Raw genomic sequence first — 452,895 nt, 5'->3', positions numbered from 1 at the left:
GGCGCCGACACGTTCCGGCTCTACGAGATGTCGACCGGCCCGATGGAGGCCTCGCGCCCCTGGTCGACCCGCGACGTCGTCGGCTCGCAGCGCTTCCTGCAGCGGGTGTGGCGGCTGTTCGTCGACGAGACCGACGGGTCGCTGCGGGTGTCCGACGCCGACCCCGCGGACGAGACGCTGCGCCTGCTGCACCGCACGATCGACGGCGTCCGTGCCGACTTCCCGGCGCTGCACTACAACACGGGTGCGGCCAAGCTCATCGAGCTGTCGAACCACCTGACGAAGACCTATCCCGACGGTGGGTGCCCCCGTTCGGTCGCGGAGCCGCTGGTCCTGATGCTCGCGCCGCTGTGCCCGCACCTGGCCGAGGAGCTGTGGTCGAAGCTGGGCCACGAGGCGTCGCTGGCCTACGCGGACTTCCCGGTGGCCGACCCGGCGCTGCTCGTCGAGGACACCCTCGAGTACCCGATCCAGGTCAAGGGCAAGGTGCGCTCGCGGATGACCGTGTCGGCCTCGGCGGACGAGGACGAGGTGCGCGCCGCGGCCCTCGCGGACGAGAAGGTCGTGGAGCTCCTCGCCGGTGCCGAGCCGCGGAAGGTGATCGTGGTGCCGGGTCGTCTGGTGAACGTGGTGCCCTGACCCCCTCCCGCGTGAGGGGAACCCTCACGAGGTTGGAGCGGGCGGATCCTCCCCTCACGATTCGGCATGGAGCCGAAACCGCGCCGCGTGCGTCCGAGCTGGTGTGGGGAAGCGACGGAAGGTCGACTGGCGGGCGGTCCGCGACGCCGCACCGCACGGCGTGGCGCGGCGGGTCGAGCTGCACGAACTCGGGGTGGGCGACGGGACGATCGCCGACCGCATCGCCTCGGGTCAGTGGGAGCCCGGTGAACGAGGCCAGATCCGCCTGCGGGTCGGGACCGTGGACGAGGACGAGCGGTGCGATGCCGCACTCCGTCTCGCGGGCACCGGCTCCATGCTGTCGGGTGCGGCGGCGTGCCGTCGGCACGGCCTGCGCCGCCTTCCCGACGACGGATCGGTGCTCGTCCTCGTCGATCACTCCCGCCGTCGTCTGAACGGTGACGGCATCGTCCTGGAGCGGACGCGGTCGCTCCCGGAACCCGTGTGGCGCGACGGCTTCCCGTGCGCGCCCCTCGAGCGCGCCGTGCTGGACGTGGCACGGCGCATGACCCGGCTCGACCCGGTGCGGGCCCTCCTCGCCGAGGCGGTGCAGCAACGCTTCACCACGGTCGAGCGGCTGACCCTCGAACTCGACGCGGGCAGCCGGCGTGGGACACGCCTTCCCCGGCTGGTGCTCGGCGAACTCGCCGCGGGCGTGCGCTCGGCGCCGGAGGCCTGGGCGCGGGAGATCGCTCTCGAGATGGCGGCCGAGGGCTTCCCCGAGATCCTGTGGAACCGGGCCGTCCACCTCGGCTCGACCGACGAACACCTGTTCACACCGGACGGGTGGATGGACGAGGTCGCGGCCGCGTGGGAGATCCAGTCGGTCGAGTTCCACCTGAGCCCGGAGGCCCAGGACCGCGACCACCGACGGCGATCGCTGATGAACGAGCACGACGTCGTGCTCGTCGAACACCGACCCAGGGTGCTGCGCACGGCCAGGGCACAGGTCAAACGCGACCTCGCCGCCGCCCACGAGCGCGCTCGGCGTCGGCCACGGCCGCCGCTCGTCGCCCGTCACGACCCGTCGTGAGGGGAGGATCGGCCCGCCCCGGCAACGTGAGAGGTCCCCTCACGACGGGGCGGGCCGAACTCGTCCAGACGTGAGGGGAGGATCGGCCCCTCCCAGCAGCGTGAGGGGTCCCCTCACGCCGGGAAAAGGGGTCAGGAGTCGCCGCGGATGAACGACTCCACCGCGTCGTAGGCCACCGAGTCCCGGTACTGCACGGGCGGGGACTTCATGAAGTACGACGAGGTGGCGAGCAGCGGGCCGCCGATGCCGCGGTCGAGCGCGATCTTCGCGGCGCGCACGGCGTCGATGATGATGCCGGCCGAGTTCGGGGAGTCCCAGACCTCGAGCTTGTACTCCAGCGACAGCGGCACGTCCCCGAAGGCGCGCCCCTCGAGGCGGACGTAGGCCCACTTGCGGTCGTCGAGCCACGGCACGTGGTCCGACGGGCCGATGTGGACGTTGTCCTTGCCCATGTCGCGGTCGATCTGCGAGGTCACCGACTGGGTCTTGGACGTCTTCTTCGACTCCAGGCGCTCGCGCTCGAGCATGTTCTTGAAGTCCATGTTGCCGCCGACGTTGAGCTGCATCGTGCGGTCGAGGTGGACGCCGCGGTCCTCGAACAGCTTCGCCAGCACGCGGTGGGTGATGGTGGCGCCGACCTGGGACTTGATGTCGTCGCCCACGATCGGCACGTTCGCGTCGGTGAACTTCTGCGCCCACTCGGGGTCGGAGGCGATGAACACGGGCAGGGCGTTGACGAAGGCGACGCCCGCGTCGATGGCGCACTGCGCGTAGAACTTGTCCGCCTCCTCCGAGCCCACGGGCAGGTAGGACACGAGCACGTCGGCGCGGGCCTCGCGCAGCGCCGCGACGACGTCCACCGGCTCCTCGTCGGCCTCGGTGATCGTCTCGCGGTAGTAGCGGCCGAGACCGTCGTGGGTGTGGCCGCGCTGGACGGTCACGCCGGTCGGGGCGACGTCGGCGATCTTGATGGTGTTGTTCTCCGACGCGACGATCGCCGAGGCGAGGTCCTGCCCCACCTTCTTGGCGTCCACGTCGAACGCCGCGACGAACGTCAGGTCGCGGACGTGGTAGCCGCCGAAGTCGACGTGCATGAGACCCGGCACGCGGGCGGCCGGGTCGGCGTCGGCGTAGTACGTGACGCCCTGGACCAGCGACGCGGCGCAGTTGCCCACGCCGACGATGGCCACTCGGACCTGACCCATGGATGGTCTCCTTCTACTGTTCCGGACGACGGGTCCGGCCCGTCGCCTCGTCGGTGGTGCTGCCCAGCGACCGCTCGTGGTCGATGAGCTCGTCGAGCCACCGGACCTCGCGCTCGGTGGTGTCCAGGCCGATCCGGTGCAGCTCCCGGGTGTAGCGGTCGATCTGCTCGCCGGTGCGCGTGATCGTCGAGCGCAGGCCCTCGCGGCGTTCCTCGACGCGGCGTCGGCGGCCCTCCAGGATCCGCATGCGCACCTCGGCGGGCGTGCGGGAGAAGAAGGCCAGGTGGACGCCGAACCCGTCGTCGTCGTAGGCCTGCGGCCCGGCCTCGCCGAGCAGTTCGTCGAGCCGGTCCTTGCCCTCGGCGGTGATCTCGTAGACCTTGCGGCTCCGGCGTCCCTGCCGAGCCCAGCTGCGCTCCTCGCCGACCGGCGCCTGCTCCGCGATCAGCGCGGCACGTTGCAGGCGCCGCAGCGTCGGGTACAGGGAGCCCCAGGAGAACGCGCGCAGCGGACCCAGCCGGGCGTGGAGCTGTTTACGCAGCTCGTAGCCGTGCATGGGGGTCTCGTGGAGGAGACCCAGGACGGCGAGTTCCAGCACCGCACCCGCCTCCCCGTTCCGCCACGACCCGACCGGCCGACCATATCGCCCCGATACATCGGGCGACCGCGGCCGACGATCTCGTCACACCGCGACGGGCGCGCCCGGGCCGGTCGCTGGCTACGCTGGAACGCGTGCGCACTCCCCGCCAGGTCGTCGACTACGCGCTGCAGCGCCGCGCGCACCTCGCCGACGTGGCCGCCGGACGCACCTCGACCGCGGACGCCTGCGACGCCGGGGCCTACCTGCTCCAGGCCGCCGCGTACCACGGTCTCGGCACCACCACGCCCTGCCCGCTGTGCCGCCGCGACGACCTCGTCAACGTGTCCTGGGTGTTCGGCGACCGGCTCGGTCCGGTGTCCGGGTCCGCCCGTTCGGCCGACGAGATCGCTCGGTTGGACGACGCGGCGGGCGAGTTCACGGTGCACGTGGTGGAGGTCTGCCGTACGTGCCGGTGGAACCACCTCGTACAGTCCTACGTCTTGGGAGCGGACGACGCCTCGGGATCGGGTCGCCGTCGGCGTCGCACGGCCTCGCCCTGACGCCGCGGTGGGCGCGACCTGAGACGACGTCGCACCCGGCCGAGATGTTCCTGGGAGGCGCCACGTGACCGACGACCGTCGAGGTGACCGTCGTCCCGCCGGCGGCGCCGCGCCCCCGACGGCCGGCCCGCCACCGGCGGGTCCGCGGGGCAACCTGCCGCCCGGATGGTCGCCCGTGCCGCCCGGACGAGGCCCCCAGGGTCCGAACGGTGCCGGCCCGAACAACGGTGGCTCCGGCGGACCGAACGGTCGGCCCGCCCCGGCGCCCACCCGGGTCGGACCGACGCCCGGCGCGGACCCGGCCCGACCCGTCGTCGGGAACGGGCAGGCCGGCCCGAACGCGACCCGCGTGGGCGGCCCCTTCCCCGACTCCCGGCGCCCCGCCGCCGACCAGCGGCCCGAGCCGCGGCTGCTGACCCACGACGGCTCGCGCCCGCTGGCGACCGCCGCCGCGGCGGCCGCCCCCACCCGCGCGAGCGCCGGGGCCCGCGCCGGCGGTCGGCCCGGGACCGCGCCCACCGCGGCGACCGACGTCGTGCAGGGGACCGCGGCGCCCGGTCGGGCCGGCTCCCGCACCCCGCCGCCCGGGACCCCGCCCGTCCGCGGGGGCGACGACGACGCGCCCGACCCGAAGCGCCGGGGCCGCCGCATCCGGCGGGTCGTCTACGTCCTGCTCGGCCTCCTGATCCTGGGGCCGGTCCTGGCCTTCGCGGTCGGCTGGATCTTCTTCCGCATCCCGAGCCCGGACGACGCGACCAACAACCAGGTCGCGACGATCGCGTACTCCGACGGGAGTCCGCTCGCGACCCTCGCGCAGGCGGAGGGCAACCGGATCAAGGTGCCGCTCTCGCAGGTGCCCCTGCCGGTGCAGCACGCGGTGGCCTCCGCGGAGGACCGCAGCTTCTACACCAACTACGGCTTCGACCCCATCGGCATCGCCCGCGCGGCCTGGAACCAGGCGCAGGGCGGGACCGGCGGCGGGTCGACGATCACCCAGCAGTACGTGAAGAACGTGCTCGTGGGCGACGAACACTCCTACTGGCGCAAGTACCGCGAGGTCGTCATCGCGGCGAAGATCAACCAGGAGGAGTCGAAGGAGCAGATCCTCGAGAACTACCTGAACACGATCTACTTCGGCCGGGGCGCGTACGGCATCCAGGCCGCCTCGCAGGCGTACTTCGGGCGGGACGTCGCCACGTTGAGCCCGAGCGAGGGCGCGATGCTCGCGGGCCTCATCCAGGCGCCGTCGAAGTGGGACCCGGCGGTCGACCGCGGCGGCTCGCAGCAGCGCTGGAACTACGTGCTCGACGGCATGGTCGACCAGAACTGGCTCTCGCGCACCGACCGACAGGCGGCGGTCTTCCCGACGACGATCCCGCCGTCGAAGGCCCGCACCGGCATCCCGGACAACGACCGGGGCCACATCGTCACCGCGGTCAAGGACGAGCTCGCGTCCTACGGGATCACCGAGCAGCAGGTGAACCAGGAGGGGCTGAAGGTCGAGACGACGATCGACCCGAAGCTCCAGCAGCAGGCGGCGGACGCCGCGGCGAAGACGCTGCAGGGCCAGCCGGCCAACCTGCGCACCGCGCTCGTGTCGATCGATCCCCAGACCGGGTCGGTCAAGGCCTACTACGGGGGCACCGACGGCTCGGGCTTCGACTACGCCCAGACCTCGCGTCAGCCGGGGTCGTCGTTCAAGCCGTTCGTGCTCCTCGCCGGGCTCGAGAAGAACCCGCCGATCGGCCTCGGGACGACCTACGACGGGTCGACGCCGCAGACCATCGCCGGGACCAAGGTCGAGAACTCCGACGGCGAGAGCTGCCCGAACTGTGACCTGAAGACGGCGATGACGCTGTCGATCAACACCGTCTTCTACAAGCTCGGTGTCGACGTGGGGCCGCAGAAGGTCGCCGACGCGGCCCACCAGGTCGGCGTCACCGCGCAGCTGCCGAACCCCAGCGGCGGTATCTCGATCGGCGACAAGGAGGTCCGCCCCGGCGACATGGCCTCGGCGTACGCCACCTTCGCCGCCGACGGCGTCTACCACCGGCCGCACATGGTCACCCGGGTGACGACGGCCGACGGGCGCGTCCTGTTCGACGGCGGCGCCCCGGCCGGCGAGCAGCGGATCAGCCAGCAGCTCGCCCGCAACGTCACCGAGTCGATGCTCGACGTCGCGTCGCACTCGCAGATCCCGCTGTCGGCCGGCCGGCCGGTCGCCTCGAAGACCGGCACCGTGCAGTCCTCGGTCAAGGGGCAGAACAACGACGCCTGGACGATCGGCTACACGCCGCAGATGTCCACGGCGGTCTGGGTCGGCACGGACGACAACTCGCCGATCAAGACCTCGAGCGGTGCGCCGATCTACGGTCGCGGCGTCCCCGGCCAGATCTGGCAGCGCTACATGAACCAGGCGCTGCGCAACGCGCCGGTGGAGCAGTTCTCCGACTTCAAGGCCATCGGCACCCCGCCGTCGCCGCCGAAGCCGCCGGACGGCCAGGACCCGAACAACCCGGACGGACAGAACGGCCAGAACGGCGGCCAGTACTGCGTCGACGGGGTCTGCGTGAACTACGGCGGCGGGAACAACGGCAACAACAACGGCGACAACGGCGGGAACAACAACGGGGACAACAACAACGGCGGGAACGGCGACAACGGCGGCAACAACGGCAACAACGACGGCGGCGATCGCAACAACGACGGGAACAACGGGAATCCCTTCGGGGACTTCTTCGACCGTGGCGGCGGTGGCTGACCCGCGTGTCCGCTGACGCCCCGCCCGCCCGCAGCCGCGCGCACGACCCCGAGTCGCTCGACGCCGCGTCCCGGGTGCTCCCGGCCCACGACGACGGGTTCGTGCGCGCGGCGAGCGCGGCGGTCGGTGGTCCGGTCGGTGCCCACGCCGTCGTCGGCCGCGCCGGGTTCTTCACGCCGCTGCGTGTCGTGCTGCTGCTCGCGACGATCGTGCTGGCGCTGGGCTGGTTCGCGAAGTCGCCGTGCGTGCAGCAGTACGTCGACGACTCCGGCCAGCTCCAGCTCGACTGGCGGGACAGCCGTCAGTACGTCGCCATGTGCTACTCGGACACCGTGCCGCTCTACACCGCCGAGCGGCTCGACCAGGGCGGCGTGCCGTACGTGACGAGCTGGGTCGACCAGCGCGAGGACGGCACCACGCAGGTGCGCTACATGGAGTACCCGGTGCTCACCGGGTTCTTCCAGTGGGCCAACGCCCGGCTCACCGCGGGCTGGCTGACGCTCGGGCTGCCCGCGGCCCTGCCGGTGGTCGTCTACTTCGACCTGTCCGCGTTCTGGCTGGCCCTCGCCTGGCTCGGCGTCGTGTGGGCGATGGTGCGGCTGCGTCCCGGCCGCCCGTGGGACGCGGCGATCGCCGCGGTCTCCCCGCTCGTCGCGGTCCACGCGTTCACCAATTTCGACACCCTCGCCGTCGCCGGTGCGACGCTCGGCATGCTCGCGTGGGCGCGGCGCCGACCCGGTCTGGCCGGGCTCGCGCTCGGGCTCGGGGCCGCCGCGAAGCTCTACCCGCTGTTCCTGCTGTTCCCCCTGCTGCTGCTGTGCCTGCGCGCGGGACGGATGCGGTCGTGGTGGACGGTCGCGCTGACCGGGATCGGCGCCTGGGTGGTGGTCAACGCGCCGGTCGCGGTCCTCGCCCCCGTCGGCTGGTGGGAGTTCTTCCGCCTGAACTCCACCCGGGCCGCCGACCCGGACTCGCTCTACAACATCGTCGCCGCCCTCACCGGCTGGTCGGGGTTCGACGGGCCGCTGGCGCCGGGCCAGGCCCCGAGCGTGCTGAACGCGGTCACGGCCGTGCTGTTCGCGCTCTGCTGCGCCGCGATCGCCCTGCTGGTGTGGCGGGCCCCGGTGCGGCCGCGGTTCGCGGCGATCGCCTTCCTCGTCGTCGCCGCGTTCCTGCTGACGAACAAGGTGTGGAGCCCGCAGTACTCGCTGTGGCTGATCCCCCTGGCGGTGCTCGCCTACCCGCGGTGGAAACCGCTGCTGATCTGGATGGCGGTCGACGCGTTCGTCTGGGTCCCGCGGATGTACTACTACCTCGGGACCAACAACAAGGGTCTGCCGGCGCCGTGGTTCTACGGCGCGGTCGTGCTCCGCGACCTCGTCGTGATCGCCGTCGCGCTGCTGATCGTGCGCAGCGTGCTGCGACCCGAGTTCGACCCGGTGCGCCGGCGCCCGGGCCGTCCCGGTCCGCCGGTGGTCGGGGCGGATCCCGACGGCGGGGTCCTCGACGGCGCCCCCGACGCACCCTGGTTCGTGCGGCGGCGCGGGCGTCCCGACGACGGGTCCTCCCGCACCCCGGTCGGCGACGCCCGGACGCCGGAGACCACTCGATAGGGACCGGGACGGCCCGCCCGGACCAGAGCGGACCGCACCCCCCGTGGCCCGACCGTGACGGATCGGTGACGCGTGCGTCACCACCGGACCAGTGCGTCGTTGGGGGTTCGACCGTCTCCTCCGACGTCCGCGCACGGGGCATGTGCTGGACCGGGAGACGGCGGGCAGCGTTGGTGTGAGAAGGGGTCGAAGCTGATGGGTGCGCGGTTCTCGCGTCTGGTGTCGGTCGCTGCGGCCGGAGGTGTCCTCACCGCGGCACTGGTCCTCGGCGGTGGTGTGGCCCTCGCGGCGCCCGCCGCGCCCGGCGACGTCGTCCCGGCGCGCTGCGGGCAGACGGTCCAGGCGAGCCCGGGCGACTCCGTCCAGGTCACCCCGACCCTCGGCGCGCCCTTCCTCGTGCCGATCACCTCGGCGGCGGGTCCGCTGCAGTCGATCACCCGGCCGCTGACCGGGCTGCTCTGCCAGGTGCAGGTCCAGCTGGTCGAGCCGGTGGCGACGGCCGCGGCCGCGGCGGTGCCGCCGGCCGCCCCGCTCGCCTCCGCGGTGGCGAGCGGCTCGCGCGCCGCCCTCGACCCGCAGGCCGCGCAGCCCTCCGCCGCGGCCGCGAGCCCGACCGCGGCCGCTGCCGCCGTGCCGGCCGCCCCGGCGGCCCCGATGGTCGCCCCGGCCCCGGCGCTCCCCCCGGCCGCGCTCGCCGCGCCGGCCTTCGCGCCGTCGTTCAACGCGCTGCCCTCGTCGTTCCTCGGGACCCCCGCCGTCGGCTCCGCGCCCGCCGGGCTCCCGGCCTACGACCCCGGCCAGCTGCTCGGCTCGGCCTTCCCCGGCCTCAAGGCCGGTGCCCCCGCGTACCTCGGCTACGACCCGGCGAGCGCGGTGACCACCGCCAGCCAGGTCCAGGCGCTGCCCGTCGACGGCCTCTCCGGCGGCATGGGCGTCCCGGTCATGCTCGCGGTCCTCGCCCTGGCGGGCGTCGCCGCCTTCGTCGTCCGCTCGATGGTGCTGCGGCGTGCCGCCGGCGCGAGCGTCGCGGCCGCCGGGCCGGCCGCACCCGTCGTCGGGAACACCGGGGACGGGCACGCGGAGGACGACGACTACGCGATCGGCTCGATGGAGGAGTTCACCGCGCGGCACGGGCAGGCCCCGGAGTCGCCGGCGAACGGCTTCCCCGCCGCGGGCGGGACCGAACTGACGGGAACCACGCGCCGCTGAGCTGCGTCGGAACCCACGAGGGACCAACTCGGGCGGGTCGGGGTCTTCCCCGGCCCGCCCGTCGTCGTCTCGGACGCCGCCCGTAGACTGGTCGGACCGAGTTCCCTCCTGCCACGGATCGTCCGTGGCCGCCAGCCCATGGGAGGTGAGTGGTTCTCGTGCGCCACTACGAAATGGTCGTGATCCTCGAGCCGAGTCTCGACGAGCGCACCGTGGCCCCGTCCCTGGAGACGTTCCTCAACGTCATCCGCAAGGACGGCGGCACCGTCGAGAACGTCGAGGTCTGGGGCCGTCGACGTCTCGCCTACGAGATCGAGAAGAACGCCGAGGGCATCTACGCCGTCCTCGACGTCAACTGCGAGCCCGCCACCATCAAGGAGATGGACCGGCAGCTCGCGCTGAACGAGTCGGTGCTGCGCACCAAGGTCATGCGTCGCGACCCGAACGCCGCGGCCCGCCGGGGCAAGGTCTGACATGGCCGGCGACACCGTCATCACCGTGGTCGGCAACCTGACCGCCGACCCGGAGCTGCGGTTCACGCCGTCGGGCGCCGCCGTCGCGAACTTCACCGTCGCGTCGACCCCCCGCACCTTCGACCGCCAGAGCGGCGAGTGGAAGGACGGGGAGGCGCTCTTCCTGCGCTGCAACATCTGGCGCCAGGCCGCCGAGAACGTCGCCGAGTCGCTGACCCGCGGAGCGCGGGTCATCGTGTCCGGCCGTCTCAAGCAGCGCTCGTTCGAGACCCGTGAAGGGGAGAAGCGCACCGTCATCGAGCTCGAGGTCGACGAGGTCGGCCCCTCGCTGCGGTACGCGACCGCGTCGGTGACCAAGGCCAGCCGCTCCGGTGGCGGACCCGGCGGCGGTGGGGGCGGCTACGGCGCCTCCAACGGCGGCGGCTACTCCGGTGGCGGCGGGTACGGCGGCGGTGGCCAGTCCGGCCCGGCCGACGACCCGTGGGCCTCCGCGCCCGCCGCCGGTTCGTCCGGTGCCGGCGGGTACGACGACGAGCCCCCCTTCTGATCCCCAGAATCATCACCAGGAGATAGAGACACCATGGCGAAGCCGCCGGTGCGCAAGCCCAAGAAGAAGGTCTGCGCGTTCTGCAAGGACAAGAACCAGCTGATCGACTACAAGGACACCAACCTCCTCCGCAAGTACATCTCGGACCGCGGCAAGATCCGCGCCCGCCGGGTCTCGGGCAACTGCTCGCAGCACCAGCGGGACGTCGCCGTCGCCGTGAAGAACTCGCGTGAGATGGCGCTGCTGCCCTACACGTCGACCGCGCGCTGAGGAAGGGGACCCACGCGATGAAGCTCATCCTCACCGCCGACGTCGCCAACCTCGGTGGCCCCGGCGACCTCGTGGACGTCAAGGACGGCTACGGGCGCAACTTCCTGCTGCCCCGCGGGCTGGCCATCGTGGCCACCCGGGGTGCGATGAAGCAGGTCGAGACGATCCGCCGCACCCAGGAGGGCAAGCGGATCCGCGACCTGGACCACGCCCGCGAGATCGCCGGCGAGATCCAGGGCCTCGGCAAGGTCACCGTCGCCGCCAAGTCGGCCGGCGAGGGCGGCAAGCTGTTCGGCTCGATCAGCGCCGCCGACATCGTGTCCGCGGTGAAGTCCGCGGGCGGCCCGAACCTCGACAAGCGCCTCGTCGAGATCTCCGGTCACATCAAGTCCACCGGGTCGCACTCGGTCCACGTCCGGCTCCACCCGGACGTGCGCGTCGAGCTCCCGCTGGCCGTGCAGGGCATCTGACCCGCAGCACTCCCACCTCGGGCCCCGGACCGCGTCGTCGGTCCGGGGCCCGACGTGTGTCCGGGGGTCGTTCGACGACGGGCTCCGGCTGCCGATCGGCGAGGGGTCTCAAGGTCGTCGTCACTGCCTGTGGACAAGTCGCTCACGGTGCGCCGAGAGGTCACGAATCGGTCACCACGCCGTCCGGCGACCGCCGTCGGCCGGTCGCCGCCACGTCCCGTGGTCGTGTCGCGACACGCCGGTGATCTCACGCGACGACATGCCGATCCACTTGTTGTCCCCAGGGTGGTCAACCCGCTGACCTGCGACGACGTCGAATCTGAGTGGGTTGCCAACAGGTTGTCCCCAGGTGTGCCCACCTCGGGGGCCTGTGCATGGTCGTCGGTCCCCACTCCATGCACAGGGGCGTGCACACCACCGCCTCGCGGCCCCGGGGGAGGCGGCCCTAGCGTGCGCCACGGCGGGTGCACGGCGTGACTGTCGGACCCTCGTGCGAACGTGCGTTCGACGGGGCCGGTGGTCAGGTCCGACGGGTGGGAGGAGCGATCGTGGCGGTGCTCGACGAGCGGGGCGCGGGCGGACGCGACGGCGGGTTCGGCGGCCAGCGCTCCCGGTCCGGCGACGGCGAGGGGCGGCCGGAGTTCGACCGGCAGCCCCCGCAGGACATCGCGGCCGAGCAGTCCGTGCTCGGCGCCGTCCTGCTGAGCAAGGACGCGATCGCCGACGTCATCGAGCTGCTCAAGCCCGACGACTTCTACCGGCCGGCGCACCAGACCGTCTACGAGTGCGTGCTCGACCTGTACGGCCGCGGCGAGCCGGCCGACGCGGTCACCGTCTCCGCCGATCTCGAGCGCCGGGGCGAGCTGCTGCGCATCGGCGGCGCGCCCTACCTGCACACGCTCATCGCCAGCGTCCCCACCGCGGCGAACGCCTCGTACTACGCCGAGATCGTGGCCGACCGCGCCGTCCTGCGGCGTCTCGTCGAGGCCGGCACCCGCATCGTCCAGCTCGGCTACCACGGGGGCGAGGGGGCGGACACCGACGACATCGTCGACCGGGCCCAGGCCGCCGTCTACGAGGTCACCGACCGGCGGGTCACCGAGGACTACGTGGCCCTCGAGGACGTCCTCCAGCCGACGATGGACGAGATCGACGCGATCGCCTCGCGCGGTGGCGTCTCCTTCGGCGTGCCGACGGGGTTCGCCGACCTCGACGACGTCACGAACGGCTTGCACGCCGGACAGATGATCATCGTGGCGGCCAGGCCGGGAATTGGAAAATCTACTCTAGGTTTGGATTTCGCCCGCTCCGCGAGCGTGAAGCACGGGCTCACGAGCGCGGTGTTCTCGCTGGAGATGAGCCGCACCGAGATCGTCATGCGCATGCTCTCGGCCGAGGCGAAGATCCGTCTGGCCGACATGCGCGCCGGCACGATGACCGACGACGACTGGACCCGCCTCGCCCGCCGGATGAGCGAGATCTCCGAGGCGCCGCTGTTCATCGACGACTCGCCGAACATGACGATCATGGAGATCCGGGCGAAGGCGCGCCGGCTCAAGCAGCGGCACGACCTGCGCCTGATCATCCTCGACTACATGCAGCTGATGACCTCCGGCAAGAAGGTCGAGAGCCGCCAGCAGGAGGTCTCGGAGTTCTCCCGGCAGCTGAAGCTGCTGGCCAAGGAGCTGGAGATCCCGCTGGTCGCGATGAGCCAGCTCAATCGTGGTCCCGAGCAGCGCACCGACAAGAAGCCGCAGCTCTCCGACCTGCGTGAGTCCGGGTCGCTGGAGCAGGACGCCGACATGGTCATGCTGATCAACCGACCCGACGCGTTCGAGCGCGACGACCCCCGCGCGGGCGAGGCCGACATCATCCTGGCCAAGCACCGCAACGGGCCCACCGCGACGATCCCGATCGCCCACCAGCTGCACTACAGCCGGTTCGCCGACCTCGCCCGCGGCTGAGCGGGCGGGGTCGGCACCGGCGGTCGTTCAGTCCAGGGTGACGACGACCTTGCCCCCGCCACCCTCGGCGAGCTCGTGGGCCTTCGCGATCTCCTCGAGCGGGAGGACGTGGGCGACCCGCGGCCGGTAGTGGCCGTCCCGCCCGAGCTCGGCGGCGGCGGCCAGCACGGCGGAGTCGTTCTCGGCGTCGACCTGGTGCGTCCCGAGGCGCGCGGCCCCCTCGCGGTCGAGCACGGTCACCACCCGGGCCGGGTCACCGACGATCTCGACGAGGGTCGCCAGGGCGTCGGAGGGTGCGGCGTGCAGGGCGATGTCGACGCCCTGCGGCGCGAGCTCGCTGACCCGCTCGGGCAGGCCCGGGCCGTAGGTGGTGGGCACGATGCCCGCGTCCCGGAGGGCGGCGTGGTTGGCCTCGCGCGCGGTGCCGATCACGGTGGCGCCGGCGTGGAGCGCCGCCGCGGCGGCGGCGGTGCCGACGGCCCCGGAGACGCCGTCGATCAGGAGCGTGCGGCCCCGGAGGTCGCCGAGCGGCGACAGGCCCCGCAGGGCGGTCACCGAGCCGAGTCCGGCGGCCGCGGCCTCCTCGATGCTCCACGTCGGGGGGACCGGGGCCCAGGCCGTCAGGACGGCGAACTCGGCGGTGGTGTCGGCCAGGCCACCGAGCCCGAACACCAGCTCGCCCCGCTCGACGCCCTCGACGCCGGGCCCGACCTCGTCGACCACGCCTGCCGCATCCCGCCCCGGGACGGCGGGCAGCTCCAGGGGTACGGCCTGGGCGAGGGCCCCCGAGCGGAACAGCCAGTCGATCGGGTTGATGCTGGCGGCCCTCACCCGGATCCGGATCGAGCCCGGACCGGCGTGCGGTTCGGGCGCCTCCTCCACCGTGAGGACCTCGGGGCCGCCGTAGCGGTGGAAGCGCGCTGCGCGCATGGTCTGCTCCTGATCGTCGCGATACCTGTGGACGGCAACCGGAGCCGGGTGCGGATGTTCCCGGGCACGATGAGCGTGTGACCCGACCCTCGCGTCTCCGTCCCGACGAGCTCGACCCGGCGGCGCGCCGGGTCTACGACGCCATCGCGTCGGGGCCACGGGCGGGCAGCGGGCTGGTGAACGACGACGGGTCGCTGCGCGGTCCGTTCGACGCGATGCTGCGCCATCCCGCCGTCGGGGAGCCGCTGCAGGCCGTGGGCGCGGCGCTGCGCTACTCCGGGGCGCTGTCCGACCGCGCCCGCGAGCTGGTGATCCTCCGCGTCGCGGGGGTGCGGGAGAGCCGCTTCGAGCGGGCCACCCACGAGCCGATCGCCCGGCGGGCGGGCCTCACCGACGACGAGCTCGCCGCGCTCGCCACGGACACCGTCGTCACGTGGTCGGACCCGGTCGAGGACACCGCGGACACCGCCGCCCGCACGCTCCTGCACCACGGGCCGGTCGACGACGACACCTACCGGGCGTGGGTGGACGTCCTCGGGGAGGAGCGGCTCGTCGAGGTGACGGCCCTCGTCGGCTACTACGGCCTGCTCGCCGACCTCCTGCGCGTCTTCGCTCCCGCGGAATGACGACCGAACGGACAGGTGACCCGTGCCACGTCGCGGGTAGCCGATCGGGTCCACCACACGAGAGGACCCCTCATGAGCGACGAGAAGCAGACCGATCCGTCGATGGTCGTCCCGCCCGCCGAACAGCTGACCGGGGAGTCGGCCGAGCCCGACCGGCCCGCGGTGTCGGACGTGTTCCCGGCCGGCGAGGCGGCGTCCGAGGAGCACCTCGAGCCGAACGACGGCGGCTGATCACCCGAGGACGAGCGGCAGACCCGCCGTCGTGAAGGGCTCCGGCCCGAGGAAGGACGTGAGGTCGGCGATCCGGTCGCCGCGCAGGGTCAGCACCGTGATCGACCAGGCCCGGAAGGACCGGTCGTCCGGACCCTGCGCGACGGCGGGCCCGTTCAGGTAGAGCGCGAGGGCGGGCTGGCCGTTGGCGCTGGTCACCACGGTCCGCCACGTCCCGCAGGCGCCGAGGGGCACGGCGCGGGTGAAGGCGTCGACGGCGTCGCGGCCGGCGTACCAACCGGGCAGCGGCGGCATCGACCACGTGACGTCCTCGGTCAGCAGGGCGACGAGGCGGTCGGCGTCGCCCTGCTCGAGCGCGGTCGCGTAGCCGGTCACGACGGCGCGGAGCCGGGCGTCGTCGAGCTCGGCGAGGGTGCGCGCCTGCGACACCGGCGGGATCCGCTCCGCGACGATCCTGCGGGCCCGCTGCAGGGCGGAGTTCACCGACGCGGTCGACGTGTCCATCGTCGTCGCGATCTCGGCGGCGGAGAACCCCAGCACCTCGAAGAGCAGGAGTGCCGCCCGCTGGTTGCCGGGCAGGTGCTGCAGCGCCGCGACGAACGCGAGCTCGACCGACTCCCGCTCCTCGACGGCGAGCGCCGTGTCCGGGTAGGGCGTGAGCCAGGCGACCTCGGCGGGCGTGTCGTCGAGGACCGGCTCGGGCGACGAGGGGCCGAGGTCCATCGGGAGGGCGCGTCGGCCGCGGGCGTCGGCGAGGTCGAGGCAGGTGCGGGTGGCCACCGTGTAGAGCCACGACCGGAGCGTGCTGCGGCCCTCGAAGCGGCCGATCCCGCGCCACGCGCGCAGGAGGGCGTCCTGGAGGGCGTCGTCGGCGTCGTGGACCGAGCCGAGCATCCGGTAGCAGTGCGCGTGCAGCTCGCGGCGCAGCGGCGACACCAGCCGGTCGAACGCGGCCGCGTCCCCGGCGCGGGCGGCGTCGAGGTCGGGGTCGGCGAGCACGGCGTCCATGCCGCCGAGTGTGCCGCACGCGAGGGGAGGATCCGGCCGCTCTAGGCGCTCGAGGGTTCCCCTCGCGCGGGCGGGGCGGCGGTGGGGGGCGGGCGCAGCGGCAGCACCACGATCGCGGTCCCGGCGACGAGCAGGACGAGGAACCCGACGGTCGCCGACCAGCCCGCGGCGCCGAACACGACACCGCCGAGCGTCCCGCCGACCGACGAACCGACGTAGTAGCTGAACAGGTACATCCCCGAGGCGACGGCCCGTCCGTGCTCGGCGCGCCGCCCGACCCACGCCGACGCGACCGCGTGCCCCGCGAAGAAGCCCACGGTGAGCAGCGCCAGCCCGCCGATCACCAGGGCGAGCACGGGCGCGAGCATCGCGACGGCGCCGAGGGCGGCCACCCCGCACGCCGCGAGCACGGTGGTCCGCGCCCCGAGCCGACCCGAGACCCGGCCGGCCACGGTCGAGGTCACCGTGCCCACGGCGTAGAGCACGAACACGAAGCCGACGACGAGGTCGGACAGCGAGAACGGCGGCCCGAGCAGGCGGAAGGCGACGTAGTTGTAGGCGCACACGAACGTGCCCATGAGCAGCAGCCCGACCGCGAACAGCCTGCGCAGCACCGGGTCGCCCAGGTGCGCGCGCACCTCGCCGACGAGGGCCCCGGTGGAGACGGGGGCGGGCGTGAACCGGCGCGAGGGCGGCAGTACCAGCCAGAACACGAGCAGACAGACCGCCGAGACGCCCGCGATGCCGCCGAGCGCGAGGCGCCAGGAGCCCGTCAGGTCGTTCAGCGCACTGACGACGATCCGGCCGCCGAAGCCGCCCACCGAGTTCCCCGCGACGTAGAGGCCCATCGCCCCACCGAGGTGCCCGGTGTCGATCTCGTCGGCGAGGTAGGCCATGCCCACCGCGGGCAGCCCGGCGAGCGCCACCCCCTCGAGCGCCCGCAGCACCAGGAGCAGCCAGAGCGAGGGCGCCACGGCCGCGGCCAGCCCGAACACCACCGCGCCTGCGAGGGACCACACCATCACCGGCCGCCGACCCCAGCGCTCGGAGAGTGCCGACGCCGGGATGATCGCGAGCGCCAGCCCGCCCGTCGTCACCGACACCGACAGCGAGGCCGTGCCGGGCGAGACCGCGAAGACCTCGACGAGCCGCGGGAGCAGGGGTTGCGTGGCGTAGAGCAGCGCGAACGTGGTGAAGCCCGCGAAGAACAGCCCGACCGCGACCCGGCGGAAGGCCGCGTCGCCCCGCTGCAGGGCGGGCGCGGCGGTCGTCGACATCGTTACTCAGGCTAACCGGACGATTCGTCCCCCACCCACGTCAGATACGTCTCATGTCCCCCGACGACCGGCAGAGCGACGACCTCGGGCACGTCGTAGGAGTGGTTCTCGACGATCCACGCGGTCACCTCGTCGACGCGCGTGGTCTTCACGACGAGCTGGTACTCCGGCTCGACCTGCACCTCGCCCTCCCAGCGGAACACGCTGCGGACGGGGCCGACGATCTGCACGCAGGCGGCGAGGCGGGCCTCGACGAGACCGCGTGCGAGGCGCTGCGCCTCGTCGTCGGAGTCGGTGGTGGACATGACGACGTGGGGCGCGGGCACGCCCGCCAGTCCTACCCGACCGGCTCGGACTCGCGCGCCCCGAACACCTTCCCCTTCGCCTCCGGGCCGAGCAGGAGCGCGACCGCCGTCAGGACGAGCACCGGCACGATGACCGCCGCCAGGGCCACGGACCCGCTGTAGGCGGCGGCGAGCGCGGTCTGGATCGGCAGGTTGAACGAGGCGATCGCGTTGCCCAGCTGGTAGGTCACGCCCGGGTAGAAGCCCCGGACCTCGTCCGGGGAGAGCTCCGCGAGGTGGGCGGGCACCACGCCCCACCCGCCCTGCACGAGGACCTGGAGCAGGAAGGCGCCGAGGGTCACCAGGCCGAGCACGGGCGAGAAGGCGAAGAGAAAGGCGACCGGGATCGCGAGGATCGCGCAGCCGGCGGCCGTGCGCCGGCGCCCGAAGCGCTCGGACAGCGCCCCGAAGTAGGCGCCGCCGATGATCGCGCCGACGTTGTAGATGATCGCGACGACGGTGACGGTGCCGGTCGAGGCGGCGAAGTCCTCCTTCAGGAAGGTCGGCACGAAGTCCTGCGTGCCGTGGCTCATGACGTTGAACAGCGTCATGAGCACGATCAGGTAGACGAACCGGCGGAGCACGGCGGGCTGCAGGAACACCTGCCGCGGCCCGACCTTCGTCAGCTCCACCTTCTCCTGCGTCCGCTCCCACGCCTCCGACTCCCCGACCCGGGTGCGGATGAGGAAGGCGATGAGCGCCGGGATCGCGCCCAGCACGAACAGCCAGCGCCAGCCGAGGGCGGGGGTCACGACGAAGTTGGCGACGGTCGCGAGCAGGTACCCGACGGGATAGCCCTGCTGCAGCAGGCCGGACCAGAAGCCGCGCTTCTCCGGCGGGATCTTCTCCAGGGCCAGCGACGCGCCGAGGCCCCACTCCCCGCCCATGCCGAGCCCGAAGAGGAAGCGCAGCACGACGAGCACGGTGAAGGTGGGCGCGAGCCCGGAGAGCACCTCCATCGCGGAGTAGAAGAGGACGTCGACCATCAGCGGGATGCGGCGGCCCTTCTTGTCCGCCCAGATCCCGAAGACCAGCGCACCGATCGGCCGGGCGATCAGCGTGACCGTGGTGAGGAAGGCCACCTCGGTCGTCGAGCGGCCGAACTCCTTCGCGATGTCGGACAGGACGAAGACGACCAGGAAGAAGTCGAAGGCGTCCATCGCCCAGCCCAGCCAGGCGGCGAGGAACGCGTTGCGCTGCTCGCGGGTCAGTCCCCGCGCCTGCTCGAGAAGTCCCGGACCGGCCATGAACCCAGAACTTAGGCTCAACAACAGCCACGCGGACACCCGTCGTCGGGAACGTCCCGCGATGTCCGCTGCCGGACGCGCCTAGGCTCGTGAGCATGGCGAACGATTCGGGCGGCGGCCCCCGGCACCGCTGGCTCGTGCTCGGCATCTGCTGCACGAGCCTGCTCGTGGTGTCGATGGACAACACGATCGTCAACGTCGCGCTGCCGGCGATCCGCTCCGACCTCGCGGCCTCGATCACCGAACTGCAGTGGACCGTCGACGCCTACACCCTCGTGCTCGCCTGCTTCCTCATGCTCGCCGGCGCCACCGGCGACCGGCTCGGCCGGCGCCGGACCTTCCAGACCGGGCTCGCCGTCTTCGGGCTCGGCTCGCTGCTGTGCAGCCTCGCGCCGTCGGTCGGCTGGCTGATCGCGGCGCGGGCGGTGCAGGGCATCGGCGGGACGATGCTCAACCCGATCGCACTGTCCATCGTCACGAACGTCTTCGTCGACCCCCGTGAACGCGCCCGGGCCATCGGCGTCTGGGGGTCCGTGGTGGGCATCTCGCTCGGCCTGGGGCCGGTGCTGGGCGGCCTGCTCACCGAGTCGATCGGCTGGCGGGCGATCTTCTGGGTCAACGTGCCGATCGTGCTCGCCGCGATCGCGCTGACCGCGCGCTTCGTCCCCGAGTCGCGTGCGGCCCACGCCCGTCGGCCGGACCCGGTCGGGCAGATCCTCGTCGTGATCCTGCTCGGGTCGGTAACGACCGCCGTGATCGAGGCTCCCCGGCTGGGCTGGACCTCGGGGGCGGTCGTCGGGCTGGGTGCGGCGGCGGTCGTCGCGCTCGTCGCCCTGCTCGCCTGGGAGCGGCGCCGGCGCGAACCCCTGCTCGAGCTCGGCTTCTTCTCCAGCGTGCCGTTCGCCTCGGCCACGGTCATCGCGGTGTGCGCGTTCGCCGCGTTCGCCTCCTTCCTGTTCCTGTCCACGCTCTACCTGCAGGAGGTCCGCGGGCTCTCGGCGCTCGCGGCGGGGCTCGCCCTCCTGCCCGCGGCCGTGACCGCCACGGTGTGCGCGCCGCTGTCGGGGCGGCTGGTGGCCACCCGCGGGTCGCGGTTCTCGCTGGTCGTCGCCGGGGTGGCGATGACCGCGGTGGCGATCGTGCTGACCCGGGTCGGGCCGCAGACCCCGGAGTGGGTCCTGCTGGCCGTGTTCGCGGTCTTCGGGATCGGATTCGGCCTGGTGAACCCGCCGATCACCAACACGGCGGTCAGCGGGATGCCCCGCGCGCAGGCCGGCGTGGCCGCGGCGGTCGCGTCGACGAGCCGCCAGGTCGGCTCCACCTTCGGGGTCGCGGTGAGCGGCACGCTCGTCGCGGCCTCGGTCACCGTCGCCGACGGTCTGCCGGTCGCGTGGGTCGCGGCGGCCGTCGCGACCGTGGTCGTCGGGGTGCTCGGGATCGTCGCGACGACGGCCCGGGCCCGGGCCAGTGCGGAGCGGGTGGCCGCCTCGTTCGTGGAGGACGCGGCGCCCGCGCGGGTGTGACACGGGTTCGTGTGACATGCGGCGACGGCATCGGCGAAGCGGAGGACCGCTGGACGAACCCGACGTGGGAGATCGACCACTCCCCCGGGCGCCGACGCGGCCCGAGGGGCAGGCTGGGCGCTCCGCGCGACCGGGTCGCGGGGGGAAGGAGATGCCACGTGACGACGACGCAGTCGCCGGCCGCTGCCGCCGGGACGTTCCAGCTGGGGGGCGAGCTCACCGTCCGGCGCCTCGGCTACGGGGCCATGCGGCTCACCGGTGAGGGCATCTGGGGCCCGCCGAAGGACACCGACAACGCGCTGGCCGTGCTGCGCCGCGCCGTGGAGCTCGGGGTCGACTTCGTCGACACCGCCGACTCCTACGGCCCCTACGTCAGCGAGGAGCTCGTCCGGGAGGCGCTCTACCCCTACCGCGACGTCCGGGTCGCGACGAAGGCCGGTCTGCTGCGCACCGGGCCGAACCGCTGGATCCCCTGCGGCCGGCCGGACTACCTGCGCCAGGAGTGCGAGATGAGCCTCCGCCGCCTCGGCGTGGAGACCATCGACCTCTTCCAGCTCCACCGCGTCGACCCGCACGTGGCCGCGGACGAGCAGTTCGGCCTCCTCGCCGACCTGCAGCGCGAGGGCAAGGTGCGCCACGTCGGCCTGTCCCAGGTGTCCGTCGAGCAGATCGAGGCCGCCGGGCGGATCGTCGACGTGGCGTCGGTGCAGAACCGCTACAACCTCGTCGACCGCTCGTCGGACGCCGAGCTGCGCCACTGCACCGAGCACGGCATCGCGTTCATCCCCTGGGCGCCCGCCGACGCCGGGAACCTGGCGAAGGAGGGCAACGCCGCCCACGACGTGGCCGTCGAGCTCGGTGCCACCCCGGCGCAGGTCGCCCTCGCGTGGCTGCTGCAGCGCAGCTCGGTGATGCTGCCGATCCCGGGCACCGCCTCGCTCGAGCACCTCGAGGAGAACTGCGGGGCCGGCACGCTGGAGCTCCCGCGCCACGCCGTCGAGCGCCTGGACGCCGCCGGGGCCTGAGCCGGCCTCCCCGTCCCGAGCGAGCGGCACTCTCGCAGCATCTATGTGCGCGAGAGTGCCGTTCGCTCAGGAGCTCGGTCAGGCGCCGACGCGGCTGCGCGCCTTCTCGGCGTCGCGCAGCGCACGGTCGCGGCGCCGGCGGCGGATGACCGCGAGGGGGCCCCGCCCGTCGTCGGGAACGGCGAGCGGACCGCTGCCCTCGGCGAGCTCGGCCGCGGCGACGATGCGGCGCTCCATGCCGCCGAAGACGAGCACGTGGAACGGCGCGATGACCCACCAGTAGGCGTGCCCCGCGAGCCCCTTCGGCAGGAAGATCGCGCGCTGGCGGTAGATCGAGCCGCCCGGGCGCGGGGCCACGCGCAGTTCCAGCCAGGCGAGGCCGGGCGCCTTCATCTCGGCGCGCAGGCGCAGGAGGTACTCGCCGTCCTCGAGGTCGGGCACCGAGCGCGGTCCGGCGTCCGCGCCCTCGACGCACTCCTCCACCCGCCACCAGTCGAGCGCGTCGCCGACCTTGAGCGTGTCCTCGTCGCGCCGGCCACGTCGCAGTCCGACGCCGCCGACGAGCCGGTCGATCACCCCGCGCGCCCACCAGCCGATGGGGAACGAGTACCAGCCGCGGTTGCCGCCGATGCCCACGACGATCTTCCACAGCGCGTCGGCGTGCGCGGCGGACGGGCGCTCGCGGACGTCGGTGTAGACGGTGCCGCCGGCCCACTCCGGGTCGGAGGGCAGCAGGTCCGACGGCATCGGGTCGGACGGCGCGTAGCGGGCGTTCGCACCCGACCAGCGCGTCTCGACCTGGCCCTCGCGGATGCGGGTGAGCGCGAGGTCGACGGCGCGGCGGAAGCTCGTCAGGCCCTCGGCGGGCGGGGCCACGTAGGTGTCGATGTCGTGCTCGGAGGCGACGACCTCGTGGATGAGGGAGTCGATCAGCGGGACCGCCGTGGAGCGCGGGACGGGGGTCACCAGGTTGACCCAGTGCGAGGAGAGCCGGGGCGTGAGCACCGGCACCGGCAGCATGCGCCGCGGCGGCAGCCCGGCCACCTCGGCGAAGCCCTCCATCATCTGCAGGTAGGTCAGGACGTCGGGGCCGCCGATGTCGAACGTGCGGCTGACGTCGGCCGGCAGGTCGACCGCCCCCACCAGGTAGTGCAGGACGTCCCGGATCGCGATCGGCTGCACGCGGTGGTGCACCCAGCTCGGCGTCAGCATCACCGGGAGGCGCTCGGTGAGGTAGCGCAGCATCTCGAAGCTCGCCGACCCCGAGCCGAGGATCACCGCGGCCTGCAGGACCGCGGTCGGCACCCCGGACCGCAGGAAGATCTCGCCGACCTCGGCCCGCGATGCGAGGTGCTCGGAGAGCGTGACGCCGGAGGGGTGGATGCCGCCGAGGTAGACGACCCGGCGGATCCCGGCCGACCGGGCGGCCTGGGCGGTGATCAGCGCGGCGTGCCGGTCGACCTCGGCGAAGCCCGACTCGGACAGCGAGTGCACGAGGTAGAACAGGACGTCGGCGCCCTCGCAGGCGGCCCGCATCGAGTCCTCGTCGAGCACGTCCCCGGCGACCACCTCGACGGCCTCCTGCTGGGCCCACGGGATGTCCTTCATCTTCGCGGGGGTCCGGACCACGCACCGCACCTCGTGGCCCTCGGCCGCGAGCCGCGGCGCGAGGCGTCCGCCGATGTATCCGGTCGCGCCGGTCACCACGCACTTCACGGTCGCCATGGTCCCGGCTGACGGGTCCGAGCGCAGATCCGCGGCCGCCACGACCTGCCTCGATGGGGTGTGCCACCACCGTGCGCATCCGCTCGATGGGGTGGACGACCGGCCGTGTGCGTCCGCTGGTGTGGGCGAATCACCCGCGTGCCCGATCGAGCGCGTCCACCTGACCGCCGGTGACCGCTCGGGGGACGAACGACACGGATGTGGTTCTGCTCCTCTGGAGTGACACACGACCAGGGGGTCTTCGGGCGTGTCGCGATTCGTTCGGCGCGTCGCCCGAAAGGTGCGCGGTGAAGGTGCCGTTGGGCCCTGCAGACGCGCGGCGCAGCAGTGGACACGGCTGTTCGTCGCAGCGCGGCAGGACCGTGTGGTGCAACGGCGGAGGTGGGGAACGATGTGGGTCTGGCGCGACGAGACGGTGCGCGGTGGATGGCGTCTCGACAACACGGGCTCGTGGACGTACGACGAACCCGCGCGCCTGCAGCCGGTGGGGGCGCCGCGGCGCGCGGAGCCCGACGCCCGGGCGCGGGAGCAGTGGGCGCGGGAGCGGTTCCTCGCCGACCAGCGCGCCCGGCAGGAGCGGCTGCGTCCGGCGCTGGCGGCGACGCCGGGTGACCCGTTCGAGGCGGAGCCGATCTTCCGGTCGGTGGCGCACGAGGTCTCGCACGAGCGGCGCTACGAGGGCGGGCGCTACCGCCACACGCCGCACGCCCCGGCGGAGCGACACGGCTACATCCCGGAGCCGCACCCGGGCTCGGGGCCCTTCCCGGCGCAGGACGGCGGCCGCCGCCGCCTGGCGCCGGTCGACGAGGTCCCCCCGCCCCCGGTGCAGGACGACTTCGGGCCCGTCGGGTCCCCGGAGGACGAGCTGCGTCGCCGCGCCGAGCGTCGCCGCCGCCCGCGCAGCGAGCCGGACAGCGGCCGGCACGTCCTGCGTCGCTGACGTCGCGGACCGGACCCGTCGGGGGTGTCCGGCACGCCCAGCAGCACGAGCACGACCCGGCCCGAGGCCGGTCGAGGCCCTCCACGCACCGCGTGGGGGGCCTCCGTCGTGGGGGCCGGGAGGTGTGCCCACGATCGGCGCGGGGTATCGCCCCGGCCAGCGCCCGGTGTCCGTCGATCGCAGGAGGTCCTCCCCATGCTCGTCCGCCGTCTCGCCCGGCCGATGTTGGCCGCGGTGTTCATCAAGGGCGGGATCGACACCCTGCTCAACCCGGAGCCCCGGGTCGGCATGGCCGCGCCGAAGCTCCGGCAGGCGGAGAACGCCGTCGGGGACAAGCTCCCGCCGCAGGCGCCCACCGAGCCCGACCAGCTCGTGCGCATCGACGCCGGGGTGAAGATCGGGGCGGGCGTCCTGCTCGCGCTGGGGAAGTTCCCGCGGATCGCCTCGCTCGCGCTCGCCGCGAGCATCATCCCGACGACGGTCGTCGGGCACGCCTTCTGGGAGGCCGACGGCGCGGACCGTCCCGCCCAGGAGATCCACTTCCTCAAGAACCTCGGGCTGCTCGGTGGACTGATCCTCGCCGCCGTCGACACCGGGGGGAAGCCGTCGCTGGGCTGGCGGGCCCGTCGGGCCTCGCGCAAGCTCGCCAAGCAGACCCGGGAGCTCACCGGGTCGGCCCAGGAGCACGACTTCGCCGGGCAGGCGAAGTCGGCCGCCGAGACCGCGGGCGCCACCGCCCGCGACGCGGTCGACGTGGCGATCGGCCGTTTCGTCGCCTGACGGTCCCTGCTCTCACCCGAACGGCCCGGACGCCGCGTCCGGGCCGTTCGTGCGTCCGGCGCAGGGGCACGGCCCCTAGGGTGGGACGGGTGTGGACGAACTGGTCGGGCGGGCAGCGCTGCCGACCCGTCGCCACCGCCCGGCCGCTGGACGAGGCCGGGGTCGCGGGCGTGGTCCGACGGGCCGCCGAGCGCGGCCAGACGGTCCGCCCGGTCGGGGCCGGCCACGGCTTCTCCGACCTCGCCGTCACCGACGGCGTCCACCTCGACTGCTCCGCCTTCGCCGGCATCACCGGTGTCTCGGCGATGGGCGGCCCGGCCGCCGCGCCCGGCGAGGCCGTGGTGCGGGTCCGCGGCGGCACCACCGTCGGCGAGCTCCAGGACGGGCTCGCCGAACGCGGCCTCGCCCTCCCGGTGCCGCTCGACCTGGCGGCACCCACCCTCGGCGGGGCGCTCGCGGTCGGTGCCCACGGCAGCGCCGCGTGCCGCGGCTCCCTCGCCGAGCAGGTCCTCGCCCTGCGGGTGGTCGACGGCCGCGGCCGCGTGCGCGACGTCCCCCGCGCCGACCTCGACGCCGCCCGCACCGCACTCGGGGCGCTCGGGGTGGTCCTCGACGCCGAGCTCGCCGTCGTCCCGGCGGCGCCGATGACCGTCACGCGGGCGCAGCGCCCCGTCGACGAGGTGCTCGACCCCGCCTTCTGGGAGGCGCACGACCTGGCGGAGGCCGCCCTGTTCCCCTCCTCGCCGACCGCCCTGGCGCGGTGGGCGGGAGCCGCGGACGCCGCCGACGAGGAGGACTCCGAACGCGGCGTGGGCGTCACCAGCGCCGGGGCCACGGGGCGCACCGCCCTGGGCGGGGCGGTCGTCGTCGAGCGGGCCCTCCCCCGCCTCGCACCGTCGCTCAACCGCGTCGTCTCCCGGCTCGCCCGCACCGTGACCGCCACCGGCGCCGGCCACCGCGTCCTCTCGAACCCGCCCGCGGTCCGCTACGAGCAGACCGAGTGGGCCGTCCCGCGCGAGGTGCTGGTCGGCAGCCTGCGGGCGTTGCTCGCCCAGCTCGCCGACGGCCTGGAGACCGGGCTGCCGGTGCGCATGCGGGTGGGTCCCGCCGAGCGCGGCTGGCTGCACCCGGCGTACGGCCGGGACACCGGCTGGGTGGCCGTCCGCGTCCCGCGCGGCACCGACCCCGGCCCCGTCCTCGCCCGCACGGCCTCGGTGATGCGGGCACACGGCGGGCGGCCGCACTGGGGCACCCGGCACGACTTCGACGCCGTCGACGTGGCCACGGCCTACCCGCGGTTCGCCGACTTCGCGAAGGTCCGCGACGACTACGACCCCGACCGGGTGTTCACCAACCCCGCCCTGGCCCGGCTGCTCGGCGACTGATCGTCCTCGTCGTCCGCCGCGGCGCCGAGGTCGATCGCGAGCGCCACGACCGCCTGGTCGACGCGGCGCAGCAGCCGGGTGATGACGAGGGCGTCGTTGCGCCGGCGCGGATCCTGGCTGCGGGCGGCCTGCTCCTCGGCGCGGTCGACGAGCTCCTCGGCGGAGTGGACGAGCACCTGCCCGCCGTCGGAGCGCCGCTTCCCGCGCACCACGACGTCGCGCAGCCCGTCCAGGTTCGCCCGCACCGCGGCCAGCGCGGGCTCCAGGGTCGGCGCCCAACCCGGCGTGGGGTCGGACCCGAGCTCCGCGCCGGTGCGGGCCAGCGAGCGGGCGTAGTGGTCGACGATCGTGAACACCCGCAGGGCGCGGCGGTGGCTCGAGCGGCCGCGACGCTTCGGCGTGTTGACCAGCAGCGGCTTCGTCCGCGCGCGCAGCGTGGCCAGCGCGGTGTCCATGTCCCGGGCGCTCTCCAGCGCGGCCGGCCCGCCCGCGCCCCGCCCGAGGACGGTCGCCACGCCGGCCTCCAGCACCGTGTCCGCGGCGTCGACGAAGTCCTCGACGGCCTCCCCGAACGCCTCCCGCGTCCCCTTGGGGAGCACGAGGAAGGCGGCGACGACGCTCGCGAGCACGCCGACCAGCGTCTCCTCGATGCGCAGCACCAGCGTCTGGACGCTGAACTGGCCGATCAGCCCGTACACGAGCGCGAGCACGGCGGTGATCCAGAACGCCAGCATCCCCGGCGACACGCGGACGAGGTAGAGCGCGAGGAACGCGCACGCGAACAGGAGCACCAGCGAGACCACCTGGTTGCCCGCGGTCAGGGCGGCGAGGGCCATGCCCGCCGCGACCCCGCCGACGGTGCCCACCACCCGGCCCCACCCGCGCGAGAGCAGGTCGCCGCGGCTGGCGGTGTTGGCGAACACGACGAACGAGGCGATCACCGCCCAGTACCAGCGCGACGGGGCGAGCAGCTCGCCCAGGCCGATCGCGATCGTCGTGCCCACGCCCACCTGGATCGACTGCCGGGTGGTCAGCAGCAGGCCCCGGTCCCGGTCGGTCGCCCCGCTGCCCGTGGCGTCGCCGCCCGTGGCGTCGCGCTCCGTTCCCGACGACGGGTCGGACCGTCCGGGTGCCCGTCCGCCGGAGGTCGTGTCCGGGCGCCCGTGGGCGATGCCGTCCGGCGCGGGCTCGGCGGCCACCGCCACCGGGGAGGCGGCCGACGAGCGGGGGACGCCCGGCAGGACGATACCGCCGGTCATCGCCTCGCCCGGCCGCGCGGGGAGGTCGCGTTGCGCGTACTCCACGGAGTCGGCGATGCGCCGCACCGCGAAGGCGGCGCGCTGGACGCGTTCGTGCCCGCGGCCGGTGTCCGCCACCAGCCCCGCGACCGCTCCCCGCGCGTCCGCGAGCTCGGAGAGGATCTGCCGGTGCGGCACCCGTCGGTCGGTGGCGCGGGCGAGGTGGGTCAGCCCGGTCCGCAGTGCGGTCAGGGCGAGCGGGCTCGGGCGCTGCACGTCGTCGGCGCGGACGAGTCGCCGGGCGGCGACGCCGAGGCGTTCCAGGCCCAGCTCGGTGTCCACCACCCGCAGCGCGAGCAGGTCGTTCTCGAGGCCGGGCCACACCCGGTCCGCGGCGCTGTACTCGAGCTGGTCCTCGACGAGCAGCGCGGTCTCGTTGAGGCGGCGGCGGGCGCGGTAGAGCCGTTCGAGCACGGCGTCACCGACCTGCTCGTGCTCGGCGCCGGGACGGTGTCCGGGCCCGTCCTGGGCCGCGGCGTACACGTCGTCGACCCGGAGCACCATCTCGTGCGCGCGCGCCCGGAACGCGTCGACGAGCCGGCGCAGCGTCCGCTCGGGCCGCTCGGCGAACAGCACGCCGCGCAGCAGCAGCGTGGTGCCGAGCCCGATGAGCACGGCGACGCACAGCGCGGGGATCTGCGGCGGCTTGGCCTGCAGGAACTGGGTGAAGAAGAACGGCATGAAGGCGCCCATGCCGAGGGCGAAGCCGCGCGGCCCGTAGCGCCGCACGTAGACCGCACCGACCATCACCGCCACGAAGACCACGTCGGCGACGACCCGGTGGGGCGAGAGCAACGTGCCCACCGTGGTGGACGCGAGCGCGGGCAGCACCATCAGCGCGGTGGTCACCCGCTGGCGGGGCACCGTCTTCTCGTTGACCGCCAGGTTGGAGATCATCGCGAGCACGCCGGCGAACAGCACGACGGTCACCGGCTCGTCGGGCGCGAGGGTGGCCCGCCCCCACGCGACGAGGCCTGCGGCGATCGCCATCGACGCGACGGCCACCGACGCCAGCCGCAGCCGCGCCAGGCCGGGGTCGGCCGTCACCAGCAGGGTGCGCAGCGACTCGATCGCCCTCGTCGTGCCCACGGTGCCAGGCCGCCCCTCTCGTCGAGGCGGAAGTCTCCCACGGGGCGCGCGGTGCGGGATCCACTCTCGACACGGTTACCGGGTGGTAATAGCCTGCAGTTACCCGCCGGTACGGACCGGCTCGAGCCCGCCGCGTCACCCTCACGACGGGCCTTCTCGACGGAGCACGGAGCAGCCACGTCATGAGCCACTACAAGGCCAACGTCCGCGACATCGAGTTCACGCTGTTCGAGCTCCTGCGCGTGCAGGACCGGTTCGGGCAGGGTCCGTTCGCGGAGACCGACGAGGAGACCGCCCGCGCGCTCCTCCACGAGGCCGCCGCCCTGGCCGAGGGCCCGCTCGCGGAGTCCTACGAGTCCGGCGACCGCAACCCGGTCCGGTTCGACCCGCAGACCCACACCGCGCACCTCGACGAGGGCATCAAGCGCTCCTACCGCGCCATGTGGGACGCCGAGTGGTGGCGCCTGTCGGCCGACAACGCGATCGGCGGCATGGGCGTGCCCCCGTCGATCCAGTGGTCCGCCGGCGAGATGATCCTGGGCGCCAACGCGCCGGTGTTCATGTACATGACCGGCCCGAACTTCGCCTCGGTGATCTACCGCAACGGCACCGAGCAGCAGAAGCACTGGGCGCAGGTCATGGTCGACCGCGGCTGGAGCGCCTCGATGGTGCTCACCGAGCCCGACGCCGGCTCCGACGTGGGCGCCGGCCGCACCAAGGCCCGCGACAACGGCGACGGCACCTGGTCGATCGAGGGTGTCAAGCGCTTCATCACCTCGGCCGACTCCGACGACCTCGTCGAGAACATCCTGCACCTGGTGCTGGCCCGCCCCGAGGGCGCGAAGCCGGGCACCAAGGGCCTCTCGCTCTTCCTGGTGCCGAAGTTCCACTTCGACCCGCAGACCGGCGAGCCGGGCGAGCGCAACGGCGCCTTCGTGACGAACGTCGAGCACAAGATGGGCCTGAACGCCTCGGCCACCTGCGAGCTCACCTTCGGCGCGCACGGCACGCCGGCGATCGGCTACCTGCTCGGTGATGTCCACGACGGCATCGCGCAGATGTTCCAGGTCATCGAGTACGCCCGGATGATGGTCGGCACCAAGGCCATCGGCACCCTCTCGACCGGTTACCTCAACGCCCTCGAGTACGCCAAGGAGCGCATCCAGGGCGCCGACCTCACCCAGCAGACCAACAAGTCCGCGCCGCGCGTCCCGATCACCGCGCACCCCGATGTCCGCCGCAGCCTCATGCTGCAGAAGGCGTACGCGGAGGGTCTGCGTGCGGTGTACGCGTTCACCGCGACCTATCAGGACACCGTGCGCCTGGGCTCGGCCCCGGACGCCGAGGCCGGTGCGGTCTCCGCCGAGGACGTGGCGCTCGCGGAGAAGGTCAACGACCTGCTGCTGCCCATCGTCAAGGGCGTGGGCTCGGAGCGTGCCTCGGAGCAGCTCATCGGGTCGCTGCAGACCCTGGGCGGGTCCGGCTACCTGCAGGACTACCCCATCGAGCAGTACATCCGCGACGCCAAGATCGACTCGCTCTACGAGGGCACCACGGCGATCCAGTCGCAGGACTTCTTCTTCCGCAAGATCGTCAAGGACAACGGCCAGGCCCTCGTGCACGTCGCCGGGCTCGTCCAGACGTTCCTGGAGTCCGAGGCCGGCAACGGGCGGCTCAAGGAGGACCGGGCGCTGCTCGCCACCGCGCTGGCGGACGTGCAGGCGATGCTCGGCTCGATGATCGGGTACCTGACGTCGTCGCAGGAGGACGTGCGGAACCTCTACAAGGTCGGCCAGCACGCGGTCCGCTTCCTGCTCTCGGTCGGCGACATGCTCATCGGCTACCTGCTGCTGCGTGGGGCCGAGGTCGCCATCGGCGCGCTCGACCGCGGCGCCTCGGCGAAGGACACCGCGTTCTACGAGGGCAAGATCGCCGTCGCGCACTTCTTCGCCAAGAGCGTGCTGCCCGAGCTGACCGCGCGCCGCTCGATCGTCGAGGGCGCGGACAACGCGCTCATGGACCTGGACGTCGCCGCGTTCTGATCCACCCCTGAACGAACGAACGGCACTCTCGCGCACCAAGAAGCTGCGGGAGTGCCGTTCGTGCATGTCGGGGCGGGTGAACTCGGGTGATTCATGGGTCACAGGGGCCCGGGAGATAGGTTCTGCGCTGTGTCGAAGGTCCTGACGAATCTGCCGGTCGGCGAGCGTGTCGGCATCGCCTTCTCCGGGGGTCTCGACACCTCCGTCGCGGTGGCCTGGATGCGCCACCACGGCGCCGTGCCCTGCGCCTACTCGGCCGACCTCGGGCAGTACGACGAGGACGACATGGCGACGCTGCCCGACCGCGCGAAGGAGTACGGCGCGGAGATCGCGCGGCTCGTCGACTGCCGCGGTCCGCTCGTGGAGGAGGGCCTCGTCGCGCTGATGTGCGGCGCCTTCCACATCCGCTCCGGCTCGCGCGTCTACTTCAACACCACCCCGCTCGGCCGCGCCGTCACCGGCACGCTGCTCGTGCGCGCCATGCAGGACGACGGCGTGTCGATCTGGGGCGACGGCTCCACCTACAAGGGCAACGACATCGAGCGGTTCTACCGCTACGGCCTGCTCGCCAACCCGCAGCTGCGCATCTACAAGCCGTGGCTGGACGCGCAGTTCGTCGACGAGCTCGGCGGCCGCGCGGAGATGAGCCAGTGGCTCACCGAGCACGACCTGCCCTACCGCGCCAGCAAGGAGAAGGCGTACTCCACGGACGCCAACATCTGGGGCGCCACGCACGAGGCGAAGACGCTCGAGCACCTCGACGAGTCGCTCGAGGTCGTCGAGCCGATCATGGGCGTCCGGTTCTGGGACCCCGCCGTCACGATCGAGCCCGAGGACGTGACGCTGGAGTTCGAGCAGGGCTACCCGGTCGCGATCAACGGCGAGCGGTTCGCGAACAACGTCGACCTCGTGATGGCCGCGAACGGCATCGGCGGCCGCCACGGGCTCGGCATGTCCGACCAGATCGAGAACCGCATCATCGAGGCCAAGAGCCGCGGCATCTACGAGGCGCCCGGCATGGCCCTGCTGTTCATCGCCTACGAGCGGCTGCTGAACGCGATCCACAACGAGGACACGATCGCGAACTACCACAACGAGGGCCGCCGCCTCGGCCGGCTGCTCTACGAGGGCCGCTGGCTCGACCCGCAGTCGATCATGCTGCGCGAGTCGATCGTGCGGTGGATCGGCCGCACCGTGACCGGGTCGGTGACCCTGCGCCTGCGTCGCGGCGAGGACTACACGATCGTCCGCACCGAGGGCCCGGCGCTGTCCTACCACCCCGACAAGCTGTCGATGGAGCGCACCGAGGACGCCGCGTTCGGCCCGCTGGACCGCATCGGCCAGCTGACGATGCGCAACCTCGACATCGCCGACTCCCGCACCAAGCTCGAGCAGTACGCGGCGTTCGGCCAGCTCACCGGGCAGGCCGCGTTCGTCGGGGAGCTCGAGCAGGGCCGCGCCGACGCGATCACCGGCCGCGGCGAGGGCGTCGACACCGACGAGTCGGCCCTCGACCGGGCGGCGATCGAGTCCGGGGTGGACTGACGTCCAGGTGAGCAGAAAGTGGGGCTATGGGCCCACTTACTGCTCACGTGCGCAGCACCTACACCCGCCGCGCCCGCGCCTCCGCGAACAGGTAGAGCCCGAAGGCCACGAACCCCAGGGCCACCGCGAGCAGCAGGAACACGCCGAACGGCTGACCGGCGAGGGTCTTCAGGGCGGCGTCCAGGCCACCGGCCCGCCGGGGGTCGGCGGTGAGCGCCGCGAGGGCGAACAGCACCGCCATCACCGCGAACGCCACGGCCCGCAGCGCGTGGCCCGCCACCCCGAGCGGCACCACCGCGTCCCGCGCCCACGACGGCAGCCGGCTCCGGTCCAGCTCCTCCAGGAAGTCGCGGCGCACCCCGGTCCACGCCGTCGCGCCCGCGGCGATCAGCACGACGAGCGCGACGACGCCGATCAGCACCCGGCCGCCCGGCAGCGCGAGAACGCCCGCGGTCGCCTCCTGCGAGCCGCCGGTGGACGAGCCCGACGACCCGGTGACGAGCAGCCGCACCCCGAGCACCGCCACCCCGAGGACGGCCAGCGCCCGGGCCCCGCTGCCGATCCGCTTCTGGGCGCGGTCCCAGCCGCTCGCCCACCGGTAGCCGGCGATGGCCGCGAGCCCCTGCCAGATCCCGAAGGCGACGAGGCCGAGCACGATCACCACGATCACGACGACGCCGAACGGCTCGCCCGCGATCGTGCCGAGCGCGCCCTGCTGGTCGGCCTGCCCGCCGCCGGAGAGCGCGATCTGCACCGCGATCCCGCCGACCAGGACGTGGACCAGCCCGTAGGCCACCAGCCCGACGCGACCGAGCAGTTCCACCCCGCGTGCCGGGGCCTCGCCCTCACCGCTGCGGCCGAGGCCGGAGAGTGCGCCCCGGACCTCCCGGGCGGCGCGCTCGGCGCCGCCGTCGGCGTGCTCCTCGGTCATCCGCCGTTGCAGGTGATCTCGGGCTCCGGGTTGTAGCGGACGGTGCGCGGCTCGGACTTCGTCTGGCCGGTGCGGACGTCCTTGAGGACCCGGGTGTCGGTGATGGTGAAGCCGCCGACGCCCTTGGACGGCTTGCACCTCGGGTTGTCCGAGAGGTCCCGGGTGCCGGGGGCCACCGGGTTGGTGCGCGGGCCGGTCTGCGACGTCACGTCGTAGCGCTTCTGCCCGTAGATCTGGACCTTGATCGACGACGGGGTCCACAGGGTGCGGATGAGCACCGGGGTGTCGCCGTCGTTGCGGAACTTCAGGTCGATCGCGCCCTCGAACACGGTCGCCTCGCGACCGGCCGGGTAGCGGCTGATGTAGTAGCTGTGCTCCTTGTGCTCGACCTGCTGCAGGCCGGCGAAGTACGTGGCGTTGTACAGCGTCGTCGCGAACTGCGAGATGCCGCCGCCGATGCCGCGCCCGGGCACGCCGTCGTCGATGATGCCCGCCTCGACGAAGCCCTGGCTCGCGTCGCGCGGGCCGGTGAAGCCGTTGAGGCTGAACGTCTCGCCCGGCTTCACGGTCGCGCCGTTGACGATCTCGGCGACCCGCTTGATGTTCTGGCCGGAGTCGGCGGCGAAGCCGTTGGTCTGGAACTCGCCGATCACGGTGGCCGGGCCGAGGGCCTGCAGCGCCTCGGTGGTGACCTTCGGCGGCGTCGTCGTGTAGATCGCGTTGACCGCGCGGCCGCTCGCGGGCGGCGGCGGGGTGGGCGTCGCGCCCGGCGGCACCGGCGGCGGGGTGAAGGTGGCGGGCGGGGTCGCGTCGGCCGGCCGGCCGAGCGCCTCGACGAGGCCCTCGAAGGTCTTCGGGTAGTCGATCGTGCGGCCGGTGACGGCCGGGACGACGGTGGCGCCCGCGCCCTCGAAGGCGAACGTCGCGTCCTTGGGCTCGGCCTCGGTCGACGCGAGGTCGCGGTCGGCCACCCGCTCGGCGGCCGGGACGTCCACGCGCGGCGTGAGCCCGCCGGAGCCGTCCGGGTCGAACTTCAGGAACGTCCCGATCTCCTCGGGCGAGAGCGTCGCGTTCTTCGCGTCGCCCACCACGTAGGCCGGGCCGGCGACCGCAGGGGTGGCCACCTCGCGCAGGGCGGTGTCGATCCCGTCCTGGGTGACGGTGACGGGCTGCTCGGTGACGGGGAGGCCGACCGGGGCCGAGTCGAGCCAGTGCGCGAACACGACCTCGGGCGCGGTGCGGCTGTCGACGATCGCACCCGGCACGGAGGGCACCGGCACGGGACGGTCGCCCTCGAAGCGGATCGTGCCCTCGGTCGACGGCCGGTCCAGCTGCGGGCGCGCGGCGTCGACGGCCTGCCCGATGGCGACCGGGTTGCCCTTGCTGATCGGGGCGATCTCGCGGTCGGCGAAGAACGACGACAGGCGGGTGAACGGGTTGAGCGGCTGCTCGCCGGCCTCGTCGATCGTGGCGGCGACGTCGAGGTCGAGCCCGGCGGCGCGCGGGTCGATCGTCGTGGTGCGGGCCTCGGGGCCCCCGCCCGCGACGAGGGTGATCGGGCGGGAGACGCGCGGGCCGAGCTCGGTGCGCAGCGCCTCCTGGGCGGCCAGCCGGTTCATCCCGCCGATCTCGACGCCGGCGACGGTGACCCCGCGCGGCACGTTCGTGGCCGAGACCAGCAGGTCGCCGACGTAGAGGACCGCCAGCAGTCCGACGACCGCCGCGCCCGCGATCAGGAGCTTCTTGCGGGACCGGCCCGACGCGTCGTCGGGAACGCCCTCCCCCGGACCCGCGACCGGCGGGATCTGGACCGTGGCCTCGGCGTCGGGGTCGTAGCTCGACGGCGGCCCGGCGGGCGGTCCCGGCTCGGCCGACATCGCACGCGTCGCCTCGGCGTCGGGGCCGGGCCCGTCACCGCCGGTCGACTCGAGGCGGGTGTCCCCGGGGGAGTCCGGTGAAGGTGTCGTCACAGGTAGAGCCCCGTCCCGCTGGTCGGCTCGATGTTCTCGCTGGCCACGGCGTGCACGTCGCGTTCGCGCATCACCACGAACGCCCGGCCGTCGACCTCCACCTCGGCGTGGTCGTCCGGCCCGTACAGGACCCGGTCGCCGACCTTGACGGTCCGCACGTGGTTCCCGGTCCCGTACACGTCCCCCCAGCTCAACCGCTTCGACACCGACGCCGTCGCGGGGATGACGATGCCGCCGGTGCTGCGGCGCTCACCCTCGGCGGCCGAGGGGGCGACGAGCACGCGGTCGTGAAGCATCTGGATTTCCAGCCGGGAGTCCGACACGCGCGAATCGTACGGGGAGGTCGGTATCGCTCGGGCGGGTGGGCGGGCGCGAGCGGAGCCGGGTGCGCGGGCGCTCCGGGGCGTGTCGCGGCGGGCGATCCGGCTCCGGACACGAAGCAGCCCCGTGGCCCTGCCAGGTCGGGGGTCCGGCAGCGCCACGGGGCTCGTGAGGGGTGTCGTCCGGGGCCCGGCATTCGTTACCGCCCCCGTCGAGTTCACTCGTCCGGACCAGTTCCGTCTCAGTCCCGACCCAGCAGGAAGCGCCCGAAGTGCGGCACGGTGAAGGCGATCCACCCGCGCTCGGCGGAGAAGACCAGGCCCTTGCGCAGCAGGCTGTCGCGGGCCGGCGAGAGCGAGGAGGCCCGCTTGCCGAGGTGCGCGGCGAGCTTCGAGGTCTGCACCGCCTCGTCGCGGCCCTCGGCGAGCTCGGCCATGCCCTGCAGGTACTCGCGCTCGGCCGGGGTCGCGCGCTCGTAGCGCGAGCCGAAGAACCCGACGGCGAGCTCCGCCCCGGCGTCGGGGGCGGCGACCCGGACGTCGTCGGCGTCGATCGGGCTCTGCACCGCCGCGTCCCAGGCGGCCTTGCCGTACGCCTGGACGAAGTAGGGGTAGCCGCCGGAGACCTCGTACAGCGCGTCGAGCGCGGCCGGGGTCAGCTCGGCGTCCTCGCGCTTCGCGGGGGCGGTGAGCGCGAAGTCGGCGTCGGCGCGGTCGAGCTGGCCGATCCGCACGTAGCGGAACAGTCGCTCGGAGTAGGACTTGGAGGCCGACAGCACGGCGGGCAGGTGCGGCAGACCCGCCCCGACGACGACGAGCGGCGCCCCGGACTGGGAGAGCTCGTGGCAGGCGGCGCACAGCGCGGAGACGTCGTCGAGCTGGAGGTCCTGCATCTCGTCGATGAGCAGGGCGACCCCCACGCCGACGTCGGCGGCGAGCTCGGCCACGACGCCGAACAGTTCGACGAGGTCGATCTCGATGTCCCCGGAGTCCGCGCGGCCGGACAGCACCGGGGCGTCGATGCCGGGCTGCCAGCGGTCCTTGAGCTTGGCGTCCGACGGTGTCGCCTTCAGGGCGAAGGCCTTCAGGACGCCGAGCGTCTCCTCGACCCGGTCGGGGGCCCGGTGGCGGACGGCGAGGTCGCGCACCGCCCGGTGCAGCGCCGCGGAGAGGGGGCGGCGCAGGTCGGCGTCCGGACGCGCCTCGATCTTCCCCGCGCCCCAGCCGGCGCGCACGGCCATCGACCGCAGTTCGCCGAGCAGCACGGTCTTGCCGACCCCGCGCAGGCCGGTGAGCACGAGGCTGCGCTCGGGCCGCCCGCGGGCGACGCGCTCGAGCACCACGTCGAAGGCGTGCAGCTCCCGGTCGCGGCCGGCGAGCTCGGGCGGGCGCTGGCCGGCGCCGGGGGCGAACGGGTTGCGCACCGGATCCACGATCGGAGCGTATGGCGCTCTCTAGATCAGGTCCGATACGTCGGCAGAAACGGCGATCGGCGTGTCGCGGGTGTGACGGCGGAGACAGTCGCGAGTCGTCGGACACCGTGTATCGGTTACCGTTGGTACGGGTAACCGCAGGTAACAGTGACCGTCGGTACGGAGGAGTTCAGCACCATGACCACCGTCGAGAACACCCCGAGCACCGGGCGACGGGACGACGTCGCGGAACGGCTGCTGCGGTCGGCCGGGGAGCTGTCCTACGACCCCCTCGCCGAGGTCGACTGGGAGACCCCGCTCGACCCCGCCCACCACGGCTGCAGCCCGGAGTGGAGCACGCTCTACGGCACGGCCTACTGGGACGAGATGAGCGAGGCCCAGCGGGCGGCGCTGACCCGGCAGGAGGCCGCGTCGGTCGCCAGCACGGGCATCTGGTTCGAGATGATCCTGCAGCAGATGGTCATCCGGGACTTCTACGCGAAGGACCCGACGGACCCGGCGTTCCAGTGGGCGCTGACCGAGATCGCCGACGAGTGCCGGCACTCGATCATGTTCGCCCGGGGCGCCGAGAAGCTCGGGGCGCCGGCCTACCGCCCGGCCCGCCACGTCATCGAGGGCGGCCGCGTGTTCAAGGCCGTGGCCACCGGTGAGGCCGCCTACGCGTCGATCCTCGTCGCCGAGGAGGTCCTCGACGTCATGCAGCGCGACTGGATGCGCGACGACCGCGTCGCCCCGTTCGCGCGCACGATCAACAACATCCACGTGGTCGAGGAGGCGCGGCACATGCGCTTCGCCCGCGAGGAGACCCGCGAGCGCCTGGAGGGCGTCGGCCCGGTCCGTCGTCGGGTGCAGGCCCTGCTGGTCGCGTTCGCCGCCTTCTTCATCGTGACGAGCATGTGGAGCCCGAAGGTCTACGCGAACGCCGGCCTCGACCCGAAGCGGGCGCTGCGGGAGGCGAAGGCGAACGAGCACCACCGCGCGATGCTGCGCTCGAGCTGCGCGGAGCTCATGGAGTTCCTCGGTTCGGTCGGGCTGCTGACCCGTCCGGCGCGGGCGATCTACCGCGCCGCGCACATCCTGTAAGAGGTCACGCCGTGCCCTTCGCGATTACGCAGTCGTGCTGTGTCGACGCCTCGTGCGTCACCGCCTGCCCGGTCAACTGCATCCACCCCGCGCCGGGGGAGCCGGACTTCGGCTCGACCGACATGCTCTACGTCGACCCGCGTGCCTGCATCGACTGCGGGGCGTGCGCCGAGGTGTGCCCGGTCGACGCGGTGTTCCCGGTGGAGAACCTCGTCGGCCCGCTGCGCGAGTACGCGGAGGTCAACGCCGAGTACTACGCCGACCGGGAGGCCCCGGCGGCGCTCGCCGGGTCCCCCCTGTTCCACGCGTGGGACCCGGTGCGCTTCGATCGCGTGCTGCCCGCGGACTTCCCGCGGCTCGAGGTCGCGGTGGTCGGCAGCGGCCCGGCGGCGATGTACGCGGTGGAGGACCTGCTCCTGCACACGACCGCCCACGTCACGATCATCGACCGGCTGCGCGAGCCGGGTGGGCTGGTGCGCTTCGGGGTCGCACCCGACCACGCGTCCACCAAGCAGATCGGCGCGCACTTCGCGCGCTACCACTCCCACCACCGGGTGCGGATGCGCCTCGGCGTCGAGGTCGGGCGCGACGTGACGGTGGAGGAGCTGGGCCGGCAGTACGACGCGGTGATCTACGCCGTCGGGGCCGCCGAGTCGCGTGACCTCGGCATCCCGGGCGAGGACCTGCCCGGCAACCTGGCCTCGACCACGGTCGTGCACTGGTACAACGGCCACCCCGGGATCCCGGGTTCCGCCGTCGACCTGTCCGCGCCGCGGGTCGTGGTGGTCGGCACCGGCAACGTCTCGCTCGACATCGCGCGCGTCCTGGCGGCCGACCCCGCCGCGCTCGCCGGGGTGGCGCCGGGGGCGCTCGACGCGTTGCAGCGCAGCGCCGTCCGCGAGGTCGTCCTGCTCGGGCGACGAGGACCGCGCGAGGCGGCCTGGACCCGCGGCGAGCTGCTCGGGCTGCTGCGCCGCGACGACCTGGAGGTGGTCGTCGACGACCACTCGTCCCAGGTGACGGAGGCGATCGGCGCGGCGGGCCCCACGGAGACGGCGAGCCTGCTGCGCGACGTCCCGGTGCTCTCGTCCGCCGTCGAGCCTTCCCGACGACGCGTGGTCCTGCGGTTCTTCGCGACGCCCGAGGAGATCGTGGGCTCCGACCACGTGGCCGGGGTCCGGTTGGTGGGCGGGGACGTGATCGAGGCCGGCACGGTGATCCGGGCGATCGGCCACCGCGGCCGCGCCGTGCCGGGTCTGCCGTTCGACGCCTCGTCGGGAACGGTGCCGCACGTCGAGGGGCGGGTGCAGGACCGACCCGGCACCTACGTCGTCGGGTGGATCAAGCGGGGTGCCTCCGGCGGCATCGGCGCCAACCGGGCCGACGCGGCCGAGACGGTGGCCTCGCTCATTGCCGACGGCGGAGCGGGTGTGCTGGGCGAGGGTGCGTCGCGGAACCCGGTGCGCCGGGCGCTCGGGCGGCTGACGCGCCGCTGAGCCGACCCGCCGAGCAGCTGCCCCGGCCGGAACCAACGACGCGTTCGTGCAGGTAGAGGCCACGAGCGCGTCGTTCGTTCCAGCGCGATCGGGTCGTATCCACCGGTATCGCGGCGACGCTAGACAGTGGTAGACGACCCAATGAGCCACGAGATCGGGGCCGATCGACTCGTCTCGGGTTCGTCCTAGACGTGTGTAGACGACGCGATGCCGGGCGCGACGATGGCGATCTGCACGCGTCCAGTGGGAGCAACGCGCCATCGTCGACCCGGGCCCGTCGCGACGTTGTGGCGAACCTGCCACTGGATGACAGCAACGACGCTTCGCTGCCACCGAAGCACGGGGGCTACGACCCCCGCAGCGCATCCAGACCCGGCCAGACCACGGCCATGAGCATGTCGGCCAGGAGGTCGGCCGGCTCCTGGTCGCCGACGGCGTGCTCCCCTCCGAGCCACCAGTCGGTCAGCCCCTCCGCGGCCCCCACCAGCGTGTGCGCGATCGGCTCCGCCGCCTCGACCGACCCGCCCAGCTCCGCGGCGAGCAGCTCGGCGGCCCGCAGCACGATGCTCCGGCGCGCCGCGTCGACCGGTCCGGCGAACTCGCCCACCGAGGCCTGCCGATAGAGCACGGTCCAGCCCTGTCGGTGGGTGGTGACGGCGCCGAAGAAGGCGCGCAACGCCCGGCGCAGCCGCACCCGGGCGCCCGGGTCGCCCGACCCGCCGGCGGGGAGGCCCGCCGCGGTCAAGGTCGACAGCAGCCGGTCGGCCTCCCGGGCCAGGCACGCGGCGAACAGCTCGTCCTTCGTGCCGCCGTGCGCGTACACCAGCGGCTTCGAGACGCCGGCGCGGGCCGCGATCGCGTCCATCGACGCGCCGTGCAGGCCCTCCTCGGAGAACACCGCGATGGCCGCGTCCAGCACCTGGCGGCGGCGCACCTCGGGGGCGAGGCGGCGGCGTGTTCCGGCGGTCACGCTTGCATCTTATCTACTGCTGCGTAAAGTAGCGAGCACCAGCGGGACCGCTGGTACCTGGAACCTCACTCGGAGTGGAGACCGTGGCCGAGAAGATCGACGTCAACGAGCTGGGTCGCGGTGTCGACCTCAAGAAGCTGTCCAACGACGAGCTGATCGGCGCCCTCCGCGACGCCCTGTCCGAGCCCGAGGGCGCGAAGGGCGTCGACGCGTCGATCTTCGCCCGCCTGGTGAAGGGCGCGAGCAAGCAGCAGCTCGAGGCGATCATGAGCTCGGACGCCCGCCGTCCGGTGATCGACGCGATCTTCGGTCGGATGAGCGAGTTCTACTCGTCGAAGGGCGCGAGCTCGAAGCGGCAGGTCGTGCACTGGCACGTCACCGGCGCGCCCGGCGGCGGCAGCGACGACTACCAGACCGCGATGCAGCACGGCACCTGCACGGTCTCCACCAGCCTCGACGAGGAGCCGCGCACCGAGCTGTTCATGAACGGCACGGAGTTCCTCAAGGTCGTCACGAACAACGCGAACCCGATCACGCTGTTCATGACGCGCAAGCTCAAGGTCTCCGGCGACGTCGGGTTCGCCACCGCCCTGCAGAAGATGTTCACGATCCCCTCCGCGTAAGGCACCCCCATGACTTTCTCGATGGAACTGTCCGAGGAGCACACCGACCTCCGGGACTGGGCGCACGGCTTCGCCGCCGACGTCATCCGGCCCGCGGCCGAGGAGTGGGACGAGCGCGAGGCCACCCCGTGGCCCGTCCTGCAGGAGGCCGCGAAGATCGAGCTCTACAACTTCGAGACGCTCGCGTCCTTCTGGGGCGACGAGACCGGCCTGAGCCTGCCGATCGTCAACGAGGAGCTCTTCTGGGGCGACGGTGGCATCGGCATGGCGATCTTCGGCACCACGCTCGCCGTCGCCGGCATCTTCTCCTCGGGCACCCCCGAGCAGATGGTCGAGTGGATCCCGCAGTGCTACGGCGACGTCGACGACGTCAAGGTCGCCGCCTTCTGCTCGTCCGAGCCGGAGTCGGGTTCGGACGTCGGTGCCATGCGGACCAAGGCCGTCTACGACGAGGCCAAGGACCAGTGGACGATCTCCGGCGCGAAGGCGTGGGCCACCAACGGCGGGATCGCGAACATCCACGTCGTCCAGGCCGTCGTCGACCCCTCGCTCGGCACCCGGGGGCAGGCCGGCTTCGTCATCCCGCCCAACACGCCGGGCCTCGAGTCCACCCGCAAGATCAAGAAGATGGGGCTGCGCGCCTCGCACACCGCGGACGTCTTCCTCGACGACGTCGTCGTGCCCGGGTCCTGCCTGCTCGGCGGCAAGGACAAGCTCGACGAGCGCCTGGCGAAGGCTCGTGAGGGTCAGAGGTCCAAGGGCTCCGCGGCCATGCAGACCTTCGAGCTCTCCCGCCCGACGGTCGGCGCCCAGGCGATCGGCATCGCCCGCGCGGCCTACGAGTACGCGCTCGAGTACGCGAAGGGCCGCCAGACGTTCGGGCGCCCGATCATCGACAACCAGTCGATCGCGTTCACCCTCGCCGACATGAAGACCGAGATCGACGCCGCCCGCCTGCTGGTCTGGCGGGCCGCCTGGATGGGGCGCAACGGCGTGCCGTTCGAGGCGGGCGAGGGCTCGATGTCCAAGCTCAAGGCCGGCCGCACCGCGGTGTGGGCCACCGAGCGGGCCATCCAGATCCTCGGTGGCGCCGGCTACTCCCGCGAGCACCCGGTCGAGCGCATGCACCGCGACTCGAAGATCTACGACATCTTCGAGGGCACCGAGCAGATCCAGCAGCTCGTCATCGCCCGGTCCATCAGCGGCCGGCACATCGCCTGACACCAGGCTCCCTGCCCGCACGAGGGGGGCGGGCAGGGTCCCCCGAGAACGCTCCCCCGACACGGCCCCGGCCGCCCACGTGGCGCCGGGGCCGTCGTCGTCCCGGGCCTTCCCGACGTCGGGCCCTGCCGCGGCTCAGCCGCGCCAGCGCGCCACTCCCGGCCCGTCGAGCAGGTCGTAGGCGGGGGCGCGGCCGCACGCGCCGGCCACGAGTGCCAGCGCCGGGCCGCTGATCGGGTCGCCGTCCCCGTGCACGAGGTCGACGTCCGTCGCCTCCAGCCGGACCCCGTCGAGACGGCCACGGGGCAGGAAGGGACCGACGGCCCGCGGGGTCGTCAGGAACTCCAGCGACGGCCGGACGTGCGCGGGGTGGACGTGGTCGACGGCGGCGTGGCCCGCGAGCGCCCACAGGACGTCGACGGTGTGCACCAGGACGTCGGTGAGCGAGGCCGCCAGCGGCAGTCCCGGGGCGTGGAACCTCGACCCCGCGTTCGCCTCGAGCACGTCGACCAGCTCCGCGACGTCGCGCTGTGCGAGCGACCGGGCCCAGACGTCCATCGCCCCGGCCGGTCCGCGGTGCCGGACCATCGAGAGCGCCATCCGCGGCAGGGACACCTCGAACGGCGTGACCATGTGCGCGAGCACCTCGCGGGTCCGCCAGCCCGCGCACAGGCTCGGCCGCTCCCAGTCCTCGCCGTCGAGGGCCCGGAACCGTCGGACCGCGGTGAGCCGCTCGGTGCGCAGGATGTCGTCCACGCGCCGGACCGTAGGAGGTATCGCCGTGGAGTGGAATCCACTGCTGGTCGACCAGCTCGAGTTCCAGTGGGCCACGTCGCTGCGCCCGAAGCTCGAGGGACTCACCGACGCCGAGTACCTCTGGGAGCCCGGCCCCGGGGCGTGGACCGTGCGGCCACGGGCGGAGGCGATCACCCGACCGTGGGGCGGCGGGGACATGGTGCTCGACTTCGCGGCCCCGGCACCCGAGCCGCCCCCGATCACCACGATCGCCTGGCGGCTGGCCCACGTGATCGTCGGCTGTCTGGCGGTGCGCACCGCGAGCCACTTCGGCGGCCCGCCCGCCGACTTCGCGACGCACCACTACGCGGCCGGCGCGGACGAGGCGCTCGACCAGCTCGACGCGGCCCACGACCGCTGGGTGGCCGGTGTCCGGGCGCTCGGCGAGGAGGGCCTCGCCCGGCCGTGCGGCCCGGCGGAGGGCCCGTTCGCGGCCGAACCGCTCGCGGTCCTCGTGCTGCACATCCACCGCGAGGTCATCCACCACGGTGCGGAGATCCTGCTGCTGCGTGACCTGTACCGGGTTTCCCGGGGGTGACGCGGGGCACAGAGGTGGTACGACCCGGCGACAGGAAAGGACGTGCCATGGCCGTCGACATCAGCCAGTCCCCGGCCGACGGCGGCCTGCAGGCCGACCCATCCGGGGTGTCGCACCAGCTCACCGAGGCGCTCGGCACCGACTTCTTCTCGGTCCGCCAGCGCTTCACCAAGCAGCAGTGGGACACGTTCATGGCCGTACGCCGGTACGTCGACCACGAGGTGCTGCCGGTGGCGGCGGAGGCGTGGGACGCGGCACAGATGTCGTGGGACGTGATCAACCGGCTCCCCGAGCTCGGGATCGTCGGCGACGACATCGAGGGCAACGGCTGCCCGGGCCTCGACCCGCTCTCGTGCGGGCTGGTGTCGATGGAGCTGGCCCGCGGCGACGGCAGCCTCGCGACGTTCCACGCCGTGCAGTCCGGCCTGGCGATGAAGGCCATCGACATGCTCGGCTCCGACGAGCAGCGGGCGCGGTTCCTGCCGGGGATGGCGCGGCTGGACATCGTCGGCGCGTTCGGGCTCACCGAGCCCGACCACGGGTCCGACTCGGTGTCGCTGGAGACCACCGCGCGCCGGGACGGCGACGAGTGGGTGCTCGACGGGCGCAAGCGGTGGATCGGCAACGGCTCGGTCGCCCACCGCACGGTGGTGTGGGCGCGCAACACCGAGTCCGGCGACGTCCACGGCTTCGCGGTCGACACGACGACGCCGGGCTACGCGGCCAGCGTGATCCCCCGCAAGGGCTCGATGCGCTCGGTGTGGCAGGCCGACATCCGGCTCGACGGCGTCCGCGTCCCCGAGTCCGACCGGCTGCCCGGCGCCCGCACCTTCAAGGACACCGGCCGGGTCCTGGCCACCACGCGCGGCACCTGCGCGTGGATCGCCCTCGGCCACGCCACCGCCGGCTACGACGCCGCGCTGCGCTACGCGCTCGAGCGCAAGCAGTTCGGGCAGCCGCTGGCCTCGCTGCAGATCGTCCAGCAGCGGCTCGTCAAGATGCTCGCCGAGCTGACCGGCATGCAGCTCTACTGCATGCAGATCGCGCAGCTGGCCGAGGCGGGCGACCTCTCGCCCACCATCGCGGGCCTCGCGAAGATGAACAACACCTCGAAGGCCCGCTGGATCCTCTCCGAGGCCCGGGACCTGCTCGGCGGCAACGGCATCCTGCTCGACAACCACGTCATGCGGCACATGGCCGACATCGAGTCCGTGCACACCTTCGAGGGCACCGAGACGATCCAGACCCTGATCGTCGGGCGGGAGATCACCGGGCTGGGCGCCTTCACGTAGCGGCGCTCAGCGCCACCACTTCGGGCCCTTCACCTCGACGGACCCGAAGGCCACCTTGCCGGTGACCACGACGTGCGGGCGGCCGGACGCGCTGCCGCCCCGCCGCTTGTCCTCGATGCTGCCGGCGGTCGCGCTCACGCCCTCCAGCGAGGCGCTGGCCGTGTCGGGCAGCCTCAGCTCCACCGAGCCGAGCGTCATGTCCACGTCGATCTCGACGACGTCGTGGTCGATGACGGCCTGGGTGAGGTCGAGCTCGGCCGACCCGAGCCACCCGTCGATCTCCATGCGCCGCGGCACCGCCCACGCCCCGGAGCGCTTGACCGACCCGAGCGTGGCGTGCAGCGCGACGGTGCCGCTGGTGTCCCCGCCCGACCAGGCGTCGCGGGGGGTCCGGCGGCGCTCGCGGGACTCGGCCTCGGTGCGGGCCCGGGCCCGATCGGGATGGTCGAGCGGCAGGTCGACCACGAGGGAGTTCAGGTCGCGGCGGGTGCGCGCCGTCGTGGCGAGGCCGGAGCGCCGGTCGAACTCGAGGGTGTCGATCAGCCCCCGGCTCACGGCGTCCTGCAGCAGCCCCACGACGTGCTCGCGGTCGTCGTGGTCGACCGGGAGGTCGGCCGGGGACGGGGGCAGGTCGTCCGTGCCGCCCGATCCCGACGACGCGTCGGGCGGGGTCGGTGCCTGCGTGGCCGGGTCCGGGGCGGGGCCGTCGGGGCCGTCGGTGCTGGTCTGCTCGCTCATGCCGACGACTCTGCCGCCCCGCCACGCCGGACACCTCGGGGTCGGACCCTGAGGTCGGCGGGGGTCGGGGTCGGGCGATCGGGGTGTCTCGGCTCGTATCGGCACGACGCGAGACAGGCCGATACGAGCCGAGAGACACGAACCGGTGACGGTTGCGCGCGACCGACTAACGCGGCTCGGGGTGACGGCGATGACCCCGACATGACCCGTTCGGCCCAGCGATGCATCGGGCATCCGGCGGGTTCCCGTCGTCTGAGGAGATCGTCGTGACCGCTCCCGCCGCCCGCGGACCCCGCCGCCGTACCGTCGCCCGGGCACCGCACGCGGCGGTGCCCCCCGCCCGCCGCCCCGCGGAGGAGGTCCCACCGGCGTCGCCGGAGGCCGTGACCCCGCGCGAGCGCGCGATCCTCATGGCGGTCGCCGCCGGGCGGTGCACGATGAGCCCCGAGCGGGCCGACGGCCTGCTCGTCGACGCCCGTCCGTGCGCCGATCAGTTCGCGGGGCACCGTCTCCTGCGCGCGGGCCTCGCCCGCCTCGTCGCCCAGCCGCCGGGGCGGCCGTGCACCGTGGAGCTCACCCCGGCCGGGGTCGCGCTGCTGGGCCTGCCGATCACGCTCTGACCGGCCGGCCGATCATCACCGGCAGGTGCTCGTAGCCGCGCAGGATGCGGGTCCGGCGCCGGACGGGCTCCCCGCCGGACGCCAGGTCGGGGTAGCGCTCGAACAGCGCACGCAGGGCGACCTCGCCCTCCATCCGGGCCAGCGCGGCGCCCAGGCAGTAGTGGATGCCGTTGGAGAACGCGACGTGGTCGCGGGCGTTCGCGCGCCCGACGTCGAAGGCGTCCGGGTCGGTGAACACGTCGGGGTCGCGGTTCGCGGCGGCGAGCACGGTCACCACGAGCGACCCGGCGGGGATCTCCTGCCCCGCCACCGAGGTGTCCCGCTTCGCCGAGCGGGCGGTCCGGGACACCGGGGACTCCACCCGCAGCACCTCGTCCACCGCGTTCGCCCAGAGCGCGGGGTCCGCCGCGAGCCGGTCCCGTTGGTCGGGGTGGTCCAGGAGCAGCCGGGTGCCGTTGCCGATGAGGTTGACCGTCGTCTCGAACCCGGCCGCGAGCACGAGCAGGGCGGTGCTGGCCAGCTCCGGCTCGGACAGCCGGGACCCGTCGTCGTCGGCGGCGGTCACCAGGGAGGACAGCAGGTCGTCGCCCGGCTCCGCGCGCAGCCGGCGCAGGTGTCCGCCCATCCAGTCGTGCAACGCGGCCACGTTGGTCTGCACGCTCGCCCACTGCTCGCGCGGCAGGCCGAGGTCGAGCGAGGCGGCCGCCCCGTCGCCCCAGGCCAGGAACTGCTCGCGCATCGAGGTCGGCACGCCGAGCATCTCGGAGATGACGGTGACCGGGAGCAGGCTCGCGTAGCGCGCGACGAGGTCGACCGACCCGGTCCCGTCGTCGAGGTCGTCGAGCAGTTCCTGCGCGATCTCCTCGGTCCGTCCGCGCAGGGCCGCCACCCGCTTCGCGGTGAACGCGCGGGTGACCAGCCGGCGGTAGCGGGTGTGGTCCGGGGCGTCGACCGCCAGCATCGACGGCGGGTCGATCGGGCCCGGGTGCGGCGGCGGCCCGGCGAGGCGCAGGGCGAGCCGGACCGGGGCGGGCATCGAGCCGTCGCGGTTCGCCACCCCGAAGTCCTCGCTGCGCAGCACCTCGGTGCACACGTCGTGGTGGACGGTGACCCTGGAGAACGCGCCGTGTGCGAACGGCCGACGTTCGCGGAGCCGCTCGTAGTGCGCGAACGGGTCACCCTGCAGCTCGGGGTCGAGGAGCAGCGCGGCGTCGTCGTTGCCGCGGCGGGCCTGCCGCCGGATGGCCGCACGCATGACGCCGTGCGTCGCCGCCCACCGGACCGTGTCACGGATCATGCCCCGAGATGGTACGTCAGAGTACCGATCCTGTCCCGGACGATGTCGTCCGTGGCACACGGCGCGCACCGGACGTCGGCCGTGGGCCACCGCTGACATGCCGGGGCCCGCGACGGGTACACGCCTGCGTGCGCACCACCGTGGCCGCCCGAGGCACCCTGCCCGCCGACGAGGCGTGGGAGCGCTACGCCGACCTCGACGCCTGGCCGCGCTGGGCACCGCAGATCACCGGCGTGACGGCCCCGGCCCGCCGGCTCGTCCCCGGCCTCGAGGGCGTGGTCCGGGCGGCCGGGGTGGTCCACGTGCCGTTCACGGTGCTCGCCGTGGACGAGGTGGCGCGGACCTGGTCCTGGCGGGTGCGCGTGGGACCGGTCCGGCTCGTCCTGCAGCACGGCGTCGACCCCGACGGGGACGGCTCCCGCACCTGGCTCGTCACCGAGGGCCCCGCGCTCGTGGTCGCGCCGTACACCCCGGTGGCGCTGGTCGCCCTGCACTCGCTGGTGCGGCCGTGACCCGGACGACGGAGGTCGTCCTGGTCTCCGACACCCACGCCCGGTGGATCCCCGACCAGGTGTGGGCGGCGGTCGAGGCGGCGGACCTCGTCGTGCACGCGGGCGACTGGACCGACGTGGCCACCCACGACGCCTTCCTCGCCCGGTCCCGGCGGCTGGTCGCCTGCTGGGGCAACAACGACGGCGAGGACCTGCGCGCCCGGATGCCCGAGGTGGCCCGGACGACGGTCGACGGGCTCCGGCTCGCCGTGCTCCACGAGACCGGGGACGCGAAGGGGCGCGAGCGCCGGTGCGACGCGTGGTTCGGACCGGACGCCGACGAGCCCGCGGACGTGGTCGTGTTCGGGCACAGCCACATCCCCTGGGACACCACGACACCCGGTGGGGTGCGCCTGCTCAACCCGGGATCACCCACCGACCGCCGTCGGCAGCCGTTCTGTACCTTCATGTCGGGTTCGGTGCGCGACGGAGCGCTCAGGATCACCCGGCACGACCTCCCGCCCCGCACCGGACGGCGCTCCTGACGATCACGCATCGTCACGCCGAGCGTCCCGCCGCCGGGCGTCAGGACCGTGTACGGCCGTCGCGGGGCACCGATTTCCGGCACCGGGGCAACGTCCCGGCGCCCTCGACCGTCCCCCTTCACGAGCACGGTCAGTGATGCCCGTACCGTTCTCCCGACACCGGGCGTGCGGACGTGCGCGACCCGACCGCACGCGGACGACCAGACGGGAGGACGGCGACCGGCCGGCGGTCCGACGGGAACCGCACGCCGAACGCCACGACGACGAGGACTCCAGGAACGCTCCCCAGCTCCACCCCTCCTCGAGCCCCTGCCTTCGAGACGAAACGGCCGATGACGCTTCTAGCCGAGAGACCTGCCGACGAGGTCGACGAGAGTGAACTCGTCGTCGGTCGTCGCATCCAGGAGTTCTCGCAGCTCGCCGGACCCGTCCGGGAGCTGGACGGGGACCCCGCGGACTACCGCGTCTCCTACCGCGGTGTCGACGCCGTGCACGGCAAGGGACGGGTCTGGCGCTCGCTGCTCGTCGCGGGCCTGAACTTCGCCTTCGAGGCCCTCTTCTTCCTCTGGCTGCTGCACCCGTCGCACCGGCCGCCGGTCGACCAGTACGCCCCGGCGTTCGCGACCTACGCGAACTGGGTGGTCATCGGGTCCATCGGCCTGATGGAGCTCCTGCGGCTCATCAACGTCTTCTCGCTGTCGCTGGCCTCGGTCATCTCCCGCGACCCGGTGCCCGTCCCCCCGGTCGCGAACCAGCGCATCGCCTTCCTGACGACGATCGTCCCCAGCAAGGAACCGATCGACGTCGTCCGCGGCACGCTGCAGGCCGCGCTGCGCATCCGCTACCAGGGGATCCTCGACGTCTGGATCCTCGACGAGGGCGACGACCCGGCGGTGCGGGCGATGTGCCGCGAGCTCGGCGTCAACCACTTCACCCGCAAGGGCATCGAGAAGTACAACCGCAAGAAGGGCGCGTTCAAGGCCAAGACGAAGCACGGCAACTACAACGCCTGGGTCGCGGAGCACGGGGACTCCTACGAGATCTTCCTGTCCGTCGACCCGGACCACGTGCCGCTGCCGAACTACGCCGAACGCATCCTGGGCTACTTCCGCGACCCCGACGTCGCCTTCGTCGTCGGCCCGCAGTGCTACGCGAACGACGAGACGTTCGTGACGCGGGCCGCCGAGTCGCAGCAGTTCCCGTTCCACTCCCTCATCCAGCGCGCGGCCAACCGCTACAACGCCGCGATGCTGGTGGGCACGAACAACGCCATGCGCATCAGTGCGCTCAAGGGCATCGGCGGGCTCTCCGACTCGGTCACCGAGGACATGGCGACCGGCCTGAAGTTCCACGTGCGGCGCAACCCGCAGACCAAGGCGCGGTGGAAGTCGGTCTACACGCCGGACGTCCTCGCGGTCGGCGAGGGCCCGTCGTCGTGGGGCGACTTCTTCAGCCAGCAGATGCGCTGGTCCCGCGGCACGTTCGAGGTGCTGCTCACCGAGTTCTGGCGCCGGCTCCCGATGCTCTCGCCCGGCCGGGCCCTGCACTACATCCTGATCACCACCTTCTACCCGTCGATGGCGATCGGCTGGATCCTCGGCGCGGTCAACGCGGTCCTCTTCCTCGCGCTCGGCGTGCAGGGCGTCGTCGTCCCCGTCCAGCTCTGGCTCGCGCTCTACGTCGACGCCACGGCCTTCCAGCTGTGGGTCTACCTGCGCAACCGGCGCTACAACGTCAGCCCCTACGAGGCCGAGGGCTCCTCCGGCGTCAAGGGCATGCTGATGTCGATCTTCGCGTCGCCGATCTTCGCGGCCTCGCTGATCGCGACGATCCTGCGCCTGCCGGCGAAGTTCGTCGTCACGCCGAAGGGCCTGTCGTCCAGCGCCGACCACGTGCTGACCTTCCGCCGCCACCTGCAGTGGGCCGTCCTGCTGCTCGGCGCGATCATCACGTCGATCTTCATGGGCTACGCGACGCCCGCGGTGCTGCTCTGGCCGTTCGTGGCCCTGTGCGCCTGCCTCGCGCCGCCCGCGCTCTGGATCGTCGAGCGGGTCGTCGGCCGCCAGCCGGTGATCACCGCCGAGCCGGCCCGGACCTCCAGCGGCCACACCGGCATCACCACCGAGTCGCTGCAGCGCGCCGCGCTCGACGCGATGATCGCCGAGGGACCGGCCTCCGCGCCGTTCCGCTCGCCGCTGGTGGGCAAGCTCCCCGAGGGCTGGATCCGCACCGGCGAGCGGCGGGTCCCCGCCGGGGTCGGCGCCGGCCCGGAGGCCCCCCGGACCGAGGTCGCCGGCGAGCGGTACCGCCCGCTCCCGGCCGGCTGGGTGCGGCAGGGCGAGCCGGGGGCGGAGTCCCCGGCCGGCCCGGCGCCCGTGTCGCCCGCCGTCGGGACCCCGTCGCCGGGTCCGCGCACGCCGAACCCGGGGCCGCGTCCCCTCCGGCCCGCCGCCGAGGCCGGCCCCGGCGGCCCGCGTCCGCGTCCGACCCCGCAACCGACGCCCGGACAGCCCCCGGTCGGCCAGCCGGGCCAGCCCGCGCAGCCGGGCCAGCCCGCACAGCCGGGTCAGCCCGGCGCCGGGCAGGGCCCGCGTCCGGCCGGTCCCGGCCCGCGCCCGACGCCCGGGCCGCGCACGACGGGCCCGCGGCCCGCTCCGCAGCCGGGGCGTCCCACGCCCGCGCCGGCGGAGCGTCCGGCCGCGGAGCAGGGCCCGGCACGCCCGACGCCGCGACCGGACCAGCGACCGGAGCAGCGTCCCGAGCCGGTCCGCCCCGCCCGTCCCGAGCCGCACCGGCTCCGGCCGGCCGCGGCGGCGACGCCCGAGGTCCCGGAGACGCCCGAGTCGCCCGCGGCCCCGACGGTGCACCGCAACGGGATCACCCCGATCGAGCGCCGCTCGCGGACCTCGGCGGACGGCCGGCCGGGCCGTGCGGCGTCGTCGGGCGAGCCGGCGGCCGAGAGTGCGCCCGCCGCCGTGCACGGCACCAACGGCGCGTCGAGCAACGGCTCGCCGCGCGCCGGGACCCCGGTGAACGGTCGGCCGGTGCCCGGGACGAACGGCACGAACGGCGCCGGTCACACCGAGGTCACACCCCGCGGTGGCGACAATGGTCAGGACGACGGTCTGACGACGAGCGAACGCGCGCTGCACGCCTCGACGGTGGCGGTGCGCGTGGTCGCCCTCGCGGCGGTGGCGCCGCCGGCGGGCCGCTCCGACGACGCGCGTCGTCGCGTCCGCCAGCCGGAGCAGACGGAGGCGAGCTGATCCGGCCGTCCCCGTCCTCGCGACGGTGATCCGGTCGGGCTCGGCACACGAACACGAGGTGGTGCCCCGGCGTGGCCGGGGTGCGGACGGGTCCCGTCAGCGTGGATGGGACTCTGGGCGGCAGGACCCGACCGGTCCGCCGCAGGACGACGACCACGAACGACACCGGGGGTGGCTCGGCAGGATGTCGGCACGACGGAGGCACATCGCCTCGGGCGCGCTCGCGATGATCGCGGCACTGACGCTGGCCGGGTGCTCCGGCGGGGGCACCTCCGAGGAACCGGCGTCGCCCCAGACGATCGTCCCGGCCGCGGCCTCGGAGTTCTGGGTGGACCCGGCGTCCACCGCGGCCAAGCAGGTCGAGGAGTGGCGCAACCAGGGTCGCTCCGCGGACGCGACGGAGCTGGAGAAGATCGCCCGGCAGCCGGTCGCCCGCTGGATCGGCAGCGACGGCAACACCGGCGACGAGGTCAGGGGCCTCGTCGGGCAGGCGAAGGCCGCGGGACGGACCGCCGTGCTCGTCGCCTACAACATCCCGAACCGCGACTGCGGGCTGTACTCCCAGGGCGGGGCGTCCGACGACGGCGCCTACCGCGACTGGGTCGGGCAGTTCGCGTCCGGCCTCGGCGGGACGCGGACGATCGTCATCCTGGAGCCCGACGCCCTGCCGCAGACACTCACCAACTGCGAGGGCCAGGGCGAGCAGGAGGGCCGTGAGGCGCTGCTCTCCGATGCGGTGAAGACGCTGAGCCAGGCCGGCGGCGAGGTCTACATCGACGCCGGGAACCCCGGCTTCGTCACCGACACCGGCAAGCTCGCCGACGGGCTGCGCAAGTCCGGCGTCGCCCAGGCGGCCGGGTTCGCGCTGAACGTGTCGAACTTCCAGGCCACCGACGACGTCGAGTCGTACGGCAAGAAGGTCTCCGACGAGCTCGGCGGCGCGAAGTTCGTCATCGACACGAGCCGGAACGGCAACGGGTCCTACGACGGTCCGCAGCAGCCGACCTGGTGCAACCCGCCGGGTCGGGCGCTCGGCACCCCGCCGACCCGCGACACCGGCGACTCGCGGGTGGCCGCGTTCCTGTGGGTCAAGGAGCCGGGCGACTCCGACGGCGAGTGCCGCGGCGCCCCGAAGGCCGGCGAGTGGATGCCGGACTACGCCCTGGGCCTGGCCAAGGCCGCGAAGAGTTCCTGACGACGGGGGTCCACCCCTGCCGGCAGGAAAGCGTCGTTGCTGTCATCAGATGACAGCAACGACGCTTTCCTGTCACGGGGGTAGGGCTCAGGTGCCGTAGCCGTACACGACCGCGGCCATGTCCTCCGCGCCGTGGCCCTGCGCGGAGGCGGCCGCGAGCCGGTCGGCCACGGCGTCGGCGAGCGTGGTCGCCGTCCCCGCCTCGGCGAGGGCGTCCCGGATCAGGCCGGTGTCCTTGATGACGCCGTCGAGCTCGAACGAGGGCGTGTAGTCGCCCGTGATCATGGCCTTGCCCTTGAGCTGCACGTAGGGCGCGTCGACGGCCTGGCCCTCGACGGCCTCGAGGAACTGCTGCGGGTCGAGGCCGAGCCCGCGGGCCAGCGCGATCGACTGGGCGATGCCGTTGACCATCACGCCGATCCAGGCGTTCACCGCGAGCTTGAGCCTGCTCCCGTCGCCGAGGGTCTCGCTCACCCACTGGGTCCGGGCGCCCATCGCGTCGAAGGCGGGCGTCACCTTCTCCCGCAGCGCCGACGGTCCGGACGCGAGGATCACGAGCTTGCCGTTCTCCGCCGGCGCCTTCGTGCCGAGCACCGGGGCGTCGAGCACGTCGATCCCGTGCTCCGCGGCGAACGCCTCGACGCGCCGCGTGCCGTCGATCCCGACGGTGCTCGCCTGCATCCACACCGCGTCGTCGCGCATCGAGCCGGCCGCGTCGGCCATGACGGCGAGCACCGGCTCGATGTCGAACAGCATCGTGACGACGACGTCCGCGCCGGCCACGGCCTCCGCGGCGGATCCCGCCACCGTGGCGCCGTCGTCGGCCAGCGGCTTCGCCTTCTCCGTGCTGCGGTTCCAGACGGTGACCTCGTGCCCCTCGCGCAGCAGGCTGCGCGCCATGCCCGCGCCCATGATCCCGGTGCCCAGGACGGCTACTGAACTCATGCCCGGGGACTACCCCTACCGACCCATCGTGAAGAACTCCGCGTTCGGGCGCAGAGCGGTCAGGTGGGCCAGCCGGTTGGACATCGCGAACAGCGCCGCGATCGACCCGACGTCCCAGATCTCGTCGTCGGACAGGCCGGCCTCGCGGGCGGCGTCGACGTCGTCGTCGGTGAAGCTCGCGGAGTCGACGGCGAGGGTCAGGGCGAGGTCGACGATCGCGCGCTGCCGTCCGGTGAGTTCGGCGCCGTAGGGGTTCGTCCCCACCGCGTCGGCCAGGAACGGGTCCTTCGAGCGCACCCGCAGGATCGCGCCGTGGGCGACGATGCAGTAGGTGCAGTGGTTCGCCCCGGAGGTGGCGACGACGACGAGCTCGCGCTCGGCCTTGGACAGGCCGTCGTTCGAGTCCATCAACGCGTCGTGGTAGTCCAGGAACGCCCGCAGCTCGCGCGGACGACGCCCGAGCGCGCGGAAGATGTTCGGCACGAAGCCGGACTTCTCGGCGATCGCGCCGACCCGCTCCCGCAGGTCGTCGGGCAGGTCGGAGAGCTCCGTGACGCCGAAACGGCTGACCTGGTCCATGGCGCCAGAGCCTAGTGAGGTGCGCTGCGCGCCCGTGAGCACTTCTGACGGCGATCACCGTCAGAAGTACTCACGAGGGCGGAGCCCACTGCACGTGGCAGCGCGCGGCGGTGACGTCCTTGATCCGCTGGACGGCCGGCTGCGAGCGCTGCTCGAGCTGCGCCAACCGGTTCCGGTCGATGCGGTTGGGGTCGCCCCGCGTGGCCGCGAGCGAGCCGAGCGCCTGGTTCGTGAGGTCGGAGACCGTGCGCCAGTCGGCCGCGAGCTCGGGCGGCGCGGTCGCGACCAGGGCGTCGACCTGCCGGCGCGCGGCGTCGCTCGCCACCTGCACGCCGCCCTGCCCGGCCTGCGGCGAGGTCTGCTCGGCCTGCACCCGGACCACCGTGTCGCAGTAGGACTTCACGGCGGGGTCGATCGGCGGCGTCGTCGGGTCGTCGCCCGCGCCGCCGCACCCGGCGAGCAGCAGCGCGCCCGCGAGCACGGACCCGGCCAGCAGCCGCCGTCGCACCATCCGCCGTCCTCCCGCGTCGTCACCCGACCGTGATGGTGTCAGCCGCGCCGCGGCGTCCCCCGGTCGGGCCGCTCACCGGGCAGGAGCGGTGTGCCCTCCCGCGCGGCCGGGTCGTCGTGTCACAGTGACCTCTCGACACGTCACGGACGGCGACGGGGAACGGGGTGAGTGCCGTGCAGGTGACCGACGAGCACCGCGCGATCGTCCGCCGGTGGTGCACCGCGCGGGTGCCGGAGACGCAGCGCGACTCGATGCAGATCTCGTACTCGGAGCGCGCCGGCCGGATCACGCTCTCGTGCCGCCGCGCGCCGGTATTCCCCGAGCTCGCCACGGAGTGGTCGACCGCGCCCATCGCCCAGCTGCGCTACGACGCCGCCGACGGCCGCTGGGTGCTGCTCTGGCCGGACTCCGGCGGCCGCTGGCACCGCTACCCCGACGAGACGAAGGCCTCGTCGCCCGCTCCGCTGCTCGACATCGTCGACGCGGACCCGACCGGCATCTTCTGGGGGTGAGCGGAGCGACGGGGGAAGGGCACCGCCCCGACGCCTCGACCGTCGCCGCCCGGGTGGGTGCCTTCTCGCACCGGTCCCGACGGCGGGTCGACCCGGCCTCGCTGCCCGAGGTCCGGTCCTCGCGGGACGGCTCGATGCGTCCGGCGCGCCGCGCGGCGGTCGCGGTGGTGGTGCTCGACGACCCGACGCGCGGACCCGGCGTCCTGCTGACCCGCCGCACGTCCAAGCTCCGCGACCACCCCGGGCAGTTCGCGCTGCCCGGCGGCTCGCTCGATCCCGGCGAGGACGCGGTGACCGCGGGGCTGCGCGAGCTCGACGAGGAGCTCGGCCTGCGGCTCGGCCCGGCGGACGTCGTGGGCCTGCTCGACGACTACCCGACGCGCTCGGGCTTCGTCATCACCCCGGTCGTCATGACGACGAGCGCCCCGCTGGACTCGCTCGCGCCCTCGCCGGACGAGGTCGCCCGGCTGTACCACGTCACCCTCGACGAGCTCGACGTCGAGCCGAACTACCTCGAGATCCCCGAGTCCGACCGCCCGGTGGTGCAGCTGCCGATCGTCGGTCACCGGGTGCACGCGCCGACGGCGGCGGTGCTGCTGCAGTTCACCGAGGTGGCCCTGCACGGCCGGCCCACCCGCGTGGACGGACTCGAGCAGCCGGTCTTCGCCTGGCGGTGATCCGACGTCGACGCCGTGAGCCTTGACCGTTAACGATGCGTGACGAGCGCCCTGTTCCGATGCGTCCCGGGTATCCCCCGTGTATCTGTGGTCAGGCACCCTGACGAAGGAAGCGTGAGCGCTCGTGTGCGGAATCGTTGCTGCGTTCGGTGACATCGACCCCGAGAAGTGCGAGCGGATGCTCGCGCGGATCCACCACCGCGGCCCGGACGACTCCGGCCGTGTCCGGCTGGAGAGCGCGTGGCTCGGCCACCAGCGGCTCTCGATCATGGACGTGACCGGCGGGAAGCAGCCGATCGCCGACGAGACCGACTCGGCGTACGTCGTCGGGAACGGCGAGATCTACAACCACGCCGACATCCGCGAGGCGCTCTCGGAGGTCCGGTTCGCCACCGACTCCGACACCGAGTCCGCGTTCCGGCTCGTCGTGCGCGACGGCTCGGCCGCGCTGCACGACCTGCGCGGCATGTACGCGCTCGCCATGGCGCACACCGACGGCCACGGCGTCGTCGCCCGCGACCCGATCGGCATCAAGCCGCTGTACTGGGCGAAGCTGCCCGGCGTCACGCTGTTCGCCTCCGAGCTGCGCGCCTTCGACGAGGCCGACCAGCCGCACGTCGAGGCCTTCCCGCCCGGCTACGTCTGGAGCCCGGGCCTGCCCGACTCGGGGATCGACGTCGCCGACGGCACGATGGTCCGCTTCGCCGACGCCGTGCCGGTGCACGTCCGCCCCGCGCGCTACGCCCCGGACAAGCAGTGGGACGACGACGTGCTGGCGCACGTGCGGAGCGTCCTCTCCGACTCGGTGCGGCGGCACATGATGTCCGACGTGCCGGTGGGGGTGTTCCTCTCCGGCGGGCTCGACTCGGCGATCGTGGCGGCCGTCGCCGCGCAGGTCGCGGCGGAGAAGGGCGAGAGGCTGCCCACCTTCGCCGTCGGGACCGAGTCGAGCGCCGACCTGCTCGCCGCGCGGGCCGTGGCGGAGTACCTCGGCACCGACCACCACGAGATCGTGCCGACCGCGGAGGACCTCGAGGAGGCCCTCGACGAGGCCGTCACGGTCATCGAGCACTTCGACCCGGCCCTGGTGCGCTCGGCGGTGCCGAACCTGCTCCTGGCGCGGGAGGCGGTCAAGCACGTCAAGGTCGTGCTGACCGGCGAGGGCGCCGACGAGCTGTTCGCCGGCTACTCCTACGTGCACACCGACCCGGCCTTCGCGACGCCGGACGCCCTGCAGGCCGAGCTGGTGCGCTCGATCGAGACGCTGCACGAGCTCAACCTGCAGCGCTGCGACCGCACCACCATGAACTACGGCCTCGAGGCCCGCGTGCCGTTCCTCGACGCCACGGTGATGGAGGAGATGCTCGCGATCCCCGCCGAGTGGAAGCTCATGGGTGAGGGCCGCACCGAGAAGCAGCTCCTGCGCGAGGCGTTCCAGGACATGGTCCTCGACGACATCCTCTGGCGCGGCAAGGAGCAGTTCGGCGACGGCTCCGGCGCCGGCGAGGTGCTCGCCACGCTCGTCGAGAAGGAGAAGGCGAAGGAGGGCGCGCAGGGCGCCGAGCCGCCCGTCGTCGAGAACGGCTGGGAGCTGCGCAGCGACGAGGAGGTCGCGTACTACCGGACGTGGCACCGCTCGTTCGCGGGCGTGAAGCCGAACGCGACCCTCGGGGCGTTCGCCACCGCGTGACGCCGGGCCCGGGTCCGGCCGTTCCACGACGGCCGGACCTGGGTATCCGCACGTCATGAGCAACGTCCCCGGCATCGAGCTGAACAGTGGCGCGACGATCCCGCAGCTCGGGTTCGGTGTGTTCCAGATCGAGCAGTCGCAGACCGCGGAGACGGTCGGCAAGGCGCTGGAGATCGGCTACCGCCACATCGACACCGCGCAGATGTACGGCAACGAGGCGGAGGTCGGCGAGGCCATCCGCAGTTCGGGGATCGGGCGGGACGAGCTGTTCGTCACCACCAAGTGCAACAACTCCAACCACGGCCGCCTGGACTCGCAGAAGGCGCTCGACGAGAGCCTGCGCAAGCTCGGTCTCGACTACGTGGATCTCTACCTGATCCACTGGCCGCTGCCGGGCAAGGACCTCTACGTCGACACCTGGCGCGGGTTCGAGGAGGCGGCGAAGGACGGCAAGACGCGCTCGATCGGCGTCTCGAACTTCCAGGACCACCACCTGGAGCGCCTCTTCGCCGAGACCGAGACGGTCCCCGCCGTCAACCAGATCGAGCTGCACCCGCACATGCAGCAGTTGGCGATGCGGTCGTTCGACGAGCGACACGGCATCGCGACCGAGGCCTGGAGCCCGATCGGGCAGGGCAAGGGTGTCATCGACGAGGAGACGATCGAGGGCATCGCGAAGAAGCACGACAAGACCGGGGCGCAGGTGACGCTGCGCTGGCACGTCCAGCTCGGCAACATCGTGTTCCCGAAGTCGGTGACGCCCTCGCGCATCCAGGAGAACTTCGACATCTTCGACTTCGAGCTCTCCGACGAGGAGATGTCGGCGATCGGCGAGCTGGAGCGCGCCGAGCGCATCGGCCCCGACCCCGACCAGTTCGACCGCTGAGACCGCTCCTCCTCGCACTCCCTCGTCGAGGAGGACGCCGGCACGGCCCGGGTCCCGCCGTCGCCCCCACGGCGGGACCCGGGCCGTTCGCGTGTCCGGCCCCCTCCCTCGTGGTAGCGAAGCGTCGTTGCTGTCATCCAGCGGGAGGATCGCCACATCGTCAGACTCGCGGTCGTGATCACCAGCTTGGAGCTCCGCGAGCGGCACGCCGAGGTCTGGGACGCGGCGGTCGGGCACCGGTTCGTCGACGAGCTCGGCGCCGGGGCGGTCGACGACGCCGTGCTCGCGCGGTACCTGGCCCAGGACGCCCTGTTCCTCGACGCCTTCGTCGCGCTGCTCGGCGCCGCGGTGGCCGCGGCCGACCGGCCCGGACCCCGCATGGTCGTCGCGCGCCAGCTCGGGCTCGTGGCCGGCGACGAGGACGACTACTTCGCCCGCGCGCTCGCCCGGCTCGGCGTCGAGGCGCCGGCCGAGCCGCTGGCCCCGACGGCAGGTTTCCTCGCGCTGATGGACGACGCCCGTCGGTCGGCCGACTACGCGACGACGATGACGGTGCTGCTCGTCGCGGAGTGGCTCTACCTCGACTGGGCGCAGCGGCTCGGCGACGAACCCGCCGACTGGCTGTACGCCGAGTGGATCGCGCTGCACCGGGGGCCGGCGTTCGCGGCGTGGGTGGACTTCCTGCGCGCGGAGGTCGACCGCGTCGGCGCCGACGAGCAGGCGTTCGCCCGCGCCGTCGCGCTGGAGCTGGCGTTCTTCGACGCGGCGTACGGCTGAGGGGCGTCCGGCCCTTCCGGCGAGGCTCACGCCGGGTGGGTTCCGGGGGAGCCGGGGACTAGGCCGCGGACGGGCTCCGCTTCGCCAGCCGCCGACGCTGCGCGTCGAGGTGCGGGCGTGCCCGGCGTTGGCCGCCCCGGGCGTCGATCGCGACCGCGAGGGCATCGAGCACCCGGATCAGCCGGTCGACGTCCGGTGACCACCCACGGCGTTCGCACTCCTCGAGCCAGTCGACCACCCCGCGGTGCCCGCGCTCGCCGTTGCACCGCCGGCAGGCCGCCACCTCGTTCTCCAGCCACGACGGGCCGCCCTTGACCTTCGGGATGACGTGGTCGGTGGTGGCGGGCACGCGGGCGTCGAGGGGGCGGGCGCACCAGACGCAGCTCGCGCCGTCGCGCGCGTGCGCGGCGGTGAGGCGCTGGGAACGACCGGGTTGCATCGATCTCCAGGATGCCCTCGCGTCGTGAAGATCGCCCGTTCTGTGGTGGGGACAGCGCCGGGTCGGTCCCGCGGAACGACCGCGAGCCCGACGATGGCGCGCTGCACGCAACCAGCGGGAGCAGACCGCCATCGACACCGCGGGCACCTCGCTGCCACGGGACGCCCGAATCGCCCGTTGCAAGCGCTTGCGGTCCCCCGGTGGTCGGCCCGTACGCTGGGGCAGCGTGACGACCGATGCACTCTGGTGGCGCGACGCCGTCATCTACCAGGTCTACATCCGCAGCTTCGCCGACGCCGACGGCGACGGGATCGGGGATCTCGCCGGCCTCCGCGACCGGCTGCCGTACCTGCGCGACCTCGGGGTCGACGCCCTGTGGATCAACCCCTGGTACGCCTCGCCGCAGGTCGACGCGGGCTACGACGTGGCCGACTACCGGGCCATCGAGCCCGCGTACGGGACGGTCGCCGACGCGGAGAAGCTGATCGCCGAGGCGCACGAGTACGGGCTGCGGATCATCCCGGACATCGTCCCGAACCACCTCTCCGACCACCACGCGTGGTTCGTCGAGGCCCTCGCGGACGGTCCCGGCTCGCCCGCCCGCGCCCGTTTCGTCTTTCGCGACGGTCGGGGTCCGGACGGGGCGGAGCCGCCGAACAACTGGCTGTCCCACTTCGGCGGGCCGGCGTGGACGCGGGTCGAGGACGGGCAGTGGTACCTGCACCTGTTCGCGCCCGGCCAGCCGGACGTGAACTGGGAGAACCCCGACGTGGCGGCCGAGTTCGAGTCGGTGCTGCGGTTCTGGTTCGACCGCGGCGTGGACGGCTTCCGCATCGACGTCGCGCACGGCCTGGTCAAGGACCCGGCCCTGCCCGACCTCGCGGACTCGAGCGACTTCATCGGGCTCAGCACCGGCCCGGGGGAGCACCCCTACGTCGACCGCGACGACGTGCTCGCGATCTACGAGACGTGGCGGCGCATCGCCGACTCCTACGAGGGCGCCCGGATGTTCGTCGCCGAGGCCTGGACGCCGAGCCCGGAGCGCCTCGCCCGCTACGTCGGCGCGGGGCGGCTGCACACCGCGTTCAACTTCGACTACCTCGTGGCGCCCTGGGACCCGGCGGCGCTGCGCGACACGATCGACACGACGACGGGGTTCCTGGCCTCGGTCGGCGCCCCGGCGACCTGGGTGCTGGAGAACCACGACGTGGTTCGCGCCCCGAGCCGCTACGGCCGCCCGACCGTCGAGCGGCACGGCAACGCCACGTTCGACGAGTCCGACCCGGTCGACGTCGAGCTCGGGGTGCGGCGCGCCCGCGCGGCGTTCCTGCTGTACTCCGCGCTGCCCGGGGGCATGTACGTCTACCAGGGGCAGGAGCTCGGACTGCCGCAGGTCGACGACATCCCCGAGGCCGCGCTGCAGGACCCGACCTGGGAGCGCTCCCGCCACACCGACCGCGGGCGCGACGGCTGCCGGGTGCCCATCCCCTGGACGCCGACCGGCTCGAGCTTCGGATTCGGTCCGGACGGCGGGTCGTCACCCTGGCTGCCGCAGCCGGCCTGGTTCGCCGACTACGCGGCGACGGCCGAGGAGGGCGTCGAGGGCTCGTTCCTGGAGCTCGTCCGCACGGCCCTCGCGACCCGTCGTCGGCACCCGGCGCTGGGTGAGGGCGACCTGGACTGGGTGTCGGCCCCCGGCGACGCGGTGCTGGTGTTCCGGCGCTCGCCCGCGTTCCTCGCCGTCGTGAACCTCTCGACGGAGCCCGTCGACCTGCCCGACCACGACGGCGTGCTGCTCGCGAGCGGCCTGCTCGACGGTCGGCGCCTCCCGCCGGACACGGCGGTCTGGCTGGCCGCCCACTAGGCCGTCCGGCCGCAGCCCGATCCCGAGCGAGCGGCACTCTCGCAGCATCTATGTGCGCGAGAGTGCCGCTCGCTCAGTCCGGGGGGCCTGGCGGAGCCACCACCGGCAGGTCCGACCGCGTGTCGGCCACCAGGGCGCGCGCGGCCGAGTCGGTGGGGGCCTTCTCGGCGAGGGCCTCCAGCGCGGCGTCGGTGCCGACGTCGTGCCCGGCGGCCTCGGAGAGCAGCCAGCGGACCTCGAGCAGGTCGCACCAGGCCTGCACCGCGGTCCCGACGTGCCCGACCGCCGCGTGCGCCCGCCGCATGCCCGGGGTGAGCACGTCGTGCAGCCAGCTCGGTGCGGCCTCGTCCTCCGAGAGGGCCCGGCCCTGGGTGCGCGAGAGCCACCCGCGGTGCGCCTGCAGGTCGCCCAGCAGCACCCGGGCCTGCCCCTCCCCGACGTCGAGCCCGGTCAGCTCCCGCAGGCGCTGCGCGTGGAAGCGGCGGTCGCCGACGCCGACGCGCAGCCGCACCGCGTCGCCCTCGGGCACGAGGGCCACCTCGTCGACGACGAACCCCAGGTCCTCCAGGCCGCGGACGGTCGACTCGACGCGGTAGCGGTCGGAGAACGCGAACCGCGGTTCGGCGTGCAGGGCGTCCCACAGCGCCTGGTAGCGCTCCGGCACGCCGAGCGCCTCCTCGATCAGCCTCGGCTCGATCTCCGGCGGGCGGCCGAGGGACGCGGCCACGTCGATGAGTCCGGAGGCCACGTTCTCGACGAGGATGTCGAGGTCCATCTGCCGCTGCCCGTCGGACAGCGACGGGTGGATCTCCGCGGTCTCGGCGTCGACGAGGTGCGCCTGCAGCGCCTGGCCGTCGCGGGAGAACAGGGTGTTGGCCAGCGAGCAGTCGCCCCAGAACACGCCGTGGCGGTGCAGCTCGACCAGCAGCCCGGCCATCGCGTCGAGCAGCCGGGCGCGGTGCACCGCCCGGTCCGGGGGCAGCCGGGCGAACAGCCGCCGGTACTGCCACGAGCCGGTGAGGAACCGGGTCACCAGGACCGCGGAGTCCTCGGCGACGGAGCGGACGACGAGCCCGGCGGCGCGGACCGTGGGCAGCCCCATCGCCTCCATGCGCCGCAGGGCCTCGTACTCCTTGCCGGCCAGGCGGACGGGGAGCTCCTTGAGCGCCCAGAGCACGCCGTCGGCGACGACGAAGCGCACGAGGTGGCGGCTCGGCCCGACGGCGAGCGTGCGCAGCGGCACCGTCGCCGAATCCCACGCCTCCAGCGGCACGTCCCAGGGCAGCGCGAGCAGCTGCGGCGAGGACGTCCGCAGCCGCAGCTCCGGGGCGCTCACGGCGGCGGTCCGGTGGTCGAGCGCAGCACCAGGTGGGTGGACAGGACCTGGGAGGACACCGTGGTCTCGCCCTCGAGCAGCGCCCGCACCATCCGTCCCGCCGCCACGCCCTGCTCGTACACCGGCTGCGCGACGGTGGTCAGGTCGAGCACCTCGGCGGTGGGGTGGTCGTCGATCCCGACCACCGACACGTCGCCCCCGACCCGCAGCCCGGCCCGCCGCAGCGTGCGGATCGCCCCGGCGGCGATCTCGTCGGCGGTGGCGAACACCGCGGTCGGCGGGTGCCGCAGGCCCAGCAGCCGCCCCATTCCGTCCGCCCCGCCCGGACCGCCGAACGGCACGCGGACGACGAGGTCGTCGTCGAGGGGCAGGCCCGCGTCAGCGAGGGCGTCCCGGTAGGCCGCGGAGCGCAGGTCCGGCCCGCGGTCGTCCGGGTCCTCCGAGGCGAGCAGCGCGATCCGGCGATGGCCGAGGTGGACGAGGTGGTCCACGGCCTGCCGGCCGGCCCGGTGGTCGTCGACGGTGACCGACGGGAACGGCTCGCGCGGACCCCCGGCGGAGACGATGTGCACCCCGAGGAGCTCGAGGCGCGCCCGCTCGGCCTCGTCGACCTCGAAGCCGACGACGACGGCCGCGTCCACGCGCCGTCGGGCGGGGAGGTGCTCGAAGAAGGCGCGTCGCCCGGCGACGTCGCCGACCAGGAAGAGCAGCACGTCCACCGTGGTGCCGCCCTCCTCGCGCAGGCCGGCCTCCAGCCCCTCGAGCAGCCGGCCGAAGAACCAGCGGGAGAGGTGCGGCACCACCACCGCGACCCGGGTGCGCGAGATTCCCCCGGCCAGCCGCGACGCCTCCGGGGAGACGACGTAGTCCAGCCCGGCCGCGGCCGTCAGCACCCGCTCGCGGGTGGCCGCGGCGACCTGCGGATGGTTGTTGAGCGCCCGGGAGGCGGTGGACGCGGAGACCCCGGCCAGACGCGCGACGTCGTCCAGGCTGGCCCCTGAGCCCGCCCCCCGGCGCTCGTCCTCCACCACCCGTCGCCCGGCCGGGGCGGAGGGTTCGTGAACCACGTCACTCAGCCTAGGACATGCCGCAAGCGCTCCCGGGTGCGTTCGGCCGCCTGGCGCACAGCGTGGCGCCGCCTGTCCGTTCGGTGACGCTTCAAGCTCCGTGCCCACCCTCTCGGGTTGACATCTGAGACCTGGGTCACCACAGTCACACCGCAAGCGCTTCCAGGACACGCGACGACAGGCCGGAGGACCCACGCCCATGCCCTTCCCACCCCGGCGGCGGAGACCGGCGGCCCTCGCTCTGGGCGTCACGGTGCTCTCCCTGCTGGCCCTGCTCGCGGGGTGCGCGAGCGGGCCGGCCGGACCGCCCACGTTGACCTGGTACATCAACCCCGACGACGGCGGGCAGGCGGAGATCGCGAAGCGGTGCACCGACGCCGCGGGCGGCCAGTACCGGATCGTGACCTCGACCCTGCCGCGCGACTCGGGCGACCAGCGTCAGGAGCTCGTGCGCCGGCTCGCGGCCAACGACGCGTCGATCGACATCATGAGCCTCGACCCGCCCTACATCCCCGAGTTCGCCGAGGCGGGCTTCCTCGCCCCGCTGCCGCCCGGGGTGGCCGCGCGGGTGAGCGAGGGCGTGGTGCCGTCGGCGATCGAGGGTGCGTCGTGGCAGGGCCAGCTCGTGACGGTCCCGTTCTGGGCGAACACGCAGCTGCTCTGGTACCGCAAGTCGCTCGTCGCGGACATGGGTCTCGACCTCTCCCGGCCGGTCACCTGGGACCAGATCATCGACGCCGCCGTCGCCCGGGGGACCAAGGTCGCCGCCCAGGGCAAGCGCGCCGAGTCGCTGATGGTGTGGACGAACGCGCTGATCCGCTCCGGCGGCGGCCAGATCATCACCAACCCGGGCGAGGCGAACCCGAAGCTCGTCCAGCTCGGGCTGCTGGACCCGCCGGCGCTCGACGCGGCGCGGATCATGCGCAAGCTGGCGACCTCACCGGCCGCGCCCCCGGCCTTCTCCACCGCGGACGAGGACGCGAACTCCGAGTCGCTGCAGAACGGCGAGGCCGCGTTCATGGTCAACTGGCCGTTCGTGTGGTCGAAGGTGACCGGCGCGGCCGAGGAGGGCACGGTCGGAGCGAACGTGCCGGCCGACTACGGGTGGGCGCTCTTCCCGCAGACCCGGGCCGACCTGCCGTCGGCACCGCCCTACGGCGGCATCAACCTCGGCGTCGGGCACTCCAGCCGGTACCCGGACCTCGCGTACGCGGCCACCGAGTGCATCACCAGCGCGCAGAACACGGCCTACTACTTCGAGTCCAACGGCAACCCGTCGGCCCGCGTCGCGAGCTACTCGGATCCGGCCGTGCTCGCGAAGTACCCGATGGCTCCGGTGATCCTCCAGTCGCTGACCCTGGCCAAGCCGCGCCCGCAGACCGCCTACTACGCCGAGGTCTCCGGCGGGCTGCAGCGCACCTTCCACCCGCCGGAGGCGATCGTCCCCGGCCCGACCAACCAGGCGGCCCAGGACCTCATCCTCGGCGTCCTCCGGAAGGAGCGGCTGCTGTGACGACGACCGTCGAGAAGGAGACGGCGGCCTCGGCGTCGCCGAGGCACGCGGCCAGCGACAAGTCCCGGTCCGAGGCCCGCCTCGGCTGGTTCCTCGCGGGTCCCGCGTTCGCGGTGATGCTGCTGGTGACCGCCTATCCGATCCTGCAGGCGTTCTACGAGTCGCTGTTCGACTACCGGCTCACCGACCCGGCGAACCGGTCGTTCACCGGGCTCACCAACTACGGGGTCATCCTCACCGACTCCGTGTGGTGGGACGCCTTCGGCGTCACCGTGCTCATCACGGTGGTCACCGTCGCCGTCGAGCTGGTGCTCGGGTTCGCCCTCGCGCTGGTGATGGTGCAGGCGCTCAAGGCGCTGCGGCCGATCCTGCGCGCGGCCATCCTCATCCCGTACGCCGTGATCACGGTGGTCTCGGCGTTCGCGTGGCAGTTCGCGTTCGCGCCGGACTCGGGCTTCGTGAACTCGTGGTTCTCCTTCGCCGGGCTCGCCCCGGACACCGACTGGTTCGGCAGCCCCGGCTCGGCGATCTTCGTGATCTGCCTGGCCGAGATCTGGAAGACCACGCCGTTCATCTCGCTGCTGCTGCTCGCCGGCCTCGCCCAGGTGCCGGAGGTGCTGCAGGAGGCCGCGAAGGTCGACGGCGCCACCTGGTGGCAGCGGATGCGCAAGGTGACGATCCCGAACATGAAGGCGGCGATCATGGTCGCCCTGCTCTTCCGGACCCTCGACGCCTTCCGCGTCTTCGACTCGGTCTACGTCATGACGGCGGGGGCGAACGGCACCGAGGTGCTCTCGTTCCTCGCCTACCGCCAGACGATCGCGCGCCTCGAGATCGGGCTCGGGTCGGCGGTCTCGGTGCTGCTGTTCGTCTCCGTCGTCCTGATCTGCGGCCTGTTCATCAAGGGCTTCAAGGTCGACCTGTCCCAGGCTCGGGGGGAGTGAGCGATGTCGACCCGTGAGAAGGTCGGATGGGGGATCGGCGGGCTGCTGATCATCATCTACTGCCTGTTCCCGATCGCGTGGATCGTGTCCCTGTCGTTCAAGTCGTCCTCGGACATCTCGAACGGCGAGTTCCTGCCGACGACCGCGACCTCGGAGAACTACGCGACGATCCTCACCGGGGACGCCGCGGAGCTGTTCCTGCCGGCGCTGCGCAACTCGTTCGGCATCTGCCTGATCGCGACCGCGCTCGCCTGCCTGCTCGCGATGTTCGCCGCCTACGCGATCGCGCGGCTCGACTTCCCGGGCAAGAAGATCATCCTGTCCACCGCGCTCGCGGTGGCGATCTTCCCGGTGATCTCGATCGTGACGCCGCTGTTCAACCTGTGGCGCGAGATCGGGCTCTACGACACCTGGCCCGGGCTGATCCTGCCCTACCTCTCGCTGACCCTGCCGATCTCGATCTGGACGCTCTCGGCGTTCTTCCGCGAGATCCCGTGGGAGATGGAGCAGGCGGCGCAGGTCGACGGCGCGACGCCGTGGCAGGCGTTCCGCAAGGTGATCGTGCCGCTGGCCGCCCCCGGGGTGTTCACCACGGCGATCATCGCGTTCTTCCTGGCCTGGAACGACTTCGTCTACGGCATCTCGCTGACCTCGACCAGTGCGTCGCGGCCGGTGCCGGCGGCGCTCGGTCTGTTCACCGGCGCCTCGCAGTTCGAGTCGCCGACCGGGCCGATCGCGGCGGCCGCGGTGATCGTGACGATCCCCGTCGTCGTCCTCGTCCTGATCTTCCAACGGCGCATCGTCGCCGGACTGACCAACGGCGCCGTGAAGGGATAGGACCATGGCCGCGATCGAGATGAGCCACATCGTCAAGCGCTACGGCGACGGCTTCCCCGCCGTGAACGACGTCTCGCTGGACATCGCCGACGGGGAGTTCATGATCCTCGTCGGACCGTCCGGGTGCGGGAAGTCGACGCTGCTGCGGATGATCGTCGGACTGGAGGACATCACCTCCGGCGACATGGTCATCGGTGGCACCCGGGTGAACGACAAGGCGCCGCGCGAGCGGAACCTGTCGATGGTGTTCCAGAACTACGCGCTCTACCCGCACCTGACGGTGTACGAGAACATCGCGTTCCCGCTGCGCCTGGCGAAGGTCCCCGACGCCGAGGTGAAGGCGAAGGTCGAGCAGTCCGCGAACATCCTCGAGCTGCACGAGCACCTGCAGCGCAAGCCCGCGAACCTCTCCGGCGGCCAGCGCCAGCGGGTCGCGATGGGCCGGGCGATCGTGCGTGACGCGGACGCCTTCCTGTTCGACGAGCCGCTGTCCAACCTGGACGCCAAGCTCCGCGGACAGATGCGCGCCGAGATCGCGCGGCTGCAGCGGCGGCTCGGGATCACCACGGTCTACGTCACGCACGACCAGACCGAGGCGATGACCCTCGGCGACCGGGTGTGCGTGCTCAAGAAGGGCGTGATCCAGCAGGTCGCGTCGCCGCGGGAGCTGTACGAACAGCCCGCCAACCTGTTCGTCGCGGGCTTCATCGGCTCGCCCCCGATGAACTTCCTGCCGGCGTCGGCGTCGGGCGGGAAGCTGGACACGCCCTTCGGCACGATCCAGCTCGACGACGCCCGGGCGCAGAAGGTGGGCGACCGCGAGCTCGTGCTCGTCGGGGTGCGGCCGGAGATGTTCGAGGACGCGTCCCTGGTCGACGAGGCGCTGCTCGACAAGGGGGCGCGCTTCACCGCGCAGGTCGACGTCACCGAGTGGCTCGGCGACTCGCAGTACGCCTACCTGCCCTACGAGTCCTCGGCGGAGGCGGCGGCGAAGCTCAAGGAGCTCGCCCAGGAGCTCGACGGCGACCAGCTGCGCACGCAGGCCATCGTCTCGATCGACTCCACCTCGCGGATCCGGGAGGGCCAGGAGGCGGAGTTCTGGTTCGACACGCGGAAGATCCACGTGTTCGACCCGCAGAGCGGTGACAACCTGACCCGCGACGCCGAGGCCGGGGCCGAGCTCACCCGGCAGGCGGGCGAGGATCGCAAGGCCCAGGTGGAGCGGGCGCGGGCGACGGCGTCCGCGTCGGCCTGACGCCCGGGGCGGGGCCCCGATCCGGGCGGTGAGCGAGCACCTGCGGTGGTCGGCCGGGCTGTGCAGCCGCCGAGGGTGCTCGCTCGACCCGGGCGATCAGAGCGCGAGCAGCGGGAGGACGCCCGCGACGACCGCCGCCGCGCCGACGACGACGCCGGTGGCCGCCAGGGCCCGTCGTGGGCGCTGGCGGCCGAGACCCAGCGCGGCGGTCGCCGTGCCGAGCAGGGCGACGGCGAGCACGCCGTAGATCGTCACGTGCGAGCCGCCCGGGGCGGGGACGGCAGCCGCCACGACCGTGGCGACCAGGGCCACCACCGACACCGCGCACCCCAGCACGGCCGGCTGCGGGCCGGTGCCGGGCCCGTCGGCGAGGGCACCGCGGCCGGGCCGGACGACGAGGTCGGTGACGGCCTCCTCCGGCGCGTCCGCCTCTCGTGCTGCGGGGGCCGGCGGGGTGCGGACGGCGACCAGGTCGGTGACGGCGTCCTCCGTCGGCGGCATGACCCCGTCACCGGCCCCGGCCGTCGTCGGGACGGCGAGAGCCGGTGCCGTCGCGGGGCGGGAGGCCGCCGCGCGGGCCGCGTCCACGCGTTCGAGCGACCGGGCCGGCAGCCCGGCCGGGCCGCGGGCGTCGTCGGCCGGCTCGGGTCGCGCGCGGCGGTGCCGTGGGGCCCCGACCAGCGACGACGCGGCGAGGACCGGTGCGGCGCCGTCGGCGTCGGGACTGCGGTGCCGGCCCCTCGTCGGCACCTCGTCCGCGCCCGTGGCGCCCCCGGGTCGCGCCACCTGGACCGACACCCGCCCGGGGCCGCGACGGTTCGACGGGCGCGACATGGGTGGCGGGTTCCCTCCGACGGCGGACGCGGCGTGAGGAAGATCGACGCGGGCCGCGGCGGCGTTACCCGGCCGTGACGCGGAGCCGGTGCCAGGCCATCGCGAGCTGCGTGGCGATGGGCCGGACCACGCGGACGTCGTTCCAGTAGAACGGGTGCACCAGCGGCGTCCACCCGAGCCACCACGGCCCCACGGCGACGGACCGGTCCTCGGCGACGGCCCGGGCGTAGGCGTCGTTCAGCGGGCGGATCGGCGCGGCGATGACGTCGTCGGGGTCCCACACGTTGACCCACTCGCCGCCGACGTGCGGGTGCAACCGCTCGAGCTCGGGGTGGGGCACCGCGATGGGGGTGCCGAAGTCGGGGTGGCGCTGGGCGAACAGCGCGAGCGGCGACCCGAGGGTGTAGAGCCAGCCGAGGGTCTCGCCGCGCTCCGCGGGGGTGTCGCCGAGCTCGGCGGCCACCTCCGGGGCGACGCCGGCCGACCCGTCGGGGTGCAGGCCCGCCGCCACCTGCAGGTCGTAGAAGAAGTTGCCCGCCACGACGGAGCCCAGCGAGTGGGCGAGCACGCACACCGGGGCGTCCGGGCCCGCCTCGGTCGCCAGGTCGTGCAGGGAGCGGGCGAGCACCTGGTGCACGCGGTCGTAGAGGGTGCGGTCGACCGCGCCGGCCTGGTAGCTGATGGCGTCGCCGAGGTAGTGCACCACCAGCCACCGCAGCGTCGGGAAGTGGAACTCCGGGCTGCCCGGGAGGTTCCGGACGAGGCCCGAGGCGACCAGCCCGAGCAGCGCGGCGACGGAGCCGCGGTCGGTGGCCCCGCCCAGCGCGTCGAGCAGGTCGAACACGCCCTCGGCGCGCTGGCCGCCCATCCGGCGCAGGAGCTTGTCCTGGCGGCGCTCGTAGACCGGCGCCCAGAACGCCGTGCGCAGGACGAGGGCCTCGTCGGCGTCCACCCCCGCGATCCGGGTGAACTCCTCGCGCAGCAGGTTCATCGAGGTGTCCGCGAACCGGTCGTCGGCGATCTCCACGCCGTGCACCCACATCACGGCCAACCGCGTCACGCGTTCTCCTTCGCCAGCTCCGAGTAGGGGGTGCGCAGGCCGTCCCGGACGAGGCGGACCAGGGCCTTCCGCTGCCGCACGAACAGCACGACGGCCAGGACCACGTAGACGGCCGAGAGGATGAGCAGCTCGGTCTCCTGCAGGGCGGCGGGGAGGAACGCCGCGAGCAGGAACTGGGCGACGAACAGGCCGAGCAGGGCCAGCGCGCCCTTCACCGTGATCGAGAGCGTCACGAGCAGGGCCACGGCGAACAGGGACTGCGCGGCGGTGAGCAGCAACTCCTCGCGCTGGTCGACGTCGATGGGCAGGCCGTTGAGCGACCCCGCGGCGAGGGCGAAGACCAGCGGCAGCGTGCCCACCAGCAGCGACCACTGGTTGACCTTCGACGAGACGAGGGTGGCGAGTGCGTCGGTGGTCTTGAGCCGCCACGCGTAGAGGCCCGCGACGAGCAGCTCGGGCGCCTCCGAGGCCAGCGGGGCCAGCCACTGGACGAGGAAGAACTGGCTGATCCCGAGCTCGGTGCCGGTCTCGACGAGGGCGTCGGCGAAGTGCTCGGCGCAGGCGATGATGATGGCCGCGGCGAGCACGAACAGGCCGATGTACCAGGCGCGGCGGGGCGTGGTGCCCTTCTCGCCGATCCAGGCCGAGGGGCCGATGAGGTCGGGGTCCTCGGCCGGGGCGCGGGCCACGCGGATGCTGTAGGCGACGAAGATGCCGACCAGCACCACGAGGTCGACCAGGGTGATGCTGACGCGCAGCGGCAGGGTCAGCGAGTACACGGTGGCCAGCAGCAGGAACATCAGCGGCACGGAGTCGGTGCGCTGCAGCGTCACGCGGGTGGCGTGGCCCTCCCGGTGCGCCGTGCCGCCGTCACCGATCTCGCCCGAGCGCCCGGCCGAGGTGCGCAGGCGGATCGCGGCGAGCAGGACCACGAGCGCCCACCCGACGCCGACCAGGATCCGGTTGGCACCGGTCATGTTGGCCAGCGCCAGGCCGCACGGGGACTGGTCGGCCGAGCCGGGCGGCAGACAGGTCGGCCCGTACTGGGCGTAGGCGTTGCCGCCCTGGATGGTGAAGACGAAGTCCACGGCGTACTCGGGCAGCACCGCCACGAGCGCGAGCAGGGCGATCGCGAGGCCGGCGGAGATGTCGACCTGGGCCGCCTCCGCCGCCCAGGAGAGCAGGAAGGCGGCGCCGACGATCGCGAGCCCGTAGAGCAGGGCGTCGACGGGCGGGGAGATCGAGAGCCCGCCGAGGCTCATCGCGACGCCGGGGACCGCGACGGCGACGGCGCCCGCCACGAGGAGGGGCGAGCTGGGGGCTGCCATGTCCGATTCCCTACCCGAGTCCGGGGTGCTCCACCCCCGGAATCGCCGGATCACCCCCGGTGGCCGGCCGCGGATCGCCGTGCGGCACCGTGATCGTGGCCGTCCCCGACCGTTCAGAGCACCCCGATGACCCTGCTGTCCGATCCGTCACGTTCCGCCCGGTCCGTCACCCGGGTGGCACACGCGGGTGCGCATCATCGTCGGGTGGCCGCACGCGGGCAGGTCGAGCCGGTCGGGCGCCGCGCGCGCCGTGCCGCGCCGACCCGTCGGCGGGGCCTGCTGCGGCCGTCGCGGACGCCGGGCTACGCGCGGTCCCGGCGGGCGCTGCTCGGCACCACCCTGGCGCTCGTCCTCGCCCTCGGCGGCCCGCTGCTCGTCGGGCTGCTCGACCCGCCGGTGGAGACCGAGCAGACGGCGCCCGCGCCGACCCCGGTGGCGGCGCCCTCCCGCGCGCCGGACCCCGTGCCCGCCCCGCCCGCCGTCCCGGAGCCCTCGCCGGTGCAGGCCGCGGTGGAGGCGGCGGACGCGACCGTCACCCGCCGCGGCGCCGACGTCGGGATCGCCGTGCTCGACCGCACCACCGGGGCGCTCGCGCTGAACGACGAGGCCGACGACGCCATGAACTCGGCGTCGCTGTCCAAGCTGCTCACCGCCGTCGACCTCCTCGACCGCGGTGCCGCGGGCCGGGTGCCGGTGACGGCCACCGACCGGCGCCTCGTGCGCGCCGCGCTCGGCCCCAGCGACGACCCGGCGATGAACGCCCTCTGGACCCGCTTCGGCGGGCAGTCCGGCATCACCCGGGTGATCGACCGCCTCGGTCTGCAGGACACCGAGGTGCCCGCCGACCCGTCGCAGTGGGGCGAGGTGCAGCTCTCCGCCCGCGACATGACCACCGTGTTCCGCCACGTCCTCGAGGCGATGGCGCCCGCCGACCGCGACCTCGTGCTCGGCGCGATGTCCGGCGCCCCGGCGACCGCCTCCGACGGGTTCGACCAGGCGTTCGGCCTGCTCGCCCCGGAGCAGCGGGGGGTCGCGGCGAAGCAGGGCTGGCTGTGCTGCCTGCAGAGCTCGGTCGACCTGCACAGCGCCGGCGTGCTCGACCCGGAGGGCCGCTTCGTGGTCGCCGTGCTCTCCAACCAGCCGTTCGGCTACGACGCGGCGCGGGCGGTGCTCGACGACGCGGTGGGCGCCCTGCGGGAGGTCCTGGTCTGAGGGGCACCTGCCGGTGCCAGCAATGCGTCACTGCTTGCACCCAGTGACAGGAAAGGCGGCACCGTGGACCGGCACCGGATCCTCGTCGGGAACTAGGGTCCACCGCCGTGGAGAGCCTCACGCGGGTGGACGACTGGCCGGTGGAGCACGTGGCGGCCGCGGTGGTGACGGAGCAGGACACCGCCACCCACGGCCCGACCGACCGCCGGTTCCGCCTGGCGTCGGTGACGAAGCCGCTCGTGGCGGTCGCCGTGCTGCTGGCGGTCGAGGAGGAGGCCATCTCCCTGGACGACCCGGCGGGACCCGAGGGCTCCACGGTCCGCCACCTGCTCGCCCACACCTCGGGCCTGGCGTTCAACGAGCAGAAGGCGATGGCCGAGCCCGGGACGCGGCGGCTCTACTCCTCGGCGGGGTTCGAGGTGCTGGCCGACCACGTCGCGGCGTCCACCGGGATCGACTTCCCCGACTACCTGCACGAGGCGGTGTGCGAGCCGCTCGGCATGGGGTCGACGACGCTCGAGGGCTCGGCCGGGCACGGCGCCACGTCCACCGTCGACGACCTCGTCCCGCTCGCCCGCGAGCTGCTCACCCCGTCCCTGCTCGCACCCGAGACCCTCGCCGAGGCGACGTCGGTGCAGTTCCCGGGGCTCACCGGGGTGCTCCCCGGCCTCGGCTACCAGAAGCCGAACGACTGGGGCCTGGGTTTCGAGCTGCGCGACCACAAGTCGCCGCACTGGACCGGCGCCGACAGCTCGCCGGCGACGTTCGGGCACTTCGGCCAGTCCGGGACGTTCCTGTGGGTCGACCCGGACGCGGCCGCCGCCTGCGTGGTGCTCACCGACCGCGACTTCGGCGACTGGTCGAAGGAGGCCTGGCCGCCCCTCACCGACGCCGTCCTCGCGGAGCTGCGTTCCTGACGACGGATCGTGCCCGGTTCGACGATGCCGCCGTTCCTGGCACTGGGTGCAAGCAGTGACGCATTGCTTGCACCGGGAGGTGCACCCGTCAGCGCGGGACGACCAGCAGCAGCGACGTCTCGTCGGCCTGCTCGACGCGCAGCCCGGCGTCGGCGAGGACGGCCAGCACCCCGCCGGTGTCCTTCGGGCGACGGCGGGTGGAGGCGAGCAGGCGGGCGGCGCGGCCCTTGAACGACTTGTTCGCGTGGCTGACCGTGCTGCGCGACCCGTCGTCGGCCTCGGAGACCACGTCCAGCGTCGTCGCGCCGGGGGCGGGCGCGAGGGCCATGTAGCCACCCGAGCGCAGGTCGACGACGTGCTCGTCGAGATCGGCGAGGACGGGGCCGAGCACCGGGCGCCAGACCGTGCGCAGCCCGCCGCGCCCGGGCAGCGCCGAGTCGGCGGAGAGCCGGTAGGCGGGGATCGGGTCGGTGCCCATGATCAGCCCGAACAGCGCCGAGCACACCGCGATCCGGCGGCGGGCACCCGTCGTCAGGGACCCCGCGTCGAGTGCGTCGTAGAGCACGCCGGTGTAGCGCCGCAGCGCCGGCGCGGTGCGGGAGGTCTGCAGCGCGGCGTTGCGCTCGATCTCGTCGTCCTGGCGTTCGCTGACCCCGAGCGCCGCGCGGGCGGCGGGGACGTCGTCGGCCAGCGCGACCACGTCGTCGACCAGGGCGGCGCGGGTGGCGGTCAGCGCCGGGAAGGACAGCGCGTCGAGGTCGAGCGGCGCACCGCGTCCCCCGGCCGCCTTCGTCTCGGAGGGTGGGAGGACGACGAGCACCCGGGCATGATTCCCCTCGACGACGAGGAGGAGACCGATGGGTCACGTGGTGCGGGTCTCCTCGGAGGACGGCGAGCCCGTCGTCGTGCCCGGCGGCGCGGTGGAGGAGCGCTTCGCGGCGGAGCTCGCCTGGGCCGACGGGCACGTCCGGCGGAGCGGCCCGCCGAGCGCGCGGGAGCGGCCCTGGGCCTCGGTGCTGCGCCTCCCCACGGCCGACGGCCCGGTCTGGCTGAAGGTCACCACACCGCGGACGCGCCCCGAGGTCGGGCTCTACCGCCTGCTCGTCGACACGAACGCGGACGCGGTCCTCGTCCCGCTCGCTCACGACGAGCCGCGGGGCCTGCTCCTGCTCCCCGACGGCGGACCGACGCTCGCCGAGGCCCCGCGCCCGCAGCTCGGCCCGGCCCTCGCCGAGGCGCTGGCCCGCTACGGCCGCCTGCAGCGGGCGATGGCGCCGCGGCGGGCGGAGATGGTCGCGCTCGGCGTCCCGGACGCCGCGCCGGACGCCCTCGACGCGCGCTGCGCGGAGGCGGTCGCGGCGACCGGTCTCCCCGACGGCGAGGCCTGCCGGGCCGCCGTCGCCGGCTGGGCGGCCCGGTTGGCCGACGCTCCGGGCGCCAACCTCGTCACGGTCGACCACCAGGACCTGCACCCGGGCAACGTGCTCACCTCGGGGCGGTTCTACGACTGGGGCGACGCGGTCGTCGCGCACCCGTTCGCCAGCATGCTCGTCGGGCTCGGCGGGCTGGCCCGCACCCTCGGGGTGGAGCCCGACGAGCCGGTGGTCCGCGCGGCCCGGGACGCCTACCTCGACGTCTTCGCCGACCTCGCCCCGCACGCCGAGCTCGTCGCGACCTGCGAGCTGGCCTGCCGGGCCGCGGTCGCCGCCCGCACGCTGACCTGGCACCGCGCCGTGGGCGACGCCGGACCCGACCACCCGCTCGCCGGTGCGGCCCGCGAGACGCTGGCCCGGTGGGCCGACCCGTCGCCCTTCGCGGCGGCCTGAGAGCGGTTCCGTACCCTCCTCCGGGTGGATTCCCCCGCCCGCTGGCAGCCCTCGCGCGCCGGGATCCTGAACGTCTACCAGTACCAGGACGAGGTGCTGGAGTTCGGCGGCGGACGCCTGCTGCTGCGCGGCGTGAACGGCTCCGGCAAGTCGACGGCGATGAACATGCTGCTGCCGTTCCTGCTCGAGGCCGACGTCCGCAAGATCGACGCGGCCGGCGAGCAGCGTGGGGTGCTGCGCTCCTGGATGCTCTCCGACAACGACGACACCCAGCGCACCGGCTACCTGTGGATCGAGTTCGTGCGCGACGGCGAGTACCGCACCGTCGGCTGCGGCATCCGGGCCAACCGGTCGACCGACCGGGTCACCACCTGGTGGTTCTCCACCGACCGCCGCGCTCGCCTCGACTTCCGGCTCACCGAGGCCGACGTCCCGTTCTCGGTCGACGCGCTGCGCGCCGAGCTGGGCGTCCGCGGGCAGGTGTTCACCTCCACCGCCGAGTACCGCGCGGAGATCGCCCGCCGCTTCTTCGGCGGCACCGACCCGACGGCGTACTTCCGGCTGCTCCACCAGGTCCGCAACCCGAGGGTCGGCGACCGCATCGACACCGACCTGCCGCGCACGCTGCGCGAGGCACTGCCGCCGGTGCCCGAGGACGCGGTGAACGACGCCGCGCAGCCGCTGGAGGACCTGGAGGACCACCGCCGCAACGTCACCGACCTCTCCACCACGGCGGCGGCGCTCGACGAGGTCGTCGAGGTCTACACCGACTACGCGCGCCGGGTGCTGATGACCGCGGTCGAGGGCGCGGCGTCGGCCGTCGACGCCGCGCGGACCGCCGAGCGCCGGGTCGAGCGCGACCGGGCCGGCGCGCAGCGGGCGTCGACCGCGCGCGACGACGCCGTCCGGGTCGTCGGCGAGCTGGCCGACGAGCACGCCCGCGCGACCTCGGAGCGGCAGGGCCTGGTGAGCCTGCCCGAGTACTCCGCCCACGCCGACCTGCTCCGCCGCCGTGACGAACTGGTCCGCGCCGACGAGGCCGCCGGCACCCTGGACGCCGTGCGCGGCCGGGCGCTCGCGCGCGTGACCACCGCCGCCGGCAGCGTGACGGCCGCCCGGGGCCAGGTCGAGTCCGATCTCGCGGGCGTCGCCGAGCACCTCCGCGGGGCGGCCACGGCGACGCGGTCCGCGTCCGCGCCGGTCCGGCTCCCCGACCCGCCCACGCTCGTCGTCGAACCCCGTGCCGACGCCGCGAGCGGCACCACCGTGGACGTCCCGGAGGACGACACCGACCCCGTCGACGACCTCCCGCCCGCCCTGCTCGCCGCCGCCGACGGCCTGCGCGCGCACCGCACCACCGTGCGCGAGCTGCGGGAACGCGCCGCTGCGGCCGACCGGGAGACCGCGGCCGCGGAGCGCGCCGGGGCGGAGGCGGCCGAGGCCGGCGAGCGGGCGGCGGAGGCGGCCGAGCAGGCCGACGTCGCCCGGCGGGCCGCCCGCGTCGCGGCCGACGAGCACGTCGCGGCCGTCGCGGCGTGGCGCGAGCGGTTCTACGCCCACCTCGCGGCCGTGCCTGCGGCCGAGCCGGACGGACCCGCGGGCTGGCTGCCGGTCCCGGGCGGGGAGCACGAGTCCGGGCTCGTCTCCGAGCCGGTGGACGACCTGCGCGCCCACGCGGAGACGCTCGTCGGCGCCGCCCGGCGGGAGGCCGACGACGCGTCGGGCGCGCTCGCCGCGGCCCGGGCCCGGGCCACGGGCCGCGTCGGCGAGGTGGACGACGAGCTGACCGCGCTGCGGACCGAGCACGCCCGCGTCGAGGCGGCGGGCGAGCTGCCGCTGCCCCGTCAGCCCTGGCGCACCGACAGCGGCGTCGACGACGCGGTGCTGTTCGCCTCGCTCGTCGACTTCGCCGACGACCTGGACGACGCCGCCCGCGCGGGGCTCGAGGCCGCGCTCGAGGCGTCCGGCCTGCTCGCCGCCCGGGTCGAGCCGGACGGCCGGGTGCGCGGCGGCGACGGCGAACTCCTCCTGACGCCGGGAGCGGCCGCCGGGGCGGGGCCCCGGCTCGTGCCGGTCGACACCGGCGCGGTGCCGGTCGAGGTCGTCGCCGGCGTGCTGGGGGCCATCGGGACGACACCGGGCGAGGGCCTGTGGGTCACCGAGGACGGCTCGTTCGGTACGGGCCCGCTGCGCGGCCGGCACACGAAGCCCGCCGCCGAGTACGTCGGGGCCGGGGCGCGGGAGCAGGCCCGGGCGCGGCGGCTGGCCGAGCTCGCGGCGCTGGTCGAGGACGCGGAGACCCGGCTGGCCGCCGTCCGCGCGGTGTCGGCGGCGCTGGACGAGCACGCCGAGGGGCTCCGCCGGCTCGTCCGCGAGCTGCCCGGCACGCGCACCGTCGACGACGCGGTGGTCGCCGCGACCGGCGCCACCCGTTACGCGCAGGAGGCGCAGGGCCGCTCCGCCGAGCGGGCCGCTGCCGCCGCCGAGGCCCGCCGCCGCGCCGACGACGCCGTCGCCGGCCTGCAGCAGCAGGCCGCGGACGCCGGCCTGTCGACCGACGCCGACCGGCTCGAGGGCCTGCTCGAGTCGGTCGCCGACGCGGAGCGGGCGCTGACCGCCGTCGACGCGGCCGCCGAGCGCGCCCGGCGCAGCGCCCGGTCCTGGCGCGAGGCGATCGCCGGCTGGGAGCGCGAGGTGGCCGACCTCGGCGCGGCCGTCGCCGACCACCGCGTCGCCGCCGGGCACGCCGCGTCGCTGCGGACCGAGCTGGACACCGCCGAGTCGGCCCTCGGGGAGGAGCCGGCGAAGATCGCCGCCCGGGTCGGCGAGCTCGACACGCACCTGCGCGAGACCGCCGCCCGCCTCGACGCGGCGCGCGAGGAGCAGACCACCGCCACGGTGGCCCTGCGGGAGGCGGAGCTGCGCGTCGAGTCGGCCCGCGAGACGCTCGCCGAGCGGGAGAAGGCGGCCGTCGGCGGGCGGGCGCGCCTGGTGGATGCGCTCGAGGTTCCGGGCCTGCTCGCCGCGGCGGAGCGCTCCGACGCTCCTGGCGCTGACGCCGACCCCGCCCCGGAGCGAGCGAACGGCACTCTCGCGCACATAGATGCTGCGAACGTGCCGCTCGCTCAGAACGGGGGCGCGGCGGACGGGGCAGCCGACTGGTCCGAGGAGCCGATCCCGGTCACCCCGGACACCGTCGAGGGGGCCGCGGAGCTGGTCGACGCCCTGCGGGCCCGCCTGACCGCGCCGCGTCGTCAGGTCACCGAGGACGCCTTGGAGAAGGCGCTGCGCGAGACCCGCGACCACCTGGCGTCGGGGTGGGACATCGAGTCCCGGCGCGGGGCGGACGGGACACCGCTCGCGGTGCACGTCACCGGGCCGACCCGCGCGGTGCTCGCGCAGATGGTGCACCGCGTCGCGGTCCAGCGGCGGCGCGCGACCAGCCTGCTCTCGGCGCAGCAGGACCAGGCGCTGCGCAACCTGCTGCACGGCCGCATCGCCCGCGAGGTGGCCGACGCGCTGTTCGCGGCGGGCGAGCTGGTCGACCGGATGAACCGCATCCTGCGCGGGGTGACGTCGAGCCAGGGCATCGGCGTCCGCCTGCAGTGGCGCCCGCGCGGCGACCTCGCCCCCGAGACCGCGACGGCGCTCGAACTGCTCGGCAAGCACCCCGACCTGCGCGACGCCGACGAGGACGACCAGGTCCGCGAGGCCGTCAAGAGCCTCGTCGAGCAGGCCCGGACGGCGGACCCGGAGGCGTCGTACCGGTCGGTGATCGCCGAGGTCCTGGACTACCGGACCTGGCACGAGATGCGCATCTACCTGCGCCGCCCGGGCCGCAACGACGAGCTGCTCACGCGCCGGACGACGCTGTCGGAGGGCGAGAAGAAGCTGGTCACGGTGCTGCCGATGGCCAGCGCGGCGGCCGCGAGCGCCGCGGCGCACGATCCGCACGGGGTCGGCGCCCCGCGCCTGGTGCTGCTCGACGACGCGTTCGCGAAGGTCTCCGAGGACAACCACGCGAAGCTCTTCGGCCTGCTCGTCGACCTCGACGTGGACTTCGTCGTCACCTCCGAGCGGCTGTGGGGGACGCACCCGAGCGTCCCCGAGCTCGCGATCACCGAGGTGCTGCGCGACCCCGAGCTGAAGGCGATCGCGCTGGTGCACTACCGCTGGAACGGGTCCGAGCTGTCGGTGGGAGACGCAGCGGAGCGGAGCTCGACCGTGGGCAGGGGCGTATGACGACGACGATCCGGCCGGTCGTCTTCTCCTACGTCACCGAGTCGCCGGAGTACCGCTGGATCCTCGGGGTCTTCGCCGGGACGTTCTTCGCCGAGCTCACGCCGGGCGAGGTCACGGCACGGCTGGCGGAGGCCGGGCACGACCTGGACGAGGCCACCGTCAAGATCCGGCTCGACCAGCTGCGGGTGTGGGGGAACCTGGAGGTCTCGGCGTCGGTCGGGCAGGTGGGCACCGTCGAGGACTACTACCGGCGCCGCGACCGCTACCTGATCACGCGGGTCGGGCAGGAGGTCCACGACCTCGTCGAGGGGGTCCTGGCGCAGGTCGACGACGTGCGCGACGTGTCGCTGGGCCGGCTCGACCAGCTGCGGGCCGCCCTGGAGGAGCTGGCGCGGCTCGACGCGGCCACCGCGCCGCCCGGCCGGCTCGCCGCGGCGGTGCGCGCGGTGTTCGACCCGCACGTCGCGTTCTCGGCCGAGATCACGCAGTTCTTCGCCGCGATCAACCAGTGGCAGTCCCGGTTCGACCTCGACGAGGACGAGTTCGCGTTCTTCTCCGAGGTCCTCGTCGGCTACGTCGGGGAGCGGCTGGAGACCCTGCACCGCGCGGCCCGGCCGATCGCGGGCCTGCTCACCGAGCTCGCCCCCGTCGTCGCGACGATCGTCGACCGGGCCGCGGACGGTCTCGCCGCGCGGGTCGCGGCGGCCGGCCTGTCCACGGTGCGGGTCCGGCGCGCGCCGGGGGCGGCGGTGGCGGACTGGGAGAACCTGGCGTCGTGGTTCGTCTCGACGACGGGCCGCCCGAGCCGGGTGCAGACGCTGGAGCGGGACGCGGTCGACGCCGTCCGGACGCTCACCCAGAACCTGACCCGGCTGTCGCGCACCGGCACCGCGGGGTCGTCGCGGCGCGTGGACTTCCTGCGGCTGGCCGGGTTCTTCGCGCACGCCCCCGCGCCGCGGGCGCACGAGCTCGCGGCGGCGGCGTTCGGGCTCTACGGCGCGCGGCACCTCGGGGTGGCCGGCGGTGACGACACCGACCCCGTCGACGGCTCCGTCTCCTGGTGGGACGCGCCGGTGGCGACCGTCCCGGTGTCGCTGCGCGAGCGCGGCGACACGACGAGCCGCGGCCGGACGTCGCGCGTGCAGGACCGCACCCAGGAGCGGCGGCACCTGCTCGCGCGCAAGGCGGAGGTCGAGAAGCGGGCCGCGGCGGCCCGGGCGGAGCTGCTCGAGGTCGGCGCCGCGGGGTTCACGGACCGGCTGTCCGAGCCCGCGCTGCGCGAGCTGCAGCGGGTGCTCACCCGCGCCGTCGCGGACCTGGGCCCGGCCGCGTCGTCGGGAAGCATCGTCCTCGACGGCGTGCGCTGCGAGGTCCGCCGCGAACCCGGCACGACGACGAGCGTGCCCACCCACGCGGGCGCGCTGCGGGTGGAGGGGCTGGCGCTGACGGTGGAGCCGGCGCCGTGAGGGCCCTCGATCTGAACGAACGGCACTCTCGCGCACATAGATGCTGCGAGAGTGCCGCTCGCTCGGAACGGGCGGCCCCGTGAACACGCCCGCCACCGACCCGCAGCGCGACGGCGAGCTCGTCGCCGCGACCCGGGCCCTGCTCGCCCGGCCCTGGCGCACGGCCGAGACCGACCCGGAGCTCGTCGCGTCGATCCGGCGGCACGCGGACGCGCTCGACGCGTGGTTCACCCAGGAACTGAACTACCGGCTCGTGGTCACGGCGGACACGGCACGGCTGGTGAAGACCGGCCACGTACCTGCCGACCGACCGCTGCGCACGGTGTCGGCGTCGCCGCGGCCGTTCACGTCGGCCGAGTACACGGCGTTGGCGCTGGTCCTGGCCGCGACGACCTCCGGCCCGGACCGCACGAGCCTGCGCGACCTGGTGAACGCGGTGCACTCCGCCGCCGCCGAGGCGGGGGTCGTGCTGGACACCGACGCGGCGTCGCGGCGGGCCCTCGTGACGGCGCTGCGCTGGTTGATCGCGCAGGGGATGCTCCGCGAGCTCGACCGCGGCGTCGCCGTGTACGAGCACGACGCCGACGCGGACGCCCTGCTCGAGGTGCGCCAGGACCGCATGGCGCTGCTGCCGACCGGTGCGGTGGTGGGCGCGGAGTCCCCGGAGGAGCTCGTCGACCGCGCCCGCGAGCGCGGGTCGGCGGCGACCGCGGCCCGACGACGGCTCGTCGAGGACCCGGTGGTGCTCGCGGCCGACCTCGACCCCGCCCGGTTCGCCGAGCTGCGGCGCCGCGCGGGCGACGAGGGCCGGCGGGTCGAGGCGCGGACCGGACTGGTGCTGGAGGCACGCGCGGAGGGGTTCGCCGCGCTCGACGTCGACGGCGGGTGCTCGGACGTGGCGTTCCCGTCCGGCGGCACTGTGCCGCACGCGGCGTTGCTGCTGGTCAGCGAGCTGGTCTACCAGTTCCGACCGGCCGACGACCCGGACGCGATCCCGTGGGCGTCGGTCCGCGAGGTGCTCGACGAGCTGGTGGCCGAGCACGGGCGGTACTGGTCGAAGGCGGCGCTCGCCGACCGCGACCGGTTCGCCGCCGACGTGCTGGCGCTCCTGACGTCGATGCGCCTCGTGGTCGTCGAGGACGACGGCGCGGTGCGGGTGCTTCCCCCGGCGGCGCGCTACCTCCCGGACGTGACGGTCGTCGAGGGCGAGGACGTCGAGGAGCAGCCGACGTTGCTCTGACGCCCGTGACAGGAAAGCGTCGTTGCTGTCATCCAGTGGCAGGGAAGCCACATCGTCGCCGTGGCTGTCGGTGGTCCGTCCTACCGTGCGCGGCGTGGACGTGATGGCGGAGATCGGGGCGGCGGTCGAACAGGGTCGCGCGGGCGACACCGAGGAGGCCCGGCGACGGCTGGCGGAGCTGTGGGAGCACCCTGCGGTCCAGGGCGACCCGTTCCACCGCTGCGCCCTCGCCCACTACGCGGCCGACCTGGAGCCGGAGGTCGCCGACGAGCTGCGCTGGGACGAGCGTGCGCTCGCCGCGGCCGACGAGGTCGTGCCCGGGCAGCAGACGCCGCTCGACGTCGGGTCGTTCTACCCGTCCCTGCACCTCAACCTCGGTGACGCCCATCGGCGCGTGGGCGACCTCGCGACCGCCCGGGATCACCTCGCCCGGGCCCGCGCCTGCGTCGACGTTCTTCCTGACGACGGGTATGGCCGCCTGATCCGAGGTGGGATCGAGCGGCTCGGCGAGCGGCTGGAGTCGTCGTGACCGTGCCACCGGTCCTGCTCGGGGACGACTTCACCCCGCTGTGGCGGCACGTCTCCTCCACGCTGGACCGGCGCGGCCTCGCGGACCGTGGCTGGGTGTCGTTGCCCGACGGGCTCGCGCCGAGCGTCCGCGCCCGTCTGCGCGAGCTGGTGCCCGGCCGCTCGACCCGCCGCCTCGACCTCGCCCAGCTCGACCGGGCGCTCGACCGCCACGGCGCCGACCTCCTCACCCTGCTCGCCGCGGCGGGCTGCCCGCCCTCGGGTCGCCGCGAGGCCCGCGACGCCGATCGCGACCGCCGGTCACGTCGCGACGAGGCGCTCACCGCCGCCGCCGCGGAGGCACTCGGCCTGGAGCCGTGGGTCGTGGCCTGGGTCGGGGCGGTGCGTCCGGGCCTTCCCGACGACGCGTCGGCGCGGGTCGCCGTCGACACCGTCGCCCGGGTGCTCACCGCGGCTGACGAGCCGGGGCTGCGGAGCCGGGCGGAGGTCGCCGCCCGGGTCCTCGGCGACGCCCACGCCCTCGACCGCGGCGAGCCGGCCCGGCGCCTCGTCGGGACGGCCCTCGCCCTCCGCGCGGAGCGGGGGCACTGGGACGACGCCGACCTCTGGGCGGACGCGGGCCTGCCCGGCGACCTGGTCGCCACCCCGGTGCCGACGTGGGCGTTGCCGCTGCTCGGGGACGGCGCCGCCGAGGCCGTCCGGACCGCCACGGCCGCCGGCGCACCGAGCTACCTCTCCACGCTGACGCTGCGCGCGCTGATCGTCGAGGTCCCGCCCGGCACGGTGGTGCTGAGCGTCGAGAACCCGCGTCTGCTCGAGGCCGCCGTCCAGCGCGGGCTCGACCTGCCGATGCTGTGCACCCTCGGCAACCCGACGACCGCGTCGCTGACGCTGATCCGCGGTCTGCTCGCCGCCGGCGCCGAGGTCCGACACCACGGCGACCTCGACCCGGCAGGCGTCGCGATCACCGCGCGGCTGGCGCAGCTCGGGGTCGTGCCCTGGCGCATGACCGCCGCCGACTACCGCGCGGCGGTGTCGCCCGACCTGCGCCCGTTCGACGGACCGGTGCCGCCGACGCCCTGGGACCCCGATCTGCAGCGCGCGATGACCGAACACGGTCGGGCCGTCGACGAGGAGCGGGTGATGGACGAGCTGCTCGACGCCGCCGTCCGTGAGGGGAGGAACGCAGCGCTCTAGTGGTGCGAGGGTTCCCCTCGCGCGTGGCCGGACGCTGGGAGAGCGGTCGACTCGCCCCGCAGCTCCCGCGCCACCAACGTCGCCGCGGCCGCACCGATCGGCACCGCCACGATGCCGACCAGCGGGATCAGGCAGAGCAGGTACGTCGGGACGCCCACGGCCCAGCCGAGCAGCCGACGGGACCGCACGACCCGTCGTCGGGACGCGAACCCCAGCCCCCGCCGCTCCAGGGCCGGCGCCGTCAGCTCCAGCACCAGCAGCCGCCCGCCCACCAGCGCCGCGACCACCGGCACCACCGTCTGCCCGACGACCGGCAGGAACCCGGCCACGAACAGCGGGACCGCGACCAGCACCGACAGCCCGACGAGCAGCAGCCCGTCCCGGACCGACCCGAACCACGAGCGCGCCGAGCCGGGCGGCACCGCCCCCACCGTGTCGTCGACGATCTCGGAGAGCTTCTCGTAGAACGGCCCGCCGAGCGCGAGCGTGACCGCGACGAACGTCAGCACCGCCACCAGCGCCACGGCGGCCACGAGCGCGATCCCGACGACGGCCTCGGCCAGCTGCTGCGCGCCGGGGGACCAGGACGCGGCGAACCCCGTGAGCAGCCCGACCAGGTCGCCGAGGTAGCGCACGAACACCACGAACGCGGCCACGTACAGGACCGCGGTCACCAGCGCGGGCAGCGCGCCGAGGTGCAGCAGCCGCGGCGAGCGCAGCACCATCCCGGCCCCCCGGGCGTAGAGCCGGAGACCGAGCAGCAGGTCGGACACGTCCGGATCGTCCCACCCCGGGAAACCCCGCAACGGCCCCGGGCGCGCCGTGCTGCCATGGACGGCATGGAGGTCGAGTTCCGGCGCCGCGCCGACGACGGGTCGGTCGCCGAGATCGTCCGCGCCGACGGCGTGCACCTGCGGATGCGCTCCTACGACGTCACGAACGAGGTCCCGCACGACGCCGTCCACCTGATCGGCGAGCGGGCGCTCGGCATCACCGACGGGCTGTGGGGCTCGATCGCGGCAGGAGCGCTGTTCGCCAGCGTCGAGGTCGTCGCCGGCCGGCAGCGCCACGACCGTCGGCGGCGCTCCGACGAGGTCCGGCGCCGCCACGACGCCTGGCTGCGGCAGGCCGAGGTCGTGGTCGGGACGCTGCAGAACTGCCTGGACCGCGACGGCGCCGCGACCCACCGTGAGCTCGACCGGGCCTGGGGGATCACGCACACCGGCCGGAGCCCGTTCACCGTCGAGCAGGCGGAGCGCGCCGTCCGCGAGCTCCGGCGGCTGCGCACCGACTGGTGGGCGCTCGGGGTCGACGCGCCGGGTCTGCGCTTCACCTGGCCGGAAACGCGCGGACGACGCGCCTAGCCTCGCGGTCATGCGGATCGCGTCGCTGCTGCCCGCCACCACCGAGATCGTCGCCGCCCTCGGCCACGCGGACGACCTCGTGGCGATCACCTTCGAGTGCGACCACCCGCCCGGCCTCGCCGCACCCGTCGTCGTGCGGTCCGCCCTGGAGCCGGGGATGACGCCGGCGGAGATCGACCGCACCGTGCGCGAGCGCGCCGCTGCCGGCCTCCCGCTGTACGACCTCGACCGGGAGGCGCTCAGGGCCGCCGCGCCGGACGTCGTCCTCACCCAGGACCTCTGCGGGGTCTGCGCGCTGCCCGGCCACACGGTCGCCGAGGCGCTCACCGAGATCGGCCTGCCCGACGTCGCGGTCCACTCGTTCGATCCCCACACGCTCGACGAGGTCCTCGACGGCATCGCCGGGCTGGCCGCCGCGATCGGCGCGGACGCCGCACCGATGCTCTCCGACCTGCGTCGACGCCTCGTCGCGCTCGACGCGGCCCTGGTCGGCGAGCCCTGCCCGCGCACCCTCGTCCTGGAGTGGACCGACCCGCCGTTCCTGCCGGGGCACTGGGTGCCCGAGCTCGTCCGCCGCGCCGGGGCCGTCCCGACGGCGGGGGTGGACGGCGGGCGCAGCCGCGCGGTGGCCTGGGAGGAGCTGGAGTTCCCGGACGCGGTGCTGGTCACCCCGTGCGGCTACGACCTCGACGGTGCCGTGGCCCAGGCCGGGCCGATCGTGGGGCGGTTCCCCGACGTGCCGGTGATCGCGATCGACTCGGCGGCCTACGTGGTGCGGGCCGGCCCCCGGCTGGTCGACGGGATCGAGGCGCTCGCGCACGCGCTGCACCCGACGGCGGTGCCGGAGCCGGAGGAGGTGCGCTGCGCGCACGTGAGCACCAACGGTCGTGACAACGACCTGTGAGTGCTCACATGCGCAGCACCCGCGGCCCCGGACCGGCGGCCCCCAGCGTGTCGCCCGGGTTCACCAGCTGGCACCGGTCGATCGACAGGCACCCGCACCCGATGCAGCCGGAGAAGTCGTCGCGGAGCTGCTCGAGGCGGCGGATGCGGTCGTCGAGCTCGGTGCGCCACGACGCGGAGAGGCGTTCCCAGTCGGCCCGGGTGGGGGTGCGGGCGTCCGGCAGCTCGTCGAGCGCCTCCCGGACCTGGGCCAGCGGGATGCCGACGCGCTGGGCGATCCGGATGAAGGCGATGCGGCGCAGCACGTCGCGTCGGAAGCGGCGCTGGTTGCCCGCGGTGCGGCGGCTGGAGATCAGGCCCTCGCGCTCGTAGAAGTGCAGCGCCGAGACCGCGACCCCGCTGCGCTGCGCGACCTCCCCGACGGACAGCTCGCCGGCGCCTGGCGTCATGTCCCGACCGTGGACGTCGAGCATGGTCGAGGTCAAGGGAGTCCGGACCGGTGACCGGACGCACCACACGTCCGGTCACCGGGTCCGGCCCGGGCGGAGTCGGCGGACCCCCCGGTCCCGCCTGCGCCCGGGTCCGCCGCGTGACGGCGGAGGTCCCCCGGTCGTGGGTGGGAGCTCGCCCTCCACCCACGGGCCACCCAACGGTCGGGGCGGCCGGGGAGCACGGCCTGCGACGCGATGTCGCCTGGTCGGGCGAACCGGAGCGTGCGGAAGACGTGTCGTCAACCCGACGTGGCCAGCAGGCGCACCGTCGCGATCGCGGTCTCCTCGGTCGTCGCCCCGCTCGACGCCGCCCACGTCGACGCCGGGGCCTCCCCGCCGAGGGCCCCCGCGAGGCCGTCCCCGGCGGTCGGGGCGAGGTCGGCGAGCACCGCGTCGCACGCCGCGAGGATCTCGGTCCGACGCCGGGCCAGGTGCTCGGCGAGGACGCCGCGCAGCTCGCCGACGGCCTCCTCGCGACCCTGCGCCAGGTCGGCCCCGGCGCGGCGGAGCAGGGCCTGCAGCGTCTCCGGCGGCAGCCCCCGCCCGGTGTCGGTGCGCGCGGCGGGCTCCGTGACCCCGCGCTTGGCGTCCCGCCTGCGCTGCTTGGCCGCGCGCCGCTCGCGATTCGACAGGCCCATGCGGCGATCGTGGCATCTAGTCGGGCAGCGCCTCCCGGCCCACCCGCAGGCTCGCGGCGTCGGCCGCCTCCCGGCCCGCCTGCCAGCCCGCCGCGTTGCCGACCGTGAACCGTTTCGTGGTCAGCCGGGGGAACAGCTCCGCGACCGTCCGCTCGACCACCTCCCCGCGCGCGGCGAGCACCGGCAGCAGCGCGTCCCCGCTCTCCGCCCGCGCCGCCTCCTCCGCCTCCGCACCGGCCGCGCGAAGCCGTTCGCCGATCCGCGTGGCGTAGGAGAGCAGGAAGGCGTGCCGGAACGACCGCGTGCGTGACCCGCCGCCCGCGCCGGCCATCGCCCGCCCCGCCTGGACCAGCAGCGACGTGGTGAGCAGCTCGACGGTGTCCAGGTCGGTCGGGTGGCCCACCACGGTCACGAGGTCCAGCGCGTCCAGGCTCACGGCCCGGCACCGGTTCGCCGTGGCGACCTGGTGCACCAGCGACGACTTGGCCGACGTGTACGGCGCGTCGAGCCAGAGCCGGCGCACCCCCGCGGAGGCGGCGGCCTCCGACATCCCGGTGACCACCGCCGCCGCCAGCGCGTGCCGGGCCATGAGCTCCTGGGCCTTGGCGGAGAGGGCCTCGGCCTCCTCGGCGAACGTGGTCGACTCCGCCTTCGCGAGCAGGCCCCGGACCCGCGCGAGGACCTTCGGGTCGATGCCGGACACGTCGGGCTCCTCCGGTGGCACCCCCGGCAGCGGCGGCAGGCCCAGCATCGTCCCGACGAGGCGCAGCACGGCGCCGGGCCCGTCGACCCCCGGCCGCGCGCGCCAGCCGGTCAGCAGCGGACCCGCCCGCGGCGCCGTCTCCACCCCCGCGGTCGACCAGGTGGCCGGTCGGCGGGCGGCGTCGGCGGCGATCACGTCCGCGGCGAGCGGCGCGGCGGCGCTGCCGATCCGGCGCCGGACGACCTCCACCAGGTCGCGCGGCGTCCAGCCGCGGTCCCACAGCGGGCCCACCGCGTCGAGCAGGGCGGTCTCGGCGGCGTGGTCGAGCGTGGCGGCCGGGATCCGGCGGTCGAGCACCGCCCGGGCCCCCGCGAGGCCGTCAGGCGTGAGCCGACCCCGGGCCAGCTCGGTGATCAGCGCGGCCGCCACCGCGACCTGGTCCCGGGATTCACGTGCGCGCATCGGGCTCCGATCATCGTCGTCACGGGCTCCGACTCCGCGACGCGCCCCACGGTTCCCACCGATCCCGCACCGGATGGTGAACTTGGGCCGAATCGCTGACGGCCCTGCGCCGTTGAGCCCGCAGGAGGTGGGTCGTAGTGACGGCGATGGCGGAGCGGAGCCGGACGGGGGACGACGTGCCCGGGACGGCGGAGACCTCCGGAGCGGACCTGGCCGCGCCCACCGCGGCGGTGCGCCCGAGCGCGCCACCGCCTCCGCACCGCACCGTGCTCGAGCGCCTCGAGGACGGGCCGCTGGTGGTCACGGGTCTCGACGACGAGCACCGGACCGCCCTGGTCGAGGGCCTGCGGGGAGCCGGTCGCCGGGTCCGCGTGGTCGCCCCCACGCCCGAGCTCGCCCGGCGGTGGCGGGCCGCGCTCGGCGAGGAGCCGCTCGGGTCGCACCGGGTCGCGGCCGGCGTCGTCGGCTCGGTCGAGGACATCGCCGAGCAGCTCGCCGCGCACCCGGAGGACGGGTGGCTCACCGGGCTGCTCGGTCCCGACGACCCGCTCGACCCGCCGACGGCCACCGGCCCGACGCCGCCCCTCGACGCCGCCGACCTCGCCGCCCTGCGCCGTCTCCTGCACGCCGAGCACGGCGAGCCGGGCGGGGGCGGGGTCCGCTCCCTCGACCCCGCCCGCCGGCACCAGGTCCTCCCGCCGCCGGCCGAGCTGCCGCCCGAGCCGCACGTCGACCAGCTCGCCGCCGAGCTCCTCGACGTCGTCGGCCCCGCCGGCTCGCCCGCCCGCGAGGCCGCCCGGCCCCTGATCGCCGCGCTCGCCTGCCTGCCGCCCGACGCGGCGGTCGCGCTCGGCCCCGCCCTGCTGCGTATCGACGCGGCCGTCGTCGCGCTCGGCCGCGGGGGCGAGGACGCGGCCTGGGCCCGCGCCACGATCGACGCCGTCCTCGACGGCCGCGCCGCCCCGTCCTGGGCCCGCGCCACCGCCGCACTCACCGCCGTCGACCGCGTCCCCGAGCTCGACCGGGGCTCCGGTGCCGCGCAGGTCCGCGTCACCGACGACGCCGTCGACCTCGAGGCCGCCGCCGCGACCTTCGACGCCCTCGCCGCGAACCTGGCGGCGGGCGGCTCGCTGCGGCGCATGTTCAAGTCCGAGGAGCAGCGCGCCGTCGAGGCCCTGCTGCCGTCCCTCGCCGTCAACCGGGTCGATCCGCTGACCATCGAGGGCGCGCGGGCCGTGGCCCACCACCTGCGCCTGCGCCACGTCGAGGCCGGCGTGGCCGCCGCGCTCGCGCCGCTCGGCCGGGTCGTGCGCCCCGCGGAGCAGCGGGCGATCCTCGTGCACCGGCTGCTGTCGCTGCGGGAGATCGGCCGCCGGGTCGCGGACGTCCTCGACGCCGTCGGGGTGCTGCGCGGGCTCCTCGTCGGCCTGCCCGCCGAGGTCCGCCCGGCGACGGACTCGCTGCCCGCCGTCGGCCGCGTCGTCGCCACCGGACGCCGCCTGACCTCGCGGCCCAGCGCCGACCTGGCCCGCCGTGAGCTCGGCGACGTCGTGGCCCGGCTGCAGGACGGGGCGCTGCCCGCCGAACAGGCGCCGGAGCTGCGGGCCCTGCTCGCCGCCCTGCTGCGCCTCGACGTCGACGCCTACGCCGCGGCGGCCGACGCGGTGGACGACGCGCGGGCCGAGCAGCGGGACCTGCTCCGCTCCGACCGCCTCGCCGCCCGTCTCGCGGAGTGGCCGGCGCTGCTCGAGGCCCTCGACGCCGACACCTCCGACGAGACGTGGGCGCCGCGGGAGAGCCGCTGGTCGCAGGCCTGGTCCCACCGCCGGGCCGTCGCGTGGCTCGCCCGCCAGGAACCGCCGGACGCGGTGGTCACGGTCCCGTCGCTGGTCGGGGACCGCTCCGGGGTGGGCCTGCTCGTCGTCGGGCCCCTGCGCGACGAGGTGCCGCCGGGCTTCGAGGTCCCCGAGCGGGTCGCCGACCTCCCCGGCTTCCCCGACGACGGCTTGCGCCTGCTGGTGCTGCCCACCACAGCGGCCTGACGGGTCCCGATGGCCCGAACGAACGACGCGTTCGTGCAGCTAGACGCCACGAACGCGTCGTTCGTTCCGTCCGGGGCGACCTACGACGCAGCGTAGGAGAGCGACTCGTCGTCGGGAAGGGCGTACTTCTCCCGCAGGAAGCGCTCGGTGTACAGGTGCTCGGCAGCCTCGAGGACCTGCCCGACCTGACGCGCGGAGAGCCACACTCCGAGCCCGATGCCGACCGCAGGCAGCGGCTTCACGACGACGGGAGCGGCCGGCGTGAGCCCGGCGGCGAGGACCGCGAGGGCGAACTCGCGCTCGGAGGGCTCGGCGCAGTCGTAGCCGTAGTGCGCGGCGACCCGGGCGACGGCGCGGGCGCAGGTCGCGGTGGTGAGCACGGTGTCCAGGGCGAGGGCCGCGGCCCCCGCGACGAGGCCGGTGGCGGCGCTCGACGCGCCCGCGGCGGCCCCGGCGGCCGCACCGGTCAGCCCGCCGCGCAGCCCGGCGGCGGCCACGTGGACCCGGGCCAGCGGGCCGCGGACGGCGCGGAGGTCGTCGACGTCGAGGTGACGCAGGTCGGGCAGGGCGGTGACCTCGTGCCCGGCCTCGGCGAGCAGGGCGAGGACCCGGTCGGCGCGCCCGGCGGTCCACCAGCCCAGGGCGAGCCCGGCGTCGCGCAGCGGCTCGCCGATCACGCCGACGACCGTGCTCTCGACGACGTGGTCGACGAGACCGGCCCCGGGCACGTGCCGCAGGCCCGTCACGACCCACGAGCCGAGGCGGCCCCACCACCCCGGCCCGGCGTCGGTGCGCGACCGCCACCGCTCCACGGCGTCCCAGGCGCGCGCATCACCGTCGGACATGCGGCTCGCCCCCACGACGACGGTCACGGCCCGGACGGTAGGGACTCCGGAGGGACACGCCGTGGAGGACACGTGGACGGCGGGTGAACCGGCGGTATCGCTCCGGCTGTGGCCTAGGTCGCGCTCACCCAGTCGGGCGGATCCTCGGTGAACGGCACGTCGTACTTGTCGTGCAGGAAGCGCTCGCGGTACAGGTGCTCGGCGGCGTCGACCACCCGTCCGAGCAGCCGGGCCGAGAGCACCGCGCCGATCCCGATCCCGACGACGGGCACGAGCTGCGCGAGCTCCCGCTGCCCGATCTGGGAGAGCAGCCGCTGGTGCACCGCGGCCGCGAGGCGCCGGAGCTGGCGCTGGCGGCGCTTCTTCTTGACCCCCTCGGCGGCCTGGCTGATCAGCCCGGAGACCTCCTCGTAGGCCTCCGGGGCGTCCGCGTCGCTGGAGAGCCCGACGGCGAGGACGGCCAGCGCGAGCACCTGCTCGGAGCGCTTGGTGACGTCGTAGCCGTAGTAGGCCCCGACGTGCGCGACCGCCCGCGTGCACGTGGCCACCGTGAGCAGTGCGTCGCCGGTCAGGGACGCGGCGATCACCGCGACGCCGGGCAGGCCGCCGATCCCCAGCAGCGACGACCCGCCGGTGACCGCGGTGGCCCCCGAGGTGAGCAGCAACGACGTCGTGCCGCCCTGGATCGCGGCGAAGGTGGGGTAGGCGAGGTCGAGCCGCGGCATGGCGGCCTGGACGTCGGTGACCTCGAGCCGGCGGATGTCCTTGAAGTCCGTGACGTCGTGCCCCAGGGCGCGGTAGCGGGCGAACACCGCGTCGCGGCGCACCGTCGCGGCCCCGGCGCCCGCGCCCGCCGCCGCGAGCTGGTGCAGCACGTCGTGCACCCCGTCGTCGACCTGCTGGATCCCGGGCACGCGGCGCAGCCCCGACTGCACGAGCGCGCGGATCTCCCCGACCGAGTCGCGCAGCGGGGAGAGCAGCGGACTCGTGGAGTTGACGCGCTCCTTCCACTCCTGCACCTCACGCCACTGGTCGGCGTCGGTGGCCGGCACGGGCTCCGTCGTTTCGGCCGTCACGTCACGGAACGTACCCACTCCGGGCCCACCTGCGTCACGACGACGTCCACCGCGTCCCGCGTGTGCTCCGCCGCCGCGAGGGCCTGCTCCTGGCGTTCGAAGGCCGCGCGGTGCGGCGCGTAGCCGGCCCAGTCGTCGCGTTCCCGCAGGCGGGCGTCCCGGGTCGCGGCCGGCGCGTCGACCCAGACCGACAGCGACGCGAGGTCCCGCAGCGGGCGCGCGGCCGACCCCACCCCCTCGAGGACGAGCAGACCGGACACGGCCCGTCGTCGGGCCGGGGCGACCTCGTCCCGACGCCAGTCCCACGGGCTCACCTCGGGGACCTCGCCGCGCCGCACCGGCTCCAGGAGCTGCTCGGCCGCCCGCCGCGGCCCGGCCGCGAGGCCGTCCCAGCCCAGGTAGAAGGCCTCGATCGACTGGACGGTGACCTCCGGGTCGGCGCGGCGCAGCGCACGGGCGAGGGTCGTCTTGCCCGCCCCGGAGAACCCGTCGATCACGACGACGACGGTCGACCCGACCCGTCGCCCGGACGTCCGGGCCCGGGCGAGCAGGTCCGCAGCGGTGATCGTCTCGATGGTCGGACCCTACCGGGGGGTGATCCGGCGTCCCTCGTTCGAGAGTCCCCGGGTTTCACGCCGATGTGACCGGTGGCACAGGTGAGGCACGGATGGACGACCGTCGGGAGCAGACGATGAGCGGACACGAGTACTCGACCACCGACATCTCCGCGGCCTCGTTCTGGGCGGGGACCGTCGAGGAGCAGGAGCGGACGTTCGCGCACCTGCGCGAGCACGAACCGGTCTCCTGGCAGCGGCCGATCGAGAACGCGGTCGCGCCCGACCCGGAGGACACGGGCTACTGGGCGGTGGTCAAGCACGCCGACATCTGCGAGGTCAGCACGACGAGCGACGTCTACTGCTCGGGGCAGGGCGTCATGTTCGACCGGTTGACACCGGAGTTCCTCGAGATGACGCAGTCGTTCCTCGCGATGGACAACCCGCGGCACAACGACCTGCGCAAGCTCGTGCAGGCGGCGTTCACCCCGAAGCGGATCCGGCGGATCGAGGACCAGGTGGAGCAGGCGGCCCGGGAGGTCGTCGACGCCTTCGCGGGCGATCCGGCGGGGGAGCTCGAGTTCGTCGAGGGCTGCGCCGCGCGGCTGCCGCTGCGGATGTTCTCGGCGATGTTCGGGGTGCCCGAGCACCTGCAGGAGCGGACGGCGGCGGCCGCTCAGGACATCGTGAGCTGGGCCGACCCCGAGCACCTCGCGGGCCGCGACCCGGCTCAGGTGCAGGTCGGGGCGGCGCAGACGCTCCACGAGATCGCGGGCGAGATCGTCGCGGACCGCCGCGAGAACCCGGGTGACGACCTGTTCACCGGCCTGGCGCAGGCGGAGGTCGACGGGCAGCGGCTCACCGACGCCGAGATCGGCGCCTTCTTCGTGCTCCTCTCGGTGGCCGGCAACGACACCACCAAGCACACCTCGACGCTGACGGTCGAGCACCTCACCGAGCACCCCGACCAGCGCGACTGGCTCGTCGCGGACCTCGACGGGCGGATCGGGCCCGCCGTCGAGGAGTTCATCCGGTACGCGTCGCCGGTGATGACCTTCTGCCGGACGGCCACGCAGGACACCGAGCTCGGTGGCCGCCGGATCACCGAGGGCGACAAGGTCGTCATGTTCTACGCGTCGGGCAACCGGGACGCCGCGGTGTTCGACCACCCCGGGACGTTCGACCTGTCGCGGGAGGAGAACCCGCACGTCGGGTTCGGCGGCGGCGGGACCCACTACTGCCTCGGCAACCAGCTCGCGAAGACGATGCTGCGGGCGCTGTTCCGCCAGCTCCTCACCCGGGTGCCGGACATCCACGTGACCGCCGCGCCCGAGCTGCTCGGGACGAACTTCATCCGGGGGGTGAAGCGTCAGCCGGTGGCCTTCACGCCGGAGGCGCGCTGAGCGCCGGGGTGCATGCTGGTCGGCGTGCCGCAGAGAGTGCTGGTCGCCGACGACGACCGTGCCATCCGGGAGTCGCTCGCCCGCGCCCTCGAGCTCGAGGGGTACGACGTGGTGCCGGTCGTCGACGGCGTCGAGTCGCTGACGCGGGTGCGCCGGGAGAGCTTCGACGCGCTGGTGCTCGACGTGATGATGCCGGGCGTCGACGGGCTCGCGGTGTGCCGCGTGCTGCGCGCCGACGGCGACCACACGCCCGTCCTCATGCTCACCGCCCGCCAGGAGACGGCCGACCGGGTCGCCGGGCTCGACGCCGGCGCGGACGACTACCTGCCCAAGCCCTTCGAGCTCGACGAGCTGCTCGCCCGGCTCCGCGCGCTGCTGCGCCGGGCGTCCTTCGCGACGACCGGTGAGGCGGAGGAGCGCGGCGCGCTGCGGGTCGGTGCCCTGCTGGTCGACCCGGCGGCGCGCCGGGCGTGGTGGGCCGACGAGGAGCTCGCGCTCTCCAAGACCGAGTTCGACCTGCTGGAGCTGCTCGTGCGCAACGAGGGGATCGTGCTCGACCACACCACCGTGTACGAGCGCATCTGGGGCTACGACTTCGGTGCGGACTCGAAGAACCTCGCCGTGTACGTCGGCTACCTGCGGCGCAAGCTCGCGGCGGCGGGGGCACCGGCACTGATCCACACCGTGCGCGGGGTCGGCTACACGGTGCGCCGGCCATGAGCCTGCGGACGCGGTTCGCGCTGGCGTTCGCCCTGGTCAGCGTGATCGTGGCGGGGCTCGTCGGGGTGCTGAGCTACCACGCGGCCGCCGAGCGGATCACCCAGGCGACCGACACCACGCTCGCCGCCGCCACGACGGCGGTGGCGGACGGGCAGACCGGGGTCCTCGCGCCGATCGCCCCGCCGTCCTCCGGCGACGGGCCGGGCGGGGATCCGCGCGGGGGACCCGGGGGTCCCGGCAGCGGACCGCGCGACGGCCGTCCCGGCCGCGGGGACGACCACGGGCGGCTGCAGGAGCTCGTCGGACGGAGCATCGCCCCGGACGGGACGGCGACCTTCCTCGGGGGGCGCGACGTCGCCCTCCCGGTCACCGACACCGACCGCGCACTCGCGGCCACGTCGGTCGCGGGGGTCACCGACACCGTCGAGACCACCGTCGGCGACGACACCTACCGCGTGCTCACCACCTCCGAGGGCGGTGGACGCGGCGCGTGGCAGGTCGCGATGGACGTCGATCTGAGCCACCGGGTGCTGCGCGGGATGGCGAACGAGATCGCGGTCGTGAGCCTCGTCGTGCTGGTGGTCGCCGCCGGGGCCGGGTGGCTGGTGGCGTGGCGCATCACCCGTCGTCTGGAACGGCTGACCGGCCTCGCCGAGCAGGTCACCGCCCGCGGCGGCGGTCCCGCGGAGGTGCCCGTCGACGGCCGCGACGAGGTCGGTCGGCTCGGCGCCTCCTTCGCCACGATGGTGGGTCGGCTCGCGGCGTCGCGGGAGGCGCAGGACCGGCTCGTGCAGGACGCCGCGCACGAGCTGCGCACCCCGCTGACCAGCCTGCGGACGAACGCGAGCGTGCTGGCGCGGTTCGCGGAGCTCTCGCCCGAGGCCCGCGACCGGCTGCTCGCCGACGTCCAGGGCGAGACCCGCGAGCTCTCCCACCTCGTCGACGAGCTCGTCGCGCTCGCGCTCTCCGGCGGCGACGCCGAGGAGCCCGAGGGCCCCGTCGACCTCGACGCGGTGGTCCGCCGCGTGGCGGCCCGGATCGGTCGGCGCACCGGCCGGGAGGTCGTCGTCGACTCGGACGGCTCGATGGTGCGGGGCGTGCCGGGAGCGCTGGAACGGGCCGTCGGCAACCTCGTCGAGAACGCCGCCAAGTTCGATTCCTCGGACCGGCCGCCGGAGGTCCGGGTGCACGCCGGGGGCGTCACGGTCCGCGACCACGGGCCGGGGATCGACGTCGGCGACGTCGAGCGGGTCTTCGACCGGTTCTACCGCGCCGCCGCCGCGCGGGGCCTGCCCGGCTCCGGGCTGGGGCTCGCGATCGTCCGCGACGTCGCCGACCGGCACGGCGGTGAGGCGTTCGTAACCTCCCCCGCCGGGGGCGGCGCGCAGGTCGGCTTCACGGTCGCGCCGGAGCGGCTCTTACCGGACTCCGAAGCGGGCCACGTCGGCGCTTCACCGCAGGACACGACCGTGGGTGGCACCTGATCGACCCGCCGTGGGCGATCCCGTGCCCCGAGAGGTCCCCACCGTGAGCGCCGACGACCAGCCCGACCGCGAGCCGACCCCCGGTCCCGCCGACGAGCCCATCGCCGAGACCCCTGCCGAGGCGGCTGACGCCGCGCACCGCAGCGGGTCGCGCTGGGAGCCGGGCGCCCAGGAGACGACCCCGGTCGCCGCCCAGGCTGCCCAGGCCGCCCCGGCTGCGTCGTCCCGTACGCGCCCGCGCTGGTTGCGCGTGGTCGGCGCGGTCGTCGCCGCCCTCGTGCTCGTCGGCGGCGGCTTCCTGGCCGGACTCGCGGTGGGCGACCACGGTCCGCGCGACGGCAGTCCGGGCATCGGACGCCAACACGACCGCGACGGCGGCGACCGGGCCGGCGGCCGCGGCGGCGACCGGGACGGCGACCGCGGCGGCCCCGGCCGACCGGGAGCACCCGCCGCACCGGCCCAGCCCGGTCAGCCCGCCGCACCGGCCCAGCCGGCGCTCGCCCAGCCCGGGCCCGCCCAGCCCGGGGTGGTGCAGCCCGGGTCCGTGCAGCCCGGCTCCGCCGTCACCGGCGCGTGACCACCGTCCTGGGTCGACCGGCGCGGCACGCGGCGCCGTCGGCCCCCACCGCCGCCCCCGCGGTCGTCGACCGCCGGATCCGCACCGCCGCCGAGGCCGCCCTGTGCGCCGCGCTCGTCCTGGTCACGTTCTGGTGGGCCACCGGGGGCGGGCTCTCCGACCTGGGCGGTTGGGCCAGCGGCCTCACCTCGGTGGGTCGGCTGACCGGGCTGCTCGCCTCGGTCCTGCTGCTGGTCCAGGTCCTGCTGATGGCGCGGATTCCGCTGCTCGAGCGCGCCTTCGGGCAGGACCGGCTCGCGGTCATCCACCGCATCGTCGGGTTCACCTCGTTCACCGGCATGCTCGCCCACGTCGGGCTGATCACCTGGGGCTACGCGGCGGGGGACCTGGCCGCGACCCCCGGCGAGCTCTGGGACCTGACCGTCTCCTACCCCGGCATGCTGCTCGCGGCGGCCGGGACGGTGTGCCTGGTCCTGGTGGTCGTGACGAGCGTGCGGGCGGCGCGGGCGGCGTTGCGCTACGAGTCGTGGCACCTGTTGCACCTCTACGCCTACCTCGGCGTCGGGCTCGCCCTGCCCCACCAGCTCTGGGCCGGGCAGGAGTTCCTCGCGTCCACCGCCCGCACGGTGTTCTGGTGGGCGCTGTGGGCCCTGACCGCCGCCGCGGTACTGGTCTTCCGGGTCGCCCTGCCCCTGCGGCGCAGCCTGCGCCACCGCCTCGTCGTCACCTCGGTGGTGGACGAGGGCGACGGCTGCTCGTCGGTGTACCTCGCGGGCCGGCACCTCGCCGACCTGCCGGTGCGTGCCGGGCAGTTCCTCACCTGGCGGTTCCTCTCCGGCACCGGCTGGACCCGGGCGCACCCGTACTCGCTGTCGGCGGCCCCGGACGGGCGCAGCCTGCGGATCACCGTCAAGAACCTCGGGGACGGCAGCGGCCGGGTCGCCGGGCTGCGTCCCGGCACCCGCGCCCTCGTCGAGGGCCCCTACGGCCGCCTGACCGACCGGGCCCGCACGGCCGGCAAGGTCGCGCTCGTCGGCGCCGGGATCGGCATCACCCCGATGCGCGCGCTCGCCGAGGAACTCACCGGCGACGTCGTCGTCCTGCACCGCTTCACCGGCAGCGCCGTCTTCGCCCGGGAGTTCGCCGTCCTCGCGGCCGAACGCGGGTTCGGTCTCGTGCCCCTGCCCGGACCCCGCCGCGCGCACGACTCCTGGCTCGGGTCGGGGATCGGCGGCGTCGACGACCTCGCCGCCCTGCGCGCCCGCGTCCCCGACGTCGCGGAGCGCGAGACCTACGTCTGCGGCCCCGAGGCGTGGACCCGCCTCGTCGTCGGGACCCTCCACGCGGCCGGGGTGCCCGCCGACCGCATCCACACCGAGACCTTCGGATGGTGAGCGTGCCTCCCCTGCGCTTCGACCGCGGCGCCCGCCGCATCGCCCTGTGGGGCCTGACCACGATCAGCACCGTCGCGCTGCTGTTCTCCTACAAGACCTCCACCTCGTCCTCGACGTCCGCCGAGGCCGGGACCACCACCCCGACGACGGGCACCACGACCGCTGCAGCGCCCTCGACGGCGAGCACCAGCACCTACACCGGGACCGTCACCGGGGCGGCCGCCGACACCCGCTGGGGCCCGGTCCAGGTCCGCGTCACCGTCGCGAGCGGGAGGATCACCGCCGTCGACGTCGTCCAGCAGCCCGACAGCAACGGCCGGGACGAGGAGATCAACGCCCAGGCCGTCCCCGAGCTCGTCAGCGAGACCCTGCAGGCCCAGAGCGCGCAGGTCGACGCGGTCAGCGGCGCGACCTACACCTCCGAGGGCTACGTGCAGTCCCTGCAGAGCGCCCTCGACCAGGCGGGGCTGGCGTGACGGCCGCGACCGCTCCCGTCGCCCGCCGCGTGGAGCACGTCATGGGCATGCCGATCAGCCTGGCGCTCCGTGGCCGGCACAGCGCGGGACCGGCCGCCGACGCGGCGTGGGCGGCCGTCCTCGCCTCCTTGCGCGAGGCCGACCGGGTGTTCAGCACCTACCGCGCGGACTCCGTCGTCCGCCGGATCGACCGGGGGGAGCTCGCCCTCGACGACGCCCCGGCGGACGTGCACGAGGTGCTCGCGATCGCCGCCCGCGCCGAGCGGGCCACGGATGGCGCGTTCTCCGTGTGGCGCGGCGGCTCGTTCGACCCCAACGGCGTGGTGAAGGGCTGGGCGGTGCAGCGCGCCTCGGCGCTCCTGCGCGACCTGCCCGACACCGACGTCTGCCTCTCCGCCGGCGGGGACCTGGTGGCGTGGTCGGCCGGCGAGCCGTGGCACGTCGGGATCGAGGACCCCCGCGACCCGACCCGTCTCATCGCGAAGGTCCCCGTCACCGACGGCGCCGTCGCCTCCTCCGGCACCGCCCACCGCGGCGCGCACCTCGTCGACGCCCGCACCGGCATCCCGCCCACCGGCATCGCCGGCGTGACCGTGCTCGCCGCCTCGCTGACGGACGCCGACGTCGACGCCACCGCGGCCTACGCCCTCGGTCGCGGCGCCCTGACGTGGCTGCGCCGCCGGGTCGGGCGGACCGGGCTCGTGGTGTGGGCGGACGGCTCCGCCGAGCCGTTCTGAGCGGGTCTGGGATGATCTTCGACCATGACCACCGCGACGACGGCGGGTCTCACCGCCGCCGAGGCCGCCCGGCGGGCCCGCGAGGGTCGGGCGAACACACCGGTCCGCGGCTCGAGCCGGACCACCGCGACCATCCTGCGGACCACCGTCTTCTCGTTCTACAACAACGTCCTGTTCGTCATCGGCATCGCGCTGCTGGCGCTCGGCCGCTACTCGGACGCGCTCGTCAGCGTGGGGCTCGGGATCATCAACGCAGCCCTGGCCGCGGTGCAGGAGCTGCGGGCCCGCCGCGCGCTCGACCGGCTGCAGCTGCTCGCGCGCGAGCCGGTGACGGTGCTGCGCGACGGGCAGGAGACCGGGATGTCCCCGGCCGACGTCGTCGAGGGCGACCTGCTGCGGGTGCGCGGCGGGGACCAGGTGGTGGTCGACGGGCCGCTCGTCGAGGGCGCCGTGGAGGCCGACGAGTCGCTGCTGACCGGGGAGTCCGACCCCGTCCCCAAGGCCGTCGGGGCCACGCTGCTCTCGGGCAGCGCCATCTCCTCCGGCGAGGGCCTGCAGCGCGCCGAGGCGGTCGGCACCGACAGCCACGCCGGGCGGCTCACGCTGGCCGCGCGGGCCGACACGACCGACGTCACCCCGCTGCAGTGGCGCATCGACCTCGTGGTGCGGCTGGTCATCCTGCTCGTGCTGCTGATGAGCGGCGCGATCCTCGCCCAGGCCCTGCTCGAGGGCTCGACCGTGCTGCGCTTCGTGCAGACCTCGGCGGTCCTCTCCGGCCTCGTGCCCTACGGCCTGTTCTTCCTCATCGCCGTCGCCTACGCGGTGGGCGGCGCGCGGATCGCCGGGCATGGCGCGCTCGTGCAGCAGACCAACGCGGTGGAGGCCATCAGCCGCGTCGACGTCGTCTGCACCGACAAGACCGGCACCCTGACCAGCGGGTACCTCGCGCTCGTCGAGATGGTCGAGATCAGCGAGTCGCCGGTGCCGGCGCTGCTGGGCACGTTCGCCCGCTCGGCGCGCAGCACGAACGCGACCACCGCGGCGCTCGTCGACCTCCCCGGACGCCGGGTCGTCCCCGACGACGAGGTCGAGTTCCGGTCCGCGCTGCGCTGGAGCGGCCTGGTGCTGCCGACCGAGGCGGCACCCGAGGCGTCGGCGCGTCGCACGCTCGTGCTCGGGGCGCCGTCCGCGGTGCTCGACCGGCTCGCCGACGACGAGGTGACCGTCGACCTGGTCGAGCGCGAGTCCCGCGCCCGGGCCGAGCGCGGGTTCCGGGTGCTGGTGCTCGCCTCGTCGTCGGGACCCCTGCGCGACGCCGACGGCCGCCCGGCCCTCCCGCGGCTGCGGGCCGAGGCGCTGGTGGTGCTCGGTGACGAGCTGCGGCCCGGGGTCGAGGACACCCTCGCGGGTCTGGCGGCCGACGGGGTGGCGGTCAAGGTCATCTCCGGCGACGACCCCGTCACGGTCGCCGCGCTCGCACGCCGGGCGGGCCTGGTGGGGGCGGCGCTCTCCGGTGCCCAGCTCGCGGCGCTGTCCGGCGACGCGTTCGACGACGCCGTCGACGCCACCACGGTGTTCGGGCGGGTCGCCCCGGAACAGAAGGAGGAGATCGTCGGCGCGCTGCGCCGCCGCGGCCACCACGTGGCGATGGTCGGGGACGGCGTGAACGACGCCCGGGCGCTCAAGCGGGCCCACGTCGGCGTCGCGATGCGCTCGGGCAGCTCGGTCACCCGCGACGTCGCGGACATCGTGCTGCTCGACGACTCCTTCGCCACGCTCCCGCCCGCCCGGACCGAGGGGCGGCGCATCGTCGCCGGGGTCGGCTCGTCGATGTACCTGTTCCTGGCCCGGGTGACGACCCAGATGCTCGTGATCCTCACGGTCACGCTGCTCGGGCTGGGCTTCCCGTACACCCCGACCCAGGTCGGGCTGACGCTGTTCACGGTCGGCCTGCCCACGTTCTTCCTGACGATGTGGGCCCGCCCGGCCCCGCCGTCGGAGGACCTGCTGGTCTCGCTCGCCCGGTTCGTCCTGCCGGTCGGCATCCTGACCGCCGGCTTCGCGACGGCCGTGTACGCCTACCTCTACCGGCTCGTGTCCGACGGCTTGTCGGACGGCGGCACGCGCGGGGTCGAGATCTGGGAGCGCTACACCGGCCTGGCCCGCACCGACCCGTCGTTCGTCACCTCCGCGGCCACCCTCGGCGCGCAGAGCGGGCTGTCGGTGTTCGTCTCGACGACCGCGATCGTGCTGATCCTGCTGCTCGAGCCACCGCACCGGATCTTCACGGCCTGGCGTCCGGTCTCGGACGACCGGCGGCCGACCTGGCTCGCGGCGGGCCTGTTCGTCGCCTTCGCGGTGGTGCTCGTGGTGCCGGCGACCCGGGCGTACTTCGGCCTCACCGCGCCCGACCCGCCCGTGGTCTACGTCAGCGGGATCGCCCTTGTCGGCTGGTTCGTCGTGCTCACCCTCGCGCTGCGCTACCGGCTGCTCGAGCGGGCGATCGGGTTGACGCCGCCGGGCGGCGAGCGCGCCGGGACGCGCACCCACCACCAGTGACCGGCGCGACTCCCGAGACCGGCTCGTAACAGGCCCGTGTCTGCGGCGATAGTCCTCGCGCGGCGTCCATTCGGGCGTGCGAGGCATCGGCTTTCGGGGGAAGCATGACGGTGTTGGACGGGCGGCCTGCTCGGTCGATCGGTGGGCACGGCGACGACGCGCCGACGGTCGCGCTCCAGCTTCCCGGACGACCGGGACGTCATGCTCGACCGGAAGCTCCGGACATGACGGTCGGCCGCCCCCCGATCCCGGCTACGAGCGTCGCGTGGTCATGGTCCGGACCGACGCCGGTCGGAGCGGGGCGCCCGGCCGCATGGAGTGCGCCGCCCGCCGGCCTCTCGACGCCGCTGGCGCCGCGGGGAGCTCGTCTGCAGGACCGCCTTCGCGACGCGATCGGTCCTGACGCCCTCGAGCAGATCCCGGGCCCGGTTCGCCGACACCCTCTGATCGCCGTGGGCGCCCTGGTCGGCTTCGTCGTTCTCGCCCTCGCTCTGATCGCCGGCACAGCGTTTCCGTCCGCGATCACCGTGGAGGGCAGCTTCCGCCACACCGACTCGAGCAGCATGCTGACCCCGGGCGCGTCCTGCTACACCCGGATGTACACGGCGGGCACCCGCGTCGACGTCACCGACGACACGGGCGCGGTGGTCGCCACCGGGACGCTCGACGAGGGCATCGCCATGGTCGATTCCGACTCCACCTACGGACGTCTCGGGTACGCCACCGAATGTGCGTTCGCCTTCACGGTGGACAACGTGCCGAGTGGGTCGAGGTCCTACGGGATCGAGATCGCCGGCGTCCCCAACCGGCTCGCCTTCAGCGAGCAGGAAATGCGGAACGGGCCCGGCCTGCACAACGGCTCCTGAGAGTCCGGCCACCACTAGAAGACGGTGACCCCGTCGCCCGGGCGCAGGTGGTCGAAGAACGTGGTGGCGTCGGCGGCGGAGAGGTGGATGCAGCCGTTCGACGACGTCGTCAGGCTGCCCTCGTGGAAGGCGATCCCGCCCTTGGCGAAGTAGACGGCGTGGTGCATCGGCTCGTCGAACTCGGAGCTGAACGCGTTCGCGTCCTTCCACAGCACGTGGAACGAGCCGGTCGGGGTCGCCGACGACGTCGGCCCGGGCGGGCGCAGGAACGTCTCGGCGCCGGGCAGCATCGGGACGGGGCCGACGGTGACCGTCCCGTCGTGCTGCAGCCACGCCTTCCGCGCCACCAGGTCGACGCACGCGCTCGAGGTCGCGGGGCAGCGGGCGAGCTCCGCCGGGGTCACGACGGCGGGTGCCGCGGGTGGCGGTGCGGCCGCGGCCGCGGGGGCGGTCGGGGCGGCGGTCATCGCCGCGGCGGTCGGCGCGGAGGTGCGGTGCTCGGTGAACAGCAGGAGCACCGTGCCCATCGCCAGGAGCACCACGAGGGCGGCCACCCCCACGGGGACGGTGCGCCGGCCGCGGGCGGGACGGGCCGCGGCGGTCCGCCGGGCCGGTGCCGGGAGCGCGGGGCGGTCGGCGGGAGCCGTGCGGGGGCGTCGGGGCGCCACGGCGCCGGTCCGGCCACGCGGGGCCGCGCGGCCGGACGGCCGGGGCTCGATCGGGGTCGGGCGGGCGGGGGAGCGGTGGCTCCGCACGCGCGTCCGGGCGGAGTGGCGGGAGGCGATGGTGCGGCTCCTCTCTCCACGGCGGACCAGGACCGGCCCACGGTAGCCACGGCCCGCGCCGCCACCGGGCGCGGGTCCGGGCGCCGACCCTCGATCGTGGGGACGAAAACCCCAGGTCGGGACGATCAGCGACGTTCCAGGAGCAGGACCGGGATCGTCCGGCTCGTCCTCGCCTCGTAGTCGGCGAATCCGGGGTGGCGCTGCTTCTGGGTCTCCCAGACCGGGTCGCGCTCGTCGGCGGGCAGCTCGCGGGCACGGACCGGGACGGTGTCGATGGTGGAACCGTCGCCGACCTCGATCGAGACGTCGGGGTGGGCGAGCAGGTTGTGGTACCAGTCGGGGTTGTCCGGCGCGCCGGCCTTCGAGGCGAACACCGCGTACGCGTCCCCGACCTGCTGGTACATCATCGGGCTGAGGCGGTCCGCGCCGCTGCGGCGCCCGACGTGGTGCAGCAGGAGGATGGGGGAGCCCTCGAACTGCCCGCCGACGCGTCCCCCGTGGGAACGGAAGTCCTCGATGACCCGCTCGTTGAAGTCGCTCATGGCGCCATCCTGGCCCCGTGGCTGACGTCCGGGCGGGTGAGGTCGACCCGGTCCTGGTCGCGGAGTTCGGGGCGCTGGAGCTGTGGACGGCGACCGTGGTCGTGGTCCGCGCCGCCGCTCGTGCGGGGCGGGAGCGGCTGGGGCGCCTCTCGGGGTCCTTCCACGCCGCCGAGCGCATCCGCGAACGCGGCGGGCGGCTGCTCGACGTCGCCTACCCGACGTTCGAGCGGCAGACCGGTCTCGACCCGACCGTCCCGCCCACCGCGCTGGAGCGGGACGCCCGGGAGGTCGTGGTCACCGGCGCGCTGGCGTCGACCCACCCGGTCGACGACGTGCGGCTCGCCGTGCTCGCCGAGGTCGGCGTCCCCCTGGGCGCGCTCCACGCGGCGGCCACCACCGGACCCTGGCGGCTCACCGCGACCCACGGCGAGCCCTACCGCGACGGCACACCGACCACGGCGGGCGACCTGGTGGTGGCCGACGCGGTGGGGCCGGTGGCACCCGTCGTCGGGGACCCGCCACGGCGGCTCGCGGCCGGGCCGAAGGTGCGCGAGGTGGTGCTCTACGCGGTGCGCGTGCCCGGGGTGGCGAGCTGGGAGGTCAGCGAGGCGGTGTGGCGGGCGGCGAACTACCTCGCCGGGACCTGATCTGGCGTGTCGCGCGGGGGACGCGCACACTCACCGGGGTCTCACGGGAGGAGGGGTGTCGTGACGTCCACCGAACCGCGCCCGGATCTCGCGCTCGCGATCCTCGATGCGCCCGAGACCGTCGCCTCGCGCCGCGGTCTGCGCGAGCAGGTCGCGGCGCTGCAGGAGCGGCTGCGGCAGGTCCTGGAGGCCGACTGGGCGCCCGAGGTGCTGGCGGCGGCCGCCGTCGTCCCGGTGGCGGACCGCCCGCGGCTGCTCGACCTGGGCGAGCTCGAGCGGGTCCGCGACGACCTCGTCGCCTCGCTCGACGCCGTCCGCGAGGCCGTGCTCGCCCGGCGGGCCCGGCACGCGGAGAACCGCGCGCTGCTCGAGCGGATGTTCGACGACCCCGACGCCCACCGCGGCGTCCGGCTCACCACCGACGACCTCGGTCTGCCCGGCTGCTGCCGCTGGCAGGTCGCGCCCGTGCTCGGCGTGGTCGGGCGGCTCGCCGGGTGGTGGCGGGTCAAGGTCTCCTCCGGCTGCCCTTGAGGCTGCGCCATGTGAGCACTTTCCGTGGCTCCAGCCACGGAAAGTGCTCACATGGCGACGCCACCTCCGAGGCTGTCGGGGGGCGCGGCTAGCGTCCCGGGGCATGGCGCTCCACGTCCACCGCGCCGAACGGGCGGACACCCTCGCGGAGGCGCTGGCGGCCGTCCTCGTCACGCCGCCGCAGGACCCGTTCGCCCCCGACGTGGTGGCCGTGCCCACCCGCGGCGTCGAACGGTGGCTCGCGCAGCGGCTCTCCCACCACCTCGGTGCGGGCGCGGGCGAGGACGGGGTCTGCGCCAACGTGCGCTTCCCGTCACCCCGGGAGCTCGTGCGCCGGGCCCGGGGCCTCGCCGACGACGGGGCGTGGCGGCCCGAGCGGCTCGTGTGGCCGTTGCTCGAGACGATCGACTCCTGCGCGGGCGAACCCTGGCTCGCGCCGCTGGACACCTACCTGGGGGTCGTCGGCGACACCACCGGCACCCGGGCCGGCCGGCGCTTCGCCGCCGCCCGCCACCTCGCGCGGCTCCTCGACGCCTACGCGGAGGACCGGCCCGCCATGGTGCGGGACTGGGCGGCGAAGGACGACACCGACGTCCCCGCCGACCTGCGCTGGCAGTCCGAGCTGTTCCGGCGGCTGCGCGAGCGGCTGGGCGAGCCGAATCCGGCCGAGACGCTGCCCGCCGCGGTGGCCGGGGCCGACCTGCCCGCCCGCGTCTCGGTGTTCGGGCCGACGCGGCTGTCCACCACCGAGCTCGCCGTCCTGGGCGCACTCGGCGCCGACCGCGAGGTCCACCTCTGGCTGCCGCACCCCTCGCCCGCCCTGTGGGACGCGGTGCGGGGGCACGGGCCGGTCGTGCGTCGCCGCGAGGACCCGACGGCCGACGTGGCCGCCCACCCGCTGCTGCGCTCGCTGGCCCGCGACGCCCGCGAGCTGCAGCTCCGGCTGCCGGCCGACGCGCTCGAGGTGCACCACCCGTCGTCGGGGCGGCCCCCGGGCACGCTGCTCGAGCAGCTGCAGGACGACCTGCGCCACGACCGTGCGCCGGCCGGGGTCGCGCTGCCGCCCGACGAGAGCGTGGTCGTGCACTCCTGCCACGGGCCCGACCGGCAGGTCGAGGTGCTCCGCGAGGCCGTCCTGGGCCTGCTCGCGGACGACCCGACGCTGGAGCCGCGGGACGTCGTCGTCATGTGCCCGGACGTCGAGACGTTCGCGCCGCTGATCACGGCGGCCTTCGGCGGGGACGACACCGGCACCGCGCACCCGGGACACCGCCTGCAGGTCCGCGTGGCCGACCGCGCGCTCACGCAGGTCAACCCCGTGCTCGGGGTCCTCGGCACGGTGCTCGACCTCGCCGACGCCCGGCTCACCCGCAGCGAGCTGCTCGACCTCGCCGAGAGCGAGCCCGTGCGCCGGCGCTTCCGCCTCGACGCGGACGACCTCGAACGGCTGCGCGTCCTCGCCGACCGCGCCGGCGTGCGCTGGGGGCTCGACCGCGCGCACCGCGCGGACTACAAGCTCGGGCGGGTCGGCGAGAACACCTGGGAGGCGGGGCTCGACCGGCTGCTCGTCGGGGTCGCGATGTCCGGCGACGAGCAGGTCTGGCTCGACTCCGCCCTGCCGCTCGACGAGGTCGACTCCCGCGACGCCGACCTGGTCGGACGCCTCGCCGAGCTGGTCGACCGGGTCGGCGAGGTGCTCGGACGGATGCGCGGCGGCGCCGACGGCGGGCAGCCGCTCGGGGCCTGGCTCGACGCGCTGGGGTGGGCGCTCGACGCACTCACCGCCACCGTCCCGGCGGACGTCTGGCAGCTCACCCAGGCCCGCGCCGTCCTCGCCGAGGTCCGCGACACCGCGTCCGCCGCCGACCCGCCGGTGCTGACCCTGCACGACGTCCGCGCCGTGCTGTCCGACCACCTCGCCGGCCGCCCGACCCGCGCGAACTTCCGCACGGGCACGCTGACGGTGGCCACGCTCCTGCCGATGCGCAGCGTCCCGCACCGCGTCGTGTGCCTCCTCGGTCTCGACGACCAGGTCTTCCCCCGCGAGCGCGCCACCGACGGCGACGACGTCCTGGCCCGTGACCCGCACGTGGGCGAGCGGGACGCCGGGGCGGAGGACCGCCAGCTGTTCCTCGACGCCGTCCTCGCGGCCACCGAGCGGCTCGTCGTCGTGCACTCCGGGGCCGACGAGCGCACGGGCGCCCCGCGGCCCCCGTCGGTGCCGGTCGGCGAGCTGCTCGACACCCTCGACGCGACGGCCACCGTCGGCGGTCGCCCCGCGCGCGAGCACGTCGTGCGCCGCCACCCCCTGCAGCCGTTCGCCCCGCGGAACTTCCGGACGACGGCCGGCGGACGCCCGTTCAGCTTCGACGCCGGCGCCCTCGACGGCGCCCGCTCGCTCGTGACCGGCCGCCGGACGCGCCCGGTGTTCCTCGAGGGGCCGCTCCCGCCGCGGGCGGCGCCCGAGGTGGACCTCGCCGACCTCGTGAAGTTCGTCGAGCACCCCGTGCGCGCCTTCCTGCGCCAGCGGCTCTCCCTGGTCGCGCGGGGCGAGGAGGACGAGCCCGACGAGGCCCTGCCCGTCGCCCCCGACCAGCTCGCCACCTGGGGGATCGGGGACCGACTGCTCACCGACCGGCTCGCGGGCCACGACGTCACGGCCTGCATGGAGGCCGAGCGGCGCCGCGGGACGCTGCCGCCGGGCGCGCTCGGGGTGGCCCTGCTGCGCCGGGTCGGTCGGCAGGCCGAGGCGATCAAGGTCGCCGCGGAGCCGCTGTGGGCGGAGCCCGCGCGCGACCTCACGGTCGCGGTCGCGCTCGACGACGGCCCCACCGTCGTCGGGACGGTGTCCGGGGTCCGCGGGTCGACGCTCGCCTCGGTGAGCTTCTCCCGCCTCGCGCCGAAGCACCGCGCGGTCGCGTGGGTGCAGCTGCTCGCCCTGGCCGCCGCGCACCCCGATCAACGGTGGTCGGCCGCCACCATCGGCAAGGGCGGACGGGACGAACCGACGGCGCGGGCCGACGTCCCGGGGATCGACCCCGCACACGCCCGCGCGGTCCTCGCCGACCTCGTGGCGTTGCGCGCCGAGGGGCTGCGGGAGCCGCTGCCGCTGTTCGCGAAGGTCTCCGAGCGCTACGTCGCCGACCGGCCCCGCCGGACCACGAAGCAGGCGTTCGACACGGCGCGCCGCGAGTGGTCGTCGCGTTGGGGTGAGGCGAACGACCCGCCGCACGTGCTGGTCTGGGGCCGCGACCGGACCCTCGACGACGTGGCCGGCCCCGCCGGGGACGTCGAGTCGACCCGGTTCGGGGAGCTGGCGGTGCGGTTCTGGAAGCCGCTGCGCGAGGCCGAGACGGGGCGGGAGGAGCACTACCGATGACCGAGACGGCCGTCCCCGTCCGTCCCTTCGACGTCCTCGGCGAGCTCCCCGAGGGCACCACCGTGCTGGAGGCCAGCGCCGGGACCGGGAAGACCTACACGATCGCGGCCCTGGCGGTGCGCTTCGTCGCCGAGGGGCGGACGACGCTCGACCAGCTCATGCTCGTCACCTTCGGCCGCGAGGCCACCCGCGAGCTGCGGGAGCGGGTCCGGGAGCGGTTCGTCGCCGTGGAACGGGCGTTGCGGACCGACGCGGTCCCGACCGACCCGGTGACCGCCCTGATCGTGGGCGTCGACCCCGCGGAGCGCGCCCGGCGGCGGCGCCGACTGGCCCACGCGCTTGCCCACTTCGACACCGCGACGATCGCCACCACCCACCAGTTCTGCCAGGACATGCTGGCCGGGCTCGGGGTCGCGGGGGACACCGACGCCGACGCGGTGTTCGTCGAGTCGATCGACGACGTGGTGTCCGAGGTCGTCGACGACTTCTACGTCCGCGCCTACGCCCCCGAGTCCGCGGGCCCGCCGCCCTTCGACCGCGCGACGGCCCTCGTGCTCGGCCGGGCCGCGATCGGCGACCCGACGGCGCGGCTCGCCCCGGCCCCGGGCGAGGCCACCGGCCCCGCCGACGCCCGCGCGCGCTTCGCCGCGGCCGTGCGCACGGAGGTCGAGCGACGCAAGCGCAGCCGACGCCTCTTCACCTTCGACGACATGCTGACGCGGCTGCACGCCGCGCTGACCGACACGGTCCTCGGCGATGCGGCCCGCGCGCGGCTGCGGGAGCGCTACCGCGTCGTGCTGGTCGACGAGTTCCAGGACACCGACCCGATGCAGTGGGAGATCCTGCGGGTGGCCTTCCAGGGACACTCCCGGCTCACCGTGATCGGCGACCCTAAGCAGGCCATCTACGCGTTCCGCGGCGCCGACGTCGTCAGCTACCTCGCCGCCGCCGACTCCGCCGACGCACGGGCCACCCTGGCGGTGAACCACCGCAGTGACGCGGGCCTGCTCTCCGCGCTCGACCGGGTCTTCGCCGGGGCGGCCCTCGGCGACGAGCGGATCGTCGTCCGGCCGGTCGGCGCCGCCCACCCCGCGCCGCGGCTCGCCGGCACCCCGGCCGACACCCCGTTCCGGCTCCGGGTGCTGCCCCGGGCCGGGCTGCGGGCGAACTGGAAGACCGGCCTGCCCGAGATCGGGCCGGTGCGGGAGGCGGTCGTCGCCGACCTCGTCGCCGACCTGACCGCGCTGCTCGCCGCCGACTCCACCTGGGACGGCCGGTCCCTCGGGCCCGGGGACGTCGCGGTCCTGGTGCGCACCAACGCCCAGGCCGACCAGGTCCGCGACGCCCTCGCGGAGGTCGGGGTGCCCGCGGTGCTGGCCGGGGCGGCGAGCGTCTTCTCGACGACGGCGGCACGCGAGTGGCTCGCGCTGCTGGAGGCCCTCGAGCAGCCCGGCCGGACCACCCGGGTGCGCGCGGCGGCGCTCACGTGCTTCGTCGGCACCCGAGCGGCGGATCTCGACACCGACGGGTGGGAGGGGGAGGTCGCCCAGCTCGCGGAGGTGGGCGAGAACCTGCGCCGGTGGGCCGCGGTCCTGCGCGACCGCGGGGTCGCGGCGCTGCTCGAGGCCGTGTCCACCACCACCGACCTCACCCGCCGGGTGCTGGGCACGGTGGGCGGCGAGCGGCTGCTCACCGACGTGCGCCACGTCGGGCAGGTGCTGCACGCGCAGGCCTCGGCCGGGCGGCTCGGGGTCGTCGCGATCACCGAGTGGCTGCGGCTCCGGATCGTGGAGGCCGAGCAGCGGCGCGCGGACGCGCGGCCGGAGCGGACCCGTCGGCTGGAATCGGACGCGGACGCGGTGCAGATCCTCACCGTCCACAAGTGCAAGGGCCTTGAGTTCCCGGTGGTCTACGTGCCGTTCGGCTGGGACCGCTGGATCCGGGACACCCCCGAGGAGGTGCTCCACCACGACGAGGCGGGGCGTCGGGTCCGCGCGGTCGGCGGCCCCTCCGAGGGCGCGGCCTGGGGCGAGCACTGCCGGGCGCACCGCCACGAGGACGACGGCGAGGACCTGCGGCTGCTCTACGTGGCGCTCACCCGGGCCCGGAGCCAGGTCGTCGCGTGGTGGGCGCCGTCCACGCACACGGCGGCGTCCGCGCTGAACCGCCTCCTGCGCAGCCCGGGACGCGGACCCGGCCGGGAGCCGGACCCCATGGTGACGCTGGCCGACGACGCCGCGGTACTCGACGAGCTCACCACGCTCGCGGGCCCCGACCTCGCCGTCGAACCCGTGGAGCGGCGTCCGCCGGTGCCCTACGTGCCCGGGGCCGAGGAGCACGGCACCCTGCGCGTCGCGCGCTTCGACCGCGAGCTCGACCTCGCGTGGCGGCGGTCGTCGTACTCCTCGCTGACCGCCGACGCCCACGCCGCGCACGCCGCCGAGACGGCGACCTCCGAGCCGGAGGAGGCGGCGCTGACCGACGAGGCCGACCTGGAGGTCACCGCCGCGTCGGCGCCGGGGTTGCCCTCGCCGATGGCCGACCTGCCCGTCGGCGCGGCGTTCGGCGTGCTCGTGCACACCGTGCTGGAGACGGTCGACACGTCCACGGGGGAGTACGGGCCCGCGCTCGTCGAGGCGGCGGCCGAGGCCGTCGCCCACCGGCCGGTCGCGGGCGTCGGGGCGGCCGAGCTGGCCGCGGCGCTCGAGCCGGTGCTGCGGACGCCGGTGGGCACGGCGTCGTCCGGGCCCTGGACCTACGGCGACGTGACCCCCGCCGACCGGCTGGCGGAACTCGACTTCGAGCTGCCGCTCGCCGGCGGCGACCGCCCGTCGTCGACCACGGTCACCCTCGGCGGCGCCGCCGCCCTGCTCCGCGCCCATCTGCCCGCCGACGACCCGCTGGCCGACTACGCCGACGTCCTCGAGGGACTCTCCGGGCAGGTGCTGCGGGGCTACCTGACCGGCAGCATCGACGCGGTGCTGCGCGACCCCGACGGCCGCTTCGTGATCGTCGACCACAAGACGAACTGGCTCGGGCCGGTGTCGACGACGGGCGTGCCCGACCCGCTGACCACCGCGCACTACGGCCCCGAGCAGATGCGCAGCGCGATGATCCGGGCGCACTACCCGCTGCAGGCGATGCTCTACGGGGTCGCGCTGCACCGCTTCCTGCGCTGGCGGGTGCGCGGCTACGACCCGGAGCGGCACCTCGGCGGCGTCGCCTACCTGTTCCTGCGGGGCATGTGCGGCCCCGACACGCCGGTGGTCGACGGCACCACGAGCGGTGTGTTCCGGTGGTCGCCGCCCGCGGCGCTGGTGGTCGCCCTGTCCGATCTGCTGGCGGGAGGGACGGCATGACGGTGGACCTGTCGGCCGAGGAGGGCGTGCGCCACGCGGTGCGGGCCACCGGGCTGCTCGCGACCTTCACCGACCGCGGCGTGCTCGCCCCGTCCGACGCGGCGGTCGCCCGGCGGCTCGGCCGGCTCGGCGGCGAGGACGACGACGAGGTCCTGCTCGCGGCGGCCCTCACCGTCCGGGCGCTGCGCAGCGGCTCGGTGTGCCTGGAACTGGCCGACGTCGACCGGGTCGTCCTCACCGACGACGGCACCCTCGACGACACCTCCGACCTGCCCTGGCCCGCCGACCCGGGCGCCTGGGCGGCGCGGCTCGCGGCGAGCCCGCTCACCCGCACCGGCGGGCCGCTGCGGCTCGACGACGGGCTGCTGTGGCTCGACCGCTACCGGCGCCAGGAGGACGAGGTCCACGCGAGTCTCACGGCGCGCGCGACCGCACCGGGACCCGATGTCGACCCCGAACGGCTGCGCGCCGCCCTCGACCGGCTCTTCGTGGGCGCCGCGCCCGACGACCACCAGCGGCTCGCGTGCGCCGTCGCGACCCTGCGCTGGACCGCCGTGATCGCGGGCGGCCCGGGCACCGGCAAGACGACGACGGTGTCCCGGCTGCTCGCGGTGCTGCGCGACCAGGACCCGCACTGCCGCATCGCGCTCGCGGCGCCGACCGGCAAGGCGGCGGCCCGGCTCGGGGAGGCGGTGGCGGCCGAGGCGCTGCCCGCCGCCGACCGCGGCCGTGTCGGGGAGGTGACCGCCTCGACGATCCACCGTCTGCTGGGGGCGAAGGCGAACACCTCGTCGCGCTTCCAGCACGACCGGCACCGGCGGCTGCCGCACGACGTGGTCATCGTCGACGAGACCTCGATGGTGTCGTTGACGCTGATGGCGCGGCTGCTCGAGGCGGTCCGCGACGACGCCCGGGTGGTGTTCGTCGGCGACCCCGACCAGCTCGCGCCGGTCGAGGCGGGCGCCGTGCTGGGCGACCTCGTCACGGCTCCCGAGCTCGGCGGGCACCGACCCGACCCGGCCGAGCTCGACGCGGTCGGCTGCAGCGCCCGCCCCGGCGCGAACGGGGTCGTGCGGCTCGACCGGAACTACCGCAACAACGCCGACATCGCCGCCCTCGCCCTCGCGATCCGCCAGGGCGACGCCGACCGGGCGCTGGCGTGCCTGCGCGGGGCCGACTCGCTGGAGTTCGTCGAGTCGGCCGACCTCACCGACCGGGAGCCCGCCGGGCTGGAGGGGCTGCGCGAGGAGGTCGTCGGCGGGGCCCGGGAGGTGGCGACCGCCGCGCGGGCGGGCGACGCCCGGCAGGCCCTGTTCGCCGGCGAGGAGCACCGGTTGCTGTGCGCGCACCGCCGCGGGCCCTACGGCGTCACCCGGTGGGCGGCGCAGGTGGAGCGGTGGCTCGACGAGGACGGCGGGGTCGACGCGGACCGCGAGGACGGGGCCGTGTGGTGGCCCGGGCGGCCGCTGCTGATCACCGAGAACGACTACGACCTGGGGCTCTACAACGGCGACACGGGCGTCATCGTGGCGCGCGGGTCCCGGACGGTGGCCGTGTTCAGCCGGGGCGACGTGCCGCTGGAGCGGGTGCCCGCCCTGCTCGGGGACGTCAGCACCGTCCACGCCATGACCGTCCACCGGGCGCAGGGCAGCCAGTACACGAAGGTGACGGTGCTGCTCCCTCCACCGGAGTCACCGCTGCTCACCCGCGAGCTGCTCTACACCGCGGTCACCCGCGCGCGGGACCGCGTGCGGGTGGTCGGGTCGGCGGAGTCGGTGCGCGCCGCGGTGGGGCGACCGATCTCACGGGCGTCGGGCTTCGCACGTCGCCGGTGACCGGACGGGGCGGGCCGGGTATAAGAGCAGCCATGGACCCCGCCCTCGCCCGGAACCCTGCGGCAGCACCCGACACGTCGCCGGAGAAGCAGAGCGAGCTGAAGCTCAACGTCGGGATCGGCATCATCGGCACGATCCTGTCGCTGTTCAGCGCGATCATCTTCTTCACGCCCGTCGACGAGCCGATCCTGTCGATCATCTTCCTGGTGGTGACGATCGTGTCCGCCGCCGTGACGTTCCGCTTCTACGGGCGGCTGAAGAAGGCGCGCGCGAACTCCTCCGGCGCGGGGCACTGAGGCCGGAGCCTCTCCTCAGACGACGACGAGGCCGAGGGCCCGGCAGACCGCCGCGGCCTGGGCCTCGCTGATGATCGCCCCGCGCAGCGTGCGCGGGGAGTCGTCGGAGAGCCCGCCGAGGTCGGCTCCGCGCAGGTCGGCGCCGACCAGGCGGGTGTGGCCGAGGTCGACGTCGCGCAGGACGCAGTCGACGAGCACGGCGTCCCGGAGGTCGGCCCCGCGCAGGTCGGCCTCGGAGAGGTCCACGCCGCGCAGCCGGACGCCGCGCCAGACGACGTCCTGCAGGTTGGCCAGGCCGAGGCTGCAGCCGTCGAGGCGGTAGGACACGGCGAGCCCGCGCAGCCCCGACAGGTCGGCGCCGATCATGCGGCACTCCGTGAAGCGGGTCTCGGTGAGCAGGGCCCCGGTGAGCCGGATGCCGGAGAGGTCGACCGACTCGAACACCGCGTCGGTGAGGTCCGCGTCGACGAGGATCGCCCCGGCCAGCGAGCCGCTGCGCACCGTGACGCCGTCGAGGGTCGCGCCCCGCAGGTCGGCCCCCGGGAGTCGGCACTGCTCGAGGGTGACCCCCGACAGATCGAGCCCGTGCAGGTCCGGCTCCTCGGCCACGACGTCCCGCACGGTCCCGCCCGCCGCGAGCAGCGCCCGCACCTCCGCCCCGGTCATCTCCGTCACGCCGGCCATGGTCCCCCGGGCACGTGCCGTCGTGTCCGCGAGGTCCACGTGGGGCAGGGCCGGGGCGCGCACGTCCTGCGTGGTGTGGACCTCGCAACGCCGGCATCGGACGCCCGGCCGCCCCGACCCGCGAGATGTACACAGGGCAGGTTCCCGGCGCGCGGATCCTGCCTGGTGTGGACCTCGCGCCGAGGGTGGCCGCCCGCGGCCCGCGCTCCACCTCGCGAGGTGTACACGGGGCAGCTTCCCGGCCCGCGGATCCTGCGTGGTGTGCCTCTCGCGCCGGGGGCGGCCGAGCGCGGGGCGGCCCTAGCGGTAACCCCGGTAGCCGGCCCAGGCGAGGCGACGGCCGCGGCGGGGGTCGGACTCGATGCGGTCGTGGGCGTCGATGATCCGGGTGAGCCGGTCCTCGGCCGAGTACCGCGGCCAGTGCGAGGCGGGCGCCCCGGTGCGGGCGAACGTCGTCCAGTCCCGCTGCACGCTCCGCGACACGAGGCGCAGCGCACGGCGCCCGCCGAGCATCGTCAGGACCCGGCCCGCCCGCGAGCTCGCCAGGCCGAACACCGTGTACAGCTCGGAGCCGTGCGTCGCGCGCAGGCCGAGCAGCCGCAGCAGGCGCGGCGCGAGGTCGTAGCGGTACGCGTAGACGGCGTTCCCGGCCGCGCTGTGTCCCTCCATCACCTGGACCGACGGGTACCAGAACAGGTAGTCGCCGCCGAGGTCCTTGCGGTGCGGCGTCCCGCGGTAGGCCGCGAGGACCTGGTCGCGCAGCTCGGGCTGCGTCGCGGCGAACACGGCCTCGGCGCGCTCGTCGGACACGAGCAGGTCCAGGCGCAGGCCGGGCAGCTCGAACAGGCGGCCCTCGGTGTCGTTGGTCCCGATGATCAGCGGGACCGGGTGGGCGCCGCCGGCGGCGAACACGTCGAGCGGCGCCTCGGGCAGCAGGTCCCCGTCGACGGTGGGCGCGGTGAGCAGGACGCCCGGGGTGTCGTCCGCGGCGTGGCGGAACCGTCGGGCGGCGTGCAGGAGTTCGTCGGTCGAGGCCGCGTCGAGGAGCTCCACGGGCTCGCCGGACCGCCCGAGCACGTGCTCGAGCTCGGTGACGAAGCGCCGGCCCCACCCGGTGGCCCGCTCGCGGGAGTAGGCGACGCCGGGGGCGGAGCTCTGCGCGATGGCCCGGTGGAACAGGCCCCGCGCCCGCGGCACCGTCATGAGGGTGGTCACCGAGATCGCGCCCGCGGACTCACCGAAGATCGTGACGTCGTCGGGATCGCCCCCGAAGGCCGCGATGTTGTCGCGGACCCACTCGAGCGCGGCGATCTGGTCGCGCAGGCCGAGGTTGGACTCGATCGGCCGGTCCGCGGTGCCGAGGGCGGAGAAGTCGAGGTACCCGAGCGCCCCCAGCCGGTAGTTGACGCTCACGAAGACCACGTCGCCGTGCTCGACGAGGCCGTAGCCGCGGTAGGTGGAGGCGGACGCGGCGCCGACCACGAAGGCGCCGCCGTAGAACCACACCATCACCGGGCGGGGACGGTCGGCGGGCGTGGCGGGGGCGACGACGTTGAGGGTCAGGCAGTCCTCGCCCATCGGGGTCTGCTTCCCGGCGCCCAGGAACTCCCCGGTCCGTTCCTGGGGCGGGACCGGTCCGAAGCGCGACGCGTCGCGCACGCCCTCCCACGGCGCGGGCGGCTCGGGGGCGCGCCACCGGCGCGGGCCCACCGGCGGTGCCGCATAGGGGATGCCCCGCCACGTGACCACGGCACCGCGAGCGCGTCCCCGCAGCGCGCCCGTCGTCGTGACCACCTCGGCATCGGTACGCGTGCGTTCCACCTCGCCCACTCTGCCACTCGTGGTCACCCCCCGACGGCGCTCCCCGCTCGGCCGTACGCGAGAACACGAAGAGTGACACCATCAGGTGGGATGCGCCCGATCAGTGGGGCGTGTCGGCTTGTCAAGCCCCAGAATCGCGAACGTGGAGGCGGAGGTCGCGGCAGCGCTGTGGCAGGTCGAGGCTGCCTTCGTCGCGCACCCCGCCCGGGACGTCCTCGAGAGCTGCACCCCGCGCCAGGGCCCGGTGGTCCTGGCGGAGGCCGACCCGCTGTCGCTCGCCCTCGGACTGGGCACCACGATCGGCGCCCCGGACGACGTCCGCGCGCTCACGCCCTGGCTGCTGCGGGCGGTCGTCACCGACGACCGCGTCGACCTGCACTCGGTCCTCTCCCGGATCGCGGTGTTCTGGGACGACTGGACGACCGCCGAGCGCACCGCGGTGCGCGACTTCGTCGACACCCTCTGGGTCGCGCTGCTCGACCGGCATCCCGGGCCGCACCCGGATCTGCCCGTGGCCACCGCCACCTCCTTCCTCGACGACGCCTCCGGGCTCGGCGACGGTCCGGGGCGCCTGCTCGGCATCTGGGAGTACAAGGACACCGCGAGCGCGGACCACCACCTCGCGGAGCTCGTCATCGACGCGCACTACGGCGCCCGGGTCGACCCGGTGGTCGTGGCGTGGACGCGGGCGCGCGTGCAGCGCGAGCGCCTCGACCGGGCGGCCCGGCGGGACCGCGACGAGCCGTGGGCGGGCGCGTTGGGAGCGGCGCTCGACCTCCTCGCGGTCGACCCGAATTAGCGACACCCTTTTCCGGACATTCCACGCCCGGTGACCGCCGAGCGTGGTCGACATCCCAGGTCGAGGGGGCCGGCGACCCCCCACATCGGTCGCGACGGGCGCGGGTCACGGTCTCTCTACGTGACCCGCAGGAGCCGTCCGAGCACGGAGCGGCGACCTGTTGACGCCTTCCGGTGACGGAGGGTCACACGTGGGACGCAACGGTCGTTGACCTGCCGACGCCGCACCCCGGAGCGGCAGCTCCCCACGACACGACCGTTCAGGAGACTCCCCATGATCACGAAGCTCGGTATCGCGGGCGTCGGCGTGGCCGCCGGCCTCGTCGCGCTCGCGCCGTTCGCGTCCGCCACCGAGTCGCACGGCGGCCCGCAGGGCGGCGCCGGCTCCTCGACCTGCTCGGTCGCCGGCGGCTCCGCCGTCGCGAACAACGCCGGTGGTGGCGGCGGGCTGATCGACGCCGTCGTCCAGGCGCCGGTCGGCGGGCTCAACGCCGCCAACATCGTCTGCAACCGCATCCTCAACGACAACATCTCCGACAACGTCGTCGACGTGTCGGTCCTGGGTGACGGCCTCGACCTCCTCGGCCTGCTCGGCCTCTGACCCGCGACCACCCGGAAGGACACGTCATGCAGCTCCGCAAGCCCGCCGTGATCACCCTCGGCGTCACCGCCGGCCTCGTCGCCCTCGCGCCGTTCGCCTCGGCCCACCAGTCCCACCACGACGGCGACCGTCCCGCCCCGGCCCCGAGCTCCACCTGCTCGGCGCAGGGCGGCACCGCGACCGCCGCCAACGGCGGCGAGGGCGGCGGCCTGCTGGCGAACGTCGTCGCGCAGGCCCCGATCGGCGGCGCCAACGTCGGCAACATCCTGTGCAACTCGATCCTGAACGACAACCTCAGCCGGAACCTGGTCCTCCTCGACCTGCTCTGAGCCCCGAGACCGTTCCGTCGACGGCCCGGCCACCGCACGGTGGCCGGGCCGTCGGCGTCCGGGGGCACGGTTGATCCCCTGATCGGGACGTTTGCCGGACGGAGATCCACTCGCCGACGTTGCTCTGCGTGGACAGGCCACCCGATGTGCTGACCCGGACAGCTCCTCGATCCGGTGACGCAGATGGCACGACCTGAGCCGGCAGTGAGGCCGAACGACACCTTTTCGCCACGGTTGCAGCAGTGCACAACGCCTTCCGGTGACCTGTAGTCACGTTTTCTGCACAGTCCCGTTTCCTCTGGTGACGCCGCCGACCCGGCGGTACCCACCCGTGACGCTCCCCAGGAGAAAACGTGATCACCAAGTTCGGCATCGTCGGTGTCGGCGTGCTGGCAGGCCTCGCGGCCGTCGCCCCGCTGGCCTCCGCCTCCGAGTCGCACGGCGACCACCACGGCCACGGCGGCCACGGTGGCCACGCCTCCTCGACCTGCTCGGTCGCGGGTGGCGAGGCCGGCGCCGCCAACACGATCAACGGCGACGCCCTGGCGAACGTCGTCGCGCAGGCCCCGATCGGTGGCGCGAACGTCCTCAACCTGACCTGCAACGAGATCCTGAACGACAACCTGAACGGCAACTCGCTCGCCGTGAGCATCCTGGGCACCGAGCTGCCCGGCCTCCCCTTCTGACCCCCTGCTGACGCGCGCGGAGACACCATGAACACGACCAAGATCGCCGCGGTCCTGCTGGGCGCCGGCGCCGGCCTCATCGGCGGAGCGCCCCTCGCGTTCGCCGGCGACATGCCGAGCCACGACAGCGGGGACCAGGGCAGCCACAGCAGCCACGGCCACCACAGCGGCCACGGTGACCACCACGGGCGTGGCGGCGGGGACACCTGCTCGGTCACGGGCGGCAGCGCCGGCGCCGGGAACACCGTCAACGGTGACGCCCTGCTCGGGAACATCATCGCCCAGGCGCCGGTCGGCGGGCTCAACGCCGCCAACCTGACCTGCAACTCGGTGCTGAACCACAACGTGAACGGCAACGAGCTCGGCCTGGACCTGCTCTAGTCGCGTCCTCGCTGCTCGACGGCCCGGTCACCCCTGCCCCCAGGGTGGCCGGGCCGTCGTGCGTCCGGGATCCGTGACAGGCTTGGCCGGTGGACGAGGACAGGCCACTCCCCGCGACCTGGACCGGCGACCCGCTCGTCCGTGAACTGCTGCGCCGCGGCATCGGCGGGGCGGGGCCCTGGTCGCCCGCGCGCCGCGTCGGGGACGATCACCTCGCCGAGGCCGAGGGCGACGTCGGGACCGCGATCCGTCGGCTGACCACCACCCACGTGCGGCTGGCCGCGAGCTCCGGGCTCCTCACCAGCCTCGGCGGGGCCGCCACGATGCTGCTCACCGCGCCGGCGGGCGCGACCGGCCTGTACCTCGTGTGCACCCGCCTCGCCGCCTCGATCGCGCACGTCCGCGGCCACGACCTCGACGACCCCGTGGTGCGGACCGCCGTCCTGCTCTGCGTCCTCGGCCCCGACGGCTCGGAACTCGCCGAGCACACCGGGATCGACCTGCAGGAGGTCTCGCTGTTGACCGGCCTGCGCCGGCTCCCGGTGGAGGTCCGCGAGCAGCTCGACCGGCGGATCGGCTACCGCCTCGCGAGCCGGGCCGGCCGCCGCGGGGTGCTGAACCTGACCAAGCTCATCCCGGTCGTCGCCGGACCCATCGGTGCGGGCGCCGACTCCATCACCGCCCGGTCGGTCGCGACCTACGCCGACGTCGCCTTCTGGACCCGCTCCGCGTAGAGGATCACCCACGCGGGTGGTGCGTCGCCGCACTCCTGGGGTGCATGTGGGTGACACAGTCGCTCCCGGCGCGGAACGACGGTGGAGCGGAGGACGGCGGATGTCGCGGTGGTCGGAGTCGGACGGTTCCCGACGGCGGGTGTCCCCGCCCGGGCCGCCACGTCGCCGGCTCCGGCGGATCCTGCTGGGACTGGGGGCCTTCACGGCGCTCGCGGTGGCCGCCCCCGCGGCCGTCGCGGTGACCGAGCAGGCGCCGGTCTCCGCCGCCGCCGTGTCGTCCCTGCCGGAGGCGACCCTGCCGCCGGCGGACGCGACCGACCCGTCGATCAGCCCGGTGCCCCTCGCCCCGCAGGGTCGGGACGGCACCGGCACGCAGGTCGCGCGCTCCTCGGCGCCGCTGCAGCTGGTCGCCGTCACCTGGACCGGACCGGACCCGGACACGATCTCGCTCCGGTCCACCGACGACAGCGGGGCGTGGGGCGCCTGGCTGCCGTTGGACGCGAACAGCGACGAGCGGGACGGCAGCACGGCCGCGCGCAGCGCGACCACGCCCGGTGGGACCGACCCGGTGTGGGTCGGTGAGCGCACCGCCGTCGAGGTGCGCGCGACCCGGGACGGTCGGCCCGTGACCGAGGGGCTCGCCGTGCAGCGCATCGACCCCGGCACCTCCGGCAACGACGAGGCGATCGGCGCCCGCGCCCGGGAGCGCCAGACCGCCGCCCGCGACGGCGCCCCGGTGGCACCGGCCTACGTCACGCGGGCGCAGTGGGGCGCCGACGAGCGGATGATGACCTGGCCGCCCGAGTACTCGCCCACCACGAAGGCGGTGACGATCCACCACACCGCCGAGTCGAACGACTACAGCCCCGAGCAGTCGGCCGCCATCGTCCGCGGCATCTACGCCTACCACGCCACGAAGAACGGCTGGGGGGACATCGGCTACAACGCCCTCGTCGACAAGTACGGCACGATCTACGAGGGGCGCGCCGGCGGACTCGACCGGCCCGTCGTGGCCGCGCACGCCGGCGGGTTCAACCGCGAGACGTTCGGGATCGCCATGATGGGCAACCTCTCGGACGTCGCCCCCACCCCGGCCGCGCTGACCTCGGTGGAGAAGCTGGCGGCCTGGAAGCTCGGCGGGATGTACCGGGACGCGGCCGCGAAGGTCACCCTGACCTCGAACGGCGGCGGCACCTCGAAGTACGCGAAGGGCAGGCAGGCCGAGGTCGACGCCGTCTTCGCCCACCGCGACGTCGGCAACACGGCGTGTCCGGGCAACGCCGGGTTCGCCGCGATGGACACCATCCGCGCCGAGGTGAACAAGCTGGTCGCGGCCGCGGGCACCGACGTCCGGGCCGCGTGGGCCGACCGGCCGGACCTCGGGGACCCCGGCCGGGTCGAGCAGCCGACGGCGGACGGCCGCGGACGCTTCACCGACTTCGCCCACGGCTCGGTGTACTGGTCGCCGGACACGGGCGCGCACGAGATCCGTGGGCCGATCCTCGACGCGTGGCGGACCCGCGGCGCCGACCGCTCGGACCTGGGGCTGCCCACCGGCGAGGAGTACGCGACCTCGACCGGCCGGGCCCAGGCCTTCGAGCACGGTGTGCTGCGCCTGCGCAGCGCCGGCGGTGCGGTCGACGTCACGCCCAGCTGAGCGGGCGGGCGTCCGGCGGGGGAGGATGCGCGCGTGCCCGACGACCCCGAGGACCGGACGCCGCCGCCGGACCCCCAGGGGTCGGCCGACGCCGTGACCCGGTTCGCGGCGCTCGTGGAGGCCGGCGACCCGCCCCTGGACCGGGCGGCCCTGGAGATCGCGCGGCTCGCCCGCCCCGACGCCGACGTCGCGGGGGCGCTCGCCGAGCTCGACCGTCTCGCTGCCGGCGTGACCGGGGTCGACGAGCTGGTGCTGCGCCTCTACACCGAGGAGGGCTTCGCCGGGAACCGCGAGAACTACTACGACCCGCGCAACTCCTCGCTGGTCGACGTGCTGGAGCGGCGCCTGGGCATCCCGATCACGCTCGCCGTCGTCCTGATCGAGGTGGGTCGGCGGGCCGGCCTCGACATCGAGCCGATCGGCATGCCCGGCCACTTCCTGGTGCACCCGGCGGGCTCGGCCTGGTACGTCGACCCGTTCACCGGGACCCTGCTCGACGAGGCGGACTGTCGGGCGCTGTTCGTCGCCTCGACCGGGGCGAATCCCGGCCTGCCGTTCCACCCGGACCTGCTCGTGCCCGTCACCACCGAGGCGATCCTCGTACGGATGCTGACCAACCTGCGGGTCGTGCACCGCGCGGGCGGCCGGGTCCCGGAGCTGCGCCGGGTGCTCGAGGCCCGGATGCACCTGCCCGGGGTCACGGCCGAGGAGGTCGTCGAGCTCGCCGCCACCATGGGCCGGCGCGGGGAGTACCTCGACGCCGCGCGCCTGCTCGACTCCTGGGGCGAACGGCTGCCCCGGCACGCGGCGGCGCTCGCCCGGGCCGCGCGCGTCTGGCGGGCGCACCTCAACTGACCGCGGGCACCCAGCTCCCGTGGAACCCCGCGGGGACACCGCGCGGGAGGGTGACCGCCGCGACCTGCCGGGTCACGTCGCCGGCGTCGAGCACGAGCAGCCGGGACGCCGACCCGTCCACCCGGGTCGTGATCGTCAGGAGCCACCCGTCGTCCTCGGCGGTCCCGTCGGCGGCGGGCACGAACACCGCCTCCCCGGCCGCGACCTCGGCGCCGAGCTCGTGCGCCTGCGTCTCGCCGGTGTGCACGTCGAGCTTGACCACCGCGTGCCGCCCGGTCCCGGCGGACACCGCGTAGCGGTACCGCGCGTCGCGGCCGACGAGGGCGTCGGACAGCGTCGGGAACTCCACCGGGCGCTCCGCGAGCGGGGTCTCGGTGACGGAACCCGACGTCGGGTCGAGCGTCCAGCGGTGCATCCGCGCGGCTCCGGTGGCCGCGGCCCGCGAGGCCCGGTCCCGATCGAGGGCGGTGTGGTTCGAGACCGCCCCGTCGGTGCCGGACCACATGGCGACGGCGTCCGCGGCGGCGTAGCGCGCGGCGTCCAGGACGATCCGCCCCTGCTCGTCCTCGTGCGCGGTCCCGACGTGGAAGACGTAGCAGGGCTCGACGTCGAACCACTGCACGGTCGCCGTCGGGTCGTCGTGGCGCATGATGCCGATCCGCGCACCGTAGGAGTCGTCCCAGCCGAACGGCATGCCCTGCGCGAGCCGCTCCCACGAGAAGGTCATCGGCAGGTCGAGCCAGACGACGTGGTGGGCGGTGATCGCGGCGTCGTGCATCATCGTCGGCCCCCGCACCTCCACGGGCCGGGAGACGACGAGCTCGCCGGCCGCCGAGAGCCGGTGGTAGGTCAGGAACGGCGCGACCGGCGAGTACCCGTAGAAGTGCAGCTCCCCGGTGTCCGGGTCGGTCTTGGGGTGCGCGGTCATCGCGGTGTGCAGCCGGCCGTCGAAGTCGCACGGCCCGACGGTGCCGAGGTCGCGGTCGACCTCGTAGGGGAGGCCGCCCTCGACGAGTGCGAGCAGGCGACCCGCGTGCTCGATCACGTGGGTGTTGGCCACGACCACGGAGAGGTCGACCCCGTCGGCGGTCCGGTGGGGCAGGCCCGCGAGCGCCCGGGTGCGGACCCAGCGGTTGCGGTACCACTCGGCGCGGCCGCCCCGCAGGCGGACGCCGTGGAGCATGCCGTGGCCGAGGAACCAGTGCCCGGGGTCCTCGCCCGGCAGCGGGTTCGGGCCGTTGCGCAGGTAGCGGCCGTCCAGCTCGGGGGGCAGCGTCCCCTCGACGGGCAGGTCGACGGCGTCGATCTCGTCGGGCACGGGGGCGTACTGCCCCGTGAGGTAGGTGGGGCGGGCCCCGGCGGTGGTCATCCCCCGAGCCTGCACCTGTCGCTCTCGACATGTCAATGCAGACATGTCGAGGTGGGACGATAGGGTGCAGCCATGTCCCTGCGGCACGCCCTGCTCGGTCTGCTCTCCGACGCCCCGGCCAGCGGGTACGACCTCGCGCGGGCGTTCGACGGCGACCTCGGTCGGTACGCGTGGCAGGCCGGGCACACGCGCATCTACCCCGAGCTCGTGAAGATGGCCGACGAGGGCCTCGTCGCGGTCGAGTCCACGGGCGCGCGGGGGCGCAAGAGCTACGCCCTGACCGACGCGGGCCGCACCGAGCTGCGCCGCTGGCTGCTCGACCCGCCGGAGCAGGGGGCGGTGCGCAACGAGACGGTGCTCCGGATGTTCCTGGTCCAGGCCCTCGAGCCGGCCGACGCCCGGCGCTACCTGGAGGCCGTGGCCGAGCACTGCGTGGCGGAGATCGAGCGCCTGCGGCCGGTGATGGACGACCTCGACGAGCACGAGGGGGTCGACACCCTGCCCTTCGGGCGACTCGCCGGCGAGTACGGCCTGCGGCAGTACGAGGCCGTGGCCGGGTGGGCCGCGTGGTCGCTCGAGCGGCTCGCGGCGGCGGAGAAGGCCGGCCGGGCCTGACCGGCGGTCAGGCCCGGCCGGGACGGGTCATCGTCACGAGGTCGAGGCCCGCCAGTGGCACCGGGTCGCCCTCGGCGAACCCGAAGCGGGCGTAGTAGCCCACCAGGTCGCGGGCGCACTCGAGGTGGACCGGGAGCGGGTCCGCCCGCGCGAGGCCGTGCTCGACGAGCGCCGACCCGACCCCTCGGCCCCGGCGTCCGGGCTCGGCGCCGACGTGGAACAGGTACCAGTGCGGCTCGGCGGGACGCAGCGCCGCCATCGCCGTACCGAGCTCCGACCACCGGCCGAGGTGCCGGCGGGTCGCCCACGCCATCCCGACGACGGCCCGGGCCGACCGGAGCCCGCCGGGCTCCGTCGCCCCCGGCTCGTGCCAGGCGGCGGCCCCGACCAGGGATTCACCGTCGTGCGCGACGTCGAGGGGGCCGGCGTCGCCGTGCATCGTCACGACCATGGTCCGCATGAGGCCGGGCAGCCGCCGGCGCCGCGACCCGTCGTCCGGGAGGACGTGGCGGTAGACCGGGTGCTCGTGGAAGGCCCGCGCGAGCAGCGCGACCGCCGCCGGGGTCCCGGCGGCGGTCGCGGGTCGGACGGAGACCGTCACTCCCGGCCCGCCGAGAAGCGCTGCTGGGCACGGTGGGCGTACACGGCGTTCCAGCCGCCGAGCAGGACGAAGGCGGCGACCTGCAGCGCGGTGGACGCGCCGACCGCGACGTCGAGGGGCAGGGCGTAGACCAGCGGCACGCGCAGCCCGGCCTCGAGGAGCAGGCCGAGGCCCCAGACGACGGCGCTGACGCGGAAGGTGTGCCGGACCCCGGGTTCGTCGTCCCAGACGGTGTCGAGCTCCTCGGCCTCGCGCGGCTGCCACGCCCGGTAGGCGGAGAAGGTCAACGGCCGGCGACCCGCCAGGCTCGCGAGGAAGACCAGGCCCACGCCCGCGGTGGTGAACGAGTCCTTGACGACCAGGAACCGTGGGTCGCCGCCCACGAAGGCGAGCGCCAGACCGATGCCGAACACCGCGAACATGACCGCGCCGAACCAGGTGACGCGTCGGCTGCGGACCGCGACCCACACCAGCCGCACCCCCGCGGCGATCGTCGCCGCGAGCAGCGCGGTCCAGTCCGACACCCCGAGGGCGTGCAGGACGTAGTAGGTGACCAGCGGCAGCCCGACGTCCCACGCGAGGCCGACGAGCGGGCCGAGGCGGCTCGCGGACGGCGAGGCGGGAACCGTCAGGGGGTCGGCGGTGGCGGTCATGGTGGGCTCCTCCGGTCGGGGTGACACCAGTCAGCCTGCACCTGTCACTTACGACATGTCAACTCTGACATGTCAGGCGTCCGCGTCCAGCCCCTGCTCGATCGCGTAGCGCGTCAGCTCCACTCGGTTGGTCAGCTGCAGCTTCCGCAGCGCGTTCTGCACGTGGTTCTCGACGGTGCGGTGGGAGAGCGTGAGGCGCTCGGCGATCTGCCGGGCGGTGAGACCCTTCGCGACGAGCCGCAGCACCTCGGTCTCGCGCGGGGTGAGCGCCGGCTCGCCGCTGGGTCGGGTCTCCCGGCCCGGGTCCCGGGCCGACTCCCGGCGTGCCGCGCTCTCCCGGCGGCGGAACTCACCGAGGACGAGGCCCGCGAGCTCGGGGCCGAACACCGCCTGGCCGTTCGCGGTGCGCCGGACGGCGTCGACGAGCTCGGCCGCCTGCGCGGACTTCAGCAGGTACCCCGAGGCCCCGGCCCGCACGGCGCCCAGGACGTCGCCCTGTTCGGCACTCGCCGAGAGCACGAGCACCCGGGTGCCCGGCAGGGCGTCCAGGATCGCCGCGGTGGCGCCCGCGCCGTCGAGGTGCGGCATCTGCAGGTCCATCACCACGACGTCGGGTCGCGCGGCCGGTGCGATCCGGACCGCGGCGGCCCCGTCGCCCGCCGTCGCCACCACGTCGAAGCCGCGTTCGCCGAGATCGCGGGCCACGCCCTCGCGCCACATCGGGTGGTCGTCGACGACCATCACCCGGGTCGTCCGCTCCGTCTCCCGCGTCATCGGGGGAACACCAACTCCCACTCCGTGCCCTGCCCGGGCGCCGTCACCAGCGTTGCGGTGCCGCCGAGCTCCTCGACCCGGCCCCGGACCGAGGACGCCACCCCGAGGTGGCCCTCCTCCCGCGCCGTCTCCAACCGCCCCTCGGCGATCCCGACCCCGTCGTCCCGGACGCTCACCGTCACCGCCTCGTCGTCGTCCTCCACCAGCACCCACAACCCCGTCCCGGGCCCGGCGTGGGCGTCCGCGTTGGCCGCGGCCTCCCGCACCACCGCGACGACCGTGCGGGCCAGCGCCCCGGTCACCGTCACCGGCTCCGGCGGCACCGCGAGCACGGCCCGCGCCGGCAGGGCGGCGCCGATGGCGGCGCCCAGGTCCACCGGCTCGTCGTCGGGACCGTCCAGCCCCGGCGGTCCGCGGGTGATCAGGCGGCGTAGCGAGACCTCCTGTTCGGCGGCCTCGCGCACCAGCTCCGGGTCGCCCAGCGCGGGCCCCCGGCGGCGGACCAGGGCGAGGACCTGCAGCACGCCGTCGTGGATGTCGCGGGCCAGCCGGTCGCGCTCCGCCGCGGCGGCCTCGGTGGCGATCGCCTCCTGCAGGCGTTGCGCGGAGCGCCGCATCGCCACCGAGGCGAACCCGACGGCGACGCCGGCGACGAGCAGCAACTGGGTGTCCGAGAGCAGGGCGGCGTCGAGCGCCCCGCGGGTGAACGCGAGGGCGGCCACCGACACCGCGACCGCCCCCACCGCGGGCCGGACGCCGTGCGCGACCGCCACCGCGAGCACCGCGCCCGCCGACCACACCGTGGTGATCACCGGCTGCCCGGCGGCGATCCGTGCGGGGTCGTCGACCAGCACCGTCGTCATCGTCGTGAGGACCGTGACCACCAGGTCGACGACGACGAGCCGCGACGCCCCGCGCAGGTAGGCGACCGACGTGACCAGCGTCCAGGCGGCCATGAACACCACGACCCCGACGCCCAGGGCCGGCCGCGCGTACTCCTCGGCGAACCGGACGACGTTGGCGATCGCGTAGGCCAACGCCACCACCCGGTAGAGCACCAGGCCCCGCCACAGCGGGGCCAACGTGGCGTGGACGTCGACGGTCGCACCCCGGCGCGGCGCGCGCACCGTCCCCGTCGTGACCACCGAGCGCCCCCTCACCTCGTCCCCCGGGCCGATCCGCCCGCGGTCGCGTCATCCCACCGGGTCGGCCGCGTCCCTCCTCCGGGTGCGGCACCCTCGCGTTCCGGACTCCCGGGGCGTCAGCATGCCGCACCGGTGTGACATCGACCATGACCGTCGTCCGCTTCGTCCCCCCGACCGGTGACGGCGCCGTCACCGGTGGTGGGGCCCGGAGCGGGCCCCATTACCGTGGACGCCGCCCGCGACGGGATCCGGGTCCGGTGCGGATCGCCGCGGGCCGACGAGGAGGAGGAGTCCGGTGAGCAGCTGGGTGATGGCGGTCGAGGTGACGTCGTCGGAGCTGGTCGCGGTCGAGGTGGACCCGGGTGCCGACGGCGCCGCGGACCCCGCCCGGACGCCGCGGACCGCGCCCCTCGGGGCGGACGGCGACGCCGTGGACCGTCTCGCCGACGCGTTCACGGTGCTGCTCGAGGGCCTGGGGCGCCCGGCACGGCTCGTCGTCGCCACCCCCGCGGACACCGAGCGGCGCCGGTTCGAGGAGATCGCCGAGGCCACGGCCCTGGTGGGGCTGCCCGCGCCGGCGTGGCTGCCCGGCCCGGTCGCCGCGGTCGGGGCCCGGGTCGCGGACGGCGCGGTCGGCGACCGCTCGCTCGTCCTCGACGCGCGGGGCGGCGCCCTCACCGCGTGGCCGGTGGTCCGCACCGACGACGGTGCCGAGGTCGGCGCGCGCGGGCCGGTCGCCACGGGCACCCGGCTCGACCAGCTCCTGCTCGGCGTCGTCCGCGCCCAGCTGCGCTCGCTCGACCCCGCGGCCGGCGACGTGGGCGGGCCGCGCCCCGGCGTTCGCGGCGGCGACGGCGACACCCGCGGCGAGGCGGCCCGGCTGCGCCGCGAGGTGCGGCGTGCCCGCGGACGGCTCGCGGACACCGACGCGGCCGAGGCCCGGGTGGCCGCCGGCGCCCACACCGTCACCGTCGACCGCGGCGTGTTCGACCAGCTCGTCGAGCACGCCGTCCGGGAGACGCTCACCGAGGTCGAGCGGAGTGCGGGCCCGGAGGACGCCGACCGGCCCACCGCGGTCCACGTGCTCGCCGACGGTCACACCCCGCTCGCCCGGCGCCTCGCCGAACTCGTCGGCCGCGGGACCCCGGTCGTGCCCGGCGCGTCGGAGGACGGGGTGCTCGGGCTCGCCGCCCTCCTCACGCCGCCGCGACCCCGCGCCACGCGCGCGGCCTCCGGCGCCCAGGCGATCCGCGCCCGCCGCAGCGTCGGCAGCCCGTCCGCACCGGTCGGGGTCGGCGCGGCGGTCGGAGGCCCCGCCGTGGGTGCGGGTCCGGCGCTCGAGGACCCGCCGTCGCCCCGCGAGCACCGGACCCCGCCGCAGGGGCTGCCGCTCGGTCCCACCGAGCCGGAGCGGCCCGAGGAGAGCACGGTGGTCGGCGGCGAGCCGGTGGCCGCCACGGTCCCCGACGCCCCCGACGCCGCCGAGGCTCCCGACGACGCCGGCCGGTCGGTCCCGGAGATCCCCGCGGCCCGGGTCCCGTCCACCCCGGTCCAGGCGCAGCGCGGGCCGGACGGCCGGCCGCGGGCGTTCGGCACGTCCGCGGGCACGCCCGCCCTGGTGGCCGACTCCGGGTCGGGCCGGGCGATGGACGGGACCGGCGTGGCCGGTCACGCCGCGCTGGCCGCCGCCCGCCCGCACGACGCGCGGCCGACCTCCGACGCACCGCCCGGGGGCCCGGCGCCGCTCCGACACCCGGAGCCCGACGCCGGGCCGTCGCCGCTCGCGGCCACTCCCGGCACGGGACCGCTCGTCCGCGCGCGCCGCGGCCCGGACACCGCCCCGCAGCCGGTCGCCGCCCCCGCGACGGCGGCCCGTGCGCCGCGGGGTGCGGTCCCGGTGCTGGTGGTGCTCCTGCTCGTCGCGGTGCTGGCCGCGGTCGGGGTGCTCGTGCTCGGTCCCGGCGGGGTCGCCGCCGCGTTCGGCGGCCTCGGGACCGGCGTGGTTCAGCTGGTGACGGCCTCGACGTAGGCGTCCGGGTCCTTGTCGGCGAAGTCGAGCCCCTTCGCACCGGGGTGCTCGGCCTTGAACTGCTCGAACTTGGCGCCGAGCTCCTGGCGGAGGGCCAGCGACGTCACCCGACGGAACGGGGCGAGGTCGTCGCTCTCCTCCTCGGACATGTGGTGGTTGTTGGCCTTGTCGCACTCGTCGATCGCGTTCCACCAGGCCTCGCTGCCCGGCTCCTCGTCGAAGGCCTTCCGGGCGCCGGCGCGGATGTCGTCGTGGTCGCCGATCGCGTCCTCGGTGGCCGAGGCGTCGTCGTCGTCGGCGCGACGGGCCATCGAGGGGTAGAAGTGCTCCTCCTCGGCGGAGGCGTGCACCTCGAGGTGGCGGGCGAGCGCGTCCCAGACCTGCTTCGCCTCGTCGAGGGTGTCCGGGTGGTCCCGGAGGTCCGCGAGGCGGAGGAACTGGCGACGGAACCAGTCGTGGTCGTCGAGGATCATCTCGGTGATGTCCGCGGACATACGGGCACTCCTTCGGTGGTGGTCCGTGGGAGCTACCCCGGGCCGCCGGAGGGCAATCGGCTCAGGAGAGCTGGACCCGCCCGGCGGCGTCGACGAACCAGACCTCCGCGCGCGCGTCGGCCAGGCCCGGGGCCGCGTCGGCGGCGAGGCTGCGGTACCGGCGGGTGTCCGGCAACGCGATCACCACGCGGCTGCGCGGGTGCGCCCGCCGCCGCTGCACGGCCGCCGCGCTCGCCGCGCGGAACCAGTCGGCGGCCACCGTGCTCGGGTGCGTGCGGGCCCCGTCCGGCGGCCAGCCGGTGACCTCGACGTGCACGTCCTCGCCGTCCAGCGCCGCCACGAGGTCGAGGGCCGGTCCCTGCGCCGCGGCGCGGCGCACGGTGCCCCCGCGGTGGGTCAACCAGGTGGCGACCGCGGCCGCCACGTTCTGGGTCCGCGACCAGCCCTGCAGCACGTCCCGGACCGGCAGCACGACCTCCCGCGACCGGGCCGGCGTCGCCCGCAGCGCGGCCCGCTGCGCCAGGCGCTCGCGCAGCACCACCGACGCCGACGCCGAGAAGGGCAGGAACCGCAGCGGCGTCTCGTCCGGGTCGTCCCCGGCCCGCTCCGAGCGCCGCCTGCGGGCGATGTCGTCGCTCGGTGCCTTCGGCCGGGGCCGGGGGCGCCCGTTCCCGACGGCGGGCGCGGTCGGCTCGGGGTCCTGCTCGTCGCGGGAGTCCGCCGTGAAGACCGTCGGGTCGGTGAACCGCGGCACCGGCTCGGGCGCCGTCCCGGGCTCCGGGTCCGGTGCGACCTCCGCCGCCGCGGGCGCGGACTCCGCGAGCGACGCGGCCTCGGCGCGGCCGGCGTCGGTGATCCGCGTGCGGATCGGGGCGTCCTTGGACCGGGCGGACCGCTCGACCAGGCCGGCCTTCACGAGCTTGCGGCACTGGTAGTTGAACGCCTTCGGGTCGACGTCCGGGTGCCCCGGGGCGAGCGCGGCGGCGATCTCGTTGTCGGTCAGTCCGTCGGCGGCGTCGGCCAGGGCGGCGAGGATGCCCGCCTGCACGGGCGGCAGACCGGCGATCGTCGGCGCGGGGGACACACCAGGCGCATCGGACGACGGGTCCGGTTCCTCGATGGGCCGGTCGGGTGGCGACGCGGGGCCGGGGTCCCCCGACGCGTCGTCGGGAACCCAGCCCGCCCGCAGCCGCGTGCGCACCGGCTTCTCGCCCACCCGCTCGACCGCGCCGAGGGCGACCAGCTTGCGGCACTGGTGGTTCACGGCCTTGTAGTCGATCCCCGGGTGCTGCCCGGCGAGCGCCTCGGCGAGCTCACGGTCCGAGAGGCCCTCGGGATGGTCGCCGAGCGTTCGGAGGATGTCCTCCCGTGTCCCGGCGGCCGATTCGGGGACCGGGAGTGCCATGGCCGCTCTCCTCCGTGACCAAGCGCCGGGTCGGTGGACCAACCCGTGTGATGGCGCGCGCGATGACGTGCGTGACCTTTCCGTGATCCGTATGGTAACGGGGCATGCTGGCACTGACGGAGACGGCGGCCGAGGCGATCTCCAACATCCTCGAGACCAACGAGATGCCCGAGGGGTCCGGGCTCCGGATCGCCGCCACGCCGAACATGGCGGAGGAGGGTCTCGAGCTCTCCGTCGCGCCGAACCCGGCGGCCGACGACACCGTGCTCGAGGGCGGCGGCGCCGTCATCTTCCTCGAGCCGATGGCCGCCTCCGCGCTGGACGACAAGGTCCTCGACGTCGAGCGCATCCCCGAGAACGAGGCGGACGGCTCCGGCGACGAGTACCGCTTCGCGATCACGCCGCAGTCCGAGCTGCAGGGCTGAGCGCCGGGCCCCGGTGATCCGGGGCCCGACCGCCCGCACCGCTAGGCCTGCACCGCCTCCACGGGCCCGCCCACGCGGGTCACCAGCTCGCCGTCCGCGGACGGCACCAGCTCGACGTCCCGCACGCGCCCGGCCGCCTGCACGTCGCCCAGCACGACGCGCAGCGCGTCCAGCTGCTGCTCCGGGCCGGACACCGACAGCGACTCCACCTCGGTGCGGATCGAGAGCTTCTGGTCGGACTTGCCCTTGCGGATGCCGGAGATGACCTCGGACGCGACGTCGAGGACCGCCTCGTCGACCCCGTCGGTGGCCGGCAGCTCGGCGGTGGTCGGCCAGGCGGCGCGGTGGACCGAGCCCTCCTGCCACCACGACCAGACCTCCTCGGTGACGAACGGCAGCACCGGCGCGAACAGCCGCTGCAGCACCCGCAGCGCCACCGCGAGCGCGGCCCGCGCCGAGTCGCGTCCGGCGTCGTCGAACTCGCCGTAGGCCCGGGCCTTGACCAGCTCGAGGTAGTCGTCGCAGAAGAACCAGAAGAACTGCTCGGTGACCTCGAGGGCCACGGCGTAGTCGAACCGCTCGAGCGCGTCGGTGGCCTTCGCGACGACGCCGGCGAGCCGCGCGAGCAGGGCCCGGTCGATCGGGGCGGTCACGGCGGCGACGTCCGGCTCACCGGCGCCGACGCCCACCCCGAGGATGAACTTCGAGGCGTTGAGCAGCTTCATCGCGAGACGCCGGCCGACCTTCATCTGGCCGCGGTCGAACGCGGTGTCGACGCCGGGTCGCCCGCCGGCCGCCCAGTAGCGGACCGCATCGGAGCCGAACTCCTCGAGCAGGCCCATCGGCGTGACGACGTTGCCCTTGGACTTCGACATCTTCTTGCGATCCGGGTCGAGGATCCAGCCCGAGAGCGCGGCGTGCGCCCAGGGCAGCTCCCCGAACTCGAGCGAGCTGCGGACCACCGTCGAGAACAGCCAGGTGCGGATGATGTCGTGGCCCTGGGGGCGGAGGTCCATCGGGAAGACGCGACCGAAGAGGTCGTCGTCGACGGTCCAACCGCCCGCGATCTGCGGGGTGAGCGACGAGGTCGCCCACGTGTCGAGCACGTCCGGGTCGCCGGTGAACCCGCCGGGGGCGTCGCGCTGGTCGGCGGTGTAGCCGGGCGGGACGTCCGTCGTCGGGTCGATCGGCAGCGCGTCGTCGGCCGGGGTGAGGACCTGCTCTCCCAGGACCTCCCCGTCGGCGTCGAGGGCGTACCAGACGGGGATCGGCACCCCGAAGAAGCGCTGCCGGCTGACCAGCCAGTCGCCGTTGAGCCCGCGGACCCAGTCCGCGTAGCGGTGGCGCATGTAGTCCGGGTGCCAGACCAGCTCGTCGCCGCGGCGCAGCATCGCCTCGCGCAGGTCGGTGTCGCGGCCCCCGTTGCGCAGGTACCACTGGCGCGAGGAGACGATCTCGAGCGGCTTGTCGCCCTTCTCGAAGAACTTCACCGGCCGCGTGACCGGCCGGACGTCGCCCTCCAGCTCGCCGGTCTCGGCGAGCATGGCGACGATCTTCTCCTTGGCGGTGAAGACCGTGGCGCCCGCGATCTCGTCGTACCGCCGACGACCCTGCTCGGAGGTGATCCACTCCGGGGTCTCGCGCAGCAGCCGGCCGTCGCGGGTGATGACGGTGCGGTTGGGCAGGTCGAGCTCGCGCCACCACTGGACGTCGGTGAGGTCGCCGAAGGTGCAGCACATCGCGATGCCCGCGCCCCGGTCCATCTCGGCGGCCGGGTGCGCGAGGACCGGCACCTCGACGTCGAACAGCGGGGAGCGCACCGTGGTGCCGAACAGCGGCTGGTAGCGCTCGTCGTCGGGGTGGGCGATCAGCGCGACGCAGGCGGGGATCAGCTCGGGCCGGGTGGTCTCGATGAACACCGGGGCGTCGGCGCCGTGGTAGGCGATCCGGTGCCAGGCGCCGGTGTGCTCGCGGTCCTCGAGCTCGGCCTGCGCGACGGCGGTGCGGAACGTGACGTCCCACAGCGTCGGCGCCATCGAGACGTAGGCCTCGCCGCGGTCGAGGTTCCGCAGGAACGCGCGCTGGCTGATCGCACGGGCCCGGGCGTCGATGGTCTGGTACGTGTGCGACCAGTCGACCGACAGCCCGTTGCGCCGCCACAGCGCCTCGAAGGCCTTCTCGTCCTCGGCGGTCAGCGTCTCGCACAGCTCGACGAAGTTGCGCCGCGAGATCGCGAGCTGCTGCTTGCCCGGCTTCTCCGGCGGGGTGAAGTCGGGGTCGTAGGGCAGGCTCGGCTCGCACCGCACGCCGTAGTAGTTCTGGACGCGGCGCTCGGTCGGCAGGCCGTTGTCGTCCCAGCCCATGGGGTAGAAGACGGACTTGCCGCGCATGCGCTGGAAGCGCGCCACGACGTCGGTGTGCGTGTAGCTGAAGACGTGCCCGACGTGCAGGGACCCGGAGACCGTGGGCGGCGGCGTGTCGACGGAGAAGACGTCGGCGCGCTGGGCCGTCCGGTCGAACGCGTAGGTGCCCTGCTCCTCCCATACGGCGGCCCAGGTGTCCTCGAGACCGTCGAGCGTCGGCTTCTCGGGAACCCGGGGGGACTGCGTCATGCTGCCAGTTTACGGAGGGTGTCGTCGGCGTTCCCGGGCGCGGGTCCCCCGGTCCGGCACACCTGTTGGGCCGGGCGGGTGGCAGCGGTAACGCCGCGGGTGCTCCTGGGGACAGAGTGGCGAGGACCGCGCACGTGGCGGTGTGCGTACGTCTGTTCGGGGGAGTGGTCGACATGCACGCGCAGGAGTCGCAGCAGGCCCGGCACCGGGCCACCGGTGGACGCGGCTACGGCCGCGAGGCCGGTGGGACGGCGGGCCCGGCCGACTACACGCCGCCTCGCCGGGAGGGCGGCCGCCACCGTGCGCCGGAGGCGCCGTCGACGGAGTTCGCCGACGTCCCGATGCAGCAGCGCGGCTCCCTGGACTCCCCGCCCTCCGGCTTCCGACGGTTGCCCCCGGCCTTCCCGGCGCCCTCCGGTGCGATCCCGGTCCAGGGTGGGTCGTCGGGTGTCAGCGGTGGTACGCGGCGTGCACGGGAGGACAGCAGGTCGCCACATCCGTCGGGCCCGCTGCCGGCGGCGGGTGGTGGGTCGGCCGGTGTCAGCGGTGGCACGCGGCGTGCACCGGACGACAGCAGGTCGCCACGCTCGGGGTCGCTCCCGGAGGTGGAGGACGAGCCGGTCACCGTCCCGGTGCGACGGACGGACCTCGACCGCACCCGCCGCCAGGAGGACCGCGAGGCAGCGCTCCCCCGGCAGCGGCGCGCGGCGGACGAGCCCGTGGCGCCGGCCCTGACGCCGCTCGCCGTGCGTCCGTACCGGGCGTCGGCGGTGCGCCCGGGGGCCTTCGGTGCGGGCACCTACGGGTCGTCGGGCGTCGGGCCCGCGCGGAGCCGTACCCCGGTCGCGGCGCGCCGCCCCCTGCCGTGGGAGCAGCGGCTCGAGGGCCGTGTCGGTCTCGTGGGCACGATCGTCGGGGCGGTCGGCGTCCTGCTCGGGCTCGCGCCATGGTCCGGGCTGCTGCCGCGGGTGCTGCCGAACGAGACGCTCGGCAGCACGCCTCTGCTCAGCCTCGTCGGCGCGCTGTGTGGGGTGGCCGCTCTCGGGATCGGCGCCTTCGCGATGTTCCGCGCGGACGGGGTGGGGCGCTCGCTCTACCTGGGCGTCGGTGCCGCCTGCCTGGGTGCTGCAGCTGTGGTGGTGGGCCTGACGCTCTGACCTGACGATCCCGGCCATGATTGAGTTCCTAAGGGACGTCAAGCCGCGGGGTGGGTCGTAGAGTGCGTCGCTGACGGGCCGGTCGATGGAGCGCTGTGCGACTCCTTGCTTCGCCGGCCCGTCCCTGTCGTGGTCCGGGCGCGGGTGGCTTCGGTGTTGATCCTGCTGGCCAGCGCCCGGCCCTCGGGTTCGGTGATCTCGCGGCCGTCGAGGTCGCGGAGGCGGTAGTGCTCGCCGCTGCGCCAGCATGCGGCGATGCGGGTCACCAGGACCGCGGCCAGGGTGCAGAGTGCGCTGTTGTGGTGTTTGCCGCGGTCGCGTAGCCGCTGGTAGCGGGCGGCGAGGCCGGGGTCGGTCTTTCGGGCGTGGTCGGCGGCGATGAACAGCGACCAGCGCAGGACGTGATCGCCGGCCTTGGTGGGGCCCTGGTGGGTCTCGGAGGTGCCGGACTGACTGATCTTGGGGACCAGTCCGGTGTAGGCGCGGACCGCGGCCAGGTCACGGAAGCGGTTGGGGTCGCCGAGGCGGCCCAGGATCGCGGCGGCCAGGACCGGACCGAGTCCGGGGACCGAGGCGAGGATGCCGGTGGGATCAGCGTCCTGGTAGGCCGCGGCGATCCGGTCGTCGACGTGGTCGATCTCGTCGTCGAGTCCGCGCAGCAGGCGGGTCTCGGCGGCGATGTCTTCGGCGAGTTCGGCGAAGTCGATGGCGCCCTCGGGCCAGAGCGACAGCGTCGCGCGGGCGGCGGCGAGCAGGGCATCGGCCTTGTCCTCGCGCCAGGCCCCGCGGCTGGTGCGGATCAGCAGCCGAGTCAGCCGGGCCCGCCCCAGTCTGAGCAGGGCGTGCGGATCGCTGTAGCGCTCGAGCACGCTGCAGGCCGCTTTCCCCGGGTCGGTGCCCAGAGCGGCGGTCCAGGCGGGTCCGAGTAGCTCGAGTAGCGCGTCGAGACGCTGCAGCGAGGCGGTGCGTCGCGCGACCAGGCCGGCGCGACGGCCGACGGTGCGGCGCAACCCCTCAGCCGGTCCCAGTCCGGGGGTCTCGACCAACCCGTCGGGGTGCAGCAGCGGTATTCGAGCCAGCAGTTCGCAGTCGAGCCGATCGGTCTTGGCGTGCTTGTTGTAGTACTTCCGCAAGTCCGCGGACTGTTCCGGGGGGACCAGTCGCACCTGCGCGCCCCGATGACGTAGCCAGGCCGCCAGCGCCACCCACGCGTTGCGGGTCGGTTCCATCACGACCACGACCGGCACGTCACCCTGGTCGGCGCGGACCGCCTCGACCGTTCTCCAGAGCGTCTCGAGATCCTCGCTGCCGGTCTGGAAGCGGCGGTTGGTCCACAGCAGCGCGCCGGTCTCATCGGCCAGCGCCGCGCGGTGGGCCTCCCGGCATGCCACGTCGATACCCAGCCGGAGCTCGCGCACGGGCTCTCCTTCCTCGTCGTCTCCTCGGGTCCCGGTGACTCCGCGACCGCAGCAGGCTTCGACCCGGACATCTGAGTAGGAGTCCGCAGCGCGGCTCCGCGTTCCCAACAAGGCCCCGGCCTGACACGGCCGCGGCACGGGCGCCTCGACGATCAGTACAGAGGACTGCCGATCCAGTCGGGGCCAGCCGTAGACACCCGTACCGCGAACCTCACCCCAGACCTCCTGGAGCTGCCACCGACGCTAGATGTCGGGGGTCGCTGCTAGCTTGCGAACATGAGTTCGAACGAGGCGGTGGACCCGGTCAGCGCGGAGCTGACCGCGTTGCTCACGCGCCTCGCCGAACTCGCCGAGCTCCCCACCGACCCGGAGTCCGATGGTGGTGCGGCGTGCATCGACCGGATCGCCCTGCTCGAACGCGCCCGGTCCGTGGTGGCGGCGGCGCAGCACACCGCGATCGTGTCGTTCGGCCGCGCCCAGGTCGAAGAACAGATTGAACTCGTCGCGCAGGGTCGGTTGGACCCGGAGAAGCTCGGCCGGGGGATCGCCGACCAGATCGCGTTGGCCGCGCACGTCTCCCCCTCCGTCGGGGACCGCCGGCTCGGGGTCGCCCGAGCGTTGGCCTCGGATCTGCCCTGTACCCGGGCGCTGCTGGTGGCCGGGCGGATCTCCGAGCAGCTCGCCGAGCACATCGTCTCCACCACGTCGCATCTCGATCCGGAGACCCGCGCGGTGGTGGACAAGCAGCTCGCCGAGACCGGCCTGGAGGACATGGGCCGTAGGCAGGCCGAGGCGGCGGTCAAGAAGCTCGCCTACGAAGCCGACCCACAAGGGTTCACCGACCGCGCCCGGAACGCCCGCAAACACCGTCGGGTCACGCTACGGCCGGCCCCGGACACCATGAGCGTCCTCTCGGGCCTGCTGCCGGTCGAGCAGGGCGTCGCCTGCATCGCCGCACTCCGCACATACGCCGACTCGTTGATCGCGACCGGGGACACCGACGACCGCACCCGCGACTAGATCATCTGTGAGTGTCGCCGACACCCTGGTCGAGCGGCTCACCGGACAGGTCTACGCCGAGGACGTCAACGTCGAAGTCGGCATCGTCCTGCCGCTCGACGCGATCACCGACCCCGACAGCACCAGCACCGGCGAACTCGTCGGCCACGGCCCGCTCCCGGCCGGGATCGTCACCGACCTGCTCCGCTACACCGGCGGCCACCGCTGGTGGCGGCGCCTGTTCGCCCACCCCGCCCACGGCACCCTCGTCGGCGGCGACCCCACCCGCCGCTACTTCGACGGGTTCCTCGCCAAACTGATCGCGTTCCGCGACCACGGCATGTGCCGCGACCCCTTCTGCGGAGCCCCGATCCGACACACCGACCACATCACAGGCAAGAAGGCCGGCGGCCCCACCAGCCTCGGGAACGGGCGCGGCAACTGCGTGCGCGGCAACCACCTCAAAGAACTGCCCGGCTGGATCACCGAACTGCTCCACGACGGATTCGGACCCCACCCCCACACCGTCCGCACCACCACCCCCACCGGCCACACCTACACCAGCCGCGCCGGACCATGACCGGCGAGGAGCAGGGATCAGCCCAGCGCCGACACCCGGAACCAGTCCTCGGCCACCGCCGGGTCGCCGAACACCTCGAGGCCCTCGAGGGTCCGGCGCCCCGTGACCGCCGCGAGCAGGTCCACCGCGCGCCCGCGCACGGCTACGTCCGCCTTCACGTGTTCTCGCGTGATCGTGACCCCGTCGGCACTCCGGCGGATCAGCCACTCGCCGTCCGGGGTGTCGGTGGCGTGCAGGTGGATCGAGGCGTCACCCCGGACGCGGCGCGAGGTGCTCCGGTAGGCGGTGAGCAGGTCGTACCACTCGGCGATCCCGTCGACCGCGAGCTCCGGGGACACGTCCGCGAGCGGCTCGAACCCCACGGCGAGCTCGGCGTCGAGCCGGTGCACCAACGTCTCGTGCAGCTGCCGGCGGCCCCAGAAGGCGATCGTCACCGGCCCGACGAACCCGCCGACCTCGCGCTCCTGGTCCTCGGCCCTCAGCCTCGCGACCAGCGCCGACGCGCCGGCGAGGAGCCACGTCGCCACGTCGTCGCGGGTGGCCGGCGGCTCGCCGTCAGGGATCTCGGCGTCGCGCGGCACCATGCGCTCCGCCCCGCCGTCGATCGTCATGACGACGCGGCGGTGGACCTGTCCGAGGTGCCGGGCGAGATCGCGGACGGTCCAGTCGGGGCAGGTCGCCACCGGCGCGGAGAGGTCGTCACCGGCGGCCGGCGCGCTGACCGCGTCGGCGAAGGCCGTGGCCTGGAGGAGCAGCTGGTCGTGCACGACCGTGAGCCTGCCCTACGGCGCCACCAGGCTCACCACGAGTTCCCCGTCCTCGTCGGTCGCGGTGTACGCGGCCACGTCGTCCACCCCGCCGCCCGAGACGCACGCGCCCGAGGCCAGCGCGAACTGGTGGTTGTGCAGCGGGCACATGACCACCTCACCGTCCACGAGTCCGTCCGCGAGCGGCCCGCCGCGATGCGGGCAGATCGCCCGCAGCGCGTGCAGGCCACCGGAGCGGGGGCGGAACACCGCCACGGGCTCGTCGCCCACGAGGAACGCCCGCCCCTCGCCGAGGGGGATCTGGTCGACCGGCCCCAGCCGGACCGACACGGCCCCGGTCACGACCGCACCGGGACCTGCGGCAGCGGCACCATCGGGAGCGCGTCGTGGAACTGACCCGGGGTCGCCTCCTGCTGGTCGGCCGCCCACGGGTCGACGTAGGCGTCCACCGCCTCCTGCATCCGCGCGTCGAGGTCGGTTGCGATGCCCTCGACGTCGTCGACGACCACGGCGATCAGGTGGTCGAGGCCCATCCGCGGCACGAAGTCGTACGTGCGCTCCAGCCAGTTCGCCTGTTCCCGGTAGTACTGCAGGAACCGCCCGGTGATCCGCACGGCCTCCTCGTGGGAGTCGACGGTGGCCAGGACGTCGCCCTGGCGGATCGTGGCCCCGGCCGCACCGCCGACGTAGATCTGCCACCTCCCGCCCTCGACGGCCACGATCCCGACGTCCTTCACCATCGACTCCGCGCAGTTGCGCGGGCACCCGGAGACGGCGAGCTTCATCTTCGCCGGCCCCTCGATGCCCTTGTAGCGCTCCTCGAGGTCGATGCCGAGCCGCGTGGAGTCGCCCAGCCCGAACCGGCAGAAGTCGGTGCCCACACAGGTCTTCACCGTGCGGAACGACTTCCCGTACGCCCAGCCGGAGGGCATGTCGAGGTCGGCCCACACCTCCTGCAGCTTCTCCTTCGGCACGCCGAGCAGGTCGATCCGCTGGCCCCCGGTCAGCTTGACCATCGGGATGTCGTGCTTCTCGGCGACGTCCGCGATGCGCCGCAGCTGGTCGGGTGTCGTCACACCGCCGGACATCCGGGGCACGACCGAGAACGTGCCGTCGCGCTGGATGTTGGCGTGCACCCGGTCGTTGATGAACCGGCCGTCGCGCTCGTCGACGAACTCGTCGGGCCACATCATCCGCAGCAGCGCGGTCAGACCCATCTTCGAGCCGACGTGGTCCCGACCGTCGGGCGCGAGGGCCTCGAACACCGCGGAGACGCTCGTCAGGCCGCGCGACCGGATCTCCGCCATCAGCGTCGGCTTGTCGAGCGGGATCGCCGGCACGTAGTACGAGTCCGCCGGGTCCACGGCGCCCGCCCCGCCCAGCGCCGCCTCCACGACCTCCGTCACCAGCCCCTTGCACGACCCGCACCCCTTGCCCGCGCGGGTCGCGCCCATGCACGCCGACACCGACCCGGCGCCGTCGGCCACGCACGCGACGAGGTCGCCCTTGGACACCCCGTTGCAGTGGCAGATCTGGGTCTCGTCGGGCAGGTCGGCCGCCGAGGCCGCGTCGTCCGCCGACCCCAGGTCGAACAGCAGCTTCACCCGCTCCTCGGGCAGCGCCGAGCGCGAGTCGAACGCCTGCGTCAGCGCGGCGACCTTCGAGACGTCCCCGACCAGCGTCGCCCCGATCAGCGTCCCGTCCCGGATGATCACCGTCTGGTGGACCCCGCGGCCGGTCTCGGAGAACCGCACGAACTCGTCGGTCGCGCGCTCCGGGCCCTTCACCCCCATCTGCGCGACGTCGACGCCGGCGACCTTGAGCTTCGTGGCCAGGCGCGATCCGTGGTACTCCGCGTCGGGATTCGCCCCGGTCACGACGTCGGCCAGCACCTCGGCCTGCTCCCACAGCGGCCCGACCACGCCGTAGACCTCGCCGCGGTGCTGCGCGCACTCGCCGACCACGAAGATCGAGTCGTCGTCGACCGACCGCATCCGGTCGTCGACCACGATCGCCCGCTGCGTCTCCAGCCCGCTCACCATCGCGAGCCCGATGTTGGGCCGGATCCCGGCCGTCACCACGACCATGTCGCAGGGCAGGTCGGACCCGTCGGTGAACCGCACCCCGGCCACGGCGCCGTCGGAAACGAGGATCTCGTTCGTCCTCACCCCGAGGTGCAGGTGCATGCCCAGGTCCTCGAGCTTCGAGCGCAGCACCGTCGACGCCTCGGCCTCGAGCTGCTGGTTCATCAGCACCTCGGTCGGGTGCACGACGTGCACCGTCACCCCGTGCGCCTGCAGCCCGGCCGCCGCCTCGAGCCCGAGGAGCCCGCCGCCGATCACCACCGCCGTCCGGTGCTCCCGGATGTGCGCGAGCATCCCGTGGGCGTCGTCCAGCGAGCGGAAGCCGAACACGCCCGACGTCAGCTCCGTCCTCGAGGCCCACATGCCGTCCATGGGCGGGAAGAACGAGCGCGAGCCGGTCGCGAGGACGAGCGTGTCGTAGCCGGTCACCGACCCGTCGTCCCCGAGCACCACCTTCGCGTGCCGGTCGATCCGCACGATCCGCACGCCCGCGTGCAGCGTGATGCCGTTCTCGGCGTACCAGTCGACCGGGTTGAGGAACAGGTCGTCGTCGGCGTCGTCCACCACCTCGCCGGCGGCCTGGGCGAGCACCTCGGAGAGGAGGATCCGGTTGTAGTTGCCGTAGGGCTCGTCGCCGAAGACGGTGATCTCGAAGAGCTCCCCGCCCCCGCGGGCGAGGATCTCCTCCAGGGCCCGCGCCCCGGACATCCCGTTCCCGACGACGACGAGCTTCGCGCGGCTCCCGCCGCCGTCCGCGCGCTGCGTCGGTTCCGCGCCTGCCGATGGTCGAGCTCCGCTGCGCTCCGTCTCCGTCGCCGTCATCAGACCTCCACCAGGCCGCAGTCCACGACGAGCGTCCCGGACACCCCGGCGGGCGCCGCGTAGTGGATCTCCACCGTGCTGCCCGCGAGCAGGTCCTCGACCACCCGCAGCGACACGTGCATGTCGGAGCGCGCACCCACCGGGAGCCACCGCGACGGGGCGCCGTCGAACGCGAGGACCACGGTGGCCAGCTCCTCGGAGGAGTTGCCCGCACGGACGTAGAGCACCTGGCCGGTGACGCCCTCGGGGACGGTGTAGGTCAGGGACGGGTGCAGCAGAGCCGGCTTGTCGAGCCCCTGCCCCTCGAAGGCGAAGGCGCCCTGCAGGAAGCGTGGTGTGGTCATCATCCGGTGGTGCTCTCCTCGGTGACGGCGTCGAGGGCGACCGCGCAGACCTTGAACTCCGGCATGCGTGACGCCGGGTCCAGCGCGGGGTTGGTGAGGTGGTTGACCGTCTGGTCGCCGGCCCAGTGGAATGGCGCGAAGACCGTGTCGGCGCGGATCTCCCGGGACAGCCGCACCCGCATCCGCGCGGTGCCGCGCCGGGTGCGCAGCCGGACGTCGGAGCCCTCGGCGAGTCCGAGGCGCGCGGCGAGATCGGGGTGGATCTCGACGGCGGGTCCGGGCTCGGCGGAGAGCAGGGCCTTCGTCCGCCGGGTCTGGGTGCCGGACTGGTAGTGCGAGCGGGAGCGCCCCGTCGTCAGGCGGTAGGGGTAGTGGTCGTCGGGCGTCTCCGCGGCGGCCCGGTGGTGCACCACGTGGAAGCGGGCGCGCCCGTCCGGGGTGGCGAACCGGTCGCGGAACAGCCGTGGTGTGCCGGGGTGCTGCTCGTCCGGGCAGGGCCAGAAGACGCCCCGTTCGGCCTCGATCCGCTCGTAGGTGATCCCGGCGTAGTCGGCCTTCCCGCCAGCGGAGGCCCGCCGCAGCTCGTCGAAGACCGTCCGCGGGTCGTCGGAGAAGTGTGCCCCGCGCCCCAGGCGGCCGGCGAGGTCGTGGAGGACCTGCAGGTCGGACCGGACGCCCTCGGGCGCGGTCGCGGCCCGCCGTCGTCGCAGGACCCGCCCCTCGACGTTGGTCATCGTCCCCTCCTCCTCGGCCCACTGGGTGCTGGGCAGGACGACGTCGGCGAGCTCCGCGGTCTCGGAGAGGAAGAGGTCGGAGACGACCAGGAAGTCGAGGGCGGACAGCCGCTCGCGCACGTGCGCGGCCCGCGGGGCGCTGACCGCGACGTTCGACGCCAGGACCATCAGCGCGCGCACGCCGCCGTCGGTGCCGAGCCGGTCGAGCATCTCGTAGGCGGACACCCCGGGCTGCGGGAGCTCGTCGGGGTCGACGCCCCACACCCCGGCGACGTGGGCGCGGGCCGCGAGGTCGGCGAGCATCCGGTAGCCGGGCAGCTGGTCGGCCTTCTGGCCGTGCTCGCGGCCACCCTGCCCGTTGCCCTGGCCGGTCACGGTCGCCCAGCCCGAGTACGGCCGGCCCGGCAGGCCGAGGGCGAGCGCGAGGTTGATCCACGCCAGCGCGGTGTCCGAGCCCTTCGCGTGCTGCTCCGCGCCGCGGCCGGACAGGATCATCGTGGCCCGGGACTCGGCGAGCATGCGGACGGTCCGCTCCAGCACGCGCACCGGGACCCCGGTGATCCGCTCGACCCGGTCCGGCCAGTACTGCCGCATCGCGCGGCGTACCGCGTCCCACCCCGTCGTCCGGTCCGCGACGTAGGCGGTGTCGACGAGCCGCAGCCTGATCGCCAGGTGCAGCAGCCCGTTGGCCAGCGCGAGGTCGGTCCCGGGGGCGGGCTGCAGGTGGACGTCGGCGGCGGCCGCGGTGGCCGTGTACCGGGGGTCGACCACGACGTGGCGGGCCCCGCGCTCGCGGCCCGCGGCGAACCAGCGCATCGCGGGCGGCATCGTGTCGGCCGGGTTCGAGCCGACGAGCAGCACCGTGTCCGCGCGGGCGATGTCGGCGAGCGGGAACGGCAGGCCCCGGTCGAGGCCGAACGCCCGGTTCGACGCGGCCGCGGCGCTCGACATGCAGAACCGGCCGTTGTAGTCGATCGAGGCGCTGCGCAGCGCGACCCGGACGAATTTGCCCGCCTGGTAGGCCTTCTCGTTGGTCAGGCCGCCGCCCCCGAAGAGCCCGGCGGCGTCGGCGCCGAAGCGCTCCTGGGCGACGGTCAGCCCGGCGACGACCCGGTCGAGCGCCTCGTCCCAGGTCGTCGCGCGGAACGGCTCGTCGCGGTGGTCGCGCACCAGCGGCGTGGTCAGCCGGTCGGGGTGGGCGAGCAGTTCCGCCGCGCTGAGGCCCTTCTCGCAGAGCCCCCCGCGGTTCGTCGGGAAGTTCGCGCCCGCCACCTCGTGGCCCCCGCCCGCGCTCGCGGGGCGCGGCGTCAGCGTCATGCCGCACTGCAGCGAGCAGTAGGGGCAGTGGGTGGCGGTCACGTCTCTACGCTGCGGGCCGGTCGTTTCGCCGCCGTTACGCGGGCGCTACACGTCCCGGAGGCGGTGTGAGGTGACCGTGATCGGGTGCGACGCAGGTCATCTCGATCGTTCAGCCTGCCTCGGAGCGAGACAGGTCACATGCTGGACGCGGACCCCGGTCTACTGTCCGCCACACGGCTGTCGGCGGACCCGGCGGCCGGAGCAGGCCCCACCTCCGGGGCCCGACGAGAAGGGGCGCGAGCGTGCGCATCGGTGTCCCCCGGGAGACCCGGGAACGCGAGACCCGTGTGGCGGCCACGCCCGCCACGGTGATCGGGCTGCAGAACCTCGGCTGGACGGTGACCGTCGAGCCGGGCGCGGGGGTGCGGGCGGACTTCCCCGACGACGCCTACGTCGCGGCGGGCGCCGAGCTCGGCGACCCCTGGGGCGCCGACGTCGTGCTCGCGCTCAACACGCCGGCGCCGGCCGACCTCGCCCGCCTACGGGAACGGGCGACGCTGGTCTGCCGCGTCGCGCCCGCCCAGAACGCCGAACTGCTCACCGACCTGGCGGCCCGCGGCATCACGGTGCTCGCCACCGACGCGGTGCCGCGCATCTCGCGCGCCCAGTCGCTCGACGTCCTCAGCTCGATGGCGAACATCGCGGGCTACCGCGCGGTGATCGAGGCGGCGAACCGGTTCGGGCGCTTCTTCACCGGCCAGGTGACCGCGGCCGGCAAGGTCCCGCCGGCGAAGGTGCTGGTCGCCGGGGCGGGCGTCGCCGGCCTGGCCGCGATCGGCGCCGCGTCCTCGTTGGGCGCCATCGTCCGCGCCACCGACCCCCGCCCGGAGGTCGCCGAGCAGGTCAGCTCCCTCGGCGGGGACTTCCTGACGGTGGACGTGGAGCAGGAGCGCTCCACCGACGGCTACGCGAAGGCCACCTCCGAGGCCTACGACCGGCGCGCCGCGGAGATCTACTCCGAGCAGGCCGCCGACGTCGACATCATCATCACGACGGCGCTCATCCCGGGCCGTGCGGCGCCGCGCCTCATCACCGCCGCCGACGTCGCCGCGATGCGGCCCGGCTCGGTGATCGTGGACATGGCGGCCGGGATGGGCGGCAACGTCGAGGGCTCGGTGCCCGACGAGGTCGTCACCACCGCGAACGGCGTCACGATCATCGGCGACACCGACCTCGCCGCCCGCCTGCCCGCGCAGGCCTCGCAGCTCTACGGCACGAACCTGGTCAACCTGCTCAAGCTGTTGACCCCCGAGAAGGACGGCGAGCTCGTCCTCGACCTCGACGACGTCGTCCAGCGCGGCATGACGGTGGCCCACGAGGGGGCGGTGACCTGGCCGCCGCCCCCGGTGTCGGTCTCGGCGGCCCCACCGCCGGCCCCGGCGCCCGAGGTGCCCTCGCCCGTCGTCGAACCGGCGAAGCCCCGCTCCGCCGCCTGGCGCTACGGCGCGATCGCCGTGGGGCTCGCGCTGCTGTTCGTGGCCACCGCGTTCGCCCCGGCCGAGCTCGCCACCAACCTCACCGTCTTCGTGCTCGCCGTCGTCATCGGCTACTACGTCATCGGCAAGGTGCACCACGCGCTGCACACGCCGCTGATGTCGGTCACCAACGCCATCTCCGGCGTCGTCATCGTGGGCGCCCTCGTGCAGTTCGGCGCGCACGGGACGCTCGTCTCGGTCCTCGCGTTCATCGCGATCGTGCTCGCCAGCATCAACATCGTCGGCGGCTTCGCGGTGACCCGCCGCATGCTCGCCATGTTCACGAAGGGTCCGGCCGCATGAGCCCGGAAACGGCGGCCACCGCCGCCTACATCGTCGCCGCGCTGCTCACCGTGATGAGCCTCGCCGGCCTCTCGAAGCATGAGACCGCCCGCAACGGCGTCGTCTACGGCATCGCCGGCATGACGGTGGCCCTGGTCGCCACCGTCGTCCTCGCGGCGAACTCGCTCGAGGCCGGCGCAGTCGCGCTCATGGTCGCGGGCTTCGTCATCGGCGGCGGGGTCGGCCTCTGGCGCGCCCGCGTCGTCGAGATGACCGGGATGCCCGAGCTCATCGCCCTGCTGCACAGCTTCGTCGGCCTCGCTGCCGTGCTCGTGGGGTGGAACGGCTACCTCGAGGTCGAGGCGGTCGGCGCCGCCCAGACCACGGTGGCGCCGGAGCTGCTCGGCATCCACTCCGTGGAGGTCGGTGTCGGCGTCTTCATCGGCGCCGTGACCTTCACCGGCTCGATCGTCGCCTACGGCAAGCTCTCGGGGCGGATGAAGTCCCGGCCGCTGACCCTGCCGGGCAAGAACGCCCTGAACCTCTCCGCGCTCGTCGCGTTCGCCGCGCTCACCGTCGCGTTCGTGCTGGCGCCCTCGCTCGGCGTCATGATCGCGATCACCGCCGTGGCCCTCGCGCTGGGCTGGCACCTCGTGGCCTCGATCGGCGGCGGCGACATGCCCGTCGTCGTCTCGATGCTCAACAGCTACTCCGGCTGGGCGGCGGCGGCGTCGGGCTTCCTGCTCAACAACACGCTGCTGATCGTCACCGGCGCGCTCGTCGGCTCGTCCGGTGCGTACCTGTCCTACGTCATGTGCCAGGCGATGAACCGCTCGTTCCTGTCGGTCATCGCAGGCGGCTTCGGCGTGGAGTCCGGCACCGCGGCCGCGGACGTCGAGGGCGAGCACCGGGAGGTGCAGGCCGACGAGGTCGCCGAGATGCTGCGTGAGGCGTCGTCGGTGGTCATCACCCCCGGCTACGGCATGGCGGTGGCGCAGGCGCAGTACCCGGTCGCCGACCTCACCCGCAAGCTGCGCGACAAGGGCGTCGAGGTCCGCTTCGGCATCCACCCCGTCGCCGGCCGCCTCCCCGGGCACATGAACGTGCTGCTCGCCGAGGCGAAGGTGCCCTACGACATCGTGCTCGAGATGGACGAGATCAACGACGACCTCGCCTCCACCTCGGTCGTCCTCGTCATCGGCGCGAACGACACGGTCAACCCGGCCGCCATGGACGACCCCGGCAGCCCGATCGCCGGCATGCCCGTCCTGCGGGTGTGGGAGGCCAAGAACGTCGTCGTGTTCAAGCGCTCGATGGCCGTCGGCTACGCGGGCGTGCAGAACCCGCTGTTCTTCCGCGAGAACACGTCGATGATCTTCGGTGACGCGAAGAAGCGGGTCGAGGACATCCTGACGGCCCTGTAGCACCCCTGCCAGGACGAACGAACGGCACTGTCGCAGCATCCATGTGCGCGACAGTGCCGTTCGTTCACGTCGGGGTGGTCTCTCAGGCGGCCGCCAGCGACACGGCGCCGAGCGCCTCCGCGACCAGCCGCACCGACTGACGGCGCTCGGCCGGGTCGTGGATCGCAGTCGTGATCATCAGTTCGTCGGCGTCCGCCTCGCGGGCCTTGCGGGCGAGGTCCTCGGCGACCTGCTCGGGCGTGCCGACCGACACCTTCGACGCCATCGAGGCGGCGATGTGCTCCTCGGCGGCGCTCCAGTCGTGGGCCAGCGCCTCCTCGGGGCTGGGCAGCGGGCACGGGTTGCCGGTCCGCAGGCGAGCCATCGACAGCGCGTTCGCGCGGCCCAGGGCGTAGGCGCGCTCCGGGTCGGGGTGGGCGATCGCGGCGGCGCCGAGGACGACGTGCGGCTCCTGGGCGCCGGCCGCGGTGCTCGGCCGGAACGACTGCCGGTAGATGCGGGTGGCCTCCCCGGCGTCCGCGCCGCCGAAGTGCCCCGCGTAGGCGTAGCCGGTGCCGAACGCGGCGGCGGCCTGGGCGCCGTAGTAGCTGGACCCGAGGATCCAGACCGGCGGCAGCGGCACGTCGTCGGGAGCGGCCACGATCCCGACGAAGGGGTGGTCGGCCCCGAAGCCGTCGACGTAGCCGCGCAGCTCGGCGAACTGGTCCGGGAAGTCGTCGGCGGTGAGCGCCTCGTGCGAGCGGCGCAGCGCGATCGCGGTGCGCGGGTCGGTGCCGGGCGCCCGGCCGAGGCCGAGGTCGATGCGACCCGGGTACAGCCCGGCGAGCGCGCGGAAGGTCTCGGCCACCTTCAGCGGGCTGTGGTTCGGCAGCATGATCCCGCCGGACCCGACGCGGATCGTGCTGGTGGCGCTCGCGACGGCCGCGATCATCACCTCGGGCGCGGAGCTGGCCACGCTCGCGATGCCGTGGTGCTCGGCGAGCCAGTAGCGGCGGTAGCCGGCGGCCTCGGCGGTGCGGGCGAGTTCGACGGTGTCGTGCAGGGCCTGCGAGGCGGGCGTACCGGAGGGGACCGGGGAGAGGTCGAGGACCGAGATCGGGATGCCCATGTGGGAGTGCAACGCCGGATCGCCGGGCCGGGATTCCCCGCCGGGCCCCGGATCCGCCCTCACTCCGGCGGGGCGAGCAGCGCCAGCAGGTCGTCGCGGCCGAAGACCCGCGCGGTGTCCACGGCCGTCGGGTGCCCGCCCAGCGGGTCGGCGCCGGCCTCGAGCAGGGCCGCCACCACGTCGTCCTCGCCCTTGAAGACCGCGCCGGCCAGCGGGGCCTGACCGCGGTCGTTGAGCCGGTCGACGTGGGCGCCCCGCGCGGTCAGCGCGCGCACCGTCGGGGCGTGCCCGTGGTAGGCCGCCAGCATGAGCAGGGTGTCGCCGGAGCCGTTGGTCAGGTCGACCGGCATCCCGGCGTCGACGTAGGCCGCGAGGGTGTCGGTGTCGCCGCGGCGCGCGAGGTCGAACATCCGGCCCGCGAGCTCGGCGACGTCCGCGGACGGCCCGGTCACGTGCGCGACAGCGGCGCCGCGGTGTCCGGGTCGGGCGTCGGGTCGGAAGTGTCCTCGCCGTCGTCGTCGCGGCCCCAGCCGCAGTAGGGGCACCACGGCTCGACGCGGCGGTGCAGCACCGTCAGCGCCATCGTGCCGAGCGGGAGCAGCAGCACGAGGTCGCCCCAGCCGGGCCGGAACAGCAGCCCGGCCGCGACGCCGACGGCGGCCGCGACGACGAGCAGCACGATGCCGGCCGTGGTGGTGGCGGAGTGGAAGAGCCGCAGCCACCGCCGCCGCCGCTCGACGACCTGGGCCGGGTTCTCCGGGCTGTCCGCGATGCAGCGCAGGCACAGGCGGTCGTCGTGGGCGAGCGTGAACAGCTGCACGACGATGAACACCAGCACCGCGCCGAGGGAGATCAGGCTCGCGTCGTGCGCGTCGGAGAACCCGGCGACGATCGCGACGGCGATCAGCGGGCCCCCGGCCAGCAGCGGGTGGTGGGCGATCGCGGCGCGGACGCGCACCAGGAGCGAGTCGCGGCCGTCGTCGTCGTGGCTGCCCGCCCCGGCGTCGCCCCGGTCGTGTGTGTGCCGGTCCACTCGGCCACCCCCGTCCTGCTGGTGAAGAGAGCGTATGGCGCGATCCTCGCGACCGCGACCGGCCACCCCGGAAGCGGGGCGCCCGACCGGGTCAACCCCGCGCGAGGAGCAGCGGCACCCGCTGCTCCGCCGAGGTCAGCGAGCCGTGGTGGCCGACCAGGGCGGTCTCGCGGGGCTCGTTGCGGGAGCGCACCAGCGTCCAGGCGCCGCGGGCGGCGGCCACCACGTCCCCGATCCGGCCCCGCGCGGTGTCGGTGACGTCCGGGCCGAACCACCCGCCGTCGACGGCCTCCTCGCGCGAGACCACCCACGCCGCGTCGGCGAGCTCGGCGCGCCACGCGGCCAGGACGTCGTCGGCGGCGCCGGGGACGGCGTGGACGTGGCGCACCCGGGTCTCGCCCGCGAGGCGGCGGACGCCGGCGAGCAGGGTCGGGGAGTGGTCGAGGTCGACCTGCCAGCCGCGGTCGGTGGCGACCATGCCGTGGTCGGCCACGACGAGCAGCGCCGCGCCGGGCCGCAGGCACTCCGCGATCGCGGCGACGAGCCGGTCGACGACCTGCAGCTGCAGCCGCCACGGCAGCGAGCCGGGGCCGTGCCGGTGGCCGATCGTGTCGAGATCGCCGTGGTAGGCGTAGACGAGGGCCCGCTCCTCGGCCTCGACGTCGAGCCCGTGCAGCACCTCGGCGGCGAGGTCGCCGAGCGCGGACACACCGTGGAACCGGCCACCGCGCAGGGCGGCCCGGGTGAGCCCGGAGCGCCGCTGGATCTCGGGTGCCACCTGGGTCACCGCGACCCCGGCGCGCAGGGCCTGCTGGAGCACCGTGGGGCGGGGCTGGACCTGCTCGGGGGGCAGGTCGGCGAGCAGGTCGACCGGGTCGGTGGCGCCGTGGGCGCACCAGCGCAGGGTGTTGAGGACGACGTCCGGGGCCGCCTCGGGCTCCGCGAGCGGCGGCACGCCCATCGAGTAGCCCTCGATGCCGTGCACGCCCGGCGGCAGGCCCGTGCCGAGCGAGGTGATGCTGACGGCGGTGGTGGCGGGGAAACAGGCCGTGAGGTCCCGCGAGGACGCCCCGCGCGCCAGGTCGTGCAGCGCGGGGGCGTCGTGCGGGTGGGCGGTGAGCAGGTCGGCGCCGAGACCGTCGACGAGCAGCACCGCGACGGCGGTGACGTCGTCGGGATGGCGGGCCACGCCGAGCGTGTCGGCGAACCCGGGCACCCCGAGCGCGGCCGCCGTGGACGGCATGACCTCGGCGAGCGTGCCGTGCCCGTACGCAGGGAGGAACGGGCGCTCGGTCATGCCGGGGGATCGTAGGGAGGCTCCGCCGTGTGAGCACTTTCCGTGGCTCCGGCCACGGAAAGTGCTCACATGGGCGCCGCCCACCTACACCGAGGAGACGGCCTCCGGCGTCGTCGACTCCGGCACCCGCGTGGCGTGGTAGTCCTCGCCGCGCGTGTGGTCGGTGCCCTCGCGCGTCCCGGCCGCCCGCAGGGCGAGCGTGACCAGCGCGGCCACGACCAGGTTGCCGATCAGGGCCACGGCGCCGACGTAGATCTGCACCTTCGACCCGTCGAACGGCGTCCAGCCGAAGAGGTCCAGCTTCCCCAGGGCGAGCGCGGACCCGCCGAAGTGCTGCTTGCCGTTCACCGGGTTCGGGATGCCGTAGAGCATGATCATCCCCCAGATCAGGCCGACCGCCCAGCCGGCGAACAGCGCCCACCGGTGGAACCACCGGGTGTAGAGCGCGATCGCGACCGCGGGCAGCGTCTGCAGGATGATCACACCGCCGATGAGCTGCAGGTCGACCGAGAACTGCGGGTCCACCACGACGATGAACAGGACGGCGCCGACCTTCACCACGAGCGAGGCGAGCTTGGCCTGCCGCGCCTCGTCCTTGGGCGTGGCGTCGCGGCGCAGGAACTCCTTGTAGATGTTCCGCGTCCACAGGTTCGCGGCGGCGATCGACATGATCGCGGCCGGCACCAGCGCGCCGACCCCGATCGCGGCGAAGGCGACACCCGCGAACCACGACGGGAACTGCCCCGCGAACAGCGCCGGGACGATCGTGTTCGAGTCGGGGCGGCCGGTGGAGCCGTTGACGATCGGCTTCGTGCCCGCCGCGATCGCGACGTAGCCCAGGAGCGCGAGCAGGGCCAGCAGGAACGAGTAGGCCGGCAGGGCGGTCATGTTCCGGCGGATCGTGGCCCGGCTCGAGGACGACAGCACGCCGGTCACCGAGTGCGGGTACAGGAACAGCGCCAGCGCCGAGCCGAGGGCCAGCGTCGCGTACTGGAGCTGGTTGTTCGCGGTCAGCAGCGTCGAGCCGGCCGCCTGGCCCGTCGTCGGGGAAGGCTGGGCGAGCTTCGTCGCGCCCGCCTCGAAGATCGCGCCGAACCCGCCGAGCTTGATCGGCAGGTAGATGATCGCGACGAGGATGACGATGTAGATCAGGATGTCCTTGACCACCGCGATCAGCGCCGGCGCCCGCAGCCCGGACTGGTAGGTGTAGGCCGCGAGCACCACGAACGCGACGAACAGCGGCGCGTGGCCCCAGAATCCGGACCCGTTGAGCCCGATCGTGCGCAGCACCGCCTCGAGCCCGGCGAGCTGCAGGGCGATGTAGGGCATCGTCGCGACGATCCCGGTGACGGCGATCGCGAGCGCCAGCAGCGGCGAGTCGTAGCGGCCGCGGACGAAGTCGGCCGGGGTCACGTAGCCGTGCACCCGGGAGACCGACCAGAGTCGCAGCAGCGGCAGCATGACCAGCGGGAACGCGATGATCGTGTAGGGCACCGCGTAGAAGCCCAGGGCACCCGAGGAGAACAGCAGCGCCGGGATCGCGACGAAGGTGTACGCCGTGTAGAGGTCCCCGCCGAGCAGGAACCAGGTCACCCACGAGCCGAAGCGGCGCCCGCCGAGGCCCCACTCGTCGAGGTGCTCGAGGTCGTCGGCGCGCCGCCAGCGGCTCGCCATGAACCCCATGACCGCCACGGCCACGAACAGCAGCAGGAAGACCACCAGCTGCACGACCTGCGCGCCGGTCATCGGTCACCCTCCTCGTCGCGGTCCCGGGTGACGAGGTGGACGGTCAGCGTGCAGACGATGCCGATCGGGATCACCACGATCTGGAACCAGTAGAAGAAGGGCAGCCCGAACAGGGTCGGCTCCGCCTGGTTGAACAGCGGCGTGATCAGGCTGATCAGGGGGACGAGCAGGAGCAGGTTCCAGGCCCGGAAGCGGAAGTGCGGCCTCGCGGGCGCGGGGTCCGGGGTCTCCGGATCCGCGAGAGATGACGACATCGGCGGTCCTCGTCGGGGCGTACTCGGTCGGTGGACGCGCGGATGTTAGGCGCGCGTACAGGTACGCACCAGAGGCTCTACTGCTGGGTAACCCCTTCCGTCCCCGATGTCCGATTTCTTTTCCGACGACGGGTCTCCCGCCAGATCAGCACGCCCGCGACGAGCACGACGACGGGGATCGGACCCCACGCGAGATAGCGCGCCACCGTCTCCAGCGAGAGCGCGAACACGTAGCCCAGCAGGACGCAGCCGCCGCCCCACACGATGCCGCCGACGGCGTTCCAGGGCAGGAACGTGCGCAGGTAGGGCATGCGCGCCATGCCGGCCATGCCGGGGACGAGGGCGCGCAGGAGGGCGACGCCGCGGCCGAGCAGCACGGCCTTCCCACCGTGGCGGCGCAGGAAGTCCTCGGTCTCCTGCCAGCGGTGCTCGCCGACGAGACGGCCGGCGCGGGAGGCCTGCAGGCGCGGTCCGACGAGACGACCGACCTCGTACCCCACGGAGTCGCCGGCGATCGCGCACGCCATCGCCACGATCATCATCGGGACGAGCGCGATGATCCCCTCGTGCGCGGCGAACCCGGCGACGAGCAGCGCCGTCTCGCCGGGGAGCACGACGCCGACCATGATCGCAGCCTCGGCGAACGCCAGGCCGCCCGCGATGACGTACAGCCATCCGCCGACGCTCTCGTCGACGCCGCGCAGGAACTCGAGCACGCGATCATCGTGCCCCAGCCGGGCGACCCGTCGTCGGGAGAGAGGCCTCCGGAACGAGCGAACGGCACTCTCGCGCACCGTATGTGCGCGAGAGTGCCGTTCGGTCAGATCAGGATCAGGCCAGTCGCTGCTTCAGCGCCTCGAGCTCGTCGCGCATCGAGGTCGGCAGGGCGTCGCCGATCTTGTCGAACCACTCGTCGATGAGCGGCAGCTCCTCGCGCCACTCGTCGAGGTCGACGCGCAGCGACGCCTCGATGTCCTCGCGCGGCTCGGAGAGCCCCTCGAGGTCGATCTGGTCGGCGCTGGGGACGTGACCGATGGCCGTCTCCGTCGCCGCGGCCGTGCCCTCGAGCCGCTGGATGATCCACTTGAGGACGCGGCTGTTCTCGCCGAACCCGGGCCACAGGAAGCGGTTGTCCTCGCCCCGGCGGAACCAGTTGACGTAGAAGATCTTCGGCAGCTTCGTGGCGTCGGCGCTCTTGCCCACGTTCACCCAGTGCTGGAAGTAGTCGCCGACGTTGTAGCCGAGGAACGGCAGCATGGCCATCGGGTCGCGGCGGACCTGGCCCTTGCCGCCCTTGGCCGCGGCGGTCATCTCGCTGGACATCGTGGCGCCCATGAAGGTGCCGTGCTGCCAGTCGAAGGACTCGGTGACCAGCGGGATCGTCGTCTTGCGACGACCGCCGAAGAGGATCGCCGAGATCGGCACGCCCTGCGGGTCGTCCCACTCGGAGGCGACGACCGGGCACTGCGAGATCGGCACGGTGTAGCGCGAGTTCGGGTGCGCGGCCGGCTTGGCCGAGCCCGGGGTCCAGTCGTCGCCGGTCCACCCGGTGAGGTGCTGGGGGTCGCCCTCCAGGCCCTCCCACCAGACGTCGCCGTCGTCGGTCAGCGCGACGTTCGTGAACAGCGCGTTCCCGTGCTCGATGGTGCGCATCGCGTTCGGGTTGGTGCTCCAGTTCGTGCCCGGCGCGACGCCGAAGAAGCCGAACTCGGGGTTGACCGCGTAGAGGCGGCCGTCCTCGCCGAAGCGCATCCAGGCGATGTCGTCGCCGACGGTCTCGGCGCGCCAGCCCGGCACGGTCGGCTGGAGCATGGCGAGGTTCGTCTTGCCGCAGGCCGACGGGAACGCCGCCGCGACGTAGTACGCCTTGTCCTCCGGGCTGATCAGCTTGAGGATCAGCATGTGCTCGGCGAGCCAGCCCTCGTCGCGCGCCATCACCGAGGCGATGCGCAGCGCGTAGCACTTCTTGCCCAGCAGGGCGTTGCCGCCGTAGCCGGAGCCGTAGCTCCAGATCTCCCGGGTGTCCGGGAAGTGGCTGATGTACTTGGTCTCGTTGCAGGGCCACTGCACGTCGGCCTGGCCCGGCTCGAGCGGGGCGCCGAGGGAGTGCAGCGCCGGCACCCACTCCGTCCCGGCCTCCTCGAGGCGCGCCTGCACCTCGGCGCCCATGCGGGTCATGATGTGCATGGAGACCACGACGTAGGGGCTGTCCGAGATCTCGACGCCCAGCTTCGGCGACTCGGCGTTCGTCGGGCCCATGCAGAACGGGATGACGAACATCGTCCGACCACGCATGCACCCGCGGTACAGCTCGGTCATGGTGGCCTTCATCTCGGCCGGGTCCATCCAGTTGTTCGTGACCCCGGCGTCCTTGGGGTCGGCCGAACAGATGAAGGTGCGCTCCTCGACCCGGGCGACGTCATCGGGGTCGGACGCGGCGTGGAACGAGTTCGGCTTCTTCTCCGGGTCGAGCCGGGTGAAGGTGCCCGCCTCCACGAGCTCGTCGGTGAGGCGCTTCCACTCCTCCGGCGAACCGTCGCACCACACCACCCGGTCGGGCGTGGTGAGCTCGGCGACCTCGGCCACCCACTCCAGCACCTCGCGGCGCTGCAGCGGCGGGTTGTCGAGCCCAGGGATGGTCGGTGCGGCCGTCATGCGTCGTGTCACTCCTCGTTCGCCGGTCACTGTCGAGCGACGACCAGAGGTCGTCACGCAACGGGGTCACGGCCTGAGTGCACCGGCGTGCGGGCAGTCGGCGGCCGGTACACATCGCCGTGTGGCCCCGTCGGAGTACAACGACGTTAACGACAGATGCTGCACACGGAACCGCTGAGCGGTGTTCGAGGCACCACTTCCACGATCAAGCTGAACGATTCAGGCTCGCAGGGCCCTGACCAGGCCCGGAAGGACTTCACCGAGAGGTGACGCGAGCCGCACCGTCGCGAGGTCGTCGGCGCGGCTCGGCCCACCGGTGACGATGGCGACGGGCGTGCCCGAGCGGGTGGCGGCCCGGGCGAAGCGCAGGCCCGACATCACGGCGAGTGACGATCCGAGGACGACGAGCGAGCGCGCCCGCGCCACCAGGTCGAAGCAGCGCTCCACCCGTGGCCGCGGCACGGACTCGCCGAAGAACACCACGTCCGGCTTGAGCGGGCCGTCCCCGCACACCGGGCAGTCGATCATGGAGAAGGCGTCCACGAGCTCGTCGGGCAGCTCCACGTCGCCGTCCGGGTTGACCTGCGCGTCGCGCAGGCCCGACACGGCGACGTCGAACCCGTGGTTGACCCGCGTGAGCTCGGCCTGCACCGCGGCCCGGTCCAGCTCCGCCCGGCACGCCAGGCAGACGACCCGCCCGAGCGCGCCGTGCAGCTCCACCACGTCGCGCGCCCCGCCGGCCTGGTGCAAGCCGTCGACGTTCTGGGTGATGACGCTCCCGACGAGCCCGCAGCGCTGCAGCGCGGCGACCGCCTCGTGCGCCGGGTTCGGACGGGCGCGCTCGATCTGCGGCCACCCGACGTGGCTGCGGGCCCAGTACCGGTGGCGGGCCGCCGGGTCGTGCACGAACGCCTCGTAGGTCATCGGCGTGTGCCGACGTGCTGCGCTCGAGGGACCGCGGTAGTCGGGGATCCCCGAGTCGGTGGACATCCCGGCGCCCGAGAGCACGCAGACCCCGCCGGCGCCCACCAGCGCCGCGAGGTCGTTGAGGTCACCCCGGAGCGGCACCTCGGCGTCCCAGCTCTCCTGCAGCACCGAGCCCGGATAGCGCATGACGACCTTGCCCACGGGCTCCATGGTGCCCCCGTCGGGCCGCGGGCGTCGGCCCGGACGACCTCAGGCGAGCCCGGAGCGCGGGCGGGCGAACACGCGCAGGATCGCCACGACCACCGCGCCGATGACGAGCCACGCGATCGCCGGGATGCCGTAGGAGAGCAGCACCTGCGCGGTCCCGTTCCCGACGACGAACAGGTTGGCGAGGCCGAGGGTCAGCGCGTCGGCCGCGGAGGCGATGAACTGCGTCAGCCCGTTGTCGGGGTTCGCGCCGAGGATCTGCAGCACGATGTGCACGACGAGGATCGCGGCGAAGAGCCCGGTCACGAGGCGGACGAGTCCGGCGACGAGCCCGATCACGCCGCGGACGGCGCCCGTCACGGGATTGCCGGAGCGGGGACGGCGGTCGAGGTCGGCCATGGTGGGGGAGTGCCCGTTCGGCGGCCGCGGTGCGCGTCCGATCCATCACGACTGCGTCACGGCCAGGTCCTCGTGTGCGCCGGGCGGCGCAGCGGCTACTCCTGCCCGTGCCCACCACCCCCGTACTGCCGGCCCGCCACCGCTCGGTCTGGCTCGACCGCGACCTGCCCTCCCACCCCGCGCTGCGTGGCGAGCTCCGCGTGGACGTGGCCGTGGTCGGAGGCGGCATCACCGGCCTGACGACGGCGGTGGCCCTGCACCGGGCGGGCTGCTCGGTGGCCGTGCTGGAGGCCCGGCACCTCGGCGCGGTGGCCAGCGGCAACACCACGGCCAAGGTGTCGGTGCTGCAGGGCACCCGGGCCTCGACGCTCGCGCAGCGCCACCCGCAGGAGGTCGTCGACGCCTACGTCGCCGCGCACTCCGCCGGTCTGGACTGGCTCGCTGCCCGCGCCGAGGGTGTCGACTGCGGCTTCGAGCGCGCCTCGGCGGTCACCTTCTCGACGACGGGTCGCGACTCGTCGGGAGCGCGGGCCGTCCGGGCCGAGGCGGACGCCCTGCGCGCCGCGGGCCTGCCCGCCACCCTCGACGCCGACCTCGACCTGCCGTTCGGGGTCTCCGAGGCGGTCACCCTCGCCGATCAGGCGCAGTTCGACCCGGTGCCCTACCTGCACGACCTCGCCCGCGAGCTCGTCGACGCCGGGCAGCCGGTGTTCGAGGGGACCCGGGTGCGCTCGGTGTCGCTGGGCGCCTCGTTCGGGGCGACCCCGGAGCTGCGCACGGAGCACGGCCGGGTGCTCGCCGACCGGGTCGTCCTCGCGACCGGCCTCCCGGTGCTCGACCGCGGCCTCTACTTCGCCCGCGTCGAACCCGCCCGCTCCTACGCGCAGGCGGCGCGGGTGCGCGACGCCGACACCCTCCCGCGGGGCATGTACCTGTCCGCGGACTCGCCGACGGTGTCGATCCGCACCGTCGTCCGCGACGGCGAGCGCCTCCTGCAGACCGGCGGCTTCGGCCACCGGGTCGGTACCGACACCCCGATGTCGCACCACGAGCGCGACCTCGCGGACTGGACCGCGCAGCGTTGGCCGCTCGCGGAGATCACGCACCGCTGGTCGGCGCAGGACTACGAGCCCGAGGACGGCCTGCCGTTCGTCGGCCCGATGCCGCTGCAGCCGCGGGTGCTGGTGGCCACCGGGTTCGCGAAGTGGGGCATGACCGGCGGCACCGCGGCCGGGCTCGCGCTCGCCGACCACGTCGTCGGCCGCGACAACCCCTGGGCGCCGACGTTCGCCGCGGACCGCGCGCCGAAGCTGAACTCGGTCCCGTCCCTGGCGAGCTTCAACGGCCAGGTCGCCCGCTACCTCGCGACGGGGTGGGCGAAGCCCGACCTGCCCTCCGGGACGCCGCTGGCGGAGGGCGAGGGCCGGGTGGAGACCACGCGGCGCGGCAAGGTCGGTCGCTGCCGGGTCGGCGGCGTGGAGCACGAGGTCGGGGCCGTGTGCCCGCACCTCGGCGGCATCCTCGTCTGGAACGACGCGGCCGCGACCTGGGACTGCCCGCTGCACGGCTCGCGGTTCGCGCCCGACGGCAGCGTGCTCGAGGGACCGGTCACCGAGGGGCTCGGCGCCCCGCCCGGGCTGACCCGGGTGATCGCACCGCGGTCGTGATCACGACGCCTGCGACACCGAGGACATGTTGAAGTCCGGGATGCGCAGCGGCGGCATCGCGACGCGGGTGAACCAGTCCTTCCACTCGCGCGGCAGCGTCCGTTCGGTGGCGCCGGCCTCGGTGGTGCGGCGCACGAGGTCGAGCGGGGACTCGTTGAAGCGGAAGTTGTTCACCTCGCCCACCACCTCGCCGTCCTCGACGAGGTAGACGCCGTCGCGGGTCAGACCGGTGAGCAGCATGGTCTCCGGGTCGACCTCGCGCATGTACCAGAGGCAGGTCAGCAGCAGGCCGCGGCGCGTCCCCGCCACGAGGTCGGACAGCGACGCCGGCGACCCGCCGGTGAGCAGCAGGTTGTCCGACGGCGGGGCGAAGCGGGTCCCGAACTCGGCCGCAGCCGCGCGCGGGTAGGCCAGCTCACCCACGGCGCCGTCGCGCAGCCACTCCACGCGCCGGGTGCTCGCCCCGTTGTCGAACACCGACACCTCGTCGCCCGACGACGTGGTGGCGAGCACCGGCTCGTAGCGCAGCGTCGGGAAGTCGGGGGCGTCCGGATCGCCGGCCAGGGTCAGCGGCAGGTCGGTCAGCTGCTCGCCGACCCGGGTGCCGCCGGCCCGTGAGAGGGCACTGCGGCCCTCCTGGGCCGGCCGCCCGCCCATCGACCAGGCCAGGTAGATCATGAAGTCGCTGACCGCCGACGGCGGCAGGATCGTCTCGTAGCGCCCAGGCCCGAGCGCGATCCGCCGGCGTCCCCACGCCAGTCGGCCGCGCAGGTCGCCGAGGATCGCGGGCAGATCGACGTCGGCGAAGTCGCGCGTCGACGTCCCGCCCCAGACGGAGCTGCCGGCCTCCTTGAGGTTGACCTCCACGGCCCCGGCCGGCTCCACCCAGCGGCGTCGCACCCCGGCGGAGGTGGCGAGCCAGGTGGTGGTCACGTGGTGGTCGGCGAAACCCGCGGAGAGGTCGGTGCGGAACGAGTCGCCGAGGTCGGCGGCGAGGTCGGCGAAGACCCCGATCGAGGTCTCGGCGGCCGGCTCGTCGAAGGCGTCGCCGGGCCCGGTCGGCGGCGGGAGCTCCGCGGCGTCGCGGGAGGCCCCGGAGTCCTCCGCGGCCCGCACGGCCGCGCGCACCGCGTCGGTGAGCCGGGCGTCGGCCTCGGCGCCCCCCGCGAGCAGCGAGTCCGGTGCCGACACCCGCACCACCCCGGCGCCCGTGCCACCGCCCGCGAGCGGGACGAGCAGCACCAGGCCGAGCGAACGGTCGGTGGTCGCCCCGTTCGTCGTCATGGTGGAGTTCGCCCAGCGCAGCACCACCTCGCTGGTCTCGCGCAGGATCACCGCGGCGCCCGCGTCGGGGCGGATGCGGGCCGCCGTCTCCAGGGCCCGGTCGACGAGGCTCATCGGCCACCCTCGCTCGCGGTGTTGAGGACGTTGACGCCGCGGAACAGCGCGGACGGGCAGCCGTGGCTCACCGGCGCGACCTGCCCGGGCTGGGCCTTGCCGCAGGTGAACGCGCCGCCGAGGCGCCAGGTCGACGGTCCGCCGACCGCCTCCAGCGCGCCCCAGAAGTCCGTGGTGGTGGCCTGGTAGGCCACGTCGCGGACCTGCCCGGCCAGTTCGCCGCCCCGGATGCGGTAGAAGCGCTGCCCGGTGAACTGGAAGTTGTAGCGCTGCATGTCGATCGACCAGGACCGGTCGCCCACCACGTAGAGCCCGTCCTCGACGCCCGCGATCAGGTCGGCGGTGCTCACCTCGGTCGCGGCGGGAGCCACCGACACGTTCGCCATCCGCTGCAGCGGCACGTGCTCGGCGGAGTCGGCGTACGCGCAGCCGTTGGACCGCTCGAGCCCCAGGCGCGGGGCGAAGGAGCGGTCGACCTGGTAGCCGACGAGGACCCCGTCGCGGATCAGGTCGAACTCGCCGGTCGCGACCCCGTCGTCGTCCCAGCCGACGGACGCGAGCCCGTGCGGCACCGTCCGGTCGCCCGTGACCTGGAGGACCTCGCTGCCGTAGCGCAGCGTGCCGAGCAGGTCCGGTGTCGCGAAGCTGGTGCCGGCGTAGTTGGCCTCGTAGCCGATGGCGCGGTCGTACTCCGTGGCGTGGCCGATCGACTCGTGGATCACCAGCCAGAGGTTGGTGGGGTCGATGACGAGGTCGGTGGGCCCGGCGGTGACCGCCGGGGCGCGCAGCTTCTCCGCGAGCAGCTCCGGGAGCTCGGCCAGCTCGGCGTGCCAGTCCCAGCCCGTGCCGGTGAGGTACTCCCACCCGCGTCCGACCGGCGGGGCGACCGTGCGCAGCGACTCGAAGCCGCCCGCGTCCCGGTCGACCGCCGTGACGCCCACGCCGGGGTCGACCCGCACCCGCTGCTGGGTGGTGACGGTGCCGGCGAGGTCGGCGTAGAAGGCCTGCTCCTTGACCTCCAGGCAGCTCGCCTCGACGTGGTCGACGCCGGGCGCGGCGAGCAGCGTCGCCGAGCGCTGCGCGAGCAGCCCGATGCGCTCGGCCTCGTCGACCTCGAACGGGTCGATCGCGTACTCCGACACCCACGTGACGTCGCGGTGCACCGGCTCCGGTGCCAGCTCCACCGTCTCGCGGGCCACCGCGGCGAGGGTCGAGGCGACCTCCAGCGCCCGCCGCGCGGTGGCCGCCGCGGTGGTGGGTGTGACGTCGACGTGCGCGGCGAACCCCCAGACCCCGCGGCGCAGGACGCGGACGGCGAGGCCGACGCGGTCGGTGTCCGAGGAGCTCACCACCCGGGCGTCGCGCAGCTCGAGGGCGCGGCTGCGCAGGCGGTGGACGCGGACGTCGGCGTGCTCGACCCCGGCGTCCCGCGCGACCTGCAGCGCCGCGTCCGCCACCCCCCGCAGCGGGAGGGCGAGGAAGTCCGGGTCGACGGGGTGGACACCGGTGCTCACGCCGCGACGGTAGCGGCCCGGACCGACATCACCCGCGCACCCAGGCCCCCGTCCGCGGGTCGATCGACGGCGGAGGCGGGGGAGGGGCGCCCCACGGGCGTTCCTCCACCTCGTCGTGCCGGGTGGTGACGACGCCCTCGGGCCCGACCCGCGTGACGACGTCGGCGTGCCCGTCGTGGTCGAGGTCCGTGGCCAGGACCAGCCCGTCGCCCCAGGGGGCCACGGTCGTGTCGGCGATCCCGTCGACGTCGGAGTCGACGGTGGGCGCGGCGAGCTCGGGGGACCCGGCCAGCAGGTCCCCGGTGGCCAGGGACGGGGCGGCGGGCGGGTGCGGGAACACCGCCGGCTCGAGCGGGGCGACCTCGTCCTCGGTCATGACCGAGGACGGTAGGCGGCAGCCGGGGCCGGTGGGGGCGGTTCGGGAGAACCCGGGCCGGTCCGTATCGCCGCCGCCACCCGGTCGAGCACCGCCTCCGCCCGCGCCGTCGCCGCGGCCCGCGCCGGGTGGCCGTGATCGGCCGTCACGGCGGGGCCGCGGTCGTCGAGCGCCCGGTCGAGCGCCAGCGTGATCTCCCGGTCGGCGACGATGAGGGCCTCGGAGAGCACCCGCTCCAGGTCGCTGCGGGCCTGACCGAGCGCCTCGGCCAGCCACGCGCGGGCGTGCGCCCGGTCGGCCGCGCGGCGGCGCACCCGGGCGAGCCAGCCCGCCGCGCCGAGCCCGAGGCCGACCGACACCGGCACCAGCGCCGCCCCGACGACCGGCGCCACGGGGACCGCGAGCAGCGGCAGCAGCGCCAGCCGGGAGAGCCCGAGGCCGCCCGACGCGCCCGCGACCACGAGCATGCGGTCCGCGGGTCGTGTCGGGCCGGCGGGCAGGTCCGACCGGGGCACGGGGGCGGGGATCCGCAGCTCGGCGAGGTCGGCCGGCGGCAGGAGATCCGCCAGGGTGGTGACGACGAGGTCCCGCAGCCGGTCCCCGAGGGCGGCCACCACCGCGCCCGCCACACCCTCGAGGTCGCGCGCCAGGTCGGTCGGCACGTCGGCCAGGTCCCGCCGGGACGCGTGGTCGATCCGGTCCCGGTACGACGTCGCCAGGGCACGCACGTGCCGGGCGACGTCGTCGACCACCGCCACCCGCGCCGCGGCGATCTCCGCACGCCAGCGGACGTGGTGCTCCCGCCGGACCACCCCCCGCGGTGCGGCGATCGCGGGAGCGGCGACGACCGGGAGCGAGCGCGCGGCGGTCACGGCCGTCCGTAGCGCGTTCGCCTCGTCGAGCATCCGTCGACGCCGCGCGACGAGCCCGTGCAGGTACTGCTGGAGCGGGGCGACGCCGGCCCGCCGCCGGAGGGGTTCGCCGTCGGTGCCCGTGCCCCGGGCCGCGGCGGCCAGCACCGGTGAGACCGGGAACCACGGCGCGTCGGCCAGCCGCGGGACGTGTTCGGCGACCAGGTCCCGGTCGGCGTCGAGCACCGTGCGCCAGCCGCGGTGGGCCTCCGTGCCGACCAGGGCGAACCCGACGGCCTCGACCGTGCCGGCCGCGGCGGCGATGCGGTCGAGCTCGTGGCGGTCCAGCGGGGCCCCGGCGCCGAGGACGACCAGCAGGGCCGAGGCGTCGCCGGTCGTCCATCCGGCGTCGGGCGCGCGGGGCGGGAGCAGGAGGTCGAGTTCCTCGAGCAGCGGCACGTCGACGCCGGCCGGGTCCAGCCGGGTCACCTCCCGCGCGAGTCCGCCCCGGTCGACCAGGGCCGCGGCGAGGGCCCGCCGCCCGCGCCCGGGTGCGCCGACCAGGGCGACCGCCGGACGCCGACCCGTGCCGACGGCACCCGGCGTCGGGACCCCGGTCCCCGCGAGCAACCGGTCCAGCTCGCGCCGCGCCGCGGCCACCTCCTCGGGCAGCGTGGCCCAGGGGCCGCTCACCGCGTGAGTTCGCCCCACAGCCGCGCCCAGCCGCGGTGCACCGTCTCGGCGACGTCGGCGCGGGCCGGCGGCGTGCCCCAGGTCGCGTAGCTCCGCCAGGCGGCGGCCCGCCGGGCGGCGTGTCCGGTCAGGTCGCCCGGCGTCGTCCCGAGGTGGCGGGCCAGGTCGGGCGGCGGGTCGGCCAGCAGCGCGAGCTCGGCGGCGAGGTCGTCGGGCAGCGCCGGCACCCCGCCCGCGTGCCGGGCGGCGGCCTCGACGAGGGCGAGGTCGAGGTGGACCGGGCGGGCCTGCAGGTCCTCGAGCAGGTCGGTGAGCAGCACGAGGTCCCGGTCGTCCGCCCGTGGCCGGGCGGGTCCGGTGGCGTCGCGGCGTCGGTCCGCGCGCAGCGCGGCCCGTTCGGCGGCGGCGAGGGCCGCGACCCGACGCTCGGCGGCGACCGCGGCGAGCAGGTCGGCCCGCCCGCGGACCTCGGCGCGCAGCCGGGCGACCACCCGGTCCAGCCCGGAGGCGGCGAGCAGGACGGCGCACACGTCCCCGACCCCGGCGTCGGGACGGTCCCGCAGCAGCGTCAGGGCGAGGTCGACGCCGCGGCGGTCGAGCAGGTCGAGCAGGCGGGCGCGCGTCGCGGTGTCGACGGGCAGCGCGGCCGTGGTGAACAGCTCCGGGTCGGCGAGGGCGGCGTCGGCCCCCGGGTCGGTGGCGAGCGCGCGGAGGGCGGCGAGGTCGGTGGTCCGCAGGGCACCGGTCACGGCGGTCTCGGCGAGGAGCCCGACGACGGGCGTCACCGGCCCGACCTGCGCGGCGAGCCGCCGTGTGAGCTCCCCGGCCGTCCGGACCGCGTCCACCTCCGGCCCGACGGTGTCGGCCCGGCCGAGCACCGCGACCACACCGGCCGGACCGTGCCGTGCGGCGTCGGCGAGCCCCGCGACCTCGTCGGGGCGGGCGGTCGCCGGCAGCACGACCAGCGCGGCCTCCGCCGCGTCGGCCGCACCGCGGGCCGGACCCCGCGGGCGCCGGGCGGAGCCGGTGCCGGGGGTGTCGACGACGGTCAGCCCGTCGAGCGCCTCGCTGGTCAGCGACACCAGCAGGTGGTCGACGTCCGCGGGGTCGACGCCGAGCCGGTCGCCCACCGCCGCGGGGACGCGGCCGCCCTCGGCCAGCGGCAGCGGACGCCGCGACCCGTCGGCGAGCACGACGTCGAGCCGGTCGACCGGACCGCGCACGTACCGGGCCGTCAGCCGCGTGCACTCACCCGCGCCGGTGGGGGCCACCCGGCGTCCGACCAGGGCGTTGACGAGGGTGGACTTGCCCGACGACACCGGCCCGGTGACCACGATCGCCGGGGTGGCGACGGCCCGCGCGGCCACGGTGTCGAGCGCGTCCGCGATCGGCAGGGCGACCGCGGGCGAGACCGCGCGGCAGCGCCGTGCCGTGTCCTCCGCCCATCGACCCACACCGGGCAGGGTAGGGAGCCGGAGCCGGCCGTGGGGGCCGTTCCGCGGACCTCACCAGCCACATCCGCCCCGGACTCCCCTGCGTGCCGGGTTTCGCGCGCTCCCCGTTCAGGGGATGGTGTGTCTCGACCGGGGCACCCCGGGCCATCGAGACGAAAGGGCTCCGCCGTGGCCTCCAGCGCCGATACGGGCACCTACCTGCTCGTCGTCGCCATCGGAACGATCATGGCCGTCCTCGTCGGCCTGGTCCTGCAGCGCTCGGGGCTCGGCTTCCTGCGCGAGGTGTTCGAGGACCACGACGCGGCGCAGTCGGTGAGCCGGCTGCTGTCGGTCGCCTACTACACCGTCGCCGTCGGCTTCATCGCGCTCATGTCGACGTGGGATCCCTTCGAGATCGAGGGGACCGTCCAGTACGTCGTCACCAAGATCGGCTCGATGCTGGTGTTCCTCGGCATCCTGCACGTGGTCACGCTCGTGGTCCTCGCGCGCATCCGGAACAACAGCCGCGTGCAGCAGATGGCCGCGAACCTCCGGGGCGGCCGACGTGCGCCGCGCGACCCGGGGCCGAGCCAGGCCCTCGGCCCCGGCGGCTCCTGACGATCCGCCCCGCGGCATCCTCCCGCCGCGCCGTCCGTCCGTGCCCGATGTGAGGATCGACCCCGTGCCAGCAGGAGACGTCGCGGGGCTCGACGAGCGTCGCGGGATCGTGAGCTTCGCCGACCGCGGAGGCCGGGTGACGCCGGGCCAGCAACGGGCCTGGGACCGCGCGTGGCCGCTCTACGGCCGGGAGCTCGCCGAGCTCTCCGACGTCCTGGACGACGCCGGACACCTCGACGCGGCCCGCTGGTTCGGCCGATCCGCGCCGCTGCGCCTCGAGATCGGGTCGGGGATGGGGGAGACGACGGCGGCCCTCGCCGCGGCCGAGCCCGAGGCGGACCACGTCGCGGTGGAGGTCTACCCGCCCGGCCTGGCCCAGCTGCTCATGCGCATCGAGGCCGCGGAGCTCACCAACCTCCGCCTGCTGCGCGGCGACGCCGTGGTGGTGCTGCGCGACCACGTCGCCCCCGACTCGCTGGACAACCTGCGCGTCTACTACCCCGACCCCTGGCCGAAGCGACGGCACCACAAGCGGCGGCTGATCCAGCCGTCGACGGTGGCGCTCATGGCGTCCCGGCTGCGCCCGGGCGCCACGCTGCACCTCGCGACCGACGTCGCCGACTACGCGGAGTGGATGCTCGAGGTCACCGACGCCGAGCCGAGGCTGGAGAACCCGCACGGCGGCTGGGCGCCGCGGCCCGACTGGCGGCCGCTGACGAAGTTCGAGACCCGGGCCGAGCGCGAGGGCCGACCCAGCCGTGACCTGCTGCTGGTCCGCACCGGGGACCCCGCGTGATCATCCGGTACGACGAGGACGGGAGCCGGTCGCGGGGCGAGCGGAGCGACGGGGGAACGCAGTCCCGGGGCGAGCGGAGCGACGGGGGAACGCGCCGGACGCGTCGGCGGCGGGCCGTTAGAGTCGACAACGTGTCACCCTCCCCCGCGCCCTCCCCGGCCGACCTCGCGCACGCGACGGGCCCGGTGACGCTGGCGGGCGGGAGCCACCCGGACGCGGACGTCGACGCCGACGTGCCCCCGCCGCCGGCCCGGACGCTGCTCGTCTGGGACGCCCCGAACATGGACATGAGCCTCGGCTCGCTGCTCGGCGCCCGACCGACCTCGGCGTTCCGCCCGCGGTTCGACGCGGTCGGCCGGTGGCTGCTCGGCCTCGCGGGGCCCGAGGGCCTGGCCGAGGCGACGGTGTTCACCAACGTCGTGCCCGGGTCCACGGAGATCGTGCGGCCCTGGGTCGAGGCGCTGCGCAACGTCGGGTTCGCGGTCTTCGCCAAGCCGAAGACGGCCGAGGACTCCGACGTCGACGACGACATGCTCGCCCACATCCAGGCGCGTCACGCCGAGGGCGGTCTCGAGCACGTGGTGGTGGCCTCCGGGGACGGGCGGGCCTTCCGCGAGCCGCTCGAGGCCCTCGTCGAGCAGGGCATCCGGGTCACCGTGATCGGTTTCCGGGAGTACGCCGCGTTCGCGGTGGCGTCGGAGATCCTCGCGTTCCTCGACCTCGAGGAGATCGAGGGCGTCTTCCGGGAGCCCCTGCCGCGGGTCAGCCTCGACACGCTGCCCCCCGGTGGTGCCTGGCTGCAGCCGCTCCGGTCGCTGCGGTCGCTGCTCGACCGGTAGGCCCCACCTCCTGTGGCAGGAAAGCGTCGTTGCTGTCATCCAGTGGCAGGAACGCCGCTTCGTCGACGCGGCCGGGGAGGGATCCGTGGACCTGCCTGAGCACTGGGGCACGACGCCTGACGAGCGGGCCCGCCGCACGCCGGCCGACGACCTCGTCGCCGCGCCCTCCGCCCGCTGGACCCGCGGCGCCACCAGCACCGCCGACCCGGCCACGCTCTGGCGGTGGCTCGGCCAGCTCACGGTCGCGCCCTACAGCTACGACCTGGTCGACAACCTGGGTCGCCGCAGCCCCCGCACGCTGACGCCGGGCGCCGACGACCTGCAGGTCGGTCAACGGCTGCTGATGATCTTCGTGATCGACTCGTTCGTCGCCGGCGAGCACCTGACGATCCGGCGCCGGTCGACGCGCGGCCCGGTGGGCGAGTTCGCGGTCACCTACGCCGTGCACCCCGACCCGGCCGGCTCCCGGCTGACCGCCACCGTCGTGCTCGACCGCGCCGGAGCGGTCGTCGGGAAGGCGCTGGCGTGGGGGGACCTGGTGATGATGCGCCGCCAGCTGACCCTTCTGTGCGCGCTCGCGGCGCGCTGATCAGACTGGACGCATGACCGCGCGCCGTCTCGCCGCCCCGCTCGTCCTGACCTGTGACGGGCCGCCGGTGCCGCTGCGGGACGCGGTGGTGGACGTCGACGAGGCCGGGCGGATCGCCTTCGTCGGGCCGGCCGCGCAGGCCCCGGCGACCGACGCGCCGACGACGCACTGCACGGGTCTGCTCATGCCGGGTCTGGTCAACACGCACGCGCACACGCCGCTGGCGCTGCTGCGCGGGATGGGCGGGGACCTGCCGCTGATGCGCTGGCTCACCGAGGTGGTCTGGCCGGCCGAGGCGCGGCTGGACGCAGCGGACGTCCGCACCGGCATGCTCGCGGGCGGCGCGGAGATGCTGCGGGCCGGCGTCACCACCTCGACCGAGATGTACTTCTGGGCCGAGACGGTGGTCGAGGCCGTGCTCGAACTCGGCTCCCGCGTCGTCATGACGCCGGGGATCATCACCGCGCCCGGGATGGACCGGTTGGGCACGTGGGAGGAGATGCGCGACGGCGTCTCGCGCTGGATCGACGCCGACGGTCTGCGGTTCGGGCCGGGCGAGCGCGTCGAGCTCGGCTACGGCGCGCACTCGGCGTACACGCTGTCCACGGAGGCGGTCGCGACGACGGCCGCGGCGGCCCGCGAGCGCGGGGCGCTGCTGCACATCCACGTCGCGGAGGCGGTCGGGGAGGACGACGAGGTCCGCGCGGTCTACGGCTCCGTGCCGGCCATGCTCGAGACGACCGGCAGCCTGGGCGGTCGCGTGCTCGCGGCGCACTCGATCCAGATGTCCGACCAGGACCTGGAGATCTTCGCCCGGCACGACGTGGCCGTGGCCCACTGCCCGGGGTCGAACGCGAAGCTCGCCGCCGGGGTGGCGCGGGTCGGGGAGATGCTGACGGCGGGCCTGCGGGTCGGGCTCGGCACCGACTCGCCGGCCTCGAACGACGACCTCGACCTGTGGGAGGAGCAGCGTCTCGCCTCCCTGTTCGCCCGCCAGCGGCACGCCGACGCGACCGCGCTGACCGCCGCCGACGTGCTGCTGCTCGCGACGGCGGGCGGTGCCGACGCGCTGGGCCGCGACGACCTCGGGCGGCTGCGCCCCGGAGCCTGGGGCGACGTGGTGCACGTCGACCTCGACGACCCGGCGTTCGTCGACCCCGACGACCCGGCGCAGCTCGTGTCGAACCTGGTCTGGTCGGCGGGGTCGCGCTCGGTGCGCGACGTGTGGGTCGCGGGCGACGCGGTGCTCGCCGACGGGACACCGGTCCGCGTCGACCCGGCGGAGATCCTCGGCGCAGCCCGGGCGGCCGGGCGGCGGATCAAGGGCTGAGGGGTTCCACCCACACCGTCCGGACGGTGCGCCAGGTCACCTCGCGTGGCAATCTCGCGCGCATGAGTGGCGAGTACCGCGAGGCCTACGACCGCAGCATGACCGACCCCGACGGCTTCTGGCGCGAGGCCGCGGCACTCATCGACTGGTACACCGAGCCCGAGACGATCATGGACGCCTCGGCGCTGCCGTTCTCGCGGTGGTTCGTCGGCGGCGAGCTGAACACCTGCCACAACGCGCTGGACCGGCACGTCGACGCGGGTCGCGGCGACCAGGTCGCGCTGATCCACGACTCGCCGGTGACCGACTCGCAGCAGCGGTTCACCTACACCGAGCTGCGCGACCTCGTCGCCCGGTTCGCGGGCGTGCTGCGCTCGGTGGGCGTCGGCAAGGGCGACCGGGTGATCATCTACATGCCGATGGTGCCCGAGGCCGCCGTCGCGATGCTCGCCTGCGCGCGGCTCGGCGCGGTGCACAGCGTGGTGTTCGGCGGGTTCGCCGCCCGCGAGCTCGCGGTCCGCATCGACGACGCGAAGCCCTCGGCGATCGTGTCGGCGTCCTGCGGCATCGAGGGCAAGCGCGTCGTCGAGTACAAGCCGCTGCTGGACAAGGCCATCGAGCTGGCCGAGCACGACCCCGGCCGCTCCGTCGTGCTCCAGCGCCCGCAGTACGAGGCCCCGATGACCGAGCGGGACCTCGACTGGGCCGAGGCGATGGCCGACGCCGAGCCCACGGAGTGCGTGCCGGTCGCGGCCACCGACCCGCTCTACGTGCTCTACACCTCCGGGACCACCGGCAAGCCCAAGGGCGTGCAGCGCGACAACGGCGGGCACGCGGTGGCGCTGCGCTGGTCGCTGCCGGCGATCTACGACGTCGGGCCGGGCGAGGTCATGTTCACCGCCTCCGACGTCGGGTGGGTCGTCGGGCACTCCTACATCGTCTACGCGCCGCTGCTGACCGGGGCGACGACGGTGCTCTACGAGGGCAAGCCGATCGGCACCCCGGACGCGGGCGCCTTCTGGCGGGTCATCCAGGACCACCAGGTCAAGGCCCTGTTCACCGCACCGACGGCGTTCCGCGGCATCAAGAAGGAGGACCCCGACGCGGTCCTCCTGCGCGACTACGACATCTCCTCGCTGCAGACCCTCTTCCTCGCGGGCGAGCGCCTCGACCCGGAGACGTGGACGTGGGCGTCGGAGACGCTCGGCGTCCCCGTCGTCGACCACTGGTGGCAGACCGAGACCGGCTGGCCGATCGCGGCGAACCTGCGGGGGCTCGAGCCGATGGAGCTCAAGGCCGGCTCGCCGTCGGTCCCGGTCCCCGGCTACCAGGTCGACGTGCTCGACGTCGACGGCACGGAGCTGCCGCGCGGGGAGGAGGGCGCCATCGTGATCAAGCTGCCGATGCCGCCGGGCTGCCTGCAGACGTTGTGGGAGGACGACGAGCGGTTCCGCGAGTCGTACATGTCGCGCTACGAGGGCTACTACCTCACCGGCGACGGCGGCTACGTGGACGCCGACGGCTACGTGTTCGTCATGGGCCGCACCGACGACGTCATCAACGTCGCCGGCCACCGCCTGTCGACCGGCTCGATGGAAGAGGTCCTCGCCGGGCACCCCGACGTCGCCGAGTGCGCCGTGATCGGCGTCCACGACGCGATGAAGGGCCAGGTCCCGCGCGGCTTCGTCGTGCTCAAGGCGGGCGTGACCCGCGGGGAGGACGAGATCGCGCCGGAGCTCGTGGCCCTGGTGCGCAGCGAGGTGGGTGCGGTCGCGTCGTTCAAGAACGTGGCCGTGGTGCCGGCGCTGCCGAAGACCCGGTCGGGCAAGGTGCTGCGCAAGACGATGCGGCAGATCGCCGACGGCCAGGACGCCATGGTGCCCTCGACCATCGACGACGCCTCCGTGCTGGACACCCTGCGTCCGGTGCTGCAGAAGGGGCCGCAGGCGGGCGGCTGATCCGCTCCGCCCGGGCCCGCCCGCTCCGCGTGAGGGGAACCCTCACGCGGTCGGGGCGGCCCGTTCCTCCCCTCACGATCCGGCGGCGCCGACCGTGAGGGGAGGATCCGAGCGCTCTATCGGCGTGAGGGTTCCCCTCACGCTCGGGGGTGAGCGCTCAGCAGCACCGACCCGCGGGGTTCGTCTCCTGCGCGTCGACCTTGGCCCGCCAGAACTCGCGCTCGCCCATCGGCGGGTGGGTGTGCCCGCGCCGGTGGTGCGACTCCAGGTAGCGCTCGTAGGCGTCGGCGCCGATCACGCCCCGCCACCACTGCACGAGGCCGCGTACCGCTGCCATCAGTGACCGCCCCGCGACGGCGGCCCGACCTCGGCGAGCCAGCGGGCCTCCAGCTCCTTCTCCGCGGGCTGAGGCACCAGCCCGGACGGCGCGTACAGCTTCGACGGCACCGGCTCGTCCTCCAGGCTCGGCCGACCGCCTGCCCGCAGCGAGCCGATCGCCGCGATCGCCGCGGTCACGATCACCACGAGCGCCAGGACCAGGAACAGGATCGACAGCGAGCCCTGGATGAAGGTGTTCCGGACGACCGCCTCCATGGCCTCGGGCGTGCGCGCCGCGCCCATGCTGGTCCGCCCGGCCGCCAGGGCCTCGCGGTAGGCGTTGTGCTGGGCCCAGTAGCCGACGGCGGGCACGGACGAGAAGATCTTGTAGAGCGACGCCGTCACCGTGATCACGGTGACCGCCACGAGGGGCACGAGCACGATCCACAGCGTCCCGATCGACCCGCGGCGCGCGACGATGGCGAGACACACCGCGAGTGCGATCGCCGCGAGGAGCTGGTTCGCGATGCCGAACAGCGGGAAGAGCGTGTTGATCCCGCCGAGCGGATCGGTGACTCCCATGATCAGGATGCCGCCCCAGGCCCCGCACATGACGAGGGTGCCGATCCAGACGCCCGGCCGCCACGACATGTCCTTGAACTTCGGGACGAAGCTGCCGACCGCGTCCTGGAGCATGAAGCGCGCCACCCGCGTGCCGGCGTCGACGGCGGTGAGGATGAACAGCGCCTCGAACATGATCGCGAAGTGGTACCAGAAGCTCATCAGCGCGGCGCCGCCGAACAGGCCGGACAGGATGTTCGCGAGGCCGAGCGCGAGCGTCGGCGCCCCACCGGTGCGCGAGACGATGGTCTGCTCGCCGACCGACTGCGCGGTGCCCGCGAGCAGCTCGGGGCTGACGTTCACCCCGGCGAGGCCGAGCGAGTTCACGAACATGGCGGCCGAGTCGACGGCCCCGCCCGTCATGGCCGCGGGGGAGTTCATCGCGAAGTAGATGCCGCGGTCGATGGACACCGCCGCGACCAACGCCATGATCGCCACGAACGACTCCATGAGCATGCCGCCGTAGCCGATGAAGCGCGTCTGGCGCTCCTTCTCCAGCAGCTTCGGCGTCGTGCCCGAGGAGATCAGCGCGTGGAAGCCCGAGAGGGCTCCGCAGGCGATCGTCACGAACAGGAACGGGAACAGCGGGCCGGGCACGACCGGGCCGCCCGCCGGGTTCCCGGCGAACTCGCTGACCGCGGGGGCCATCACGTCCGGCCGGACCACGACGACCGCCACGGCGAGCAGCACGATCGTGCCGATCTTCATGAAGGTCGACAGGTAGTCCCGGGGCGCGAGCAGCATCCACACCGGCAGGATCGCGGCGACGACGCCGTAGACGACGACGCCCCAGGCGAGCGTGGTGCGGTCGAAGGTGAAGAACGCCGCCGCGCCGCTCTCCGAGATCCAGCCGCCGGCCACGATGGCGAGCAGCAGCAGCGCGACGCCGACGACCGAGACCTCGCCGACCTTCCCGGGCCGCAGGTAGCGCAGGTAGAAGCCCATGAAGAGGGCGATCGGGATCGTCATGGCCACCGAGAACACGCCCCAGGGGCTCTCCCCGAGCGCCTGGACGACGACCAGCGCCAGCACCGCGATCAGGATGATCATGATCGCGAGGGTGGCCAGGACGGCCGCCGCCCCGCCGACGCGTCCGAGTTCGTCGCGCGCCATCCCGGCCAGCGAGCGACCGCCGCGCCGCATCGAGAAGAACAGCACCAGGTAGTCCTGCACGGCGCCCGCCAGGACGACGCCGACGATGATCCAGATCGTGCCGGGCAGGTAGCCCATCTGCGCCGCGAGGACGGGCCCGACGAGCGGCCCGGCGCCGGCGATCGCGGCGAAGTGGTGGCCGTAGAGGACCCGCCGGTCGGTGGGCAGGTAGTCCTGCCCGTTCTCCGAGTGCTCCGCCGGGGTGGCGCGCCGGTCGTCGGGCTTGAGCAGCGTCCGCTCGATGTAGCCCGAGTAGAAGCGGTACGCGATGAGGTAGGTGGCGACGGCCGCGAAGACGAACCAGATCGCGTTGACGGTCTCCCCGCGGACGAGCGCGAGCATCACCCAGCCGAGGCCGCCCACGAGGGCGATCGCCGTCCACACCGCGATCCGCAGCGGCGTCCACCGCCGGCGCTGCGCCTCGAGCACCTCGTCGTCCACCGCCGGGGGCGGAAGCTCGGTGACGGAGCCCGCCGCCGAGTCGCCCGAAGACACCGCCGTCATGTCGCCCTCCTCCGCCCGAACCGGACAGAGGGAACATACGGGGCGACACCGACAGTGTCAGCGGTCTAGCCGGCGCGACCCAACCCGTCGTCGGGCAGCTTGGCCCCGCCGTAGCCGATGTAGTTGCCCGCCGAGTTGCGCAGTCCGCCGTCGACGACGGCGTCCAGGCCGTGGTTGGCGATCATGGTGCGCACGCCGGCGGTGATGTTGGCGACCGGGTCGTAGATGCCCTTGTCGGCCAGCGACGGCAGGACCGCGTTGCGGAACGTGGTGTCGATGAGCTGCATGAGGCCCTTCGACGGGGTGCCCGCCGCGGCGTTGGAGTCCCAGTTGTTGATCGCCCGCGGGTTGCCCGTGGACTCCCGCATGATGATCTGCTTGACGCCGGGCGCGAGCTTCTGCGGCAGGCCCATCAGCCCGAGCGCCTTCGCGATCTGCCCGTTCAGCGTGTCGTCGTTGCCGGCCGCATAGGGTCGGCCGAACTCCACCGGCCCGTTCTCCCGGGCCACGAACATCGCCTTCTGCAGGTCGTCCGGGCCGGTGTCGGCGGCCTTCGCGGCGGCGTCGAGGTCGGCGGTGGACATCGCGACGGTGGTCACGTCGCTGATCGCCGAGGTCGCGGTGGCGGCGGGCCGGGCCGTCGGCCCCTGCTGCGACGCCAGGGCCATCTGCGCCGCGGACAGCTGCGCGGTGCCGGGGTCGGCGTCGGCGGTGTGGGTGGTGTCCAGGGTCTGCACGGCGGGGACGACCGCGCCGGCGGCCACGGCCGCCACGAGGATCTTCCCGGAGGTCGCGCCGGACAGCGTCCGTGCGGGGCGCGGCCGGGCGGGCACCGGCGCGGGGGCCCAGACCGTCGCCCGCGAGGCCATCGGGCGCATCGGGGCGGGAGCGGCGAACGCGGGGGTGTGGCCCAGACCGGGGCGGGTAACCCGATGACCGGAGGCCGGATGCCCGTGTCGCGCCACGTGTTTCGCCCTTCGCCGCAGGGATCTGGCACGACGAGGCCGCCGGGGAGCGATGGCATCGGCGCGATGCCGTGACCTCGTCGTGATCTGGACCGCCGGAACATAGCGGGGTCCCGGTCGGCGCGGGCCGGGCGGGTGCCGTCCCCGGCGCGTCACGGCCGTTCCCGACGACGCGTGCGTCGACAAACGTGCCCACGTGGCGATCGGCCGCCCCGATCGTGTCCATCGCGCGGCGGCGACCGGCCGGTCCCGCCGTGTCGAACGGTCGACGACGACGGGCGCCGAGCGGGTCACCGGACGAGCGGTCGACGAGTGGCCCGTGGCGGACCTTCCGGCGAGTCGACAGGACGTCTCGTCGTGTCCCGGCGCGTCCGGGGGTGTCGGCCGCGCGTCCGGCCCAGCCGGCTCAGGAAGCGCTCAGGCCCAGGAGTTCGGCCAGGGCGTCGAGGGCGCGGTCGCCCTCCGCCTGGGCGGCGGCCGAGAGGGACCCGAGCCCGAAGAAGCCGTGCACCAGGCCGGCTCCCCGCAGCAGCCGGACCGGCACGCCCGCGGCGGCCATCGCCTCGGCGTGGGCGACGCCCTCGTCGTGCAGCGGATCGAACTCGGCCACGGCGAGCACCGCGGGCGCGAGGTCGCCGAGCTCGCCGAGCCGGGCGGCCTCGCCGAGGTTGACCGAGGGGTCGGCGTGCGTGGCGGGGTCGGGCAGGTAGCGGTCCCAGAACCACCGCATGTCGGCCGCCGTCAGGAAGGGGCCGGCAGCGTTCGCGGCGACGCTGGGGTACGACATCGTCGGGTCGAGGCCCGGGTAGAGCAGCAGCTGCCCGTCCAGGCGGGGCCCCCAGTCGCGGGCCAGCAGGGCGACCCCCGCGGCGAGGCCGGCACCGGCGGAGTCGCCGCCGACGACGAGCCGGCCACCGACCTGCGTCGCCGCCCAGCGCAGGGCGGTGTGCGCGTCCTGCAGCGGTGCGGGGTGCGGGTGCTCCGGGGCCAGCCGGTAGTCGACGGACACGACGCGGGCACCCAGGTGGCGGCAGACGCGGCGGGCGGAGGCGTCGCCGGTGTCGAGGTCCCCGACCACCCAGCCACCGCCGTGCAACCACACGACGGTGACGCCGCTCGGCTGCTCGGGCTCGTAGACGCGGACGACGACGTCGGTGTCGGTCGTCGGGTCGGTGACGACGTCGTCGTGGACCTCCGCGACGGGCAGGTCGGCCGATCCCCGCCGCAGCAGGGACAGCTCGCGGTAGTTGCGGCGGGCCTCGTCGGGGGTCTCGCGCGTGATCGGCAACCAGCCGTCCGCCTCGAGTCTCCCGATGCCGGCGGCCAGGTCCGGGTCCAGGGCGCTCACGGAGGCGACCCTGGCACGAACGACGACGACCCGCCTCCGGATGTCCGGGCGACGGGCCGCTGACCTGCGATGATGCTGGTGGAGCGAGTGACGGGAATCGAACCCGCGTTCTCAGCTTGGGAAGCTGATGTTCTACCATTGAACTACACTCGCCTGCTGCGATCATCACGATACACCGGCTCCCGCGGCCGTCCGCCAGGCACCCTCCGGAGCCACGAACGGCTCACGCGGACCGCAACCACACCGATGTAACTCACTCGGATCACGCTGTGGTCTCGGTCCGGTTGCGGCCGAAACGGTGACGCAGCGTGGATCCGATTGCGCCCAAGCGGTAATCCTGTCGCACTCGTCTGTCGGGTTGAGACGGATTGGTGTGTGCTGTTCACGTGGGTGGAGCGGACGACCGTGGGGAGGTGCCCATGACGCTCGGTGATCACGCTGACCCGGGTCTCGCGCCGGAGCTACCCGAACTCCTGATCGTCGTCGCCTCGACGGAGGACGCCCGGGCGCTGGCGCCGCTGGGCCGTCCGGGTGTCGACGCGGGTGACGAGCCGGTCCGGCCCGTCCTCGTCGCGACCGGCGTGGATCCGCTCGCGGTCGACGAGGCCCTCGACGAACTCGAGGCCCCCGCGGGCCGGCTGCTCCTGCTCGACGGGCCGGCACACGGGTGGGCCGAGGAGGCCGCTCGCCTGATCGTGCGGCTGGACGCCCTCATCACGGGCGAGCCGCCCGCCGGCGTCGTGGTCCGGGGTGGGTCGGAGGCCGCGCTCGCGGCAGCCCGCTGCGCCGCCGGGATCGGCGTGCCGCTGCTGCACCTGTCCGTCCCGCCGACCGACGCACGCACGGCGGCGACCGCCGCCATGATCGCGGAACTCGCGGCCTGGCAGACCTCGCCCGACGGCGGACGGCCGTACCCGACCGAGCTCGACCTCCTCGTGCACCGGCGCCTGGCGCCCGCGCCACCCCGCCCGCGGCACGCGAGCGACCCCAACGTCGTGCGGATGCCGGCGTCGCGCGGCCCGCGCAACTCGCTCTCGGCCTGAGGCGTTCCGCGCGTGCCGCTACGCCGAACAGCCTAAAATCGTGCTCCTTGAGCACGGATCCACTCGTCCCTGGCCCGTAAAGCTGTGACCCGTACCCGGAACCGGCTAACGTCATGCCGCCGGTGGGGGATGTCCATCAGAGTGCACGCTCGTCGGAGGCTCCCGACGGGACTCCCCGGGGGACATCGGGCCAGGAGGGTGTGCGGGTGAGACGAGCACCGAGGTTGATCACCGAGGTCCAGCGCCTCGGCGTCACGGTGTCGGTCGCCGCGCTGGTGATCGTGCTCCTGGTCGTGTTCCGGGTGCTCTACAGCGCCGCGGTCACCTCACCGGCCGAGGACCGCCTGCAGGCCGGTCTGCTCGCCGTCGAGGACTCGCACCAGGCGATGCTCTCCATGGACTCCTCGCTGCGCGGCTACCTCGCCACGGGCGACCGCTTCTTCTCCGACGAGGCGACGAAGGCGAGCCCCGAGCTCGCGACCGCGGACACCCAGATGGTCAACCTGCTCGAGGAACCGGCGCTGCGCCAGAGCGTCCTGCAGCTCCTGCTCGCCCAGCAGCGGTGGCGGACCGAGTGGGCCGACCGGGCCCGGCAGGTGCCGCCGCCGGGCGGGGTCGAGGCCTTCCTCCTCCAGGGCAAGGCCATCTTCGACAACTACCAGGGCCGCAAGGACGACACCCGCGCGGCGACCCTGGTGGCCATCGAGGACAACCAGCGCATGTCCTCGATCATGCAGTGGTCGGTCGGCGTCCTGCTGGTCCTCGTCGGCCTCGGCACCCTCGTCGTCGCGCTGCGTGGCCGTCGCCGGCTCGAGCGGCACGTCGTCGCGCCCGTCGACGGTCTCCTCGCCTCGGTCCGCGGGATCTCCGAGGGACGTCTGCACCCGCCGGAACCGGTCGCCGGCTCCGCCGAACTCGTCGCCCTGCGTGACGGCCTCGCCGACATGACCGTGGCCCTGCGTCACCAGCGCGAGGAGTCCCAGGCGCAGGCCGAGCGGCTGCAGGCCCAGACCGACCGGCTGCGCACCATCCTGATCATGACCCGCGAGATCGCGGGGTCGCTGAACACCCGGTACGTCGTCGACTCCACCGTCCAGGCCGCCGTCGCGGTCACCGAGGGGCGCGTGCTGCTGTGGCTGCTCGACGAGGACGGCTCCGGCCTGGAGCTCGCCTACGACTCCGAGCGCGGCGCCGTGCCGCCGCTCGAGCGCCAGTGCAGCCTCGGCGTGGGCGTCGTCGGCCGGTCGGCCCGCTACGGGCAGATCTCGCGCGGCGATCCCGACACCGACGACGAGGCCGCGGTGGCCGTGCCCCTCGTGGTCGGCGCGCGGGTGATCGGCGTCCTGGAGTGCTTCGACGGCACCGAGGGCGAGGTCGACGGCCAGTCGCTGTCGGCGGTGGAGATGCTCGCGACCCTCGCCGGGTCGGCCATCGAGGCCAGCCGGCTGCACGCCGCCACCGAGCGGCTCTCGCAGTTCGACCCGCTCACGCAGCTCGCGAACCGCCGACGGCTCGGGGCCGACCTCGACACCGCCGTCGCGAACGCGAAGCGGCACGGGCAGGCGATGTCGGTGATCATGCTCGACCTCGACCACTTCAAGGAGCTCAACGACCGGTACGGCCACCAGCAGGGCGACGTCGTCCTGCAGGAGGTCGCGAGCACGCTGCGGGCGTCCATGCGCGACGGTGAGACCGCCTACCGGTACGGGGGCGAGGAGTTCGCCATCCTCATCACCCACGGCGACACCGAGGACGCCGCGGCCCTCGCGGAGCGGCTGCGCGAGCGGGTGGAGGCAGACTTCAAGCGCGGCGGCCGCCAACTGGTCACGGCGTCGTTCGGGATCGCGACGTTGCCCCACCACGCCGGCGACGGCGAGGGACTGGTCTCCGAGGCCGACCGGGCGCTGTACTCCGCGAAGAACTCGGGCCGGAACCGGGTGCACCGGGCGGGGCAGCTCGTCGGCTGAGCCGGCCGGCCACTGCCGCCCCCCACGAGGGTGACGCAGGGCAGGCCGTGGGCCTTTCGGCGCTGCCTGGTGCGCACCTCGGGGTGGCGCCCTACGACAGGCCCTTGCGGAAGTTGACGTAGGAGCGGGACGGCGTCGGGCCGCGCTGGTCCTGGTAGCGCGACCCGTAGATCGCCGAGCCGTACGGGTGCTCGGAGGGCGAGGACAGGCGGAACAGACACAGCTGCCCGACCTTCATCCCCGGCCACAACCGGATCGGCAGGTTCGCGACGTTCGACAGCTCCAGCGTCACGTGCCCGGAGAAGCCAGGGTCGATGAAGCCGGCCGTGGAGTGCGTGAGGAGCCCGAGACGGCCGAGACTGCTCTTTCCCTCCAGGCGCCCGGCCACGTCGTCGGGGAGCGAGATGACCTCGTAGGTCGACCCGAGCACGAACTCGCCCGGGTGCAGGACGAACGCCTCGTCCTCCGGCGGCTCGACCATCCGCGTCAGGTCGTCCTGCTGCAGCGCCGGATCGATGTGGGTGTAGGCGTGGTTGTTGAAGGTGCGGAAGTGCCGGTCCAGACGCAGGTCCACGCTCGAGGGCTGCAGCAGCGTCTCGTCGAACGGCTCGAGCGCGACGCGTCCCGCGGCGATCTCGGCCCGGATGTCGCGGTCGGAGAGCAGCACCGGTGCACTCTATCGGCGCAACCCGACACGCCGGTCCGGGCCACCCGTCGTCGGCCGTGGCGAAGATCGCGACGAGCCGAGCGATGTGCTCGCTGCGCGAGCACGTCGCTCCGCAGGAGTGGATCTCGTGTCGTCGACCCCCGAACGAACGAAGGGGCCCTCCGGTCGATTGCGTCGACCGGAGGGCCCCTTCGTCCGGGACCGGGGAGGGCTATTCCGCCGGGTTCTGCACGTTCGCCGAGGTGGCGGTGGTGGCCGGGTCGGACTCGCCCGGCTTGTCCCCGTCGGCCGGCTGCCCGCGCTTCACCGCGGCCAGCAGCATCTGTGAGACGTCCATGACCTCGGTGCCGACGGCCTTGGCCTCGCTCTGGCGCTCCGTGAGCCCGTCGGTGAGCATCACGCGGCAGAACGGGCAGCCCGACGCGATGACGTCCGGCTCGACGGAGATGGCCTCGTCGACGCGCTCCATGTTGATGCGCTTGCCGATGTTCTCCTCCATCCACATGCGCGCACCACCGGCACCACAGCACAGCGCCCGGTCGGCGTGGCGCGGCATCTCCTTGAGCACCGCGCCCGCGGCCTCCACCAGCTCACGCGGCGGGGTGTAGACCTCGTTGTGCCGACCCAGGTAGCAGGGGTCGTGGTAGGTCACGGTCTTCGGGCCGTGGCCGTTCGACGACCCGTTCGTGTGGCCGTTGGACGACCCGTTGGAGGACACGACCTCGGAGGCCGGCGCCGCCTGGTCGTCCGGGTGCCCACCCGTCGAGTGCCCGTTGGCGGTGACCAGGCCGCGCTCGGTGCCGTCGGCCTGCGGACCCTTGTACTGCAGGTTGGTCGACGGGTTGATGTCGAGCTTGGCCTGCGGCACCGGCGAGGACTCCGGGGCGACCGGGATGAGCTTCTTCTCCCGGACCAGCTGGTTGAGCAGCTGGGTGTGGTGGACGACCTCGTAGTGGCCGTCGAGCTGCGGGTACTCGCGCCCGAGCGTGTTCATGCAGTGCGGGCAGGTGGTGACGATCTTGCGGGTGCCGGGCTCGCGGCCCTCGAAGACCGTGTCCAGCATCTCCTTGGTCTGCATCGCCATCATCTGGAAGAGGAACTCGTTGCCCGAGCGCCGCGCCGGGTCACCGGTGCAGCTCTCCTCCTTGCCGAGCACCGTGTAGTTCACGCCCGCGATGTGCAGCAGCTCCGCGGTGGCCCGCACGGTCTTCTTCGCGTTGTCGTCGAACGCGCCGGCGCAGCCGATGAAGAACAGGTACTCGGTCTCCGGGGACAGCTCGCCGTCGAACTCGGGCACCTCGAAGGGGAGGTCCTTCGCCCAGTCCATGCGGTTGGAGTTGTTCTGGCCCCAGGGGTTGCCCTTGTTCTCCAGGTTGCGGAAGAGCACGCCGAGCTCACCGGGGAACTCGGACTCGATCATCACCTGGTTGCGACGCATGTCGACGATGTGGTCGACGTGCTCGATGTCCACCGGGCACTGCTCGACGCAGGCGCCGCAGGTGGTGCAGGACCAGAGGACCTCGGGGTCGATGACCCCGAGCTGCTGGGCGGTGCCGACCAGCGGACGCGCGGCCTGGATGTCGTCGGTGCCGGTGTGGCGCTCGTAGCCGGACTCCGGCACGCCGTGGCCGCCGTGCTCGTTCTTGGCGAGGCCCGCGTCCCAGTCGATGCCCCCGCCGTCGGGCATGTCCTTGCCGCCGATCATGTACGGCGCCTTCGCGAGCATGTGGTCGCGCAGGTCCATGATCAGCAGCTTCGGCGACAGCGGCTTGCCGGTGTTCCACGCGGGGCACTGCGACTGGCAGCGGCCGCACTCGGTGCACGTCTCGAAGTCGAGCATGCCCTTCCACGTGAAGTCCTCGATCTTGCCGCGACCGAACGAGGCCTCCTCGGGCGGGTCCTCGAAGTCGATCGGCTTGCCGTCGTACTCGATCGGCTGCAGCGGGCCGAGGGCCTTCGGCAGCCGCTTGGCGGCGACGTTGATCGGGGCGATGAAGATGTGGAGGTGCTTGGAGTAGAGCACCTGCACCAGGAAGACCAGCGCCACCCCGATGTGCAGCAGCAGGAAGATCGTCTCGAGGACGAACAGCGTCGTCGGGGAGAGGCCGGTGAACAGCTGGCCCACCGCGATCGAGACCCAGGCGCCGGACTCGTAGGGCAGGTTGCCGGCCGCGGAGGAGGTGCCGCGGAAGGCGAACAGCGTCCAGATCACGTTGAAGATCAGGAAGAGCACGATCCACGCGCCGGACGTGTGCGAGCCGTAGAAGCGCGACGACCGCTGCTTGCGCTCCGGGTCCTGCTGCACGCGCATGATCCCGAACGTGATGATCGAGAGCAGCACCATCACGGCGATGAAGTCCTGGAGGAAGCCCAGGATCGGCGAGCGCCCGATCAGCGGGATGTGGAAGTCCTCGACGAACAGGGCGCCGTAGGCCTCGATGTAGACCGTCAGCAGGATGACGAAGCCCCACATCGTGAAGAGGTGGGCGAGACCGGGGATCGACCAGCGCAGCAGCTTGCGCTGGCCCGCCACCTCCACGATCTGGGTGCGCAACCGGGCGCCGAGGCCCTCGGAGCGCTTGGCGTCGGGCTGCCCGGACTTGATGAGGCTGTACAGCCACCACGCGCGGCGGGCGGCGATCACCCCCACGGCCAGGGTCAGGGCGAGACCCAGGATCAATCGGACGAGCACGGTGAGACCTCCCCGCGGACCGCTGCGGCTCGGCGCAGGATCCGTCACGTTCAGGCGGGCCTGCGGACGCGCTGCGTGGTGGTCGCGCCGCCTACCCGGATCAAGGGGGACTGTAACGGCTGGTGCCGACACCCGGCCCGACGAGCCGGGTGAGGTTCTACTCACCGGTAACCAGACGGACCCGACGTCACTCTCCGGTGGGGTGACGCGACACGCGCGACGCCCGTGCGAGCGATCATCCCCCCGTTGTCCGCACCGGCACGCCACGATGGCCTACGACGTCGGAGGACGCCGGTGACACCCACGGCTCAGCGTGGTCGCGGTACGGCACCACCGGGGGTACCGACCCGTGCGCCCGCCGTGTTTACTCAACCGGTCGAGACCGGCCGACCCCGAACCAGCACGCCACCGTCCGGGAGGACCTCCGCATGACCCTCACGATCCTGGGTTCGCACCTCCTCGACACCCAGATCACCGCACAGGGTCTGGGGACGAACGGCCTGCAGGGCTGGATCCGCGACAACATCGTCCCGCTGCTCCTGCTCGGGATCGCCGTGATCATGCTGTGGATCGGCGGCCGCGGCGACAACGCGGGGGTGGCGCGACGCGGCGTCGGCCTGCTCGTGGGGCTGGTGGCCCTCGGCATCGCGGTCTCCGGCAACGGCCCGGCGGTCGGGCAGTTCCTGGCCCAGTTGATCACGGGGTAACGGGTGCAGATCCGCACCGACGACGACGTGTACCGGGTCGACGCCGTCTGGCTCGGCCCCCCGCGGGCGACCTTCCCGTGGCGCGCCCGCTACTCGAGCTACGGCGTCGGCCTCATCGTCATGATCGTCGTGATGTTCGTGCAGCGCCGCCTCGGCATCGAGATCGGGTTCTTCTCGGTGGCCTGGGCGTTGCTGATCACCGTCGTGGTGGTGCGGTTCGTCAGCAAGCGGATCAACGAGGACCGGCCGCTCCTCGAGTGGCTCACCCTGTTCTGGCACGAGGTGCGCGGACCCCGGCGCCGCACGCGCGGCGCGGGCAGCACCGTCAGCGCGGGGCACGTCGCCATCGAGCCGGCCCGCCCGCGCGCGGCCCTGCCGCCGGGTCGCACCGACCCGCACGCCGCGATGGCGGTCCGTGACGACGCCCCCGCGCGACCGGCACGTCGGCGCCCGAGGCGTCCGAAGCGCACGAAGCGGTCGTGGACCACGCGCGGCGGCACGGCCCCGACCCGGCGGGCCACGCCCGCCGGCACCGCCGCCACGCCGGAGACCGACCCGGACGGCATCGTGCGGGTCCGGGCACGCCGGGCGGACCGCCCGCGCCGCGACCCGTCGTCGGGATCGCCGCGGCGGTACGGACCGGGGGCGACCGGACGGGACGCAGCCGGCAGGACGGACGGGAGCACGGACGGGGAGGGCGACGGTGCGCCGGGGAGGTCCTGACGGCGGGTGGGGCCGCCGCGCGCCCTGGCCCGAGGCCCGCGAGCCCGACCCCGACACCACCGCCGACGCCGGCTGGGGCACGTTCCCGGGGGGCTTCCCGGCCGCCCCGGCGGAGGTCGTGCCCGTCGACCGGGAGGACCCCGCGCCGGCGGACGACCGGCCGCTCGACCCCGACCGCATCGAGACGCCCGCCCCCGCGGAGCCGACCGGGCTGCGACGGCCGCGCCCGAGGGCGACGCGCCGCGGCCGGTCGCTGGCGGGTGCCTCGGCCGCGCCCGGGTACCGCTCCGCGATCGCGCTGCGCTCGATCGACGGCAACATCGCGCGCACCGGCTCCACCGTCACCGCGTGGTACCGGCTGGCCGCCCAGCCCTGGAGCTTCCGGTCCGACCCGCAGCGCGAGTCGCTGATCCGACGGATCGCCACGCAGCTCGGCGAGCTGCAGGGTCGCTGGGTGCACCTGCGCGTGACGAGCCGGCCGTTCCCGGTCGCCCGGTGGGCGGAGGCGTTCGACCGCAACTCGCCGGGCCGGCTGCCCGACGTGCCCGGGGCGCTGTCCTGGGAGGAGTTCGTCACCGGCGAGCAGCACCACCTGATGGGCCTGTCGATGGCCGACAAGGAGGTGTTCCTCGGCGTCGAGGTCTCGGGCCGCTCGGTGGTCGACCGCTGGTTGGAGACGGCGGCGCCGGTGCTGCACCGGGTGCTGCCGAGCGCGGCGAACGCCGAGCTCACGGCGCTGGAGACCGAGATCGCGCACGTCGACGCCCTGGTCGGCGGGCCCGGGCTGGACGGCGTGCCGTGCACGGCCGAGGACATGGCCTGGCTGATGCACCGCTCGTGCGCGCTCGGGCTGCCCGCGCCGCAGCACGTCAGCGCGGAGCCGGGCACGGCCTGGGAGACCGAGGACCTCGCCGCGTTCACCGACGGCGTGTCCATGCACCAGGAGCCCTACGCCCCGACGGTGCAGGTCGAGGGACGTCAGGGCCTGCACCCGGTGTCCCGCCACGTGGCGGTGCTCTCGGTCGGGCTGATGGACTCGCTGCGCATCCCCGAGGCCGACGACCCCTGGATGCAGCGCAGCGACCGCCTCCCGTTCCCGGTGGAGTGGTCGGCGCGGATCTACGTCCGCCGCCCCGAGGAGGTGTCGGGGGAGCTGCAGCGCCAGATGGGCAAGGTGCGCAGCCAGATCCGGCACTACACCCACGACCACGACCTCGACCCGCCGATGTCGCTGGAGCGCCAGGCCGACCGGGTGCTGCAGATCGAGGACGAGCTCTCCGGCGGGCTGACCCAGCTCAACACGCGGGTCTACGGCTGGTGGCGGGTCGCGGTGGCCGGTCGCGACGAGGCCGAGACCCTCACCCGCGCCCAGCAGCTGCTCGACCTCTACCGGCCCCGTGTCGCCCTCGAGCACCCCGAGGCGCAGTACGCCTACGCCCGCGAGTTCATCCCCGGCGAGCCGCTCGCCTCGACGGCCTACCGGCGCCGCGGCTCCGTCACCTGGGTCGCGGCCGGGGTGCCGGCCGCGTCGGCGAGCGTCGGCGACCGGCGCGGCGTGCTGCTCGGCGAGACCTGCACCGCGACCCGTCGTCCGGTGGCCTGGGACCCGTGGATGGCGCAGGAGGTCCGCCGCGCCTCGGGCCTCACGGCGGTGGTCGGCGGCCTCGGCTCCGGCAAGTCGTTCCTGACCGGCCTGATGGTCTACAAGACGCTGCGCGCCGGGGCGCGGTGGACCGTGCTCGACCCGTCGGGCCCGCTCGCGGCGCTGACCCGGGTGCCGGAGCTCGCCCCCTTCTCCCGCCACATCCACCTGCTCGGCGCCGACCCCGGCATCCTCAACCCGTACCGCGTCGTCGCCGAGCCCCGCCGGGAGCACTTCCTCGACGAGGACGACCCGGAGAAGGCCTGGCGCCGCGAGCGGTCGCTGGCCGCGGCCACCCGCCGTCGGCTGGTGCTCGACGTGCTCACCGGGCTGCTGCCCTACGACGTCGCGCGCCTGCCGCACACCCGGATCGTGCTGCTGCGGGCGGTCCGCGAGGTGGGCGGCGGGCAGCACCGCGACCCCGGCCAGGTCATCGCCACACTGCGCCGCCACGCGCGGGAGGGCGAGGAGCACGCCGACGTCGTCGCCGACTTCCTCGAGGAGCGCCGTGAGCTGCCGCAGGCCGCGCTGCTGTTCCCGGAGCGCACCCTCGACCCGGAGGACCCGCGCGGCCCGGACGAGAGCCCCGTCGGCGACCCGGGCGTCCTCGACGAGGACTACCGCCTCACCGTCCTGACGATGCAGGGGATGTCGCTGCCCCGGCCCGGCAGCCCGCGCGAGGAGTGGACCGACGGCGAGTCGCTCGCCGTCGAGCTGCTGAACCTCGCGTCGTGGCTCACGCAGCGCACCGTCTACACCGCCGACCGCGACCTGCGGAAGGGCGTGGCGCTCGACGAGACCCACTTCCTGTCGCAGATCCCCACCGGCAAGGTGCTCATCGACCGCCTCGCCCGCGACTCCCGCAAGTTCAACGTCCGCGCGCTGTTCGCCTCGCAGCTCGCGGGCGACCTGCTCCGTGTGCCGGGGTTCGCCTCGCTGGTGGACGCCGTGTTCGTCGGGCGGACGGACGACGCCGAGGCCCAGGCGGAGGCGCTGCGGCTGCTCCGGGTGCCCACCGACGTCGGGTACGAGGAGATGCTCGGGACGCTCTCCCCGCGCCCGACGGCCGCCGCGCAGGACGACCGGCCCGACGACACCCCGCGCCAGTTCGTCTTCTCCGACGGCCACGGCGGCGTCGAGAAGATCCGCGTCGACCTGGAGGGCGAGCACCTCGGCCACCTGCGCACGGCGCTCGACACCAACCCGAACGCCCAGCGCGCCCACCTGCCGCCGGCCCCGGCCCCCGACGCCCCCCGCGCGCGGCTGCCCGTCGACGACGGTCCCCGGACGCCGCCGGAGCCGGACCCCGACGAGCCCGGGGCCGAGGACGGCGTGCCCGCCGCGCGGTCGTCCGGCTGGGGCGGCGACGGGTGAGCGGTGCCGTGCTCGTCCTCGGCATCATCGCCGCGGCCGTCGTCATCGGCTGGCGCCGGGCGGGCCGGCCCCGCCGGGACCCCTTCCTGACGCCGGGTCGTGCCCGACGGGGGCGGCTGCGCTCGGTCCTCGTCGTGGGCTCGCTGGTGGCGGGGCTCGCCGTGATCGGGGGGACGGCCTCGGCGCAGGCGTTCGACTGCAAGGCGCCGCCCGACCCCGACCGGCCCGGCACCGGGCTCGTCGGCTCGCTCGACCCGGCGCCGATCGGGGTCGGCGTGCCCGGGTCGGTGTACGACGAGGTCGGCTACGCGGGGCAGGTCTGGTGGACCTACGACCTCGGCTGCGGCCCGGGCGGCGCGCGCGACCCGGCGGCGGCGACCGACACGTGGCTGGGCAACCAGGTCTTCAACGTCGCGAAGCTCGTCGTCGGAGGCGTGAACTGGGCGCACTACCTGATCGCCCGCGGCTCGAGCCTGCTCACGCCGCTCGACCAGGTCATCCAGACCGGCACCCGCGCCATGTACGAGGCGGTCTTCACGACGTGGGTCGGGGTCGCGCTGGCGGCGCTCGCCGCGATCCTCCTGCTCCTCGCGTTGCGCGGGGAGCTCTCCCAGCAGGCACGCCGCGGGTTCGTGGCGGTGCTGGCGCTCGGCCTCGCGGCGGGGGCGTACGCGGCGCCGATCCAGTGGTCCCGGGCGCTCGACGGCGTGCTCCTCGACGGCGTCACGGCGATGCAGCAGGGGTTCCTGCGCCAGGTCGGCGTCGGCGACCAGAACACGCTGCCGACGGTGCTCTCCGACCAGATCGTCTACTCGAACTGGCTGCGCGGTGAGTTCGGGTCGGCCGACGTGCCCCAGGCCCGGGATCTCGGACGGCCGCTGCTGGACGCGCAGACCTTCTCCAAGGTGGAGGTCGCGACCGGCCAGGACGGCCAGGCGCAGGCGGACGCCAAGAAAGCGCAGTTCACCGACGTCGCCAATCGGGTCGGGGACCGCTACTCCTACTTCCAGGGCCGGTCCGGCTCGCGGGTCGGGGCCGGGGTGCTCGCGCTCGTCCAGGCCGCCTGCATCGGGCTGTTCCAGCTGATGAGCAAGGTCCTGATCCTGGTCTCGATGCTCATGATCCGGCTGCTGGTGATGGTGGCGCCCGCGTTGGCCGTGGTGGCGCTGCTGCGCCCGGAGGTGCTGCCCGCGATGCTGCGGGTCGGCGGGGCGGCGCTGGTCAACACGCTGCTCGTCGGGGCCCTGGCCGGGCTGCACTCGCTGATGGTCATCTCGCTCTTCCGGCCCGGCAGCGGGGTGGACACGTGGCTCGCGCTGCTGGTCACCGGCGTCGTCACCGTCATCCTCTGGGCGGTGTCCCGGCCGTTCCGGCGCCTGACCTCGATGGTGTCGCTGACCCGGGAACAGGTCGGCGGGTTCCTGCCGGCGACCGGGAACGGCGCGATCGGCCGCGCCCTCGGTCGGCTCGGCGGCCCCGACCGTCGCGAGAACTCGTGGTGGGGCGAGCGGGCCGAGCGCCACTCGCAGGGGACGCGGATCCGCCCGGAGGAGACCGACCCGGTCACCGAGCGCGCCGCGCGGACCCGCACCGTGCACGTGGAGTCCGAGGTGGTGCGGCCCGACCCGTCGCCGGGGACGCCGCGCCGCGAGATCGACGCCGCCCGACCGGCGCTGCCCGCGGGGGCACCCCGCGTCGTGGAGGTCGACGGCGCGCCGGCGCAGCGGATCTACCGGCCGTCCGCCCGCCGCGCCGGCGCGGGCGGCGGGAGCGGCCCCGTCGTCGAGGGGCGGGTGCTGGAGAGTCGCGTGACCCCCGAGCCGCGGGGCGACGGGGGGTAGCGCGGACGTGCCGATCCGGACCCGGCGCGGCCGCTCGGGGGCCTACCGCGCCCTGTGGGAGTGGCCGCTGCACAGCCCCGCACGGCTCGCGCTGGTGCTCGCCGTCGCCGCGGTGCTCGTCCTCGGGATCACGACCCTCTCGGGCTGGTTGTCCCCGGCGTCGTCGGGCTCCGGCACCGCGCTCGGGCCCGTGCCCGAGGCGCCGACCGTGACCGTCGGCCCGCCCGCGTCCGCGCCCCCCGAGCTCACCCCGACCACCCTGCCGCTGTCCGCGGCGCCCCCGGCCGCGCTCGGCGTCGCGCAGCGCTGGGTCACCGCCTGGGCCGACCACCCGCCGGGGACCACGTCGGCGCAGTGGAGCGACCGGCTCCGGCCCTACACCACCGACGAGTACCTGCCGACGCTCGCCGAGGTCGACCCCGCGAACGTGCCCGGCACCCGGGTGACCGGCCCGCCGCGGGCGATCGAGGTACGGCCCGACTCCCTGCGCGTCGAGGTGCCGACCGACGCCGTGACCCTGCAGCTGCTGCTGGTGCGGACCGGGTCGGGCGACTGGCGGGTGTCCGGCTACGACCGGGCGGGCTGACCGTGACGACGCTCCTCCGTCCCCCCGACCAGGGCGGCCCGCCCCGACCGCCCCGGCTCCCGCGGCTCCCGGTCCGCCTGCGCTTCCTGCGCCTGCTCGTCCCGGTCGGCGTGCTCGCGGTCGGGCTCGTCGTCGTCCTGATGATGGGTCTGCTCGTCGTCGGGCAGTTCACCGGCGGCGGCGACCCGGACGCGGCGGGCACCTGCGACGCGGGCGCGGGCCGGGCGGCCCGGGGCGTCCCGCGCACCGGGGCGGACCTCGACCAGGTCCAGCGCGACACGGCGGGGACGATCATCGGGGTCGCCAAGGGCATGCAGGCGCCGCCGCGGGCCTGGGTGGTGGCGCTGGCGACCGCGATGCAGGAGTCGCAGATGGGCGTGGTCGGCATCGACGTCGCCGTCGACCACGACTCCCTCGGCGTGTTCCAGCAGCGACCGAGCCAGGGCTGGGGCACCCCGGCCCAGGTGCGCGACCCGGTCTACGCCACCCGCACCTTCCTCACCCGCCTGCTCGCGGTCCCGGGCTGGGCGGACATGCCGGTGACGCGGGCCGCGCAGATCGTGCAGCGCTCGGCGTTCCCGAACGCCTACGCGAAGTGGGAGCCGCTGGCCGCGTCGCTGGTCAGCGACCTCGCCGGCGTCCAGGGCGCGATCCGGCCGTGCGCCGAGGGCCCGACCGCCGGGGTCGCCACCGCCCTCCCGCCCGGCGTCGCCCGCACCGCCATCGAGTTCGCGACCCGCGAGACCGGCAAGCCCTACGTGTGGGGCGCGACGGGCCCGTCGAGCTACGACTGCTCCGGGCTCATGCTCCGGGCGTTCCAGGCCGCGGGCATCGTCCTGCCGCGGGTCTCGCGGGACCAGTACGGGGCCGGCGCGCACGTCCCGGTGGCGCAGGCGCAGCCCGGCGACCTGCTGTTCTGGGCCTACGACACCTCGGACCCGGACACCATCCACCACGTCGCGCTCTACCTCGGCGACGGGAAGATGATGGAGGCCCAGCAGACGGGCGTGCCGCTCGGCACCCGCTCGGTGAGCTGGTCGGAGAAGGGCCTGGTTCCGCTGGCCACCCGACCGGGTACGGCACCCCGGGCATAGTTGAGCCGACCGGGAACAAGTCCCGTGACCGACTCGTTGTGCCGGACGAGAGCAAGTTGAGCGTCTCGGGCTCATCCCCGGCTCGCCGTCCGCAGCGGGGATCGGTAGACTTGAGCGCGACGGGCTCACGGACGAGTTTTTCGAGCTCCTGGAAGGAGTCAACAGACATGGCGCGAGCGGTCGGCATCGACCTCGGCACCACCAACTCCGTGGTCGCGGTCCTCGAGGGTGGCGAGCCCACGGTCATCGCCAACTCCGAGGGCAGCCGGACCACCCCGTCGGTGGTCGCCTTCGCCCGGAACGGCGACGTCCTCGTCGGACAGTCGGCCAAGAACCAGGCCGTCACCAACGTCGACCGCACGATCCGGTCGGTCAAGCGGCACATGGGTACCGACTGGACCACCGAGATCGACGGCAAGAAGTACACCGCGCAGGAGATCAGCGCCCGCACGCTGATGAAGCTCAAGCGCGACGCCGAGTCCTACCTCGGCGAGGAGGTCACCGACGCGGTGATCACCGTCCCCGCCTACTTCGAGGACGCGCAGCGCCAGGCCACCAAGGAGGCCGGCCAGATCGCGGGCCTCAACGTGCTCCGCATCGTCAACGAGCCGACCGCGGCCGCCCTCGCCTACGGGCTGGAGAAGGGCTCGGACGAGCAGACGATCCTGGTCTTCGACCTCGGCGGCGGCACGTTCGACGTCTCGCTGCTCGACATCGGCGACGGTGTGGTCGAGGTGCGCGCCACCAACGGCGACAACAACCTCGGCGGCGACGACTGGGACGAGCGGATCATCAGCTGGCTCGTCGACAAGTTCAAGAGCTCGCAGGGCATCGACCTGTCCAAGGACAAGATGGCCATGCAGCGGCTCCGCGAGGCGGCCGAGAAGGCCAAGATCGAGCTGTCCAGCTCGTCGTCGACCAGCATCAACCTGCCCTACATCACGGTCGACGCCGACAAGAACCCGCTGTTCCTCGACGAGACGCTCTCGCGCTCGGAGTTCCAGCGGATCACCTCCGACCTGCTGGACCGCTGCCGTCAGCCGTTCAACCAGGTCGTGAAGGACGCCGGCATCTCGATCGGGCAGATCAGCCACGTCGTCATGGTCGGTGGCTCGACCCGCATGCCCGCCGTCACCGAGCTCGTCAAGGAGCTCACCGGCGGCAAGGACCCCAACAAGGGCGTCAACCCGGACGAGGTCGTCGCCGTGGGCGCGACGCTGCAGGCCGGTGTGCTGCGCGGTGACGTCAAGGACGTCCTGCTGCTCGACGTGACGCCGCTGTCCCTGGGCATCGAGACCAAGGGCGGCGTCATGACCAAGCTGATCGAGAAGAACACCACGATCCCGACCAAGAAGTCGGAGGTGTTCACCACCGCGGAGAACAACCAGCCGTCGGTGCAGATCCAGGTGTTCCAGGGCGAGCGCGAGATCGCGGCCTACAACAAGAAGCTCGGCATGTTCGAGCTGACCGGGCTGCCCCCGGCCCCGCAGGGCGTGCCGCAGATCGAGGTCACCTTCGACATCGACGCGAACGGCATCGTCAACGTGTCCGCGGTCGACAAGGGCACCGGCAAGTCGCAGGCCATGACGATCACCGGCGGGTCGGCCCTGTCCAAGGAGGAGATCGACCGCATGGTCTCCGACGCGGAGGCGCACGCCGACGAGGACCGCAAGCGCCGCGAGGAGGCCGAGACCCGCAACCAGGCGGAGTCGCTGGTCCACCAGACCGAGAAGGTCCTCTCCGAGAACGCCGACAAGGTGCCGGCCGAGACCAAGGACAAGGTCCAGGGCTCGCTCGACGACTTGAAGAAGGCCCTCGAGGGCGACGACACCGAGACGATCAAGTCCGCGGTGGAGAAGCTCGCCACCGACTCGCAGGAGCTCGGCCAGGCGATCTACGCCCAGTCGCAGTCCGAGGGCGGTGCCGCGGGCGCGGCCGGCGGTGCGGCGGGAGCCGGGGCCGCGGGCGGTGCGGCCGACGACGACGTCGTCGACGCCGAGATCGTCGACGACGACAAGAAGTAAGTCCGACAGACCGACGACGGGTACCGCGCCCGGCCCGCGTGGCCGGGCGCGGTGGACTCCAGGAGGAGGCCATCGTGCAGGACCCGACGGACGTCCGTGAGGACGTGTCGGTGGAGGACCACCAGGAGGAGTTCGGCGCCGGGTCGGACGGCCCGGGCGGCAACCCCGTGGCGTCGACCGAGGGTGTCGAGGTGCCGGACGCGGCCGTGGGCGGCACGCCCACGTCGGCCGACGGGGCCGCCGAGACCGCCGACGGCGTCGCGGCCGACCCCGAGCTGACCCGGCTGCGCACCGACCTCGAGGAGCGCACCGAGGACCTCAAGCGGCTCTCGGCGGAGTACGCGAACTACCGCCGCCGGGTGGAGCGCGACCGCGAGGCCACCGTGAACGGCGCGAAGGCCCAGGTGGCCGGGGAGCTGCTGACGGTGCTCGACGACGTCGAGCGGGCCCGGCAGCACGGCGACCTCACGGGCGCGTTCAAGGTCGTGGCCGACCGGCTCACCGAGACGCTCAACCGGAGCGGGCTCGCGGGCTTCGGCGAGGTCGGTGACGCGTTCGACCCCTCGGTGCACGAGGCGGTCGCCAGCGCGACGTCCGCCGAGGTCGAGGGGCCGACGGTCACCACGGTGATGCGCCGCGGCTACCGCTTCGGCGAGAAGGTGCTGCGGCCGGCGATGGTCGAGGTCACCGACCACGACCCGGACGCGGTGACGGCGGACAGCGGAACCGGCGGTTCCGGCTCCGCCTGACGATGGAGCAGAGTGGGCACGTCCCGGCCGACGCCGGGTTCACGGGAGGAGGGAGAGACCGTTGAGCAATCGCGACTGGCTCGAGAAGGACTTCTACCGTGAGCTCGGCGTCGCGAAGGACGCCTCGGCCGACGAGATCAAGAAGGCCTACCGCAAGATCGCGCGGGAGAACCACCCCGACGCCAAGCCCGGCGACACCCGGGCCGAGGCGAAGTTCAAGGCGGCGGGCGAGGCCTACGGCGTCCTGTCCGACGCGGCCAAGCGCAAGGAGTACGACGAGGCCCGCACGCTCTTCGCGGGCGGTCGCTTCGGGGGCTTCGGCGGCGGCCGGTCCGGGGGCGGCCAGAGCGGCGGCTTCGAGGACCTGTTCGGCAGCGCCGGCCGTGGCGGCGGTGGGGGTGCCGGCGGTCTGGGCGACCTGCTCGGCGGCATCTTCGGCGGCATGGGCGGGATGGGCGGCGGTACCGCCACCGATCCCACCGGCGGCATGGGCGGCGGGGTGGGCGGCTTCGGCGGCGTGCCCCGCCAGCGCCGCGGCGCCGACGTGGAGACCGAGGTCCGGATCGACTTCGCGGAGGCCGTGAACGGTGCGACGCTGCCGTTGCGCCTGACCTCCCCGATGACCTGCGGCACCTGCGACGGATCGGGCGCCAAGCCCGGCACCGCGCCGCGCACGTGCACCCGCTGCGGCGGCGCGGGTCTGGTGTCCCGCAGCCAGGGCGCCTTCGCCTTCAGTGAGCCGTGCCCGGACTGCCGCGGCACGGGCCACCTCGTGGACGAGCCGTGCCCCGAGTGCGGCGGCGACGGCGTCAGCTCCCGCCCGCGCACCCTGACGATCCGGGTGCCCGCCGGGGTGGAGGACGGCCAGCGCATCCGACTGGCCGGCAAGGGCCAGCCGGGGCCCGCCGGCGGCCCGTCCGGCGACCTGTACGTGATCGTGCACGTCAGCGCCGACGCCGTGTTCGGTCGCTCGGCGAAGAACCCCGACGACCTGACGCTCTCCCTGCCCGTGACCTACCCGGAGCTGGTGCGGGGCGCCACCGTCACCGTGCCGACCCTCGACGGCCGGATCTCGCTGAAGGTGCCGCCGGGCAGCTCGGCCGGACGCACGCTGCGCGTCCGGGGCCGCGGGGTGAAGCGCAAGGACCGCACGGGCGACCTCCTGGTCACCCTCGAGCTGGCGGTGCCCGCCCGGCTGTCGGGCGAGGCGAGCGACGCCCTCGACGCGTACGCGCGCGCCACCGCCGACCACGATCCGCGGGCGCACCTCACCGAGCGGGCCGACCGGGCCCACGCGGACAAGGAAGCGGCGTCGTGAGCGGCGGGGACACGGGCTCGCAGGGCGCCCGTCGTGCCCCGCGCGCCGACTCCGCCATCCCCGGACTCCCGCCGTGGGCCGACGAGGACACCCCGGTGTTCGTCATCTCGATCGCGGCCGAGTTCTCCGGCATGCACGCCCAGACGCTGCGGTCCTACGACCGGATCGGCCTGGTCAGCCCCGGCCGTGCCAGTGGTGGTGGCCGGCGCTACTCGGTGCGCGACATCGCGCTGCTGCGCGAGGTGCAGCGGCTCTCCCAGGAGGAGGGCGTCAACCTCGCCGGCATCAAGCGGATCATCGAGCTCGAGCGCGAGGTCGACCAGCTCACCGACCGGCTCGCCGAGGTCACCGACGAGCTCGCCCGCAGCCAGACCCGGCTGCAGGCCCTGGCCGAGCAGGCCGGGCGCTCGGGCGACCTCCTGCCGGTGCGCCGGACGCAGTCGGTGGTGGTGTGGCAGCGCCGCCGGCCGGCACCGGACGACCCGGGCCAGGAGTGACGGCGGGCGCGCTCAGGCCTCGTCGTCGGTGAAGGGGTCGTAGTGGATGCGGTCCAGGGGCGTGCCGTCGACGAGCAGGGCCGCCGTGGTCGCCCGGATCATCGCCGGCGAGCCGGCGACCACCACGTCGTGGTCCAGCCACGGACCCGACCGGCTCACCGCCTCGACGACGGTGCCCGGGGCCAGCTCGGTGTCGAGCGGGTCCGACTCGCACGCCCCGACGACCGCGAGCCACGGCTCCCCGACGGCGAGGTCGGCGAAGCGGTCCAGGGTGTGCAGGTCCTCCGGCGTCCGGCCGCCGACCACGACGGTGGTGGGTCGGACGTCCACCCCGGCTGCCGCTTGGCCGACGAGCTCCTCGCACAGCGCCAGCGCCACCGAGGCGCCGGTGCCGCCCGCGACGAGCAGGAGCTCCCGCTCGGCGCCCGGGTCGACGACGATCCCGCCCTCGGCGGGGCCGATGCGCCACCGCTCGCCGACGCGGCTGTGCGCCACCAGCGAGCGGCTCACCCACCCGCCGTCGACGGCCCGCACGTGGAACTCGAGGCGCCCGTCCGCCCGGGGCGCCCCGGCCGGCGTCAGGTGTCGCCACATCCGCGGCCGCTGCGGGATCTCGACCGTGACCGACTGCCCGGGCCGGAAGTCGACCGCCACGTCCGGCTCGACCTCGACCACGGCGAGGTCCCAGCTCAGGCGGCGGTGGCTGACCACCGTGGCGCCGACGACCCCGGGCAGCGCGGCCACGGCGACGCGGGCCGGGCGGGTGGCCAGCGAGAAGGCCCGGCACCACGCGGCGTCCGCGTCCGGCGCCCAGTCGTCCCCGGCGAAGCGCCGGACGGCACCGACCAGGGCGACGCCGAGCGGCTCGTCGGCGGCCGCGTCGAGGCCGAGGGCGCGCAGTTCGCGCGCCAGCGGCGGGATCGCGGCGGTGAGGTCGGCGGGCCGGTCGACGGCGGACATCGCACCGATGGTCGCGCGGAGCAGTCGGCGGGCGGCGGGGTCGGCCTGGGCGGGGAAGTGGCCGCGCAGGGCGGGAGCCAGGCTGAACAGCAGGGCGCCGAACCAGTGGGCGACCTCGGCCTCGGCGCCGACGAGCCGCGACCAGGCGGTGCGCACGGCCTCGGCGGCCCGCACGACGGTCAGGTCGGTGGTGGTCGTGGCGGTGCCGACGCCGGGTGCGACGGGCTGCGGGGTCGGGTCCGCGGCCCTCAACGGTGCGGTGGGGGGCGGCACCGTGACCGGGGCGACGAGCGCCGTGGTCGCGCCGGTGGCGGGCGCAGCGGCGGGGATGACCGAGGTGGCGAGCGTCGAGGCGGCGGGGCGCGTGGCGGTGGGGACGAGGCGCAGCGCCCGGGCCGGGCGGCGCGGGGCCTCCGGCGGGTGCGCGGCGGCGGGCACGGAGCCGTCGTCGGGACGACGACCGCGTCCCGCTGGGCCGATCGGCTCGGCCGGTTCCGCCGACATGCCGACTCCCTCCTCGCCCCCGGCGAGGTCCCGTCCCTCGCCCGAGTCGAGAGCATCATGACAGAGCGTGCCGAGACACGGCGAACTGGCGCCATGTCGTCACTGTGGGCGACATCGCGGCGGTACGAACACGACAAGAATTCGCAGACTTGAGCGGAATGCGCTCAACTTCGCGTAGGTTGGATCCAGCGAGCGTCACCTCTCGACCACCCTCAGCCCGAAAGGCCAGCCCCGATGGACTTCTCGCCGACGACCCGGACCCAGCAGGCGGTGTCCGCCGCGGTCCGCGCCGCCACCGCGTCCGGTCACCCGCAGGTGTCGCCGGCGCACCTCCTCGTCGCCCTGCTCGACCAGACCGACGGCATCACGCTGCCGCTGCTGCGCGCCGTGTCGGCCGACCCCGACGCCGTGCGCGCGGAGGCCGAGCGGCTGATCACCTCCATGCCGAGCGCCACCGGGTCGAACGTGGCCGCCCCGCAGTTCGACGGCGACTCGGCCCGGGTGCTCGCGCACGCCCAGCAGCTCGCGGCCGACATCGGCGACGAGTACGTCTCCACCGAGCACCTGCTCGTCGGGCTGGCCGCGGCCGGAGGCCGCACCGCGCAGGTCCTCACCCGCCACGGCGCGACGCCGGAGGCCCTGCAGGAGGCGTTCAGCAAGGTCCGCGGCTCCGCCCGCATCACCTCGCCCGACCCGGAGGGCACCTTCCAGGCCCTCGAGAAGTACGGGCAGGACCTCACCGAGCGCGCCCGCTCCGGCAAGCTCGACCCGGTCGTCGGGCGCGACGCGGAGATCCGCCGCGTCGTGCAGGTCCTCTCCCGCAGGACCAAGAACAACCCGGTGCTGATCGGCGAGCCCGGCGTGGGCAAGACCGCGATCGTCGAGGGCCTCGCCCAGCGGATCGTCGCGGGCGACGTCCCGGAGTCGCTGCGCGACAAGCGCGTGGTCGCGCTCGACCTGGGCTCGATGGTCGCCGGGGCGAAGTACCGCGGTGAGTTCGAGGAGCGGCTCAAGGCCGTGCTCGGCGAGATCACCGACTCCGCCGGCCAGGTCATCACGTTCATCGACGAGCTGCACACGATCGTCGGCGCGGGGGCCACGGGCGAGTCCGCGATGGACGCCGGCAACATGATCAAGCCGATGCTGGCCCGCGGCGAGCTCCGCATGGTCGGGGCGACCACGCTCGACGAGTACCGCAAGCACATCGAGTCCGACCCCGCGCTGGAGCGCCGCTTCCAGCAGGTCCTCGTCGGGGAGCCGTCCGTGGAGGACACGGTCGGCATCCTGCGCGGGCTCAAGGAGCGCTACGAGGTGCACCACGGCGTCCGCATCACCGACGCCGCCCTGGTCGCCGCGGCTGCGCTCTCCGACCGCTACATCACCGCGCGGTTCCTGCCGGACAAGGCCATCGACCTCGTCGACGAGGCCGCCTCGCACCTGCGCATGGAGATCGACTCCCGGCCGGTGGAGATCGACGAGGTGGAGCGCGCGGTGCGCCGCCTCGAGATCGAGGAGATGGCCCTCGCCAAGGAGTCCGACGCCGCGTCGGTCGAGCGGCTGGGGGCGTTGCGCGCCGAGCTCGCGGAGAAGCGCGAGGAGCTGTCGGCGCTCACCGCCCGGTGGCAGGGCGAGAAGGACTCGATCAACTCGATCCGCGACCTCAAGGAGCGGCTCGAGTCGCTGCGCGGGGAGGCCGACCGGGCCGAGCGCGACGGCGACTACGAGACCGTCGCCCGCCTGCGCTACCGGGACATCCCCGCCGTCGAGAAGCAGTTCGCCGAGGCGGAGGCCGCGACGACGGCGGCCGGGCCGGTGATGCTCAAGGAGGAGGTCGGTCCCGACGACGTGGCCGACGTCGTGTCCGCCTGGACCGGCATCCCCGCCGGACGCCTGCTCGAGGGCGAGACCCAGAAGCTGCTGCGCATGGAGGACGAGCTCGGTCGCCGTGTGGTCGGCCAGACCGAGGCGGTGCGGGCGGTGTCCGACGCCGTGCGCCGCACCCGCGCGGGGATCTCCGACCCCGATCGTCCGACCGGCTCCTTCCTGTTCCTCGGCCCCACGGGCGTCGGCAAGACGGAGCTGGCCAAGGCGCTCGCCGCGTTCCTGTTCGACGACGAGCGGGCCATGATCCGCATCGACATGAGCGAGTACGGCGAGAAGCACTCGGTCGCCCGGCTCGTCGGGGCGCCCCCCGGCTACGTCGGGTACGACCAGGGCGGCCAGCTCACCGAGGCCGTGCGGCGTCGGCCGTACGCGGTGGTGCTGCTCGACGAGGTCGAGAAGGCCCACCCGGACGTGTTCGACGTGCTGCTGCAGGTGCTCGACGACGGGCGGCTGACCGACGGCCAGGGCCGCACGGTCGACTTCCGCAACACCATCCTGGTGCTGACCTCGAACCTGGGGTCGGCCGCGCTCATGGACAGCTCGCTCGACGACGCGGGCCGGCGCGACAAGGTCATGGACGTGGTGCGGCGCTCGTTCAAGCCGGAGTTCCTCAACCGGCTCGACGACGTCGTCGTGTTCCACGCGCTCTCGACCGAGGAGCTCACCTCGATCGTCGACATCCAGATCGGCCGGCTCGCGTCGCGGCTGGCCGGGCGCCGGCTGTCGCTCGACGTCTCGGACGCCGCGAAGGAGTGGCTGGCCCTGCAGGGGTTCGACCCGCTCTACGGGGCGCGGCCGCTGCGTCGGCTGGTGCAGTCGGCAATCGGCGACCAGCTCGCCCGGGAGCTGCTGGGCGGCGAGGTGCGGGAGGGCGACTCCGTGCGGGTCGACCTCGACAAGGACGCCGACCAGGGCGCGGGCGCGCTGACGGTGTCGCGGGCCTGATCGTCGGGAGCCGTGAGGGGAGGATTCGCCCGCCCCACCCGCGTGAGGGGAGCCCTCACGCGGGTGGGAGGCGCGGATCCTCCCCTCACGCTGCGACGGGTTCGCCGTCCCGCGCGGTCTCGTCGGGCGACGAGGTGATCGGCGGGACGGCACGCAGGGCCCACACCGCGACCGCCGCGAGCACGGCGAAGAAGGCGGCGCCGACCCCGGCGGTCGTCACGAGACCCGTGGTGAAGGCACTCTGCGCGGCCGCGACGACGTCGGGGACCCCGGTGCCGGCGGCGGCCTCGAGGCTCTGTCGGGCGGCGTCCGCCGTGGGCGCCGGCGTCGTCGCGGGCAGCGCGAGCGTCGAGCGGTAGACGACGGCGGCGAGGCTGCCGAGCGTCGCGACGCCGAGCGCGATGCCCATCTCGCCGCTGGTCTCGGACAGCGCGCCCGCCGAGCCCGCCTTCTCCGGGGGCACCGACCCGACCACGAGGTCGGTGCCGAGCGCGGCGGGTGCGGCGACCCCCATCGAGGTGAGCAGGAAGGCGCCGACCAGCAGCCACGGCGAGCTGTCCGCCGCGAGCCCGGTGAGCACCGTCAGCCCCAGGGCACCGAGCAGCAGGCCGGCCGCCACCACGTGCGCCGGCCGGAACCGGCCGGCGAACCGCGGCGCGGCGAGCGTCGCGACGATCATCGCGAGCTGCAGCGGCGCCAGGATCAGGCCGGCCTCGAGCACCGACAGCCCGGCGACGAGCTGGAACCACTGCGTGGCCAGCAGGAACGTGCCCGCCATGACGACGCCGGCCGCGAGGTTCACGCCGAGCGCCCCCGCCACGGCGCGGCGGCGGAACAACCGCAGGTCGAGCAGCGGGTCGTCGAGGCGCAGCTGACGGCGGACGAACACCGCGCCGAGCAGGAGGCCCACCGCCAGCGCGCCGACGGAGCGGGCGTCCGGCCCCGTCGTCGCGAACTCCTTGAGGGCGTACACGACGGGCAGGACGGTGGCGAGGGAGAGCGCGACGCTCGCGAGGTCGAGGCGACCAGCGGCCTCGTCGCGGGCCTCGGGGAGGAGCAGCGGACCGGCGATCAGCAGGACGACCATGACCGGGACGCCGAGCAGGAACGCCGCGCCCCACCAGAACGTCTCGAGCAGCAGGCCCCCGGCGAGCGGCCCGACCGTCATGCCGCCCATGAAGCAGCTCATCCAGATCGAGATCGCGGTGGCCCGGGCCCGGGGGTCGGGGAACATCGTGCTGATCAGGGCGAGCGTCGACGGCATCAGGGTCGCACCGGCGACGCCGAGCACGGCCCGCGCCGCGATCAGGGTGGCGGCGGAGTCGGCGAAGGCCGCCACGACGGAGGCGAGCGCGAACGCGGCTCCGCCGACGAGCAGCAGCCGTCGGCGGCCGATGCGGTCGCCGAGCGTGCCCATCGTGACGAGGAACCCGGCGATCATGAAGCCGTAGACGTCCATGGCCCAGAGCTGCTCGGTGGGCCCGAGGTCGAGGTCCGCGCTCATCGCCGGCAGGGCGAGGTAGAGCACGCTCATGTCGAGTGACAGCAGCAGGGTCGGCAGGGCCAGGACGGCGAGGCCGATCCAGGCGCGTCGGTCGGTCATTGTCCTGAAAACTAACAGAATGGTCCTGAATCAGGAAATTGTTGCGATGAGAGCGCCCTCATCGCGGTCTCCCGGAGGGCTCACGGCCCGCTCCGAGAGTGGTCCACGACGGCGGGCGAGGTGCCCGCCACGATCACCGGGAGACCACCGTGACCCGTACCCGCCTGCTCGTCCTCGTCCTCGGCCTCGCGGCCGCCGGCGTCGTCCTGCTCTCCGGCTGCAGCGGCGGGGACGACCTGCCGCTGCCGGCGGGGGTCGCCGTGCCGGGCGTGACCGAGGCGTCGCAGAACCAGCCGATCGCGCCGCCCGGGGTGCCGGTCGACGACGACCTGGATGACCGGGACGACCGGGACGACGACCGGAACGACCTCGACGACCGCTGGGACGACGACCGGGACGACCTGGATGACCGCGACGACGACCTCGACGACGACCGCGACGACGACCGCGACGACTGACCCGGCGCGCCTTACCGCGGCCTACCCCCGGCCCGCTCGCACCTCGTCGTCGTGAAGCACTGCGACGAGGTGGCGGGTGGCGGTCGGTAGAGCGCGACAAGGCGGCCTGCAGGCCACGGCCCGCCGCCACCCGAGCATGCGCCCACCACGATGTGGCATTCCTGCCACTGGATGACAGCAACGTCCAGCTGAGCACGCCGATAGGGCTTCGCTGCCACGAGGGGGCGGGAGATCAGACCAGCCGGTACCCCATCCCGCGGACGGTCGCGATGCGCTCGGCGCCGATCTTGCGGCGCAGGTAGCGGACGTAGACGTCGACGACGTTGGACCCCGGGTCGAAGTCGTAGCCCCACACCCGGGAGAGCAACTGCTCACGGGAGAGCACCTGCCCCGGGTGGCGCAGGAACGTCTCGGCGAGCACGTACTCGCGGGCCGAGAGGTCGACGACCACCCCGTCCACCGTCGCCTGCCGCGTCCGCACGTCGAGCGACAGCGACCCGTGCCGCAGCACCGTCACCTCGACCGACGTGTCGGCGAGCCGGCGCCGCACCCGGGCGAGCAGTTCCTCGAACCGGAACGGTTTGGCCATGTAGTCGTCCGCGCCGCCCTCGAGGCCCGCGACGGTGTCGGTGATCGAGTCCCGGGCGGTCAGCACGATCACCGGCAGCCGCGACCCCGACCCGCGCAGCTCCGACAGCACGGCGAACCCGTCCATCCCCGGCAGGCCGATGTCGAGCACGAGGAGGTCGAAGTGCCCGGACAGCGCCTGGTCGCGGGCGGCCGGGCCGTCGGCCACCACCGTCGTCGCGAACCCCGCCCCGCGCAGGCCCTTCTCGACGAACGACGCGATCCGCGGCTCGTCCTCCGCGATGAGGATGCTGCTCACGTCCACTCCGCCCGGTACGGGACGACGAGGGTGAACGTCGCGCCCGGGCCGCTCTCGCCGGGGCGGCCGTCGCCGATGCCGTCGGCGACCTCGACCCGTCCGCCGTGCGCGCCGGCGATGGCGGCGACGACGGCCAGCCCCAGCCCGGCGCCCTCGGTGCGGCGCGCGCCCGAGCCGCGGGCGAAGCGGCCGAAGATGCGGTCCCGGTCGGCCGGCGCGACCCCGGGGCCGGTGTCGGACACCCGCAGCCGCAGCACGCCGCCCTCCATCGACGCGCCCAGCACGATGCGGTCGGCCGGCCCGGTGTGCGCCACCGCGTTGTCGGCCAGCGCGAGCAGTGCCTGGGTGATCCGCTGCGCGTCGAGGGCCTGGACGACGCCACCCACGGACGACACGGCGCCCCAGCTCCGGTCGCCGAGCCCGCGCGCCTTGGCCAGGGTCTCCTCGACCAGCACGTCGACCTCGGTCGGTTCCGGGCGCACGAACGTCGGCTGTTCGGCCTTCGCGAGCACGAGGAGGTCGGCGACGATGCGGTTCATCCGCTCCAGTTCGTCGTCGACCAGCGCGACCGCCTCGCGGACGTCGTCCGGGTCGTACGCGTCGAGGACCTCGAGGTGGCCCCGCACGATCGTGATCGGGGTGCGCAGCTCGTGTCCGGCGTCGTCGACGAAGCGCCGTTGCTCGGCGACGCCGGCCTCGAGCCGGTCGAGCATCGCGTTGACGGCACCCACCAGGTCCCCCATCTCGTCGCGGCCCGTCTCGATCCGGATGCGGGCGGACAGGTCGGTCTCGGTGATCGCCCGGGCGATGCGGGCGACGGAGCGCACCGGCGCGAGGATGCGGCCGGCCACGAACCACGCCCCGCCCGCGGCGAGCAGGGCGGTGACCGCGCCGACGCCCACCATGAGCAGCGCGGCGTCGTCGGCGGCCGCCCGCTCCTGGTCCGCGAAGTAGGCCGCCACGAGCACGCCGCGGCCCGGCGCGCCGGCCAGGCTGACCGGCACCGCGAGGTAGCGCACCTCGCCCGCCGCGCTCGCGTACCGCCCGGACGTCGGGGCGTCGACCGAGCCGACGAGCGCGGTGAACGCCGGGTCCGCGGAGAGCAGCACCGGGCTCGCCTGCCGGCTCTGGAACCGGAACACCCCGTCCACGTAGCCGAGGAACTTCTCGTTGGGGCGCGCCAGGTTGTAGGTGATCGCGGTCTGCAGGACGGCGTCGACCGTGCCGAAGGGCGTTCCCGACGACGGGTCCCGGCCGCTCGCCGTGAGTCCGGTGAACTCGTCGATCTCGGTGCGCAGCGCCGCGTCCATGCGCGCGTCGGTCTCGCGCACCGACAGCCGCCAGGTCACCACGGTAACCACCGCGAGGCTCGCCAGCACCACGAGCAGCACCCAGGCGACGATCCGGAGCCGGGCGGAGAGCCGCCCCCGCGACGGACCGGGCTCAGTCGTCGTCGTCCGGCCCGTCGTCGTCGGGCCCGTCGGGCCCGTCGTCATCCTGGTCCTGTCCGGCCGGCGGCGGGGCGACCGTGCCGTCGTCGTCCCCGTCGCCCTGCGGTGCCCCCGGCACCGCGGAGGGCACCGAGACCGGGGCGGGCAGCGTGGGAGCCCCCGCGGTGTCGCAGGCGGCGAGACCGGTCAGGGCCACGAGGAGGGCGGCGGCGGCGAGGCGGGATCGGGTCACGACGACGAGCGTGGGTGTCGGGGGTGAGGCGTCGATGACGCCTCGATGAGAGGACTCTCATCCGGCCTCGCGGACCTGCCCGCCCTCGACGTGCCAGCGCCGAGTGGTCCGCACCGTGTCGAGCATGCGGCGGTCGTGGGTGACCAGCAGGACCGTGCCGGTGAACGAGTCGAGCGCCGACTCCAGCTGCTCGATGGCGGGCAGGTCGAGGTGGTTGGTGGGCTCGTCGAGCACGAGCAGGTTCACCCCGCGCGCCTGCAGCAGCGCCAGTGCCGCCCGGGTGCGTTCGCCCGGGGAGAGCGAGTCGGCCGGCCGGTGCACGTGCTCGGCGCCGAGCCCGAACTTGGCGAGCAGCGTCCGCACCTCTGCGGTCGGCCACCGGTCGACCTCCGGCTCCCGGGAGAACGCGTCGAGCAGCGTCCGCTCCCCGGCGAACAGCCCGCGGGCCTGGTCCACCTCCCCGACGACGACGCCCGAGCCCAGCTGCGCCGCCCCGTCGTCGGGAACGATCCGCCCGAGCAGGAGGCCGAGCAGCGTGGTCTTCCCGGCGCCGTTCGCGCCGGTGACCGCGACGCGGTCGGCGTAGTCGAGCCGGAGCGTGACGGGACCGAGGGTGAAGCCGCCGCGGCGGACCACCGCGTCGTGCAGGGACGCCACGACCGTGCCCGAGCGGGGTGCGGTGGCGATCGCCATCCGCAGCTCCCACTCCTTGCGGGGCTCCTCGACGACCTCGAGGCGCTCGATCCGCCGCTGCGACTGGGCGACCTTCGACGCCTGCTTCTCGGTGCTCTCGGCGCGGACCTTGCGGGCGTTCTTGTCGTTGTCGCTCTTGCCCGCGCCCTTGCGGCGGGCGTTCCGGACGCCGTGCTCGAGCCAGTTGCGCTGGGTCTGCATGCGGCTCTCGAGCGCGGAGCGCTTGTCGGCGTACTCCTCGTAGGCCTCCCGGGCGTGTCGGCGGGCCACCGTACGTTCGGCGAGGTAGGCCTCGTACCCGCCACCGTAGGAGGTGACCTGGCGCTGGGCGAGGTCGAGCTCCAGCACCCCGGTGACGGTGCGGGCGAGGAACTCGCGGTCGTGGCTGACCACGACCGTCGGCGCGCGGAGGTCGCGCACGAACCGCTCGAGCCGGTCGAGGCCCGCGAGATCGAGGTCGTTGGTCGGCTCGTCGAGCAGGAACACGTCGAAGCGCGCGAGCAGCAGGGCGGCGAGGTTCACCCGGGCGGCCTGGCCGCCGGAGAGGGTGGTCATGGGCGTGTCGAGGCCGAGCCCCAGGCCCAGGTCCGCCGCCACCTCGGGGACACGGTCGGCGAGGTCGGCGCCGCCGAGGTCGAGCCACCGTTCCAGGGCGACCGAGTAGCGCTCGCCGTCGTCGCCGGTCTCGAGCAGCGCCGTCGCGGCGTCCAGCTCGGCCTGCGCGTCGGCGACGCCGGTCCGGCGCGCGAGGAACCCCTCGATCGTCTCGCCCGGCCGCCGGGACGGCTCCTGGGGCAGGTGCCCGACGGTGGCCGAGGGCGGCGCGAGCTCGACGCCACCGGTGTCCGGGGACTCCAGCCCCGCGAGGATGCGCAGGAAGGTGGACTTGCCGGCGCCGTTCGCGCCCACGAGCCCGATCACGTCACCGGCTGCGACGGTGAGGTCGGCACCGGAGAAGACGGTGCGGGCGCCGTGGACGGCGGAGACGTCGCGGGCGACGAGGGTGGCCTGCACGACCCGAGCGTAGTGCTCGAGCGGAAATGCATGGTCACTCCGAGTGTCCTCCCCCATCGGGGTGGGGGTCGGGCCTACGCTCGGTGGGTGCCTGCCTGGATCTGGTTCGTCGTGGCGCTCGTCGCCGCAGCCGGCGGTGCGCTGCTGCTCTGGTACGACCGTGCGCGCCCGGACCGCCGGGGCAACGACCGGCGGGAGTGGGCGGCGTCGAAGGGCTGGGAGTTCACCGACGCGCTGTCCTCGCCGCCGCACGCCTGGCGCTACGGGACGCTGCGCGGCGACGGGCCCCGGCAGGCGTACGACGTGGCCACCGGCGCGGTCCCCGGTCCCGGCGGCCGCCGCCTCGGCTGCATCTTCGACCAGGAGCAGGACGGCCGGACGATCGGCACGATCGCCGCGGTGCGGGGCACCGTCGCGGTGCCGGTGGCCCTGGAGCTGCGGCTCCCCGAGTCGCCCCGGCCCGACGACGACGAGCTCGACAACCTCGGGCAGGTCGGCCGCCGCTACGCCTTCGTCTCGAACGCGCTCGAGGGCCGGCGGCTGCTGACGCGGCAGGTCACCGACGCCGCGGACCGCGTCGGCGCCGACGTGCCGCTGGTGTGGGCCGAGGACACCTGGGTGCTGGCCTCGATCGACCCGGAGGCCGACCCGGACCGCGTCGAGGGGCTCATCGAGTCACTCGTGGAGGTCTCGGCCGCGATCAAGGAGGCCGTCGAGGGTCCGGCCGGCGGCCCGGGCGACGACGCGCCCACGTCCGTCGTCGGGAGGCGGGACCCGGAGCGGGCGGTGCCGCCGGTCGGCAGCCCGGCCGACGAGTCCCGCACCGAGACCGTGGAGCGCGAGGACCGAGACGACGACGCGCCGACCACGGTGGTCGACCGCGGCGGCCGCGACCGTGACCGGCGCGACGAGGACGACGCGCCGACCACGACCGTGGGCCGGCCCGTCGGCGCGGCCGCCGGGGCGAGGGACGGCAGGGCCGACCCGGCCGGCAGGGCCGACACCTCGGGCAGGGCCGACCGGTCCGACACCTCCAGCAGGGCCGAGCAGGACGACGACGACTTCGACGAGGAGTTCGAGGCCTTCGCCTCCGGCGACGAGGACACGAGCCCCTACCGCGCCGCCGAGGGCGAGCGCGGTGGACGCCCGACCCACCGGGACCGGCCCGCCGACATCCCCTACGACCTCGAGAGCGACGACCCGGAGCCCGACCCGCCGCGGGCGGACGGTCCGCGGTCGTCGCAGGGCAGCACCTGGCGCAGCGGGAAGTTCCGGGGCCGGTGACGGGCCGATGACGCGCACCGCCCTGGTCACCGGGGCGAGCTCGGGCCTCGGCACCGAGTTCGCCGTCCAGCTCTCCGCGGCGGGCTACGCGCTCGTCCTCGTGGCGCGCGACGAGGACCGGCTCCGCGCCCTGGCCGACCGACTCGGGAACGCGGAGGTCCTGGTCGCCGACCTGGCCGACCCGCAGGCCCGCCACGCCGTCGAGGCGCGGCTGGCCGACGAGACCCGTCCGGTCGACCTGCTCGTGAACAACGCGGGGTACGGCACGGCGGGCGAGTTCGTCGAGACCGACCTCGACGTGCTCGCGGCCAACCACGAGGTCAACGTGACCACGGTGCTGCGCCTGACCCGCGTCGCGCTGCCTGGCATGATCGCCCGCGGTCGGGGCGGCGTGCTCAACGTGTCCAGCGTCGCGGGTTTCCTGCCCGGCCGCGGCTCGGTCTACGGCGCGGGCAAGGCCTACGTGACGATGCTGTCGCAGAACCTCGCGGGTGTCCTGGCCGGCACCGGGGTCCACGTGATGGCGCTGTGCCCCGGCTTCGTGAAGACCGAGTTCCACCAGCGCTTCGGCCAGGCCCGCACCGGCCCCGCGTTCGCGTGGATGGACGCCGACTACGTCGTGCGGACCGCCCTCGCCGACTTCGAGCGGGGTCGGCCCGTGTCGGTGCCGCACCCGCTCTACAAGGCGATCGTGCTCGCGTCCCGGCTCGCGCCGCCACGCCTCGTGCACGCACTGGCCCGCCGGAGTGCCTCCGGGCGTGGGTGATTCCGGACGAAGCGGACACTTAGCGACGGACCGTCACCGAAGCGTTGACCGTATGTCGGGCGATGGTCACGATGGCATCCATGAGCTGCGGGCCCCGTCGGTGACGCCACGAGTGTCGGTGGTGATCCCGCTCTACCAGAAGGAGCGCTACATCGGGCGCACGCTGGCGAGCGTGCTGGCCCAGACGTTCGACGACTACGAGGTGGTCGTCCTCGACAACGCCTGCACCGACGGGTCGGCCGACGTCGTGCGCTCCTTCACCGACCCGCGGGTGCGGCTCGAGCGCAACCCGGAGACGATCCCGGCGCCGCAGAACTTCCGGCGCGCGGTGGAGCTCGCCCGGGCGCCCCTGGTCAAGGTGCTCAGCGCGGACGACCTGATCTACCCGACGGCGCTCGCCGAACAGGTCCCGGTGCTCGACGACGACCCCGGCCTCCCGCTCGTCTCCTGCCGCCACGACCTGGTGGACGACGACGACCACGTGATGTCCCGTGACCGCGCCCTGCGCAGCCCCGACCTGCTGGGTCGGCAGGACGCGACCACGGTCATCCGGCGGATCGTGCGCCACCGCGGCAGCCCGCTCGGGGTGCCCGGCAACATGCTGTTCCGCCGCTCGGCGTACGACGCCGCGGGCGGGTTCCCCGACAACCCCTACGCGCTCGACATCGGGCTCGCCGCCCGGCTCGTCGAGCACGGCGGGTTCTACGGGATGCCCCGCACGCTCTCCGCGTTCCGGCTGGCGACGGGGTCGGTGACCTCCAGCGCGTTCCGCCGCAACATCGCCCTGCAGCACCAGTTCCTCCGCGAGCTGCGCGACCGGCACCACGACGTGGTCCGCCGCCGCGACGTCGTGGCCGGCCTGGTGCGGGAGCCGTTCACCACCGTCCGCCAACGCCTCATGGCCGCCGCCTCCACCGATCCGGCGAGCCGGCGCCACCGTTGGCTGCGCGCCGCCGTCGACCCGCGGGCGTCCGTCCGGTCCTGAGCGGGGACCTCGTCACAATGGGGGCATGCCCACCCCGCACGCCCCCCTGCCCGGAGCCCCCGCCGAGCGCGCCGTCGCCGCCGTGGGCGGCGGGCCCGACGTGGACCGCCCGGCCCGCGACCGGCTCGCGGCCCTGGCCCGCGAGCTCGCCGTCGTGCACGGCCGGGTCACGCTGTCCTCCGGCCGCGAGGCGGACTATTACGTGGACATGCGGCGGATCAGCCTCCACCACGAGGCGGCGCCGCTGATCGGGCGGCTGCTGCGGGAGATGACCGCCGACTGGGCCTACGACGCCGCGGGCGGGCTGACCATGGGCGCCGACCCCGTGGGCGCGGCGATGATGCACGCGCCGGGGCGACCGGTGGACGCGTTCGTGGTGCGCAAGGAGGCCAAGGGCCACGGCATGCAGCGGCGGGTGGAGGGACCCGACGTCGCGGGCCGGCGGGTGCTCGTCGTCGAGGACACCTCCACCACGGGCGGCAGCCCGGTGACCGCCCTGGACGCGCTGCGGGAGGCGGGTGCCGAAGTGGTGGGGGTCGCGACGATCGTCGACCGTGCCACCGGCGCCGACCGGGTCATCGAGGAGCGGGGCGTGCCCTACCGGGCGCTGCTGGGGCTCGCGGACCTGGGCCTGGGGTGACCGGCACCCTCCCCGACGACGGCCCCGGCCCGACCGAGTGGACCACGGCGCCCGAGGTCGGGGTCGGGCCGTGGGAGGGCCCGTGGCCCACCGACGAACGGTACGACCCGGAGCTGCTCGCCACCGGCGACCGGCGCAACGTCGTCGACGCCTACCGCTACTGGCGGCGCGAGGCGATCGTCGCCGACCTCGACACCCGGCGGCACCCGTTCCACGTCGCGATCGAGAACCTGCGCCACGACGCCAACATCGGGACGATCGTGCGGACGGCGAACGCGTTCCTCGCGGCCGAGGTGCACGTGGTGGGCCGGCGGCGCTGGAACCGTCGGGGCGCGATGGTCACCGACCGGTACCAGCACGTCCGGCACCACCCCGGGGTGGCCGACCTCGTCGCGTGGGCACGCGCCGCCGGCCTCGTCGTCGTCGCGGTGGACAACGGACCGGGCGCCGCGCCCCTCGAGACCACCGTGCTCCCGCGCGGCTGCGTGCTGCTGTTCGGGCAGGAGGGCCCGGGCCTGACCCCGGAGGCGACGGCGGCGGCCGACCTCGTGGTGTCCATCGCCCAGTTCGGCTCGACCCGCTCGATCAACGCGGGCGTCGCCGCCGGGATCGCCATGCACGCCTGGGTCCGGGAGCACGCGGCTCCCTGACCGTCAGGCGTTCGGGCGGCGGATCTGCTGGGTGGGGGCGTCCGCCTCGCCAGCGTTGGCGCCGTCGAGGGTCTGCTCGGCGAGCCCGGAGGCGCCGAGCTTCTTCTCCCGCCGCGCCTGGATCACCTCGACCAGGATCGGCAGGATCGAGATCACCACGACGAGGATCAGCATCAGCTCGATGTTGTTCTTCACGACGTCGAACTGGCCGAGCGCCGCGCCGAGCAGCGTCACGCCCGCGGCCCACAGCACGGCGCCGATCGCCGAGAACGTGAAGAACCGCTTGGCGTCCATCCTGCCGACGCCCGCCATGACCGTGATGAACGTGCGCACGATGGGCACGAACCGGCCGAGCACGATGGCGCGGTTGCCGTACTTGTCGAAGAACTTCTGCGTGCGCTCGACGTTCTCGCGCTTGAACAGCTTCGAGTCGGGCTTGTCGAAGATGGCCGGTCCGGCCTTGCGGCCGATCCCGTAGCCCACGACGTTGCCCGCGAAGGCGGCGATCACCAGCACCACGCACACCAGCCACAGCGGGGTCTCGATCAGCCCCGTGGTGGCCGCGAGGCCGGTGATGAACAGCAGCGAGTCACCCGGCAGGAAGAAACCGATCAGCAGCCCGCACTCCGCGAACAGGATCAGGGCCACGCCCAGCAGGGCCCAGGGGCCCAGGCTGGAGATGATGTACTGCGGGTCCAGCCACTGCGGGCCCAGGGCCACGACCGTCGTCGCGTCGGCGAGCGTCACGCCTCGTCACGGTACTGGCCCGGCGTAGGTGTCCGGTGTGTGCCTCCGTCGAAGCGCCCGTCGGTGTCCGGGGCGGGCCCGCCCCATCACGCCGTGTCAGGCCGGCAGCAGGAGCGAGAGCACGCCGATCGCGGCGCCGACGGTGCCCCCGGCCAGCAGCGACACCAACCCCCACCAGGCGACCGTCCCCGTCGTCCAGGTCCCGGGACCCTCCACGGGGGCGACCGCCCGCGGGGGGTACGGCTGACCGGCCGGGTACGGACGGTAGGCGGGTACGGGTCCCGACGACGGGCCCTGCCGCGGCCCGGCGGGCGGCGGGCCGGGGTGCGGGGCGAGCGGACGGCCCGGCGGCGGGGCGGCGACGCCGCTCGTGCGTGGCGCCGGGACGTCGGCGCGCACCGTGGTCTCCCCGGTGCCGGACGCGGGCGCCTCGGCCCTGCGGCGGCCCAGCGGGCGGAACCGCCGTGGTCGCGCCGACGAGGTCTCGGCCGGGGCCGTGGCGGGTGCGTCGGACGGCGGGACCGCACGCGGCGTCGACACGCCGCCCGCCGCGTGGGCGCGCAGCGCCTCGGACAGCAGTCGCTCGTCATCCATCGCCGGGGATGGTAACCAGGTCGGGCCGCGCTGCCCCAGGGGTCGGCCGGGGGTGCTCCGGACGGCCGGGGGGATGCGTGCGCCCTACGGCGTCCCGCCCACGATCTTCGAGATCGCGTCGAGGCCGCGGCTGGCGGTCGACTTCACGGTGCCCCGGCTGATGCCCGTGGCCTCGGCGATCTCGGCCTCCGAGAGCCCGCCGTAGTAGCGCAGCACGAGCACCTCGCGCTGGCGGCGGGGCAGCTGGGAGAGCGCGGACACCACGGCCTGGTGCTCGGCCGAGAGCATCGCCAGCGACTCGGCGGAGCGGGCGTCGGCGGTGTGCGGCGGGGTGTACTCCCGGGCCGTGCGCCGGCGGCGCAGGACCGACCGGGAGCCGTTGACGACGGCGGTGCGCAGGTAGCCCAGCGCGGCGTTCTCGTCGCGCAGCCGCGACCAGTGCCGGTGCAGCCCGGTGAACGCCTCCTGCACCACGTCCTCGGCGGTGGCCGGGTCGTCCACGAGCAGGATCGCGAGCCGCACGAAGCGCATGCGGTGCTCGCGGTAGAGGTCCTCGAGGGTGCGCGGGCCGTCCGGCGAGGGCTGCGGGGGCCCCGCGGGCGGCGGCCCCGCCGGGATCGGACCCGGGGGAGCCGGAGGCCCGGGCGGGCCCGCGGGGCGTCCGGCACCGGGGTGCATCGGCGGCCGGTTCGGCGGCGCGTGGGGCGGTGCGCCGTTCGTTCCGCGGGCAGGAGGTGCGGCCGGGTGCACGACCGAGGCCTCGGCGCCGGTCATCGCGTCGAGCGCGCGCAGGCTGCCCAGCGTGCGTTCGATCGCGCTCTCGACCGGCTCGACCACGTCTCCGACGATAGACCAGCCCCCCGACACCTCTCCGTCCTGCCGGACGATGAAACGGGAGAACGCCACCGCTTGTCGGAGGGCACCGCCGAACGGGGGAGATCGGTCACGTCCCGGCCTGTCGCGAGCGGCAGCGGACATCCTCGCGTGACGGGCATACTGCGGCCGCCGGGGACGGCAGCGCAGCCAACACAGTCACGCAGGGAGCCACCTCATGCCGATCGCGACCCCCGAGGTCTACAACGAGATGCTCGACCGGGCGAAGGCCAACCGCTTCGCCTACCCGGCCATCAACTGCACCTCGTCGGAGACGATCAACGCCGCGCTGCGCGGGTTCGCCGAGGCCGAGAGCGACGGCATCATCCAGTTCTCCACCGGCGGCTCGGAGTTCGGCTCCGGCCAGGCGGTGAAGGACATGGTCACCGGCTCGACGGCCCTGGCCGAGTTCGCGCACGTCGTCGCCGAGAAGTACTCGATCAACGTCGCGCTGCACACCGACCACTGCCCGAAGGACAAGCTCGACGGCTTCGTCCGGCCCCTCATCGACCTCTCGCAGGAACGGGTGGACGCCGGGCGGAACCCGCTGTTCCAGTCGCACATGTGGGACGGCTCCGCGGTCGAGCTCCACGAGAACCTCGAGATCGCGCAGGAGCTGCTGGAGAAGGCCGCGAAGGCCCACATCATCCTGGAGATCGAGATCGGCGTGGTCGGCGGCGAGGAGGACGGCGTCGCCAACGACATCAACGACAAGCTCTACACCGCCCCCGGCGACTACGAGCACACCGTCGACGCGCTCGGGGCGGGCGAGAAGGGCCGCTACCTGCTCGCGGCGACCTTCGGCAACGTCCACGGCGTCTACAAGCCGGGCAACGTCAAGCTCCGCCCCGAGGTGCTCAAGGAGGGCCAGCAGGTCGCGGCGCGCAAGCTCGGCCTGTCCGAGGACTCGAAGCCGTTCGACCTCGTCTTCCACGGCGGCTCCGGCTCGCTGCTCGAGGAGATCCACGAGGCGCTGGACTACGGCGTGGTGAAGATGAACGTCGACACCGACACCCAGTACGCCTTCACCCGGCCCGTCGCGGCGCACATGTTCCAGAACTACGACGGCGTGCTCAAGGTCGACGGCGAGGTCGGCGACAAGAAGGTCTACGACCCGCGCTCCTGGGGCAAGGCGGCCGAGAAGGGCATGGCCGAGCGGGTCGTCGTCGCCTGCGAGAACCTGCGCTCGACGGGTCAGTCGCTGGCGAAGTAGTCGCCCCCTTCGGTGGCAGCGAAGCGTCGTTGCTGTCGTCCAGTGGCAGGAACGCCCCTTCCTGACGGCGGGTCGGGGCCGGTCGCGGGGGACCGGGGAGAATCGGGGTCATGACGATCCCGACCGGTCCCTCCGCCGGGCACGGCCACAACCTGCTCGGCCCCCAGCCCACGTACCTGCCGGCCGACCCGGGTCCGAACGACCGCCTCGCCGCCGGGGAGGACCCGGCGGCCGTCGCCGCGGACCACCCGACGTCGAGCGCGGCCTGGGCGACGCTCGCCGAGCAGGCGCTGGCGGGCGGGCAGACGATCGCGGCCTACGCGTACGCCCGCACCGGCTACCACCGCGGGCTCGACCAGCTGCGCCGCAACGGCTGGAAGGGCTTCGGTCCCGTGCCGTGGGAGCACGAGCCGAACCAGGGTTTCCTGCGCGCCGTGGCCGTGCTCGCCAAGGCGTCCGGCACGATCGGCGAGGCCGACGAGGCCGCCCGGTGCCGGGACCTGCTCGACGACTGCGACCCGGAGGCCGCGCCGGCGCTCGGCGTGGTCTGAGCCCATGCGAGCGAACGGCACTCTCGCGCACATAGATGCTGCGAGAGTGCCGTTCGTTCCGCAGGGGGTGCACCCATGAGCCGGTTCGGCACGTTTCTCGACACCCGACGACGACGTCTGCGCGAGTCGGCGTGGCCGGTGGTGCAGTGCGCGCTGGCGGCCGGGGCGGCGTTCGCCATCGCCCAGCAGGTCTTCGGCCACCCCGTGCCGTTCTTCGCGCCGATCGCGTGCGTGCTGGTCCTCGGCATCTCGTTGACGAACCGGCTGCGGCGCAGCATCGAGCTCGCGGTCGGCGTGAGCGTCGGGGTCGGGGTGGGCGACGCGATCGTGCTGGTCATCGGCTCGGGCTGGTGGCAGATCGCGGTCGTCGTCGCCCTGGCCCTGCTCGTGGCGCTGCTCTTCGACGTCGGCGCGCTCCTGCTCAACCAGGCCGCCGTGTCCGCCGTCCTGGTGGCCACGCTGCAGCCGCCCGGCACCTCGGCGGCCTTCTCCCGCTGGGTGGACACCCTGATCGGGGCGGCACTCGGGCTCCTCGTCGCCGCCGTCCTGCCGTCGAACCCGCTCACCGCGGCGCGGCGGACCGTCGACACCCTGCTCGCCGAGCTGTCCGAGGCCCTGCGCGGCGCGGCGGAGAGCCTCGAGGCGTCCGACCCCGAGACCGGCGCCCGGGTCCTGGACCGGATCCGCGCGAGCCAGCGGGCCGTCGACGCCTTCGACAGCGCCGTCGACGCGGGCCTGGAGATCACCGCGATCGCGCCCGGTCGGCGTCGTCACCGGGGCGAGCTGTCCCGGCTCCGGGCCGCCACCGGGCCGCTCGATCTCGCGGTGCGCAACGCCCGCGTCCTGGTCCGTCGCGCGGTGTCGTCGGAGACCGACGACGAGACCGTCGGCCCGGACGTCGCGCCGACACTGCGGGGCCTGGCCGACGCGGTCGACCTGCTGCGCGTCGACCTGGCGGGCGGCCACCGGCTCGACGGCGCGGAATCGGCGGTGCTCGACGTCGCGGCGCGGCTGCCCCGCCGGGGTGGTGGGTTCTCCGCGGACGTCGTCGTGGCCCAGATGCGCTCGATCGTCACCGACCTGTTGTGCGCGACGGGGATGGACCGGGAGGCGGCACGCTCGGCGGCGTCCGCCAGTCGCCGCTGAGCCCGGACGTGCAAGTGGCGCCTACCTGACGCCGATGTCAGCGATGCGCCATCGCCGGCACCCGGTCCGTAGGTGTGCACATGTGCGAGTGGCGCCGTCCGACGTCAGGTGGCAGCGCTGTGCCGGTGCTGCCACAGAGGGGAGCGCGGCCTACGACGCCTTCGGCAGCGGGCGGTCGGTCACCTCGGCCGGCACGACGTCGACGACCAGCGGTTCCGGCACGGCGGCGAGGTGACGCTGAGCGACGGCGCGCGATGCGGGCGCCTCCAGGCGCAGCGGCGGGCGGACGGTCCGGCGACGCGTGGGAACGTCGAGCACGCGGGACTCGAAACGCTCGAGGAGCACGGTCGCGATCAGCAGAACCAGGGGGATGAGGACCGCGACCAGCATGAACAGAACCTACCCCCGTCGCGCGGAGCCTGAACCTGATCGTTTCGAGGTCGGTCCGAACGTCGCATCGACCGTTACGGCAGGTGTGGTAGCGCTCACGTCCGCTGTCCGCCGATGACGACACCCGTTTCCCGGGCGTTCACCCAGGGTCACGGGCGCACGAGGTGCCAGTCCTCGGTGTGCCGGTACCACGAGCGTCGTTCCAGCGGCTTCGGATCGTCGACGCCGTCCCGGCTCGCCGCCGCGACGGTGCCCGGGCGGATGCCCACCGTGGCCGCCCGCCCGAACGTCGTATGCGCACGTGCACGCAGCCAGCGACGTCGCTCGTGCAGGGTCACGGCCACGCCCCCGCCGCCGGGGCCGAGCCCGCCGCGGGTGTCGGCCTGCGGATCGGCGCGCACGGCGAGTCCCTCGGCCTCGCCGCGCACGAGTTCGTGCTCGTCGCAGAACGACACCCCGGAGAACGGGCCCACCCGGTGCACGCCCGCGATCACGCTGCCCCGGTCGTCGCGGACCAGCGGAGCGGGCGCGGCCGCTCCGTCGAACGCGAGTGTCAGCGCGGCGTCCGGATCGGTCGGCAGGCCCCACACGGCGGCGGCCTCCGACGACGGGTCCGTCGGCACGAAGGCGACCGCGAGGTCCAGGCGCTCGCGGCGCAGCAGGCGCACGACGACGGCGGCGAGGGCGGCGTCGGAGCCGGCGACGACGAGCCGCGTCGCCCCGTCGAGCAGCGGATCCACCTCGGCACGGGTGGGGACCGCGGCGCAGGCGACCGCCGTCGTCGTCGGGAAGGGGGTGTCACCGCAGGTCAGCAGCACCGTTCCCGGCGGGGGTGCGTCTCGGGTGGACAACGACGACTACCCTTCCGGTGCACGGGGCGGACTCGTGCGGGAGATCAGCACGCGACCCGAGGGAGTCTCACATGCCCGCGATCGTCCTCATCGGTGCCCAGTGGGGTGACGAGGGCAAGGGCAAGGCGACGGACATCCTCGGCGGCGAGGTCGACTGGGTCGTCCGCTACCAGGGTGGCAACAACGCGGGCCACACCGTGGTGCTCCCCGACGGCCAGAAGTTCGCGCTGCACCTCATCCCGAGCGGGATCCTGACGCCGGGCGTCACCAACGTGATCGGCAACGGCGTGGTGGTGGACCCGGCCGTGCTGCTCGACGAGCTCGCGGGCCTCGAGGCCACCGGCGTCGACACGACGAACCTGCTGATCAGCGCCGATGCGCACCTGATCATGCCGTACCACGTGGCGATGGACAAAGTCACCGAGCGCTTCCTCGGCAAGTCCAAGATCGGGACGACCGGTCGCGGGATCGGCCCGGCCTACCAGGACAAGGTCGCGCGCGTCGGCGTGCGCGTGCAGGACCTGCTCGACGAGAAGATCCTCCGCCAGAAGGTCGAGGCGGCGCTGGACCTCAAGAACCAGGTGCTGGTCAAGGTCTACAACCGCCGCGCGCTCGACGCCGACGAGGTCGCCGACCAGGTGCTCGCCTGGTCCGAGGGCTTCGCGCACCGCATCGCCGACACCCGGCTCGCGCTCAACCAGGCGCTCGAGCGTGGCGAGACGGTGCTGTTGGAGGGCTCGCAGGGGACGCTGCTCGACGTCGACCACGGCACGTATCCGTACGTGACCTCGTCGAACCCGACCGCGGGCGGCGCGTCCGCCGGCTCCGGGATCGGCCCGACGCGCATCGACCGCGTCATCGGGATCCTCAAGGCCTACACGACCCGTGTCGGCTCCGGTCCGTTCCCGACCGAGCTCTTCGACGCCGACGGCGAGTACCTGCGCAAGCAGGGCGGCGAGTTCGGCGTGACCACGGGCCGCTCGCGCCGCTGTGGCTGGTTCGACGCGGTCATCGCGCGGTACGCGACCCGGGTCAACGGGCTCACCGACATCTTCCTGACGAAGCTCGACGTCCTCTCGAGCCTGCCCGAGGTCCCGATCTGCGTCGGCTACGAGATCGACGGCAAGCGCGTCGAGGACATGCCGATGACGCAGTCCGACCTGCACCACGCGAAGCCGGTGTACGAGCGGATGCCCGGCTGGTTCGAGGACATCTCGGCGTGCCGCGACTTCGACGACCTTCCGCAGGCCGCACGGGACTACGTGGAGCGCATCGAGGAGCTCTCGCTGGCGCCGGTCTCGGCCATCGGCGTCGGGCCCGGTCGCGACGAGACCATCACACGGCGGACCTCGGTGGTGTGACGGCTCACGTAACCTGGTCGGGTGGGAGCCTGTGAACACCTCATCGCCTCGAAGGACGTCGACGCACCGGTGCCGCAGGTCGAACGGGGGACGCCCGGCCTGATCTGCCCGGACTGCCGCGAGGCCGGCTACGAGGTGTGGGCGCACCTGCGGGTGTGCCTCACCTGCGGGCACGTCGGGTGCTGCGACTCCAGCCCCCACCGGCACGCGTCGAACCACTTCACCGACACCGGGCACGCCGTGATGGAGTCGTTCGAGCCGGGCGAGTCGTGGCGCTGGTGCTACCTGGACCGGCGGCTGCTTCCCTAGGTGGCCTGCGGCCTCGTGAGTACTTGTGACGGTGATAGCCGTCAGAAGTACTCACGGGCGCGGAGCGCACCTCAAGACCATGCGGCGATCGCCGTGTCCGGGTTGTCGCTGAAGAGTCCCTCGATCCCGAGCGCGCGGTACTGGGCGTACTCGCCGAACGCGTCGCCGTAGGTGGAGCGCTCGGGGTTCGGCCGCTGCAGGCGAGGCGGGAGGAACTCGTTCTCGTTCCGGAACGTGTAGGGCATCGTCCTCAGGCCAGCAGCCCGCGCATCGCCGGCCAGCGTCGTCGGCGCTCCGGTCGGCGGGATCACCCGCTCCTTGGACGGGCCGATCCACGTCGCGTAGGTGGCGACCTCCTGCAGGCCGCGGGCGGACACCAGGTCGTCGTACGTGCGCGGGTCGCGGGCGGCGACGAAGTCGGCGGGGGCCTTGCCCGTCGAGTCGATCAGCTGCAGCAGCGGGCACCCGATCTGGGACTTCAGCGCCCTGAGGTTGGCCACCTCGAACGACTGCACGATCACCTGCGGGTCCTGGGCCAGGTTCCGGCGGCGCAGGACGTCGACGAACACCGGCTCGATCGGCAGCCCCACCGACGCGTGCCAGGTCGAGTGCTTGATCTCCGGCAGCACCCCGACCCGCCGCCCGAGCTCCTGCGACAGGCCCGCGAGCAGGTCGAGCACCTCGTCGAGGGTGAGGATCGGGTCGCGTCCGTCGTAGAGCGTGTTGTGCGGGCGCGTCGCCGGGATGCGCTCCACGGCGCGGAGGGTCTTCAGCTCGGCGAGGGTGAAGTCGGTGGTGAACCAGCCGTCGTAGGACGCCCCGTCGATCACCACGGTGCGCCGCCGCGACGCGAACTCCGGCCGCCGGGCGACGTCGGTGGTGCCGCCGATCTCCGGCTCGTGCCGGGCGACGAGTTGGCGGTCCTTCGTCGAGCAGAGGTCGACGTCGACGGCGTCGGCGCCCATCCGCGCGGCCAGCGAGTACGACGACGCCGTGTGTTCCGGGCGGTAACCCGAGGCCCCGCGGTGCCCGACGATCGTCACCTGCCCGCGGCCCGGTCCCGGCGCGGGGCTCGCCGGCGCTGTGGACGCGGCCGGCGCGGCGGCGGGGGCGGAGTCCGAGCAGGCGGCGAGACCGGCGGTCGCGGCGAGGCCGCCTGCGGCGGCGAGCGCGGCGCGTCGGGAGAACGGCATGGGCGGCATGCTGTCCCGACGACGGGTCGCGCCGCCACCGGGCGCGGGTGAACAGCGGGTGCGTGCGCCCGTCGCTGCGCTGAGCGAGCACCTGCGGTGGGGGGCCGGGTGCCGTGGCCGCCGAGGGTGCTCGCTCGCGCCGGGGCCCGGGCGACGACGGGTCGCGCCACCACCGCTGGCAGCGAAGCGTCGTCGCTGTCGTCCGACGACAGCGACGACGCTCTCCTGCCACGTGGGGTGCGGACGGCGGCACCCCGTAGGGTCCGGACCCGTGCGAGTCCTGGTCATCGGGTCCGGCGCCCGCGAACACGCCCTGCTGCTCGCCCTGGCGGCCGACCCTGCGGTGACCGCGCTCGCCGCCGCACCCGGCAACGCCGGCACGGCGGCCGTGGCGGAGCACCCCGGCCTCGCCGACCCGTCGTCGGGAACGGCCGTGGTGGACCTGGCGCGGCGTTGGCGCGCCGACCTCGTCGTGATCGGGCCGGAGGCGCCGCTGGTGGCCGGTGTCGGCGACGCGCTGCGGGAGGCGGGTATCCCGTGCTTCGGTCCGTCGGCGGCCGCGGCGCGGATCGAGGGGTCGAAGGCGTTCGCCAAGGACGTGATGACGGCGGCGCACGTGCCGACCGCGTCGTCGGAGGTCGTCGACACGCCGGCGCGGCTGGACGCGGCGCTCGCGCGCTTCGAGCCGCCGTGGGTGGTCAAGGACGACGGTCTCGCCGCGGGCAAGGGCGTGCTCGTCACGGTCGACTACGACGACGCCCGCGCCCACGCCATGACGGTGCTCGAGGCGGGCCACCCGGTGCTGCTCGAGTCCTACCTCGACGGCCCCGAGGTGTCGCTGTTCTGCTGCGTCGACGGCACCGACGTGGTGCCGCTCGTCCCCGCGCAGGACTCGAAGCGGCTCGGCGACGGCGACGTCGGGCCGAACACCGGCGGGATGGGCGCCTACGCCCCGCTGCCGTGGGCGCCGTCCGGGCTGGTGCGCGACGTGGTGACGACGATCGTGCGGCCGGTGGCGCAGGAGATGGTGCGCCGCGGGACGCCGTTCTCGGGACTGCTGTACGCGGGGCTCGCGCTGACGTCGTCCGGCCCGCAGGTGGTCGAGTTCAACTGCCGTTTCGGCGACCCGGAGACGCAGGCCGTGCTGGCGCTGCTGCGGTCGTCGCTGTCGTCGTTGCTGCTCGCGACGGCGACCGGCCGGCTCGGCGAGGAACCCGCCCCGACCTGGGCGGACGGTTCGGCGGTGACCGTGGTGGTCGCGGCCGAGGGCTACCCGGGCGCGGTGCGCACGGGCGAGGTGATCACGGGCGCCGACGGCGACGGGGTGCTGCACGCCGGGACGCGACGCCGGGACGACGGGGCCGTGGTGTCCTCGGGCGGGCGGGTCCTGTCCGTGGTGGGCACCGGGGAGTCGCTGGAGGAGGCCCGCGCGGACGCCTACCGCCGGATCGACGGCATCAAGCTGCCCGGCGCGCATTGGCGGACCGACATCGGGCTCGCCGCCGTCGAGGGCCGGGTCGCCGCGCCCTGAGGCTCCTCCCCCTCTGTGGCAGCGAAGCCCTGTCGGCGTGCTCAGCTGGACGTTGCCGTCATCCAGTGGCAGCAACGCCACATCGTCGGGGGGATCTCCGGAACGGCCACCACGGGGTGCGGGGCCGACCTAATCTGCTCCGCATGCCCGACGTCGTCTACGGCACCGCCGCGATCGAGCAGGCGCGCTCGGAGGTGGCCGCGCACGCCCGCCGCATCCCCGCCCTCGCCGACCTGCTGGGGCCGGCGGGGCAGTCGGCCGGGGTCGTCGGGCTCGAGTCCGCGGCGCTGCTCACCGGGGCGCTGGCCGACTGTCGCGCGGCGCTCGAGACCGAGCTGACCGCGGGCGGCGCCCGGCTCGACGAGACCGACCGGGCCCTCGACGCCACGCTGCGCGCCATGCAGTCCGCCGACACCGACGCGGCCGGCTCGCTGGGTGCCCGCCCGTTCGCCTCGGGCGCGCGAGGCTTCGCCTCGCTCGGGTAGGGCACGGTGGCCGGCTGGGGGTACGACGTGGTGGGGGCGCTGGACGCCACCCCTGGCACCGAGGAGCTCCGTGCCGTCGCGGCCCGCGTCGAGCGGGTCGACACCGGGGCGCTCGCCGATCTCGCCCGCCGCTACGCCTCGCTGGCCGACGGGATGGACACCTCGGCCCGTGCCGTCGCCGACCGCGGCGAGGGCGTCGGCCGCGCCTGGCAGGGGCCGGGCGCCGACGCCTTCGCCCGCTACGCCGCCGACTTCGCCCGGGCCGGGACGGACACCGGGGACGCCGCGCGCCGCATCCAGGGCGAGCTCGCCGGGCTCGGTCGCACCCTCGCCGCCCTGCGCGAGGAGGTCGCGGGGCACGTGTCCGACGCGCTCGACCTCGCCCGCGCCCGCCCCGAGCAGGTCCGCACGGCGGTCGCGACCCCGACCGCCCGCGCCCGGGCCGCCCTCGACCGCGCCGAACAGGAGGTCGCCGACTGCGCCCGCCGCCTCCGCGACCTCGCCGACGGCTTCACCGGCTTCTCCCGCCTCCGCTCGCCCGACGCGGGCGTCATGTCGGCGTCCGGCGCCACCTCCCGCTGGACCGACCGCCAGGGCGCGGTCGTCGGCGCCGACGACCCGGTCCGGGAGGCCCGCGTTCCCGACGACGAGTCGGGCGAGTCGGGTGGGTCGGGTCGTGGGACCGATGACGGCGACACCGGTTCTGCGGAGGGCTCGGAGGAGCGTGCCGGGTCGGACGCGGACGACCCGGTCGGCGAGGTGGACCGTGGGACCGGTGATGGCGGCACCGGTTCTGCGGAGCGCGCGGGCGGGGACGGCGATCCGCCCGACGACGGCGTCCGCGGCTCCCGCGCCGACGCGGCCGATCCCGGCAACGCCGGGCGCTACGACACCGGGACCGACGACGGCGACTCCGGCGCCGATGCCGACGGCACCGGTTCCGGCGAGGACGCCGGGACGACCGCCGACGCCGACTCCGACGCCGACGACGGCGACTCCGGCGCCGATGCCGGCGGCACCGGTTCCGGCGAGAACGCCGGGACGACCGCGGAAGCCGACGCCGGCACGGGCAGCGAGGACGACGAGGACGGGGACGACGTGACCGGGGACGACGTGACCGGGGACGACGACGCCGACGCGACCGGCTCGGCCGGCGCCGAGCGGGAGACCGGCACCGAGCCGTCGTCGGGACGGGGCGGCGTGCAGGACTGGATCCGGCAGGCGACCGCGATCCTCGCCGAGAACGGGGTCGACCCCGACACGATGAAGGCCGAGGACATCGCGACGATCATCGAGCACGAGTCCGGCGGCGACCCGGATGCGGTGAACAACTGGGACTCCAACGCCGACAAGGGCACGCCGTCGAAGGGCCTGATGCAGACAATCGGCCCGACGTTCGAGGCGAACAAGCTGCCGGGGCACGATGACATCACCGACCCGGTCGACAACATCATCGCCGCCGTCCGCTACGCCATCCGGCGCTACGGGTCGGTGAGCCAGGTCCCGGGCGTGGAGGCGGTGGCCCGCGGCGACTCGTACGTCGGGTACTGATGACGCGTGACCACGATGCGCCGCCCCTCGACCCGGGCCCAGGTCCCGCCGTTCCACGTCATGGACGTCTGGGCGGCGGCCGCGATCCGGGCCCGCACCCACGGTGACCTGGTCAACCTCTCGGCCGGGCAGCCGTCGACGCCGGCGCCGGTCGACGTCCGGCAGGCCGCGACCGACGCGCTCGCCACCCAGGTGCTGGGCTACTCCGGGTCGCTCGGGGTGACCGAGCTGCGCGAGGCGATCGCCGCGCACCACCGCCGCCGCTACGGCGACGAGGAGGTCACCGCCGACGACGTCGTCGTCACCACCGGCGGTTCCGGCGGGTTCCTGCTCAGCTTCATGGCCGCGTTCGACGCCGGCGACACCGTCGTGCTGGCCCGGCCCGGCTACCCCTGCTATCGCAACATCCTCGCGAGCCTGGGCTGCGACGTCGTCGAGCTCCCGGCCGGGCCCGAGACCCGATTCCAGCCCAGCGTGGCGATGCTCGAGGACCTGCCCGAGCCGCCGGCCGGGCTGATCGTCGCGAGCCCCGCCAACCCCACCGGCTCCGTCATCGACCCCGAGGAGCTCGCCGCGCTGGCCCGCTGGTGCGACGAGCACGGCACCCAGCTGATCAGCGACGAGATCTACCACGGCATCGAGTACGAGACCGGCCCCGCGACCGCGTCGGCGTGGAGCACCAGCCACGAGGCGGTCGTCGTCACCAGCTTCTCGAAGTACTGGTCGATGACCGGCTGGCGGCTGGGCTGGCTGCTCGTGCCCGAGCGGCTGCGCCGCGCCGTCGACGTCATCTCCGGCAACTTCACCGTCTGCGCCCCCGTGCCCGCGCAGATGGCCGCCCTGCACGCGTTCACCGACGCGGCCTACGCCGAGGCCGACGCCCACGTCGGCCGCTACGCGATCAACCGCCAGCTCCTGCTCGAGGGGTTGCCGCAGATCGGGATCACCCGGCTCGCCCCCGCCGACGGCGCGTTCTACGTCTACGCCGACATCGGCCACCTCACCGACGACACCCTCGCCTTCGGGCAGCGCATCCTCGCCGAGACCGGCGTCGCGGTCGCGCCGGGCATCGACTTCGACCCCGTCGACGGCCACACCTGGATCCGGTTCTCCTTCGCCGGCGCCACCGACGACGTCCGCGAGGCCCTCGACCGGCTCGGCCGCTGGATCCCGACGCTGTAGCTCCGGCCGGAGTCGGGCCCGAGAACCACGGGTCCGCGCGGCCCGGGAACCGGGTCGGAGGCTCTGGACATTCCCGACGACGGGCTTACGCTGCGCCGATGCCGGAGGAGTCCGACGAACCGCGCGTCGAGGCCTGGGAACGCCGCACCGACGCGGCGCTGACGGTCGTCGGGCTGACCTACCTCACGGTGTACGCCGTGCAGGTCCTCGCGTTCCGCGGCACCGACCCGCAGTGGTACGCGCTCGACGTCGTGCTGTGGGTGATCTGGGCGGTCTTCGTCGTCGACTTCCTCGGCCGCCTCACCCTCGCGCGGCGCAAGTGGCGGTTCGTGGCGCGGCACCCGTTCGACCTGCTCGTGGTGCTCGCCCCGTTCTTCCGCTTCCTGCGCCTGCTGCGGCTGGTCGCCGTGGTCTCCTCGCTGGCGCGGGTGCTGCGCGACGACTTCCGCGGCCGGGTCGGCAGCTACCTGATCGTCTCGGTGTCGCTGGTCGGGTTCGTCGCCGCGCTCGCCGTGTACGAGGTCGAGCGCGACGCCCCCGAGGCCTCCATCACCAGCTTCGGCGAGGCCGCCTGGTGGGTGCTCACCACGATCACGACGGTCGGCTACGGCGACCGCTACCCCGTCACCACCGAGGGCCGGATGGTCGCGGCCGGGCTCATGCTCGGCGGCATCGCGATCCTCGGCACCGTGACGGCGGCGATCGCCTCGTGGTTCCTCGAGCAGGTCGGCGCCCGCGACGCCTCCGAGGCGCTGCATCCCGACGAGCCGAGCGAGACCGAGCAGCTGATCGCCGAGATCCGGCTCCTCCGCGCGCGGATCGACGCGCTCGAGGGCCTCCCCCGTGCAAGCAATGCCCTATCGGCGTGCTCCCCTGAATCGCTGGCACTGGACGCCAGGAACGCCGCACCGTCGGATTGAGCGCGTTCGTCGGCCGACGATGCCGCCTTTCCTGTCACTGGGTGCAAGCAATTCAGGGGAGCACGCCGATAGGGCATTGCTTGCACTGGGGTCAGGCCGGCACCGGCAGGGCCGCCGTGCGCTCCAGCACCGCCTCGACGTCGTCGGCCGACACGTCCCGGTGCGTCACGAACCGCACGCCGGGCCCGAACGGCACCGCCGCCACGCCCGTGTCCGCCAGCTTCCCGACGACGGGGCCGGGCTCGGCCGTCGTCACGAGGACGATGTTGGTGTCGGGCGTCGACACCGGCCACCCCTGCTCGCGCAGGCCGTCCGCGAGGCGCCGGGCGTTCGCGTGGTCCGCCCGCAGCGCGTCGAGCTGGTCCAGCGCCACGAGCCCCGCCGCGCCGACGACGCCGCCCTGCCGGATGCCGCCGCCGAGCATCTTGCGCAGCCGCCACGCCGCCGCCACGAACTCCGTGGAACCGCCGACGACCGACCCCATCGGTGCCCCGAGTCCCTTCGACAGGCACACGCTGACCGTGTCCACGCCCGCGACCAGCGTCGACGGCGCCACGTCGAGCGCCACCGCCGCGTGCCAGAGCCGCGCCCCGTCGAGATGGATCCGCAGCCCCACCGAGCGCGCGGCCTCCACGAGCGCGACGTGCTCGCCGACCGGGGTCACCGCCCCGCCCGCGGCGTTGTGCGTGTTCTCCAGGCACAGCAGCCGCGACCGGAGTCCGAAGTACGGGCCCGCGTGACCCGCCGTCGTGACGACGTCCTCCGGGCTCGGCCGGCCCGGCCCGGACGTCCAGGGCAGCGGCGACGGCAACCCGCCCGCCAGCCACGCCGACGTGCCCAGCTCCGCCTCCAGGACGTGCGCGCCCACCGGCGCGAGGAAGCGGTCACCCCGCTCGAGGTGCCACATCAGCGCGATCGTGTTCGCCATGCAGCCCGTCGGGGTCCACAGCGCCGCCTCGACCCCGAGGGCCGACGCCACCCGGGACTGCAGCGCAGCAAGGGTGGGATCGCCGTCGAGGACGTCGTCGCCGACGTCGGCGCCCGCCATCGCCTCCCGCATCGCGGGGGACGGCTTGGTCACGGTGTCGGAGCGCAGGTCGAGCACGTATCTATCCTCAATCATCGTGATCCCGAACGTGCTCGCCGCCCGATACGCCTCGCCCGCCCTGCGCGACCTGTGGTCGCCCGAGCGCAAGGTCGTCCTCGAGCGCGAGCTGTGGTTGGCGGTGCTGACCGCCCAGCGCGACCTCGGGATCGACGTGCCCGAGGGCGTGCTCGACGACTACCGCCGGGTGATCGACACGGTCGACCTGGACTCGATCGCCGCCCGCGAGCGTACGACCCGCCACGACGTGAAGGCCCGCATCGAGGAGTTCGACGACCTCGCCGGCCACCAGCACGTCCACAAGGGCATGACCAGCCGGGACCTCACCGAGAACGTCGAGCAGCTCCAGATCCGGGACTCGCTGCGACTGGTGGCCGACAAGACGGTCGCGGTGCTCGCGCGCCTGGCTCGGCGCGGCACCGAGTACTCGGATACCGTGATGGCCGGGCGCAGCCACAACGTCGCGGCGCAGGCGACCACGCTGGGCAAGCGGTTCGCCTCGGCGGCCGACGAGACCCTCGTCGCGTACCGGCGGGTCACCGAGCTGATCGAGCGCTACCCGCTGCGCGGGATCAAGGGCCCGGTCGGCACCGCGCAGGACATGCTCGGCCTGCTCGACGGCGACGCCGGCAAGCTCGCGGAGCTCGAGCAGCGCGTCGCCCGCCACCTCGGCTTCTCCGAGGTGCTCACGAGCGTCGGCCAGGTCTACCCCCGCTCGCTCGACCACGACGTCCTCTCCGCGCTCGTGCAGCTGGCGGCCGGTCCGTCGTCGTTCGCGACGACGATCCGCCTGATGGCCGGGCAGGAACTCGTCACCGAGGGCTTCCAGGCGGGCCAGGTCGGGTCGAGCGCCATGCCGCACAAGATGAACACCCGCTCCTGCGAGCGCATCAACGGCTTCGCGATCGTGCTCCGCGGCAACGCCTCGATGGTCGCCGAGCTCGCCGGGCACCAGTGGAACGAGGGCGACGTCTCCGACTCGGTCGTCCGCCGGGTCGCGCTGCCCGACGCCTTCTTCGCGATCGACGGGCTCCTCGAGACGTTCCTGACGGTGCTCGACGAGTTCGGTGCCTACCCGGCGGTCATCGCCCGCGAGCTCGACCGCTACCTGCCCTTCCTCGCGACGACGGCCGTGCTCATGGCCGCGGTCCGCGCCGGGGTCGGGCGCGAGACCGGACACGAGATCGTCGGCGAGCACGCCCGGGCGGTCGCGCTGGACATGCGCGAGCGCGGGATCGAGGGCAACGACCTGCTCGCGCGGCTCGCGGCGGACACCCGGCTCGGCGTCTCCGAGGCGGACCTGCAGACCGCCGTCGCCGACCCGTCGGCCTTCGTCGGCGCCGCCGGAGCGCAGTTCGCGACGATCGCGGAGCAGGTCGGCGGCATCGTCGCGAAGTTCCCCGAGGCGGCGGCGTACTCCCCGGGCAGCATCCTCTAGCGTCTCCGGCCGTGGTGACCCTGGCGGACTACCCGCACCTGGCGTCCGGGAAGGTGCGTGACCTCTACGAGGTCGACGACGAGACGTTGCTGCTCGTCGCGTCCGACCGGATCTCCGCCTACGACCACGTGCTCTCCACCCCGATCCCGGACAAGGGTCGGGTGCTCACGGCGCTGTCGGTGTTCTGGTTCGGCCTGCTCGGCGGCGCCGACGCGGCCGCTCCGCCGGTCGCCCACCACCTCGTCGCCGCCCGCGACGAACGCATTCCCGACGAGGTCCGGGGCCGGGCGCTGCTCGTGCGCCGCCTCGAGATGGTGCCCGTGGAGTGCGTGGCGCGGGGCTACCTCGCGGGCTCGGGCACCGTGGACTACCGGGCCACCGGCGCCGTCTGTGGCGTGCCGCTGCCGGACGGGCTGACCGAGGCCTCGATGCTGCCGCAGCCGATCTTCACGCCGGCGACGAAGGCCGAGGTGGGCGAGCACGACGAGAACGTGTCGTTCGACTACGTGGCCGACCTGGTCGGCGCGGAGCTGGCCGGCGCGCTGCGCGACGCCACGCTCGCCGTCTACGCGCGCGGCTCGGCGTACGCCGCGAGCCGCGGGATCATCCTCGCCGACACGAAGCTGGAGTTCGGGCGCGACGCCTCCGGCGCGCTGGTCCTCGGCGACGAGGTGCTCACCCCCGACTCGTCGCGGTTCTGGCCCGCCGACGCCTACGAGCCCGGGCACCCGCAGGCGTCGTTCGACAAGCAGTACGTGCGCGACTGGCTCACCTCCCCGGAGTCCGGCTGGGACCGGCACTCCGGCGAGGAGCCGCCGCCGCTGCCCGAGAAGGTGGTCGAGGCCACCCGCGACCGGTACGTCGAGGCCTACACCCGGATCACCGGGCAGCAGTGGCCCCCGGCTCTTTGAGCGACCGGCACACCGCGTTCACCTGCTCGGCACGTCGGTCGGGCTTGATGGTGGCGTGCAGCGTCTCCTGGTCTCCGTCACCGGCCTCGCCCCCGGCGCACCCCTGGCGTCGGCTGTCGCCCTCTGCGACGCGCTCGACGCCCGCCGGGTCCCGCTGACGCTGCTGGTCGGACCGCGCCCGCACCCGGAGGTGGCCACGTTCGCCGCCGCGCGGCGGCGGGCCGGGGACGCGGTGCTGCTGCACGGCTTCCGCTCGGTGCACGACGACGCCCGCCCCTACCGCCGCCTGCCCGTCCTCGAGGCGCGGCTGCGCCTGGCGGGGGCCTCGCGCTCCGCCGAGGCGCTCGGCCTGCCGGTGGACGGCTTCGCCGCGCCGGGCTGGACGGTCTCGCCGGGGACCCGGGTGGCCCTGGCCGAGGCCGGCCTCGACCTGCTGCTCGACGACGCCGGGGTGCACCGGCTGGGTGTCCCGACGTCGGGCCTCGCCGGTCCCGTCGTCGAGCCCGGTCGGCCCGCGCCGGTCGGCTGGCGCTCGCGGGTGGCCCGCAGCCCCTATCGGCGTGCTCCCCTGTTCTCGGAACCCGTGGGCGACCTGGTGCACCTCACCGTGGACCTCGCCGGCCGGTCCGCGCGGCCGATGCTCGACGCGGTGGACGCCGCCCTGGACGGGGGCGCCCTCCCGGTGTCGGCCGTCGACGCCGTGGGGCGCCGCCGGACCCGTCGCTCCGCGGACGGCTCGGTCGACCCGGAGTTCTGGTCGACGACCGCGTAGGTGGCTTCGCCATGTGAGCACTTTCCGTGGCTGGGGCCACGGAAAGTGCTCACATGCGCCCCGCGCACCCGTTGTGGTCCACTTCACCGCGTGACGATCCAGATGGACCCCGAGGTGGCGGCCGCGATGGCCCCGATCGCGGAGGCGGCGGCCAACCAGACCCCGCCGCCGGCCGGTGACTGGCAGACCCGCCGGGCCGCGGTCGACGAGCTCATCGGCGCCTTCACCGGGGCGTGGGTGCCCCCGGCCGACGTCACGGTGACCGAGCTCGAGGCGCCCGCCGCGGACGGCACCTCGATCGGGATGCGGCTCTACCGCCGCGAGGGCGACCAGCCCGGCTCGCTCGCCGTGTACGTGCACGGCGGCGGCATGTTCCTGTGCTCGATCGACACGCACGACCCCGTCTGCCGCGTCTACACCCACCTCTCCGGGGTGCCGCTGCTGTCGGTCGACTTCCGCTTCGCGCCCGAGCACCCGTACCCGACGTCGGTCGAGGACGTGTACGCCGCGCTCGTCTGGGCCGCCCAGCACGCCGACGAGCTCGGCGTCGACCCGGCGCGCATCGCGATCATGGGCGACTCCGCGGGCGGCGGGATGGCGGCGGGCGTCGCGCTCATGGCGCGGGACCGCGGGGCGCCCGCGCTGGCCGCCCAGATCCTCGTCTACCCGATGCTCGACGACCGGACCACGACGCCGGACGCCGAGATCGAGCCGTACGCGATGTGGTCGACCGACGACAACATCACCGGATGGGGCTGTCTGCTCGGCGCCGCCGCGGGCGGCCCGGACGTCCCGTCCTACGCCGCGCCGTCGCGCGAGACCGACCTGAGCGGCCTGCCGCCGGCGTTCATCGACGTCGGGCAGCTCGACATCTTCCGCAACGAGGACGTCGACTACGCGGCGCGGCTCGCGCAGGCGGGCGTCGGGGTGGAGCTGCAGCTCTACCCCGGGGTTCCGCACGCCTTCGAGGTGTTCGCCCCGCAGGCCGCCGTGTCGCAGCGCGCGATGGCGGCCCGGGTGCGCGCGCTGCGGGCGGTCTAGAGGCTCGCCGCCACCCCGCGGGCCAGCACGCGGACGTCGGTCGCGTCCGGGGAGAGCTGGTCGAACAGGCCGTAGTGCAGGTCGGGGTTCGCGAGCACGGCCTCGTGGATCGGCACCGCCACCGGCGGGGCGACCGCGCGCAGGTAGTCCACGGCGTCGGCGACCTTCAGCCACGGCGCCCCGGTCGGCAGGAGCAGCACGTCCACGCCGGCCGGGGCCGGGACGTAGGCGTCGCCGGGATGCATCACCGTGGCGCCCTGCGCGCGCAGCACGTAGCCGTTGTTCGGGATCACGGGGATGTCCGGGTGGATCACGGCGTGCTCTCCCCGCTCGGCCCCGACGACCTCGATCGGCGTTCCCGCGACCGTGAAGGTCTCCCCGGGCTCGCGGCGGGTGTGGTCGATGCCGCGCTCGCGGAGCACGTCCGCGGTCCCGTTGTCGACGATCAGCTCGGCGTCCGGGTTCTGGGCGAGCAGCGCGGGGAGCTTCTCCACGTCGAGGTGGTCGAAGTGCTGGTGGGTGACGAGGATCGCGTCGAGCCCCTCGAGCGTCTGCCAGCCCTCGGAGAAGACCCCGGGATCGAGCAGGATGCGGGCGGATCCGGTGTCGACGACGACGCAGGCGTGCCCGAGGTGGACGAGTTCGGTGGCGGTCACGTCGGCGGACTTCCCCGGGGGCCGCCCCGGGCAACCCGCTACCCTGATGTGGTGGCACGAGTGATCGTCGACGTCCTGCCCAAAGCTGAGATCCTCGACCCGCAGGGCCAGGCGGTGGCCCGCGCGATGGGCCGCCTCGGAGTGTCCGGGGTCGCCGACGTCCGCCAGGGCAAGCACTTCGTCCTCGAGGTCGACGACTCGGTGGACGACGCCGAGCTGGAGCGCATCGCCGAGTCGCTGCTGGCGAACCCGGTGATGGAGGAGTGGGTCGTGCGGCGGGAGAGGGGCACGCAGCAGTGAGCGCGCGCATCGGGGTCATCACGTTCCCGGGCACCCTCGACGACGTCGACGCCGCGCGGGCCGTGCGCTACGCGGGTGCCGAGGCGGTCGGCCTGTGGCACCGCGACACCGACCTGCAGTCGGTCGACGCGGTCGTCGTGCCCGGCGGGTTCTCCTACGGGGACTACCTGCGGGCCGGCGCGATCGCCGCGCAGTCACCCGTGATGGGTCCCGTGGTCGAGGCGGCTCGGCGCGGAATGCCGGTGCTGGGCATCTGCAACGGCTTCCAGATCCTCTGCGAGGCGGGGCTGCTGCCGGGCGCGCTCGTGCGCAACACGGGCCTGCGGTTCATCTGCCGGGAGATCCGCCTGCGGGTCGAGAACGCGGACACCGCCTGGACGGCCGGCTTCGAGCCGGGCGCGGCCATCACCGTGCCGCTGAAGTCGGGCGAGGGTCGCTTCGTCGCCGACGAGGCGACGCTCGACCGGCTCGAGGGCGAGGGGCAGGTCGTGTTCCGCTACGCGGAGCCCGCCCCGAACGGCGCGCTGCGCGACATCGCCGGCATCTGCTCCACCGACGGACGCGTCGTGGGGCTCATGCCCCACCCCGAGCACGCCATCGACCCGCTGACGGGTCCCGGCGTCGACGGGCTCGGCCTGTTCACCTCGGTCCTGCAGCGCCTCACGGCAGCAGCGTGACCCGCAGCTCCCACAGGTCGGCGTAGACCATCAGCATCCGTCCGCCGAGGTGCAGGACCAGGCCCCGCATCTCGTCCGGACGCTCCACGTGGGAGACGACGCGGTCGACGTCCTCGAGCGCGTCCCCGACGACCTCGTCGAAGGGGGCGAACCGGCTCATCGGCTTGCCCTCGTCGTCGTCGACCGGCGCGGGGAGGACCGGCACCACGGTGTCGCCCCGCGACCCGGGCGCCACGGCGAGGACGACGGGCTCGTCGTTTGCCCCGGCGAAGACGAACTCGAGCATGCCCTGCGACGGGTCGATGTAGCGGGCGACGCCGGCCGGGACGCGGCCCTCGACGTCGAGCCGGTGCCGGCGGACCGCGACGAGTTCACGGTCCAGCACCAGCGGCAGGGCGGAGAGCGGGTCGGTGCACGGGGCGTCCGCCACCGCGGTGGCGGGTACGGGCGCGGCCGGGGCGACGGTGTCCGCGGACATCGGCGCGACCCACTGCGCACGCACGGCGGCGGCCCGCTGTGCGGTAGCACTCACGGAGGCTGCGGTCATGGGGACATCATGGACGGGGGGTCCGACAGTCACGCTGATTGCGCGACACGCCACGCGGCGAACTCGCCGAGACGTCGTAGTCGGGCCGTGAGCGGCCACCCGAACGACGGACACGGGGAGCGACCGAGATGTGCGGTCGGTGACGCACGACGAGTGACCGGTCGAACACGTTTTGATCTTCCGTCAGTCGTTCGGCGTGTTTCGTTCACCGGACCAGTGGGCACCGCCACGCTCGCGGCGGCGCGACACGCGCGTCAGTAGGGTTCCCGGTGTGACTGTGCAGGACCAGGCCACCGGTACTCCGCCCCTCGACACGGTCGCGAACGCCGCCGCGACCCCGGAGCACGAGCAGCCCTACGCCGCGCTCGGGCTGCGCGACGAGGAGTACGCGCGGATCCGGGAGATCCTCGGCCGCCGTCCCACCGACGCCGAGCTCGCCATGTACTCGGTCATGTGGTCCGAGCACTGCTCCTACAAGTCCTCCAAGGTCCACCTCCGCCGCTTCGGCGAGACCACCACCGACGAGATGCGCCGCCACCTGCTCGCGGGCATCGGCGAGAACGCGGGCGTGGTCGACGTCGGGGACGGCTGGGCGGTCACCTTCAAGATCGAGTCGCACAACCACCCGTCCTACGTCGAGCCCCACCAGGGCGCCGCGACCGGCGTCGGCGGCATCGTCCGCGACATCATGGCCATGGGCGCGCGCCCGGTCGCCGTCATGGACGGGCTGCGGGTCGGTCCGCTCGACGCGCCCGACACGGCCCGCGTGCTCCCCGGTGTCGTCTCCGGGGTCGGCTTCTACGGCAACTGCCTCGGCCTGCCCAACCTCGGCGGTGAGGTCGTCTTCGACCCCACCTACGCCGGGAACCCGCTGGTCAACGCGCTCTGCGTCGGCGTCCTGCGCACCGAGGACCTGCACCTCGCCTTCGCCTCCGGCGTCGGCAACAAGATCGTGCTGTTCGGCGCCCGCACCGGGCTGGACGGCATCGGCGGCGTCTCCGTCCTGGCCTCGGAGACCTTCGGCGAGGGCACGGGTCGCAAGAAGCTCCCGAGCGTCCAGGTCGGCGACCCCTTCGCCGAGAAGGTCCTCATCGAGTGCTGCCTCGAGCTCTACGCCGCGGGCCTCGTCGTCGGGATCCAGGACCTCGGCGGCGCCGGCCTCTCCTGCGCCACCAGCGAGCTGGCCAGCGCGGGCGACGGCGGCATGGAGATCGACCTCGACCAGGTCCACCTCCGCGCCGAGGGCATGACCCCGGCCGAGATCCTCTCCTCGGAGTCCCAGGAGCGGATGTGCGCGGTCGTCACGCCGGAGAACGTCGACGCGTTCCTCGCCGTCTGCGAGCGCTGGGACGTCACCGCGCGGGTCATCGGTGAGGTCACCGACGGCGAGAACCTCCGCATCCACGCCGCGGGCGAGGTCGTCGTCGACGTCCCGCCGCGCACGGTCGCGCACGACGGCCCGGTGTACTCCCGCCCCTACGCCCGCCCCGCCGCCCAGGACGAGCTCCAGGCGGCCACGACGACCGGGCTGGCCCGGCCGGGCACGCCCGCGGAGCTCGCGGAGCAGATCGTCCGGCTGGCCTCGTCGCCGCAGCTCGCCTCCCGCGCGTGGGTCACCGAGCAGTACGACCGCTACGTCCGCGGGAACACCGCCGCGGCCACCCCCGCCGACGCCGGGGTGCTGCGGATCGACGAGTCGAGCGACCGCGGGATCGCGCTGGCGATCGACTGCAACGCCCGCTTCTGCCTGCTCGACCCGCGCGAGGGTGCCCGCCTCGCGCTCGCCGAGTCGGTCCGCAACGTCGCGGCGTCCGGGGCCCGCCCGGTCGCCGTCTCCGACTGCCTGAACTTCGGCTCGCCGGAGGACCCCGCGGTCATGTGGCAGTTCGCCGAGGCGGTCGACGGCCTCGCGCAGGCGTGCGCCGAGCTCGGTATCCCGGTCACCGGCGGCAACGTCAGCTTCTACAACCAGACCGCGACGACGGCGATCCTCCCGACCCCCGTCGTCGGCGTCCTCGGCCTCGTCGACGACGTCCACCGCGCCGTGCCGCACGGCTTCGGCGCTCCCGGCGACGCGGTGTGGCTGCTCGGTGAGACCGCCGACGAGCTCGACGGCTCCGCCTGGTCCGGCGTGGTGCACGACCACCTCGGCGGCCGTCCCCCGCGCTGCGACCTCGCCGCGGAGGCACGCCTCGCGGGCGTGCTGGCCGACGGGGCCGCGCGCGGCCTGTTCTCCGGCGCCCACGACCTCTCCGACGGCGGCCTCGCCCAGGCGCTCGTGGAGTGCGCGGTCGACTCCCGGGTCGGCGCCGTGGTGACCCTCCCGCCCGGTGAGCTCGACCCGGCCGCCGCGCTGTTTTCCGAGTCGGCGGCGCGCATGCTGGTCTCCGTGCCGGCCGCGGCCGAGGCCGACCTCGCGCGGCTCTGCGTCGAGGTCGGGCAGCCTGCCGCCCGGCTCGGCGAAGTCGGCGGCGACGCGCTCGCCATCGACGGGGTCGACCCGCTCGACGTCGCCGAGCTGGTCATCGCGCACGCGGCCACGTTGCCGGCGGTCCTGGACGCCTGACCGGGGGCCTCACCCCTCGCCCAGTGCCCGCATTGCTGGCACCGGGAGGTGCTCACGCCCGTGGCAGGGCCGCGATCCACGCCGCCGCGTGCCGGGCGTAGCCGAGCCGGTTGGGGTGGGCCAGGTCCGGACCGAACTGCCACGGCCACATCCGGTGCGTGGCGGCCTCGAGGGCGACCGGGCGCAGGTGCGGGTGCTCGGCCAGCACCTCGCGGGCCACGGCGGAGAGCTCGAGCCCGGCCCGACGCACCGACCCGCGCTGCAGGTCCGGGACGTCGGCGACGAGCGATCCGGCCGGCAGGGCCGCGCACAGCGCCGTGAAGCTCGCCCGGAACTCCTCCGGGGACACCCCCTGCGCGGCGTCGTTGGTCCCGATGCCGAGCGCCACGAGGTCGGCGGGCGGCAGGTCCGGCAGCTGGTCGCGCAGCACGTCCGCCGCGGTCGCCCCGACCACCCCGAGGACGACCACCCGCACCCGTCGTCGGGAACGCTCCTCCCACGCTGCGGCCAACCGGCCCGCCCAGGACGACGACGGGTCGGTGGAACCCATGCCCTGGGACAGCGAGTCGCCCAGCGCGACCAGCGTGAGCTCACCGGGCGAGCGCCGGCGGCGGCGCCAGTAGGCGGCGTGATCGGCCTCCATCGTCTGCGCCGCGGCGAGGCCACGCCCCCAGGCGACCAGCACCGCGAGGAGCAGGACACCGAGCACGCGCCGGATCACGGGCAGGACACCGAGCACGCGGTGGATCACGCCGCCTACATTCACACACACCATGCCGAGTCGCCGTCCGCCCGAGCCCGCCGAGGTCCGTGCCGCCCTGCTCGCCGTCGCCCCCTGGGTGGACGGCGACGTCGACGAGGCCCCGCCCCGGCCGGACCGGGCCGCGGCGGTCCGGATGTCACTCGCTGCGCTCGAGCAGGTGGCTCCGGGGCGCAGCGTGGAAGTGCGCGTACCTCCATTCGGAGCAGTACACTGCATCGATGGGCCCCGTCACACCCGTGGGACTCCCCCCAACGTGGTGGAGACCGATCCGCGGACGTGGTGTGCCCTCGCGCTCGGCCGGCTCGACTTCGACGCCGCCGTCGCCTCCGGAGCGGTCTCGGCCTCCGGGCACCGGGCCGGGCAGGTGGCCGCGTGGCTGCCGCTGGTCTCCCCGGGCTGATCCCACCGTCCGGGTGGCCGACCCCGTCCGTGGGCGTGCCGGGGTCCGTATGCTCGCCTCGACGGAGGATGGTGACGCCGTGACGCGAGCGGACTGGGCCCACCGGGGCAGCGCGCACGTCCCCGGCACGGCGGGTCGCCGTGACTGAGATCCGCGCCCACACCGTCGACCCGCTCGTCGTCCACACCCTCGCGCGCGAGTGGGCGGTCGAGGTCGAGGGCACCAGCTACGTGCCGATGGGCTCGGACGAGCTCGTCGAGTACCTCACCGAGATCAGCGCCGACCTCGTCGCCGCGCTGCGGGCCCGCCCGGCCCGTGCCGGCGCCGCCGGGCACGACGCGGGCCGTCGCCTGGTGCAGGCGCACTTCACCGGCCCCTCCACGGTCGAACGCACCCTGATGCTGTTGGGCCGACGCCTGCCCGAGCTGCTCGGGGAGGAGCTGCGCGACGACGTCCTCGCCCTCGTCGGGGCGCTCGCCGCCGGGTACGCCACGACGCTGCGCGACCGCACGCTCGACGAGCAGGAGGCGATCCGCCGCGCGGTGATCGTCGCGCGGCACCAGACCGAGCAGGCGCTGCACGCCAGCGAGGCGCGCTTCCGGGCCATGTTCTACGAGGCCGCGATCGGGATCGGCCTCGGCGACATGCAGGGCCGGATCGTCGAGGTGAACCCGGCGCTGACCCAGATGTTCGGCTACACCGCGCAGGAGATGCGTCGCCGCAGCGTCGGCGAGCTCGCCCACCCGGAGGATCTGCCGTCGGTCTGGGTGCTCTACGAGCGGCTGCTCGCCGGCGAGCTCGACAACTTCTGCATCGAGAAGCGGTTCTACCGCAAGGACGGCGAGGAGATCATCTGCAACCTGACGCTCTCGCTGGTCCGCGACGAGCGCGGGCGGCCGTCCTACCAGGTCGCCATGCTCGAGGACGTCACCGAGCGGCACGCGTTGCAGTCCCACCTGGAGTACCAGGCCTTCCACGACACGCTCACCACGCTGCCCAACCGCGCGCTGTTCGCGGAGCGGGTCGAGCACATCTTCACGACGACGGCGCCGGGCTCGTCCCGGCGCGTCGGCCTCTGCTTCCTCGACCTCGACGGCTTCAAGGCGGTCAACGACTCCCTCGGCCACGACGTCGGCGACATCATGCTGCAGGAGGTGGCGCAGCGGCTCGCCGACCAGGCCACCGACGGTGAGCTCGTCGCCCGGATGGGCGGCGACGAGTTCGTGGTCCTCGTCGAGAACTCCCGCGGGGTCGACCAGCTGATCACCCTCGCCGAGCGCATCCTCGTCGCGCTGGGCGAGCCGCTGGAGCTGGCGGGCCAGGAGCTCGCCGTCTCCGCGAGCATCGGCATCGTCGAGCGTCCGGTGGCGGGCGGCGACCCCTCGGAGCTGATGCGGGCCGCCGACATCACGCTGTACTCGGCGAAGGCCGACGGCCGCGGCCGCTGGGCCCTGCACGACCCCAGCCGTGACGAGGCGGAGATCACCCGGTTCGCGCTCTCGGCCGCGATGCCCTCGGCCATCGAGCGCGAGGAGTTCTTCGTGCTCTACCAGCCGCTGGTCGCGATGGGCGACCACGGCATGCGCGGCGTCGAGGCGCTCGTGCGCTGGCACCACCCGCGGCTCGGGGTGCTCGGCCCCGGCCGGTTCATCGGCCTCGCGGAGGAGACCGGCGCGATCGTGCCGCTCGGGCACTGGGTGCTCGCCCGCGCCTGCCGCGACGCGCGGCGCTGGTACGACGAGTTCGGCGAGGACGCCCCCTTCGTCTCGGTGAACGTCGCGCCGCGCCAGCTGCACGAACCGTCGTTGCTCGCCGACGTCGAGCAGGTGCTCGCGGAGACCGGCCTCCCGCCCCGCCTGCTGCAGATCGAGCTCACCGAACGCGCCCTCACGACCGACGAGGGGGCGCCGCTGAAGGCGCTCGACGGCCTGCGCGAGCTCGGGGTGCGGATCGCCATCGACGACTTCGGCACCGGCTACTCCAACCTCTCCTACCTGCGCACCCTCCCCGTCGACGTGATCAAGCTCGACGGCTCGTTCGGCGAGCGGCTGCGCGACGAGGAGGTCACCGACACCGTCGACGAGCGGATCGTCGGCACGCTGGTCGACCTCGGCCACGCGCTCGGGATGACGGTGTGCGCCGAGGGCGTCGAGACCGGGGCGCAGGCCGAGCGGCTGCGCCGGCTGGGGTGCGACGAGGGCCAGGGCTGGCACTTCGCGGCCGCCCTGCCGCGCGAGGACATCCGCGACGTGCTCCAGCGGCCCGACGCCCGGTCCTGGCCCGGACCCGGGGACCCGATCGGCGGACGGGTCACTTCGTCCGTTTCGTGAGCTTCGCGGGCCCTCCGGGACGCCGGATGTTGCCAGCGCGACTCCGCAGGGCCCTCCCGCGCACGTACCCTGGTCGCTGCGCCCCGCCCCCGTCTCGAGGAGCCCCTCGGTGGTCGAAGCCGATCCCGGTCCGTCGGCACCCACATCCCCCCACGACGACGTCCCGCACGAGGAGTGCGGGGTCTTCGGTGTCTGGGCCCCGGGCGAGGAGGTCGCGAAGCTGACCTACTTCGGCCTGTTCGCCCTGCAGCACCGCGGCCAGGAGGCGGCCGGCATCGCCGTCTCCGACGGCCGCCAGATCGTCGTCTTCAAGGACCTCGGGCTGGTCAGCCAGGTCTTCGACGAGCAGACGCTGTCGTCGCTGCGCGGGCACATGGCCGTCGGCCACACCCGCTACTCGACCACCGGCTCGTCGACCTGGGAGAACGCCCAGCCGACCTTCCGGACGACGAGCGCGGGCACCGGCATCGCGCTCGGCCACAACGGCAACCTGGTGAACACCGCCGAGCTCGTCGCGCGCCGCGCCGAGGCCGCGCCCTCGCGCAGCCGCGTCACCGCCACCACCGACTCGGACGTGGTCACCGGCCTGCTCGCCGAGTCCGCCACCGACCTCGGGGTCGAGGAGGCGGCGCTGCGCCTGCTGCCCGACCTGCGCGGTGCCTTCAGTCTCGCCTTCTGCGACGAGACCACGCTCTACGCCGCCCGCGACCGCCACGGCGTGCGCCCGCTCGTGCTCGGCCGGCTCGACCGCGGCTGGGTGGTCGCCTCCGAGACCGCCGCGCTGGACATCGTCGGCGCCTCGTTCGTCCGCGAGGTCGAGCCCGGCGAGCTGATCGCGATCGACGCCGACGGGCTGCGCTCCTCGCGCTTCGCGGCGCCCGAGCCCAAGGGCTGCATCTTCGAGTACGTCTACCTCGCCCGGCCGGACACCTCCATCTCGGGCCGCGGGGTGCACTCCACCCGCGTCGAGATCGGCCGCAAGCTGGCGAAGGAGCACCCGGCCGAGGCCGACCTCGTCATCCCCGTGCCGGAGTCCGGGACGCCCGCCGCGGTCGGCTACGCCGAGGCCTCGGGCATCCCCTACGGCATGGGCCTGGTCAAGAACGCCTACGTGGGCCGGACCTTCATCCAGCCCTCGCAGACGATCCGGCAGCTCGGCATCCGGCTCAAGCTCAACCCGCTGCGCGAGGTCATCCGGGGCAAGCGGCTCGTGGTGGTCGACGACTCGATCGTCCGCGGCAACACCCAGCGCTCCCTGGTCCGCATGCTGCGCGAGGCCGGCGCGGTCGAGGTGCACGTCCGCATCGCGTCGCCGCCCGTGCGGTGGCCCTGCTTCTACGGCATCGACTTCGCCTCGCGGGCGGAGCTGATCGCGAACGGGCTCGACAACGAGGGCATCCGGCGCTCCGTGGGTGCCGACAGCCTCGGCTACATCTCCTCGGAGGGCCTGATCGCGGCCACCGAGCAGCCCCGCTCCCGGCTGTGCACGGCGTGCTTCTCCGGCGAGTACCCGATCCCCCTGCCCGAGGAGGCCATGGTGGGCAAGCACCTGCTCGAGGACGTCGCGGGCACCGCCTGCGGCGACTCGGGCAACGTCGTCCACCAGAACGGCACCCGCGCGGGCGTGCCGCCGGTGCCGAGCGGTCCCGACGGGTCGGGCTCCGCCGCGCTGCGTCTCCCGCTCTCGCGGACCACCCCCGGCTACGGCGCCGAGGACGCCCTCTCGCGCCCGTGAGCGGGACCGCGAACGGCGGCGGGAGCAGCTACGCGGAGGCGGGCGTCGACGTCGCCGCCGGTGAGCGCGCCGTCGACCTGATCAAGCCACTGGCGGCCGCCACCCGCCGGCCCGAGGTGCGGGGCGGCATCGGCGGGTTCGCCGGGCTGTTCGCGCTCAAGACCGGGAAGTACACCGAGCCGCTGCTGGCCGCCTCCACCGACGGCGTCGGCACCAAGATCGCCGTCGCGCAGGCCGCCGACAAGCACGACACGGTCGGCCTGGACCTGGTCGCCATGGTCGTCGACGACCTCGTGGTCTGCGGCGCCGAGCCGCTGTTCCTCCAGGACTACCTGGCCATCGGCAAGGTCGACCCGGCCAAGGTCGCCTCCATCGTGTCCGGCATCGCGGAGGGCTGCCGCATCGCCGGCTGCGCCCTGCTCGGCGGCGAGACCGCGGAGCACCCCGGCGTCATGGAGCCCCACCACTACGACCTGTCGGCCACCGGCGTCGGCGTCGTCGAGGCCGACCGCGTGCTCGGCCCCGAGCGGGTGCGGGCCGGGGACCAGGTCATCGCCATGGCCTCGTCCGGGCTGCACTCCAACGGCTACTCGCTGGCCCGTCGGGTGCTGCTCGACATCGGTCGGATGTCGCTCGACGGGCACGTCGAGGAGTTCGGCCACACGCTCGGCGAGGAACTCCTCGTGCCCACGCGCATCTACGCACGGGACTGCCTGGCGCTCGCCGCCGAGACCGACGTCCGCACGTTCGCCCACATCACGGGCGGCGGGCTGACGGCGAACCTCGCGCGGGTGATCCCGAAGGGGCTGCACGCCGACCTCGACCGGACCACCTGGAATCCGGCGCCGGTGTTCAAGCTGATCGCCGGCCGCGGACGCGTGGAGCGCGCCGAGATGGAGGCGACGTTCAACATGGGCGTCGGGATGGTGGCGATCGTGCCGCCCGACGACGTCGACCGGGCCCTCGCCGTCCTCACCGCCAAGCACGTGCCCGCGTGGGTGCTGGGCGAGGTCGTCCGGGGCGACATCGCGGGCGCCACGCTGTACGGGGACCACCCGCGGTTCTGAGGGACCGCGCCCTCCGCGAGAAGCACATCAGGCAGGTCCGCGAGCCCGCGGACCTGCCTGATGTGTCTCTCGTCGGGACGGGTCAGCCGCTCTTGAGCTCGCTGTGGAGCTTGAGGACGCGCTGCCCGTCGTCCTGCTTCAGCACGTAGGCCGGGTTGTCCTCCGTGCCGTTGCGCGTCTGCTTCTTGCCGTCGATCTGACGCTCGACGCGCTCCGTGTGCACCTCGTCGACCTGGGCCTCACCTTCACCGTTGCCCCAGTTCCACTTGACCTGGTCACCCTTGCTGAAGGCCTTCGTCATCGCACTCTCCCGTCCGCATCGGAACACGCGGCATCGCGTCCCGTCGAGGCCCGTGACGTGGGCGGCTCGACGGGGCGGGGTGCCCCCGAGGCGGGGCGGTGAAGCGCGGGACGGAGACCCGTCCGAGGTGTCAGCGCTCGTCGTAGCTGTACTCGGAGTAGCGGGAGTCCACTTGGTCGTCGTCATCGACCGTGTGCCGCGAGAACGGGTCCCCGCTGGCCAACTCCCTCTGCAGGGCGTCGAAGTCGGTGCTGGGGGAGCTGTACTTGAGCTCGCGAGCGACCTTCGTCTGCTTCGCCTTGGCTCGTCCGCGTCCCATGGGCAATGACCCCCTCGAACAGGGCGGGGGGCGGCCGGTCAGACCGGCGGCCCCCCTCATCTCATAGCAATGCTCGTGGCACGAGCATACCGTGTGTCCGAACGCGCGTGCGACGTGACGTGGCACCATCGCGCCCGTGCCCGCCCCCTTCGTCTGCTACCTCCGCGTCTACGAGCCGCTGGGGGCGCTCCCGGGGCCGTTGGCCCAGCGTGTGCGGGCCGGACTCGCCCGGGGTGCGATCCCCGTCACCCGCGTGGGGGCCCGGGAACGGGATGTGTGTCTCAGGGCACAGCTGGGTGTCCCGGTGCGTCTGCTGCCCGGCGAGCGGGTCGACGGGACCGCCACCGAGGGTCCCGTCGACGTCCTGCTGGCCGACGGCGCGGACGCCCCGGCGGCCGAGGAGGGCTCGCCCGCGCCGGCCCGGTTCGGGCCCACGACGATGGTCTGCCCGCTCGACACCCGCCCGCGGGCGGCGGCGGCCCTGGTCGGTTTCCTCTCCAGCGAGTCGCCGGTCCTGCGGACGGCCGCGCTGCACCACGAGGAGTCCACGGTGCGCTCCCGGGCGGAGGCCGTCGTGGCGGAGCTCGGGGAGGGCGCCACGCACATCGTGTCGGCCACCTGGACGGTGCCGCTCCCGTGGTTCGTGCTCGTCGAGGCGGCCGACCGGGTGCTCGTCCTCGCACACGACGACGCGGCGACCGCGGACGGCCCGGGGCTGCGGCGGCGCTGCTACTGGCGGGTGTCCATGGCGGACGCCCTGGCGCGCGCCGACTCGGCGGCCGAGCTGCTGAGCTCGACCCTGGGCGACGGCGGACCGGCCGAGGTGCTGCGCGACACCGCCCGCTGGCTGCGCCACTTCGACGCCGGCTCGCTGGTGGAGCTGGACTACGGCGGGCTCGTGCAGCTCGTGGACGACGAGACGCTCGCGGGCGACACCTCCGCCGAGGACGTCGCCGCCGCGCTCGACGCGCTGCGCGAGGGCGACGCCGAGAAGGCGATGGAGAGCTACCGCCGGCTCCGCGACTTCTGGGCGAGCCGGGCGATCCGGGAGAGGGCGAACTAGACCGCTCGGCCGCACCCCTGGAGCGAACGAGCGGCACTCTCGCGTCATCTATGTGCGCCAGAGTGCCGTTCGCTCGGGATGGGGACGGGGACGGTCGGGACGAGGCCGCTAGGCGCCTTCGCGCTCCCGACGCAGCAGCTCGTCGATGCTCGCCGACCCGGTGCGGTAGCGGCGGCCGATCTCCTCGTTGCAGGCGTCCATCACCTGCTGCACGCGGATGCGGTGGTCGGAGACCGAGGCCTCCTCGGCGGCGTAGGCCTCGGCGGACTCGGCCAGCTCGGCGTCGGAGAGGCTCGCGACGTCGGAGAGCCCGGTGTCGGCCAGCAGCGCCTCGACGTGGCGACGGTGGGACTCGGCGCGGGACGGCTGCACCGTGTGGTGGCGCCCGCGACCGGCGGCCGGGCCGATGGCGTTGTCGGCGAGGATGCGGGGCAGCGCGTCGACCACCGAGGACTCCTCGGCCGAGCCGGTCCCGGCGCGCCGGTGCTCCTCGAAGCGCACGATGTCGATCCGCGCGTGGAGCAGCCGACGCAGGTAGGACAGGTCGGTCTCCTCCTGGGCGGCGTCGTCGCGCATCGCCCGGAGCTCGTCGAGCGAGCGGTCACCGATCGCGGCGAGGAACGCGGGGTCGAGGACGCGGTCGAGACGCCGCCGACCACCCTGCCGGAACTCGATCATGGCCTCCATGGTGACCGACCCACCCGTCCGATGTCACCCGTCGGAGCGGGAGCGGGCGTCGACCGGGCATCGGTGCGCGGGCGCCGGTCGTCGGAGGGCGCCGGACCCGGCGGATCAGGCCGCGAGCACACGCGCGACCCACGCGGGGTCCACGTTCCGTCCACTGACGATCGCGACGGTGCGGCCGCCCACCAGGTCGGGGTGGGTCAACGCCCCGGCCGTCGCGACCGCGCCGCTGGCCTCCGCCGGGACCCCGGCGGCGTGCAACAGGCGCGCGGCGTCCTCGATGGCGTCCTCGCCCACGGTCACCACGTCGTCGACGAGGGCCGCCACGTGCTGCCACGGCAGGGCCCCGAGCCGTTGCGCGCGCAGCCCGTCGGCCGCCGTGCGCGCGACGTCGGCGGCGGGCCAGGAGGTCAGCTCGCCGGCCTTCTTCGACGCCGCGGCGTCCCCGGCGAGCTCGGGCTCCACGCCGACCACCGACACCCCGCTGCCCGCCAGCGCGGCGGCGATGCCCGAGATCAGGCCGCCGCCCCCGACGGGCACGAGGACCCGGTCGACGTCCTCGCCCAGCAGTTCCAGCCCCACGGTGCCCTGGCCGGCGATGACGTGCGGGTGGTCGAACGGCGGCACGAGCGCCCCGCCCGTCTCCGCCACGATCTCGTCGGCGCGGACCGCCCGGTCCGACGGCGGCACCGGGACGAGCGTCGCGCCCAGCGCGGCCATCGCCTCGACCTTCGCGGCCACGGCGTCGTCGGGAACGACCACCGTGCACGGCACGCCGAGCCGGTCCGCGGTCCAGGCCAGCGCCCGGCCGTGGTTGCCGCTGGAGTGCGTGACGAGGCCGCGCGCCCGGACCTCCGGGTCGAGCCGGGAGGCCGCGTGGAACGCCCCGCGCAGCTTGAAGGCGCCGATCGGCTGCGTGTCCTCCCGCTTGAGCCGCAGCCCCGGGACCGCGTCCAGCGGCTCGAGCGCGGTCCGCACGGCGACCCCGTCCAGGATCGCCGCGGCCGCCTCGACGTCGGAGCGGGTGACGAGGGCCCGGCTCATCCCTGCAGCCGGCGGACCGCCGTGCGCCCGGGCGGCTCGCCCGTGTCCGGGGGGACCGAGTCGGCGTCGACGGTGGCGGGCCCGGGGGTGCCCTCCTCGCGGTCGTCGGCGACCCACAGCTCGGCGCCGCCCGCGACGGCCGAGCGCTTCACCAGCGCCAGCGCGACCGACCCCAGCTCGTGGTGCCGGACGGCGGTGCCGATGCGCCCGACCGCCCGGCCGCCCTCGGCGGTGAGCACGGGCGTCCCGGGCGGCGGCAGGGCGTCGTCGCCGGAGGCGAGGTGCAGCAGGACCATCTGCCGCGGCGGCCGGCCGAGGTTGGCCACGCGGGAGACCGTCTCCTGGCCGCGGTAGCAGCCCTTCGCCAGGTGCACGGCCGAGCCGATCCACCCGACCTCGTGGGGGATCGTCCGGTCGTCGGTGTCGAGGCCGAGCCGCGGCCGCAGCGACGCGACGCGTAGGGCCTCGAAGGTGTCGAGGCCGGCCGGTGTCGCGCCCGCGCCGGTGAGGCGCCGCCACCAGTCGGTGAGGGCCGCGCGCGGGACGAGGAGGTCCACGGCGTGCTCCGGCCAGTCCTTCCGCCGGACGATCCCGCCGCCGGACAGCGGCCCCGCGTCGGACGCGGGCAGCTCGACGCCACCCGTCGTCAGGACCTCGGCGACCTCCGGACCGACGAGCGAGAGCAGCGCGAACTCGTCGGTGGCGTCCCGGACCTCCACCTTCGACCAGAAGGTCATCGACGACAGGTAGGCCGCGAGCGCCTCGGCGGTGCCGGGCTCGACGTCGAGCCAGATCGCCCCGTCCACGTGGCTGATCACCGCGTGGTGCTCCACGCGGCCCTGCACGTCGAGGACGAGGCCCTCGGTGCCGGCGCCGTCGGGCAGGTCGGCGACCTGCTGGGAGACCAGCAGGTGCAGCCAGCTCAGCCGGTCGTCGCCGGTGACGACGACGAGCCCGCGGTGGGACCGGTCGACGACCACCGCGCGGCGCGTCGCGGCGCGCTGCTCGGCGAAGGGGTCGCCGTAGTGCGAGGCGACACCCCCGTCGGGGCGCGCGTCGTCGCCGTCGGGGTGACCGATGGCGTGCGGGGTGTCGAGCAGCGGGGAACGACTCATGCCTCCTCCTCCGGGTCGTCGGTGTCGGACGACTCGCACCGCGAGCAGAGCCCGGACAGCGCCACGTGCGTCGCGTCCAGGGCGAACCCGGTGCGCGTCGCGAGGACCTCGGCGAGGTCGTCGAGCAGTTCCGCGTCGACCTCGTCGACCGTGCCGCAGCGGTGGCACACGAGGTGGACGTGCTCGTGCTCCCCGGTGGCGTAGGTCGGCGCGCCGTGGCCGAGGTGGGTGTGGCGCACGATCCCGAGCTGCTCGAGCAGGTCGAGCGTCCGGTAGACCGTGGTGATGTTCACCGCAGGGGCGATCTCCTGCACCTTGGTGCAGATGGCCTCCGGGGTGGCGTGCCCCAGCTCGGACACGGCGTCGAGGACGAGCTGGCGCTGTGGGGTCATGCGCAGGCCGCGGCGGTGCAGCGTCTGCCGCAGTTCGGTGTCCACGCCGTCGATGGTAGGCCGCCGCGACACGCCGGGAACGCGCCGTCGGCGGCCGTTCGGCGTCTCGCACCGCTCCGGATCGGTCCCTACCATCGGTGGGGCCCGATCACGGACGGGATCGGGGCGGTGACGAGGTGATGTATGACGACGGGTGAGCGGGGGCGGACTCCCCCCGACGCCGAGCACTACCTGGACCTGCCGGACGCACCGGAGGAGGCGGACGGGCCGCACTTCGACGTGGTGCTCCGGGGGTACGACCGGACCCAGGTCGACGAGCACGTGGCCGGGCTGCGCCGGATGGTGGCGCAGCTGCGGGCCCAGCTCGCGGTCCGCGAACGGCGCCGGGCGCCCGAGCCGCCGCCTGCCCCGCGCCGTGAGCTCGCGGCGACGCTGCAGGAGGGTTCGCCGAGCGCGCCGGCGGCGGCTCCGTCGCAGGACCCGGACCAGGTCGGGGCGTTCAACGAACGCCTGCGCGGCATCCTCCAGGCCGCCGAGCAGGAGGCCGCGCTCGTACGCAGCAAGGCCGCCGAGTCGCTGCTGGCCGAGCACGCCGAGTCCCGCGCCGCCCTGGCCGACCTGCGCGCCCAGCGCGACGCGGTGTTCGACGAGCTCGTCAAGGTCAAGGGCCATCTCGACGACCTCGTGGCCAACTCCGGCCGGCCGTCGCGGCCCTGGCCGGGTCCGCCGCAGCGCCGTCCCTTCGGCCCGCCGCCCTACCCGCCCCCGGGTCCGCCGCGGCCCGTGCCGCCGCAGGACATCGAGGACACCTCGGACCTCGCCGCCGAGAACTGATCGCGCTCCGCTCGCGCCGCAGTTGCGCTCCGTGGTGGGCGGGTACGCTCCGTCGCCATGCAGTCGTGGCTCTCGACGCCGGAGTCCTGGATCCGGGCCGCGGCGGTGCTGATCGGCATCGCCGTGGTCCTGCTGCTGCTCGCCGCAGTGCTCGGGTGGCGCGCCCGGCGCCGGGCGCGTCGGGCCGTTCCCGACGACGCGGCGCGGCGCCTGGTGGCGGCGCTGGTCGCCGATCCCGACGAGGCGCTCGCCGCGCTGCGCCGCGGTGACGAGCCGTGCGCGACGGCGATCGCCCTGCTCCGCGCCGGTGTGCCGGCGACCGGGGTCGCCCGGCTCACCGGGATCGACGCGGCCGACCTCGGCGAGGTCGTCGCCACCCGGCTCGGGGTGCTCGAGCCGGGCTGAACCCGCGGTCGGGGACCCCTCCTGGCCGGACGAACGCGTCGTTCGTGGCCTCTAGGTGCACGAACGGGTCGTTCGTCCCGCAGCCGAGGACCCCGTCATCCCACGATGCGCTGCAGCCGGGCCGAGACGTGCGGCTGCATCTCCTGGCCCATCATCGCGCGCTCCTCGACGTAGAAGAGGTCGCCCTCGACGATGCCGTAGAGCCGGTTCGCGGCCTGCACGTCCTTGGCGCTGGCGGTGCGCACCGTGGCGTCGGTGGAGAGCTCCCACGAGGTCTGCGTGCGCGCCGTGCCGTAGAAGATCTCGACGATGCCCGTGGCGTGGGCCAGCAGCAGCTCGATCGTGCCGTCGGGCTGTGGGCGCCAGAAGCCGGTCTCGCGGGCGGCCGGGCGGACCACGGCGCCGCCGGGCCCGTCGAGCAGCCAGGCGCGGGCCTCCCAGGAGAGGAACGGGCGGCCGTCGTGGGCGACGGTGATCTGCTGGCCGAAGTGGAACGGGCCGTCGATCGTCGGGTAGACGACCTCGCCCTCCCCGCGCCACACCCCGACGAGCGGGAGGACGGGGAGCAGGGCGTCGTTCAGGTCCGGGCCCTGCCGCAGGTTGGCGGTGTCGTCCGCGATCGGCAGGTCGGCCCACTGCGGGCGGTTGGCGCCCCGGGTGTGCTCGGCGCGCTCCTCGGCGGCGCGGATGGCCTCGTTGCCGGCGAGGCCCTCGGGCACCTCGGGGACCTCGGAGCTCACGACGCACCTCCGGAGAGGTCGCGGGGAGCTTCGTCGCGGAAGAGCCGCCTCGTCAGGACGAGCGCGTAGGAGAGGATCCCGGCGCTGGTCGCGGCGAGGAGGACCGTGTAGACCCAGGCCACCCGACCACCCTAACGACGAACACCCGCCTCACCCGGGAGGGGCGGGACGGGTGTCCGACGATGTGGATTCTCTGCCACTGGATCCGACAGCAGTCCTACGCAGCACGCCGATAGGGCTTCGCTGCCACCGGGGACATCAGCCCACCGGCACCTCGGTGGTGTAGAGCCCGGGGCCCTGCACCGCGACGTCGGCCTGGCCGTTGCCCGAGCGCGAGAGCGCCCGCACCGTCCAGCTGCCCGGCGCCGCGAAGAAGCGGTAGTCGCCGGTCGCCGAGGACACGACCTCGGCGGTGAACTCACCGGTGCCGTCGAGGAGACGCACGTAGGCGCCGCCGACCGGCGAGCCACCGTTGGTGACCTTGCCGACCAGCACCGACTCCTTGGTCAGGTCGACCCCGGCCGGGATCTCGGCCGTCTGCTCAGGAGCTCCGCACATCAGGACTTCCCATCCCCGGTCTCGACCGGCACGCCCACGAGCGAGCCGTACTCGGTCCACGACCCGTCGTAGTTCTTGACGTCGGACTCGCCCAGCAGCTCGTGCAGGGCGAACCAGGTGTGCGACGACCGCTCGCCGATGCGGCAGTAGGCGATCGTCGAGCGCGACGAGTCGAGACCCTCGGCCTCGTAGAGCTTGCGCAGCTCGTCGTCGGACTTGAAGGTGCCGTCCTCGTTCGCGGCCTTCGACCACGGCACGTTGAGCGCCGAGGGGATGTGGCCGCCGCGCTGCGCCTGCTCCTGCGGGAGGTGCGCCGGCGCGAGGAGCTTGCCGGAGAACTCGTCGGGCGAGCGGACGTCGACCAGGTTCTTGGAGCCGATCGCGTCGACGACCTCGTCGCGGAACGCGCGGATCGAGAGGTCCTGCTCCTTGGCGGAGTAGGTCGTCTGCGGGCGCTCCGGCACGGCGGTGTCGAGCTTGCGGCCGTCGAGCTCCCACTTCTTGCGGCCGCCGTCGAGCAGCTTGACCGCGGTGTGGCCGTAGAGCTTGAAGTACCAGTAGGCGTAGGCGGCGAACCAGTTGTTGTTGCCGCCGTAGAGCACCACGGTGTCGTCGTTCGAGATGCCCTTGGCGGAGAGCAGCTTCTCGAAGCCCGCCTTGTCGACGAAGTCGCGGCGGACCTGGTCCTGCAGCTCCGTCTTCCAGTCGATCTTGACGGCGCCGGGGATGTGCCCGCCGTCGTAGGCGCTGGTGTCCTCGTCGACCTCGACGAACACCACACCGTTGGCGTCGAGGTTCTCCTCCGCCCAGTCGGCGGTGACCAGGGCGTCCTGGCGGCTCATGAATGACTCCTCATCGAAAGACGGACGGCGCCGTCACGGCGCCGCCGGGAAAGGGACACACCGGGGGTCGCGACGGCTCGTCGAAGGACGACGGGGAGAGCGGGTTCCGCTAGGCCGCGCGACGGGCGCCGGGACACAGGCAGCTGTCGACACGGCACAGGTCGACCGCGCGCCGCCGTGTCAGGCCCTCGTCCACGGGCGCCACGCTACCCAAACCTGCCCGCGCAGGTCACCCGTGTCCGTGCGATCGGCCGAGGTGGGGCTCGATCGCCGTGACCAGCGCGGCCCGGCGCGGCACGCCGTCCACCCGGAGCAGCTCGTGCCCCCGGCCGTCGACGAGCAGCGTGGTGGGCGTGCGGGCGACCCCGAGCAGCCGCGCGAGCTCGGGGCGGTCGGCCAGGTCGACGTCGCGGTGCACCAGCCCGGGCAGCTCGGCCGCCACGTCCCCGAGCACGCTGCGGGTGTCGCGGCAGTGGGTGCAGAACGCCGCGGAGATCTGCAGCAGTACGAGGCCGCCGTCGCGGGCGGCGAGGTCGGCCGGCAGCCGCGGGGCGGGCACGGCGCCCTCCTGCGCGGCGGGCGGCGCGGGGACGCGGTGGCGACGGCGCAGCAGCAGCCCGACCACGAGGACGACCGCGCCGAGCGCGACGATGACCACCAGGGTGACGACGGCCGCCGTCATGCGCTCCAGCCCCTCTCCGACCACGGCCGTGGACCCGCCCGTCCACGCCCGCTCCCACGGTAGGCAGTGGCTCTCCGGCCCGGCGCACGCGGGCTCCACGTGCCGGCCCACGTGACATGGAACGCGCGCCGGGGTGACGGCGCGGTGAACGGCGCTAAGGTCTCCCCACCACTGTGGAGGGAGACTCGCGTGGAGCTGCTGCTGCTCACCGCCGACCCCGAACCGACGTCAGTGCTGCCGTCGTTGACCCTGCTACCCCACGGGCTGCGCACCGCGGCCCCCGAGGTCGCCGCCCTGCTCGACGCCGGACCGCACGACGCCGTCCTCGTCGACGCCCGCCACGACCTCGCCGCCGCCCGGAGCCTGTGCCGTCTCCTGGGTTCCACCGGGCTCGACGTCCCGGTGATCGCCGTGCTCACCGAGGGCGGCCTGGTCGCCGTCTCGCTGGAGTGGGGCGTGGACGAGGTGCTGCTCCCCGGCGCGGGCCCGGCCGAGATCGACGCCCGGCTGCGCCTGCTGCGCGCCCGGCGCTCGTCCGACGCGGCCGGCGGCGACGGCGCGCTGGTCCTGGGCGAGCTGGTCATCGACGAGGCCACCTACGCGGCCCGGCTGCGCGGCCGCCCGCTCGACCTCACCTACAAGGAGTTCGAGCTCCTCAAGTACCTCGCCCAGCACGCCGGCCGCGTGTTCACCCGCGCGCAGCTGCTGCAGGAGGTCTGGGGCTACGACTTCTTCGGCGGCACCCGCACGGTCGACGTCCACGTCCGCCGCCTGCGCGCCAAGCTCGGCGCCGAGCACGAGCAGCTGATCGGCACCGTGCGCAACGTCGGCTACAAGTTCGTCCGGCCGGTGCGCGGGGTCCTCGGCGGCGGCGACGGCGCCCGGGGCGGTCTCGCGCTCGACGAGTCCTCCGACGACGAGGAGCCCTCCGGGGCCGGGTCGCGCGACGACCGCGTGGTCCGTCCGGCGGTGTGGGCCGGACGCGTCTGACCAGCGCGTACCGTGGCGCGGTGTGATCACGCCGCAGTGGATCGAGCCGACGTCGACCGACCGGGAGGAGCTCGGTCGGTTCGCCGCGGACCTCGCGCACGCCGACGGCGTGGCCGCGTTCTCCGAGGCGTCCCTGCTCGACCTGGCCACGCCCACCGGGCACGGCCGCTACCTCGTCGCGCGGGCCGACGACGGCGCCCTGCTCGGCTGGGCGCACGTCGACGCGGCCGACCCCGAGGACGTCGTCGTCGAGCTCGGGGTGGCCCCGACCGCGCGTCGTCAGGGCGTCGGGCGGGCGCTCGCCCGGGCGCTCGCCGCCGACGACGTCGCGCGTCCCGGCCGGATCCGCGTCTGGGCCCACGGCGACCGTCCCGGCGCGGCGGAACTGGCCGGCGGCGAGGGCCTGGTGCGCGAGCGGGAGCTGTGGATGATGCGCCGACCGGCCGACGCCGGGGCGCTGCCCGAGCAGCGGCCGGTCGACGGCGTGTCGATCGGCGCGTTCGAACCGGGTCGCGACGAGGACGACGTCGTCGCGGTCAACGCCCGCGCGTTCTCGTGGCACCCGGAACAGGGCGGCATGACCGCGGACGACGTGCGGCGCCGCGAGCAGGAGCCGTGGTTCGACCCGGCCGGCTTCCTGCTGGCCCGCGAGGACCACGCGGACCGACTCCTCGGCTTCCACTGGACCAAGCGCCATCCTGACGGTGCGCGGACGGACGACGGGCCGGTCGGCGAGGTGTACGTGGTCGGCGTCGACCCGGACGCGCAGGGGCGGGGCCTCGGCCGTGCCCTCACCCTCGCCGGGCTGCACCACCTCGCGGGCCGCGGGCTCGACGAGGTGATCCTCTACGTCGAGGCCGACAACGCCCCGGCGGTCGCGACCTACCGCCACCTGGGCTTCGAGGTGGACGCGACCGACGTGTCCTACCGGCTGCCGCCGACCTGATCGACGCGCGACACCTGGCGGTCACCTGACGGTCACCCCAGCAGCGACAGGTGAACGTTCAACCACGGTCCGTATACACGCACACGTCGTGTGACCAGCATCAACCCGTTCCGGTGGCCCTCCACGGGCGTGTTCACCTCGCGTTCACCTGCTCACCCGGAGTCGTCCATCCCGGCTGCCTAATGTCCGCGTCCGGCCGTCACGACGCGTGGTCCGGCCGAAATGACCGGATCGCCGACGCGGCGACCGGGCTCGAGGACGAGACGGGAGATCTCTGTGAGGTTCCAGCGGCGCGCAGCGGCGATCGGCATGATCGCGGCCGGGGCGCTCCTGTTCAGCGCGTGCGGCAGCGACAACAACTCGGGCGGCTCCACCGAGCAGGCGTCGGGTGTCACCTGCGGCGGCAAGCAGGATCTGCGGGCCAGCGGCTCCACCGCCCAGGCCAACGCGATCACCGGCTTCGTCAACACGTTCGAGCAGACCTGCAACGGCCAGACCGTGAACTACACCGCGAGCGGCTCCGGCGCCGGGCGCAACGAGTTCATCGGCGGCCAGACCGACTTCGCGGGCTCCGACGCCGCGCTGAAGGCCGACGAGGCCCAGCGCGCCGCCCAGCGCTGCGCCTCCCCGGCGCTCAACCTGCCGCTGGTCTTCGGCCCGATCGCGGTCGCCTACAACGTCGCTGGCGTGACCGACCTGGCTCTCGACGGCCCGACCGTCGCCGCGATCTTCAACGGCCAGATCACCACCTGGAACGACCCGCGGATCGCCGCCCTCAACCAGGGCAAGAACCTGCCGGCGGCGCCGATCGTCGTGAACTTCCGCTCCGACGAGTCGGGCACCACGCAGAACTTCCAGACCTACCTGAACGCCGCGTCGAACAACGCCTACGGCAAGCAGGCCACCCAGACGTTCAACGGCGGCGTGGGCGCCGGCGCCCGCGGTTCGCAGGGCGTCACCGACGCCACCAAGAACACCCCGAACTCGATCGGCTACGTCGAGGCGTCCTTCGCGCAGAAGGCGCAGCTCCCGGCCGCGCAGATCATCAACTCGGGCGGCGGCCAGCCGGTGGCCCTCTCCACCGAGAACGTCGGCAAGGCGATCGACGCCGTGCAGGTCACCGGGCAGGGCAACGACCTGACCCTCGACCTGAACAGCCTCTACAAGACCACCACCCCGGGTGCGTACCCGATCGCGCTGGCGACCTACGAGATCGTCTGCACCAAGTACGCCGACCCGCAGACCGGCCAGGCCGTGAAGGCGTTCCTGCAGACCGCCCTCTCGCCGCAGGCCCAGGGCACGCTGACCGCCGGTGGCTACGTGCCGATCCCGGACGCGTTCAAGCAGCGCCTGACCACGTCGATCAACTCGATCTCCTGATCGCGTAGATCGAACGCAGCGTGACCCCCGACGGCGACGAGGCGGATTCCAACACCGTGAGCGAACGCACCACCGAGCGGGCCCCGTCGGACGACCCCGAGACCCGGGGTCGTCCGGCCGGGTCGGCCACCATGTCCCCTGTGACCGACACCAAGCCCCCGACCACCGGTTCCTCCCGGACGACCTCCGGGGGCACCGGGGAGCGTGTGTTCCGCGGGCTCACCACCGGATCCGGCCTCGTCGTCGTCGCGGCGATCGCCCTGATCGGCCTCTTCCTGGTCGTCCAGGCCGTCCCGTCGCTGCTCGCGAACAACGCGAACTTCCTGACGAGCCCCGTCTTCAACACCACCGACGCGTCCAACCTGCGCTTCGGCATCCGTGACCTCCTGGTGGTCACGCTGCTGTCGTCGCTGATGGCGCTCGTGATCGCGATGCCGATCGGCATGGGGATCGCGCTCTTCCTGACGCAGTACACGCCGAAGCGCCTGGCGCAGCCGTTCTCCTACGTGATCGGCCTGCTCGCGGCGGTCCCGTCGATCGTCTTCGGTCTCTGGGGCATCCTCGTGCTCGCCCCGGCGATCGAGCCGATCGCGGCGTTCCTGCAGACCTACCTCGGCTGGTTCTTCCTCTTCGCCCCGGGCAACCTCCCGGTGCTCACCGGCACGATCTTCACCGGCGGCATCGTGCTGGCGATCATGATCCTGCCGATCGTCACCGCGACCACCCGTGAGGTCTTCGCGCAGACGCCGCGCTTCCAGATCGAGGCCGCCCAGGCCCTCGGTGCCACGCGCTGGGAGGTCATCCGGATGGCCGTCCTGCCCTACGGGCGCAGTGGCTTCATCGCGGCCTCGATGCTCGGTCTCGGCCGGGCGCTGGGCGAGACGATCGCCGTGCTGCTGGTGATCCGGGCGGCGACCTCGCCGTCGACCGGCAGCCTGTTCGACGGCGGCTACACGTTCGCCTCGCTGATCGCGTCGGCCGCCTCCGAGTTCAGCCAGCCGCTGCCGACCGGCGCCTACATCTCGGCCGGCCTCGTGCTCTTCATCCTGACCTTCGTGGTCAACGCGGTCGCCCGCGTGGTGGCGGGCGGGAAGGTGAACGGCTGATGAGCGCCACTCTCGACGCCCCCGACCAGCCGGCTGCGCCGCCGACCTTCCGCAACGTCTCGACGTCGCGCAAGGTCAAGGACCGGGCGGCGACCGTCCTGGTCTCCCTCGCCTTCCTCATCGCCGTGGTCCCGCTGGTGTGGCTGCTGGTCAGCGTGCTGATCAAGGGCTTTCCCGCGATCGTCTCGGCCGACTGGTGGACGCGCTCGCTCTCCGGTGTCACGCCGGACGAGGTCCGCGGCGGCGTCTACCACGCCATCGTCGGCACGCTGGTCCAGGCCGTGATCTCGGGCGTGATCGCGGTGCCGATCGGCATCCTCGCCGCGGTCTACCTCGTCGAGTACGGCCGCGGGAAGATCGCGAAGACCACGAGCTTCATGGTCGACATCCTCTCGGGTGTCCCGTCGATCGTCGCGGCGCTGTTCGTCTTCGCGCTGTTCGTCTCGATCATCGGCCTCGAGCAGAGCGGCTTCCTCGTCGGCCTGGCCCTCGTGCTGCTGATGCTCCCGGTGGTCATCCGCAACACCGAGGAGATGCTGCGGCTGGTCCCGGACGAGCTGCGCGAGGCCTCCTACGCGCTGGGCATCCCGAAGTGGAAGACGATCCTGCGGATCGTGCTGCCGACCGCCCTGTCCGGCACCGTCACCGGCGTCATGCTGGCCTTCGCCCGCGTGATGGGCGAGACGGCCCCGGTGCTGGTCCTCGTCGGCTACGCCCGGGCGATCAACTTCAACCCGTTCGAGGGCAACCAGGCGTCGCTGCCGCTGCTCATCTACACCGAGCTCTCGACGAACCCGTCGGCCGCCGGCCAGCTCCGCATCTGGGGCGGCGCGCTGACGCTGATCCTGATCGTGATGCTCTTCCAGCTCGCGGCCAGCCTCATCTCCCGCTACTCGGCGATCTCGAAGTAAGGACCATCGTGGCCAAGCGTCTCGACCTCAAGGACGTCGACATCTACTACGGCGAGTTCCACGCCGTGCAGAACGTCAACCTCTCCGTCCCGCCGCGCAGCGTCACCTCGTTCATCGGGCCGTCGGGCTGCGGCAAGTCCACGGTGCTGCGGACCCTGAACCGGATGCACGAGGAGATCCCCGGCGCGCGCGTCGAGGGTCAGATCCAGCTCGACGGCGAGGACATCTACGCCCGCGGCTCCGACGCCGTGGCCGTGCGCCGCACCATCGGCATGGTGTTCCAGCGCCCCAACCCGTTCCCGACGATGTCCATCCGCGACAACGTCGTTGCCGGGCTGAAGCTGCAGGGCGTGCGGGACAAGAAGAAGCTCGACGAGGTCTGCGAGGCCTCGCTGCGCGGCGCGAACCTCTGGAAGGAGGTCTCCGGCCGGCTCGACAAGCCCGGCGGCGGCCTCTCCGGCGGCCAGCAGCAGCGTCTCTGCATCGCGCGGGCGATCGCCGTGCAGCCCGACGTGCTGCTCATGGACGAGCCCTGCTCGGCCCTGGACCCGATCTCGACGCTCGCGATCGAGGACCTGATCGGCGACCTCAAGAAGGACTACACGATCGTCATCGTCACCCACAACATGCAGCAGGCCGCGCGGGTGAGCGACCAGACGGCGTTCTTCAACCTCGAGGCCACCGGCAAGCCGGGCCACCTCGTCGAGATCGACGACACCGAGAAGATCTTCTCGAACCCGACCGAGCGGGAGACCGAGGACTACATCTCCGGCCGCTTCGGCTGAGTTCTCCCTTTCCCGACGACGGGCCCTGCCGCACCCGGTGCGGCAGGGCCCGTCGTCGTTCGTGGGCGCCTCACCCCATGACGAACGAACGGCACCCCCGCAGCTTCTCTGTGCGCGAGAGTGCCGTTCGTTCGGAACGGGGTCGCTCCGATCAGGCCAGCGGCGGGTCCGGCATCTTGCCGGTGACCATGAAGACGACGCGGCGGGCGACGGCCACCGCGTGGTCGGCGAACCGCTCGTAGAACCGGCCGAGCAGCGTCACGTCGACCGCGGGGGCGACGCCGTGCGGCCAGTCCTTGGTCATCATCACGGTGAACAGGTGCCGGTGGAGGTCGTCCATGGCGTCGTCGTCGGACTCCATGGTGAACGCGAGCTCGATGTCGCGGTCGAGGATCACCCGGCGGGCGTCCTGGGCCAGGTCCAGCGCGACCCGGCCCATCTCGGCGAAGTAGGGCGCGACCTCCTGCGGGAGGACGAGCTCGGGGTGGCGACGCCGGGCGGCCTTCGCGACGTGCAGGGCGAGGTCGCCCATGCGCTCGAGGTCGCCCGCGGAGTGGATGGCGGCGATGACCGAGCGCAGGTCGCCCGCCACCGGGGCCTGCAGGGCCAGCAGCCCGAACGCCTGGTCCTCGGCGGAGGTGCGGATCGCGTCGATCTCGGTGTCGGAGGAGATGACCTCCTCGGCCAGGTCGAGGTCACCCTCGAGCAGGGCGCTCGTGGCCTTCTTCATGGCCTCGCCGGCCAACAGGGACATCTGGGCGAGCTCGTCGTTCAGCGACGAGAGCTTCTCGTGGTAGGCCGCGCGCATGGGCGCAGACTAGGCGGAGGGCCGGTCGGTCACCCGTCGCCCGCATGAATCAGAGGTGAACGCCGCCGAATGTGAGCAGGTCAACGGCAGGTGCTGTCCGCCGCGTTGACCAGCGTCGGCAGCGGGGCGGTGGGCGCGGGGGCGGTCGGGTCGACGACCCGGCCGTCGAAGTCGTCGCCGAGCTCGAGGACGAGTGCTCCGGCCCCGGCGCGCGGGTCGAGGACGGCGCCGGGGACCGCCTTCTGCAGCGTCGCGGCCGCACCCGCCTGGTCGGGCGTGAAACGGATCGTCGTGCGCGAGTCGGTCGCGGCGGCGGCGGTGGAGCCGCGGACGTCGCTCGTGACGGTGAACCCGTACCCGCGCAGCGACCCGGCGACCGAGCCCGCGGACGGCCCCTGCTGTGCGCCGAGGCGGCCACCGACGTCCCGGCGGAACCCGGAACCCTCGTCGTCGCGGGAGCCGTCGCCGCCGCCGTCGTCGCTGCTGCCCGACCCGTCGTCGTCCGACCCGCTCGCGGAGCGGGTGCTGCCGGACTCCCCGGAGGCGCTCACCTCCGTGGCGTCGCCGCTGCCGTCGTCGCCCGTGGACGTCGCGGAGCGGGCGTCGACGAGTCGGAGAGCGACCCGCTCGGCGGGCACCGGCGGTGCCGGGGGCGGCCCGGTGGGGGTGGCGCCGGGCTGTCCGGGGAGCGGCGTGTCGTTGATGATCGCGTCGAACAGCGAGCGGTTGTCGACGGTGCGGAGGACCTCGTTGCCGCGGGCGTTCGCGACGCCGGTGGTGGGCACCGTCGTGAACGTGACCGCGCGGGCGTCGAGCCCGGAGAGCGACTGCCCGAGGGACAGGAGCTGCGCCGCCTCGATGTTCTCGCCGTAGGTGGAGCGCCCGACGGCGTCGACCAGGCCGCGCAGCTTCCCGACGTCGAGCAGCGTCCCGGCCGACAGGGTCTTGCGCAGCAGGGCGGACAGGAAGATCTGCTGGCGGTTGATGCGGCCGTAGTCGCTGGTCGGGTCCCCGACGACGTGGCGGGCCCGGACGAAGCCGAGTGCCTGGTCGCCGGTCAGGACCGAGGTGCCGGCGCGGGGGACGACGGTGCCCAGGACGGTGTCGCGCAGCGGTTTCTCGAGGCAGACCGGGACGCCCTCGACGGCGTCGACCATGTCCTTGAAGCCGGAGAAGTCGACACCGAGGAAGTGGTTCACGGCGAGCCCGGAGAGTTCCTGGACCACCTTCGTCACGCAGCGCGGCCCGCCGACCTGGTACGCCGAGTTCAGCTTCATCCGCGGCGCGCGGGGGATCGTCTGGCCGGTGTACGCCCCGGAGACCGAGTCCCAGCGCTCGCAGGCCGGGCGGTCGATCTCGAGGTCGCGCGGGAACGAGACCACGGTCATCCGCGCCCGGTTCGCCGGCACGTGGACGATCATCACGGTGTCGGAGCGGGCGCCCGGGACGTCGGTGGCGTCGCCGACGTCCTCGCTCGGCGGGGCGCCGACGCGCGTGTCGGAGCCGACGACGAGGAAGTTCTGGTCCCCGGCCTGGGCGGCCGGGTCGATGATCGAGGCCGACGTCGGGTCCAGCGCGCCGATCTTCTTCACGGCGGCCTCGAACCAGGACGTCGCCCCCCACGCGACGCCGCAGACCAGGACGATGACCGTCGACATCGCGACGGTCGTCAGCCGCAGCGTCCGCGCCCACGTCCACGGGCCGATTCGGGTGCGAACGCGCGTCCCGACCCCGGAGAGCACGGCCGACGTGGCGGCGAACCCGGTCGCGTCGCCGTCGGGGACGAGCACGGCGCGCGGGGCGGCTGTCGGTGCGGCGGGCTCGCGAGGGGGACGTGGGGCAGGTTCCGGGGCGGCGGGGGCTGCCTGGTGTGCCTCTCGCGGTGGGGCCGGCTCCGCGGTGGTGGCCGGCGGCGCGGAAGGCTTCCCGACGGCGGGTGGCGCAGCCGGTTCACGAGCGGGACGTGGGGCAGGGTCCGGGGCCGCAGGGGCTGCCTGCTGTGCCTCTCGCGGCCCGGGCTTCCCGACGACGGGAGCGGCGGTGCGGATCGTCGGGAGCTCCGAGGGCGGCCCCGCGGGTTCGTCGGCTGCTGCGGCGGCCGCGACGAGGTCGCGCATCGGCTCGGTCTCGGCGGCCGCCCCGGCGGGGCGCAGGCTGCGGCGGCCGGGGCGCTTGCGGGCGAGCGGCACCATCGTCGGCGCGACGCCGCCGCGCCGGTCGACCGCGGTCTCACCGACGACGACCCGCGTGGGCACCGACGGCGGTCCGGTCCGCACCGTCTCCGACGACCGGGCCGCGGGGACGCCGGGACCGGCGCCGCGCTCACGGTCGTCGGTCACGGGACCCCCGAATGGTCAGGAACGCATCCGGAGACCGGCGGCCGTCCGGGGTGCACGGATCGTACTGAGGCGGTCACCGGGTCGCGCGCGCGGGTTACTCCGGAGTTTCGTCGGAGGCAAGCATCGTCACTCGATCGTGACGGAGTCGTCCGTTCGGCCCTCTGCGTGCCCGCACTCAGGGCAGGGCGCGCCCCGATCGGGCCTGGTGGCCCACCGCGCGGGCGATGGCGGCGATCCCCCGACGTCCGGCGGCGGGTCCGGCGAGCCGCACCTGCCCCGTGTCGTCGCGGAACGCCACGGCGTTGCGCCCGGTCCGCTTCGCGACGTAGAGCAGCTCGTCGACGTGGTCGAGGAGGCCGTCGCAGGTGCCGCCCGTGTCGTCGGGGTCGAGGCAGGCCAACCCGAGGCTCGCCGTGACGCGCAGCTCCGGGGCGATCGCGGACCAGTCGTGGTGCTCGATCCGCGCCCGGATCGACTCGCACAGGGCGACGGCGTCCGCGTCGGCCGGCCGCGGCAGGACGAGCGCGAACTCCTCGCCGCCGTAGCGGGCGCAGAACCCGTCGGGCACGCGGCCATCGAGCTCGGCGCGCATCAGGCCGACCAGCGTGCGCAGGACGGCGTCGCCGATCGCGTGCCCGTAGGTGTCGTTGACGAGCTTGAAGTGGTCGACGTCCACGAGGGCCACGCAGACCGCGCCGTCGTTGCCGTCACGCAGGGTGGACAGTCGCTCGTCGAGGTAGCGGCGGTTCCAGGTGGCCGTGAGGCTGTCGCGCCGGCTCTGCTCGCGCGCCTCGGCCCGTTCCCGCCGGAGACGGTCGACTTCGCGGCGTAACTGCTCGGGCACGTGGACCGGCGGTGTGTCGCCGAGGTGCACGAGCGCCATCGCGGCGCGCAGGTGCTGGTAGGCGCGCCGCCAGTCGCCGCGGTCGGCGAGCACCTCCGCGGCCGCCTCGTGGGCCCGTGCCTGGGCCGCGCGGGCCGTCCCCGCGTCGTCGGTGGCCGCGTCCAGGCGGAGGGCCTCGTCGATCCCGACGATCGGTGCGGTGTCGAACGTGCTGGCAGCGGGCCCCTGACGGTCGTCGGAGGGGATCTCCGGAGCCGGTGCGCCTGCCGTCGTGGCGGGCGCACCCGTCGACACCCGGTCCGGCGCACTGCCGACCGTGGAGCCCCTCACGACCACCCGCCGCTCCCTCGATGCCTCGCGTCCGTGCTCCCTCCAGTGTGACGCCCGAACGATCCTGTGCAACGTCCGCAGCCCGCTCGCCAACCGAATCCACCGTCCGGTCGACGTGACTCTGCGTGAAAGACACTGTGGATTCGGTCGCCTGCGCTTTCGGCCCCAGATCCGTGCCCGACCGGGTGCTCAAGGTCCGGCGACGTGACCGCTCGTACTGTGAGGTCTCAGTCAGCACACGGAGCGTAGCTGGTGACCCGCGTGTCCTGGATCACGAAGTGCTTCGATCCGACGTCCTCGCGGATCTCCGCGGCCCCGCGGCGGACGGTCACGGCGGCGGCGGCCACGTAGATCGCCCCCGCGGGCCGGCCGACGTCCGGGAGGGTCGCGGGGGGACGCCAGTCGGGGTCGGGACGCAGGGTGCGGGCGACGAGCCGGGTGTCGAGCGTGAGCTCGCCGAAGCACCGGTCCGGCGGGAACGGCGCGCCCTCGGCCTGCGTGCCGCGCAGGAAGTCGGCCTGCTCGCGGGCGCCGGCGGCGCCCGCCCGGTTCGAGGCGTCGACGTACGCGCTGATGAGCGCGCGGTCGGCGGGCGGCACGGCCGCGGCCCGGGGCGTCCCGGGCACCGTCGAGCCGCAGCCGGCGAGACCCGTCGTCAGGACGGCGACGACGACGGCGGCGGCGACGCGCACGCGGGTCAGCCGCCGGAGTGCATGACGTCCGCGCCGACGGGCACCGTGGCGTCCTCGGGGTCGTCGAGCCAGCCCTCGGGCAGCGTGACGTGGCCGGGGGAGCCCTGACGGCCGCGGGGGCCGTCGGCGTCGGGCGGGAACGGCTGGTCGTGGTCGAGGCGCGCGAGCAGCTCGTCGAGACGCTCGAGCCCGTCGATCATGCCCAGCTCGCGGCGCACCTCGGACCCGACGGCGAAGCCGTGCAGATACCAGGACATGTGCTTGCGCGAGTCGCGCACACCCTTGCGCTCGCCGTGGTGGGCGATGAGCAGCTCGACGTGGCGCCGCATGACGCCGGCGACCTGGCCCAGCGTCGGCGGGGTGGGCCGCTCGCGTCCCGCGAACGCCGCCTCGAGCTCGCCGAACAGCCATGGGCGGCCGAGGCAGCCGCGGCCGACGACGACGCCGTCGCACCCGGTCTTCTCGACCATCGCGAGCGCGTCGTCGGCGGCGAAGATGTCGCCGTTGCCCAGCACGGGGACCTCGGCGGGCACGGCGTCGCGCAGCTCGGCGATGCGGCTCCAGTCGGCCTGTCCGGAGTAGCGCTGCGCGGCGGTGCGCGCGTGCAGGGCGACGGCGGCCGCACCCTCGGCGGCCGCGATGCGCCCGGCGTCCAGGAAGGTCACGTGGTCGTCGTCGATGCCGATCCGCATCTTGACGGTGAGCGGGAGGCCGCCCTGCGAGGCCGCTGCCACCGCGGTCCGGACGATCGACTCGAACAGCCGCCGCTTGTAGGGCAGCGCCGCCCCGCCGCCGCGCCGGGTCACCTTGGGCACCGGGCAGCCGAAGTTCAGGTCGACGTGGTCGGCGAGGTCCTCGGCGACGATCCGCTCGACGGCCCGGCCGATGGTCACCGGGTCGACGCCGTAGAGCTGCATGGACCGCGGCCGCTCGTCGTCGTCGAACGCGATCATCTCGGCGGTGCCCGGGTGCTTCTCCACCAGCGCCCGCGCGGTGATCATCTCGCAGACGTAGAGACCCGCGCCCTGCTCACGGCACAGTCGCCGGAACGGCGGGTTGGTGACGCCCGCCATCGGCGCGAGCACGACCGGGGCGGCCAGCTCGTGCGGACCGATGCGGAGTGGCTTCACGGTTCCCATTGTGCGCGTCCCGCCCGCCCGCCCCGCGTGAGGGGAACCCTGGTGCGACACGAGCGCTCGAGGGTTCCCCTCACGCGGGGGAGAGAGCTCAGAGCTTCTCGGCCCGGATCTCGTGGCCGGCGCTGGTGAGGCAGCGTCCGGTGGCGAGGTTGAACTTCCAGTTGTGCAGCGTGCAGGTGAGCACGTCGCCGTCCACGGCGCCGAACTTCGACAGGTCGGCCGACAGGTGCGGGCACCGGGCCTGGACCTTCCAGCCGTCGAGCTCGATGTCGCGGCCGTCGTCGTTCGCCGCGTCGTACCAGTTCTCCACGTAGTCCATCCGCTCCTCGGACAGACACTTGAAGAACGTGTAGAGGTACTCGTTGTACTGGCCCACGCGGGTAGCAGCGAAGCGCACCGAGAGGAACAGCGAGTTCGACCAGTCGACCTCGCCGGTGTCGATGTTCGTCTGCACCAGGGTGGCCGGGATGGTCCACCGGTAGCGCGCCTGCTCGCCGTCCCAGGTGCGGATCTCGCGGCCGGCGAAGTCGAAGGCGAGCGCGAGGGTCCCCTCGTCGTCGACGCCCGGGGCACCCGCGGGCATGCCGGTCAGGTCCATCCGGACCACGCCGCCGATGCCGTCGCACATGTGGTCGGCCCGCTTCATCAGCGGCTCGATCCACTCCTTGAGCTGGCGCAGGATGTCGGGCTGCGGCGCCGACCAGCTCGCCTTCTGCGCCGCGATCGTCGGGCGGGCGCGCTCGGCGAACTCCCGGAGGTGGTTCTCCTTGTCGACGAAGATGCGCTCGACCTCGTCGTCGGACATCGGGTGGGTCAGGTTCCCGACGACGGGGCCGTCGATCTCGGCCGTCGTCCCCGGCAGGAGCAGGTGGCCGCCCTCGTGGCCCAGCTCCCGCATCCGGCCGAGGAACTCCCACTGGTCGGTGAAGATCGACTCGTTCTCGACGCCCTCGTAGCCCAGCCCGTTCCAGCGGAACAGCTCGTCGTCGAGGAAACAGGGCGGACCCGCCGTCGGGAAGATGTTCGGGGCGCCGACCTCGCGGATGTAGCGCATCGCGCGGTCCTCCTGGCCGATGCGCTTGCGGCGGGCGAACTCGCGCTTCGCGGCCTTCGGGAGGTCGTAGACCATCGGCCACCAGATCGCGCCGGAGAACTGCGTGAAGTGCGCGTCGTAGGCGCCGAACTCCAGCAGTTCCGGGATGTCGAGCGGGTGCGCGTCGTTCTGGTTGACGATCCGGGCGGTGCCGTCGTCGAGGGAGAGCGCGGAGTCGCCGATCGGGCCGTCGCCCGGCCCCTTGAGCGAGGTGATCATGATGCGGAGGCCGCCGTCGAGCTCGACGGGCTCGGAGGTGCGGGTGCGCACGAAGTGCCGGAAGCCGAGCTCGCGCAGCTCGTTCTCGAGCTCGTCGGTGGGGAAGTCGGGCAGCAGCACCCGCGCGTCCTTCGACACGTTCTTCGCCAGGTTCTCGGCGTCGAAGTGGTCGCGGTGCAGGTGGGAGACGTAGAGGTAGTCGCACTGCCCGAGGGCGGCCCAGTCCAGCTGCGTGTTGTCCGGGAACGGCACCCACGACGCGAAGAAGGTCGGGTTGGTCCACGGGTCGCACAGCACGCTGCCGCCCGTCGTCTCGAAGCGCATTCCCGCGTGCCCGGTTCCGGTGACCCGCACCAGCAGACCTCCTCCAGCTCGACAGCTCGTCCCCGATTGTCCGCGTCACCGGGTCCCGGAGGCTGCCCGGGTGGGGTATCCCTGAGCACGTGACCCGACTCCCCGTCGACGGAGACCCGATCGCCGCCCTGCGGGCCGTCGCCTTCTACTACGAGCGTGAACGGGCCGACACCTATCGGGTGAAGGCGTACCGGACGGCCGCCGACCGTCTGGCCGAACTGTCCGCCGACGAGGTCGCCTCGCGGGCCGCCGCCGGCACGCTGACCGACCTCAAGGGTGTGGGGAAGAAGACGGCAGGCGTGGTGGCCGAGGTGGTCGCGACCGGGACGTCGTCGGCAGTCGAGGAGCTGGCCGCGAAGCACGAGGCGCCGGTCGCGGGCGGGATCGAGCTCCGCTCCGCGCTGCGCGGCGACTGCCACACGCACTCCACCTGGTCCGACGGCGGGTCGGACATCCTCGAGATGGCCCGCACGGCCCGCGATCTCGGCCACGCCTGGATGGTGCTGACCGACCACTCGCAGAACCTCACCGTGGCCAACGGGCTCAGCCCGGCGCGTCGTCGGGAACAGTTCGCGGTGATCGACGAGGTGAACGCCGAGCTGGCGCCGTTCCGGCTGCTGCGCGGGATCGAGGTCGACATCCTCGAGGACGGCTCGATCGACGCGCCGGACGACCTGCTCGCCGAGCTCGACCTCGTCGTCGCGAGCGTGCACTCGAAGCTGCGCGCGCCGAGCGAGGAGATGACCGCGCGGATGGTGTGCGGGGTGTCGAACCCGTACGTCGACGTGCTCGGGCACTGCACCGGCCGGCTCGTCACGGGCGGCCGGGGGACGCGGCCGCCGTCGACGTTCGACGCCGAGGCGGTGTTCGAGGCGTGCCTGGAGAACGGGGTCGCCGTCGAGATCAACTCGCGGCCGGAGCGGCTGGATCCGCCGCGGACGCTGCTGCGCCAGGCGGTCGAGGCGGGGTGCGAGTTCGTGGTCGACACCGACGCCCACGCGCCCGGTCAGCTGGACTGGCAGCCCTACGGCTGCGAGCGGGCGGAGGAGTGCGAGGTGCCGGTCGAGAAGATCGTCAACACGCGGTCGGTCGACGACCTCCTCGCGTGGCGAAGTCGCCTCTGAGCAGGGCAAACCAAGTCGTTTGCGGATCAGCGGATCCAGGCTTAGCGTGGTGATTACATGGGAGAGGAGGTGGTCCGACGTTGATGAACGACAGGACTCGTGAGGTGTCCGTCAGCTAGCCGACGTCAGGTCGTGGATTGACCGGCTCCGCCCTCGGAGGGCGGACACGTCAGCTGGTGAATTCCCGACGGACACCGGACCCCCGGGGCGCTCGGAGTTTGTCCATCCGAGCCCCTCGAGCACCGCTCGAGGGAAGCATGCCCCGGGGGTTTTCCATGTGCACTGCTCACGAGGCCGCGGGCCGGCCGGCTCAGAGCGCGGCGTGCCGCGCGTGCCCACCCGTCGTCGGGAAGGGGACCGCGTCCTCGTCACGACGACGACGGCGACCGCCGGTGCCCGCGATGCTCGGGGTGTCGCCGGTGGGCGGGAAGTCGAGCGAGTACGGCGCCTCGGGGCGCCGGCGCGGCCGCTCCGGGCGGGCCGCCCCCGGCACGAGGGGACCGTGCGGGCCGGTGCCGGGCAGGTTGCCCTGCCCGACCCACTCCGCCTCCTGCGCGACCCGATAGGTCTGGCACGGCCACGAGGCCGTGCGCCCCGCCGTGTCGCGGCAGCCGCCGCAACGACCGGCGGAGTCGGGGACGTGCTCGGCCAGGACCCGGCGGACCAGGTCGGGCATCTCGGACATGACCAGGGCCATCGACATGCGTGGCCTCCAATCGGGTTACGGGAGGATCTGGACCTCGTCGTTGACCTGCAGGAAGTCGAAGAACGCCTTCGAGTCCTCGTCGCCGAGGTGCACGCACCCGGCCGAGGCGCGCTGCAGGCTGCCGCCGTGGAAGGCGTCGCCCGGTGCGAAGAACACCGAGTTGGGCATCGGCGCCTGGTTGTACTCGCGGGAGTGGTGGTACTGGTCCTTCCACATCACGTGGAAGATGCCGGTCGGCGTCTCGTGGCCGGGGCCGCCGGTGGTGATGGGGACGGGCCCGCGGACGAGCTTCCCCTGGCCGTCACCGATCCACGCCTTCTGCTGCGAGATGCTCACGCAGGCCTTGGCGGTGACCTCGCACGGCGGCGCACCCGGTGCCGCCGCCGGAGCGGCGAACGCGGGTACCGCGGCCTGGAGCACCCCGGCGCCGACGACTCCGGCGGTGAGCGCGGTCCGCGCGAGACGGCGCTCGGAGTGCTTCTGGTGACGACCCAACTCGTGTCCTTCCCCGACGGTCGTGAGGGGCAGTGCGGCGGTGACCATACGTCTCGGCCAGGTCACCGATCGCGTTCGGTGGGGTCACGGACCGTGGTGTCGTGCGTAGGTCATCCGAGCGGATCTCGGCCGTCTGACCTGCGACGACGTCTCGAACTCGTGTCGTGGTGAGCCCTGTCTCCGCCGAGCGGTGGGCGCGTCGCAGCGCTCGGGTGGCGTCGTCGTGGGCGACTCGCGTGCGGTGTCCGGATCCCCTGTCCCGACGTCAGGTCGGTGCCGGCGCCGAGCGGAGGCGCGAGTGCGCCGGACGGGCGAACGGTGCCGTAGTGCACTACGGCAGACACCGCCCGCGCCCCGGCGGACGCTCGTGTCCTGTCGAGGAGGTCGTGATGAGGCGTGTCGAGATCGGCGTGGTCGTCCTGGCGGTGCTGGGGCTGGCCGATGCCCTGAGCTTCTGGCTCTTCCCGGCGCCGCCGGAGGCGCCGCCCGGCACGGACGCGGTGGGTCTGGTGCTGGGCGCCCTGACGGTCGTGCTGCTCGCGGTGTGGTGGGCGCGGCGGACGCGGGGACTGCTGATCGGCGCCGTGGTGCTCCGGGCCCTCTCGGCACTCCTGGCGGTGCCGGCGCTGATCTTCGGGGTCGAGGGCGCGCTGTGGGTGACGCTCGCGGTGCTGATCGTGATCACGGTGATCGGGATCGTGCTCGTGGCGCCGGCGATGTCCGGGCGCGCGTCGCGGGCGGTCGCCTGAGTGGGTGACCTCTTCGTGGCGTCCAGTGACACGGATCGGCCACCGACATCGTCAGGACCGCCCGGGAAGTCAGTGGCACGGAGCGCCCTCAGGGGCACCCCGTGCCACTGAAACCGGTGCTCGAGGTCCCGCTCGACCCGACCCCTGCCTCGGCCCCCTGTGCCCGGCTAGGCTCGGTCGCGCGGGCCTCTAGCTCAATGGGCAGAGCATCGGACTTTTAATCCGCTGGTTGTGGGTTCGAGTCCCACGGGGCCCACCCGAGACTGGTCCTGCACCGGACGATCCCGCTAACCTCCCTCGCTCCCACGAATCCGGAGCAACGGGAGAAATCGCCCATGAGGTACACGGTCTCCATGGAGATCGCCGCGCCGCGGGAGACCGTGGTCGCGCTGCTCGCCGACCCCGTGCACCTGCCGAAGTGGCTGCGAGGGCTCGTGTCGCACGAGCCGGTCGACGGCGAGCACGGGCAGGTCGGCACCGTGTCGCGGGTGGTCCTGCAGATGGGGCAGCAGGAGATGGCGGCCACCGAGACCATCACCCGCCGGGAACCGTCCGACCTGCACGAACTCCCTGCCGACACCCCCGTCCACTACGAGCGCGAGATCGTCGCCGACGGCATGTGGAACGCCGCGCGCGAGCGGCTGACGGCGTCCGGGCCGGGGACCACGCTCTGGGAGAGCGAGAACGAGTACCGGTTCGACGGCGTCGTCATGCGGGTGGCGGCGCCCCTGATGCGCCCGATGTTCCGCAAGCAGTCCCGGCGGCACATGGCGGACTTCAAGGCGTTCGCCGAGCACGGGACGGACGTCCGCGGGACCTGACCGGTCAGCGCGGGGCGTACATGATGATCCCGACGCCGACGAGGCAGACGGCCGCGCCGAGCAGGTCGAACCGGTCGGGGCGGTAGCCGTCGAGCACCATCCCCCACACCAACGAGCCAGCCACGAACACGCCGCCGTACGCGGCGAGGATGCGGCCGAACTGCGCGTCGGGCTGGAACGCGGCGACGAAGCCGTACGCCCCGAGCGCCAGGACGCCGAAGCCCGCCCACCACCACGCGCGGCCCTCCCGCACGGCCTGCCAGACCAGCCACGCCCCGCCGATCTCCAACACGGCGGCGACGACGAACAGGGCCACCGAGCGCAGCGTCATGCGGCGAGGTCCGGCGAGACGGGCACGGCCCCGACCGTAGACACCCTTCCCGCCACCGCGATCGCCCGGCACAGTTCTCGACACCGCCGACGATGGAGGAACCCGTGCCGATCGAGCGCCAGACCGTGTCCGTGCCCCACCTCGGCGGGTCCACCGTCGCGTACGCGTTCTCCCGGGCGTACGACCCCGGCAAGCCCACGCTGGTCCTGGTCAACTCCTTCAGCACCTCGGTCGAGCTGTACCGCCCGCAGTTCGCCGACGAGGCCCTCGACGGCGCAGCGAACCTGCTCGCGATCGAGCTGTACGGCCACGGTGACACCCGCGCCGCGTGGCGGCAGTTCACCTACTGGGACAGCGCGGTGGCCAACCTGCAGGTGCTCGACGCCCTCGGCATCCGCCGGGCGTTCGTACTCGGCACCTCGCAGGGCGGGTGGGTGGCCGCGCGGATGGCGATGCTCGCGCCCGACGTCGTGGCGGGCATCCTCCCGCTCGGCACCTCGATGGACGACGAGAGCGAGCGCAGCCGACGCCTCGGCTGCTGGGACGGCGTCGCGTTCTGCACTCCCGCGATCGACGACCTCGCGGCCCCCGTCGGTGACGACTGGGTGGTGCCCACCGAGTTCGTCGACGCCGTGCTCGGTGCCGGCTTCGGGGCCGACACGAGCGACGACGAGCGCGCTTTCTGGCACGCCGAGCACCAGCGCAACTACCGCGGCGACGACGGGCGCCACCGGCTGCGCGTCGCGTCGATCAACCTGCGCGACCGCGACGGCCTGCACGCCCGGCTCGACGACGTCCGCTGCCCGGTGCGCTGGCTGCAGGGCACCGCCGACGAGGTCTACTCCGTGGCCAACGCCGAGGAGGAGATCCGGCTGTTCGTGAACTCCCCGCAGGCCGACCTGCAGGTCGTCGAGGGCGGACAGCACTTCCTCAGCTCCACGCACGCGAAGGACGTGAACGCGGCGGCCGTCGAGTTCCTGGAGCGCTGGGCCGGATAGTCCGGCACGACGATGGCGCGCTGCTCGCGTCCCGTGGGAGCAGCGCGCCACCGACGACCGCTGGGCGTTCACCCGAGGCCCGACACCCGCAGCGTCAGGTTGATCCGCTCGTCGGGGGCGACGCCGATCTCGGGCACGTCGCGGTCGGGGAGGAGTCTCGGCACACCGTGGAAGGCCAGGCGGTGCTCGCCCCCGAACACGATCAGGTCGCCGGAGCAGAGCTCGACGTCGTGCCAGGGGCCGCGGCGGTGGTGCGGACTCCCGATGCGGAACACGCACGCCGCGCCGAGGCTCAGCGACACCACGGGGTCGGGCGCCCGCTCCTCGCGGTCCTGGTGCAGGCCGAGGCGCGCGTCGCCTCGGTAGGAGTTCACCAGGGCCACGTCGGGCCGGTAGACCACGGCGGGGTCGTCGTACGCGTCCGCGAGCGCCGCCCGACCGAGGTCGGCCAGCCACTCCGGGAACGGCTGGACCGGGGATCCGTCCTGGTCGTCGCGGGTGCGGCTGTAGCGGTACGGGATCCAGTGCCGGCCGAGGCACACCGACGACACGCTCATCCGCGCCCCGCCCGGCAGCATCGCGTGTCGGGCGCCCGGGCCCTCGGCCGCCCACTCCCGGGCACGCGAGACGAGCCGGCGCTGCGTGTCCACCTCGAGCCAGTCCGGGACGTGCACCACGCCCGGTGCGATCGTCCGCCGCGGCCGCGGGATCAGCTCGAACACATGACCACCTCCTCCCCGGGCACACCGGAAACGCCTCGCGTGCTGCGGGGTCGGTGTCCACACTGCCCACGGTGTGGAGCACCCGCCGCGAACGCTCGAAGGACCGGGCCGCCGTCCACGCGGTGAACCTCGCCGCCTTCCCGACGCCGGACGAGGCCGAGCTGGTCGACGCCCTCCGCGCCGACGGGGGCGCCTGGGTCGACCTGTCGTTCGTGGTCACGCACGACGACGAGGTCGTCGGCCACGCCCTGCTCACCCGCTGCCACGTCGACGGTGCGCCGGCGCTCGCACTCGCCCCGTGCGCGGTCCTCCCGTCGCACCAGGGCCGTGGTGCGGGCGCCGCTGCGATCCGTGCCGCCCTCGGGGCGGCTCGGGAGGCGGGCGAGAACCTCGTCGTCGTGCTCGGGCATGCCGGGTACTACCCGCGGTTCGGCTTCGCCCCGGCCTCCACGCGGGGTGTCCGGGCCCCGTTCGACGTTCCCGACGAGGCCTTCATGGCCCTCGCGCTCGACGCGTCACGCCCGGTCCCGACCGGCACGGTCGCGTATCCGTCCGCGTTCGGCGTGTGAGGCGGACTAGACGAAGCTGAGCACGCCCATCGTCGCGGCGATCGCCACGACGGCGCCGGCGAACCACCGGGTCGCCCCGCGGCGGGAGACCAGCGCGACGACGCCGATCGCCGCGAGCACCACCGTGATCACCAGCCCGACGATCGCGATGACCAGCTCCACGTGACCCTGCATCGGACCGCTCATCTCGACCGCCAACCTGTCGGGGGACTCATCCGACCGGCCTAACGTCGCACGTCCCGGCGGGTGACGCGGATCAGGAGGACGGCAGCAGCTCCCACGGCGTCGGCCACGGCACGGAGGCCTCCGGGTCGGTCACGGGCTCCTCGTGCCCGGCGACCCGGACGCCGCCCGCCGTGATCACGGAGCGCGCCCGCTCCTCACCGATCCCCGCCCCCGTCAACCGCTCGAGCAGGGTGGCGGGACGGGGTTCGGGGCGCGGGTACTCGAGCACCTCCGCACGGTAGGTCGGCCGACGACGACCGGCCGGTACCGACGGTGCGGACGCTGCTCACATCACCGGACCGGGTCAGAAGGTGATCAGCGGCTTGATGATCCCGTCGCGCTTGTGGGTCATCATGTCGAAGGCCTCCTCGACCTGGTCGATGCCCATCCGGTGGGTGGTCATCGACGTCGGGTCGATCTTGCCGTTGGCCATCAGGCGCATGAGGCGCTCCATGCGCAGGCGGCCGCCGGGGCAGAGGTCGGTGACGATCTTCTTGCCGGCCATGCCGAGGCCCCAGGCGTCGAGCGGCATCGTCACCGTCGGGCCCGACTCGCCGTGGTAGCCGACGTTGGACAGCGTCCCGCCCGGCGCGGTCGCGTAGAGCGCCGCCTCGAACGTGACCTGGTTCCCCAGCGCCTCCACGGTCGAGTTCGCGCCCCCGCCGGTGAGTTCGAGGATCTGCTCCGCCACGTTGCCCGACGACGGGTCGATGACCACGTCCGCGCCGAAGCGGCGCGACATCTCCTGGCGGTTCGGGATGCCCTCCACGGTGATGACGAGCCCGGCCCCGCGCAGCTTCGCGCCGATCGTCGCGGAGAGCCCGACGGCGCCCTGCGCGAAGATCGCGACGGTCCCGCCGACCGGGATGTTCGCGTTCTCGGCGCCGATGATGCCGGTGGAGAGCATGTCGCAGGCGTAGACCGCGGCCTCGTCGGACAGGCCCTCGGGGATCGGGGCGAGGTTGTAGTCGGCGTCGTTGACGTGGAAGTACTCGGCCATGTTGCCGTCCTTCTGGACGGTGAAGCGGTAGCCGCCGAGCGCGCCACGGCACTGCGAGGTGTAGCCCGCCTGGCAGTTGTCGCACGTGCCGTCGGGGGTCACGGCGTTGACCGCCACCCGGTCCCCGACCTGCACCGACGTCACGCCCGCGCCGATCTCGTGCACGATGCCGACGCTCTCGTGCCCGAGGAGCCGCCCGTCGGGCACGGGTAGCAGCCCCGCGACGGTGTGCACGTCGGAGGTGCAGATCAGGGCGGCGGTGGTCCTCACGACCGCCTCGCCCGGGCCCGCCGTCGGGATCTCCCGTTCGACCAGCCCGACCTTGCCCTGCCCGAGGATGGCGAGTGCGCGCATGGTGTCGGCCACCGGTGGCCTCCGATCTCGTCTCTGAAATCTGCCATGCCGACACTTGCATGTGTCCCACGTCACTGGCCGTCTCAGGATGGAACAACTCGGCAACGGTGCGCCGGGAGCTCACATCTCGCGCTCGAGATGGGCGCGGACCGCCGTCCCGTCCTCGCTCATCCAGCCCTTGTCCCGGGCGTAGTCGAGCATCCCGGCGAACTGGTGGTCCCAGCCCTCGTCGACCTGGCCCGCAGCGAGGCGGCGCAGGGTCTCCACCGGCACCATCACGTGGTTGCCGTCGGGGAGCAACTCCCCGCCCGCGTGCTCGACCATCACCTCGTGCAGCCGCGCCGGGGTGAGCCGCTGCTTGTACGAGGCGTAGAAGTCGTTCACCCGCTCCGGCTGGTGGAGGGTGACACCGTCGTCGGCGATCATCAGATACACGCCGCCCACCCTGCCCGACGGCGGGTGCTCGGGGCACCCGCCGTGGTCCGGTCGGGCTCAGCCCGCACCCCTCCCGATGATCAACGGTCCCCGGGCGGGCTCGCGGCACCTTTTCCGGCCCGCCACGGGACCGTTGATCTCCACCGGGAGGCTGCCTGACGAGACCCCTACGCCTGCGCGACCGCCGGGGCCGGCGACGGGAAGCCGCCCACCGCCTGCTCGTAGGCGTGCGCGGCCCGCAGCACGGTCGCGTCGTCGAACTGCCGCCCGACAAGCGACATCCCCACCGGCAGCCCACCCGCGAGCGGCGCGGGCACCGAGCACACCGGGTGGCCGGTGACGTCGAACGGACACGTGTTGGCGAGCATCTCCAGCGCGCGGCCGAGCAGCTCCGGAGGCCGGGCGTCGCGGCCCGGGCGGACGGTGGCGCGCATCGGCAGGGTCGGCAGGACCAGCAGGTCGACCTCGGCCAACGCGGCGTCGTAGGCGGCGGCGAGCTTCGGGGCGAGGTTCTGCGCCATGGCGTAGTGCCGACCGTGGGTCGTGTTCAGTCCGTACTTCCCGGCGAGCAGGACGAGGTTGACCGTGGCGGGGAACCGGGAGCCGTCCTCGGTCCAGCGGCGGCCGTAGTGCTCCATGACGGCGGGGTCGTAGAGCCCCTTCCAGTTGAGCCCGTAGCCGGAGTTCTCGATCATCTGCGACGCGGCGCCCTCGGTCGCGATGACGTCCCAGATGCGCGGCCCGTGCAGGTGCCAGGGCACCGAGACCTCGGAGACTTCCATCCCGGCGTCGGCGAGCGCGGTGATCGCCTCGCGTACCGCCGCGTCGACCTCGGGCTCGGACTCGGCGAGCCCGAAGCCCTCGCGCAGCACCCCGACCCGCAGCCCGCCCGCACCACCGGACAGGGCGCCGACGTAGTCGTCGGCCGCGACGTCGGTGGGCTGACGCGGGTCCTGGCCGTCCGACCCGGCGATCAGCGACAGCATCAGCGCGGCGTCGGCGACGGTGCGGGTGATCGGCCCGACGTGGTCGATGGTCGCCTCGATCGGGAAGGCGCCGGTGTAGGGCACCAGGCCCCAGGTGGGCTTGTGCCCGACGACGCCGCAGTCCGACGCCGGGATGCGGATCGACCCGCCCTGGTCGCCGCCGGTGGCCATGTCGACCTGGCCGCCCGCGACCAGCGCCGCGCTGCCACCCGACGAGCCGCCGGCGTGGCGGCTCGGGTCCCAGGGGTTCTCCACGTCGCCGGTGTTCGCGGTGATCCCGGCCCCGGAGAAGCAGAGGTTCTCGCAGACGGACTTCCCCGTGATGGTGGCCCCGGCCTCGAGCAGGCGGCGCACGATCGTCGCATCGGCGCTCGGGACGTACCCGTCGATCGTGTCGGAGCCGTTGGTCATCGGGACGCCCGCCACGGCGGTGTTGTCCTTGACCGCCACGGTCCGCCCGGCCAGCGGGCCGTCGGACGCCCCGGCGATCGAGGTCGTGACGTACCAGGCGTTGTACGGGTTCTCCGACGGCTCCGGCCGCTGCCAGGCCCGCTGCGGCGGCGTCGGGGCCTCGGCCTCGTACAGCTGCGCGACCGCGTCCCACGACCCGAGCAGACCCGCCACGACGGGCGCGTACTCGTCGACCTCGGCGTCGGACAGGCCGAGGCCGTACCCGGCGGCGACCGCCGCCAGGGCGTCGTGGTCCGGCGGGGGCAGTGGCGGCATGAGGGTCTCCCCGGGGCGCGTGACGTGGTCCCGGTCACCGTAGGAAGTCGTCGGGACCCGCTCAACCACTGCACGGAGCAACATCAATCGACATGCTGAGATGACGCGCGACCCACCCGCCGTCGAGAAGGAGCGCTCGGTTGACGACGATCGCCGTACCGTGCGCGGTGGCGCCTCACTATTGGCCGCGCTGACCCTGCCGCTGCTCTTCGCGGCCGGGATGAGCGCGTTCGACCCCGCGGACGGCCTGCTCATGTCCGTCGCGTACTCGTGGTCGAACCGCAACCCGGCGCTCCTCTGGCGGGTGGGCCGCTTCGAGGAGCGCCACCCACCGGTCACTCCACGAGCTTGAGCCCCACCACGCAGACGACGATCCCGCCGAGCAGCAGCGCCTTGACCGCGGTGAACGGCTCGTCCCCGGTGAGCATGGCGTAGGCGACGGTGCCCACCGCACCGATCCCGACCCACACCGCGTACGCCGTCCCCGTCGGCAGGTCCCGCATCGCGTACCCGAGCCCGACCATGCTCGCGACCACCGCCACGGCGAACACGACGACCGGGGCGAGCTTCGACAGTCCCTGGGTGCGGCCCAGGGCGGTCGCCCAGACGGCCTCCAGCAGCCCGGACACGACCAGCACGATCCACGCCACGACGGCACCTCCATACCGGAGCGCCGTCTTGTCGGGGTCCGGGTACGGCGTCACTCTCGTCCGGAGAGGCCGTCGTCGGACGGCTCGGGCGCGAGTCTCGCACCGCCGTCGGGAGCGATCTAGGGCTTGCGACCCACGGCACCCGCCAGGCACTTCTGCGCCGGGAGCAGGTCCTGCATGCGCGGGCCGTCGGGCCACCAGTCGACGAGCAGCGAGAAGCCCGGCTCGACGAGTTCCAGACCCGGCAGCATCCCGAGGATCTCGTCGCGGGTGCGGAACACCCCGCTGCCCAGCGGGCTGTGCACGAAGACCTCCTCCATGCGGCGCGCGAGCTCGGAGTTCTCGTCCTGCGGGTCGTAGAAGTGCGAGAGCGCGACGTAGCTGCCCGAGGGCAGGGCGTCGACGTAGGTCTGCATGATGTCGGCCGGGGGACGCGCGCCGACGTAGTGGTGCAGCGTGCCGAGCTGGAGCAGTGCGAGCGGCTGCGAGAAGTCGATGAGCTCGCGGACGATCGGGTCGGCGAGCACCTCCTCCGGCTGCGTCAGGTCCGCCGGGGAGAAGCGCGTCAGCTCGTTCTCCTCGAGCAGCGCGCGGCCGTGCGCGACGACGGAGGGGTCGTTGTCGACGTAGACGACCCGCGCGTCGGGCGCGATGCGCTGCGCGGCCTGGTGCGTGTTCTCCGCGGTGGGCAGCCCGGAGCCGAGGTCGAGGAACTGCCGGATGCCGGTCTGGCCCGCGATGAACCGCGTGACGCGGATGAGGAACTGCCGGTGGTCGACGGTGAACTGCTCGATCTCGGGCGCGACCGTCTTCAGCTTCTCGACGACCTCGCGGTCGACCTCGAAGTTGTCCTTGCCGCCCAGCGCGCAGTCGTAGACCCGGGCGATGCTCGCGCGCGTCCGGTCGATCGTCGCCGCGGCCCTCGGAGAGGCCGGTCGCTCGATGCTCATGGTGCTCCCGCCGACGTCGACATCGTCGCCGCTCAGTGTGTCACTTTCAACTTCCGCGGTGGCGGGGTCCTCGGGTCAGACTGCCCGGGTGCGTGATGCCGTCGGCAGGCTGCTGCTCCGGGCGGGTGACGCGGTCGGCGGGCGCGACCGACGCGGCCTCACCGTCGCCGAACGGTCCGTGCTCGAGGCCGTCTTCCGCGATGGGCTGGATCTCGACCGGATCGTCGTCGTACCCCGCCGGGCCGGTCTGCTGGGGGTGAGCCGGCGTCCGGTCACGCTCGGCACGACGATCCACCTCAAGGGCCGCTCCGACCCGGGCCTGCTCGTGCACGAGGCGGTGCACGTCTGGCAGTACCACCGGCTCGGCGCGCGGTACGCGCTCGACGCGATCGCTGCCCAGCGCTCGCGCACCGGTTACGACTGGCGCGCGGCGGCCACGGACCGGTTCGCGGACCTGAACGTCGAGGCCCAGGCGCAGTTCCTGCAGGACCTGGTGACCACACCCGCCGTCGGGAACGCCTACCCGGCCCTGGCGGCCGACGCCCGGGCGAGCGTGCGCACGCCGAGGACCCCCAGCACCACGTAGCCGGGCCACAGGGCGAGGCGTTCGAGCAGGCCGGCGAGGTCCGGGAGGACGCCGACGAGGAACAGGACGCTCGCGACGACGCCGACGACGCCGAGCCCGGCGGCCACGCGGCTGCGGGCGGCGAGGCCGGTCAGCAGCAGGGCCACCGGCTGGGCGAGGAAGACCGGGGCGGACACGACGAGGTGGGCGACCGGGGCGGTGTCGAGCGGGGCCAGGCCGGTCGCGATCGACGACAGGCCCGCGACCACCCACAGGACGGTGGCCGTCCGGCCGGGCCGCGACAGCAGCGCGCCGAGGGCCAGGGTGGTGCCGAACAGCACGAACGCCCCGTTGATCACCGCGTGCCCCGGGGAGACCGCCGCGACGCCGAGCTCGCTGATCGTGCTGCGCACGAGGGAGTAGGGGCCGGGGACGACCGCCGCGACGAGCAGTTCCACGACGACGTACAGCGGCTGCGTCGCGCGCAGGACGGCGCCGACCCGGGGTGCGTCCACGGGCGGAACGCTAGAGGGCCGGCGGGACCGGCACCCGCGTCCGACCCGCCAGGCAGTCGACATGATCACGTGTCTAGCGGAGCTGGTCGTCGATCCCTGCCTCCGTCCCGCCCGACGTGTCGACGACGCGGTGCGGCACCGGCGGCGGCTCGTCCGGGCGCATCCGCGCGACGAAGGCGTCGAAGGCCGCGAGCTTCCCCGCGTCCTGGGGTCGGCCCCGGGCGAGGAGCCGCTGCCGCAGCGTGGCGGGGCCGATCCGCACCCACACCAGGTGCACGGCCGGGCCGCCCAGCTCGTCCACCCACGCCGACCACCGCGCCGGGTCGCGGACCTGGCCCGTGAACGGCGCGACGAGCAGCACCGGGCAGCCGTGCGCGCGGATCTCCCGGGCGGCGGCGGTGAGGCCGCCGTACTCGTGGGTCTTGACGTGCTCGTCGTACCAGGGCCCCTCGCGCTCGCCGTCGGGCCGACCGGCCGCGGCCAGGGTCGCTCCGACGAAGCAGCCGTAGAGCGTGTCCTTGTCGAGCAGGGCCGGGTGCGGGTCGAGGAGGTGGGCCAGTCGCGCGGCCACCGTCGACTTCCCCGCGCCCGGCGCCCCGGCCACCACCCACACGTCGGCGTTCACGCAGGCCGCAGGCGCACCCGCGACGGGTCGAGCTCGTCCATCCGCTCCACGCCCATGAGCGCGAGCGTGCGGGTCATCTCGGCGCGGACGATGTCGAGCATCCGGGTCACCCCGGCCTCGCCGCCCGCCATGAGCCCGTACATGTAGGCGCGGCCGAGGACCACGGCCTGCGCGCCGAACGCCTTCGCGGCCACCACGTCGGCGCCGGTCATGACGCCGGTGTCGAGGAAGACGCTCGTGCGGTCGCCGACGGCGGCCACGACGTCGGGGAGGATCTCCAGCGGCACGGGGGCCCGGTCGAGCTGCCGGCCGCCGTGGTTGGACACCACGATCCCGTCGGCGCCGAGGTCGACGACGGCGCGCGCGTCGTCGACGTGCTGGATGCCCTTCACGACGAGGTGTCCGGGCCACTGCTCGCGCAGCCACGTGACGTCCTTGGCGACGGCCGTCGGGTCGAACATGTGCGTGACGAGGTCCGCGACCGTGCCGTTCCAGGAGCTCAGCGAGGCGAACGTGAGCGGCTCGCTGGTCAGCAGGTTGGCCCACCACGCCGGGTGGCGCGCCATGTCGAGCAGGGTCCGCGTGGTGAGCGACGGCGGGATCGTCAGGCCGTTGTGGTTGTCGCGCAGCCGGGCTCCGGGCACCGGGGTGTCGACGGTGAGGACCAGCGTGTCGAACCCGGCCTTGCGGGCCCGCTCGACGAGCTCGCCCGACGCGTCGCGGTCGCGCCAGAGGTAGAGCTGGAACCAGTGCCGGGCGAGCGGGGCCTCGTCGCGGAACTCCTCGATCGACGTGGTGCCCATGGTGGAGAGCGCGTAGGGCACGCCGGCGGACTCCGCGGCGCGGACGACGGCGCGTTCGCCCTCGTGGTGGGCCATGCGCGTGAACCCGGTCGGACCCAGGACGACCGGCATCGAGGCGGACTCGCCGAGGATCGTCGTCGAGGTGTCGATGGAGCCGACGTCGCGCAGCACCCGCGGCGAGAACTCGACCCGGGAGAACGCGTCCCGCGCGCGGCGCAGGCCGATCTCCTGCTCGGCGGCGCCGTCGACGTAGTCGAACACCGCGCGCGGCGCCCGCTTCCGGGCGGCCTCGCGCAGGTCCGCGACGGTGAACGAGGACTCCAGGCGACGCCGGGTCGGGTCCAGGCGCGGGGGCCGGACCCGCACCAGCGGCTTGAGGTCGCGGTAGCGGGGGAGCTGGCGTCGCACGGGCACGCGGGACTCCTTCGTCGGCGGTGCACCGACCACAACACGCGCACCGGCACGGGGCAAGGCGGTGGTCGTTGTGAGGTATGGTCCAGGTCACTTACGGTGGAGGCTCGCGGACCGGCAGGGGGCCGACCATGGACGACGCGACCCGGGCACTGCTCGAGCTCTGGGACACCACCGAGGACACCGTCGACGGGCTCGGGCCGGCCGACTGGGGCCGGCCGCTGGCGCGGACCGACCGGGCGCGGGCCTGCGCCGCGCTCGACACCGGCGGCACCGACGTGACCGACCTCGTGGTGCACCTCGGCGGGGTGCACTACCTCGGCCCGGACCGGCTGCGCGCGGCGCTAGCGACGGCGCACGCGCGCGCCGGCCACCAGCTCACCCACGCAGCCCCGCACGGCGAGGAGCTCGCCGCGCAGTGCCTCGACATGTGCCTGCACACGCACGACCTGCTCGCCGCGCTCGACCGCGAGCTCGACGCCGACGAGGCCGGGCCCGCGGCCGCGCAGGCGTGCCGCCTCGTCGTCGGGATGATCCCCCGCCTGCTCGCGCGGACGCCGGAGCCACGGGCGTCGGCCCTGCGGATCGTGGTCCGCTCGGTCCCCGCCGGGCCGGTGGTCGTCGACCGGGCCTTCCCGACGACGGGTCGCCGGGCCCCCGAGGTCCTCGAGGCCGACGCGGTGGCGCTGCTGCTCGCCCTGTCCGCGCGGCGCAGTGTCGGCGAGCTCCGCGGACGGGTCGTCTGCGACGGTCCGACCGCGGAGCGCGTGCTCGCGGCCGTCTAGGTCATCCGCACGCGCAGGAGGCTGACGAACGCGATCGCGGCCAGCACGGCGACGACGACGGAGAAGATGACGCCCGCCGCCACCAGCCCGATGGCCGCCGAGAGGATGCCCTCGCCGATGACCGGCACCGAGATCGCGACGTAGAGCACGAGGAAGAAGCTCGACGCCACCTCGCTGCGCCGCTCCTGGGGGCTGCCCGCGTTGACCGCGCCGAGCCCCGCCCGGAACGACATGCCCTGCCCGACGCCCGCGACCGCCGCGCCCACGAGCAGCACCGGCAGCGACGCCAGGGCGATCGAGAGGCCCACCACGAGGACTCCCACGACGAGGCCGACGCACCCCGTGAGCAGGGCCGGACGCAGCGCGAGCCGGGACGAGGCGATCTGGCCCAGCGTCGAGAACCCGAGCAGCGTGAACACCACGAGGCCGCCGACGAAGTGGTTCTCGATCCGCAGGACCTGCGTCAGGAACGCCGGCGACACGGCGGTGAACAGGCCCAGCACGGCGAATCCGGCGAAGCCCGCGATGGCGGCGCCGACGAAGACGCCGCGCACCTCCGCCGGTACCCCGAGCTTCTGCGGGGCGAACGAGACCGTGCGGCCGGTGGTGTCGAGCGGTTCGGCGACGAGGTAGGCCCCGACGGCCACGAGCACCACCAGCACGACGTGCACGGCGTAGGGGAGGAACAGCGGCAGCGGCGCGTACTGCGCGAGCGCGCCGGCGAGCACCGGGCCGAGCCCGAGACCGAGCATGTTCACGCAGGCGGCGACGAGGCTGTAGCGGGCCTGCCGCCCCGCGGGCGCGAGGTCGACGAGGGTGGCGGTGGCCGTCGCGGTGAAGATGCCGGCGGACAGACCGGACAGGACGCGGCCGACGAACAGTGCGGTGAGGCTGTCCGGGATCAGGAACACCGCGCTCGACACGGCCGCGAGGGCGAGCCCGGGCAGCAGCACCGCGCGGCGTCCGAGCTGGTCGGAGAGCCGTCCGAAGAAGATCAGCGCAGCCGCGACGCCCACCGCGTAGGCGGCGAAGATCAGCGTCACCACGACCTGGCCGAACCCCAGCTCACGTTCGTAGAGCGGGTAGAGCGGCGTCGGCAGCGTCGCGCCGAGCATGGTGACGAGGAAGGCGAGGGCGACGACGACGGCGGCGGCCGGACCCCGCAGGCCGCGGCTCGTGCCCGTCTCGGACGTCGTGCTGATGATGGACCTCCGTCAGGTCGGACGGAGGAGGTTGTTCCCGCTACCGATCGCGGCTACGCGCCGGCCGTGGTCCCCTACGCGCTGGCGGCGGTCTCCTGGGTGCGCACGGTCTCGACGACCGACAGCAGCACCGCGGCGCCAACGGCCTCACGCCAGCGCGGGCGGGGGCGCTCGGACACGGCGGGCACCGGGGCGAGGGAGCGCTGCGTGACCGCGTCGTCCTGACCCGTGATCCGCTCGTTCATCTCGTCCACCCCGCTCCCGTTCGACGCGACCCTCGCGCCGTTCGTCGCACGTGTATCCGCGGGATGGTCATGATTCGTTACCCCGAAACCCGGGGCTCCCCGGATCGGGTGAGCGCCCGGCCGGCGTCGAGCACCGTGCCCGGGCCGCCCGCAGGGGCGAGGATGGCGGCGTGTCGGAGCCCACCTACGACCTCGCCGCCCTGCGTGCCCGCTTCCCGGCCCTCGACGCGGGCTACGCGCACTTCGACGGGCCGGGCGGCTCGCAGGTGCCCCTCGACGTGGCGCAGGCGGTCGCGGACACCCTGACCGCGCCGATCGCGAACCGGGGCACCGGCTACGCGGCGGCCCGGAACGCCGAGCTCGTGGTGCTCGCCGCGCGGCAGGCGATGGCCGACCTGCTCGCGGCCGACCCCGGCGGCGTCGTCTTCGGCCGCTCCATGACCGAGCTGACCATGACGCTCGCGCGGACCCTGGCGGACGGGTGGGGCCCCGGCGACGAGGTCGTGGTGACCCGGCTCGACCACGACGCGAACGTCCGCCCCTGGGTGATCGCCGCGGAGCGGGCCGGGGCGACGGTCCGCTGGCTGGACCTCGACCCGGCCACCTGCGAGCTCGACGACGTGGCCACGGTGCTGTCCGACCGGACGCGGGTCGTCGCCGTGACCGGCGCGTCGAACCTCGTCGGGACCCGCCCGGACCTGCCGGCGATCGCCGCGCAGGTGCACGCGGCGGGGGCGCTGTTCGTGGTGGACGGCGTGCACCTCACCGCCCACGCCGCGATCGACGTCGCGGCGATCGGCGCGGACGTCTTCCTGTGCTCGCCCTACAAGTTCCTCGGGCCGCACTGCGGCGTGCTGGCCGCCGACCCGGCCTTCCTGGAGACGTTGCGGCCGGACAAGCTGCTGCCGTCCACCGACGCCGTGCCGGAGCGCTTCGAGCTCGGCACGCTGCCCTACGAGCTGCTCGCCGGCACCACGGCCGCGGTCGACGTGCTCGCGTCCCTCGGGGGCGAGGAGGGCACCCGCCGGCACCGCCTCGTCGTCGGGATGGCGGCGGTGGAGGCGCACGAGGACCGGCTGCGGCGGCGGATCGAGGAGGGCCTCGCGGCGCTGCCCGTCGAGGTACTGAGCCGGGCGCGGCACCGGACGCCGACGTTGCTCGTGCGCGTGCCCGGCGGCGACCAGCGGGCCTCGGCGCTGCTCGCCGACCGTGGTGTGTTCGCGCCGAGCGGGTCGTTCTACGCGCTCGAACCGGCCCGTCGGCTCGGCCTCGGGGACGCGGGCGGGCTGCGGATCGGGCTCGCGCCGTACTCGTCCGACGACGACGTCGACCGACTGCTGGAGGGGTTGGCCGACGCGGCGTGACACTGCGGGCACCCGCGGTCACGACGGGTCCGATTCGTCGGGTTCCCGCAGGTCGCAGGCGTGCGGCTTAGCAGTCCGGTGACCTGGACGACACATGACCTTCTGAGTCTGGACGGGCCCCCGCCCCGGCTCGAAGGAGCTCGATGACCGCCACCGCTCCGCCCACCGCGCCCCCCGAGGTCCGGCACGGCCGCCTGGCCGACAACGCGCTCGGCCTGCCCTCGGTCCTCTTCTGCATCGTCACGGGCGCCGCCCCGCTGACCGCGATGCTGTTCAACGTGCCCGTCGCGGTCAACGGCGGCGGCTGGGCCGCCCCCGCCGCGTTCGGCATCGCCACCGTCGCGCTCACCGTCTTCTCCGTCGGCTACATCGCGATGTCCCGGCGGGTGACGAGCGCCGGGGGCTTCTACACGTTCGTCAGCCGGGGCCTCGGGCGCGTGGTCGGCGTCGGGGCGGGCCTCCTGATCGCGCTCTGCTACATGATCTTCGTCGGCGCCGTCATCGGCGTCATGGGCTACTTCGCCGCCTCGACCGTCGAGACGTTCACCGGGCCGGCGCTGCCGGCCTGGCTGTACATGGCGGTCGGTCTCGCGGTGATGAGCCTGCTCGCGTGGTTCCACATCGAACTGACCGCGAAGGTCCTCGGGGTCATGCTCGTGGCCGAGGTCCTCGCGCTGGCCGTGCTCGCGGTCGCCGTCTTCGTCCAGGGCGGCGCCGAGGGCTTCTCGGCCGCCCCGTTCGACCCGACGCAGGTCTTCGGCAACGCGGGCGCCCTGCAGGTCTTCGGCACCACCGCGGCGGGCATCGCGCTGTTCGCGGCGTTCTGGTCGTGGGTCGGCTTCGAGATGGCACCGAACTACGCCGAGGAGTCCCGCGATCCGCACCGGATCGCGACGATCGCCACCTACGGCAGCGTCGTCGGGCTCGGCATCTTCTACATGGTCGTCTCGTACGCGTTCGTCACCGGCTGGGGCCTCACCGGCTCGGTGCAGGCGGTCTCCGACCAGCTCGACGGCGTGTTCGCCTCGGCGTTCTACCCGCTCTCGGACCGCTACGTCGGCGGCTGGCTCACCGTGATCACGCACACCGACGCCCTCGAGGGCTACGACTGGCCGCTCGACGGCCGCCACTACCCGCCGGGGGAGAAGCCGCACGTCCCCGCACGCCTGGCAGCGGTCGCAGACCCCCTCCAGGCCGTAGTCGACCGGCTCGTCGAACGGCAGCGGCGCGGACGTGGCGGTCGGCCATGAGAGAGCTCTCCGGGTGGGTGACGATGGGCTCGGGATCGGCCGCAGATGCCCGACTCCGCCGATCGACTACACGCCCGCCTCGGTGACCGCGGCCACCAGATCGGCCACCAGCACCTCGGGCGCCTGCAACGACGCGAAGTGGCCGCCCGTGTCGTACCGGCGCCAGCGCACGATCCGGTGCGCGCGCTCGGCGAGCCCGCGGACCGTGTGGTCGCCCGTGAAGCAGGCGACCGCGGTGGGCACGCCCGACGGGTCGTGGGCCGTGAACGCCCCGTGGCACTCGCGGTAGATCCGCCCGGAGGAGCCGGCGGTCCCGGTGAGCCACGCGGTGGTCACGTCGGCGAGGACCGCCATCGGGTCGACGGGGGTCTGCGTCGTCGTCGTGGGGTCGTAGTCGACGAACCACTCGAGGTGCCAGGCGAGCAGGCCGACGGGAGAGTCGGCCAGGGCGTACGCGAGCGTCTGGGGTCGGGTGCCCATGATCGTGGCGTAGCCCGACCGCTCCTCCCACAGCGCGCCGAGCGCGTGCACCGCCGCGGCGTCGGACCCGGACAGGCCCGCCGTCGGGTCGCCCGACGTCCAGTCGACGGGTGTCGCCAGCGCGTTGACGTGCACCAGCGCGACCCGCTCCGGGGCCAGCCGCGCGACGTGCGAGCCGATCAGGGCGCCCCAGTCCCCGCCCTGGACCACGAACCGGTCGTAGCCGGCCCGCGTCATGAGCTCCAGCAGGGTGCGGGCGTACCGGTCGAGGTCCCAGCCCACCTCGAGCGTCGGCCCGGAGAACCCGGACCCGGGCAGCGAGGGCGCCACCACGTGGAACCGCTCGACGAGCTCCGGGAGCACGGGCAGGAAGTCGGCCACGGTCGAGGGCCAGCCGTGCAGCAGGAGCAGCGGCACCGCGTCCGGGGCCGCCGACCGGGCGTGGACGGCGTGCACGGGCTGACCCTCGATCGTCGTCGTCACCTGCGGCCAGGCGTTCAGCCGCGCCTCGACGGCGCGCCAGTCGAACTCGTCCCGCCACACCCGGACGAGCTCGGCGAGGTGGTCGCGCTCGACGCCGTGCGACCAGCCGATCCCGGCCGGGGCGTCGGGCAGCCGGACGGCGGCGAGCCGTCGCCGCAGCTCGTCGAGCTCGGACGACGGGACCTCGACGGTGAACGGCGTCAGCTCGGTCATGACGACGAGCGTCGCGGGCGAGGCGGACAGGATCGGTCCGCCTCGGGTCGGCGACCGTACATAAGTCCTCTGAGGGACTTTTCGTCGCCGAGGACGGGGAGGACGCTGGACGTCCGTACGACGGAAGGACGGTGCGCCATGACGAGACCGGACGCGATGGTGCCCGAGCAGGTCATCGGATCGCGCGACGAGGCCGAGCACGCGCGCCTCGAGGAGGCCCGGGCCCAGTACCGCCGCCTCAACGGCGAGTTCACGATCCTGGAGAACTTCGAGCGACGCCTCACCCGGCAGATCCACGAGAAGCAGGAGCAGGGCCGCGACGACTACGTGCGCGAGCTCGTGCAGCGCCGCATCTCGGTCCGCTCCCGCCTCGAGGAGATGCGGGTGCGCCGGGCGCGGGCGGCGGAGGCCGCGGGCCTCTGACGGCGCCGGTCGGGCACGGCGCATCGCTGCCACCTGATGGCAGGGTGGCGCCACCCGCACGACGTGGCGGGCCGCCTCACGCCGCGACGGCGGCCCGCACCATCGACGCCAGCACGGGTCCCGCCACCTCCGCGGAGGTGTGGGCCGCGCTGCGCGGCGTCGAGTTCATCAGGCCGAACGCCGCGTGGGCGGCCGTCCGCACCTCGTCGGGACTGCGCCCCGGGCCGACCCGGGCGATGGCGTCCTCCCAGATCTCGACGTAGGCGCGCTGGAGCGCGCGCACCCGTCGTCGGGCCTCGTCCGGCAGCGAGGCGAGGTCGCGGTCCTGCACCGTGATCAGCTCGGGACGGTGCAGGGCGAAGTCGACCTGGAAGTCGATGAGCGCGGCCAGCCGGCCCGCCGCGTCGGGGTGGGCGGCGACGATCCCCTGCGCCCCCTCGAGCAGGTGCTCGCTGATCCCGACGAGCATCTCGGCGAGCAGGCCCTCCTTCGACGGGAAGTGCCGGTAGATCGCCGGGCCGCTGACGCCCGCGGCCGCGCCGATGCCGTCGATCGAGGTGCCGTGGAAGCCCTGGCGCGCGAACAGCCGCGCGGCCTCGACCAGGATCTGGTCCCGCCGGCGGGTCGGTGGGGTTCGTGCCATCAGCTCCACCCGAGGCACAGTACGACTCTTGCGCCGCGATGTGAACGATCGCTAACGTCTCGTGTTAGCCAACGTTCACATCGAGGAGGACGCGGTGACGGCGACGGTTGGATCCGGGCACGCGGAGCTGGTCGACGATCTGCGGGCGAAGCTCGCCGCGGTGCGGCTGGGCGGGCCGGAGCGCAGTCGGGCACGGCACGTCGAACGCGGGAAGCTGCTCCCGCGCGACCGGGTGGACGCCCTGCTCGACCCGTCGTCGCCGTTCCTGGAGCTCTCGCCGCTGGCGGCGCACGGGATGTACGACGACGCCGCGCCGGGCGCGGGGATCATCACCGGGGTCGGCCGGATCGCCGGGCGCACGTGCGTGGTCGTCGCGAACGACGCCACCGTCAAGGGCGGCACGTACTACCCGATGACGGTGAAGAAGCACCTGCGCGCCCAGGAGGTGGCGCTGCAGAACCGGCTGCCGTGCGTCTACCTGGTCGACTCCGGCGGTGCGTTCCTGCCCGAGCAGGACAACGTGTTCCCCGACCGCGAGCACTTCGGCCGCATCTTCTACAACCAGGCGACGATGTCGGGGCTCGGCATCCCGCAGGTCGCGGCGGTGCTGGGCTCGTGCACCGCGGGTGGGGCCTACGTGCCGGCGATGAGCGACGAGGCGGTGATCGTCCGCAACCAGGGGACGATCTTCCTCGGCGGCCCGCCGCTGGTGAAGGCCGCGACCGGCGAGGAGGTCACCGCCGAGGAGCTCGGCGGCGGCGACCTGCACGCCCGCACCTCCGGGGTGGTCGACCACCTCGCCGACGACGACGCGCACGCGCTGGCGATCGTCCGCGACATCGTCGACACCCTGCCCGCCGACCCGGCGCCGCCGTGGGAGAAGCGCGCCTCGGTGCCGCCGGCGAAGGACCCGGGCGAGCTCTACGACGTGGTGCCGGTCGACGGGCGCAGCGCCTACGACGTGCGCGAGGTGATCGACCGCGTCGTCGACGGGTCGAGGTTCACCGAGTTCAAGGCCGAGTACGGGACGACGCTGGTCACCGGGTTCGCCCGCATTCACGGGCACCCGGTGGGCATCGTCGCGAACAACGGTGTGCTCTTCCGCGAGTCTGCGCTCAAGGGCGCGCACTTCGTGGAGCTGTGCGACCAGCGCGGCATCCCGCTGGTGTTCCTGCAGAACATCACCGGGTTCATGGTCGGTCGCGAGTACGAGGCGGGCGGCATCGCCAAGGACGGCGCGAAGATGGTCACTGCGGTGGCGACCACCCGGGTGCCGAAGCTGACCGTCGTCATCGGCGGCTCGTACGGCGCCGGGAACTACGCGATGAGCGGGCGGGCCTACTCGCCGCGCTTCCTGTTCATGTGGCCGAACGCGCGCATCTCGGTGATGGGCGCCGAGCAGGCCGCGACCGTGCTGGGCACGGTGGGCTCCTCCAGCGCCGACTCGGTCCGCGAGCAGTACGAGCACCAGGGCCACCCGTACTACTCGACCGCCCGGCTCTGGGACGACGGCGTGATCGACCCGCTCGACACCCGCACCGTGCTCGGTCTGGCCCTGTCCGCCTGCGCCCACGCCCCGCTCGACGACCCGCGCTTCGGCGTGTTCCGGATGTAGCCCCTCGCCCGGGTGCAAGCAAAGCGTCACTGCTTGCACCCAGTGACAGGAAAGCCCACTTCGTCGACCCGCCCGAGAGGACGCCGTGTTCGCCAGCGTGCTGATCGCCAACCGCGGCGAGATCGCCGTCCGCATCGCCGCCACCGTGCGCGCCCGCGGACTGCGCAGCGTCGCCGTCTACACCGACGCCGACGCGTCGTCGCCGCACGTCGCGGCGGCCGACGTCGCCGTGCGGGTGGGCAACTACCTCGACGGCGCCGCGATCGTCGAGGCCGGCGCCCGGGTCGGGGCCCAGGCCGTCCACCCCGGCTACGGCTTCCTCGCCGAGAACGCCGCGTTCGCGCGCCAGGTGGCCGACGCCGGGATGACCTGGATCGGCCCGCCGCCGGCCGCGATCGAGACGATGGGCGACAAGATCTCGGCGAAGGCGGCGGTCGAGCCGGCCGGGGTGCCGCTCGTGCCCGGCAGCTCCGCGAAGGGCCTCACCGACGCCGAGCTCGCCGACGTCGCGCGCACCACCGGCTTCCCCGTCCTGCTCAAGCCCAGCGCGGGTGGCGGCGGCAAGGGCATGCACGTCGTCGAACGCGACGAGGACCTCGCCGACGCGATCGCGGCCGCCCGACGCGAGGCCCGCGGCTCCTTCGGCGACGACACGCTCCTGCTCGAGCGCTACGTGACCAACCCGCGGCACGTCGAGATCCAGGTCCTCGCCGACACCCACGGCACCGTCGTCCACCTCGGCGAGCGCGAGTGCTCCCTGCAGCGCCGCCACCAGAAGGTCGTCGAGGAGGCGCCCTCGGCGGTCCTCGACGAGAAGCAGCGCGACGCCATGGGCCGCGCCGCCGTCGACGCCGCGCGGGCCTGCGGGTACGTCGGCGCCGGGACCGTCGAGTTCGTGACGAACGCCGACGCGAGCGAGTTCTTCTTCCTCGAGATGAACACCCGGCTGCAGGTCGAGCACCCGGTCACCGAGGAGGTCGTGCGCGTGCGCGGCGGCCGGCTCGACCTCGTCGCCGAGCAGCTCCGGATCGCCGCCGGCGAGCCGCTGGGCTACGACCAGGACGACGTCACGCTCGAGGGCCACGCCGTCGAGGTCCGGCTCTACGCCGAGGACCCGGCGCGCGGCTTCCTGCCCACCGGCGGCCGCATCCTGGGCCTCGACTGGCCCGACACGCGGGTCGACGCGGGCGTCCAGGTCGGCCAGGAGGTCGGCAGCGCCTACGACCCGATGCTCGCGAAGATCATCGCCCGCGGCGCCGACCGGGCCGAGGCCCTCGACCGTCTCGACGAGGCTCTCGCCCGCACCACGGTCCTCGGCGTCACCACCAACCTCGCCTGGCTGCGCACGCTGATCGCCCACGACGACGTGCGCGCCGGTCGGCTCGACACCGGCCTCATCGCCCGGCTCGGGGTGCCCGAGCAGCAGGTTCCCGACGACGTCGTGGTCGCGGCAGCCCTCGCCGGGCTCCTGCGCCTGCCCGAGTCCGACGACCCGTTCGCCACGCTCGGCGGCTGGCGCATCGGCGGCGAGCCCGCCCCCGCGCGCTGGACGCTCGTGCCGCTCGGGGAGAAGGACACGACGTTCGACGTCGCCCTGCGCGGCCGTGCCGACGCCGCGACGGTGACGGTGGACGACGGAGCCTCCCGACCCGTCGTCGGGACCCTCGATCGAGATGGCGCTCATAGGTCCCCGGCAGACGGTCATGCCCCCACCAGCGCCATCTCGACGGCGCTCACCGTCACGCTCGACGGCGTCACCCGCCGGTACCGGACGGCGCTCGCCGACGGGGTCCTGTGGATCTCCCGCGACGGCGGGACGTGGGCTCTTCGCGAGCAGGAACGCCTGTCGGCGGCGCGGACCGCTCAAGCCTCCGACGGCGCCGTCACCAGCCCGATGCCGGGCACGGTCACCGTCCTCGAGGTCGAACTCGACCAGCAGGTCGAGGCCGGTCAGCGGCTCGTCGTCGTCGAGGCCATGAAGATGGAGCACGTGCTCACCGCGCCGGTCGCCGGCATCGTGACCGAGCTCCCCGCCAAGCCCGGGGCGACCGTCGCGCTCGACGCGCCCCTCGTCACCGTCACACCCGAGGTCACGGAGTAGTCATGCAGCTGTCCGAGGAGCACGAGGCCCTGCGCGCCACCGTCGAGGAGTTCGCGCAGAAGGAGGTCGCGCCGGTCATCGGGGACTACTACATCCGCGAGGAGTTCCCGTACGACCTGGTCGCGACCATGGGCGAGATGGGCCTGTTCGGCCTGCCGGTGCCCGAGGAGTACGGCGGCATGGGCGGCGACTACGTCGCGCTGTGCGTCGCGCTCGAGGAACTCGGCCGCGTCGACCAGTCGGTCGCGATCACGCTCGAGGCCGGGGTGTCGCTGGGGATCATGCCGCTGGTGCGGTTCGGGTCCGACGAGCAGAAGCAGCGCTGGCTGCCCGACCTCGCGGCCGGCAGGGCCCTCGGCGGCTTCGGCCTGACCGAGGCCGGCGGCGGCTCGGACGCGGGCGCCACGCGGACCACGGCGAAGCAGGACGACGGCGACTGGGTCATCAACGGCTCGAAGGCCTTCATCACGAACTCCGGCACCCGGATCACCTCCCACGTCACGGTCACGGCGGTCACCGGGCAGACCGAGGGCAAGCGCGAGATCTCGGCGATCCTGGTGCCGAGCGGCACCGAGGGCTTCACCGTGGCACCCAGCTACTCGAAGGTCGGCTGGAACGCCTCGGACACCCACGAGCTGGCGTTCAACGACTGCCGCGTGCCCGAGGAGAACCTCGTCGGGCAACGCGGCAAGGGCTTCTCGCAGTTCCTGTCGATCCTCGACGAGGGCCGGGTCGCGATCGCGGCGCTGGCCACCGGCGCGGCCCAGGGCTGCGTCGACGAGTCCGTCCGCTACGCCCGCGAGCGCCAGGCGTTCGGTGCGGCGATCGGCACCTACCAGGCCATCCAGTTCAAGATCGCCGAGATGGAGACCCGGGCGCACACGGCCCGCCTGGCCTGGCAGCACGCCGCGGAGAAGATGGCCGCCGGCGTGCCGTTCACCAAGGAGGCGGCGATCGCCAAGCTCGTCTCCGGCGAGGCGGCGATGGACAACGCCCGCGACGCCACGCAGATTTTCGGTGGCTACGGGTTCATGAACGAGTACCCGGTCGCCCGGCAGTACCGGGACTCGAAGATCCTGGAGATCGGCGAGGGCACCTCCGAGGTGCAGAAGATGCTGATCGCGAAGCGTCTGGGGCTCTAGCCGTTCCGAACGAGCGGCACTCTCGCGCATATAGATGCTGCGACAGTGCCGCTCGCTCGGCTCAAGGCGGCCCCGCTGCGGAACGAACGACGCGTTCGTGGCTTCTAGCTGCACGAACGCGTCGTTCGTTGCGGGAGGGTCAGGGCGTCTCGACCGGCGCCGTGTCGTCGGTCCGCGCGCCGATCCGGGTCGCCGAGGTGCTTCCCGACGACAGGTCCACCGCGCGACTCGCGGCGAGGAGACCGATCTCGGGCATCGCGCCGTAGATCGTCTCCCACTGTCCCGCGGACACGCGGTAGGTCTCGTGGAAGATGCCGACGGAGTCCGGTGACGTGCGGGCGGCCCGGTTGAACGCCCGCCACGCCGGGAGGTGCTCGGCCTGGGCGTTCCGGGCGTACGCCTCCAGGTGGGAGTACGAGCGCCAGTACTGCACGACGGCCGGTCCCCCGAACATCCAGCCCGAGTGCGCCTGCAGCAGGCCCAGCTCGGGGTGCCGCTCCAGCTCGCGCAGCATCCGGGGCATCGCGCGGAACACCGGGAGCCAGGCGCGCACGTCGGTCCAGCGGTTCACGTGGGTGCCGATGAGGAAGACGACGAAGTCGCCCTCGATGTCGGCGCTGCGGCGGACGTAGGCACTCATGCCGGGACCTCCTCCAGGGTTCGCGCACGGTCGCGCAGGAACAGGAACAACGGGAACACGAACGCGACGGCGATCGCGGCGCTCCCGACGACGAGCAGGACGAGCGACCACGTCGGCCACCCGAGGCATCGACCCTTGACGACCATGAACACACAGGCCGCGAGTCCCGCGACCAGGATGTCGACCGCCGCCGAGGACGAGGCGGCGTTCGCGAACCAGCCGGCGAGGTAGTCCTCCCCGGCCGCGAACGAGGCCACGTTGAACCACCACGTCCCGACCAGCCCGACCACCGCGAGCACCAGGTAGCCGTACCTCACGCCGCCACCGCCTCGCGCACCACCGGACGCGGCGCCCGGGCGAGCACGGCGCTCACGGCGAGCATGGTCCCGACGACGAGCCCTCCCGCGGCCAGGAGCGTCAGCGCGTCCGGCGCGAACAGCGGCTGACCGCGCAGGGCCTGCCACGTGAGGAGCAGGGTGAGGCCGGTCCAGGCCGCCGCGGCCACCATCACGAGGCGGGCCCGCACGAGCTCCGACCGCAGCGCCGGGACCCGCCCCACGAGCAGCAGCAGGCCCAGCGCCACGAGCGGGACCACCTGTAGTCCGTGCAGCCCGACGAAGTGCCCGATGCGCAGGTCGCCGCCCGTCGTGGACCACCCGAGCAGGGCGAGGCCCGGCCCGCCGTCGGGGACCCCGACCGCGTGCGCGCCCACCGCCGGCATCCCGTCCCCGGCCTGCGCCGCCGCGACCTGGGCCCCGCTCGGGCCGGTCATGAGGAACGCCACGGCCATCCCGAGCAGCGAGACCAGGAGGCCGAGGCGCACCCCCCACGCGACCGACGGCGTGAGCGACCGCTCGCGCAGGAGCACGACCGCGATGACGAGGTTCGCCACCCACAGCACGGCGATCGAGACACCCATGACCGCCCATACCGCGGTGTCGAACGGCGTGGCGACGTCGAAGTGGCTGGCCCGACCCCGGAGGACCTGCCCGACGATGGCGACCATCTCGACCGTCGAGGCGACGGCGACGACGGTGGCCGCTCCGGAGGCGACACGGTGGGCCCGGTCGGCGCGCACCAGCGACACCATCCACGCGAGCGTCGGGGCGTAGAGCACGAAGCTGATCGAGAACTTCAGCGGCTTCGCCCAGATCGGCGCGCCGCCGAGCGCCCGGGGATCGAGGAGGAGACCGGCGGCGCAGAGCGGGACGAGCAGGATCATGGCGCCGGTGAAGAGGACGAGGGGACGGTTCCAGGCGCGCATCGGCTCTCCCGTGATTGGATAGCGGCACTGTCCGAACAGCAATGGACAGTAGAACTATCCGTCCAGCCTGTCCAGTCGAGGGGAGTCCGATGAGGGTCGGCGAGCTGAGCCGGCGCAGTGGCGTGAGCGTCGCGTCGATCAAGTACTACCTGCGGGAGGGGCTGCTGCCCGCCGGCGAGCGGACCAGCCCCAACCAGGCCGCCTACGACGACGGGCACCTGCGGCGGCTGCGCATGATCCGGGCGCTGATCGACGTCGGCGGTCTGTCCGTCGTCGCGACCCGCGACGTGCTCGCCGCCGTCGACGACCCCGACCTCCCGCTGTTCCAGGCGCTGGGTCGGGCCTCGGGCACGACGACCGCCGCCCCGGCGTCGGTGGAGCCGGAGGACGAGCCCGACGAGGCGTGGGAGCAGGCCGAGCGGACGCTCGCCGAGCACGTCGCCGAGCGCGGCTGGCAGGTCTCGGCGGAGAACCCGGCCTGGCGGAACGCGGTCGGGGTCCTCGCCACGTACATCCGGCTCGGCGACGCCGACCTCGCGAACCAGCTCGGGCTCTACATGCGCACGATGGAGGAGGTCGCCGCACACGAGGTCGCGGCGGTGGTGGACCGGGGCGACCGCGCCCGGACGGTGGAGGGCGTCGTCGTCGGGACGGTCCTCGGCGACACCCTGCTCGCCGCGGTCCGCCGGCTCGCACAGCAGCACCAGTCGCTGCGCCTGCTCGGGGAAGCGCCGACCCACCCGCGGGGCTAGCGTCGCGATCATGGCTCAGGCACGCATCGACTTCCCGTCCCGCGTCGGCGTCTGGTGGACCAGCGACTCCTGGCGCATCGCCGACTCCGCGCAGGTCGCCCGCGACCTGGAGGGCATGGGGTACGGCTCGCTCTGGTACGGCGAGGCCTACGGCAAGGAGACCTTCACGCAGGCGGGCGCGTTCCTGAACGCGACCGAGCGCCTCGTCGTCGGGACCGGGATCGCGAACATCCACGCGCGGGACCCGATCGCGGCCGAGTCCGGCGCCCGCACCCTCACCTCGCTGCACCCGGGGCGGTTCGTGCTCGGGCTCGGGGTGTCGCACGCCCCGCTGGTGGAGCGGGGCCGGGGCGGCACGTACGCGAAGCCGCTCGCGACGATGCGTGACTACCTGCAGCGGATGGACGCCGTGCCCGCGGAGGTGGAGCCGGATGCGCGCCCGACCCGCGTGATCGCCGCCCTCGGCCCGAAGATGATCGAGCTGTCGGGGACGAACGCCGACGGCGCGCACCCGTACCTGGTGCTGCCGGAGCAGACCCGGACCACCCGCGAGGCGCTCGGCCCGGACAAGTGGGTCATCTCCGAGCAGGCCGTGGCCCTCGGCGACGAGGAGACCGCCCTGCGCCGGGCGCACTCCCACCTCGAGATCTACTCGGGCCTGCCGAACTACCGGAACTCGTGGCTGCGGCAGGGCTTCGAGGAGTCCGACCTGGTCCGCGGCGGGTCGGAGCGGCTCAAGCGGGCCCTGGTCGGCATGGGCTCGGCCGAGCAGGCCGCCGCTTCCATCACCGCGCACCTCGACGCCGGGGCCGACCACGTGCTGATCCAGCCCCTGGGTGACTCGCCCTTCGACGACCCGCGCCCGACCCTGGAGGAGCTCGCGAAGGTGCTGAGCTTGTGAGCACTTTCCGTGGCTGGAGCCACGGAAAGTGCTCACATGCGCTGGCGCACGTCCCGCCGGATCGGATGGTCCGGCGGGACCTCGACGAGCACCAGGGCGCGGCCGTCGGGGTCGGCGATCCAGCACTCCCGCAGCCCCCACGGCTCCGTCCGGGTTCCCCGGGTGACCTCCACGCCGGCGGTGCGCAACGACGCCTCCTCCGCCTCGACGTCGCGGACCTGCAGCCACAGGGCGTCCGGGCCCGACCCGGCGTCGGAGGCACCCCGTCCAGACACCTCCAGGTAGCCGGTGCCGAGGAAGTAGACGACGCCGCCGGGGAACTCCCGGGCGACCGCGAGCCCGAGCGTGCCGCCGTAGAAGGCCCACGCGGCCTCCGGATCGCGGGGCCGGATCAGAGTGCGGCTGGACAGCACCTCCACGTGAGGTCCCACCTTTCGTGGTTCGGTCGGCCGGGCGGGGGCATCCTGACCGTCGTGAGCTCTCCCGGCCAGGCAGCACCCGATCCCCGCCGCTGGCGCGCCCTCGTGGTGTGCCTGGTGGCCGGGTTCATGACGCTGCTCGACGTCAGCATCGTCAACGTCGCCCTCCCGTCCATGCAGCGCGGACTCGGCGCGTCGGCGGCGGAGCTGTCCTGGGTCGTCTCCGGCTACGCCCTGACCTTCGGGCTCGTGCTCGTGTCCTCGGGCCGGCTCGGCGACGACCGCGGGCGCAAGAAGATGTTCCTCATCGCGCTCGCGCTCTTCACGATCACCAGCGCCGTGGCCGGCTTCTCGGTCGACCCGAGGATGCTCGTGATCGCCCGCCTCCTGCAGGGCGCGGCCGGCGGCATGCTCAACCCGCAGGTCATCGGGGTGATCCAGCAGCTGTTCTCGGGCCGGGAGCGCGGCCGCGCGTTCGGGCTGTTCGGCGCCGTCATCGGGGTCTCCACCGCCGTCGGCCCCCTCTCCGGCGGCCTGCTGCTCCAGTGGGTGGGGGAGGCCGAGGGCTGGCGCTGGGTGTTCTACGTCAACGTGCCCATCGGCATCGTCGCGCTGCTGCTCGGGCTGCGCTGGCTGCCGCGTGACGAGGCCCCGACCGGCGAACGCCGACCGCTGGACCTCGTCGGCGCGCTGCTGCTCGGCGGCGCGGTCGTCGCGCTGATGCTCCCGCTCGTGCTCTCCGAGCAGGACTTCGCCGGCGCCCCCTGGTGGCTCGTGGGCGTCGCGGTGCTGCTCGGGCTGCTCTTCGTCGCGTGGGAACGCCGGGCGAAGCGGACGCACGGGCACCCGCTGGTCAACTTCGGCCTCCTGCGCACCCGCAGCTACGCCCTGGGCACCACGCTCGGGCTGCTCTACTTCGCGGGCTTCACCTCGATCTTCTTCGTGCTCACGCTGTTCCTGCAGCAGGGTCGGCAGTTCAGCCCGCTGGAGGCGGGCCTCGCGCTCACGCCGTTCGCGGTGGGCTCCGCCGTGTCCTCCGCGATCGGCGGGCGGCTCATCTCCCGGCTCGGCAAGCCGCTGATCGTGGGTGGCCTCCTGACGGTGGTGGTCGGGCTGATCGCCACCGACGTCGTGCTGCGGATGAACCCGTCGAGCGTCGGCTGGGCCATCGCGCTGCCGCTGCTCGTCGCGGGCATCGGCGGCGGCCTCGTCATCGCGCCCAACCAGACCCTCGCGCTCGAGGAGGTCCCGGCCCGCGAGGGCGGCACCGCCGCCGGCGTGCTGCAGACCGGGCAGCGGATCGGGTCGGCGATCGGCATCTCGGCGGTCGGCGCGGTGTTCTTCTCCACGCTCGCGTCCAGCCGCGGCGACTGGGCCACCTCGATCAGCCGCGGCCTCGTCATCACGGTCGGGCTGGTCGTGCTGGCACTGCTGGTCGGGATCGCGGACCTCGTCGCCGGGCGCTTCTCGCGTCGTCGTACCCCCGTTCCCGGCGACGACCGGTCGGGGCCGGAGCCGACGGAGGTCACCTCCGCCGACGACCCCGTCGAGGAGTTGGGGCCCGCGGTCGTCGGGACGGTGGTCCGGTCCGAGGACGGCGAGCCGGTGCCGGGGGCGGTCCTCACGCTCGTCGACGAGACCGGCCACCAGGCCGCCCGCGCCGACGGCGACCCGCACGGCGCGTTCCGGCTGGTCCCGCCGCGGCCCGGGTCCTACCAGCTCGTGGTGCGGGCGCAGGGCCGCGCGCCGGACGTCGGCCGGGTCGCGGTCAGCGAGCACGCGAGCGCCTACGACGTGGTGCTCGGGCCGGCCGCCGAGGACCACGTGGTGCGCACGGTGCGCTGAGTCCCCTCCTACCCCCTCGGCAGCGAAGCGTCGTTGCTGTCAGCCAGTGGCAGCAACGACGCTTCGCTGCCACCCGGGACGGGGGTACTCACGCCCGCTTGAGCGGCGGCCGCGCCACGCCGTCGTCGCCCGCGAGCGACGCCTGCGCCGGCGAGCGCGCGAGGACGACGACGCCGCCGAGGGCCAGCAGCAGTCCGAGCACGAACCCCGGGGCCCACCCCTCGCGGATGCCGTCGCCGAGCAGGGCGAGGCCGAGCAGACCGGGAGCGAGGGTCTCGGTCACGGCGAGCACCGCCACGACCGGCCCGACCGATCCGCGCGCGAGCGCCACCGTGTAGAGCGCGAGCCCGAGGGCGGCGAAGCCCAGCATCGCCCAGGCCACGGGGTCGAGCAGCAGCGCGCGGGCGATCTCCCCGACCGGGCCGTCGAGGTCGATCAGGCGCACGGCGACGGCCGTGCCGCCGAAGGCGAGCCCCGCGACGAACGCGGTCGGCACCGCCCGTCGGCTGCGGACCGCGAGCGTGATGCCCCCGACCGCCAGCACGACCAGCACCACCAGCAGCGCGATCGTCCCGGCGAGACCCGTGTGCGGCAGTTCCCCGGTGCGCGCGCTGCCCACCAGCAGCCCCAGCCCGACCACGTTCGCGGCCGCCGCGTACAGGTCGATCCGTCGCAGCGGCGTGTCGAAGACCCAGTGCGAGGCGATCACCGTGATCACCACCTGGCCCGCGACGATCGCCTGCACCGCGACGATCGGCATGTACCGCAGGGCGAGCACGGTCAGGAGCCAGCCGACGATGTCCAGCAGCAGGCCGGCCAGGTAGACGGGGCTGGTGATCACGCCGACCGCCCGGGTCGCCCGCCGCGTCGCGAGCGCCTCGAGCAGGGCGGCGCCCGCGTTCGCCCCCGCGGCGACGAGGGCGGCGACGAGCCCGACGACCAGCACCGCCACCTCCAGCCAGTCGACCCGTCCGGGCCGAGTCTGCCCGTCGCACGAGCGTGGGACGCGCTCATCGGCGCGCGCGTCGTCCCCCGGAACGGGGTACAGGCACTCCTGACGGCGGGTCGGGAGACCCTGGAGCGGCGGGAGTCGACGACGGTGACGGTGGCGGTCGGCCTCGCGGTGGCGGCGGTGGTGCTCCTGGTCGGGACGGGATGGGCCCGGCGGCGCACCCCGCGTCCGGTGCCGGTCTGTCTCGTCGTGGCGGGCGTGCTCGTCGGGCTGTCCGCCGCGGTGTTCGCGCTGGTGGCGCGGGACGAGACCCTCGCGGACACCGACGCGCCCGTCCTGGCGTGGATGGTGGCCCACCGCACCACGGGGCGCACCGACCTCGCGGAGGCCGCCTCGCTGTTCGGCGGGACCTTCTTCACCGGGGGCCTGGCCGTGCTCGCCGCGCTCGTCCTGGCGCTGCGGGGACGGCGTGCGCGGGCCCTCGTGTGGGTCGGCGCGGTGGCTGTGGGATCTCTCACGATCCGACTCCTGAAGACCGCGGTCGAGCGGGCCCGGCCGCCCGTCGAGGCCCGGCTGGCCGTCGAGACCTCCGCGTCCCTGCCGTCCGGCCACGCCCTCATGTCCGCCCTCGGGATCGGCCTGACGGTCCTCGCGGTGCTCCTCCTGCTGCGCGAGGCCGGCCGCGACAACTCGGTTGTGCGCATCGCGATCCCGCTGGTCGGAGCCCTGATCGTCCTGCTCATCGGGGTCAGCCGCGCCTACCTCGGGGTGCACTGGACCACCGACGTCCTCGCCGGGTGGATGCTCGGCAGCGCCCTCGCCGCACTGGCGGTGGCACTCGCGGCAGTGCTCGAGGCCCGCCCCGCGAAGATCCATCCCTCGAAAGGATCAGTTGACGCGCCGGTAGCCTGACGCACGGATGCCTGTCCACTCGAACGGGCGAAGCATGGCGTCACTCGAATGCCCCGAATAATGTTCCCGGGACGAACGGGCGATGCTGTCCGTGGCTGAGACGAATCGGGGGCCCACCATGGAGCAGGTCCCGCTCCTGGTCCTCGGGACGGGGATCGACGGGCTGGCGACCGCGCTCTGCCTCGCCCACCAGGGCTTCCCGGTGCAGGTGCTCGACCGGGGGCCGGATCCGGCGATCGAGGACGACCCGGCCCTGCGCGGGTCGACGCTCCTGCGGCCGGCGGCCACGCGCGTGCTGCACGGGCTCGGGCTGCTCGACCCCCTGCAGGGGCGCACCCTCGAGCTGCAGCGCCTCACGCACGCCGACGCCGGGACCGGCCAGCCGCTGCGCAAGGTCGAGCTCGGTGAGCACGTGCGGGCCCGCTTCGGCTACCCGGTGCTCATCGTCGGGCGCCAGGACCTGCGCCGGTGCCTCGCCGAGGCGTGCGCCCGCGACGAGATGATCTCCGTGCGCTACGACAGCCGCCTCACCGGCGTCGAGGACATCGGGGACGCCGCGCTGGTCACCCTCGAGGGCGGTGCGGAGTGGCGGGCCGAGGCCCTCGTCGGCGCGGACGGCGCGTCCAGCCGGGTGCGGGCGCTGCTCGACGGGGGCGCCGGGGCGCTCTCCCCGACGTTCGTGGTCCGGCGCGGCACCGTGGCGGCCGTCGCGGGCGAGCCCGCCCATCCGGAGCTCAAGGTCTGGTCGGCGCCGGCGCTGCAGGTCACGCGCATGCCGTCGCCGAACGGCGGCGCGGAGGTCATGTTCGTGACGCGCGCCGACCTGCCGCCGGCCGAGCGGGAGTGGCTGGTCTCGCGCCTCGACCCCGACGTCCGCCGCACGGTGTCCGGGGTGGCCGTGCGCGAGCCCGACCAGGTCGTCGCCCACCAGCGTCCGCTGCCGCGCTGGACCCGGCACCGGCTGACCGTCGTCGGCGCGGCCGCGCAGCCCCTGCTGCCGCACGCCGGCGAGGACGAGAACCAGGCGCTGCTCGACGCGCACGCGCTCGGTGCCGCCTTCGACCGGTTCGACGGCCGCATCCTGCCGGGCCTGGAGGGCTACGAGGCGTTGCGCGCGGCCGCCCGCGCCGCCTGCGCCGCCCAGGTCGCCGAGTTCGCGGCCCTGGCGCACGCCGAGGGACTCACCCGGCGGCTGCGCGACCGGCTGTGGGCCCGCGAGGCCGTGGACGAGGTCGCGGAGATCGTGGGCGAGCGCTGAGCGACGGGCGCAGGATGGCCGGTGTGAGCACCGCAGCGACGAACACCGCCCCGGGTCGCACGATCGGCGTCGAGGCCGACCCGGCCGCCCTCGGCTTCGACCCCGCCCGCCTCGCCCGGGTGGACGACCACTTCCGGCGCTACGTCGACGACGGGCGTCTCGCCGGTTGGCAGACCGTCGTCGCGCGGCGTGGGCAGGTGGTGCACGCGTCGGAGTACGGGATGGCGGACGAGGAGGCGGGTCTGGCGGTCGCCTCCGACACCCGCTGGCGGATCTACTCGATGACCAAGCCGATCACCTCCGTGGCCGCCCTCATGCTGTGGGAGCGCGGCGAGCTCGAGCTGACCGACCCGATCAGCCGGTGGCTGCCCGCCTTCGCCGAGCCGCAGGTCTACGTCAAGGGCAGCGCGACGGCGCCCCTGACGATGCCGAGCCCCGAGCCGATCCGCGTCTGGCACCTGCTCACCCACACCGCCGGGCTGACCTACGGGTTCCACCACGCCCACCCGGTCGACGAGCTGTACCGGGCGCGCGGGTTCGAGTGGGGCGTCCCGGACGGCATGGACCTGGCCGCCTGCGTCGACGCCTGGGCCGCGATGCCGCTCGTGCACACACCCGGGACCGAGTGGAACTACAGCCACGCCACCGACGTCCTGGGCCGCCTCGTCGAGGTCGTCTCCGGGCAGTCCCTCGACACCTTCCTGCAGACCGAGATCCTCGACCCGCTCGGCATGACCTCCACGGGCTTCGCCTCGGACGACCCGTCGCGCACCGCCGCGCTCTACGCGCTCGGACCGGGACGGCGCCGGGTGCGGTCCGACGCGATGGGCGAGGGCTTCCTCCGGCCGCCGACGTGGCTCTCGGGCGGTGGCGGCATGGTCTCCACCGCGGCCGACTACCACCGTTTCACCCAGATGCTCGCTCGCGGTGGGGAGCTCGACGGGGTCCGCCTCCTGGGGTCGCGCACCGTGGCCTACATGGGCCGCAACCACCTGCCCGGGGGACAGGACCTCGAGCAGGTCGGCCGTCCGCTCTTCGCCGAGATGCCCTTCCACGGCGTCGGGTTCGGCCTCGGGGTGTCGGTGGTGCTCGACCCGGCGGCGTACCGGACCCTCGCCTCAGCAGGGGAGATGGCCTGGGGTGGTGCGGCGAGCACCGCGTTCTGGGTCGACCCGGTCGAGGAGGTCACGGCGCTGTTCCTCACCCAGCTCCTGCCCTCGAGCGCCTACCCGATCCGCAGCCAGATGAGGTCGCTCGTCTACCAGGCGCTCGTGGACTGACGCTCTACGTGACCAACGGCGCCACGCTGCGTCACGTTCCTGAGGAGTCCCCGGGTCACCCTGAGAGAGGGCTGCACGGGGCCCTCCTGCTCTGTAGCGTCCAGCCCTGCCTCGCGGTGGACGAGGGAACGGGTGCTCAGGAGACGGATGAACGTGACGCCGGGTCCACGACGACGGCCAGCCGGACCGCATCCGGAGGCCCCGACCACGGCCGTCCCCGCGCCACGCGGCTCCGAACCGGGAGCCCTGGCCGGGGTGCCGGCCCAGCGGACCGCCGCGGACGTCTACCGGGTCAGCGAGGAGCAGGTGCACCGCGCGCGCATGGCGGTCGCCCGCAACGCGCTCGACTCGGACGACTGCCGCGATCTGCTCGACATGCTCGGGCTCATCGGCGAACCCGGTGAGCCGCCGCCCGTCCGCCGCTGACCGGAGGGAGATCCGCCGGGCGCGCCGCGCTCGGCGCGTCGGCCGCGCGGGGGCGGCCCGAACCCGATTAGCGTGGTGCCGTCATGGTCGACTCCCCGGTCTCCCCCTCCCGCCCCGCCCCTCGGCAGGCGCGGGCCCAGGCCACGCGCGACACGATCCTGGCCGCCGCCGCCCACGAGTTCGCGACCGCGGGCTACCAGGCGGCGTCGCTGTCGAAGATCCTGGAGCGCAGCGGCGTCACGAAGGGCGCCCTGTACTTCCACTTCTCCTCCAAGGAGGCGATGGCCGACGCGGTGGCGGCGGTCATGGAGCGACGGTTCCCCGAGATCACGGCGGCCTTCGAGGGCCTCGGGTACGACCCGTTGCGGACGGCGGTCCACCTGGCCATCGGACTCGCGGACATCTACGAGGCCGACGAGTACTGCATCGGCGGGCTGCGGGTGATCGCCGACGGCGCCCTCGGGCCCGACCGCATCCCGTGGCCCCACCGCTACTGGGAGGACGTCTTCATCGACCTGCTCGGGCGCGCCGCGGACCAGGGCCTGCTCCGGCCGTCGGTCGACTCCCGCGATCTCGCGCGGACCGTCGTCGCGCTCGGCCACGGCCACCGCGTGGTCTCCATGGCCGTCACCGGGTCCACCGACCTGCGGGAACGGGCCGTCGCGTCGTGGGCGCTGCTGCTCGGGTGCGTGGCCGACCCGGCCTGGTCGGAGCGCTGGGAGGCGGCCGGCGGGATGGCGTCGTTGCCGGTCGGACACCCGTTGGCGGGGGTGCCTGAGAGCGGGTCCGACCCCGTCCCGTAGAGTTCACACCGCACCCAACGGAGCGGACCGGTCACCACCGGAGGGGGTAAGGTTCTCGCACCGAGCCCCCATCGTTCAGTGGCCTAGGACTCCGCCCTTTCAAGGCGGCAACGCGGGTTCGAATCCCGTTGGGGGTACGCAGTACAGTTTCATCAGCAAGGCCCAGTGGCGCAGTTGGTTAGCGCGTCGCCCTGTCACGGCGAAGGTCGCGGGTTCGAGTCCCGTCTGGGTCGCACGGTCGTGCTGGCGTCGCTCGTGGACCTGGCCGACGAGGCCAGGTAGCTCAGTTGGTACGAGCGATCGCCTGAAAAGCGATAGGTCGGCGGTTCGACCCCGCCCCTGGCCACCTCAGCCCACCCGGCGGTCCCGCCCGGTGGGCTTTCGTGTTCACGGGGCCCGCCGCGTCCGCCGCGAGGTCCACGTGAGGCAGCGCCCGGGCGCCGCCGGGATGCCTGACGTGGACCTCGCGGCGGGGCGTCAGCGCGTGAACACGTAGGTCTGCCCGTTCGCCTGGTACCAGATGATGGTGCCCTTGGCGAAGTCGCTGCGCTGTCCGCCGGAGATGGCGTACTGGTCGGTCGTCGGGAAGCCGATCGCACTCGACGGTCCCCCGATCGCCTTGTACCGCGTGAGGATCGCGCCGCGCACCGCGTGCGCCCCCGTCGCGGTGGACCAGTAGATCGACCCGCCCGCGTAGTCCTGCGCCCGCCCGCCGGCGACGGTGTAGACCGCGGCCTTGGGCGCGCCCAGGTACGACGAGGCCCCGCCCAGCTTCTGGTAGTACGCCGTCACCGGGTCGGTGGCCGGGGCGGTCGTCGTGGTCGTCGGCGGCTTCGTCGTCGTGGTGGCGGGGGGCGCGGTGGTGGTCGTCGGCACCGTCGTCGGGGCCGGCGTCGTCGTCGCGGGCGGCGCGGTGCCCAGGTCGATCCCGGTGGCGGCCGCGTACCGGCGCAGCGCCTCCATGAAGTAGTAGTCGCCGAACATGATGCCGGTGTCGTAGCTGCCCGACGGCTTGTTCTGCGTGCCGTGCAGCAGCACCGCCTGGTTCGTCGTCCCGTCGGCGAGATAGGCCGACGTGGAGAGCGACGCGATGATGTCGCGGGCGCCCGCCAGGTAGGTCTGCTTGCGGGTGGCGTCCGGCTCGAGGGTCGAGAGCTCGACGAGCCCGGACGCGGCGATCGCGGCCGCCGACGAGTCCCGCGGCTGACCCGTCGTCGAGGGAAGGGTGAAGTCCCAGTAGGGCACCTTGTCCGCGGGCAGTCGCGAGAGGAAGTAGTCGGCGGCCGTCCGGGCCGTCGTCAGGAACTGCGCGTCCTTGGTGAACCGGTAGGCCATGGTGAAGCCGTGCACGGCCCACGCCTCGCCGCGTGACCAGGTGGAGTCGTTGCTGTAGCCCTGGTGGGTGTACTTGCTGATCACCGCGCCGGTGGTCTGGTTGTAGTTCACGACGTGCCAGCTGCCGCCGTCGCTGCGGAAGAAGTCGCGGGCCGTGGTCTTCGCGTGGGTCGTGGCGATCGTGGCCCAGGAGGCGTCGCCCCCGTTCTGGGCCGCCCACCAGAGCAGCTCCAGGTTCATCATGTTGTCCATGATCACCTGGTACTTCGAGGTGTCGGTCCGGGCGTCCCAGGAGCGGATCGCGCCGACCTTGGCGTTGTAGCGCGAGGCCAGGGTCCGCGCGGCGGTCAGGACGACGGCCTTCGCGTTCGGGTCGCCGGTGAGTACGGCGTCCTGACCGAACGAGTTGAAGATCTGGAAGCCGACGTCGTGGCTGGTGTCGTCGGTCTTGTTGGACTCGACGCCGGCCTGCCAGGCCTCGGCGCGCTGCTGCCACACCGGGTCCTTGGTGTGCGCGTAGGCCTGCCACAGCGCACCGGGGAAGAAGCCGCTGGTCCAGTCGCCGGCGCCGACGTTCACCCACGCCCCGTTCGTCCCGGTGCGCACCGGGTAGGCGTTCGTCGCGGTGCGGGAGGCGGTCGCGGCGAGGCGGGCCTCCGCGAACGCGAGGTCGCGGCGCACGGTGTCCGCCGTGAGGTCGGCGGCGCGGGCCGGTGGCGCGGTGAGCACCTGGGTCCCCGCCATCACCACGGCGGCCACGGCGAGCGCCGCCACCGCCGTCCACCGTCGCAGGCGTCCTCGCCCGACCGTCCCCATCGTCGTTCTCCCCCCGGTGCTCACTGATCGTCACCCCGGAGTCGTGTCGATCAGCCGTGCGCGTTACGCCGAGCGGCTCATTCCTGCCGGGTATCGCGCCGTGTGAGCTGGCGAACGCTTCCGGTTCAGGTCGTTCAATCGTGGACAACCCGGTGACGAACAACGGCCGGACCCGCGTGGTTCGGCCCCGGACCCCCGAAGGAAGGTCATCGGACCGTGCCGACCACCGTCTCCGCCCTGGTCACCGAAGGCGCCTCGAAGCCGCTCGAGCGCTCGACCATCGAGCGCCGGGACCCGAAGCCGCACGACGTCGTCATCGACATCGCCTACGCCGGGATCTGCCACTCCGACATCCACCAGGCCCGCGACGAGTGGGGCGGCGCGGAGTTCCCGATGGTGCCGGGCCACGAGATCGCCGGGACCGTCGCCGCCGTCGGCGACCAGGTCACGAACTTCTCCGTCGGCGACCGCGTCGGGGTCGGCTGCTTCGTCGACTCCTGCCGCGAGTGCGACAACTGCAAGGCGGGCGAGGAGCAGTTCTGCACCCGGGGTGAGGTGCAGACCTACAACGGCCGCGAGTACTCCGGCGAGCAGACCTTCGGGGGCTACTCGCAGTCGGTCGTCGTCGACGAGAACTACGTCCTGACCATCCCCGAGGGCATCGAGCTCGACGTCGCCGCGCCGCTGCTGTGCGCGGGCATCACGCTCTACACCCCGCTGACCCACTGGGGCGCCGGCCCCGGCAAGAAGGTCGCCATCATCGGTATGGGCGGCCTCGGCCACGTCGGCGTCAAGATCGCGCACGCGCTGGGCGCCGAGGTCACGGTCCTCTCGCAGACGCTCTCCAAGCAGGAGGACGGCAAGCGCCTCGGGGCCGACCACTACTACGCGACCTCGGACGAGTCGACCTTCGAGACGCTCGACAGCACGTTCGACCTGATCGTGAACACGGTGTCGGCCGATCTCGATCTCGAGAAGTACGTGGCCCTGCTCGCGCTCGACGGGTCGATGGTCAACGTCGGCATCCCGTCGAACCCGGGCTCGATCCACGCGTTCTCGCTGGCCAACGGGCGTCGTCGCCTCGCCGGCTCGAAGATCGGCGGCATCCGCGACACGCAGGCGATGCTCGACTTCTGCGCCGAGCACCACATCGGCGCGGAGATCGAGACCATCACGGTCGACGACGTGAACTCCGCCTACGACCGCGTCGTCGACTCGGACGTCCGCTACCGGTTCGTCATCGACGTCGCGTCCTTCGAGAAGTAGTTCCCGACGACGTCCGCGGCCCGGTCACCTCGTCGAGGTGGCCGGGCCGTCGTCGTGCGGTCAGACGAGGCCGAGGCTGCGGAACGGCCCGCCGAGGGCGAGCGCGAGGTCGCCCGGCGCGCCGTGGGCCTTCGCGTAGGCGAGCATCCGCGCGAGGTCGCCGACCCCGTTCGAGCCGGGCACCGGCAGCGCGTTCAGCGTCGAGAGCACACCCACGGCCCGGCCGTCGGGGGACAGGAACCCGCTGCCGGAGTCGCCGGGCACCCCGGGGGTGAGGGTGAGGACCGGGTGGCTCCAGCCGTTGCCCGTGTCGCCGAGGGCGGCACCGACCTTCGGCGACAGGGCGGCCACGCCCCCGCGCAGCTCGGAGTTGCCGTAGCTCGCGACCCGCTCGCCGGGCGCGAGGCCGTCGGTGTCGATGCCGGTGGGCCCGCCGAAGAACGGGACGGCGGGCGACACGGCGGGGACGTCGGCCGGGTCGATCTCGACCAGGGCGAGGTCGTTGTACGCGCAGGCGTCCGGATCGGTCTCCTTCGCGCCCTGCATCGCGAGCCAGGAGTTGTAGACGAGCTTCCCGGGCTTCGTCGCGCCGCTGATCTCCACCGGCGTGCCCAGTGGGAGGGACTGCGAGGTGCAGCCGTCGGTCTCGGTCGCCGCGCCGGTGCCCGAGCAGTGCGCGGCCTGGCCGATGAAGGTCCGGCCACCGCCGGTGAACACGAAGTTCGCGGTGCACTGGGCGCCGTCCGTGCGCAGCTGCACGCCGGGGTGGATCGAGCCGCCGAGCGCGGCGGCCATGTCGGGCAGGGCGACCGGCGCCGGCAGCGGCACCGCGGGGCCGGGCACGGTGACCGCGCTCGGCGCCGGCGGGGCGGGCGGCGGCGTCGGGTCGGCCCAGGCGGCACCGGTGGCCGTCCCGAGCAGGAGCGCCGCGCCGGCGAGCACCGTCGTGATCCGTCGTCCGTGCCGCACCCGGCCACCTCACCCGTCCGGTCGATCCCTTTGTGCGACACAACGGGCCAGGGGCACGGAGGTGACGGCCTCTGCCGAGGGCCTGGCAGAACCGATGCCACCGGCACCGGATCCGCGCGTGCTGGTCCGCCGCTCAGCGCGTCTGGAGCGCGGCCCAGGTGGTGGCCGCCGCGACCCCGCCGTCGGCGGCGAGCGTCTGCCCGTTGACCCACCGGCTCTCGTTCGACATCAGGAAGGCGACGACGGCGGCGATCTCGTCGGCCTCGGCGTCCCGGCCCGCGGCGGTGCGCTGACGGGCGAGCCGTCGGGGATCCGACGAGCGCTCGACCTCGGGGAGCTGCGGCGTGCGCACCGGCCCCGGCGCGACCCCGTTCATCCGCACGCCGTCGGGCCACGTCAGCGTGGACGAGGCCGTCGTGTACGCGAGCACGGCCTCCTTCGAGACCTCGTAGACCGAGCGGTCCGGTCGACGCTCACGGCACCAGCGCAGGCCGTCCTCGAACGAGGTGGTCGCGAGGAGCGGGCGCAGCTCGGCGAGGTGGGCGACCCAGTGCCGACCCTCGGCGGAGGACACGTTGACCACCGACCCACCGCGCTGGATGAGGGGGAGCAACCGCTCGGTGAGGTGCCGCATGCCGAGGAAGTTCACGGCGAGCACCGTCTCGGCGGGCGAGGTCCCCGGCACCCCGGCGACGTTCGCGAGGGCGTCGACCCGGTCGTCGAGCCGGTCCACGGCCGCGTCGATCGACCGCGGGTCGGTGAGGTCGCAGCGCACGTGCGCGATCTCGCGGTCCGGCGGCTCCCGCCGGTCGAGGCCGATCACGGTGACGCCGTGGCGGGAGAGGAACTGCGCGAGCGCGCGACCCACCCCCGAGGAGGTCCCGGTCACGACGAAGACGGTGCTCATGGCACCGGTCAGAGTAGACGGCTCCTCCGGCGTCACCGACAGGTGATCGCTTCCACCGCACCCGGGTGACGCCCTCGCTTCACCGCGGCCCCAGCGCTCGTCGTGGACCATGGAGGGACGACCTCGGGAGTCCCCATGCTGCTCTTCGGCATCGTCCTCATCGCCCTCGCCGCCGCTGCCGTCGTGGCGGCCAACCGCCGGGTCGACCTGCGTCACGCCATGATCGGCGCGGCCGCGTCCCCGGTCGAGGACCTCGCCGTCGAGCGGGAGGCCCTCGTCGAGCTCGGCACGGTCGGCGGGTTCTCGCGGACCGCCGCGGTCGTCGGGCACGCGCACCCGGCCGAGGAGGGCCCGCTGCGGTCGCCGCAGACGGGCACCGAGTGCGTCTGGTGGCGGCGGGTGGTCCGCACGCCCTACGGCCACGACGGCGGCTCGCGGACACTCGAGGAGGAGGCCTCGGACCGGCCGTTCGTGCTGGTCGAGGAGACCGGCAACATCGCCGTCGACCCGCGCGGCACGGTGGCCGTGCAGCCCGAGAAGGTGGCCGAGGCGACGACGTGGGGTCCCGAGGGCGCCGTGGTGCACGAGGAGTGGGTGCTGCGCCCGGGCACCGAGCTCTACGTCCACGGCGAGGTGCACGACCGCGAGGGCGCGCTGACGATCGCCGCGCCGGCCGCCGAGGCGTTCATCCTCTCCACCCGCGCTCCCAATGCGCTGCGCGAGGACTCGCTGCTGCTCCAGCGACGGTGGGCGTGGGGTGGGGCCGCTTCCGGCGTCGCGGGCCTGGCGCTCGTCGTGGCTGCGCTCGTCACCTGACTGGTCCACGAACAGTCGAATCTACTTGCCGAGAGTGACTGAAATCGGGCACGCTGCGTCACATGAGCAGCGTGCACGACGACCTGGGACTGGAGTCGTCACCCTCCGTGCCCGGTGGTGGCCCGGCCTCCCGGTGGCGCCCGCAGCGGATCTCTAGCCGCTTCTTCTGGATCTGGGCGCTGCTGCTCGTCACCTCCCTCGGCGTGCTCGGTGCCGTGATCACCGCCTGGGTCCGGCACGGCATCACCGACACCGGCATCACCCTGTTCGTGCTCCTCGTGATCCTGCTGCCTCTCCTGCTGGCCGCGATCGGCGCCGCGATCGGTGCGGCCGTCGACTCCCGCGTGGACGACGACGTGCGGGCCTACGGCGTCGGTATCGGGTCGGTCCTGCACACCAGCGAGTACGCCGACGCCCCGTTCTCCTTCGACGGCCGGCTCGACGGGTCCGTGTCGCGCCTCGGGAAGCGGCCCGGCCGCACCCGCAAGGAGCGCCGGGAGGGGCGCACCGTCGTCGTCGGGACCGAGGAGCGCTGGCTCGACCGGCGCGGCAACACGTTCGAGCTGGTCGACGGCCGGGAGGTGGTGGCCACGGCGTCGCCCCGCAAGCGCGGCCCGTGGCGGGACTGGGAGATCGACGTCGACGGGCGCCTGCTGCGGATGCGCACCCACGTCCGGCGCCACCCGCCCCGGCGCACCCTGCTCGACGACCTCGGGAGGGCCTGGCGGGCCGACGTCGGGAAGCGCCGGGTGGCCGCCCGGCTCCCCGACGAGCTCTCACCCGTCGGCGCCGCCTTCGTGCTCGCCGTCCTGGCCGACGTCCGCGACACCGTGGTCCCCGACCCCGCCGCGGGCTCCGGTGGTGCCGGGGTCGACCTCACCGACAGCAGCTGGACGTGGGACTGACGGCCGATGCCGCCCCGTGCCTCGTCGGGGTCCGGATGACCGGTTCGCGCGCCTAGGCTGGAACCCGTGCCCCGCCCCGTGATCCTCACCGTGGACGACGACCCCGGCGTGTCCCGTGCCGTGGCCCGCGACCTGCGCCGCGAGTACGGCGAGCACCACCGCATCGTGCGCGCCGACTCCGGCGAGACCGCGCTCGAGGCGCTGCGCGAGATCGCCCTGCGCGGCGAACAGGTCGCGGTGATCCTCGCCGACCAGCGGATGCCCCGGATGAGCGGCGTCGAGTTCCTGGAACGCGCGATGGACCTCTTCCCGCGCGCCCGCCGGGTGCTGCTCACCGCCTACGCCGACACCGACGCCGCGATCACCGCGATCAACGTCGTCGACCTCGACCACTACCTGCTCAAGCCGTGGGACCCGCCCGAGGAGAAGCTCTACCCCGTCGTCGACCAGTTGCTCGAGGCGTGGCGGCGGGCGCCCGACCGGCCCAGCACCGACACCCGGATCGTCGGCCACCGCTGGTCGGCGCGTTCCTACGAGCTGCGGGACCTGCTGGCGCGCAACCAGGTTCCCTTCCGGTTCCACCTCGCCGACGACCCCGAGGGCGCGCGGCTGCTCGAGGCCGCCGGACTCGACGGCGGGTCGTTGCCGGTCGTCGTCACCGGGGAGGGACGGGCACTGGTGGAGCCGACCGACGCCGAGGTCGCCGAGCAGGTCGGGCTGTCCACCCACGCCACGGCCGAGCTCTACGACCTCGCGGTCGTCGGCGGCGGCCCCGGCGGGCTCGGCGCCGCGGTCTACGGCGGGTCCGAGGGGCTGCGGACGGTCCTCGTGGAGTCGCTCGCCACCGGCGGCCAGGCCGGCACGTCGAGCCGCATCGAGAACTACCTCGGCTTCCCGGACGGCGTCTCCGGCTCCCAGCTCACCGACCGCGCCCGCCGGCAGGCGGTCAAGTTCGGGGTCGAGGTCCTGACGACGAGGACGGTCACCGGCCTCGGGGTCCGCGGCGGCGTGCGGGTCCTCACCTTCGACGACGGGTCCGAGATCGCCGCGCACGCGGTGGTGCTCGCGACCGGCGTCTCGTACCGCACGCTCGACGACGTCCCCGGCCTGACCGCGTTCGCCGGGGAGGGCGTGTTCTACGGCGCCGCCACCACGGAGGCCCCGTCGTGCACCGACGACGTGGTCTACGTCGTCGGGGGCGCGAACTCCGCCGGCCAGGCCGCGATGAACTTCGCCCGGTACGCGAGCCGCGTGGTGATGCTCGTGCGCGGCGAGTCCCTGGCGGCGTCGATGTCGCACTACCTGATCGAGCAGATCGAGGGCGTCGACCACATCGAGGTGCGGACGTGCACCGAGGTCGTGGCCGCCGAGGGCGAGGGCCACCTCGAGAAGCTGACCCTCCGGAACCGGGCCACCGGTGAGGAGGAGCGCGTCGACGCGCAGTGGCTGTTCGTCTTCATCGGCGCCCAGCCCCGCACCGACTGGCTCGACGGCACCGTCGAGCGCGACGACCGCGGGTTCGTGCTCACCGGACCCGACCTGACCGCGACGTCCCCGGGAAGGAACGGCGACCGGGAACCGTTGCACCTGGAGACCTCCCTGCCCGGGGTGTTCGCCGTCGGCGACGTCCGGGGCGGGTCGGTCAAGCGCGTGGCCTCCGCCGTCGGCGAGGGCGCGATGGCGGTGAGCCTGGTGCACCGCTGGTTGGAGAACCGATGAGAACCGAACTCGAGCCCGCCTCGCTGCAGCGGCTCTTCCTCTTCGAGTCCCTCGACGAGGCGCAGCTCGCCTGGATCGCGGAGCACGCCGACGTCGTCGACGCGTCCGCCGGCGAGGACGTCTGCCGCGAGGGCGATCCGGCCCGCTGCTTCTGGGTGCTCTGCGACGGCGAGATCGCCGTGATCCGCACCGTGCGCGGCGACGACGTCGAGGTCAGCCGCAGCGCCCGGCCCGGCACCTACGGCGGGGCCACCGAGGCCTACGTCGAGGGCGAGGACCTCCGCTACAAGCACACGCTGCGGGCGTGCGCGGACTCGCGGTTCCTCGCGATCCCGGCCCGCGACTGGGGCGCGAAGCTGCGCGAGTGGTTCCCGCTGGCGATGCACCTGGTGGAGGGCCTCGCCGTCGGGATGCAGCGGTCGAGCACCGCGATCGGTGAGCGGGAGCGCCTGCTCGCCCTGGGCTCCCTGTCCGCGGGCCTGACGCACGAGCTGAACAACCCCGCCGCGGCCGCGATCCGGGCGACGGAGTCGCTGCGCGACCGGGTGGCGGGCATGCGCCACAAGCTCGCGATGCTGGCCTCGGGGAAGCTCGACGGCGCGGTCGTCGCCCAGCTCGTGGAGCTGCAGGAGGAGGCCGTGCTCGGCGTGGCGACCGCCCCCGAGCTCACCGCCATGCAGACCTCCGACGCCGAGGACGAGCTCGGTGACTGGCTCGACGAGCGCGAGGTCGGCGGGGCGTGGGACCTCGCGGCCGTGCTCGTGGCCGGCGGACTCGACGCCGAGTGGCTCGGCAAGGTCGAGCGCACCGTGCCCGAGGGCACGCTCGGTGCCGCCGTGCGCTGGATCGCCTACGCGGTCGAGACCGAGACCCTGATGGGCGAGATCACCGACGCGACCGCCCGCATCGGCACCCTGGTCAACGCCGCACGGCAGTACTCGCAGCTCGACCGGGCGCCCTACCAGGCCTCCGACCTGCGGGTCCTGCTCAAGTCCACGGTCACGATGCTCTCCCGCAAGCTCGAGGGCATCACGCTGGTCAAGGAGTTCGACCCCGACCTGCCGCAGGTGCCGTGCTTCCCGGCCGAGCTGAACCAGGTCTGGACGAACATCATCGACAACGCCTGCTCGGCGATGGACGGGGCAGGCACGTTGACGATCCGCACCCGGCGCGAGTCCGACACCGCCGTCGTCGAGATCGCCGACACCGGGCCCGGCATCCCCGCGGAGGTGCGGCCGCGCATCTTCGAGCCGTTCTTCACGACGAAGGACGTCGGCGAGGGCACCGGCCTCGGTCTCGACATCTCGTGGCGGATCGTCGTGTCCAAGCACCACGGGGACATCCGGGTGCACACCTCGCCCGCCGGCACGACGTTCGAGATTCGTCTGCCTCTGGGCTGATCGTCCGGTTCACCAGCGCGTCACATCTTGTTACATGCCCTAAACAAGAGGGGTATGCCTGACCTGTCGACGACGACAGGAGGCAGACCCCATGTGTGGCATCGCAGGATGTGTGGACTTCACCCGGGACTTCGCCGAGGACCGCGCGGCCGCGGCCGACGCCCAGGCGATGACGGACACCATGGCCTGCCGCGGACCGGACGACGAGGGTCTCTGGACGACCCGCCACGCCGCCCTCGGGCACCGCCGGCTGGCCATCATCGACGTGCCGGGCGGGCGGCAGCCGATGACCGTGGAGGACCCCGCGAGCGGCGAGACCCGGCTCGCGATCGTCTACTCCGGCGAGACCTACAACTTCACCGAGCTGCGCGCCGAGCTCGAGCAGCGCGGTCACCGCTTCCGCACCGACTCCGACACCGAGGTCGTCCTGCACGGCTGGCTCGAGTGGGGCGAGGACGTCGTCGAGCGGCTCAACGGCATGTTCGCCTTCGCGCTCTGGGACGTCCGCGAGGACGCGCTCTACCTCGTCCGCGACCGCATGGGCATCAAGCCGCTCTACTACTACCCGACCCCCGACGGGGTGCTGTTCGGCTCGGAGCCGAAGGCGATCCTCGCCCACCCGCGCGCCGAGGCCGTGATGGACCTCGACGGGCTGCGTGAGGTCCTCTCGCACGTCAAGACGCCGGGCCACGGCGGCTACCGCGGCATGCACGAGGTGCGCCCGGGCTCGCTGGTCCGCATCCGCCGCGAGGGCCTCTCCATCCGCCGCTACTGGCAGCTCGAGGCCCTCGAGCACACCGACGACCAGGAGACCTCGGTCGCGCACGTCCGCGAGCTCCTCGACGACATCGTGCACCGGCAGCTGATCTCCGACGTGCCGCTGTGCTCGCTGCTCTCCGGCGGCCTGGACTCCTCGGCGATCACCGCGCTCGCCGCGCAGCAGCTCAAGGCGCAGGGCGGGGGCCCGGTCCGCTCGTTCTCGGTGGACTTCGTCGGCTACGAGGACTCCTTCGCCGCCGACCCGATGCGCGACACCCCGGACGGCCCGTACGTCCGCGAGCTCGCGGAGTTCGTGAAGGCCGACCACGAGGCCATCACGCTCTCCAACGACGACCTGATGAACCCCGACGCCCGCGCCGCCGTGCTCCGGGCCCGCGACCTGCCGCTGTCGCTCGGCGACATGGACACGTCCCTGTACCTGCTGTTCAAGGCGATCCGCGGTCGGTCGACGGTCGCGCTCTCCGGGGAGTCGGCCGACGAGGTCTTCGGCGGCTACCGCTGGTTCCACGACGCGGAGGCCGTCAACGCCGACACCTTCCCCTGGATGGCCGGCCGGATCGGCCCGATGGACCACTCCCGGTCCTTCTTCGACGAGGGCCTGCTCGCCGAGCTCGACCTGCCGGGGTACATCGACCAGTCCTACCGCGACGCGCTGGCCGAGGTCCCGCACGTCGACGGCGTCAGCGCGACCGAGCGGCGGATGCGGGAGGTCTGCTACCTGCACCTGACGCGGTTCGTGCAGATCCTGCTCGACCGCAAGGACCGGATGTCGATGGCGAGCGGCCTCGAGGTGCGCGTGCCCTTCTGCGACCACCGGCTCGTCCAGTACGTCTTCAACACGCCCTGGTCGCTGAAGACCTTCGACGGCCGTGAGAAGTCGCTGCTCCGGGCGGCGGCGAAGGACGTGCTGCCGGCCTCGATCGTCGAGCGGGTGAAGAGCCCGTACCCCTCGACGCAGGACCCGGCCTACGAGAAGGCCGTGCGGGGTGACCTCGCCGACCTGATCGCCGACACGGCCGCCCCGGTCCGCTCGCTGATCGACGTCGACAAGGTGCGCGACGCGATCGACGCGCCGGCCGCGAACGCCACGACGAGCCTCGAGGTCGACCGGGCGCAGATGGAGAACGTGCTCCAGCTCGACGCGTGGATGCGCCGCTACTCCCCGACGATCGAGACGAGCTGACCCGTCCCTGACTCGAACGAGCGGCACTCTCGCGCGCATAGAGCGCGCGAGAGTGCCGCTCGCTCGTGCAGAGGGTGTCCGCGGACCGGCCGGAGGGGCGCCCCCCGACCACCGTGGGGCAGCACGGCGGCCGAGGGGCGCGGAACCCCGTGCGGCCGGGCGCGGTCGGTCGCACGGGGCGTTCGAGGGCGGTGACCGGGCGCACCAGCACGTGGGGCGCCCGCGACGCTGTAGGACTCAACGTCCCGGACTCCACCGACGATGCGGGTGATTCGGTCCCCGTCCGGTCGCTTCGCACGACGAGCCCCGACGGTTCACTCCGTCGGGTCGGGGCACAATCGACGGGTGTGAGCAGTGTGGCGCGAGCGTCGGACACGACGGACGAGATCCCGGTGCCGGGTGACGGCCCCCGACCAGGCACGCCCGGCCTGACCGGTCTCGCCGACGAGGAGGGCAAGCGTCGTCGCCTGGTGCGCATGAAGATCGTCGCCACCGGCTTCCTCGTCGGTGCCGCGATCGTGTGGATCGTGTTCCTCACCTGGGAGCGGAACGGCGGCCCGGCCTTCACCGGCTTCGTCCGTGCGGCCGCCGAGGCCGGCATGGTGGGCGCGTTCGCCGACTGGTTCGCCGTGACGGCGCTCTTCCGGCACCCGCTCGGCCTGAAGATCCCGCACACCGCGATCATCCCGCGCAAGAAGGACCAGCTCGGCGAGAGCCTGTCCGACTTCGTCGGCGAGAACTTCCTCTCGGTGCCGGTGGTCAGCGACAAGCTGCGCTCGGCGCGCATCGCCAACCGCGTCGGGGCCTGGCTCTCGCGGCAGCAGAACGCCGAGCGGGTCACCGCCGAGGCCGCCACCGTGGTCCGCGGTGCGGTCGCCGTGCTGCGTGACGACGAGGTCCAGGCGGTCATCGAGCAGACCGTCACCCGGCGCGTGGTGGCCCAGCAGTGGGGCCCGCCGATGGGCAAGCTCCTCGAGGGCATCCTCGACGACGGGTCGCACCGCCGGGTCGTCGACCTGATCTGCGACCGCGCCTACGACTGGGTGCGCCAGAACCACGAGACGGTCATGACGCTCGTCAGCAAGCAGGCGCCGAGCTGGTCGCCCCGCTTCGTCGACGGCCTCATCGGTGACCGGCTCTACGCCGAGGCGCTCTCCTTCGCCTGGGCGGTCAAGTCCGACCAGGACCACCCGCTGCGCAAGGCCATCGACCGCTTCCTCACCAGCTTCGCGGGCGACCTGCAGCACGAGCCGGAGACGATCGCCCGGGTCGAGTCCATCAAGGCGCAGCTGCTCGCCCACCCCGACGTCCAGGGCCTCATCAGCCGCGCGTGGGCGACCGGCAAGGCGATGATCCTCGACGCGGCCGAGGACCCGTCGAGCGAGCTGCGCCTGCGGGTGACCGACGGCGTCACGCGCTTCGGGCAGCGCATGGTGCTCGACGAGGGCCTGCGCGAGAAGGTCGACAACTGGATCGTCGACGCCGCGGCCTACGTGGTCACCCGCTACGCCCCGGAGATCACCGCGCTGATCTCGGACACGGTGAAGCGCTGGGACGGGCCGGAGACCTCGCGCAAGATCGAGCTGCAGGTCGGTCGCGACCTCCAGTTCATCCGCATCAACGGCACGGTGGTCGGCGCCCTCGCCGGCCTGATCATCTACACGATCGGCGAGGTGCTGGTCGGGTAGGTGCGCTGCGCGCCTGTGAGTACTAATCCGTGCTCGAGCACGGATTAGTACTCACAGGGCGAAGCCACCCAGCAGGCCGAGCGAGGCGGCGCCGAGGCCGGCGAACGTCGACATCAGCACGTTCATCACCGAGTGCGTGCGCTCGCCGGCCTCGGCGAGGCGCACCGTCTCGTAGCCCAGCGTCGACCAGGTGGACAGCCCGCCGCAGAAGCCGGTGCCCACCGCGGCGACCACCGCCGACGGGGCGGTGCTCCCGAGGACGACGCCGAGCACGAGCGAGGCGACCACGTTCACGGTGAACGTGCCCCACGGGAACGAGGTCCCGTGGGTGCGCTGCAGCGCGCGGTCGACCAGATAGCGGGTGGGCGCCCCGACCGCCGCCCCGAGCGCCACCCAGAGGCCGGTCAGCGCGGTCATCGGACCCCACCCGTCGTCGCGCGGGCGAGCACGAGCCCCAGCCAGGCCGCCCCGACCGACCCGAGCGTCGTCGCCGCGAGGTAGCCCAGGGTCGTCCCGAGGTGTCCGGCCGCGAGGAGTTGCTGGGCGTCGACGGCGAAGGTGGAGAACGTCGTGAACCCGCCGAGGACGCCCACCCCGAGGAACGGGCGCACGAGCGGGTGCGCGGTCCGCACCTCGGCCACGTGCACGACGAGGACGCCCATCAGCAGACAGCCGACGACGTTGATGACGAGGGTCGTCGTCGGGAAGGCGCCGTGCGGCGTGGGGAACGCGAGCCCGAGGCCCCAGCGGGCGAGGGCGCCGATCGCCCCGCCGAGGGCGACCGCGGCGACGGCCGCGCCCTGCCGACGCAGCAGAGGTTCGACCGGTGGGCGCCCCGCGATCACGTCGTCGTCGATCTCGGGACGATCGGACACGAGGCTCTCCCTGGGCGCGCGGAACCGGGCTCCAGGGACCGTTGGCGCCGGATCGACGCGGTTGTCGGCGGGCCCCACCGCCATCGCCGCAGACGGTAGTCCGCGCGTTTCCGCAGCGCACGGCGGTGCCTCGAATCGATCTCCGATGATGTGGCACAGCCCACGCCACCTGCGCAAACAGAGTGCTTGCATCAGCTAGCACTCGTGTTAGCGTGGATGTCAGTCACGGCGAGGAGGTGAGCACGATGTCCGGTGTGGACGGTGTCGACAAGGCACTCGGTCAGGCCGTGGAGGACATCGGCTCGTACATCCGCAAGCAGCGTGAGACGGCGCAGGTGTCCCTGCGTCAGCTCGCCAAGGTCGCCGGGATCTCGAATCCCTACCTGAGCCAGATCGAGCGCGGGCTGCGCAAGCCGTCCGCCGAGATCCTGGCCCAGATCGCGACCGGGCTGCGCATCTCGGCCGAGGCGCTGTACGTGAAGGCGGGGATCCTCGAGGAGCGAGTCGGCTCCGCGGTCCTCGACTCACTGGCCTGCGACCCGGAGCTCACCGAGCGCCAGAAGCAGGTCCTGCACGACATCTACGAGTCGTTCCGCCGCGAGAACCGCGCGGCCGGGGTCACGGCTCCTGCGCCCGCCGAGCGCGATGACGCCTCCGGCGCCTACACGGGGACGTCGGCCCTCGCCGTCGCCCCCGACCTCACCCGTATCCCGTCCGAAGAGGAGTGATCGTCATGCCCGTCACCTTCCCCACCAAGTTCGACGTCCGCGAGGCCCGCGACCAGGCCAACAAGGTCGTCACCGAGGTCGTCGACCCGTTCCGCGCCCCCGCGCTGGCCCTGCTCGGCCTCGGCGACTACGCCGTCGCGAGCGCCCAGGAGGCCTTCGCCAAGGTCCAGGCCGGCGCCACCGAGGTGCAGGCCCGCGTCGAGGACCTCCCCTCGGAGCTGCAGGAGCTGCGCGGCAAGCTGACCGCCGAGGACTTCCGCCGGCTGGCCGACAGCTACGTCGCCGCGGTGCGCAGCGTCTACAGCGACCTCGTCAAGCGCGGCGAGACCGCCTACGGGCAGATCAAGGCGCAGCCGCAGGTCAAGCAGGCCCTCGACAACATCGACTCGGTCTCGAGCGAGCTCGAGAGCCGGCTCGAGGACGCCACCGAGGAGTTCCGCGTCCGCGGTGAGGCCGCCCTCGCCGAGGTCACCAAGCAGACCCGCTCGGTCGGCGAGCGTGCCGCCCGCTACACCCAGAAGGTCACCGGCCAGGCCGCCGAGACCATCTCCGAGGTGAGCGACGAGCTCGCGGAGTCCGTGAAGGAGGCCGGCGAGGAGGTCGCGCACGAGACCCGCTCGACCACCCGCAAGGCCGCCGCGCGCACGGCGCCGAAGAAGCAGGGCCCGAAGAACGCCCCGAAGTCGGCCGCCACGAAGGCCGCCGCGCCGAAGGCCCCGACCGGCAAGGCCTGACGCTCCCCCCTCCGACGGCCCCGTCCCCGCACCCGCGGGGGCGGGGCCGTCGTCGTGCGCGCTGTCCGGTCCGTCGCCGGTGGGTGGATCGGAGCCGCCGTCACCAGCACGTATCCTCGCGGCGTGGGTCTGTCCGTGCCGTCCGTGTGGTTGAACCTCGACTACTACCTGTCGCTGCTGATCTGGGTCGTCGCGATCCCGGTCGGCCTCTACGCGTTCATCCACGCCCTGCTCCAGCGGGCGGACGCCTTCACCGCGGTCGACAAGCTGACCAAGCCCGCCTGGTGCGCGATCACCGGGGTCGGGGCGCTCCTGCTGGTCGTCTCCTTCGGCGGTCCGGTGTCCGGGTTCGCCATCCTCTGGCTGGTCGCCCTCTGCGCCGTGCTCGTCTACCTCGTGGACGTGCGGCCCAAGGTCACGGAGGTGCAGCAGGGCGGACGGTGGTGACCGGCCTCGAGCCGGCCGCCGGCACCCTCGAGCTCGTCCCCGCCCCGGACCGGCCCGACCTGCTCGCCCCCTCCGTCGTCGCGGCGCTGACGGCCCTTCCCGACGACGTGGCCCGCTCCTGCGGGGTCGCGGCGATCGACCCCGACCTCGCCGACACCGCGGCGTTCTGCGAGGCCTACTCCTCCCCGCTCGACCTCTCCGCGAACTGCGTCGTCGTCACCGGTGCGCGGTCGGGCGAGCAGCGGTTCGCGGCCTGCGTGGTCCTCGCGACGACGCGGGCCGACGTGAACGGCGTGGTCCGCCGCCGCATCGACGTCCGGAAGGCCTCGTTCGCGGCGACGGACCTCGCCGTCGAGCTCACCGGCATGGAGTACGGCGGCATCACGCCCTTCGGGCTGCCGGCCGACTGGCCGGTCCTGGTCGACCCCGCGGTCCTGGCCGCACCCGCCGTCGTCGTGGGGAGCGGTGTGCGGGGGTCGAAGCTCGTGGTGCCCGGGTCGGTGCTCGGGCTGCTGCCCGGGGCCGAGGCGACGGAGGGCCTGGGGCGCTGAGCACCGCCCGGTGCCGGTGCCGACTTCCGTGGCAGCAAAGCGTCGTTGCTGTCGCCAGATGACAGCAAAGCGTCGTTGCTGCCACGGCGGATCGCGGTATGGTTCAACCTTCAAGCACCTGGAGGTCGCCGTGCCCGCGCTCACCGTCCCCGACCTGACCGTCCTCCCGCGCCTCGAGGTGCCCGCGAGCACCGGCGCCACCGAGCGCTCCGTGCGCCGCGTGACCACCGCGCCGCGCGGGTTCGAGGGCGAGGGCTTCCCGGTCCGGCGGGCGTTCGCGGGCGTCGACCTCGCCGACCTCGACCCGTTCATCCACATGGATCAGATGGGGGAGGTCGAGTACGCGCCCGGCGAGCCCAAGGGCACGTCCTGGCACCCGCACCGCGGGTTCGAGACCGTCACCTACCTCATCGACGGCACCTTCGAGCACGCCGACAACCACGGCGGCGGCGGGCTCATCACCAACGGCGACACGCAGTGGATGACGGCGGGCGGCGGCGTGCTGCACATCGAGCGGCCGCCGGAGGCGCTGGTCACCTCGGGCGGGCTGTTCCACGGCCTGCAGCTCTGGGTGAACCTGCCGCGCGCCCAGAAGTGGGTGCACCCGCGGTACCAGGACCTGCGGGCGGGGCAGGCCGCGCTCGTCACCTCGTCGGACGCCGGCGCGCTCGTCCGCGTCATCGCCGGGTCGCTCGACGGGCACGCGGGCCCGGGCTCGACCTACACGCCCATGACGATGGCCCACGCCTCCGTGGAGCCCGGCGCGCGCCTGCACGTGCCGTGGGACCGCGAGCAGAACGCGCTGGTCTACGTGCTCGCCGGCGACGGGTTCGCCGGCGCCGAGCAGCGCCCGGTCACGACGGGGCAGTTGGTCCTGTTCGGCCCCGGGGAGTCGTTGCGCGTCGCGGCGGCCGGGACGCAGGACGCGCGCCACCCGAAGCTCGAGGTCGTCCTGCTCGGCGGCCGCCCCATCCGCGAGCCGGTCGCGTGGGGCGGGCCCTTCGTCATGAACACCCGCGAGGAGGTCATGGACGCGTTCGGAGACTTCTCGAAGGGCCGCCTGGGCGCGATCCCGGCCGACCGGGTCTAGCCGTCCAGCCAGCGCGTGAGGAACTCCGTCTCCCAGCGCAGGAGCTCGGAGACCTGCTCGGCGACGACGCCCTCGATCTTCCCGCCGACCATCGGGACCGGGACCGTCGTGGACGCGCGCACGGTGAACCGCGACCCCTCGCCCTCGCCGACGACCTCCTGGGTCCCGGTGATCGAGCCGGGCAGGCCGCGGACGTCGACCTGCACGTCGGCGCTCGAGCCGTGCCAGGTCTCGGTGCGGTCGAGGACCAGGTCGTCACCGGTGAAGCGGCGCACCACCGACGGCAGGAACTCGACCGGCACGCCCTGACGCAGCACGATCCGCCCGCCGTCGTGACTGACCAGCGCGGCGTCCTTCCCGCCCAGTTCGGCGAGCCGCGCGTTCAGGAACGCGTCGTCGGTGAGGGCGCCGACGACGGCGTCGGGCGGGTGCGGGAACGAGGCGTCGTGCTCGATGGGGCGGGCCACGGGCGGCAGGTTACCGTCGAGCGGTGCCCACCACCGTCGCCTCGCTGGCCGAGCTGACCACGCTGCGCCTCGGGGGCCCGGCCCGACGACTGGTGCGGCCGTCCGACCGGGACGGGATCGTCGCGGCCGTCCGCGAGGCGGACGCCGCGGGGGAGCGACTGCTTGTGGTCGGGGGCGGCTCGAACCTCGTCGTTCCCGACGACGGGTTCGCGGGCACCGTGGTCGCGATCGGCTCCCGGGGGCACACCGTGGCCGCCGCCGACGGCACGGCCCTCGTCACGGTCGAGGCCGGCGAGGACTGGGACGCCCTGGTGGCGGCGACCGTCGACGAGGGGCTCGGCGGGCTGGAGTGCCTCTCCGGCATCCCGGGCTCGACCGGCGCGACGCCGGTGCAGAACGTGGGCGCCTACGGCGTGGAGGTCGCCGACCTGCTCGTCGACGTCGAGCTGTTCGACCGGCGCGCCGACGCCGTGCACACCGTCCCCGCCGCCGAGCTGGGCCTCGGGTACCGGACGAGCCGGCTCAAGGGCGCCGACGACGAGATCGTGCTGGCGGTGCGCTTCCGGCTCACCACCGACGGGCTCTCCGCCCCGGTCCGCTACGCCGAGCTCGCGCGCACGCTCGACGTCGAGCCCGGCACGCGCGTGCCGGTGGCGGACGCCCGGGCCGCGGTGCTGGAGCTGCGCCGCGGCAAGGGGATGGTCCTCGACCCGGCCGACCACGACACGTGGAGCGCGGGCTCCTTCTTCACCAACCCCGTCGTCGGGTCGGAGACCGCGGACGAGGTGGCGCGGCGGGTGGCGGCCCTCGACCAGCGACCGGTCACCGCGTGGCCGACCGACGACGGGCGGGTCAAGCTCTCCGCCGCGGCGCTGATCGAGCGCGCGGGCGTGACACGCGGCTACCCGGGTCCGGACGCGCCCGTGCGGGTGTCCACGCGGCACACCCTGGCCCTGACCAACCGCGGCGACGGGACGACGACGCAGCTGCTCGACCTGGCCCGTGACGTGCGGGACCGGGTCGAGGCGACGTTCGGGGTGCGGCTGGTGCCCGAGCCGGTGCTCGTCGGTGGCTGCGCCTTGTGAGCACTTTCCGTGGCCGGGGCCACGGAAAGTGCTCACGTGCGGTGGAACCGCATCCCGGTCGCCTGGTCGCGCGGCTTGAGCACGATGGTGTCGATGTTGACGTGCGACGGGCGGCTCATCGCGAACGCGACCGTCGCCGCGACGTCCTCGGCGACCAGCGGCGTGATGCCCTGGTAGACCTTGTCGGCGCGCTCCTGGTCGCCGTCGAAGCGGACGAGCGCGAACTCCGTCTCCACCGCGCCCGGCGCGATCTCGGTGACGCGCACCGGCTCGCCGAGCAGTTCCCCGCGCAGCGTGCGGTGCAGCGCGCCCTCGGCGTGCTTCGCGGCGGTGTAGCCGGACCCGCCGTCGTAGACCTCGAGGGCGGCGATCGAGGTGATCGTGACGACGTGCCCGTCGCCGGAGGCGATGAGCGCGGGCAGCAGCGCCTTCGTCACGCGCATCGTGCCCAGGACGTTGGACTCCCACATCCAGCGCCAGTGCTCCTCGTCGCCCTCGATCACCTTCTCGGTGCCCTTGGCGCCGCCGGCGTTGTTGACGAGCCCGCGGACGGTGCCGAGCTCGTCCACCCGCGCGGCGAACGCCGCGACCGAGTCCGCGTCGGTGACGTCGAGGGGCACCGCGGTGCCGCCGGTCTCCTCGGCGAGGGCCTCGATGCGGTCCTGCCGACGGGCTCCGAGGACCGGATGCCAGCCGTCGGCCGCGAGGGCGCGGGCGGTGGCCGCCCCGATCCCGGAGCTCGCTCCGGTCACGACGACGAGCGGTCTGTCCGTGGGAGAGGTCACGGCGACCCACCCTAGGGCCGCTTTCGGGCGGACGGCGATCTGGTCGTTGCCTAGGCTGTGGACCGTGATTCCGGCGGCGAGGGCGGCGACGGACGGCACGGCCCCATCGCGGGCCCGGCCGCGGAACCTGGCATCCGTGCGGCGGTCCCCGCGCCGGGTCGCCGTCATCTCGGTGCACACCTCGCCGCTGGCGCAGCCGGGGACCGGTGACGCCGGCGGCATGAACGTCTACGTGGTGCAGACCGCGAAGGAGATGGCGCGCCGCGGCGTCGAGGTGGAGATCTTCACCCGCCAGACGGCGTCGGACCTGCCGCCGGTCGCCGAGCTCGCGCCCGGGGTCCTCGTGCGGCACGTCGTCGCCGGCCCGTTCGGCGGGCTCGGCAAGGAGGACCTGCCGAGCCAGCTCTGCGCGTTCACCGCGGGCGTCCTGCGCGACGAGGCCCGCCAGGAGCCGGGCTGGTTCGACGTCGTGCACTCGCACTACTGGCTCTCCGGCCAGGTCGGCTGGCTGCTGCGCGACCGGTGGGGCGTGCCGCTCGTGCACACCGCGCACACCCTCGCCAAGGTCAAGAACGCGTCGCTGGCGGCGGGGGACACCCCGGAGCCGCTGGGTCGGGTCGTCGGGGAGGAGCAGGTGGTCGCCGAGGCCGACCGGCTCGTCGCGTCCACCCCGGCCGAGGCCGAGGCCCTGATCTCGGCCTACGACGCCGACCCCGAGCGTGTGCGCACCGTCGCGCCCGGCGTGGACCTTCAGACCTTCACCCCGTCCCGGGACCGCGCCGCGGCCCGCTCCGCCCTCGCCCACGAGGCCGGGAAGCCCATGGGTGACGACGACGTCGTGCTCGCCTTCGTCGGGCGCATCCAGCCGCTCAAGGCGCCCGACGTGCTGCTGCGCGCGGCCGCCGAGATGATCGCCCGTCGTCCGGAGCTGCGGTCGCGGCTGACCGTGCTGGTCGTCGGCGGCCCCTCCGGATCGGGCCTCGCCCAGCCGGGTGTGCTCGTCGATCTCGCCGCGGAACTGGGTATCACCGACGTCGTGAGATTCCTCCGTCCCCGGGCGGGCGCCGCCCTCGCCGAGGTCTACCGCGCCGCCGACGTGGTCGCCGTGCCGAGCCACTCCGAGTCGTTCGGCCTCGTCGCGCTCGAGGCGCAGGCCTGCGGCACCCCGGTCGTCGCCGCGGCCGTCGGCGGGCTGCCGGTGGCCGTGTCCGACGACCGGTCGGGCCTGCTCGTCGCCGACCACTCCGCCGCCTCCTGGGCCTCGGCCCTGGAGCGCGCCGCGGTCGACCGCGTCACCCGCGGCCGGCTCGCGGCGGGCGCGATCGAGCACGCGCAGGCGTTCTCCTGGGACCGCACCACCGACGCCCTGCTGGCCACCTACGCCGAGGCGGCCGCGGCCCGTCGCGCGCCGCGGGAGGTGGCGGTGTGAGCCTCTCCGACGTCATCGCAGCCGCGCTCGACGAGCGCGAGCTGGCCTACCAGCGCCGCGACGAGGACAGCTTCTTCGTCACGCTGCCCGGCACCAAGAAGCTGCAGACCAACTGCTGGCTCGTGCTGACACCGCACGCCCTGCTCATGGAGGCCTTCGTCTGCCGGCGCCCGGACGAGAACTTCGAGGGCGTCTACCGGTGGCTGCTGCAGCGCAACACCCGGCTCTACGGCGTGCACTACTGCCTCGACGACGTCGGCGACATCCACCTCGTCGGCCGGATCGGGCGGCACGCGGTGACCGACGACGAGCTCGACCGGATCCTCGGGCAGGTGCTCGAGGCCGGCGACGGCGACTTCAACACGCTCATCGAGCTCGGCTTCGCGACGTCGATCCGCCGCGAATGGGCGTGGCGGGAGTCCCGCGGTGAGTCGTTGGCGAACTTGAGGGCCTTCCAGCACCTGGTGTCCGATTCCTGAGTGACAGCACGTGCCCGCGGCCGTACTGCTGGGTAGGTTGGTGTGACCCAGCTGACGCAGAACCAGGAGCTGTCGTATGACCGTGCGTAGTCCTTTTCCCGACATCGACATCCCTGACGTCGGGCTCCCGGAGTTCCTCTTCTCCGACCTGGGCGAGCACACGGACCGGGTCGCGCTGATCGACGGGCCGTCGGGGCGCACGATGACGTTCGGCGAGCTCGCGCAGGGCGTCGACCGCTTCGCCGCAGCGCTGGGCGAGCGCGGGCTCGGTCGCGGTGACGTCATCGCGCTGTTCGCGCCGAACACCCCGTACTACCCGGTGGTCTTTCACGGAGCCCTCGCCGCCGGTGTCGCGGTGTCCACGGTGAACGCGCTCTACACCCCGGACGAGCTCGCGTTCCAGCTGCGCGACTCCGGCGCGAAGATGCTCGTGACGGTGTCGCCGTTCCTCGACCGGGCGCGCGCCGCGCTGCGCGAGGAGGGCCTCGCGGTGACCGAGGTCGTGCTGCTCGACGCGGCTCGCGACGAGGCCTCGACCCCGCTGCCGGAGAACGCGCTGGCCGACCTGCTCACGACGACCGCCGAGCGCCCGTCGGTCCAGCTCACCGGCGACGAAGTGGCCGCGCTGCCCTATTCCTCGGGTACCACCGGCCGGGCCAAGGGCGTCGTCCTGACCCACCGCAACCTCGTCGCGAACCTCGTGCAGTTCGCGCAGATGCAGAGGACGACCACCGAGTCGAAGATCCTCGCGGTCTTGCCGTTCTTCCACATCTACGGCATGACCGTGATGATGAACAACGGCATCTACCAGCGGGCCGCCGTCGTCACGATGCCGAAGTTCGACCTGGCGGAGTTCCTGCGGATCGTCTCCGAGCACCGGGTCGACCGGATCTACATCGCCCCGCCGATCGCCGTCGCGCTGGCCAAGCACCCGATGGTCGAGCAGTACGACATCGACTGCGTCGACGTCGTCTTCTCCGGCGCCGCGGCCCTCGACGCCGACCTCGGCCACAAGGTCGCGAAGCGGCTGAACTGCAAGGTCTACCAGGGCTACGGCATGACCGAGCTGTCGCCGGTCAGCCACGCGATGCCCGAGGACCGGCCGGACATGGACCTCTCCTCGATCGGGGTGGCGCTGCCCAACATCGAGTGCAAGATCGTCGACCCGGAGACGGGCGAGGAGAGCGAGCGCGGCGAGCTGTGGGTCAAGGGCCCCAACGTCATGCGCGAGTACCTGAACAACGCCGACGCGACCGCCGACACGCTCGACGCCGACGGCTACCTGCACACCGGTGACGTCGCGACCGTGACCGACGAGGGCGTCTTCTACATCGTCGACCGCGTCAAGGAGCTCATCAAGTACAAGGGCTATCAGGTGCCGCCGGCCGAGCTCGAGGCGCTGCTGCTCACCGACGACCGCATCGCCGATGCCGCCGTGATCGGGGTGAAGGACGCCGAGGGTGAGGAGATCCCGAAGGCGTTCGTCGTGAAGCAGCAGGGGGCGGAGATCTCGGAGGACGACGTGATGTCGTTCGTCGCCGAGCGCATCGCCCCGCACAAGAAGGTGCGGGTGGTCGAGTTCATCGACCAGATCCCGAAGTCGGGCTCCGGCAAGATCCTGCGCAAGGACCTCCGCGCCCGCGAGAACGCCTGACGGTCCCCGACGACGGGAGCCCGCGCGGCTCCCGTCGTGGGAGGCGGTCCTTGACAGTCCGGCCAGGCTCGGAGGATGACCGCACACGACGGGTCCCGGTTCATCCCGTACGCCGGGGACGTCATCCGGGTCCTCGGGAAGAGCGAGGGCCTCGCGGTCTGCCGGTTGACGGTGCCGGCCGGGTTCGCCGGGCCGCCGCCGCACGTCCACCACGGGTTCGACGAGGCCATCTACGTGCTGACCGGTGCGCTGACCATGGTGCGGGACCGGGGTGAGCCCGAGCCGGTCGAGGAGCGCGGGCTGATCCTCGCCCCGCGCGGCGTGCGGCACACGTTCGCGAACCCGACGGACGAGGCGGTCCAGGTGCTCGCGGTGTGGAGCCCGGCGACGGCCCTCGAGTTCATGGCCGAGATCGGGGCCGCCCTCCCGGCGTCCGGGCCGCCGGACCCGGCACGCCTGGCCGCGATCTACCAGCGGCACGACAGCGAGATCGTGCCGTGACCGGCCCGATGGTCATCGTGGCGGGACACCTCGTGGTCGCACCCGAGCAGCGGGACGCCTACCTGGCCGGATGCGTGGCGGTCGTCGAGCAGGCACGCGCGGCCCGGGGATGCCTGGACTTCGCGCTGTCGGCGGACCTGCTGGACCCCGGGCGCATCAACATCCTCGAGCGGTGGGCGTCGCAGGCCGACGTCGAGGCGTTCCGCGGCGCGGGGACGGGCGACGACCAGGCGGCCCGGATCCTGGCCGCGTCGGTGGCCGAGTACGACGTGGCCGACGTCCGGTCGCTCACCGGCTGAGGTCGGATCCGCTCACCCGTCGGACGACGAGCTCCGGCATCGGGTCGGGGACCCCCGGGACCGCGCGGTCGGGGAAGTCGAAGACCGCGAGGATCAGCAGCATCGGGTAGTCCGGTGACTGCCGGGACCGCCGGACCACGGCGTCGTCGAGCAGGAAGTCGATGCCGTCGGCCCGCCACTCGACCGCGTACCGGTGGAACGCCGCGACGTCGATCTCGTGCGGGTCGGCCGAGAACTCCTCGACGAGGGCCGGGTCGCGGAACGGGTGGACGCCCTGCCCGACGGCCGCGGCCGGGCCGTCCACCGCGTCCCCGAACACCTCGACCAGGCAGATCTCACCGCACCGCTCCGGTCGGTCCTCCATCCCGATCATCCAGGCGGAGAACATCGACCGCGGTCCGAGCGTCGCGCGGCACTCGACCTCGATCCGCCCGCGCAGCGGGACGAACCCGCGACTCTCCGGCTGCTCCTCGGCGACGACCAGACCCTCCCGGAACGGCTGCTGGCCGTCGGTGCTGCCGACCGGGCCGGACCGGTTCCCGGACTGCACGGCCGAGACCCGCAGCGGTGGACGGTGCAGGTCGGGACACCAGACCGGGTGGTCGTCGGGGATCGTGAGGTGCAGGCCGTCGTCGTGCAGGGCGTAGGTCGCCGCGGCCGCCGCCCGGGAGCTCCACGCCGGGAGGTACGCGGGCGTCCAGACGTCGAGGTCCAGGTCGGGGCCGGCGAACGACTCGTCGAAGGTCGCGGGCATGCCGCGCAGCGTAGGGCCGTCAGGGAAGATCTCGTTCTGCGGAGCGATCTGCTCGCTCAGCAGGCTGTTGCCAAATTAGTCCTGCGTCGGCTCAGTCCGGTAGCGATCAGCGTTGAGGTTGACCGCTGGTGGGGGGTTCGCGGCCCGCGCCGGGGTGCCCGCGAAGCGGGCGCCCCCGCGCTGTTGTCTCAGGTGGGGGCGGCGTGGAGGCGGTGGAGCTTGCGTAGGTTGTGGGCCAGGGCGGCGAGGGTGACTTCGGCGTCGGCGGCGGCCAGTCCGCGGCGGGTGATGCGGGCGAGGAGTTTCTTGACGTTGCCGATGCCGGGTTCGACGGTGGCGCCGCGGCGTTTGTAGGTGGCCCGGCCCTCGGGGGTCCTTAGTCGGTGGTCCATGCGTTCGCGGGCGGTCGCCTCGGGCGGCGGCTCGCCTTCGGCGGGGTGTTCGCGGGCGGCCCGCTCGACGGCGCGGCCTTTGCCCAGCGCGATCAGCCGGTCCGGGCCGGGGGCGGTGAGGTTGGCGTGGCTGGCATAGCCGGCGTCGGCGAGCACGACGCCGATCCCGCCGTGCTCACCGGGGCAGGCCTGCGGGTCGCGGGCCAGGGCGATCTCGACCGCGGCGGCGACCGCGGCCTGGGTCATCGGGGTGAACCAGGCCCCGTCGAAGGGGTCGTTGGTGGCGCGGACGGCGAGCACGAGCTGATCGTCCGAGACCACGAACTGCACGTTGTAGCCCTGGGTCCAGCCCCGCCTGGTCTTCATCAACCGCGAGTCGGGGTCGGTCAGATTCCGCAGCACCCCAGCCCCCGACCCCGACCCCGACCCCGACCCCGCCTGCGGCTCGGCGGACGCGGCGGCGAGTTGGCGGGCGAGGTGTTCGGCTTTGGCCCGGGCCCGGGCCAGCGCTGCTTCGGCGCGGACCACGACCACGGCCTTGTCGACCGGGCGGGGGCAAGCGCCCTGGGGGGCGTAGTAGAACAGCGGGCGGGCCCGGTGATCAGCCCAGCCCTGGTGCCACCGGTCGATCTTGGTTTGCTGCTCGGCGCGTAGCCGGGCGACGTCGGCCTCGCGGGCCTGGACCCGCACCTCGAGCTTCGCGGCCTTCGCCGTGAGGTCGGCCTGCGCGCTCTGCCCGGCGTCCTCCAGCTCGGCCAAACACGTCTGAATCCGTGCCTGCCGGTCTCCGGCCCCCTGCTCAGCCCACCCCGCCGGGCCCCGATCGCCACCCTCAGGGTCACCTCCGGCGTCGAGTCGCTGTCCTTCGGCGGCGTCAGTGGCCGCGGCGGCCTCGACCCGCTCGGCGGCCTGGCGGGCGAACCAGTCGCGGCCGTGGTTCGCCCCGGGTGAGGCGTCGCCGGTGAACTTCGACCCGTCGATCGCGACCGTGCCGACCTGCCCCAGCCCGGCCCGCGCACACAACCGCAGGACCTGGGCGAACACCTCGACGAACTTCTCCTGGTGCGCGGCGCGGAACCGGGCGATCACCGTGTGGTCGGGAATGTCACCGGCGCAGAGCACCCGGAACGCGACATCGGTGTGACAGAGCCGCTCGATGCGCCGCGAGGACTGCAGCCCGTTGGCATACGCGTAGATCAACAGGCCGAGCAGCAGGTCCGGGTCGTAGCCCGCCCGGCCCGCCGTCGATCCCGTGTCCGGACCCTGCTCGCGGCGCCGTGGCCGCCGCGCGAACACCGACGTGTCCATCGCCGCGATCACCTCGAGCAGGAACCACACCAGATGATCCGCCGGCAGCCACTCACGCATGTCCGGCGGCAGCAGGAACCCCTGATCCCGCCGCACCGGCCGATACCCCTTTGCCACCCCAAGATCTTCCCGACCACCGAAGATCAACAGAAGAGCGAATTGGCAACAGCCTGTCAGCGAACACGTCGCTCGGCTCGTCCGGATCATGAGCGGCGTCCACGTCCCGGCAACGACCCAGCCCGACCCGTCCCCATCGCGTCAACGGTCCGGCCAGGCGACCGCCCGCGGCGTAGGACGGGGGCATGCGCAACGAGGTCGGATCGATGGACGAGGTCGTGGACTACCTGCTCGAGCTCACCGAGCACGGAGCGGGCCTGTGCCCGGCCGGGGTGGACCGCACGCAGTGGTCGCGGGACGTCCTGGCCGAGCTCGCGCACGCGGTGGAGCTGCTGGAGGGCGCGGTCGAACGGGTGTCCGGCCGGCACAACCCGGTGGTGGCCCGCAACGCCCACATCCTCGCGACGACGATCAACGCCCACCGCAACCTCGCGCTCGCCCGGGTGCCCGCACCCGCCGTCGGGACGAAGGGGTGGACACGCCGGGCAGGCTGAGCCCGTGAGCGCCTACTGGATCAACACCTTCCGCGAGATCCGGGACCAGGAGAAGCTCGACGCGTACGTCGCGCTCGCCGGGCCGGCGATGCGCGACGGCGGCGGGACCTTCCTGGCCCGCGGCACACCGGCGGCCGCGTTCGAGCAGGGGACGACCGAGCGGACGACGCTGATCGCGTTCGACAGCGTGGAGCAGGCCGTCGCCGCCTACGAGAGCCCGGCCTACCAGGCGGCGTTGGCGGCCCTCGGCGACGGCGCGATCCGCGACATCCGCATCATCGAGGCGATCTAGGCGGAGAACAGCTGGATCAGGTTGCCGCACGTGTCGTCGACGACGGCGATCGTGACCGGCCCGGCCGGCGTCGGCGGTTGGACGACCATGACGCCCCGGCCCTGCAGGCGCTCCACCTCGGCCGCGACGTCGTCGACCTCGAACGCCGTCGCCGGGATGCCGTCCTCCACGAGTGCCTCCCGGAACGGCTTCACGGCCGGGTGCTCGGCGGGCTCGAGGAGGAGCTGGGCGCCGTCGGGGTCGCCGGGCCCGGTCAGCGTGAGCCACCGGTGCTCGCCCATCGGCACGTCGTGCCTGACCTCGAACCCGAGGGCGTCGCGGTAGAACCCCAGCGCGCGCTCCTGGTCGTCGACGAACACGCTGCAGTAGGACACCTGGGGCATCGCTCACTCCTCCGGGACGGGCCACCGCTGCGCGACGTCGCGCAGCGGGCGGGTGTCGAGATCGTGGAACTTGTAGCGGCCCTCGCGGCGGACGTGGACCAACCCGGCCTCCTCGAGGACGGCGAGATGCTGGGACACGGCCTGCCGCGTGGGCGAGAGGCCGCGCTCGAGCAGCGCGCCGCACAGCGCGAACAACGTCTGGCCGTCGGTCGCGGTGAGCGCATCGAGCAGCGCGCGACGCGTGGGGTCGGCCAGCGCGCGGTAGATGTCGCCCACCGCGGGAGCATAGGCAAGTATCCGCTTGCCTGTCCAGGATGTCCGGCTATCGTCGGGCCGTGCTGATCACCCGCGCCGACCTCACCGCCGACCTGCGCGGACTCGGCCTCGCCCCCGGTGACGCGGTCCTCGCGCACGGCGCCCTCGGCGCGCTGGACCCGACGGTGGGCGGCCCCGACACCGTGATCGGTGCCCTCCTCGACGCCGTCTCGCCCGGCGGCACCGTGCTCGCCTACACCGACTGGCACGCCCCGTACGCCGACGAGCTCGACGACGCCGGGCGCGTGCCGGAGGCGCTGCGCCCGCACGTCCCGCCGTTCGACGCCGCGTCCTCCCGCGCGATGCGCGAGAACGGCGTGCTCCCGGAATTCCTCCGCACGACGCCGGGTGCGTGCCGCAGCGCCGCGGCCGGCGCGTCGTTCGCGGCGCTCGGCGCGGAGGCCGCGTGGTTCACCGCCGACCACCCGCTCGACTACGGCTACGGGCCCGGGTCGCCGTTGGCGAAGCTCGTGGAGCGCGCCGGCAAGGTCGCGCTGATCGGCGCGCCGTGGGACACGATGACGCTCCTGCACCACGCCGAGCACCTCGCCGACCTCCCCGGCAAGCGCGTCATCCGCTACGAGGTCCCCTTCGCGACGGCGGACGGGGTCACCTGGCGCTGGGTCGAGGAGTTCGACACGGCCGACCCGGTGGTCGAGGCCTTCACGGAGGACTACTTCGCGACGATCGTCGGTGACTTCGTCGCCGCCGGGGGCGGGCGCGAGGGACGGGTCGGCAAGGCGCCGAGCCTCGTCGTCGACGCCGCGCCGATGTGCGCGTTCGCGGTGGCGTGGATGGAGGAGCGCGCCGGGCGATGATCAGCATCTGCCCCGCGACGATCCGTCACGGCAGGATGGCCCGGTGAGCAGCACACCGACCGAGTCCGCCGTCCTCGCGCTGGTACCGGAGGCCGAACCCGTCGTCGGGACGGCGCGCCGGGAGCTGGACCCGACGACCGCGACGGGCGTGCCCGCGCACGTCACCGTCCTCTACCCCTTCCTGCCGCCGGCGGAGATCGACGACGCGGTGGTCGCGCGTCTCCGGCACGCGGTCGCGGGGGCCGGTGCGATCGACTGCTCCTTCCCGACGACCGGGTGGTTCGGCGAGGACTACCTCTGGCTCGCCCCGCGCCCGTCGGCGCCGTTCGCCGACCTGACGGCGTGCGTGTGGGAGGCCTTCCCCGACTGCCCGCCCTACCGCGGCGAGCACGAGCCGCTGCCGCACCTGACGATCGGCTACGGCTCGGTCGCGACGATGGAGGCGCTGCGCGCGGTCGAGGCACGGGTGGTGCCGCACCTGCCGTTCGACGCGCGCATCGAGTCGCTGCACCTGTTGGTGGGCTCGCGCGAACCCGACTCGTGGCGGGTGCTCGCGGAGCTGCCGCTCACGGGAGAGCGCTGAGCCCGCCCCATCCGGCAGCGAAGCGTCGTTGCTGTCACCCAGTGGCAGGAGTGCCACATCGTCGAACCGAGGAGGCGGACGTGGAGCTGACCGCGGACTGCGGACGGTGCGCCGGCCTCTGCTGCGTGGCGCCCGCGTTCACGCGCTCGGCGGACTTCGCGATCTCCAAGCCGGCCCGCACCCCGTGTCCGAACCTGGCCGTGGGCGTCCCCGGTGAGCCCGCGCCCTGCACGATCCACGACGTCCTGCCCGAGCGCGGCTTCCCCGGCTGCGTCACGTTCGACTGCTTCGGCGCCGGGCAGCGCGTGACCGCGTGGGCCGACTGGCGCGTCGCCCCGGACGAGGCGTTCGGCGCGTTCGACGTGATGCGGGCCCTGCACGAGGTGCTCTGGTACCTCGCCGAGCCGGTCGACGCGCTCGCCGCGGAGCGTTCCGCCCTCGCCGAGCGGGTCGCGGCGCTCGGCCCGGAGGCGGACGTCGCGGCGGTGCGCGGCGAGGCGGGAGAGCTGTTCGGGCGGACCAGCGAGGTCGTCCGCGGGGCGGACGCGCCCTCGATGGCCCGGGCGGACCTCGTCGGGAAGGACCTCCGGCGCCGGCGGCTGGCCGACGTCTCCCTGCGCGGCGCCCTGCTCATGGGCGCCGACCTGCGGGGCGTCGACCTCGGGCGGGCCGACCTGCTCGGCGCCGACCTGCGGGGTGCGGACCTGCGCGGGGCCTCGTTGCGGTCGGTGCTCTTCCTGACGAATCCGCAGGTCACCTCGGCGCGTGGGGACGCGTCGACCACGTTGCCGGCGCGGGTCCACCGACCGGGGGCGTGGACCTCGTCGTGACAGCGAAGCGTCGTCACCGGCGCCCAGTGGCAGCAACGACGCTTCGCTGTCGGGCTCCACGGCTACCGTGCGCGCCATGGCGGACGACGACGAGCAGGGGCTCGGGCTCGACACGGTGCTGAAGGCCCTGCGACACGACCTGCTCGAGGCCCAGCAGGACGGCGGACCCACCACCGGGCTGGCGGTGCAGTCGGTGGAGATCGAGCTCTCGGTGGAGATCAGTCGCAGGGTCAGCGCGAACGGCGAGGTCGGCGCGAAGTGGTTCGTGCTCTCCGGCTCGGCGTCCGGCGAGGGCAGCCGGAAGCGCACGAGCACGAACCGGATCACGCTGACGCTCGGCCCGCTCTCGGCCGGGACCGACTCCACCCCGGCCACCACGGAGCGGCCGATCGCGGGCGCCGACGTCTCGGCGGGCGTGATCTCGGGAGCCGGGCCGACCTGACGAAGGGGCGTTCCTGCCGCTGGATGACAGCAGTGGGACGAGCACGCCGATAGGGCTTCGCTGCCACGGAGCGGAGATCAGGTCCGCCCGCGCCGCCCCGTCACGTAGTGGCCGGGCGCGGCGATCCGGACCTCCCGGCGCTGCCCGTGGTCCGGCCCCACCCGGTGGGCCAGCCGCCCGACGTGCAGCGCGATGAGCCCGGAGAGCAGGGGCTCGTGGTGGGTGGAGGCGGTGGAGTCGAGCACCGCCTCGCCGAGCACGTCGGGCTCGCCGCGCGCCCGGGCGTCCCGGTCGACTGCCTCGACCACCCACACGTACTCCGGCATGAGGGTGAGCCGGTACAACCGCACCAGCGACGCGTCGAGGCCGCGCTCGGCGAGGCGCTCCAGCCACTCGTCGGACCGGGTCACGTACGTCCGCCACGTCAGGTCGGCGCGCGCGACGGGCTCGTCGGGGTCGGCCTGCGCGAGGTAGCCGTGGAACCAGTGCTCGCCCGCGGCCTCGGCGCGCTCGGCCGTGACGTAGACCTGCGGCAGCAGGGGCACCAGCGCCGTCTGCCAGGGGCGGTGCGCGTCGTCGACCTCGTCGAACGGGTCGGCCACCTCGAGGTAGGGGCCGCGCGCGTCGTCGTGGCGCCAGAGCCTCACCCCGGCCCCGGGTTCCGGCGAGACCCGTCGATAGCCCACCACCACCCACGCGTGTGTCCGGGAGATCACCACCGGCGGCGCCTGGGAGTTGACGTAGCGGCAGAGGATGCCGCCCAGCGTCAGCATCCCGGCCTCGTCGTCCTCGGCCCGCGTGCCGGGCAGGTGCACCAGGCCCGGCGAGAGTCCGAGCCGGGTCGCGCCCGCCATCATCTGCTGCACCGACAGTCCCTCGCTGGGCACCTGGCGGCCGACGATCACGCCGCCGAGCGCCGCGTCGTGCACCTCCGCGGTCAGCCGCCGGGGCACGCCGTGCGCGAGGTGCGCGTGCCGCAGCGCCATCCACAGCGTCGCGTGCGCGCACCGCAGGTACTCCGCGTCCTGCGACAGGAACGGCATCCCGCGCACCGTGAGCGCGGTGCCGAACAGCGACACCCGCTCGGTCGCCTCGCACCGCACCCCGCCGTCGAGCCCCGGTGGTGGCGTGATCATCGTCGGCCCGACGGGCGTCGCGGGCAGCGGCCGCAGCGTCGTGTAGCCCCGGTAGGACGACGGGTCGAGCGCGGTCACGTCCGCCGGGTCGACCTCACCGGTGAACAGGTGCCAGCGGTGGGTCACCGACGGGTGGCGGCGGAAGAGCCGCCCGTGGAAGGCGGCGTGCTCGCTGCGCCAGTCCGCGTCGAGGTGGCGCTGCTCGACGACCAGCGACCGCACCCCGTGCTCCCGCGCCAGCGCGACGATCCGCTCGAGGGGCGCGCTCGGGGCGCCGCCGGCGTAGAAGTCGACGAGCTGCTCCCACGTGCCGTCGACGGTCACGTCGTACACGGCGGCCGCCGCGTCGTCCGGCGACCACGCCAGGAAGGGCCACTCGCTCACGTGGCCAGACCTATCACGGGGGCCCGACGACGATCAGCGCAGCCGGATGCCGTCGCTTTCGTACTCCGCGCGCAGCTCGGCGTCGCGCACCCGCCGCAGCGCCGCCACGAACGCCTGCTCGCGCTCCGGGCGGTGCAGCCCGAGGCGCTCGGCGAGGTCCCCGGCGGGTTCGCCGGGTTCGACGACCGCACGCCTGCCCGTCGACACCATGGCCCCAGATTACGCCGGAATCGGCTCGGGGAGGCGTTTCCCGACGACGGGTGCCGGCGCCTCGGCGGGCGCGCTGCGGGCCAGGACGACGCAGGCGAGCGCCGCGACCGCCAGCACGAGCGGGGCGACGAGGTAGAACGCCGCCGAGACCTCGTCGCCGAGCAACGGGCCGAGCAGGGACGGTGGGACGACCTCGGCGACGACCACGACCGCCGTCACCGTGGTGACCGACCCGAGCCGCAGCGCGACCGTCCACCACAGGCAGCCGAGCGCACCGGTCACGGCCGCCAGCAGCGCGGGCGCGGAGGTGAGGGCCGCGAGCGGGTGGGTGAGGTCGACGAGCTTCACCGCGGTGGAGCAGGCGGCGAAGGCCAGGCCGGAGCAGACCCCGACGAGCCAGGCCCGCCGGGCCACCGACCCCGCCAGCCCGGCCAGCCCGACCACGGCCGCCGTCACGAGGAGCCCGACCTCCAGGCCCACCGTGTCCGTCGCCGTGCCCGACTCCCCGGCGACCGACGCCAGCACCACCAGCGACGCCGACAGCGCACCGACCGCCCCGATCCCGCGCAGGCCCAGCCGCGTCCCGAACCACCAGCGGGCGGCGAGCGCGGTGACGGCGAGGCTCCCGCTGACGGCGCACTGCGCGACCGCCATCGACACCGTCTGCAGCGCGAGCACGTGGGCGAGCGCGCCCAGGCCCTCGGCCACCGTGCCCGCAACGAAGGCGGGGTGGCGCAGCATCGCGGTCCACGACCGCCCCGACGCGGCGAGCGCCGTCGCCTGCGCCACGGAGCCGGCGCCGAACAGCACGGCCGCGAGCAGCACCCACGTGATCCCCATGCTCCCGAGGCTCGGACACCGCCCTGTGCAGGAGCTGGGCGCGGGGTGGGACCCCGATGCGGAACGAGCGAACGGCCCGTTCGCGCATCTAGATGCTGCGACAGTGCCGTTCGCTCGGGACGGAGGTGACCCCCGGAACGACGAACGGGCCGTCCGTCACCGATGACGGTGACGAACGGCCCGTTCGGGGACCGCTGCTCAGCTGTCGAGCGCGGCGTCCAGCGTGATCGTGGTGCCGGCGAGCGCCTTGGAGACCGGGCAGGTCTCCTCGGCGGTCTTGGCCAGCTCCTTGAACTTCGCCTCGTCGACCCCGTCGACGGTGGCGCGCAGCGTGATGGCGATGCCGCTGATCTCGAACCCGCCGCCCTTCGCCGGCGACAGCGTCACCTCGGCGCTGACGTCGATCGACTTCGCGGTCAGGTTCTCGCTGCCGAGGACGCCGGAGAGGTTCATCGCGAGGCACGACGAGTGCGCCGCGGCGATCAGCTCCTCCGGGCTGGTCTGCCCGTTGGGGTCCTCGGCGCGCGTCGGGAAGGAGACGTTGAACTGTCCGGCGTTGGACGAGTCCAGCGTGACGCTGCCCTTGCCGTCCTGCAGGCCGCCTTCCCAGTGGGTGGTGGCGTCGCGGCTCGGCATCGTTGCCTCCAAGAGATCGTGGGATCGTTCAGTCGTACACAACCGAACGGGCCCGTGCCGGGATTCCCGACGAGCCGGGGAACCCTCCGTTCGGAGAGGTCCGGGTCAGGCGCGGGTCTTGCGTCCCGTCACCTTGTTGTAGATGACCAGCAGGATGATCGCGAAGATGATCGACCCGATCCAGCCGACGGGGTTCGACAGCGTGATGCGCCCGGTGAACAGGGAGAAGACGAGCCCGCCCACGACCGACCCGAGGATGCCGAGGCCGATGGTCGGGAGGATCCCGATGTTGTCCTTGCCGGGGACCAGCGCGCGGGCGATGAAGCCGACGATGAGGCCGAAGATGATCCAGCCGATGATGGTGAAGACGACCATGACGAGGCCTTTCCGGGCGAGGTGACGATGCAGTCACCGATTCGCCCCGTCCGCGCCGTGATCAAACCTCCCGGTCGAGGGTTTCCGACGGTCTTTGCCCGATGCTCACCATCTCGGGGCTAGCCTCGCCTCCGAACGGCCGCACCTGCGGCCGCGGATCGATGCGAGGTGGGAACGATGGGTTCACTGAGCCCGGTGCACTGGGCGATCGTGCTCGTCGTGGTGCTGTTGCTGTTCGGGTCGCGCAAGCTCCCGGACATGGCCCGGGGCCTGGGGCAGTCCATGCGGATCCTCAAGGCGGAGAGCCGTGCGATGGCCGAGGACGGCCGTCCGGGCGAGTCCGGTCGGACGACGGGTGAAGAGCCCGTGAGCCAGAACGGGAGCACACGACCGGCCGCGGCGTCGCAGGACCCGCCGAGCGCGGAGCGCCACGCCTCGTGAGCTGACGGTCGCCGTGCGTTGCTACCGTGCCGCCGGTGACCGACATCGTGCAGCGACCGGCCTCGCCGTCGCCGCACGCCCGGACGCGGTGGCGCACCCCGACACCGCCCCCGGACGGGTCCGCCCGGCCGCCGCGGACCCCCGGGGGCTCGGCGCGACGGGTCAGCTGGGACGTCCTGCGGTGCGGGTTCGTCCTGTTGGTGATGCTCTACCACTCGACGTTCATCGGCCCGCTCGTCTACCACGACATCCTGCCGAAGAACTACACCTTCCCCCACCAGGTCGGGGCGAGCCTGCTGCTCGTCCTGTCCGCGTACTTCATCGCCGCGACGGTGCGCCGCGGCGGTGCGCGCCGGGGTGGGACCGCCCGGTGGTGGTGGGGCAAGCTCGCGCGGCTGCTGCCGGCGTTCTTCGTCGCGACGGTGAACGCCTGGCTCTTCCTGCGCTACCTCGCCCCCGACGGCTGGTACCTGCCGGGGAAGAAGGACCTGCTCGCCAACCTGGCGATGCTCTGGCACTGGGACCCGAGCTGGGGGTTCGTCGACGGCTCGTACTGGACGATCCCGCTGCAGCTGATGGCGTTCTGCCTGGCCGCGGTCATGTGGCGGGGCCCGCTCGGGAGCGGCGTCGCGCTGCGGGTGGTGATGTGGCTGGCGGTGCTGGTGCCCGCCGCGCAGTGGTACTACCGCGCCACCCTGCCCCCGGGGACCACGTACGCGTTCGTCGTCGACGGCCTCGGCATCTTCCGGTGGCACCTGTTCGTCGCGGGCGTCGCGGTCTGGATGTACTCCACCGGCCGCCTGCGCCTGCCGCACTTCCTCGCGCTCGAGGTCGCCGCGATCGGTGAGCACGCGCTCCAGACCTCGGCGCTCGACCCGACCGCCGGCTGGGACACGGACTGGACCGCCGTCGTGCTCGTGGGGCTCGGCGTCGTCGCGATGACCCTCGCCGCCGTCGGCCCGGACTGGGGTCGGTGGCTGCCCGACCGCGTCACCCGTGCGGTCACCTGGGGCGCGGGCATCTCCTACGGCGTCTTCCTGACGCACCAGACGGTCGGCTACGTCGTCATGCGCCGCGCCCAGCAGCTCGGGGTGGGGCCCACGTTGCAGACCGGTCTCATGATCGTCACCGGCGTCCTCTGCGGGTGGCTCCTGACGAAGGCGGTCGAACGCCCGGTGCACCGCCGCCTGATGGCGTGGTGGGACGCCGGCCCCGCCCGCTACGGGCGGGTCGGGGTCAGCGACACCAGGTCGTAGGTCCGCATCGACGCGGTGCGGCCCGCACTGCAGGTCAACGGGGTCGCTGACGGGACCCAGCGTTCCCGCACGGTCACCTCGAGCGGGCCCTCCGGCCCCGCGAGCCGCACGGTCACGACGGCGGGTTCGGTCGCGTCGGGCGTGACGTCGAGCGGCGCGAGCGCCGCCACCCGGTGCTCGCCGAGCGCGAGCCGGGCGTGGTGCTGGGCGCCCTGGACCGCCGGGGCCAGACCGGCACGGCCGCGGACGAGCGTCGGGTCGACCTCCCCGGCGTCGTAGCGCTCCGCCACCCGCACCGCCTCGGTCGCCGGCACCCGCCCGAGCACGAGCCCGTGCGGGAGCAGCACGACGTTGGCCGCGAAGCGGTCGCCGCCGGTGTGCGTGGTCTCCCAGGTGCGGTCGGCGTACTCGGTGGCGAGCACGGCGGCGACCGGCCGGCCGCGCATCGCACAGCACGCGTCGTGCCGGCCGTGCGCGCACACCAGGTAGATCGGTTCGGCGGACGGCTCGGTGGACGCCTCGAGGTCGGCCAGCGCGGCCGGGAGCGCCTCGGGCGAGTCGACCCGACCCCACCGCACCGACTCGTGCCCGATCCGCGAGTCGACCACTGCGAACCGGCCGCCGGCCTCGGTGGGCGCGCCGCGCACCGCGGTGCGCCGGATCAATTGGAACCGCGCCTCGTGGGCGCGGCAGAACTCGTCCACCGCCTCGACGACGCCGGCGGAGAAGCCGGCGCCGCCCAGGGCCTGGAAGCCCCACGGGCCGGGGTGTTCCACCAGGAGCCATCGGCGGGCCGGCGGGGCGGAGGCGAACAGCGGGTCGTTCCGTTCCCGCGCGGCGGCCGAGCAGCGGAACTGCGCCGGGTCGTCGGCCGGGTCCTGTCGGGTCAGAGCGTCCGCCGTCACCGGTCCGTCGTACCTCCTGCGACCCGCTCGGCGCCAGCGACCGACTCCGGCGTCACCAGCACACCTTCCCTGAGCAGACGTCGCGCGACGACGAGCGCGTCGCCCGGCTCGTCCTCCGGGACGTCCCCGAGGCGCGCCGGGTCGCCCGCGAGCAGCACCGCGAGCGGCGTCGCGGCCGCGGCGGGCAGCTCGAGCGAGCGGTCCGGGAGGTCGAGCACGACCTTCCCCGACCCCGCGTCGGGCAGGAGCCGGTGTCGGAGGCCGAGCCGCGGCTGCACCACCGTGTCGGCGTCGAGCGCGGCGATCGCCGCGGCCTGCCGCAGCGGGAGCAGCGACTCGGGTCGGTTGCCGTTCCAGACGCGGCCGCGCAGGCCCCGCGAGGTCCGCGCGGCGTCGGGGGTGCGGGTGAAGTACTCGGCGGCCTTCCGGGCGACCGCCTCGACGTGTGGGGCCAGGGAGGCGGGGTCGGCGACGTCGACGCCGAGGGGCAGCGAGGCGCGCAGTTCCGGGTCGTCGGCCAGGCCGGCGAGGAGGGTCTGCAGCACGGCGTGCCGGGTGAGGACGTGGATCCCGACCGTGAGGTGGGCGGAGATCTCGCCCTGCGCGGTCGCCGAGTGCAGGAACCCGCGCGGGAGGTAGAGGACGTCGCCGGGGTGGAGGACCTCGTCGAGCAGCGGCTCGCCGGCGGCCTGCTCACGCACGGCGGCCGCGTGGTCGTTCCACGGCTGGTCGCGCAGCGGGTCGGTGTGCACCGGGGCGTGGACGTGCCAGCGCTTGGTGCCGGCGATCTGGAGGACGAAGACGTCGTGGACGTCGTAGTGCGCGGAGAACCCGGTCGACGACGGCGGGGTGATGTACGCGTTGACCTGCACCGGGTGACCCAGGTCCGCGTTCAGGCCGCTCGCGAGGCGGGCGACGGGATCCCAGGTGCGGTGCACGCCCTGCAGCACCACGGTGTGGCCGTCGGCGAACAGGCCGGCGACGCGGTCGTCGCGGACCTGGTCGGACACCTCGGCGCCCACACCACCGTCGCCGGTGAAGTGCTTCGAGTCGACCACCGTGCCCTGCTTCGCGACGCGCAGGAACGGCGTGCGCAGGCCGCGGCGGGCCAGCAGCTCGTCGACGGCGTCGAGCGAGAACAGGTCCGCGAAGGACCCGGAACGGTCGGCCTCGTCGTGCTTGGCGAGGTCGTCGGCGCGCGAGAGCACCGCCTGTCGGCCCCACGCCTCGTCGGCGAACGCGTCGAGGTCGCCGGCCACGCAACGGCGCAGGAACGGGCGGTCGGTCATGGGGTGTGTGTCCTCCGGAGTCGGACAGGGAAGCGGTGGAGGTCGCTGTCACGACCTCCACCGCTCACCTGCGAAGCACCTACGCGCCGCCGTCGGCCCCACCGTCGGAGCCGCCACCGCGGGCGCCGCCGTCGGCCGGGCCGTGCCCGGCCGAGCCGTCCGCGCCGCCGTCGGCGGAGTTGCCGGTCGCGCCACCGTCGGCCGGGCCGTGACCGGCACCGCCGTCCGCGCCACCGTCCGCGCCGCCGTCGGCACCACCGTCGGCGCCGCCACCGGCCGCGCCGCCGTCGGCCGGGCCGTGGCCCGCACCGCCGTCGGCGCCGCCGTCCGCACCGTTGCCCGCTGCGCCACCGTCGGCCGGGCCGTGGGCACCGCCGTCGGCGCCACCGTCCGCACCGCCGTCGGCACCGCCACCCGAGGCGCCACCGTCAGCGGGGCCGTGGCCGGGGTTCGACCCGGAGGTGGTGATGTCGTCGTCGTTCATCCCTGCTCCTTCTCGATCACGGGGAGGGCGGCCAGGCCGCCCGGTCGCGGGACGGCTACCCCCGGCCGATTCGTCCTACGCCCCCGACCCGGCCCGTTAGGGTCCGAGGCCATGAGCGTCGGAACGCTGGTGCTGCTGCGGCACGGGCAGAGTGAGTGGAACGAGAAGAACCTGTTCACCGGATGGGTGGACGTCCCGCTCTCCGCGACCGGTGAGCAGGAGGCCCGGCGGGGCGGACAGCTCCTCGGCGACGCCGGGCTGCTCCCCGACGTGCTGCACACGTCGCTGCTGCGCCGCGCCATCGCCACCGCGCAGATCGCCCTCGACGTCTGCGACCGCCACTGGATCCCGGTCCGGCGCGACTGGCGCCTCAACGAGCGGCACTACGGCGCGCTGCAGGGCAAGGACAAGAAGCAGACGATGCAGGAGTACGGCGAGGAGCAGTTCCAGATCTGGCGCCGCTCCTACGACACCCCGCCGCCGCCGATCGACCCCGACGACGAGTACGCCCAGACCGGCGACCCGCGCTACGCCGACCTCGGCGCCGCGATGCCGCGCACCGAGTGCCTCAAGGACGTCCTGGAGCGGCTCCTGCCGTATTGGAGCGAGGCCGTCGTCCCGGACCTGCGCGCCGGCCGCACCGTCCTGGTCGCCGCGCACGGCAACTCGCTGCGCGCGGTGGTCAAGCACCTCGACGGCGTGGACGACGAGACGATCGCCGGGCTGAACATCCCCACGGGCATCCCGCTGCGCTACGACCTCCAGGCCGAGGGGGACGACCTCCGCCCGACGAACCCCGGCGGGACCTACCTCGACCCGGAGGCCGCGAAGGACGCGATCGCGGCGGTGGCGAACCAGGGCCGGTGAGTCCGGCGTCGGACCGGCGTCGATGAACGCCACCTGAACGGGCTGCCAACAGTCACCCGCCCGGGGGTTGGACGGGTCACCAACGGCGGTCCGACGGGGGTGGAAATCCCGATGGCGGCCCTACCATCGCCCTCGTGGCCGTGCCGGCGTCCGTGACCGTCCTGGCCGTCGTCCTCGCGGCGGTCGTGGGCGTCGTCGTCGGCGCCGCCGGGGTGCGGTGGAAGGCGCGGAGCAAGCGCGCCGCGGTCGTCGCGGCCGGCCCGACCGTGGCCGAGCTGCTGGCCAGGATCGTGCGCCGCTCGCACGCCGGGCTCGCGGTGATCAACCGCTTCGGCGACGTGGTGCTCTCCAACGACCGCGCCGAGGTCCTCGGCGCGGTCGTCGACTCCCGGCCGGACGGGCGGGTCGCGGCGGCCGCGGAACGGATCGCCGCGCAGGGCGGGACGGCCGAGATCGACCTGTCGCCGCCGGTGGCGTCGCGCCGCGCCCCGCAGTCGGTGATCGCGCGGCTGGGCCCGCTCGGGGACGGCTTCGTGGTGGTGGAGGCCTCCGACACCTCCGCGGCCGTGCGCCTCGAGGCCGTGCGGCGCGACTTCGTCGCGAACGTCGGCCACGAGCTCAAGACACCGGTCGGTGCCATGGCGGTGCTGGCCGAGGCAGCGCTCGACGCCGACGACCCGGCCGAGGTCACCCGCTTCACCACCAAGATCCTCCACGAGTCGCGCCGGCTCGGCTCGCTGGTCACCGAACTCATCGAGCTCTCCCGGCTGCAGGGCGGCGACCCGCTGCCCGAGCTCGACCCGGTCGAGGTCGACGACGTGGTCCGCGAGGCCGTCGCCCGCGTGCGCGTGTCCGCGGAGGCCGCCGGCACCGACCTGACGCTCGACGCGCCGAAGGGTCTGGAGGTCGCGGGCAGCTCCACGCTGCTGGTGACCGCGCTGGCGAACCTGCTGGAGAACGCCATCGCCTACTCCTCGCCGGGCTCGACGGTGTCGGTGCGCCGCCGGGCGGTGGGCGACCGGGTCGAGATCTCGGTGACCGACCGCGGCATCGGCATTCCCCCCGAGCACCAGGAACGGGTCTTCGAGCGGTTCTTCCGCGTCGACCCGGCCCGCTCCCGCGCCACCGGTGGCACGGGCCTGGGGCTCGCGATCGTCAAGCACGTCGCGGCGAACCACGGGGGCGAGGTGCGCCTCTGGAGCGAGCCCGGCGTCGGGTCGACCTTCACGCTGCGCCTGCCCGCCCCGCCGCCCGAACCGCCCGACCCGGCCGACCCGGCGGTCGTCGGGAACGAGTCCCCGCACCACCACCGGAACGGAACGACCGTGCTGGAACCGACGAGCAGAGGTGACCGATGACCAGGGTGCTGATCGTGGAGGACGAGGAGTCCTTCGCCGACCCGCTGGCCTACCTCCTGCGCAAGGAGGGCTTCGAGGCGAGCGTCGCCGGCACCGGCGCGGCCGCGCTCGAGGACTTCGAGCGGCACGGCGCGGACATCGTGCTGCTCGACCTCATGCTGCCCGGGATGAGCGGCACCGACGTCTGCAAGGCGCTGCGCCAGCGCTCGTCCGTCCCGGTGATCATGGTGACGGCGCGGGACGCGGAGATCGACAAGGTCGTGGGCCTCGAGCTCGGCGCCGACGACTACGTCACCAAGCCCTACTCGGCCCGCGAGCTCATCGCCCGGGTCCGCGCGGTCCTGCGCCGCGGGGAGGGTGCGGAGGGCGTTCCCGACGGGGGGTCGGGCGGCTCCGACCGCCAGGTCCTCGAGGCCGGACCGGTGCGGATGGACGTCGGCCGGCACGTGGTCACCGTCGACGCGGGCGGCCAGGCCACCGAGGTCGCGCTGCCGCTCAAGGAGTTCGACCTGCTCGAGTACCTGATGCGCAACGTCGGGCGGGTGCTCACCCGGGCGCAGCTGATCGACCGGGTGTGGGGCGCGGACTACGTGGGCGACACCAAGACCCTGGACGTCCACATCAAGCGGCTGCGCGCCAAGCTGGAGCCCGAGCCCTCGCAGCCCCGGCACCTGCTCACGGTGCGGGGCCTGGGCTACAAGCTGGACGCCTGATCGAGTGATGCAGCGCACCGTCTAGGCTGGTCGTCGTGCGTCTCGGGGTTCTCGACGTGGGGTCGAACACCGTTCACCTCCTCGTGGTCGACGCGCACCGGGGTGCGCACCCGACACCGCAGTCCTCGACGAAGACCGCGCTGCGCCTCGCCGAGCACGTCGTCGGCGGCCAGCTCTCGCGCAAGGGCGCGGACGCGCTGGTGTCCGCGATCGCCGAGGCCCGCCGCGAGGCCCGGGCCCTCGGCTGCGACGACCTGCTGGCCTTCGCCACCTCGGCGGTGCGCGACGCCGACAACTCCGACGCCGTCCTCGCGCGGGTGCGCGACGAGACGGGCGTCGACCTCCAGGTCCTCACCGGGCCCGACGAGGCCGCGCTGACGTTCCTCGCCGTGCGCCGCTGGTTCGGCTGGTCGGCCGGGCGGCTGCTCTCGCTCGACATCGGCGGGGGTTCGCTGGAGATGGCGGTCGGGCGCGACGAGCGACCCGACGTCGCGCTGTCCCTGCCGCTCGGGGCGGGCCGGCTCACCCGCGACTGGTTCACCGCGGACCCGCCGGACCGCAAGGAGACCCGCGCGCTCGCCGAGTACGTGCACGACACCGTGGCGCCCGCGGCGGCGGCGCTGCTCGACGGCGGGACCCCCGACCGCGCCGTCGTCACCTCCAAGACGTTCCGCTCGCTCGCGCGCCTGACGGGCGCGGCGCCGCGCTCGGCCGGGCCGCGGGTCGAGCGGCGGCTCACGGTGGCCGGGCTGCGCCAGGTCGTCGCCTTCATCAGCCGCATGGACTCCGCGGACCTCGCCGAGCTCGAGGGCGTGAGCGCCTCCCGGGCCCACCAGCTCGTGGCCGGCGCCGTCGTCGCCCGGGGCGCGATGGACGCCCTCGGGCTCGAGGAGGTCGAGGTGTGCCCGTGGGCCCTGCGTGAAGGCGTGATCCTCGGGCGGCTCGACCAGGTCCCGCTGGAGGGCGGCCCCTTCGCCGCTGACGGGACGTACACCACCGGTCGTCCTGCTGCGACTGGACGATCGACCCCGATGACGGCACGGTGACACCGATGACGACCGACGGTCCCCCTCCGCGGGGCTCCCAGCGCAGCGTGGCGGAACTGCTCGCCGCGTACGGCGCGGAGTCGCGCTCGGCGTCGCCCGCCCCACCCCCCGAGCCGCCGGCCCAGGATCCCTACGGCGACGCCGGGTACGGCTCGTCGGACCGCTCGTACGGCTCCTCCTACGAGGGCGGATACGGCCGCAGCGGCTCGTACGACGACGGGTACGAGTCGTCGGGCTACGGATCGTCGAGCTACGGATCGTCGAGCTACGGCTCGTCGGGCTACGACGCCGGGTACGGCTCGTCGGGCTACGCGTCCGAGCCGGGGTACTCGTCGGGCGGCTACGCCTCCGGCGGATACGGCTCGTCCTACGACGACGGCTACGGCTCGAGCGGCTACGGCTCGAACGGGTACGGATCGAGCGGCTACGGCTCGAACGGCTACGGCTCGAACGGCTACGGGTCCACCGGCTCTGCTCCGTCCGGCTCGGGTTACGGGAGCGACCCGTACGGCTCGTCGTCCTCCGGGTCCTCGTCGTACGGCTCGTCCTACGGGGCCCCGTCCTACGGGACCTCGTCCTACGGCTCGTCGTCGTACGGGTCGCCCGGGTACGGGTCGTCGTCCTACGCCGACCGCGCTCCGGAGCCCTACGCCCCCGAGCAGTCGTACGCCCCGGAGCCCTACCAGCAGGACCCGTACGGCGGGTACGGCGGCGCCTCGTCCTACGGCTACCCCCCGGCGCCCGCGCCGTCCGCCTACGGCCAGCCGACGGGCGTGCCCCGGCAGGCCGGGCCGCCCGCGGGGTCCGGGCCGCAGCCGACGAGCCCGCCGTCCTGGACGCCGTCCGCGCCCTCCGGGCCGGCGGCCGCGATCGCGCCGACGACCGTCACCCCGGCCTCCCGCCCGGCGGCTCCCGAGGCGCCGACCACCGCGCAGCCCGCCGCACCGACCCAGGCCCAGCCGACGCAGGCCCAGCCGGCCGCGGCCCGGGCCGCGTCGGCGCCGACCACGGCGACGCCCCGACCGGACGCCGACGGCGGTCCGCCCACGGCCGCCTCGCCCGCCGCACGTCCGGACGCCACGCGCACCGACGCCCCGGCCGGCCTGGGCCGGGAGCGTGACCTCGACGTCGACGACCTGGACGACGACGACTGGGACGACGAGTACGACGACGAGCCCGCCGAGCGGCCGTCCGCCAAGGAGTGGGCGGTGATCGCCGCGCAGCTGGTGGTCGGCGCCGTCCTCGGGGCGCTGCTCTGGATCGGCTTCTCCTACCTGTGGCAGTCCCAGCCCGTCATCGCCCTGGTGCTCGCGGCCGCCGCGACCGGTGGGCTCGTGTTCGGGGTCCGGGCCATGCGGCGGTCGGACGACCTGCAGACCATGGCGCTCGCGATCGTCGTCGGCCTCGTCGTCACCGTGTCGCCGGCCGCATTCGTCCTCCTCGCTCGTTGAGCCTCCCGGACGGTCCGTCGGTCCCCGTCGCGCTCTCCACCGCGTCGGTCTATCCCGAGCCGATGTCCGCGGCGTTCGACGCGGCCGCCGAGCTCGGCTACGACGGCGTCGAGCTGATGGTGTGGAACGAGCCCGAGTCCCGGCAGCTGCGCACGGTGGCCCGGCACTCCGAGCGCACCGGGATGCCGGTCCTCGCCGTGCACGCCCCCTGCCTCGCGATCACCCAGCGGGTGTGGGGCACGGATCCCGCGGAGCGGCTGCGGCGCAGTGTCGTGCTGGCGGCCGGCCTCGGCGCCCCCGTCGTGGTGCTCCACCCGCCGTTCCGCTGGCAGCGGCGCTACGCCGCCGGGCTCGCGCGTCAGATCGACGAGCTGGAGCGCGCCCACGGGGTGCAGGTCGCCATGGAGAACATGTTCCCGCTGCGCCGCGGCCGGGTCCGGGTGTCCAGCTACACGCCGGGCCACGACCCGACGGTCCCCGGCGCCCGGCACTACACCCTCGACCTCTCGCACACCGCCGTCGCCGGCGACGACGCCTTCGCGCTGCTCGAGCGGATGGGCGACCGGCTGGTGCACCTGCACCTCGCCGACGGCACCGGCGAGTCCCACGACGAGCACCTCGTCCCCGGCCGCGGCACCCAGCCGTGCGCCGACGTGCTGCGCCGCCTCGCCCTGACCGGGTTCGGGGGCACCGTCGTCGTCGAGATCTCGACCCGGCGCGCCCGGACCCGCAACGAACGCCTCGACGCGCTCGCCGAGTCGCTGCTGTTCGCCCGGCAGCACCTGGGGTCGCGCACGCCGCGGCCGCGGGCCTGAGCGCGTCCCGGCCCGTCCCTCGTGCCGTCGCCGACGGCACCGGAGCCGTCGTCGGGAAGACTGCCGGCCATGACGACGACCGTGGTGGCGGTGCTGGGTGGGGGACGGATCGGCGAGGCCCTCCTGGGTGGGCTGCTGGCGGCGGGCCACGACGCCGGGTCGATGCTGGTCGTGGAGCGCGACGCCGCCCGGGCGCAGGAGCTGACGGCGCGGCTCGGGATCACCGCGACCGACGCGGCCGACGCCGCCGCCCGCGCGGACGTGCTGGTGGTTGCGGTGAAGCCGCAGGACGTGCAGGGCGCCCTCGGCGCGGTGGACGGCGGCCGGGAGCGCCTCGTCGTCTCCCTCGCGGCGGGCATCCCGACGACGGCCCTGGAGGCGTGGCTGCCCGCGGGGACCCCGGTCGTCCGGGTCATGCCGAACACCCCGATGCTCGTCGGGCGGGCGATGTGCGTGCTCTCGCCCGGGGCGCACGCCGACGACGCCGCCCTCGACGCGGCGGAGGACCTGCTGCGCAGCGTCGGGCGGACGGTGCGCGTGCCGGAGGCGCAGCAGGACCTGGCGACCGCGCTGTCCGGCTCCGGGCCCGCGTACCTGTTCCTCGTCGCGGAGGCGATGATCGAGGCGGGCGTCGCGCTCGGTCTGCCGCGACCGACCGCGACCGAGCTCGTCGCGGCCACCGTCGACGGGGCGGGCGGGCTGCTCACCGAACCCGGCAACCACCCGGCGCTGCTGCGCGAGGCCGTGACCTCCCCGGGCGGCACCACGGCGCAGGCCCTGCGGGTCCTGGAGGCGCACGGCCTGCGGGCGGCGTTCGCGGATGCGGTCGAGGCGTGCCGGGACCGGTCGCAGGCACTGGGTTCGGCCTACGGCAGCTGACCCCCGTCGCTCCGCTCGCCCCGTCCGACGACCGCTCGTCGTGAACGGGCCGTGCGCCCGGCGTGCGGCGTGTGCGCTTGACGCGCGGGGCGGCACGGCCACCGCACCATCACGTCGAGCGATTCATCCGTCACACGCGTCTCGTTACTCTCCGATCAGCACGTGCGTGTCGAACCGCCGGAGGGGAAGACCGGCGGCACGACGGGTGCTCGGAAGGCGGTCCACCATGCCGCAGAACGCCGCCGCCGCTGGGCGGAGGGACGAGGGTGACCTCTCGCGGGTGCAGTTCCTGACCGTGGCCGAGGTCGCCGCCACCATGCGGGTGTCGAAGATGACGGTGTACCGACTGGTGCACAACGGAGAGCTGCCGGCGGTTCGCGTCGGCCGCAGTTTCCGTGTACCGGAGGAGGCCGTCCACGAGTACCTCCGGGGCTCGTACATCGACGCCGGCTAGGACCCCGGGACCCGGGCGGTGCATCACGGCCGCCCGGGTCACCGGTACGGTGGAGCCTTGCGCTCCGGGGCCCGGCGTCCCGGATCTCCATCCCAGGCAGTAGCGAAAGGGAACCCGTATGGGCTCGGTCATCAAGAAGCGTCGTAAGCGGATGTCGAAGAAGAAGCACCGTAAGCTGCTCCGCAAGACCCGCGTGCAGCGTCGCAAGCTCGGCAAGTGATCGGTCCCGGCCGGGGCTGAGCCGAGGGTCGCCACCGACACCGCCAGCCCCGTCCGGGAGAGCCATGCCGCCGTCCGTCGTCCTCGTCACCGGCGTGAGCCGCCAACTCGGCGGCGACCTGGCGGCACGGCTGGCGGCGGACCCGTCGATCGACCGCGTGCTCGGGGTGGACACCACCCCGCCGAGCCGCGACACGCGCCGGCGGATGGGGCGCGCGGAGTTCGTCCGCGTCGACATCCGCAACCCGCTGATCGGCAAGGTCATCAGCACCGCGAAGGTCGACACGGTGGTGCACGCGTCGTTGTCCGGGCACCCGTCGGCCTCCGGCGGGCGCTCGATGATGATGGAGATGAACGTCATCGGGACGATGCAGCTCCTCGCGGCGTGCCAGAAGTCGGACACCGTCGGCCGGCTGGTCGTCCGCTCCACGACGAGCGTGTACGGCGCCAGCAAGCGCGATCCGGCGACGTTCACCGAGGCCACCGAGCCGAAGGCGCTGCCGCCCGGCGGGTACGCCAAGGACGCGGTGGAGATCGAGGGCTACGTCCGCAGCTTCTCGCGCCGGCGGCCCGACATCCCGGTGACCACCCTGCGGTTCGTGAACTTCATCGGCCCGCGGGCGGACACGGCGTTCGCGCACTACTTCTCGCTGCCCCTCGTACCGATGGTGCTGGGCTTCGACGCCCGGGTGCAGTTGCTGCACCACGAGGACGCGGTCGCCGTGCTCGAGCGGGCCACCACGCACGACCTGCCCGGCGTGTTCAACGTCGGCGCCGACGGCGTGCTGATGCTCTCGCAGGCGATCCGGCGGGCCGGTCGGGTGGCGCTGCCGATCCCGGAGCCGCTGGTCCCCTGGGTCGGCCGGATCACGCGGCGGGCCCGGCTCGTGGACTTCTCGCCCGAGCAGATGCGCCTGCTGAACTACGGCCGCGTCGTCGACACCACGAAGCTCAAGACCGAGTTCGGCTTCGAGCCGCGGTGGACGACCGTGCAGGCCTTCGACGACTTCGTCGCCGGGAAGGCACTGCGTCCCGTCGTCGACACCGACCGGATCGTGACCGTCGGCGAGTCCGTCGTCCGCGGTGCCGCGCACTACCTCCCCGGTCTCCGCGCCGCGGAGGCGGTCCAGCTCGAGGCCGCGCCGGACCAGCCCGCCCTCGCACCGGTGCGCTAGGGGAATCGACCGTGAGCAGCAGGAGGAACGACCCGATGGGCGAGGCGGACGTCATCCCGCTGCACGGACCGGGCGGGCGGCCGCGCCCCCGGCCGACCCCGCGACGCCGCAGCCTCACCCCACCGCCCGCGGAGACCCCGCCGGAGCCCCCGGTGGAGGAGGAGCCGCCAGCTGCCGCCCTCCCGGTGCCGGCGGGACCCTCCGAGCTCGAGCGCACGGTCACCGAGGTCGCCGCGTTCCTGCGGCGCCGGCTCGCGGGCCGGTACACGGTCGACGAGTTCGGCTTCGACCCCGACCTCAACGAGAACGTCATCCTCCCCGCGCTCCGGCCGCTCTACGAGCGCTGGTTCCGGGTGGAGACGATCGGGGTGGAGAACGTGCCCGCCGAGGGCGGCGCGCTGCTCGTGGCGAACCACTCCGGGACGTTGCCGCTCGACGCGCTGATGACGGTCGTCGCCACCCACGACGACCTGCCCACCCCCCGCAACCTGCGCATGCTGGCCGCGGACCTCGTCTTCGGCCTGCCCGGGGCGGGGGCGCTGGCCCGCAAGGCCGGCCACACGCTCGCCTGCAACCCCGACGCCGAGGCCCTGCTGGGCGACGGTGAGCTCGTCGGTGTCTGGCCGGAGGGGTTCAAGGGCATCGGCAAGGCCTACGCCGACCGCTACAAGCTGCAGCGCTTCGGCCGGGGCGGCTTCGTCTCGGCCGCGCTGCGCACCGGTGTGCCGATCATCCCGTGCTCGATCGTCGGCGCGGAGGAGATCTACCCGAAGATCGGCGACCTCGGCCCGCTCGCCCGCCTGCTCGGGGTGCCGTACTTCCCGATCACGCCCACCTGGCCGCTCCTGGGTCCGCTCGGCCTCGTGCCGCTGCCGTCGAAGTGGTACATCGAGTTCGGCGAGCCCATCCGCACCGACGAGTACGAGGCCGGTGCCGCCGACGACCCGATGCTCGTGTTCAACCTGACCGACCAGGTCCGGGAGAACATCCAGCAGACGCTCTACCGGCTCCTCTCGGGTCGCCGGAACGCGTTCCTCGGATAAGAGGCCGCGCCACGTCCCGCGAGGGTGACGTGGGGCAGCGTCCCGGGCGCCGGGACCTGCCTGATGTCGACCTCGGGGGCTGCTCCGTTCGCGAGGGTGACCTGAGGCAGGCCCGACGGCCGGTCGACCTGCCTGATGTGCATCTCGGGGTCGCGCGCCGCGGGCGCGCCCCGGGGCCGGCACCGACCCGCCGTCGGGACGTACCTGACCGCGAGGGTGACGTGGGGCAGGTTCCGAGGCCGCCGGACCTGCATGGTGTCGACCTCGCGGAGTGGTCTACCCCCGACGGCGATAGGCGGCGGCGCCCGCGACCGCCCCGGCCACGGCGCCCGCGCCGAGCACCGACGGCACGCCGATCCGGGCGACCTTGCGGCCGGAGCGGAAGTCGCGGATCTCCCACCCCTTCTTGCGCGCCAGCGCCCGGAGCTCGGCGTCCGGGTTCACGGCGACCGCGGTGCCCACCACGGAGAGCATCGGCGCGTCGTTGATGGAGTCCGAGTAGGCCGAGCAGCGGCGCAGGTCGAGCCCCTCGCGGGCGGCGAGCGCCCGGACGGCGTGCGCCTTCGCAGGGCCGTGCAGCAGCTCGCCCACGAGCCGCCCCGTGTAGACGCCGTCCTCGTGCTCCGCGACGGTCCCGAGCGCTCCGGTGAGCCCCAGCCGGCGCGCGATGATGCCGGCGAGCTCCAGCGGGGTCGCGGTGACCAGCCAGACGCGCTGGCCGGCGTCGAGGTGCATCTGGGCGAGCGAACGGGTGCCCTCCCAAATGCGGTCGGCCATCAGCTCGTCGTAGATCTCCTCGCCCAGCTCGACGAGCTCGGACACCTCCCGGCCCGCGACGAACGAGAGCGCCGCCTCGCGGTGCTGCCGGATGTCCTCGGGCGTGCCCTCGCCGCCGAGGCGGAACTTCACCTGCTGCCAGACGAAGCCGCGCAGGTCGGCGCCGGAGAAGAAGTTCCGCGCCGCGAGTCCCCGCGCGAAGTGGAAGATCGACGCGCCCATCATCATCGTGTTGTCGACGTCGAAGAACGCGGCGGCCGTGAGGTCCGGCGGGACGCTCGACGTCGTCGGGACCTCGGTGTCGGCCGCCGCGGCGGCCGCCGCACCGGCGTCGCGCGCCGCCCCGCCGTCCGCCATCCCCGAGGCGGCGAGCGAGGAGGGATCCAGGGCCTCGAACGCGTCGTCAGCGTTGTTCGAGGCCCGGCGGTCACGCCGTCGTCCCACCGCCTGCACCCTCCCGCTCACACGCCGGACGTCCTCCGGCAACCCTAATGGAGCGGGACGGGTGTGCCGCTCGTCAGCCGATCGACAGACCCGGCAGGCCGGGCAGCAGCGGGGGCAGCTCGACCTTGGGGAGCCCCGGCACCGGCAGCGGGACGTTGACCGGAGCGGGCGTGCTCGTCGAGGGCGACGTGCTTCCCGACGACGAACTGGAGGCGCGGGTGGAGTCCGTGCCCGACGTGGTGGTCGTGGTCGGCTCGGTCGAGGTGGTCGACCGGGTCGTCGACGACGGCGTCGAGGAGGACGTCTCCGGGGCGGTCGTGGTGCTCGTGGCGTCCGAGCGGGCGCTGCGGCACGTGTCCGACGGGAGCGGGCCGAGCTCGTCGGTGGACGCGGTGCTGCACGACGGGTCCGACTCGAAGGCCGCGGCCCGGTCCTGGAGCTGGGTGAGCAGGCGCTGCGAGGAGGCGGCCTGCTCCCGGCCCTCGGGCGAGAGCGACGGCGAGAAGGAGTCGAACGTCTGCTGCTGCTTCGCGGCCCACTGGGTGAGCGTGCTCGGCGACGGCCCCGACGGGCGGTTGACCAGGCCGAGCAGGAGCTTGGACCCGGTACGGGCCTGCTGGTCGAAGGCGCGCAGGTTGTCGGCGACGAGGGCGGCGTCGGAGTCGTCCAGGCCGGCGGCGGTCGGGCGGGGCCCCGCGGCGGTGGCCGCGTCGCGCTGGATCAGCTCCTGGATCTCGTCGAGCCGGAGCGCGGCGATGTCGAGGTGCTTCTGGCCCTTGGCCTCCTGGCCGGAGGTCAGACCGATCTCGGCCGACTCCGAGGCCCGCTTGAGCCCGTAGAGCATGTCCCCGGGCAGCGAGCCGCGGGAGAGCAGCACGGTCAGCGCGCCGAGGGCCAGGATGCAGGCCACCCCGGCGACCGTCGTCGACATGAGCCGACGCATCGCGGAGCGGGCCGGCCCGGTGGAGCCGGACGCGGTCCCCGGACGGCGGTCGGCCGGGCGGGTCCCCCCGCGGCGGTCGGCGCGGCGGCGTCCCTGCGAGGGCCGGGCGGGGGCGTCGGTCGCGGCGACCGTGCGGGTCGTCCCGGCGTCCGACGGCGCCTGCTCGGTGATCGCGGCCATGACGGAGGCCCGCATGCGGGCGGAGGCCGCGGCGTCGGGACCGGGCGTGGCCGCCGCGACGTCGCGCAGCAGGTCGGCGATCCGGAGATCGTCGGCGAGGTCGGTGTCCACGGCACGGTTTCGTCCGCGGACCCCTGGATCGTTACCGGCGCGAGCTGGATCGCCCAGCGGCGGTGTGGTCTGCGCCGGACGGCCGGTGGCGCGTGCGCGCACCTGCTCGTCCCAGGCAGCGGCGAACCGCTCGTCTGCCTCGTCGCGACCGCTCGACATGTCGTCCGTCCTCATCGTGCGCCCGTGCCCTCCGGCACGTGCCGTACCCGTCGTCGAGAAGAACGACCGGAAAGGCGACCGGTTACGTCCTTCACTGCGACGGGTGGAACTACATCGGTGTCACTCACCGCAAACCCTCAGGGAGCAGTTGAGCGAGCCGGCGCACCGCCCGGTGCTGCAGCGCCTTCACGGCGCCCTCGTTGCGGCCCATGATGTGCGCGGTCTCCGACACGGAGAGTCCCTGGAGGAACCGGAGGGTGATGCATTCCTGCTGGTCGTCGCCGAGCTTGGCGACGCAGCGCAGGAGCTCCTCGTGGGTGGCGCCGGCGATGACCTCGCTCTCCGGTCCGGGCCGGTGCTGGTCGGGCGCGACGTCGGTGATCTCCGGGGTGGCCTGCTCGAGGCGGTACCGGCTCGACTTCACGTGGTCGAGGACCAGGTTGCGGGCGATGGTGACGAACCACGCGCCGATGTCCCGGCCCTGGTAGCTCACCGAGGAGATGCGCCGGAAGGCCCGGACGAACGTCTCCTGCGTGAGGTCCTCGGCGACGCCACGGTCGCCCAGCCGGTAGAAGACGAAGCGGAAGACGACGTCGTGGTACCGGTCGAACAACGTGCCGAAGGCCTCGACGTCACCGTCCTGGGTGGCGCGGACGAGGGCCCAGCCGTCGGCGACCGACTCGTCGGCCTCGTCGAGCCCGGCCTGGTCCAGTTCGGACTGGTCGACCTCGTCCTCGGTGCCGGGTCCGTCTTCGACCGGCTCGGCCGCCGTCAGCGGTGCGGTGGCCGGCGCCGCCTGCGGGACCGGCACGGGTCCGGTGGGCGCGCCGGGGTGGACGCCGGGTCCGGCGACGGGCGGGCCGCCCGCGCCGGGACGCGGCGGAGGCGGGGGTGGGGGCAGCGGGTGCCCCGGTCCCGGGCGCACCGGGGCGGGCCCGGTCGGCGGCGGGGCCTGGCGCACCGGGCCCGGGTGTCCGCTGATCCGGGGCAGGTCCGGGTGCGACGGGTGGTCCATCGGGTGCGGCCCGGGAGCGGGCCGACCGCCGTCGCGGCCGCGCTGCTCCGGGTACGGGGCGGCGAACCCCTGCTCCGGCGGGCCGCCGGCGAAGGCGCCCAGCGGCTCGGGCGGGGTGTCGGTCAACGAGCGGCCGGGGCGCACGACGCGGTCGCGGCGGCCGGGCTCGGGCGGGTTCCCGCCGGCGCGAGCCGTCATCGCACTCCGCCGGAGACGGAGCGGAGCGCAGCTCGACCATCGCTGGCCGCGGGCGCGACGAGGGCCCGTACGGACCCCGCCGTCACGCCGGCGCCGACGACAGCGGACAAGGCGTTCTCCCTCGCTGGACGACCACTCGCTTCCACCGGTGCGTCCCGGGCCTCCCGGTCCGTGGCAGACCGAGACCTTCCCGTGACCACGCTGGGGACGGAGCATACGTGCGGCGCGGAGGCCCTCGTCACCGGAGCGCCACCCACCCGACCCGGGCTCGTTGACATGCCCTTGACCTGCGGTGAGAGGTCCCGACCGCGCCGTCGGCGGTCGGCGGGGGTCTGCCAGACTCCTCCGTACGCGAGCAGGAGGGATCCGGGTTGTCTCAGTCGGTCGGAGAGTCGTCCGACACCGTCCGGGTGACGGTGCTGGTGCGTGCGGACTGCCGGACCTGCGACCGGATGGCGCTCGTGGTCCGCGCCGTCTGCGAGGAGGCCGGGGAGGACTGGGCGACGGTGGACGTGGACGCCGCCGGAGCCGACCCCGAGCTGCGCGGCGAGTTCGGCGACCGGGTCCCGGTGGTCCTCGTCGACGGCGAGGAGCTGGCCTCGTGGCGCGTCGATCCCGACGACCTGCGGCGGGCGCTCGCGTGAGCCGCGCGATCCGGACCCAGACCGCGAGCGCCGACGTCCCCGCGCTGCGGACCGCGACCGCGCTCGTCGTCCTCGCGCAGTCGACCTACCGGGCTCTGCAGACCAACCCGGCGGGCGCCGGTGCCACGGCCGTCCCCGTGGTGCGCGACCTGCTGGCCGCCGCGGTCGTGGAGCTCGGGGACGCGCGGGCCGCCCTGACCTCCGCGACGACCGGGGCGGGCGGGCGCGCCCAGACCGCCCCCGACCCCACCTACGGCTCCGTCGTCGACGCGGCGCTACCCACGGTGCGCACCCCGGCCGACGTCGTCGGGCTGGTCCTCACCCTCGAGGACGTCCTCGCGCAGACCCTGGTCGCCGACGCGGCCGCCCTGTCCACCCCCGCCCTGCGGGCCCTCGCGCTGCGCCTCGGGTCCGCGGCCGCGGCGCGCAAGGCGACCTTGCTGGTGGTCAACTCGCTGCTCTCGGCGGGCCGCGCCGACCTCGTCGTCGCGCCGCCGGACCTGGCGTCGCTGCCCGGCGGGGTCGGCACGGTCGGCTTCCCCGACACCCGCTTCCCGACCGCGAAGGCCGCGCCACCCGAGGAGGGCAACTGATGCTGTCCCGACGACGGGTGCTGCTGGGTTCCGCGGTCGGCCTGCTGGGCGCGGGCGCGCTGGCCGCCTGCTCCGACGCGCCGCCGACGGCCGCGCCCGCGACGACACCGAACCCGCCGGCGCCCACCACGACGACGACCGCCCGCGTCCCCTACGTCGGCGACCAGCGCGCGGTCGCCCTGTGCGCGGCGACCTCGGCGCTCGCCGCGAGCCTGTACTCGGGTGCGGTGCTCGCGGCCGGCGACGGGCGGCTCGGCCAGGTGCCCGGCGTGATTACGGCGTTCCTGGCCGGGGCGGGCGCGCAACACACCGAGCACGCCGCCGCGTGGAACGCGCTGCTCACCGCGGCCGGTCGGCCGGCGGTGACCGGGACCCCGCTGACGGTGGAGAGCGACCGCCGGGCGGCGCTCGGCCGGGCCGCCGCGCCCACCGACCTGCTCACGCTGGCGGTCGACGTGGAGGCCATGGTGGGCGGCACCGTGACCGCCCGGGCCGCCGAGTTCACCGATCCGGGTGCCGCGGCCCTCGCGGCCACCCTCGCGCCCGTCGCCGCGATGCACGGCGCCACCGCCTCCTTCCTGCTCGGTCGACCCACGGGCGCGACGCCGAGCGCGGCCGGCGCACCGCTCGGGCTCGACGCGCTGACGACGTAGCGGGCGCGATCCGTCGTCGGGGGACGGCGGCAGGGGTGAACCGTTCGACGGTGGGCAACCGAATCGCACGGGCCACCCGCGAACGACAGGAGTCCCCATGGCGATCCCCACCGCCGACCGCCCGGCCGCGTCGGACGGGGCGGCCACCGACGGCGGGCGCGGGCGTCCCGTCGTCGCCGCCGTGCTCGCCGTCGGCGCCTCGATCGGCGTCGGGGAGCTCGTCGCGGCCGTGGTGTCGCCGGCCGCGTCGCCGTTCCTGGCCGTCGGGCAGGGGGCGATCCGTCTCACGCCGGAGTGGCTGAAGGAGACGGCCATCGCGTGGTTCGGCACCTACGACAAGGTGGCGCTGCTCGTCGGGATGAGCGTGGTGATCGCCGCGATCACCGTGCTCGCCGGGGTCCTCTCCCGCCGGGACCGGCGCCCCGGTCTCGTGCTCGTCGTCGCGATGGGACTGCTCGCCCTGGTCGCCACGGTCACCGCGCCGACCTTCGCGCCGCTCGACCTCGTGCCGCCCGCGGTCGCCGTGCTCGTCGGCGTCGGGGTCTGGCGGCTGCTGCACGGGCTCGCGGTGCGGGTCCCCGCGTTTCCGGACGCGGGCGCGGCCGGGGTGAGCCGCAAGCGGTTCCTGACCACGGCGGGGCTGACCGCCGTCGGGGCGGTCGCGGCGGGCACGGTCGGGCGGATCGTCACCGCGAACGCGGCCGGCCCGGCCTCGGTGACCCTGCCGCCGGCCCCGGCCGGCGCGGCGCCGCCCCCGGTGGGCGCGGACTTCGTCGCCGACGGCACGCCGTCCTGGCTGACCGCACCCGCCGACTTCTACCGCATCGACACCGCGCTCTCCGTGCCGCGGCTCTCCACGAGCGACTGGTCGCTGCGCGTCCACGGTCTCGTCGACCGCGAGGTGACGCTGACGTTCGACCAGCTCCGGGCGATGCGCCTGATCGAGGCCCCCGTGACGCTGACCTGCGTGAGCAACGAGGTCGGCGGCTCGCTGATCTCGAACGGCCAGTGGCTCGGCGTCCCGGTGAGCGACGTGCTGGCCCTCGCCGGGGTGCGTCCCGGGGCGGAGCAGATCGCCTCGACCTCGGTCGACGGGTGGAACTGCAACACGCCGCTCGGGCCGCTGACCGACGGCCGCAACGCCATGCTCGCGATCGGGCTCGACGGCGCCCCGCTCCCGGTCGAGCACGGGTTCCCGGTGCGCATGGTGGTCCCGGGTCTGTACGGCTACGTCTCCGCGACGAAGTGGATCACCGACATCGAGGTGACGACGTTCGCGGCGTTCACCTCCTACTGGGAGCAGCGGGGCTGGGGGAAGTTCGGCCCGATCAAGACGTCCTCGCGCATCGACGTGCCGCGTGACGGCGCCACCGTGCCCGCGGGTCGCACGGTGGCCGCGGGCGTGGCGTGGGCCCAGCACACCGGGATCGCCGGGGTCGAGGTCTCGGTGGACGACGGGCCGTGGCAGCCCGCCGAGCTCGCCGCCGAGCCGACCGTCGACTCCTGGCGGATGTGGCGGCTGCCGCTGACCCTCGCGCCGGGGCAGCACCGCCTGCGGGTGCGGGCCACCGACCGCTCGGGAGCGGTCCAGACGGGCGCGCAGGCCCTCTCGATCCCGGACGGCGCGACGGGCTGGCACACTGTCGCGGTCACCGCGGTCTGAGGGCCTGACCAGCGACTTTGTGCGTGCGTTCACGAGCGGTACCCTCGTGGGTGTTGAACCGGTGACGACGAGCGGTACGCGTGGTGCGGGCAGGGAGGCTCCCGGCGTGACGGTGGACGGGGGCGTGTCCCGCCCTGCCGGGACGCGTGTCGACCCCGAGCGCATCCCCCAGGCCACGGTGGCGCGGCTCGCCGTCTACCTGCGGGTCCTCACCGAGATGCTCGCCCAGGGCGTCCGCACGGTGTCCTCGGACGTGCTCGCCGCGGCGGCCGGGGTCAACGCCGCGAAGCTGCGCAAGGACCTCTCGCACATCGGGTCGTCCGGGGTGCGCGGGGTCGGCTACGACGTCCCCCGCCTGACCGAACAGGTGGAGAGCGTGCTCGGTCTCACCCGTTCGCACGCGGTGGCGCTGGTCGGGGTGGGGAACCTCGGACACGCGCTCGCGGGCTACGGCGGGTTCGCCCGGCGGGGATTCGGGGTGGCGGCGTTGTTCGACGTCGACCCGGGCCTCGTCGGGACGACGATCGGCGGGGTGGAGGTGCTCGACGTGGCGCAGATCCCCCGCGTGTGTGCCGCCCGAGGGGTGACCATCGGGGTGATCGCGACACCCGCGGGTGCGGCGCAGCAGGTCTGCGACGCGCTGGTGTCGGCCGGGGTGCCCAGCATCCTGAACTTCGCCCCGGCCGTGCTGTCCGTCCCCGCGGGCGTCGAGGTGCGCAAGGTCGACCTGGCGGTGGAGATGCAGATCCTGGCGTTCCACGTCTCCCGCCACGACGGCAGCGTGGCGGCCTCGGGCCGCGAAGCGACGGGAAAGGTGTTCCGATGAGTCTGTTGCTCGTGGGTGTGTCGCACCGCACGGCACCGGTGTCGGTGCTGGAGCAGGTCGCGATCTCCGGCGAGGACACGGCCAAGGTCCTCGACGAACTCATCAGCGGTGAGTACGTCTCCGAGGCCGTGGTGCTCTCGACGTGCAACCGCATCGAGATCTACGCGGTCGTCGAGACGTTCCACGGCGGGCTGACCGAGGTCTCCGGTGTCCTCGCGCGCCACGCGCAGACCGAGGTGTCGGACCTGACCGACCACCTCTACGTGCACTACGCGGGCTCCGCGGTCGAGCACCTGTTCTCCGTCGCCGCCGGCCTCGACTCGATGGTCGTCGGCGAGGCCCAGATCCTCGGCCAGCTCCGCACCGCCTACTCCACGGCCCGGGAACTCGGCACCGTGGGCACCGTCCTGCACGAGGTCGCCCAGCAGGCGCTGCGGGTCGGCAAGCGCGTGCAGAGCGAGACCGGCATCGACGCGGCCGGCGCGTCGGTCGTCACCGAGGCCCTCGACGACGCCGAGGCCGCCCTGGGCAGCCTCGTCGGGCGCCGCGCCCTCGTCGTCGGCTCGGGCTCGATGGGCGGCCTCTCCGCCGCGGCCCTGCGCCGCCGCGGGATCGGCGAGGTCGTCGTGGCCAACCGGACCCCCGACCGCGCGCAGCGCCTGGCCGAGATCACCGCCGCGGAGGGCACGCCCGCCCGCGCCGTCGGGCTCGACGGGCTGGGCGCGGCGCTCGCCTCCGCCGATGTCGTCATGGTGTCGACCGGCGCCGTCGGCACGGTCGTCGACCTGGGCACCGTCCGTGCCGCCCGCACGCGCACCGACCGCGCGCTCGTCGTCTGCGACCTGGGCCTGCCGCGCGACGTCGCGCCGGAGGTCGCCGACCTGCCGGGCGTGACGCTGGTCGACCTGGCGACGCTCGGGGTGCGGCTGCGCGACGCGGCCGCCGGGCACGCCGTCGAGACCACCCGCGCGCTCGTGGCCGAGGAGGTGCGGACCTACCTCGCCGCCCAGCGGTCCGCCGAGGTCACCCCCACCGTCACCGCGTTGCGCCGACGCGCGGCCGAGGTGGTCGACGCCGAACTGCTCCGCCTCGACGGCCGCCTGCCGGGGCTCGAGGCCGACGTGCGCGGCGAGGTCGCCAAGACCGTGCGCCGCGTCGTGGACAAGCTCCTGCACACGCCCACGGTGCAGGTGAAGCGGCTCGCGCAGTCCCCGGGCGGGGACACCTACGCCGAGGCGCTGCGCGAGCTGTTCGAGCTCGACCCGCAGGCGCCCGCCGCCGTCGCGTCCGGCCCGGTGGCGGAGATCGTCACCGGGGAGTCGTCGCGTCTGGAGGGCACCGAGGTCGACCAGGCGCTCGCGGCCCGGAGCAGGGGAGAGGCGGCGCCGCGGTGACCGGCCCCGACCTCGGGACCGTCCGGATCGGGACCCGGGCGAGCCTGCTCGCCCGCACCCAGACCCAGACCGTCGCCGACGCGCTCGCCGCGGCCGGCGCCACCGTCGAGATCGTGCACGTGGCCACCGACGGCGACGCCACGCAGGCCGCGAACATCCCGCTCGCGGGCTCGGGCGTCGGGGTGTTCACCTCGGCCCTGCGCGAGGCGCTGCTCGACGGGCGCATCGACGTGGCCGTGCACTCCTACAAGGACCTCCCGACGGCGGGCCTGTCCGGGGTCGTGCTCGCGGCGGTGCCCGAGCGCGCCGACCCGCGGGACGTCCTCGTCGCCCGGGACCAGATGGTGCTGGGCGAGCTGCCGCCGGGGTCGGTCATCGGCACCGGGTCGCCGCGGCGGACCGCGCAGCTCAACGCGCTCGGGCTCGGCCTCGAGGTGGTGGGGATCCGCGGCAACGTGGAGACCCGGATCCGCAAGGTCACCGACGGCGAGGTCGACGGCGTGATCCTCGCCCGGGCGGGCCTGGCCCGGATCGGGCGCGCGGGCGAGGCCACCGAGGTCCTCGACCCGCTGCAGATGCTGCCCGCCCCGTCGCAGGGCGCGCTCGCCGTGGAGTGCCGCGCGGCGGACACCGACCTGGAGACCTTCCTCCGGTCGACGCTGCACGACGAGTCGACGTTCACCGCGGTCTCGGCCGAACGGGCGGTCCTGCAGGAGCTCGGATCACCGTGCAGCGCCCCGATCGGTGCACTCGCCGACATCGTCGAGGATCTGGACGACGACGGACGCATCGTGGAGAGGCTGTCCCTGCGCGCGTTCGCCACCACGGCCGAGGGTGCGCCGGTGCGCAACTCGGCCACCGGGGAGACGAAGGATGCCGAGCAGATCGGGCGGTCGCTGGCCGCCGAGCTGCTCGCCGACGGGGCGGAGCCGCGCGGCGCTCTCGGCGCCGTGAGCCCCCCGACGCAGTGAAGAAGACGGATAAGGACGAGACAACGACATGACCGCACCCCCCTCCACCACCGCCGGCCGGGTCGCCTTCGTCGGCAGCGGGCCCGGTGACCCCGGCCTGCTCACCGTCCGGGCTCGCGAGGCGCTGTCCTCCGCGACGTACGTCGTGGCGGACCCGGGCGTGCCGGACGAGATCGTCGCGTCGCTCGACGCGGGCCGACCGGAGAGCACCGTGACGGTGCGTCGCGTCGGGGCCGACGCGGAGGTCTCGCCCCTGGGTGACGACGCCGCGGGCTCGCTCGCCGAGGGCGCCGAGATCGCGGCGCCGCTGCCCGAGGACCCGGCCGCGCTGGCCGAGCACCTCGTGACCCGCGCCCGCGAGGGCGACTCCGTGGTGCGCCTCGTCGGCGGCGACCCGCTGACGCGCGAGACCGTGATCACCGAGGTGAAGGCCGTCGCCACGGCGGGCGTCCCCTTCGACGTCGTCCCCGGCATGCCCGCCAGCACCGCCGTCCCGGCGTACGCCGGGGTCGCGCTCGGCTCCGCCCACACCGCCGCGGACGTCCGTGGCGGCCTCGACTGGACCACGCTCGCCGTCGCGCCCGGGCCGCTCGTGCTCACCGCGACCGCCGCCGACCTCGCGTCGACGTCGGCCTCGCTGGTGGAGAACGGCTGGAAGCCGGACACCGCGGCGCTGGTCACCTCGCAGGGCACCGAGTCGAAGCAGAAGACCGTCACCTCGACGGTGGAGAAGCTCGCGGCCGACGGCGCCGACCTGGAGGGCCCGCTGACCCTGACGATCGGTGAGGCCGCGGGCGACCGCGCCGCGCTGTCGTGGTGGGAGTCGCGCTCGCTCTACGGGTGGCGCGTACTGGTGCCCCGCACCAAGGACCAGGCGGGCGCCATGAGCGACCGGCTGCGGGTCCACGGCGCGGTGCCCGAGGAGGTCCCGACGATCGCGGTGGAGCCGCCGCGCTCGCCCGCGCAGATGGAGCGCGCGGTCAAGGGCCTGGTCGACGGGCGCTACCAGTGGGTGGTGTTCACCTCGCAGAACGCCGTCCGTGCCGTCTGGGAGAAGTTCCAGGAGTTCGGCCTCGACGCCCGCGCCTTCTCCGGAGTCAAGATCGCCTGCGTCGGCGAGGCCACCGCCTCGGCGATCCGCGCGTTCGGCGTCCACCCCGAGCTGGTCCCGGCCGAGCAGACCGAGCAGTCCTCCGAGGGCCTGCTCGAGATCTTCCCGCCGCACGACGACGTGCTCGACCCGGTGGACCGGGTCCTGCTCCCGCGGGCCGACATCGCCACCGAGACCCTCGCCGAGGGGCTGCAGGCCCGCGGCTGGGAGATCGACGACGTCACCGCGTACCGCACGGTGCGGGCCGCGCCGCCGCCCGCGCCGACCCGCGAGGCCATCAAGACCGGTGGCTTCGACGCGGTCTGCTTCACCTCGTCCTCCACGGTGCGCAACCTGGTCGGCATCGCCGGCAAGCCGCACGCCCGGACGATCGTCGCCTGCATCGGCCCGAAGACGGCCGAGACCGCCGTCGAGTTCGGCCTGCGGGTCGACGTGAAGCCGGACGTGGCCGAGGTCCCGGCGCTGGTCGAGGCGCTCGCCGCGCACGCGGACAAGCTGCGCGCGGAGGGCGCCCTGCCCCCGCCGCGCAAGACGAAGGCGCGCCGGCGGTGACCATGTACCCCACCGACCGCCCGCGGCGGCTGCGCACCACCCCGGCCCTGCGCCGGTTGGTGTCCGAGACCGACGTCCGGCCGCGGCACCTGGTGCTGCCGGTCTTCGTCGCCGAGGGCCTCGACGCGCCGAAGCCGATCAGCTCGATGCCCGGCGTCGTGCAGCACACCCGCGAGACCCTGCGGAAGGCGGCCGCCGAGGCCGCCGCCGCGGGCCTCGGCGGGATCATGCTGTTCGGTGTGCCGGCGCGGCACGACGCGACCGGCTCCGGCGCCGTCGACCCCGACGGCATCCTCAACGTCGGCCTCCGCGAGGTCCGTGAGGAGGTCGGCGACGCCCTCCCCGTCATGGCCGACACGTGCCTCGACGAGTTCACCGACCACGGCCACTGCGGCGTGCTCGCACCCGACGGCACGGTGGACAACGACGCCACGCTCGAGGTGTACGCCGAGATGGCGGTGGCGCAGGCCGACGCCGGCGCCCACGTCGTCGCCCCCAGCGGGATGATGGACGGCCAGGTCGGGCGGATCCGCTCCGCCCTCGACGCGGCCGGCCACACCGACACCGCGATCCTCGCCTACTCCGCGAAGTACGCCAGCGCGTTCTACGGCCCGTTCCGCGAGGCCGTGGACTCGCAGCTGACGGGCGACCGCCGGACCTACCAGCAGGACCCGGCGAACGCCCGCGAGGCGCTGCGGGAGACGACGCTGGACCTCGCCGAGGGCGCGGACATGGTGATGGTCAAGCCGGCCATGGCCTACCTGGACGTCCTGCGCTCGGTCGCCGAGCTCTCGGACGTCCCGGTCGCCGCCTACCAGGTGTCGGGCGAGTACGCGATGATCTCCGCCGCCGCCGAGCGGGGCTGGATCGACCGCGACCGCACGATCCTGGAGAGCGTCACCGGCATCCGCCGCGCCGGGGCCGACATCGTCCTCACCTACTGGGCGACCGAACTGGCGACCCGGCTCGATCGTTGAGCGCGACATGAGCGAGCACGTGCGTGAGGTCACCCCGCCCCGCGAGGAGCCGCACCGCCCCACGATCGTGACGGTGGCGCTGGTGCTCTGGGCCGTGCTCGGCGTGCTCCTCGTGGGCACTGCGGTCCTGTTCGCGATCGCGCTGGCGGTCGGGAACACCGATCCGAACACGGGGGTCGGCTCGCTGGTGCTGACCGCGGTGGTGCTGGCCGCGCTCGGCGTGGCGACCCTGTGGGCCACCCGCGGGCTCGCGGCCCGGTCCCGGCCGGCCCGCGCGACGCTCACCGCCATCGGCGTGGTGCTCGCCGTCGCGGGTCTCGTCCAGCTCACGTTCCTGGGGGTCGGCGGCGTGTACTTCGTCGCCTTCGCCGCCGGAGCGCTGCTGCTGCACTTGCCGGCGGCGCGCGCCTGGTTCGCGTGATGGGTGCAGGTCCCGACGACGATCCGGTGCGATTCGCCGAGGCCGGTGCGCCCTGGTGGCCCGTGCTGATCGGCCCCGTCGTGGCCGTCGGGGGACCCTTCCTCGATCGGCTCGCGCCCGGCGGCGCCACCCCGTGGGCGTGGGTGGTCATCGGCGTGGTGCTGCTCGCCCCGATCGCGCTGATCGTGCGGACCCGGCGTCGGCTGCTGAAGGTGCGCCTGACCGACACCGAACTCGTCCAGGGCGAGGAGGTCGTCCCGCTCGAGCGGCTCGTGGGCGTCCGTCCGCCCGACGGCAGCGGCCGGTTCGGCATCAAGCCGTTCGGTGACCACCCGTCGGTGCTGCGCCACCTCGGGGCGGTCGTCGTGACGATGGACGACGGGACCCGGCGCGCGGCGTGGGCGCGGGACGCCGAGGGACTGCACGCGGCGCTGGCGTCGGTGCTGGCCGAGCGCGAGCCGTCGTCGTGAACCAGGGGGAGACGGAGCGCAGCGGAGCTCGACCGGCGCGGCGCCGCGCCCTGGTGACCGCGGTCGTCGCGGTCCTGCTCCTGGTGGCCGCCGGCTTCTGCCTGGCGCGGGGCCTCGACACCGCCCCGTCGACCGGCGGCCTGCTCGTGGCGCCGGTGGAGCTGACGCGCGTGCTGGGCGCCTGGGTGACCGCCGCGGTGGTCCTGGCCACGGCCGCCGTGCTGTGTGGGGTGGACGTGGTGGCGCGGTTCCGGGTGTCCCGTAGCGCCTGAGGCCCCCACCTGGCAGGAAAGCGTCGTTGCTGTCATCCAGTGGCAGGAACGACGCGTCGTCGTCGGGCGAGACCGATCGGCGGCGCGGACTTCAGTGGCAACGGGTGCAGCTGACTCGCCTTCGTGCCACTGAAGTCCGAGACCGGTCGTGCGTGACCGACCTCAGAGCCACTGCTCGACGCCGCCGTGGCCGGAGCAGGTACCGGCGTGATGCTTCGAGTGGCTGTCGGAGCCGTCCTTGCAGATCGCGGTCGCCCCCGAGGAGTTGCCGTCGGGGCGTTCGACCTGCTGCCCGTCCGAATTGGTGTAGTCACCGGAGCGCGTGCCCGACGATCGTGAGTAGCCGGTGCCGGACGACCCCGAGCCGGACGAGCTGGAGCCGTACAGGGACGAGGCGGACCCGGACGACGAGCCCGAGGAGGACGTGGTGGCGGGCACCTCGGTCGTCGTGGTGGTCAACGGCGAGGTCGAGGACACCGAAGCCGGGGCAGCCGTCCCGCACCCGGACAGCCCGGCCGCGGCGACCAACCCGACGAGAATCAGTCCGGCCCGACCGAGGGTTGGGCCCCTGTGCTGACCTCGAGAGCTCACGCTGTTCCTCCTGGACGTCGACGGCGACGGCAGGAAGAGCGCCGGGTCTTCGTTGCTTGTTACACCTATCGCTCGATCGGCCCAGCCGTCCGGGGACGCCGCCGTCGTGGTGGGGAGGACGTGGCAGCAAAGGGGCATGACTGCCACTGGCTGACAGCAACGACGCTTTCCTGCCACCGCGGTCGGGGCGAGGGCGGCGCACGGCGGCCACTCCGGTGCGCCTGGGAGGATGGGGCGGTGAGCAGCGCCCCTGCGACAGCGACCGGACCGGTGACCCGTTCGGCCGAGCTCTTCGCGCGCGCCGAGGCCATCGTCCCCGGCGGCGTCAACTCCCCGGTGCGGGCGTTCCGGTCGGTCGGCGGCACGCCCCGCTTCATGCGCGAGGCCTCCGGCGCCTGGCTGACCGACGCGGACGGCAACCGTTACGTCGACCTCGTCTCGTCCTGGGGGCCGATGATCCTGGGCCACGCCCACCCGGCCGTCGTCGAGGCGGTGCGGGAGGCGGCGACCCGCGGACTGAGCTTCGGGACGCCGACCGAGGGTGAGATCGACCTGGCCGAGGAGATCGTGCGGCGGGTCGAGCCGGTGGAGCAGGTCCGCCTGGTCAACTCCGGTACCGAGGCCACGATGAGCGCGATCCGGCTGGCGCGCGGCTTCACCGGCCGCAGCGTCGTCGTGAAGTTCGCCGGCTGCTACCACGGCCACGTGGACGCGCTGCTGGCCGAGGCGGGCAGCGGGGTCGCGACGTTCGGCCTGCCGAGCACGCCCGGCGTCACGGGCGCCCAGGCCACCGACACGATCGTGCTGCCCTACAACGACCTCGACGCCGTCGCCGCCGCGTTCGCCGAGCGCGGCCAGGACATCGCGTGCGTGATCACCGAGGCCGCCGCCGGGAACATGGGTGCGGTCGCTCCCGACGACGGGTTCAACGCCGGGCTGAAGCGCCTGTGCGCCGCGCACGGCGCGCTGCTGATCATGGACGAGGTGATGACCGGCTTCCGCGTCTCGTCCGCGGGCTGGTACGGCCTCGAGGGCGTCGCCGGCGACCTGTACTGCTTCGGCAAGGTCATGTCCGGCGGGCTGCCCGCGGCGGCCTTCGGCGGTCGGGCGGACGTGATGGCCCACCTCGCGCCGGCCGGGCCCGTCTACCAGGCGGGCACGCTCGCCGGGAACCCCGTCGCGGTGGCCGCCGGCCTGACGACGCTGCGCCACGCGACCGAGGACGTCTACACCGCGCTCGACACCGGGGCCGACCGGCTGCACGCGCTGATCGACGAGGCGCTGACCGCGGCGGGCGTGGAGCACACGATGCAGCGCGCCGGGTCGCTGGTGTCGGTGCGCTTCGCCGGCGAGCCCGGCCGGAACTACGACGACATGAAGGCGGCGGAGACCTGGCGTTTCCCGCCGTTCTTCCACGCCCTGCTCGACCGCGGGGTGTACTTCCCGCCCAGCGTCTTCGAGGCGTGCTTCATCTCGGCGGCGCTCGACGACGAGGCGTTCGGCGTCATCGCCGAGGCCCTGCCCCACGCCGCCCGCGCCGCGGCGGCCGCGACGGAGTCCTGATGCGCACGCTGGTCCACCTCGTCCGACACGGCGAGGTCCACAACCCCGAGGGCATCCTCTACGGCCGGCTGCCCGGGTACGGCCTCTCCGAGACCGGACGGGAGCAGGCACGGCGGGTCGCCGACCACCTCGCGGGCGCCGACGTGACGGCGCTCCTGGTGTCGCCGATGCAGCGCGCGCAGGAGACGGCGGCGCCGATCGCGGAGAAGCTCGGGCTCGAGATCGTCACCGAGGACCGGCTGATCGAGGCGGCGAACGCGTTCGAGGGGATGCAGGTCGCGGTCGGCGACGGCGCGCTGCGCAAGCCGGAGTACTGGCCGCTGCTGCGCAACCCGTTCCGCCCGTCGTGGGGCGAGCCGTACCTCGAGATCGCGCACCGCATGCTCGGGGCCGCGCACCGGGCGCGGGCGACGGCGGCGGGGCACGAGGCGGTGTGCGTGTCGCACCAGCTGCCGATCTGGACGCTGCGCCGCTACCTCGCCGGCGACCGGCTCTGGCACAACCCGGCCAAGCGCGAGTGCTCGCTCGGCTCGGTGACCACGCTGACCTTCGACGACGAGTCGCTGGTCGACATCGCCTACGTCGAGCCGAGCGGTACCTCGACCGGGACCGGGGCATGAGACGCGCATTCCTGACGACGTTGGTGGTGGCGCTCGCGCTCCTCGCCGGCTGTTCCTCGGCGGAGAACCGCGACGACGGCGGGTTCACCTTCGTCGCGCCCGGCGGACAGACCCAGATCTCCTACCCGGAGAACGAACGGCGGCCGCTGTCGCCGGTGGCCGGCGACTCGTTGCTGCGGCCCGGGACCCAACTGTCGACCGCGCAGTTCCGCGGGCAGGTCGTCGTGCTCAACATCTGGGGCTCCTGGTGCGGGCCGTGCCGGGCCGAGGCGGACGCGCTCGAGCAGGTCGCGGAGGCGTCGAAGGCGCGCGGGGTGCAGTTCCTCGGCGTCGACGTGCGTGACGACCGGGCGGCCGCGGCCGACTTCGTCCGCGACCGCGGCGTCAGCTACGACTCGATCTACGACCCGCCCGGCCGCTCCCTGCTGGCGCTGCGTGGCTACCCGCGCAACGCCGTGCCGTCGACGATCGTGCTCGACCGGCAGCAGCGGGTCGCGGCGGTGTTCCTCACGGCCGTGCTCGCGAGCGACCTGCAGCCCGTGGTCGACCGGGTCGCGGCGGAGCCGGCGCCCGCGGCCTGATCCCGGCACCCTCCGCGTGAGGGGACCCCTCGTACCGATAGAGCGCTCGGATCCTCCCCTCGCGAACGGCGGCCGCTGCGCTCGCCCGTTCGCGAGGGGACGGTCCGAGCGCTCTCGTGGCACCAGGGTTCCCCTCGCGCGGGACCAGCGGGGCGGGGTGACCTACGACAACTGGTAGGACCGCCTCACGCCGGACGGACGCAGGCGTCCTACCCTGGGGCGCGAGATGGAGTGCGCATGGACCTGACCCAGACGGTGACGTCGGGCCCCGTCCTGCTCGCCCTCGCGCTGTCCCTCGTCGCCGGGTTCGTCAGCTTCGCCTCGCCGTGCGTGGTGCCGCTGGTGCCGGGCTACCTCGCCTACCTGGCCGGGCTGGTCGGGGCGAGCGCGCCGCCGGTCACGCCGGACGAGGCGCGCGGGGGCGCGGTCGGCACCCTCACCCGCCCGGCCACCACCCACCGTCTGCGGCTCGCCGGCGCCGCCGCCCTGTTCGTCGCCGGGTTCACCGTCGTGTTCGTGCTGGGGCTCGGCGCGATCGTGTGGGCGGCCGATGCGCTGGTCACCAACGAGGCGGTGCTGCAGCGCCTCGGCGGCGTGGTCACCGTGGCGATGGGCCTCGTGTTCCTCGGGCTCGTCCCCGCGCTGCAGCGCGACACCCGGCCGCACTGGGTGCCGCGCATGGGCCTGGCCGGCGCCCCGCTGCTCGGCGCCACCTTCGGGCTGGGCTGGACGCCCTGCCTCGGGCCGACCCTCACCGGTGTCATCGCCCTGGCCTCGGGCACCGGAGCCGACGGCAGCGCCGCGCTGCGCGGCGGCGCGCTCGTCCTCGCGTACTGCCTCGGCCTCGGCGTGCCGTTCATCCTCATCGCCCTCGGCGCCGGCCGCGCCGTGCGCGCCCAGGCCTGGCTGCGCCGCCACGTCCGCGCCATCCAGATCGGCGGCGGCGTCCTGCTCGTCGTCGTCGGCCTCGCCCTCGCCACCGGCCTGTGGGGCGAGCTCGTCACCCAGCTCCGCGCACCGATCGCCGGGTTCTCCACACCGCTATGACCGACACCCTCGAGAAGCGCACCGACCCGCCGTCGGGGAGCAGTTCCCCCGGCCGCGACCTGCTGGCGCTCGCGCGCAACACCTGGCGCGGGCTCACCAGCATGCGGACGGCGCTCATCCTGCTGTTCCTGCTGGCGCTCGCGGCGCTGCCGGGCGCGTTCCTGCCGCAGCGGACGCCGAGCCCGCAGGCGGTCCGCGACTTCTTCACCGAGCACCCGACGCTCGCCCCGCTGCTCGACCGCGTCGGGATGTTCGACATCTTCGGCACGCCGTGGTTCTCGGCGATCTACCTGCTGCTGTTCATCTCGCTCGTCGGCTGCCTGGTGCCGCGGACCTGGGAGCAGATCCGCGGCCTGCGGGCGCCGACGGTCGCGGTGCCGCGCAACCTCTCCCGCCTGCCCCACCACGCGGCCTCCGACGACGACCGCACACCCGACGAGGTCGTCACGGCGGCGAAGAGCCGGCTGCGTGGCTGGAAGGTCGACGTCCGGAGGGAAGGCCCGAGCGCGGACGTCGTCACGCTGTCGGCGGAGAAGGGCGCGCTGCGCGAGGTCGGGAACGTCGTGTTCCACATGAGCCTGCTCGCGCTGCTGGCCGGGATCGCCGTCGGGAAGCTGTTCGGCTACGAGGGCAACGTCATCGTGATGGCCGACGGGTCCGAGTTCTGCAACTCCGGCATCCTCGCCTACGACACGTTCCGACCCGGCCTGCGCGTCGACGGCACGAACCTCTCCCCGTTCTGCCTCGACGTCGACCGTTTCACGGCGCAGTACCGGCCCGACGGCGCGGCCGACTCGTTCGCCGCGGACGTGCGCTACTCCGACGCGGACGCCCTCGCCGACGGCACGCCTCCGGTCCCGACGACCATCGCGGTCAACGACCCGCTGCGGTTCGACGGCGAGCGGGTCTACCTGCTCGGGCACGGCTACGCGCCGCAGTTCACGGTCACCTTCCCCGGCGGGGAGCAGCGGACCCTGGCCACCCAGTGGGAGCCGGTCGACCAGCGGACGTTCCTCTCCCAGGGCGCCACCAAGTTCGACCGGCCCGGCGTCACCGACGAGGCAGAGCGACGGAAGACGCAGATCGCGATCACGGGCCTGTTCGCGCCCACCTCGAGCGGCGGCTCGGTGGTCACCTCGACCTTCCCCGCGCTGACCGCCCCCGAGGTGGCCGCGGACGTCTACGAGGGCGACCTCGGCCTGGACTCCGGGCGCGGCCAGTCGATCTTCGCGATCGACCAGTCGATGGTCGACCAGGGCCGGCTGAACCGGGTGGCGCGCGAGAACCTCGTCCCGGGTCAGACGATCACGCTGCCCGACGGCACGCAGGTCCGGTTCGACTCGGTCAAGGAGTGGGTGAACCTGCAGGTCTCCCACGACCCGGCGCAGGACGCCGTGCTCGTCGCGGCGGTCGCCCTGCTCGTCGGGATCACGCTCTCGCTCACGATCAAGCGGCGCCGGATCTGGGTGCGGGCGACCCCCGCCGCGCCGTCTACGACAGATCGTCGTAGCCTCGTGCAGGTCGGCGGGCTCGCCCGCACGGACCAGGCCGGGTACGGCGAGGAGTTCGAACGGCTCCGCGACGACCTGCTGCGACCCCGACACGGAGGTTCCTGATGGGCGTCGACGCCCCCCTCGGCGACTTCGGCGACGTGCTCTTCTACTCCGCCCTCGCGGTGTACGTCCTCGCGATGCTGCTGCACGCGGTGGAGCACGGCCTGCTGCGCCGGTCCGAGCCCGAGGCGGCCGAGGAGGCCGAGGTGGCGGTCCCGGTGGCCGTCGGCGCCGGTTCCGGCTCCTCGGACGTCCCGACGACGAGCGACGCGGCCCCGGCCCGTCCCCCGCGACCGGCGTCCGAGCGGTTCGGGCGCATGGGCGTCTCGCTCACCGTGCTCGGGTTCGGCCTGCACGTCGCGATGCTGATCGTGCGCGCGGTCGCCGCCGGGCGGCCGCCGTGGGGCAACATGTACGAGTTCACGGCCGCGGTCTGCGCCGTCGGTGTGGCCGCCTGGCTCGTGGTGCTCTACCGGCGCCCGGAGCTGCGCCGCCTCGGCGTGTTCGTGCTGATGCCGGTCATCGTGCTGATGTTCATCGGCGGCACGGTGCTCTACACGCAGACCGCGCCCGTGGTGCCGGCACTGCGCTCGTACTGGCTGGTCATCCACGTGTCGGCGGCGGTGATCTCCTCGGGGATCCTGCTCTTCGCCGGCGTGGCGAGCGTGCTCTACCTGCTGCGCTCGGCGCACGACCGCAGCGGCCGCATGGCCTGGACCGCGAAGCTCCCGGGCGCGCAGGTCCTCGACCGGGTCGCCTACCGCGCCACCGCGGTCGCCTTCCCGATCTGGACGTTCGCCGTGATCACCGGCGCGATCTGGGCCGAGGCGGCCTGGGGCCGCTACTGGGGCTGGGACCCCAAGGAGACGACGGCGTTCATCGCCTGGGTCGTCTACGCCTGCTACCTGCACGCACGCTCGACCGCCGGGTGGCGGGGGCAGCGCGCCGCGGCGATCAACGTCGTCGGGTTCGCCGTGATGGTGTTCAACCTGTTCTTCGTCAACCTCGTCGTCACCGGTCTGCACTCCTACGCCGGCGTCGGCTGAGATCCTTCCCCGTTCCGGGTGTCCGGATCGTCCCGGCCGACTACGGTCGCGGGACGGATCTCCGGGCCGAGCAGCGGGAGGCGACGGCGATGGATGCCCGAGGCGAGGAGACGGCGCAGCGGGACGGGAGCCCCTCCGGGGACGGCCCCGACGCCGCGCCCTCCGACGGGACCTCGACGGTCGGGATCTCGACGGCCGGGACCTCGACGCCCGGGACCTCGACGACGCCCGCGGCCGAGCCCACGGCCCCGGCCGAGGGCCCGTCGGCGGAGACGACCCACCAGGTCGACACCGCCGGGGCGGCCCGCGGGGACGTCCGCCGGCCGGGTGAGCCCGGTGCGGCGCTCGCGCCGATCGCCCCTGGGCCCACCGACCTGTCGTCGGCCCAACTCCTGCGCCCGACCCGGCCCGCCCCGCAGACCGGGTGGCGCCGGGCGGTGTACGTGGCCAGCGGCGGCCTGGTCAACCCCGGCGAGAGCGACGCCGACGTCGCCCGCCGGGAGCTCGTCAACCGCGTCAACCAGCCGCTCGTCGGCTGCTACAAGATCGCGATGCTGAGCCTCAAGGGCGGCGTCGGCAAGACCACGACGACGGCCTCGCTGGGCTCCACGTTCGCCTCGCTGCGCGGCGACCGCGTGGTGGCGGTGGACGCGAACCCCGACCGCGGCACGCTCGCCGAGAAGGTCCCGGTGGAGACGACGGCGACGGTGCGGCACCTGCTGCGCGACGCCGCCCTCGTCCGGCGCTACTCCGACGTCCGCGCCTACACCTCGCAGGGCCCGTCCCGGCTGGAGATCCTCGCCAGCGACCAGGACCCGGCCGTCTCCGAGGCGTTCAGCGAGCTCGACTACCGCCGCACCGTCGACCTGCTCGAGCACTTCTACAACATCGTGCTCACCGACTGCGGCACCGGACTCATGCACTCCGCCATGCGCGGCGTGCTCGACGTGGCCGACTCGCTGGTCGTGGTCTCGTCGTCCTCGATCGACGGGGCGCTCTCCGCGTCCGCGACCCTGGACTGGCTCGACGCCCACGGCTACGGCGACCTCGTGGCCCGCTCCGTCGCGGTCATCAACTACGTGCGGCGCTCCTCGGGCGGGGTCGACCTCGACCGGGTCGCCGAGCACTTCGCCGGCCGCTGCCGGGCCGTGGCGCGGCTGCCGTTCGACCCGCACCTCGACGAGGGCGCCCAGATCCACCTCGAGCAGCTCGCGCCCCGCACGCGCACCGCGATGCTCGAGCTCGCGGCCGTCGTCGCCGACGACTTCCCCCGCGCCGGGTCCCGGGTGCGGATCGGGCCGCGCTGAGCTCAGCGGCGCCACCACCGGCGCCGCCGACGTCCGGGGAGGGTCGCGACGAAGGCGCGGGCCTCGTCGTGGAAGCCGGAGCCGGTCCGGTGTGGTCGCTCCACGAGCCACGCGTCGAGGCGGCCGTCGAGGTCCGGTGGCACCGGGCGGCCCGCGGCGTCGAGCATCCCGACGACGATCCGCGCCAGGACCCGGCGTCGCTTCCGGTGCAGGGCGCGCGCCTCGGCCGCGACCCGTCCGGCGTCGAAGCCCGCGGGGACGGGACCGTCCGCGACCAGCGCCGCGAGGAACTCGGCCTGGCGGGCGGCGAGGTCCCGACGACGCGCGTCGCTCACCGGGGGACCGGGGTCCGGTCGCGAGTGGCGCGCAGCAGGGCCAGCTCGGCCGCGAGCTCGGCGTCGGCGGGATAGCGGTCGTCCCGCTCGAGCAGGACCCCGGGGCGGACGCCCACCGCGGCGCAGCGGGTGAGGAGGTCCGCCAGCAGGTCGAGCACCGCCGGACCGAGCGGGTGGGCGTGGGTGTCGTGGTAGAGCCCGTCCTCGTCCGTGGTGCCGCCCGCGGCGTGCACGTAGGCCACCCGCTCCAGCGGCAGGTCGTCGAGCACCCGCGCCGGGTCCTGGGCGAGGTTGACCGCGCAGGCGTGCAGGTTCGCCACGTCGAGCACGAGACCCGCGTCGGTGCGGGCGCACAGCTCGGCGAGGAACGCGCCCTCGGCGAGTTCGGCGTCCGGCCACGCGACGAGGGCGGCGATGTTCTCCAGGGCCAGCGGCACCGGCAGGCGGTCCTGCGCGGCGCGGACGTTCTCGACGAGCACCGCGAGGGCGTCCCGGGTGCGGGGGACCGGCAGCAGGTGACCGGACTCCAGGCCGCCGGCGCGGACGAAGCAGACGTGGTCGCTGACGAGCGGGGCGTCCAGCGCGGTGGCGACCGCGGCGAGGTGGTCCACCCGGTCCGTGCGGAGGTCCTCCGCGCCGCCCAGGGACAGCGACACGGCGTGGGGCGCGACGGTGACCCCGCGGGCGCGCAGCCGGCCCAGGGAGGCCGGCAGGGCCTCGGGTCGGAGGTCCTCGGCGACGACCTCGACGAACCCGGCCGCGCCGTCGTCGACGAGGGCCTCCACCGTCCGGTCGATCTCCGGGCGCCACCCGATCCCGACCCCGTCCGGGCCGGCGGTCATCCGCCGCACCCGCCGCCTCCGCAGCCGCTCCCGCAGCTGCCGCACGACGAGCCGCCGTCGCCCCCTCCGCCGTCGCCACCGCCGCCGCCGAAGGCGACCGGCGGGACCAGCAGCGCCGCGAGCGCGGGGTCGGGGAAGGCGGCGAAGCCGCCGACGGCCACGAGCAGCGCCCCCGCCCCGAGCCACGGGGCGACGCCGGGCGGCCCCGCGGTGACCGGCCGCCGGACCTGTCGGGCCCCCGCCCGCGCGGCGTCGAGCGTGGCCCGCCCACGCGGGGTGAGCACGCGCAGCGACCGGGGCCGCGTCACGAGGGCGACGACACCGACCACGACCAGCAGCGCGACGAGGAAGCCGACCGACGCGCCGCGGCCGAGCCCGGCCGCCAGGCGGGCGATCCCGAGCACCACGACGAGCCCGAACGGGATCCAGGCCCGGCGCACCCGGCGGCGGATCGCGGCGGGGTCGTGCAGGAGGCCGCGGGCGACCAGCTGCTCACCGAGCTCGCCGATCTCCGGGGCGTGCCGGACCGTGGCCACGAGGGCCGAGGCGGCGCGCGGCGTCGTGGCGTCGCGCAGGACCCGGACGTCGAGGTCGGAGAGCTGCGGGTCGTCCTCGGGGCGCACGGGCCCGACGACGGTGCACAGCCTCCGCGAGTCGTCGGCCCGCAGCCGGCCGCTCTCGAGGAGCCCGGCGATGCTCGCCGCGGCCGCGCGGTCGTCGCCACCCGCGAGGACCCCGAGCTGGGCGGGGGTCAGGGTGAGGTCGGGGTCCCGGCCGGGTGGTCGACGTCCGGCCGTCGCCCGGGCCAGGTGGGGCAGGACGAGCGTCACCACGGCGAGCAGCAGCCAGAGCCCCAGGAACGCCGGACCGGTGATCCCCCACGTCGCCGCCATCGTCATCACCTCGTCCACCCCGGCGACGTCCACCGATGGACGTCACTCTGTGTGAACGATGACCCAGGTCCGCGCCGGTGACAAGGACCGATCGGACGACCGGGACGATCAGGCGGAGCCGGGCGGATCCTCGCGACTGCGCCGCACCTGCTCGTCGAGGCTGCGCAGGAAGTCCGGGTCGTCGTCCGGGGCGACCGGACGGCTGCGTCGGGGGCGGGAGGCGCCGGGGGACCGCGTCGGCCCGGTGGGCGTCTCCTCGTCGGTGGCGCCGGGCCCCGTGGCGAGCGCCTGAGCGGAGACGGCCTTCCAGAGCAGGACGCCGACCGCCACGAGCACCATCACCGCGACGACGAACAGCACCACGTCACGCACCTCCTCGGCGGACCCCGGTTGCCTCGAGGCCACGCCACCACGCTACCTGGCCGATGTGATGTCCGGGGGTGGAGCGGGACGGGGCCGCCGGGTGGACGGCGGGTGACGACGAACGGGGCGACCCACCCCCGGAACGACGGAGGGCCCGGACACACGGTGTGGTGTCCCGTGCGCCCGGGCCCTCCGCCGGGGTGTGGCTGCGATCAGCCGTGCGCCTCACTGGTGAGGCCGTCGAGCAGGGTGCGGACCTCCGACTCGCGGAAGCGACGGTGCCCGCCCGGCGTCCGGATGGAGCCGATGCGGCCGGCCGCGGCCCAGCGCGTGACGGTCTTCGGGTCGACGCGGAACATGGTGGCGACCTCGCCGGGGGTCATCAGACGCTCGGTCGCCTCGGGTGCGATGGTCATGCTGCACCTCCTCGGGCCGCTCGGGCCCGATCTCCCAGGGTTCTGTCGCCCGATGCGGCCAGGTGACCGCGGGGCGGAGCAGACGAACTGGAGCGATCGTGACATCACACCCCCCACGTACTCGAACGCTAGTGCGGAGGTAAAAGGTTCACAAAGGCAGGAATCGGACGATCGGGCCGCGGTTCCCGCCTCGCCCACGGGCCTACCCTGGAGTCCGTGGAGACAGGAGAAACCGGCCGCGGGACGGCCCCCGAGGGCGGCCGCAGCGGCTCCGCGGCCGCCGCCGTCGCCCTGTACGTGGGCGCCCGGCTGGTGCTGGTCGCGGTGCTCGCGGGCGTGCTCGTCCTGGTCGGTCTGCCGCTGCTCGTCGCCCTCATCGTGGCCATCGTCCTGGCCCTGCCGCTCTCGCTCGTGCTCTTCCGCCCCCTGCGGGCGCGGGTCAACGCGGAGCTCGCCGCCGCCACGGCCACCCGCCGTGAGCAGCGGGAACGCCTCCGCGCCGAACTGCGCGGCGACGCCGGGGCCGAGTAGGCACCGCAGGCCTCCGCGCCCGGCGGGGGCCGCCGTCGGGGACACCGGCTCAGCCGGTGAGCGCGAGCCCCACGGCCGTGCCGATCGCCCACACCAGCAGGGCGAGCCCGGTGTCGCGCAGCACCGGGATGAGGGCCGGACCGCGGGCGCCGCCGAGCACCCGGCGCAGCGCCGGCACGAGCACCACGAGCGAGACCAGCCCGAGCAGCGCCCAGGGCGCCCGGAGGCTCAGCACGAGGCTCATGCCCAGCGGAACCACCACGAGGGCGGCGTACATCACACGCGTGTCCCGCTCACCGAGCAGGACGGCCAAGGTCCTTTTACCCGCGACGGTGTCGGAGGGGACGTCGCGGAGGTTGTTCGCGACGAGCACCGCGCACGACAGCAGGCCCACCCCGACGGCCGTGCCGATCCCGAGACCGCTCACGCGCCCCGACTGCGTGTACTCCGTCCCCAGGACGGCCACCGGCCCGAAGAACAGGAACACCGCGACCTCGCCGAGGCCGCGGTACCCGTAGGGCGACGACCCGCCGGTGTAGAACCAGGCGCCGGCGAGGCAGACGGCGCCGATCACCAGCAGCCACCAGGCGCCGCTGACCGCGAGGAGGGCGACCCCCGCGAGGGCGCCGATCCCGAGCGAGACGAACGCGGCCGTCCGGACCGCCCCGGGCGAGGCCGCCCGGGAGCCCACGAGGCGCATCGGGCCGACGCGGTCGTCGTCGGTGCCACGGATGCCGTCGGAGTAGTCGTTGGCGAAGTTGACGCCGATGACCATCCCCATCGCGACGACCAGGGCGAGCACCGCCGCCACCACCTGGAAGCCCCCGCCGCTCGCGGCGGCGCCGCTGCCGGCGACGACGGGTGCGATCGCGTTCGGCAGTGTGCGGGGCCGCGCGCCCTCGACCCATTCCGCCACGGTGGCCATGGCGCCGAGCGTAGCCAGGTCGCGCCGATCTCGATCTCAGCAGACCGGCGCGGCCGTCCCCGTGGTCACCAGTGCGGCGGGCACGTAGCGGTCGTCGGCGATGCGCAGCCACTCCGTGCTCGCGCCGCGGCCGCCGGTCACGGTGTCGCCGGTGGTGCGGCAGGTGACGTCGACCTGCGCGGCGCGCCCGACGACCCCCATGTCGGGCGCCCCGGAGGCGGGCGCCGAGCGCACCGTCGCGGGCTGGTCCGCCGTGGCGAGGTGGACGTCGGCGGGCGCCTCGCCGGACCGACCGGTCCAGAGGTAGTCGACCGTCACCCACCCGTTGTCCTGCAGGCCGAGGGCGTGGAACACGCCGTCACCGAGGTCGATCCCGGCCGGGTTCCGCACCGAGCGGCCGAAGCCGTCCTGGCCGCCGTGGTAGTGGTCGCTGTAGGCGGCCTGGGCCTGCGGGAGCCCCTGGGCGAGGTCGCCCCAGTTCTGCCGGGGCGGCGCGGCGTTCCAGTAGTCGTCGTCGGTGTTCCAGGGCCCGACGTCCCACACCGGGACGGTCGCGCAGCGGCCCGCGTCGGTGCAGATCCGGACGCTGTAGTCGCCCTTGCCGTCGGCGTCGAGCGCCCGTCGCGACGGCAGCGCCACGAACTGGTCGTCCTCGGTGATCACGTGGCCGTTCGCGGTGGTCCCGCCGACCAGCCCCTCCCGCGTGGCGAACACGCGGTAGGAGGCGCGCGGGGACAGGGCCCGCGAGCCCGTCGTCACCCGGTCCGCGTGCACCGTCACCGCGCGCACCGTCGGCGTGACGCCACCGGGCGGCGCGACGAGGGTGAGGCGCAGCGCCACCGTGCGGGTCGGGGCGTCCAGGACCGCGGGGCTGCCCGGCGCGGCGGGCGTCCACTCCGACCAGCGTCCCGCGTCGTCCCGCCCGCGCACGTCGACGTGCACCGCCGTCCCGTCGGGGGTGTCCGCGCGCACGGGCACGGTGAACCGGTCCACGGCGCGGGCGAAGGTGTGCGCGCCGAGGTCGAGGAAGCCCTCGCGGGACGCGCCGCGCAGGCTGCCGGGACGGACCTCGGCGCGCGGCGACGCGAGCCGGGCCGACCCTCCCGCGACCTGCACGCCCACCGCGTCGCCGGCGAGGTCCGGCCGCCAGGTCTGCGCGTCGGTCCCGGCGGAGACGACGCCCGGGACCGGGGGCGCCGCGGCGACGGCGACGACCGCCCCGCCGAGCAGCAGGACCGCACTCGTCACCAGGGCGGGGAGCAGGAGCCGCCGCCGGGCGAGGGAACGCCGACGACCGTCGCCCGCGGGCCGGGGGGAACGCATGCCCGCAGTGCATCCCGCGCGGGCCGCGCGCCCGGTCAGGACGCGCCCGGCTCCACCCCGACGGGGGTCACCCGAAGGGCTCGTCGGCGACGCACCGAACCGGACGACCCCCGCCTTCGGGCACGAAGCGGGACGCGCGGGACGTGTGTGGGTGGCCCGGAGCGCTCGCGCGGCCGGGAGCGCCGCCGCTGGATACGCTCGCCCGCCGTGACCCCGTCGACCGTGCAGGCCCGCGTCGTCGTCGACGAGTGGGTCCGGGGCGGCGTCCGGGAGGTCGTGGCGTGCCCGGGCTCGCGGAACGCGCCGCTGCTGCTCGCCCTCCACGCGGCGGACGCGGCCGGCCGGCTCCGGCTGCACGTCCGGATCGACGAGCGCTCGGCGGGCTTCCTCGCCGTGGGCCTCGCCGCGCGCTCCGGAGCCCCGGTCCCCGTCGTCGTCACCTCGGGCACCGCCGTCGCGAACCTGCACCCCGCCGTGCTCGAGGCCTCGCACGCCGGGATCCCGCTGGTGGTGGCCAGCGCGGACCGACCGCTCGAGCTCGTCGGGACCGGCGCGAACCAGACCGTCGACCAGGCCGGGCTGTTCGGCGGGGCGGTCCGCGCGGCGATCACGCTGCCGCTCGCCGAGGAACGTCCCCGGGCCGCGGCCGGCTGGCGGGCCGCGGTGTGCCGCGCCCTGGACCGCGCCCGCGGCACCACGACCGCCGACCCCGGCCCGGTGCAGCTCGACCTCCCGCTGCGCGAACCCCTGGTCGACGACGCCCCCGACGACGCGCTCCCGGACTGGGCGACGGGCCGACCGGGGGGACGGCCGTGGACCGAGGTCGCGGCGCGGGTCCCGCACGTCGCCCCGCTCGACCTCTCCGACGCGGTCCCGACGATCGTGGTGGCCGGGCACGGCGCCGAGGCGCCCGCCGGGCTGCCCGACGGGGTGCCGGTGATCGCGGAGCCGACGTCCCCGCTCTGGGGCCGCTCGCTGCGCGCGGGCACGCGGCTGCTGGAGTCCGCGCTCGACGGCACCGCCCCGCACCTGCTGCCCGCCCGCGCGGTGGTCCTCGGTCGACCGACCCTGCACCGCCCGGTGTCCCGCCTGCTCTCGGACCCGCGCGTCGAGGTCGTCGTCGTCCCGTCGGCCGGGGTCGCCGGCGCCCGCCCCGGCTGGACCGACGTCGCCTCCTCGGCCACCCGCGTCGGGGCGCTGCCCGCGCCCGCGGACTGGGGCGTCGACCTCGCCTGGGGCGAGGCCGTCCGCGCCGCCGACGCCCGGGTCGCGCGGGTGGTCGTCCCGGACCCCGGGTCCGCGCCCGACCTGGCGGCCGCGACGGTCCGTGCCCTGCCGCCCGGTGCCCTCCTCGTCGTGGGTTCCTCGAGCCCCGTGCGCGACGTCGCACTCGCCGCGGAACCGCGGACCGACCTCACCCTGCTGTCCGCCCGCGGGGTGTCCGGCATCGACGGCGCGGTGTCCTTCGCCACGGGTGCCGCCCTCGCCGACGGCGGCCCGGCCTACGCGCTGCTCGGCGACCTGACCTTCCTGCACGACTCGGGCGGCCTGCTCGTCGGTCCCGACGAGCCCCGCCCGGAGCTGACGATCGTGGTGGCCAACGACGACGGCGGCAGCGTCTTCGCCACGCTCGAACAGGGCGCGCCGGCGCACGCGGCCGCCTTCGAGCGGGTGTTCGCCACGCCGCACGGCACCGATCTGCAGGCGTTGTGCCGCGCGCACGGCGTGGCGCACACCGGCGTGGCGGCCGCCGACCCCGCCGCCCTCGCGGCGGCCCTCGCCCCGGCGGGGTGCCCCGGTGTGCGCGTCGTGGAGGTCGCGGTCGACCGCTCCGGACGCCGCGCCGACGCCGACCGGTGGCGGACGGCGGCGCGCGCCGCGACGGTCGATCCGGACGATCCGGACGCCGACGCGGGCGGTCGATCGCCCGGTGGTGTCGGCCCGGGTCGGTAGGCTCGTTCCCGACGACGGGTGACGACGCGGTGGAGCCGGGGGTTCGATAGGTGCTGGTCCTGCTGGCGGTGCAGGCCGCGGCGGCCCTGGTCGCGCCCCTGCTCGTGCGCAGCCTCGGCCGCACCGCCTTCGTCGGGCTGGCGCTGGTCCCGGCCGCGGCGTTCGTCTGGATCCTCACGCAGCTGCCGGCGGTGCTCGCCGGGCGGGCCGTGACGGAGGGCTTCACCTGGATCCCGGCGCTCGGGGTGGACGTGGCGGTGCGCCTCGACCCGCTGTCGGCGCTGCTCTCGCTGCTCGTCACCGGGGTCGGGGCCCTCGTGGTGCTGTACTGCGCCCGCTACTTCACGCCGTCCTCGGCGGCGCTGCCCCGCTTCGCGGGCGTGCTGCTCGCCTTCGCCGCGGCGATGCTGGCGCTGGTCTGGGCCGACGACGTCATCGTGCTCTACGTCTGCTGGGAGCTGACGACGATCTTCTCGTTCCTGCTCGTGGGGCAGGACGCGCACAAGCGGGCGAGCCGCGCGGCGGCGATGCAGGCGCTCACCGTCACCGCGGCGGGTGGTCTGACCATGCTCGTCGGGCTGGTGATCCTCGCCGAGGCCGCCGGCACCTACCGGCTCTCCGCGATCGTGGCGGCGGGCCCGTCGCTGGGCGGGGCGGCGGTGACCGCCGGGGTGGTGTGCGTCCTGGTCGGTGCCCTCTCCAAGTCGGCGCTGGTCCCCTTCCACTTCTGGCTCCCGTCGGCGATGGCCGCGCCCACCCCGGTCAGCGCGTTCCTGCACGCGGCGGCGATGGTGAAGGCCGGCGTCTACCTCGTGCTGCGGCTCGCCCCGGGCTTCGCGTCCGACCCGGGCTGGCGACCGGTCATCGCGATCGCGGCGGGCGTGACCATGCTGCTGGGCGGGATCGTCGCCGCCCGCCAGACCGACCTCAAGCTGCTGCTCGCGCACGGCACCGTGTCCCAGCTCGGGTTCATCATCCTGCTCGCCGGCGCCGGGACCCGGGACGCCGCGCTCGCCGCCGTCGCGCTCGTCCTGGCCCACGCGCTGTTCAAGTCCGCCCTGTTCCTCACCGTCGGCGTCATCGACCGGTGCGCCGGCACCCGGGACCTCCGCGAGCTGTCCGGCCTGGGCCGCCGGGCACCGGTCCTGGCGGTCGTCGGCACCCTGGCCGCGGCCTCGATGGCCGGCATGCCGCCGCTCTACGGCTTCGTCACGAAGGAGGGCGCGTTCGAGGCCTTCCTCCACCGGGCCTACGGGCCGTGGGCGGAGGTGGTGCTCGCCCTGGTCGTGCTCGGCTCGGTGCTCACCGTCGCGTACAGCTCCCGCTTCGTCCTCGGTGCCTTCACGAACGTGTTCACCACCGGCGCCGCCCGCACCGAGTGGATCCGGCCCGGGGCGCTCTTCCTCGCCGCTCCGGCGGTGCTCGGCGCCCTCTCGCTCGTCGCGGGCTTCGTGCTCGGCGGGTTCACCCCGCTGCTCACCGCCTACGCCGACGCCCTGCCCGCCACCTATCCGACGCTCCTCGAGCTCAAGCTCTGGCCCGGGTTCACGCTGGCGTTCGGGCTCTCGGTGCTGGCCATCGTGCTCGGCATGGTCGTCGCGGCCCCGCGCGTCGCGGACCGGCTCGCGGCGTTCCGGCCGCTCGACGCCATCCGGTCGGAGGTCACCTGGCGGGCCCTGGTCCACGCGCTGGAGAAGGTCGCCCTCCGGGTCACCGTGCGGACCCAGCGCGGGTCGCTGCCGGTGGTGCTCTGCACGATCCTCGGCGTCCTGCTCGCGGGCCCCGGTCTCGTCCTCGTCCTGTCCGGGGCGCTCGGCGGGATCCGGATCGACCGGTTCGCCGACTCGCCCGGGCAGGTGGTGATGGCCCTCCTGGCGGTGGTGTCCACCGCCGCCGCGGCCCGGGCCCGCCGACGGATCGCCGCCGTCCTGCTCGTGGGCGGGCTCGGCTACGCCGTCGCGGTCATCTTCGCGCTCGCCGGGGCACCCGACGTGGCGCTCACCCAGGCCCTGGTCGAGACGATGACGTTGGTCGTGGTCGTCCTGGTGCTGCGGCGGCTGCCGGCGGACATCACCGAGCACCACGACCGCCGTCGCCGGCTGGCGCGGCTCGCCGTCGCGCTGCCCGTCGGCGTCCTCGTGGCCCTGCTCGGTGCCACCGCGCTCGGCGCGCGGACCCAGCCCGCCGTCTCGCTCGCGTTCCCGTCGCAGGCCTACGCGTTCGGCGAGGGTCAGAACGTCGTCAACGTGACCCTCGTCGACATCCGCGCCTGGGACACCATCGGCGAGCTCTCGGTGCTGCTCGCCGCCGCCACCGGGGTGGCGAGCCTCGTCTTCCTCAACCGCCGCACCGGACTGCCGCCCGGCGGGACGCGGCGCCGCCGACGCCGTGCGACCGTCGACCCCGCCCCGGGCGGCGGCTTCGGCTGGCTGCGCGGACCCACGCTCGAGCGCCTCGCCCGTCGGTTCCGCCCGGGACCCGAGCCCACGGAGCGGAGCCTGCTGCTCGAGGTGGTCACCCGCCTCGTCTTCCCGACGATCATGGTGCTCTCGATCTACTTCCTCTTCGCCGGCCACAACGCGCCCGGCGGAGGGTTCGCCGGCGGCCTGCTCGCCGGCCTCGCGCTGGTGGTGCGCTACGTGGCGGGCGGGCGCTACGAGCTCGGGGAGGCGGCGCCGGTCGAGGCGGGCACCCTGCTCGGGGCCGGGCTGCTGCTGGGCGGCCTGAGCGGTGTCGGCGGGCTCGTCCTCGGCGGTGAGGTGCTGCAGACCGCCGTCCTCGAGGTCACCCTGCCGGTGCTCGGCACCGTCAAGTTCGTGACGTCGCTGGTGTTCGACGTCGGCGTCTACCTGATCGTCGTCGGGCTCGTGCTCGACATCCTGCGCAGCCTCGGCGCCGAGCTCGACCGTCGCACCGACCCCAGCGCCGCGGCCGTCGGCCCGGAGCGGACGGAGGTCCACTCGTGAGCATGTCCCTGGTGATGCTGGTGCTCATCGCGCTGCTCTACAGCGCGGGGATCTACCTGCTCCTCGACCGCAGCCTCACCCGCGTGCTGCTCGGTGTGCTGGTGCTCGGCAACGCGACGAACCTCCTGGTGATCTCCTCGGGCGGTCCGTTCGGCACGGCACCGTTCGTGGGGCGCAGCCCCGAGGCCGGCATGAGCGACGCCCTGGTCCAGGCCCTGGTGCTCACCGCCATCGTCATCACCCTGGGCGTGGCCGCCTTCCTGCTCTCGATCATCCACCGGACCTGGACCCTCGACCGCGAGGACGACCTCGCCGTGGACGCCGAGGACCGGTCGGTCCGCCGTCGCCTCGAGCGCGACGAGCAGATCGACGAGGACGAGTTCGACACGACCGGGTGCGAGTCGACGTCGGACACCGACGACGACCGCGCCGCGCGGGCCGAGCAGGCGGCGCCTGCCGCGACGGGGGGCGGGACGTGAACCCGGCGCCCACCGTCATCGAGAGCCTGATGCCGCTGCCGGTGCTCCTGCCGCTGCTCGGCGCCGGGCTCGCCCTGGTCCTCGCCGGCCGCCCGAACCTGCAGCGCGCGGTGTCGGTCTCGGTCCTCGTCGCGGTGGTCGCGATCTCCGCCGTGCTGGTGGCCGGGGCGGCCGACCGGCCCCGGGTGGTCACCGTCGGCTCCTGGCCCGCGCCGCTCGGCATCACGTTGGTCGCCGACCAGCTCTCGACGATCATGCTGCTGACGTCGATGACGGTGACGCTGCTGGTCTTCCTCTACGCCATCGGCCAGGGCACCGCGAACGACGACTCCCGCACCCCGGTGTCGATCTTCCATCCGACCTACCTGGTCCTCGCGGCCGGCGTCGCCAACGCCTTCCTCTCCGGCGACCTGTTCAACCTCTACGTCGGCTTCGAGGTCCTCCTCATGGCCAGCTACGTGCTGCTGACCCTCGGCGGCACGCGCTCGCGCATCCGGGCGGGGCTGACCTACGTCGTGGTCAACGTGGTCTCCTCGCTCGTCTTCCTGGCCGGGATCGCCCTGGTCTACGCGGCGGTGGGCACGCTGAACCTCGCGCAGATCTCGGTGCGGATGGAGGCGGTGCCCGCGGGCACCCAGCTCACCATCCACCTGGTGCTGCTCACCGCGTTCGGCATCAAGGCCGCCGTGTTCCCGCTGTCGGCGTGGCTGCCCGACTCCTACCCGACGGCGGCGGCGCCGGTCACCGCGGTGTTCGCGGGCCTGCTCACCAAGGTCGGCGTCTACTCGATCATCCGCACCGAGACGCTGCTCTTCCCCGGCGACTCGGTGGCCGACGACGTCCTGCTGGTGGCGGCGCTCGCGACGATGGTGATCGGGGCGCTCGGGGCCATCGCGCAGGACGACATCAAACGGGTCCTGTCGTTCACCTTGGTCAGCCACATCGGCTACATGATCTTCGGGGTGGCGCTGACGACGCCGGCGGGGGTCGGCGCGGCGATCTTCTACGTCGTCCACCACATCACGGTGCAGGCGACCCTGTTCTGCGTCGCCGGACTGATCGAGCGGCTCGGCGGCTCGACGTCGACCACCCGGCTGGCCGGGCTCGCCGCGGCCAGCCCGCTGCTCGCCGTCCTGTACTTCGTCCCGGCGATCAACCTCGGGGGCATCCCGCCGCTGTCGGGCTTCGTCGGCAAGCTCGGTCTCATCGAGGCGGGCGTCCAGGACGGCTCGGTCCTCGCGTGGCTGCTCGTGGTGGGCTCGGTGCTGACCAGCCTCCTGACGCTGTACGCGATGGCGAAGGTGTGGGTGCTGGCGTTCTGGCGTCCGGTCGAGCAGCTGCCTGCCGAACACCCCGACGACGCCGACGGGGACGACGACGACGCGTTCGAGCCCGCCGACGACGGCGACGAGCCCGAGGACCACCTGGACCCGGAGGACGAGGACCCCGACGGACCGGTCGACCCCGAGACGCTGCGCGACGGGATGGACGAGCGGTTCCCGGTGCTGATCGGCGCCGGCCGCGCGGGCGAGGCGTACGCGGGCTCCTCCCGGCCGTCGACCTCCTACTCCGGGGCCTTCCTCGGCCCGGCCGACACCGACCGGGACGACCAGGAGCAGGTGCGCCTGCCACGGGTGATGACCGCCGCGACGGCGGGCCTGGTCGCGGTCGGGGTCTCCCTCACGATCGTCGCGGGCCCGCTCTACGCCCTGACCGACCGCGCCGCCGCCGATCTCACCGCCCGCACCCCGTATATCACCGCGGTGTTCGCCCAGGCCACCGACGACCGGGTGGCCCGGTGAGGGCGCGGTTCGGCCGGCCGGGGCCACGGCTGTTCCGACTGGCGTGGCTCACGCTGGTCTGGATCCTGCTGTGGGGCACGTTCTCCTGGGCCAACCTGCTCGGCGGCCTCGCGGTCGGTCTCTTCGTGGTGCTGGTCTTCCCGCTGCCGGGCGTCGCCTCCGAGGGCCGGCTGCGGCCGCTGGGTCTCGCGCGGGTGGTCCTGCGGGTCGCCGCCGACCTCGTGGTGTCGAGCGTGCAGGTGGCCTGGCAGTCGGTCCGCCCGGGGCCGCCGATCCGCAGCTCGGTGATCGAGGTGGCCTTCGAGGAGCGGTCCGAGGCGTTGATGGCGGCCCTCGTGGAGGCGTTGTCCCTCGTGCCGGGCAGCGTCGTCGTGGACGCGGACGCCGAACGCGGCGTCCTCTGGGCCCACGTGCTCGGCGCCGACACCGACGAGGAGGTGGACGCGTTCCGGGCGCGGGTCCACGCCCTCGAGAAGAACCTGCTGGCCACCGGCATCACGGCCGTCCGCATCGAGCACGCGCGGGAACCCGACGAGGAGGGCGTGGCATGACGTTGCTGTGGGCCGGGCTCGCCCTCGTCGGGGCGGCGCTGCTCGTGGCGGCCCTCCGGTTCGTCCTGGGCCCGTCGGCGCTGGACCGCATGGTCTCCCTGGACGCCATCGTCGCCGTCATCATGAGCGGGCTGATGATCCACGCCGCGATGACCGGGGACTCCACGGTCCTCCCCGCGGTCGTGGCGGTGAGCCTCGTGGGCTTCCTCGGCTCCTCGACGGTGGCCCGGTTCCTGGGCCGGGGGCGGGGCCCGGGGCCGCGCCCCGCCGCCCGGGACGGCGCCCGCGAGGACACGCGCAACGGGACGGAGGAACGGCGATGAGCGACCCCACGATGGTGCTCGACGTCCTCGACCTCGTCGGGAGCGTCCTGATCGTGCTCGGGGCGCTGCTGGTGCTCGCGGCCGCGATCGGCCTGGTGCGGCTGCCGGACGTCCTGTCCCGGATGCACGCGGCCACCAAGCCGCAGACCACGGGCCTGCTGCTCGTCGCGGCCGGCACCGCGCTGCACCTGCGCGCCGCGGCCGACGTGTGGATGCTCGTGCTCGTCGGCGCCTTCGCGCTCATCACCGCCCCGGTGACCGCGCACCTGGTGGGGCGTCTCGCGTACCGGACCGGTGGGCTGCGGCGGGACCTGGTGCACCGCGACGACCTGGACCCCGACCGCGCCGATCGGTGACCGGGCTCGGCAGCGGGTGACGAGCAGCCACGTCGGCCACGCCGTGTGGCCCGGCGCCGGCACCGGGGTCCCCGCCGGCCCGCCCCCGCCCGACGGCCGGTCGTCGTGCCCGCCGACCGGGGGCTCACATCCCCGTCACACGGGGGCGCCGCTCGCCCCGTCGGGTCCCCCGGACGGCGCACCGTGGCCGCTCCGGCGGGCACGCGCCGCACCTCCGTCTCTACCGTGGTCGGGGTGAACGACGTGCGCGCGGTGATGGGCGCGGAGGCCCGCTCCGCGTTCGCCGCTGCCCGCACGGCGTGGGACGTCACCCGCACCGTGCTCGCGCCGGTCGGGCGCCGCGCACCGGAGATCGTCGTGACGGTCGGGATCGTCCTGTCCGTGCTCGCCGTGCTGGTGCTCGTCGGCGCGGCCCGCAACGACGCCTCGATCTCGGCCGACCAGGGCACCGCGGTCGCCGAGGTCCTCGACGGCGGCGACCTCGGGCACACCTTCGTGCGGTTCACCGCCTCCGACGGCGCCGTGCTCACGCCCGACACCGGCGTGCTCTACCCGCGCGGACTCGAGCCGGGCAACTACGTGGTCGTGGAGTACGACCGGTCGAAGCCCGAGCTCGTCCGCGTCGCCGGCCGCTCCTGGACCGCGGGGCTGGGCCCGGTCGCGCTCGGCATCGTCGGGCTGTGGGTCGTGCTCGGCCCCACCGCGTGGGCGCTCGCGCGCCGTCGTCGGGCCGGGTCGGCCGGGGGCGGGGACGTGCCGGTGCCCGACGACGTGACGCCGGACCGTGAGCCCGTCGGCGCCGCCCGCTAGCGCCTAGGATCGATCCCGTGACGTCCACCCGCGCCGGGCTCGACCGCGACCCCTCCGCCGTCGCGCGCATGTTCGACGGCGTCGCGGCGCGCTACGACGTCACCAACACCGTGCTTTCCTTCGGGCGCGACCGCGCCTGGCGGCGGGCCACCCGCGAGGCGCTGACGATCGGCCCGGGCGACGTGGTGCTCGACATCGCGGCCGGGACCGGGGTGTCCACCGTCGAGCTCGCCCGCACCGGCGCCACCTGCCTGGCCGCGGACTTCTCGCTCGGCATGCTGCAGGCCGGTCGCGCCAAGCACGCGGGCGTCGTGCCCTACCTCGCCGCCGACGCGATGCGGCTCCCGCTGCCGGACGCGTCCGTGGACGCCGTGGTGATGTCGTTCGGGCTGCGCAACGTCGTCGAGCCCGACGCGGCCCTCGCCGAGTTCGCGCGGGTGACGCGGCCGGGCGGGACGCTCGCGATCTGCGAGTTCTCCACCCCGACCTGGTCGCCGTTCCGGCGGGTCTACACCGACTACCTGATGCGGGCGCTGCCCCGCGTCGCGCGGGCGGTCAGCTCGAACCCGGACGCCTACGTCTACCTCGCGGAGTCGATCCGGGCCTGGCCCGACCAGCCCGCGCTGGCCCGGCGCATCACCGCCGCCGGGTGGCAGGCGGTCAGCTGGCGCGACCTCACGGGCGGCATCGTCGCCCTGCACACCGCCGTCCGCTGACCCGCGCGGCCGACCCCGCTCACAGCACGGTCGCGCCCGGCCGCCCCCCCGCGTGACGCAGGCGGCGCGGGAGATTCCCGTCCGGACGGAACTCAAACCCCCTCCCAGCGGGCGTGTCGCACGCAACATGCCTACACTCGTGCCCGCCCGGAGCTAGTGAACGATTTCACAAGGGGTGTCCCACGGTGTCCGCTCACCACCACGAGCGCACCCGGCGTCGTGTCGGGGGTGACGACTGCGCGGCCGACGTGCTCGTGGTCGGCGCCGGACCCGCCGGCGCCACCGCCGCGACGCACCTCGCCCGCGCCGGGCTGGACGTCCTGGTGCTGGAGAAGGCCACCTTCCCCCGGGAGAAGGTGTGCGGCGACGGGCTCACGCCGCGCGCGGTCAAGCAGCTGATCGACCTCGGGATCGACACCCGGCCCGAGGCGGGATGGCTGCACAACAAGGGCCTGCGGGTCTACGGCGCGGGGATGTCGGTCGACCTCGACTGGCCCGACCTGACGAGCTTCCCGCCCTACGGCATGGTCCGGCCGCGCCGCGACTTCGACCAGCTGCTCGCCGACCACGCCCGGGCGGCCGGGGCGCGCGTGCAGGAGCAGACGTCGGTCTCCGGCGCGATCACCGACGAGCGCACCGGCCGCGTCGTCGGGGTCGAGGCCCGGCGCGGACCGGAGCGCGAGCCGGTCACCTACCGGGCGCCGCTGGTGATCGCGTGCGACGGGGTGGGCGCCCGGACGGCGCTCTCCCGTGGGATCGCCAAGCGCGACGACCGCCCGCTCGGGGTCGCCGTTCGCCGCTACCACACGAGCCCGAAGAGCACGGACGACTACCTCGAGACCCACCTCGAGCTGACCGACGGCCGCGGTGGCCTGCTGCCCGGCTACGGCTGGGTGTTCGGGATGGGCGACGGGACGGCGAACGTCGGGCTCGGCATCCTCGACCGGACCAACGCCGCCGCCGGCGCGAACTACCGCGCCACGCTGCGCGCGTGGTGCGACTCGCTGCCCCCCGAGTGGGACCTGCGCGAGGAGACGGCGGTCAACGAGATCGGCGGCGCGGCGCTGCCGATGGGGTTCAACCGCACACCGGTCTACGCCGACGGGCTGCTGCTCGTCGGCGACGCCGGTGGCATGGTCAACTCGTTCAACGGCGAGGGCATCGCCTACGCGATGCAGTCGGCGGCGCTGGCCGCCGAGGCCGTGGTGCAGGCCCTCGCCCGGCCCGAGGGGCCCTCGCGGGAACGTGCGCTCGCGGGCTACCCGGAGGCCGTGCGGGCCGAGTTCGCCAGCTACTACCGCCTGGGGAACCGCTTCGCGCACGCGCTGCGCCACCCCTGGCTGGTGCGCACGACGGCGCGCCACGGCCTGCCCCGGCGGCGGGTCATGGCGTTCCTGCTGAAACTGCTCGCCAACCTGCACGACCGCCGCGACGGCGACGCCTCGGACCGCGTGCTCGAGGTGCTGTTGCGGCTCACGCCGGCGCTGCCGGAGGCCGCGCCGGGGACGACCCGACGGATCACGCCGACCCGACCCGTCGTCGGGAAGGAGAACGCCGCATGACCGGCCCCGTCGGGCCGGACTAAGGCCACCCTCACCCCCTGGCGTGCGGCCGTCCCTCCGTAGGGTCGCGTCCATTCGCCGGGGGTGACCCCGGACACCGGACGAGCGGTGTCCCGGACCACCGAGCAGGTCACGAGAGCTGGAGGTTCCCCCGGATGCCGGGCAGCACGGGACTCACCGCGTACGTCCCCCTCATCGTCATGTTTGTGCTCGCCGGTGGGTTCGCCGTGTTCTCCGTGACCGCGGCGCCCTACATCGGCCCGCGTCGCTACAACCGCGCCAAGCTCGACAGCTACGAGTGCGGCATCGAGCCGTCGCCGCAGCCGGTCGTGGGCGGCGGCCGCGTGCCGGTCGCCTACTACCTGACGGCGATGATGTTCATCCTCTTCGACGTCGAGCTCGTGTTCCTGTACCCGTACGTCCTCAACATCGACGCGCTCGGACTGTTCGGCCTCACCGCCGTGCTCGTGTTCCTCGTGCCGATCCTCATCGCGTACGCCTACGAGTGGCGTCGCGGCGGGCTGGACTGGAGCTAGGAGGTCGCCAGATGGGACTCGAGGAGAAGCTGCCGAACGGCATCCTGCTCGCCAGCGTCGAGGGGCTGGTGAACTGGACCCGCAAGGCGTCGCTGTGGCCGGCCACCTTCGGTCTGGCCTGCTGCGCGATCGAGATGATGACGTCGGGCGCCCCGCGCTACGACCTCGGTCGCTTCGGCATGGAGGTGTTCCGCCCCAGCCCGCGGCAGGCCGACCTGATGATCGTGGCGGGCCGGGTGACCAACAAGATGGCGCCGGTCCTGCGCCAGATCTACGACCAGATGGCCGAGCCGCGCTGGGTGCTCGCGATGGGTGTCTGCGCCTCCTCCGGGGGCATGTTCAACAACTACGCCGTGGTGCAGGGCGTCGACCACGTCGTGCCCGTCGACATGTACCTGCCCGGCTGCCCGCCGCGGCCGGAGATGCTCATCGACGCGATCCTCAAGCTGCACCAGAAGATCCAGCACGAGCCGCTGGGCCCGGTCCGGGCGCAGCTGGCCGCCGAGCGGCGGGCGCAGGGCGAGACGCTCGAGCTGCTGCCGTCGTCGACGAAGTACGGGCGGGAGTAGTCGTGGCGGATGGCAACGACGCATCGAAGCAGCCCCATGTTCCTCCGACGGGGACCGGCGGGGCGTCCGGCCCGACCGGCGCCACGGCCGGCGGATCCGAGTACAGCGAGCGCGGCGCCGTCGCGTTCTCGCCGGTCGAGCAGCACCGCCCGCACGCGCCGACGGTGACCGGCCGCAGCCGCGAGGGCATGTTCGGCATCCACGGCTCGGGCGACACCTCCGGCTTCGGCGGCCTGCGCCTCCCGGCCTACGCCCCGGCGCCGGCCGAGCGGCCCTACGGCGGCTGGTTCGACGAGGTCGTCGACGAGACCGCGGCGGCCCTCGAGGAGGCGGGTCTCGTCGCGTTCGACGAGGCGGTGCCGCAGGTGACCGTCGACCGCGGCGAGATGACCTGGTACGTCGCCCGCGAGCACCTGCCACCGCTCGCGCGGACGCTGCGCGACGACCAGGCGCTGCGCTTCGAGTTCTGCTCCGGGGTGTCCGGGGTGGACTACGGCGAGGACGTGCCGCAGCAGCTGCACGTCGTGGTGCAGCTGCTGTCCATGACCTACCGGCGGCGGCTGCGGCTCGAGGTCTGCCTCGACGTCGACGACGCGCGCTGCCCCTCGCTCGTGCCGGTCTTCCCGACGGCGGACTGGCACGAGCGCGAGACCTGGGACATGTTCGGGATCGTCTTCGACGGCCACCCGAGCCTGACCCGGATCCTCATGCCGGACGACTGGAACGGCCACCCCCAGCTCAAGAGCTACCCGCTGGGCGGCATCCCGGTCGAGTACAAGGGCGCCGAGATCCCGCCGCCCGACCAGCGGAGGGCGTACACGTGACCGACCTCGACGACACCGTCACCGACCCCTACGCCGCGAGTTCCCGCGAGACCACCGAGGGGACCGTCTACACCGTCACCGGCGGCGACTGGGACGAGCTGGTCGACGAGTCCTCCGGCGACGAGCGCATCGTCATCAACATGGGGCCGCAGCACCCCTCGACGCACGGCGTGCTGCGCCTGGTCATGGAGGTCTCCGGCGAGACCGTGACCGACGTGCGGCTGGTCATCGGCTACCTGCACACCGGCATCGAGAAGAACTGCGAGTACCGCACCTGGACCCAGGGCGTCACGTTCGTGACGCGCGCGGACTACCTCTCGCCGCTGTTCACCGAGGCCGCGTACTGCATGTCGGTCGAGCGGCTGCTCGGGGTCGAGGTGCCGACGCGCGCGCAGGTGATCCGGGTGCTCCTGATGGAGATCAACCGGATCGGCTCGCACCTCGTCGCGCTCGCCACCGGCGGCATGGAGCTCGGCGCGCTCACCGGCATGACCAACGGGTTCCGGGAGCGTGAGGAGGTCCTGCACCTGCTCGAGTTCCTCACCGGTCTGCGGATGAACCACGCGTTCATCCGGCCCGGCGGCGTCGTCCAGGACCTCCCGGAGGGCGCGGAGAAGCGCATCCTCGAATTCTGCGACGTCATGGACTCGCGCCTGCCCGGCTTCCACCAGCTGCTCACCGGCAACGCGATCTGGCAGCAGCGCCTCGTCGGCGTCGGCTACCTCCCGCTGGACGGCTGTCTGTCCCTCGGGGTGACCGGCCCGATCCTGCGGTCCGCGGGCCTCGCGTGGGACCTGCGCAAGGTCGAGCCCTACCTCGGCTACGAGCAGTACGACTTCGAGGTCCCGACCGAGACGGCCGCCGACTCCTTCGCGCGCTACAAGCTGCGCGTCGAGGAGATGCACCAGTCGCTGCGGATCATCCGGCAGTGCGTCGAGGCCCTCGAGCCCGGACCGGTGATGGTCGGCGACGCGAAGATCGCGTGGCCGGCGAAGCTGTCCATCGGGGCCGACGGCCTGGGGAACTCGCTCGAGCACGTCCGCCAGATCATGGGGCAGTCGATGGAGTCCCTGATCCACCACTTCAAACTGGTCACCGAGGGCTTCAAGGTCCCGCCGGGGCAGGCGTACGTGCCGATCGAGTCGCCCCGCGGCGAGCTCGGCGCCCACCTGGTCTCCGACGGCGGCACCCGTCCGCTGCGCGTGCACCTGCGCGAGCCCAGCTTCGTCAACCTCCAGGCGGCGCCCGCGATGTGCGAGGGCGGCCTGCTCTCCGACGTCATCGCGGCGCTCGCGAGTCTCGACCCGGTGATGGGGGGCTGCGACCGATGACGAGCACGGTCAACGAGGTCGACACCTCGGTGTTCGACGGCCAGCGCGAGCGGGCCGCGGCCATCGTCATGCGCTACCCGGAGCCGCGCTCGGCGCTGCTCCCGCTGCTGCACCTCGTGCAGTACGTCGAGGGGCACGTCAGCCGGGCCGGGGTGGCGTTCTGCGCCGAGGTCCTCGACGTCACGCCCGCCGAGGTCTCGGCGGTCGCGACGTTCTACACGATGTACAAGCGCGAGCCGGTCGGCGAGCACCTGGTCAGCGTCTGCACCAACACGCTGTGCGCGGCGCTGGGCGGCGACGACATCTACGCCGCGGTGCGCGAGCGCCTCGGCGGCATCGGCCACGAGCAGACCGCGGGCGAGCCGGGCACCCCCGGCAGCCTGACGATCGAGCACGCCGAGTGCCTCGCCGCCTGTGACCTCGCGCCGGTGCTCACCGTGAACTACGAGTTCTACGACCGGCAGACCGTGGACACGGCGCTCGGGATCATCGACGCCCTGCAGCGGGGCGAGAAGCCGCACCCGACCCGAGGCGCCCCGCTGACCGACTTCCGCCGCATCGAGCTGCTGCTCGCCGGCTTCTTCGACGATCCCGAGGTCGGCGGGGCCGAGGCCAACGCCGGCCCCAGCGCCGACGACGCCACGCTGCGCGGCGCGCGGCTCGCCGAGGAGCGCGGCTGGACCGCGCCGCCCATGCCCGACGCGTCGCCCGACCGTCCGACCGAAGCCACCGAACTCCCGGGAGGTGCGTCATGAGCGAGCCGGAGGAGTACCGACCGGACCCGCTGACGCCGGTTCTCACCCGACGCTGGCTCCTGCCCGAGTCGTGGACCCTGCGCCACTACGCCGAGCTCGGCGGCTACGAGGCGATGCGCCAGGCGTTCGCCATGGCCCCGGCGGACATCGTGTCGCTGGTGAAGGACTCGGGGCTGCGCGGCCGCGGCGGCGCGGGCTTCCCGACGGGCATGAAGTGGAGCTTCATCCCGCAGCCCAAGCCGGGCGAGGAGCCGACCGAGGCCACGAAGGACGCCCCGCAGTTCAAGCCGAAGTACCTCGTCATCAACGCCGACGAGGGCGAACCGGGGACCTGCAAGGACACCCCGCTGATGATGGCCGACCCGCACAGCCTCATCGAGGGCTGCATCATCACGGCCTACGCGATCCGCGCGAACTTCTGCGCGATCTACATCCGCGGCGAGATCGTCCACGCCATCCGGCGCCTGCACCACGCGGTCAAGGAGGCCTACGAGGCGGGCCACCTCGGCCAGGACATCCACGGCAGCGGCTTCGACCTCGACATCGTGGTCCACGCCGGCGCCGGCGCGTACATCTGCGGCGAGGAGACCGCGCTGCTCGACTCGCTGGAGGGCCGGCGCGGCCAGCCGCGGCTCAAGCCGCCGTTCCCGGCGACGGCCGGTCTCTACGCGGCGCCGACGGTGGTCAACAACGTCGAGACCATCGCGACCGTCCCGTCCATCGTCGCGGGCGGCAAGGACTGGTTCCGGACGATGGGCCGCGAGCGCTCGCCCGGGCCGAAGATCTACTCGCTGTCCGGGCACGTCGAGCGCCCCGGCCAGTACGAGGCGCCGCTGGGCACCACGCTGCGCGAGCTCCTCGAGATGGCCGGCGGCATGAAGGACGGCATCCCGCTGAAGTTCTGGACGCCGGGTGGCTCGTCCACACCGCTGTTCACCGCCGAGCACCTCGACGTCCCGCTGGACTTCGAGGGCGCCGCCGAGGCCGGCTCGATGCTCGGCACCACCGCCGTCATGATCTTCAACGAGACGGTCAGCGTCCCGTGGGCGGTCATGAAGTGGACGGAGTTCTACGAGCACGAGTCCTGCGGCAAGTGCACGCCGTGCCGCGAGGGCAACTACTGGCTCGCCGGGATCCTCCGCCGGATGAACGACGGGCAGGGCACCGAGGAGGACATCGACACCCTCCTCGACGTCTGCTCGAACGTCCTCGGCCGCTCGTTCTGCGCCCTGGGCGACGGCGCCGTCTCGCCGATCACCAGCGGCATCAAGTACTTCCGCCAGGAGTTCCTGGACCTCTGCGCGAGCCAGCAGGCGTCCTCGGACCGAGTTCTCGCCGGAGCGCACTGAGATGACACAGGCCCCCGAGCAGGAGGCGCCCCCGGTCCCCGAGGGTCACGTCCGGCTGACGATCGACGGCGCGACCGTCGACGCGCCGAAGGGCGAGATCCTCATCCGGACCTGCGAGCGCCTCGGCATCGTCGTGCCGCGGTTCTGCGACCACCCCCTCCTCGAGCCCGCCGGCGCGTGCCGCCAGTGCCTGGTCGAGGTGGAGATGGGCGGTCGGCCCATGCCGAAGCCGCAGGCCAGCTGCACCATGACCGTCGCCGACGGCATGGTGGTGAAGACGCAGGTGACCTCGGCCGTCGCCGACAAGGCGCAGCAGGGCGTCATGGAGCTGCTGCTGATCAACCACCCGCTGGACTGCCCGATCTGCGACAAGGGCGGCGAGTGCCCCCTGCAGAACCAGGCCATGTCCTCGGGACGCGCCGAGTCGCGGTTCCACGAGCACAAGCGGACCTTCGAGAAGCCCTTGCCGATCTCCGACGAGGTGCTGCTCGACCGCGAGCGTTGCGTGCTCTGCCAGCGCTGCACCCGGTTCTCCGACCAGATCGCCGGTGACCCGTTCATCGAGCTCCTCGAGCGCGGCGCGCACCAGCAGATCGGCACCGAGGAGACGGCCTGGGGCGAGGGCGAGGAGTTCCAGTCCTACTTCTCCGGCAACACGATCCAGATCTGCCCGGTCGGGGCGCTCACCAGCGCCTCCTACCGGTTCCGCTCGCGGCCGTTCGACCTGGTCTCGACGCCGGGTCAGTGCGAGCACTGCGCCTCGGGCTGCTCGACGCGGCGCGACTGGCGCCGCGGCGGGGTCACCCGCGTGCTGGCCGGCGAGGAGCCGACCGTCAACGAGGAGTGGCTCTGCGACAAGGGCCGGTTCGCGTTCCGCTACCCGACCTCGCCGCAGCGGGTGCTGCAGCCGATGGTGCGGGAGGACGGCGTGCTCGTCCCGGTCTCCTGGGTGGACGCGCTCGAGCGGGCTGCCGCGCTGCTCACCGCCGCCCGCGACGGCGGCGGCGCCGCGCGGACCGGTGAGGACGGCGTCGACCTGTCGCCGAAGCAGGGCGTCGGCGTGCTGCCCGGCGGCCGCCTGACCGTCGAGGACGCCTACGCCTACGCGAAGTTCGCGCGCCTGGCGCTGCGTACCAACGACGTCGACCAGCGGGCCCGCGCGCACTCCGACGAGGAGCTGGACTTCCTCGCGGGCCACGTCGCGGGCGTCGCGCCGAGCCACGTCTCCTACGCCCACCTCGAGGCCGCCCGCACCGTGCTGTGCGTGGCGTTCGACCCCGAGGAGGAGTCGCCGATCGTCTTCCTGCGGCTGCGCAAGGCGTCCCGCCACGGCACCCGCGTGGTGCACGTCGGCAGCTGGACCACGCCCGCCGTCGCGAAGACCGGCGGCCACCTGCTGGGCGCCGTGCCCGGCGCGGAGGCCGCGGCCCTGACCGACCTGCCCGACGACCTCGCGACCGCGCTGGCCGAGCCGGGCGCCGTCGTCCTGGTCGGCGAGCGGGCCGCGGAGGTGCCCGGCCTGCTGACCGCGGTCAGCGAGCTCGGCGCCCGTACCGGCGCCCGGATCGCCTGGGTGCCGCGGCGGGCCGGGGAGCGCGGCGGCGTGGACGCCGGTGCGCTGCCGACGCTGCTGCCGGGCGCACGTCGCGTCGACGACGCGGACGCCCGCGAGGCGGTCGCCGAGGTCTGGGGCGTCCCGACGCTGCCCGCCGAGCCGGGCCGCGACCTCACCGCCATCCTCTCCGCTGCGCGCGACGGGGCCCTGGCCGGTCTGGTCGTCGGCGGCGTGGAGCTCGCCGACCTCCCCGACCCGGAGCTCGCCCGCGCCGCGCTCGCCGAGGCCGACGTGGTGATCTCGCTGGAGCAGGTGCTCTCCGAGGTCTCCGAGCACGCGGACGTGGTACTGCCGGTGGCCCCCGCGGTCAACCGCAGCGGCACCTACCGCAACTGGGAGGGCCGCGACCGGCCCTTCGCGACGACGATCGACCCCGGCCAGGGCGGCTCCGGGCGCGTCGGTGGCACGGCCGCGGTGACGCTGCCGGACTGCCGGGTGCTCGACTCGTTGGCCGTCGAGATGGACGTCGACCTGTTCACCCAGACCCCGCAGGCCGCGGCGGCGGAGCTCGCCGAGCTGGGCACCGCGGCGGTCACGCCGTCGACCCCGGCGACCCGGCCGAGCGCGCCCCCCTCCGATGACAGCGGAGCGTCGTTGCTGTCATCCGATGACAGCAACGACGGTGTGCTGCCACAGGGAGGTGGGGGCCGCGTCCGGCTCGCCACGTGGCGCCAGCTGATCGACGGCGGCGCCCTGCTGGCCGAGGAGAACGACCTGCCCGGTACGGCCCGGCCGGCCCGCCTGCGGGTCGCCCCGGAGACCGCCGGGCGCCTCGGCCTCGTCGCCGGCGGGTCCGCCCGGCTCGCCGACGCGTTCGACCTCGTCGTGGAGTTCGCCGACCTGCCGGCCGACACGGTGTGGGCGCCCTCGCACGTCCCGGTCGCCGGCGGCGTGGTCACCCTGGCCGGCCTCGGGCTGCGCCACGGGGACCTCGTCGAGGTGGCCACACCTGCCGTCGGGAACGGAGACCCGCAGTGAACCCGCTCCCCCCGCCCGGGACCCCCGGGTACACGCAGGCGCTGATCGCGGACGACCCGCTCTGGCTGACGATCATCAAGGTCGTCGCCGTCTTCGCGCTGCTGGTGTTCATGACGCTGTTCATGATCTGGCTGGAGCGCAAGGTCGTCGGGCGCATGCAGCAGCGGCCGGGCCCGAACTGGAACGGCCCGTTCGGCCTGCTCCAGTCCCTTGCGGACGGGCTCAAGCTGGCGTTCAAGGAGGACATCCGGCCGGTCCTCGCGGACAAGGCGGTCTTCTTCATCGCGCCGGTGATCTCGACGATCCCGGCCTTCGTCGCGTTCGCCGTGATCCCGCTCGGCCCCGAGGTCTCGATCTTCGGGCACCGGACGGCGCTGCAGGTCGCCGACCTCCCGGTCGGCATCCTCGTCGTGCTCGCCTGCTCCTCGATCGGCGTCTACGGCATCGTCCTCGCCGGCTGGGCGTCCGGGTCGCCGTACCCGCTGCTCGGCAGCCTCCGCAGCGCCGCGCAGGTCATCTCCTACGAGCTGGCGCTCGGCATCTCGATCATCGGCGTGGTGCTGTACGCGGGCTCGCTGTCCACCGCCGACATCGTCTCCGCGCAGCAGAACGGCTGGTACGTCTGGCTCCTGCCGGTCAGCTTCATCGTCTTCGCGATCTCGATGGTCGGCGAGACGAACCGGGCGCCGTTCGACCTCCCCGAGGCCGAGTCCGAGCTGGTCGGCGGGTTCCACACCGAGTACTCGTCGCTGAAGTTCGCGCTCTTCTTCCTCGCCGAGTACGTCAACATGGTCACCCTCTCCGCGGTGGCCACCACGCTGTTCCTCGGCGGCTGGATGGCCCCGTGGCCCCTCTCGCTGATCCCCGGGGTCAACGAGGGCTGGCTCCCGGTCGTCTGGTTCATCTCGAAGATGTTCGTGTTCCTCTTCGTCTACATCTGGCTGCGCGGCACGCTGCCCCGGCAGCGCTACGACCAGTTCATGCGCCTCGGCTGGAAGGTGCTCATCCCGGTCAGCCTCGTGTGGCTGATCGCGATCGCCGTCCTGCGGGTGCTGCGCAACGAGTTCGGCACGATCTCGGCGCCGGTGGTGTTGATGATCGGCGCGGTCGTGCTCGTCGTCGCGATCGTGGTCGCGTTCCTGCTGCCCGACCGCGCGTCCGAGGAGGACGAGGACGCCGCCGCGCCCCCCGTCGTCGGGAACTACCCCGTGCCACCGCTCGACCTGGCCGTGCCCCCGAGCCCGCCGCGCCGCCGCCGGGCGGTGTCGTCGGGCCCGTCCGGCACGTCCCAGGAGACGGCCGCCGTGGGCACGGGTCAGAAGGAGGACGCCTGATGGGCATGTTCGACGGCATCGCCGGCTTCGGCGTCACCTTCTCGACGATGTTCAAGAAGGTGGTCACCGAGGAGTACCCGCTGGTCAAGAAGGTGACCGCGCCGCGCTACCACGGCCGCCACCAGCTCAACCGGCACCCGGACGGCCTCGAGAAGTGCGTCGGCTGCGAGCTGTGCGCGTGGGCCTGCCCCGCCGACGCCATCTACGTCGAGGGCGGCGACAACACGCCCGAGGCGCGCTACTCACCGGGGGAGCGCTACGGCGCGATCTACCAGATCAACTACCTGCGCTGCATCGGCTGCGGGCTCTGCATCGAGGCGTGCCCCACGCGGTCGCTGACGATGACGAACGAGTACGAGCTCGCCGACGACGACCGCCAGGACCTGATCTACACCAAGGACATGCTGCTGGCGCCGCTGCTGCCCGGCATGGAGCAGCCGCCGCACCCCATGCGCCTCGGGGACGACGAGCAGGACTACTACGTGCAGGGCCCGGAGATGGCGCGGCGCGGCCGCGACCAGGCCGGGGCCGACGATCTCGACACCGACAACCGCGCCGGGGCGAATGCCCTGCCGGGCGCGGCCCTCGTCGGGAAGGCCCCGGAGGAGAAGCGATGACCACCTCGATCGGCGAGGCCATCGGGTTCTGGATCCTCGGCCCGATCGCCCTCGCCGGCGGCCTCGGCATGGTGTTCGCCCGCAACGCCGTGCACTCCGCCCTGTGGCTCGTGCTGACGATGCTCTCGCTCGGCTTCCTCTACATGGTCCAGTCGGCGCCGTTCCTGGGGTTCACCCAGATCATCGTCTACACCGGCGCGATCATGATGCTGTTCGTCTTCGTGCTGATGATGGTCGGCCGGGACGCCTCGGACTCGGTGGTCGAGGTGCTGCGCGGGCAGCGCGTGGCGGCCGCGATCCTCGGCGTCGGCATCGCCGGCCTGCTCGTCAGCGCGGTCGCCCGGTCGGTGACGGCGAGCGTGGTCGGCTCCACGCTGCCCACCCAGAACACCGGCGGCATCGGTCTGCTGGTGTTCACCCGCTACGTCGCCGCCCTCGAGCTCGCCTCGGCGCTGATCGTGGTCGGCACGCTCGGCGCCGTCGTCTACACCTTCGCGGGCCGGGCGAAGCGGCAGACCGCGAGCCAGCGCGAGCGGGTCGTCGCCCGGCTGCAGGGTCCGCTGGAGAAGTACGGCTCCCGCTCCGGTCCCGGCGTGTTCGCGACGGCGGACTCGGTCGCCACCCCGGCGCTGCTGCCGGACGGCTCCGTGGCCCCCGAGTCGCTCTCCGAGATCATCGAGGCGACCGCCCGCGAGCGCCTCGGCCACCAGACCGAGCTGGCGCACGCCGGCGACGAGCACGACGCGTCGGCGCACACCGACCACGGACACCACGTCACAGGGAGCCAGGCGTGAGCCCCACGAACTACCTGCTGCTCTCCGCCCTGCTGTTCGCGATCGGCACGGTCGGCGTGCTGGTCCGGCGCAACGCGATCGTCGTGTTCATGTGCGTCGAGCTCATGCTCAACGCCACGAACCTCTCGCTGGTGACCTTCTCCCGGATCAACGGCAACCTCGACGGGCAGGTCATGGCCCTGTTCGTCATCGTCGTCGCCGCGGCCGAGGTCGTCGTCGGGCTCTCGATCATCATGGCCATCTTCCGCACGCGCCGGACCGCCTCGGTCGACGACGCGAACCTCCTCAAGTACTGACGGGAGCTCAGTGACTACGCAGATGCTCACCGAGCTGCCCCCCGTGGGCCCCGCGACGGGAGCAGGCTCCGCCGCCTGGCTCCTGGTCGCGCTGCCGGCCCTGGGCGCCGCGGTGCTCTTCCTCGGCGGTCGGCGCACCGACCGCTGGGGACACCTGCTCGGCACCGCGACGGTGCTGGCCTCGTTCGTCTACGGCGTCGTGCTGTTCGTGTCCGCCCTCGCCCTGCCCGGCGAGGAGCGGGTGCGCGAGCTGCCGCTCTACGAGTGGTTCGCCTCCGGCTCGCTGTCGGTGGAGTTCGGGCTGCGGCTGGACCCGCTGTCGCTGACGTTCGTCCTGCTCATCACCGGTGTCGGATCGCTGATCCACATCTACTCGGTGGGCTACATGGCGCACGACGAGAACCGGCGCAAGTTCTTCGCGATGCTCAACCTGTTCGTCGCGTCGATGCTCGTGCTGGTCCTCGGCAACGGGTTCCTCACCCTCTATCTCGGCTGGGAGGGCGTGGGTCTCGCGTCCTACCTGCTCATCGGCTTCTACGTGCAGCGCCCGCTCGCGGCGTCCGCGGCGAAGAAGGCCTTCCTGATGAACCGGGTCGGTGACGTCGGGCTCGCACTCGCGATCTTCATCCTGTTCGCGCAGCTGGGCACCACGCAGTACACCGAGGTCTTCGCTCGCGCCGGGGAGCTCTCCCCGGGCGCGATCACCGCGGTCGCGCTGCTGCTCCTGCTCGGGGCCTGCGGCAAGTCGGGTCAGTTCCCGCTGCAGGCCTGGCTCCCCGACGCCATGGAGGGCCCGACCCCGGTCTCGGCCCTCATCCACGCCGCCACGATGGTGACGGCCGGCGTCTACCTGGTCGCGCGGACGCACCCGATCTACGACCTGACGCCGACCGGCCAGCTCGTGGTCACCATCGTCGGCGCGATCACGCTGCTCATCGGCGCGATCGTGGGCTGCGCCTACGACGACATCAAGAAGGTGCTGGCATACTCCACGGTGAGCCAGATCGGCTACATGATGCTCGCCGTCGGGCTCGGCCCGATCGGCTACGCGGCCGGTCTCGCCCACCTGCTCACCCACGGCTTCTTCAAGGCCGGGCTCTTCCTCGGAGCCGGATCGGTGATGCACGGGATGGCCGACGAGACCGACATGCGCCGGTTCGGCGGGCTGTGGCGGCACATGCCGATCACGTTCGCGACCTTCACCCTGGGCTACCTGGCCCTCATCGGCTTCCCGTTCCTCTCGGGCTTCTACTCGAAGGACCTCATCATCGAGGCCGCCCTCGGCGGGCCGCCCGTGCGCGGGTGGCTGCTCGGCGGCGCGGCGCTGCTCGCGGCCGGGCTGACCGCCTTCTACATGACGCGGCTGATGCTCATGACGTTCTTCGGGCCGGAGCGGTGGCGTCAGCTCACCCCGCGCGCGGCCCCGTGGGACCCGTCGCTCGAGAGCGAGGCCGCCCCGCAGCACCCGGAGCCGGGGCACGGCTCGTCGTACCACCCGCACGAGTCGCCCGCCTCGATGACGGTGCCGATGATCGTGCTGGCGATCGGCTCGGTCGGCGCCGGTGCGTTCCTCGTCATCGGGGAGCGCCTCGGCGGCTGGCTCGAGCCCTCGATCGGCCCGCTGCGCGAGGTCGAGGAGGCCGTCATCCCGACGGGACTCGTCCCCGGCATCGCCTCGGTGCTCATGCTGCTCGGCGCCGGCATCGCCTACCTGACGGTCGGCCGGAAGCCGGTCCCGGTGGAGCGCCCGCAGAAGGTGGCGCTGCCGGTCCGCGCCGCGCGGGCCGACCTCTACGCGAACGCGATCAACGAGGGACTCGTCGCGCGGCCGGGCATCTGGCTCTCCCGCGCGCTGGTCTACCTCGACAACCGCGGGGTGGACGGGGCCGTCAACGGCACCGCCGCCCTGCTCGGTGGGGCGTCGGGCCGGGCTCGGCGCGCCCAGACCGGATTCGTGCGCTCGTACGCGCTGACGATGCTGGGAGGCTCGCTCGTGCTGGTCGCGGCGTTGCTGGCGGTGGCTCTGCCGTGAGCGCCCTCGTGATCGTCCTCGTCCTGCTGCCCCTGCTGGGGGCGGCGGTCTGCGGCGCCCTGGTCAAGGGCGGCCGCGACGCGTCGGCGAAGTCGCTGGGCTTCGCGGTGTCCCTCGTCGAGCTGGTGCTGGTCGCCGTCGTGTGGGGTCTGTTCGACCCGAGCGCACCGACGCGGTTCCAGGGCGAGTCCTCGGTGGAGTGGATCCCGGCCTTCGGGGTGTCGTTCTCGCTGGGGCTCGACGGCATCGCGCTCGCGATGATCGCGCTGCTGGCGGTCCTCGTCCCGATCGTCATCGCGTACACGTCGTTCACGCAGGCGGCGGAGCGGTTCCCCGACGGTCCCGACGGCGAGCCCCGCGGCGCGGGCGGCTTCGTCGCGCTGATGCTGTCGCTGCAGGGCGTGCTCGTGGCCCTGTTCGCCGCCACGGACGTCTTCGTGTTCTACGTGATGTTCGAGGTCATGCTCGTCCCGATGTACTTCATCATCGGGCGCTTCGGCGGGGCCCGGCGGCAGTACGCGGCGGTGAAGTTCTTCCTGTACTCGTTCCTCGGCGGGCTGATCATGCTCGGCTCGGTGATCGGGATCTACGTCGCGAGCGGCACCCGGCTCGGGGCGGCCACGTTCGACTGGGCGGAGCTGCAGCGGCTCGCGGCCCAGCTGCCGGAGTCCACCCAGATCTTCCTGTTCCTGGGGTTCTTCGCCGCCTTCGCGATCAAGGCGCCGCTGGTGCCGCTGCACACGTGGCTGCCCGACGCCGGTGCCCAGGCCCCGATCGGTGGTGGCGTGATCCTGGTCGGCGTCCTCGACAAGGTCGGCGTCTTCGGGTTCCTGCGCTACTGCCTGCCGCTGTTCCCGCTGGCCTCGCAGACCCTCGCGCCGCTCGTGCTCGTGCTGTCGGTGATCGGCGTGCTCTACGGCGCGCTGCTCGCCGCGATGCAGACCGACATGAAGCGCTTCGTCTCCTACACCTCGATCGCCCACTTCGGCTTCATCGGGCTGGGGATCTTCGCGTTCTCGCAGCAGGCGGTCGCGGGGTCGGCGCTCTACATGGTCAACCACGGTATCTCGACGGCGATGCTCTTCCTCGTCGTCGGCATGCTCGCCGCGCGCGGCGGGTCGACGCAGATCGCCGACTACGGCGGCGTCGGGAAGATCGCGCCGGTGCTCGCCGGTCTCTTCCTCGTCGCCGGTCTGACCACGCTGTCGCTGCCGGGCACCAACTCGTTCGTCTCCGAGTTCCTGGTGCTCATCGGCTCCTGGCCGCGCGAGCCGGTCTACACCGTGATCGCCACCGTCGGGATCATCTTCGCCGCGCTCTACGTGCTCTGGGTCTACCAGCGCACGATGACCGGCCCGCTGCGCGGCGAGGCCGTCGTCGGCGGCGGCCCGGGCGCGGCCACGGCGCGGGCGCTCGCGGGCGGTCCCGGCTTCTCCGACACCGTCGACACCGACCCGCCGGATGCGACGCGCCGGGCGCGCTTCGGTGACCTCTCCGGCCGGGAGATCGGCGTGCTGGCCCCGCTGGTGCTGCTGATCTTCCTGCTCGGGTTCTTCCCGCAGCCCCTGCTCGACGTCATCAACCCGGCGGTCTCCGCCACGATGAGCGAGGTCGGCGTCGCCGACCCGGTCGGCCCGAACGGAGTGGCCCGCTGATGGGTGTCCCCAGCCAGATCTCCGCCGCCGCCCTCGGCGTCGACTACGCGGCCCTCGCGCCGCTGCTGATCCTCTTCGTGGGCGCGATCGTCTCGGTGCTGATCGAGACCGTCCTCCCGCACCACCGCCGGCGCCCGCTCCAGCTCGTCTTCACCCTCGTCGTCGTGGTCCTCGCGCTCGGCGCGGTGATCCTGCGCGCGACGAGCGGGGCGACGGACGTCGTCGTGCTGGCCGGGGCGCTGTCGGTCGACGCGCCGAGCCTGTTCCTGTGGGGCACGCTGCTCGCGCTGGCGATCCCCTCGGTCCTGCTGCTGGCCGACCGCTCGATCGAGCCGGGCGGGGTGTTCCTGCCCGACCCCGAGGCGCTCGCCGCGGCCCGCGACCGGGTCGGGGCGCTGGCCGGCGGCGGGTCCGACACCGGGCGCCCGGGAACGGGCGGCTCCCGGGGCGGCACCGGCGCCGCCGAGGGCGGGCCCGCGCCGGAGATGCACACCGAGGTCTTCCCGTTCGTGCTCTTCGCCCTGCTGGGCATGCTCGCGTTCTGCTCCGCGAACGACCTCATCACGATGTTCGTGGCCCTCGAGGTGCTGAGCCTGCCGCTGTACCTGCTGTGCGGGCTCGCCCGGCGCCGCCGCCTGCTGTCGCAGGAGTCGGCGGTCAAGTACTTCCTGCTCGGCGCGTTCGCGTCCGCGTTCTTCATCTACGGCGTCGCCCTGCTCTACGGCTACGCCGGCTCCGTGCGGCTCTCCGACATCGCCGCGGCCGCGGCCGGCCCGCTGCGCTCGGACACCCTGCTCTTCGGCGGGCTCGCGCTCCTCGTGGTCGGCCTGATGTTCAAGGCCTCGGTGGGGCCGTTCCACACCTGGACCCCCGACGTCTACCAGGGCGCCCCGACGGCCGTGACCGCCTTCATGGCCGCCTGCACCAAGGTCGCCGCATTCGGCGCGATCCTGCGCGTGTTCACGGTGGCGTTCGGGACGACCGCGCTGGAGTGGCGCGGGGTGCTGTGGGCGGTGGCGATCGCGTCGATGGTGATCGGCACGGTGCTCGGGATCACGCAGACCGATCTCAAGCGCATGGTGGCCTACTCCTCGGTGGCCCACGCCGGCTTCCTGCTGATCGGCTGCCTCGCGATCACCCCGGCCGGACTCTCCGGCACGCTGTTCTACCTGCTGGCCTACGGCTTCACGACGATCGCGATCCTCGGCCTGGTCTCGCTCGTGCGCTCCGGCGACGGCGAGGCCGGTCACCTCTCGGGGTACGCGGGCCTGGCGCAGCGCTCCCCGGTGGTCGCGGCGGCCCTCTCGTTCTGCCTCCTCGCGCTCGCCGGCGTGCCGCTGACCAGCGGGTTCACCGCGAAGTTCGCGGTGTTCTCGGCCGGTCTCGGCGACGGGATGGCGCCGCTGGTCATCGTCGGTCTGGTCTGCAGCGCCATCGCGGCGTTCTTCTACCTGCGCGTGATCGTGCTCATGTACTTCTCGGATCCCGCGCCCGACGGTCCAACCGTCAGCCTCCCCGGCCCGATGACCACGGTGGCGATCACGCTCGGCGTCGCCGTGACCTTGCTCCTGGGAGTGCTCCCCACGGCCGCCCTGGAGTGGGCCGGTGCCGGAACCTTCCTAGGCTGAGGGAGTGAGCACGCAGCGCCCGGCCCCGCACGGACTGACCCAGGTCGCCGGACTCCCCCTCGGTGACGAGGCCCTCGCGGCCGAGGTGGCGTCCGGACTGGAACGGGTGGAGGACCTGCTCCGGCAGGAGGTGCACAGCGACTACCGCTTCGTCGCGGACACGTCGCTGCACCTCATCGAGGCCGGCGGCAAACGGTTCCGGCCGCTCCTGACGCTGCTCGCCGCCCAGCTGGCGGGCGGCACCAGCGAGGACGTGGTGGTCGCCGCGACCTCGGTGGAGCTCGTCCACCTCGCGACGCTCTACCACGACGACGTCATGGACGAGGCCGTGATGCGCCGCGGCGCCCAGAGCGCGAACGCGCGGTGGGACAACACCGTCGCCATCCTCACCGGCGACTACCTGTTCGCCCACGCGTCCCGGCTGGTCTCCCAGCTCGGGCCGGAGGCGGTCCGGATCATCGCGGAGACCTTCGCCGAGCTGGTGACCGGCCAGATGCGCGAGACCCGCGGCGCCCGCGGCGACGACGCGATCGAGCACTACATGGCCGTCATCGCGGAGAAGACCGGCTCCCTCATCGCGACCGCGGGCCGGTTCGGTGCGATGTTCGCGGGTGCGGCCCCGGAGCACGTCGAGGCGATGCGGCGCTTCGGCGAGATCATCGGCACGGCCTTCCAGGTCTCCGACGACATCATCGACATCGCCTCGCCGTCCGGGGACTCCGGCAAGACCCCGGGCACCGACCTGCGGGAGGGCGTCGCGACGCTGCCCGTGCTCTACGCGCTGGCCGACGACGGCCCGGACGCCGACCGGCTCCGGGCACTCGGGGTGGGGGAGAAGGAGATCACCGACGACGCGGTGGTCGACGAGGCCCTCGGCATCCTGCGCGCCTCCGACGGCCTCGCCCGGGCCCGCGCCGCGCTCGACGAGCAGGCCGACGCCGCCCGGGCCGAGCTCGCCGGGCTGCCCGCCGGCCCCGCCCGGGACGCGCTCGCGGCTCTGCTGGACTACACCGTCGACCGCGTCGGCTGAGTCTCGCGGGTCCCGACGGCGCGCCCGGCGCGTCGTCGGGACGAGGTCCACCCGTCGACCGCGAACACCAGCAGCGCGACCCACACGAGCACGAACCCGACCCACCGCGCGGGTGGCATCGGCTCGTGGTCGACGAGCACGCCCCACGCGAACTGCATCGTCGGGTTGACGTACTGCAGCAGGCCGAGGGTGGCGAGCGGGAGCCGCTTCGCGCCGAAGGCGAACAGCAGCAGCGGCAGCGCGGTGACCGGACCGGCGAGGACCAGCAGCACCGTGTGCCCGGTGCCGTGGCCGAACGTGCCGACCCCGACCGCCTGCAGCCACACCAGGTAGCCGATCGCGATCGGGCCGAGGAGGAAGCCCTCGGCGGTGAGGCCCGCGACCGGCGCGAGCGGCACCCGCTTCTTCAGCAGGCCGTAGAAGCCGAAGCTGCCGGCGAGCACGAGGGCGACCCACGGCAGGGCGCCCGTGCCGGCCCAGAGCACCGCCACGGCCACGGTCGCGATGCCCACCGCCAGCCACTGGACCCGCCGCAGGCGTTCGCCGAGCACCAGCACCGCGAGCACGACGGACACCAGCGGGTTCACGTATAGCCGAGCGCGCTCTCGACCACGCGGCCGTGCGTGACGCCCCAGATGTAGACGCCCCAGTTGATCGTGATGAGCACGCTCGCGACGGTGATCGTCAGCCAGGTGCGCGCCGACTGCCCGCGCAGCTGCGACCAGCCGCGCACCGCCGTGAGGACGACGAGCATCCCTACCAGCGTCCAGGCGATGCGGTGGGCGAGGATCTCCACCGACCCCGCGGGCGCGAGGAGCGGCCAGAACGCCGGGAAGGCGCCCCAGAGCACGTAGGCGCCCAGGGCGGCGGCGAGACCCGAGCGCGGCGGCCTCGTCGTCGGGTCGGTGGCACGGTCGTCGGGCACGACGTCGAGCCCATCACGGGATGCGTGCGCTACGCACCTGCTACTCGCCACCAGGTGGCAGGTCCCCGGGCACGTGCTCGCGGCCCTGCGGGGCGATCCGGGCGCCGGGGGCGGACGAACACGACCACGTGCACCCGGTGATCGAGATCCTGCGGGCCCGGCGGGAGCGGGGCGACCGCGACGACGGGTACCGGGTGGCGCTCGCGATCGAGGGCGGCGGCTCGCGCGCCACGCTCTCCGGCGGCATGGCGCTCGGTCTGGCCGAGGCGGGTCTGTCCCGGGCGTTCGACGCGGTCTACGGCGCCTCGGCCGGCACCATCAACGGGGCGTGGTTCGTCGCCGGGGACACCGCCCGCGGCATCCCGGCCTGGTACCGGCCGGGCGTGATGCGACGGGTCACGGGCGTGGTGCGGATGCTGCGCGGGCGCCCGCTCGTCGACATCCGGTGGGTGACCGACGAGCTGTACCGCGACGTCGTGCCGCTCGACTGGGCGGCGGTGCGGTCGTCGCCGGTGCCGCTGCACCCCATGGCGACCGACGCCGACACGGGCGCCTCGGTGGACCTGCTCCCCCTCGTGCACGACGACGCCGCGCTGCGGGCGGCCGTGCGGGCGTCGACGCACCTGCCGATCCTCGGCGGGCCGCCGGTCGAGGTGGGCGGGCGGCGCTTCCTCGACGCGGCCCTGGCCGAGACGCTGCCCTACCGAACACCACTCGCCCAGGGCATGACGCACGTGCTCCTCCTGCGCACCCGCCGCGCCGACGACCCGGTCCGTCCGCCGTGGCGCTCCGGCGACCTGCTGGCGCGCCTCGTCCTGCGACTCGGCACGCCGGGCGCGGCCGCCGCCTGGCGGGACCGCCACGAGCGCCAGCTGGCCGACGAGGACGACCTGCGCGGCCGCTGCGCGGACACGGTGCACGCGCTGCGGCCGCCCGCGGGCAGCCGCGACGTCGGCCAGCGCGAGACCGACGAGGCGGTGCTGCGGGAGGCGGTCGAGGTGGGTCGCCGGGTCGCCCTGGAGGCACTGGGGCCGGACAGCACCGGCGCGAGAGTGACGTAGGGCAGGTCCTGCGGGCCTGTCGGATGCCTGGTGTGCGCCTGGCGGGCGGAGCAGCGGAGTGCGCGTTCGCGAGGGTGACGGAGGGCAGGTCCCGCGGGCCCGTCGGATGCCTGATGTGTCCCTCGGGGACGACGAAGGCCGGCCCCCGCTGCGGGGGACCGGCCTCGTCGTCGTGCGGAGGAGCGCTACGCCTCCTGCTCGGGCGTCGGCATGACCGCCCAGGTGTCCTTGCCGGTCAGCAGCGCCTGGAGATTGTCGCCGCGCTGCTCGGCCTGCTCGGTGGCGGCCTTCACCTGCGCTCGGGCGCCGTCGTCGTACGTGGGCCGGTCGACCTTGCGGAAGATGCCCGTGACGGTGTGGGTCAGGTCCTGGTCGGACAGGCGCGAGAGCGCGAACGCCTGCGTCGGGTCCTGCTCGCCGGCACGGTGGACGACGAGGGCGTCCTCGCCGACCTCGGCCACCGGGCGCACCTCGAGCCCGCCGGAGTCCGCGCGCACGACGCCGTACTCGCCGTCGTTGCCGAACCGGATCGGCTCGCCGTCGACCAGCGGGATGAGCCGCTGGGCGACGTCGTCGCCCTTGCGCAGGACGTCGAACGACCCGTCGTTGAAGATCGGGCAGTCCTGGAAGATCTCGACCAGCGACGCACCGCGGTGGGCGGCGGCCTGGCGCAGGACCTCGGTGAGCCCCTTGCGGTCGGAGTCCAGGGCGCGGCCGACGAACGTGGCCTCGGCGCCCAGGGCGAGCGAGACCGGGTTGAACGGCGCGTCGACGGAACCCATCGGGGTCGACTTGGTGACCTTGCCGACTTCGGAGGTCGGCGAGTACTGGCCCTTGGTCAGCCCGTAGATCCGGTTGTTGAACAGCAGGATCGTGATGTTCATGTTGCGGCGCAGCGCGTGGATCAGGTGGTTGCCACCGATCGAGAGCGCGTCGCCGTCCCCGGTGACGACCCACACCGACAGGTCCGGGCGCGACACCGCGAGCCCGGTCGCGATCGCGGGCGCGCGGCCGTGGATCGAGTGCATCCCGTAGGTGTCGAGGTAGTACGGGAACCGGCTCGAGCAGCCGATCCCGGACACGAACACGATGTTCTCGCGCTTGAGGCCGAGCTCGGGCAGGAACGAGCGCACCGAGGCGAGCACGGCGTAGTCGCCGCAGCCCGGGCACCAGCGCACCTCCTGGTCGGAGGTGTAGTCCTTCGCCTTCTGCGTCTCGTCCGTGGTCGGGACGAGGTCGAGCCCACCGAGCTTCGGGGTCGGCAGATCGATGGCGGTCATGCGGGAAGGTCCCCCTTCACGGCGTCGGTGAGGACACCGGCGAGCTCTTCGGCCTGGAACGGCAGGCCGGCCACCTTGGTGTAGGAGCGCACGTCGACCAGGTACTTCGCGCGCAGCATCATCGCGAACTGGCCGAGGTTCATCTCGGGCACGACGACGCGGCGGTAGCGCGCCAGGACGTCGCCGAGGTTGCCCGGCAGCGGGTTCATCGAGCGCACGTGCGCCTGCGCCACGTTCATCCCCGCGGCCCGCACGCGGCGGCACGCCGCGCCGATCGGACCGAACGTCGAGCCCCAGCCCAGGACCAGGACCTCGGCCTCGCCGGACGGGTCGTCGACGGTGACGTCGTCGACCTCGATGCCGTCGATCTTGGCCTGGCGGAGCCGGACCATGCGGTCGTGGTTGTCCGGGTCGTAGGAGATCGAGCCGCGTCCGTCGGCCTTCTCCAGGCCACCGATGCGGTGCTCGAGACCCGGGGTGCCGGGGACCGCCCACGGACGGGCGAGGGTGTCGTCGTCGCGCAGGTAGGGCCAGAACTCGCTGCCGTCGGGGGAGTTCGGCGCGGTGGCGAACTCGACCGACAGGTCGGGCAGGTCCGCCACGTCCGGCACGTTCCACGGCTCGGAGCCGTTGGCGATCGCGCCGTCGGAGAGCAGGAAGACCGGCGTGCGGTACTTCAGCGCGATGTGCGCGGCCTCGATCGCGGCGTCGAAGCACTCGCTCGGCGACGCCGGCGCGATGATCGGCACCGGGGCCTCACCGTTGCGGCCGTACATGGCCTGCAGCAGGTCGGCCTGCTCGGTCTTCGTCGGCAGCCCGGTCGACGGACCGCCGCGCTGCACGTCGAGGATCAGCAGCGGCAGCTCGAGCGCGACCGCGAGACCGATCGTCTCCGACTTCAGCGCCACGCCCGGCCCGGAGGTCGACGTGACACCGAGCGCGCCGCCGAACGAGGCGCCCAGCGCCGCGCCGATGCCCGCGATCTCGTCCTCGGCCTGGAACGTGGTCACGCCCATCCCCTTGTGCTTGGACAGCTCGTGCAGCACGTCCGAGGCCGGGGTGATCGGGTAGGTGCCGAGGAACACCGGCAGCTTCGAGAGCTGCCCGGCGGCGACGACGCCGTAGGCGAGCGCGAGGTTGCCGGTGATCTGCCGGTACGTCCCCGTCGGCAGCGCGGCCGGCGCGACCTCGTAGGTCACCGCGAACGACTCGGTGGTCTCGCCGTAGTTCCAGCCGGTGCGGAACGCCAGGATGTTGGCCTCGGCGAGTTCCGGCTTCTTCGCGAACTTCTCGCGCAGGAACTGCTCGGTGCCCTCGGTGCCGCGGTGGTACATCCACGACAGCAGCCCCAGCGCGAACATGTTCTTCGCGCGCTCGGCGTCCTTCTTGCTCATGCCGGTCGGCTCGAGCGCGGTGCGCGTGATCGTCGCCATCGCGACCTGGTGCACCTGGTACGGAGCCAGCGAGTCGTCCTCGAGCGGGTTCGACTCGTACCCCACCTTCGCCAGGTTCCGCTTCGTGAACTCGTCGGTGTTCACGATCAGCACCTGGCCGTGCGGCAGGTCCTTCAGGTTCGCCTTGAGCGCCGCCGGGTTCATCGCGACGAGGACGTCCGGCCGGTCACCCGGGGTCAGGATGTCGTAGTCGGCGAAGTGGAGCTGGAAGCTCGACACCCCGGGCAGCGTCCCGGCAGGGGCCCGGATCTCGGCGGGGAAGTTGGGCAGGGTGGCCAGGTCGTTGCCGAACGCCGCGGCCTCCGAGGTGAACCGGTCCCCGGTCAGCTGCATCCCGTCGCCGGAGTCACCGGCGAAGCGGATGACGACGCGGTGGGTCTGCCTGACCTCGGTCTGCCGGATCTCGCCGTGGGCCACCAGGCGGTCGGGGAGATCGGCCCCGACCTCGGTGTCAGTGCTCATCGAGCGATCCAGTCCCTTCCTCATCCTGCGTGGCGCGCGCAAACACCACGTCAAACCTCCACGCTAACCCTGTGGTGATCGCCGCACGGGCCGGGTTCGTCACGGGTCACAGCGCTGGACCGAACAAGCTGACCTCACGACCGCTTCCGGAGTCGCTCCAGCCCCTCCCGGAACGCCGGCGAGCGCAGCGACGCGAGCTGCGGCCCGACCTCCACCGTCACCGCCTCCGCGTGGTCGGTGAGCGCGGAGGTCGTGCGGATCGACGCCTTGGTGGCGCGCACCAGGTCCCGACCGGCACGCGCCGAGAACCCCGCGAGGCGCAGCGCCTCCACCACGACGGGCGAGTGGCCCTGCTCGGGCACCTCACCCGGGACCCGGCGCAGCACGAGCCCGGTCCGCTCCGCGGCGGCCGCGTCCATCGCCTCGCCGCCGAGCAGCATCGCGATCGTGGTCTGCTGCCCGACGAGGCGCTGGGTCATCCACGTCATGCCGCCGCCCGGGTGGATGCCCAGGCGCAGGAAGCCGGGCTCGAAGCGCGCGGTGTCCCCGGCGAGCCGGATGTCGGCGGCGAGCGCCATGTTGATGCCCGCCCCCACCGCGGGCCCGTCGACGGCGGCGATCGTCGGCAGCGGACAGGCGGCGAGGCGGAGGAATCCCGCGTAGACGCCGCGGATGGAGTCCTCGCCGTCCTGCCCGGTCGTCGCGCCGACGGCCGCCAGCTCGTCGAGGTCGCCGCCCGCGCAGAACGCGGGTCCGCGGTCGGCGGCGCCGGTGACGACGACGGCGTGGACGCGCTCGTCGGCCTCCACCTCGTCGAGGACCGCCACGAGCGCGTCCGAGAGGGCACGGCTCATCGCGTTGCGCCGCTTCGGGTCGCGCAGCGTCACCAGCGCGATGACGCCGCTGTCCTCCCGCGCGCCCTCCGGGGCGATCCGCTCGAGCAGGACGTCGGGGGTGTTGTCTGCCACGGTCGCCATCCTTCCCGAGACCGTTAGCGTGCGCTCATGGCCGCGTCCCCCAGCCTGGAACTCCCCGCCGACGCCACGACCGCCGCCCGCCACGAGAAGGCGCCGACCGTGGGCGAGCGGATCCCGGTGCACTCCGCGGTGTGCTTCGGCTGCGCCGACCTGCCCCACGGGCTGCGACTGCAGTCCTGGGTGGCCGACGACGTGGACGGCGCGGCCACGGTGTGGAGCCGGATGGAGCTGCGGGCCGACCAGCAGGGCGCGCCCGGCCTGCTGCACGGCGGCCTGCTCACCGCGGCGTTCGACGAGGTCCTCGGGTCGGTCGTCGCGCTCGTCACCCGGCCCTGCGTGACCGCCCGGCTGGAGACCGACTTCCGGCGCCCCATGCCGATCGGGTCGACCCTGTGGCTGCGCGGCCGCGTCGACGGCCGCGTCGACCGCAAGCTCTACGTCACCGGGACCGCCCATCTCGACGCGCAGGACGGGCTGGTCGTCGGGACCGCCCAGGCCCTGTTCCTCAAGGTCGGCATGGAGCACTTCCTGCGCAACAGCCGCCCGGAGGACCTCGAGGCCCTGGGGGTGCCGGCCGAGCGGATCCGCGCCGCCCGCGGGTGAGCAGGGAACGCGCTCCCGCGCCCGTTCGTTGATCCGTGCGTACGACCGATCGGATCGACAGGGAAGGTGACGACGGTGCGCAACGGGCTCAAGACGGCCGTGCTCCTCGGGGCGCTGAGCGCGTTCATCCTGGTCATCGGCTCGTTGTTCGGGCGTGGCGGGCTGTTCCTCGCCCTGCTGGTCGCGCTCGGGGTGAACGGCTACTCGTACTTCTTCTCGGACCGGCTCGCGCTGCGCGCCATGCACGCCGTGCCGGTGACCGAGGCCGAGCAGCCCGTGATGTACCGCATCGTGCGCGAGCTCGCCTCGGCCGCGCACCAGCCGATGCCGCGGCTCTACGTGAGCCCCACCGAGGCGCCGAACGCCTTCGCGACCGGCCGCAACCCGCGCAACGCCGCCGTCTGCGCCACGACCGGCATCCTGCGGCTGCTCGACGAGCGTGAGCTGCGCGGGGTGCTCGGCCACGAGCTCTCCCACGTCTACAACCGCGACATCCTGATCTCGTCCGTGTCAGGAGCGCTCTCCAGCGTCGTCACCTACGTGGCGCTCGGCGCCCAGCTCTTCGGCGGTAGCCGGAACATCCTCGCGACGATGCTGCTCGCGCTCGTGGGGCCGGTGGCCGCCGGCATCGTGCAGATGGCCGTGAGCCGCACCCGCGAGTACCAGGCCGACGCCAGCGGCGCGCAGCTCACCGGTGACCCGCTCGCGCTCGCGTCCGCGCTGCACAAGCTGGAGTACGGCACGCAGGCGGCGCCGCTGCCGCCCGAACCCCGGCTGGTCTCGCAGTCCCACCTGATGATCACCAACCCGTTCCGGGCGGGCGAGGGCATGGCGAAGCTGTTCTCCACCCACCCGCCGATCGCCGACCGGATCGCGCGCCTCCAGCAGATGGCCCGTCACGGCTGATCCACGGCCACCAGGTCGGCCACGTGCAGGAACACGTCGTCGTCGATGCCCGCGCCCGCCGGGATGCGCGCGAGGCGCTCGGTGCGCGGCGGGGCGCCACCGGGCCGCAGGCGGTAGCGACGCACGGCCTGCAGCCGGAACGCCCGGTCGGTCGCGGCGTGGGCGCGCACGTCGACGTCGAGGTAGACCGATCCCTCGACGTACACGGGGCGCCCGGGCTCGAGGTCCGGCGCCGGGTGCATCCCGGCGCAGTTGAGCGGGACGGAGCGCCTCCCGACCACGAGCACGTCGAGATCACCGGCGGCGTCCCCCTCGACGGCGGGCACCGTGTCCACCCCCAGGACGCCGCAGGCGACGACGGTGCCGTACTCGTCGAGGTCCCAGAGCCGGGTGGGTCGGCAGCGGAGCCGGTCGACCTCGTCGGCGTAGATCATCGGCGTCACGTGCACGACGTCCCCGACCGCGGCGACCGGCAGCCGTCCCTCCCGGAGGTGCCCGGGCAGCAGCTGCACGGTGGTCACCTCGCGGCGGCGGGCCTCGTCGCGCGAGTTCCAGCCGCCGCACCGGTGTGCCGCGGCGGTCACGCGTCCGCCCCGTCCCGGGCGCCCTCGTGCGTCGTCGGGAGTTCGGCCCCCTCGGCGACGAGGTCGGCGACGTACACCGCGTCGTCGGACACCTCCGACGGGGCCGGGAACCGGCCGAGGGGGACCGGCCGGACCGGGACGGAGGCGGTGCGCCGGTAGCGGCGGACGGCGGCGAGCCGGAACGAGCGGCGGCACAGCGCGACGGCCTCGCCGTGCTCCGTGCCGGCGGCCAGCACCGGGTCGAGGTAGAGCGACCCGTCGACGTGGGCCGGGCCGTCGGCCTCCGGCGGGGTGGTCGCGGCCCAGTTCACGGGGGCGAGCCGGCCCCGCGCGGCGAGCACCTCGATGCTGCAGGAGCAGTCGCCGGCGGGGTCGAGCGCGACGGTGGTGAGGGTGCCCCGGGCATCGACGCACCCGAACTCGTCCACCGTCCAGTACTCGGGTGCGGGCACCCCGTGGTGGACGGCACCCAGGTGGATCGTCCCGGCATAGATGGCGGGGACCACCTCCAGCCGGTCCCCGACCCGGGGCCGCCCGAGCGCCTCCACGGCCAGCAGGTGCGGCAGCAGCTGCACCGCCGTCGCCCCGTCCTGCCGCCGTCCAACGGCCGTCCCCGTGCTCCGTCCCGACCTGCGTCGCGTGCCCATCGCGCCTCCCGATCTCGTCCTCGGGGGCTTGGACTGCACCGGGCGCCGATCGGTTCCATCTTTTTCCGCGCCCGTCCCGACGACGGGTCGCCCCCCGGCCGGGGGACACCCCCGTCCCCCCGCGTCGGGTCCGGCCGGTGGACCCGACGCGACCTCCCGCGGAGCCATGCTCGATCCCGTCAGCACGGAGAACGCCCAGGTCAGGACGCTCCCCGCGACTCCGAACCCCTCGGGAGCAGCCATGAACACCCGTCGCCTCGCCGCCACCCTCGCCGCCGCCGCCGTCGTCTCCCTGTCCGGGATCGGGGCCGGCACCGCCCTGGCCGCGACCCCGGTGAGCCCGGCCGTCCCGGTCACGCCCGTCACCCCGGTCACGCCCGTCCACCCGGTGAGGCCCTCGAACGGCGGCTCGGGCACCCACCACGGCACCGGCCACACGAGCACGTCGACCTCGGGCGCGGACGCCGGCAGCGGGTCGGCCCTGCCGCTGGTCCTCGGCGGACTGGGCATCGCGGTCGTGGCCGGCGGCGGCGCCTACGCGCTCGCCCGTGGCGGTGCCGCCGACCGGGAGCGGGAGCGGCGCACCGAGGTGCAGGTCGTCACCGCACCTCCCGTGCACTACGGCTACGACCAGCCGCCCTTCGTGCAGCCGCCCTACGCCCAGCCCCGCTACGACGGGCCCCGGTACCGGTGACCGGGCGGCCGCGGAAGATCAGCGAGCACCGTCGGTGCCGGCGGCGCGCGGCCGGGCACCGCAGGTGCTCGCTCGACCGCGCCCGACCCGGCTCGACCGCCGACCCGGTAGCCCGGTAGCCCGGTAGCCCGACCCGGCACGCCGACTGATCCGCCGCCCGGACGGGAACCGGACGACCATGACCGCCGCCTACGGCCCGCACGGATCGAGCCTGCGGGACCTGCCCCGCCTGCGCCGCACCCGCCGTCGTCGGGCGTCGAGCTGGGACCGGACCGGCGGCAACGACGACCGCGCCCACGTCCCGGCCGGGGAGTCGGTGACGCTGCTCGACGTCGACGGGGCCGGTGTGGTCACCCACCTCTGGATGACCGTGGCCGGCCCCCGGCGGAAGCGGGCCGAGCTGCTGCGCCGCCTGACGATCCGGATGTGGTGGGACGGCGAGGAGTCGCCGAGCGTCGCCGCCCCGCTCGGCGACTTCTTCGGTGTCGGCCACGGGCGGACCACGAACTTCGTGTCGGCGCCCCTGCAGATGAGCCCGCAGGACGGACGCGCGCTGAACTGCTGGTTCGCCATGCCGTTCGCCGCCGGCGCCCGCATCGAGGTGCAGAACGAGGCGCCCGGCGAGGTCTGGCTCTACTCCTACGTCGACCACGAGGAGCTCGACGAGGTCGGGCCGGACATCGGCCGGTTCCACGCGCAGTGGAACCGCGAGCGCACCCGGGGGATCCGGCCCGGCCTGCTCAACTCCCGCTACCAGTTCGGCGGGGAGAACCTGACAGGAGACGGCAACTACACGATCCTCGACGCCCGCGGCCACGGGCACTACGTCGGCTGCGTGCTCAACGTCCGCCCACGTCGGAGGCGCCGCTGGAACTGGTACGGCGAGGGCGACGACATGATCTTCGTCGACCAGGAGCCGGGCGACTGGCCGCCGACGCTGCACGGCACGGGCACCGAGGACTACGTCAACACCGCCTGGTGCCCCACGCAGGCCTACTGCGCGCCCTACCACGGCGTCACGCTGTCGGGCGGACGCAACTGGCGCGGCCCGGTGTCGCTGTACCGTTTCCACGTCGAGGACCCCGTCGTCTTCGAGCGGAGCATCCGCGTGACGATCGAGCACGGGCACGCCAACCGGCGCAGCGACGACTGGTCCTCGGTCGCCTACTGGTACCAGGCCGAGCCGCACGTCCCGTTCGAGCTCCCGCCGCTCGCGGAGCGGCTGCCGTGACCGGGCACTGGGTGTGGGTCGTCGGACCGGACTGCTATCTCGACGACGACGGGCGCGAGCACCCGAAGCTCGCGCCGGGCGCGCCCGCGATGCGCTGGGCCTGCCACCGCGACACGCAGCCGGGCGACCTCGCCCTGCTGTACCGGTCGCAGCGCGCGAAGGACCTCGCCTACCTGCTGCGGGTCACGTCGGAGCCGGCGTACGAGGCCGGTCCGCGGCCGTGGAACTGCGCGGCCGAGGTGCTGCGCCGGCTCGACCCGCCGATCCCGTTGGCCGACCTGCGCGCGGACCCCGTCGTCGCGACCTGGCCGGCGCTGCGCGCGTCGTTCGTGCGGACGGGCGCGCCGATTCCCGACGACGTCTGGCGACGCCTCGCGGAGATGACGGCGTGAGAAGGGGGCGGTGAGCCGACCGCCTCCTCGTCGAGATGGCGCTGGTGGGTCCGGTCCGATGTTTGCAGCACCTATGAGCACCATCTCGACGACCCTGTCCGGTCAGCGCCGCAGCCCCTCCGCGAGCACCGCATCCGTCGTCGCGGGGGGCGGGGCCCGCCGCGCCGGCACGGCAACGACGACACGAGGCTGGCGGACGCGATCGGCCCGGAGTTCCTCACCGCCCGCTGAGGACGACGGCCTGCGGGGCGCGGCCCACCTGCCGGTCGGCGCGCCGCACCGCCCCGAGAACCGCCACGACGAGCGGCCAGATCCCCAGGACGACGACCGTCACCCGCTGCGAGAGGCCGTACCAGGGCCCGCCCGTCACCAGCTCCACGGTGAACCACGCGAGCAGCACGGTCATGACGACGACCGCGACCAGCGACGCCCGCCGCAGCCCGGGCGCCGTCGTCGGGGACCGCACGAGCGACAGCGGCCACCCGACGAACCCCAGCCAGGCGAGGCCACCCGCCACCATGTGCGGCCACGAGGTGCCCTGGACCGGCTGGGGGAAGAGCGCGGCGAGCGCGAGGAAACCGCCGCCGGCGCCGAGCAGGACGCGCCCGGTGCGCGGCACCTGGTGCAGGCGGGCCGCCACCGCGACGTAGGCGAGCCCCACGACCAGCACCGTCGTCGTCATGATCCAGCGGTCGACCGCCCCGAGGCTCTCGAGGGCGCTCAGCGACATCGCGAGCGGGTCCACCGTCGGCTGGGCGGCCTGGGCCGCGACGAGGCCCACCGGGAAGACGACGAGCGGGACCAGGGCGAGCACCACCGTCCAGCGGGCCGACGCGGCGATCCGACGGGTGCCGAGGGCGACCCGCAGCGGCCACACCGTCTGCGCGAGCAGCACCGTCCGCTCGGCCGCGCCGAGCCACGTGCCGTCTGTCCAGGCCTGCGCGCAGAGCCACACGACGGTCGCCGTGACGATGCCCGTCATCACCAGCGACCCCGTCCGCAGGTGCGGCGCGCGGAGCAGACCCAGCGGCCACAGCGCGAAAGCCGCGCAGGCGAACGCCATCGCGGTCATGTGGACCGCCGAGCTGCCGTGTGCGGGCTGTGGCGCGAGGGAGACCACCACGACGGCGAGCGCCCCGGCTCCGAGCACCCATCGTCCGGCCCGCGGGGCGCGCAGCCCGGCCGCGACGGCCAGGTAGATAAGTCCCAGGGCGAGCAGCCCGGTCGTCATGACCCAGCGCTCGTCCGCGCCGCGCCCCGCGAGCGTGCTCACCGTCTGGCGGACCGGGTCGTAGCCGCCCGGTCGCTGCACGGCCTGCGCGAGCAGGACCGCCGTCACGAGCACCACCGGCGCGGCGGCCGCGAGCAGGAGCACCAGCGGCTCCCGCGCACGACCGATCATGGCCCCAGCTACCCGGAGCGCTCCGGGACGTACTCCTCCCACCAGTCCGCGACCTGCCGGCGGTGCACGAGGGACACCTCCGGCTGCGTGGTGGCCCACGCCAGGAAGTCGCGCACCGCGACCGCCCGGGACGCCTGGCCGCTCCAGCGCGGGTGCAGACCGACGGTGAGCAGGCGGGCCCCGGCGCCGTGCCGGGCCTCGTCGAGCAGGAGGTCGACGGCCCCGATCAGCGACTCCGCGAAGTGCCGTGGCGTCGCGTAGGTGGGCGGCAGGAAGTACCGCGTGTCGTTGTGGACCTTGGAGTACGGCACGACGAGCCACGGGCGGCCGTCCACCTCGACCCGGTACGGCAGTTCGTCGTTGACCGCGTCGCTGTCGTAGGCCAGGTCCGGATGGGCGGCCGCGAGCCGCCGGGTCCGTTGCGAGGGGAAGGAGCGCACGTACCAGCCCCGGACCGGGCGACCGACCAGCTCGGGCAGCACCCGCATCGCGTGGTCGAGGTCGGCGCGCTCCTCGTCCTCGGTCATCTGCGTGACCTCGGCCCAGCGGTACCCGTGGCCCAGCACGTCGTGGTCGCTCGCCCGCAGCCATGCCGCGAACGGTGGGTTGCGCTCGAGGGCCCGCGCGCACACGCCGAAGGTCACCGCGGCGTCGAACCGTTCGAACAGCCGGACCAGCCGCCAGATGCCGACGCGGGAGCCGAACTCGTAGTGCCCCTCGGTCCCGAGGTCGCGCACCGCCGGGTCGATCGGCAGCGTGTACTCGCCCCAGCTGTCGTTGCCCTCGTCGTCGGCCCAGGAGGCCTCCGCCCCCTCCTCGACGTTGACGACGACGTTGACCGCGACCAGCGAGCCGTCCGGCCACCGGTCGAGGGGCACGGTGCCTGCGTGGCCGACGAAGTCGCGGTCGATCATGGGTCCGGTCTACCCGAGGGGAGCACCGATGGACCGACTCGCCGGCCGTGTCTGTCTGGTCACCGGCACCGCGTCGGGGATCGGACGTGCGATCGCCGTCCGGTTCGCCCGTGAGGGGGCGACGGTGGTGTGCGCCGACCGTCGGTCGACGCCCGACGGGGGCGGGGAGTCGACCGTCGACCTCGTCCGCCGCGAGGGCGGGCGCGCCCACGAGGTGCTCGTCGACCTCGCCGACGCCGCGGCCACCGCAGGACTCGTCGACGAGGTCGTCGCCGCGCACGGGCGCCTCGACGTGCTCGTCAACAACGCCGCGATCTCGGTCGGACGTCCGCTGCTCGACACCACCCTCGAGCAGTGGGACGCGGTGTTCGCCGTCAACGTCACGGCGGTCTTCCTGCTGACCCGCGGCGCGGTGGCGCACATGCTCACGCGGGAACCCGACGAGCACGGCGTCCGCGGCCGGATCGTCAACGTGTCCAGTCAGCACGGGATGATCGGGGCGCGCGGCGACGCCGCCTACGGGACCTCGAAGAGCGCGGTCGTGTACCTGTCCCGACAGATCGCCACCGACTACGGCGCGGCCGGGATCGTCTGCAACGGCGTCGCACCGGGCAAGATCCTCACCGGGGCGGGCGGCCGCGAGGACGACCCGGCCTGGCAGCACCACTGGCGGGACCGCACTCCGGCTCCGCGGCTCGGCGTGCCCGACGACGTCGCGCACGCGGCGCTCTTCCTCGCCTCCGACGAGGCCCGCTACGTCAACGGCACGAACCTGATGGTCGACGGCGGGTGGACCGCGTCCTGAGCCGCTACGACGACGCGCCCGCCCGGCGCGCGACGTCCATGACGTACTCGCCGTAGCGCGACTTGCCCTGGGCCTCGCCGAGGCGCAGCGCCTGGTCGGGGGTGATCCAGCCCTCGCGCAGGGCGAGTTCCTCGAGGCAGGCGATGCGCACGCCCTGCCGGTGCTCGAGCACGGAGATGTACTGGCCGGCCTCGATCAGCGACTCGTGGGTGCCGGTGTCGAGCCAGGCGAAGCCGCGGCCGAGGTCGATCAGGCGGGCGTCGCCGCGGTGCATGTAGGCGAGGTTGAGGTCGGTGATCTCGAGTTCGCCGCGCGCCGAGGGGGTCAGGCAGCGGGCGAGCGAGACGACGTCGTTGTCGTAGAGGTAGAGCCCGGTGATGGCGCGGTTGGAGCGCGGCTTCGCCGGCTTCTCCTCGATGGAGATCAGCCGGCCGTCGGCGTCGGCCTCGCCGACGCCGTAGCGCTCGGGGTCGCCGACGGGGTAGCCGAACAGGGTGGCGCCCTTCTCGGTCTCGACCTGGGCGACGGCGCGCTGCAGGATCGTCGAGAAGCCCTGGCCGTGGAAGATGTTGTCGCCCAGGACGAGGGCGGCGGTGTCGTCGCCGACGTGGTCGGCGCCGATGAGGAAGGCCTCGGCCAGGCCGTTGGGTTCGGCCTGCTCGGCGTAGGAGAAGCGCACACCCCACTCGGAGCCGTCGCCGAGCAGCCGCCGGAAGGCGGGGAGGTCGACCGGGGTGGAGATGATCAGGATGTCCCGGATGCCGGCGATCATGAGCACCGAGATCGGGTAGTAGATCATCGGTTTGTCGTAGACCGGCAGGAGCTGCTTCGAGACCGCCCGGGTGACCGGGTGCAGTCGGGTGCCGCTGCCCCCGGCGAGCACGATTCCCTTCACCCCGGGGACTCTAGATGGCGCATCCGCCGTCACTCCTTCGAGTGCCCCCGGTCAAGGTGCGATAACGATCCGGTCGCGCGTCGCGACAACCCGGGCACGAGCGCATCGCTCGGAACCCATCGCCCAGCGCACCTCCCGGGGGACACCTGTGTCTGCACACCGCCGCACCCGCCGTGCCCGCCCCGTCGTCGGACGGGTCGCCCTCGCCGGGGTCGCGCTCGCCGGGCTCTCCGCCGCTCCGGGCGCCACCGTCGCGTCGTCGACGCCGCTCGAGGCCCCGGCGGCGCCCGTGGTCGTCGCGCAGGGCCCGCTCGCGGCGGCGCCGGCCGACCACGACGACGTGCTCTGGTACGGCCTGCTCTCCGCCGCCGCGCTCGCGGGCGCGGCCGGGGCGCACCAACTCGTCGGCCGGCCCCGCCGCGCCTGACGGCGGGCGACGGTTCCCCGGGCGGCGCGGTCCCGGGGAACCGCGCCCACGGCTCGGCTCACGCCGGGAACGGCACCAGCTCCTCGCGGTGGTGGAACGGGTAGGGCGCGGGCCCGGCCTGGGCGGACCGGGCGGCGAGCAGTTCGGCGTACTGCGTGCGCGGATCGACCACGCCGTAGGCGGCGCGGGCCTCCGCGGGCTCCCGGACCACCGGGTTCACCGGCCGCGTCCCCCGCAGCACCGGTTCGAGGATCGGCACCGTCCGCGGGCTGGCCAGCTTCAGGGCCCAGATCTCCACGTGCTTGCTGGCCGCCACGAGCCGCACGACGGGTCGGGTCAGGGCGATCGCGACCCGGTCGGTGAAGCCCGACTGCCCGGTGGCGCCGAGCTTGCGCATCCAGCGCGGCATCGTCGCGATGACCGCGCGGCGGACGACGGCGTTGAACACGAACCGCAGCAGGGCGGGGGTCCGGTCCGGGACGACGGTGGTACTGCTGTCGAGCAGGAAGTCCATCATGTCCTGCGCGACCTCGGAGCCGACCAGGCGCGGCCGGTAGGCGGCGAAGTAGGCGCGGACGCCCTCGCGCGAGCGCGGCACGTCGGCGGGGTCGATCGTCTGGAACTCCGCGGCCCGCGCGCACTCCTCCCAGTACTGCGCCTCCTCGTCCGGCGTGAGCCTCCCCGGGCCGAACACCTCGTAGGTGTAGAGGATCGAGTGCCAGGCGGTGAGGTGGATCCAGAGCTGGGAGGCGGGGTCGTTGGCGTCGTAGGTCCCGCCGGTCACCGGGTCGTGCCCGATCGCCCGCGAGTGGATCTTCACCAGCGTGTCCGAGGCCTTCAGGACGGACTCGGCGTCACCGAACTTCACCGTCGCGAAGTACTGCATCGTCCGGTCGTAGCGCAGCCGCGGTCGCTGCTTGACCTGCCCGGACTGGTCGACCGAGGCGACCAGGTGCGGGTCGAGCTCCTCGATGACGACGGCCCGGAGGAACCCGAGCACGATCGAGGTGGGATAGCCCCAGACCTTCCAGGTCACCGAGTCCGGACCGAAGAAGCCGTAGTCCTGCTGTCGTCGGGTCACCGCGCCACCTCCGTCGCCAGGTATGTGCGACGCACGGTAACCCTATACAGCATGTAACGGCTACCCCCGGTAAGAGGTACATGCTGTTCCCCCTGGTGAGATCAGGGTTTCACCGGAGGCAACGGTGCCTTCCCGACGACGAGGGTGGTCGCCATGCGCCTCACCTCCCGCTCCTCGCGATCGCTCGACCTCGCTCGGACCGAGGCCCTCGCCCTCGGCGCCGGGACGATCGGCACCGCACACCTGCTGCTCGGCCTCGTGCGCGAGGGCCGGGAGAGCGGCGACCCGCTGCTCGCCGGGGTGGACCCGGACCGGGTGCGCGGCCTGCTGCCCCTGCGTCCGCCCGACGGCGCGCCGCTGCCGCTCAGTCCCGGCGCCGCCGCCGCGCTGACCGTGGCGGCCCGGGACGCCGCGGGCGGGCGGGTCGACGCCGCGCAGCTGCTCGCGGCCGTCCTCACCCACCCGACGTCGACCGCGGTGGACGTGCTCGAGCGGCTCGGGACCGACCCCGGCCACCTGTGGGCCCGGGCGCGTTCGGCCGCCCCGGCGCCGGTGCCGGTGCTCGTCCGGCACTGACGGCGTCCGATATTTTCTCGCGCCGGATGTCGAGACGCGGCCGGCGGCTCCGTCCCCGGGGTGCGAGCGGCCGCCCGGGCCGCTCCTACACCAGCGAGGAGATCGCCGTGAAGTACCTGATGCTCAAGCACTACCGCGGTGGCCCGACCCCCGTGCACGGCCAGCCCCCGATGGACCGCTGGACGCCGGAGGAGGTCGACGCGCACATGCAGTACATGAGCGACTTCGCCGACCGGCTGCGCGAGACCGGGGAGTTCGTCGACAGCCAGGCGCTCGCAGAGCGGGGCGCCTTCGTGCGCGCCGACGGTGCGGGACGGCCCCCGGTCACCGACGGCCCGTTCGCGGAGACCAAGGACCTGATCGCCGGCTGGATGATCATCGACGTCGACTCGTGGGACCGGGCGGTCGAGCTCGCCGGTGAGCTGTCCGCGGCCCCGGGCGCGGGCGGCGAGCCGATCGACGAGTGGCTCGAGGTGCGGCCGATGCTCACCGGTGTGCCGGGGCAGGAGTGACCCCCTCCCTGCTGCGGGAGCTCGTACCCGCGGTGATCGGCGTCCTCGTCCGGCGCGGCGCGGACTTCGCGTCGGCCGAGGACGCCGTGCAGGAGGCGCTGATCCGCGCGCTCGACACGTGGCCGGACGACCCACCGCGCGACCCGAAGGGCTGGCTGGTCGCGGCCGCGTGGCGCCGGTTCCTCGACGCGGTGCGGTCCGAGGCGTCCCGGCGCGACCGGGAGGACGCGGTGGACGCCGAGCCGCCCGGTGAGACGGTGTCCGGCGCCGACGACACGCTGCGGCTGTACTTCCTCTGCGCCCACCCGACGCTGCCGGTGTCCGCCGCGGTGGCCCTGACGTTGCGGGCGGTCGGCGGGCTGACCACCCGGCAGATCGCCGACGCCCACCTCGTCCCCGAGGCGACCATGGCCCAGCGGATCAGCCGGGCGAAGAAGAAGCTCGCGGGCCTGCCGCTCGACCGCCCCGGTGACCTCACGACGGTGCTGCGCGTGCTGTACCTCGTGTTCAACGAGGGCTACGGCGGCGATGTCGATCTCGCGGCCGAGGCGATCCGCCTGACGCGGCAGCTGACGGCGCTCTCCGCCGAACCGGAGGTCGCGGGCCTGCTCGCGCTCATGCTGCTGCACCACGCCCGCCGGGCCTCGCGCACCGGGCCGGGCGGCCGGCTGGTCCCGCTCGCCGAGCAGGACCGGAGCCGCTGGGACACCGGGCTGATCGCCGAGGGCGTCGCGGTGCTGCAGACCGCGCTGGCCCGCGACCGGCTCGGCGAGTACCAGGCGCAGGCGGCGATCGCGGCCCTGCACGCCGACGCCCCGAGCGCCGAGGAGACCGACTGGCCGCAGATCGTGGAGTGGTACGACGAGCTGCTGGCCCTCGCCGACACCCCCGTGGTGCGGCTCAACCGGGCGGTCGCGGTGGGCGAGGCGGACGGCCCGCACGCCGGGCTCGCGGCGCTCGACGGGGTTCCCGACGACGTCCCCCGCCGGACCGCGGTGCTCGCCCGCCTGCGCGAGCGCACCGGGGACCTCGACGCCGCCGCGGAGCTCTACGCCACGGCCGCACGGGCGGCGGGCAGCGTCGCCGAACGGGACCACCTCACGCGGGAGGCGGCCCGGGTCCGGGCGGTGCGTCAGGAGCCGTAGGCCGAGCAGTTGACCGACGCGGAGCCGTACTCACCGCCCTGCGAGGCCGCCGACTTGGTGTCGAGGACACGCCCGGTCTGGTCGGTGATGGTGCAGGTGAGGTCGCCGTCGGTGCCGGGATAGGTGTAGGCGCTGACGGTCGCCGTGTGGAAGGACTCGCTGCCCACGGACATGACCTTGGTCCACGGCACCTTCGTCGACTGCCCGGCCGACCCGGACGAGCCGTCGACGCTCCAGTTGATCGAGGTCTTCGCAGCCGAGCCGGTGATCGAGAGCGTGTAACTGGTGACGGCGGCGGACTCCTCGGTGCCACCGACGGACTGAGCAGGAACGGCCGGTCCCGACGACGAGCTCGACCCGATGCTGTTCAGGCTGCTCACGAACGCCTCGGTGAACGCCACGGCCGAGATGATGCCGAGGATCGAGAGAGCGAGGCCGATGGCAGCCATGACGACGCGGACGCGCCGGCGCACACCGATCACCACGGCCGCGACGCCGAGACCCGCACCGATGATTCCGACGAGGATGCCGGCCTGATTGAGGAAGGGCAGTGGGGAGAGCCCGAGCGTGATGATGCCGAGGATCAGCGCCGGCATCGCCAGCGAGTTCCTCGGCTGTGGCTGCTGGGGCGGAGGTCCCCAGGCACCCTGCTGGGGAGGAACCCACTGGCCCTGGTGCGGCGGCGCCCACTGACCCTGGGGCGGACCGTAGGGACCCTGGGGGTAGCCGAACCCGCCCGTTCCGGCCGGCGTCGGGTGTCCCTGGCCGTACGTCGGCCGATACGGCGCTGCCGAGCCGTCGGCGGGCTGCTGCTCGAACGGCTGGCGGGTGTCGGTCACGTGGGCTCCTCGGGCGATCCGGTGCGGATACTGACGATTCGCCCGGAGTGGAACTTGTGTTACCTGCCTCCTCGTCGGGATCGTCCGGTGCACACGAAGCGCGTCCGGGTCCGGACCGACTGACCTGGCGTCGCCCGGTGTGGCTCGCATCTGGGTGGCGCTGATCAACATCAGCCCGCGTACCGCTGCGAAGATCATGCAGAGCCATGACATCGAGCCCGACGAGGTACGCCTCGCCGTCGTCGGTGTCCCAGGCCTCAGGCTCGCCTGGGACGAGCACGCCGAGCGGGGACGCCGTGCACTGGTCACGACCGCGATCCCCGGTCGCGAGGCGCTGATCGTCCTCTACCCGGTAGGTCCACCGCACGAGGACGAGTGGAATCTGGGAAGCGCGTACTTCACGGGACGTCGAGGCGAGGCATAGTGGTCGTGTGCACGGTCAGGGCGACTTCTACGAGGACGACGAGCCGGTCGACGAGCTGCTCGCTGCCTTCGACGAGGGAGAACAGGGCGTGACCGGTCCCCTGAGCCGGGGCCGGACCGAGTTCGTCCACTTCGACCTCGAGGACCCCGTCGCGGTCACGTCGGAGCTGGTCGGGAACGCCAAGCGGAGCATCTAGCTCGCGCTACTGTCGGGCGATGGCCTCTCCGGTCGACGTCAAGCTCATCTTGTGTCAGTCGGCAGCGGCCGACTCGTCCCAGGGCACCCTGCACATGCTCGGGGCCGGCTGGTCGATCACGAACTCGCCCACGATGCCTCAGGCCGTGGCGTTGCTGATCAAGGTGCCCTGGGATCGTGCCAATCAGCAGCTCCACATCGTGGTGGAACTGCTCGACGCGGATGGCTCGACGGTCGAGCTGGCTGGCCCGAAGGTTCCTCAACCCGTGCGTGCCGAGGCCGATCTCGAGGTGGGGCGACCGCCCGGGATCGCCCACGGGTCCCCGCTCGACGCGGCCATGGCACTCAACTTCCCGGCCCTTCCGCTGCAGCCCGGGCGCTACCAGTGGCGGGTGTCGGTCGCCGACACGACCGAGTCCGAGTCGTTCACCGTGAGGTGACCCGGGTCTGCGGCCCGGGTCCGGGCGGCGAGTCAGCGGTAGTTCGTGAACTGCAGCGCGATCCCGAAGTCCTGGCCCTTGAGCAGTGAGATCACCGCCTGCAGGTCGTCCTTCTTCTTACCGGTGACGCGGAGCTGGTCGTCCTGGATCTGGGCCTGGATGCCCTTGGGGCCCTCGTCCCGGATCACCTTGGTGATCTCCTTGCCCTTCTCCTTGGAGATGCCCTGCACGAGGCTCCCGGTGACCTTGTAGGTCTTGCCGGACACCGAGGGCTCGCCGACGTCGAAGGCCTTCAGGGAGATGTCCCGCCGGACGAGCTTCTCCTTGAACACGTCGATGGCCGCGGTGCACCGCTCCTCGGTCTCCGAGGTGATCGTGATGGCCTCCTCGCCGGCCCACGCGATCGAGGTGCCGGTGCCGCGGAAGTCGTAGCGCTGCGAGAGCTCCTTCGCCGCCTGGTTGAGCGCGTTGTCGACCTCCTGGCGGTCCACCTTGCTCACGACGTCGAACGACGGGTTCGCCATCCGGGGCTCCTCCTCGAGGGGTTGACGACGGCGGGTCGGGTCCGGTCTACACCCACCCCCCGGGTGCACCCCAGGGGCGCACCGGCTTGTAGTCTTCTCGTCGCCGTCCGGCGAGGCGGCATCCCGGCGGGTTGCCCGAGCGGCCAATGGGAGCGGACTGTAAATCCGTCGCGAAAGCTTCGAAGGTTCGAATCCTTCACCCGCCACCCGGAACCCCCGTCCACGCTCGTGGGCGGGGGTTCCGCGTCTCCCGGGCCGGTCGTCGACCAGTGTCGATTTCGGTGTCGCGAACCGGGTCCTCCGGGCCTGGACAGCTCGCGTAATCTCCGACGCGTCGGTCGTGCCCCCCGCGGCCGGCACCGGCCCCGGGGCACGCCCCCCTGTGACCCCGGGGCCACCCTCACACGGCGTCTCAGACCGCGTCGTGACCGCGTTCGCCGGTCCGCACGCGCAGCACGAGGTCGACCGGCCGCACCGACAGCTGCCCGTCCGCGTCGCCGAGGTTCGCCCGGATCTGCTCGATCAGCCGCTCCACGAGGTCGTCGTCGACGACGGTCTCGATCCGCAGCCGCGGCACCAGGTCGACGGCGATCCGCGCACCCTTGTGCACCTGGACGTGCCCGGCCTCGTGGACCCGCACCTCGCTGATCGTCATGCCGAGCACCGCGAGCCGCTCGCAGGCCCGGCGGACGCCGTCGAGGGCGTGGGGCCGCACCAGCGCGGTCACGAGCTTCACGCGGATCTCCTCGGGTCGGGGCCCCCACGCTAGGCCCTGCCCGGCGCTCCTGCGACGCTCTGCGCCCGTGTCCGGAACCGTGCTCGTCCTCGGCGGCCGCAGCGAGATCGGGGTGGCCCTGGCGGCCCGCCTCGTCGCCGACGGCCGCGCCGCCACCGTGGTGCTGGCCGCCCGCCGCGCGGACACCCTCGGCGGGGAGGTGGCGTCATTCGGGGCCGCCCGGGTGGGCACCGTCGAGTTCGACGCCGACGACCTCGCCGGGCACGAGGCGGTCCTCGACCGCGTCGAGCGGGAGTTCGGCCCGCCCGACGTCGTGATCGTGGCCTTCGGCGTGCTCGGCGACCAGCAGCGCGCCGAGGTCGACGCCGACCACGCGCTCGCCGTGGTGCACACCGACTACGCGGCCCAGGTCGGGGTGCTCACGCGGGTCGCGGCACGGATGCGGGCGCGGGGGAGCGGCGAGATCGTCGTGTTCTCCTCGATCGCCGGCTGGCGGGTGCGGCGAGCGAACTACGTCTACGGCTCGGCGAAGGCAGGCCTGGACGGGTTCGCGACGGGGCTCGCGGACGCCCTGCGCGGGTCGGGCGTCCACCTGACCGTGGTGCGGCCCGGCTTCGTCATCGGCCGCATGACGGCGGACAGCGGCCTGTCGCCGGCGCCGCTGTCGTCCACCCCGGACCAGGTCGCCGACGCCGTGGCCGACGGGCTGGCGCGTCGTCGGGACGTCGTCTGGGTGCCCGGGCGGCTGCGCCTGCTCGCCGCCGTGATGCGGGTGCTCCCGGCCCCGGTGTGGCGGCGGATGCCGCGCTGAGCGCAAGCAATGCGTCGCTGCTTGCATCGAGCGCCAGAAAATCCGGCACCGTCGACGCGGTGAGTCACGGTGCCGGATTCTCTGTCTCTGGGTGCAAGCAGTGACGCATTGCTTGCACCGGAGGTGCTCAGGACCGGTGCGTGATCTCCGCGGACGCGCCCGGGCCGAGCTGCAACGAGGTGACGGGGACGTCGCCGAGGGCCTCGTCGATCGCCGCGAGGGTGTCGGCGGAGAGCTCGATCCCGGCCGCCTTCGCGTTCGCGTGGACCTGCTCCGGCCGGGACGCGCCGATGATGGCCGACGCGAGCTCGGGCCGGCGCAGCACCCACGCCAGGGCGAGCTCGGCCATCGACAGGCCCGCGCCGTCGGCGACCGGGCGCAGCCGCTGCACCGCCTCCAGCGTGCGGTCGGTGAGCTTCTGCTTGATGAAGCCGTTCATCTCGTCGGACGCCGCGCGCGAGTCGACCGGGACCTCCTCACCGGGCCGGTACTTCCCGGTGAGGACGCCCTCGGCCAGCGGTGACCAGACGATCTGGGAGATGTCGTGCTCGGCGCAGGTCTGGAAGACCCCGTCCTCCGGCGAGCGCCACAGCATCGAGTACTGCGGCTGCGAGGAGACGAAGGTGACGTCGTCCGGCGCGGCCTCGAGCCCGGCTCGGATCTGGTCCGGGGTCCACTCGCTGAACCCGAGGTAGCGGGCCTTGCCGGCGCGCACGACCTCGGCGAGCGCCTCCATCGTGTCCTCGATCGGCACCCGGGAGTCGAACCGGTGGCACTGGTACAGGTCGACGTGGTCGGTGCGCAGACGCTGCAGCGAGGCGTCGATCTGCTTCGCGATCTGCGCGGGCGAGAGGCCGGAGTCGGTGTCCGACATCGGGAAGTAGACCTTCGTCGCGAGCACGTACTCGTCGCGGCGGTAGTCGGCGAGGATGTCGCCCCAGGCGGTCTCGGCGGCGCCGCGGCCGTACACGTTGGCGGTGTCGAAGAAGGTGATGCCGGCGTCGAAGGCGGCGCGGGTGCAGGCGGCGGTGGCGTCGGCCTCGACCCCGCCGGAATAGGTCAGCCAGGAGCCGAGGGAGATCTCGGACACCTGCAGGTCGCTGGATCCCAGCTTGCGGAAGCGCACGACGGCGACCCTACGAGCCGGACCGCCTCGGGCGCCGTCCGGAAGCCGTGGGTTACCGCCGAACGGACGTTCGGGGCCATCCGTCGCACGAAAGAGCCCGTTCGTCGCACCGTTCTGAAACACGGGTGTGAACTCTGTCCGGCCGGTCTGGCCAGGACGGGCCCTGTCCGACACGATGGGGTGCGTCCGCGGCGGCCACTGCCACGCCCGCCGACCACCCCCGATCCGTGCAGGAGGCACCGAGGCGTGACCCTGTTGACCGCCCCGCTACGACCACTGGCCGACGTCCTGGACCTCACCTCCGAGGCCGTCCTCGCCCTCGGCACGCTGTCGGTCGGAGCGCTGAGCCTGCTGCTCGCCTCCGACGACGAGGACTACCCGCCGCTGCACTCCGTCGAGCGTCCCCGCTCCTGAGCGCACGCACCGCCCACGGACGCCCGTCCGGACCTCCCGGTCCGGGCGGGCGTCCGGCGTCTCAGCCCTTCTCCAGCAGCTCCCGGATCGCCCGCAGCTCGTCGCGGATCTCCACGAGCAGCCCGGGCAGCTCGTGGTTGCGCTCCCAGTGCGGGGTGACGTCGATGCCGAGGTCGGCGAGGTCCCGCCCGTAGAGCTCGGCGAGCAGGGTGCGGTAGGGCTCCTCGGGCACGGTGCCGTTCTCCCAGCGGGACAGCTGGGTCTTCAGGCTCGCGGCCGAGGCCACGTCCACCCGGCCGGCCTCGGCGAGCGCCCGGAGCCGGGCCACCGCCGCGGTCTGCGACCAGCCCATGTCGCGACGGGCCTCGCGGAGGGTGACCACGATCGCGAGCGTAGACGAGTCGTCGTCAGTCCCGGCCGCGGGTGCGCGTCGCCCGCTTCGGCGCGGGCCGAGGCCGTCGCCCCGCTCGCGCGGCCGGTGCGGGGGCGGGATCCGGGCTCGACTCCGGGGTGCCCGTGGTCTTCCCGACGGCGGGCAGCGGACGTCGGGAGGCCCGACGCGGCCGGGTCGACGGCAGGCCGGACTCGATCGGCGCGGGCGGGTCGTGGCGGTCGAGGAAGGCGCACAGCGCGGGCCAGAGCCGGTCGCGCGACGCCCGACCGCACAGGACACCGAGGTGTCCGCCCGGGGCGGTCATCAACGACGCGTCCGCGGAGGCCAGCACGGTGGAGCCCGCCCGGACCGAGCGGGGCGGGACCACGGTGTCGTCCTCCCCGGCCACGAGCAGCACGGGCCGTGCGAGCGCGCCGAGGTCGATCTCGTGCCCCGCGACGTGGACCCGCCCGGCGGCGAGCTCCCGCCCGTCGACCATCGCGTGGAAGGACGACCCGACGAGGCCGGCCTGCGCGCCGACGACGGCCCGCACGTCGTCGATGGCCTCGAGCTGGGCGAGGAAGTCCCGGTCGGCCAGGTGCGAGAGCACGGTGAGCGGGGTGGTGAGGAACGTGCCGACCGAGGCGACCGACAGCGCCGGCGGGATGCCAGGCAGGGTGGGCAGCAGCCCGAGCAGGGTCTGGGTGGTGGCGAGCACCGGCCCGCCGGCGGCCAGCGCGAGCGGGCGGACCGGGACCCGCTCGGGCACCTGGTCGAGGGCGAACGGCGTCGCGATCGCGGTCACCGAGGCGATCGGCAGGGCCGGGTCGTCGGCGGCGGCGAGCAGCGTCGCCAGACCACCGATCGACCACCCGACGACGTGCACCGGGGCGCCGTCGTGATGCGCGGAGACGGTGCGGACGACGTGCGGGAGGATGTCCTCCACCCAGCGGGCGAGGTCGGCCGGGGACGCCGCGACCGGGGCGTCGTGGCCGACCAGGTCCTCGTCGTCGACCTGGTGGACGTGGCGCCCCTCGCCGACGAGGTGCTCGACGAGGCTGCACCCGCGCCGCAGGTCGAACGCCACCCCGCAGGCCCCGAGCGGTGACACCAGCAGTACGGGGGCGCCCCGCAGACGCGCGGTGGGGTGGACGGCGTAGCGATAGGTGCTGACCTGGCCCGAGCGGGCGAGCCCGTGCGCCCGCCCGACCGCCCACGCGTCCGGGTCGGCCGGGCCGGTGTCGATCGCGACCCGCGGCATCCGCCGCAGGTCGGCGAGGGGACCCTCGATCACCCGGTCCCGGACGTTCGTCAGGGCCCGCGCGAACGTCCTCGGACCGATCACGTCCGTCCCCCCGTCGCCGTCGTCGCGGTGATCGTGCCATCCCCCTGACGGATCACGCCCGACGAGACGGATCAGGCCTGGGCGACCACCCCGGCCGCGAGCAGCTTCTCCACGCGGTCGGCGTCGAGGCCCCACCCGGTGAGCGCCTCGACCGTGTGCTGGCCGGGCACCGGCGGGGGCGTCGGCGCGGCGCTGGGGGTGCGGTCGAAGCGGGGGGCCGGGGCGGGCTGGCGCACCCCGAACGCCTCGGTGATCGTGCCGCGGGCCGCGATGTGCGGGTGCTCCGCGGCCTCCTCCATCTCCAGGACCGCCGCGACGCAGGCCTCGGTCGGCTCGAGGTCGGCGGCCCACTCGTCGCGGCTGCGACCCGCGAACACCTCGGCGAGCCGCGCGGTGAACTCGGGCCAGCGGGAGATGTCCCACTGGTTCGTCGCGATGTCCTCGCCGTCGAGCCCCAGCCCGGACATCAGCGCGGCGTAGAACTGCGGCTCGATCGCGCCGACCGCGACATACTTCCCGTCCGCGCAGCGGTAGGTCTCGTAGAACGGGGCGCCGCCGTCGAGCAGGTTCCGCCCGCGACCGCCCGGCCAGAGGCCCTGCGCGCGCATCCCGTAGATCATGGCCATCTGCAGGGCGCCGCCGTCGACGATCGCGGCGTCGACGACCTGGCCCCGCCCGCTGGTGCCCCGCTCGACGAGTGCCCCGAGCACACCGACCGCGAGCAGCATGCCGCCGCCGCCGAAGTCCCCGACCAGGTTCATCGGGATGCCCGGGGAGCCGTCGGGGCCCTCGACGTGCCCGACCACGCCCGCCGTCGCGAGGTAGGTCAGGTCGTGGCCGGCGCGCTGCGCCTGCGGGCCGTCCTGACCCCAGCCGGTCATCCGGCCGTAGACCAGGCGCGGGTTGCGCTCGTGGCAGACGTCCGGCCCGATGCCGAGGCGCTCCGCCACGCCGGGGCGGAAGCCCTCGAGCAGCACGTCGGCCTCCGCCACGAGGTCGAGCAGCACCTCGACGGCCTCGGGGGACTTCAGGTCGAGGGCGACGGAGCGCCGGCTGCGGTTGAGCACGTCCTTCGCGGGGTCGCCGAGCTTCAGACCGCCGGCCTTGGTGCGGTCGACACGGAGCACGTCGGCCCCGAGGTCGGCGAGCAGCATCGCCGCGAACGGGCCCGGGCCGATGCCGGCCACCTCGATCACCTTCACGCCGTCCAGGACACCCATGGCGTGCACCCTAGTGACAGTCAGCGCTGACCGGAAGTGTTCCACCCCGGAACGAACGAACGGCACCCTCGCAGCATCTATGTGCGCGAGAGTGCCGTTCGCTCAGGGTGGTGCTGGGCCGATCAGCCGATCGAGTCGCGGAAGTTCTGGCCCTTCTCCGCCTTCTCGACCAGCGACGCCGGCGGGGTGAACCGGTCGCCGTAGCCCTTGGCGAGGATGCGGGCCCGCTCGACGAAGCCGGGCAGGCCGCCCGGATAGCCGTCGATGTACTGCGCCACGCCACCGGTCCACGCCGGGAAGCCGATGCCCATGATCGAGCCGATGTTGGCGTCGGCGACGGTGTGCAGCACGCCCTCGTCGAAGCACTTCACGGTCTCGAGGGCCTCGGCGAAGAGCATCCGCTCCTTCATGTCCTCGAACGGCAGGCCGTCCGAGTCCGTCGCGCCATGAAATTCATCGGCGAGTCCTGTCCACAGGCGTGTCCGCTTGCCGGCCTCGTCGTACTCGTAGAAGCCGGCGCCCGAGGAGCGGCCCTTGCGGCCGAGCTCGACCATCCGGTCGACGATCGCGTCCGAGGGGTGGCCCACCCAGGTGCCGCCCGCGGCTTCGACGCCCTTGCGGGTCTCCTCGCGGATGTGCTGCGGCAGCGTGAGGGTCAGCTCGTCCATCAGCTGCAGCGGCGGCGCGGGGTAGCCCGCCTGCGACCCGGCCTGCTCGATGGCCGCCGGCGCCGCGCCCTCGCCGAGCATGGCGACGGCCTCGTTGATGAACGTGCCGATGACGCGGCTGGTGAAGAACCCGCGCGAGTCGGAGACGACGATCGGGGTCTTGCGGATCTGCAGGGCGATGTCGACGGCCTTCGCCAGGGTGGCGTCGGAGGTCTTCTCGCCGGAGATGATCTCCAGCAGCGGCATCTTGTCGACCGGCGAGAAGAAGTGCAGGCCGACGAAGTCCTCGGGCCGCTCCACGCCGGTGGCGAGGTCGGTGATCGGCAGCGTCGAGGTGTTCGAGCCGAGCACCGCGTCCGGGGCGAGGTACGGGTAGATCTCGGCGAAGACCTTCTTCTTGAGGTCGGGGCTCTCGAAGACGGCCTCGATCACGAGGTCGGCGCCCTGCGCGTCCTCGGGCTTCTCGGTCGGCGTGATCCGGGCGAGGATCGCGTCGCCCTTCTCCTGGGTCTGCTTGCCCCGGGAGACCGCCTTGTCGAGGATCTTCTTCGAGTAGTCCTTGCCCTTCTCGGCGTTGGCGAGCGAGACGTCCTTGAGGACGACCTCGATGCCCGCGACGGCGCACGAGTAGGCGATGCCCGCGCCCATCATCCCGGCGCCGAGGACGACGACCTTCTGCGCGGTGTACTTCTCGTAGCCGTCGGGGCGGGAGCCGCCCTTGTTGATCGACTGCAGGTCGAAGAAGAACGCGTTGATCATGTTCGTCGAGACCTGCCCGACGACGAGGTCGGCGAAGTAGCGCGACTCGATCTTGGCGGCGTTGTCGATGTCGACCTGCGAGCCCTCCACCGCGGCGCACATGATGTTGTACGGCGCCGGCATCGGGGCGTTCTTGAGCTGCTTGCGCAGGTTGGCCGGGAACGCGGGGAGGTTCGCGGCGAACTTCGGCACCGACGGCGTGCCGCCGGGGATCTTGTAGCCCTTGACGTCCCAGGGCTGCACGGCCTCGGGGTTGGCCTTCAGCCACTCCTTGGCCTTGGTGATCAGCTCCTCGGGGCTGTCGACGACCTCGTCGACGAGGCCCGCCTCCTGCGCCGCCCTCGGGTTGCGCTGCTGGCCCTGCAGCAGGACCTGCAGCAGGGCGTCGGCGATCCCGAGCAGCCGCACGGTGCGGACTACGCCGCCGCCGCCGGGCAGCAGGCCCAGGGTGACCTCGGGGAGCCCGATCTTGGAGCCCTTGGCGTCCAGGGCGATGCGGTGGTGGGTGGCCAGCGCGATCTCCAGCCCGCCGCCGAGCGCCGCGCCGTTGATGGCGGCGACGACCGGCCGGCCGAAGGTCTCGAGGCGGCGCAGCGCGGTCTTGATGGCCTGCGACTGGTCGTAGGCCTTCTGGGCCTCCGACGGACCGTAGCTGCGCAGGTCCTCGAGGTTGCCGCCGGCGAAGAAGGTCTTCTTCGCGCTGGTCAGCACGACGCCCGTGATCGAGTCCTTCTCGGCCTCGAGACGGCCGAGGGTCGCCTCGAGGTCGGTGCCGAACCGGGCGTTCATGGTGTTCGCCGACGAGTCGGGGTCGTCCATCGTCAGCGTGACGATGCCGTCGCCGTCCTGCTCCCACCGGAACATGTTGTCGCTCACTGCTCTTCGTGCTCCTTCGCTACGAGGTGGTGGGGCGGGCTCAGACGCGCTCGATGATGGTGGCGACGCCCATGCCGCCGCCGATGCACAGCGTGACGAGGGCGCGGCGCAGGTCGCGGCGCTCGAGCTCGTCGACCATCGTCCCCATGATCATCGCGCCGGTGGCGCCGAGCGGGTGGCCCAGCGCGATGGCGCCGCCCATGACGTTGGTGCGCTCGTGCGGGAAGCCGAGGTCCTTCATGAGCTTCATCGGCACGGCGGCGAAGGCCTCGTTGATCTCGAGCAGGTCGATGTCGTCGACCGTGAGCCCGGCCTTCGCGAGCACCTTGTGGCAGGCGGGCGTCGGGCCGGTGAGCATGATCGTCGGGTCGGCGCCGGAGACGGCGGTGGCGACGACGCGGGCCCGCGGGGTCAGGCCGTTCTTCTTGCCGGCGGCCTCGGAGCCGACGAGCACCAGGGCGGCACCGTCGACGATGCCCGACGAGTTGCCGCCGTGGTGGACGTGGTTGATCTGCTCGACCCAGTGGTACTTCTGCAGCGCGACGGCGTCGAAGCCGCCCATCTCGCCGATGCCGGCGAACGACGGCTTGAGGCCCGCGAGGCCCTCCATCGTCGTCTCACGCATGTGCTCGTCGTGGTCGAGGATCGTCAGGCCGTTGCGGTCCTTGACGGGCACGATCGACCGGTCGAAGGCGCCGTCGGCCCAGGACTTCGCGGCGCGGGTCTGCGACTCCAGCGCGTACGCGTCGACGTCCTCGCGGGAGAAGCCCTCGAGGGTGGCGATCAGGTCGGCGCCGATGCCCTGCGGGGCGAAGCCGGTCTTGAGGTTGGTCTCCGGGTCCATGGCCCACGGGCCGCCGTCGGAGGCCATCGGCACGCGCGACATCGATTCGACGCCGCCGCCGATGAGGAGGTCCTCCCAGCCGGAGGCGACGCGCTGCGCGACCTGGTTCACGGCCTCGAGGCCGGAGGCGCAGAAGCGGTTGAGCTGCACGCCGCCCGTGGTGTCGGGGTAACCGGCGGCGATGGTGGCGGTGCGGGCGATGTCGCCGCCCTGGTCGCCGACCGGGGAGACGCAGCCGAGGACGACGTCCTCGATCTGCTCGACGTCCATCTCGGGGTTGCGCGCCTTGAGCTCGTCGAGCAGGCCGACCACGAGCGAGACGGGCTTCACCGAGTGCAGGGACCCGGTCGCCTTGCCCCGTCCGCGCGGCGTGCGGATGGCGTCGTAGATGAATGCCTCGGTCACGGGTGGAGTCCCTTCGTACGGCGTCGAGCACCGGGCGTCGCTCCGTGCTCCTGACAGTCATGATGGACTGTTTGTGGCCGGTGTCAACGGGGTGCCCGGTGACGCTACCGACCGGTAGGGCCGCGGGGGAGGGCGCCTCCGTGCCGACCGGCCCGGCCACGCCGCACTGACGGTCAACGTTGACCGTCAGGCGTACGGTCGGCGACGATCTGTCGCTGCTGCGTCGCCGAGGGGAGGACCGCATGGCTGCAGGGAACGGGGCGAGTGCCGCACCGTCGACGTCCGGGGCCGCCGAGACCGGCCCCCGGCGTGGCGCCACCGTGCGTCGCTCCCGCGAGCAGCGGACCTCCGACAGCCGGGTGCGCATCCTCGACGCCGCGGTCGCGTGCCTGGTCGAGTCGGGCTACACCGGCACGACCACGCTGACCATCCAGGCCCGGGCCGGGGTGTCCCGCGGGCGGCTGCTGCACCACTTCCCGTCCAAGGAGACGCTGCTGGTCGCCGCCGCGCAGCACCTCGCGGCCACCCGCTTCGCGGCCGACGGGCTCGCCGCCGCGGTCCTGCCCGACCCCGCGGTCGACCCGGTCGGGCGGCTCGACCGCGTCGTCGACGAGATGTGGGTCACCTATCAGCAGCCCTACTTCTGGGCCTCGGTGGAGCTGTGGACCGCGGCCCGGACCGACCCGGCGCTGGCCGCGGCGCTCCTGCCCGCCGAGCGCCGGCTCGGCGCCGCCATCCGACAGACCCTCGACGCCGTGTTCGCGGCGTACGCCGACCACGAGCACTACCCGATGGTGCGGGAGATGCTGCTCACGAGCATGCGCGGCGTCGCGTTGACCTACGGCTTCGACCCCCGCGAGGCGGCCACCGACCCGCACGTCGCCCAGTGGAAGCAGCTCTGCCGGGCCCTGCTGCTCTGATCCCTCAGCGGGCCCGGCGCACCGCTCGCGCATAGGCCTCGGGGGTGCGGCCGAGCGCCGACCGGAAGTCCCGGACGAGGTGGGCCTGGTCGGCGTAGCCCAGGGCCGCGGCGACCTCCGGCCAGCGGACCCGGGCCCCGTCCCGCACCGCCTCCGCGGCCTCCAGCAACCGGTAGCGGCGCAGCACCCAGGTCGGCGACACCCCGGCGCAGCGGGCGAACGACCGCTGCAGGCTCCGGGCGCCGATCCCGGAGCGGATCGCCAGGTCCTCGAGGCGGCGCACCTCGCGGTCGGTCTCGGCGATGCGCGCGACCGCGGCCACCTCACGGGCCTGCTCGACCCGGCCCGGGGCGGCCCGCGCGAGTGCGCCCTCCAGGGCCTCGACGAGCACGGCGACGCGCGCCGGCTCCGCGGCCGTGGCGTCGTCGGAGTCGGCTCCCATGTCCGCGAGCAGCGTCGACGCCTCGAGTCCGGGGACGACGTCCACCTCGACGACGCGGTCGCGCAGGGTCGAGACGTCGTCGACGAGCGCCCCGAACCCGCCGACCGTGGACTTCGCCGCGACGGTCCACCCGGTCCCGGCGAGCTCGCGGTCGATCAGGTCGAGGAACACGCCGTTGAGCAGGGCCTCCGGGGCCGTCCGGCCGGTGCGGGCGTCCGGGGTGCCGACCGAGACGTTCAGCGACGGGTGCGGGAGGACCTCCTGGCGGTGGTTGCCGCCGGGCGGCAGCACCCAGCGGACGGCCCACACGAAGTCGACGATCCCGTGCAGGCCGGGCGGCACGGCGTGGCGGGTGAACGACACCCGCTGCTGCAGCAGCCAGGGGTCGAGGATGCCGCGGCTGTCGCGGTCCACGGGGGCCGGGCCGGTCATCGCGCCAGTGTCCACCGCCCCGTCGGTCCGCCGCCCGGGATGTCGCGGAAGTTCAATCCCGACGACGGGTGCCCCGGCCAGGCTGGTGCCCATGACCGACACCCGGAAGCAGCTGCACGCCGTGCTCACCGACCTGGCCGCCCTGGTCGACGGCATCGACGGCGACCGGTGGCACGCCCCGACCCCGTGCACCGACTTCGACGTCACGGCGCTGACCGACCACGTCGTCGGGTGGTCGACGACCTTCGCGGCCGGCTACGCCGATCCGGACGGGCAGGCCCCCGCAGGTCCGACGAGCGTCGACGGCGACCGCGCCGAGGCGATCCGCGCGGCGGCGGCGACCCTCGACCAGGCGCTCGCGGGCGGTGCGGCGGACCGCCCGCTGTCCCTGGGGGAGGCGGCCATGCCCGGCGACATGGCGCTGTCGATGATCCTCTGGGAGTACCAGGTGCACGGCTGGGACCTGGCGGTGGCGCTCGGCCGGCCGTGGTCCCCCGACGAGCAGGGGCTCGAGGCGTCGCTCGCCTTCGCGCCGATGATGCTCACCGACGACTACCAGGGCGAGGGGAGACCGTTCGCGCCGCGCGTCCCGGTGCCCGACGACGCCCCCGCGCTGGACCGGCTGGTCGCCGTGTCCGGCCGGGACCCGCGCTGGTCGGCCTGAGGCAGGGCCTTCCCGGTGACAGGAAAGCGCCGTTGCTGTCATCAGATGACAGCAACGACGCTTTCCTGCCACGGAGGTGAGGCCGCTACACCAGCGACTTGAGCGTCTCCAGCTGCGACTTCACGGCCTCGTGCGAGGGGTCGAGCGGCATGATGTTGAGCTGCGTGACCCCGGCCTGGGCGAACTGCTTGAGCTGCGTGGCGACCTCGTCCTCGGTGCCCACCAGCGAGATCGCGTGCACCAGCTCGTCGGGCACCGCCGCGGCCGCCTCGTCCTTCTTCCCGGCGAGGTAGAGGTCCTGGATCTCCTCCGCCTCGTCGAGGTAGCCGTAGCGCTGCATGAGCTGGTTGTAGAAGTTCTTGTCCTTCGCGCCCATGCCGCCGACGTACAGCGCGACGGTCGGCTTCACCCGGTCGAGCATCGCGCCCGCGCCCGACCCGATCGCCAGGCCGACCGCGGTCGAGATGCCCAGCTCCCCGAGCTCGGGCGCCCGCTTCGCCTTCCCGGCCGCGAGGGACTCGCCCCACACCTCGTGCGCCTTGCCGGGGTGGAAGAACAGCGGCTCCCACACCTGCACGAGCTCGGCGGCGAGCTGCACGTTCTTCGGTCCGAGCGCGGCGAGCAGGATCGGGATGTCCTCGCGCACCGGGTGGTTGATCAGCTTGAGCGGCTTGCCCAGGCCGGTGCCCTTCTCCGGGGCCAGCGGCACCTCGTAGTACTTCCCCGAGTACTGGACCTTCTCCCGGCGCCAGACCTGCCGACAGATGTCGACGATCTCGCGGGTCCGGCCCAGCGGGGCGTCGTACTTGATGCCGTGGAAGCCCTCGATGACCTGCGGGCCGCTGGCGCCGATCCCGAGCGTGAACCGCCCGTTCGACACGTAGTCCAGCCCGGCCGCCGTCATCGCGGTGAGCGACGGCGTGCGGGTGTAGATCTGGATGATCCCGCTGGCGAGCTCGAGGTTCTCGGTGCGGGCCGCGATGTAGCCGATCTGGCTGATGGCGTCGAAGGTGTACGCCTCGCGGACCGCGACCGCGTCGAGGCCCGCCTTCTCCAGCTCGACGAGCTGGTCGACGGTCTCGCGGAACCCCTCGCCGCTGTAGGCGAGGCTCATCCCGATCTTCACTGCAGTGTCCTTCCCGGTGCTGGAGAGAGAAACGGTCGGGGCTGACCCGTCAGGCGAGGGTGATCCGCCCGATGATCTCCTTCATGATCTCGGTGGTCCCGCCGTAGATCGTCTGGACGCGGTTGTCCAGGAACGCCTTGGCCACCGGGTACTCCCGCATGTAGCCGTAGCCGCCGTGCAGCTGGAGGCACCGGTCGATGACCTCCTTGGCGGTCTCCGACGCCCAGTACTTGGCCATCGAGGCCTCGGCCGGCCCGAGCTTCTTCGCGTTCAGCTCGGTGATGCACCGGTCGACGAAGGCGCGGGTGACGGCGAGCTTGGTGGTCAGCTCGGCGACGACGAAGCGCGTGTTCTGCAGCGAGGCGATCGGGCGACCGAACGCGGTGCGCTCCTTGACGTACGCGATCGTGTCCTCGAGGACCTTCTCGGCGCCGGCGGTCGAGGCGATGGCGATCGAGAGCCGCTCGCGGGGCAGGTTCTGCATCAGGTAGATGAAGCCCTGCCCCTCCTCACCGATGAGGTTGCCGGCGGGCACGCGGCAGTCGGTGAACGACAGCTCCGCGGTGTCCTGCGCCTTCATGCCGATCTTGTCGAGGTTGCGGCCCCGCTCGAACCCGGGGGTGTCGCGCTCGACCGCGATCAGCGAGAAGCCCTTCGACCCGGCGTCGGGGTCGGTCTTCGCGACCACGATCACCAGGTCGGACATGATGCCGTTGGTGATGAAGGTCTTCGCGCCGTTGATGACCCACTCGTCGCCGTCGCGGACCGCGCGGGTCTGGATGCCCTGCAGGTCGGAGCCGGTGCCCGGCTCGGTCATCGCGATCGCGGTGATCATCTCGCCGGAGCAGAAGCGCGGCAGCCAGCGCTCCTTCTGCTCCTCGGTGGTCAGCTCGGTGAGGTAGGGCGTGACGACGTCGTTGGCGAGCGGGAAGCCGAGGCCGGAGAAGCCGCCGCGGGCGATCTCCTCGGAGAGGATCCACAGGAACGTCAGGTCGTCGGAGCCGCCACCGCCGAAGCGTTCCGGGACGTCGAGGCCGAGCAGGCCGGTCTTGCCGGCCTGCAGCCACACCTCGCGGCTGACGTGCCCCTGGGCCTCCCACTCCTCGTGGTGGGGCGCGACCTCCTTCTCCAGGAAGTCGCGCACCATCTCCCGGAACGCGTGGTGTTCGTCGGTGAAGATCGTGCGCTCCACGAGCAAGCTCCTCTCAGGGCGGACAGCCACCCACAGCGTGGACGGACCGACCGGTAACAGTCAAGCCTGACTCCTACGTGTCCTTCCCTGCTCTCCGCGCGTCCGGCTAGCGTGCCGCCTCGCGGTGTGTCGGCAGTCACCGGACACCCGTTTCGTCCGCTTCCCCCCGCTCGAGGAGACGACGTGACCGCGTCCGCCCCGTTCCGCCTGACCGACGTCGTCCGGGACCACGCCCGGGAGCACGGCGACCGGGTCGCCCTGGCCGCCGGCGACGACCGCCTCACCTACGCCGAGCTCGAGGAGCGGTCCGCCCGGGTCGCGGGCGGCCTGCGCGACCTCGGTCTCGGCGAGGGCGGCCGCGTGGTGTGGATCGGCAAGAACGCGATCCCCTTCTTCGAGCTCCTCTTCGGCGCCGCCGCGGTGCGCGCCGCCGTCGCGCCGCTGAACCTGCGGCTCACCCCGGCCGAGCTGATCGACCTCACGGAGGACGCCGAGGCGGGGCTCGTCGTGCTCGGTCCGGAGTTCGCGGGGCTGCGGGAGAAGCTCGGTGACCGGAAGGTTCTCGTCGTCGGCGAGGACTACGAGGGCTGGGTGGACGGCCTGACCGAGCGCGTGGAGCCGTCGTCGGACGCGACCGACGACGACGCGGTGCTGCAGCTCTACACCTCCGGCACCACCGGGCGGGCCAAGGGCGTGCTGCTCTCCCACCGCAACTTCGCGGCGCTGCTCTCGGTCGGCGGGCACTGGGGCTTCGACGACGACTCGGTCGGGCTGTGTGCGATGCCGCTGTTCCACATCGGCGGGTCGGGCTTCGCCCTCGTCTGTCTCGCGTTCGGGGCGCGCACGGTGCTCGTCGCCGACATCGTCCCCGACCAGCTGCTCGACACCATGGAGCGCGAGCGCGTCTCGAACGCCTTCCTCGTCCCCGCGGTGCTGCAGATGCTGTGTGCGGTGCCGGGGGCGGCCGACCGCGACTGGTCGCGCCTGCGCGCCGTGGCCTACGGGGCCTCCCCGATCACCGGTGCGGTGCTGAACCGGGTGCTCGAGACGTTCAAGGCCCCGCTCTTCCAGGTCTACGGCGCCACCGAGACCACCGGCGCCATCACCCAGCTCGACCCCGAGGACCACGACCCGGACGGCCCGCGCGCCCACCTCATGCGCTCGGCCGGCAAGGCCTACCCGTGGGTCGAGCTCAAGGTCGTCGTCGACGAGCAGGCGGTCGGGCCGAACGAGATCGGCGAGGTGTACATCCGCTCCGCGCAGGTGACCGCGGGCTACTGGCGACGCCCGGAGGAGACCGAGAAGGCGCTCACCGCCGACGGCTGGCTGCGCACCGGCGACGGCGGCTACCTCGACGACGAGGGCTACCTGTTCCTCACCGACCGGATCAAGGACATGATCGTCACCGGCGCGGAGAACGTGTACCCGATCGAGGTGGAGAACGTCGTCGCCCAGCACCCGGCCGTCGCGGACGTCGCCGTGATCGGCGTCCCGCACGAGAAGTGGGGCGAGGAGGTCAAGGCCGTCGTCGTCGCGAACGAGGGCCAGTCGATCGACCCCGACGAGCTCGTGGCCTGGACCAGGGAGCGGATCGCGGGGTTCAAGCGCCCCCGCTCGGTCGACGTCGTCGACGCCCTGCCGCGCAACGCGACCGGGAAGATCCTCAAGAAGGACCTGCGCGCGCAGTACGGCGGCCAGGGCTCCTGACTCCCGCGTCGTCCGGGTCGCCCCGATCGGGCGCGGCCCGGGCGCTTCCGTGGCGGCCTCCTGGGTACAGAGCCGAGATGTGACGTCGCTCGCCCCCGTAGCGTAGAGCATGTTACGGTCGGCTCGACGTCGTCGTCGCGAACGGGAGGGCCCCAGCCATGAAGATCGTCGTGGACTACGACAAGTGCAGCGGACTCGGCATGTGCGAGTCCGTCGCCCCGGACGTCTTCGAGGTCGAGGACGACGGGTCGCTGACCCTGCACCTCACCGAGGTGCCCGAGGGGCGCGAGGACGAGCTCCGGCAGGCCTGCGAGGCCTGCCCCACCGAGGCGCTCTCGCTGCAGGACTGACCGGCGGCACCGCCCGCCGGCGCCCCCGTCGCCCCGCCACCACGACCTCGCGGCGGGGGCCCGCCATCGTCGACGGACGCGAGGAGACACCACCATGACCGCCGCCGCTGCTGCCCCCGACCGGCCCGGGCGCGACCCGCTCGACCTGTCGTCGCTCGAGTTCTGGTCGCGGTCGACCGCCGAGCGGGAGGAGAGCTTCGCGGAGCTCCGCCGCGAGCGCCCGGTCACCTGGCACCCGGCGCCCGAGGGCGTGATGGGTACGCCGGAGGGCGAGGGCGGCTTCTGGGCCCTCGTGCGCCACGAGGACATCGCCTCCGTCTCGAAGAACCCCGCGTTGTTCTGCTCGGGGCAGGGCGTGCAGTTCCAGGACGCGCCGGAGGAGCTGCTCGAGGCGAGCCAGTCCTTCCTCGCGATGGACTCCCCGCGGCACACCCAGCTCCGCAAGATCGTCGGCTCGGCCTTCACCCCGAAGCGGATCGCGAAGCTCGAGGACACGATCGCGACGCGGGCCGCCACGATCGTCGACGAGCTGCTCGAGCACGGTGACGGCGACTTCGTCCAGCTCGTCTGCCGTCGCCTCCCGATGATGATGATCTACGACATGATGGGGGTGTCCGGGGAGCAGCAGGACTCCCTGGCCGAGGCCGCGGACCTGCTCGTGGCCGCGAACGACCCCGAGGTCCGGGCGGCGCACGGCGTCGAGGACCCGCTGGACCTCATGGGGCAGGCCATGTTCACCCTGCTCGGAGCGGGCCTGCAGGCCGCCGAGGAGCGCCGCAGCGACCCGCGTGACGACCTGATGACCAACCTGGTCCAGGCCGAGGTCGACGGGCAGCGGCTGACCGACGAGGAGATCGGCGCCTTCTTCGTGCTGCTCTCCGTGGCGGGCAACGACACCACCCGGAACACCATCGCCCACACCGCCGTCGCCCTCACCGAGTTCCGCGACGAGCGCCGGCGCCTCGCGGCGGACCTCGACGGGCTGATGCCCACCGCGGTCGAGGAGATGGTGCGCTGGGCCTCGCCCGTGCTGACGTTCCGCCGGACGGCCACCGAGGACACCGAGCTCCGGGGGCAGCGGATCGCGGCCGGGGACAAGGTCGTCATGTTCTACGAGTCCGGGAACCGCGACACCGAGGTGTTCGCCGACCCGCTGCGCTTCGACGTCGGCCGCGACCCCAACCCGCACCAGGGCTTCGGCGGGGGCGGTCCGCACTTCTGCATGGGCAACATGCTGGCCCGCACCCAGCTGCGCGAGATCTGGCGGCGCCTGCTCACGGCGGCGCCGGACTTCGAGGTCGGGGAGCCGAACCGGCTGACCAGCAACTTCGTCAACGCGGTGAAGTCGCTACCGATCCAGCTGAACCGCTAACCGCGGACCCGGCGCTCCAGCGCCGCGGTCGCGTGCGAACGCACCAGGATCTCGAACTGGTCCAGCTGCGCGCCGAGGCCCACGGACGGGCCGGAGTGGTGGAGCTGCTGGTGGCCGACGAGCAGGCTCAGGGCCACCTCGGCGAGCGTCGCGGTGAGCGCGTCGTCGTCGAGCAGCGGGCCGAGGACCTCGCGGAGCGCCTCGCGCCGCCGGTCGTCCACCCGCTGCTGCGCGGCGGCGACGAGCTCGTCGGTGCCCGCCCACCGGCGGATCGCGGTCTCCGCGGCGTGCGGCACGGTCAGGGCCAGGCGCTTCATCAGCTCGACCCGCCCGACCGGGTCGGGCTCGCGGCGGACCAGCTCGACGATCCGATCCACCTCCTCCTGGGACCAGTGCTCGAGCAGGGCCGCGACGAAGCCGTCCCAGTTGCCGAAGTGGTGGTAGAAGCTGCCGCTGGTCACGCCGACCTCACGGCAGAGCCGGCCGATCCGGAGGGCCGGCAGGCCCGGGCCCGCGAGGAGCCGCATCGCGGCGGCGAAGTAGGTCTCGGGAGACGCCGTGCGGGACATGCCGGGCTCCTTCTCCACGGTCTTGATCGCCGACCGTAACGCACTATACGTTGTGTTCTCGCCGACGCGAGGACGCCGAGGAGGAACGATGTCGACGGACACGGCCGCACGGGGCTCCGCGACCACGACCCCGGTGGCCACGGCCGTGACCACGGCGCGAGCGGCCTACGACTCCGGCCGCACGCGGTCCCTGCGCTGGCGGCGGACCCAGCTCGCCGCCCTCGAACGGCTGCTGGTCGAGGCCGAGGACGAGCTCGTCGCCGCCCTCGCGGCCGACCTCGGGCGTCCCGCGGTCGACGCGTGGCTCGCCGACCTGTCGTCCACCGCCGCGGAGGCGCGCTACGCCCGCCGGTACCTGGGGTGGTGGGCCCGCCCCCGGGTGACCGGGGTCCCCCTGGGCGTTGCACCCGCCGTCGGGACCTGGCGGCCCGAGCCGCTCGGCGTCGTCGCGATCGTCGGGCCCTGGAACTACCCGGTCTACCTCACGCTCGCGCCGTTGGTCGCGGCGCTCGCGGCCGGCAACACCGCGGTGCTCAAGCCCAGCGAGTACGCGCCCGCCACGGCCGCCGCCCTGCACCGGCTCGTCCCCCGCCACCTCGACCCGGAGGCCGTCACGGTCGTCACCGGCGGGCCCGCCGAGACGCAGGAGCTGATCGGCGCCGGGGTCGACCACGTGTTCTTCACCGGCAGTCCCGAGGTCGGCGCGAAGGTCATGGAGACCGCGGCGCGCACGCTGACGCCGGTCACGCTCGAGCTCGGGGGCAAGAGCCCGACGATCGTCGACGCGAGCGCCGACGTCGCGGTCGCCGCCCGCCGCATCGCCTGGACGAAGCTGATGAACTCGGGCCAGACCTGCGTCGCACCGGACTACGTGCTGGTACACCGCGCGGTCGTCGACGAGTTCCTCGAGGAGTTCGGCCGCGCGGCCCGCGAGATGCGCGCGGGCGACCTCGCCATGCGGGTGGTGGACGACCGGCACGGCGACCGCGTGCGCGGCCTGCTCGCCGACCACGGCGGGCGGGTGGTCCTGGGCGGGGACACCACGGTCACGACGGCGGGGACCGGCGAGCTCGCGGGTCCGGGCGTCGACCTCACCGTGGTCCTCGATCCCGACCCCGACTCGGCCCTCATGCGCGAGGAGATCTTCGGGCCGGTGCTCCCGGTGCTCACCGTCGACTCGACGGACGAGGCGATCGCCTTCGTCGAGGCGCGCCCCCGCCCGCTCGCGACCTACGTCTTCTCCCGCACCCGCGCGACGATCGAGTCGGTCCGGGACCGGATCGCCACCGGCGGGATCGTCACCAACCACACCATGTTCCACGTCCTCGTCCCGCAGTTGCCCTTCGGCGGCATCGGGCGCAGCGGGATGGGTGCCTACCACGGCAAGTGGGGCTTCGAGGCCCTCAGTCACCGCCGCCCGACCCTGATCAAGCCGACCTGGCCCGACCCGTCGCTCGTCTACCCGCCGTACGCGGAGTCGACGAGGAAGCTGCTCCGGAAGATCTTCTAGGAGGACCTGCCGTGTACCCCGGGACCTTTGCCGCCTCCGCCCCGGAGCGGCCCGCCGTCGTCGTCGCCGAGACCGGCCAGACGCTCACCTACGCCGAGCTCGACCGCGAGTCGACCCGGTTGGCCCGCGCCCTGCACGAGCAGGGCCTGCGCCGCGGTGACGTCGTCGCCATGCTCGCCGACAACACCCCGTGGGCGTTCGTCGTGTACTGGGCCGCGCAGCGCTCGGGCCTCTACATCACGGCGATCAACCACCACCTCTCGCCGGACGAGGCCGCCTACATCGTCGACGACTGCGGCGCGCGCGTGCTCGTGGTCGCCGGTCGGCGGCCGGCGCTGCGCGAGCTCGCCGTCGCGCTGGTCGACCGCACCCCGGGGGTCGCACACCGGATCTCCCTCGACGGGGACCTCGACGGGTACGCCGACGGTGCGGCGCTGC

The 452,895-nt window shown here is 74.0% G+C and carries 449 protein-coding genes, 6 tRNA genes, 1 pseudogene and 1 riboswitch (2 of these 457 cut by a window edge); of the genes and pseudogenes, 271 read left to right on the top strand and 185 right to left on the bottom strand.

Translation table 11 applies throughout. The features are described 5' to 3' along the window. Positions 1–639, top strand: partial view of a leucine--tRNA ligase gene (gene leuS, locus ACQPYX_RS29740; protein ID WP_433800848.1) — the final stretch only. The gene continues 2,274 nt to the left of window position 1, outside the view; only the last 639 of its 2,913 coding nucleotides appear in the window; its start codon lies off the left edge, out of view; it ends in the stop codon at positions 637–639. Between the two features lie 103 nt (positions 640–742). Continuing rightward, positions 743–1,711, top strand: coding sequence for a hypothetical protein (locus ACQPYX_RS29735; protein ID WP_433800847.1), 969 nt, complete (start codon positions 743–745; stop codon positions 1,709–1,711). 131 nt (positions 1,712–1,842) lie between these two features. Here the strand turns inward: ACQPYX_RS29735 and ACQPYX_RS29730 are convergent, their stop codons facing one another. Then, positions 1,843–2,916 carry an inositol-3-phosphate synthase gene (locus ACQPYX_RS29730; RefSeq protein ID WP_433800846.1) on the bottom strand — a complete coding sequence of 358 codons (1,074 nt, stop codon included), beginning with the start codon at positions 2,914–2,916 and terminating at the stop codon, positions 1,843–1,845. A 13-nt stretch (positions 2,917–2,929) separates the two neighbouring features. Next, positions 2,930–3,514 (bottom strand): PadR family transcriptional regulator, encoded by a 585-nt coding sequence (locus tag ACQPYX_RS29725; protein ID WP_433800845.1) that lies wholly within the window; start codon positions 3,512–3,514, stop codon positions 2,930–2,932. A 134-nt stretch (positions 3,515–3,648) separates the two neighbouring features. Here ACQPYX_RS29725 and ACQPYX_RS29720 point away from each other — a divergent pair, with 134 nt between their 5' ends. The 9 genes from ACQPYX_RS29720 (at position 3,649) to dnaB (ending at position 13,363) form a co-directional block, all read left to right on the top strand. Next, positions 3,649–4,056 (top strand): DUF5318 family protein, encoded by a 408-nt coding sequence (locus ACQPYX_RS29720; protein ID WP_433800844.1) that lies wholly within the window; start codon positions 3,649–3,651, stop codon positions 4,054–4,056. Between the two features lie 64 nt (positions 4,057–4,120). Next, positions 4,121–6,817 (top strand): transglycosylase domain-containing protein, encoded by a 2,697-nt coding sequence (locus tag ACQPYX_RS29715; RefSeq protein ID WP_433800843.1) that lies wholly within the window; start codon positions 4,121–4,123, stop codon positions 6,815–6,817. 5 nt (positions 6,818–6,822) lie between these two features. Further along, the gene (locus tag ACQPYX_RS29710) at positions 6,823–8,430 is read left to right on the top strand and encodes a glycosyltransferase family 87 protein (RefSeq protein ID WP_433800842.1); all 1,608 of its coding nucleotides are present in this window, start codon (positions 6,823–6,825) and stop codon (positions 8,428–8,430) included. A 195-nt stretch (positions 8,431–8,625) separates the two neighbouring features. Continuing rightward, entirely contained in the window at positions 8,626–9,639 is a 1,014-nt protein-coding gene (locus ACQPYX_RS29705; RefSeq protein WP_433800841.1) for a hypothetical protein, read from the top strand. 149 nt (positions 9,640–9,788) lie between these two features. Then, on the top strand, positions 9,789–10,112 hold the full coding sequence (rpsF, locus tag ACQPYX_RS29700; RefSeq protein WP_433800840.1) for a 30S ribosomal protein S6: 324 nt from the start codon (positions 9,789–9,791) through the stop codon (positions 10,110–10,112). Between the two features lies 1 nt (position 10,113). Continuing rightward, positions 10,114–10,659 (top strand): single-stranded DNA-binding protein, encoded by a 546-nt coding sequence (locus ACQPYX_RS29695; RefSeq protein WP_433800839.1) that lies wholly within the window; start codon positions 10,114–10,116, stop codon positions 10,657–10,659. A 33-nt stretch (positions 10,660–10,692) separates the two neighbouring features. Further along, positions 10,693–10,929: a 30S ribosomal protein S18 gene (gene rpsR, locus ACQPYX_RS29690; protein ID WP_018330393.1), complete on the top strand. Its 237-nt coding sequence runs from the start codon at positions 10,693–10,695 to the stop codon at positions 10,927–10,929. A gap of 17 nt (positions 10,930–10,946) precedes the next feature. Then, on the top strand, positions 10,947–11,399 hold the full coding sequence (gene rplI / locus ACQPYX_RS29685; protein WP_018330394.1) for a 50S ribosomal protein L9: 453 nt from the start codon (positions 10,947–10,949) through the stop codon (positions 11,397–11,399). A gap of 548 nt (positions 11,400–11,947) precedes the next feature. Then, entirely contained in the window at positions 11,948–13,363 is a 1,416-nt protein-coding gene (gene dnaB, locus ACQPYX_RS29680) for a replicative DNA helicase (RefSeq protein WP_433800838.1), read from the top strand. Positions 13,364–13,390: 27 nt separating this feature from the next. On the opposite strand, the gene ACQPYX_RS29675 is transcribed toward dnaB, so the two are convergent. Continuing rightward, a complete protein-coding gene (locus ACQPYX_RS29675; protein WP_433800837.1) occupies positions 13,391–14,293 on the bottom strand; it encodes an NADP-dependent oxidoreductase in 903 nt (300 codons plus the stop codon). A gap of 77 nt (positions 14,294–14,370) precedes the next feature. Here ACQPYX_RS29675 and ACQPYX_RS29670 point away from each other — a divergent pair, with 77 nt between their 5' ends. Both ACQPYX_RS29670 and ACQPYX_RS29665 read left to right on the top strand, forming a co-directional pair. Beyond that, the gene (locus ACQPYX_RS29670) at positions 14,371–14,919 is read left to right on the top strand and encodes a carboxymuconolactone decarboxylase family protein (RefSeq protein ID WP_433800836.1); all 549 of its coding nucleotides are present in this window, start codon (positions 14,371–14,373) and stop codon (positions 14,917–14,919) included. 72 nt (positions 14,920–14,991) lie between these two features. Beyond that, a complete protein-coding gene (locus ACQPYX_RS29665) occupies positions 14,992–15,150 on the top strand; it encodes a hypothetical protein (RefSeq protein WP_433800835.1) in 159 nt (52 codons plus the stop codon). Here the strand turns inward: ACQPYX_RS29665 and ACQPYX_RS29660 are convergent, their stop codons facing one another. The 4 genes from ACQPYX_RS29660 to ACQPYX_RS29645 are packed head-to-tail and all read right to left on the bottom strand — an operon-like array spanning position 15,151 to position 19,026. Then, positions 15,151–16,158 (bottom strand): sigma-70 family RNA polymerase sigma factor, encoded by a 1,008-nt coding sequence (locus ACQPYX_RS29660; RefSeq protein WP_433800834.1) that lies wholly within the window; start codon positions 16,156–16,158, stop codon positions 15,151–15,153. Between the two features lie 41 nt (positions 16,159–16,199). Continuing rightward, the gene (locus tag ACQPYX_RS29655; protein ID WP_433800833.1) at positions 16,200–17,435 is read right to left on the bottom strand and encodes an MFS transporter; all 1,236 of its coding nucleotides are present in this window, start codon (positions 17,433–17,435) and stop codon (positions 16,200–16,202) included. An 11-nt stretch (positions 17,436–17,446) separates the two neighbouring features. After that, positions 17,447–17,761, bottom strand: coding sequence for a divalent-cation tolerance protein CutA (cutA, locus tag ACQPYX_RS29650; RefSeq protein ID WP_433800832.1), 315 nt, complete (start codon positions 17,759–17,761; stop codon positions 17,447–17,449). Between the two features lie 11 nt (positions 17,762–17,772). Next, entirely contained in the window at positions 17,773–19,026 is a 1,254-nt protein-coding gene (locus tag ACQPYX_RS29645; RefSeq protein ID WP_433800831.1) for an MFS transporter, read from the bottom strand. Between the two features lie 95 nt (positions 19,027–19,121). On the opposite strand from ACQPYX_RS29645, the gene ACQPYX_RS29640 reads away from it, so the two are divergent. Together ACQPYX_RS29640 and ACQPYX_RS29635 are read left to right on the top strand one after the other, a co-directional pair. Continuing rightward, positions 19,122–20,549: an MFS transporter gene (locus ACQPYX_RS29640; protein WP_433800830.1), complete on the top strand. Its 1,428-nt coding sequence runs from the start codon at positions 19,122–19,124 to the stop codon at positions 20,547–20,549. Positions 20,550–20,707: 158 nt separating this feature from the next. Next, positions 20,708–21,574 (top strand): aldo/keto reductase, encoded by an 867-nt coding sequence (locus tag ACQPYX_RS29635; RefSeq protein ID WP_433800829.1) that lies wholly within the window; start codon positions 20,708–20,710, stop codon positions 21,572–21,574. 78 nt (positions 21,575–21,652) lie between these two features. Here the strand turns inward: ACQPYX_RS29635 and ACQPYX_RS29630 are convergent, their stop codons facing one another. Further along, a complete protein-coding gene (locus ACQPYX_RS29630) occupies positions 21,653–23,299 on the bottom strand; it encodes an SDR family oxidoreductase (RefSeq protein ID WP_433803838.1) in 1,647 nt (548 codons plus the stop codon). Between the two features lie 391 nt (positions 23,300–23,690). Here ACQPYX_RS29630 and ACQPYX_RS29625 point away from each other — a divergent pair, with 391 nt between their 5' ends. From ACQPYX_RS29625 to ACQPYX_RS29615, 3 genes are all read left to right on the top strand, one after another. Further along, positions 23,691–24,239 carry a hypothetical protein gene (locus tag ACQPYX_RS29625; RefSeq protein ID WP_433800828.1) on the top strand — a complete coding sequence of 183 codons (549 nt, stop codon included), beginning with the start codon at positions 23,691–23,693 and terminating at the stop codon, positions 24,237–24,239. 195 nt (positions 24,240–24,434) lie between these two features. Continuing rightward, on the top strand, positions 24,435–25,019 hold the full coding sequence (locus tag ACQPYX_RS29620) for a DoxX family protein (RefSeq protein WP_433800827.1): 585 nt from the start codon (positions 24,435–24,437) through the stop codon (positions 25,017–25,019). An 89-nt stretch (positions 25,020–25,108) separates the two neighbouring features. Continuing rightward, positions 25,109–26,404, top strand: a complete 1,296-nt coding sequence (locus tag ACQPYX_RS29615) for a D-arabinono-1,4-lactone oxidase (protein WP_433800826.1) — start codon at positions 25,109–25,111, stop codon at positions 26,402–26,404. Here ACQPYX_RS29615 and ACQPYX_RS29610 read toward each other — a convergent pair. Then, the gene (locus ACQPYX_RS29610; RefSeq protein ID WP_433800825.1) at positions 26,347–28,791 is read right to left on the bottom strand and encodes an FUSC family protein; all 2,445 of its coding nucleotides are present in this window, start codon (positions 28,789–28,791) and stop codon (positions 26,347–26,349) included. The genes ACQPYX_RS29615 and ACQPYX_RS29610 overlap by 58 nt on opposite strands. A gap of 182 nt (positions 28,792–28,973) precedes the next feature. Here ACQPYX_RS29610 and ACQPYX_RS29605 point away from each other — a divergent pair, with 182 nt between their 5' ends. Further along, positions 28,974–30,833, top strand: a complete 1,860-nt coding sequence (locus ACQPYX_RS29605; protein WP_433800824.1) for an acyl-CoA dehydrogenase — start codon at positions 28,974–28,976, stop codon at positions 30,831–30,833. Between the two features lie 129 nt (positions 30,834–30,962). Beyond that, positions 30,963–32,378, top strand: coding sequence for an argininosuccinate synthase (gene argG / locus ACQPYX_RS29600; protein WP_433800823.1), 1,416 nt, complete (start codon positions 30,963–30,965; stop codon positions 32,376–32,378). A gap of 58 nt (positions 32,379–32,436) precedes the next feature. Here argG and ACQPYX_RS29595 read toward each other — a convergent pair whose 3' ends face one another. From ACQPYX_RS29595 to ACQPYX_RS29580, 4 genes are all read right to left on the bottom strand, one after another. Further along, positions 32,437–33,309, bottom strand: coding sequence for a DUF1206 domain-containing protein (locus ACQPYX_RS29595; RefSeq protein ID WP_433800822.1), 873 nt, complete (start codon positions 33,307–33,309; stop codon positions 32,437–32,439). Further along, complete coding sequence (locus ACQPYX_RS29590; protein WP_433800821.1) at positions 33,306–35,186, bottom strand: VanW family protein; 1,881 nt, start codon at positions 35,184–35,186, stop codon at positions 33,306–33,308. The genes ACQPYX_RS29595 and ACQPYX_RS29590 overlap by 4 nt, the downstream gene beginning before the upstream one ends. 89 nt (positions 35,187–35,275) lie before the next feature. Continuing rightward, on the bottom strand, positions 35,276–35,575 hold the full coding sequence (locus ACQPYX_RS29585; protein ID WP_255693213.1) for a GroES family chaperonin: 300 nt from the start codon (positions 35,573–35,575) through the stop codon (positions 35,276–35,278). 266 nt (positions 35,576–35,841) lie between these two features. Continuing rightward, a complete protein-coding gene (locus tag ACQPYX_RS29580) occupies positions 35,842–37,032 on the bottom strand; it encodes an AAA family ATPase (RefSeq protein ID WP_433800820.1) in 1,191 nt (396 codons plus the stop codon). Positions 37,033–37,209: 177 nt separating this feature from the next. Here ACQPYX_RS29580 and ACQPYX_RS29575 point away from each other — a divergent pair, with 177 nt between their 5' ends. Both ACQPYX_RS29575 and ACQPYX_RS29570 read left to right on the top strand, forming a co-directional pair. Then, positions 37,210–38,115 carry an AurF N-oxygenase family protein gene (locus tag ACQPYX_RS29575; RefSeq protein ID WP_433800819.1) on the top strand — a complete coding sequence of 302 codons (906 nt, stop codon included), beginning with the start codon at positions 37,210–37,212 and terminating at the stop codon, positions 38,113–38,115. Between the two features lie 11 nt (positions 38,116–38,126). After that, positions 38,127–39,611, top strand: coding sequence for an FAD-dependent oxidoreductase (locus tag ACQPYX_RS29570; RefSeq protein ID WP_433800818.1), 1,485 nt, complete (start codon positions 38,127–38,129; stop codon positions 39,609–39,611). 346 nt (positions 39,612–39,957) lie between these two features. Here the strand turns inward: ACQPYX_RS29570 and ACQPYX_RS29565 are convergent, their stop codons facing one another. Beyond that, positions 39,958–40,581 carry a TetR/AcrR family transcriptional regulator gene (locus ACQPYX_RS29565; protein ID WP_433800817.1) on the bottom strand — a complete coding sequence of 208 codons (624 nt, stop codon included), beginning with the start codon at positions 40,579–40,581 and terminating at the stop codon, positions 39,958–39,960. A 74-nt stretch (positions 40,582–40,655) separates the two neighbouring features. On the opposite strand from ACQPYX_RS29565, the gene ACQPYX_RS29560 reads away from it, so the two are divergent. Then, positions 40,656–41,204, top strand: coding sequence for an SCP2 sterol-binding domain-containing protein (locus tag ACQPYX_RS29560; protein WP_433800816.1), 549 nt, complete (start codon positions 40,656–40,658; stop codon positions 41,202–41,204). Between the two features lie 21 nt (positions 41,205–41,225). Beyond that, entirely contained in the window at positions 41,226–42,425 is a 1,200-nt protein-coding gene (locus ACQPYX_RS29555; protein ID WP_433800815.1) for an acyl-CoA dehydrogenase family protein, read from the top strand. Between the two features lie 135 nt (positions 42,426–42,560). On the opposite strand, the gene ACQPYX_RS29550 is transcribed toward ACQPYX_RS29555, so the two are convergent. Beyond that, positions 42,561–43,181, bottom strand: a complete 621-nt coding sequence (locus ACQPYX_RS29550) for a maleylpyruvate isomerase family mycothiol-dependent enzyme (protein WP_433800814.1) — start codon at positions 43,179–43,181, stop codon at positions 42,561–42,563. A 19-nt stretch (positions 43,182–43,200) separates the two neighbouring features. Here ACQPYX_RS29550 and ACQPYX_RS29545 point away from each other — a divergent pair, with 19 nt between their 5' ends. Continuing rightward, positions 43,201–43,758 (top strand): DinB family protein, encoded by a 558-nt coding sequence (locus ACQPYX_RS29545; protein ID WP_433803837.1) that lies wholly within the window; start codon positions 43,201–43,203, stop codon positions 43,756–43,758. 47 nt (positions 43,759–43,805) lie between these two features. After that, a complete protein-coding gene (locus tag ACQPYX_RS29540) occupies positions 43,806–45,050 on the top strand; it encodes an acyl-CoA dehydrogenase family protein (protein WP_433800813.1) in 1,245 nt (414 codons plus the stop codon). A gap of 6 nt (positions 45,051–45,056) precedes the next feature. Here the strand turns inward: ACQPYX_RS29540 and ACQPYX_RS29535 are convergent, their stop codons facing one another. Continuing rightward, positions 45,057–45,788, bottom strand: coding sequence for a DUF1707 SHOCT-like domain-containing protein (locus ACQPYX_RS29535; RefSeq protein ID WP_433800812.1), 732 nt, complete (start codon positions 45,786–45,788; stop codon positions 45,057–45,059). A 266-nt stretch (positions 45,789–46,054) separates the two neighbouring features. Between ACQPYX_RS29535 and ACQPYX_RS29530 the strand changes: the two genes are divergently transcribed. Next, positions 46,055–46,408: a hypothetical protein gene (locus ACQPYX_RS29530; protein WP_433800811.1), complete on the top strand. Its 354-nt coding sequence runs from the start codon at positions 46,055–46,057 to the stop codon at positions 46,406–46,408. On the opposite strand, the gene ACQPYX_RS29525 is transcribed toward ACQPYX_RS29530, so the two are convergent. Continuing rightward, positions 46,398–47,705 (bottom strand): cytochrome P450, encoded by a 1,308-nt coding sequence (locus ACQPYX_RS29525; protein WP_433800810.1) that lies wholly within the window; start codon positions 47,703–47,705, stop codon positions 46,398–46,400. The two genes, ACQPYX_RS29530 and ACQPYX_RS29525, sit on opposite strands and share 11 nt — an antisense overlap. Before the next feature lie 128 nt (positions 47,706–47,833). Between ACQPYX_RS29525 and ACQPYX_RS29520 the strand changes: the two genes are divergently transcribed. The 4 genes from ACQPYX_RS29520 to ACQPYX_RS29505 all read left to right on the top strand — a co-directional run bounded on the left by ACQPYX_RS29520 (position 47,834) and on the right by ACQPYX_RS29505 (position 53,202). Beyond that, positions 47,834–48,217: an SRPBCC family protein gene (locus tag ACQPYX_RS29520; protein ID WP_433800809.1), complete on the top strand. Its 384-nt coding sequence runs from the start codon at positions 47,834–47,836 to the stop codon at positions 48,215–48,217. Beyond that, positions 48,214–48,741 (top strand): metallophosphoesterase family protein, encoded by a 528-nt coding sequence (locus tag ACQPYX_RS29515; protein ID WP_433800808.1) that lies wholly within the window; start codon positions 48,214–48,216, stop codon positions 48,739–48,741. Before ACQPYX_RS29520 ends, ACQPYX_RS29515 begins: the two co-directional genes overlap by 4 nt. Before the next feature lie 332 nt (positions 48,742–49,073). Further along, the gene (locus tag ACQPYX_RS29510) at positions 49,074–52,007 is read left to right on the top strand and encodes a glycosyltransferase family 2 protein (RefSeq protein WP_433800807.1); all 2,934 of its coding nucleotides are present in this window, start codon (positions 49,074–49,076) and stop codon (positions 52,005–52,007) included. Between the two features lie 184 nt (positions 52,008–52,191). Next, on the top strand, positions 52,192–53,202 hold the full coding sequence (locus tag ACQPYX_RS29505; RefSeq protein WP_433800806.1) for a glycoside hydrolase family 6 protein: 1,011 nt from the start codon (positions 52,192–52,194) through the stop codon (positions 53,200–53,202). Positions 53,203–53,289: 87 nt separating this feature from the next. On the opposite strand, the gene ACQPYX_RS29500 is transcribed toward ACQPYX_RS29505, so the two are convergent. The 3 genes from ACQPYX_RS29500 to ACQPYX_RS29490 all read right to left on the bottom strand — a co-directional run bounded on the left by ACQPYX_RS29500 (position 53,290) and on the right by ACQPYX_RS29490 (position 55,237). Continuing rightward, a complete protein-coding gene (locus ACQPYX_RS29500) occupies positions 53,290–54,147 on the bottom strand; it encodes an NAD(P)-dependent oxidoreductase (protein ID WP_433800805.1) in 858 nt (285 codons plus the stop codon). Between the two features lie 15 nt (positions 54,148–54,162). Further along, positions 54,163–54,726, bottom strand: a complete 564-nt coding sequence (locus ACQPYX_RS29495; RefSeq protein WP_433800804.1) for a peroxidase-related enzyme — start codon at positions 54,724–54,726, stop codon at positions 54,163–54,165. Positions 54,727–54,796: 70 nt separating this feature from the next. Continuing rightward, positions 54,797–55,237, bottom strand: a complete 441-nt coding sequence (locus ACQPYX_RS29490; protein WP_433800803.1) for a hypothetical protein — start codon at positions 55,235–55,237, stop codon at positions 54,797–54,799. Between the two features lie 173 nt (positions 55,238–55,410). Here ACQPYX_RS29490 and ACQPYX_RS29485 point away from each other — a divergent pair, with 173 nt between their 5' ends. The 5 genes from ACQPYX_RS29485 to ACQPYX_RS29465 all read left to right on the top strand — a co-directional run bounded on the left by ACQPYX_RS29485 (position 55,411) and on the right by ACQPYX_RS29465 (position 59,779). Beyond that, the gene (locus tag ACQPYX_RS29485; RefSeq protein WP_433800802.1) at positions 55,411–55,749 is read left to right on the top strand and encodes a DUF3024 domain-containing protein; all 339 of its coding nucleotides are present in this window, start codon (positions 55,411–55,413) and stop codon (positions 55,747–55,749) included. Further along, positions 55,746–56,426 (top strand): NUDIX hydrolase, encoded by a 681-nt coding sequence (locus ACQPYX_RS29480; protein WP_433800801.1) that lies wholly within the window; start codon positions 55,746–55,748, stop codon positions 56,424–56,426. Before ACQPYX_RS29485 ends, ACQPYX_RS29480 begins: the two co-directional genes overlap by 4 nt. A 124-nt stretch (positions 56,427–56,550) precedes the next feature. Then, complete coding sequence (asnB, locus tag ACQPYX_RS29475; RefSeq protein WP_433800800.1) at positions 56,551–58,116, top strand: asparagine synthase (glutamine-hydrolyzing); 1,566 nt, start codon at positions 56,551–56,553, stop codon at positions 58,114–58,116. 55 nt (positions 58,117–58,171) lie between these two features. Continuing rightward, positions 58,172–59,002 (top strand): aldo/keto reductase, encoded by an 831-nt coding sequence (locus ACQPYX_RS29470; protein ID WP_433800799.1) that lies wholly within the window; start codon positions 58,172–58,174, stop codon positions 59,000–59,002. A gap of 174 nt (positions 59,003–59,176) precedes the next feature. After that, on the top strand, positions 59,177–59,779 hold the full coding sequence (locus tag ACQPYX_RS29465) for a TenA family protein (RefSeq protein ID WP_433800798.1): 603 nt from the start codon (positions 59,177–59,179) through the stop codon (positions 59,777–59,779). Between the two features lie 58 nt (positions 59,780–59,837). Here ACQPYX_RS29465 and ACQPYX_RS29460 read toward each other — a convergent pair whose 3' ends face one another. Continuing rightward, the gene (locus tag ACQPYX_RS29460; RefSeq protein WP_433800797.1) at positions 59,838–60,218 is read right to left on the bottom strand and encodes an HNH endonuclease; all 381 of its coding nucleotides are present in this window, start codon (positions 60,216–60,218) and stop codon (positions 59,838–59,840) included. 226 nt (positions 60,219–60,444) lie between these two features. Here ACQPYX_RS29460 and ACQPYX_RS29455 point away from each other — a divergent pair, with 226 nt between their 5' ends. Further along, a complete protein-coding gene (locus tag ACQPYX_RS29455) occupies positions 60,445–62,082 on the top strand; it encodes a glycoside hydrolase family 13 protein (RefSeq protein WP_433800796.1) in 1,638 nt (545 codons plus the stop codon). A 73-nt stretch (positions 62,083–62,155) separates the two neighbouring features. On the opposite strand, the gene ACQPYX_RS29450 is transcribed toward ACQPYX_RS29455, so the two are convergent. Both ACQPYX_RS29450 and ACQPYX_RS29445 read right to left on the bottom strand, forming a co-directional pair. Next, positions 62,156–63,418, bottom strand: coding sequence for a DUF4032 domain-containing protein (locus tag ACQPYX_RS29450; RefSeq protein ID WP_433800795.1), 1,263 nt, complete (start codon positions 63,416–63,418; stop codon positions 62,156–62,158). After that, complete coding sequence (locus ACQPYX_RS29445; protein ID WP_433800794.1) at positions 63,415–64,485, bottom strand: LacI family DNA-binding transcriptional regulator; 1,071 nt, start codon at positions 64,483–64,485, stop codon at positions 63,415–63,417. The genes ACQPYX_RS29450 and ACQPYX_RS29445 overlap by 4 nt, the downstream gene beginning before the upstream one ends. Before the next feature lie 199 nt (positions 64,486–64,684). Here ACQPYX_RS29445 and ACQPYX_RS29440 point away from each other — a divergent pair, with 199 nt between their 5' ends. The 4 genes from ACQPYX_RS29440 to ACQPYX_RS29425 are packed head-to-tail and all read left to right on the top strand — an operon-like array spanning position 64,685 to position 69,034. Then, on the top strand, positions 64,685–65,998 hold the full coding sequence (locus ACQPYX_RS29440; protein ID WP_433800793.1) for an extracellular solute-binding protein: 1,314 nt from the start codon (positions 64,685–64,687) through the stop codon (positions 65,996–65,998). After that, entirely contained in the window at positions 65,995–66,942 is a 948-nt protein-coding gene (locus tag ACQPYX_RS29435; protein ID WP_433800792.1) for a carbohydrate ABC transporter permease, read from the top strand. Before ACQPYX_RS29440 ends, ACQPYX_RS29435 begins: the two co-directional genes overlap by 4 nt. A gap of 3 nt (positions 66,943–66,945) precedes the next feature. Continuing rightward, positions 66,946–67,779: a carbohydrate ABC transporter permease gene (locus tag ACQPYX_RS29430; protein WP_433800791.1), complete on the top strand. Its 834-nt coding sequence runs from the start codon at positions 66,946–66,948 to the stop codon at positions 67,777–67,779. Between the two features lie 4 nt (positions 67,780–67,783). After that, entirely contained in the window at positions 67,784–69,034 is a 1,251-nt protein-coding gene (locus ACQPYX_RS29425; protein WP_433800790.1) for an ABC transporter ATP-binding protein, read from the top strand. 96 nt (positions 69,035–69,130) lie between these two features. Here ACQPYX_RS29425 and ACQPYX_RS29420 read toward each other — a convergent pair whose 3' ends face one another. From ACQPYX_RS29420 to ACQPYX_RS29410, 3 genes are all read right to left on the bottom strand, one after another. Beyond that, positions 69,131–69,820, bottom strand: a complete 690-nt coding sequence (locus ACQPYX_RS29420; RefSeq protein WP_433800789.1) for a hypothetical protein — start codon at positions 69,818–69,820, stop codon at positions 69,131–69,133. Between the two features lie 112 nt (positions 69,821–69,932). Continuing rightward, positions 69,933–70,928, bottom strand: a complete 996-nt coding sequence (locus tag ACQPYX_RS29415) for a hypothetical protein (protein WP_433800788.1) — start codon at positions 70,926–70,928, stop codon at positions 69,933–69,935. Further along, positions 70,925–72,256 (bottom strand): sodium/calcium exchanger protein, encoded by a 1,332-nt coding sequence (locus ACQPYX_RS29410; RefSeq protein ID WP_433800787.1) that lies wholly within the window; start codon positions 72,254–72,256, stop codon positions 70,925–70,927. Before ACQPYX_RS29410 ends, ACQPYX_RS29415 begins: the two co-directional genes overlap by 4 nt. Before the next feature lie 204 nt (positions 72,257–72,460). Between ACQPYX_RS29410 and ACQPYX_RS29405 the strand changes: the two genes are divergently transcribed. Both ACQPYX_RS29405 and ACQPYX_RS29400 read left to right on the top strand, forming a co-directional pair. Then, the gene (locus tag ACQPYX_RS29405) at positions 72,461–73,468 is read left to right on the top strand and encodes a serine hydrolase (protein ID WP_433800786.1); all 1,008 of its coding nucleotides are present in this window, start codon (positions 72,461–72,463) and stop codon (positions 73,466–73,468) included. Positions 73,469–73,575: 107 nt separating this feature from the next. Further along, positions 73,576–74,385, top strand: coding sequence for a serine hydrolase domain-containing protein (locus ACQPYX_RS29400; RefSeq protein WP_433800785.1), 810 nt, complete (start codon positions 73,576–73,578; stop codon positions 74,383–74,385). Positions 74,386–74,473: 88 nt separating this feature from the next. Here the strand turns inward: ACQPYX_RS29400 and ACQPYX_RS29395 are convergent, their stop codons facing one another. Continuing rightward, a complete protein-coding gene (locus ACQPYX_RS29395) occupies positions 74,474–75,205 on the bottom strand; it encodes a YaaA family protein (RefSeq protein ID WP_433800784.1) in 732 nt (243 codons plus the stop codon). A 37-nt stretch (positions 75,206–75,242) separates the two neighbouring features. Here ACQPYX_RS29395 and ACQPYX_RS29390 point away from each other — a divergent pair, with 37 nt between their 5' ends. The 6 genes from ACQPYX_RS29390 (at position 75,243) to ACQPYX_RS29365 (ending at position 84,884) form a co-directional block, all read left to right on the top strand. After that, on the top strand, positions 75,243–76,211 hold the full coding sequence (locus ACQPYX_RS29390; protein ID WP_433800783.1) for an aminoglycoside phosphotransferase family protein: 969 nt from the start codon (positions 75,243–75,245) through the stop codon (positions 76,209–76,211). A 24-nt stretch (positions 76,212–76,235) separates the two neighbouring features. Then, the gene (locus tag ACQPYX_RS29385; RefSeq protein WP_433800782.1) at positions 76,236–80,453 is read left to right on the top strand and encodes an SbcC/MukB-like Walker B domain-containing protein; all 4,218 of its coding nucleotides are present in this window, start codon (positions 76,236–76,238) and stop codon (positions 80,451–80,453) included. After that, complete coding sequence (locus tag ACQPYX_RS29380; protein ID WP_433800781.1) at positions 80,450–81,919, top strand: TIGR02677 family protein; 1,470 nt, start codon at positions 80,450–80,452, stop codon at positions 81,917–81,919. The genes ACQPYX_RS29385 and ACQPYX_RS29380 overlap by 4 nt, the downstream gene beginning before the upstream one ends. Before the next feature lie 79 nt (positions 81,920–81,998). Continuing rightward, positions 81,999–83,159, top strand: a complete 1,161-nt coding sequence (locus ACQPYX_RS29375; RefSeq protein ID WP_433800780.1) for a TIGR02678 family protein — start codon at positions 81,999–82,001, stop codon at positions 83,157–83,159. 103 nt (positions 83,160–83,262) lie between these two features. Further along, a complete protein-coding gene (locus ACQPYX_RS29370; protein ID WP_433803836.1) occupies positions 83,263–83,688 on the top strand; it encodes a hypothetical protein in 426 nt (141 codons plus the stop codon). Next, complete coding sequence (locus tag ACQPYX_RS29365) at positions 83,685–84,884, top strand: DUF2399 domain-containing protein (RefSeq protein ID WP_433800779.1); 1,200 nt, start codon at positions 83,685–83,687, stop codon at positions 84,882–84,884. Before ACQPYX_RS29370 ends, ACQPYX_RS29365 begins: the two co-directional genes overlap by 4 nt. On the opposite strand, the gene ACQPYX_RS29360 is transcribed toward ACQPYX_RS29365, so the two are convergent. Continuing rightward, positions 84,881–85,657 carry an EI24 domain-containing protein gene (locus ACQPYX_RS29360; RefSeq protein WP_433800778.1) on the bottom strand — a complete coding sequence of 259 codons (777 nt, stop codon included), beginning with the start codon at positions 85,655–85,657 and terminating at the stop codon, positions 84,881–84,883. The two genes, ACQPYX_RS29365 and ACQPYX_RS29360, sit on opposite strands and share 4 nt — an antisense overlap. A 66-nt stretch (positions 85,658–85,723) precedes the next feature. Here ACQPYX_RS29360 and ACQPYX_RS29355 point away from each other — a divergent pair, with 66 nt between their 5' ends. Continuing rightward, a complete protein-coding gene (locus ACQPYX_RS29355) occupies positions 85,724–86,248 on the top strand; it encodes a hypothetical protein (protein ID WP_433800777.1) in 525 nt (174 codons plus the stop codon). Between the two features lie 10 nt (positions 86,249–86,258). After that, on the top strand, positions 86,259–87,152 hold the full coding sequence (locus ACQPYX_RS29350) for a cobalamin-binding protein (RefSeq protein ID WP_433800776.1): 894 nt from the start codon (positions 86,259–86,261) through the stop codon (positions 87,150–87,152). 4 nt (positions 87,153–87,156) lie between these two features. Here the strand turns inward: ACQPYX_RS29350 and soxR are convergent, their stop codons facing one another. The 3 genes from soxR to ACQPYX_RS29335 form a co-directional block, all read right to left on the bottom strand. Then, entirely contained in the window at positions 87,157–87,600 is a 444-nt protein-coding gene (gene soxR / locus ACQPYX_RS29345; protein ID WP_433800775.1) for a redox-sensitive transcriptional activator SoxR, read from the bottom strand. Positions 87,601–87,881: 281 nt separating this feature from the next. After that, positions 87,882–88,280, bottom strand: a complete 399-nt coding sequence (locus ACQPYX_RS29340; protein ID WP_433800774.1) for a hypothetical protein — start codon at positions 88,278–88,280, stop codon at positions 87,882–87,884. Positions 88,281–88,296: 16 nt separating this feature from the next. Next, the gene (locus ACQPYX_RS29335) at positions 88,297–89,445 is read right to left on the bottom strand and encodes a DUF2786 domain-containing protein (RefSeq protein WP_433800773.1); all 1,149 of its coding nucleotides are present in this window, start codon (positions 89,443–89,445) and stop codon (positions 88,297–88,299) included. 137 nt (positions 89,446–89,582) lie between these two features. Between ACQPYX_RS29335 and ACQPYX_RS29330 the strand changes: the two genes are divergently transcribed. Beyond that, on the top strand, positions 89,583–91,487 hold the full coding sequence (locus ACQPYX_RS29330; RefSeq protein WP_433800772.1) for a hypothetical protein: 1,905 nt from the start codon (positions 89,583–89,585) through the stop codon (positions 91,485–91,487). An 80-nt stretch (positions 91,488–91,567) separates the two neighbouring features. On the opposite strand, the gene ACQPYX_RS29325 is transcribed toward ACQPYX_RS29330, so the two are convergent. The 3 genes from ACQPYX_RS29325 to ACQPYX_RS29315 all read right to left on the bottom strand — a co-directional run bounded on the left by ACQPYX_RS29325 (position 91,568) and on the right by ACQPYX_RS29315 (position 93,905). Next, entirely contained in the window at positions 91,568–92,359 is a 792-nt protein-coding gene (locus ACQPYX_RS29325; RefSeq protein ID WP_433800771.1) for a hypothetical protein, read from the bottom strand. An 86-nt stretch (positions 92,360–92,445) separates the two neighbouring features. After that, a complete protein-coding gene (locus ACQPYX_RS29320; RefSeq protein WP_433800770.1) occupies positions 92,446–93,408 on the bottom strand; it encodes an EcsC family protein in 963 nt (320 codons plus the stop codon). Continuing rightward, positions 93,405–93,905 (bottom strand): hypothetical protein, encoded by a 501-nt coding sequence (locus ACQPYX_RS29315; protein ID WP_433800769.1) that lies wholly within the window; start codon positions 93,903–93,905, stop codon positions 93,405–93,407. Before ACQPYX_RS29315 ends, ACQPYX_RS29320 begins: the two co-directional genes overlap by 4 nt. 170 nt (positions 93,906–94,075) lie before the next feature. Between ACQPYX_RS29315 and ACQPYX_RS29310 the strand changes: the two genes are divergently transcribed. The 9 genes from ACQPYX_RS29310 (at position 94,076) to ACQPYX_RS29270 (ending at position 104,178) form a co-directional block, all read left to right on the top strand. Continuing rightward, positions 94,076–95,365: a cytochrome P450 gene (locus ACQPYX_RS29310; RefSeq protein ID WP_433800768.1), complete on the top strand. Its 1,290-nt coding sequence runs from the start codon at positions 94,076–94,078 to the stop codon at positions 95,363–95,365. 12 nt (positions 95,366–95,377) lie between these two features. After that, positions 95,378–96,085, top strand: coding sequence for a response regulator transcription factor (locus ACQPYX_RS29305; protein ID WP_433800767.1), 708 nt, complete (start codon positions 95,378–95,380; stop codon positions 96,083–96,085). Beyond that, complete coding sequence (locus tag ACQPYX_RS29300; RefSeq protein WP_433800766.1) at positions 96,082–97,569, top strand: HAMP domain-containing sensor histidine kinase; 1,488 nt, start codon at positions 96,082–96,084, stop codon at positions 97,567–97,569. The genes ACQPYX_RS29305 and ACQPYX_RS29300 overlap by 4 nt, the downstream gene beginning before the upstream one ends. 43 nt (positions 97,570–97,612) lie before the next feature. Beyond that, the gene (locus tag ACQPYX_RS29295) at positions 97,613–98,146 is read left to right on the top strand and encodes a hypothetical protein (protein WP_433800765.1); all 534 of its coding nucleotides are present in this window, start codon (positions 97,613–97,615) and stop codon (positions 98,144–98,146) included. Then, on the top strand, positions 98,143–99,540 hold the full coding sequence (locus ACQPYX_RS29290) for a ferredoxin reductase family protein (protein WP_433800764.1): 1,398 nt from the start codon (positions 98,143–98,145) through the stop codon (positions 99,538–99,540). The genes ACQPYX_RS29295 and ACQPYX_RS29290 overlap by 4 nt, the downstream gene beginning before the upstream one ends. Continuing rightward, the gene (locus ACQPYX_RS29285) at positions 99,534–100,016 is read left to right on the top strand and encodes an FMN-binding protein (RefSeq protein WP_433800763.1); all 483 of its coding nucleotides are present in this window, start codon (positions 99,534–99,536) and stop codon (positions 100,014–100,016) included. Before ACQPYX_RS29290 ends, ACQPYX_RS29285 begins: the two co-directional genes overlap by 7 nt. Then, positions 100,013–100,753 carry an FAD:protein FMN transferase gene (locus tag ACQPYX_RS29280; protein ID WP_433800762.1) on the top strand — a complete coding sequence of 247 codons (741 nt, stop codon included), beginning with the start codon at positions 100,013–100,015 and terminating at the stop codon, positions 100,751–100,753. Before ACQPYX_RS29285 ends, ACQPYX_RS29280 begins: the two co-directional genes overlap by 4 nt. A 24-nt stretch (positions 100,754–100,777) precedes the next feature. Next, positions 100,778–103,312, top strand: coding sequence for an HAD-IC family P-type ATPase (locus tag ACQPYX_RS29275; RefSeq protein ID WP_433800761.1), 2,535 nt, complete (start codon positions 100,778–100,780; stop codon positions 103,310–103,312). A gap of 452 nt (positions 103,313–103,764) precedes the next feature. Then, positions 103,765–104,178 (top strand): hypothetical protein, encoded by a 414-nt coding sequence (locus tag ACQPYX_RS29270; protein WP_433800760.1) that lies wholly within the window; start codon positions 103,765–103,767, stop codon positions 104,176–104,178. A gap of 14 nt (positions 104,179–104,192) precedes the next feature. Here the strand turns inward: ACQPYX_RS29270 and ACQPYX_RS29265 are convergent, their stop codons facing one another. After that, on the bottom strand, positions 104,193–104,846 hold the full coding sequence (locus ACQPYX_RS29265) for a L,D-transpeptidase (RefSeq protein WP_433800759.1): 654 nt from the start codon (positions 104,844–104,846) through the stop codon (positions 104,193–104,195). A gap of 242 nt (positions 104,847–105,088) precedes the next feature. After that, positions 105,089–105,505: a nitroreductase family deazaflavin-dependent oxidoreductase gene (locus tag ACQPYX_RS29260; RefSeq protein WP_433800758.1), complete on the bottom strand. Its 417-nt coding sequence runs from the start codon at positions 105,503–105,505 to the stop codon at positions 105,089–105,091. A 17-nt stretch (positions 105,506–105,522) separates the two neighbouring features. Between ACQPYX_RS29260 and ACQPYX_RS29255 the strand changes: the two genes are divergently transcribed. The 6 genes from ACQPYX_RS29255 to ACQPYX_RS29230 all read left to right on the top strand — a co-directional run bounded on the left by ACQPYX_RS29255 (position 105,523) and on the right by ACQPYX_RS29230 (position 115,552). Next, on the top strand, positions 105,523–106,152 hold the full coding sequence (locus tag ACQPYX_RS29255; RefSeq protein WP_433800757.1) for a hypothetical protein: 630 nt from the start codon (positions 105,523–105,525) through the stop codon (positions 106,150–106,152). 60 nt (positions 106,153–106,212) lie between these two features. Then, a complete protein-coding gene (locus ACQPYX_RS29250) occupies positions 106,213–106,683 on the top strand; it encodes a hypothetical protein (protein WP_433800756.1) in 471 nt (156 codons plus the stop codon). A 103-nt stretch (positions 106,684–106,786) separates the two neighbouring features. Beyond that, complete coding sequence (gene recC, locus ACQPYX_RS29245) at positions 106,787–110,062, top strand: exodeoxyribonuclease V subunit gamma (protein WP_433800755.1); 3,276 nt, start codon at positions 106,787–106,789, stop codon at positions 110,060–110,062. Beyond that, positions 110,059–113,421 (top strand): UvrD-helicase domain-containing protein, encoded by a 3,363-nt coding sequence (locus ACQPYX_RS29240; protein ID WP_433800754.1) that lies wholly within the window; start codon positions 110,059–110,061, stop codon positions 113,419–113,421. The genes recC and ACQPYX_RS29240 overlap by 4 nt, the downstream gene beginning before the upstream one ends. Then, positions 113,418–115,256: an exodeoxyribonuclease V subunit alpha gene (gene recD / locus ACQPYX_RS29235; protein WP_433800753.1), complete on the top strand. Its 1,839-nt coding sequence runs from the start codon at positions 113,418–113,420 to the stop codon at positions 115,254–115,256. Before ACQPYX_RS29240 ends, recD begins: the two co-directional genes overlap by 4 nt. Positions 115,257–115,288: 32 nt before the next feature. Continuing rightward, on the top strand, positions 115,289–115,552 hold the full coding sequence (locus ACQPYX_RS29230; protein ID WP_433800752.1) for a hypothetical protein: 264 nt from the start codon (positions 115,289–115,291) through the stop codon (positions 115,550–115,552). A 15-nt stretch (positions 115,553–115,567) separates the two neighbouring features. Here ACQPYX_RS29230 and ACQPYX_RS29225 read toward each other — a convergent pair whose 3' ends face one another. Both ACQPYX_RS29225 and ACQPYX_RS29220 read right to left on the bottom strand, forming a co-directional pair. Continuing rightward, positions 115,568–116,218 (bottom strand): pentapeptide repeat-containing protein, encoded by a 651-nt coding sequence (locus ACQPYX_RS29225; protein ID WP_433803835.1) that lies wholly within the window; start codon positions 116,216–116,218, stop codon positions 115,568–115,570. Positions 116,219–116,536: 318 nt separating this feature from the next. Beyond that, entirely contained in the window at positions 116,537–118,057 is a 1,521-nt protein-coding gene (locus tag ACQPYX_RS29220; RefSeq protein ID WP_433800751.1) for a carboxylesterase/lipase family protein, read from the bottom strand. Between the two features lie 142 nt (positions 118,058–118,199). Here ACQPYX_RS29220 and ACQPYX_RS29215 point away from each other — a divergent pair, with 142 nt between their 5' ends. From ACQPYX_RS29215 to ACQPYX_RS29180, 8 genes are all read left to right on the top strand, one after another. Then, positions 118,200–118,856 carry a hypothetical protein gene (locus tag ACQPYX_RS29215; RefSeq protein ID WP_433800750.1) on the top strand — a complete coding sequence of 219 codons (657 nt, stop codon included), beginning with the start codon at positions 118,200–118,202 and terminating at the stop codon, positions 118,854–118,856. A 273-nt stretch (positions 118,857–119,129) separates the two neighbouring features. Further along, on the top strand, positions 119,130–119,456 hold the full coding sequence (locus ACQPYX_RS29210; protein ID WP_433800749.1) for a hypothetical protein: 327 nt from the start codon (positions 119,130–119,132) through the stop codon (positions 119,454–119,456). Positions 119,457–119,482: 26 nt separating this feature from the next. Then, positions 119,483–119,785, top strand: a complete 303-nt coding sequence (locus ACQPYX_RS29205; protein ID WP_433800748.1) for a hypothetical protein — start codon at positions 119,483–119,485, stop codon at positions 119,783–119,785. Between the two features lie 353 nt (positions 119,786–120,138). After that, positions 120,139–120,471, top strand: coding sequence for a hypothetical protein (locus ACQPYX_RS29200; RefSeq protein WP_433800747.1), 333 nt, complete (start codon positions 120,139–120,141; stop codon positions 120,469–120,471). 27 nt (positions 120,472–120,498) lie between these two features. After that, positions 120,499–120,852, top strand: a complete 354-nt coding sequence (locus tag ACQPYX_RS29195; RefSeq protein ID WP_433800746.1) for a hypothetical protein — start codon at positions 120,499–120,501, stop codon at positions 120,850–120,852. 89 nt (positions 120,853–120,941) lie between these two features. Next, on the top strand, positions 120,942–121,586 hold the full coding sequence (locus ACQPYX_RS29190; protein WP_433800745.1) for a hypothetical protein: 645 nt from the start codon (positions 120,942–120,944) through the stop codon (positions 121,584–121,586). Positions 121,587–121,686: 100 nt separating this feature from the next. Further along, positions 121,687–123,243 carry an N-acetylmuramoyl-L-alanine amidase gene (locus tag ACQPYX_RS29185; protein WP_433800744.1) on the top strand — a complete coding sequence of 519 codons (1,557 nt, stop codon included), beginning with the start codon at positions 121,687–121,689 and terminating at the stop codon, positions 123,241–123,243. A 33-nt stretch (positions 123,244–123,276) separates the two neighbouring features. Then, positions 123,277–124,098 (top strand): SirB1 family protein, encoded by an 822-nt coding sequence (locus tag ACQPYX_RS29180; protein ID WP_433800743.1) that lies wholly within the window; start codon positions 123,277–123,279, stop codon positions 124,096–124,098. Here ACQPYX_RS29180 and ACQPYX_RS29175 read toward each other — a convergent pair. Beyond that, entirely contained in the window at positions 124,091–125,467 is a 1,377-nt protein-coding gene (locus ACQPYX_RS29175) for a carotenoid oxygenase family protein (RefSeq protein WP_433800742.1), read from the bottom strand. The two genes, ACQPYX_RS29180 and ACQPYX_RS29175, sit on opposite strands and share 8 nt — an antisense overlap. A 72-nt stretch (positions 125,468–125,539) precedes the next feature. Here ACQPYX_RS29175 and ACQPYX_RS29170 point away from each other — a divergent pair, with 72 nt between their 5' ends. Next, a complete protein-coding gene (locus ACQPYX_RS29170; RefSeq protein ID WP_433800741.1) occupies positions 125,540–126,082 on the top strand; it encodes a PadR family transcriptional regulator in 543 nt (180 codons plus the stop codon). A gap of 7 nt (positions 126,083–126,089) precedes the next feature. Here ACQPYX_RS29170 and ACQPYX_RS29165 read toward each other — a convergent pair whose 3' ends face one another. The 4 genes from ACQPYX_RS29165 to macS all read right to left on the bottom strand — a co-directional run bounded on the left by ACQPYX_RS29165 (position 126,090) and on the right by macS (position 129,255). Beyond that, the gene (locus ACQPYX_RS29165; protein ID WP_433800740.1) at positions 126,090–126,683 is read right to left on the bottom strand and encodes a GNAT family N-acetyltransferase; all 594 of its coding nucleotides are present in this window, start codon (positions 126,681–126,683) and stop codon (positions 126,090–126,092) included. Next, the gene (locus tag ACQPYX_RS29160; RefSeq protein WP_433800739.1) at positions 126,680–127,336 is read right to left on the bottom strand and encodes a VC0807 family protein; all 657 of its coding nucleotides are present in this window, start codon (positions 127,334–127,336) and stop codon (positions 126,680–126,682) included. The genes ACQPYX_RS29165 and ACQPYX_RS29160 overlap by 4 nt, the downstream gene beginning before the upstream one ends. 72 nt (positions 127,337–127,408) lie before the next feature. Then, the gene (locus ACQPYX_RS29155; protein WP_433800738.1) at positions 127,409–128,110 is read right to left on the bottom strand and encodes a response regulator; all 702 of its coding nucleotides are present in this window, start codon (positions 128,108–128,110) and stop codon (positions 127,409–127,411) included. Continuing rightward, the gene (macS, locus tag ACQPYX_RS29150; protein WP_433800737.1) at positions 128,107–129,255 is read right to left on the bottom strand and encodes a MacS family sensor histidine kinase; all 1,149 of its coding nucleotides are present in this window, start codon (positions 129,253–129,255) and stop codon (positions 128,107–128,109) included. Before macS ends, ACQPYX_RS29155 begins: the two co-directional genes overlap by 4 nt. A 295-nt stretch (positions 129,256–129,550) precedes the next feature. Between macS and ACQPYX_RS29145 the strand changes: the two genes are divergently transcribed. Further along, a complete protein-coding gene (locus tag ACQPYX_RS29145) occupies positions 129,551–131,284 on the top strand; it encodes a hypothetical protein (protein ID WP_433800736.1) in 1,734 nt (577 codons plus the stop codon). Here ACQPYX_RS29145 and ACQPYX_RS29140 read toward each other — a convergent pair. Continuing rightward, entirely contained in the window at positions 131,260–131,778 is a 519-nt protein-coding gene (locus tag ACQPYX_RS29140) for a hemerythrin domain-containing protein (RefSeq protein ID WP_433800735.1), read from the bottom strand. The two genes, ACQPYX_RS29145 and ACQPYX_RS29140, sit on opposite strands and share 25 nt — an antisense overlap. Positions 131,779–131,839: 61 nt before the next feature. Then, positions 131,840–133,183 carry a hypothetical protein gene (locus tag ACQPYX_RS29135; RefSeq protein ID WP_433800734.1) on the bottom strand — a complete coding sequence of 448 codons (1,344 nt, stop codon included), beginning with the start codon at positions 133,181–133,183 and terminating at the stop codon, positions 131,840–131,842. Positions 133,184–133,287: 104 nt separating this feature from the next. Between ACQPYX_RS29135 and ACQPYX_RS29130 the strand changes: the two genes are divergently transcribed. Continuing rightward, positions 133,288–133,608, top strand: coding sequence for an adhesin (locus tag ACQPYX_RS29130; protein WP_433800733.1), 321 nt, complete (start codon positions 133,288–133,290; stop codon positions 133,606–133,608). Positions 133,609–133,649: 41 nt separating this feature from the next. On the opposite strand, the gene valS is transcribed toward ACQPYX_RS29130, so the two are convergent. Beyond that, the gene (valS, locus tag ACQPYX_RS29125; protein WP_433800732.1) at positions 133,650–136,220 is read right to left on the bottom strand and encodes a valine--tRNA ligase; all 2,571 of its coding nucleotides are present in this window, start codon (positions 136,218–136,220) and stop codon (positions 133,650–133,652) included. A gap of 173 nt (positions 136,221–136,393) precedes the next feature. On the opposite strand from valS, the gene ACQPYX_RS29120 reads away from it, so the two are divergent. Beyond that, entirely contained in the window at positions 136,394–137,377 is a 984-nt protein-coding gene (locus tag ACQPYX_RS29120) for a hypothetical protein (RefSeq protein WP_433800731.1), read from the top strand. 38 nt (positions 137,378–137,415) lie between these two features. Here ACQPYX_RS29120 and ACQPYX_RS29115 read toward each other — a convergent pair whose 3' ends face one another. Then, positions 137,416–138,795, bottom strand: coding sequence for an IS110 family transposase (locus ACQPYX_RS29115; protein ID WP_433799693.1), 1,380 nt, complete (start codon positions 138,793–138,795; stop codon positions 137,416–137,418). A 276-nt stretch (positions 138,796–139,071) separates the two neighbouring features. On the opposite strand from ACQPYX_RS29115, the gene ACQPYX_RS29110 reads away from it, so the two are divergent. Beyond that, on the top strand, positions 139,072–139,815 hold the full coding sequence (locus ACQPYX_RS29110) for a DUF222 domain-containing protein (protein WP_433800730.1): 744 nt from the start codon (positions 139,072–139,074) through the stop codon (positions 139,813–139,815). A 7-nt stretch (positions 139,816–139,822) separates the two neighbouring features. After that, a complete protein-coding gene (locus tag ACQPYX_RS29105) occupies positions 139,823–140,374 on the top strand; it encodes a hypothetical protein (RefSeq protein WP_433800729.1) in 552 nt (183 codons plus the stop codon). 17 nt (positions 140,375–140,391) lie between these two features. Here ACQPYX_RS29105 and ACQPYX_RS29100 read toward each other — a convergent pair whose 3' ends face one another. Genes ACQPYX_RS29100 through ACQPYX_RS29080 form a run of 5 tightly spaced genes read right to left on the bottom strand, consistent with a single transcriptional unit; the run spans position 140,392 to position 146,484 of the window. Next, a complete protein-coding gene (locus ACQPYX_RS29100; protein ID WP_433800728.1) occupies positions 140,392–141,141 on the bottom strand; it encodes a maleylpyruvate isomerase family mycothiol-dependent enzyme in 750 nt (249 codons plus the stop codon). A gap of 15 nt (positions 141,142–141,156) precedes the next feature. Continuing rightward, entirely contained in the window at positions 141,157–141,483 is a 327-nt protein-coding gene (locus tag ACQPYX_RS29095; protein WP_433800727.1) for a Rieske (2Fe-2S) protein, read from the bottom strand. Then, positions 141,480–144,047 carry a nitrite reductase large subunit NirB gene (nirB, locus tag ACQPYX_RS29090; protein ID WP_433800726.1) on the bottom strand — a complete coding sequence of 856 codons (2,568 nt, stop codon included), beginning with the start codon at positions 144,045–144,047 and terminating at the stop codon, positions 141,480–141,482. Before nirB ends, ACQPYX_RS29095 begins: the two co-directional genes overlap by 4 nt. Then, a complete protein-coding gene (locus ACQPYX_RS29085; protein WP_433800725.1) occupies positions 144,047–144,391 on the bottom strand; it encodes a molybdopterin oxidoreductase in 345 nt (114 codons plus the stop codon). The genes nirB and ACQPYX_RS29085 overlap by 1 nt, the downstream gene beginning before the upstream one ends. Continuing rightward, positions 144,391–146,484 (bottom strand): molybdopterin oxidoreductase family protein, encoded by a 2,094-nt coding sequence (locus tag ACQPYX_RS29080; protein WP_433800724.1) that lies wholly within the window; start codon positions 146,482–146,484, stop codon positions 144,391–144,393. The genes ACQPYX_RS29085 and ACQPYX_RS29080 overlap by 1 nt, the downstream gene beginning before the upstream one ends. 242 nt (positions 146,485–146,726) lie before the next feature. Here ACQPYX_RS29080 and ACQPYX_RS29075 point away from each other — a divergent pair, with 242 nt between their 5' ends. Next, entirely contained in the window at positions 146,727–148,262 is a 1,536-nt protein-coding gene (locus ACQPYX_RS29075; protein WP_433800723.1) for a Re/Si-specific NAD(P)(+) transhydrogenase subunit alpha, read from the top strand. Next, positions 148,259–149,665 (top strand): Re/Si-specific NAD(P)(+) transhydrogenase subunit beta, encoded by a 1,407-nt coding sequence (pntB, locus tag ACQPYX_RS29070; RefSeq protein ID WP_433800722.1) that lies wholly within the window; start codon positions 148,259–148,261, stop codon positions 149,663–149,665. The genes ACQPYX_RS29075 and pntB overlap by 4 nt, the downstream gene beginning before the upstream one ends. An 82-nt stretch (positions 149,666–149,747) precedes the next feature. Here pntB and ACQPYX_RS29065 read toward each other — a convergent pair whose 3' ends face one another. The 10 genes from ACQPYX_RS29065 to ACQPYX_RS29020 form a co-directional block, all read right to left on the bottom strand. Further along, the gene (locus ACQPYX_RS29065) at positions 149,748–150,773 is read right to left on the bottom strand and encodes an LLM class flavin-dependent oxidoreductase (protein ID WP_433800721.1); all 1,026 of its coding nucleotides are present in this window, start codon (positions 150,771–150,773) and stop codon (positions 149,748–149,750) included. 59 nt (positions 150,774–150,832) lie between these two features. Continuing rightward, positions 150,833–151,225 carry an ankyrin repeat domain-containing protein gene (locus tag ACQPYX_RS29060; protein WP_433800720.1) on the bottom strand — a complete coding sequence of 131 codons (393 nt, stop codon included), beginning with the start codon at positions 151,223–151,225 and terminating at the stop codon, positions 150,833–150,835. After that, positions 151,222–151,806 (bottom strand): hypothetical protein, encoded by a 585-nt coding sequence (locus tag ACQPYX_RS29055; RefSeq protein ID WP_433800719.1) that lies wholly within the window; start codon positions 151,804–151,806, stop codon positions 151,222–151,224. Before ACQPYX_RS29055 ends, ACQPYX_RS29060 begins: the two co-directional genes overlap by 4 nt. 91 nt (positions 151,807–151,897) lie before the next feature. Continuing rightward, positions 151,898–153,103, bottom strand: a complete 1,206-nt coding sequence (locus tag ACQPYX_RS29050; RefSeq protein ID WP_433800718.1) for an alkaline phosphatase family protein — start codon at positions 153,101–153,103, stop codon at positions 151,898–151,900. Positions 153,104–153,187: 84 nt separating this feature from the next. Beyond that, the gene (gene mctP, locus ACQPYX_RS29045) at positions 153,188–154,849 is read right to left on the bottom strand and encodes a monocarboxylate uptake permease MctP (RefSeq protein ID WP_433800717.1); all 1,662 of its coding nucleotides are present in this window, start codon (positions 154,847–154,849) and stop codon (positions 153,188–153,190) included. Continuing rightward, positions 154,846–155,103: a DUF3311 domain-containing protein gene (locus tag ACQPYX_RS29040; protein ID WP_433800716.1), complete on the bottom strand. Its 258-nt coding sequence runs from the start codon at positions 155,101–155,103 to the stop codon at positions 154,846–154,848. The genes mctP and ACQPYX_RS29040 overlap by 4 nt, the downstream gene beginning before the upstream one ends. A 77-nt stretch (positions 155,104–155,180) precedes the next feature. Further along, complete coding sequence (locus ACQPYX_RS29035) at positions 155,181–155,819, bottom strand: DedA family protein (protein WP_433800715.1); 639 nt, start codon at positions 155,817–155,819, stop codon at positions 155,181–155,183. Positions 155,820–155,934: 115 nt separating this feature from the next. Then, a complete protein-coding gene (locus tag ACQPYX_RS29030) occupies positions 155,935–157,758 on the bottom strand; it encodes a phosphoenolpyruvate carboxykinase (GTP) (RefSeq protein WP_433800714.1) in 1,824 nt (607 codons plus the stop codon). 219 nt (positions 157,759–157,977) lie between these two features. Further along, entirely contained in the window at positions 157,978–158,871 is an 894-nt protein-coding gene (locus tag ACQPYX_RS29025) for a Sir2 family NAD-dependent protein deacetylase (protein WP_433803834.1), read from the bottom strand. A 63-nt stretch (positions 158,872–158,934) separates the two neighbouring features. Beyond that, positions 158,935–159,291 carry a hypothetical protein gene (locus ACQPYX_RS29020; protein WP_433800713.1) on the bottom strand — a complete coding sequence of 119 codons (357 nt, stop codon included), beginning with the start codon at positions 159,289–159,291 and terminating at the stop codon, positions 158,935–158,937. Between the two features lie 107 nt (positions 159,292–159,398). Between ACQPYX_RS29020 and ACQPYX_RS29015 the strand changes: the two genes are divergently transcribed. Beyond that, positions 159,399–160,958: an FAD-dependent oxidoreductase gene (locus ACQPYX_RS29015; RefSeq protein WP_433800712.1), complete on the top strand. Its 1,560-nt coding sequence runs from the start codon at positions 159,399–159,401 to the stop codon at positions 160,956–160,958. Here the strand turns inward: ACQPYX_RS29015 and ACQPYX_RS29010 are convergent, their stop codons facing one another. Genes ACQPYX_RS29010 through ACQPYX_RS28990 form a run of 5 tightly spaced genes read right to left on the bottom strand, consistent with a single transcriptional unit; the run spans position 160,959 to position 167,244 of the window. Continuing rightward, a complete protein-coding gene (locus tag ACQPYX_RS29010) occupies positions 160,959–162,356 on the bottom strand; it encodes a metallopeptidase TldD-related protein (RefSeq protein WP_433800711.1) in 1,398 nt (465 codons plus the stop codon). Next, positions 162,353–163,870, bottom strand: coding sequence for a TldD/PmbA family protein (locus ACQPYX_RS29005; protein WP_433800710.1), 1,518 nt, complete (start codon positions 163,868–163,870; stop codon positions 162,353–162,355). The genes ACQPYX_RS29010 and ACQPYX_RS29005 overlap by 4 nt, the downstream gene beginning before the upstream one ends. 28 nt (positions 163,871–163,898) lie before the next feature. Further along, on the bottom strand, positions 163,899–164,246 hold the full coding sequence (locus ACQPYX_RS29000) for a DUF6802 family protein (RefSeq protein ID WP_433800709.1): 348 nt from the start codon (positions 164,244–164,246) through the stop codon (positions 163,899–163,901). Next, positions 164,243–165,790 carry a hypothetical protein gene (locus ACQPYX_RS28995; RefSeq protein ID WP_433800708.1) on the bottom strand — a complete coding sequence of 516 codons (1,548 nt, stop codon included), beginning with the start codon at positions 165,788–165,790 and terminating at the stop codon, positions 164,243–164,245. Before ACQPYX_RS28995 ends, ACQPYX_RS29000 begins: the two co-directional genes overlap by 4 nt. Continuing rightward, positions 165,787–167,244, bottom strand: coding sequence for a dynamin family protein (locus ACQPYX_RS28990; protein WP_433800707.1), 1,458 nt, complete (start codon positions 167,242–167,244; stop codon positions 165,787–165,789). The genes ACQPYX_RS28995 and ACQPYX_RS28990 overlap by 4 nt, the downstream gene beginning before the upstream one ends. A gap of 168 nt (positions 167,245–167,412) precedes the next feature. On the opposite strand from ACQPYX_RS28990, the gene ACQPYX_RS28985 reads away from it, so the two are divergent. From ACQPYX_RS28985 to ACQPYX_RS28960, 6 genes are all read left to right on the top strand, one after another. Then, positions 167,413–167,841 carry a hypothetical protein gene (locus ACQPYX_RS28985; protein ID WP_433800706.1) on the top strand — a complete coding sequence of 143 codons (429 nt, stop codon included), beginning with the start codon at positions 167,413–167,415 and terminating at the stop codon, positions 167,839–167,841. Positions 167,842–167,905: 64 nt separating this feature from the next. Next, positions 167,906–168,637, top strand: coding sequence for a tRNA (guanosine(46)-N7)-methyltransferase TrmB (trmB, locus tag ACQPYX_RS28980; RefSeq protein ID WP_433800705.1), 732 nt, complete (start codon positions 167,906–167,908; stop codon positions 168,635–168,637). A gap of 131 nt (positions 168,638–168,768) precedes the next feature. Then, positions 168,769–169,476: an NYN domain-containing protein gene (locus ACQPYX_RS28975; RefSeq protein WP_230749994.1), complete on the top strand. Its 708-nt coding sequence runs from the start codon at positions 168,769–168,771 to the stop codon at positions 169,474–169,476. 85 nt (positions 169,477–169,561) lie between these two features. Beyond that, positions 169,562–170,065, top strand: a complete 504-nt coding sequence (locus ACQPYX_RS28970) for a hypothetical protein (RefSeq protein ID WP_433800704.1) — start codon at positions 169,562–169,564, stop codon at positions 170,063–170,065. 13 nt (positions 170,066–170,078) lie between these two features. Beyond that, a complete protein-coding gene (locus tag ACQPYX_RS28965; RefSeq protein ID WP_230749990.1) occupies positions 170,079–171,395 on the top strand; it encodes an amidohydrolase family protein in 1,317 nt (438 codons plus the stop codon). 62 nt (positions 171,396–171,457) lie between these two features. Further along, positions 171,458–173,353, top strand: a complete 1,896-nt coding sequence (locus ACQPYX_RS28960; RefSeq protein WP_230749988.1) for a propionyl-CoA synthetase — start codon at positions 171,458–171,460, stop codon at positions 173,351–173,353. A 157-nt stretch (positions 173,354–173,510) separates the two neighbouring features. Here ACQPYX_RS28960 and ACQPYX_RS28955 read toward each other — a convergent pair whose 3' ends face one another. The 5 genes from ACQPYX_RS28955 to ACQPYX_RS28935 all read right to left on the bottom strand — a co-directional run bounded on the left by ACQPYX_RS28955 (position 173,511) and on the right by ACQPYX_RS28935 (position 178,414). Next, positions 173,511–173,690, bottom strand: a complete 180-nt coding sequence (locus ACQPYX_RS28955; protein ID WP_433800703.1) for a YbdD/YjiX family protein — start codon at positions 173,688–173,690, stop codon at positions 173,511–173,513. Continuing rightward, complete coding sequence (locus ACQPYX_RS28950) at positions 173,690–175,948, bottom strand: carbon starvation CstA family protein (RefSeq protein ID WP_433800702.1); 2,259 nt, start codon at positions 175,946–175,948, stop codon at positions 173,690–173,692. The genes ACQPYX_RS28955 and ACQPYX_RS28950 overlap by 1 nt, the downstream gene beginning before the upstream one ends. A gap of 65 nt (positions 175,949–176,013) precedes the next feature. Continuing rightward, positions 176,014–176,817 carry a transglycosylase SLT domain-containing protein gene (locus ACQPYX_RS28945; protein ID WP_433800701.1) on the bottom strand — a complete coding sequence of 268 codons (804 nt, stop codon included), beginning with the start codon at positions 176,815–176,817 and terminating at the stop codon, positions 176,014–176,016. Between the two features lie 502 nt (positions 176,818–177,319). Beyond that, positions 177,320–178,261 (bottom strand): alpha/beta hydrolase, encoded by a 942-nt coding sequence (locus ACQPYX_RS28940; protein WP_433800700.1) that lies wholly within the window; start codon positions 178,259–178,261, stop codon positions 177,320–177,322. 79 nt (positions 178,262–178,340) lie between these two features. After that, positions 178,341–178,414: transfer RNA gene (locus tag ACQPYX_RS28935), tRNA-Gly, on the bottom strand. Positions 178,415–178,680: 266 nt separating this feature from the next. On the opposite strand from ACQPYX_RS28935, the gene ACQPYX_RS28930 reads away from it, so the two are divergent. Then, positions 178,681–179,304, top strand: a complete 624-nt coding sequence (locus ACQPYX_RS28930; protein ID WP_433800699.1) for a hypothetical protein — start codon at positions 178,681–178,683, stop codon at positions 179,302–179,304. Between the two features lie 206 nt (positions 179,305–179,510). Then, a complete protein-coding gene (locus ACQPYX_RS28925; RefSeq protein WP_433800698.1) occupies positions 179,511–181,271 on the top strand; it encodes a diguanylate cyclase domain-containing protein in 1,761 nt (586 codons plus the stop codon). A 91-nt stretch (positions 181,272–181,362) separates the two neighbouring features. Here the strand turns inward: ACQPYX_RS28925 and dcd are convergent, their stop codons facing one another. Together dcd and ACQPYX_RS28915 are read right to left on the bottom strand one after the other, a co-directional pair. Beyond that, positions 181,363–181,938, bottom strand: coding sequence for a dCTP deaminase (gene dcd, locus ACQPYX_RS28920; RefSeq protein ID WP_433800697.1), 576 nt, complete (start codon positions 181,936–181,938; stop codon positions 181,363–181,365). Between the two features lie 211 nt (positions 181,939–182,149). Next, the gene (locus tag ACQPYX_RS28915; protein WP_433800696.1) at positions 182,150–184,630 is read right to left on the bottom strand and encodes a (Fe-S)-binding protein; all 2,481 of its coding nucleotides are present in this window, start codon (positions 184,628–184,630) and stop codon (positions 182,150–182,152) included. Between the two features lie 428 nt (positions 184,631–185,058). Here ACQPYX_RS28915 and ACQPYX_RS28910 point away from each other — a divergent pair, with 428 nt between their 5' ends. The 10 genes from ACQPYX_RS28910 (at position 185,059) to ACQPYX_RS28865 (ending at position 197,185) form a co-directional block, all read left to right on the top strand. Next, positions 185,059–185,337 (top strand): hypothetical protein, encoded by a 279-nt coding sequence (locus ACQPYX_RS28910; RefSeq protein ID WP_230749969.1) that lies wholly within the window; start codon positions 185,059–185,061, stop codon positions 185,335–185,337. A 3-nt stretch (positions 185,338–185,340) separates the two neighbouring features. Further along, positions 185,341–186,060: a hypothetical protein gene (locus ACQPYX_RS28905; protein WP_433800695.1), complete on the top strand. Its 720-nt coding sequence runs from the start codon at positions 185,341–185,343 to the stop codon at positions 186,058–186,060. Then, on the top strand, positions 186,041–189,076 hold the full coding sequence (locus tag ACQPYX_RS28900; protein WP_433800694.1) for an ATP-binding protein: 3,036 nt from the start codon (positions 186,041–186,043) through the stop codon (positions 189,074–189,076). The genes ACQPYX_RS28905 and ACQPYX_RS28900 overlap by 20 nt, the downstream gene beginning before the upstream one ends. Continuing rightward, positions 189,073–190,917 (top strand): hypothetical protein, encoded by a 1,845-nt coding sequence (locus tag ACQPYX_RS28895; protein WP_433800693.1) that lies wholly within the window; start codon positions 189,073–189,075, stop codon positions 190,915–190,917. Before ACQPYX_RS28900 ends, ACQPYX_RS28895 begins: the two co-directional genes overlap by 4 nt. Before the next feature lie 7 nt (positions 190,918–190,924). Continuing rightward, positions 190,925–191,503: a hypothetical protein gene (locus ACQPYX_RS28890; RefSeq protein ID WP_433800692.1), complete on the top strand. Its 579-nt coding sequence runs from the start codon at positions 190,925–190,927 to the stop codon at positions 191,501–191,503. 86 nt (positions 191,504–191,589) lie between these two features. Then, the gene (locus ACQPYX_RS28885) at positions 191,590–192,597 is read left to right on the top strand and encodes a C40 family peptidase (RefSeq protein ID WP_433803833.1); all 1,008 of its coding nucleotides are present in this window, start codon (positions 191,590–191,592) and stop codon (positions 192,595–192,597) included. A gap of 167 nt (positions 192,598–192,764) precedes the next feature. Continuing rightward, a complete protein-coding gene (dnaK, locus tag ACQPYX_RS28880) occupies positions 192,765–194,621 on the top strand; it encodes a molecular chaperone DnaK (RefSeq protein ID WP_433800691.1) in 1,857 nt (618 codons plus the stop codon). Positions 194,622–194,695: 74 nt separating this feature from the next. Beyond that, positions 194,696–195,370 carry a nucleotide exchange factor GrpE gene (gene grpE, locus ACQPYX_RS28875; protein ID WP_433800690.1) on the top strand — a complete coding sequence of 225 codons (675 nt, stop codon included), beginning with the start codon at positions 194,696–194,698 and terminating at the stop codon, positions 195,368–195,370. Positions 195,371–195,431: 61 nt separating this feature from the next. Further along, a complete protein-coding gene (locus ACQPYX_RS28870) occupies positions 195,432–196,688 on the top strand; it encodes a DnaJ C-terminal domain-containing protein (protein WP_433800689.1) in 1,257 nt (418 codons plus the stop codon). Between the two features lie 56 nt (positions 196,689–196,744). Then, positions 196,745–197,185 carry a heat shock protein transcriptional repressor HspR gene (locus ACQPYX_RS28865; protein ID WP_433803832.1) on the top strand — a complete coding sequence of 147 codons (441 nt, stop codon included), beginning with the start codon at positions 196,745–196,747 and terminating at the stop codon, positions 197,183–197,185. Positions 197,186–197,197: 12 nt separating this feature from the next. On the opposite strand, the gene ACQPYX_RS28860 is transcribed toward ACQPYX_RS28865, so the two are convergent. Next, entirely contained in the window at positions 197,198–198,649 is a 1,452-nt protein-coding gene (locus tag ACQPYX_RS28860) for an FAD-binding oxidoreductase (protein WP_433800688.1), read from the bottom strand. A gap of 234 nt (positions 198,650–198,883) precedes the next feature. On the opposite strand from ACQPYX_RS28860, the gene clpB reads away from it, so the two are divergent. After that, positions 198,884–201,478, top strand: a complete 2,595-nt coding sequence (clpB, locus tag ACQPYX_RS28855) for an ATP-dependent chaperone ClpB (protein WP_433800687.1) — start codon at positions 198,884–198,886, stop codon at positions 201,476–201,478. Positions 201,479–201,563: 85 nt separating this feature from the next. On the opposite strand, the gene ACQPYX_RS28850 is transcribed toward clpB, so the two are convergent. Continuing rightward, positions 201,564–203,081: an MFS transporter gene (locus ACQPYX_RS28850; protein WP_433800686.1), complete on the bottom strand. Its 1,518-nt coding sequence runs from the start codon at positions 203,079–203,081 to the stop codon at positions 201,564–201,566. A 149-nt stretch (positions 203,082–203,230) separates the two neighbouring features. Here ACQPYX_RS28850 and ACQPYX_RS28845 point away from each other — a divergent pair, with 149 nt between their 5' ends. Then, a complete protein-coding gene (locus ACQPYX_RS28845) occupies positions 203,231–203,539 on the top strand; it encodes a hypothetical protein (protein WP_433800685.1) in 309 nt (102 codons plus the stop codon). Between the two features lie 232 nt (positions 203,540–203,771). On the opposite strand, the gene ACQPYX_RS28840 is transcribed toward ACQPYX_RS28845, so the two are convergent. From ACQPYX_RS28840 to ACQPYX_RS28825, 4 genes are read right to left on the bottom strand one after another with little or no spacing between them, the layout of a single operon-like run. Next, entirely contained in the window at positions 203,772–204,425 is a 654-nt protein-coding gene (locus ACQPYX_RS28840) for a response regulator transcription factor (RefSeq protein WP_433800684.1), read from the bottom strand. Beyond that, entirely contained in the window at positions 204,422–205,921 is a 1,500-nt protein-coding gene (locus ACQPYX_RS28835; protein WP_433800683.1) for a sensor histidine kinase, read from the bottom strand. Before ACQPYX_RS28835 ends, ACQPYX_RS28840 begins: the two co-directional genes overlap by 4 nt. Then, entirely contained in the window at positions 205,869–206,108 is a 240-nt protein-coding gene (locus ACQPYX_RS28830; RefSeq protein ID WP_433800682.1) for a hypothetical protein, read from the bottom strand. The genes ACQPYX_RS28835 and ACQPYX_RS28830 overlap by 53 nt, the downstream gene beginning before the upstream one ends. A gap of 57 nt (positions 206,109–206,165) precedes the next feature. Beyond that, positions 206,166–207,815: an ABC-F family ATP-binding cassette domain-containing protein gene (locus tag ACQPYX_RS28825; protein ID WP_433800681.1), complete on the bottom strand. Its 1,650-nt coding sequence runs from the start codon at positions 207,813–207,815 to the stop codon at positions 206,166–206,168. Between the two features lie 87 nt (positions 207,816–207,902). Between ACQPYX_RS28825 and ACQPYX_RS28820 the strand changes: the two genes are divergently transcribed. The 5 genes from ACQPYX_RS28820 to ACQPYX_RS28800 all read left to right on the top strand — a co-directional run bounded on the left by ACQPYX_RS28820 (position 207,903) and on the right by ACQPYX_RS28800 (position 212,140). After that, the gene (locus tag ACQPYX_RS28820; RefSeq protein ID WP_433800680.1) at positions 207,903–209,099 is read left to right on the top strand and encodes a hypothetical protein; all 1,197 of its coding nucleotides are present in this window, start codon (positions 207,903–207,905) and stop codon (positions 209,097–209,099) included. 7 nt (positions 209,100–209,106) lie between these two features. After that, positions 209,107–209,865 (top strand): SDR family NAD(P)-dependent oxidoreductase, encoded by a 759-nt coding sequence (locus ACQPYX_RS28815; RefSeq protein ID WP_433800679.1) that lies wholly within the window; start codon positions 209,107–209,109, stop codon positions 209,863–209,865. A gap of 118 nt (positions 209,866–209,983) precedes the next feature. Next, on the top strand, positions 209,984–210,850 hold the full coding sequence (locus ACQPYX_RS28810) for a glycosyltransferase family 2 protein (RefSeq protein ID WP_433800678.1): 867 nt from the start codon (positions 209,984–209,986) through the stop codon (positions 210,848–210,850). Between the two features lie 25 nt (positions 210,851–210,875). Then, entirely contained in the window at positions 210,876–211,490 is a 615-nt protein-coding gene (gene pyrE, locus ACQPYX_RS28805; protein WP_433800677.1) for an orotate phosphoribosyltransferase, read from the top strand. After that, positions 211,487–212,140 (top strand): TrmH family RNA methyltransferase, encoded by a 654-nt coding sequence (locus ACQPYX_RS28800; protein ID WP_433800676.1) that lies wholly within the window; start codon positions 211,487–211,489, stop codon positions 212,138–212,140. The genes pyrE and ACQPYX_RS28800 overlap by 4 nt, the downstream gene beginning before the upstream one ends. 3 nt (positions 212,141–212,143) lie before the next feature. On the opposite strand, the gene ACQPYX_RS28795 is transcribed toward ACQPYX_RS28800, so the two are convergent. The 3 genes from ACQPYX_RS28795 to ACQPYX_RS28785 all read right to left on the bottom strand — a co-directional run bounded on the left by ACQPYX_RS28795 (position 212,144) and on the right by ACQPYX_RS28785 (position 214,231). Beyond that, entirely contained in the window at positions 212,144–212,887 is a 744-nt protein-coding gene (locus ACQPYX_RS28795; RefSeq protein ID WP_433800675.1) for a DedA family protein, read from the bottom strand. 96 nt (positions 212,888–212,983) lie between these two features. After that, the gene (locus ACQPYX_RS28790; protein WP_433800674.1) at positions 212,984–213,481 is read right to left on the bottom strand and encodes a hypothetical protein; all 498 of its coding nucleotides are present in this window, start codon (positions 213,479–213,481) and stop codon (positions 212,984–212,986) included. Between the two features lie 84 nt (positions 213,482–213,565). Then, positions 213,566–214,231, bottom strand: a complete 666-nt coding sequence (locus ACQPYX_RS28785) for a SigE family RNA polymerase sigma factor (RefSeq protein ID WP_433803831.1) — start codon at positions 214,229–214,231, stop codon at positions 213,566–213,568. A 301-nt stretch (positions 214,232–214,532) separates the two neighbouring features. Here ACQPYX_RS28785 and fbaA point away from each other — a divergent pair, with 301 nt between their 5' ends. From fbaA to ACQPYX_RS28770, 3 genes are all read left to right on the top strand, one after another. Next, positions 214,533–215,567, top strand: a complete 1,035-nt coding sequence (gene fbaA, locus ACQPYX_RS28780) for a class II fructose-bisphosphate aldolase (protein ID WP_433800673.1) — start codon at positions 214,533–214,535, stop codon at positions 215,565–215,567. Positions 215,568–215,677: 110 nt separating this feature from the next. Beyond that, a complete protein-coding gene (locus ACQPYX_RS28775; protein ID WP_433800672.1) occupies positions 215,678–216,118 on the top strand; it encodes a DUF3151 domain-containing protein in 441 nt (146 codons plus the stop codon). A 75-nt stretch (positions 216,119–216,193) separates the two neighbouring features. After that, the gene (locus ACQPYX_RS28770; RefSeq protein ID WP_433800671.1) at positions 216,194–217,264 is read left to right on the top strand and encodes an FUSC family protein; all 1,071 of its coding nucleotides are present in this window, start codon (positions 216,194–216,196) and stop codon (positions 217,262–217,264) included. Between the two features lie 150 nt (positions 217,265–217,414). On the opposite strand, the gene ACQPYX_RS28765 is transcribed toward ACQPYX_RS28770, so the two are convergent. Together ACQPYX_RS28765 and ACQPYX_RS28760 are read right to left on the bottom strand one after the other, a co-directional pair. Next, positions 217,415–217,654, bottom strand: a complete 240-nt coding sequence (locus ACQPYX_RS28765; protein WP_433800670.1) for a hypothetical protein — start codon at positions 217,652–217,654, stop codon at positions 217,415–217,417. A 149-nt stretch (positions 217,655–217,803) separates the two neighbouring features. Beyond that, positions 217,804–218,505: a hypothetical protein gene (locus tag ACQPYX_RS28760; RefSeq protein ID WP_433800669.1), complete on the bottom strand. Its 702-nt coding sequence runs from the start codon at positions 218,503–218,505 to the stop codon at positions 217,804–217,806. 71 nt (positions 218,506–218,576) lie between these two features. Between ACQPYX_RS28760 and ACQPYX_RS28755 the strand changes: the two genes are divergently transcribed. Further along, on the top strand, positions 218,577–219,866 hold the full coding sequence (locus tag ACQPYX_RS28755; RefSeq protein WP_433800668.1) for an adenylosuccinate synthase: 1,290 nt from the start codon (positions 218,577–218,579) through the stop codon (positions 219,864–219,866). 21 nt (positions 219,867–219,887) lie between these two features. Beyond that, complete coding sequence (locus ACQPYX_RS28750; protein WP_433800667.1) at positions 219,888–220,175, top strand: UBP-type zinc finger domain-containing protein; 288 nt, start codon at positions 219,888–219,890, stop codon at positions 220,173–220,175. A gap of 71 nt (positions 220,176–220,246) precedes the next feature. Here ACQPYX_RS28750 and ACQPYX_RS28745 read toward each other — a convergent pair whose 3' ends face one another. After that, positions 220,247–221,368, bottom strand: coding sequence for a glycerophosphodiester phosphodiesterase family protein (locus ACQPYX_RS28745; protein WP_433800666.1), 1,122 nt, complete (start codon positions 221,366–221,368; stop codon positions 220,247–220,249). Positions 221,369–221,639: 271 nt separating this feature from the next. On the opposite strand from ACQPYX_RS28745, the gene purD reads away from it, so the two are divergent. From purD to ACQPYX_RS28720, 5 genes are all read left to right on the top strand, one after another. Beyond that, entirely contained in the window at positions 221,640–222,899 is a 1,260-nt protein-coding gene (purD, locus tag ACQPYX_RS28740; protein WP_433800665.1) for a phosphoribosylamine--glycine ligase, read from the top strand. Positions 222,900–223,042: 143 nt separating this feature from the next. Then, positions 223,043–223,384, top strand: a complete 342-nt coding sequence (locus ACQPYX_RS28735) for a hypothetical protein (RefSeq protein ID WP_433800664.1) — start codon at positions 223,043–223,045, stop codon at positions 223,382–223,384. Positions 223,385–223,390: 6 nt separating this feature from the next. Further along, positions 223,391–224,935 (top strand): transglycosylase SLT domain-containing protein, encoded by a 1,545-nt coding sequence (locus ACQPYX_RS28730; protein WP_433800663.1) that lies wholly within the window; start codon positions 223,391–223,393, stop codon positions 224,933–224,935. A gap of 15 nt (positions 224,936–224,950) precedes the next feature. Continuing rightward, positions 224,951–226,117: a pyridoxal phosphate-dependent aminotransferase gene (locus ACQPYX_RS28725; protein WP_433803830.1), complete on the top strand. Its 1,167-nt coding sequence runs from the start codon at positions 224,951–224,953 to the stop codon at positions 226,115–226,117. 98 nt (positions 226,118–226,215) lie between these two features. After that, positions 226,216–227,037 carry a potassium channel family protein gene (locus ACQPYX_RS28720; RefSeq protein ID WP_433800662.1) on the top strand — a complete coding sequence of 274 codons (822 nt, stop codon included), beginning with the start codon at positions 226,216–226,218 and terminating at the stop codon, positions 227,035–227,037. 91 nt (positions 227,038–227,128) lie between these two features. Here ACQPYX_RS28720 and ACQPYX_RS28715 read toward each other — a convergent pair whose 3' ends face one another. Further along, positions 227,129–228,160 carry a threonine aldolase family protein gene (locus tag ACQPYX_RS28715; RefSeq protein ID WP_433800661.1) on the bottom strand — a complete coding sequence of 344 codons (1,032 nt, stop codon included), beginning with the start codon at positions 228,158–228,160 and terminating at the stop codon, positions 227,129–227,131. Position 228,161: 1 nt separating this feature from the next. On the opposite strand from ACQPYX_RS28715, the gene purB reads away from it, so the two are divergent. From purB to ACQPYX_RS28695, 4 genes are all read left to right on the top strand, one after another. Further along, entirely contained in the window at positions 228,162–229,580 is a 1,419-nt protein-coding gene (purB, locus tag ACQPYX_RS28710) for an adenylosuccinate lyase (RefSeq protein WP_433800660.1), read from the top strand. Between the two features lie 11 nt (positions 229,581–229,591). Then, positions 229,592–230,491, top strand: coding sequence for a phosphoribosylaminoimidazolesuccinocarboxamide synthase (locus ACQPYX_RS28705; protein ID WP_433800659.1), 900 nt, complete (start codon positions 229,592–229,594; stop codon positions 230,489–230,491). 55 nt (positions 230,492–230,546) lie between these two features. Next, positions 230,547–231,263: a DUF2334 domain-containing protein gene (locus tag ACQPYX_RS28700; protein ID WP_433800658.1), complete on the top strand. Its 717-nt coding sequence runs from the start codon at positions 230,547–230,549 to the stop codon at positions 231,261–231,263. A 90-nt stretch (positions 231,264–231,353) separates the two neighbouring features. Next, complete coding sequence (locus tag ACQPYX_RS28695) at positions 231,354–232,304, top strand: alpha/beta hydrolase (protein WP_433800657.1); 951 nt, start codon at positions 231,354–231,356, stop codon at positions 232,302–232,304. On the opposite strand, the gene ACQPYX_RS28690 is transcribed toward ACQPYX_RS28695, so the two are convergent. Then, a complete protein-coding gene (locus ACQPYX_RS28690) occupies positions 232,301–232,960 on the bottom strand; it encodes an MBL fold metallo-hydrolase (RefSeq protein ID WP_433800656.1) in 660 nt (219 codons plus the stop codon). The two genes, ACQPYX_RS28695 and ACQPYX_RS28690, sit on opposite strands and share 4 nt — an antisense overlap. 51 nt (positions 232,961–233,011) lie before the next feature. Between ACQPYX_RS28690 and purS the strand changes: the two genes are divergently transcribed. After that, positions 233,012–233,260, top strand: coding sequence for a phosphoribosylformylglycinamidine synthase subunit PurS (purS, locus tag ACQPYX_RS28685; RefSeq protein ID WP_433800655.1), 249 nt, complete (start codon positions 233,012–233,014; stop codon positions 233,258–233,260). Continuing rightward, positions 233,257–233,937: a phosphoribosylformylglycinamidine synthase subunit PurQ gene (gene purQ, locus ACQPYX_RS28680; RefSeq protein WP_433800654.1), complete on the top strand. Its 681-nt coding sequence runs from the start codon at positions 233,257–233,259 to the stop codon at positions 233,935–233,937. The genes purS and purQ overlap by 4 nt, the downstream gene beginning before the upstream one ends. Here the strand turns inward: purQ and ACQPYX_RS28675 are convergent. Further along, positions 233,921–234,469, bottom strand: a complete 549-nt coding sequence (locus tag ACQPYX_RS28675; protein WP_433800653.1) for a hypothetical protein — start codon at positions 234,467–234,469, stop codon at positions 233,921–233,923. The two genes, purQ and ACQPYX_RS28675, sit on opposite strands and share 17 nt — an antisense overlap. Positions 234,470–234,761: 292 nt before the next feature. On the opposite strand from ACQPYX_RS28675, the gene purL reads away from it, so the two are divergent. Then, positions 234,762–237,050: a phosphoribosylformylglycinamidine synthase subunit PurL gene (gene purL, locus ACQPYX_RS28670; protein ID WP_433803829.1), complete on the top strand. Its 2,289-nt coding sequence runs from the start codon at positions 234,762–234,764 to the stop codon at positions 237,048–237,050. A gap of 52 nt (positions 237,051–237,102) precedes the next feature. Here purL and ACQPYX_RS28665 read toward each other — a convergent pair whose 3' ends face one another. Continuing rightward, on the bottom strand, positions 237,103–237,801 hold the full coding sequence (locus ACQPYX_RS28665; protein ID WP_433800652.1) for an SGNH/GDSL hydrolase family protein: 699 nt from the start codon (positions 237,799–237,801) through the stop codon (positions 237,103–237,105). A 22-nt stretch (positions 237,802–237,823) separates the two neighbouring features. Between ACQPYX_RS28665 and ACQPYX_RS28660 the strand changes: the two genes are divergently transcribed. From ACQPYX_RS28660 to purM, 4 genes are all read left to right on the top strand, one after another. Continuing rightward, positions 237,824–238,213 (top strand): sterol carrier family protein, encoded by a 390-nt coding sequence (locus tag ACQPYX_RS28660; protein WP_433800651.1) that lies wholly within the window; start codon positions 237,824–237,826, stop codon positions 238,211–238,213. A 140-nt stretch (positions 238,214–238,353) separates the two neighbouring features. Continuing rightward, positions 238,354–240,543 (top strand): putative bifunctional diguanylate cyclase/phosphodiesterase, encoded by a 2,190-nt coding sequence (locus ACQPYX_RS28655; protein WP_433800650.1) that lies wholly within the window; start codon positions 238,354–238,356, stop codon positions 240,541–240,543. A gap of 109 nt (positions 240,544–240,652) precedes the next feature. Next, on the top strand, positions 240,653–242,278 hold the full coding sequence (purF, locus tag ACQPYX_RS28650) for an amidophosphoribosyltransferase (RefSeq protein ID WP_433800649.1): 1,626 nt from the start codon (positions 240,653–240,655) through the stop codon (positions 242,276–242,278). Further along, a complete protein-coding gene (purM, locus tag ACQPYX_RS28645) occupies positions 242,275–243,345 on the top strand; it encodes a phosphoribosylformylglycinamidine cyclo-ligase (protein WP_433800648.1) in 1,071 nt (356 codons plus the stop codon). Before purF ends, purM begins: the two co-directional genes overlap by 4 nt. Before the next feature lie 82 nt (positions 243,346–243,427). Here purM and ACQPYX_RS28640 read toward each other — a convergent pair whose 3' ends face one another. Together ACQPYX_RS28640 and ACQPYX_RS28635 are read right to left on the bottom strand one after the other, a co-directional pair. After that, positions 243,428–243,646: a DUF2945 domain-containing protein gene (locus ACQPYX_RS28640; protein WP_433800647.1), complete on the bottom strand. Its 219-nt coding sequence runs from the start codon at positions 243,644–243,646 to the stop codon at positions 243,428–243,430. A 130-nt stretch (positions 243,647–243,776) separates the two neighbouring features. After that, positions 243,777–243,965 (bottom strand): DUF3073 domain-containing protein, encoded by a 189-nt coding sequence (locus ACQPYX_RS28635; protein ID WP_433800646.1) that lies wholly within the window; start codon positions 243,963–243,965, stop codon positions 243,777–243,779. A gap of 136 nt (positions 243,966–244,101) precedes the next feature. Here ACQPYX_RS28635 and ACQPYX_RS28630 point away from each other — a divergent pair, with 136 nt between their 5' ends. Beyond that, positions 244,102–245,028, top strand: coding sequence for a hypothetical protein (locus ACQPYX_RS28630; RefSeq protein WP_433800645.1), 927 nt, complete (start codon positions 244,102–244,104; stop codon positions 245,026–245,028). 108 nt (positions 245,029–245,136) lie between these two features. On the opposite strand, the gene ACQPYX_RS28625 is transcribed toward ACQPYX_RS28630, so the two are convergent. The 4 genes from ACQPYX_RS28625 to ACQPYX_RS28610 all read right to left on the bottom strand — a co-directional run bounded on the left by ACQPYX_RS28625 (position 245,137) and on the right by ACQPYX_RS28610 (position 248,308). After that, positions 245,137–245,706, bottom strand: coding sequence for an RsiG family protein (locus ACQPYX_RS28625; RefSeq protein WP_433800644.1), 570 nt, complete (start codon positions 245,704–245,706; stop codon positions 245,137–245,139). 114 nt (positions 245,707–245,820) lie between these two features. Then, on the bottom strand, positions 245,821–246,756 hold the full coding sequence (locus ACQPYX_RS28620) for a threonine ammonia-lyase (protein ID WP_433800643.1): 936 nt from the start codon (positions 246,754–246,756) through the stop codon (positions 245,821–245,823). After that, a complete protein-coding gene (locus tag ACQPYX_RS28615; protein ID WP_433800642.1) occupies positions 246,753–247,871 on the bottom strand; it encodes a YgfZ/GcvT domain-containing protein in 1,119 nt (372 codons plus the stop codon). The genes ACQPYX_RS28620 and ACQPYX_RS28615 overlap by 4 nt, the downstream gene beginning before the upstream one ends. Further along, entirely contained in the window at positions 247,868–248,308 is a 441-nt protein-coding gene (locus tag ACQPYX_RS28610) for a Fur family transcriptional regulator (RefSeq protein ID WP_433800641.1), read from the bottom strand. The genes ACQPYX_RS28615 and ACQPYX_RS28610 overlap by 4 nt, the downstream gene beginning before the upstream one ends. 138 nt (positions 248,309–248,446) lie before the next feature. Between ACQPYX_RS28610 and ACQPYX_RS28605 the strand changes: the two genes are divergently transcribed. Both ACQPYX_RS28605 and ACQPYX_RS28600 read left to right on the top strand, forming a co-directional pair. After that, positions 248,447–249,097, top strand: coding sequence for a hypothetical protein (locus ACQPYX_RS28605; protein ID WP_433800640.1), 651 nt, complete (start codon positions 248,447–248,449; stop codon positions 249,095–249,097). A gap of 57 nt (positions 249,098–249,154) precedes the next feature. Continuing rightward, positions 249,155–249,502: a hypothetical protein gene (locus ACQPYX_RS28600; RefSeq protein WP_433800639.1), complete on the top strand. Its 348-nt coding sequence runs from the start codon at positions 249,155–249,157 to the stop codon at positions 249,500–249,502. Positions 249,503–249,597: 95 nt separating this feature from the next. Here ACQPYX_RS28600 and ACQPYX_RS28595 read toward each other — a convergent pair whose 3' ends face one another. The 6 genes from ACQPYX_RS28595 to ACQPYX_RS28570 form a co-directional block, all read right to left on the bottom strand. Then, positions 249,598–250,242 carry an FABP family protein gene (locus tag ACQPYX_RS28595; RefSeq protein ID WP_433800638.1) on the bottom strand — a complete coding sequence of 215 codons (645 nt, stop codon included), beginning with the start codon at positions 250,240–250,242 and terminating at the stop codon, positions 249,598–249,600. Next, a complete protein-coding gene (locus tag ACQPYX_RS28590; RefSeq protein WP_018330590.1) occupies positions 250,239–250,364 on the bottom strand; it encodes a hypothetical protein in 126 nt (41 codons plus the stop codon). The genes ACQPYX_RS28595 and ACQPYX_RS28590 overlap by 4 nt, the downstream gene beginning before the upstream one ends. Before the next feature lie 136 nt (positions 250,365–250,500). Then, complete coding sequence (locus tag ACQPYX_RS28585; protein WP_018330591.1) at positions 250,501–250,800, bottom strand: DUF1416 domain-containing protein; 300 nt, start codon at positions 250,798–250,800, stop codon at positions 250,501–250,503. Continuing rightward, complete coding sequence (locus tag ACQPYX_RS28580; RefSeq protein WP_433800637.1) at positions 250,800–251,642, bottom strand: sulfurtransferase; 843 nt, start codon at positions 251,640–251,642, stop codon at positions 250,800–250,802. Before ACQPYX_RS28580 ends, ACQPYX_RS28585 begins: the two co-directional genes overlap by 1 nt. Positions 251,643–251,751: 109 nt before the next feature. Further along, complete coding sequence (locus tag ACQPYX_RS28575; protein WP_352231083.1) at positions 251,752–251,838, bottom strand: putative leader peptide; 87 nt, start codon at positions 251,836–251,838, stop codon at positions 251,752–251,754. Positions 251,839–251,871: 33 nt separating this feature from the next. Continuing rightward, a complete protein-coding gene (locus ACQPYX_RS28570; RefSeq protein WP_433800636.1) occupies positions 251,872–252,348 on the bottom strand; it encodes a TlpA family protein disulfide reductase in 477 nt (158 codons plus the stop codon). Positions 252,349–252,513: 165 nt separating this feature from the next. Here ACQPYX_RS28570 and ACQPYX_RS28565 point away from each other — a divergent pair, with 165 nt between their 5' ends. From ACQPYX_RS28565 to pstB, 6 genes are all read left to right on the top strand, one after another. Next, positions 252,514–253,314, top strand: a complete 801-nt coding sequence (locus tag ACQPYX_RS28565; protein WP_433800635.1) for a winged helix-turn-helix transcriptional regulator — start codon at positions 252,514–252,516, stop codon at positions 253,312–253,314. A 40-nt stretch (positions 253,315–253,354) separates the two neighbouring features. Continuing rightward, positions 253,355–254,260: a mycothiol synthase gene (gene mshD, locus ACQPYX_RS28560; RefSeq protein WP_433803828.1), complete on the top strand. Its 906-nt coding sequence runs from the start codon at positions 253,355–253,357 to the stop codon at positions 254,258–254,260. A gap of 276 nt (positions 254,261–254,536) precedes the next feature. Next, complete coding sequence (gene pstS, locus ACQPYX_RS28555; RefSeq protein WP_433800634.1) at positions 254,537–255,640, top strand: phosphate ABC transporter substrate-binding protein PstS; 1,104 nt, start codon at positions 254,537–254,539, stop codon at positions 255,638–255,640. A gap of 20 nt (positions 255,641–255,660) precedes the next feature. Beyond that, complete coding sequence (gene pstC / locus ACQPYX_RS28550; RefSeq protein ID WP_433800633.1) at positions 255,661–256,746, top strand: phosphate ABC transporter permease subunit PstC; 1,086 nt, start codon at positions 255,661–255,663, stop codon at positions 256,744–256,746. Then, the gene (gene pstA, locus ACQPYX_RS28545) at positions 256,746–257,657 is read left to right on the top strand and encodes a phosphate ABC transporter permease PstA (protein WP_433800632.1); all 912 of its coding nucleotides are present in this window, start codon (positions 256,746–256,748) and stop codon (positions 257,655–257,657) included. Before pstC ends, pstA begins: the two co-directional genes overlap by 1 nt. A gap of 8 nt (positions 257,658–257,665) precedes the next feature. Continuing rightward, positions 257,666–258,442: a phosphate ABC transporter ATP-binding protein PstB gene (gene pstB / locus ACQPYX_RS28540; protein ID WP_433800631.1), complete on the top strand. Its 777-nt coding sequence runs from the start codon at positions 257,666–257,668 to the stop codon at positions 258,440–258,442. Positions 258,443–258,593: 151 nt separating this feature from the next. Here pstB and phoU read toward each other — a convergent pair whose 3' ends face one another. The 6 genes from phoU to ACQPYX_RS28510 all read right to left on the bottom strand — a co-directional run bounded on the left by phoU (position 258,594) and on the right by ACQPYX_RS28510 (position 266,260). Continuing rightward, positions 258,594–259,250, bottom strand: coding sequence for a phosphate signaling complex protein PhoU (phoU, locus tag ACQPYX_RS28535; protein ID WP_433800630.1), 657 nt, complete (start codon positions 259,248–259,250; stop codon positions 258,594–258,596). An 80-nt stretch (positions 259,251–259,330) separates the two neighbouring features. Continuing rightward, a complete protein-coding gene (locus tag ACQPYX_RS28530; RefSeq protein WP_433800629.1) occupies positions 259,331–261,589 on the bottom strand; it encodes an LCP family protein in 2,259 nt (752 codons plus the stop codon). Between the two features lie 175 nt (positions 261,590–261,764). After that, positions 261,765–262,763, bottom strand: coding sequence for a GGDEF domain-containing protein (locus ACQPYX_RS28525; RefSeq protein ID WP_433800628.1), 999 nt, complete (start codon positions 262,761–262,763; stop codon positions 261,765–261,767). A gap of 227 nt (positions 262,764–262,990) precedes the next feature. After that, positions 262,991–263,455, bottom strand: coding sequence for a hypothetical protein (locus tag ACQPYX_RS28520; RefSeq protein ID WP_433800627.1), 465 nt, complete (start codon positions 263,453–263,455; stop codon positions 262,991–262,993). Positions 263,456–263,460: 5 nt separating this feature from the next. Continuing rightward, positions 263,461–264,594: a tRNA dihydrouridine synthase DusB gene (gene dusB, locus ACQPYX_RS28515; RefSeq protein ID WP_433800626.1), complete on the bottom strand. Its 1,134-nt coding sequence runs from the start codon at positions 264,592–264,594 to the stop codon at positions 263,461–263,463. Between the two features lie 88 nt (positions 264,595–264,682). Beyond that, on the bottom strand, positions 264,683–266,260 hold the full coding sequence (locus ACQPYX_RS28510) for a Rieske 2Fe-2S domain-containing protein (protein ID WP_433800625.1): 1,578 nt from the start codon (positions 266,258–266,260) through the stop codon (positions 264,683–264,685). Between the two features lie 89 nt (positions 266,261–266,349). Here ACQPYX_RS28510 and ACQPYX_RS28505 point away from each other — a divergent pair, with 89 nt between their 5' ends. Continuing rightward, positions 266,350–267,384, top strand: a complete 1,035-nt coding sequence (locus ACQPYX_RS28505) for a PHP domain-containing protein (protein WP_433800624.1) — start codon at positions 266,350–266,352, stop codon at positions 267,382–267,384. A 310-nt stretch (positions 267,385–267,694) separates the two neighbouring features. Here the strand turns inward: ACQPYX_RS28505 and ACQPYX_RS28500 are convergent, their stop codons facing one another. Together ACQPYX_RS28500 and ACQPYX_RS28495 are read right to left on the bottom strand one after the other, a co-directional pair. Continuing rightward, positions 267,695–268,087 carry a hypothetical protein gene (locus ACQPYX_RS28500; RefSeq protein ID WP_433800623.1) on the bottom strand — a complete coding sequence of 131 codons (393 nt, stop codon included), beginning with the start codon at positions 268,085–268,087 and terminating at the stop codon, positions 267,695–267,697. 18 nt (positions 268,088–268,105) lie between these two features. Continuing rightward, a complete protein-coding gene (locus ACQPYX_RS28495; RefSeq protein WP_433800622.1) occupies positions 268,106–268,585 on the bottom strand; it encodes a L,D-transpeptidase in 480 nt (159 codons plus the stop codon). Positions 268,586–268,974: 389 nt separating this feature from the next. On the opposite strand from ACQPYX_RS28495, the gene ACQPYX_RS28490 reads away from it, so the two are divergent. From ACQPYX_RS28490 to ACQPYX_RS28480, 3 genes are all read left to right on the top strand, one after another. Further along, positions 268,975–269,334: a hypothetical protein gene (locus tag ACQPYX_RS28490; RefSeq protein ID WP_433800621.1), complete on the top strand. Its 360-nt coding sequence runs from the start codon at positions 268,975–268,977 to the stop codon at positions 269,332–269,334. A 183-nt stretch (positions 269,335–269,517) separates the two neighbouring features. Beyond that, positions 269,518–269,590: transfer RNA gene (locus ACQPYX_RS28485), tRNA-Lys, on the top strand. A 79-nt stretch (positions 269,591–269,669) separates the two neighbouring features. After that, positions 269,670–270,155: an SRPBCC family protein gene (locus ACQPYX_RS28480; RefSeq protein ID WP_433800620.1), complete on the top strand. Its 486-nt coding sequence runs from the start codon at positions 269,670–269,672 to the stop codon at positions 270,153–270,155. 4 nt (positions 270,156–270,159) lie between these two features. On the opposite strand, the gene ACQPYX_RS28475 is transcribed toward ACQPYX_RS28480, so the two are convergent. Continuing rightward, positions 270,160–270,486, bottom strand: coding sequence for a YnfA family protein (locus ACQPYX_RS28475; protein ID WP_433800619.1), 327 nt, complete (start codon positions 270,484–270,486; stop codon positions 270,160–270,162). Between the two features lie 104 nt (positions 270,487–270,590). On the opposite strand from ACQPYX_RS28475, the gene ACQPYX_RS28470 reads away from it, so the two are divergent. Continuing rightward, positions 270,591–271,484 carry an alpha/beta fold hydrolase gene (locus ACQPYX_RS28470; RefSeq protein WP_433800618.1) on the top strand — a complete coding sequence of 298 codons (894 nt, stop codon included), beginning with the start codon at positions 270,591–270,593 and terminating at the stop codon, positions 271,482–271,484. Positions 271,485–271,552: 68 nt separating this feature from the next. Here the strand turns inward: ACQPYX_RS28470 and ACQPYX_RS28465 are convergent, their stop codons facing one another. Then, positions 271,553–272,206, bottom strand: a complete 654-nt coding sequence (locus ACQPYX_RS28465) for an alpha-ketoglutarate-dependent dioxygenase AlkB family protein (protein ID WP_433800617.1) — start codon at positions 272,204–272,206, stop codon at positions 271,553–271,555. A gap of 71 nt (positions 272,207–272,277) precedes the next feature. On the opposite strand from ACQPYX_RS28465, the gene ACQPYX_RS28460 reads away from it, so the two are divergent. Beyond that, positions 272,278–272,775, top strand: coding sequence for a GNAT family N-acetyltransferase (locus ACQPYX_RS28460; RefSeq protein ID WP_433800616.1), 498 nt, complete (start codon positions 272,278–272,280; stop codon positions 272,773–272,775). 6 nt (positions 272,776–272,781) lie between these two features. On the opposite strand, the gene ACQPYX_RS28455 is transcribed toward ACQPYX_RS28460, so the two are convergent. The 5 genes from ACQPYX_RS28455 to ACQPYX_RS28435 form a co-directional block, all read right to left on the bottom strand. Beyond that, on the bottom strand, positions 272,782–272,949 hold the full coding sequence (locus ACQPYX_RS28455) for a hypothetical protein (RefSeq protein ID WP_433800615.1): 168 nt from the start codon (positions 272,947–272,949) through the stop codon (positions 272,782–272,784). Between the two features lie 82 nt (positions 272,950–273,031). Beyond that, complete coding sequence (locus ACQPYX_RS28450) at positions 273,032–273,229, bottom strand: hypothetical protein (RefSeq protein ID WP_433800614.1); 198 nt, start codon at positions 273,227–273,229, stop codon at positions 273,032–273,034. A 75-nt stretch (positions 273,230–273,304) separates the two neighbouring features. Next, positions 273,305–274,354, bottom strand: coding sequence for an alcohol dehydrogenase catalytic domain-containing protein (locus ACQPYX_RS28445; protein ID WP_433800613.1), 1,050 nt, complete (start codon positions 274,352–274,354; stop codon positions 273,305–273,307). 120 nt (positions 274,355–274,474) lie between these two features. After that, positions 274,475–274,780 (bottom strand): hypothetical protein, encoded by a 306-nt coding sequence (locus ACQPYX_RS28440; RefSeq protein ID WP_433803827.1) that lies wholly within the window; start codon positions 274,778–274,780, stop codon positions 274,475–274,477. Positions 274,781–274,956: 176 nt separating this feature from the next. Beyond that, positions 274,957–276,501 (bottom strand): amidase, encoded by a 1,545-nt coding sequence (locus tag ACQPYX_RS28435; protein WP_433800612.1) that lies wholly within the window; start codon positions 276,499–276,501, stop codon positions 274,957–274,959. Positions 276,502–276,682: 181 nt separating this feature from the next. Between ACQPYX_RS28435 and ACQPYX_RS28430 the strand changes: the two genes are divergently transcribed. Continuing rightward, positions 276,683–276,853, top strand: a complete 171-nt coding sequence (locus ACQPYX_RS28430; protein ID WP_433800611.1) for a hypothetical protein — start codon at positions 276,683–276,685, stop codon at positions 276,851–276,853. Here the strand turns inward: ACQPYX_RS28430 and ACQPYX_RS28425 are convergent. Next, complete coding sequence (locus ACQPYX_RS28425; protein WP_433800610.1) at positions 276,837–277,151, bottom strand: DMT family transporter; 315 nt, start codon at positions 277,149–277,151, stop codon at positions 276,837–276,839. The genes ACQPYX_RS28430 and ACQPYX_RS28425 overlap by 17 nt on opposite strands. Positions 277,152–277,168: 17 nt before the next feature. Continuing rightward, a riboswitch (guanidine-III (ykkC-III) riboswitch) is annotated at positions 277,169–277,240 on the bottom strand. Between the two features lie 30 nt (positions 277,241–277,270). Then, positions 277,271–278,101, bottom strand: coding sequence for an SAM-dependent methyltransferase (locus ACQPYX_RS28420; RefSeq protein ID WP_433800609.1), 831 nt, complete (start codon positions 278,099–278,101; stop codon positions 277,271–277,273). Positions 278,102–278,189: 88 nt separating this feature from the next. Between ACQPYX_RS28420 and ACQPYX_RS28415 the strand changes: the two genes are divergently transcribed. Further along, entirely contained in the window at positions 278,190–278,687 is a 498-nt protein-coding gene (locus ACQPYX_RS28415) for a hypothetical protein (RefSeq protein WP_433800608.1), read from the top strand. Here ACQPYX_RS28415 and ACQPYX_RS28410 read toward each other — a convergent pair. The 3 genes from ACQPYX_RS28410 to ACQPYX_RS28400 form a co-directional block, all read right to left on the bottom strand. Next, a complete protein-coding gene (locus ACQPYX_RS28410) occupies positions 278,621–279,181 on the bottom strand; it encodes a DUF998 domain-containing protein (RefSeq protein WP_433800607.1) in 561 nt (186 codons plus the stop codon). The two genes, ACQPYX_RS28415 and ACQPYX_RS28410, sit on opposite strands and share 67 nt — an antisense overlap. Before the next feature lie 73 nt (positions 279,182–279,254). Further along, positions 279,255–279,806, bottom strand: a complete 552-nt coding sequence (locus tag ACQPYX_RS28405) for an AAA family ATPase (protein WP_433800606.1) — start codon at positions 279,804–279,806, stop codon at positions 279,255–279,257. Continuing rightward, a complete protein-coding gene (locus ACQPYX_RS28400) occupies positions 279,803–281,023 on the bottom strand; it encodes an alpha-hydroxy acid oxidase (protein WP_433800605.1) in 1,221 nt (406 codons plus the stop codon). Before ACQPYX_RS28400 ends, ACQPYX_RS28405 begins: the two co-directional genes overlap by 4 nt. Before the next feature lie 128 nt (positions 281,024–281,151). Between ACQPYX_RS28400 and ACQPYX_RS28395 the strand changes: the two genes are divergently transcribed. Continuing rightward, positions 281,152–281,805, top strand: coding sequence for a hypothetical protein (locus tag ACQPYX_RS28395; RefSeq protein WP_433800604.1), 654 nt, complete (start codon positions 281,152–281,154; stop codon positions 281,803–281,805). Here ACQPYX_RS28395 and ACQPYX_RS28390 read toward each other — a convergent pair. Both ACQPYX_RS28390 and ACQPYX_RS28385 read right to left on the bottom strand, forming a co-directional pair. Further along, positions 281,802–282,971 carry an MFS transporter gene (locus ACQPYX_RS28390; RefSeq protein WP_433803826.1) on the bottom strand — a complete coding sequence of 390 codons (1,170 nt, stop codon included), beginning with the start codon at positions 282,969–282,971 and terminating at the stop codon, positions 281,802–281,804. The two genes, ACQPYX_RS28395 and ACQPYX_RS28390, sit on opposite strands and share 4 nt — an antisense overlap. 110 nt (positions 282,972–283,081) lie before the next feature. Beyond that, positions 283,082–283,252, bottom strand: coding sequence for a hypothetical protein (locus ACQPYX_RS28385; RefSeq protein WP_433800603.1), 171 nt, complete (start codon positions 283,250–283,252; stop codon positions 283,082–283,084). 170 nt (positions 283,253–283,422) lie between these two features. On the opposite strand from ACQPYX_RS28385, the gene ACQPYX_RS28380 reads away from it, so the two are divergent. Together ACQPYX_RS28380 and ACQPYX_RS28375 are read left to right on the top strand one after the other, a co-directional pair. Further along, on the top strand, positions 283,423–284,616 hold the full coding sequence (locus tag ACQPYX_RS28380; protein ID WP_433800602.1) for a cysteine desulfurase-like protein: 1,194 nt from the start codon (positions 283,423–283,425) through the stop codon (positions 284,614–284,616). Between the two features lie 143 nt (positions 284,617–284,759). Continuing rightward, on the top strand, positions 284,760–285,866 hold the full coding sequence (locus ACQPYX_RS28375) for an APC family permease (RefSeq protein ID WP_433800601.1): 1,107 nt from the start codon (positions 284,760–284,762) through the stop codon (positions 285,864–285,866). Positions 285,867–285,932: 66 nt separating this feature from the next. Here the strand turns inward: ACQPYX_RS28375 and ACQPYX_RS28370 are convergent, their stop codons facing one another. After that, the gene (locus ACQPYX_RS28370) at positions 285,933–287,042 is read right to left on the bottom strand and encodes an epoxide hydrolase family protein (RefSeq protein WP_433800600.1); all 1,110 of its coding nucleotides are present in this window, start codon (positions 287,040–287,042) and stop codon (positions 285,933–285,935) included. Between the two features lie 138 nt (positions 287,043–287,180). Here ACQPYX_RS28370 and ACQPYX_RS28365 point away from each other — a divergent pair, with 138 nt between their 5' ends. Further along, positions 287,181–287,465, top strand: a complete 285-nt coding sequence (locus ACQPYX_RS28365; RefSeq protein ID WP_433800599.1) for a hypothetical protein — start codon at positions 287,181–287,183, stop codon at positions 287,463–287,465. Between the two features lie 76 nt (positions 287,466–287,541). Here the strand turns inward: ACQPYX_RS28365 and ACQPYX_RS28360 are convergent, their stop codons facing one another. Then, on the bottom strand, positions 287,542–288,108 hold the full coding sequence (locus ACQPYX_RS28360) for a TetR/AcrR family transcriptional regulator (RefSeq protein WP_433800598.1): 567 nt from the start codon (positions 288,106–288,108) through the stop codon (positions 287,542–287,544). A gap of 112 nt (positions 288,109–288,220) precedes the next feature. On the opposite strand from ACQPYX_RS28360, the pseudogene ACQPYX_RS28355 reads away from it, so the two are divergent. The 3 genes and pseudogenes from ACQPYX_RS28355 to ACQPYX_RS28345 form a co-directional block, all read left to right on the top strand. Next, positions 288,221–289,723, top strand: a pseudogene (locus tag ACQPYX_RS28355) (carboxyl transferase domain-containing protein); the annotation flags it as partial. 85 nt (positions 289,724–289,808) lie between these two features. After that, complete coding sequence (locus ACQPYX_RS28350; protein ID WP_433800597.1) at positions 289,809–291,824, top strand: acetyl/propionyl/methylcrotonyl-CoA carboxylase subunit alpha; 2,016 nt, start codon at positions 289,809–289,811, stop codon at positions 291,822–291,824. 2 nt (positions 291,825–291,826) lie between these two features. Then, the gene (locus ACQPYX_RS28345; RefSeq protein ID WP_433800596.1) at positions 291,827–292,966 is read left to right on the top strand and encodes an acyl-CoA dehydrogenase family protein; all 1,140 of its coding nucleotides are present in this window, start codon (positions 291,827–291,829) and stop codon (positions 292,964–292,966) included. A gap of 139 nt (positions 292,967–293,105) precedes the next feature. Here the strand turns inward: ACQPYX_RS28345 and ACQPYX_RS28340 are convergent, their stop codons facing one another. Genes ACQPYX_RS28340 through ACQPYX_RS28330 form a run of 3 tightly spaced genes read right to left on the bottom strand, consistent with a single transcriptional unit; the run spans position 293,106 to position 294,870 of the window. Then, positions 293,106–293,606, bottom strand: a complete 501-nt coding sequence (locus ACQPYX_RS28340; protein ID WP_433800595.1) for a DUF4188 domain-containing protein — start codon at positions 293,604–293,606, stop codon at positions 293,106–293,108. After that, entirely contained in the window at positions 293,603–293,923 is a 321-nt protein-coding gene (locus ACQPYX_RS28335; RefSeq protein ID WP_433800594.1) for a DUF2834 domain-containing protein, read from the bottom strand. The genes ACQPYX_RS28340 and ACQPYX_RS28335 overlap by 4 nt, the downstream gene beginning before the upstream one ends. Beyond that, complete coding sequence (locus ACQPYX_RS28330; protein WP_433800593.1) at positions 293,920–294,870, bottom strand: hypothetical protein; 951 nt, start codon at positions 294,868–294,870, stop codon at positions 293,920–293,922. Before ACQPYX_RS28330 ends, ACQPYX_RS28335 begins: the two co-directional genes overlap by 4 nt. 89 nt (positions 294,871–294,959) lie before the next feature. Between ACQPYX_RS28330 and ACQPYX_RS28325 the strand changes: the two genes are divergently transcribed. Together ACQPYX_RS28325 and ACQPYX_RS28320 are read left to right on the top strand one after the other, a co-directional pair. Next, positions 294,960–295,622, top strand: coding sequence for a MerR family transcriptional regulator (locus tag ACQPYX_RS28325; protein WP_433800592.1), 663 nt, complete (start codon positions 294,960–294,962; stop codon positions 295,620–295,622). Positions 295,623–295,632: 10 nt separating this feature from the next. After that, on the top strand, positions 295,633–296,523 hold the full coding sequence (locus ACQPYX_RS28320) for an LLM class F420-dependent oxidoreductase (protein WP_433800591.1): 891 nt from the start codon (positions 295,633–295,635) through the stop codon (positions 296,521–296,523). 32 nt (positions 296,524–296,555) lie between these two features. On the opposite strand, the gene ACQPYX_RS28315 is transcribed toward ACQPYX_RS28320, so the two are convergent. Then, positions 296,556–296,942: a VOC family protein gene (locus tag ACQPYX_RS28315; RefSeq protein ID WP_433800590.1), complete on the bottom strand. Its 387-nt coding sequence runs from the start codon at positions 296,940–296,942 to the stop codon at positions 296,556–296,558. Between the two features lie 54 nt (positions 296,943–296,996). Here ACQPYX_RS28315 and ACQPYX_RS28310 point away from each other — a divergent pair, with 54 nt between their 5' ends. Next, on the top strand, positions 296,997–298,787 hold the full coding sequence (locus ACQPYX_RS28310) for an MFS transporter (RefSeq protein ID WP_433800589.1): 1,791 nt from the start codon (positions 296,997–296,999) through the stop codon (positions 298,785–298,787). Positions 298,788–298,875: 88 nt separating this feature from the next. Here ACQPYX_RS28310 and ACQPYX_RS28305 read toward each other — a convergent pair whose 3' ends face one another. Continuing rightward, complete coding sequence (locus ACQPYX_RS28305) at positions 298,876–299,739, bottom strand: hypothetical protein (RefSeq protein ID WP_433800588.1); 864 nt, start codon at positions 299,737–299,739, stop codon at positions 298,876–298,878. A 147-nt stretch (positions 299,740–299,886) separates the two neighbouring features. Between ACQPYX_RS28305 and ACQPYX_RS28300 the strand changes: the two genes are divergently transcribed. From ACQPYX_RS28300 to ACQPYX_RS28265, 8 genes are all read left to right on the top strand, one after another. Further along, positions 299,887–300,651 carry a phosphatase PAP2 family protein gene (locus ACQPYX_RS28300; RefSeq protein ID WP_433800587.1) on the top strand — a complete coding sequence of 255 codons (765 nt, stop codon included), beginning with the start codon at positions 299,887–299,889 and terminating at the stop codon, positions 300,649–300,651. A 91-nt stretch (positions 300,652–300,742) separates the two neighbouring features. Next, positions 300,743–301,909, top strand: coding sequence for an FAD-dependent monooxygenase (locus tag ACQPYX_RS28295; protein ID WP_433800586.1), 1,167 nt, complete (start codon positions 300,743–300,745; stop codon positions 301,907–301,909). 23 nt (positions 301,910–301,932) lie between these two features. Next, positions 301,933–303,189: a serine hydrolase domain-containing protein gene (locus ACQPYX_RS28290; protein ID WP_433800585.1), complete on the top strand. Its 1,257-nt coding sequence runs from the start codon at positions 301,933–301,935 to the stop codon at positions 303,187–303,189. A 255-nt stretch (positions 303,190–303,444) separates the two neighbouring features. Next, the gene (locus ACQPYX_RS28285) at positions 303,445–303,615 is read left to right on the top strand and encodes a hypothetical protein (protein ID WP_308286094.1); all 171 of its coding nucleotides are present in this window, start codon (positions 303,445–303,447) and stop codon (positions 303,613–303,615) included. An 83-nt stretch (positions 303,616–303,698) separates the two neighbouring features. Then, positions 303,699–304,418 carry a ScbR family autoregulator-binding transcription factor gene (locus ACQPYX_RS28280; RefSeq protein WP_433800584.1) on the top strand — a complete coding sequence of 240 codons (720 nt, stop codon included), beginning with the start codon at positions 303,699–303,701 and terminating at the stop codon, positions 304,416–304,418. A gap of 64 nt (positions 304,419–304,482) precedes the next feature. Further along, positions 304,483–304,555 (top strand) — tRNA-Glu (locus ACQPYX_RS28275). A 22-nt stretch (positions 304,556–304,577) separates the two neighbouring features. After that, positions 304,578–304,651 (top strand) — tRNA-Asp (locus ACQPYX_RS28270). A 39-nt stretch (positions 304,652–304,690) separates the two neighbouring features. Beyond that, positions 304,691–304,764, top strand: a tRNA-Phe gene (locus ACQPYX_RS28265). A gap of 131 nt (positions 304,765–304,895) precedes the next feature. On the opposite strand, the gene ACQPYX_RS28260 is transcribed toward ACQPYX_RS28265, so the two are convergent. After that, complete coding sequence (locus ACQPYX_RS28260; RefSeq protein WP_433800583.1) at positions 304,896–306,569, bottom strand: LGFP repeat-containing protein; 1,674 nt, start codon at positions 306,567–306,569, stop codon at positions 304,896–304,898. Between the two features lie 216 nt (positions 306,570–306,785). On the opposite strand from ACQPYX_RS28260, the gene ACQPYX_RS28255 reads away from it, so the two are divergent. After that, entirely contained in the window at positions 306,786–307,835 is a 1,050-nt protein-coding gene (locus ACQPYX_RS28255) for an NAD(P)-dependent alcohol dehydrogenase (RefSeq protein ID WP_433800582.1), read from the top strand. A gap of 60 nt (positions 307,836–307,895) precedes the next feature. On the opposite strand, the gene ACQPYX_RS28250 is transcribed toward ACQPYX_RS28255, so the two are convergent. Next, positions 307,896–308,804: a serine protease gene (locus ACQPYX_RS28250; RefSeq protein WP_433800581.1), complete on the bottom strand. Its 909-nt coding sequence runs from the start codon at positions 308,802–308,804 to the stop codon at positions 307,896–307,898. A gap of 133 nt (positions 308,805–308,937) precedes the next feature. Then, entirely contained in the window at positions 308,938–309,711 is a 774-nt protein-coding gene (locus ACQPYX_RS28245; RefSeq protein ID WP_433800580.1) for a coniferyl-alcohol dehydrogenase, read from the bottom strand. Positions 309,712–309,846: 135 nt separating this feature from the next. Between ACQPYX_RS28245 and ACQPYX_RS28240 the strand changes: the two genes are divergently transcribed. From ACQPYX_RS28240 to ACQPYX_RS28215, 6 genes are all read left to right on the top strand, one after another. Further along, entirely contained in the window at positions 309,847–310,527 is a 681-nt protein-coding gene (locus ACQPYX_RS28240; protein ID WP_433800579.1) for a GIDE domain-containing protein, read from the top strand. A 62-nt stretch (positions 310,528–310,589) separates the two neighbouring features. Continuing rightward, positions 310,590–311,432: a hypothetical protein gene (locus tag ACQPYX_RS28235; protein WP_433800578.1), complete on the top strand. Its 843-nt coding sequence runs from the start codon at positions 310,590–310,592 to the stop codon at positions 311,430–311,432. 66 nt (positions 311,433–311,498) lie between these two features. Further along, positions 311,499–313,151 carry an FAD-dependent oxidoreductase gene (locus ACQPYX_RS28230; RefSeq protein ID WP_433800577.1) on the top strand — a complete coding sequence of 551 codons (1,653 nt, stop codon included), beginning with the start codon at positions 311,499–311,501 and terminating at the stop codon, positions 313,149–313,151. Beyond that, the gene (locus tag ACQPYX_RS28225) at positions 313,148–314,551 is read left to right on the top strand and encodes an ATP-binding protein (RefSeq protein WP_433800576.1); all 1,404 of its coding nucleotides are present in this window, start codon (positions 313,148–313,150) and stop codon (positions 314,549–314,551) included. The genes ACQPYX_RS28230 and ACQPYX_RS28225 overlap by 4 nt, the downstream gene beginning before the upstream one ends. 91 nt (positions 314,552–314,642) lie before the next feature. Further along, on the top strand, positions 314,643–316,514 hold the full coding sequence (gene asnB / locus ACQPYX_RS28220; RefSeq protein ID WP_433800575.1) for an asparagine synthase (glutamine-hydrolyzing): 1,872 nt from the start codon (positions 314,643–314,645) through the stop codon (positions 316,512–316,514). A 386-nt stretch (positions 316,515–316,900) separates the two neighbouring features. Beyond that, complete coding sequence (locus ACQPYX_RS28215; RefSeq protein ID WP_433803825.1) at positions 316,901–318,202, top strand: DUF445 domain-containing protein; 1,302 nt, start codon at positions 316,901–316,903, stop codon at positions 318,200–318,202. Between the two features lie 51 nt (positions 318,203–318,253). Here the strand turns inward: ACQPYX_RS28215 and ACQPYX_RS28210 are convergent, their stop codons facing one another. Together ACQPYX_RS28210 and crcB are read right to left on the bottom strand one after the other, a co-directional pair. Beyond that, positions 318,254–318,619, bottom strand: a complete 366-nt coding sequence (locus ACQPYX_RS28210; protein WP_433800574.1) for a fluoride efflux transporter FluC — start codon at positions 318,617–318,619, stop codon at positions 318,254–318,256. After that, positions 318,616–319,077 carry a fluoride efflux transporter CrcB gene (crcB, locus tag ACQPYX_RS28205; RefSeq protein ID WP_433800573.1) on the bottom strand — a complete coding sequence of 154 codons (462 nt, stop codon included), beginning with the start codon at positions 319,075–319,077 and terminating at the stop codon, positions 318,616–318,618. The genes ACQPYX_RS28210 and crcB overlap by 4 nt, the downstream gene beginning before the upstream one ends. Before the next feature lie 245 nt (positions 319,078–319,322). Between crcB and ACQPYX_RS28200 the strand changes: the two genes are divergently transcribed. The 5 genes from ACQPYX_RS28200 (at position 319,323) to ACQPYX_RS28180 (ending at position 322,627) form a co-directional block, all read left to right on the top strand. Then, a complete protein-coding gene (locus tag ACQPYX_RS28200) occupies positions 319,323–319,805 on the top strand; it encodes a helix-turn-helix domain-containing protein (protein ID WP_433800572.1) in 483 nt (160 codons plus the stop codon). 5 nt (positions 319,806–319,810) lie between these two features. Next, on the top strand, positions 319,811–320,539 hold the full coding sequence (locus tag ACQPYX_RS28195) for a hypothetical protein (RefSeq protein WP_433800571.1): 729 nt from the start codon (positions 319,811–319,813) through the stop codon (positions 320,537–320,539). A gap of 123 nt (positions 320,540–320,662) precedes the next feature. Then, a complete protein-coding gene (locus tag ACQPYX_RS28190; RefSeq protein ID WP_433800570.1) occupies positions 320,663–320,986 on the top strand; it encodes a DUF2516 family protein in 324 nt (107 codons plus the stop codon). Continuing rightward, positions 320,983–321,537, top strand: coding sequence for a YbaK/EbsC family protein (locus ACQPYX_RS28185; RefSeq protein ID WP_433800569.1), 555 nt, complete (start codon positions 320,983–320,985; stop codon positions 321,535–321,537). The genes ACQPYX_RS28190 and ACQPYX_RS28185 overlap by 4 nt, the downstream gene beginning before the upstream one ends. A gap of 130 nt (positions 321,538–321,667) precedes the next feature. Beyond that, positions 321,668–322,627 carry a pirin family protein gene (locus ACQPYX_RS28180; protein WP_433800568.1) on the top strand — a complete coding sequence of 320 codons (960 nt, stop codon included), beginning with the start codon at positions 321,668–321,670 and terminating at the stop codon, positions 322,625–322,627. Here the strand turns inward: ACQPYX_RS28180 and ACQPYX_RS28175 are convergent. Continuing rightward, positions 322,624–323,094, bottom strand: coding sequence for a DUF2505 domain-containing protein (locus ACQPYX_RS28175; RefSeq protein WP_433800567.1), 471 nt, complete (start codon positions 323,092–323,094; stop codon positions 322,624–322,626). The genes ACQPYX_RS28180 and ACQPYX_RS28175 overlap by 4 nt on opposite strands. 23 nt (positions 323,095–323,117) lie before the next feature. On the opposite strand from ACQPYX_RS28175, the gene ACQPYX_RS28170 reads away from it, so the two are divergent. Beyond that, complete coding sequence (locus tag ACQPYX_RS28170; protein ID WP_433800566.1) at positions 323,118–324,179, top strand: UDP-N-acetylmuramate dehydrogenase; 1,062 nt, start codon at positions 323,118–323,120, stop codon at positions 324,177–324,179. Between the two features lie 32 nt (positions 324,180–324,211). Here the strand turns inward: ACQPYX_RS28170 and ACQPYX_RS28165 are convergent, their stop codons facing one another. After that, positions 324,212–324,964 (bottom strand): SDR family NAD(P)-dependent oxidoreductase, encoded by a 753-nt coding sequence (locus ACQPYX_RS28165; protein ID WP_433800565.1) that lies wholly within the window; start codon positions 324,962–324,964, stop codon positions 324,212–324,214. Between the two features lie 127 nt (positions 324,965–325,091). Between ACQPYX_RS28165 and mshA the strand changes: the two genes are divergently transcribed. The 5 genes from mshA (at position 325,092) to ACQPYX_RS28140 (ending at position 329,326) form a co-directional block, all read left to right on the top strand. After that, complete coding sequence (gene mshA, locus ACQPYX_RS28160; protein WP_433803824.1) at positions 325,092–326,393, top strand: D-inositol-3-phosphate glycosyltransferase; 1,302 nt, start codon at positions 325,092–325,094, stop codon at positions 326,391–326,393. Beyond that, the gene (locus tag ACQPYX_RS28155) at positions 326,390–326,872 is read left to right on the top strand and encodes a YbjN domain-containing protein (protein ID WP_433800564.1); all 483 of its coding nucleotides are present in this window, start codon (positions 326,390–326,392) and stop codon (positions 326,870–326,872) included. Before mshA ends, ACQPYX_RS28155 begins: the two co-directional genes overlap by 4 nt. A gap of 76 nt (positions 326,873–326,948) precedes the next feature. Then, positions 326,949–328,526, top strand: a complete 1,578-nt coding sequence (locus ACQPYX_RS28150) for an AMP-binding protein (protein ID WP_433800563.1) — start codon at positions 326,949–326,951, stop codon at positions 328,524–328,526. A 75-nt stretch (positions 328,527–328,601) separates the two neighbouring features. Then, positions 328,602–329,027 (top strand): cupin domain-containing protein, encoded by a 426-nt coding sequence (locus ACQPYX_RS28145; RefSeq protein ID WP_433800562.1) that lies wholly within the window; start codon positions 328,602–328,604, stop codon positions 329,025–329,027. Further along, on the top strand, positions 329,024–329,326 hold the full coding sequence (locus ACQPYX_RS28140) for a putative quinol monooxygenase (RefSeq protein ID WP_433800561.1): 303 nt from the start codon (positions 329,024–329,026) through the stop codon (positions 329,324–329,326). Before ACQPYX_RS28145 ends, ACQPYX_RS28140 begins: the two co-directional genes overlap by 4 nt. On the opposite strand, the gene ACQPYX_RS28135 is transcribed toward ACQPYX_RS28140, so the two are convergent. Both ACQPYX_RS28135 and ACQPYX_RS28130 read right to left on the bottom strand, forming a co-directional pair. Then, a complete protein-coding gene (locus tag ACQPYX_RS28135) occupies positions 329,316–330,080 on the bottom strand; it encodes a glycoside hydrolase family 16 protein (RefSeq protein ID WP_433800560.1) in 765 nt (254 codons plus the stop codon). The two genes, ACQPYX_RS28140 and ACQPYX_RS28135, sit on opposite strands and share 11 nt — an antisense overlap. 188 nt (positions 330,081–330,268) lie before the next feature. Further along, positions 330,269–331,876 carry a transposase gene (locus tag ACQPYX_RS28130; protein WP_433800559.1) on the bottom strand — a complete coding sequence of 536 codons (1,608 nt, stop codon included), beginning with the start codon at positions 331,874–331,876 and terminating at the stop codon, positions 330,269–330,271. A 206-nt stretch (positions 331,877–332,082) separates the two neighbouring features. Here ACQPYX_RS28130 and ACQPYX_RS28125 point away from each other — a divergent pair, with 206 nt between their 5' ends. Then, on the top strand, positions 332,083–332,391 hold the full coding sequence (locus ACQPYX_RS28125; RefSeq protein ID WP_433800558.1) for a hypothetical protein: 309 nt from the start codon (positions 332,083–332,085) through the stop codon (positions 332,389–332,391). A 4-nt stretch (positions 332,392–332,395) separates the two neighbouring features. After that, complete coding sequence (locus ACQPYX_RS28120; RefSeq protein WP_433800557.1) at positions 332,396–332,683, top strand: DUF1330 domain-containing protein; 288 nt, start codon at positions 332,396–332,398, stop codon at positions 332,681–332,683. Here ACQPYX_RS28120 and ACQPYX_RS28115 read toward each other — a convergent pair. Next, positions 332,680–333,066 (bottom strand): VOC family protein, encoded by a 387-nt coding sequence (locus tag ACQPYX_RS28115; RefSeq protein ID WP_433800556.1) that lies wholly within the window; start codon positions 333,064–333,066, stop codon positions 332,680–332,682. The genes ACQPYX_RS28120 and ACQPYX_RS28115 overlap by 4 nt on opposite strands. Positions 333,067–333,069: 3 nt before the next feature. After that, positions 333,070–333,342 (bottom strand): ArsR/SmtB family transcription factor, encoded by a 273-nt coding sequence (locus tag ACQPYX_RS28110; protein WP_433800555.1) that lies wholly within the window; start codon positions 333,340–333,342, stop codon positions 333,070–333,072. Positions 333,343–333,401: 59 nt separating this feature from the next. Between ACQPYX_RS28110 and aac(3) the strand changes: the two genes are divergently transcribed. From aac(3) to ACQPYX_RS28090, 4 genes are all read left to right on the top strand, one after another. Continuing rightward, positions 333,402–334,199 carry an aminoglycoside 3-N-acetyltransferase gene (gene aac(3) / locus ACQPYX_RS28105; RefSeq protein ID WP_433800554.1) on the top strand — a complete coding sequence of 266 codons (798 nt, stop codon included), beginning with the start codon at positions 333,402–333,404 and terminating at the stop codon, positions 334,197–334,199. Between the two features lie 43 nt (positions 334,200–334,242). After that, the gene (locus tag ACQPYX_RS28100; protein ID WP_433800553.1) at positions 334,243–334,782 is read left to right on the top strand and encodes a 2'-5' RNA ligase family protein; all 540 of its coding nucleotides are present in this window, start codon (positions 334,243–334,245) and stop codon (positions 334,780–334,782) included. Positions 334,783–334,862: 80 nt separating this feature from the next. Further along, positions 334,863–335,612, top strand: coding sequence for a pentapeptide repeat-containing protein (locus ACQPYX_RS28095; protein WP_433800552.1), 750 nt, complete (start codon positions 334,863–334,865; stop codon positions 335,610–335,612). A 76-nt stretch (positions 335,613–335,688) separates the two neighbouring features. Beyond that, positions 335,689–336,054, top strand: a complete 366-nt coding sequence (locus tag ACQPYX_RS28090; RefSeq protein WP_433800551.1) for a trypco2 family protein — start codon at positions 335,689–335,691, stop codon at positions 336,052–336,054. 77 nt (positions 336,055–336,131) lie between these two features. Here ACQPYX_RS28090 and ACQPYX_RS28085 read toward each other — a convergent pair whose 3' ends face one another. The 5 genes from ACQPYX_RS28085 to ACQPYX_RS28065 form a co-directional block, all read right to left on the bottom strand. Beyond that, entirely contained in the window at positions 336,132–337,574 is a 1,443-nt protein-coding gene (locus ACQPYX_RS28085; RefSeq protein WP_433800550.1) for a hypothetical protein, read from the bottom strand. A gap of 33 nt (positions 337,575–337,607) precedes the next feature. After that, on the bottom strand, positions 337,608–337,784 hold the full coding sequence (locus tag ACQPYX_RS28080) for a hypothetical protein (RefSeq protein WP_433800549.1): 177 nt from the start codon (positions 337,782–337,784) through the stop codon (positions 337,608–337,610). 9 nt (positions 337,785–337,793) lie between these two features. After that, complete coding sequence (locus tag ACQPYX_RS28075; protein ID WP_433800548.1) at positions 337,794–338,624, bottom strand: hypothetical protein; 831 nt, start codon at positions 338,622–338,624, stop codon at positions 337,794–337,796. A 198-nt stretch (positions 338,625–338,822) separates the two neighbouring features. Beyond that, positions 338,823–339,260 carry an OsmC family peroxiredoxin gene (locus tag ACQPYX_RS28070; protein WP_433800547.1) on the bottom strand — a complete coding sequence of 146 codons (438 nt, stop codon included), beginning with the start codon at positions 339,258–339,260 and terminating at the stop codon, positions 338,823–338,825. Between the two features lie 105 nt (positions 339,261–339,365). Continuing rightward, positions 339,366–339,635, bottom strand: a complete 270-nt coding sequence (locus ACQPYX_RS28065; RefSeq protein ID WP_433800546.1) for a GlsB/YeaQ/YmgE family stress response membrane protein — start codon at positions 339,633–339,635, stop codon at positions 339,366–339,368. A gap of 177 nt (positions 339,636–339,812) precedes the next feature. Between ACQPYX_RS28065 and tatA the strand changes: the two genes are divergently transcribed. Next, a complete protein-coding gene (gene tatA / locus ACQPYX_RS28060; protein ID WP_433800545.1) occupies positions 339,813–340,076 on the top strand; it encodes a Sec-independent protein translocase subunit TatA in 264 nt (87 codons plus the stop codon). A gap of 35 nt (positions 340,077–340,111) precedes the next feature. Beyond that, positions 340,112–341,332: an acyltransferase family protein gene (locus tag ACQPYX_RS28055; protein ID WP_433800544.1), complete on the top strand. Its 1,221-nt coding sequence runs from the start codon at positions 340,112–340,114 to the stop codon at positions 341,330–341,332. Here ACQPYX_RS28055 and ACQPYX_RS28050 read toward each other — a convergent pair. From ACQPYX_RS28050 to ACQPYX_RS28040, 3 genes are all read right to left on the bottom strand, one after another. After that, entirely contained in the window at positions 341,296–342,237 is a 942-nt protein-coding gene (locus tag ACQPYX_RS28050; RefSeq protein ID WP_433800543.1) for a sucrase ferredoxin, read from the bottom strand. The genes ACQPYX_RS28055 and ACQPYX_RS28050 overlap by 37 nt on opposite strands. Further along, positions 342,234–343,526 (bottom strand): cupin domain-containing protein, encoded by a 1,293-nt coding sequence (locus ACQPYX_RS28045; protein WP_433800542.1) that lies wholly within the window; start codon positions 343,524–343,526, stop codon positions 342,234–342,236. The genes ACQPYX_RS28050 and ACQPYX_RS28045 overlap by 4 nt, the downstream gene beginning before the upstream one ends. 79 nt (positions 343,527–343,605) lie before the next feature. After that, positions 343,606–344,010 (bottom strand): hypothetical protein, encoded by a 405-nt coding sequence (locus tag ACQPYX_RS28040; protein WP_433800541.1) that lies wholly within the window; start codon positions 344,008–344,010, stop codon positions 343,606–343,608. Between the two features lie 111 nt (positions 344,011–344,121). Between ACQPYX_RS28040 and ACQPYX_RS28035 the strand changes: the two genes are divergently transcribed. The 11 genes from ACQPYX_RS28035 (at position 344,122) to ACQPYX_RS27985 (ending at position 354,030) form a co-directional block, all read left to right on the top strand. After that, positions 344,122–344,877, top strand: a complete 756-nt coding sequence (locus ACQPYX_RS28035; RefSeq protein WP_433800540.1) for a phosphoglyceromutase — start codon at positions 344,122–344,124, stop codon at positions 344,875–344,877. Positions 344,878–345,011: 134 nt separating this feature from the next. Continuing rightward, positions 345,012–346,235, top strand: coding sequence for a sensor histidine kinase (locus ACQPYX_RS28030; protein ID WP_433800539.1), 1,224 nt, complete (start codon positions 345,012–345,014; stop codon positions 346,233–346,235). Then, complete coding sequence (locus ACQPYX_RS28025; protein ID WP_433800538.1) at positions 346,232–346,948, top strand: response regulator transcription factor; 717 nt, start codon at positions 346,232–346,234, stop codon at positions 346,946–346,948. The genes ACQPYX_RS28030 and ACQPYX_RS28025 overlap by 4 nt, the downstream gene beginning before the upstream one ends. 35 nt (positions 346,949–346,983) lie before the next feature. Then, a complete protein-coding gene (locus ACQPYX_RS28020) occupies positions 346,984–347,994 on the top strand; it encodes a hypothetical protein (RefSeq protein ID WP_433800537.1) in 1,011 nt (336 codons plus the stop codon). 5 nt (positions 347,995–347,999) lie between these two features. Next, positions 348,000–349,445: a hypothetical protein gene (locus ACQPYX_RS28015; RefSeq protein ID WP_433800536.1), complete on the top strand. Its 1,446-nt coding sequence runs from the start codon at positions 348,000–348,002 to the stop codon at positions 349,443–349,445. Then, on the top strand, positions 349,442–350,260 hold the full coding sequence (locus ACQPYX_RS28010) for a sugar phosphate isomerase/epimerase family protein (RefSeq protein WP_433800535.1): 819 nt from the start codon (positions 349,442–349,444) through the stop codon (positions 350,258–350,260). Before ACQPYX_RS28015 ends, ACQPYX_RS28010 begins: the two co-directional genes overlap by 4 nt. 69 nt (positions 350,261–350,329) lie before the next feature. Then, positions 350,330–351,139 carry a pyrroline-5-carboxylate reductase gene (gene proC / locus ACQPYX_RS28005; RefSeq protein WP_433800534.1) on the top strand — a complete coding sequence of 270 codons (810 nt, stop codon included), beginning with the start codon at positions 350,330–350,332 and terminating at the stop codon, positions 351,137–351,139. A gap of 226 nt (positions 351,140–351,365) precedes the next feature. After that, positions 351,366–351,593, top strand: a complete 228-nt coding sequence (locus ACQPYX_RS28000) for a helix-turn-helix domain-containing protein (RefSeq protein ID WP_230749556.1) — start codon at positions 351,366–351,368, stop codon at positions 351,591–351,593. A gap of 118 nt (positions 351,594–351,711) precedes the next feature. Then, positions 351,712–351,813: a 30S ribosomal protein bS22 gene (locus tag ACQPYX_RS27995; RefSeq protein WP_010241351.1), complete on the top strand. Its 102-nt coding sequence runs from the start codon at positions 351,712–351,714 to the stop codon at positions 351,811–351,813. A 64-nt stretch (positions 351,814–351,877) separates the two neighbouring features. After that, positions 351,878–352,987 carry an NAD-dependent epimerase/dehydratase family protein gene (locus ACQPYX_RS27990; protein WP_433800533.1) on the top strand — a complete coding sequence of 370 codons (1,110 nt, stop codon included), beginning with the start codon at positions 351,878–351,880 and terminating at the stop codon, positions 352,985–352,987. A 35-nt stretch (positions 352,988–353,022) separates the two neighbouring features. Beyond that, positions 353,023–354,030 carry a lysophospholipid acyltransferase family protein gene (locus tag ACQPYX_RS27985; protein WP_433803823.1) on the top strand — a complete coding sequence of 336 codons (1,008 nt, stop codon included), beginning with the start codon at positions 353,023–353,025 and terminating at the stop codon, positions 354,028–354,030. Positions 354,031–354,306: 276 nt separating this feature from the next. On the opposite strand, the gene ACQPYX_RS27980 is transcribed toward ACQPYX_RS27985, so the two are convergent. The 3 genes from ACQPYX_RS27980 to ACQPYX_RS27970 all read right to left on the bottom strand — a co-directional run bounded on the left by ACQPYX_RS27980 (position 354,307) and on the right by ACQPYX_RS27970 (position 357,356). Continuing rightward, positions 354,307–355,164, bottom strand: coding sequence for an HAD family hydrolase (locus tag ACQPYX_RS27980; protein ID WP_433803822.1), 858 nt, complete (start codon positions 355,162–355,164; stop codon positions 354,307–354,309). Between the two features lie 160 nt (positions 355,165–355,324). After that, positions 355,325–356,485, bottom strand: a complete 1,161-nt coding sequence (locus tag ACQPYX_RS27975) for a DUF5667 domain-containing protein (protein ID WP_433800532.1) — start codon at positions 356,483–356,485, stop codon at positions 355,325–355,327. A gap of 283 nt (positions 356,486–356,768) precedes the next feature. Next, positions 356,769–357,356, bottom strand: a complete 588-nt coding sequence (locus ACQPYX_RS27970; protein ID WP_433803821.1) for a sigma-70 family RNA polymerase sigma factor — start codon at positions 357,354–357,356, stop codon at positions 356,769–356,771. A 911-nt stretch (positions 357,357–358,267) separates the two neighbouring features. On the opposite strand from ACQPYX_RS27970, the gene ACQPYX_RS27965 reads away from it, so the two are divergent. From ACQPYX_RS27965 to ACQPYX_RS27910, 12 genes are all read left to right on the top strand, one after another. Further along, complete coding sequence (locus ACQPYX_RS27965) at positions 358,268–358,501, top strand: glutaredoxin family protein (protein WP_433800531.1); 234 nt, start codon at positions 358,268–358,270, stop codon at positions 358,499–358,501. After that, positions 358,498–359,094 (top strand): hypothetical protein, encoded by a 597-nt coding sequence (locus tag ACQPYX_RS27960; protein ID WP_433800530.1) that lies wholly within the window; start codon positions 358,498–358,500, stop codon positions 359,092–359,094. Before ACQPYX_RS27965 ends, ACQPYX_RS27960 begins: the two co-directional genes overlap by 4 nt. Further along, positions 359,094–359,747, top strand: coding sequence for a hypothetical protein (locus ACQPYX_RS27955; protein ID WP_433800529.1), 654 nt, complete (start codon positions 359,094–359,096; stop codon positions 359,745–359,747). Before ACQPYX_RS27960 ends, ACQPYX_RS27955 begins: the two co-directional genes overlap by 1 nt. Before the next feature lie 97 nt (positions 359,748–359,844). After that, a complete protein-coding gene (locus ACQPYX_RS27950; RefSeq protein WP_433800528.1) occupies positions 359,845–361,410 on the top strand; it encodes a molybdopterin-dependent oxidoreductase in 1,566 nt (521 codons plus the stop codon). Between the two features lie 106 nt (positions 361,411–361,516). Then, positions 361,517–362,236 (top strand): redox-sensing transcriptional repressor Rex, encoded by a 720-nt coding sequence (locus ACQPYX_RS27945; RefSeq protein ID WP_433800527.1) that lies wholly within the window; start codon positions 361,517–361,519, stop codon positions 362,234–362,236. Continuing rightward, a complete protein-coding gene (locus ACQPYX_RS27940; RefSeq protein WP_433800526.1) occupies positions 362,233–363,630 on the top strand; it encodes a glutamyl-tRNA reductase in 1,398 nt (465 codons plus the stop codon). Before ACQPYX_RS27945 ends, ACQPYX_RS27940 begins: the two co-directional genes overlap by 4 nt. Then, a complete protein-coding gene (gene hemC / locus ACQPYX_RS27935) occupies positions 363,627–364,601 on the top strand; it encodes a hydroxymethylbilane synthase (RefSeq protein ID WP_433800525.1) in 975 nt (324 codons plus the stop codon). Before ACQPYX_RS27940 ends, hemC begins: the two co-directional genes overlap by 4 nt. 28 nt (positions 364,602–364,629) lie before the next feature. Beyond that, positions 364,630–366,264, top strand: a complete 1,635-nt coding sequence (locus ACQPYX_RS27930) for a uroporphyrinogen-III synthase (protein WP_433800524.1) — start codon at positions 364,630–364,632, stop codon at positions 366,262–366,264. A gap of 2 nt (positions 366,265–366,266) precedes the next feature. Next, positions 366,267–367,241 carry a porphobilinogen synthase gene (hemB, locus tag ACQPYX_RS27925; RefSeq protein WP_433803820.1) on the top strand — a complete coding sequence of 325 codons (975 nt, stop codon included), beginning with the start codon at positions 366,267–366,269 and terminating at the stop codon, positions 367,239–367,241. A gap of 7 nt (positions 367,242–367,248) precedes the next feature. After that, on the top strand, positions 367,249–367,662 hold the full coding sequence (locus ACQPYX_RS27920; protein WP_433800523.1) for a hypothetical protein: 414 nt from the start codon (positions 367,249–367,251) through the stop codon (positions 367,660–367,662). Then, positions 367,662–368,132 (top strand): hypothetical protein, encoded by a 471-nt coding sequence (locus ACQPYX_RS27915; RefSeq protein ID WP_433800522.1) that lies wholly within the window; start codon positions 367,662–367,664, stop codon positions 368,130–368,132. Before ACQPYX_RS27920 ends, ACQPYX_RS27915 begins: the two co-directional genes overlap by 1 nt. Then, on the top strand, positions 368,129–368,404 hold the full coding sequence (locus ACQPYX_RS27910; protein ID WP_433800521.1) for a hypothetical protein: 276 nt from the start codon (positions 368,129–368,131) through the stop codon (positions 368,402–368,404). Before ACQPYX_RS27915 ends, ACQPYX_RS27910 begins: the two co-directional genes overlap by 4 nt. A gap of 162 nt (positions 368,405–368,566) precedes the next feature. Here the strand turns inward: ACQPYX_RS27910 and ACQPYX_RS27905 are convergent, their stop codons facing one another. Next, entirely contained in the window at positions 368,567–368,863 is a 297-nt protein-coding gene (locus tag ACQPYX_RS27905; RefSeq protein WP_433800520.1) for a DUF3761 domain-containing protein, read from the bottom strand. A 402-nt stretch (positions 368,864–369,265) separates the two neighbouring features. Here ACQPYX_RS27905 and hemL point away from each other — a divergent pair, with 402 nt between their 5' ends. From hemL to ACQPYX_RS27870, 7 genes are all read left to right on the top strand, one after another. After that, the gene (hemL, locus tag ACQPYX_RS27900; RefSeq protein ID WP_433800519.1) at positions 369,266–370,558 is read left to right on the top strand and encodes a glutamate-1-semialdehyde 2,1-aminomutase; all 1,293 of its coding nucleotides are present in this window, start codon (positions 369,266–369,268) and stop codon (positions 370,556–370,558) included. Further along, positions 370,558–371,178 carry a histidine phosphatase family protein gene (locus ACQPYX_RS27895; protein ID WP_433800518.1) on the top strand — a complete coding sequence of 207 codons (621 nt, stop codon included), beginning with the start codon at positions 370,558–370,560 and terminating at the stop codon, positions 371,176–371,178. Before hemL ends, ACQPYX_RS27895 begins: the two co-directional genes overlap by 1 nt. Next, positions 371,175–371,759: a redoxin family protein gene (locus tag ACQPYX_RS27890; protein WP_433800517.1), complete on the top strand. Its 585-nt coding sequence runs from the start codon at positions 371,175–371,177 to the stop codon at positions 371,757–371,759. The genes ACQPYX_RS27895 and ACQPYX_RS27890 overlap by 4 nt, the downstream gene beginning before the upstream one ends. A gap of 237 nt (positions 371,760–371,996) precedes the next feature. Next, positions 371,997–372,806: a cytochrome c biogenesis CcdA family protein gene (locus ACQPYX_RS27885; RefSeq protein WP_433800516.1), complete on the top strand. Its 810-nt coding sequence runs from the start codon at positions 371,997–371,999 to the stop codon at positions 372,804–372,806. Then, complete coding sequence (gene resB, locus ACQPYX_RS27880) at positions 372,803–374,422, top strand: cytochrome c biogenesis protein ResB (protein ID WP_433800515.1); 1,620 nt, start codon at positions 372,803–372,805, stop codon at positions 374,420–374,422. The genes ACQPYX_RS27885 and resB overlap by 4 nt, the downstream gene beginning before the upstream one ends. Next, positions 374,422–375,405, top strand: a complete 984-nt coding sequence (ccsB, locus tag ACQPYX_RS27875; protein WP_433800514.1) for a c-type cytochrome biogenesis protein CcsB — start codon at positions 374,422–374,424, stop codon at positions 375,403–375,405. The genes resB and ccsB overlap by 1 nt, the downstream gene beginning before the upstream one ends. 89 nt (positions 375,406–375,494) lie before the next feature. Continuing rightward, positions 375,495–376,712, top strand: a complete 1,218-nt coding sequence (locus tag ACQPYX_RS27870; protein WP_433800513.1) for a MinD/ParA family ATP-binding protein — start codon at positions 375,495–375,497, stop codon at positions 376,710–376,712. Positions 376,713–376,714: 2 nt separating this feature from the next. On the opposite strand, the gene ACQPYX_RS27865 is transcribed toward ACQPYX_RS27870, so the two are convergent. From ACQPYX_RS27865 to ACQPYX_RS27845, 5 genes are all read right to left on the bottom strand, one after another. Beyond that, entirely contained in the window at positions 376,715–377,047 is a 333-nt protein-coding gene (locus ACQPYX_RS27865) for a hypothetical protein (protein WP_433800512.1), read from the bottom strand. Continuing rightward, complete coding sequence (locus tag ACQPYX_RS27860) at positions 377,044–377,889, bottom strand: multinuclear nonheme iron-dependent oxidase (protein ID WP_433800511.1); 846 nt, start codon at positions 377,887–377,889, stop codon at positions 377,044–377,046. The genes ACQPYX_RS27865 and ACQPYX_RS27860 overlap by 4 nt, the downstream gene beginning before the upstream one ends. Beyond that, a complete protein-coding gene (locus ACQPYX_RS27855; RefSeq protein ID WP_433800510.1) occupies positions 377,886–378,815 on the bottom strand; it encodes a TIGR04222 domain-containing membrane protein in 930 nt (309 codons plus the stop codon). Before ACQPYX_RS27855 ends, ACQPYX_RS27860 begins: the two co-directional genes overlap by 4 nt. A gap of 75 nt (positions 378,816–378,890) precedes the next feature. Beyond that, on the bottom strand, positions 378,891–379,187 hold the full coding sequence (locus tag ACQPYX_RS27850; protein ID WP_433800509.1) for a hypothetical protein: 297 nt from the start codon (positions 379,185–379,187) through the stop codon (positions 378,891–378,893). A 170-nt stretch (positions 379,188–379,357) separates the two neighbouring features. Further along, positions 379,358–379,561 (bottom strand): BldC family transcriptional regulator, encoded by a 204-nt coding sequence (locus ACQPYX_RS27845; protein ID WP_179795371.1) that lies wholly within the window; start codon positions 379,559–379,561, stop codon positions 379,358–379,360. Positions 379,562–379,777: 216 nt separating this feature from the next. Here ACQPYX_RS27845 and ACQPYX_RS27840 point away from each other — a divergent pair, with 216 nt between their 5' ends. After that, positions 379,778–380,092: a DUF4229 domain-containing protein gene (locus tag ACQPYX_RS27840; RefSeq protein ID WP_433800508.1), complete on the top strand. Its 315-nt coding sequence runs from the start codon at positions 379,778–379,780 to the stop codon at positions 380,090–380,092. A gap of 49 nt (positions 380,093–380,141) precedes the next feature. Here the strand turns inward: ACQPYX_RS27840 and ACQPYX_RS27835 are convergent, their stop codons facing one another. Beyond that, the gene (locus tag ACQPYX_RS27835) at positions 380,142–381,017 is read right to left on the bottom strand and encodes a 1,4-dihydroxy-2-naphthoate polyprenyltransferase (RefSeq protein WP_433800507.1); all 876 of its coding nucleotides are present in this window, start codon (positions 381,015–381,017) and stop codon (positions 380,142–380,144) included. Positions 381,018–381,053: 36 nt separating this feature from the next. Next, the gene (locus tag ACQPYX_RS27830; RefSeq protein WP_433800506.1) at positions 381,054–382,340 is read right to left on the bottom strand and encodes a hypothetical protein; all 1,287 of its coding nucleotides are present in this window, start codon (positions 382,338–382,340) and stop codon (positions 381,054–381,056) included. A gap of 207 nt (positions 382,341–382,547) precedes the next feature. On the opposite strand from ACQPYX_RS27830, the gene menD reads away from it, so the two are divergent. The 25 genes from menD (at position 382,548) to ACQPYX_RS27705 (ending at position 411,201) form a co-directional block, all read left to right on the top strand. Further along, positions 382,548–384,293: a 2-succinyl-5-enolpyruvyl-6-hydroxy-3-cyclohexene-1-carboxylic-acid synthase gene (gene menD / locus ACQPYX_RS27825; RefSeq protein ID WP_433800505.1), complete on the top strand. Its 1,746-nt coding sequence runs from the start codon at positions 382,548–382,550 to the stop codon at positions 384,291–384,293. A 50-nt stretch (positions 384,294–384,343) separates the two neighbouring features. Continuing rightward, on the top strand, positions 384,344–387,259 hold the full coding sequence (locus tag ACQPYX_RS27820) for a Na+/H+ antiporter subunit A (protein WP_433800504.1): 2,916 nt from the start codon (positions 384,344–384,346) through the stop codon (positions 387,257–387,259). Between the two features lie 2 nt (positions 387,260–387,261). Then, a complete protein-coding gene (locus ACQPYX_RS27815) occupies positions 387,262–387,738 on the top strand; it encodes a Na(+)/H(+) antiporter subunit C (protein ID WP_433803819.1) in 477 nt (158 codons plus the stop codon). Further along, positions 387,735–389,540 carry a Na+/H+ antiporter subunit D gene (locus tag ACQPYX_RS27810; protein WP_433800503.1) on the top strand — a complete coding sequence of 602 codons (1,806 nt, stop codon included), beginning with the start codon at positions 387,735–387,737 and terminating at the stop codon, positions 389,538–389,540. The genes ACQPYX_RS27815 and ACQPYX_RS27810 overlap by 4 nt, the downstream gene beginning before the upstream one ends. Then, positions 389,537–390,091: a Na+/H+ antiporter subunit E gene (locus ACQPYX_RS27805; RefSeq protein WP_433800502.1), complete on the top strand. Its 555-nt coding sequence runs from the start codon at positions 389,537–389,539 to the stop codon at positions 390,089–390,091. The genes ACQPYX_RS27810 and ACQPYX_RS27805 overlap by 4 nt, the downstream gene beginning before the upstream one ends. Continuing rightward, complete coding sequence (locus tag ACQPYX_RS27800; protein WP_433800501.1) at positions 390,088–390,414, top strand: monovalent cation/H+ antiporter complex subunit F; 327 nt, start codon at positions 390,088–390,090, stop codon at positions 390,412–390,414. The genes ACQPYX_RS27805 and ACQPYX_RS27800 overlap by 4 nt, the downstream gene beginning before the upstream one ends. Then, entirely contained in the window at positions 390,411–390,770 is a 360-nt protein-coding gene (gene mnhG, locus ACQPYX_RS27795; protein WP_433800500.1) for a monovalent cation/H(+) antiporter subunit G, read from the top strand. The genes ACQPYX_RS27800 and mnhG overlap by 4 nt, the downstream gene beginning before the upstream one ends. A 234-nt stretch (positions 390,771–391,004) precedes the next feature. Beyond that, positions 391,005–391,580 (top strand): hypothetical protein, encoded by a 576-nt coding sequence (locus ACQPYX_RS27790; protein ID WP_433800499.1) that lies wholly within the window; start codon positions 391,005–391,007, stop codon positions 391,578–391,580. Between the two features lie 17 nt (positions 391,581–391,597). Then, a complete protein-coding gene (locus ACQPYX_RS27785) occupies positions 391,598–392,296 on the top strand; it encodes a demethylmenaquinone methyltransferase (protein ID WP_433800498.1) in 699 nt (232 codons plus the stop codon). A gap of 185 nt (positions 392,297–392,481) precedes the next feature. Beyond that, positions 392,482–393,858: a geranylgeranyl reductase family protein gene (locus ACQPYX_RS27780; protein WP_433800497.1), complete on the top strand. Its 1,377-nt coding sequence runs from the start codon at positions 392,482–392,484 to the stop codon at positions 393,856–393,858. Positions 393,859–394,013: 155 nt separating this feature from the next. Next, complete coding sequence (locus ACQPYX_RS27775; RefSeq protein ID WP_433800496.1) at positions 394,014–394,394, top strand: NADH-quinone oxidoreductase subunit A; 381 nt, start codon at positions 394,014–394,016, stop codon at positions 394,392–394,394. Between the two features lie 11 nt (positions 394,395–394,405). Beyond that, positions 394,406–394,963, top strand: a complete 558-nt coding sequence (locus ACQPYX_RS27770) for a NuoB/complex I 20 kDa subunit family protein (RefSeq protein WP_433800495.1) — start codon at positions 394,406–394,408, stop codon at positions 394,961–394,963. A 188-nt stretch (positions 394,964–395,151) separates the two neighbouring features. Then, complete coding sequence (locus ACQPYX_RS27765; RefSeq protein WP_433803818.1) at positions 395,152–395,787, top strand: NADH-quinone oxidoreductase subunit C; 636 nt, start codon at positions 395,152–395,154, stop codon at positions 395,785–395,787. Continuing rightward, on the top strand, positions 395,784–397,118 hold the full coding sequence (locus ACQPYX_RS27760; protein ID WP_433800494.1) for an NADH-quinone oxidoreductase subunit D: 1,335 nt from the start codon (positions 395,784–395,786) through the stop codon (positions 397,116–397,118). The genes ACQPYX_RS27765 and ACQPYX_RS27760 overlap by 4 nt, the downstream gene beginning before the upstream one ends. Continuing rightward, positions 397,115–397,873, top strand: a complete 759-nt coding sequence (gene nuoE, locus ACQPYX_RS27755) for an NADH-quinone oxidoreductase subunit NuoE (protein WP_433800493.1) — start codon at positions 397,115–397,117, stop codon at positions 397,871–397,873. The genes ACQPYX_RS27760 and nuoE overlap by 4 nt, the downstream gene beginning before the upstream one ends. Continuing rightward, a complete protein-coding gene (nuoF, locus tag ACQPYX_RS27750) occupies positions 397,870–399,222 on the top strand; it encodes an NADH-quinone oxidoreductase subunit NuoF (protein WP_433800492.1) in 1,353 nt (450 codons plus the stop codon). Before nuoE ends, nuoF begins: the two co-directional genes overlap by 4 nt. Position 399,223: 1 nt before the next feature. Beyond that, complete coding sequence (locus tag ACQPYX_RS27745; RefSeq protein WP_433800491.1) at positions 399,224–401,815, top strand: NADH-quinone oxidoreductase subunit G; 2,592 nt, start codon at positions 399,224–399,226, stop codon at positions 401,813–401,815. Continuing rightward, positions 401,812–403,149, top strand: coding sequence for an NADH-quinone oxidoreductase subunit NuoH (gene nuoH / locus ACQPYX_RS27740; protein ID WP_433800490.1), 1,338 nt, complete (start codon positions 401,812–401,814; stop codon positions 403,147–403,149). Before ACQPYX_RS27745 ends, nuoH begins: the two co-directional genes overlap by 4 nt. Continuing rightward, on the top strand, positions 403,149–403,766 hold the full coding sequence (gene nuoI, locus ACQPYX_RS27735) for an NADH-quinone oxidoreductase subunit NuoI (RefSeq protein ID WP_433800489.1): 618 nt from the start codon (positions 403,149–403,151) through the stop codon (positions 403,764–403,766). The genes nuoH and nuoI overlap by 1 nt, the downstream gene beginning before the upstream one ends. Continuing rightward, positions 403,763–404,560, top strand: a complete 798-nt coding sequence (locus ACQPYX_RS27730) for an NADH-quinone oxidoreductase subunit J (protein WP_433800488.1) — start codon at positions 403,763–403,765, stop codon at positions 404,558–404,560. The genes nuoI and ACQPYX_RS27730 overlap by 4 nt, the downstream gene beginning before the upstream one ends. Then, positions 404,557–404,856, top strand: coding sequence for an NADH-quinone oxidoreductase subunit NuoK (nuoK, locus tag ACQPYX_RS27725; protein WP_179795351.1), 300 nt, complete (start codon positions 404,557–404,559; stop codon positions 404,854–404,856). Before ACQPYX_RS27730 ends, nuoK begins: the two co-directional genes overlap by 4 nt. 22 nt (positions 404,857–404,878) lie before the next feature. Further along, complete coding sequence (nuoL, locus tag ACQPYX_RS27720; protein ID WP_433803817.1) at positions 404,879–406,888, top strand: NADH-quinone oxidoreductase subunit L; 2,010 nt, start codon at positions 404,879–404,881, stop codon at positions 406,886–406,888. Beyond that, positions 406,885–408,543 (top strand): NADH-quinone oxidoreductase subunit M, encoded by a 1,659-nt coding sequence (locus tag ACQPYX_RS27715; protein ID WP_433800487.1) that lies wholly within the window; start codon positions 406,885–406,887, stop codon positions 408,541–408,543. The genes nuoL and ACQPYX_RS27715 overlap by 4 nt, the downstream gene beginning before the upstream one ends. Beyond that, the gene (nuoN, locus tag ACQPYX_RS27710) at positions 408,543–410,171 is read left to right on the top strand and encodes an NADH-quinone oxidoreductase subunit NuoN (RefSeq protein WP_433800486.1); all 1,629 of its coding nucleotides are present in this window, start codon (positions 408,543–408,545) and stop codon (positions 410,169–410,171) included. The genes ACQPYX_RS27715 and nuoN overlap by 1 nt, the downstream gene beginning before the upstream one ends. Positions 410,172–410,175: 4 nt before the next feature. Next, positions 410,176–411,201, top strand: coding sequence for a polyprenyl synthetase family protein (locus ACQPYX_RS27705; protein WP_433800485.1), 1,026 nt, complete (start codon positions 410,176–410,178; stop codon positions 411,199–411,201). Here the strand turns inward: ACQPYX_RS27705 and ACQPYX_RS27700 are convergent. Together ACQPYX_RS27700 and ACQPYX_RS27695 are read right to left on the bottom strand one after the other, a co-directional pair. Then, positions 411,177–411,776, bottom strand: a complete 600-nt coding sequence (locus ACQPYX_RS27700) for an EamA family transporter (protein ID WP_433800484.1) — start codon at positions 411,774–411,776, stop codon at positions 411,177–411,179. The genes ACQPYX_RS27705 and ACQPYX_RS27700 overlap by 25 nt on opposite strands. Positions 411,777–411,784: 8 nt before the next feature. Further along, positions 411,785–412,126 (bottom strand): hypothetical protein, encoded by a 342-nt coding sequence (locus ACQPYX_RS27695; RefSeq protein ID WP_433800483.1) that lies wholly within the window; start codon positions 412,124–412,126, stop codon positions 411,785–411,787. A 137-nt stretch (positions 412,127–412,263) separates the two neighbouring features. Between ACQPYX_RS27695 and ACQPYX_RS27690 the strand changes: the two genes are divergently transcribed. After that, on the top strand, positions 412,264–413,187 hold the full coding sequence (locus tag ACQPYX_RS27690) for a patatin-like phospholipase family protein (protein ID WP_433800482.1): 924 nt from the start codon (positions 412,264–412,266) through the stop codon (positions 413,185–413,187). Between the two features lie 185 nt (positions 413,188–413,372). Here ACQPYX_RS27690 and ACQPYX_RS27685 read toward each other — a convergent pair whose 3' ends face one another. The 3 genes from ACQPYX_RS27685 to ACQPYX_RS27675 form a co-directional block, all read right to left on the bottom strand. Continuing rightward, positions 413,373–414,467, bottom strand: coding sequence for a 2-oxoacid:ferredoxin oxidoreductase subunit beta (locus ACQPYX_RS27685; RefSeq protein WP_433800481.1), 1,095 nt, complete (start codon positions 414,465–414,467; stop codon positions 413,373–413,375). Then, the gene (locus ACQPYX_RS27680) at positions 414,464–416,383 is read right to left on the bottom strand and encodes a 2-oxoacid:acceptor oxidoreductase subunit alpha (RefSeq protein ID WP_433800480.1); all 1,920 of its coding nucleotides are present in this window, start codon (positions 416,381–416,383) and stop codon (positions 414,464–414,466) included. The genes ACQPYX_RS27685 and ACQPYX_RS27680 overlap by 4 nt, the downstream gene beginning before the upstream one ends. 134 nt (positions 416,384–416,517) lie before the next feature. Next, positions 416,518–417,360: an enoyl-CoA hydratase-related protein gene (locus ACQPYX_RS27675; RefSeq protein WP_433800479.1), complete on the bottom strand. Its 843-nt coding sequence runs from the start codon at positions 417,358–417,360 to the stop codon at positions 416,518–416,520. Between the two features lie 27 nt (positions 417,361–417,387). On the opposite strand from ACQPYX_RS27675, the gene ACQPYX_RS27670 reads away from it, so the two are divergent. Both ACQPYX_RS27670 and htpX read left to right on the top strand, forming a co-directional pair. Then, complete coding sequence (locus ACQPYX_RS27670) at positions 417,388–417,963, top strand: PaaI family thioesterase (protein WP_433800478.1); 576 nt, start codon at positions 417,388–417,390, stop codon at positions 417,961–417,963. Between the two features lie 66 nt (positions 417,964–418,029). Next, entirely contained in the window at positions 418,030–418,869 is an 840-nt protein-coding gene (gene htpX / locus ACQPYX_RS27665) for a zinc metalloprotease HtpX (protein ID WP_433800477.1), read from the top strand. Here the strand turns inward: htpX and ACQPYX_RS27660 are convergent. Further along, complete coding sequence (locus ACQPYX_RS27660) at positions 418,860–419,453, bottom strand: hypothetical protein (RefSeq protein WP_433800476.1); 594 nt, start codon at positions 419,451–419,453, stop codon at positions 418,860–418,862. The genes htpX and ACQPYX_RS27660 overlap by 10 nt on opposite strands. After that, positions 419,450–420,100, bottom strand: coding sequence for a hypothetical protein (locus ACQPYX_RS27655; RefSeq protein ID WP_433800475.1), 651 nt, complete (start codon positions 420,098–420,100; stop codon positions 419,450–419,452). The genes ACQPYX_RS27660 and ACQPYX_RS27655 overlap by 4 nt, the downstream gene beginning before the upstream one ends. A 241-nt stretch (positions 420,101–420,341) precedes the next feature. On the opposite strand from ACQPYX_RS27655, the gene ACQPYX_RS27650 reads away from it, so the two are divergent. The 3 genes from ACQPYX_RS27650 (at position 420,342) to ACQPYX_RS27640 (ending at position 422,417) form a co-directional block, all read left to right on the top strand. Then, positions 420,342–420,794 (top strand): hypothetical protein, encoded by a 453-nt coding sequence (locus tag ACQPYX_RS27650; protein ID WP_433800474.1) that lies wholly within the window; start codon positions 420,342–420,344, stop codon positions 420,792–420,794. A 178-nt stretch (positions 420,795–420,972) separates the two neighbouring features. Beyond that, positions 420,973–422,025: a glycoside hydrolase family 172 protein gene (locus ACQPYX_RS27645; RefSeq protein WP_433800473.1), complete on the top strand. Its 1,053-nt coding sequence runs from the start codon at positions 420,973–420,975 to the stop codon at positions 422,023–422,025. Then, positions 422,022–422,417: an EVE domain-containing protein gene (locus tag ACQPYX_RS27640; protein WP_433800472.1), complete on the top strand. Its 396-nt coding sequence runs from the start codon at positions 422,022–422,024 to the stop codon at positions 422,415–422,417. Before ACQPYX_RS27645 ends, ACQPYX_RS27640 begins: the two co-directional genes overlap by 4 nt. 217 nt (positions 422,418–422,634) lie before the next feature. On the opposite strand, the gene ACQPYX_RS27635 is transcribed toward ACQPYX_RS27640, so the two are convergent. Beyond that, positions 422,635–423,819 carry a DUF998 domain-containing protein gene (locus tag ACQPYX_RS27635; RefSeq protein ID WP_433800471.1) on the bottom strand — a complete coding sequence of 395 codons (1,185 nt, stop codon included), beginning with the start codon at positions 423,817–423,819 and terminating at the stop codon, positions 422,635–422,637. Positions 423,820–423,827: 8 nt separating this feature from the next. Then, on the bottom strand, positions 423,828–424,733 hold the full coding sequence (locus ACQPYX_RS27630; RefSeq protein ID WP_433800470.1) for a polysaccharide deacetylase family protein: 906 nt from the start codon (positions 424,731–424,733) through the stop codon (positions 423,828–423,830). Positions 424,734–424,761: 28 nt separating this feature from the next. On the opposite strand from ACQPYX_RS27630, the gene ACQPYX_RS27625 reads away from it, so the two are divergent. After that, positions 424,762–425,538 (top strand): SDR family NAD(P)-dependent oxidoreductase, encoded by a 777-nt coding sequence (locus ACQPYX_RS27625; RefSeq protein WP_433800469.1) that lies wholly within the window; start codon positions 424,762–424,764, stop codon positions 425,536–425,538. Between the two features lie 4 nt (positions 425,539–425,542). Here the strand turns inward: ACQPYX_RS27625 and rfbA are convergent, their stop codons facing one another. After that, the gene (gene rfbA / locus ACQPYX_RS27620; protein WP_433800468.1) at positions 425,543–426,433 is read right to left on the bottom strand and encodes a glucose-1-phosphate thymidylyltransferase RfbA; all 891 of its coding nucleotides are present in this window, start codon (positions 426,431–426,433) and stop codon (positions 425,543–425,545) included. A gap of 148 nt (positions 426,434–426,581) precedes the next feature. Between rfbA and ACQPYX_RS27615 the strand changes: the two genes are divergently transcribed. After that, the gene (locus ACQPYX_RS27615) at positions 426,582–426,860 is read left to right on the top strand and encodes a hypothetical protein (RefSeq protein WP_433800467.1); all 279 of its coding nucleotides are present in this window, start codon (positions 426,582–426,584) and stop codon (positions 426,858–426,860) included. Between the two features lie 58 nt (positions 426,861–426,918). Here the strand turns inward: ACQPYX_RS27615 and ACQPYX_RS27610 are convergent, their stop codons facing one another. Then, complete coding sequence (locus ACQPYX_RS27610) at positions 426,919–427,941, bottom strand: oxygenase MpaB family protein (RefSeq protein WP_433800466.1); 1,023 nt, start codon at positions 427,939–427,941, stop codon at positions 426,919–426,921. A gap of 153 nt (positions 427,942–428,094) precedes the next feature. Between ACQPYX_RS27610 and ACQPYX_RS27605 the strand changes: the two genes are divergently transcribed. From ACQPYX_RS27605 to ACQPYX_RS27595, 3 genes are all read left to right on the top strand, one after another. Continuing rightward, positions 428,095–428,517: a Clp protease N-terminal domain-containing protein gene (locus ACQPYX_RS27605; protein ID WP_433800465.1), complete on the top strand. Its 423-nt coding sequence runs from the start codon at positions 428,095–428,097 to the stop codon at positions 428,515–428,517. A gap of 119 nt (positions 428,518–428,636) precedes the next feature. Then, on the top strand, positions 428,637–429,029 hold the full coding sequence (locus tag ACQPYX_RS27600; protein WP_433803816.1) for a YciI family protein: 393 nt from the start codon (positions 428,637–428,639) through the stop codon (positions 429,027–429,029). Then, complete coding sequence (locus tag ACQPYX_RS27595; RefSeq protein WP_433800464.1) at positions 429,026–430,174, top strand: RNA polymerase sigma factor; 1,149 nt, start codon at positions 429,026–429,028, stop codon at positions 430,172–430,174. Before ACQPYX_RS27600 ends, ACQPYX_RS27595 begins: the two co-directional genes overlap by 4 nt. Here the strand turns inward: ACQPYX_RS27595 and ACQPYX_RS27590 are convergent. Beyond that, entirely contained in the window at positions 430,162–431,013 is an 852-nt protein-coding gene (locus ACQPYX_RS27590) for a hypothetical protein (RefSeq protein WP_433800463.1), read from the bottom strand. The two genes, ACQPYX_RS27595 and ACQPYX_RS27590, sit on opposite strands and share 13 nt — an antisense overlap. A 139-nt stretch (positions 431,014–431,152) precedes the next feature. Here ACQPYX_RS27590 and ACQPYX_RS27585 point away from each other — a divergent pair, with 139 nt between their 5' ends. Genes ACQPYX_RS27585 through ACQPYX_RS27575 form a run of 3 tightly spaced genes read left to right on the top strand, consistent with a single transcriptional unit; the run spans position 431,153 to position 432,072 of the window. Further along, entirely contained in the window at positions 431,153–431,437 is a 285-nt protein-coding gene (locus tag ACQPYX_RS27585; protein WP_433800462.1) for a hypothetical protein, read from the top strand. Between the two features lie 7 nt (positions 431,438–431,444). Then, complete coding sequence (locus tag ACQPYX_RS27580) at positions 431,445–431,633, top strand: hypothetical protein (protein WP_433800461.1); 189 nt, start codon at positions 431,445–431,447, stop codon at positions 431,631–431,633. A gap of 19 nt (positions 431,634–431,652) precedes the next feature. Beyond that, a complete protein-coding gene (locus ACQPYX_RS27575) occupies positions 431,653–432,072 on the top strand; it encodes a DUF6941 family protein (RefSeq protein ID WP_433800460.1) in 420 nt (139 codons plus the stop codon). 32 nt (positions 432,073–432,104) lie between these two features. On the opposite strand, the gene ACQPYX_RS27570 is transcribed toward ACQPYX_RS27575, so the two are convergent. Beyond that, positions 432,105–432,596, bottom strand: coding sequence for a YajQ family cyclic di-GMP-binding protein (locus tag ACQPYX_RS27570; RefSeq protein ID WP_230759380.1), 492 nt, complete (start codon positions 432,594–432,596; stop codon positions 432,105–432,107). Positions 432,597–432,721: 125 nt separating this feature from the next. Between ACQPYX_RS27570 and ACQPYX_RS27565 the strand changes: the two genes are divergently transcribed. Continuing rightward, a tRNA-Tyr gene (locus ACQPYX_RS27565) sits at positions 432,722–432,802 on the top strand. A gap of 206 nt (positions 432,803–433,008) precedes the next feature. Here ACQPYX_RS27565 and ACQPYX_RS27560 read toward each other — a convergent pair. Continuing rightward, the gene (locus tag ACQPYX_RS27560; RefSeq protein WP_433800459.1) at positions 433,009–433,332 is read right to left on the bottom strand and encodes a P-II family nitrogen regulator; all 324 of its coding nucleotides are present in this window, start codon (positions 433,330–433,332) and stop codon (positions 433,009–433,011) included. Between the two features lie 67 nt (positions 433,333–433,399). Here ACQPYX_RS27560 and ACQPYX_RS27555 point away from each other — a divergent pair, with 67 nt between their 5' ends. After that, positions 433,400–434,143 carry an SDR family NAD(P)-dependent oxidoreductase gene (locus tag ACQPYX_RS27555; protein WP_433800458.1) on the top strand — a complete coding sequence of 248 codons (744 nt, stop codon included), beginning with the start codon at positions 433,400–433,402 and terminating at the stop codon, positions 434,141–434,143. Positions 434,144–434,270: 127 nt separating this feature from the next. On the opposite strand, the gene ACQPYX_RS27550 is transcribed toward ACQPYX_RS27555, so the two are convergent. Then, a complete protein-coding gene (locus ACQPYX_RS27550) occupies positions 434,271–435,269 on the bottom strand; it encodes an aldo/keto reductase family protein (protein ID WP_433800457.1) in 999 nt (332 codons plus the stop codon). Positions 435,270–435,515: 246 nt separating this feature from the next. Here ACQPYX_RS27550 and ACQPYX_RS27545 point away from each other — a divergent pair, with 246 nt between their 5' ends. Further along, positions 435,516–435,683 (top strand): hypothetical protein, encoded by a 168-nt coding sequence (locus tag ACQPYX_RS27545; RefSeq protein ID WP_230756067.1) that lies wholly within the window; start codon positions 435,516–435,518, stop codon positions 435,681–435,683. 61 nt (positions 435,684–435,744) lie between these two features. Here the strand turns inward: ACQPYX_RS27545 and ACQPYX_RS27540 are convergent, their stop codons facing one another. The 5 genes from ACQPYX_RS27540 to ACQPYX_RS27520 form a co-directional block, all read right to left on the bottom strand. Continuing rightward, positions 435,745–436,065 carry a hypothetical protein gene (locus ACQPYX_RS27540; protein WP_230756065.1) on the bottom strand — a complete coding sequence of 107 codons (321 nt, stop codon included), beginning with the start codon at positions 436,063–436,065 and terminating at the stop codon, positions 435,745–435,747. A gap of 25 nt (positions 436,066–436,090) precedes the next feature. Beyond that, positions 436,091–437,401: an alpha/beta fold hydrolase gene (locus tag ACQPYX_RS27535; protein WP_230756063.1), complete on the bottom strand. Its 1,311-nt coding sequence runs from the start codon at positions 437,399–437,401 to the stop codon at positions 436,091–436,093. 71 nt (positions 437,402–437,472) lie between these two features. Continuing rightward, positions 437,473–438,621, bottom strand: coding sequence for a CaiB/BaiF CoA transferase family protein (locus tag ACQPYX_RS27530; protein ID WP_230756061.1), 1,149 nt, complete (start codon positions 438,619–438,621; stop codon positions 437,473–437,475). A 122-nt stretch (positions 438,622–438,743) separates the two neighbouring features. After that, positions 438,744–440,912: a 3-hydroxyacyl-CoA dehydrogenase NAD-binding domain-containing protein gene (locus tag ACQPYX_RS27525; protein ID WP_433803815.1), complete on the bottom strand. Its 2,169-nt coding sequence runs from the start codon at positions 440,910–440,912 to the stop codon at positions 438,744–438,746. A gap of 52 nt (positions 440,913–440,964) precedes the next feature. After that, a complete protein-coding gene (locus ACQPYX_RS27520; protein WP_230756057.1) occupies positions 440,965–442,173 on the bottom strand; it encodes an acetyl-CoA C-acetyltransferase in 1,209 nt (402 codons plus the stop codon). Between the two features lie 242 nt (positions 442,174–442,415). Between ACQPYX_RS27520 and ACQPYX_RS27515 the strand changes: the two genes are divergently transcribed. Continuing rightward, positions 442,416–443,093, top strand: coding sequence for a TetR/AcrR family transcriptional regulator (locus ACQPYX_RS27515; RefSeq protein WP_433800456.1), 678 nt, complete (start codon positions 442,416–442,418; stop codon positions 443,091–443,093). Between the two features lie 4 nt (positions 443,094–443,097). Here ACQPYX_RS27515 and ACQPYX_RS27510 read toward each other — a convergent pair whose 3' ends face one another. Beyond that, positions 443,098–443,967: a helix-turn-helix domain-containing protein gene (locus tag ACQPYX_RS27510; RefSeq protein ID WP_433800455.1), complete on the bottom strand. Its 870-nt coding sequence runs from the start codon at positions 443,965–443,967 to the stop codon at positions 443,098–443,100. Positions 443,968–444,058: 91 nt separating this feature from the next. Here ACQPYX_RS27510 and ACQPYX_RS27505 point away from each other — a divergent pair, with 91 nt between their 5' ends. Next, the gene (locus tag ACQPYX_RS27505) at positions 444,059–444,631 is read left to right on the top strand and encodes a TIGR03086 family metal-binding protein (RefSeq protein WP_433800454.1); all 573 of its coding nucleotides are present in this window, start codon (positions 444,059–444,061) and stop codon (positions 444,629–444,631) included. A gap of 85 nt (positions 444,632–444,716) precedes the next feature. Here the strand turns inward: ACQPYX_RS27505 and ACQPYX_RS27500 are convergent, their stop codons facing one another. After that, positions 444,717–445,757 (bottom strand): LLM class F420-dependent oxidoreductase, encoded by a 1,041-nt coding sequence (locus tag ACQPYX_RS27500; protein ID WP_433800453.1) that lies wholly within the window; start codon positions 445,755–445,757, stop codon positions 444,717–444,719. A gap of 49 nt (positions 445,758–445,806) precedes the next feature. Next, positions 445,807–446,949 carry an acyl-CoA dehydrogenase family protein gene (locus ACQPYX_RS27495; protein WP_308286169.1) on the bottom strand — a complete coding sequence of 381 codons (1,143 nt, stop codon included), beginning with the start codon at positions 446,947–446,949 and terminating at the stop codon, positions 445,807–445,809. A 183-nt stretch (positions 446,950–447,132) separates the two neighbouring features. On the opposite strand from ACQPYX_RS27495, the gene ACQPYX_RS27490 reads away from it, so the two are divergent. From ACQPYX_RS27490 to ACQPYX_RS27480, 3 genes are all read left to right on the top strand, one after another. Continuing rightward, entirely contained in the window at positions 447,133–448,656 is a 1,524-nt protein-coding gene (locus tag ACQPYX_RS27490; RefSeq protein ID WP_230756046.1) for a long-chain-fatty-acid--CoA ligase, read from the top strand. A 158-nt stretch (positions 448,657–448,814) separates the two neighbouring features. Further along, positions 448,815–449,006: a ferredoxin gene (locus tag ACQPYX_RS27485; protein WP_230756044.1), complete on the top strand. Its 192-nt coding sequence runs from the start codon at positions 448,815–448,817 to the stop codon at positions 449,004–449,006. A 94-nt stretch (positions 449,007–449,100) separates the two neighbouring features. Then, the gene (locus tag ACQPYX_RS27480; protein WP_433800452.1) at positions 449,101–450,378 is read left to right on the top strand and encodes a cytochrome P450; all 1,278 of its coding nucleotides are present in this window, start codon (positions 449,101–449,103) and stop codon (positions 450,376–450,378) included. Here the strand turns inward: ACQPYX_RS27480 and ACQPYX_RS27475 are convergent. After that, entirely contained in the window at positions 450,375–450,947 is a 573-nt protein-coding gene (locus ACQPYX_RS27475) for a TetR/AcrR family transcriptional regulator (protein WP_230756039.1), read from the bottom strand. The two genes, ACQPYX_RS27480 and ACQPYX_RS27475, sit on opposite strands and share 4 nt — an antisense overlap. 88 nt (positions 450,948–451,035) lie before the next feature. Between ACQPYX_RS27475 and ACQPYX_RS27470 the strand changes: the two genes are divergently transcribed. Both ACQPYX_RS27470 and ACQPYX_RS27465 read left to right on the top strand, forming a co-directional pair. Beyond that, positions 451,036–452,457, top strand: coding sequence for an aldehyde dehydrogenase family protein (locus tag ACQPYX_RS27470; RefSeq protein ID WP_433800451.1), 1,422 nt, complete (start codon positions 451,036–451,038; stop codon positions 452,455–452,457). Between the two features lie 11 nt (positions 452,458–452,468). After that, a protein-coding gene (locus ACQPYX_RS27465; protein ID WP_433800450.1) for an acyl-CoA synthetase crosses the window boundary here: on the top strand, positions 452,469–452,895 show its start. 1,109 nt of this gene lie beyond the right edge of the window; only the first 427 of its 1,536 coding nucleotides appear in the window; it begins with the start codon at positions 452,469–452,471; the stop codon falls past the right edge of the window.

Origin of the sequence: Actinomycetospora sp. CA-084318 (genome assembly GCF_050955885.1) — a bacterium.
Lineage (GTDB): Bacteria > Actinomycetota > Actinomycetes > Mycobacteriales > Pseudonocardiaceae > Actinomycetospora.
The sequence above is the reverse complement of the archived record's forward strand: the minus strand, read 5'-3'. Positions and strand labels throughout refer to the sequence as shown.

Bases quoted from the DNA above. Each gene is read 5' to 3' on its own strand.
- ACQPYX_RS28075 (WP_433800548.1), bottom strand. From the start codon at position 338,624: ATGGGGATCACGTGGGTGCTGCTCGCGGCCGTGCTGTTCGGCGCCGGC.
- ACQPYX_RS29425 (WP_433800790.1), top strand. From the start codon at position 67,784: ATGGCCGCGATCGAGATGAGCCACATCGTCAAGCGCTACGGCGACGGC.
- ACQPYX_RS29240 (WP_433800754.1), top strand. From the start codon at position 110,059: ATGACCGAGACGGCCGTCCCCGTCCGTCCCTTCGACGTCCTCGGCGAG.
- dnaK (WP_433800691.1), top strand. From the start codon at position 192,765: ATGGCGCGAGCGGTCGGCATCGACCTCGGCACCACCAACTCCGTGGTC.
- ACQPYX_RS29085 (WP_433800725.1), bottom strand. From the start codon at position 144,391: ATGACCACACCACGCTTCCTGCAGGGCGCCTTCGCCTTCGAGGGGCAG.
- ACQPYX_RS27630 (WP_433800470.1), bottom strand. From the start codon at position 424,733: ATGATCGACCGCGACTTCGTCGGCCACGCAGGCACCGTGCCCCTCGAC.
- ACQPYX_RS27895 (WP_433800518.1), top strand. From the start codon at position 370,558: ATGCGCACGCTGGTCCACCTCGTCCGACACGGCGAGGTCCACAACCCC.
- ACQPYX_RS27745 (WP_433800491.1), top strand. From the start codon at position 399,224: ATGACACAGGCCCCCGAGCAGGAGGCGCCCCCGGTCCCCGAGGGTCAC.
- ACQPYX_RS28770 (WP_433800671.1), top strand. From the start codon at position 216,194: ATGAGCCGGTTCGGCACGTTTCTCGACACCCGACGACGACGTCTGCGC.
- ACQPYX_RS29665 (WP_433800835.1), top strand. From the start codon at position 14,992: ATGAGCGACGAGAAGCAGACCGATCCGTCGATGGTCGTCCCGCCCGCC.
- ACQPYX_RS28605 (WP_433800640.1), top strand. From the start codon at position 248,447: ATGACGACGGGTGAGCGGGGGCGGACTCCCCCCGACGCCGAGCACTAC.
- ACQPYX_RS28125 (WP_433800558.1), top strand. From the start codon at position 332,083: ATGCGCAACGAGGTCGGATCGATGGACGAGGTCGTGGACTACCTGCTC.
- ACQPYX_RS29675 (WP_433800837.1), bottom strand. From the start codon at position 14,293: ATGCGCGCAGCGCGCTTCCACCGCTACGGCGGCCCCGAGGTCCTCACG.
- ACQPYX_RS27645 (WP_433800473.1), top strand. From the start codon at position 420,973: ATGACCGCCGCCTACGGCCCGCACGGATCGAGCCTGCGGGACCTGCCC.
- ACQPYX_RS29430 (WP_433800791.1), top strand. From the start codon at position 66,946: ATGTCGACCCGTGAGAAGGTCGGATGGGGGATCGGCGGGCTGCTGATC.
- ACQPYX_RS28960 (WP_230749988.1), top strand. From the start codon at position 171,458: ATGAGTGGCGAGTACCGCGAGGCCTACGACCGCAGCATGACCGACCCC.
- ACQPYX_RS27730 (WP_433800488.1), top strand. From the start codon at position 403,763: ATGACCACCTCGATCGGCGAGGCCATCGGGTTCTGGATCCTCGGCCCG.
- ACQPYX_RS28735 (WP_433800664.1), top strand. From the start codon at position 223,043: ATGCCCGACGTCGTCTACGGCACCGCCGCGATCGAGCAGGCGCGCTCG.
- ACQPYX_RS28280 (WP_433800584.1), top strand. From the start codon at position 303,699: ATGGTCGACTCCCCGGTCTCCCCCTCCCGCCCCGCCCCTCGGCAGGCG.
- nuoI (WP_433800489.1), top strand. From the start codon at position 403,149: ATGGGCATGTTCGACGGCATCGCCGGCTTCGGCGTCACCTTCTCGACG.
- ACQPYX_RS28240 (WP_433800579.1), top strand. From the start codon at position 309,847: ATGCTGCTCTTCGGCATCGTCCTCATCGCCCTCGCCGCCGCTGCCGTC.
- ACQPYX_RS29160 (WP_433800739.1), bottom strand. From the start codon at position 127,336: ATGACCGCCACCGCCGACCCCCTGACGGTTCCCGCCTCGCCGTCCGCG.
- ACQPYX_RS29050 (WP_433800718.1), bottom strand. From the start codon at position 153,103: ATGACCGAGCGCCCGTTCCTCCCTGCGTACGGGCACGGCACGCTCGCC.
- ACQPYX_RS28345 (WP_433800596.1), top strand. From the start codon at position 291,827: ATGCAGCTGTCCGAGGAGCACGAGGCCCTGCGCGCCACCGTCGAGGAG.
- nuoL (WP_433803817.1), top strand. From the start codon at position 404,879: ATGCTCACCGAGCTGCCCCCCGTGGGCCCCGCGACGGGAGCAGGCTCC.
- ACQPYX_RS28370 (WP_433800600.1), bottom strand. From the start codon at position 287,042: ATGACCGAGCTGACGCCGTTCACCGTCGAGGTCCCGTCGTCCGAGCTC.
- ACQPYX_RS27470 (WP_433800451.1), top strand. From the start codon at position 451,036: ATGTCGACGGACACGGCCGCACGGGGCTCCGCGACCACGACCCCGGTG.
- ACQPYX_RS28025 (WP_433800538.1), top strand. From the start codon at position 346,232: ATGACCAGGGTGCTGATCGTGGAGGACGAGGAGTCCTTCGCCGACCCG.
- ACQPYX_RS29625 (WP_433800828.1), top strand. From the start codon at position 23,691: ATGTGGGTCTGGCGCGACGAGACGGTGCGCGGTGGATGGCGTCTCGAC.
- ACQPYX_RS28260 (WP_433800583.1), bottom strand. From the start codon at position 306,569: ATGGGGACGGTCGGGCGAGGACGCCTGCGACGGTGGACGGCGGTGGCG.
- ACQPYX_RS28150 (WP_433800563.1), top strand. From the start codon at position 326,949: ATGACCGTGCGTAGTCCTTTTCCCGACATCGACATCCCTGACGTCGGG.
- ACQPYX_RS27765 (WP_433803818.1), top strand. From the start codon at position 395,152: ATGTTCGGCATCCACGGCTCGGGCGACACCTCCGGCTTCGGCGGCCTG.
- ACQPYX_RS28000 (WP_230749556.1), top strand. From the start codon at position 351,366: ATGCCGCAGAACGCCGCCGCCGCTGGGCGGAGGGACGAGGGTGACCTC.
- ACQPYX_RS28500 (WP_433800623.1), bottom strand. From the start codon at position 268,087: ATGTCGATGGCCCTGGTCATGTCCGAGATGCCCGACCTGGTCCGCCGG.
- ACQPYX_RS29370 (WP_433803836.1), top strand. From the start codon at position 83,263: ATGGCGGAGATCGGGGCGGCGGTCGAACAGGGTCGCGCGGGCGACACC.
- ACQPYX_RS27510 (WP_433800455.1), bottom strand. From the start codon at position 443,967: ATGACCGGCCCGGCCCCCGTGGACCGCGACAGCCGCGGCATCCTCGAC.
- ACQPYX_RS28420 (WP_433800609.1), bottom strand. From the start codon at position 278,101: ATGAGCATCGAGCGACCGGCCTCTCCGAGGGCCGCGGCGACGATCGAC.
- ACQPYX_RS28340 (WP_433800595.1), bottom strand. From the start codon at position 293,606: ATGAGTGCCTACGTCCGCCGCAGCGCCGACATCGAGGGCGACTTCGTC.
- ACQPYX_RS28455 (WP_433800615.1), bottom strand. From the start codon at position 272,949: ATGCAGGGTCACGTGGAGCTGGTCATCGCGATCGTCGGGCTGGTGATC.
- ACQPYX_RS29645 (WP_433800831.1), bottom strand. From the start codon at position 19,026: ATGGCCGGTCCGGGACTTCTCGAGCAGGCGCGGGGACTGACCCGCGAG.
- ACQPYX_RS29640 (WP_433800830.1), top strand. From the start codon at position 19,122: ATGGCGAACGATTCGGGCGGCGGCCCCCGGCACCGCTGGCTCGTGCTC.
- ACQPYX_RS28040 (WP_433800541.1), bottom strand. From the start codon at position 344,010: ATGAACGACGACGACATCACCACCTCCGGGTCGAACCCCGGCCACGGC.
- ACQPYX_RS29555 (WP_433800815.1), top strand. From the start codon at position 41,226: ATGGAACTGTCCGAGGAGCACACCGACCTCCGGGACTGGGCGCACGGC.
- ACQPYX_RS28045 (WP_433800542.1), bottom strand. From the start codon at position 343,526: ATGACCGACCGCCCGTTCCTGCGCCGTTGCGTGGCCGGCGACCTCGAC.
- nirB (WP_433800726.1), bottom strand. From the start codon at position 144,047: ATGACGGCGACGGAGACGGAGCGCAGCGGAGCTCGACCATCGGCAGGC.
- ACQPYX_RS28365 (WP_433800599.1), top strand. From the start codon at position 287,181: ATGACGAGACCGGACGCGATGGTGCCCGAGCAGGTCATCGGATCGCGC.
- ACQPYX_RS28135 (WP_433800560.1), bottom strand. From the start codon at position 330,080: ATGCCCGCGACCTTCGACGAGTCGTTCGCCGGCCCCGACCTGGACCTC.
- ACQPYX_RS29620 (WP_433800827.1), top strand. From the start codon at position 24,435: ATGCTCGTCCGCCGTCTCGCCCGGCCGATGTTGGCCGCGGTGTTCATC.
- resB (WP_433800515.1), top strand. From the start codon at position 372,803: ATGACCGACACCCTCGAGAAGCGCACCGACCCGCCGTCGGGGAGCAGT.
- ACQPYX_RS29065 (WP_433800721.1), bottom strand. From the start codon at position 150,773: ATGGGCATCCCGATCTCGGTCCTCGACCTCTCCCCGGTCCCCTCCGGT.
- ACQPYX_RS29300 (WP_433800766.1), top strand. From the start codon at position 96,082: ATGAGCCTGCGGACGCGGTTCGCGCTGGCGTTCGCCCTGGTCAGCGTG.
- ACQPYX_RS29590 (WP_433800821.1), bottom strand. From the start codon at position 35,186: ATGTCGGCCGAGCCGGGACCGCCCGCCGGGCCGCCGTCGAGCTACGAC.
- ACQPYX_RS29120 (WP_433800731.1), top strand. From the start codon at position 136,394: ATGCACGCGCAGGAGTCGCAGCAGGCCCGGCACCGGGCCACCGGTGGA.
- ACQPYX_RS27860 (WP_433800511.1), bottom strand. From the start codon at position 377,889: ATGACCGCCGGCCCGGACGGGGTCGGGATCGGGTGGCGCCCGGAGATC.
- ACQPYX_RS27475 (WP_230756039.1), bottom strand. From the start codon at position 450,947: ATGTCCCGCACGGCGTCTCCCGAGACCTACTTCGCCGCCGCGATGCGG.
- ACQPYX_RS29730 (WP_433800846.1), bottom strand. From the start codon at position 2,916: ATGGGTCAGGTCCGAGTGGCCATCGTCGGCGTGGGCAACTGCGCCGCG.
- proC (WP_433800534.1), top strand. From the start codon at position 350,330: ATGACGACGACCGTGGTGGCGGTGCTGGGTGGGGGACGGATCGGCGAG.
- ACQPYX_RS27605 (WP_433800465.1), top strand. From the start codon at position 428,095: ATGCGCCTCACCTCCCGCTCCTCGCGATCGCTCGACCTCGCTCGGACC.
- ACQPYX_RS29155 (WP_433800738.1), bottom strand. From the start codon at position 128,110: ATGACGCGGGAGACGGAGCGGACGACCCGGGTGATGGTCGTCGACGAC.
- ACQPYX_RS28490 (WP_433800621.1), top strand. From the start codon at position 268,975: ATGAGGCGTGTCGAGATCGGCGTGGTCGTCCTGGCGGTGCTGGGGCTG.
- ACQPYX_RS29350 (WP_433800776.1), top strand. From the start codon at position 86,259: ATGCGGATCGCGTCGCTGCTGCCCGCCACCACCGAGATCGTCGCCGCC.
- ACQPYX_RS27915 (WP_433800522.1), top strand. From the start codon at position 367,662: ATGGGTGCAGGTCCCGACGACGATCCGGTGCGATTCGCCGAGGCCGGT.
- ACQPYX_RS29390 (WP_433800783.1), top strand. From the start codon at position 75,243: ATGGGTCACGTGGTGCGGGTCTCCTCGGAGGACGGCGAGCCCGTCGTC.
- ACQPYX_RS29010 (WP_433800711.1), bottom strand. From the start codon at position 162,356: ATGAGCCTCGTCGACCGGGCCCTGGAGACGGCGGCCCGCATCCGCCCC.
- ACQPYX_RS29130 (WP_433800733.1), top strand. From the start codon at position 133,288: ATGCTGGCACTGACGGAGACGGCGGCCGAGGCGATCTCCAACATCCTC.
- ACQPYX_RS29025 (WP_433803834.1), bottom strand. From the start codon at position 158,871: ATGCGCTATCCGGGCTCGGTGCTGCAGGAGAGCTGGGACGCCGAGGTG.
- nuoE (WP_433800493.1), top strand. From the start codon at position 397,115: ATGACGAGCACGGTCAACGAGGTCGACACCTCGGTGTTCGACGGCCAG.
- ACQPYX_RS29495 (WP_433800804.1), bottom strand. From the start codon at position 54,726: ATGGACCAGGTCAGCCGTTTCGGCGTCACGGAGCTCTCCGACCTGCCC.
- clpB (WP_433800687.1), top strand. From the start codon at position 198,884: ATGGACTTCTCGCCGACGACCCGGACCCAGCAGGCGGTGTCCGCCGCG.
- rpsR (WP_018330393.1), top strand. From the start codon at position 10,693: ATGGCGAAGCCGCCGGTGCGCAAGCCCAAGAAGAAGGTCTGCGCGTTC.
- ACQPYX_RS27890 (WP_433800517.1), top strand. From the start codon at position 371,175: ATGAGACGCGCATTCCTGACGACGTTGGTGGTGGCGCTCGCGCTCCTC.
- ACQPYX_RS27505 (WP_433800454.1), top strand. From the start codon at position 444,059: ATGACCGACACCCGGAAGCAGCTGCACGCCGTGCTCACCGACCTGGCC.
- mctP (WP_433800717.1), bottom strand. From the start codon at position 154,849: ATGACCGGCGCGCAGGTCGTGCAGCTGGTGGTCTTCCTGCTGCTGTTC.
- ACQPYX_RS27685 (WP_433800481.1), bottom strand. From the start codon at position 414,467: ATGACCGCCATCGATCTGCCGACCCCGAAGCTCGGTGGGCTCGACCTC.
- ACQPYX_RS29030 (WP_433800714.1), bottom strand. From the start codon at position 157,758: ATGACGGCCGCACCGACCATCCCTGGGCTCGACAACCCGCCGCTGCAG.
- ACQPYX_RS29205 (WP_433800748.1), top strand. From the start codon at position 119,483: ATGCAGCTCCGCAAGCCCGCCGTGATCACCCTCGGCGTCACCGCCGGC.
- ACQPYX_RS29230 (WP_433800752.1), top strand. From the start codon at position 115,289: ATGGACCCCGCCCTCGCCCGGAACCCTGCGGCAGCACCCGACACGTCG.
- ACQPYX_RS27940 (WP_433800526.1), top strand. From the start codon at position 362,233: ATGAGTCTGTTGCTCGTGGGTGTGTCGCACCGCACGGCACCGGTGTCG.
- ACQPYX_RS29525 (WP_433800810.1), bottom strand. From the start codon at position 47,705: ATGATCCGTGACACGGTCCGGTGGGCGGCGACGCACGGCGTCATGCGT.
- ACQPYX_RS29140 (WP_433800735.1), bottom strand. From the start codon at position 131,778: ATGTCCGCGGACATCACCGAGATGATCCTCGACGACCACGACTGGTTC.
- ACQPYX_RS27815 (WP_433803819.1), top strand. From the start codon at position 387,262: ATGTCCCTGGTGATGCTGGTGCTCATCGCGCTGCTCTACAGCGCGGGG.
- ACQPYX_RS29630 (WP_433803838.1), bottom strand. From the start codon at position 23,299: ATGGCGACCGTGAAGTGCGTGGTGACCGGCGCGACCGGATACATCGGC.
- tatA (WP_433800545.1), top strand. From the start codon at position 339,813: ATGGGTTCACTGAGCCCGGTGCACTGGGCGATCGTGCTCGTCGTGGTG.
- ACQPYX_RS28640 (WP_433800647.1), bottom strand. From the start codon at position 243,646: ATGACGAAGGCCTTCAGCAAGGGTGACCAGGTCAAGTGGAACTGGGGC.
- ACQPYX_RS27870 (WP_433800513.1), top strand. From the start codon at position 375,495: ATGGATGCCCGAGGCGAGGAGACGGCGCAGCGGGACGGGAGCCCCTCC.
- ACQPYX_RS28070 (WP_433800547.1), bottom strand. From the start codon at position 339,260: ATGCCGAGCCGCGACGCCACCACCCACTGGGAAGGCGGCCTGCAGGAC.
- ACQPYX_RS28600 (WP_433800639.1), top strand. From the start codon at position 249,155: ATGCAGTCGTGGCTCTCGACGCCGGAGTCCTGGATCCGGGCCGCGGCG.
- ACQPYX_RS27955 (WP_433800529.1), top strand. From the start codon at position 359,094: ATGCTGTCCCGACGACGGGTGCTGCTGGGTTCCGCGGTCGGCCTGCTG.
- ACQPYX_RS27770 (WP_433800495.1), top strand. From the start codon at position 394,406: ATGGGACTCGAGGAGAAGCTGCCGAACGGCATCCTGCTCGCCAGCGTC.
- ACQPYX_RS27480 (WP_433800452.1), top strand. From the start codon at position 449,101: ATGACCGCCGCCGCTGCTGCCCCCGACCGGCCCGGGCGCGACCCGCTC.
- ACQPYX_RS28615 (WP_433800642.1), bottom strand. From the start codon at position 247,871: ATGAGTCGTTCCCCGCTGCTCGACACCCCGCACGCCATCGGTCACCCC.
- ACQPYX_RS27515 (WP_433800456.1), top strand. From the start codon at position 442,416: ATGGCTGCAGGGAACGGGGCGAGTGCCGCACCGTCGACGTCCGGGGCC.
- pstA (WP_433800632.1), top strand. From the start codon at position 256,746: ATGAGCGCCACTCTCGACGCCCCCGACCAGCCGGCTGCGCCGCCGACC.
- ACQPYX_RS28245 (WP_433800580.1), bottom strand. From the start codon at position 309,711: ATGAGCACCGTCTTCGTCGTGACCGGGACCTCCTCGGGGGTGGGTCGC.
- ACQPYX_RS29210 (WP_433800749.1), top strand. From the start codon at position 119,130: ATGATCACGAAGCTCGGTATCGCGGGCGTCGGCGTGGCCGCCGGCCTC.
- pntB (WP_433800722.1), top strand. From the start codon at position 148,259: ATGAGCCCGGAAACGGCGGCCACCGCCGCCTACATCGTCGCCGCGCTG.
- ccsB (WP_433800514.1), top strand. From the start codon at position 374,422: ATGGGCGTCGACGCCCCCCTCGGCGACTTCGGCGACGTGCTCTTCTAC.
- ACQPYX_RS29470 (WP_433800799.1), top strand. From the start codon at position 58,172: ATGAGCAACGTCCCCGGCATCGAGCTGAACAGTGGCGCGACGATCCCG.
- ACQPYX_RS29575 (WP_433800819.1), top strand. From the start codon at position 37,210: ATGACCACCGTCGAGAACACCCCGAGCACCGGGCGACGGGACGACGTC.
- ACQPYX_RS28475 (WP_433800619.1), bottom strand. From the start codon at position 270,486: ATGACGCTGCGCTCGGTGGCCCTGTTCGTCGTCGCCGCCGTGTTGGAG.
- ACQPYX_RS29490 (WP_433800803.1), bottom strand. From the start codon at position 55,237: ATGGTGCGACGGCGGCTGCTGGCCGGGTCCGTGCTCGCGGGCGCGCTG.
- ACQPYX_RS29195 (WP_433800746.1), top strand. From the start codon at position 120,499: ATGAACACGACCAAGATCGCCGCGGTCCTGCTGGGCGCCGGCGCCGGC.
- ACQPYX_RS29310 (WP_433800768.1), top strand. From the start codon at position 94,076: ATGGACGACCGTCGGGAGCAGACGATGAGCGGACACGAGTACTCGACC.
- ACQPYX_RS27990 (WP_433800533.1), top strand. From the start codon at position 351,878: ATGCCGCCGTCCGTCGTCCTCGTCACCGGCGTGAGCCGCCAACTCGGC.
- ACQPYX_RS27920 (WP_433800523.1), top strand. From the start codon at position 367,249: ATGAGCGAGCACGTGCGTGAGGTCACCCCGCCCCGCGAGGAGCCGCAC.
- ACQPYX_RS28015 (WP_433800536.1), top strand. From the start codon at position 348,000: ATGACGACCGACGGTCCCCCTCCGCGGGGCTCCCAGCGCAGCGTGGCG.
- ACQPYX_RS27575 (WP_433800460.1), top strand. From the start codon at position 431,653: ATGGCCTCTCCGGTCGACGTCAAGCTCATCTTGTGTCAGTCGGCAGCG.
- hemB (WP_433803820.1), top strand. From the start codon at position 366,267: ATGTACCCCACCGACCGCCCGCGGCGGCTGCGCACCACCCCGGCCCTG.
- ACQPYX_RS29020 (WP_433800713.1), bottom strand. From the start codon at position 159,291: ATGGCCGACCTCGACCGCCGTCCCCGCTCCGGCAATCCCGTGACGGGC.
- ACQPYX_RS28385 (WP_433800603.1), bottom strand. From the start codon at position 283,252: ATGAACGAGCGGATCACGGGTCAGGACGACGCGGTCACGCAGCGCTCC.
- ACQPYX_RS29225 (WP_433803835.1), bottom strand. From the start codon at position 116,218: ATGACCGGGGCGGAGGTGCGGGCGCTGCTCGCGGCGGGCGGGACCGTG.
- ACQPYX_RS29380 (WP_433800781.1), top strand. From the start codon at position 80,450: ATGACGACGACGATCCGGCCGGTCGTCTTCTCCTACGTCACCGAGTCG.
- ACQPYX_RS29335 (WP_433800773.1), bottom strand. From the start codon at position 89,445: ATGCGCGCACGTGAATCCCGGGACCAGGTCGCGGTGGCGGCCGCGCTG.
- ACQPYX_RS28755 (WP_433800668.1), top strand. From the start codon at position 218,577: ATGCCCGCGATCGTCCTCATCGGTGCCCAGTGGGGTGACGAGGGCAAG.
- soxR (WP_433800775.1), bottom strand. From the start codon at position 87,600: ATGACGCCAGGCGCCGGCGAGCTGTCCGTCGGGGAGGTCGCGCAGCGC.
- ACQPYX_RS29285 (WP_433800763.1), top strand. From the start codon at position 99,534: ATGGTGAGCGTGCCTCCCCTGCGCTTCGACCGCGGCGCCCGCCGCATC.
- ACQPYX_RS27635 (WP_433800471.1), bottom strand. From the start codon at position 423,819: ATGATCGGTCGTGCGCGGGAGCCGCTGGTGCTCCTGCTCGCGGCCGCC.
- ACQPYX_RS28775 (WP_433800672.1), top strand. From the start codon at position 215,678: ATGACGATCCCGACCGGTCCCTCCGCCGGGCACGGCCACAACCTGCTC.
- ACQPYX_RS29705 (WP_433800841.1), top strand. From the start codon at position 8,626: ATGGGTGCGCGGTTCTCGCGTCTGGTGTCGGTCGCTGCGGCCGGAGGT.
- dusB (WP_433800626.1), bottom strand. From the start codon at position 264,594: ATGGGAACCGTGAAGCCACTCCGCATCGGTCCGCACGAGCTGGCCGCC.
- ACQPYX_RS28660 (WP_433800651.1), top strand. From the start codon at position 237,824: ATGCCGAGTCGCCGTCCGCCCGAGCCCGCCGAGGTCCGTGCCGCCCTG.
- ACQPYX_RS27885 (WP_433800516.1), top strand. From the start codon at position 371,997: ATGGACCTGACCCAGACGGTGACGTCGGGCCCCGTCCTGCTCGCCCTC.
- ACQPYX_RS27930 (WP_433800524.1), top strand. From the start codon at position 364,630: ATGACCGCACCCCCCTCCACCACCGCCGGCCGGGTCGCCTTCGTCGGC.
- ACQPYX_RS27655 (WP_433800475.1), bottom strand. From the start codon at position 420,100: ATGGGCACGCGACGCAGGTCGGGACGGAGCACGGGGACGGCCGTTGGA.
- ACQPYX_RS29585 (WP_255693213.1), bottom strand. From the start codon at position 35,575: ATGCTTCACGACCGCGTGCTCGTCGCCCCCTCGGCCGCCGAGGGTGAG.
- phoU (WP_433800630.1), bottom strand. From the start codon at position 259,250: ATGCGCGCGGCCTACCACGAGAAGCTCTCGTCGCTGAACGACGAGCTC.
- ACQPYX_RS28715 (WP_433800661.1), bottom strand. From the start codon at position 228,160: ATGATTGAGGATAGATACGTGCTCGACCTGCGCTCCGACACCGTGACC.
- ACQPYX_RS28445 (WP_433800613.1), bottom strand. From the start codon at position 274,354: ATGCGCGCACTCGCCATCCTCGGGCAGGGCAAGGTCGGGCTGGTCGAA.
- ACQPYX_RS29275 (WP_433800761.1), top strand. From the start codon at position 100,778: ATGACCACCGCGACGACGGCGGGTCTCACCGCCGCCGAGGCCGCCCGG.
- ACQPYX_RS27670 (WP_433800478.1), top strand. From the start codon at position 417,388: ATGGCCGCGTCCCCCAGCCTGGAACTCCCCGCCGACGCCACGACCGCC.
- ACQPYX_RS27570 (WP_230759380.1), bottom strand. From the start codon at position 432,596: ATGGCGAACCCGTCGTTCGACGTCGTGAGCAAGGTGGACCGCCAGGAG.
- ACQPYX_RS28435 (WP_433800612.1), bottom strand. From the start codon at position 276,501: ATGCCGCCACTGCCCCCGCCGGACCACGACGCCCTGGCGGCGGTCGCC.
- pyrE (WP_433800677.1), top strand. From the start codon at position 210,876: ATGCCCACCCCGCACGCCCCCCTGCCCGGAGCCCCCGCCGAGCGCGCC.
- ACQPYX_RS28090 (WP_433800551.1), top strand. From the start codon at position 335,689: ATGGCGGACGACGACGAGCAGGGGCTCGGGCTCGACACGGTGCTGAAG.
- ACQPYX_RS28950 (WP_433800702.1), bottom strand. From the start codon at position 175,948: ATGACGGCGGTGTCTTCGGGCGACTCGGCGGCGGGCTCCGTCACCGAG.
- ACQPYX_RS28930 (WP_433800699.1), top strand. From the start codon at position 178,681: ATGACGCTCGGTGATCACGCTGACCCGGGTCTCGCGCCGGAGCTACCC.
- nuoN (WP_433800486.1), top strand. From the start codon at position 408,543: ATGGGTGTCCCCAGCCAGATCTCCGCCGCCGCCCTCGGCGTCGACTAC.
- ACQPYX_RS27985 (WP_433803823.1), top strand. From the start codon at position 353,023: ATGGGCGAGGCGGACGTCATCCCGCTGCACGGACCGGGCGGGCGGCCG.
- ACQPYX_RS28745 (WP_433800666.1), bottom strand. From the start codon at position 221,368: ATGCCGTTCTCCCGACGCGCCGCGCTCGCCGCCGCAGGCGGCCTCGCC.
- ACQPYX_RS28580 (WP_433800637.1), bottom strand. From the start codon at position 251,642: ATGAGCCGCCAGGACGCCCTGGTCACCGCCGACTGGGCGGAGGAGAAC.
- asnB (WP_433800575.1), top strand. From the start codon at position 314,643: ATGTGTGGCATCGCAGGATGTGTGGACTTCACCCGGGACTTCGCCGAG.
- ACQPYX_RS29660 (WP_433800834.1), bottom strand. From the start codon at position 16,158: ATGGACGCCGTGCTCGCCGACCCCGACCTCGACGCCGCCCGCGCCGGG.
- ACQPYX_RS27830 (WP_433800506.1), bottom strand. From the start codon at position 382,340: ATGCGTTCCCCCCGGCCCGCGGGCGACGGTCGTCGGCGTTCCCTCGCC.
- ACQPYX_RS29540 (WP_433800813.1), top strand. From the start codon at position 43,806: ATGGCCGTCGACATCAGCCAGTCCCCGGCCGACGGCGGCCTGCAGGCC.
- ACQPYX_RS27800 (WP_433800501.1), top strand. From the start codon at position 390,088: ATGACGTTGCTGTGGGCCGGGCTCGCCCTCGTCGGGGCGGCGCTGCTC.
- ACQPYX_RS28860 (WP_433800688.1), bottom strand. From the start codon at position 198,649: ATGTCGGCGGAACCGGCCGAGCCGATCGGCCCAGCGGGACGCGGTCGT.
- ACQPYX_RS28210 (WP_433800574.1), bottom strand. From the start codon at position 318,619: ATGACCGCGCTGACCGGCCTCTGGGTGGCGCTCGGGGCGGCGGTCGGG.
- ACQPYX_RS27995 (WP_010241351.1), top strand. From the start codon at position 351,712: ATGGGCTCGGTCATCAAGAAGCGTCGTAAGCGGATGTCGAAGAAGAAG.
- ACQPYX_RS29695 (WP_433800839.1), top strand. From the start codon at position 10,114: ATGGCCGGCGACACCGTCATCACCGTGGTCGGCAACCTGACCGCCGAC.
- ACQPYX_RS29170 (WP_433800741.1), top strand. From the start codon at position 125,540: ATGTCCCTGCGGCACGCCCTGCTCGGTCTGCTCTCCGACGCCCCGGCC.
- rplI (WP_018330394.1), top strand. From the start codon at position 10,947: ATGAAGCTCATCCTCACCGCCGACGTCGCCAACCTCGGTGGCCCCGGC.
- valS (WP_433800732.1), bottom strand. From the start codon at position 136,220: ATGACGCAGTCCCCCCGGGTTCCCGAGAAGCCGACGCTCGACGGTCTC.
- ACQPYX_RS29135 (WP_433800734.1), bottom strand. From the start codon at position 133,183: ATGGCACTCCCGGTCCCCGAATCGGCCGCCGGGACACGGGAGGACATC.
- ACQPYX_RS29510 (WP_433800807.1), top strand. From the start codon at position 49,074: ATGACGCTTCTAGCCGAGAGACCTGCCGACGAGGTCGACGAGAGTGAA.
- ACQPYX_RS28375 (WP_433800601.1), top strand. From the start codon at position 284,760: ATGACCGCCACCGCTCCGCCCACCGCGCCCCCCGAGGTCCGGCACGGC.
- ACQPYX_RS28720 (WP_433800662.1), top strand. From the start codon at position 226,216: ATGCCGGAGGAGTCCGACGAACCGCGCGTCGAGGCCTGGGAACGCCGC.
- ACQPYX_RS28955 (WP_433800703.1), bottom strand. From the start codon at position 173,690: ATGGCAGCGGTACGCGGCCTCGTGCAGTGGTGGCGGGGCGTGATCGGC.
- ACQPYX_RS27680 (WP_433800480.1), bottom strand. From the start codon at position 416,383: ATGAGCACTGACACCGAGGTCGGGGCCGATCTCCCCGACCGCCTGGTG.
- ACQPYX_RS28320 (WP_433800591.1), top strand. From the start codon at position 295,633: ATGGCTCAGGCACGCATCGACTTCCCGTCCCGCGTCGGCGTCTGGTGG.
- ACQPYX_RS29110 (WP_433800730.1), top strand. From the start codon at position 139,072: ATGAGTTCGAACGAGGCGGTGGACCCGGTCAGCGCGGAGCTGACCGCG.
- ACQPYX_RS28325 (WP_433800592.1), top strand. From the start codon at position 294,960: ATGAGGGTCGGCGAGCTGAGCCGGCGCAGTGGCGTGAGCGTCGCGTCG.
- ACQPYX_RS28725 (WP_433803830.1), top strand. From the start codon at position 224,951: ATGCGCCGCCCCTCGACCCGGGCCCAGGTCCCGCCGTTCCACGTCATG.
- ACQPYX_RS28910 (WP_230749969.1), top strand. From the start codon at position 185,059: ATGACCCTCACGATCCTGGGTTCGCACCTCCTCGACACCCAGATCACC.
- ACQPYX_RS27980 (WP_433803822.1), bottom strand. From the start codon at position 355,164: ATGGCGGACGGCGGGGCGGCGCGCGACGCCGGTGCGGCGGCCGCCGCG.
- ACQPYX_RS28625 (WP_433800644.1), bottom strand. From the start codon at position 245,706: ATGATCGAGTTCCGGCAGGGTGGTCGGCGGCGTCTCGACCGCGTCCTC.
- ACQPYX_RS29410 (WP_433800787.1), bottom strand. From the start codon at position 72,256: ATGGCAGCCCCCAGCTCGCCCCTCCTCGTGGCGGGCGCCGTCGCCGTC.
- ACQPYX_RS29460 (WP_433800797.1), bottom strand. From the start codon at position 60,218: ATGCAACCCGGTCGTTCCCAGCGCCTCACCGCCGCGCACGCGCGCGAC.
- ACQPYX_RS28080 (WP_433800549.1), bottom strand. From the start codon at position 337,784: ATGGTGTCGACGGGCAGGCGTGCGGTCGTCGAACCCGGCGAACCCGCC.
- ACQPYX_RS29175 (WP_433800742.1), bottom strand. From the start codon at position 125,467: ATGACCACCGCCGGGGCCCGCCCCACCTACCTCACGGGGCAGTACGCC.
- ACQPYX_RS27650 (WP_433800474.1), top strand. From the start codon at position 420,342: ATGAACACCCGTCGCCTCGCCGCCACCCTCGCCGCCGCCGCCGTCGTC.
- recD (WP_433800753.1), top strand. From the start codon at position 113,418: ATGACGGTGGACCTGTCGGCCGAGGAGGGCGTGCGCCACGCGGTGCGG.
- ACQPYX_RS29535 (WP_433800812.1), bottom strand. From the start codon at position 45,788: ATGAGCGAGCAGACCAGCACCGACGGCCCCGACGGCCCCGCCCCGGAC.
- ACQPYX_RS28620 (WP_433800643.1), bottom strand. From the start codon at position 246,756: ATGAGCCGGGCCCTCGTCACCCGCTCCGACGTCGAGGCGGCCGCGGCG.
- ACQPYX_RS28395 (WP_433800604.1), top strand. From the start codon at position 281,152: ATGGACGACGCGACCCGGGCACTGCTCGAGCTCTGGGACACCACCGAG.
- ACQPYX_RS27625 (WP_433800469.1), top strand. From the start codon at position 424,762: ATGGACCGACTCGCCGGCCGTGTCTGTCTGGTCACCGGCACCGCGTCG.
- ACQPYX_RS28360 (WP_433800598.1), bottom strand. From the start codon at position 288,108: ATGGCACGAACCCCACCGACCCGCCGGCGGGACCAGATCCTGGTCGAG.
- ACQPYX_RS28330 (WP_433800593.1), bottom strand. From the start codon at position 294,870: ATGCGCGCCTGGAACCGTCCCCTCGTCCTCTTCACCGGCGCCATGATC.
- ACQPYX_RS28585 (WP_018330591.1), bottom strand. From the start codon at position 250,800: ATGTGCGGAGCTCCTGAGCAGACGGCCGAGATCCCGGCCGGGGTCGAC.
- ACQPYX_RS28635 (WP_433800646.1), bottom strand. From the start codon at position 243,965: ATGGGACGCGGACGAGCCAAGGCGAAGCAGACGAAGGTCGCTCGCGAG.
- ACQPYX_RS28765 (WP_433800670.1), bottom strand. From the start codon at position 217,654: ATGCTGGTCGCGGTCCTCATCCCCCTGGTTCTGCTGATCGCGACCGTG.
- ACQPYX_RS28145 (WP_433800562.1), top strand. From the start codon at position 328,602: ATGACCGCACACGACGGGTCCCGGTTCATCCCGTACGCCGGGGACGTC.
- mnhG (WP_433800500.1), top strand. From the start codon at position 390,411: ATGAGCGACCCCACGATGGTGCTCGACGTCCTCGACCTCGTCGGGAGC.
- ACQPYX_RS29040 (WP_433800716.1), bottom strand. From the start codon at position 155,103: ATGTCGTCATCTCTCGCGGATCCGGAGACCCCGGACCCCGCGCCCGCG.
- ACQPYX_RS28815 (WP_433800679.1), top strand. From the start codon at position 209,107: ATGACGCGCACCGCCCTGGTCACCGGGGCGAGCTCGGGCCTCGGCACC.
- ACQPYX_RS28200 (WP_433800572.1), top strand. From the start codon at position 319,323: ATGTCCGGTGTGGACGGTGTCGACAAGGCACTCGGTCAGGCCGTGGAG.
- ACQPYX_RS29260 (WP_433800758.1), bottom strand. From the start codon at position 105,505: ATGAGCGACTTCAACGAGCGGGTCATCGAGGACTTCCGTTCCCACGGG.
- ACQPYX_RS29655 (WP_433800833.1), bottom strand. From the start codon at position 17,435: ATGTCGACGACCGCCGCGCCCGCCCTGCAGCGGGGCGACGCGGCCTTC.
- ACQPYX_RS29000 (WP_433800709.1), bottom strand. From the start codon at position 164,246: ATGACCGAGGACGAGGTCGCCCCGCTCGAGCCGGCGGTGTTCCCGCAC.
- ACQPYX_RS27775 (WP_433800496.1), top strand. From the start codon at position 394,014: ATGCCGGGCAGCACGGGACTCACCGCGTACGTCCCCCTCATCGTCATG.
- ACQPYX_RS28850 (WP_433800686.1), bottom strand. From the start codon at position 203,081: ATGACCGACCGACGCGCCTGGATCGGCCTCGCCGTCCTGGCCCTGCCG.
- ACQPYX_RS28480 (WP_433800620.1), top strand. From the start codon at position 269,670: ATGAGGTACACGGTCTCCATGGAGATCGCCGCGCCGCGGGAGACCGTG.
- ACQPYX_RS27485 (WP_230756044.1), top strand. From the start codon at position 448,815: ATGAAGATCGTCGTGGACTACGACAAGTGCAGCGGACTCGGCATGTGC.
- ACQPYX_RS29185 (WP_433800744.1), top strand. From the start codon at position 121,687: ATGTCGCGGTGGTCGGAGTCGGACGGTTCCCGACGGCGGGTGTCCCCG.
- ACQPYX_RS28065 (WP_433800546.1), bottom strand. From the start codon at position 339,635: ATGGTCGTCTTCACCATCATCGGCTGGATCATCTTCGGCCTCATCGTC.
- ACQPYX_RS29605 (WP_433800824.1), top strand. From the start codon at position 28,974: ATGAGCCACTACAAGGCCAACGTCCGCGACATCGAGTTCACGCTGTTC.
- ACQPYX_RS29355 (WP_433800777.1), top strand. From the start codon at position 85,724: ATGGAGGTCGAGTTCCGGCGCCGCGCCGACGACGGGTCGGTCGCCGAG.
- ACQPYX_RS29440 (WP_433800793.1), top strand. From the start codon at position 64,685: ATGCCCTTCCCACCCCGGCGGCGGAGACCGGCGGCCCTCGCTCTGGGC.
- fbaA (WP_433800673.1), top strand. From the start codon at position 214,533: ATGCCGATCGCGACCCCCGAGGTCTACAACGAGATGCTCGACCGGGCG.
- ACQPYX_RS28965 (WP_230749990.1), top strand. From the start codon at position 170,079: ATGACCGCGCGCCGTCTCGCCGCCCCGCTCGTCCTGACCTGTGACGGG.
- ACQPYX_RS27675 (WP_433800479.1), bottom strand. From the start codon at position 417,360: ATGGCGACCGTGGCAGACAACACCCCCGACGTCCTGCTCGAGCGGATC.
- ACQPYX_RS27600 (WP_433803816.1), top strand. From the start codon at position 428,637: ATGCTCAAGCACTACCGCGGTGGCCCGACCCCCGTGCACGGCCAGCCC.
- ACQPYX_RS28790 (WP_433800674.1), bottom strand. From the start codon at position 213,481: ATGGATGACGAGCGACTGCTGTCCGAGGCGCTGCGCGCCCACGCGGCG.
- ACQPYX_RS27525 (WP_433803815.1), bottom strand. From the start codon at position 440,912: ATGTTCCGGTGGGAGCAGGACGGCGACGGCATCGTCACGCTGACGATG.
- ACQPYX_RS28835 (WP_433800683.1), bottom strand. From the start codon at position 205,921: ATGACGACGGGCCCGACGGGCCCGACGACGACGGGCCGGACGACGACG.
- ACQPYX_RS29340 (WP_433800774.1), bottom strand. From the start codon at position 88,280: ATGGGCCTGTCGAATCGCGAGCGGCGCGCGGCCAAGCAGCGCAGGCGG.
- ACQPYX_RS27835 (WP_433800507.1), bottom strand. From the start codon at position 381,017: ATGGCCACCGTGGCGGAATGGGTCGAGGGCGCGCGGCCCCGCACACTG.
- ACQPYX_RS29305 (WP_433800767.1), top strand. From the start codon at position 95,378: ATGCTGGTCGGCGTGCCGCAGAGAGTGCTGGTCGCCGACGACGACCGT.
- ACQPYX_RS27950 (WP_433800528.1), top strand. From the start codon at position 359,845: ATGGCGATCCCCACCGCCGACCGCCCGGCCGCGTCGGACGGGGCGGCC.
- ACQPYX_RS28115 (WP_433800556.1), bottom strand. From the start codon at position 333,066: ATGCCCCAGGTGTCCTACTGCAGCGTGTTCGTCGACGACCAGGAGCGC.
- recC (WP_433800755.1), top strand. From the start codon at position 106,787: ATGGCGCTCCACGTCCACCGCGCCGAACGGGCGGACACCCTCGCGGAG.
- ACQPYX_RS28035 (WP_433800540.1), top strand. From the start codon at position 344,122: ATGAGCGTCGGAACGCTGGTGCTGCTGCGGCACGGGCAGAGTGAGTGG.
- ACQPYX_RS28225 (WP_433800576.1), top strand. From the start codon at position 313,148: ATGAGAACCGAACTCGAGCCCGCCTCGCTGCAGCGGCTCTTCCTCTTC.
- nuoF (WP_433800492.1), top strand. From the start codon at position 397,870: ATGAGCGAGCCGGAGGAGTACCGACCGGACCCGCTGACGCCGGTTCTC.
- ACQPYX_RS29505 (WP_433800806.1), top strand. From the start codon at position 52,192: ATGTCGGCACGACGGAGGCACATCGCCTCGGGCGCGCTCGCGATGATC.
- ACQPYX_RS27845 (WP_179795371.1), bottom strand. From the start codon at position 379,561: ATGACCATCGCACCCGAGGCGACCGAGCGTCTGATGACCCCCGGCGAG.
- ACQPYX_RS28945 (WP_433800701.1), bottom strand. From the start codon at position 176,817: ATGGCCTCGCGGGCGACGGTCTGGGCCCCCGCGCCGGTGCCCGCCCGG.
- ACQPYX_RS28195 (WP_433800571.1), top strand. From the start codon at position 319,811: ATGCCCGTCACCTTCCCCACCAAGTTCGACGTCCGCGAGGCCCGCGAC.
- ACQPYX_RS28235 (WP_433800578.1), top strand. From the start codon at position 310,590: ATGAGCAGCGTGCACGACGACCTGGGACTGGAGTCGTCACCCTCCGTG.
- ACQPYX_RS28440 (WP_433803827.1), bottom strand. From the start codon at position 274,780: ATGATCGCCGACGACGGTGTCACCCTCCACCAGCCGGAGCGGGTGAAC.
- ACQPYX_RS29595 (WP_433800822.1), bottom strand. From the start codon at position 33,309: ATGACCGAGGAGCACGCCGACGGCGGCGCCGAGCGCGCCGCCCGGGAG.
- ACQPYX_RS27530 (WP_230756061.1), bottom strand. From the start codon at position 438,621: ATGGGTGTCCTGGACGGCGTGAAGGTGATCGAGGTGGCCGGCATCGGC.
- ACQPYX_RS29500 (WP_433800805.1), bottom strand. From the start codon at position 54,147: ATGAGTTCAGTAGCCGTCCTGGGCACCGGGATCATGGGCGCGGGCATG.